The organism is Pseudonocardia petroleophila (assembly GCF_014235185.1).
GTDB classification, from domain to species: Bacteria; Actinomycetota; Actinomycetes; order Mycobacteriales; family Pseudonocardiaceae; genus Pseudonocardia; species Pseudonocardia petroleophila.
The window spans coordinates 1,915,910-2,364,448 of record NZ_CP060131.1; the positions used below are offsets into that span (position 1 = coordinate 1,915,910).

General features: G+C 74.3%; 458 protein-coding genes, 4 tRNA genes, 4 pseudogenes and 1 riboswitch (2 of these 467 only partly in view). Of the genes and pseudogenes, 271 read left to right on the top strand and 195 right to left on the bottom strand.

Translation table 11 applies throughout. The features are described 5' to 3' along the window. Both H6H00_RS09660 and H6H00_RS09665 read right to left on the bottom strand, forming a co-directional pair. On the bottom strand, window positions 1-2,888 hold the 5' portion of the coding sequence (locus H6H00_RS09660; RefSeq protein WP_185720958.1) for an ATP-binding protein. Its footprint begins 409 nt before the window's first position; only the first 2,888 of its 3,297 coding nucleotides appear in the window; its start codon is at window positions 2,886-2,888; the stop codon falls past the left edge of the window. Between the two features lie 17 nt (window positions 2,889-2,905). Continuing rightward, window positions 2,906-3,265 carry a GNAT family N-acetyltransferase gene (locus tag H6H00_RS09665; RefSeq protein ID WP_185720959.1) on the bottom strand — a complete coding sequence of 120 codons (360 nt, stop codon included), beginning with the start codon at window positions 3,263-3,265 and terminating at the stop codon, window positions 2,906-2,908. A 95-nt stretch (window positions 3,266-3,360) separates the two neighbouring features. On the opposite strand from H6H00_RS09665, the gene H6H00_RS09670 reads away from it, so the two are divergent. Further along, window positions 3,361-4,068: a hemerythrin domain-containing protein gene (locus tag H6H00_RS09670; protein ID WP_185720960.1), complete on the top strand. Its 708-nt coding sequence runs from the start codon at window positions 3,361-3,363 to the stop codon at window positions 4,066-4,068. Here the strand turns inward: H6H00_RS09670 and H6H00_RS09675 are convergent. From H6H00_RS09675 to H6H00_RS32805, 4 genes are all read right to left on the bottom strand, one after another. Then, a complete protein-coding gene (locus H6H00_RS09675) occupies window positions 4,058-5,494 on the bottom strand; it encodes a dihydrolipoamide acetyltransferase family protein (protein WP_185720961.1) in 1,437 nt (478 codons plus the stop codon). The genes H6H00_RS09670 and H6H00_RS09675 overlap by 11 nt on opposite strands. Window positions 5,495-5,500: 6 nt before the next feature. Beyond that, window positions 5,501-6,475, bottom strand: a complete 975-nt coding sequence (locus H6H00_RS09680; RefSeq protein WP_185720962.1) for an alpha-ketoacid dehydrogenase subunit beta — start codon at window positions 6,473-6,475, stop codon at window positions 5,501-5,503. A gap of 1 nt (window position 6,476) precedes the next feature. After that, window positions 6,477-7,658: a thiamine pyrophosphate-dependent dehydrogenase E1 component subunit alpha gene (locus tag H6H00_RS09685; RefSeq protein ID WP_185720963.1), complete on the bottom strand. Its 1,182-nt coding sequence runs from the start codon at window positions 7,656-7,658 to the stop codon at window positions 6,477-6,479. Window positions 7,659-7,827: 169 nt separating this feature from the next. Then, window positions 7,828-8,193, bottom strand: coding sequence for an antitoxin (locus H6H00_RS32805; RefSeq protein ID WP_185720964.1), 366 nt, complete (start codon window positions 8,191-8,193; stop codon window positions 7,828-7,830). A 139-nt stretch (window positions 8,194-8,332) separates the two neighbouring features. On the opposite strand from H6H00_RS32805, the gene H6H00_RS09695 reads away from it, so the two are divergent. From H6H00_RS09695 to H6H00_RS09705, 3 genes are read left to right on the top strand one after another with little or no spacing between them, the layout of a single operon-like run. Further along, window positions 8,333-9,151, top strand: coding sequence for an ABC transporter substrate-binding protein (locus H6H00_RS09695; protein WP_255425662.1), 819 nt, complete (start codon window positions 8,333-8,335; stop codon window positions 9,149-9,151). A 7-nt stretch (window positions 9,152-9,158) separates the two neighbouring features. Further along, entirely contained in the window at window positions 9,159-9,965 is an 807-nt protein-coding gene (locus tag H6H00_RS09700; RefSeq protein ID WP_185720965.1) for an amino acid ABC transporter permease, read from the top strand. Then, window positions 9,962-10,708 (top strand): amino acid ABC transporter ATP-binding protein, encoded by a 747-nt coding sequence (locus H6H00_RS09705; protein WP_185720966.1) that lies wholly within the window; start codon window positions 9,962-9,964, stop codon window positions 10,706-10,708. Before H6H00_RS09700 ends, H6H00_RS09705 begins: the two co-directional genes overlap by 4 nt. Here the strand turns inward: H6H00_RS09705 and H6H00_RS09710 are convergent, their stop codons facing one another. Continuing rightward, complete coding sequence (locus H6H00_RS09710; RefSeq protein ID WP_185720967.1) at window positions 10,709-11,101, bottom strand: VOC family protein; 393 nt, start codon at window positions 11,099-11,101, stop codon at window positions 10,709-10,711. 11 nt (window positions 11,102-11,112) lie between these two features. After that, complete coding sequence (locus H6H00_RS09715; RefSeq protein ID WP_185720968.1) at window positions 11,113-11,949, bottom strand: alpha/beta fold hydrolase; 837 nt, start codon at window positions 11,947-11,949, stop codon at window positions 11,113-11,115. 145 nt (window positions 11,950-12,094) lie between these two features. On the opposite strand from H6H00_RS09715, the gene H6H00_RS09720 reads away from it, so the two are divergent. Beyond that, on the top strand, window positions 12,095-12,568 hold the full coding sequence (locus H6H00_RS09720) for a cupin domain-containing protein (RefSeq protein ID WP_185720969.1): 474 nt from the start codon (window positions 12,095-12,097) through the stop codon (window positions 12,566-12,568). A gap of 37 nt (window positions 12,569-12,605) precedes the next feature. On the opposite strand, the gene H6H00_RS09725 is transcribed toward H6H00_RS09720, so the two are convergent. After that, window positions 12,606-13,214, bottom strand: coding sequence for a hypothetical protein (locus H6H00_RS09725; protein ID WP_185720970.1), 609 nt, complete (start codon window positions 13,212-13,214; stop codon window positions 12,606-12,608). A gap of 24 nt (window positions 13,215-13,238) precedes the next feature. Next, on the bottom strand, window positions 13,239-13,823 hold the full coding sequence (locus H6H00_RS09730; RefSeq protein ID WP_185720971.1) for a peroxidase-related enzyme: 585 nt from the start codon (window positions 13,821-13,823) through the stop codon (window positions 13,239-13,241). A 36-nt stretch (window positions 13,824-13,859) separates the two neighbouring features. On the opposite strand from H6H00_RS09730, the gene H6H00_RS09735 reads away from it, so the two are divergent. Continuing rightward, window positions 13,860-14,162 carry a DUF3024 domain-containing protein gene (locus H6H00_RS09735; RefSeq protein WP_185720972.1) on the top strand — a complete coding sequence of 101 codons (303 nt, stop codon included), beginning with the start codon at window positions 13,860-13,862 and terminating at the stop codon, window positions 14,160-14,162. On the opposite strand, the gene H6H00_RS09740 is transcribed toward H6H00_RS09735, so the two are convergent. The 4 genes from H6H00_RS09740 to H6H00_RS09755 all read right to left on the bottom strand — a co-directional run bounded on the left by H6H00_RS09740 (window position 14,147) and on the right by H6H00_RS09755 (window position 20,671). Beyond that, window positions 14,147-16,051, bottom strand: a complete 1,905-nt coding sequence (locus H6H00_RS09740) for a hypothetical protein (RefSeq protein WP_185720973.1) — start codon at window positions 16,049-16,051, stop codon at window positions 14,147-14,149. The genes H6H00_RS09735 and H6H00_RS09740 overlap by 16 nt on opposite strands. A 254-nt stretch (window positions 16,052-16,305) precedes the next feature. After that, complete coding sequence (locus H6H00_RS09745; RefSeq protein WP_185720974.1) at window positions 16,306-16,494, bottom strand: YbdD/YjiX family protein; 189 nt, start codon at window positions 16,492-16,494, stop codon at window positions 16,306-16,308. Beyond that, window positions 16,491-18,680 carry a carbon starvation CstA family protein gene (locus H6H00_RS09750; RefSeq protein WP_185722296.1) on the bottom strand — a complete coding sequence of 730 codons (2,190 nt, stop codon included), beginning with the start codon at window positions 18,678-18,680 and terminating at the stop codon, window positions 16,491-16,493. Before H6H00_RS09750 ends, H6H00_RS09745 begins: the two co-directional genes overlap by 4 nt. 173 nt (window positions 18,681-18,853) lie before the next feature. Next, on the bottom strand, window positions 18,854-20,671 hold the full coding sequence (locus H6H00_RS09755; protein ID WP_185720975.1) for a phosphoenolpyruvate carboxykinase (GTP): 1,818 nt from the start codon (window positions 20,669-20,671) through the stop codon (window positions 18,854-18,856). A gap of 315 nt (window positions 20,672-20,986) precedes the next feature. Between H6H00_RS09755 and H6H00_RS09760 the strand changes: the two genes are divergently transcribed. Next, window positions 20,987-21,433 carry a hypothetical protein gene (locus H6H00_RS09760; RefSeq protein WP_185720976.1) on the top strand — a complete coding sequence of 149 codons (447 nt, stop codon included), beginning with the start codon at window positions 20,987-20,989 and terminating at the stop codon, window positions 21,431-21,433. Between the two features lie 6 nt (window positions 21,434-21,439). Here H6H00_RS09760 and H6H00_RS09765 read toward each other — a convergent pair whose 3' ends face one another. Then, window positions 21,440-22,969: an MFS transporter gene (locus tag H6H00_RS09765; protein ID WP_185720977.1), complete on the bottom strand. Its 1,530-nt coding sequence runs from the start codon at window positions 22,967-22,969 to the stop codon at window positions 21,440-21,442. A gap of 99 nt (window positions 22,970-23,068) precedes the next feature. Between H6H00_RS09765 and H6H00_RS09770 the strand changes: the two genes are divergently transcribed. Together H6H00_RS09770 and H6H00_RS09775 are read left to right on the top strand one after the other, a co-directional pair. Beyond that, on the top strand, window positions 23,069-23,614 hold the full coding sequence (locus H6H00_RS09770; RefSeq protein WP_185720978.1) for a TetR/AcrR family transcriptional regulator: 546 nt from the start codon (window positions 23,069-23,071) through the stop codon (window positions 23,612-23,614). An 888-nt stretch (window positions 23,615-24,502) separates the two neighbouring features. After that, window positions 24,503-25,783 (top strand): HNH endonuclease signature motif containing protein, encoded by a 1,281-nt coding sequence (locus tag H6H00_RS09775; protein ID WP_185720979.1) that lies wholly within the window; start codon window positions 24,503-24,505, stop codon window positions 25,781-25,783. 8 nt (window positions 25,784-25,791) lie between these two features. On the opposite strand, the gene H6H00_RS09780 is transcribed toward H6H00_RS09775, so the two are convergent. The 7 genes from H6H00_RS09780 to H6H00_RS09810 form a co-directional block, all read right to left on the bottom strand. Beyond that, complete coding sequence (locus tag H6H00_RS09780) at window positions 25,792-26,478, bottom strand: aminoglycoside phosphotransferase family protein (protein ID WP_255425663.1); 687 nt, start codon at window positions 26,476-26,478, stop codon at window positions 25,792-25,794. Between the two features lie 162 nt (window positions 26,479-26,640). After that, window positions 26,641-26,985 (bottom strand): hypothetical protein, encoded by a 345-nt coding sequence (locus H6H00_RS09785; protein ID WP_185720981.1) that lies wholly within the window; start codon window positions 26,983-26,985, stop codon window positions 26,641-26,643. 181 nt (window positions 26,986-27,166) lie between these two features. After that, window positions 27,167-28,543, bottom strand: a complete 1,377-nt coding sequence (locus H6H00_RS09790) for a metallopeptidase TldD-related protein (protein WP_221775939.1) — start codon at window positions 28,541-28,543, stop codon at window positions 27,167-27,169. Further along, on the bottom strand, window positions 28,543-30,045 hold the full coding sequence (locus H6H00_RS09795) for a TldD/PmbA family protein (RefSeq protein WP_185720983.1): 1,503 nt from the start codon (window positions 30,043-30,045) through the stop codon (window positions 28,543-28,545). Before H6H00_RS09795 ends, H6H00_RS09790 begins: the two co-directional genes overlap by 1 nt. A gap of 9 nt (window positions 30,046-30,054) precedes the next feature. After that, window positions 30,055-31,998 carry a DUF2339 domain-containing protein gene (locus H6H00_RS09800; RefSeq protein WP_185720984.1) on the bottom strand — a complete coding sequence of 648 codons (1,944 nt, stop codon included), beginning with the start codon at window positions 31,996-31,998 and terminating at the stop codon, window positions 30,055-30,057. 81 nt (window positions 31,999-32,079) lie between these two features. After that, a complete protein-coding gene (locus H6H00_RS09805; protein WP_185720985.1) occupies window positions 32,080-32,346 on the bottom strand; it encodes a hypothetical protein in 267 nt (88 codons plus the stop codon). Continuing rightward, entirely contained in the window at window positions 32,339-33,052 is a 714-nt protein-coding gene (locus H6H00_RS09810) for a hypothetical protein (protein ID WP_185720986.1), read from the bottom strand. The genes H6H00_RS09805 and H6H00_RS09810 overlap by 8 nt, the downstream gene beginning before the upstream one ends. 97 nt (window positions 33,053-33,149) lie before the next feature. On the opposite strand from H6H00_RS09810, the gene trmB reads away from it, so the two are divergent. Continuing rightward, window positions 33,150-33,908: a tRNA (guanosine(46)-N7)-methyltransferase TrmB gene (trmB, locus tag H6H00_RS09815; RefSeq protein WP_379539863.1), complete on the top strand. Its 759-nt coding sequence runs from the start codon at window positions 33,150-33,152 to the stop codon at window positions 33,906-33,908. 117 nt (window positions 33,909-34,025) lie between these two features. After that, entirely contained in the window at window positions 34,026-35,141 is a 1,116-nt protein-coding gene (locus H6H00_RS09820; RefSeq protein ID WP_185722299.1) for a nitric oxide synthase oxygenase, read from the top strand. Here the strand turns inward: H6H00_RS09820 and H6H00_RS09825 are convergent. Beyond that, window positions 35,120-35,929: an isocitrate lyase/PEP mutase family protein gene (locus H6H00_RS09825; RefSeq protein ID WP_185720987.1), complete on the bottom strand. Its 810-nt coding sequence runs from the start codon at window positions 35,927-35,929 to the stop codon at window positions 35,120-35,122. The two genes, H6H00_RS09820 and H6H00_RS09825, sit on opposite strands and share 22 nt — an antisense overlap. A 64-nt stretch (window positions 35,930-35,993) precedes the next feature. On the opposite strand from H6H00_RS09825, the gene H6H00_RS09830 reads away from it, so the two are divergent. Then, window positions 35,994-36,695 carry an ArsR/SmtB family transcription factor gene (locus tag H6H00_RS09830; protein ID WP_185720988.1) on the top strand — a complete coding sequence of 234 codons (702 nt, stop codon included), beginning with the start codon at window positions 35,994-35,996 and terminating at the stop codon, window positions 36,693-36,695. On the opposite strand, the gene paaI is transcribed toward H6H00_RS09830, so the two are convergent. After that, window positions 36,692-37,117 carry a hydroxyphenylacetyl-CoA thioesterase PaaI gene (paaI, locus tag H6H00_RS09835; protein ID WP_185720989.1) on the bottom strand — a complete coding sequence of 142 codons (426 nt, stop codon included), beginning with the start codon at window positions 37,115-37,117 and terminating at the stop codon, window positions 36,692-36,694. The genes H6H00_RS09830 and paaI overlap by 4 nt on opposite strands. A 43-nt stretch (window positions 37,118-37,160) precedes the next feature. Between paaI and H6H00_RS09840 the strand changes: the two genes are divergently transcribed. After that, window positions 37,161-37,790 (top strand): NYN domain-containing protein, encoded by a 630-nt coding sequence (locus tag H6H00_RS09840; protein ID WP_185720990.1) that lies wholly within the window; start codon window positions 37,161-37,163, stop codon window positions 37,788-37,790. Next, window positions 37,787-39,088 (top strand): amidohydrolase family protein, encoded by a 1,302-nt coding sequence (locus H6H00_RS09845; RefSeq protein WP_185720991.1) that lies wholly within the window; start codon window positions 37,787-37,789, stop codon window positions 39,086-39,088. Before H6H00_RS09840 ends, H6H00_RS09845 begins: the two co-directional genes overlap by 4 nt. Before the next feature lie 139 nt (window positions 39,089-39,227). Here the strand turns inward: H6H00_RS09845 and H6H00_RS09850 are convergent, their stop codons facing one another. Continuing rightward, window positions 39,228-39,617 carry a hypothetical protein gene (locus tag H6H00_RS09850; RefSeq protein ID WP_185720992.1) on the bottom strand — a complete coding sequence of 130 codons (390 nt, stop codon included), beginning with the start codon at window positions 39,615-39,617 and terminating at the stop codon, window positions 39,228-39,230. A 732-nt stretch (window positions 39,618-40,349) separates the two neighbouring features. On the opposite strand from H6H00_RS09850, the gene H6H00_RS09855 reads away from it, so the two are divergent. Further along, the gene (locus H6H00_RS09855; protein WP_255425664.1) at window positions 40,350-41,534 is read left to right on the top strand and encodes an AI-2E family transporter; all 1,185 of its coding nucleotides are present in this window, start codon (window positions 40,350-40,352) and stop codon (window positions 41,532-41,534) included. A 3-nt stretch (window positions 41,535-41,537) separates the two neighbouring features. Here H6H00_RS09855 and H6H00_RS09860 read toward each other — a convergent pair whose 3' ends face one another. Further along, window positions 41,538-42,374, bottom strand: a complete 837-nt coding sequence (locus tag H6H00_RS09860) for an aldo/keto reductase (protein WP_185720994.1) — start codon at window positions 42,372-42,374, stop codon at window positions 41,538-41,540. 113 nt (window positions 42,375-42,487) lie between these two features. On the opposite strand from H6H00_RS09860, the gene H6H00_RS09865 reads away from it, so the two are divergent. The 4 genes from H6H00_RS09865 to H6H00_RS09880 all read left to right on the top strand — a co-directional run bounded on the left by H6H00_RS09865 (window position 42,488) and on the right by H6H00_RS09880 (window position 45,216). Next, window positions 42,488-43,312: a CoA transferase subunit A gene (locus tag H6H00_RS09865; protein ID WP_255425665.1), complete on the top strand. Its 825-nt coding sequence runs from the start codon at window positions 42,488-42,490 to the stop codon at window positions 43,310-43,312. A gap of 32 nt (window positions 43,313-43,344) precedes the next feature. Beyond that, on the top strand, window positions 43,345-44,073 hold the full coding sequence (locus H6H00_RS09870) for a CoA-transferase subunit beta (protein ID WP_185722302.1): 729 nt from the start codon (window positions 43,345-43,347) through the stop codon (window positions 44,071-44,073). Further along, window positions 44,070-44,834, top strand: coding sequence for a 3-oxoadipate enol-lactonase (gene pcaD, locus H6H00_RS09875; RefSeq protein WP_185720995.1), 765 nt, complete (start codon window positions 44,070-44,072; stop codon window positions 44,832-44,834). The genes H6H00_RS09870 and pcaD overlap by 4 nt, the downstream gene beginning before the upstream one ends. A gap of 112 nt (window positions 44,835-44,946) precedes the next feature. Next, the gene (locus H6H00_RS09880) at window positions 44,947-45,216 is read left to right on the top strand and encodes a DUF3040 domain-containing protein (protein WP_185720996.1); all 270 of its coding nucleotides are present in this window, start codon (window positions 44,947-44,949) and stop codon (window positions 45,214-45,216) included. A gap of 18 nt (window positions 45,217-45,234) precedes the next feature. Here the strand turns inward: H6H00_RS09880 and dnaB are convergent, their stop codons facing one another. The 5 genes from dnaB to rpsF all read right to left on the bottom strand — a co-directional run bounded on the left by dnaB (window position 45,235) and on the right by rpsF (window position 48,861). Further along, window positions 45,235-46,650, bottom strand: coding sequence for a replicative DNA helicase (dnaB, locus tag H6H00_RS09885; protein WP_255425666.1), 1,416 nt, complete (start codon window positions 46,648-46,650; stop codon window positions 45,235-45,237). 574 nt (window positions 46,651-47,224) lie between these two features. Continuing rightward, window positions 47,225-47,671, bottom strand: coding sequence for a 50S ribosomal protein L9 (gene rplI / locus H6H00_RS09890; RefSeq protein WP_185720997.1), 447 nt, complete (start codon window positions 47,669-47,671; stop codon window positions 47,225-47,227). A 15-nt stretch (window positions 47,672-47,686) separates the two neighbouring features. Further along, on the bottom strand, window positions 47,687-47,923 hold the full coding sequence (gene rpsR / locus H6H00_RS09895; protein WP_094923024.1) for a 30S ribosomal protein S18: 237 nt from the start codon (window positions 47,921-47,923) through the stop codon (window positions 47,687-47,689). Between the two features lie 58 nt (window positions 47,924-47,981). Beyond that, window positions 47,982-48,524 (bottom strand): single-stranded DNA-binding protein, encoded by a 543-nt coding sequence (locus H6H00_RS09900; protein ID WP_185720998.1) that lies wholly within the window; start codon window positions 48,522-48,524, stop codon window positions 47,982-47,984. A gap of 10 nt (window positions 48,525-48,534) precedes the next feature. Further along, window positions 48,535-48,861, bottom strand: a complete 327-nt coding sequence (gene rpsF / locus H6H00_RS09905) for a 30S ribosomal protein S6 (RefSeq protein WP_185720999.1) — start codon at window positions 48,859-48,861, stop codon at window positions 48,535-48,537. Between the two features lie 245 nt (window positions 48,862-49,106). Here rpsF and H6H00_RS09910 point away from each other — a divergent pair, with 245 nt between their 5' ends. Both H6H00_RS09910 and H6H00_RS09915 read left to right on the top strand, forming a co-directional pair. Next, window positions 49,107-49,877, top strand: a complete 771-nt coding sequence (locus H6H00_RS09910; RefSeq protein WP_185722305.1) for a deoxyribonuclease IV — start codon at window positions 49,107-49,109, stop codon at window positions 49,875-49,877. Then, entirely contained in the window at window positions 49,874-51,271 is a 1,398-nt protein-coding gene (locus tag H6H00_RS09915) for a glycosyltransferase 87 family protein (protein WP_379539865.1), read from the top strand. The genes H6H00_RS09910 and H6H00_RS09915 overlap by 4 nt, the downstream gene beginning before the upstream one ends. Here H6H00_RS09915 and H6H00_RS09920 read toward each other — a convergent pair. From H6H00_RS09920 to H6H00_RS09935, 4 genes are all read right to left on the bottom strand, one after another. Further along, on the bottom strand, window positions 51,225-51,821 hold the full coding sequence (locus tag H6H00_RS09920) for an NUDIX hydrolase (protein WP_185721000.1): 597 nt from the start codon (window positions 51,819-51,821) through the stop codon (window positions 51,225-51,227). The two genes, H6H00_RS09915 and H6H00_RS09920, sit on opposite strands and share 47 nt — an antisense overlap. Beyond that, the gene (locus H6H00_RS09925; RefSeq protein WP_185721001.1) at window positions 51,818-53,368 is read right to left on the bottom strand and encodes a glycosyltransferase family 87 protein; all 1,551 of its coding nucleotides are present in this window, start codon (window positions 53,366-53,368) and stop codon (window positions 51,818-51,820) included. The genes H6H00_RS09920 and H6H00_RS09925 overlap by 4 nt, the downstream gene beginning before the upstream one ends. Then, window positions 53,365-55,650 (bottom strand): transglycosylase domain-containing protein, encoded by a 2,286-nt coding sequence (locus H6H00_RS09930; RefSeq protein WP_255425667.1) that lies wholly within the window; start codon window positions 55,648-55,650, stop codon window positions 53,365-53,367. Before H6H00_RS09930 ends, H6H00_RS09925 begins: the two co-directional genes overlap by 4 nt. A 304-nt stretch (window positions 55,651-55,954) precedes the next feature. After that, window positions 55,955-56,350 carry a DUF5318 domain-containing protein gene (locus tag H6H00_RS09935; RefSeq protein ID WP_185721002.1) on the bottom strand — a complete coding sequence of 132 codons (396 nt, stop codon included), beginning with the start codon at window positions 56,348-56,350 and terminating at the stop codon, window positions 55,955-55,957. A 198-nt stretch (window positions 56,351-56,548) separates the two neighbouring features. Between H6H00_RS09935 and H6H00_RS09940 the strand changes: the two genes are divergently transcribed. The 10 genes from H6H00_RS09940 to H6H00_RS09985 all read left to right on the top strand — a co-directional run bounded on the left by H6H00_RS09940 (window position 56,549) and on the right by H6H00_RS09985 (window position 67,218). Further along, window positions 56,549-57,109, top strand: coding sequence for a PadR family transcriptional regulator (locus H6H00_RS09940; RefSeq protein ID WP_185721003.1), 561 nt, complete (start codon window positions 56,549-56,551; stop codon window positions 57,107-57,109). Window positions 57,110-57,122: 13 nt separating this feature from the next. Next, window positions 57,123-58,202: an inositol-3-phosphate synthase gene (locus tag H6H00_RS09945; RefSeq protein ID WP_185721004.1), complete on the top strand. Its 1,080-nt coding sequence runs from the start codon at window positions 57,123-57,125 to the stop codon at window positions 58,200-58,202. A 249-nt stretch (window positions 58,203-58,451) separates the two neighbouring features. Next, window positions 58,452-59,348, top strand: a complete 897-nt coding sequence (locus H6H00_RS09950) for a Rossmann-like and DUF2520 domain-containing protein (RefSeq protein ID WP_185721005.1) — start codon at window positions 58,452-58,454, stop codon at window positions 59,346-59,348. After that, a complete protein-coding gene (gene panC / locus H6H00_RS09955; protein ID WP_185721006.1) occupies window positions 59,345-60,220 on the top strand; it encodes a pantoate--beta-alanine ligase in 876 nt (291 codons plus the stop codon). The genes H6H00_RS09950 and panC overlap by 4 nt, the downstream gene beginning before the upstream one ends. A 10-nt stretch (window positions 60,221-60,230) precedes the next feature. Further along, the gene (gene panD, locus H6H00_RS09960; RefSeq protein ID WP_185721007.1) at window positions 60,231-60,638 is read left to right on the top strand and encodes an aspartate 1-decarboxylase; all 408 of its coding nucleotides are present in this window, start codon (window positions 60,231-60,233) and stop codon (window positions 60,636-60,638) included. A 5-nt stretch (window positions 60,639-60,643) separates the two neighbouring features. Further along, window positions 60,644-61,471 (top strand): type III pantothenate kinase, encoded by an 828-nt coding sequence (locus H6H00_RS09965; RefSeq protein WP_185721008.1) that lies wholly within the window; start codon window positions 60,644-60,646, stop codon window positions 61,469-61,471. Window positions 61,472-61,601: 130 nt separating this feature from the next. After that, window positions 61,602-63,056 (top strand): lysine--tRNA ligase, encoded by a 1,455-nt coding sequence (lysS, locus tag H6H00_RS09970; protein WP_185722310.1) that lies wholly within the window; start codon window positions 61,602-61,604, stop codon window positions 63,054-63,056. Between the two features lie 76 nt (window positions 63,057-63,132). Beyond that, window positions 63,133-63,477: a histone-like nucleoid-structuring protein Lsr2 gene (locus H6H00_RS09975; RefSeq protein WP_185721009.1), complete on the top strand. Its 345-nt coding sequence runs from the start codon at window positions 63,133-63,135 to the stop codon at window positions 63,475-63,477. Window positions 63,478-63,608: 131 nt separating this feature from the next. Continuing rightward, entirely contained in the window at window positions 63,609-66,152 is a 2,544-nt protein-coding gene (locus H6H00_RS09980; protein WP_185721010.1) for an ATP-dependent Clp protease ATP-binding subunit, read from the top strand. Between the two features lie 70 nt (window positions 66,153-66,222). Continuing rightward, entirely contained in the window at window positions 66,223-67,218 is a 996-nt protein-coding gene (locus H6H00_RS09985) for a YihY/virulence factor BrkB family protein (protein ID WP_221775845.1), read from the top strand. Here the strand turns inward: H6H00_RS09985 and H6H00_RS09990 are convergent. Continuing rightward, window positions 67,204-67,848: a winged helix-turn-helix transcriptional regulator gene (locus H6H00_RS09990; protein WP_185721011.1), complete on the bottom strand. Its 645-nt coding sequence runs from the start codon at window positions 67,846-67,848 to the stop codon at window positions 67,204-67,206. The genes H6H00_RS09985 and H6H00_RS09990 overlap by 15 nt on opposite strands. A 50-nt stretch (window positions 67,849-67,898) precedes the next feature. Here H6H00_RS09990 and H6H00_RS09995 point away from each other — a divergent pair, with 50 nt between their 5' ends. From H6H00_RS09995 to H6H00_RS10005, 3 genes are read left to right on the top strand one after another with little or no spacing between them, the layout of a single operon-like run. Further along, complete coding sequence (locus H6H00_RS09995; protein WP_185721012.1) at window positions 67,899-68,378, top strand: pyridoxamine 5'-phosphate oxidase family protein; 480 nt, start codon at window positions 67,899-67,901, stop codon at window positions 68,376-68,378. Continuing rightward, entirely contained in the window at window positions 68,375-69,070 is a 696-nt protein-coding gene (locus tag H6H00_RS10000; RefSeq protein WP_185721013.1) for an alpha/beta fold hydrolase, read from the top strand. The genes H6H00_RS09995 and H6H00_RS10000 overlap by 4 nt, the downstream gene beginning before the upstream one ends. After that, window positions 69,063-69,920, top strand: a complete 858-nt coding sequence (locus H6H00_RS10005; protein WP_185721014.1) for an SMP-30/gluconolactonase/LRE family protein — start codon at window positions 69,063-69,065, stop codon at window positions 69,918-69,920. Before H6H00_RS10000 ends, H6H00_RS10005 begins: the two co-directional genes overlap by 8 nt. A gap of 4 nt (window positions 69,921-69,924) precedes the next feature. Here the strand turns inward: H6H00_RS10005 and H6H00_RS10010 are convergent, their stop codons facing one another. Next, entirely contained in the window at window positions 69,925-70,629 is a 705-nt protein-coding gene (locus H6H00_RS10010; protein WP_185721015.1) for a helix-turn-helix transcriptional regulator, read from the bottom strand. 65 nt (window positions 70,630-70,694) lie between these two features. On the opposite strand from H6H00_RS10010, the gene H6H00_RS10015 reads away from it, so the two are divergent. Further along, window positions 70,695-71,564, top strand: coding sequence for an alpha/beta fold hydrolase (locus H6H00_RS10015; RefSeq protein ID WP_185721016.1), 870 nt, complete (start codon window positions 70,695-70,697; stop codon window positions 71,562-71,564). 12 nt (window positions 71,565-71,576) lie between these two features. Here the strand turns inward: H6H00_RS10015 and H6H00_RS10020 are convergent, their stop codons facing one another. After that, window positions 71,577-73,037 (bottom strand): GAF domain-containing protein, encoded by a 1,461-nt coding sequence (locus H6H00_RS10020; RefSeq protein WP_255425668.1) that lies wholly within the window; start codon window positions 73,035-73,037, stop codon window positions 71,577-71,579. Window positions 73,038-73,203: 166 nt separating this feature from the next. On the opposite strand from H6H00_RS10020, the gene exaC reads away from it, so the two are divergent. The 3 genes from exaC to H6H00_RS10035 all read left to right on the top strand — a co-directional run bounded on the left by exaC (window position 73,204) and on the right by H6H00_RS10035 (window position 75,763). Further along, window positions 73,204-74,727, top strand: a complete 1,524-nt coding sequence (gene exaC / locus H6H00_RS10025; protein ID WP_185721017.1) for an acetaldehyde dehydrogenase ExaC — start codon at window positions 73,204-73,206, stop codon at window positions 74,725-74,727. Next, a complete protein-coding gene (locus H6H00_RS10030; RefSeq protein WP_185721018.1) occupies window positions 74,727-75,104 on the top strand; it encodes a DUF779 domain-containing protein in 378 nt (125 codons plus the stop codon). The genes exaC and H6H00_RS10030 overlap by 1 nt, the downstream gene beginning before the upstream one ends. Before the next feature lie 65 nt (window positions 75,105-75,169). Then, a complete protein-coding gene (locus tag H6H00_RS10035) occupies window positions 75,170-75,763 on the top strand; it encodes a cysteine hydrolase family protein (RefSeq protein ID WP_185721019.1) in 594 nt (197 codons plus the stop codon). On the opposite strand, the gene H6H00_RS10040 is transcribed toward H6H00_RS10035, so the two are convergent. Then, window positions 75,760-76,599 (bottom strand): endonuclease/exonuclease/phosphatase family protein, encoded by an 840-nt coding sequence (locus tag H6H00_RS10040; RefSeq protein ID WP_185721020.1) that lies wholly within the window; start codon window positions 76,597-76,599, stop codon window positions 75,760-75,762. The two genes, H6H00_RS10035 and H6H00_RS10040, sit on opposite strands and share 4 nt — an antisense overlap. Window positions 76,600-76,742: 143 nt before the next feature. Here H6H00_RS10040 and H6H00_RS10045 point away from each other — a divergent pair, with 143 nt between their 5' ends. Further along, complete coding sequence (locus H6H00_RS10045; protein ID WP_185721021.1) at window positions 76,743-78,224, top strand: ankyrin repeat domain-containing protein; 1,482 nt, start codon at window positions 76,743-76,745, stop codon at window positions 78,222-78,224. On the opposite strand, the gene H6H00_RS10050 is transcribed toward H6H00_RS10045, so the two are convergent. Both H6H00_RS10050 and H6H00_RS10055 read right to left on the bottom strand, forming a co-directional pair. Beyond that, the gene (locus H6H00_RS10050; protein ID WP_185721022.1) at window positions 78,190-78,951 is read right to left on the bottom strand and encodes an SIR2 family NAD-dependent protein deacylase; all 762 of its coding nucleotides are present in this window, start codon (window positions 78,949-78,951) and stop codon (window positions 78,190-78,192) included. The two genes, H6H00_RS10045 and H6H00_RS10050, sit on opposite strands and share 35 nt — an antisense overlap. Before the next feature lie 71 nt (window positions 78,952-79,022). Then, on the bottom strand, window positions 79,023-79,331 hold the full coding sequence (locus H6H00_RS10055) for an antibiotic biosynthesis monooxygenase family protein (RefSeq protein WP_185721023.1): 309 nt from the start codon (window positions 79,329-79,331) through the stop codon (window positions 79,023-79,025). A gap of 88 nt (window positions 79,332-79,419) precedes the next feature. On the opposite strand from H6H00_RS10055, the gene H6H00_RS10060 reads away from it, so the two are divergent. Together H6H00_RS10060 and H6H00_RS10065 are read left to right on the top strand one after the other, a co-directional pair. Next, complete coding sequence (locus H6H00_RS10060) at window positions 79,420-80,661, top strand: molybdopterin-dependent oxidoreductase (RefSeq protein WP_255425670.1); 1,242 nt, start codon at window positions 79,420-79,422, stop codon at window positions 80,659-80,661. Beyond that, entirely contained in the window at window positions 80,658-81,146 is a 489-nt protein-coding gene (locus H6H00_RS10065) for a hypothetical protein (protein WP_221775846.1), read from the top strand. Before H6H00_RS10060 ends, H6H00_RS10065 begins: the two co-directional genes overlap by 4 nt. Here the strand turns inward: H6H00_RS10065 and H6H00_RS10070 are convergent. Continuing rightward, the gene (locus H6H00_RS10070; protein ID WP_185721026.1) at window positions 81,133-81,819 is read right to left on the bottom strand and encodes a M24 family metallopeptidase; all 687 of its coding nucleotides are present in this window, start codon (window positions 81,817-81,819) and stop codon (window positions 81,133-81,135) included. The genes H6H00_RS10065 and H6H00_RS10070 overlap by 14 nt on opposite strands. A gap of 36 nt (window positions 81,820-81,855) precedes the next feature. Between H6H00_RS10070 and H6H00_RS10075 the strand changes: the two genes are divergently transcribed. Further along, window positions 81,856-82,620 carry an alpha/beta fold hydrolase gene (locus H6H00_RS10075; RefSeq protein WP_185721027.1) on the top strand — a complete coding sequence of 255 codons (765 nt, stop codon included), beginning with the start codon at window positions 81,856-81,858 and terminating at the stop codon, window positions 82,618-82,620. Here H6H00_RS10075 and H6H00_RS10080 read toward each other — a convergent pair. The 3 genes from H6H00_RS10080 to H6H00_RS10090 are packed head-to-tail and all read right to left on the bottom strand — an operon-like array spanning window position 82,610 to window position 84,475. Further along, a complete protein-coding gene (locus H6H00_RS10080) occupies window positions 82,610-83,065 on the bottom strand; it encodes a 2'-5' RNA ligase family protein (RefSeq protein ID WP_185721028.1) in 456 nt (151 codons plus the stop codon). The genes H6H00_RS10075 and H6H00_RS10080 overlap by 11 nt on opposite strands. A 7-nt stretch (window positions 83,066-83,072) precedes the next feature. Further along, entirely contained in the window at window positions 83,073-83,954 is an 882-nt protein-coding gene (locus tag H6H00_RS10085) for an HhH-GPD family protein (protein ID WP_304633103.1), read from the bottom strand. A 32-nt stretch (window positions 83,955-83,986) separates the two neighbouring features. Next, window positions 83,987-84,475, bottom strand: a complete 489-nt coding sequence (locus H6H00_RS10090) for a beta-class carbonic anhydrase (protein ID WP_185721029.1) — start codon at window positions 84,473-84,475, stop codon at window positions 83,987-83,989. 318 nt (window positions 84,476-84,793) lie between these two features. Between H6H00_RS10090 and H6H00_RS10095 the strand changes: the two genes are divergently transcribed. Continuing rightward, window positions 84,794-85,576: a hypothetical protein gene (locus H6H00_RS10095; protein ID WP_185721030.1), complete on the top strand. Its 783-nt coding sequence runs from the start codon at window positions 84,794-84,796 to the stop codon at window positions 85,574-85,576. Window positions 85,577-85,594: 18 nt separating this feature from the next. On the opposite strand, the gene radA is transcribed toward H6H00_RS10095, so the two are convergent. Next, complete coding sequence (radA, locus tag H6H00_RS10100) at window positions 85,595-86,956, bottom strand: DNA repair protein RadA (protein WP_185721031.1); 1,362 nt, start codon at window positions 86,954-86,956, stop codon at window positions 85,595-85,597. Between the two features lie 4 nt (window positions 86,957-86,960). Beyond that, complete coding sequence (locus H6H00_RS10105) at window positions 86,961-87,620, bottom strand: copper chaperone PCu(A)C domain-containing protein (RefSeq protein WP_185721032.1); 660 nt, start codon at window positions 87,618-87,620, stop codon at window positions 86,961-86,963. 226 nt (window positions 87,621-87,846) lie between these two features. Here H6H00_RS10105 and H6H00_RS10110 point away from each other — a divergent pair, with 226 nt between their 5' ends. The 3 genes from H6H00_RS10110 to ispF are packed head-to-tail and all read left to right on the top strand — an operon-like array spanning window position 87,847 to window position 89,470. Then, on the top strand, window positions 87,847-88,338 hold the full coding sequence (locus H6H00_RS10110; RefSeq protein WP_073457680.1) for a CarD family transcriptional regulator: 492 nt from the start codon (window positions 87,847-87,849) through the stop codon (window positions 88,336-88,338). A gap of 11 nt (window positions 88,339-88,349) precedes the next feature. Then, on the top strand, window positions 88,350-89,009 hold the full coding sequence (locus tag H6H00_RS10115; protein WP_185721033.1) for an IspD/TarI family cytidylyltransferase: 660 nt from the start codon (window positions 88,350-88,352) through the stop codon (window positions 89,007-89,009). Then, complete coding sequence (gene ispF / locus H6H00_RS10120) at window positions 89,006-89,470, top strand: 2-C-methyl-D-erythritol 2,4-cyclodiphosphate synthase (RefSeq protein WP_185721034.1); 465 nt, start codon at window positions 89,006-89,008, stop codon at window positions 89,468-89,470. Before H6H00_RS10115 ends, ispF begins: the two co-directional genes overlap by 4 nt. 78 nt (window positions 89,471-89,548) lie before the next feature. Here the strand turns inward: ispF and H6H00_RS10125 are convergent, their stop codons facing one another. Next, a complete protein-coding gene (locus H6H00_RS10125) occupies window positions 89,549-89,920 on the bottom strand; it encodes a VOC family protein (protein ID WP_185721035.1) in 372 nt (123 codons plus the stop codon). 95 nt (window positions 89,921-90,015) lie between these two features. Here H6H00_RS10125 and cysS point away from each other — a divergent pair, with 95 nt between their 5' ends. Next, window positions 90,016-91,407, top strand: coding sequence for a cysteine--tRNA ligase (cysS, locus tag H6H00_RS10130; protein WP_185721036.1), 1,392 nt, complete (start codon window positions 90,016-90,018; stop codon window positions 91,405-91,407). A 25-nt stretch (window positions 91,408-91,432) separates the two neighbouring features. Next, window positions 91,433-92,419 carry a 23S rRNA (guanosine(2251)-2'-O)-methyltransferase RlmB gene (gene rlmB / locus H6H00_RS10135; protein ID WP_185721037.1) on the top strand — a complete coding sequence of 329 codons (987 nt, stop codon included), beginning with the start codon at window positions 91,433-91,435 and terminating at the stop codon, window positions 92,417-92,419. Window positions 92,420-92,454: 35 nt separating this feature from the next. On the opposite strand, the gene H6H00_RS10140 is transcribed toward rlmB, so the two are convergent. Genes H6H00_RS10140 through H6H00_RS10150 form a run of 3 tightly spaced genes read right to left on the bottom strand, consistent with a single transcriptional unit; the run spans window position 92,455 to window position 95,089 of the window. Next, window positions 92,455-93,297, bottom strand: a complete 843-nt coding sequence (locus H6H00_RS10140) for a metal ABC transporter permease (protein ID WP_185721038.1) — start codon at window positions 93,295-93,297, stop codon at window positions 92,455-92,457. Beyond that, window positions 93,297-94,127 carry a metal ABC transporter ATP-binding protein gene (locus H6H00_RS10145; RefSeq protein ID WP_185721039.1) on the bottom strand — a complete coding sequence of 277 codons (831 nt, stop codon included), beginning with the start codon at window positions 94,125-94,127 and terminating at the stop codon, window positions 93,297-93,299. Before H6H00_RS10145 ends, H6H00_RS10140 begins: the two co-directional genes overlap by 1 nt. After that, window positions 94,127-95,089 carry a metal ABC transporter solute-binding protein, Zn/Mn family gene (locus tag H6H00_RS10150; protein ID WP_185721040.1) on the bottom strand — a complete coding sequence of 321 codons (963 nt, stop codon included), beginning with the start codon at window positions 95,087-95,089 and terminating at the stop codon, window positions 94,127-94,129. Before H6H00_RS10150 ends, H6H00_RS10145 begins: the two co-directional genes overlap by 1 nt. Window positions 95,090-95,202: 113 nt before the next feature. On the opposite strand from H6H00_RS10150, the gene H6H00_RS10155 reads away from it, so the two are divergent. The 3 genes from H6H00_RS10155 to H6H00_RS32225 all read left to right on the top strand — a co-directional run bounded on the left by H6H00_RS10155 (window position 95,203) and on the right by H6H00_RS32225 (window position 98,385). Further along, window positions 95,203-96,306 (top strand): LacI family DNA-binding transcriptional regulator, encoded by a 1,104-nt coding sequence (locus tag H6H00_RS10155; RefSeq protein ID WP_185721041.1) that lies wholly within the window; start codon window positions 95,203-95,205, stop codon window positions 96,304-96,306. Window positions 96,307-96,381: 75 nt separating this feature from the next. After that, a complete protein-coding gene (locus H6H00_RS10160) occupies window positions 96,382-97,797 on the top strand; it encodes an acyltransferase family protein (protein ID WP_255425671.1) in 1,416 nt (471 codons plus the stop codon). Between the two features lie 12 nt (window positions 97,798-97,809). Further along, the gene (locus tag H6H00_RS32225) at window positions 97,810-98,385 is read left to right on the top strand and encodes an SGNH hydrolase domain-containing protein (RefSeq protein ID WP_255425672.1); all 576 of its coding nucleotides are present in this window, start codon (window positions 97,810-97,812) and stop codon (window positions 98,383-98,385) included. Here the strand turns inward: H6H00_RS32225 and otsB are convergent. Genes otsB through H6H00_RS10180 form a run of 4 tightly spaced genes read right to left on the bottom strand, consistent with a single transcriptional unit; the run spans window position 98,382 to window position 103,226 of the window. Beyond that, window positions 98,382-99,131, bottom strand: a complete 750-nt coding sequence (otsB, locus tag H6H00_RS10165; protein ID WP_185721042.1) for a trehalose-phosphatase — start codon at window positions 99,129-99,131, stop codon at window positions 98,382-98,384. The two genes, H6H00_RS32225 and otsB, sit on opposite strands and share 4 nt — an antisense overlap. Next, on the bottom strand, window positions 99,128-100,519 hold the full coding sequence (locus tag H6H00_RS10170; protein WP_185721043.1) for an alpha,alpha-trehalose-phosphate synthase (UDP-forming): 1,392 nt from the start codon (window positions 100,517-100,519) through the stop codon (window positions 99,128-99,130). The genes otsB and H6H00_RS10170 overlap by 4 nt, the downstream gene beginning before the upstream one ends. A 39-nt stretch (window positions 100,520-100,558) precedes the next feature. Next, entirely contained in the window at window positions 100,559-101,971 is a 1,413-nt protein-coding gene (locus tag H6H00_RS10175; RefSeq protein WP_185721044.1) for a threonine/serine exporter family protein, read from the bottom strand. A gap of 58 nt (window positions 101,972-102,029) precedes the next feature. Further along, window positions 102,030-103,226: a multidrug effflux MFS transporter gene (locus H6H00_RS10180; protein ID WP_185721045.1), complete on the bottom strand. Its 1,197-nt coding sequence runs from the start codon at window positions 103,224-103,226 to the stop codon at window positions 102,030-102,032. A 43-nt stretch (window positions 103,227-103,269) separates the two neighbouring features. On the opposite strand from H6H00_RS10180, the gene H6H00_RS10185 reads away from it, so the two are divergent. The 6 genes from H6H00_RS10185 (at window position 103,270) to cutA (ending at window position 107,464) form a co-directional block, all read left to right on the top strand. Continuing rightward, window positions 103,270-103,725: a MarR family winged helix-turn-helix transcriptional regulator gene (locus H6H00_RS10185; protein ID WP_185721046.1), complete on the top strand. Its 456-nt coding sequence runs from the start codon at window positions 103,270-103,272 to the stop codon at window positions 103,723-103,725. Window positions 103,726-103,738: 13 nt separating this feature from the next. Then, window positions 103,739-103,813: transfer RNA gene (locus H6H00_RS10190), tRNA-Thr, on the top strand. Between the two features lie 164 nt (window positions 103,814-103,977). After that, the gene (locus tag H6H00_RS10195) at window positions 103,978-105,180 is read left to right on the top strand and encodes a site-specific integrase (RefSeq protein ID WP_255425673.1); all 1,203 of its coding nucleotides are present in this window, start codon (window positions 103,978-103,980) and stop codon (window positions 105,178-105,180) included. A gap of 277 nt (window positions 105,181-105,457) precedes the next feature. Beyond that, complete coding sequence (locus H6H00_RS10200) at window positions 105,458-106,249, top strand: TIGR04255 family protein (protein WP_185721048.1); 792 nt, start codon at window positions 105,458-105,460, stop codon at window positions 106,247-106,249. Between the two features lie 343 nt (window positions 106,250-106,592). After that, complete coding sequence (locus tag H6H00_RS10205; RefSeq protein WP_185721049.1) at window positions 106,593-107,081, top strand: hypothetical protein; 489 nt, start codon at window positions 106,593-106,595, stop codon at window positions 107,079-107,081. A 44-nt stretch (window positions 107,082-107,125) separates the two neighbouring features. Next, window positions 107,126-107,464: a divalent-cation tolerance protein CutA gene (gene cutA, locus H6H00_RS10210; protein WP_185721050.1), complete on the top strand. Its 339-nt coding sequence runs from the start codon at window positions 107,126-107,128 to the stop codon at window positions 107,462-107,464. Here the strand turns inward: cutA and H6H00_RS10215 are convergent. Together H6H00_RS10215 and H6H00_RS10220 are read right to left on the bottom strand one after the other, a co-directional pair. Then, complete coding sequence (locus H6H00_RS10215) at window positions 107,402-108,769, bottom strand: helix-turn-helix domain-containing protein (protein ID WP_185721051.1); 1,368 nt, start codon at window positions 108,767-108,769, stop codon at window positions 107,402-107,404. The two genes, cutA and H6H00_RS10215, sit on opposite strands and share 63 nt — an antisense overlap. A gap of 197 nt (window positions 108,770-108,966) precedes the next feature. Further along, on the bottom strand, window positions 108,967-109,278 hold the full coding sequence (locus H6H00_RS10220) for an XRE family transcriptional regulator (protein ID WP_185721052.1): 312 nt from the start codon (window positions 109,276-109,278) through the stop codon (window positions 108,967-108,969). A 191-nt stretch (window positions 109,279-109,469) separates the two neighbouring features. On the opposite strand from H6H00_RS10220, the gene H6H00_RS10225 reads away from it, so the two are divergent. From H6H00_RS10225 to mobF, 10 genes are all read left to right on the top strand, one after another. Continuing rightward, complete coding sequence (locus tag H6H00_RS10225; protein ID WP_185721053.1) at window positions 109,470-109,706, top strand: helix-turn-helix domain-containing protein; 237 nt, start codon at window positions 109,470-109,472, stop codon at window positions 109,704-109,706. A gap of 3 nt (window positions 109,707-109,709) precedes the next feature. Continuing rightward, a complete protein-coding gene (locus H6H00_RS10230; protein ID WP_185721054.1) occupies window positions 109,710-109,931 on the top strand; it encodes a hypothetical protein in 222 nt (73 codons plus the stop codon). A 35-nt stretch (window positions 109,932-109,966) separates the two neighbouring features. Beyond that, entirely contained in the window at window positions 109,967-110,500 is a 534-nt protein-coding gene (locus H6H00_RS32975) for a WhiB family transcriptional regulator (RefSeq protein ID WP_425566800.1), read from the top strand. Beyond that, window positions 110,501-110,896 carry a hypothetical protein gene (locus H6H00_RS10240; RefSeq protein ID WP_185721056.1) on the top strand — a complete coding sequence of 132 codons (396 nt, stop codon included), beginning with the start codon at window positions 110,501-110,503 and terminating at the stop codon, window positions 110,894-110,896. Continuing rightward, window positions 110,893-111,273 carry a hypothetical protein gene (locus H6H00_RS10245; protein WP_185721057.1) on the top strand — a complete coding sequence of 127 codons (381 nt, stop codon included), beginning with the start codon at window positions 110,893-110,895 and terminating at the stop codon, window positions 111,271-111,273. The genes H6H00_RS10240 and H6H00_RS10245 overlap by 4 nt, the downstream gene beginning before the upstream one ends. After that, a complete protein-coding gene (locus H6H00_RS10250) occupies window positions 111,270-111,854 on the top strand; it encodes a DUF2637 domain-containing protein (protein WP_185721058.1) in 585 nt (194 codons plus the stop codon). The genes H6H00_RS10245 and H6H00_RS10250 overlap by 4 nt, the downstream gene beginning before the upstream one ends. Beyond that, a complete protein-coding gene (locus tag H6H00_RS10255; RefSeq protein ID WP_185721059.1) occupies window positions 111,851-113,785 on the top strand; it encodes a type IV secretory system conjugative DNA transfer family protein in 1,935 nt (644 codons plus the stop codon). Before H6H00_RS10250 ends, H6H00_RS10255 begins: the two co-directional genes overlap by 4 nt. 124 nt (window positions 113,786-113,909) lie before the next feature. Then, complete coding sequence (locus H6H00_RS10260) at window positions 113,910-114,566, top strand: hypothetical protein (protein WP_185721060.1); 657 nt, start codon at window positions 113,910-113,912, stop codon at window positions 114,564-114,566. A gap of 660 nt (window positions 114,567-115,226) precedes the next feature. Further along, window positions 115,227-115,676 carry a hypothetical protein gene (locus H6H00_RS10265; protein ID WP_185721061.1) on the top strand — a complete coding sequence of 150 codons (450 nt, stop codon included), beginning with the start codon at window positions 115,227-115,229 and terminating at the stop codon, window positions 115,674-115,676. Continuing rightward, window positions 115,670-120,163 (top strand): MobF family relaxase, encoded by a 4,494-nt coding sequence (gene mobF, locus H6H00_RS10270; protein ID WP_185721062.1) that lies wholly within the window; start codon window positions 115,670-115,672, stop codon window positions 120,161-120,163. The genes H6H00_RS10265 and mobF overlap by 7 nt, the downstream gene beginning before the upstream one ends. Here mobF and H6H00_RS10275 read toward each other — a convergent pair. After that, window positions 120,147-120,740: a hypothetical protein gene (locus H6H00_RS10275; protein WP_185721063.1), complete on the bottom strand. Its 594-nt coding sequence runs from the start codon at window positions 120,738-120,740 to the stop codon at window positions 120,147-120,149. The genes mobF and H6H00_RS10275 overlap by 17 nt on opposite strands. A 956-nt stretch (window positions 120,741-121,696) precedes the next feature. Between H6H00_RS10275 and H6H00_RS10280 the strand changes: the two genes are divergently transcribed. Beyond that, complete coding sequence (locus tag H6H00_RS10280; RefSeq protein WP_185721064.1) at window positions 121,697-122,224, top strand: hypothetical protein; 528 nt, start codon at window positions 121,697-121,699, stop codon at window positions 122,222-122,224. Window positions 122,225-122,292: 68 nt separating this feature from the next. Then, complete coding sequence (locus H6H00_RS10285; RefSeq protein WP_185721065.1) at window positions 122,293-122,562, top strand: hypothetical protein; 270 nt, start codon at window positions 122,293-122,295, stop codon at window positions 122,560-122,562. A 107-nt stretch (window positions 122,563-122,669) separates the two neighbouring features. On the opposite strand, the gene H6H00_RS31810 is transcribed toward H6H00_RS10285, so the two are convergent. The 7 genes from H6H00_RS31810 to H6H00_RS10320 all read right to left on the bottom strand — a co-directional run bounded on the left by H6H00_RS31810 (window position 122,670) and on the right by H6H00_RS10320 (window position 129,575). Further along, on the bottom strand, window positions 122,670-122,831 hold the full coding sequence (locus H6H00_RS31810) for a hypothetical protein (RefSeq protein ID WP_221775847.1): 162 nt from the start codon (window positions 122,829-122,831) through the stop codon (window positions 122,670-122,672). Between the two features lie 299 nt (window positions 122,832-123,130). Then, entirely contained in the window at window positions 123,131-123,550 is a 420-nt protein-coding gene (locus H6H00_RS10295) for a hypothetical protein (protein ID WP_185721066.1), read from the bottom strand. Beyond that, on the bottom strand, window positions 123,543-125,180 hold the full coding sequence (locus tag H6H00_RS10300) for a hypothetical protein (RefSeq protein ID WP_185721067.1): 1,638 nt from the start codon (window positions 125,178-125,180) through the stop codon (window positions 123,543-123,545). The genes H6H00_RS10295 and H6H00_RS10300 overlap by 8 nt, the downstream gene beginning before the upstream one ends. Continuing rightward, window positions 125,177-125,506: a hypothetical protein gene (locus H6H00_RS10305; protein WP_185721068.1), complete on the bottom strand. Its 330-nt coding sequence runs from the start codon at window positions 125,504-125,506 to the stop codon at window positions 125,177-125,179. Before H6H00_RS10305 ends, H6H00_RS10300 begins: the two co-directional genes overlap by 4 nt. A 21-nt stretch (window positions 125,507-125,527) precedes the next feature. Continuing rightward, the gene (locus H6H00_RS10310) at window positions 125,528-126,820 is read right to left on the bottom strand and encodes a hypothetical protein (protein ID WP_185721069.1); all 1,293 of its coding nucleotides are present in this window, start codon (window positions 126,818-126,820) and stop codon (window positions 125,528-125,530) included. Window positions 126,821-126,829: 9 nt separating this feature from the next. Further along, complete coding sequence (locus H6H00_RS10315) at window positions 126,830-127,360, bottom strand: hypothetical protein (protein WP_185721070.1); 531 nt, start codon at window positions 127,358-127,360, stop codon at window positions 126,830-126,832. A 787-nt stretch (window positions 127,361-128,147) separates the two neighbouring features. Beyond that, window positions 128,148-129,575: a GDSL-type esterase/lipase family protein gene (locus H6H00_RS10320; protein WP_185721071.1), complete on the bottom strand. Its 1,428-nt coding sequence runs from the start codon at window positions 129,573-129,575 to the stop codon at window positions 128,148-128,150. Window positions 129,576-130,116: 541 nt separating this feature from the next. Here H6H00_RS10320 and H6H00_RS10325 point away from each other — a divergent pair. The 5 genes from H6H00_RS10325 to H6H00_RS10345 all read left to right on the top strand — a co-directional run bounded on the left by H6H00_RS10325 (window position 130,117) and on the right by H6H00_RS10345 (window position 134,636). After that, window positions 130,117-130,665 (top strand): PucR family transcriptional regulator, encoded by a 549-nt coding sequence (locus H6H00_RS10325; protein ID WP_221775848.1) that lies wholly within the window; start codon window positions 130,117-130,119, stop codon window positions 130,663-130,665. Continuing rightward, window positions 130,592-133,444, top strand: a complete 2,853-nt coding sequence (locus H6H00_RS10330; RefSeq protein ID WP_185721073.1) for a winged helix-turn-helix domain-containing protein — start codon at window positions 130,592-130,594, stop codon at window positions 133,442-133,444. Before H6H00_RS10325 ends, H6H00_RS10330 begins: the two co-directional genes overlap by 74 nt. A 243-nt stretch (window positions 133,445-133,687) precedes the next feature. After that, window positions 133,688-134,176 carry a DUF2975 domain-containing protein gene (locus H6H00_RS10335; protein WP_185721074.1) on the top strand — a complete coding sequence of 163 codons (489 nt, stop codon included), beginning with the start codon at window positions 133,688-133,690 and terminating at the stop codon, window positions 134,174-134,176. Beyond that, window positions 134,176-134,424 carry a helix-turn-helix domain-containing protein gene (locus H6H00_RS10340; RefSeq protein ID WP_185721075.1) on the top strand — a complete coding sequence of 83 codons (249 nt, stop codon included), beginning with the start codon at window positions 134,176-134,178 and terminating at the stop codon, window positions 134,422-134,424. Before H6H00_RS10335 ends, H6H00_RS10340 begins: the two co-directional genes overlap by 1 nt. Continuing rightward, a complete protein-coding gene (locus H6H00_RS10345) occupies window positions 134,421-134,636 on the top strand; it encodes a response regulator transcription factor (protein WP_379540054.1) in 216 nt (71 codons plus the stop codon). Before H6H00_RS10340 ends, H6H00_RS10345 begins: the two co-directional genes overlap by 4 nt. 15 nt (window positions 134,637-134,651) lie before the next feature. Here H6H00_RS10345 and H6H00_RS10350 read toward each other — a convergent pair whose 3' ends face one another. The 4 genes and pseudogenes from H6H00_RS10350 to serA form a co-directional block, all read right to left on the bottom strand. Next, window positions 134,652-135,257, bottom strand: coding sequence for a class F sortase (locus H6H00_RS10350; RefSeq protein WP_500801831.1), 606 nt, complete (start codon window positions 135,255-135,257; stop codon window positions 134,652-134,654). Window positions 135,258-135,265: 8 nt separating this feature from the next. Then, window positions 135,266-135,700, bottom strand: a complete 435-nt coding sequence (locus H6H00_RS10355) for an excalibur calcium-binding domain-containing protein (RefSeq protein WP_185721076.1) — start codon at window positions 135,698-135,700, stop codon at window positions 135,266-135,268. A gap of 376 nt (window positions 135,701-136,076) precedes the next feature. Beyond that, window positions 136,077-136,442: pseudogene (locus tag H6H00_RS32810) on the bottom strand (catalase); the annotation flags it as partial. An 84-nt stretch (window positions 136,443-136,526) separates the two neighbouring features. Next, entirely contained in the window at window positions 136,527-137,726 is a 1,200-nt protein-coding gene (gene serA / locus H6H00_RS10365; protein WP_185721077.1) for a phosphoglycerate dehydrogenase, read from the bottom strand. A 130-nt stretch (window positions 137,727-137,856) separates the two neighbouring features. Between serA and H6H00_RS10370 the strand changes: the two genes are divergently transcribed. Continuing rightward, entirely contained in the window at window positions 137,857-138,063 is a 207-nt protein-coding gene (locus tag H6H00_RS10370) for a hypothetical protein (RefSeq protein ID WP_185721078.1), read from the top strand. Here H6H00_RS10370 and H6H00_RS10375 read toward each other — a convergent pair. The 10 genes from H6H00_RS10375 to H6H00_RS10420 all read right to left on the bottom strand — a co-directional run bounded on the left by H6H00_RS10375 (window position 138,060) and on the right by H6H00_RS10420 (window position 147,362). Next, the gene (locus H6H00_RS10375; RefSeq protein WP_255425675.1) at window positions 138,060-138,779 is read right to left on the bottom strand and encodes an FAD:protein FMN transferase; all 720 of its coding nucleotides are present in this window, start codon (window positions 138,777-138,779) and stop codon (window positions 138,060-138,062) included. The two genes, H6H00_RS10370 and H6H00_RS10375, sit on opposite strands and share 4 nt — an antisense overlap. Beyond that, on the bottom strand, window positions 138,776-139,219 hold the full coding sequence (locus H6H00_RS10380; RefSeq protein ID WP_185721079.1) for an FMN-binding protein: 444 nt from the start codon (window positions 139,217-139,219) through the stop codon (window positions 138,776-138,778). The genes H6H00_RS10375 and H6H00_RS10380 overlap by 4 nt, the downstream gene beginning before the upstream one ends. A 5-nt stretch (window positions 139,220-139,224) precedes the next feature. Continuing rightward, entirely contained in the window at window positions 139,225-140,607 is a 1,383-nt protein-coding gene (locus H6H00_RS10385) for a ferredoxin reductase family protein (protein WP_255425676.1), read from the bottom strand. Continuing rightward, a complete protein-coding gene (locus H6H00_RS10390) occupies window positions 140,604-140,933 on the bottom strand; it encodes a hypothetical protein (protein ID WP_185721080.1) in 330 nt (109 codons plus the stop codon). The genes H6H00_RS10385 and H6H00_RS10390 overlap by 4 nt, the downstream gene beginning before the upstream one ends. A gap of 62 nt (window positions 140,934-140,995) precedes the next feature. Then, window positions 140,996-143,488 carry an HAD-IC family P-type ATPase gene (locus H6H00_RS10395; protein ID WP_185721081.1) on the bottom strand — a complete coding sequence of 831 codons (2,493 nt, stop codon included), beginning with the start codon at window positions 143,486-143,488 and terminating at the stop codon, window positions 140,996-140,998. Between the two features lie 42 nt (window positions 143,489-143,530). Beyond that, window positions 143,531-143,992, bottom strand: coding sequence for an NUDIX domain-containing protein (locus H6H00_RS10400; RefSeq protein ID WP_185721082.1), 462 nt, complete (start codon window positions 143,990-143,992; stop codon window positions 143,531-143,533). Window positions 143,993-144,009: 17 nt separating this feature from the next. Next, on the bottom strand, window positions 144,010-144,792 hold the full coding sequence (locus H6H00_RS10405; RefSeq protein ID WP_185721083.1) for a class I SAM-dependent methyltransferase: 783 nt from the start codon (window positions 144,790-144,792) through the stop codon (window positions 144,010-144,012). Between the two features lie 14 nt (window positions 144,793-144,806). Beyond that, complete coding sequence (locus tag H6H00_RS10410; RefSeq protein ID WP_185721084.1) at window positions 144,807-145,163, bottom strand: Rieske (2Fe-2S) protein; 357 nt, start codon at window positions 145,161-145,163, stop codon at window positions 144,807-144,809. A gap of 8 nt (window positions 145,164-145,171) precedes the next feature. Then, on the bottom strand, window positions 145,172-146,104 hold the full coding sequence (locus H6H00_RS32235) for a Rieske (2Fe-2S) protein (protein WP_185721085.1): 933 nt from the start codon (window positions 146,102-146,104) through the stop codon (window positions 145,172-145,174). 43 nt (window positions 146,105-146,147) lie between these two features. Further along, window positions 146,148-147,362 carry a PucR family transcriptional regulator gene (locus H6H00_RS10420; RefSeq protein ID WP_185721086.1) on the bottom strand — a complete coding sequence of 405 codons (1,215 nt, stop codon included), beginning with the start codon at window positions 147,360-147,362 and terminating at the stop codon, window positions 146,148-146,150. Between the two features lie 138 nt (window positions 147,363-147,500). Here H6H00_RS10420 and H6H00_RS10425 point away from each other — a divergent pair, with 138 nt between their 5' ends. Further along, the gene (locus H6H00_RS10425; RefSeq protein WP_185721087.1) at window positions 147,501-148,307 is read left to right on the top strand and encodes an alpha/beta hydrolase; all 807 of its coding nucleotides are present in this window, start codon (window positions 147,501-147,503) and stop codon (window positions 148,305-148,307) included. Between the two features lie 4 nt (window positions 148,308-148,311). Next, on the top strand, window positions 148,312-148,539 hold the full coding sequence (locus H6H00_RS10430; protein WP_185721088.1) for a hypothetical protein: 228 nt from the start codon (window positions 148,312-148,314) through the stop codon (window positions 148,537-148,539). Window positions 148,540-148,546: 7 nt separating this feature from the next. Here H6H00_RS10430 and H6H00_RS10435 read toward each other — a convergent pair whose 3' ends face one another. The 5 genes from H6H00_RS10435 to H6H00_RS10455 all read right to left on the bottom strand — a co-directional run bounded on the left by H6H00_RS10435 (window position 148,547) and on the right by H6H00_RS10455 (window position 152,919). After that, a complete protein-coding gene (locus H6H00_RS10435; protein WP_255425677.1) occupies window positions 148,547-149,398 on the bottom strand; it encodes a vWA domain-containing protein in 852 nt (283 codons plus the stop codon). 107 nt (window positions 149,399-149,505) lie between these two features. Then, window positions 149,506-150,420 carry an AAA family ATPase gene (locus H6H00_RS10440; RefSeq protein WP_255425678.1) on the bottom strand — a complete coding sequence of 305 codons (915 nt, stop codon included), beginning with the start codon at window positions 150,418-150,420 and terminating at the stop codon, window positions 149,506-149,508. After that, window positions 150,417-151,226, bottom strand: a complete 810-nt coding sequence (locus H6H00_RS10445) for a mycofactocin-coupled SDR family oxidoreductase (protein WP_185721089.1) — start codon at window positions 151,224-151,226, stop codon at window positions 150,417-150,419. Before H6H00_RS10445 ends, H6H00_RS10440 begins: the two co-directional genes overlap by 4 nt. 12 nt (window positions 151,227-151,238) lie before the next feature. Then, entirely contained in the window at window positions 151,239-152,075 is an 837-nt protein-coding gene (locus tag H6H00_RS10450) for a mycofactocin-coupled SDR family oxidoreductase (protein WP_185721090.1), read from the bottom strand. Between the two features lie 28 nt (window positions 152,076-152,103). Further along, window positions 152,104-152,919, bottom strand: coding sequence for an SDR family oxidoreductase (locus H6H00_RS10455; protein WP_185721091.1), 816 nt, complete (start codon window positions 152,917-152,919; stop codon window positions 152,104-152,106). Between the two features lie 143 nt (window positions 152,920-153,062). Between H6H00_RS10455 and H6H00_RS10460 the strand changes: the two genes are divergently transcribed. Beyond that, complete coding sequence (locus H6H00_RS10460) at window positions 153,063-153,737, top strand: MerR family transcriptional regulator (protein ID WP_185721092.1); 675 nt, start codon at window positions 153,063-153,065, stop codon at window positions 153,735-153,737. Between the two features lie 6 nt (window positions 153,738-153,743). Here the strand turns inward: H6H00_RS10460 and paaK are convergent, their stop codons facing one another. Continuing rightward, on the bottom strand, window positions 153,744-155,069 hold the full coding sequence (paaK, locus tag H6H00_RS10465) for a phenylacetate--CoA ligase PaaK (RefSeq protein WP_185721093.1): 1,326 nt from the start codon (window positions 155,067-155,069) through the stop codon (window positions 153,744-153,746). After that, window positions 155,066-157,096, bottom strand: coding sequence for a phenylacetic acid degradation bifunctional protein PaaZ (gene paaZ / locus H6H00_RS10470; protein WP_185721094.1), 2,031 nt, complete (start codon window positions 157,094-157,096; stop codon window positions 155,066-155,068). The genes paaK and paaZ overlap by 4 nt, the downstream gene beginning before the upstream one ends. Window positions 157,097-157,223: 127 nt before the next feature. Here paaZ and H6H00_RS10475 point away from each other — a divergent pair, with 127 nt between their 5' ends. The 8 genes from H6H00_RS10475 (at window position 157,224) to paaE (ending at window position 162,819) form a co-directional block, all read left to right on the top strand. After that, window positions 157,224-158,027 carry an enoyl-CoA hydratase/isomerase family protein gene (locus H6H00_RS10475; RefSeq protein ID WP_185721095.1) on the top strand — a complete coding sequence of 268 codons (804 nt, stop codon included), beginning with the start codon at window positions 157,224-157,226 and terminating at the stop codon, window positions 158,025-158,027. Beyond that, window positions 158,024-158,614 carry a TetR/AcrR family transcriptional regulator gene (locus tag H6H00_RS10480; protein WP_185721096.1) on the top strand — a complete coding sequence of 197 codons (591 nt, stop codon included), beginning with the start codon at window positions 158,024-158,026 and terminating at the stop codon, window positions 158,612-158,614. The genes H6H00_RS10475 and H6H00_RS10480 overlap by 4 nt, the downstream gene beginning before the upstream one ends. Next, on the top strand, window positions 158,611-159,009 hold the full coding sequence (locus tag H6H00_RS10485; protein ID WP_185721097.1) for a GNAT family N-acetyltransferase: 399 nt from the start codon (window positions 158,611-158,613) through the stop codon (window positions 159,007-159,009). Before H6H00_RS10480 ends, H6H00_RS10485 begins: the two co-directional genes overlap by 4 nt. 71 nt (window positions 159,010-159,080) lie before the next feature. Then, window positions 159,081-160,019: a 1,2-phenylacetyl-CoA epoxidase subunit PaaA gene (gene paaA, locus H6H00_RS10490; protein WP_185721098.1), complete on the top strand. Its 939-nt coding sequence runs from the start codon at window positions 159,081-159,083 to the stop codon at window positions 160,017-160,019. Continuing rightward, entirely contained in the window at window positions 160,016-160,378 is a 363-nt protein-coding gene (gene paaB / locus H6H00_RS10495; RefSeq protein WP_185721099.1) for a 1,2-phenylacetyl-CoA epoxidase subunit PaaB, read from the top strand. Before paaA ends, paaB begins: the two co-directional genes overlap by 4 nt. Then, window positions 160,375-161,283, top strand: a complete 909-nt coding sequence (gene paaC, locus H6H00_RS10500) for a 1,2-phenylacetyl-CoA epoxidase subunit PaaC (protein WP_185721100.1) — start codon at window positions 160,375-160,377, stop codon at window positions 161,281-161,283. The genes paaB and paaC overlap by 4 nt, the downstream gene beginning before the upstream one ends. Beyond that, complete coding sequence (gene paaD, locus H6H00_RS10505) at window positions 161,277-161,777, top strand: 1,2-phenylacetyl-CoA epoxidase subunit PaaD (RefSeq protein WP_255425679.1); 501 nt, start codon at window positions 161,277-161,279, stop codon at window positions 161,775-161,777. Before paaC ends, paaD begins: the two co-directional genes overlap by 7 nt. 1 nt (window position 161,778) lies before the next feature. Beyond that, on the top strand, window positions 161,779-162,819 hold the full coding sequence (gene paaE / locus H6H00_RS10510) for a 1,2-phenylacetyl-CoA epoxidase subunit PaaE (RefSeq protein ID WP_185721101.1): 1,041 nt from the start codon (window positions 161,779-161,781) through the stop codon (window positions 162,817-162,819). On the opposite strand, the gene H6H00_RS10515 is transcribed toward paaE, so the two are convergent. Then, window positions 162,797-163,387: a hypothetical protein gene (locus H6H00_RS10515; protein ID WP_255425680.1), complete on the bottom strand. Its 591-nt coding sequence runs from the start codon at window positions 163,385-163,387 to the stop codon at window positions 162,797-162,799. The genes paaE and H6H00_RS10515 overlap by 23 nt on opposite strands. A 52-nt stretch (window positions 163,388-163,439) precedes the next feature. Here H6H00_RS10515 and H6H00_RS10520 point away from each other — a divergent pair, with 52 nt between their 5' ends. The 5 genes from H6H00_RS10520 to H6H00_RS10540 all read left to right on the top strand — a co-directional run bounded on the left by H6H00_RS10520 (window position 163,440) and on the right by H6H00_RS10540 (window position 169,970). Beyond that, a complete protein-coding gene (locus H6H00_RS10520) occupies window positions 163,440-164,246 on the top strand; it encodes a HalD/BesD family halogenase (protein ID WP_185721102.1) in 807 nt (268 codons plus the stop codon). Window positions 164,247-164,265: 19 nt separating this feature from the next. Next, on the top strand, window positions 164,266-165,999 hold the full coding sequence (locus H6H00_RS10525) for a choline/carnitine O-acyltransferase (RefSeq protein ID WP_185721103.1): 1,734 nt from the start codon (window positions 164,266-164,268) through the stop codon (window positions 165,997-165,999). After that, window positions 165,989-166,780 carry a class I SAM-dependent methyltransferase gene (locus H6H00_RS10530; protein WP_185721104.1) on the top strand — a complete coding sequence of 264 codons (792 nt, stop codon included), beginning with the start codon at window positions 165,989-165,991 and terminating at the stop codon, window positions 166,778-166,780. Before H6H00_RS10525 ends, H6H00_RS10530 begins: the two co-directional genes overlap by 11 nt. 69 nt (window positions 166,781-166,849) lie before the next feature. Next, window positions 166,850-168,127, top strand: a complete 1,278-nt coding sequence (locus H6H00_RS10535; RefSeq protein WP_255425681.1) for a GAF domain-containing protein — start codon at window positions 166,850-166,852, stop codon at window positions 168,125-168,127. Window positions 168,128-168,173: 46 nt separating this feature from the next. Then, window positions 168,174-169,970 (top strand): flavin-containing monooxygenase, encoded by a 1,797-nt coding sequence (locus H6H00_RS10540; protein WP_185721105.1) that lies wholly within the window; start codon window positions 168,174-168,176, stop codon window positions 169,968-169,970. A gap of 63 nt (window positions 169,971-170,033) precedes the next feature. Here H6H00_RS10540 and H6H00_RS10545 read toward each other — a convergent pair whose 3' ends face one another. The 4 genes from H6H00_RS10545 to H6H00_RS10560 are packed head-to-tail and all read right to left on the bottom strand — an operon-like array spanning window position 170,034 to window position 174,330. Further along, window positions 170,034-170,348 carry a MoaD/ThiS family protein gene (locus tag H6H00_RS10545; RefSeq protein ID WP_185721106.1) on the bottom strand — a complete coding sequence of 105 codons (315 nt, stop codon included), beginning with the start codon at window positions 170,346-170,348 and terminating at the stop codon, window positions 170,034-170,036. Beyond that, window positions 170,345-171,460, bottom strand: a complete 1,116-nt coding sequence (locus H6H00_RS10550; protein ID WP_185721107.1) for a WD40/YVTN/BNR-like repeat-containing protein — start codon at window positions 171,458-171,460, stop codon at window positions 170,345-170,347. The genes H6H00_RS10545 and H6H00_RS10550 overlap by 4 nt, the downstream gene beginning before the upstream one ends. 56 nt (window positions 171,461-171,516) lie before the next feature. Next, window positions 171,517-172,269 (bottom strand): DinB family protein, encoded by a 753-nt coding sequence (locus tag H6H00_RS10555; protein WP_185721108.1) that lies wholly within the window; start codon window positions 172,267-172,269, stop codon window positions 171,517-171,519. A gap of 33 nt (window positions 172,270-172,302) precedes the next feature. Then, complete coding sequence (locus H6H00_RS10560; RefSeq protein WP_255425682.1) at window positions 172,303-174,330, bottom strand: NAD(+) synthase; 2,028 nt, start codon at window positions 174,328-174,330, stop codon at window positions 172,303-172,305. Between the two features lie 52 nt (window positions 174,331-174,382). Here H6H00_RS10560 and H6H00_RS10565 point away from each other — a divergent pair, with 52 nt between their 5' ends. The 7 genes and pseudogenes from H6H00_RS10565 to thpD all read left to right on the top strand — a co-directional run bounded on the left by H6H00_RS10565 (window position 174,383) and on the right by thpD (window position 181,341). Beyond that, window positions 174,383-175,987, top strand: a complete 1,605-nt coding sequence (locus H6H00_RS10565; RefSeq protein WP_185721110.1) for a flavin-containing monooxygenase — start codon at window positions 174,383-174,385, stop codon at window positions 175,985-175,987. A gap of 34 nt (window positions 175,988-176,021) precedes the next feature. Then, window positions 176,022-176,837: an SDR family NAD(P)-dependent oxidoreductase gene (locus H6H00_RS10570; RefSeq protein WP_185721111.1), complete on the top strand. Its 816-nt coding sequence runs from the start codon at window positions 176,022-176,024 to the stop codon at window positions 176,835-176,837. Window positions 176,838-176,854: 17 nt separating this feature from the next. Beyond that, window positions 176,855-178,030, top strand: coding sequence for an MFS transporter (locus tag H6H00_RS10575; RefSeq protein ID WP_255425683.1), 1,176 nt, complete (start codon window positions 176,855-176,857; stop codon window positions 178,028-178,030). Window positions 178,031-178,249: 219 nt separating this feature from the next. After that, window positions 178,250-178,753 carry a diaminobutyrate acetyltransferase gene (gene ectA, locus H6H00_RS10580; RefSeq protein ID WP_185721112.1) on the top strand — a complete coding sequence of 168 codons (504 nt, stop codon included), beginning with the start codon at window positions 178,250-178,252 and terminating at the stop codon, window positions 178,751-178,753. Between the two features lie 7 nt (window positions 178,754-178,760). Then, window positions 178,761-180,023 (top strand): diaminobutyrate--2-oxoglutarate transaminase, encoded by a 1,263-nt coding sequence (gene ectB, locus H6H00_RS10585; RefSeq protein WP_185718374.1) that lies wholly within the window; start codon window positions 178,761-178,763, stop codon window positions 180,021-180,023. Next, window positions 180,024-180,434 (top strand): ectoine synthase, encoded by a 411-nt coding sequence (locus H6H00_RS10590; protein ID WP_185718373.1) that lies wholly within the window; start codon window positions 180,024-180,026, stop codon window positions 180,432-180,434. A 3-nt stretch (window positions 180,435-180,437) separates the two neighbouring features. Continuing rightward, a pseudogene (thpD, locus tag H6H00_RS10595) lies at window positions 180,438-181,341 on the top strand (ectoine hydroxylase). A gap of 6 nt (window positions 181,342-181,347) precedes the next feature. Here the strand turns inward: thpD and H6H00_RS10600 are convergent. Beyond that, window positions 181,348-182,118, bottom strand: a complete 771-nt coding sequence (locus H6H00_RS10600; RefSeq protein ID WP_185721114.1) for an SGNH/GDSL hydrolase family protein — start codon at window positions 182,116-182,118, stop codon at window positions 181,348-181,350. A gap of 127 nt (window positions 182,119-182,245) precedes the next feature. Between H6H00_RS10600 and H6H00_RS10605 the strand changes: the two genes are divergently transcribed. Beyond that, window positions 182,246-182,887, top strand: a complete 642-nt coding sequence (locus tag H6H00_RS10605) for a DUF3159 domain-containing protein (RefSeq protein WP_185721115.1) — start codon at window positions 182,246-182,248, stop codon at window positions 182,885-182,887. Window positions 182,888-182,983: 96 nt separating this feature from the next. Then, complete coding sequence (locus H6H00_RS10610) at window positions 182,984-183,694, top strand: hypothetical protein (RefSeq protein ID WP_185721116.1); 711 nt, start codon at window positions 182,984-182,986, stop codon at window positions 183,692-183,694. Window positions 183,695-183,700: 6 nt separating this feature from the next. On the opposite strand, the gene thiE is transcribed toward H6H00_RS10610, so the two are convergent. Continuing rightward, window positions 183,701-184,345: a thiamine phosphate synthase gene (thiE, locus tag H6H00_RS10615; RefSeq protein ID WP_185721117.1), complete on the bottom strand. Its 645-nt coding sequence runs from the start codon at window positions 184,343-184,345 to the stop codon at window positions 183,701-183,703. Window positions 184,346-184,368: 23 nt separating this feature from the next. Further along, a riboswitch (TPP riboswitch) is annotated at window positions 184,369-184,474 on the top strand. Here thiE and thiO point away from each other — a divergent pair. The 3 genes from thiO to H6H00_RS10630 all read left to right on the top strand — a co-directional run bounded on the left by thiO (window position 184,467) and on the right by H6H00_RS10630 (window position 186,536). Further along, on the top strand, window positions 184,467-185,576 hold the full coding sequence (gene thiO / locus H6H00_RS10620; RefSeq protein WP_185721118.1) for a glycine oxidase ThiO: 1,110 nt from the start codon (window positions 184,467-184,469) through the stop codon (window positions 185,574-185,576). (Overlaps the previous riboswitch by 8 nt.) Beyond that, complete coding sequence (thiS, locus tag H6H00_RS10625; protein ID WP_185721119.1) at window positions 185,573-185,773, top strand: sulfur carrier protein ThiS; 201 nt, start codon at window positions 185,573-185,575, stop codon at window positions 185,771-185,773. The genes thiO and thiS overlap by 4 nt, the downstream gene beginning before the upstream one ends. Before the next feature lies 1 nt (window position 185,774). Next, window positions 185,775-186,536 carry a thiazole synthase gene (locus tag H6H00_RS10630; RefSeq protein WP_185721120.1) on the top strand — a complete coding sequence of 254 codons (762 nt, stop codon included), beginning with the start codon at window positions 185,775-185,777 and terminating at the stop codon, window positions 186,534-186,536. Window positions 186,537-186,609: 73 nt separating this feature from the next. Here the strand turns inward: H6H00_RS10630 and H6H00_RS10635 are convergent, their stop codons facing one another. Genes H6H00_RS10635 through H6H00_RS10650 form a run of 4 tightly spaced genes read right to left on the bottom strand, consistent with a single transcriptional unit; the run spans window position 186,610 to window position 189,878 of the window. Further along, window positions 186,610-188,373, bottom strand: coding sequence for an MFS transporter (locus H6H00_RS10635; RefSeq protein WP_185721121.1), 1,764 nt, complete (start codon window positions 188,371-188,373; stop codon window positions 186,610-186,612). A 31-nt stretch (window positions 188,374-188,404) separates the two neighbouring features. Then, window positions 188,405-188,869 (bottom strand): MarR family winged helix-turn-helix transcriptional regulator, encoded by a 465-nt coding sequence (locus H6H00_RS10640; protein WP_185721122.1) that lies wholly within the window; start codon window positions 188,867-188,869, stop codon window positions 188,405-188,407. A 36-nt stretch (window positions 188,870-188,905) separates the two neighbouring features. Further along, entirely contained in the window at window positions 188,906-189,361 is a 456-nt protein-coding gene (locus H6H00_RS10645) for a MarR family winged helix-turn-helix transcriptional regulator (RefSeq protein ID WP_185721123.1), read from the bottom strand. After that, window positions 189,354-189,878 carry a gamma carbonic anhydrase family protein gene (locus tag H6H00_RS10650; protein WP_185721124.1) on the bottom strand — a complete coding sequence of 175 codons (525 nt, stop codon included), beginning with the start codon at window positions 189,876-189,878 and terminating at the stop codon, window positions 189,354-189,356. Before H6H00_RS10650 ends, H6H00_RS10645 begins: the two co-directional genes overlap by 8 nt. A gap of 120 nt (window positions 189,879-189,998) precedes the next feature. On the opposite strand from H6H00_RS10650, the gene H6H00_RS10655 reads away from it, so the two are divergent. Further along, the gene (locus H6H00_RS10655) at window positions 189,999-190,814 is read left to right on the top strand and encodes a GerMN domain-containing protein (RefSeq protein WP_185721125.1); all 816 of its coding nucleotides are present in this window, start codon (window positions 189,999-190,001) and stop codon (window positions 190,812-190,814) included. Between the two features lies 1 nt (window position 190,815). Here H6H00_RS10655 and H6H00_RS10660 read toward each other — a convergent pair whose 3' ends face one another. The 7 genes from H6H00_RS10660 to H6H00_RS10690 form a co-directional block, all read right to left on the bottom strand. Then, the gene (locus H6H00_RS10660) at window positions 190,816-191,478 is read right to left on the bottom strand and encodes a hypothetical protein (protein ID WP_185721126.1); all 663 of its coding nucleotides are present in this window, start codon (window positions 191,476-191,478) and stop codon (window positions 190,816-190,818) included. Window positions 191,479-191,522: 44 nt separating this feature from the next. Continuing rightward, complete coding sequence (locus H6H00_RS10665) at window positions 191,523-192,158, bottom strand: MadR family response regulator transcription factor (protein ID WP_185722330.1); 636 nt, start codon at window positions 192,156-192,158, stop codon at window positions 191,523-191,525. Between the two features lie 41 nt (window positions 192,159-192,199). Beyond that, window positions 192,200-193,555 (bottom strand): MadS family sensor histidine kinase, encoded by a 1,356-nt coding sequence (locus H6H00_RS10670; RefSeq protein ID WP_255425684.1) that lies wholly within the window; start codon window positions 193,553-193,555, stop codon window positions 192,200-192,202. A gap of 7 nt (window positions 193,556-193,562) precedes the next feature. After that, window positions 193,563-194,798 (bottom strand): iron-containing alcohol dehydrogenase, encoded by a 1,236-nt coding sequence (locus H6H00_RS10675; RefSeq protein WP_344736538.1) that lies wholly within the window; start codon window positions 194,796-194,798, stop codon window positions 193,563-193,565. A gap of 181 nt (window positions 194,799-194,979) precedes the next feature. Further along, window positions 194,980-196,095, bottom strand: a complete 1,116-nt coding sequence (locus H6H00_RS10680; RefSeq protein WP_185721128.1) for an XdhC family protein — start codon at window positions 196,093-196,095, stop codon at window positions 194,980-194,982. Then, complete coding sequence (locus tag H6H00_RS10685; RefSeq protein WP_185721129.1) at window positions 196,088-197,224, bottom strand: vWA domain-containing protein; 1,137 nt, start codon at window positions 197,222-197,224, stop codon at window positions 196,088-196,090. Before H6H00_RS10685 ends, H6H00_RS10680 begins: the two co-directional genes overlap by 8 nt. 7 nt (window positions 197,225-197,231) lie before the next feature. After that, window positions 197,232-198,128 carry an AAA family ATPase gene (locus H6H00_RS10690; RefSeq protein ID WP_255425685.1) on the bottom strand — a complete coding sequence of 299 codons (897 nt, stop codon included), beginning with the start codon at window positions 198,126-198,128 and terminating at the stop codon, window positions 197,232-197,234. Window positions 198,129-198,700: 572 nt separating this feature from the next. Here H6H00_RS10690 and H6H00_RS10695 point away from each other — a divergent pair. Beyond that, a complete protein-coding gene (locus tag H6H00_RS10695) occupies window positions 198,701-199,201 on the top strand; it encodes a LysM peptidoglycan-binding domain-containing protein (RefSeq protein WP_379539751.1) in 501 nt (166 codons plus the stop codon). A gap of 13 nt (window positions 199,202-199,214) precedes the next feature. Here the strand turns inward: H6H00_RS10695 and H6H00_RS32980 are convergent. Together H6H00_RS32980 and moaC are read right to left on the bottom strand one after the other, a co-directional pair. Next, window positions 199,215-200,110, bottom strand: a pseudogene (locus H6H00_RS32980) (molybdenum cofactor biosynthesis protein MoaE). Continuing rightward, complete coding sequence (gene moaC / locus H6H00_RS10710; protein ID WP_185721133.1) at window positions 200,107-200,586, bottom strand: cyclic pyranopterin monophosphate synthase MoaC; 480 nt, start codon at window positions 200,584-200,586, stop codon at window positions 200,107-200,109. Before moaC ends, H6H00_RS32980 begins: the two are co-directional and overlap by 4 nt. A 385-nt stretch (window positions 200,587-200,971) precedes the next feature. Between moaC and H6H00_RS10715 the strand changes: the two genes are divergently transcribed. Beyond that, window positions 200,972-201,577: a LysM peptidoglycan-binding domain-containing protein gene (locus H6H00_RS10715; RefSeq protein ID WP_185721134.1), complete on the top strand. Its 606-nt coding sequence runs from the start codon at window positions 200,972-200,974 to the stop codon at window positions 201,575-201,577. On the opposite strand, the gene H6H00_RS10720 is transcribed toward H6H00_RS10715, so the two are convergent. Both H6H00_RS10720 and H6H00_RS10725 read right to left on the bottom strand, forming a co-directional pair. Further along, window positions 201,559-202,155 (bottom strand): nucleotidyltransferase family protein, encoded by a 597-nt coding sequence (locus tag H6H00_RS10720; protein ID WP_255425828.1) that lies wholly within the window; start codon window positions 202,153-202,155, stop codon window positions 201,559-201,561. The two genes, H6H00_RS10715 and H6H00_RS10720, sit on opposite strands and share 19 nt — an antisense overlap. Next, window positions 202,152-202,331 (bottom strand): hypothetical protein, encoded by a 180-nt coding sequence (locus H6H00_RS10725; RefSeq protein WP_185721136.1) that lies wholly within the window; start codon window positions 202,329-202,331, stop codon window positions 202,152-202,154. Before H6H00_RS10725 ends, H6H00_RS10720 begins: the two co-directional genes overlap by 4 nt. Window positions 202,332-202,394: 63 nt before the next feature. Between H6H00_RS10725 and H6H00_RS10730 the strand changes: the two genes are divergently transcribed. Next, window positions 202,395-204,608 (top strand): helicase-associated domain-containing protein, encoded by a 2,214-nt coding sequence (locus H6H00_RS10730; protein ID WP_185721137.1) that lies wholly within the window; start codon window positions 202,395-202,397, stop codon window positions 204,606-204,608. 8 nt (window positions 204,609-204,616) lie between these two features. Here the strand turns inward: H6H00_RS10730 and H6H00_RS10735 are convergent, their stop codons facing one another. From H6H00_RS10735 to H6H00_RS10750, 4 genes are all read right to left on the bottom strand, one after another. After that, window positions 204,617-205,219 (bottom strand): GTP-binding protein, encoded by a 603-nt coding sequence (locus H6H00_RS10735; protein ID WP_185721138.1) that lies wholly within the window; start codon window positions 205,217-205,219, stop codon window positions 204,617-204,619. Next, a complete protein-coding gene (locus H6H00_RS10740) occupies window positions 205,200-205,808 on the bottom strand; it encodes a DUF742 domain-containing protein (RefSeq protein WP_185721139.1) in 609 nt (202 codons plus the stop codon). Before H6H00_RS10740 ends, H6H00_RS10735 begins: the two co-directional genes overlap by 20 nt. A gap of 63 nt (window positions 205,809-205,871) precedes the next feature. Continuing rightward, entirely contained in the window at window positions 205,872-206,294 is a 423-nt protein-coding gene (locus tag H6H00_RS10745; RefSeq protein WP_185721140.1) for a roadblock/LC7 domain-containing protein, read from the bottom strand. Beyond that, window positions 206,291-210,331 (bottom strand): sensor histidine kinase, encoded by a 4,041-nt coding sequence (locus H6H00_RS10750; protein WP_185721141.1) that lies wholly within the window; start codon window positions 210,329-210,331, stop codon window positions 206,291-206,293. The genes H6H00_RS10745 and H6H00_RS10750 overlap by 4 nt, the downstream gene beginning before the upstream one ends. Before the next feature lie 432 nt (window positions 210,332-210,763). Between H6H00_RS10750 and H6H00_RS10755 the strand changes: the two genes are divergently transcribed. From H6H00_RS10755 to H6H00_RS10800, 10 genes are all read left to right on the top strand, one after another. Next, window positions 210,764-212,425, top strand: coding sequence for a DNA repair helicase XPB (locus H6H00_RS10755; RefSeq protein ID WP_185721142.1), 1,662 nt, complete (start codon window positions 210,764-210,766; stop codon window positions 212,423-212,425). A 130-nt stretch (window positions 212,426-212,555) separates the two neighbouring features. Beyond that, entirely contained in the window at window positions 212,556-212,801 is a 246-nt protein-coding gene (locus tag H6H00_RS10760; protein WP_185721143.1) for a hypothetical protein, read from the top strand. Between the two features lie 52 nt (window positions 212,802-212,853). Then, window positions 212,854-214,029 carry a GAF domain-containing sensor histidine kinase gene (locus tag H6H00_RS10765; RefSeq protein WP_185721144.1) on the top strand — a complete coding sequence of 392 codons (1,176 nt, stop codon included), beginning with the start codon at window positions 212,854-212,856 and terminating at the stop codon, window positions 214,027-214,029. Window positions 214,030-214,043: 14 nt separating this feature from the next. Further along, on the top strand, window positions 214,044-214,649 hold the full coding sequence (locus H6H00_RS10770; RefSeq protein WP_185722334.1) for a response regulator: 606 nt from the start codon (window positions 214,044-214,046) through the stop codon (window positions 214,647-214,649). Between the two features lie 177 nt (window positions 214,650-214,826). Beyond that, window positions 214,827-215,636, top strand: a complete 810-nt coding sequence (locus H6H00_RS10775; RefSeq protein ID WP_185721145.1) for an ABC transporter ATP-binding protein — start codon at window positions 214,827-214,829, stop codon at window positions 215,634-215,636. Beyond that, window positions 215,633-216,439, top strand: coding sequence for an ABC transporter ATP-binding protein (locus tag H6H00_RS10780; RefSeq protein ID WP_185721146.1), 807 nt, complete (start codon window positions 215,633-215,635; stop codon window positions 216,437-216,439). Before H6H00_RS10775 ends, H6H00_RS10780 begins: the two co-directional genes overlap by 4 nt. Then, complete coding sequence (locus tag H6H00_RS10785; RefSeq protein WP_185721147.1) at window positions 216,436-217,314, top strand: branched-chain amino acid ABC transporter permease; 879 nt, start codon at window positions 216,436-216,438, stop codon at window positions 217,312-217,314. Before H6H00_RS10780 ends, H6H00_RS10785 begins: the two co-directional genes overlap by 4 nt. Beyond that, the gene (locus tag H6H00_RS10790) at window positions 217,307-218,518 is read left to right on the top strand and encodes a branched-chain amino acid ABC transporter permease (RefSeq protein WP_185721148.1); all 1,212 of its coding nucleotides are present in this window, start codon (window positions 217,307-217,309) and stop codon (window positions 218,516-218,518) included. The genes H6H00_RS10785 and H6H00_RS10790 overlap by 8 nt, the downstream gene beginning before the upstream one ends. Further along, window positions 218,515-219,789 carry an ABC transporter substrate-binding protein gene (locus H6H00_RS10795; RefSeq protein WP_185721149.1) on the top strand — a complete coding sequence of 425 codons (1,275 nt, stop codon included), beginning with the start codon at window positions 218,515-218,517 and terminating at the stop codon, window positions 219,787-219,789. Before H6H00_RS10790 ends, H6H00_RS10795 begins: the two co-directional genes overlap by 4 nt. Before the next feature lie 116 nt (window positions 219,790-219,905). Continuing rightward, window positions 219,906-220,133, top strand: a complete 228-nt coding sequence (locus H6H00_RS10800; protein WP_185721150.1) for a PspC domain-containing protein — start codon at window positions 219,906-219,908, stop codon at window positions 220,131-220,133. A gap of 15 nt (window positions 220,134-220,148) precedes the next feature. Here the strand turns inward: H6H00_RS10800 and H6H00_RS10805 are convergent, their stop codons facing one another. Further along, window positions 220,149-220,739, bottom strand: a complete 591-nt coding sequence (locus H6H00_RS10805; RefSeq protein ID WP_185721151.1) for a TIGR03086 family metal-binding protein — start codon at window positions 220,737-220,739, stop codon at window positions 220,149-220,151. Window positions 220,740-220,800: 61 nt separating this feature from the next. Between H6H00_RS10805 and H6H00_RS10810 the strand changes: the two genes are divergently transcribed. After that, the gene (locus H6H00_RS10810; protein WP_185721152.1) at window positions 220,801-221,736 is read left to right on the top strand and encodes a helix-turn-helix transcriptional regulator; all 936 of its coding nucleotides are present in this window, start codon (window positions 220,801-220,803) and stop codon (window positions 221,734-221,736) included. Between the two features lie 14 nt (window positions 221,737-221,750). Here H6H00_RS10810 and H6H00_RS10815 read toward each other — a convergent pair whose 3' ends face one another. Further along, on the bottom strand, window positions 221,751-221,915 hold the full coding sequence (locus H6H00_RS10815) for a hypothetical protein (RefSeq protein WP_185721153.1): 165 nt from the start codon (window positions 221,913-221,915) through the stop codon (window positions 221,751-221,753). Window positions 221,916-222,012: 97 nt separating this feature from the next. Between H6H00_RS10815 and H6H00_RS10820 the strand changes: the two genes are divergently transcribed. Next, complete coding sequence (locus tag H6H00_RS10820; RefSeq protein ID WP_185721154.1) at window positions 222,013-222,291, top strand: hypothetical protein; 279 nt, start codon at window positions 222,013-222,015, stop codon at window positions 222,289-222,291. A gap of 79 nt (window positions 222,292-222,370) precedes the next feature. On the opposite strand, the gene groL is transcribed toward H6H00_RS10820, so the two are convergent. After that, window positions 222,371-224,011, bottom strand: coding sequence for a chaperonin GroEL (gene groL / locus H6H00_RS10825; protein WP_185721155.1), 1,641 nt, complete (start codon window positions 224,009-224,011; stop codon window positions 222,371-222,373). Between the two features lie 185 nt (window positions 224,012-224,196). On the opposite strand from groL, the gene moeA reads away from it, so the two are divergent. From moeA to H6H00_RS10845, 4 genes are all read left to right on the top strand, one after another. Then, window positions 224,197-225,417 (top strand): molybdopterin molybdotransferase MoeA, encoded by a 1,221-nt coding sequence (gene moeA / locus H6H00_RS10830; protein WP_185721156.1) that lies wholly within the window; start codon window positions 224,197-224,199, stop codon window positions 225,415-225,417. A 359-nt stretch (window positions 225,418-225,776) separates the two neighbouring features. After that, window positions 225,777-226,490, top strand: coding sequence for a phosphatidylserine decarboxylase (locus H6H00_RS10835; protein ID WP_185721157.1), 714 nt, complete (start codon window positions 225,777-225,779; stop codon window positions 226,488-226,490). A 3-nt stretch (window positions 226,491-226,493) separates the two neighbouring features. Beyond that, the gene (locus tag H6H00_RS10840; RefSeq protein WP_185721158.1) at window positions 226,494-227,807 is read left to right on the top strand and encodes a CDP-alcohol phosphatidyltransferase family protein; all 1,314 of its coding nucleotides are present in this window, start codon (window positions 226,494-226,496) and stop codon (window positions 227,805-227,807) included. Next, complete coding sequence (locus H6H00_RS10845) at window positions 227,804-230,014, top strand: AAA family ATPase (protein ID WP_185721159.1); 2,211 nt, start codon at window positions 227,804-227,806, stop codon at window positions 230,012-230,014. Before H6H00_RS10840 ends, H6H00_RS10845 begins: the two co-directional genes overlap by 4 nt. A 4-nt stretch (window positions 230,015-230,018) precedes the next feature. Here the strand turns inward: H6H00_RS10845 and H6H00_RS10850 are convergent, their stop codons facing one another. Both H6H00_RS10850 and napA read right to left on the bottom strand, forming a co-directional pair. Further along, the gene (locus tag H6H00_RS10850) at window positions 230,019-230,738 is read right to left on the bottom strand and encodes a LytR C-terminal domain-containing protein (protein ID WP_185721160.1); all 720 of its coding nucleotides are present in this window, start codon (window positions 230,736-230,738) and stop codon (window positions 230,019-230,021) included. A 48-nt stretch (window positions 230,739-230,786) separates the two neighbouring features. After that, window positions 230,787-231,095, bottom strand: coding sequence for a nucleoid-associated protein NapA (napA, locus tag H6H00_RS10855; RefSeq protein WP_185721161.1), 309 nt, complete (start codon window positions 231,093-231,095; stop codon window positions 230,787-230,789). Window positions 231,096-231,235: 140 nt separating this feature from the next. On the opposite strand from napA, the gene H6H00_RS10860 reads away from it, so the two are divergent. After that, complete coding sequence (locus H6H00_RS10860) at window positions 231,236-231,808, top strand: peptide deformylase (RefSeq protein WP_185721162.1); 573 nt, start codon at window positions 231,236-231,238, stop codon at window positions 231,806-231,808. Here H6H00_RS10860 and H6H00_RS10865 read toward each other — a convergent pair. Then, entirely contained in the window at window positions 231,805-232,440 is a 636-nt protein-coding gene (locus H6H00_RS10865) for a response regulator (protein ID WP_185721163.1), read from the bottom strand. The two genes, H6H00_RS10860 and H6H00_RS10865, sit on opposite strands and share 4 nt — an antisense overlap. Next, the gene (locus H6H00_RS10870) at window positions 232,437-233,582 is read right to left on the bottom strand and encodes a sensor histidine kinase (RefSeq protein ID WP_185721164.1); all 1,146 of its coding nucleotides are present in this window, start codon (window positions 233,580-233,582) and stop codon (window positions 232,437-232,439) included. Before H6H00_RS10870 ends, H6H00_RS10865 begins: the two co-directional genes overlap by 4 nt. Before the next feature lie 226 nt (window positions 233,583-233,808). Between H6H00_RS10870 and H6H00_RS10875 the strand changes: the two genes are divergently transcribed. Both H6H00_RS10875 and H6H00_RS10880 read left to right on the top strand, forming a co-directional pair. Continuing rightward, a complete protein-coding gene (locus H6H00_RS10875) occupies window positions 233,809-234,504 on the top strand; it encodes an ABC transporter ATP-binding protein (RefSeq protein ID WP_344736520.1) in 696 nt (231 codons plus the stop codon). After that, entirely contained in the window at window positions 234,501-236,189 is a 1,689-nt protein-coding gene (locus H6H00_RS10880; protein WP_185721166.1) for an FtsX-like permease family protein, read from the top strand. Before H6H00_RS10875 ends, H6H00_RS10880 begins: the two co-directional genes overlap by 4 nt. A gap of 54 nt (window positions 236,190-236,243) precedes the next feature. On the opposite strand, the gene H6H00_RS10885 is transcribed toward H6H00_RS10880, so the two are convergent. Further along, window positions 236,244-236,681, bottom strand: a complete 438-nt coding sequence (locus H6H00_RS10885) for a nitroreductase family deazaflavin-dependent oxidoreductase (protein WP_185721167.1) — start codon at window positions 236,679-236,681, stop codon at window positions 236,244-236,246. Between the two features lie 150 nt (window positions 236,682-236,831). Between H6H00_RS10885 and thiD the strand changes: the two genes are divergently transcribed. From thiD to H6H00_RS10910, 5 genes are all read left to right on the top strand, one after another. After that, window positions 236,832-237,677 (top strand): bifunctional hydroxymethylpyrimidine kinase/phosphomethylpyrimidine kinase, encoded by an 846-nt coding sequence (gene thiD, locus H6H00_RS10890; RefSeq protein WP_221775850.1) that lies wholly within the window; start codon window positions 236,832-236,834, stop codon window positions 237,675-237,677. A gap of 126 nt (window positions 237,678-237,803) precedes the next feature. After that, on the top strand, window positions 237,804-240,068 hold the full coding sequence (locus tag H6H00_RS10895; RefSeq protein WP_185721169.1) for a xanthine dehydrogenase family protein molybdopterin-binding subunit: 2,265 nt from the start codon (window positions 237,804-237,806) through the stop codon (window positions 240,066-240,068). After that, window positions 240,065-240,616, top strand: coding sequence for a (2Fe-2S)-binding protein (locus H6H00_RS10900; protein ID WP_255425687.1), 552 nt, complete (start codon window positions 240,065-240,067; stop codon window positions 240,614-240,616). The genes H6H00_RS10895 and H6H00_RS10900 overlap by 4 nt, the downstream gene beginning before the upstream one ends. Beyond that, a complete protein-coding gene (locus H6H00_RS10905) occupies window positions 240,613-241,431 on the top strand; it encodes an FAD binding domain-containing protein (protein ID WP_185721170.1) in 819 nt (272 codons plus the stop codon). The genes H6H00_RS10900 and H6H00_RS10905 overlap by 4 nt, the downstream gene beginning before the upstream one ends. 112 nt (window positions 241,432-241,543) lie before the next feature. After that, window positions 241,544-242,551 carry a serine/threonine-protein kinase gene (locus H6H00_RS10910; RefSeq protein WP_185721171.1) on the top strand — a complete coding sequence of 336 codons (1,008 nt, stop codon included), beginning with the start codon at window positions 241,544-241,546 and terminating at the stop codon, window positions 242,549-242,551. 54 nt (window positions 242,552-242,605) lie between these two features. Here the strand turns inward: H6H00_RS10910 and H6H00_RS10915 are convergent, their stop codons facing one another. Together H6H00_RS10915 and H6H00_RS10920 are read right to left on the bottom strand one after the other, a co-directional pair. Continuing rightward, window positions 242,606-243,241 carry a response regulator transcription factor gene (locus H6H00_RS10915; protein ID WP_185722337.1) on the bottom strand — a complete coding sequence of 212 codons (636 nt, stop codon included), beginning with the start codon at window positions 243,239-243,241 and terminating at the stop codon, window positions 242,606-242,608. Beyond that, entirely contained in the window at window positions 243,238-244,404 is a 1,167-nt protein-coding gene (locus tag H6H00_RS10920) for a sensor histidine kinase (RefSeq protein WP_185721172.1), read from the bottom strand. Before H6H00_RS10920 ends, H6H00_RS10915 begins: the two co-directional genes overlap by 4 nt. Before the next feature lie 109 nt (window positions 244,405-244,513). On the opposite strand from H6H00_RS10920, the gene H6H00_RS32240 reads away from it, so the two are divergent. Genes H6H00_RS32240 through H6H00_RS10925 form a run of 3 tightly spaced genes read left to right on the top strand, consistent with a single transcriptional unit; the run spans window position 244,514 to window position 245,743 of the window. Then, entirely contained in the window at window positions 244,514-244,648 is a 135-nt protein-coding gene (locus tag H6H00_RS32240; RefSeq protein WP_255425688.1) for a hypothetical protein, read from the top strand. Next, entirely contained in the window at window positions 244,641-245,096 is a 456-nt protein-coding gene (locus H6H00_RS32825) for a DUF418 domain-containing protein (protein WP_344736514.1), read from the top strand. Before H6H00_RS32240 ends, H6H00_RS32825 begins: the two co-directional genes overlap by 8 nt. Then, window positions 244,979-245,743 (top strand): DUF418 domain-containing protein, encoded by a 765-nt coding sequence (locus H6H00_RS10925; RefSeq protein WP_344736512.1) that lies wholly within the window; start codon window positions 244,979-244,981, stop codon window positions 245,741-245,743. The genes H6H00_RS32825 and H6H00_RS10925 overlap by 118 nt, the downstream gene beginning before the upstream one ends. Here the strand turns inward: H6H00_RS10925 and mftM are convergent, their stop codons facing one another. Then, window positions 245,744-246,487, bottom strand: a complete 744-nt coding sequence (mftM, locus tag H6H00_RS10930) for a mycofactocin oligosaccharide methyltransferase MftM (RefSeq protein WP_185721173.1) — start codon at window positions 246,485-246,487, stop codon at window positions 245,744-245,746. Window positions 246,488-246,608: 121 nt separating this feature from the next. Here mftM and H6H00_RS10935 point away from each other — a divergent pair, with 121 nt between their 5' ends. Further along, window positions 246,609-248,474, top strand: a complete 1,866-nt coding sequence (locus H6H00_RS10935) for a clostripain-related cysteine peptidase (RefSeq protein WP_185721174.1) — start codon at window positions 246,609-246,611, stop codon at window positions 248,472-248,474. A 10-nt stretch (window positions 248,475-248,484) separates the two neighbouring features. Here H6H00_RS10935 and H6H00_RS10940 read toward each other — a convergent pair whose 3' ends face one another. The 4 genes from H6H00_RS10940 to H6H00_RS10955 all read right to left on the bottom strand — a co-directional run bounded on the left by H6H00_RS10940 (window position 248,485) and on the right by H6H00_RS10955 (window position 253,863). Continuing rightward, the gene (locus H6H00_RS10940; protein WP_185721175.1) at window positions 248,485-250,014 is read right to left on the bottom strand and encodes a VWA domain-containing protein; all 1,530 of its coding nucleotides are present in this window, start codon (window positions 250,012-250,014) and stop codon (window positions 248,485-248,487) included. 18 nt (window positions 250,015-250,032) lie between these two features. After that, a complete protein-coding gene (locus H6H00_RS10945) occupies window positions 250,033-251,256 on the bottom strand; it encodes an AAA family ATPase (protein ID WP_185721176.1) in 1,224 nt (407 codons plus the stop codon). Window positions 251,257-251,344: 88 nt separating this feature from the next. Next, window positions 251,345-252,637, bottom strand: a complete 1,293-nt coding sequence (mdo, locus tag H6H00_RS10950; RefSeq protein WP_185721177.1) for an NDMA-dependent methanol dehydrogenase — start codon at window positions 252,635-252,637, stop codon at window positions 251,345-251,347. 161 nt (window positions 252,638-252,798) lie between these two features. After that, on the bottom strand, window positions 252,799-253,863 hold the full coding sequence (locus H6H00_RS10955; protein WP_185721178.1) for a GNAT family N-acetyltransferase: 1,065 nt from the start codon (window positions 253,861-253,863) through the stop codon (window positions 252,799-252,801). 126 nt (window positions 253,864-253,989) lie between these two features. Between H6H00_RS10955 and mftA the strand changes: the two genes are divergently transcribed. Genes mftA through mftE form a run of 6 tightly spaced genes read left to right on the top strand, consistent with a single transcriptional unit; the run spans window position 253,990 to window position 260,250 of the window. Further along, on the top strand, window positions 253,990-254,091 hold the full coding sequence (gene mftA / locus H6H00_RS32245) for a mycofactocin precursor MftA (RefSeq protein ID WP_141279391.1): 102 nt from the start codon (window positions 253,990-253,992) through the stop codon (window positions 254,089-254,091). A gap of 4 nt (window positions 254,092-254,095) precedes the next feature. Beyond that, window positions 254,096-254,404: a mycofactocin biosynthesis chaperone MftB gene (mftB, locus tag H6H00_RS10960; protein ID WP_255425689.1), complete on the top strand. Its 309-nt coding sequence runs from the start codon at window positions 254,096-254,098 to the stop codon at window positions 254,402-254,404. Beyond that, a complete protein-coding gene (gene mftC, locus H6H00_RS10965; RefSeq protein ID WP_185721180.1) occupies window positions 254,401-255,615 on the top strand; it encodes a mycofactocin radical SAM maturase in 1,215 nt (404 codons plus the stop codon). Before mftB ends, mftC begins: the two co-directional genes overlap by 4 nt. A gap of 32 nt (window positions 255,616-255,647) precedes the next feature. Next, complete coding sequence (locus tag H6H00_RS10970) at window positions 255,648-257,666, top strand: mycofactocin system FadH/OYE family oxidoreductase 1 (protein WP_185721181.1); 2,019 nt, start codon at window positions 255,648-255,650, stop codon at window positions 257,664-257,666. Next, a complete protein-coding gene (locus H6H00_RS10975) occupies window positions 257,660-259,552 on the top strand; it encodes a mycofactocin system FadH/OYE family oxidoreductase 2 (RefSeq protein WP_221775851.1) in 1,893 nt (630 codons plus the stop codon). Before H6H00_RS10970 ends, H6H00_RS10975 begins: the two co-directional genes overlap by 7 nt. Next, window positions 259,549-260,250: a mycofactocin biosynthesis peptidyl-dipeptidase MftE gene (gene mftE / locus H6H00_RS10980; RefSeq protein WP_185721182.1), complete on the top strand. Its 702-nt coding sequence runs from the start codon at window positions 259,549-259,551 to the stop codon at window positions 260,248-260,250. Before H6H00_RS10975 ends, mftE begins: the two co-directional genes overlap by 4 nt. 13 nt (window positions 260,251-260,263) lie before the next feature. Here the strand turns inward: mftE and H6H00_RS10985 are convergent, their stop codons facing one another. Further along, window positions 260,264-261,340 (bottom strand): alkaline phosphatase family protein, encoded by a 1,077-nt coding sequence (locus H6H00_RS10985; protein WP_185722340.1) that lies wholly within the window; start codon window positions 261,338-261,340, stop codon window positions 260,264-260,266. 98 nt (window positions 261,341-261,438) lie between these two features. Here H6H00_RS10985 and mftF point away from each other — a divergent pair, with 98 nt between their 5' ends. The 5 genes from mftF (at window position 261,439) to H6H00_RS11010 (ending at window position 267,759) form a co-directional block, all read left to right on the top strand. Further along, entirely contained in the window at window positions 261,439-262,890 is a 1,452-nt protein-coding gene (gene mftF, locus H6H00_RS10990; RefSeq protein WP_185721183.1) for a mycofactocin biosynthesis glycosyltransferase MftF, read from the top strand. A 218-nt stretch (window positions 262,891-263,108) separates the two neighbouring features. Beyond that, complete coding sequence (locus tag H6H00_RS10995; protein ID WP_185721184.1) at window positions 263,109-263,627, top strand: (2Fe-2S)-binding protein; 519 nt, start codon at window positions 263,109-263,111, stop codon at window positions 263,625-263,627. Window positions 263,628-263,629: 2 nt separating this feature from the next. Beyond that, window positions 263,630-266,110 carry a xanthine dehydrogenase family protein molybdopterin-binding subunit gene (locus tag H6H00_RS11000; protein WP_185721185.1) on the top strand — a complete coding sequence of 827 codons (2,481 nt, stop codon included), beginning with the start codon at window positions 263,630-263,632 and terminating at the stop codon, window positions 266,108-266,110. Next, window positions 266,107-266,958: an FAD binding domain-containing protein gene (locus tag H6H00_RS11005; RefSeq protein WP_185721186.1), complete on the top strand. Its 852-nt coding sequence runs from the start codon at window positions 266,107-266,109 to the stop codon at window positions 266,956-266,958. The genes H6H00_RS11000 and H6H00_RS11005 overlap by 4 nt, the downstream gene beginning before the upstream one ends. 69 nt (window positions 266,959-267,027) lie before the next feature. Further along, window positions 267,028-267,759, top strand: coding sequence for an SRPBCC family protein (locus H6H00_RS11010; protein ID WP_185721187.1), 732 nt, complete (start codon window positions 267,028-267,030; stop codon window positions 267,757-267,759). A 64-nt stretch (window positions 267,760-267,823) separates the two neighbouring features. On the opposite strand, the gene H6H00_RS11015 is transcribed toward H6H00_RS11010, so the two are convergent. From H6H00_RS11015 to H6H00_RS31825, 3 genes are read right to left on the bottom strand one after another with little or no spacing between them, the layout of a single operon-like run. After that, window positions 267,824-268,393, bottom strand: coding sequence for a 2OG-Fe(II) oxygenase (locus tag H6H00_RS11015; RefSeq protein WP_185721188.1), 570 nt, complete (start codon window positions 268,391-268,393; stop codon window positions 267,824-267,826). Between the two features lie 50 nt (window positions 268,394-268,443). Then, a complete protein-coding gene (locus H6H00_RS31820) occupies window positions 268,444-268,635 on the bottom strand; it encodes a nuclear transport factor 2 family protein (RefSeq protein ID WP_221775852.1) in 192 nt (63 codons plus the stop codon). Beyond that, complete coding sequence (locus H6H00_RS31825) at window positions 268,632-268,865, bottom strand: hypothetical protein (RefSeq protein ID WP_221775853.1); 234 nt, start codon at window positions 268,863-268,865, stop codon at window positions 268,632-268,634. The genes H6H00_RS31820 and H6H00_RS31825 overlap by 4 nt, the downstream gene beginning before the upstream one ends. Window positions 268,866-268,909: 44 nt before the next feature. Between H6H00_RS31825 and H6H00_RS11025 the strand changes: the two genes are divergently transcribed. Continuing rightward, window positions 268,910-269,473 (top strand): TetR/AcrR family transcriptional regulator, encoded by a 564-nt coding sequence (locus tag H6H00_RS11025; protein ID WP_185721189.1) that lies wholly within the window; start codon window positions 268,910-268,912, stop codon window positions 269,471-269,473. A 50-nt stretch (window positions 269,474-269,523) separates the two neighbouring features. Here the strand turns inward: H6H00_RS11025 and H6H00_RS11030 are convergent, their stop codons facing one another. From H6H00_RS11030 to H6H00_RS11040, 3 genes are all read right to left on the bottom strand, one after another. After that, on the bottom strand, window positions 269,524-270,102 hold the full coding sequence (locus H6H00_RS11030) for a PepSY domain-containing protein (RefSeq protein WP_185721190.1): 579 nt from the start codon (window positions 270,100-270,102) through the stop codon (window positions 269,524-269,526). Window positions 270,103-270,194: 92 nt separating this feature from the next. Further along, window positions 270,195-271,493: a sensor histidine kinase gene (locus H6H00_RS11035; RefSeq protein WP_185721191.1), complete on the bottom strand. Its 1,299-nt coding sequence runs from the start codon at window positions 271,491-271,493 to the stop codon at window positions 270,195-270,197. A gap of 3 nt (window positions 271,494-271,496) precedes the next feature. Further along, window positions 271,497-272,180: a response regulator transcription factor gene (locus tag H6H00_RS11040; RefSeq protein WP_185721192.1), complete on the bottom strand. Its 684-nt coding sequence runs from the start codon at window positions 272,178-272,180 to the stop codon at window positions 271,497-271,499. Window positions 272,181-272,282: 102 nt separating this feature from the next. Between H6H00_RS11040 and H6H00_RS11045 the strand changes: the two genes are divergently transcribed. After that, window positions 272,283-272,738: a hypothetical protein gene (locus tag H6H00_RS11045; protein ID WP_185721193.1), complete on the top strand. Its 456-nt coding sequence runs from the start codon at window positions 272,283-272,285 to the stop codon at window positions 272,736-272,738. Window positions 272,739-272,760: 22 nt separating this feature from the next. Further along, window positions 272,761-273,750: a P1 family peptidase gene (locus tag H6H00_RS11050; RefSeq protein ID WP_185721194.1), complete on the top strand. Its 990-nt coding sequence runs from the start codon at window positions 272,761-272,763 to the stop codon at window positions 273,748-273,750. Here the strand turns inward: H6H00_RS11050 and H6H00_RS11055 are convergent. Continuing rightward, window positions 273,729-274,340 (bottom strand): QsdR family transcriptional regulator, encoded by a 612-nt coding sequence (locus H6H00_RS11055; protein WP_255425690.1) that lies wholly within the window; start codon window positions 274,338-274,340, stop codon window positions 273,729-273,731. The two genes, H6H00_RS11050 and H6H00_RS11055, sit on opposite strands and share 22 nt — an antisense overlap. A gap of 123 nt (window positions 274,341-274,463) precedes the next feature. Between H6H00_RS11055 and H6H00_RS11060 the strand changes: the two genes are divergently transcribed. After that, window positions 274,464-275,546, top strand: coding sequence for an alpha/beta hydrolase (locus H6H00_RS11060; RefSeq protein ID WP_185721195.1), 1,083 nt, complete (start codon window positions 274,464-274,466; stop codon window positions 275,544-275,546). Window positions 275,547-275,570: 24 nt separating this feature from the next. Here H6H00_RS11060 and H6H00_RS11065 read toward each other — a convergent pair whose 3' ends face one another. From H6H00_RS11065 to H6H00_RS11075, 3 genes are all read right to left on the bottom strand, one after another. Further along, window positions 275,571-275,840: a MoaD/ThiS family protein gene (locus H6H00_RS11065; protein ID WP_185721196.1), complete on the bottom strand. Its 270-nt coding sequence runs from the start codon at window positions 275,838-275,840 to the stop codon at window positions 275,571-275,573. A 4-nt stretch (window positions 275,841-275,844) separates the two neighbouring features. After that, complete coding sequence (moaA, locus tag H6H00_RS11070) at window positions 275,845-276,906, bottom strand: GTP 3',8-cyclase MoaA (RefSeq protein WP_344736496.1); 1,062 nt, start codon at window positions 276,904-276,906, stop codon at window positions 275,845-275,847. Between the two features lie 130 nt (window positions 276,907-277,036). Next, window positions 277,037-278,242, bottom strand: a complete 1,206-nt coding sequence (locus H6H00_RS11075; protein ID WP_185721198.1) for an acyl-CoA dehydrogenase family protein — start codon at window positions 278,240-278,242, stop codon at window positions 277,037-277,039. A gap of 90 nt (window positions 278,243-278,332) precedes the next feature. Between H6H00_RS11075 and H6H00_RS11080 the strand changes: the two genes are divergently transcribed. The 4 genes from H6H00_RS11080 (at window position 278,333) to H6H00_RS11095 (ending at window position 281,496) form a co-directional block, all read left to right on the top strand. Further along, entirely contained in the window at window positions 278,333-278,737 is a 405-nt protein-coding gene (locus H6H00_RS11080; protein ID WP_185721199.1) for a TOBE domain-containing protein, read from the top strand. Further along, a complete protein-coding gene (gene modA / locus H6H00_RS11085; protein WP_185721200.1) occupies window positions 278,734-279,513 on the top strand; it encodes a molybdate ABC transporter substrate-binding protein in 780 nt (259 codons plus the stop codon). Before H6H00_RS11080 ends, modA begins: the two co-directional genes overlap by 4 nt. Continuing rightward, window positions 279,510-280,334, top strand: coding sequence for an ABC transporter permease (locus tag H6H00_RS11090; protein ID WP_255425692.1), 825 nt, complete (start codon window positions 279,510-279,512; stop codon window positions 280,332-280,334). Before modA ends, H6H00_RS11090 begins: the two co-directional genes overlap by 4 nt. 70 nt (window positions 280,335-280,404) lie before the next feature. Next, window positions 280,405-281,496, top strand: coding sequence for a sulfate/molybdate ABC transporter ATP-binding protein (locus H6H00_RS11095; protein ID WP_185721201.1), 1,092 nt, complete (start codon window positions 280,405-280,407; stop codon window positions 281,494-281,496). A 4-nt stretch (window positions 281,497-281,500) separates the two neighbouring features. Here H6H00_RS11095 and H6H00_RS11100 read toward each other — a convergent pair whose 3' ends face one another. Beyond that, window positions 281,501-282,106 (bottom strand): AMIN-like domain-containing (lipo)protein, encoded by a 606-nt coding sequence (locus H6H00_RS11100; RefSeq protein WP_185721202.1) that lies wholly within the window; start codon window positions 282,104-282,106, stop codon window positions 281,501-281,503. A gap of 113 nt (window positions 282,107-282,219) precedes the next feature. On the opposite strand from H6H00_RS11100, the gene H6H00_RS11105 reads away from it, so the two are divergent. Next, window positions 282,220-283,395 carry a S8 family peptidase gene (locus H6H00_RS11105; RefSeq protein WP_255425693.1) on the top strand — a complete coding sequence of 392 codons (1,176 nt, stop codon included), beginning with the start codon at window positions 282,220-282,222 and terminating at the stop codon, window positions 283,393-283,395. A 9-nt stretch (window positions 283,396-283,404) separates the two neighbouring features. Here the strand turns inward: H6H00_RS11105 and serS are convergent, their stop codons facing one another. After that, entirely contained in the window at window positions 283,405-284,670 is a 1,266-nt protein-coding gene (serS, locus tag H6H00_RS11110; RefSeq protein WP_185721204.1) for a serine--tRNA ligase, read from the bottom strand. A gap of 127 nt (window positions 284,671-284,797) precedes the next feature. Here serS and H6H00_RS11115 point away from each other — a divergent pair, with 127 nt between their 5' ends. Beyond that, a complete protein-coding gene (locus H6H00_RS11115) occupies window positions 284,798-286,456 on the top strand; it encodes an AMP-binding protein (RefSeq protein WP_185721205.1) in 1,659 nt (552 codons plus the stop codon). Here H6H00_RS11115 and H6H00_RS11120 read toward each other — a convergent pair. Beyond that, on the bottom strand, window positions 286,453-287,622 hold the full coding sequence (locus H6H00_RS11120; protein ID WP_221775854.1) for a cytochrome P450: 1,170 nt from the start codon (window positions 287,620-287,622) through the stop codon (window positions 286,453-286,455). The genes H6H00_RS11115 and H6H00_RS11120 overlap by 4 nt on opposite strands. 220 nt (window positions 287,623-287,842) lie before the next feature. On the opposite strand from H6H00_RS11120, the gene H6H00_RS11125 reads away from it, so the two are divergent. Continuing rightward, window positions 287,843-288,229: a cold-shock protein gene (locus H6H00_RS11125; protein ID WP_185721206.1), complete on the top strand. Its 387-nt coding sequence runs from the start codon at window positions 287,843-287,845 to the stop codon at window positions 288,227-288,229. Window position 288,230: 1 nt separating this feature from the next. Here the strand turns inward: H6H00_RS11125 and H6H00_RS11130 are convergent, their stop codons facing one another. The 3 genes from H6H00_RS11130 to H6H00_RS11140 all read right to left on the bottom strand — a co-directional run bounded on the left by H6H00_RS11130 (window position 288,231) and on the right by H6H00_RS11140 (window position 291,797). After that, complete coding sequence (locus tag H6H00_RS11130) at window positions 288,231-288,695, bottom strand: DUF2771 family protein (RefSeq protein ID WP_185721207.1); 465 nt, start codon at window positions 288,693-288,695, stop codon at window positions 288,231-288,233. A 9-nt stretch (window positions 288,696-288,704) separates the two neighbouring features. Next, window positions 288,705-290,582: an MFS transporter gene (locus tag H6H00_RS11135; protein WP_255425694.1), complete on the bottom strand. Its 1,878-nt coding sequence runs from the start codon at window positions 290,580-290,582 to the stop codon at window positions 288,705-288,707. 444 nt (window positions 290,583-291,026) lie between these two features. Further along, window positions 291,027-291,797 (bottom strand): glutaminyl-peptide cyclotransferase, encoded by a 771-nt coding sequence (locus tag H6H00_RS11140; RefSeq protein WP_185721209.1) that lies wholly within the window; start codon window positions 291,795-291,797, stop codon window positions 291,027-291,029. A gap of 27 nt (window positions 291,798-291,824) precedes the next feature. Between H6H00_RS11140 and H6H00_RS11145 the strand changes: the two genes are divergently transcribed. The 8 genes from H6H00_RS11145 (at window position 291,825) to H6H00_RS11180 (ending at window position 300,901) form a co-directional block, all read left to right on the top strand. Then, window positions 291,825-292,601, top strand: coding sequence for a DUF3027 domain-containing protein (locus H6H00_RS11145; RefSeq protein WP_255425695.1), 777 nt, complete (start codon window positions 291,825-291,827; stop codon window positions 292,599-292,601). Continuing rightward, window positions 292,598-295,366 (top strand): sacsin N-terminal ATP-binding-like domain-containing protein, encoded by a 2,769-nt coding sequence (locus tag H6H00_RS11150; protein ID WP_185721210.1) that lies wholly within the window; start codon window positions 292,598-292,600, stop codon window positions 295,364-295,366. Before H6H00_RS11145 ends, H6H00_RS11150 begins: the two co-directional genes overlap by 4 nt. Window positions 295,367-295,388: 22 nt before the next feature. Next, complete coding sequence (gene mshA, locus H6H00_RS11155) at window positions 295,389-296,672, top strand: D-inositol-3-phosphate glycosyltransferase (protein WP_255425696.1); 1,284 nt, start codon at window positions 295,389-295,391, stop codon at window positions 296,670-296,672. Further along, complete coding sequence (locus H6H00_RS11160) at window positions 296,669-297,157, top strand: type III secretion system chaperone family protein (protein ID WP_185721212.1); 489 nt, start codon at window positions 296,669-296,671, stop codon at window positions 297,155-297,157. The genes mshA and H6H00_RS11160 overlap by 4 nt, the downstream gene beginning before the upstream one ends. A gap of 105 nt (window positions 297,158-297,262) precedes the next feature. Next, entirely contained in the window at window positions 297,263-298,168 is a 906-nt protein-coding gene (locus tag H6H00_RS11165; protein WP_185721213.1) for a DUF4349 domain-containing protein, read from the top strand. Window positions 298,169-298,242: 74 nt separating this feature from the next. Further along, entirely contained in the window at window positions 298,243-298,578 is a 336-nt protein-coding gene (locus H6H00_RS11170; protein ID WP_185721214.1) for a hypothetical protein, read from the top strand. A gap of 88 nt (window positions 298,579-298,666) precedes the next feature. Continuing rightward, window positions 298,667-300,238, top strand: a complete 1,572-nt coding sequence (locus H6H00_RS11175; RefSeq protein ID WP_185721215.1) for a 4-coumarate--CoA ligase family protein — start codon at window positions 298,667-298,669, stop codon at window positions 300,236-300,238. A gap of 81 nt (window positions 300,239-300,319) precedes the next feature. After that, complete coding sequence (locus H6H00_RS11180; protein ID WP_255425697.1) at window positions 300,320-300,901, top strand: DinB family protein; 582 nt, start codon at window positions 300,320-300,322, stop codon at window positions 300,899-300,901. 2 nt (window positions 300,902-300,903) lie between these two features. Here the strand turns inward: H6H00_RS11180 and H6H00_RS11185 are convergent, their stop codons facing one another. Further along, a complete protein-coding gene (locus H6H00_RS11185; RefSeq protein ID WP_255425698.1) occupies window positions 300,904-301,272 on the bottom strand; it encodes a hypothetical protein in 369 nt (122 codons plus the stop codon). 116 nt (window positions 301,273-301,388) lie between these two features. Here H6H00_RS11185 and H6H00_RS11190 point away from each other — a divergent pair, with 116 nt between their 5' ends. Continuing rightward, the gene (locus H6H00_RS11190) at window positions 301,389-301,892 is read left to right on the top strand and encodes a MarR family winged helix-turn-helix transcriptional regulator (RefSeq protein ID WP_185721216.1); all 504 of its coding nucleotides are present in this window, start codon (window positions 301,389-301,391) and stop codon (window positions 301,890-301,892) included. Here H6H00_RS11190 and H6H00_RS11195 read toward each other — a convergent pair. Next, window positions 301,841-302,347, bottom strand: coding sequence for a VOC family protein (locus H6H00_RS11195; protein ID WP_185721217.1), 507 nt, complete (start codon window positions 302,345-302,347; stop codon window positions 301,841-301,843). The genes H6H00_RS11190 and H6H00_RS11195 overlap by 52 nt on opposite strands. Before the next feature lie 72 nt (window positions 302,348-302,419). On the opposite strand from H6H00_RS11195, the gene H6H00_RS11200 reads away from it, so the two are divergent. The 15 genes from H6H00_RS11200 to H6H00_RS11270 all read left to right on the top strand — a co-directional run bounded on the left by H6H00_RS11200 (window position 302,420) and on the right by H6H00_RS11270 (window position 315,458). Continuing rightward, on the top strand, window positions 302,420-302,914 hold the full coding sequence (locus tag H6H00_RS11200; protein WP_255425699.1) for a MarR family winged helix-turn-helix transcriptional regulator: 495 nt from the start codon (window positions 302,420-302,422) through the stop codon (window positions 302,912-302,914). Beyond that, window positions 302,911-303,654, top strand: coding sequence for a phosphoglyceromutase (locus H6H00_RS11205; protein WP_185721219.1), 744 nt, complete (start codon window positions 302,911-302,913; stop codon window positions 303,652-303,654). The genes H6H00_RS11200 and H6H00_RS11205 overlap by 4 nt, the downstream gene beginning before the upstream one ends. Before the next feature lie 204 nt (window positions 303,655-303,858). Further along, a complete protein-coding gene (locus tag H6H00_RS11210) occupies window positions 303,859-305,055 on the top strand; it encodes a sensor histidine kinase (protein WP_304633104.1) in 1,197 nt (398 codons plus the stop codon). Beyond that, a complete protein-coding gene (locus tag H6H00_RS11215; protein ID WP_185721221.1) occupies window positions 305,052-305,756 on the top strand; it encodes a response regulator in 705 nt (234 codons plus the stop codon). Before H6H00_RS11210 ends, H6H00_RS11215 begins: the two co-directional genes overlap by 4 nt. Window positions 305,757-305,819: 63 nt before the next feature. Further along, window positions 305,820-307,532 (top strand): SulP family inorganic anion transporter, encoded by a 1,713-nt coding sequence (locus H6H00_RS11220; RefSeq protein WP_255425700.1) that lies wholly within the window; start codon window positions 305,820-305,822, stop codon window positions 307,530-307,532. Window positions 307,533-307,560: 28 nt separating this feature from the next. Further along, window positions 307,561-307,887, top strand: a complete 327-nt coding sequence (locus H6H00_RS11225; protein WP_185721222.1) for an ArsR/SmtB family transcription factor — start codon at window positions 307,561-307,563, stop codon at window positions 307,885-307,887. 89 nt (window positions 307,888-307,976) lie between these two features. After that, window positions 307,977-309,002, top strand: coding sequence for a Ppx/GppA family phosphatase (locus H6H00_RS11230; RefSeq protein ID WP_185721223.1), 1,026 nt, complete (start codon window positions 307,977-307,979; stop codon window positions 309,000-309,002). Then, a complete protein-coding gene (locus H6H00_RS11235; protein ID WP_185721224.1) occupies window positions 308,999-310,234 on the top strand; it encodes an Rv0497 family membrane protein in 1,236 nt (411 codons plus the stop codon). Before H6H00_RS11230 ends, H6H00_RS11235 begins: the two co-directional genes overlap by 4 nt. Beyond that, complete coding sequence (locus tag H6H00_RS11240; RefSeq protein ID WP_185721225.1) at window positions 310,231-311,037, top strand: sugar phosphate isomerase/epimerase family protein; 807 nt, start codon at window positions 310,231-310,233, stop codon at window positions 311,035-311,037. Before H6H00_RS11235 ends, H6H00_RS11240 begins: the two co-directional genes overlap by 4 nt. 40 nt (window positions 311,038-311,077) lie before the next feature. After that, window positions 311,078-311,899: a thioesterase family protein gene (locus tag H6H00_RS11245; RefSeq protein ID WP_185721226.1), complete on the top strand. Its 822-nt coding sequence runs from the start codon at window positions 311,078-311,080 to the stop codon at window positions 311,897-311,899. Between the two features lie 21 nt (window positions 311,900-311,920). Continuing rightward, window positions 311,921-312,763, top strand: a complete 843-nt coding sequence (gene proC, locus H6H00_RS11250; RefSeq protein WP_185721227.1) for a pyrroline-5-carboxylate reductase — start codon at window positions 311,921-311,923, stop codon at window positions 312,761-312,763. A gap of 105 nt (window positions 312,764-312,868) precedes the next feature. After that, complete coding sequence (locus tag H6H00_RS11255; protein ID WP_172157430.1) at window positions 312,869-313,072, top strand: helix-turn-helix domain-containing protein; 204 nt, start codon at window positions 312,869-312,871, stop codon at window positions 313,070-313,072. Window positions 313,073-313,187: 115 nt separating this feature from the next. Then, on the top strand, window positions 313,188-313,289 hold the full coding sequence (locus H6H00_RS11260; RefSeq protein ID WP_010241351.1) for a 30S ribosomal protein bS22: 102 nt from the start codon (window positions 313,188-313,190) through the stop codon (window positions 313,287-313,289). 127 nt (window positions 313,290-313,416) lie between these two features. Continuing rightward, entirely contained in the window at window positions 313,417-314,454 is a 1,038-nt protein-coding gene (locus H6H00_RS11265) for an NAD-dependent epimerase/dehydratase family protein (protein ID WP_185721228.1), read from the top strand. Window positions 314,455-314,594: 140 nt separating this feature from the next. Continuing rightward, entirely contained in the window at window positions 314,595-315,458 is an 864-nt protein-coding gene (locus H6H00_RS11270; protein WP_379539777.1) for a lysophospholipid acyltransferase family protein, read from the top strand. Window position 315,459: 1 nt separating this feature from the next. Here H6H00_RS11270 and H6H00_RS11275 read toward each other — a convergent pair whose 3' ends face one another. The 3 genes from H6H00_RS11275 to H6H00_RS11285 all read right to left on the bottom strand — a co-directional run bounded on the left by H6H00_RS11275 (window position 315,460) and on the right by H6H00_RS11285 (window position 318,611). Next, a complete protein-coding gene (locus H6H00_RS11275; RefSeq protein WP_255425701.1) occupies window positions 315,460-316,344 on the bottom strand; it encodes an HAD family hydrolase in 885 nt (294 codons plus the stop codon). A gap of 103 nt (window positions 316,345-316,447) precedes the next feature. Beyond that, complete coding sequence (locus H6H00_RS11280) at window positions 316,448-317,836, bottom strand: DUF5667 domain-containing protein (RefSeq protein WP_185721230.1); 1,389 nt, start codon at window positions 317,834-317,836, stop codon at window positions 316,448-316,450. 187 nt (window positions 317,837-318,023) lie between these two features. Continuing rightward, window positions 318,024-318,611, bottom strand: coding sequence for an RNA polymerase sigma factor (locus H6H00_RS11285; protein WP_221775947.1), 588 nt, complete (start codon window positions 318,609-318,611; stop codon window positions 318,024-318,026). 635 nt (window positions 318,612-319,246) lie between these two features. On the opposite strand from H6H00_RS11285, the gene H6H00_RS11290 reads away from it, so the two are divergent. From H6H00_RS11290 to H6H00_RS11375, 18 genes are all read left to right on the top strand, one after another. Further along, on the top strand, window positions 319,247-320,821 hold the full coding sequence (locus H6H00_RS11290) for a class I adenylate-forming enzyme family protein (protein ID WP_185721231.1): 1,575 nt from the start codon (window positions 319,247-319,249) through the stop codon (window positions 320,819-320,821). Further along, on the top strand, window positions 320,818-321,060 hold the full coding sequence (locus H6H00_RS11295) for a glutaredoxin family protein (protein WP_185721232.1): 243 nt from the start codon (window positions 320,818-320,820) through the stop codon (window positions 321,058-321,060). Before H6H00_RS11290 ends, H6H00_RS11295 begins: the two co-directional genes overlap by 4 nt. A gap of 51 nt (window positions 321,061-321,111) precedes the next feature. Further along, a complete protein-coding gene (locus H6H00_RS11300; protein WP_379539740.1) occupies window positions 321,112-322,692 on the top strand; it encodes a molybdopterin-dependent oxidoreductase in 1,581 nt (526 codons plus the stop codon). 184 nt (window positions 322,693-322,876) lie between these two features. After that, entirely contained in the window at window positions 322,877-323,542 is a 666-nt protein-coding gene (locus H6H00_RS11305; RefSeq protein ID WP_185721233.1) for a fasciclin domain-containing protein, read from the top strand. A gap of 291 nt (window positions 323,543-323,833) precedes the next feature. After that, complete coding sequence (locus H6H00_RS11310; protein WP_185721234.1) at window positions 323,834-324,619, top strand: redox-sensing transcriptional repressor Rex; 786 nt, start codon at window positions 323,834-323,836, stop codon at window positions 324,617-324,619. After that, window positions 324,616-325,968 carry a glutamyl-tRNA reductase gene (locus tag H6H00_RS11315; protein WP_185721235.1) on the top strand — a complete coding sequence of 451 codons (1,353 nt, stop codon included), beginning with the start codon at window positions 324,616-324,618 and terminating at the stop codon, window positions 325,966-325,968. The genes H6H00_RS11310 and H6H00_RS11315 overlap by 4 nt, the downstream gene beginning before the upstream one ends. Continuing rightward, window positions 325,965-326,891 (top strand): hydroxymethylbilane synthase, encoded by a 927-nt coding sequence (gene hemC / locus H6H00_RS11320; RefSeq protein WP_185721236.1) that lies wholly within the window; start codon window positions 325,965-325,967, stop codon window positions 326,889-326,891. The genes H6H00_RS11315 and hemC overlap by 4 nt, the downstream gene beginning before the upstream one ends. Before the next feature lie 18 nt (window positions 326,892-326,909). Continuing rightward, the gene (locus tag H6H00_RS11325; protein ID WP_185721237.1) at window positions 326,910-328,448 is read left to right on the top strand and encodes a bifunctional uroporphyrinogen-III C-methyltransferase/uroporphyrinogen-III synthase; all 1,539 of its coding nucleotides are present in this window, start codon (window positions 326,910-326,912) and stop codon (window positions 328,446-328,448) included. 106 nt (window positions 328,449-328,554) lie between these two features. Further along, a complete protein-coding gene (hemB, locus tag H6H00_RS11330; protein ID WP_185721238.1) occupies window positions 328,555-329,535 on the top strand; it encodes a porphobilinogen synthase in 981 nt (326 codons plus the stop codon). Between the two features lie 100 nt (window positions 329,536-329,635). Then, window positions 329,636-330,094, top strand: a complete 459-nt coding sequence (locus H6H00_RS11335; RefSeq protein ID WP_185721239.1) for a DUF4282 domain-containing protein — start codon at window positions 329,636-329,638, stop codon at window positions 330,092-330,094. Window positions 330,095-330,157: 63 nt separating this feature from the next. Next, complete coding sequence (locus tag H6H00_RS11340; RefSeq protein ID WP_185721240.1) at window positions 330,158-330,910, top strand: hypothetical protein; 753 nt, start codon at window positions 330,158-330,160, stop codon at window positions 330,908-330,910. Window positions 330,911-330,954: 44 nt separating this feature from the next. After that, window positions 330,955-332,274 (top strand): glutamate-1-semialdehyde 2,1-aminomutase, encoded by a 1,320-nt coding sequence (hemL, locus tag H6H00_RS11345; protein ID WP_185721241.1) that lies wholly within the window; start codon window positions 330,955-330,957, stop codon window positions 332,272-332,274. Beyond that, window positions 332,271-332,939 (top strand): histidine phosphatase family protein, encoded by a 669-nt coding sequence (locus H6H00_RS11350; RefSeq protein ID WP_185721242.1) that lies wholly within the window; start codon window positions 332,271-332,273, stop codon window positions 332,937-332,939. Before hemL ends, H6H00_RS11350 begins: the two co-directional genes overlap by 4 nt. Continuing rightward, window positions 332,936-333,508, top strand: coding sequence for a TlpA family protein disulfide reductase (locus H6H00_RS11355; RefSeq protein WP_185721243.1), 573 nt, complete (start codon window positions 332,936-332,938; stop codon window positions 333,506-333,508). Before H6H00_RS11350 ends, H6H00_RS11355 begins: the two co-directional genes overlap by 4 nt. Before the next feature lie 65 nt (window positions 333,509-333,573). Beyond that, window positions 333,574-334,356, top strand: coding sequence for a cytochrome c biogenesis CcdA family protein (locus tag H6H00_RS11360; RefSeq protein ID WP_185721244.1), 783 nt, complete (start codon window positions 333,574-333,576; stop codon window positions 334,354-334,356). Beyond that, entirely contained in the window at window positions 334,357-335,958 is a 1,602-nt protein-coding gene (gene resB, locus H6H00_RS11365) for a cytochrome c biogenesis protein ResB (protein WP_185721245.1), read from the top strand. Next, window positions 335,958-336,842 carry a c-type cytochrome biogenesis protein CcsB gene (gene ccsB, locus H6H00_RS11370; RefSeq protein ID WP_185721246.1) on the top strand — a complete coding sequence of 295 codons (885 nt, stop codon included), beginning with the start codon at window positions 335,958-335,960 and terminating at the stop codon, window positions 336,840-336,842. The genes resB and ccsB overlap by 1 nt, the downstream gene beginning before the upstream one ends. A gap of 423 nt (window positions 336,843-337,265) precedes the next feature. Beyond that, the gene (locus H6H00_RS11375) at window positions 337,266-338,624 is read left to right on the top strand and encodes a MinD/ParA family ATP-binding protein (RefSeq protein ID WP_379539775.1); all 1,359 of its coding nucleotides are present in this window, start codon (window positions 337,266-337,268) and stop codon (window positions 338,622-338,624) included. A 7-nt stretch (window positions 338,625-338,631) separates the two neighbouring features. On the opposite strand, the gene H6H00_RS11380 is transcribed toward H6H00_RS11375, so the two are convergent. Both H6H00_RS11380 and H6H00_RS11385 read right to left on the bottom strand, forming a co-directional pair. Next, the gene (locus H6H00_RS11380) at window positions 338,632-338,841 is read right to left on the bottom strand and encodes a hypothetical protein (RefSeq protein ID WP_185721248.1); all 210 of its coding nucleotides are present in this window, start codon (window positions 338,839-338,841) and stop codon (window positions 338,632-338,634) included. 82 nt (window positions 338,842-338,923) lie between these two features. Beyond that, on the bottom strand, window positions 338,924-339,142 hold the full coding sequence (locus H6H00_RS11385; RefSeq protein ID WP_185721249.1) for a BldC family transcriptional regulator: 219 nt from the start codon (window positions 339,140-339,142) through the stop codon (window positions 338,924-338,926). Between the two features lie 142 nt (window positions 339,143-339,284). Here H6H00_RS11385 and H6H00_RS11390 point away from each other — a divergent pair, with 142 nt between their 5' ends. Then, on the top strand, window positions 339,285-339,560 hold the full coding sequence (locus tag H6H00_RS11390) for a DUF4229 domain-containing protein (RefSeq protein ID WP_185721250.1): 276 nt from the start codon (window positions 339,285-339,287) through the stop codon (window positions 339,558-339,560). A gap of 25 nt (window positions 339,561-339,585) precedes the next feature. Here H6H00_RS11390 and H6H00_RS11395 read toward each other — a convergent pair whose 3' ends face one another. The 3 genes from H6H00_RS11395 to menE all read right to left on the bottom strand — a co-directional run bounded on the left by H6H00_RS11395 (window position 339,586) and on the right by menE (window position 343,499). Next, window positions 339,586-340,467, bottom strand: a complete 882-nt coding sequence (locus tag H6H00_RS11395; protein ID WP_185721251.1) for a 1,4-dihydroxy-2-naphthoate polyprenyltransferase — start codon at window positions 340,465-340,467, stop codon at window positions 339,586-339,588. Window positions 340,468-340,610: 143 nt separating this feature from the next. Beyond that, window positions 340,611-342,236: a DUF8814 domain-containing protein gene (locus H6H00_RS11400; RefSeq protein WP_185721252.1), complete on the bottom strand. Its 1,626-nt coding sequence runs from the start codon at window positions 342,234-342,236 to the stop codon at window positions 340,611-340,613. Between the two features lie 135 nt (window positions 342,237-342,371). Further along, the gene (menE, locus tag H6H00_RS11405) at window positions 342,372-343,499 is read right to left on the bottom strand and encodes an o-succinylbenzoate--CoA ligase (RefSeq protein WP_185721253.1); all 1,128 of its coding nucleotides are present in this window, start codon (window positions 343,497-343,499) and stop codon (window positions 342,372-342,374) included. Window positions 343,500-343,641: 142 nt separating this feature from the next. Between menE and H6H00_RS11410 the strand changes: the two genes are divergently transcribed. Then, window positions 343,642-343,836, top strand: coding sequence for a hypothetical protein (locus H6H00_RS11410; RefSeq protein ID WP_185721254.1), 195 nt, complete (start codon window positions 343,642-343,644; stop codon window positions 343,834-343,836). A gap of 18 nt (window positions 343,837-343,854) precedes the next feature. On the opposite strand, the gene H6H00_RS11415 is transcribed toward H6H00_RS11410, so the two are convergent. Next, window positions 343,855-344,763, bottom strand: a complete 909-nt coding sequence (locus tag H6H00_RS11415; RefSeq protein ID WP_185721255.1) for a 1,4-dihydroxy-2-naphthoyl-CoA synthase — start codon at window positions 344,761-344,763, stop codon at window positions 343,855-343,857. A gap of 67 nt (window positions 344,764-344,830) precedes the next feature. Between H6H00_RS11415 and H6H00_RS11420 the strand changes: the two genes are divergently transcribed. From H6H00_RS11420 to H6H00_RS11475, 12 genes are all read left to right on the top strand, one after another. Further along, window positions 344,831-345,412 carry a hypothetical protein gene (locus H6H00_RS11420; protein ID WP_185721256.1) on the top strand — a complete coding sequence of 194 codons (582 nt, stop codon included), beginning with the start codon at window positions 344,831-344,833 and terminating at the stop codon, window positions 345,410-345,412. A gap of 58 nt (window positions 345,413-345,470) precedes the next feature. Beyond that, a complete protein-coding gene (locus H6H00_RS11425) occupies window positions 345,471-346,079 on the top strand; it encodes a hypothetical protein (RefSeq protein ID WP_185721257.1) in 609 nt (202 codons plus the stop codon). A 59-nt stretch (window positions 346,080-346,138) separates the two neighbouring features. Continuing rightward, a complete protein-coding gene (locus H6H00_RS11430) occupies window positions 346,139-347,263 on the top strand; it encodes a TerD family protein (RefSeq protein ID WP_221775855.1) in 1,125 nt (374 codons plus the stop codon). Window positions 347,264-347,265: 2 nt separating this feature from the next. Continuing rightward, window positions 347,266-347,979, top strand: a complete 714-nt coding sequence (locus tag H6H00_RS11435; protein ID WP_379539738.1) for a GntR family transcriptional regulator — start codon at window positions 347,266-347,268, stop codon at window positions 347,977-347,979. Window positions 347,980-348,052: 73 nt separating this feature from the next. Continuing rightward, window positions 348,053-348,865: an N-acyl homoserine lactonase family protein gene (locus H6H00_RS11440; protein WP_185721258.1), complete on the top strand. Its 813-nt coding sequence runs from the start codon at window positions 348,053-348,055 to the stop codon at window positions 348,863-348,865. Between the two features lie 34 nt (window positions 348,866-348,899). Continuing rightward, a complete protein-coding gene (locus H6H00_RS11445) occupies window positions 348,900-350,183 on the top strand; it encodes a hydroxyacid-oxoacid transhydrogenase (RefSeq protein ID WP_185721259.1) in 1,284 nt (427 codons plus the stop codon). 62 nt (window positions 350,184-350,245) lie between these two features. Beyond that, on the top strand, window positions 350,246-350,746 hold the full coding sequence (locus H6H00_RS11450; RefSeq protein ID WP_185721260.1) for an FmdB family zinc ribbon protein: 501 nt from the start codon (window positions 350,246-350,248) through the stop codon (window positions 350,744-350,746). A gap of 4 nt (window positions 350,747-350,750) precedes the next feature. Beyond that, entirely contained in the window at window positions 350,751-353,723 is a 2,973-nt protein-coding gene (locus tag H6H00_RS11455) for an FAD-binding and (Fe-S)-binding domain-containing protein (RefSeq protein WP_255425702.1), read from the top strand. A 110-nt stretch (window positions 353,724-353,833) separates the two neighbouring features. Continuing rightward, the gene (locus H6H00_RS11460) at window positions 353,834-355,627 is read left to right on the top strand and encodes an L-lactate permease (protein ID WP_185721261.1); all 1,794 of its coding nucleotides are present in this window, start codon (window positions 353,834-353,836) and stop codon (window positions 355,625-355,627) included. A gap of 4 nt (window positions 355,628-355,631) precedes the next feature. Then, window positions 355,632-356,474, top strand: coding sequence for a patatin-like phospholipase family protein (locus H6H00_RS11465; protein ID WP_185721262.1), 843 nt, complete (start codon window positions 355,632-355,634; stop codon window positions 356,472-356,474). Window positions 356,475-356,490: 16 nt separating this feature from the next. After that, window positions 356,491-357,318 (top strand): aldo/keto reductase, encoded by an 828-nt coding sequence (locus H6H00_RS11470; RefSeq protein ID WP_185721263.1) that lies wholly within the window; start codon window positions 356,491-356,493, stop codon window positions 357,316-357,318. Window positions 357,319-357,368: 50 nt separating this feature from the next. Continuing rightward, on the top strand, window positions 357,369-357,689 hold the full coding sequence (locus H6H00_RS11475) for an adhesin (RefSeq protein ID WP_185721264.1): 321 nt from the start codon (window positions 357,369-357,371) through the stop codon (window positions 357,687-357,689). A 54-nt stretch (window positions 357,690-357,743) separates the two neighbouring features. On the opposite strand, the gene H6H00_RS11480 is transcribed toward H6H00_RS11475, so the two are convergent. Together H6H00_RS11480 and H6H00_RS11485 are read right to left on the bottom strand one after the other, a co-directional pair. Beyond that, entirely contained in the window at window positions 357,744-358,265 is a 522-nt protein-coding gene (locus tag H6H00_RS11480) for a hypothetical protein (protein ID WP_185721265.1), read from the bottom strand. Between the two features lie 53 nt (window positions 358,266-358,318). Then, window positions 358,319-360,253, bottom strand: a complete 1,935-nt coding sequence (locus H6H00_RS11485; RefSeq protein ID WP_185721266.1) for an Hsp70 family protein — start codon at window positions 360,251-360,253, stop codon at window positions 358,319-358,321. Between the two features lie 166 nt (window positions 360,254-360,419). Between H6H00_RS11485 and H6H00_RS11490 the strand changes: the two genes are divergently transcribed. From H6H00_RS11490 to H6H00_RS11510, 5 genes are all read left to right on the top strand, one after another. Continuing rightward, window positions 360,420-360,917, top strand: a complete 498-nt coding sequence (locus H6H00_RS11490) for a DUF3558 family protein (RefSeq protein ID WP_185721267.1) — start codon at window positions 360,420-360,422, stop codon at window positions 360,915-360,917. A 139-nt stretch (window positions 360,918-361,056) separates the two neighbouring features. Then, window positions 361,057-361,977 carry a hypothetical protein gene (locus H6H00_RS11495; protein WP_185721268.1) on the top strand — a complete coding sequence of 307 codons (921 nt, stop codon included), beginning with the start codon at window positions 361,057-361,059 and terminating at the stop codon, window positions 361,975-361,977. 67 nt (window positions 361,978-362,044) lie between these two features. Next, entirely contained in the window at window positions 362,045-362,791 is a 747-nt protein-coding gene (locus tag H6H00_RS11500; RefSeq protein WP_185721269.1) for an IniB N-terminal domain-containing protein, read from the top strand. 76 nt (window positions 362,792-362,867) lie between these two features. Next, on the top strand, window positions 362,868-364,766 hold the full coding sequence (locus H6H00_RS11505) for a dynamin family protein (RefSeq protein ID WP_221775856.1): 1,899 nt from the start codon (window positions 362,868-362,870) through the stop codon (window positions 364,764-364,766). After that, complete coding sequence (locus H6H00_RS11510) at window positions 364,763-366,241, top strand: dynamin family protein (protein WP_185721270.1); 1,479 nt, start codon at window positions 364,763-364,765, stop codon at window positions 366,239-366,241. The genes H6H00_RS11505 and H6H00_RS11510 overlap by 4 nt, the downstream gene beginning before the upstream one ends. 43 nt (window positions 366,242-366,284) lie before the next feature. Here the strand turns inward: H6H00_RS11510 and H6H00_RS11515 are convergent, their stop codons facing one another. The 4 genes from H6H00_RS11515 to H6H00_RS11530 form a co-directional block, all read right to left on the bottom strand. Then, window positions 366,285-368,828, bottom strand: a complete 2,544-nt coding sequence (locus tag H6H00_RS11515) for a helix-turn-helix transcriptional regulator (protein WP_185721271.1) — start codon at window positions 368,826-368,828, stop codon at window positions 366,285-366,287. A gap of 120 nt (window positions 368,829-368,948) precedes the next feature. Next, window positions 368,949-370,586 (bottom strand): ABC-F family ATP-binding cassette domain-containing protein, encoded by a 1,638-nt coding sequence (locus H6H00_RS11520; protein WP_185721272.1) that lies wholly within the window; start codon window positions 370,584-370,586, stop codon window positions 368,949-368,951. A gap of 13 nt (window positions 370,587-370,599) precedes the next feature. Continuing rightward, window positions 370,600-371,934: a calcium-binding protein gene (locus H6H00_RS32680; protein ID WP_304633105.1), complete on the bottom strand. Its 1,335-nt coding sequence runs from the start codon at window positions 371,932-371,934 to the stop codon at window positions 370,600-370,602. Window positions 371,935-371,971: 37 nt separating this feature from the next. After that, complete coding sequence (locus tag H6H00_RS11530) at window positions 371,972-372,571, bottom strand: TasA family protein (protein ID WP_185721273.1); 600 nt, start codon at window positions 372,569-372,571, stop codon at window positions 371,972-371,974. Between the two features lie 108 nt (window positions 372,572-372,679). On the opposite strand from H6H00_RS11530, the gene H6H00_RS11535 reads away from it, so the two are divergent. Continuing rightward, on the top strand, window positions 372,680-373,195 hold the full coding sequence (locus H6H00_RS11535; protein ID WP_185721274.1) for a signal peptidase I: 516 nt from the start codon (window positions 372,680-372,682) through the stop codon (window positions 373,193-373,195). Window positions 373,196-373,297: 102 nt separating this feature from the next. After that, the gene (locus H6H00_RS11540; RefSeq protein WP_185722361.1) at window positions 373,298-373,993 is read left to right on the top strand and encodes a PIG-L deacetylase family protein; all 696 of its coding nucleotides are present in this window, start codon (window positions 373,298-373,300) and stop codon (window positions 373,991-373,993) included. Window positions 373,994-374,189: 196 nt separating this feature from the next. Here the strand turns inward: H6H00_RS11540 and H6H00_RS11545 are convergent, their stop codons facing one another. After that, window positions 374,190-375,275, bottom strand: a complete 1,086-nt coding sequence (locus H6H00_RS11545; RefSeq protein ID WP_185721275.1) for an alkene reductase — start codon at window positions 375,273-375,275, stop codon at window positions 374,190-374,192. Between the two features lie 77 nt (window positions 375,276-375,352). Here H6H00_RS11545 and menD point away from each other — a divergent pair, with 77 nt between their 5' ends. Continuing rightward, window positions 375,353-376,918 (top strand): 2-succinyl-5-enolpyruvyl-6-hydroxy-3-cyclohexene-1-carboxylic-acid synthase, encoded by a 1,566-nt coding sequence (gene menD, locus H6H00_RS11550; RefSeq protein WP_185721276.1) that lies wholly within the window; start codon window positions 375,353-375,355, stop codon window positions 376,916-376,918. A gap of 105 nt (window positions 376,919-377,023) precedes the next feature. Here the strand turns inward: menD and H6H00_RS31830 are convergent, their stop codons facing one another. From H6H00_RS31830 to H6H00_RS11570, 4 genes are all read right to left on the bottom strand, one after another. Continuing rightward, window positions 377,024-378,391: a calcium-binding protein gene (locus H6H00_RS31830; RefSeq protein WP_221775858.1), complete on the bottom strand. Its 1,368-nt coding sequence runs from the start codon at window positions 378,389-378,391 to the stop codon at window positions 377,024-377,026. 32 nt (window positions 378,392-378,423) lie between these two features. Next, complete coding sequence (locus H6H00_RS11560) at window positions 378,424-379,086, bottom strand: SipW-dependent-type signal peptide-containing protein (protein WP_185721277.1); 663 nt, start codon at window positions 379,084-379,086, stop codon at window positions 378,424-378,426. Window positions 379,087-379,150: 64 nt separating this feature from the next. After that, entirely contained in the window at window positions 379,151-379,717 is a 567-nt protein-coding gene (locus H6H00_RS11565) for a TasA family protein (RefSeq protein WP_185721278.1), read from the bottom strand. Between the two features lie 89 nt (window positions 379,718-379,806). Then, window positions 379,807-380,379 (bottom strand): TasA family protein, encoded by a 573-nt coding sequence (locus H6H00_RS11570; RefSeq protein ID WP_185721279.1) that lies wholly within the window; start codon window positions 380,377-380,379, stop codon window positions 379,807-379,809. A 206-nt stretch (window positions 380,380-380,585) separates the two neighbouring features. Between H6H00_RS11570 and H6H00_RS11575 the strand changes: the two genes are divergently transcribed. The 4 genes from H6H00_RS11575 (at window position 380,586) to H6H00_RS11590 (ending at window position 385,022) form a co-directional block, all read left to right on the top strand. Continuing rightward, on the top strand, window positions 380,586-381,161 hold the full coding sequence (locus H6H00_RS11575) for a signal peptidase I (protein ID WP_185721280.1): 576 nt from the start codon (window positions 380,586-380,588) through the stop codon (window positions 381,159-381,161). 137 nt (window positions 381,162-381,298) lie between these two features. Beyond that, the gene (locus H6H00_RS11580; RefSeq protein WP_185721281.1) at window positions 381,299-382,711 is read left to right on the top strand and encodes a sensor histidine kinase; all 1,413 of its coding nucleotides are present in this window, start codon (window positions 381,299-381,301) and stop codon (window positions 382,709-382,711) included. Further along, window positions 382,708-383,349: a response regulator transcription factor gene (locus H6H00_RS11585; RefSeq protein ID WP_185721282.1), complete on the top strand. Its 642-nt coding sequence runs from the start codon at window positions 382,708-382,710 to the stop codon at window positions 383,347-383,349. Before H6H00_RS11580 ends, H6H00_RS11585 begins: the two co-directional genes overlap by 4 nt. A 149-nt stretch (window positions 383,350-383,498) precedes the next feature. Then, window positions 383,499-385,022 (top strand): ABC-F family ATP-binding cassette domain-containing protein, encoded by a 1,524-nt coding sequence (locus H6H00_RS11590; protein ID WP_185721283.1) that lies wholly within the window; start codon window positions 383,499-383,501, stop codon window positions 385,020-385,022. Here the strand turns inward: H6H00_RS11590 and H6H00_RS11595 are convergent. Continuing rightward, complete coding sequence (locus tag H6H00_RS11595) at window positions 385,019-386,227, bottom strand: isochorismate synthase (protein ID WP_255425703.1); 1,209 nt, start codon at window positions 386,225-386,227, stop codon at window positions 385,019-385,021. The two genes, H6H00_RS11590 and H6H00_RS11595, sit on opposite strands and share 4 nt — an antisense overlap. A 129-nt stretch (window positions 386,228-386,356) precedes the next feature. On the opposite strand from H6H00_RS11595, the gene H6H00_RS11600 reads away from it, so the two are divergent. Further along, on the top strand, window positions 386,357-386,824 hold the full coding sequence (locus H6H00_RS11600) for a DUF3592 domain-containing protein (protein ID WP_185721285.1): 468 nt from the start codon (window positions 386,357-386,359) through the stop codon (window positions 386,822-386,824). Here the strand turns inward: H6H00_RS11600 and H6H00_RS11605 are convergent, their stop codons facing one another. After that, window positions 386,825-387,679 (bottom strand): DMT family transporter, encoded by an 855-nt coding sequence (locus H6H00_RS11605; RefSeq protein WP_221775859.1) that lies wholly within the window; start codon window positions 387,677-387,679, stop codon window positions 386,825-386,827. Between the two features lie 82 nt (window positions 387,680-387,761). Continuing rightward, the gene (locus H6H00_RS11610) at window positions 387,762-388,577 is read right to left on the bottom strand and encodes an inositol monophosphatase family protein (protein ID WP_185721286.1); all 816 of its coding nucleotides are present in this window, start codon (window positions 388,575-388,577) and stop codon (window positions 387,762-387,764) included. Between the two features lie 143 nt (window positions 388,578-388,720). On the opposite strand from H6H00_RS11610, the gene H6H00_RS11615 reads away from it, so the two are divergent. The 19 genes from H6H00_RS11615 to H6H00_RS11705 all read left to right on the top strand — a co-directional run bounded on the left by H6H00_RS11615 (window position 388,721) and on the right by H6H00_RS11705 (window position 409,561). Further along, window positions 388,721-389,881 (top strand): glycosyltransferase family 4 protein, encoded by a 1,161-nt coding sequence (locus tag H6H00_RS11615; protein ID WP_221775860.1) that lies wholly within the window; start codon window positions 388,721-388,723, stop codon window positions 389,879-389,881. Between the two features lie 97 nt (window positions 389,882-389,978). Further along, window positions 389,979-390,563 (top strand): hypothetical protein, encoded by a 585-nt coding sequence (locus H6H00_RS11620; RefSeq protein WP_185721288.1) that lies wholly within the window; start codon window positions 389,979-389,981, stop codon window positions 390,561-390,563. Between the two features lie 31 nt (window positions 390,564-390,594). After that, a complete protein-coding gene (locus H6H00_RS11625) occupies window positions 390,595-391,773 on the top strand; it encodes a glycosyltransferase family 87 protein (RefSeq protein WP_185721289.1) in 1,179 nt (392 codons plus the stop codon). Next, window positions 391,770-392,462 (top strand): demethylmenaquinone methyltransferase, encoded by a 693-nt coding sequence (locus tag H6H00_RS11630; protein WP_185721290.1) that lies wholly within the window; start codon window positions 391,770-391,772, stop codon window positions 392,460-392,462. The genes H6H00_RS11625 and H6H00_RS11630 overlap by 4 nt, the downstream gene beginning before the upstream one ends. Window positions 392,463-392,707: 245 nt before the next feature. After that, on the top strand, window positions 392,708-393,073 hold the full coding sequence (locus tag H6H00_RS11635) for an NADH-quinone oxidoreductase subunit A (protein WP_141281646.1): 366 nt from the start codon (window positions 392,708-392,710) through the stop codon (window positions 393,071-393,073). 1 nt (window position 393,074) lies between these two features. Next, on the top strand, window positions 393,075-393,665 hold the full coding sequence (locus H6H00_RS11640; RefSeq protein WP_185721291.1) for a NuoB/complex I 20 kDa subunit family protein: 591 nt from the start codon (window positions 393,075-393,077) through the stop codon (window positions 393,663-393,665). Next, complete coding sequence (locus tag H6H00_RS11645) at window positions 393,662-394,531, top strand: NADH-quinone oxidoreductase subunit C (protein WP_185721292.1); 870 nt, start codon at window positions 393,662-393,664, stop codon at window positions 394,529-394,531. Before H6H00_RS11640 ends, H6H00_RS11645 begins: the two co-directional genes overlap by 4 nt. Continuing rightward, complete coding sequence (locus H6H00_RS11650) at window positions 394,528-395,838, top strand: NADH-quinone oxidoreductase subunit D (protein WP_185721293.1); 1,311 nt, start codon at window positions 394,528-394,530, stop codon at window positions 395,836-395,838. The genes H6H00_RS11645 and H6H00_RS11650 overlap by 4 nt, the downstream gene beginning before the upstream one ends. Beyond that, the gene (gene nuoE, locus H6H00_RS11655) at window positions 395,835-396,629 is read left to right on the top strand and encodes an NADH-quinone oxidoreductase subunit NuoE (protein WP_185721294.1); all 795 of its coding nucleotides are present in this window, start codon (window positions 395,835-395,837) and stop codon (window positions 396,627-396,629) included. The genes H6H00_RS11650 and nuoE overlap by 4 nt, the downstream gene beginning before the upstream one ends. Next, complete coding sequence (gene nuoF / locus H6H00_RS11660; RefSeq protein WP_185721295.1) at window positions 396,626-397,918, top strand: NADH-quinone oxidoreductase subunit NuoF; 1,293 nt, start codon at window positions 396,626-396,628, stop codon at window positions 397,916-397,918. Before nuoE ends, nuoF begins: the two co-directional genes overlap by 4 nt. Continuing rightward, window positions 397,915-400,371 carry an NADH-quinone oxidoreductase subunit G gene (locus H6H00_RS11665; protein WP_185721296.1) on the top strand — a complete coding sequence of 819 codons (2,457 nt, stop codon included), beginning with the start codon at window positions 397,915-397,917 and terminating at the stop codon, window positions 400,369-400,371. Before nuoF ends, H6H00_RS11665 begins: the two co-directional genes overlap by 4 nt. Then, window positions 400,368-401,678 (top strand): NADH-quinone oxidoreductase subunit NuoH, encoded by a 1,311-nt coding sequence (gene nuoH, locus H6H00_RS11670; RefSeq protein ID WP_185721297.1) that lies wholly within the window; start codon window positions 400,368-400,370, stop codon window positions 401,676-401,678. Before H6H00_RS11665 ends, nuoH begins: the two co-directional genes overlap by 4 nt. Continuing rightward, on the top strand, window positions 401,679-402,218 hold the full coding sequence (gene nuoI, locus H6H00_RS11675; protein WP_185721298.1) for an NADH-quinone oxidoreductase subunit NuoI: 540 nt from the start codon (window positions 401,679-401,681) through the stop codon (window positions 402,216-402,218). It abuts the gene before it with no gap. After that, the gene (locus H6H00_RS11680) at window positions 402,215-403,042 is read left to right on the top strand and encodes an NADH-quinone oxidoreductase subunit J (protein WP_185721299.1); all 828 of its coding nucleotides are present in this window, start codon (window positions 402,215-402,217) and stop codon (window positions 403,040-403,042) included. Before nuoI ends, H6H00_RS11680 begins: the two co-directional genes overlap by 4 nt. Beyond that, window positions 403,039-403,338 carry an NADH-quinone oxidoreductase subunit NuoK gene (nuoK, locus tag H6H00_RS11685; RefSeq protein ID WP_185721300.1) on the top strand — a complete coding sequence of 100 codons (300 nt, stop codon included), beginning with the start codon at window positions 403,039-403,041 and terminating at the stop codon, window positions 403,336-403,338. Before H6H00_RS11680 ends, nuoK begins: the two co-directional genes overlap by 4 nt. A 68-nt stretch (window positions 403,339-403,406) precedes the next feature. Next, window positions 403,407-405,347 (top strand): NADH-quinone oxidoreductase subunit L, encoded by a 1,941-nt coding sequence (nuoL, locus tag H6H00_RS11690; protein ID WP_185721301.1) that lies wholly within the window; start codon window positions 403,407-403,409, stop codon window positions 405,345-405,347. Beyond that, window positions 405,347-406,948 carry an NADH-quinone oxidoreductase subunit M gene (locus tag H6H00_RS11695; protein ID WP_185721302.1) on the top strand — a complete coding sequence of 534 codons (1,602 nt, stop codon included), beginning with the start codon at window positions 405,347-405,349 and terminating at the stop codon, window positions 406,946-406,948. Before nuoL ends, H6H00_RS11695 begins: the two co-directional genes overlap by 1 nt. Next, entirely contained in the window at window positions 406,945-408,555 is a 1,611-nt protein-coding gene (nuoN, locus tag H6H00_RS11700) for an NADH-quinone oxidoreductase subunit NuoN (RefSeq protein ID WP_255425704.1), read from the top strand. The genes H6H00_RS11695 and nuoN overlap by 4 nt, the downstream gene beginning before the upstream one ends. Window positions 408,556-408,559: 4 nt before the next feature. Beyond that, complete coding sequence (locus tag H6H00_RS11705; protein WP_185721303.1) at window positions 408,560-409,561, top strand: polyprenyl synthetase family protein; 1,002 nt, start codon at window positions 408,560-408,562, stop codon at window positions 409,559-409,561. Window positions 409,562-409,783: 222 nt separating this feature from the next. Here H6H00_RS11705 and rarD read toward each other — a convergent pair whose 3' ends face one another. Beyond that, a complete protein-coding gene (rarD, locus tag H6H00_RS11710; RefSeq protein ID WP_185721304.1) occupies window positions 409,784-410,695 on the bottom strand; it encodes an EamA family transporter RarD in 912 nt (303 codons plus the stop codon). A 227-nt stretch (window positions 410,696-410,922) separates the two neighbouring features. Here rarD and H6H00_RS11715 point away from each other — a divergent pair, with 227 nt between their 5' ends. Together H6H00_RS11715 and H6H00_RS11720 are read left to right on the top strand one after the other, a co-directional pair. Then, entirely contained in the window at window positions 410,923-411,534 is a 612-nt protein-coding gene (locus tag H6H00_RS11715; RefSeq protein ID WP_185721305.1) for an OmpA family protein, read from the top strand. Between the two features lie 9 nt (window positions 411,535-411,543). Continuing rightward, complete coding sequence (locus H6H00_RS11720) at window positions 411,544-411,912, top strand: hypothetical protein (protein ID WP_185721306.1); 369 nt, start codon at window positions 411,544-411,546, stop codon at window positions 411,910-411,912. A 3-nt stretch (window positions 411,913-411,915) separates the two neighbouring features. Here the strand turns inward: H6H00_RS11720 and H6H00_RS11725 are convergent, their stop codons facing one another. The 3 genes from H6H00_RS11725 to H6H00_RS11735 all read right to left on the bottom strand — a co-directional run bounded on the left by H6H00_RS11725 (window position 411,916) and on the right by H6H00_RS11735 (window position 415,760). Further along, the gene (locus tag H6H00_RS11725; RefSeq protein ID WP_185721307.1) at window positions 411,916-413,001 is read right to left on the bottom strand and encodes a 2-oxoacid:ferredoxin oxidoreductase subunit beta; all 1,086 of its coding nucleotides are present in this window, start codon (window positions 412,999-413,001) and stop codon (window positions 411,916-411,918) included. Further along, on the bottom strand, window positions 412,998-414,881 hold the full coding sequence (locus H6H00_RS11730) for a 2-oxoacid:acceptor oxidoreductase subunit alpha (protein WP_185721308.1): 1,884 nt from the start codon (window positions 414,879-414,881) through the stop codon (window positions 412,998-413,000). Before H6H00_RS11730 ends, H6H00_RS11725 begins: the two co-directional genes overlap by 4 nt. Before the next feature lie 126 nt (window positions 414,882-415,007). Beyond that, the gene (locus H6H00_RS11735) at window positions 415,008-415,760 is read right to left on the bottom strand and encodes an enoyl-CoA hydratase (RefSeq protein ID WP_185721309.1); all 753 of its coding nucleotides are present in this window, start codon (window positions 415,758-415,760) and stop codon (window positions 415,008-415,010) included. Window positions 415,761-415,798: 38 nt separating this feature from the next. Between H6H00_RS11735 and H6H00_RS11740 the strand changes: the two genes are divergently transcribed. Genes H6H00_RS11740 through H6H00_RS11750 form a run of 3 tightly spaced genes read left to right on the top strand, consistent with a single transcriptional unit; the run spans window position 415,799 to window position 418,581 of the window. Continuing rightward, window positions 415,799-416,299 carry a PaaI family thioesterase gene (locus H6H00_RS11740; protein ID WP_185721310.1) on the top strand — a complete coding sequence of 167 codons (501 nt, stop codon included), beginning with the start codon at window positions 415,799-415,801 and terminating at the stop codon, window positions 416,297-416,299. Between the two features lie 3 nt (window positions 416,300-416,302). Next, on the top strand, window positions 416,303-417,583 hold the full coding sequence (locus H6H00_RS11745) for a D-arabinono-1,4-lactone oxidase (protein ID WP_185721311.1): 1,281 nt from the start codon (window positions 416,303-416,305) through the stop codon (window positions 417,581-417,583). Continuing rightward, window positions 417,577-418,581: an alanine racemase gene (locus tag H6H00_RS11750; protein ID WP_185721312.1), complete on the top strand. Its 1,005-nt coding sequence runs from the start codon at window positions 417,577-417,579 to the stop codon at window positions 418,579-418,581. Before H6H00_RS11745 ends, H6H00_RS11750 begins: the two co-directional genes overlap by 7 nt. A gap of 1 nt (window position 418,582) precedes the next feature. On the opposite strand, the gene H6H00_RS11755 is transcribed toward H6H00_RS11750, so the two are convergent. Continuing rightward, the gene (locus H6H00_RS11755; protein WP_185721313.1) at window positions 418,583-419,029 is read right to left on the bottom strand and encodes a DUF5946 family protein; all 447 of its coding nucleotides are present in this window, start codon (window positions 419,027-419,029) and stop codon (window positions 418,583-418,585) included. Then, the gene (locus H6H00_RS11760) at window positions 419,026-419,598 is read right to left on the bottom strand and encodes a phytanoyl-CoA dioxygenase family protein (protein WP_185721314.1); all 573 of its coding nucleotides are present in this window, start codon (window positions 419,596-419,598) and stop codon (window positions 419,026-419,028) included. Before H6H00_RS11760 ends, H6H00_RS11755 begins: the two co-directional genes overlap by 4 nt. Before the next feature lie 108 nt (window positions 419,599-419,706). On the opposite strand from H6H00_RS11760, the gene htpX reads away from it, so the two are divergent. Beyond that, window positions 419,707-420,558, top strand: coding sequence for a zinc metalloprotease HtpX (gene htpX / locus H6H00_RS11765; protein ID WP_185721315.1), 852 nt, complete (start codon window positions 419,707-419,709; stop codon window positions 420,556-420,558). Between the two features lie 11 nt (window positions 420,559-420,569). On the opposite strand, the gene H6H00_RS11770 is transcribed toward htpX, so the two are convergent. Further along, on the bottom strand, window positions 420,570-421,133 hold the full coding sequence (locus H6H00_RS11770; protein ID WP_185721316.1) for a TIGR03086 family metal-binding protein: 564 nt from the start codon (window positions 421,131-421,133) through the stop codon (window positions 420,570-420,572). 72 nt (window positions 421,134-421,205) lie between these two features. Here H6H00_RS11770 and H6H00_RS11775 point away from each other — a divergent pair, with 72 nt between their 5' ends. Beyond that, entirely contained in the window at window positions 421,206-421,751 is a 546-nt protein-coding gene (locus H6H00_RS11775) for a dihydrofolate reductase family protein (protein WP_185721317.1), read from the top strand. A gap of 62 nt (window positions 421,752-421,813) precedes the next feature. Beyond that, entirely contained in the window at window positions 421,814-422,593 is a 780-nt protein-coding gene (gene map, locus H6H00_RS11780; protein WP_185722367.1) for a type I methionyl aminopeptidase, read from the top strand. A gap of 33 nt (window positions 422,594-422,626) precedes the next feature. Here the strand turns inward: map and H6H00_RS11785 are convergent, their stop codons facing one another. Together H6H00_RS11785 and H6H00_RS11790 are read right to left on the bottom strand one after the other, a co-directional pair. Further along, window positions 422,627-423,328: a DUF899 family protein gene (locus H6H00_RS11785; protein WP_185721318.1), complete on the bottom strand. Its 702-nt coding sequence runs from the start codon at window positions 423,326-423,328 to the stop codon at window positions 422,627-422,629. A gap of 66 nt (window positions 423,329-423,394) precedes the next feature. Continuing rightward, entirely contained in the window at window positions 423,395-423,886 is a 492-nt protein-coding gene (locus tag H6H00_RS11790) for a YajQ family cyclic di-GMP-binding protein (RefSeq protein WP_185721319.1), read from the bottom strand. Between the two features lie 79 nt (window positions 423,887-423,965). On the opposite strand from H6H00_RS11790, the gene H6H00_RS11795 reads away from it, so the two are divergent. Beyond that, a tRNA-Tyr gene (locus H6H00_RS11795) sits at window positions 423,966-424,047 on the top strand. 347 nt (window positions 424,048-424,394) lie between these two features. Further along, window positions 424,395-424,976 (top strand): DinB family protein, encoded by a 582-nt coding sequence (locus tag H6H00_RS11800; RefSeq protein ID WP_185721320.1) that lies wholly within the window; start codon window positions 424,395-424,397, stop codon window positions 424,974-424,976. A 116-nt stretch (window positions 424,977-425,092) separates the two neighbouring features. Here the strand turns inward: H6H00_RS11800 and H6H00_RS11805 are convergent, their stop codons facing one another. After that, window positions 425,093-425,677 carry a DinB family protein gene (locus H6H00_RS11805; RefSeq protein WP_185721321.1) on the bottom strand — a complete coding sequence of 195 codons (585 nt, stop codon included), beginning with the start codon at window positions 425,675-425,677 and terminating at the stop codon, window positions 425,093-425,095. A gap of 142 nt (window positions 425,678-425,819) precedes the next feature. Between H6H00_RS11805 and H6H00_RS11810 the strand changes: the two genes are divergently transcribed. After that, window positions 425,820-426,296 carry a GNAT family N-acetyltransferase gene (locus tag H6H00_RS11810; RefSeq protein WP_344736428.1) on the top strand — a complete coding sequence of 159 codons (477 nt, stop codon included), beginning with the start codon at window positions 425,820-425,822 and terminating at the stop codon, window positions 426,294-426,296. Here the strand turns inward: H6H00_RS11810 and H6H00_RS11815 are convergent. The 8 genes and pseudogenes from H6H00_RS11815 to H6H00_RS11845 all read right to left on the bottom strand — a co-directional run bounded on the left by H6H00_RS11815 (window position 426,271) and on the right by H6H00_RS11845 (window position 433,562). Then, window positions 426,271-427,212: a GNAT family N-acetyltransferase gene (locus H6H00_RS11815; RefSeq protein WP_185721323.1), complete on the bottom strand. Its 942-nt coding sequence runs from the start codon at window positions 427,210-427,212 to the stop codon at window positions 426,271-426,273. The genes H6H00_RS11810 and H6H00_RS11815 overlap by 26 nt on opposite strands. Continuing rightward, on the bottom strand, window positions 427,209-428,036 hold the full coding sequence (locus H6H00_RS11820) for an aminoglycoside phosphotransferase family protein (protein WP_185721324.1): 828 nt from the start codon (window positions 428,034-428,036) through the stop codon (window positions 427,209-427,211). Before H6H00_RS11820 ends, H6H00_RS11815 begins: the two co-directional genes overlap by 4 nt. 43 nt (window positions 428,037-428,079) lie before the next feature. Next, window positions 428,080-428,739, bottom strand: coding sequence for a class I SAM-dependent methyltransferase (locus H6H00_RS31835; protein ID WP_369408068.1), 660 nt, complete (start codon window positions 428,737-428,739; stop codon window positions 428,080-428,082). Continuing rightward, window positions 428,725-429,474 (bottom strand): annotated as a pseudogene (locus H6H00_RS31840) (putative protein N(5)-glutamine methyltransferase); the annotation flags it as partial. The pseudogene H6H00_RS31840 and the gene H6H00_RS31835, both read right to left, overlap by 15 nt. A 6-nt stretch (window positions 429,475-429,480) precedes the next feature. Beyond that, window positions 429,481-430,218 (bottom strand): GAF and ANTAR domain-containing protein, encoded by a 738-nt coding sequence (locus H6H00_RS11830; RefSeq protein ID WP_185721326.1) that lies wholly within the window; start codon window positions 430,216-430,218, stop codon window positions 429,481-429,483. After that, complete coding sequence (locus H6H00_RS11835; protein ID WP_185721327.1) at window positions 430,215-430,940, bottom strand: GAF and ANTAR domain-containing protein; 726 nt, start codon at window positions 430,938-430,940, stop codon at window positions 430,215-430,217. Before H6H00_RS11835 ends, H6H00_RS11830 begins: the two co-directional genes overlap by 4 nt. A 49-nt stretch (window positions 430,941-430,989) precedes the next feature. Continuing rightward, the gene (locus tag H6H00_RS11840; RefSeq protein ID WP_185721328.1) at window positions 430,990-431,976 is read right to left on the bottom strand and encodes a patatin-like phospholipase family protein; all 987 of its coding nucleotides are present in this window, start codon (window positions 431,974-431,976) and stop codon (window positions 430,990-430,992) included. A gap of 50 nt (window positions 431,977-432,026) precedes the next feature. Beyond that, complete coding sequence (locus H6H00_RS11845; protein WP_185721329.1) at window positions 432,027-433,562, bottom strand: FAD-binding oxidoreductase; 1,536 nt, start codon at window positions 433,560-433,562, stop codon at window positions 432,027-432,029. A gap of 125 nt (window positions 433,563-433,687) precedes the next feature. Here H6H00_RS11845 and H6H00_RS11850 point away from each other — a divergent pair, with 125 nt between their 5' ends. The 4 genes from H6H00_RS11850 to H6H00_RS11865 are packed head-to-tail and all read left to right on the top strand — an operon-like array spanning window position 433,688 to window position 436,892. Beyond that, complete coding sequence (locus H6H00_RS11850) at window positions 433,688-434,089, top strand: MarR family winged helix-turn-helix transcriptional regulator (RefSeq protein ID WP_185721330.1); 402 nt, start codon at window positions 433,688-433,690, stop codon at window positions 434,087-434,089. Beyond that, window positions 434,086-435,261, top strand: a complete 1,176-nt coding sequence (locus tag H6H00_RS11855; RefSeq protein ID WP_185721331.1) for a glycoside hydrolase family 140 protein — start codon at window positions 434,086-434,088, stop codon at window positions 435,259-435,261. The genes H6H00_RS11850 and H6H00_RS11855 overlap by 4 nt, the downstream gene beginning before the upstream one ends. Before the next feature lie 9 nt (window positions 435,262-435,270). Continuing rightward, the gene (locus tag H6H00_RS11860) at window positions 435,271-436,497 is read left to right on the top strand and encodes a serine hydrolase domain-containing protein (protein WP_185721332.1); all 1,227 of its coding nucleotides are present in this window, start codon (window positions 435,271-435,273) and stop codon (window positions 436,495-436,497) included. Next, on the top strand, window positions 436,497-436,892 hold the full coding sequence (locus H6H00_RS11865) for a phage holin family protein (RefSeq protein WP_185721333.1): 396 nt from the start codon (window positions 436,497-436,499) through the stop codon (window positions 436,890-436,892). The genes H6H00_RS11860 and H6H00_RS11865 overlap by 1 nt, the downstream gene beginning before the upstream one ends. Window positions 436,893-436,895: 3 nt before the next feature. Here the strand turns inward: H6H00_RS11865 and tenA are convergent, their stop codons facing one another. Next, entirely contained in the window at window positions 436,896-437,543 is a 648-nt protein-coding gene (gene tenA, locus H6H00_RS11870; protein ID WP_185721334.1) for a thiaminase II, read from the bottom strand. Between the two features lie 179 nt (window positions 437,544-437,722). Here tenA and H6H00_RS11875 point away from each other — a divergent pair, with 179 nt between their 5' ends. Further along, window positions 437,723-437,938, top strand: a complete 216-nt coding sequence (locus H6H00_RS11875; RefSeq protein ID WP_172157642.1) for a hypothetical protein — start codon at window positions 437,723-437,725, stop codon at window positions 437,936-437,938. A 19-nt stretch (window positions 437,939-437,957) separates the two neighbouring features. Here H6H00_RS11875 and H6H00_RS11880 read toward each other — a convergent pair whose 3' ends face one another. The 7 genes from H6H00_RS11880 to mrf form a co-directional block, all read right to left on the bottom strand. Next, window positions 437,958-438,167, bottom strand: coding sequence for a hypothetical protein (locus H6H00_RS11880; protein ID WP_185721335.1), 210 nt, complete (start codon window positions 438,165-438,167; stop codon window positions 437,958-437,960). 113 nt (window positions 438,168-438,280) lie between these two features. Then, window positions 438,281-439,951 (bottom strand): class I adenylate-forming enzyme family protein, encoded by a 1,671-nt coding sequence (locus H6H00_RS11885; protein ID WP_185721336.1) that lies wholly within the window; start codon window positions 439,949-439,951, stop codon window positions 438,281-438,283. Continuing rightward, on the bottom strand, window positions 439,948-441,204 hold the full coding sequence (locus H6H00_RS11890; protein ID WP_185721337.1) for a cytochrome P450: 1,257 nt from the start codon (window positions 441,202-441,204) through the stop codon (window positions 439,948-439,950). The genes H6H00_RS11885 and H6H00_RS11890 overlap by 4 nt, the downstream gene beginning before the upstream one ends. Before the next feature lie 120 nt (window positions 441,205-441,324). After that, window positions 441,325-444,276, bottom strand: coding sequence for a helix-turn-helix transcriptional regulator (locus H6H00_RS11895; RefSeq protein ID WP_185721338.1), 2,952 nt, complete (start codon window positions 444,274-444,276; stop codon window positions 441,325-441,327). Then, the gene (locus tag H6H00_RS11900) at window positions 444,273-444,488 is read right to left on the bottom strand and encodes a hypothetical protein (protein WP_185721339.1); all 216 of its coding nucleotides are present in this window, start codon (window positions 444,486-444,488) and stop codon (window positions 444,273-444,275) included. The genes H6H00_RS11895 and H6H00_RS11900 overlap by 4 nt, the downstream gene beginning before the upstream one ends. Window positions 444,489-444,578: 90 nt before the next feature. Beyond that, window positions 444,579-444,761, bottom strand: coding sequence for a 50S ribosomal protein L32 (gene rpmF, locus H6H00_RS11905; protein WP_185721340.1), 183 nt, complete (start codon window positions 444,759-444,761; stop codon window positions 444,579-444,581). After that, on the bottom strand, window positions 444,761-445,993 hold the full coding sequence (mrf, locus tag H6H00_RS11910; RefSeq protein WP_185721341.1) for a ribosome hibernation factor-recruiting GTPase MRF: 1,233 nt from the start codon (window positions 445,991-445,993) through the stop codon (window positions 444,761-444,763). The genes rpmF and mrf overlap by 1 nt, the downstream gene beginning before the upstream one ends. A 69-nt stretch (window positions 445,994-446,062) precedes the next feature. On the opposite strand from mrf, the gene rpmG (H6H00_RS11915) reads away from it, so the two are divergent. From rpmG (H6H00_RS11915) to H6H00_RS11960, 10 genes are all read left to right on the top strand, one after another. Further along, window positions 446,063-446,230 carry a 50S ribosomal protein L33 gene (gene rpmG, locus H6H00_RS11915; protein WP_185721342.1) on the top strand — a complete coding sequence of 56 codons (168 nt, stop codon included), beginning with the start codon at window positions 446,063-446,065 and terminating at the stop codon, window positions 446,228-446,230. Continuing rightward, window positions 446,230-446,466, top strand: a complete 237-nt coding sequence (gene rpsR, locus H6H00_RS11920) for a 30S ribosomal protein S18 (RefSeq protein ID WP_185721343.1) — start codon at window positions 446,230-446,232, stop codon at window positions 446,464-446,466. Before rpmG (H6H00_RS11915) ends, rpsR (H6H00_RS11920) begins: the two co-directional genes overlap by 1 nt. Beyond that, the gene (gene rpmB / locus H6H00_RS11925; RefSeq protein ID WP_185721344.1) at window positions 446,466-446,696 is read left to right on the top strand and encodes a 50S ribosomal protein L28; all 231 of its coding nucleotides are present in this window, start codon (window positions 446,466-446,468) and stop codon (window positions 446,694-446,696) included. Before rpsR (H6H00_RS11920) ends, rpmB begins: the two co-directional genes overlap by 1 nt. Then, complete coding sequence (gene rpsN / locus H6H00_RS11930; RefSeq protein ID WP_185721345.1) at window positions 446,696-447,001, top strand: 30S ribosomal protein S14; 306 nt, start codon at window positions 446,696-446,698, stop codon at window positions 446,999-447,001. The genes rpmB and rpsN overlap by 1 nt, the downstream gene beginning before the upstream one ends. A gap of 81 nt (window positions 447,002-447,082) precedes the next feature. Beyond that, window positions 447,083-447,155: transfer RNA gene (locus H6H00_RS11935), tRNA-Thr, on the top strand. Window positions 447,156-447,183: 28 nt separating this feature from the next. Further along, window positions 447,184-447,259, top strand: a tRNA-Met gene (locus tag H6H00_RS11940). Between the two features lie 38 nt (window positions 447,260-447,297). Then, window positions 447,298-447,465, top strand: coding sequence for a 50S ribosomal protein L33 (gene rpmG / locus H6H00_RS11945; protein ID WP_141278814.1), 168 nt, complete (start codon window positions 447,298-447,300; stop codon window positions 447,463-447,465). Window positions 447,466-447,467: 2 nt separating this feature from the next. Further along, a complete protein-coding gene (locus H6H00_RS11950; RefSeq protein WP_185721346.1) occupies window positions 447,468-447,905 on the top strand; it encodes an FAS1-like dehydratase domain-containing protein in 438 nt (145 codons plus the stop codon). Then, complete coding sequence (locus H6H00_RS11955) at window positions 447,902-448,312, top strand: MaoC/PaaZ C-terminal domain-containing protein (protein WP_185721347.1); 411 nt, start codon at window positions 447,902-447,904, stop codon at window positions 448,310-448,312. The genes H6H00_RS11950 and H6H00_RS11955 overlap by 4 nt, the downstream gene beginning before the upstream one ends. A gap of 79 nt (window positions 448,313-448,391) precedes the next feature. After that, a protein-coding gene (locus H6H00_RS11960; RefSeq protein ID WP_185721348.1) for a hypothetical protein crosses the window boundary here: on the top strand, window positions 448,392-448,539 show its 5' portion. The gene runs 62 nt beyond the window's last position; only the first 148 of its 210 coding nucleotides appear in the window; its start codon is at window positions 448,392-448,394; the stop codon falls past the right edge of the window.

Consider the following 448,539-nt stretch of genomic DNA (forward strand, 5'->3'; position numbering starts at 1 on the left):
TGCACGGTGCCGTCCAGGAGCTCGGCCACCACCTCGTCGAGCCTGCCCTGGCCGCGGCGCACGGTCATCCGCTGCACGAGCCGGCACCAGTTCGCGCCCCACAGGCTCGTCCGCCCCTGCAGCGCGTAGGCCTCCTCGGCGTGCTTCTCGGCGTCGTCCCACTCGCCGCGCAGCGTCGCGTGGCCGGCCTCCTGGTAGCTCACCTGGGCCCGCAGCTCGGCGAGTCCCAGCTCGGTGGCCAGCCGGGACGCCCGGGCCAGGTCGGCGCGGGAGAGGTCCAGCTCGGTGAAGCGCAGGGCGAGCGCGGCGCGGTGCAGCCGGGCCACGGCCTCGGTGTGGACGGGCAGCCCGGAGCCGACCAGGGCGAGCGACTCGTCGAGCGCGGCCCGGCGGGCGGCCTCCTCGCCCGGCACCCAGCCGGCGAGGTAGAAGTTGTTCAGCGCCCGGCCGAGCAGCGGGACGTCGCCCAGGTCGCGGGCGAGCCGGGCGGCCTCGCGGGCGGCGTCCATGCCCTCGGCGCGCCGGTCGGTGTAGCACAGCTCGCAGGCCAGGGTGCCGAGCAGCTCGGCGCGCCGGACGCCGTCGCCCCCTCCGCTCCCGGTGCCCGCGAGCAGGTCGTCGATCCGGGCGATGACGGTGGGGTCGCTCGTGCCGTAGGCCCGCCAGTTCCACAGCGCCACCCCGCCGAAGACGCCCGTCGCCTCGGCCGCGCGGTCGGCGTCGCCCGCCTCGGTGGCCAGCGTGATCGCCCGCGAGAGCGCGGCCTGCGCCCCGACCAGGTCGCCCGCCGCCCGCAGGTCGCGGCCCAGCGCGATCAGCAGCTCCAGGGCGGTGTCGCCGTCGGCCAGCTCGACGGCCCGGGCCAGGTGCCCGGCCGCGGTGGCGTGCGCGAACCGGTCGCGCGCCGCGTCGGCCGCGGCGATCGCGTGCCGCAGCGCCGTGCCGGCCCCCGCGAACGGGCCCGCGAGGTAGGAGTGGTGGGCGAGCGCGTCGAGGTTCCCGGCCACCGGCAGCCCCTCCAGCGCCTGGGCGATGCGGCGGTGCAGCCGGGCCCGCTGCAGCCGCGTCAGCCCGGCGACGATCGTCTCGCGCACCAGTTCGTGGCCGAAGCGCCACACCCAGCCGTCGCCCTCCTCCACCACCACCCCGGTGATGACGGCGGGCTCCAGCAGCGCGGCGATCTGCTCGGCGTCGACCTCGGAGGCGGCCTCCAGCACCCCGAGCGGGAACTCCCTGCCGATCACCGCGGCCATCGTGAGCAGCGCCCGGGTGTCGGCGGGCAGCCGCCCGAGCCGCCGCTCCAGCACGTCGCGGACCGAGGCGGGGATGTCGGCGGGGTGGGCGGGCGCGAACGACGGCGCGTCGAGGCGGCGCTCGCTGCGCAGCAGCTCGATCAGCTCCACCAGGAAGAACGGGTTGCCCTCGGTGCGCCGGCGCAGCTCCCCGGCCAGCGCCGGGTCGGCGAGCCCGCGGTCGACGAGCAGCTCGGAGACCTCCTCGACCGGCAGCCCGCCGAGGCGCAGCCGGGTGACCGACCGCTCCCTGGCCAGGTCGGCGAGGGTGTGGACGAGCGCGTCGGTGCGCTCGTCGGCGGTGTCGCGCAGCGTGGCCAGCACGAGCACGGGCGCGGCGGCGATCCGCCCGACGAGGAAGCGGAGCAGGTGCAGCGACAGCGGGTCGGCGCCGTGCAGGTCGTCGAGGACGACGAGCAGCGGGCGCTCCCGCGCGGCGGCGAGCAGCGCGGCGGCGATGTCCTCGAACAGCTCGGCGCGGCGGGTGTCGGAGTCACCGGGCCCCGCCGTCGTCGCGCCGGCGTCGGAGCCGAGCGCCCGGAGCACCTGGGTCCACGGCCACAGCGCGGGGGCCGCGGCCTCGTCGGCGCAGCGGCTCCACGCGACCCGCGCCCCGAACGCCCCGGCGGCGGCCACGGCCTCCTCGGCCAGGCGGGTCTTGCCGATCCCGGCCTCCCCGCCCACCAGCACGACGGCCCCGGATCCGTCCGCCGCGGCGGCCAGCCGCCCGACCAGCGTCGAGAGCTCGGCGCGGCGCCCGACGAACCCGGCCCGGCGCGGCGGCTCGACGGGGGCCGGATCCGCCGGGACGGGCGCGGGGGCGGGGCGCGGACCGTCGACGGTCGCGTCCTGCGTGAGGATCGCCTGCTCGAGGCGGCGCAGCTCGGGGCCGGGGTCGATCCCCAGCTCGTCGCGCAGCAGCTCGCGACAGGTGGTGAACGCGCGCAGGGCGTCGGCCTGGCGCCCGGTGCGGTAGAGCGCGAGCATCAGCGACCCCCACAGCCGCTCGCGCAACGGGTGCACCGCGACCAGGCGCTCCAGCTCCGCGACCGCGCTCTCCGGCCGCCCGTCGGCGAGCATCGCCTCGACGTGGCGCTCCAGGGCCACCGCGCGCAGCTCGGCGAGGCGGGCCCGGTCGGCGGTCACCGCAGCGCGCTCGCCGTCGCCCAGGTCGGAGAACGGCTCGCCGCGCCACAGCGCCAGCGCCTCCAGCAGCAGCGCGTCGGCCTCGGCCGGGCGCCCCTCGGCCAGCCGGCGCTGACCGTCGGCGAGCAGCCGCTCGAACCGGACGACGTCGAGGTCGTCGACGACGAGGAGGTAGCCAGGCGGGCGGGTCAGCAGGACGCGCGGCGCGGCCCGCGGGGCCCGGTCCGGCTCCAGCAGGCGGCGCAGCTGGGAGACGTAGGACTGCAGGGTCCCGGTGGCGGTGGCGGGCGGCTCCCCGGCCCAGAGCGTCTCGTTGATGCGGTCCAGCGGCACGACCCGGCCGTGGTCGGCGAGCAGCAGCGTGAGCAGCGCGCGGAGCTTCGGGCTGCCCAGGTCGACCGGCCGCCCGCCGGACACGACCTCCAGGGGTCCGAGCACCCGGAACTGCACGGGAGCAGGGTAGGGGGCTAGAGCGTCAGCTGCCACGTGCCCGGCTCCAGCGGCACGAAGCCCAGCTCCACCATCATCCGCCGGCCCGCGGGTTCGGTCGTCTCGGCCATGAGCACGGTGCGGCAGCCCTCGGCCCGCTGCGCGGCCATCACCTGCGCGGCGAGGCGCCGCCCGTGGCCGTGGCCGAGGTGCCGCTCGGGCACGCCGCCCCCGACGACCCGGGCCACCGATCCCGTCCGGAGCACCTCGATGACGGCCTTGGGGTCCTCGCCCGCCGGGTCCGTCAGGTCCTCCAGGGTGTACCGGACGGTGCCGTCGGGGGCGGTGCCCTGGCGCGGAGTGCGGCGCATGAGGTGCGACTCGGCCCCGGTCGTCATGCCTGCAGTCTGCCGCGCCGACTTGCGGGCGGCTTGCGGCGCGCTGGTGCCGCGGGACGCAGTGCGCGTCAAGCGCCGGCGCGCACGATCCCGACATGACCTCGACAGATCCGTCCATCCGCACGTCCAGCGACTCCTCGGCCGGCCCGGGCAACGACGTCCGCGGCTTCCTGCTGATGCACGACCAGATCCGCGCCGTCGTCCCGGAGGCGGCCCGTCACGTCCGGGCGCTGCGGGCGGGCGACCGCCGGGCCGCCCGGGCCCTCGTCCGCTGGTGGGCGGTGTTCTCCCGGGCCCTGCACCACCACCACGTCGCCGAGGACACCGAGCTCTGGCCGCTCGTGCTGACCACCGCCCCCGAGCTGACCGCCGAGGTGCAGCGGCTGGAGGCCGAGCACGTCCCGCTCGACGCCGACCTCGCCGCCGTCACGACGGGGCTGGCCGAGCTCGGGACGCTGACCGGGCCCGACTTCGCCTTCGCCGCCGACCGGCTCGCCACGGCGATCGCCCGCCTCGACACCTACCTGCGCCGCCACCTCGCGTCGGAGGAGGAGCTGGTGCTGCCCGTGATGCGCCACCGGATCACCGCCACGGACTGGGCGGCGCTGGAGGCCGCACTGGCCGAGCAGGGCCACGGGCGGGACACGTCGGTGCTCCTGCCGATGTTCCTGGCCTACTCCGAGCCCGACCGCGTCGCGTTCCTGCGCGAGCAGCTGCCGGCGCCGGTCCTCGTGCTGCACGACCTCGTGCTGGGCCCGAGGTACCGGCGCCTGCTGCGGAAGCTCCCGGCCGCTACCAGGTGAGCGCGAGCCCGGGGTCGGTGAGCAGCGCGCCGACGTCGGCGAGGAAGCGGGAGCCCTGCTCGCCGTCGACGAGCCGGTGGTCGAACGACAGCGCGAGCTGGCACACGGTGCGCACCGCCAGCTCGCCGTCGACGACCCACGGCGTCGGCTTGATGGCGCCGACGGCCAGGATCCCGGCCTCGCCCGGGTTGAGGATCGGCGTGCCGGTGTCGACCCCGAACACCCCGACGTTCGTGATCGTGAACGTGCCGCCCGCCATGTCGGCCGGCGGCGTCCTCCCCGACCGCGCGGTGGCCGTCAGCTCGCCCAGCGCCGACGCCAGCTCGCGCAGCGTGAGCGTGTCGGCGTCGCGGACGTTCGGCACGATCAGCCCGCGCGGGGTGGCCGCGGCGATCCCGAGCTGCATCCGGTCGAAGTAGACGATCTCGCCCGCGGCCTCGTCCCAGCGCGCGTTGAGCTCCGGGGTGCGCCGCGCGGCCAGGCACACGGCCTTCGCGACGAACGCCAGCGGCGTCAGCTTCACCTCGGCGTACTCGCGCGTGGCCCGGAGCCGGTCGCGCAGGGCCATCGTGGCGGTGACGTCGACGGCGAGGAACTCCGTGACGTGCGGTGCGGTGAACGCGCTGCTCACCATGGCCGCCGCTGTGTGCTTGCGGACGCCGCGGATCGGCTCGCGCCGCTCCCCGCCGGTGGAGGAGGCGGGGGCGCGGACGGCCGGTGCGGCGGGCGCGGCGACGTGCGCCTGCACGTCCTCCCGCGTGATCACACCCCCCGCGCCGGTGGGCGTGACGGCCCGCAGGTCGACGCCCAGGTCCCGGGCGAGCTTGCGCACCGGCGGCTTGGCGAGCGGCACGACCGACCCGGCGAGAGCGGTCGGGGGCGGGGGCGCCGGCGCCGGGGGCGGTGGCAGGGCGGCGGCGGTTGCAGCATGGCCACCTTCACGCAACGGCGCTGCTTGAAGGTGGCCTTCCTGCAACGGGGACGGGGACGGGGCCGGGGCGGGGCCGGGGGCCGGGGCGGGTGCGGGCGTGGCGGGGGCCGGGGCGCCGCGGCGGGGGCGGCGGGTCTGGGCACCGGGGCGCGGGCCGTAGCCCACCAGGTTGGCGATGCGGCCGTCCTTGCCCGGCTCGCCGATCTTCGCGCCCTGCTCCTCCTCCACCGGGGCCGCGGCGGCGGCCGGGGCCGCCTCCGCCGTCTCGATGCTGATGATCGGCGCCCCGACGGCGACGGTCTGGCCGGGCTCCACCAGCAGCTTCCCGACGGTCCCGGCGTACGGCGACGGCAGCTCGACGGCCGCCTTCGCCGTCTCGATCTCGCACAGGATCTGGTTGACCGTGACGACGTCGCCCGCCGCCACGTTCCAGGTGACGACCTCGGCCTCGGTCAGCCCCTCGCCGACGTCGGGCATGGCGAACTCACGCAGCATCGCCGGTCACCAGCCCATCGAGCGGTCGACGGCGTCCAGCACCCGGTCGAGGTCGGGGAGGTAGTCCTCCTCGCACTTCGACGGCGGGTACGGGGTGTCGAACCCCGTCACCCGCAGCACCGGCGCCTCCAGCGAGTGGAAGCACTCCTGCTGCACGCGCGCGCACACCTCCGCGGCCACCGACGTCTCCGACGGCGCCTCCGCGACGACGACGAGCCGCCCGGTGCGCCGCACCGAGTCGAACACCGGGCCCAGGTCGAGCGGGGACAGCGTGCGCAGGTCGATCACCTCGATGTCGTGGCCGTCGGCGACCGCGGCCTCTGCGGCCTCCAGGCAGGTCTTGAGCACCGGGCCGTACCCGGCGAGCGTGAGCGACGAGCCGGGCCGCGCGACGCGGGCGCTGTGCAGCGGCTGCGGCTCGGCGGAGACGTCGACCTCGGCCTTCTCCCAGTACCGCCGCTTGGGCTCGAAGAAGATCACCGGGTCGTCGCTGGCGATGGCCTGCTGGATCATCCAGTAGGCGTCGACCGGGTTGGAGCAGGCCACGACCTTCAGCCCCGCGACGTGCGCGAACAGCGCCTCGGGCGACTCGCTGTGGTGCTCGACGGCCCCGATCCCGCCGCCGAACGGGATGCGCACGACCACCGGCATCGGCACCTTGCCCTGCGAGCGGAAGTGCAGCTTCGCGAGCTGGGAGACGATCTGGTCGTAGCCGGGGAACACGAACCCGTCGAACTGGATCTCGCACACCGGCCGGAAGCCGCGGATCGCCAGGCCCACCGCGGTGCCGATGATGCCGCTCTCGGCGAGCGGGGTGTCGAGCACGCGCTGCTCGCCGAAGTCCTTCTGCAGCCCGTCGGTGACGCGGAAGACGCCGCCGAGCTTGCCGACGTCCTCTCCCATGATCAGCACCTTCGGGTCGCGCTCCATCGCGGCGCGCAGCCCGTCGTTGATCGCCTTGGCCAGAGTCAGGACGGCCATGTCAGACCCCCTCGAAGGACGCGTGGTAGGCCAGGAAAGCCTCGCGCTGGGCGTCGACGGCGGGCGAGCCCTCCGCGTAGACCTGCGAGAACATCCGGTCCGGGGCGGGCGCCGGCATGTCGACGCAGTGCTGGCGGAACCGGGCGGCGAGCGCGTCGGCCTCGGCCTGCACGCCGTCGAAGAACTCCGGCTCGACGCCGAGCGAGCGCACCAGGTGCACCCGCACCCGCTCGATCGGGTCCTTGAGCTTCCACAGCTCCAGCTCGTCGGCGAGGCGGTAGCGGGTGGGGTCGTCGGAGGTGGTGTGCGCGTCCATCCGGTAGGTGAACGCCTCGACGAGCACCGGCCCGTTGCCGGTGCGGCACTCCTCCAGCGCCCAGCGGGTGACGGCGAGGCAGGCGATGACGTCGTTGCCGTCGACGCGGATGCCGTCGAAGCCGTAGCCCTGCGCGCGCTTGTAGAGCGGCACGCGGGTCTGCCGCTCGGTGGGCTCGGAGATGGCCCACTGGTTGTTCTGGCAGTAGAAGACGACCGGCGCGTCGTAGACCGCGGCCCAGACGAAGCCCTCGTGCACGTCGCCCTGCGAGGTCGCGCCGTCGCCGAAGAAGCAGATCGTGGCCTCGCCGTCGTCGCCGCCGACCCTGCCCTCGAACTTCTGGCCCATCGCGTACCCGGTGGCGTTGAGGCACTGGTTGCCGATGACGATCGTGTAGAGGTGGAAGCCCGCGGCCTTCGGGTCCCAGCTGCCGTGGTCGGTGCCGCGGAAGATGCCGAGCAGGTCGGTCGGGTCGACGCCGCGGGTCCAGGCCACCCCGTGCTCGCGGTAGGACGGGAACGCCATGTCCTGGGGCGCCATCGCGCGGCCGGCGCCGATCTGCGCGGCCTCCTGGCCCAGCAGCGGCACCCAGATCCCGAGCTGGCCCTGGCGCTGCAGCGCGTTGCCCTCGCGGTCGAACCGGCGGACCAGCACGAGGTCGCGGTAGAGGTTCTTGAGCATCTCGACGTCGACGTCGGCTGCGTAGGCGTCGAAGCGGGGGTCGGGCACCCGCTCGCCCTCCGGCGTGAGCAGCTGGACCAGGTCGGCGCCGCCCTCGTCGGTGCCCTTCAGCCCGGCGACGACGTGGTCGTGGCCCGGGTGGGAGTCGGTGGACGTGGGTGGCGTCCAGTCCTGAGGTGTGGACACGGGTGCTCCTCGCGGTGTCGGCCCGCGTCCGGTTCGTGGCGGGCGCGGGACGGGGTCGTCCGGCGCGCGCGGGCCCGGGGTGTGGGCCCGCGCACGTGACGGATCTTCCCCGCCATCCTGACACGAGGAGGCGGCGATGCGGGAGCGTCCGCGGAGGAGTCCCGGTGGATCAGGCCCCGTGCTCGCGCGGCCCGGGCTGCGGCGGCCGGAAGTCCGACCCACCGGGCTGCGCCGGCGGGTTCACCTGGGTCGGGGCGTCGTGGCCGTACGCGGTGGGCTGACCGTAGGCGGGGTTCTGGCCGTAGGTGCCGTGGCCGTTGCCCGCGGCGCCGGGGCCGGACGGGATGCCCGCCGCACCCTTCGCCTTCTTCGCGACCCCGTCGATCTGGGTGCGGTACTTGCCCTTGGTCTGCTTGTCGACGAACGCGGCCGCCTGGTCGAGGTACTTCCCGGCCTTGTCGGGGTTGCTCCTGGCGTAGCGGCGGGCCGCCTCTGCGGCCGTGGCGAGGGTGGCGAGTCTTCTGAACAGGGACATCTGTTCACGGTACCCATCCCGAACGGTGATCACTCTCCACCGGACGTGCGTGACGGAGGGTCATTTCACACGACCGCAACCACTCCAACGTGTCATCCGGGTGACCTGATGGCACCATGCCGCCGGTACTCACACCACCGTGGAGGTCCCCATCGTGTTCCGTCGCACCATCCCTGCGGCCGTCTCCGTCGCCGTGCTCACCGTCGGGCTCGCCGCCTGCGGCGGAGGGGGCGACAGCGCCGCTCCCGCCGCGGAGGGCGGTGTCGAGCTCACCAACCCGGGCCAGCTGACGTGGTGCACCTCGCTGCCCTACGAGCCGTTCGAGTTCCAGCAGGGTGACCAGGTGGTCGGGTTCGAGGTCGACCTCGTCGCCCTGATCGCCGAGCGCCTGAACGCGACCCCGACCGTGGTCGTCACCGCGTTCGAGGGCATCCAGTCCGGCACCGACCTCACCGTCGGCACCTGCGACCTGGCCGCCGCCGGCATGACGATCACGCCGACGCGCGAGGAGAACTTCGACTTCTCCGAGCCGTTCTTCGACGCCACCCAGGCCCTGCTGGTGCGTGCCGACTCCGGCATCACGACCGCCGAGCAGCTCGCCGGGCGCAACGTCGGCGTGCAGAACGGCACCACCGGCGCCGACTACGCCGCGGCCAACATCCCGGGCGCCAACCTCGTCACCTTCGAGGACCTGGGCCTGCTCACCACCGCGATCCAGACCGGTCAGGTCGACGCCGTGATCCAGGACAACGGGCCGCTGCTCAGCTTCGCCACCCAGAACCCCGAGTTCGCGGTGACCACCGAGTTCGACACCGGTGAGCAGTACGGCATGGGCGTGCGCACCGGCAACACCGCGCTGCTCGACGTCGTCAACGAGGTGCTGGCCACGTCCCGGACCGACGGCACCTACGACGCCGCGTACGAGAAGTGGTTCGGCACCGCGGCGCCGGCGAACTGAGCACGCCGTGGCCCTGACCCGACGGCAACGCGCCCGCCTGTCCCGGGGGATCCAGTACGGCATCGCGATCGCCGTCGTGGTGGTGGTGGCGTTCACCGCCGACTGGGGCGTCATCGCCAGGACGTTCTTCAACGTCGAGGTGGCGGCCGGGCTGTTCCCGGCGGTGATCACGACCGCCCTGCTCAACACGCTGACGTTCACCGTGCTGGGCTTCGCGCTCGCGCTGGCCCTCGGGCTGGTGCTGGCGCTGATGCGGCTGTCGTCGCTCGGGGTGTACCGGTGGGTCGCGACCGTCTACATCGAGTTCTTCCGCGGCCTGCCGGCGCTGCTCATCTTCATCGCGATCGGGTTCGGCGTCCCGCTGGCGTTCCAGGTCCAGCTCGACCGCCTGGTGACGATCACGGCCGCGCTGGGCATCGTCGGCTCGGCCTACATCGCCGAGACGATCCGGGCCGGCATCCAGGCGGTGCCGAAGGGTCAGGTCGAGGCGGCCCGGTCGCTGGGCATGTCCCCGGCCCGGACGATGGTCTTCGTCGTGATCCCGCAGGCGTTCCGGATCATCCTGCCGCCGCTGACCAACGAGCTGATCCTGCTGACGAAGGACTCGTCGCTGGCGTTCCTGCTGGGCACGACGCTGACCCAGCAGGAGCTCGCCCAGTTCGGCCGGGCGGCGCTGAACCAGAACCCCGGTCTCACGCCGATCCTCGTGGTCGGCCTCTGCTACCTGATCATCACGCTGCCGCTGTCGTTCCTGGCCCGTCGCCTGGAGCGCCGGTTCGGCAGCGCGGGCAACCCGCAGGGAGTGGACGTATGAGCGACGCGGCCGTCGTGATCACCGGACTGCACAAGTCGTTCGGGTCGCGCGAGGTGCTCAAGGGCATCGACCTGACGGTCCCGCGCGGTGAGGTGCTGTGCATCATCGGCCCGTCCGGCTCGGGCAAGTCGACGCTGCTGCGCTGCGTCAACGTGCTGGAGGAGCCCACCAGCGGCACCGTCGTCGTCGACGGGCGGGACATGACCGACCCGGACTGCGACATCGACACCGCCCGCCGCAGCGTCGGCATGGTGTTCCAGTCCTTCAACCTGTTCGCCCACCTCGACGTGCTGGCCAACCTGACGCTGGCCCAGCGCCGGGTGCTCGGGCGGAGCAGGGCCGAGGCGGAGCAGGTCGCGCTGGCCAACCTCGAGAAGGTCGGCCTCGCCGGGCGGGGCAGCGCGCAGGCCGGTCAGCTCTCCGGCGGCCAGCAGCAGCGCGTGGCGATCGCCAGGGCGCTGTCGATGGACCCCGACGTCATGCTGTTCGACGAGCCCACCTCCGCGCTGGACCCGGAGCTCGTCGGCGACGTCCTCGGCGTCATGCGCACGCTCGCCGCCGAGGGGATGACGATGCTGGTGGTCACCCACGAGATCCAGTTCGCCCGCGAGGTGGCCGACCGGGTGCTGTTCATCGACGACGGCCGGATCGTGGAGATCGGTCCGCCGTCGGAGGTCATCGGCAACCCCCAGCAGCAGCGGACCAGGGACTTCCTGGCCCGGGTGCTGCAGAAGGCCACCTGATCAGGGCGACGGGTTCCGCTCCGCGTCGCTGCGCAGGATGCAGAACTCGTTGCCCTCCGGATCGGCGAGCACGACCCAGCCGGTGCCGTCCGGGAGGCGCCGGTCGTCGACGGTCACCGCGCCGAGTTCCAGCAGGCGGGCCAGCTCGTCGTCGCGGGTGCCGTCGACGGGCTGCAGGTCGAGGTGGATGCGGTTCTTGACCTGCTTGCCCTGGGGCACCTCGATGAACAGCAGCCGCTGGGTGCCGTCCGGGGCGAGGATCAGGCACTCCTCGTCGCCGGGCGCGTCCGGGTCGTCGGGGTCACGGACCCAGCCGAGGACCGACGCCCAGAACACCGACTGCGCGTAGGCGTTCCGGGCGTCGACGGAGGTGTGCGAGATGCGGGCGACCATCGCGCCCGACGCTACTTGCCCAGGAACTCCAGCAGGGCGGCGTTGAACTCCTCCGCGTGCGTGGCGTTGATCGCGTGCGGGCCGCCCTCGATGACGACGAGCTCGCTGTCCTTGATGGCCTCGGCGCTGCGCTTGCCGCTGACCTCGAACGGCACGACCGCGTCGGCGTCGCCGTGGATCACCAGCGTCGGGATCGAGACGGCGGCGACGTCCTCGCGGAAGTCGGTGCGGCCGAACGCGGTGATGCAGTCGAGCGTGCCCTTCGGCGACGCGCCCGCGGCGATGGCCTTGGCGTAGAGCCGCTGGTCCTCGCTCGTCTTCAGCTCGCCGTTCGCCGAGAAGAAGGTGGTGGTGAACTCCTCCAGGAACGCGAGCCGGTCGCCCGTCACGCCGCCCTGGAACGCCTCGATGGTGGCGTCGTCGAGCCCGCCGTCGGGGTTGTCGTCGGACTTGTAGAGGTACGGCGGCACAGCGGCCGCCAGCACGGCCCGGCTCACGCGGCCGTTGTCGCCGTGCTTGGCGACGTAGCGGACGACCTCGCCGCCGCCCATCGAGAAACCGACCAGTGCGGCGTCGGTGACGTCGAGGTGCACGAGCAGCGCGTGCAGGTCCTCGGCGAAGGTGTCGTAGTCGTAGCCGTCCCACGGCTGCGACGACTGGCCGAAGCCGCGGCGGTCGTAGGTGATGACGCGGTAGCCGGCGTCGATCAGCGCGGGAACCTGGGCCTCCCAGGAGCGGCCGGACAGCGGCCAGCCGTGGATGAGGACGACCGGGCGGCCGGAGCCGTGATCCTCGTAGTACAGCTCGATGGGGGTGTCGTTCTCGGTGCCGACGTTGACGGTGGCCATGCGGATCCCTCCGTACGAATCTGTCGTGCGCGACCTAACGCGCCTCTGTGGAGGTGTAACCGAGAGCGACGGCCGGTAATCCCGATCTCCCGCATGGTGGGAGCCCCGCGGTAACGGGCCGGAACGGGTTCCCGAGTGTCCGGTCATGACCGACCTGCAGCCCGTCCACGTCGGACCCGACGGCGGCGAGAGCGTCTTCCTCGTCGGCGACACGTACACCACGCTGCTGTCCGGGGCGCAGACCGGAGGCGCGTTCACGCTGCTCGAAGCCCTGGTCATGCCGGAGGCGGGACCCCCGCCGCACGCCCACCACGGCGAGGAGGAGACCTTCGTCCTGCTCGACGGGACGATGTCGTTCACCGTCGGAGGCGAGACCCACGACGCGTCGGCAGGGTCGGTGGTCTTCGTGCCGCGCGACGTCGCCCACAGCTACCGCAACACCGGCGACGGTCCCGCGCGCATGCTCTTCCTGTACAGCCCGGCCGGGATGGACGGCATGTTCCCGGAGATCGGGCGCCCCGGCCGACGCGGCGAGCTCCCCCCGCCGCTCGACCTCGCCGACATCGCGGCGATGGCCGGCGTCGCCGCGAAGTACCGCTTCTCCTTCGTCGACGTCTGAGCCCCGTCGGTGCCCGAGCCTCGTCGACGGCCGAGCCTCACCGCTGGTCCAGCTCCGGGGCGAAGCCGTGCCGCAGTGCCGCGACCGAGGTGGGCGGGGTGAGCACCGTCAGCTCCCCGGCCGGGCGCAGCGCGGGGTCGCGCCAGCCGCCGGGGGAGAAGGCGAGCAGCCGGTCGCCGAGCACCAGCCGGGGCCCGTCGGTGACGACGACGGTGCCGTCGGGCACGTCGGTGCCGCGCCAGGTGCGGCGGTCGCGCGCCCGGTCCAGCCCCCGCCCGGGGCGCAGCCGCTCGGCGGCGAGCGCCCGGTTCAGGTCGCCCGCCCGGACCGGCGCCCCGAGCGACGCCGCCACCGCCTCCCGGTAGGCCAGGTAGGCGGCGTGCCGGCACTCCCCGCAGGGGCGGTGCCCCGCGGCGAGCGCCACGGCGTCGTCGAGGAAGAACACCGGCGTCCAGCGGCCGGGCCGGGCGAGCCCGACCCGGCGGTCCCGGAACCGGGTGACGCAGGTGATCCACAGGTTCCCGCGGTGGTGCCGCACGAGCGCGCCCGCGCCGTCGACCAGGCACCCGCGGTTGCCGGTGAACATCCCCCGTGCCGGGTCGGCGTGCAGGTCGCCCCAGGGGTCGACGCGGTTGCGCCGGGTCACGACCGGGCCGTCACGATCGGGCCGTCACGATCGGGGCAGGCGGCCCATCAGGAAGAACTCCGGGTTGGGCCGCAGCGCGGTGAGGTGGGCCAGCCGGTTGGACATCGCGAACAGCGCGGTGATGGCCCCGATGTCCCAGATCTCGTCCTCGGACAGCCCGGCGAGGCGGGCGTCGTCGAGCTCGGCCTCGGTGAGGGCGGCCGAGTCGGTGGCGATCAGCAGGGCGAGGTCGACGATCGCGCGCTCCCGCGGCGACAGCGCCACCCCGAACGGGTTGGTGGCGACGCGGTCGGCGATCTCCGGGTCCTTCGTGCGCACCCGCAGGATCGCCCCGTGCGCGACGACGCAGTAGGTGCAGCTGTTCGCCCCCGACGTGGCGACGACGATCAGTTCGCGCTCGGCCTTGCTCAGTCCGTCGTTCGACTCCATCAGCGCGTCGTGGTAGTCCAGGAACGCGCGGAGCTCGCGCGGCCGCCTGGCCAGTGCGCGGAAGACGTTGGGGACGAACCCCGACCTCTCCGCGATCGCCCCGATCCGCTCGCGCAGGTCGTCGGGCATGTCGGCCAGCTCCACGTGTCCGAACCGGCTCACCTCGTGCGTGTCTCCCATGGCGTCCGACCGTACTGCCGAGGACGATGTGCAGCCATGGACGTACCGGAGGAGATCGGCCACTCGCTGACGGACTGGTGCGCGCGGCAGATCCCGGAGGGGGAGCGCGAGCACCGCCGGATCGGCTTCGTCGTGCGCGACGGGACCGTGACGATCAGCGACCGGCGCGCCCCGGCGCAGCCGGAGCTCGACGTGGAGTGGAGCAGCACGCCGCTGGCCCGCCTCCACCTCGACGACGCGGGCCACTGGACCCTGTACCGCCCCGACGGGCGCGGCTGGACCCGGACCTCCGACGGCCCGGACCCGATCGCCCTGCTGGAGGCTCAGGCCCCGGCCTGACCCACCGCCGACACGGCCCCGGCCGCCCGCGCGGCCGGGTTGAACTGCACCACCCGGGCCGTCGGCCCGCTGTCGGTGGTGCGCCCGCGGATCACCAGCGCCGCGGCCCGCTGCAGCACGCTGAGCAGCGACGGCGAGCCCTCCGGCTGCTCGTCGGGGGCCACCACCGCGATCATCCGCGGGGCCACCGCCGTGAGCAGCAGCCGCTCGACGCCGAGCTGGGCCGCCCCGACCACGACGACCACGTCGGCGCTGTCGGGGGCGGGCAGCGTGCCGAGCAGGACGTCGCTGCGGGTGAAGCAGGCCAGGCCGTAGGAGCCGGAGTCGCGCTCGTGCAGCTCGTCCCAGGCGGCGGCCAGCGCCGGCGCCGTGGCCCGCAGCCTGCGCAGCAGCGTGGTGCGGCGCACCTCGTCGCGCAGCTCCCGGCGGGCCGCGCCCAGCGCGTCGACGGCCTCCTCGTAGGCGTCGGCGTCGTAGCGGCGCAGCGCGTCGACGGCGCGCCGGTGCTCCGGGGCGGTGACGGTGACGGCGGCCCGGTCGGCCAGCTGGTCGGCGAGCAGGCCGAGGCGGTGCTCCGCCTCCGCGGCCGACCCGTTCTCGGCGTAGTCGAGGATCGCGGCCGACACCCGGGCCGCGGAGTCGACGTCGGGCACGGACAGCGGCGAGTCGGTGGCCAGGAACAGCACGTCGTGGCGCAGCGCCCCCACCGAACGGGCCGCGTTGGCGACCAGCACGAGGCGCTCGGCGAGCGCGGACAGGTCGCCGGGGCCCCTCGGCGCCGGGACGCCCATCTCCGTGCAGCCGGCGACGATGCGGCCCATGCGCTCGGTGAGCTCCAGGTGGTCGAGGACGCGCAGCACGTCGGGTGCGGTGACGGGCTCGCGGTCGGCCACGCGGATGCGCCGCAGTACCGGCTGCACGTCGCGCTGCACGGTGGGCCGGAAGTACGCGCGGGTGCGGCCGCCGGACTCGAGGAACTCGTAGTAGTTGCAGAGCAGGTCGACGGCGTCGGAGGAGAGCGGGCCCTGGAAGGTGACCGGCGGGGCGTTGCGGCGGGCGTGCACGATGGTGGCGGCCTGCGCGACGTCCTCCTGCGTCCGGTCGAAGGTGGCCCGGTGCCGGGTGTGGATCAGGTGCCCGAGCAGCTCCCACTCCCACGGGAACTGCCGGCGGGAGCCGAGCGCGTCGAGCCGCGCGGTGACGCAGCGGGCGATCGAGGTGACGGCCTCGCGGCGGTCGGGTTCCACCCGCGCCAGCAGCGCGGGCACGACCGTGACCTCGTCGTCGGGGCGACCGGAGCGGAGGGCCTGCTCGCAGAGCCTGCGGACCTCGTCGGCCGACGGCAGCGCGTCGGCGGCGGGGAGGTCCTGCCCCGCCCGGGCCCGGGCGGCCGCGGTGGAGGTGGCCAGCAGGCGGCGCAGCTCGCGCAGCTCGGCGTGCGGGATGTCGGGGAGCGCGTCGACCGTGCGGCCGGTGGCCACGCCGATCCGGACCTCGTCGAGCTCGGCGTCGGTCTCGGCGGTGACGACGACGCGCCTGCCGTCGGCGACCAGCGCCGAGACGGCCGTGGCGACCTCGGCCGGGCCGGCCTCGTCGAGGACGACGAGCGCGGTGCTGCGCATCGCCGGCACGACCGATGTCGGGTCGTCGGCGGGGTGGCGCTGGGCCGGCGGGACCTCCGCGACCGACGCGGCGAGCGCCTCGGCGAGGCGGCGCAGCCCGGGGGGCGTGGAACCGGCGCGGACGACGGCGCCGATCTGCTCCCTGGCCCGCGCCGTCGTGGGCTCGTCCTGGGCCGCCGCGGCGAGCCGGTCGACGAACACCAGGAGGTCCTCGGCGTCCTCTCCAGCAGCTACGCGGGCGTGCGCGCTCCCGGGTCCGACATCCATCACCGCGGTCACCTCCGACTGTCGCCGCCCGGCGTGGCAGCGATCACCCTTCGTATCGCAAGGGTCCACAGAATGTTGCACCCCCGACGAGTGGCGGGGCAATCGTGCGCCGCCGAAAGGTCACTCTCGGCGGTGTCCGGCACTCTTTCGAGTGAACGGCCGAACGACGACACCGTGACATCGTGGTGAACGGCGGTGTCGCGTCACCGTGGATCGACGATGTCGCCGAACGGTCGTTTCAGCACGACCAGCGGTCAGCAGCAGCGTGCCGACGGTGCGTGATCGCCACGATCGGTGTGTTTCCGCCAGAACTCGCGCTCGGCCATCGGCGGCACCCCGGGATGGTGCGCGACGTGGTGGGTCACGTAGCGCTCGTAGGCCTGCTCCCCGGCGAAGCCGCGCAGCAGCTGCCACGCCTCGCGCAGCCCCTCCCGCACGCTCACGTCGGCTCCCGGCTGCCCGCCGCGGCCAGCTCGTGCTCCCGGATGGCCTCCTTCTCCTCCCGGGTGGCGATGAGCCCGGCCGGGGCGACGATGGTGGACCGCACGTACGGGTCCTCCGAGCCGCTGGGCAGCGGGCCCCCGCGCAGCGCGGTGACCCAGACCCGCATCGAGTCGATCAGGATGATCACGATGAGGCTGGCGAACAGCGCGGTGAGGACGGTGTCGAGCGTCGTGTTGAACACGACCTGCTGCATGTCCTCCACGCTCTTCGCGGTGCCCAGGCTCGTCTGCCCGGCGTCCAGGGCGGCCTGGTAGCGCTGGCGCTGCGCCCAGAAGCCCAGGGTCGGGTCCGGCGAGAAGATCTTCTGGTAGCTCGCCGTCAGGGTGACGGCGGCGTCGAAGGCCAGCGGCACCAGCGTGATCCACGCGTAGCGGGCCCGCCCGGACTTGATCAGCAGCGTCGTGCAGACCGCCAGCGCCACCGCCGCGAGGAGCTGGTTGGCGATGCCGAACAGCGGGAAGAGCTGGTAGATCCCGCCGAGGGGGTCGTTGACGCCCGCGTAGAGCAGGTAGCCCCACGCGCCGACGATGATCGCGCTGGCCGACCAGGCGGCCGGCTTCCAGGACGTGTCCTTGTACTTCGGCCAGACGGCGCCGATGGTGTCCTGCAGCATGAAGCGCCCGACGCGGGTGCCGGCGTCCACCGTGGTGAGGATGAACAGCGCCTCGAACATGATCGCGAAGTGGTACCAGAAGGCGCGCAGCGCGTCGCCGCCGAAGACCTCGGAGAAGATCTGCGACAGCCCCACCGCCAGCGTGGGGGCGCCGCCGGAGCGGCCGACGAGGGTCTCCTCCTCCACCGCGGCCGCCGCCGCGGCCAGCTCGGCCGGGGAGATCGTGAAACCGATGTTGGCCACCGCGGCCGACGCGGTCTCCACGGTCGGGCCGAGCACCGTGGCCGGCATGTTCATCGCGAAGTACAGCCCGGGGTCGAGCACGCACGCCGCGGCGAGCGCGCAGATCGCGACGAACGACTCGGTGAGCATGCCGCCGTAGCCGATGAGTCGGATCTGCGACTCCTTCTCGATCAGCTTGGGCGTGGTGCCCGACGCGACGAGCGCGTGGAAGCCGGAGAGCGCGCCGCAGGCGATCGTGATGAAGACGAACGGGAACAGCGAGCCGGCGAAGACCGGGCCCATCCCGTTGGCGGCGAAGTCGGTGAACGCCTCGGCCTGCATCGTCGGCCAGGCCACCAGGATCGACACCGCGAGCAGGACGATGACGCCGATCTTCATGAAGCTCGACAGGTAGTCGCGCGGCGCGAGGAGCATCCAGACCGGGAGCACCGAGGCGACGAAGCCGTAGATCACCAGGCCGAGGGTGAGCTGGTTGGCGGACAGCGTGAACGCCTCGGCCAGCGGCGAGTTGTCGATCCACCCGCCCGCGACGATGGCCAGCAGCAGCAGCGCCACGCCGATGACCGAGCCCTCGATGATCTTCCCCGGCCGGATGTAGCGCAGGTAGCAGCCCATGAACAGGGCGATGGGGATCGTCATGACCAGGGAGAACGTGCCCCACGGCGACTTGGCCAGCGCCTGGACGACGACCAGGGCGAGCACGGCCAGCAGGATGATCATGATGGCGAGCACGGCGATCAGCGCGGCGATGCCGCCCACCGGGCCGATCTCCTCGCGCGCCATCTGGCCGAGGCTCCGGCCGCCGCGGCGGGTGGAGAAGAACAGCGTGACCATGTCCTGCACGGCCCCGGCGAAGATGACGCCGACGATGATCCAGATCGTGCCGGGCAGGTAGCCCATCTGCGCGGCCAGCACCGGCCCGACGAGCGGGCCCGCGCCTGCGATGGCGGCGAAGTGGTGGCCGAAGAGCACGCGGCGGTCGGTGGGCTGGAAGTCCTGCCCGTCGTCGAGCCGCTCGGCGGGGGTGGCGCGGGTGTCGTCGACCTGCAGCACCTTGCGCGAGATGAACCGCGAGTAGAAACGGTAGCCGATGGCGTAGGACGCCAGCGCGGCGAAGACCAGCCAGCCGGCCGAGATCTCCTCGCCGCGGCTCAGCGCGACGACCCCCCAGGCCACGGCGCCCACCAGGGCCACCGCCGACCAGATCAGGATCTGCCGCAGGTCCGGTCGCCTGCGCGCCGTCCCGTCGGGCTGCCGCGCGCCCGACATCTCCGTGGTGGCCACGTCGCCCACACCCCTCGAGTCCTCGCGGAGCCCCCCGACGGCTCCGCGTGTGTGGCGACCATAAGGCCCGGACCGTGCGCTGTCAGCCGTCCGGGTGCACCGATCCGGAGACGACGAACGGCCCGCCGCGGGTGCGGCGGGCCGTCCGGTCCGGTGGGTCAGGCGCCGAGGCGGAGCTTGAGGGCCTCCAGCTCGTCGCGCATCGACGTCGGCAGGCCGTCCCCGATCTTGTCGAACCACTCCTCGATGAGCGGGATCTCGGCCTTCCACTCCTCGACGTCGACGGCCAGCGCGGCGTCGATGTCGGCGATCGCCGAGTCGAGCCCGTCGAGGTCCATCTGGTCCGAGGTGGGGACGTAGCCGATCGCGGTCTCGGTGGCCGCGGCCGTGCCCTCCATGCGCTCGATGCACCACTTGAGGACGCGGCTGTTCTCGCCGAACCCGGGCCACAGGAACTGGCCCTCGTCACCGCGGCGGAACCAGTTGACGTAGAAGATCTTCGGCAGCTTGTCGGCGTCGGCGCCCTTGCCGACGTTCACCCAGTGCTGGAAGTACTCGCCGACGTTGTAGCCGAGGAACGGCAGCATCGCCATCGGGTCGCGACGGACCTGGCCGAGACCGCCTGCCGCGGCCGCCGTCTTCTCGCTCGACATGGTGGCGCCCATGAACGTGCCGTGCTGCCAGTCGCGGGCCTCGGTGACCAGCGGGACGGTGGTCTTGCGGCGCCCGCCGAACAGGATCGCCGAGATCGGCACGCCGCGGGGGTCCTCCCACTCCGGCGCGACGACCGGGCACTGCCCGATCGGCACGGTGTAGCGGGAGTTGGGGTGGGCGGCGTCGGTGCCGGACTCGGGCGTCCAGTCGTTGCCCTTCCAGTCCGTCAGGTGCTGCGGGTCGCCCTCGAGGCCCTCCCACCACACGTCGCCGTCGTCGGTGAGGGCGACGTTGGTGAACAGCGCGTTGCCCTCGTCGATGGTGCGCATCGCGTTGGGGTTGGTCTTCCAGTTGGTGCCCGGCGCGACACCGAAGAAACCGAACTCGGGGTTCACCGCGTAGAGGCGGCCGTCCTCGCCGAAACGCATCCACGCGATGTCGTCGCCGACGGTCTCGGCGCGCCATCCCGGAATGGTCGGCTGCAGCATCGCGAGGTTGGTCTTGCCGCAGGCCGACGGGAATGCCGCCGCGACGTAGTACGCCTTCTCCTCCGGCGAGATCAGCTTGAGGATGAGCATGTGCTCGGCCATCCAGCCCTCGTCGTGGGCGATGGCCGAGGCGATGCGCAGGGCGTAGCACTTCTTGCCGAGCAGGGCGTTGCCGCCGTATCCGGAGCCGTAGCTCCAGATCTCGCGGGTCTCGGGGAAGTGGCTGATGTACTTCTCGGTGTTGCACGGCCACGCGACGTCGGCCTGGCCCGGCTCGAGCGGGGCGCCGACCGAGTGCAGGCACTTGACGAACGAGTCGCCGCGCTCGGCGAACAGCGGCAGCACCGAGGCGCCCATCCGCGTCATGATCCGCATCGAGGCGACGACGTACTCGGAGTCGGTGATCTCCACGCCGAGCATCGGCGGGGTGGCGTCGAGAGGGCCCATGCAGAACGGGATGACGTACATCGTGCGACCGCGCATGGAACCGCGGTACAGATCCGTCATCGTCGACTTCATCTCGGTGGGATCGACCCAGTTGTTGGTCGGGCCCGCCCCGGACTGCTCCGCGGAACAGATGAAGGTGCGCTCTTCGACGCGCGCGACATCGTCGGGATCGGACGCGGCGTAGAACGAATTCGGTTTCTTCTCGAGGCGCGTGAAGGTGCCGGCATCGACGAGAGCGGTCGTCATCCGCTCCCACTCCTCGTCGGACCCGTCGACCCAGACGACGCGGTCCGGCGTGGTCAGTTCGGCCACCTCACGGACCCAGGAGAGCAGTCGCGTGTTGTCGGTCGGCGACTCGTCGAGCCCTGGCACGGTGGCTGCTGTCATGTTCGTCCTGTCTCCTCACCGGCGGACCGGGTCATTCGGGAACGCTGCGCGCGCCCGAGCCGTGGGAACGGCCGGACGCGCCTGTCGAAGATGAATAGCGACGGTACCGGCGGTGTCCGGCTTTCCCCACCGCTGGCCGCTGTCGATTCACTCACAGAACCGGTCAACTAATCGATTCAGTAGAGGTCACGGCCCCATTACCCCCGGGCTCATGGTGACGTGCGCGACGTTCGGGCCCGGTTGCTCCGCCTGGACCGCTCGTCCGGCCGGGCGTAGCGTTTCGCCCGTATCAGGCCGTACCGAGGGAGCGCGAAGATGAGCGACACCGCCATGTACGTCACGCTGCTCGTGGTCGCGATCGCCCTGACGTTCCTCGTCGGCCGCCTGCTGGTCACCGCGGGCGAGCCGTTCCTGCAGGAGGTGTTCCAGGACACCAAGGTCACGCGGTCGGTCAACCTGCTGCTCTCGGTGTTGTTCCACCTGATCACCCTGGGCGTGCTGGCGATCATCTCGGTGGTCGACATCGCCGGGGGTCAGGAGCCGCTGCAGAACTTCGTCGTCAAGCTCGGTGTGGTGCTGCTGGTCCTCGGCGTCGCCTACGGTGTCTCGATGCTGGTGCTGATCCGCGTCCGCGAGCGCCGCCGCGTCGACCAGGTCTCCGAGCAGGTGCAGGAGCGGCTCGCGGAGCGCTCCGCCCCCGCCCCGCGGCCCGCTGCCGACGAGCGCATCAGCACGCAGCCGGTGATCCCGAAGCAGCCCTGAGTCCCGTCAGGCGCGGGGCCGGAGCCCGACCGCCACGACCGCCGCGACGGCGACGAGCACTCCCGCCCCGACCGTCGCGGTGACGCCGACGCCCGCGTCGAAGGCCGCACGCGCCGAGGCCAGCAGGTCGGCGCCGTCCGCACCGCCGATCCGGTCGGCCGTGCCGCTCGCGCCGGCGAGGGTCTCGCGCGCGGAGTCCGCCCAGCTGGGCCCGATGCCGCCGGGGACCGTCACGCCGCCCCGGTAGACCGCGGCGAGCACGCTGCCGAGGACGGCCGTGCCGAGCACGGCACCGATCTCATACGCCGTCTCCGAGACCGCCGACGCCGACCCGGCGCGGTCGGCGGGGACCGCGGAGAGGATCGCGTCGTTGGTGATCGTCTCCGACAGCCCGATCCCGGCCCCGACGAGCACGGTGGCCACCGCGAGCAGGCCGACCGCGGACGCCCCGGTGAGCTGCGTGCACAGGACGTAGCCGGCCGCGGCGAGCAGCAGGCCCGTCGGCACGAGCACGCGCAGCGGGAAGCGGCGGGCCAGCCGGCTGGCCGCGAGTCCGGCCACCATCGTCGTCGCGAAGCCGGGGAGCAGGACCAGCCCGGCGTCGAGCGGGTCGAGCCCGGCGACGAGCAGCAGGTGCTGCGCCGAGAAGAACAGCAGCCCGGTGAGCGCGAACATCGTCGTCGCGTTGGCCAGTGCGGACAGCCGCAGCACGGGCGAGGAGAACAGCGTGACGTCGAGCAGCGGCTCCTCGCCCGCGGCGATCCGGGCGCGGGCGCGGCGGACGAACAGCACGGCCGAGGCGGCGCCGACGAGCAGCGACAGCACCGCGGTGGCGGTGACGCCGTCGTGCGCGACGGTCTTGACCGCGAGCACGGTGGGGCCCATGGCGAGCAGCGAGAGCAGCACGCCGATCGGGTCGAGCCGCCCGGGCTCCGCCATCCGCGACTCGGGCAGCAGCACCGCGCCCGCCACCAGGATCAGCAGCATCAGCGGCACGTTCACCAGGAACACCGCGCCCCACCAGAAGTGGGCGAGGAGCAGGCCGCCGACGATCGGGCCGACGGCGGCGCCCGCCGCGAAGCCGGTGGCCCAGATCGCGACCGCGAGGCGCCGCTGCGTGCGGTCCGGGAACAGGGTGCGCAGCAGGGCGAGCGTCGCCGGCATGAGCATGGCGCCGAAGAACCCGAGCAGGGCGCGGGCGGCCACGAGCTGGGCGGCGTCGGTGGCGAACGCGGCGGCCAGCGACACGGCCCCGAACCCGCCGACGCCGATCAGCAGCGTGCGTCGCCGGCCGATCCGGTCGCCGAGCGTGCCCATCGTGACGAGCAGTCCGGCGAGCACGAGCGGGTAGACGTCGACGATCCACAGCTGCTGCGTGGCCGACGGCGACAGCGCCTCGCTGATGGCGGGCAGGGCGAAGCTCAGGACCGTGTTGTCGACCGCCACCAGGAGCGTGGGCAGGAACAGCACGGCGAGGCCCGCCCATGCGCGGAGTCCGGCGCGGGCGTCGACGGGGCGGGGGGCGATGACGGTCATGACGGTTCCTCACGCGTTCGTATACCGTCCGGACGGTACAGTAGCGCTCGGCATTCCCGGCCCGTCCGCGTCGTGGCCTCGGCCACCTAGACTCGGCCGATGACCGGCGCCCGCGACCGCGTGCTGGACGCGTACGAGACCCTCCTGATCGACCACGGCCCCGGCGCGGCCACGCTCGACGCCGTCGCCGCCGCGGCCGAGGTCTCCAAGGGCGGGCTGCTCTACCACTTCGCGTCCAAGGACGCACTGGTCGCCGGCCTGCTGGACCGGTTGCGGGAGCGCAGCGCCGCCGACGCCGACGCGATCCGCACCTCCCCCGACGGCGCCGTCGCCTACTACCTGCGCACGTCCGCCCCGGGTGGCCCGGTCCCCGGTGGGGTCACCCGGAGCTACCTCGCGGTCCTGCGGATCTCCGAGGGGAGCGCGACGGGCCAGGCGATCCGCGACGCGCTGGCCGAGGTCGACGCCGACGCCTTCGCCGCACTGCGGGCGGAGCTGGACGACCCGGTGCTGGCCTGGCTCGCCCAGCTGGTGGGGGACGGGCTGTACCTGCGCACCCTCACCGGCACCCCGCTCCCGCCCGGGCTCGGCGTGGAGGACCTGTTGGCCCGGCTGCGGCAGCACTTCCCGGTCGCCGACCCCTGACCGGCGAGTGTGCCGGCCCCGCCCGGCGAGTTTGCCGCTCGGGCTCGGCGAGTTTGCCGCTGCGGCCTGGTGAGTCTGCCGCTGCAGCCCGGTGGGTTGGCCGCCCCCGTCCGGCGAGTTTGCCGCTGCTCCCGGTGAGTTTGCCGCTCCGGCCCGGTGGGTTGGCCGCTCCGGCCCGGTGGGTTGGCCGCTCCGGCCCGGTGAGTCTGCCGCTCCGGCCCGGTGAGTTGTCCGCCCCTGCCCGGCGGGCGGGCTGCTGCTGTCCGGAGAGTTGACCGCTGGGGCTCGGCGGGTCTGTCGCTCGGCGAGTCGGCCGCCGTCCGGTGGTTGGCTCTGTGGTCCCGCGAGTGTGCCGCTCTTGCTCGGTGAGTTGGCCGTTGCCGCTCGGCGAGTCGGTCGTCGGAGGGCTGCGGAGGTCGTCTCTGCCGCCCGGTCGAGATGGTGTCGACCGAGTGAGCTGTGTCGGCGAGCTCGCGGGGCGATCCGGCTCGGGCACTTGTGCCATGGCCCGGGCTCGGCGAACTGGTCGGTGGTGGGCTCGTCGGGCATGTCGGCTGCCGGTCCCGGCCCGGTCCGGGCTACTGCGGCCAGGACGCCAGCCGGTCGGGCTCGGGGTCGATCCAGGCGGTGGGGTCGCGGTTCGGGACCACCGGGCGTCTCGCCCGACCCGGCCGAGCCTCCGAGCCCGGGTCGGGCACGTCGGTCGGGGACGGCCGCCCACCCCGCCACGTCATCCGGTAGTTCATCCCAGACGACCCAACGCCCGACCGGCACAAGCGCACCACGCCGAAGAAGGCCACCATCCGAAGCGACCGTCCATGCGTCGAACGGTCCCTGGCCTGCGATAACTTGCTACTACTCGAACGCATGTTCTAGTAGGATCAGGTCATGGTCGGCGACACCCTCCAAGACGCGCACCAGCACCTCGCTGCCGCACTCGACGACCTCGCCGCAGCCACCACCCACGCCTCCGAGAACGACCTCATCTCGCTTCTGACCGTCTGCGAGGGACTCACCCGGCGGGTCGAGGCGATCTCCAGTGCCGCGGTGGCCGTCCTGGATGACCGGGGCACGTTCCTGTCGCGCGGTTATCCGAGCACCGCGGCCGCTCTGTCGGACCTGTTGTCCTGGGACCAGCGGCAGGCGCGGTCCTTCACCGCTGCCGCTACCGACGTCCACGGCCGCACCACTCTCAGCGGGGAACAGCTCCCCGCGCGGATGCCCGCCACCGCCGCCGCCCTCGACGAGGGACTGATCGGGTGGCGACACGTCGAGGTCATCCACCGCGTCCTGGGCACCCGGGCTGCTGAACGGCTCACCACATCAGCGTGGACCGGCGCGGAGGCGCAGCTCGCCGAGTACGCCCAGCAGGCCAAGCCAGGACAACTGCTCAGCTTCGGCACCCTGCTGATCGACCGGTTGGATCAGGACGGGCCCGAACCCGACGACACCCCGCCACCGGTGAACGAGCTGCGCCTGACCCGTCACCGCGGCGGGGCCGGTGGGTCGGTGAAGGGCCGGTTCGGAGACCCCGCCCTCTACGACGCCATCGCCGCCGTGATCGACGCCAAGGCCAAGCCGCTCACCGCCGACGACGACCGGACCGCGGCCCAGCGACAAGCCGAAGCACTCGCCGACGTCTGCGGCTACGTCCTCGACCACGGCGACGACCTCCCCGAGACCGGCGGCCGCCGACCCCACCTCACCGTGACCATCCGCTTGGAAGACCTCGAGGCACGGGCACGCGGGGCGATGTTGGAGTTCGGCGGCACCATCACCCCCGCCACCCTGCGCACACTGGCCTGCGACGCCGGCGTGATCCCGATCGTCATGAACGGCGACAGCCAACCCCTCGACGTCGGCCGGGAGAAGCGGACCATCCCCGACGGACTCCGCAAAGCCATCACCGTGCGAGACCGCGGCTGCGCCCACCCCGGATGCGACCGACCACCCTCCTGGTGCGACGTCCACCACGTGGATCACTGGGGGCATGAAGGTCCCACGGAGCTGAACAACCTGGTCATGCTGTGCAAGGCCCACCACCGCCAGATCCACCACTCGGACTGGACCGTCCGGATCCGCGACGGGCTACCGGAGTTCGTCCCACCCCGATGGATCGACCCCACGCGCACCCCGCGCCGCGCGATCGCACCCCACCGGATCGGATGACCGGCCGGTCAGGGTGCCAGCGCGGCCGCCACCGGCCAGATCCACGGCGACCACGCCGACTCCACGACGCTCCGCGCGAACAGCCACGTGCGCACACGACCCGCGTCGAGCCCGGTGAGGCCGGCCATCCGATCCGCCACGGCGCCGGCGTCGTCGGCGACCCGGCGGTCGTTGAGGATGTGCTGCAGCACGTCGAAGCACGGGTCGCCCAGGTACGGCTGGGGGTCGATCGGCCGCCACGTCCCGCCCGCGGCGGCCAGCAGGTTGCCCGCGTGCAGGTCGCTCACCAGCAGCACCGGCTCGAGGTCTGCGCGGGGCAGCGCCCGGTGGAGCGCCAGCCCGTCGCGCACCAGGCCGGGATCGAGGACGTCGGCGGTGAGCAGCGGCTCGACCTCGTCGGCCCACAGGTCGCACACCTGCGCCAGCGGGCGGAACGGGGCGCCCGCGGGGCGCCACAGCGCGCGCAGGGCCGCGGCGACGATCTCGTCCTGCTCGGGCAGCGGGCGGGCGTCGCGCAGCGGGGTGCCGTGGCGGGCCCGTTCCAGCAGCAGCGCGATCGTCGACCCCTGCGCCCACGACGCGTGCACGGCGACGGCGCCGCGGCCGCTCCAGGGCCCGCAGGCCGTCGGCCTCGTGCCGTCCCTCGGTGTGCCGCCGGCCGACCTCGAGGACCAGGTCGCGGCCCGCCGCGTCACGGGCGGGGGCGACCCACGCGGTCTCCCCGCCCGGCTGGAACGGGGGACCGACGGTCAGTGACCAGCGCCCGGCCAGCTGCTCGACGAGGCGGGGCAGGTCGGCGAGCCAGGCGCGGCGATCCGCGGACCCGGCGGACGCCCGGACCAGCCCGGTCGGCAGCTCTAGCCGAAGATCCATCGCGACGACGCGCGCACCAGGGTCGGGGTGGGCTCGACCGGTGCCGGGTTGCGGGCGATCTCCGGCACCGGGATGGGCAGCCGGTGCGTGGTGACGTTCCAGTAGCGGTTCTCCGGGTCGCCCGCGCGCCAGGCGTTGGCCAGCCGGGCGGTGGCGTCGGCGTCGGACCTGCGACGCGGCCGGGGGCGCATGCCGCAGCGTTCGCGGACCACCCGGTCCAGCGTGCGCCAGGCGTCGTCGGCCGTGGTGTGCACGCTGACGCTGGGCTCGCCGTCGGTCTGACCGACCAGCAGCGTGTAGGCGCTGACCATCTCGTAGGACACGGGCACGCCCCTCTCGGGCTCGAACCGGGTTTCCCGCGACGTCGTCGGCGCGCTCGCACAGTCAACGGCACCGACCCCGGCCGGGTCCTCTCCGGCGCGCCGGGTGTCGCCCGATGGTGTCCATCACGCGCCGTGTGCGACTGGTCACCCCGGGCGGGTGACCAGCGGATCGCCGGATGGTGTGCCCCTATCGGCCGAGCGACACCGACGACATCGTGAAGTCCGGCACCCGCACCGGCGGCATCGCGGCGCGGGTGAACCAGTCCTTCCACTCCCGCGGCAGCGTCCGCTCCGTGGCGCCGACCTCCGTGGCCGCGCGCAGGACGTCGAGCGGGGAGTGGTTGAAGCGGAAGTTGTGGTCGACCTCGCCCACGATCTCCCCGCCCTCCACCAGGTACACGCCGTCGCGGGTGAGGCCGGTGAGCAGCAGCGTCGCCGGGTCGACGAGCCGGATGTACCACAGGCACGTCAGGAGCAGCCCGCGCTCGGTGCGGCCGACCATCTCCTCGATCGAGGCGTCGGTCCCGCCGGTGAGCAGCAGGTTGTCGCCGGGCGGGGTGAAGGACGTGCCGAACTCGGCGGCCTCCGCGCGGGAGTAGCCGAGCTCGGAGATCACGCCGTCGCGGACCCAGTCGACGCGGCGGGTCGGGGCCCCGTTGTCGAACACCGAGATCGCGTCGCCGGAGCGGGTGGCCGTCAGGAACGGCTCGTACTCCAGGCCGGGGGCCGACGGGTCGCAGGTCAGCGTCAGGGGCAGGTCGGTGAGGCGTTCGCCGACGCGCGGGCCGTCCGGGCCGGACAGCGCGCTGCGGCCCTCCTGCGCCGGGCGCCCGTCCATCGACCAGGCCAGGTAGATCATCAGGTCCGACACGGCCGACGGCGGCAGCAGCGTCTCGTACTTCCCGGCCGGGAGCGTGACGCGCCGTTTCCCCCACTCCAGCCGGCGCGCGGCCTGCGCGGCGAGGTCCACGACGTCGACGTCGGCGAAGTCGGCGGTCGACGCGCCCACCCACGCGGAGCCGGACAGGTCGGGGGTCTTCGCGTTCAGCTCCACCGAGCCGGTCGGCTGCACCCACCGCCGCCGCACCCCGGCCGAGGTGCCGAGCCACGTCGTCGTCAGCTCGTGGCTGGCGAAGCCGTACTGGCGCTGCGGCCCGGCGAGCACCTCGGCCAGGCCCTGCGCGAACGTGCCGAACACCCCGATCGAGGTCTCGGTGGCGTCGTCGTCCCAGCTCGCGTCGGTACCGGCCGGGGCGGGCAGGTCCGACGCGTCCTGCGCGGGCCCCGCGTCGTGCGCGGACGCCTCCGCCGCGCGCACCAGGTCGTCGAGCCGGGCCTGGTCGCTGATCGTCACCGCCGTGCTGACGACGCCCGCCGCCGTCCCGCCCTCGACGGCGACCAGCGCGATCACCGTGACGCGGCCGGCGGTGGTGTGCCCGTTGGTCGTCATCGTCGAGTTGGCCCAGCGCAGCACGGCCTCGCTGGTGGACTGCACGAGCACGACGCACCCCCGCAGGTGCGCGGCCGCGGCCAGCGTCCGCTCGACGATCTCCTGCGCCCGCATCACGAGCCCTCCTCCTGGGTGTTGAGCACGGTGACGCCGCGGAAGCGCGCCGACGGGCAGCCGTGGCTCACGGCCGCCACCTGGCCGGGCTGGGCCTTGCCGCAGTTCATCGCGCCGTGCAGCACCCACGTCGACGGGCCGCCGACGGCGTCGAGCGAGCCCCAGAAGTCGGTGGTGGTGGCCTGGTAGGCGACGTCGCGCAGCTGCCCGGCCAGCTCACCGTTCTCGATGCGGTAGAACCGCTGGCCGGTGAACTGGAAGTTGTAGCGCTGCATGTCGATCGACCACGACTTGTCGCCGACGACGTAGATCCCGCGCTCGACGCCCGCGATCAGCTCCTCGGTCGAGGTGTCGCGCACCGGATCGGGTTGCAGCGACACGTTCGCCATCCGCTGGATCGGGACGTGGTGCGGGGAGTCGGCGAACGCGCAGCCGTTGGAGCGGTCCAGCCCCAGGCGCGGCGCGAACGTGCGGTCGAGCTGGTAGCCGACCAGCACGCCGTCGCGCACGAGGTCGAAGGTCGAGGTGGCCACGCCGTCGTCGTCGTAGCCGACGGTGGCCAGGCCGTGCGGCACCGTGCGGTCACCGGTGACGTGCATGAGCTCCGAGCCGTAGCGCAGCGTGCCGAGCTGGTCGGGCGTGGCGAAGCTGGAGCCGGCGTACGCGGCCTCGTAGCCGATCGCGCGGTCGTACTCGGTGGCGTGCCCGACCGACTCGTGGATCGTCAGCCACAGGTTGGTGGGGTCGATGACGAGGTCGTAGGCCCCCGCCGCGACGCTCGGGGACTTCGTCTTCTCGGCCAGCAGCTCCGGCACCCGCGCGAGCTCGGCGTCCCAGTCCCATCCCGTCCCGGTGAGGTACTCCCAGCCGCGGCCCACCGGTGGGGCCAGGGTGCCCATCGTCTCGAACGCCCCCGCGCCGCGGTCGACGGCGGTGGCCGTGAAGGCCGGGGAGATCCGCACGCGCTGCTGGGTGGTGCGGGTGCCGGTGAGGTCGGCGTAGAACTTGTTCTCCCGCACCTGCGCGACGCCGGCCTGCACGTGGTCGACGCCGTCGGAGGCCAGCAACCGCTGCGACCACTCGGTGAGCAGCTCCACCTTCTCCCGCGTCGGCACGGCGAAGGGGTCGACGTCGTAGTCGGAGATCCACTCCGCGACGTGCACGGGCTCGTCGGCGCGCTCCACCCGCTCGATCGCGACCGGCGCCAGCGTCCGGGCCACCGCCACCGCGCGCTCGGCCGTGGCCGCCGCCCGGTCCGGGGTGAGGTCGCCGTGCGAGGCGAAGCCCCACACCCCGTCGACGATCACGCGGACGGCCAGCCCGACCGTCACGTCGTCGGCGACGCCGGTGACGCGCCCGTCGCGCAGGTCGACCGACTGCGTCACGATCCGCTCGACCCGCAGGTCGGCGTGCTGGGCGCCGAGGTCGCGGGCGCGGGAGAGGGCGGCGTCGGCGAGGGCGGCCAGGGGAAGGCTCGCGAACGTCGGGTCCAGATCGGGCATGATCCGAACCTACTGGGCCTCCGCGACCATCCGCGCGTACCGGGTCCCGGCGGCGAGCAGCACCAGCCCGGCCCCGAGGAACGCCGCGACCTGCACCAGCCCGTCCAGCACCACCAGGTCGAACAGCACCAGCTTGGCCACCGCGCCCGCCACCAGCACCAGCCCGGTCGCCCGCAGCGCGGGCCGGCGCAGACCGCGGGCCAGCAGCACCAGGGCCACCACCGTCCAGGAGACGGTGACGACGGCGTGCCCGACGGTGAACGCGGTCCGGTCCGGGGCCACCAGCAGCGCCAGCGAGACGATCAGCCCGGCCGTGCCGTACAGGCCCGCGACGCCGAGCGGCACCCAGATCCCGGCGGTGCCCGAGTCGGGACGCACCACCCCCAGCCGGCCCGCCGCCACGGTGATCGCGGCCGACGCCAGCAGCACCAGCAGCGACACCACCGCACCCGCCACCAGCGCGCCCGGCTGCGCGGTCCCGTCGACGACGTACGGGTCGGCGGGGAAGTCCACGAGTGCGAGCAGCGGGGCGTCGGCCGCGAGCGCCAGCACCGTCCCGACCAGCCAGAACCCGCCCGACACGCGCAGGGGCAGCCGGTCGCGGACGGCGACCGCGACGACGGACAGCGCGATCGCGACGACGAGCAGCGCGCCGGTGGCGACCGGCCCGTCCAGGCCGATCAGCACCGCCTCCAGCACCCCGACCGCGCCGACCGCGGCGATCGCGGTGCGCAGCCGCGCCCCGACGCCCGGCACGGCGGAGAGCGTGAGGACCAGCAGCGCGGCGGCGGCCGCGACGCCCGCGCCGCCCCAGCCGTCGAGGGCGGGGGCGAGCACCAGCATCGGCAGCGGGGCCAGCGCGACCAGGGCGACCACCGCCTGCTCGGGCAGGCGGCGCACCGCGAGCGCGGCACCGGCCAGGCCGAGCAGCGTCACCGCGACCGCCGCGACGGCGCGCAGGGGGTCGTCGGAGACGGCGACGGCCGCCGCCGCCAGCGCGGGACCCACGGCGGCGAGCACGGCCGGCCACGCCCAGCCCCGGCGCAGCGAGACCGCGGCGGTCACGGCCTGCAGCGCGAGCAGCAGGGCGACCAGCAGCGGACCCTCGGCCAGCACCGGGGCCAGCCAGGCGCCTCCGACGACGATCCCGCCCGCGAGCAGCGCGGAGCGCCACCGGTCGGACAGGGCCAGCCCGGCCCCGGCCACCACCAGCGCGAGCAGCACCGCGGGCGGGCCCGGCAGGTCCAGCAGCCGGTTCGCGGCCGCCACCACCAGGTACAGCGCGCCGAACCCGGTTCCGGCCAGCGCCATCGCCCCGGCCCGTCGCGTCTCCGTGCGGTGCAGCCGCACCGCGATCGCCACCAGCACGACGCCGAGGACCGTCCCCGCCCCGACCCGGACGGCGGGCGTTCCCCAGCCGCGCGACGCGGCCAGGGCCAGGAACAGCACCACGCCCAGCAGCGTCATCGCGGCACCGGTCCAGGCCAGCAGCCGCGCGCCACCGGCCGTCGCGCGCGGCGCGGGGACGCCGGTCGGGGCCGGTCCGGACGGGGCCCAGCCCGACGGCAGCCCGGGAGCCTGCACCCACGGCGGGGCCGGGGCCCATCCGGTCGGCTGCCCCGGCCCGGCCTGCCCCGGCGCGGCCCAACCGGCCTGCCCGGGCGCGGCCAGGGCCGGATCCGGGCCGGGGTGTCCGGCGTCGGCGGGCGGGGCGGCCCACCACGGGCGCGGCCCGGCCGGCCCCTGTCCGGCGGGTCCCTGTCCGGCGGGTCCCGGCTCGGCCGCCACCGGTGGCGGCACCGCCCCCGGCCGCTCCAGCACGGCCGTGACCCCGTCCGCCCCGACGTGGGGCGCGCCGAGCAGCTGCAGCCGGGCCTCGACGCGGTCGAGCCGCTCACCGAGGCGCGCGAGCTCGGCGGTGAACGCGGCCGTCGGGTCGGATGTGCTGGTCATGGGGCCATGATCGGGTCCGGGAGGCCCGGGCGGATGCGTACGGCTACCCGGATCCGGTCACGGACGGGTCACGACGCCTGCTCACGACCACCAGCGCAGCAGCCGGGTGAGCACGTCCACCACGGTCGGCGGCTCCTCCGCGCACGGCCCGACGTCGGTGCTCCCGTCGGCGTGCAGGGCCAGGGTCCGGTCGGCGAGGCCGTCGGCGTCGAGGTCGGTGTGCAGCAGCAGGTCCCCGGACGGGGCGTCGGTGAACAGCGAGTCGGGCGTGCCGTCGCCGTCGGTGTCGAACCCGCCGGTGACGTCCGGGCAGCCGTCGTCGTCGGGGACCGCGCGGGGGTCACGCACCGGCGGGCTCTCGCGGGGCGAGCAGGGCCAGCTCGGCGTCGATCTCCGCACGTCGGCGGTCCAGTGCGGCCTCGAGGCGGGCGGTGGCGGCGCTCGCGCGGGCGGCGGTGCGGCGGGTCAGCTCGGCGTCGATCCGGGCGTGCGTGACGGCCAGCAGGTCGGTGCCCCACCGGCGGGCCCGCGCGCGGTCGACGGCCGCCCGCCGGGACCGGACGACGGCCACGAGCACCAGCACGGCCCCGCCCAGCGCGGGCAGCAGCACCGCCGGGCCCGCGACGCCGGACAGCGCGGCGAGCGGGAGCACCGCCAGCCGCCACGCGCCGGCGTCGGCGAGGACCTCGACGACCCGCGCGCGGCGCGGCACGGGCGGATCCGGCGCGGCGGGTGGGGGCGGGTCGTCCGGCGGCACCGGCAGCGCGACGCCCCGGTCGGCGCCCGTTCCGCGCTCGGCGGCGACGGCGCGGTCGGCCCAGCCCGCGTGGGCGGCCGCCTCGATCGCCCGGGCCGCCGCGGACACCGCGGCCGGCGGATGGCCGTCCAGGTCGCGGCGGACCTCCGCGAACCGGGCCGCGGCCTCGGTGAGGGCGCCCGTCCGGGCCGCCGCGAGGGCGTCGCGCAGGTCGGTGCGGGCCGGGACGAGCAGGGCCCGCAGGGCGCGCAGCTCGTGGCGCCGGGCGCGTACGGCGTCGGCGTAGCGGTCGGGCATGGCGGCACCGTGACAGGCCGCGGACCGGCGCGGGCGGGAACCGGACAGCGGTGTGCGATCGTGAACGGCCGTCCAGTCCCCCGTCGAAGGAGCCCGCGTGACCACGCGTCCGCCGCTCGGCGCGCCGCCCGAGGACCGGCCCCGGATCACGAGCTTCGTGCACCACCGCGCCCGGCTCACCGAGGGCCAGCAGCGGGCCTGGGACCGGTCGTGGCCGGTGCTGGGCCGCGACGTCGCCGACGTCGTCGAGGGGTCCGTGGCCTACGACCCGTCCGCCTGGTTCGGCCGCACCGCCCCGCTGGTGCTGGAGATCGGGTCCGGCATGGGCGAGTCGACGGCCGCGCTCGCGGCGGCCGCCCCCGAGCACGACCACCTCGCGGTCGAGGTCTTCGAGCCCGGCCTCGCGCAGCTGCTCATGCGCATCGAGGAGCTGGGGCTGACCAACCTCGCCCTGCTGCGCGGCGACGCCGTCGAGCTGCTGCGGACGCGGGTCCCCGAGGGGTCGCTCAGCGCCGTCCGGATCTACTTCCCGGACCCGTGGCCCAAGCGCAAGCACCGCAAGCGGCGCCTGGTGCAGCCGGAGGTCGCGGCGCTCGTCGCGTCCCGCCTCGCGCCGGGAGGGACCCTGCACCTGGCGACGGACTGGGAGGACTACGCGACCCAGATGCGTGCGGTCTGTGACGGTGAGCACTCTTTGGTGAACACGGCCGCCGATGCTCCGGGTGGCTGGTTCCCGCGCCCGGACTGGCGCCCCGTGACCAAGTTCGAGCAGCGCGCCCACCTCGAAGGACGCGCCGTCCATGATCTTCTCTACCGGCGCCGCTCCGCTGGGCGCACTAGCGATCACGCTTCGTGACCGTGTAGGAAGGTCGACGGCCCCGGTACGGGGAAGGGACTGCTGCGGGAACCGGGGGCGTGTGTGACGGCGTTCGTCGACGAGGACACCGTCGTCCCGACACCGCGCTCCTGCCCGGTGGACCACACCCCCACCGCCCCGCGGACGACCGCGGTCTCGGTCGACGCGGCGACGGCGTTCCTGGAGCAGTTCCACGCCGAGACGACGCCGGCGCAGACGCTCGCCGGTCGCCTCGACGAGGTGCGCCGCGAGATCGACGAGACCGGCACCTACGTCCACACCCCCGACGAGCTGACGTTCGGCGCACGGGTGGCGTGGCGCAACGCCGCGCGCTGCATCGGCCGCCTGTACTGGAACAGCCTGCGCGTGCGCGACCGCCGCGGGGTCTCCGCACCGTCCGACGTGGCGGCGGAGTGCGTCGCGCACCTGCGCGACGCCGGGCGCGACGGCCGGATCCGCTCGACCATCACGGTGTTCGCGCCGGACCGCCCCGGCGAGGCCGGTCCGCGGATCCACAACGAGCAGCTGGTCCGCTACGCCGGGCACCGCACCGCGAGCGGCCGGGTCCGGGGCGACGGCCGCTACGCCGACTTCACCGACCGCGCCGTCGGGCTGGGCTGGGAGCGCCCCGATCCGCCCGGCCGGTTCGACGTCCTCCCGCTGCTCGTCTCCCGGGGCGACGCCGCGCCGGAGCTGTTCGAGATCCCGCCCGACGCCGTCCTCGAGGTCCCGCTGCACCATCCCGAGCACGCGTGGTTCGCCGAGCTGCGGCTGCGCTGGCACGCGGTCCCGGCGATCAGCAACATGCCGCTGGAGGTCGGCGGCGTCACCTACCCGGCCGCCCCGTTCAACGGCTGGTACCTCGGCACCGAGATCGGCGCCCGCAACCTCGCCGACGCCGACCGCTACGACCTGCTCCCGGTGATCGGCGACCGCCTCGGCCTCGACACCACCTCCGAGCGCACCCTGTGGCGCGACCGCGCGATGCTGGAGATGCTGCGCGCCGTGCAGCACTCGTTCGACACCGCGGGCGTCACGATGGCCGACCACCACACCGAGTCGGAGCGCTTCCTCACCCACGTCGCCCGCGAGGAGAGCGCGGGGCGGCGCTGCCCGGCCGACTGGAGCTGGATCGTGCCGCCGGTCAGCGGCGGGCTCACGAAGGTCTACCACCGCTACTACGACGAGCCCGACCCCGCGACGCGCCCGGCCTACCTCCCGCCCACCGCCTGAGGCCCCGCGAGCCCCTGGACCTCGGCGTAGCCCAGGGGCGGGGGACCGTCGGGCTCGCGGCCGTCGCGGATCGCCGCGGCGCTCGCCACGGCGGCCGAGAGCGCGGTGCGGTAGAGCAGCGATCCCGTGCTGATCCGGCGCACGCCCGTCCCGGCCAGCTCCGCGACGGTGTGCCGCCCGGCCAGGACGTTGAGCGGGGCCGCGACGCCGTCGGCGAGCGTGCGGGTCGCGGCGTCGGTCAGCGCCCCCGGCACGAAGATCCCGTCCGCCCCGGCGTCGAGGTAGACCGCGGCCCGGCGCAGCGCCTCCTCGAGCGGACGGTCGGTCGATCCGGGCAGCCAGAACGCGTCGGTGCGGGCGTTGACGAAGACCGCCGGGGTGCGGGCCCGCACCGCCGCGACCTTCGCCGCCAGCACCTCGACGGGGGCGAGCGTGCCGTCCGGGCGCCCGTCCTCGATGTTGACGCCGACCGCGCCCGCGTCGGCGAGCTCGACCACCAGGTCGGCGACGGCGTCCGGGTCGTCGGAGAAGCCGGACTCGACGTCGACGGTCAGCAGGATCCCGCGCCCCGCCAGCGCCCCGGCCAGTGCGACGGTCTCGGCCCGGGTCGCCCCCGCCGCGTCGGCCCGCCCCGCCGCGGCCGCGACGCCCAGGCTCGTCGTGCCGATCGCGGGGTGCCCGTCGGCGGCCAGCGCCAGCGCCGAGGCCACGTCCCAGGCGTTGGGCAGGAGCAGCGGCGCGGGGCCGTGGTGCAGGCGGCGGAACGCCTCGGCGGGTGCGGTGTCCATGCCGCGACCGTAGGGCGGTGACGATGCGGCCGTCACCGAACGGTCCGCGCCCTACCCTTCCCGCATGGACGTCGACGCCGGGTCCGTCGCCGCGTTCGCGGCCCTGCTCGCCGACCGCACCCGCGCCGGGATCTGCCTGGCCCTGATCGACGGCCGGGCGTGGACGGCCGGGGAGCTCGCCGCGCACACGGGCGTCGCGCGCTCGACGGCGAGCGAGCACCTCACCGCGCTGGTCTCCGCCGGTCTGCTCGCCGAGGAGCGCCAGGGCAGGCACCGGTACGTCCGGCTGGCCGGCCCCGGGATCGCCGCGCTCGTCGAGGACCTCGCGGGCGCCGTCGGCACTCCCCGGCCGCCGGTGTCGCTGCGCTCCGCGCGCGCCGCCGGCGAGCTGTCCGCGGCCCGCACCTGCTACGACCACCTGGCCGGTGCGCTCGGCGTCGCCCTGTTCGACGCGCTGGTCGGCGCCGACCTCGTGCGCACCCGCGACGGCCTGGCGCTGACCGGTCCGGGGCGGGAGTGGTTCACCGGCCTCGCGGGGGAGACCGCCCTGTGGGCCCGCGGCTCCCGGCCGCTGCTGCGGACCTGCCTGGACTGGACGGAGCGCCGTCCGCACCTCGGCGGACGGCTCGGCGCGGTCCTGCACCGGGAGCTGCTGCGGCGGGAGTGGGTCGTGCCGCTCCCGCGCCACCGGGCGGTGCGGCTCACGCCGGTCGGTGCGACGGGCCTGGCCGACCTCCTCGGCCGCGACCTCGGGGTGCCTGCCTAGGCCGGCGGCACGAGTCCCGGGACCTGGCGGGTGCGGCCGCGGAACTCCGCGACCACCGCGTCGCCCGCCCGCACCGTGACGTCGTAGAGGCCGGAGCGGCCGGTCAGCGCCCGCTCCACCGCCGTCGCGACCAGCTCGTCGCCCAGCGCCCCGGGCCGCAGGAACGTGATGTCGGCCCCGGCGGCCACCGCGGAGACGCCGTGGCTGTTGGAGGCGTGCGCGAGCGCGGCGTCGGCGAGCAGGAACACGAACCCGCCGTGGCAGATGCCGTGCCCGTTGAGGTGGTGCTCGGTCACCGTCAGCGCGACGGCGGCCGTGCCGGGGGCGACGTCGAGCAGCCGGACACCCGCGCCGCGGGCGGCGGCGTCGTGGCGCGTCATGGCCTCGGAGGTGCGGCGGGCGGTCTCGGTGGGCTCGGTCATCGTGGCGGGATGCTATCCGGGGCCGGGGGATAGGGTCCGGGCCATGACGACCCTCGCGCCGACCTCGCCGCCCGCTCCCCGGGTGCTGCTGGTCTGGGACGCGCCGAACATGGACATGAGCCTGGGCTCGCTGCTGGGTGCCCGGCCGACGGCGGCGTTCCGCCCCCGGTTCGACGCCGTCGGGCGCTGGCTGCTGGACCTCGCCGGGCCGGACTCCCTCGCCGAGGCCACCGTGTTCACCAACGTCGTCCCCGGCAGCACCGAGGTCGTCCGCCCGTGGGTGGAGGCGCTGCGCAACGTCGGCTTCGCGGTGTTCGCGAAGCCGAAGATCTCCGACGACTCCGACGTCGACGACGACATGCTCGCCCACATCCGCCTGCGCGCCGACGAGGGACTGCTCGAGCACGTCGTCGTGGCCTCCGGGGACGGCCGGGCGTTCCGCGAGCCGCTGGAGGAGCTGCGGGCCAAGGGCACCTACGTCACGGTCATCGGGTTCCGCGAGCACGCGACGTTCGCGGTGGCGTCGGACGTGATGGAGTTCGTCGACCTCGAGGAGATCGACGGCGTCTTCCGCGAGCCGCTGCCGCGGATCACGCTCGACTCGCTGCCCGACGGCGGCGCCTGGCTGCCGCCCTTCCGCTCGCTGCGCTCGCTGCTGGAGCCCCGCCGGTGATCCGGCTGACGGCGCCGGTCGTGCTCCCGTGCGACCCGGCGTGCTCGGTCCTGCGCGACGGCGCGGTGGACGTCGGCGACGACGGCCGCATCACCTGGGTCGGGCCGCGGGAGCGGGCCCCGGAGTCGGACGGCCCGGTGCACGCGCTCCCCGGCGTCCTGCTGCCCGGGCTGATCAACACCCACGCGCACACCCCGATGCTCGCCCTGCGCGGCGCGGGGGGCGACCTGCCGCTGCTGCGCTGGCTGCACGAGGTCATGTGGCCGATGGAGGCGCGGCTCACCGGCGACGACGTGCGCGCCGCGATGACGGCGGGCGGCGTCGAGCTGCTGCGCACGGGCTGCACCACCAGCGTCGAGATGTACTTCCACACGCAGGCCGTGCTCGACGCCGTGGACGCCGTCGGGTCGCGGGTGGTGCTCACACCCGGCGTGATCGCGGCCCCCGGCTGGGACCGCCTCGGCACGTGGGAGCAGATGCGCGACGACATCTCCGCCCGCATCGACGACGGCGGGCGCGTGCAGGGCCGCGTCGAGCTCGGGTACGGGCCGCACTCGGCGTACACGCTGCCGCCGGAGGCGCTGGCGTCGATCGGCGAGCACGCGCGGGCCCGGGGGGCGCTGCTGCACGTGCACGTCGCCGAGGCCGCCGAGGAGGACGCGGCCGCGCGCGCGTCGCACGGCTCCGTGCCCGCCCTGCTCGACTCCCTCGGCGTCCTCGACGGGCGGGTGCTCGCCGCCCACTCGATCCAGCTCTCCGACGACGACATCGCCCTGTTCGCCGCGCGCGGCACCGCCGTGGCCCACTGCCCCGGCTCGAACGCGAAGCTGGCCGCGGGGATCGCGCGGGTCACGGCGCTGCGCCGGGCCGGGGTGCGGGTCGGCCTGGGCACCGACGGCCCCGCCTCCGGCGACGACCTCGACGTGTGGGCCGAGGCCCGCCTCGCCGGCCTGCTCGCCCGCGTGACCAGCGGTGACGCGGCCGCGCTCACCGCGTCGGAGCTGCTGCTGATGGCGACCCGCGACGGGGCCGCGGCGATCGGGCGCGACGACCTCGGCGCACTGGAGCCCGGCCGCTGGGCCGATCTCGTGCACGTCGACCTCGACGACCCCGTCTTCACCGACCCGGCCGACGACGCGCAGCTCCTGTCGAACCTGGTGTGGGCGGGCGGCTCCCGCCTGGTCCGCGACGTGTGGGTGGCGGGGGACCGGGTGCTGGCCGGCGGCGAACCGACCCGGGTGGAGCGTGCGGCGACCACCGCGGCGATCCGCGACGTCGCGGCCCGCCTGCGCCGCTGACGCGGAAGGGCCGGGGCCGCGGGTGCGGCGGTCCGTCGTCGCCGTCACCCACGGGCCTCCGGCCCTGTCCGTGCCCGCGGTCCGCTCCCCAGCCGACCGCGTCCCCGCCGCCCCGGCACGATCCGGGGCGACGGCCGTCTCAGCGGCTCCCGGCCGTCTCCAGCCGGAAGTGGTGCCGCCCGCCCTCGCGCGGCTCGACGAGCGCGTGGGCGCCCGAGTCCGTCGTCGCCGACCGGCGGCGGCGCGGGGGCCGCGAGGGCAGCACGGGCGACGGGGCCGCGGCGGCCGCGAAGGCCTGCACCGGGATCGGCGCCGTCAGCGGGTCGCGGCGGAACTCGTCGACCGCGTTGCGCGCCGGCGCGTCGTGACGTCGGCGCGCGGGCGCCTCGGTCTGGCGCCGGGGCCAGTCCGCGTGGTTGAGCGCGTGGAAGATCGGGGTCAGCACCGCGTCCTCGTTGATGGCGTGCCGCCCCGCGGCACCGCCCCCGTGGACGGCCGATCGCCGCATCTCGCCGTATCCCCTGACCACGTCCGACACCACGCACCTCCGCTGCTCCGAGTGCACTGCTGATGTGGACCGTTCAGCGCACTTGATAGTCACAACGGGGGACACTCTCTCGGGGAAACGGCTCACGGGCGACGGTTACAGCGATTCGGCCGGAATACGCTCGTTCGGGTGGCTCCCGTTCCGGAACGCACACTCACGGGTGTCCGAACGGTGCCCGTCGGGGTCGCCGACGACCCGATCAGGTCGGTGGGCACGGGCGCGCAGGCGATCCGGCGCGGCGAACCGGGCGCCCGGCGGAGTGACCCCGATCCGCGCCGCCCCGATCGGGGCGGCGCCCCGGCGCCGGGGTCCGGGCGCCTCCCGGCCGCCCGCCGGTGCGGGCCGGACGCGCGGACCGCGCGGTCCGCGCGCTGGTCGGAGGCCCGCGGATGCCCGGTGCGAGCGAGGCCCCGCCCCCGCGCCGGGCCCGTCGACGCACCGGCGGACCGGCCGTGGACCGGTCCGGGCCGATCGGCGGGTGCGTCCACCGCGAGCCCCGTTCCGGCGGAGAGTGACCGTCCTTCACCCGGGTGACGCAGCGCAGCCGCTTTCGAACGTCCACTGACCGGGTTTCCGTCGACGCATCGTGAGAATCGTCGTGCGGAATCGCGGAGAGTCGTGTCGAACGGCCCAGTCGGCCGCCCGGAATCGTGGGCGGCGCCGACCGCGCCGGAGCCCGGCCCGTGGCCCCTGCGGAGCAGTACGGTGCGGGTCGTGACCGAACGGCGATCGCCGATCCCCACACCGCTGCGCGTCACCTCCGAGGTGTGCGCGCGCCTGCTGGTCGTCGCGGCGGCACTGGCCCTGCTGATCTACCTCGTCGTGCAGCTGCGGGTCGTCGTCATCCCGGTGGCGATCGCGGTGCTGCTCGCCGCCCTGCTCGCGCCGGCCGTGCAGTGGCTGACGACCCGCCGCGTCCCCCGCGGTCTGGCCACCGCGCTCGTGCTGGTCGCGGGCCTCGCGGTGCTCGGCGGGCTGCTGTCGTTCGTCGTCAACACCTTCATCGGCGGCTTCCCCGCGCTGCAGGAGCAGCTGACCGCGAGCTTCGAGTCGATCGAGCGGGTGCTCTCCGGCGCGCCGTTCAACCTGCCGCCCGACGTCCTGCGCACGCTGCCCGCCGAGCTCGGCCGGGCGATCAGCGACAACCGCAGCGCCCTGACGTCCGGGGCGCTGAGCACCGCCGCCACCGTCACCGAGATCGCCGCGGGCACCGCGCTCGCCCTGTTCGCGCTGATCTTCTTCCTCTACGACGGCCCGGTGATCTGGCGCTTCCTGCTCCGCGCGGCGCCCCGCGCGCGGCGCGACCGCGTCGACGTCGCCGGGCGGCGCGCGTTCGCCTGCCTCGTCGGCTACGTCCGCGCGACGGCACTGGTGGCCGTCGTCGACGCCGTGGGCATCGGGCTCGGGCTGGCGATCGTCGGGGTGCCGCTGGTGGTGCCGCTGGCCGCGCTGGTCTTCCTCGGGGCGTTCGTGCCGACCGTCGGCGCCGTGGTGACCGGCGGCGTCGCGGTGCTGGTGGCGCTCGTGGCGAACGGCCCGATCCCGGCGCTGGTCGTGCTGCTGATCGTCATCGGCGTGCAGCAGCTGGAGGGCCACATCCTGCAGCCGCTGCTGCTGGGGCGGGCCGTCCGGCTGCACGCGCTGGCCGTGGTGCTGGCCGTCGCCGCTGGCGTCGTCGTCGCCGGGATCACCGGGGCGCTGCTGGCCGTACCGCTGCTGGCCGTGCTGAACACCGCGGTCAAGTCGCTGACGGCCGACGCCGAGCCCGCCCCCGCCACGATCGACGCCGTCGACCCGCGCCGGGCCCAGCCCGGCCCACCGCTCCCGCCGCCGGGCCCCGGCCGGATCCGGCTGTTCCTGCGCGGGCTGCGCCCGGCACCGCCGGACGTCGACGGGTAGGGGCTACGCGGCCGCGTCGAGCTTCTCCACGGCCTCCCGGTCGAGCTCGAGGTCCGCGGCCCGGGCGTTCTCCTCGACGTGCGCGAGCGTGGACGTGCCCGGGATCGGCAGCATCACCGACGAGCGGCGCAGCAGCCAGGCCAGCGCCACCTGCGCGGGGGTGGCCCTGAGCCGCTCCGCGGTCTCGGCGACCGGCCCGCCGGGCTCCGCGAGGCGGCCCGACGCGATCGGGAACCACGGCAGGAAGCCGATGCCCTGCTCGGTGCAGTAGCGGAGCACCGCGTCGCTGGCCCGGTCGACGAGGTTGTAGCGGTTCTGCACCGTGGCGACGTCGACGACCCGGCGCGCCTGCTCGATCTGCTCGATCCCCACCTCGGACAGCCCGACCTCGGCGACCCTGCCCTCCGCCTTCAGCGCGGCGAGCACGCCGAACTGCTCGTCGGCGGGGACGGCCGGGTCGATGCGGTGCAGCTGGAACAGGTCGATGCGCTCGACGCCCAGGCGTCGCAGCGACAGCTCGCACTGCTGACGCAGGTACTCCGGACGCCCGCACGGGTGCCACTCACCGGGGCCGGTGCGCAGCAGCCCGGCCTTCGTCGCGACCGTCAGCCCGGAGTACGGGTGCAGCGCGCGGCGCAGCAGGTCCTCGGCGACCTCGGGCCCGTAGGAGTCGGCGGTGTCGAACAGGTCGGTGCCCAGCTCGGCGGCCCGGCGCAGGACCGCGACCGCGGTCTCGGGGTCGGCGGGTGGGCCCCACACGCCGGGGCCGGTCAGCTGCATGGTGCCGAAGCCGAGCCGGTTCACGGCCGGCCCGTCGCCGATGCGGAAGGGGGAGGTCATCCCTCCACGTTCCACCGCCCGCCACCGGCCCGCCGCTGATCGTGACCGTCGTCGCCGCGCCGACCGCGTCACGCGCGATTGCCGGGCCCGACGGCGGGGGCTAGCGTTCCGCCGTGGCAAAGATCGCGTCATCGAAGATCCAGTCCCTGCCGCAGGCGGTGTCCGAGCTGGTGCACGACGGGGACGTCGTCGCGCTGGAGGGCTTCACGCACCTCATCCCGTTCGCCGCGGGACACGAGATCATCCGGCAGGGCCGCCGGGATCTCACGCTCGTGCGCATGACCCCCGACCTGGTCTACGACCAGATGATCGGTGCGGGCTGCGCGTCGAAGCTGGTGTTCTCCTGGGGCGGCAACCCCGGCGTCGGGTCGTTGCACCGCATGCGCGACGCGCTGGGCGCAGGCTGGCCGGTGCCGCTGCAGATCGAGGAGCACAGCCACGCGGGGATGGCCAACCGCTACGTCGCGGGGGCGTCCGGGCTGCCGTTCGCGGTGCTGCGCGGCTACGCCGGCACGGAGCTGCCCGAGCACACCGACACGATCTCCACGGTCACCTGCCCGTTCACCGGCGAGGAGCTCGCCGCGGTGAAGGCCCTGAACCCCGACGTGTCGATCGTGCACGCGCAGCGCGCCGACCGCGCCGGCAACGTGCAGTTCTGGGGCATCCTCGGCGTGCAGAAGGAGGCGGTGCTCGCGGCGGAGCGGGCGATCGTCACCGTCGAGGAGATCGTCGACGAGCTGACGCCCGTGCCCGGCGCGGTGGTGCTGCCCCACTGGGTGCTCGACGCGGTGGCGGTGGCCCCCGGCGGTGCCGCCCCGTCCTACGCCCACGGCTACTACGACCGCGACAACGCCGCCTACAGGGCGTGGGACAAGGTCAGTCGGGACCGCGAGGCGTTCTCGGTGTGGCTCAAGGACCTGAAGGAGAAGTCGTCGTGACGACCGCAGAGCTGACGTGGACCGCCGACGAGATGATGAGCGTCGCCGCGTCGCGCGCGCTGCGTGACGGCCAGGCGTGCTTCGTCGGGATCGGGCTGCCGTCCACCGCCGCCAACCTCGCCCGCCGCCTGCACGCGCCGGACCTCGTCCTGATCTACGAGTCGGGCACCATCGGCACCGAGCCCGACGAGCTGCCGCTGTCCATCGGCGACGGGATCCTCGCCGAGTCCGCGCTGTCGGTCGTCTCGGTGCCGGAGATCTTCAACTACTGGCTGCAGCCCGGCCGGATCGACGTCGGCTTCCTGTCGGGGGCCCAGATCGATCGCTTCGGCAACATCAACACGACCGTCATCGGCGAGTACGCCGAGCCGTCGGTGCGGCTGCCCGGGTCCGGCGGGGCGCCGGAGATCGCGGCGTCGTGCCGCGAGGTGATCGTCGTGATGCGCCAGCGGCTGCGGGCGTTCGTCAGCCAGGTCGACTTCGTGACGTCGGTCGGCCACGGGTCCGGCCCCGGCGACCGCGCCCGGCTCGGCCTCCGCGGCGCCGGACCGGTCCGCGTGATCACCGACCTCGGGGTGCTCGAACCCGACCCCGAGTCGGCCGAGCTGGTGCTCTCGGCGCTGCACACCGGCATCACGATCGAGCAGGTGCACGCGGAGACCGGCTGGGAGCTGGAGGTCTCGCCCGACCTCAAGATCACCGCACCGCCCACCGAGCGGGAGCTGACCACGCTGCGCGGGCTGCGGACGGTGGGCTCGTGAGCGTCGCGCTGCACCACGTCGACGAGGGCCCGCGCGACGCACCCGCGATCGTGCTGTGCGGGTCGCTGGGCTCCACCGTCGAGATGTGGCGCCCGCAGGTCGCCCCGCTGACCGAGCGGTTCCGTGTGATCCGGGTCGACCACCGCGGCCACGGCGGCTCGCCCGTCCCGCCCGGCCCGTACTCGGTCGCCGACCTGGCCGGTGACGTCCTCGCGCTGCTCGACTCCCTCGGCCTCGACCGCGTCGCCTACTGCGGTCTGTCGATGGGCGGCTGCGTCGGCATGCACCTCGCGTCCGAGGCGCCGGAGCGGATCAGCGCGCTGACGCTGTGCTGCACGTCGTCGTACTGGCCGGACCCGGCCGTCTGGGTCGACCGGATCGCCGCGGTCTCCTCGGGCGGCACGGGACCGATCGCGGAGACGGTCGTGTCGCGCTGGTTCACCCCCGGCTGGGCGGCCGAGCACCCCGACGTCGTCGCCGACGCCGTCGGGCAGGTCGCGACGACGCCCGACGACGGCTACGCGGCCTGCTGCGCGGCCCTGCGCGACTTCGACCACCGCCCGCGCCTGGGCGCGATCACCGCCCCCACGCTGGTGATCGCCGGCGCCACGGACCCGTCGACGCCCGTCGAGCCGCACGCGCGCACGATCGTCGACGGCATCCCGGGCGCCCGCCTGGAGGTCCTCGACGCGGCCCACCTCGCGACGATCGAGCAATCGGCGCAGGCCACTGAGCTGATCGCCGCGCACTCCGCCGGGTGACCAACCCCTCCGTTTAGCCAGGCCCCCCGCCGCCTATTCTGAGCGCGACGGAAGGTACCGGGGTCGACGAGGAGCTCGGGATCGAACACGAGCCCATCGGAGGCGATCGCACGTGCTGAACGACCGTGAGAGACAGGTCCTCGCCCGGATCGAGCACCACCTCGCGATCACCGATCCGGAGTTCACCCAGCTCTTCCGCACGGTCGCTCCGCGCCGCACCGGGATGAACCCCAGCCTGCTGCTCGTGCTCGGGCTGGCGCTGATGATCCTCGGGTCCGCCGTCATGGCCGTCCCGGTCGCGGTGCTCGGCATGGCCGTGGCCGCCGGCGCACTCGTCGTCGCCTTCCAGCGCAACGGCACCGCGGGCTTCAGCCCCGCCTGACGCCGCCGCCCGCGGCGCTCAGCCGTGGGCGAGGTCGGCGAACCGGCTGTAGTGCAGCTGGTGCGCCACGACGATCGTCGTGGTGGGGCCGTTGCGGTGCTTGGCCAGGATCAGGTCGGCCTCGCCCGCGCGGGGGTCGTCGCGCTCGAACGCGTCGGGGCGGTGCAGCAGGATCACCATGTCGGCGTCCTGCTCGATCGAGCCCGACTCGCGCAGGTCCGACAGCATCGGCCGCTTGTCGGTGCGCTGCTCCGGACCGCGGTTGAGCTGGCTCATCGCGACGACCGGCACCTCGAGCTCCTTGGCCAGCAGCTTGATCTGCCGGGAGAACTCCGAGACCTCCTGCTGGCGCGACTCGACCTTGCGGCCGGACGTCATCAGCTGCAGGTAGTCGAGGATGATCAGCTTCAGGTCGTGGCGCTGCTTGAGCCGCCGCGCCTTGGCCCGGATCTCCATCAGCGTGAGGTTGGGCGAGTCGTCGATGAACAGCGGCGCCTCGCTGATCTCGCTCATCCGCCGCGCCATGCGCGTCCAGTCCTCGTCGCTCATCCGGCCGGCGCGCATGTCGGCCAGCTTGATCTGCGCCTCGGCCGAGAGCAGGCGCATCACGATCTCGGACTTGCTCATCTCCAGCGAGAACACCGCGCTGGTCATGCCGTGCTTGATGGAGCACGAGCGGGCGAAGTCGAGCCCCAGCGTGCTCTTGCCCAGACCGGGCCGGGCCGCGACGACGATCATCTGGCCGGGGTGCATGCCGTTGGTGACCGCGTCGAGGTCGGCGAACCCGGTGGGCACGCCCACCGACGCCCCGCCGCGGGACCCGATCGCGTCGATCTCGTCCATCGTGGGCTGGAGGAGCTCCTCCAGCGCGACGTAGTCCTCGCTCGTGGAGCGGTCGCTGACGTCGTAGAGCGTGGCCTGCGCGCGGTCGACGACGTCGGCCACGTCGGCGCCGTCGGCGCCGTGGTAGCCCAGCTGCACGATGCGGGTGCCCGCGGAGACCAGCCGGCGCAGGATCGCCTTCTCCGCGACGATCTCGGCATAGTAGGCGGCGTTGGCCGCGGTGGGGACCGTGGCGATGAGGGTGTGCAGGTAGGGGGCACCGCCCAGGCGGATCAGGTCGCCCTTGCGCTGCAGCTCCGCCGAGACCGTGACGGCGTCGGCGGGCTCGCCGCGGCCATAGAGGTCGAGGATGCAGTCGTAGACGGTCTGGTGGGCGGGCTTGTAGAAGTCGTCGGGCCGCAGCACCTCGACGACGTCGGCGATGGCGTCCTTGCTCAGCAGCATCCCGCCGAGCACGGACTGCTCGGCGGTGAGGTCCTGCGGGGGCTGGCGGTCGAACGGGGACCCCGCGTCGCCGCCCTCGCCCGCGGGGCGCAGCGGTCGGTCCGAACCCGGCCGCCGCCCGGCCGGCCGGTCGTCGGTCAGTGCCATGCGTGCGCCACCCGTGTTCGGGACACCTGGTTCCGGCTCATACGCAGCGTCACCCCCACTTCCAGTATATCGAACGAGCGTTCGAGACGCACGGGCGACGTCCCGTCCACCGACCGGTGAACGGCCGGTGTCGCCCGGCTCGTCGATCGAACCTGCTCCCGACGGTAGGCGCTCGGGCCGGGCTCGCCTAACAGACCTGTGCACGGACCTGGGGAGGACCTGTGCACGGATCGGTGGATGCCCTGGACGGCGTCGGGAGCGTGCTGTGGACAAAGTGGGGACAACTCGCCGATAAGCGGTATCTTCGCAGCTCAGGCCGTGATCGGTGGGTGTGGACAACATTGTGGGCGTGTCGCGCGACACGCCGCTCTCGGCGTGTCGCGACGATCCCCACCCGGCGCATCCGGGCGGTCACTCGCCGACGCGACCGCAACCTCCCGGCGTATCACCGCGCGGCCGCCGGGCGCTGCGGCGGCCGCTCCCCGCAACGACACCGGGGCGGGACCCGGGCTCGGAGCCCGGACCCCGCCCCGGTTACGGTGCGTGATCGATGCCGGCGAGCCGGCGGGTGCTGCTACTGCCCGACGACGGCCACCCGGACCTCGGCGGTGACCTCCGGGTGCAGGCGGACCGTGACCGCGTGCGAACCCGTGGTCTTGATCTGCGGCACGTCGACGGCGCGCTTGTCGAGGGCGGGACCGCCCGCGGCCCGCACGGCCTCGACGATGTCGGCGGTGGTGACGGAGCCGAACAGGCGACCCGAGTCGCCCGCGGCCTTCGCCTTCACGGTGACGTCGAGGTCGCCGAGCTGGCTCGCGACCTCCTTGGCGTGCCCGAGGTCGCGGATCTGCCGCGCCTGCTGGGAGCGCTTGATGGACGCCACCTGCTTCTCCGCGCCGCGGGTGGCCGTGATGGCCAGCGAGCGGGGGAGCAGGTAGTTACGGCCGTAGCCGTCCTTGACCTCGACGATGTCGCCGGGGGCGCCCAGGTTGGGCACGTCGGCGGTGAGGATGAGCTTCATCTGGTCAGTCCTCGCTTATCGGGCGGTCGAGGTGTAGGGCAGCAGGGCCACCTCGCGGGAGTTCTTGACCGCCACCGCGACGTCACGCTGGTGCTGGCGGCAGTTGCCGGTGACGCGACGGGCCCGGATCTTGCCGCGGTCGGAGATGAACTTCCGCAGCAGGCCGGTGTCCTTGTAGTCGATGTCCTGGGCCTTGTCCTTGCAGAACGCGCACACCTTCTTCTTCGGCTTGCGCAGGACGGGCTTGGCCATGGGGGTACTCCTGGTGGTTCTCGGTCACCGCGCGCCGGGCGCGCGGGAGGGGGTGGATCTAGAAGGGGGGCTCGTCGTCGGCGGCGGGGCCGCTGCCGGCGGGAGGGGCGGAGCCCCACGGGTCGTCGTTCTGGCCGCCGCGGGATCCCCCGCCGCCGCCGTAGCCGCCTCCGGAGGAACCCCCGGAGCCGCCGCCGCTCCCGCTGCCGCCGAAGCCCCCGCCGTCGCCGCTGCCGCGGCTGACCTTGTTGACCTTGGCGGTGGCGTACTTGAGCGACGGGCCGACCTCGTCGACCTCGAGCTCCACGACGGTGCGCTTCTCGCCCTCACGGGTCTCGAAGGAGCGCTGCCGCAGCCGGCCGGACACCATCACGCGCATGCCGCGCGTGAGCGTCTCGGCCACGTTCTCCGCCGCCTGGCGCCAGACGTTGCAGCGCATGAACAGCGCGTCGCCGTCCTTCCACTCGCCGGAGGCGCGGTCGAAGGTGCGCGGCGTGGCCGCGACGGTGAAGTTGGCGACCGCGGCACCGGACGGGGTGAACCGCAGCTCCGGGTCGGCGGTGAGGTTGCCGACCACGGTGATGACAGTCTCGCCGGCCATCGGTCCCGCCTCAGCTCGCCGCGACGGCGGGCGCCGGGGCGGCCCGCTTCTTCGGCTCGCGGCGCAGCACCTTGGTGCGCAGGACGGACTCGTTGAGCCCGAGCTGGCGGTCGAGCTCGGCGACGGTGGCCGGCTCGCAGGTGATCTCGATGACGGCGTAGATGCCCTCGGCGTGCTTGAGGATCTCGAAGGACAGGCGGCGCTTGCCCCAGACCTCGATCTTCTCGACGGTGCCCTTGTCGTTCTTCACGACAGTGAGGAACTGCTCCAGCGACGGCGTCACGGTGCGCTCGTCCAGGCTGGGGTCCAGGATGATCATCAATTCGTAATGGCGCATGAGAACCACTCACCTCCTACGGTCTGACGGTCGCGGGATGTCCGCGACAGGAGGTTCTCACCGCACCCCGACAGAACAGGGCCCCGCGAGCGGACCGGGGGGCGACCACGGCGTCCGGGAGGACGCCGGTCGGGATGACGTCCGTCGAGGCTACCAGCGCGAACACCCGCGCCCGGCACCGCCCGGTGCCCGCCGCGGGGAGTGCGCGCCGGGGAGCGTCGGTGCCGGACACTATCCTCGTGACCATGCTCATCGGGGCCCACGTGTACGAGGACGACCCGGTCGCCACGGCGGCCGAGCGGGGCGCCGACATCGTGCAGATGTTCCTGGCCGATCCGCAGGGCTGGAAGAAGCCGCCGTCGCACCCGCAGGCCGCTGAGCTGCGCGCGAGCGACGTGGCGGTCGTCGTCCACTCGCCCTACGTCGTCAACCTCGCCTCGCTCAACAACCGCATCCGCATCCCGTCCCGCAAGCTCGTCGTGCAGCACGCGGAGGCCGCGGCGGAGGTCGGGGCGATCGGGCTGGTCGTGCACGGCGGGCACGTCACGCAGGGGGAGGACGCGGCCACCGGCGTCGACAACTGGCGCAAGTTCTTCTCCCGCCAGGCCGACGACGGCGGGTTCGCGGTGCCGATCCTCGTCGAGAACACCGCGGGCGGCGACAACGCGATGGCCCGCCGCTTCGACGCGCTGGCCCGGCTGTGGGACGCGATCGGCGAGTTCGGGGCCGGGTTCTGCCTCGACACCTGCCACGCGCACGCGGGCGGGGAGGACCTGGTCGGGGTCGTCGACCGGGCGAAGGCGATCACCGGGCGGATCGACCTGGTGCACCTCAACAACTCCCGCGACGGGTTCGACTCCGCGCGCGACCGGCACGCCAACATCGACTCCGGCACCATCGAGCCCGACCTGCTGGCCGCCGTCTGCGCCGCGGCCGACGCGCCCGTCGTCGTGGAGACCCCGGCCGACGGCCAGGCCGGCGACATCGCGTTCCTCCGCGAGCGGCTGACGCGGTGACGCGCACGGCCCTCGACGTCCCGCGGGCGCCCGAGCGCCCCGCAGGCGGCGCCGGGGCCGGAACGCGGGTCGTCCTCGCGGTCCTCGTCCTGCTCACCGGCCTCACGATGCTGCTGGGGTACGCGAACAAGGCGCGCTGCACCGGGCCGGGGTACGACGCGGCGGGCCGCAGCGTCCCCGACTACGAGATCCGCGTCGACCGCGACGTGTGCTACTCCGACATCCAGTACCTGTGGCTGGGCCGCGACGTCGACAAGCACGTCTTCCCCTACGTCTCCGGCTCGATCACGCCCGACGGCCGGCTCGTCGGAGGGGTCGTCGAGTACCCGGTGCTCACCGGCCTGCTGATCTGGGCGGGCGCGTACTTCGCCGACACCGACGGTGCGTTCCTGCTCGCCTCCGCCGTGCTGATGGCCCCGTTCGGGCTGCTCACGGGCTGGATGCTGGGCCGGCTCGCGCGGTGGCGCGCACTGCTGTGGGCGGTCGGGCCACCGCTGGTGCTCTACGCCTTCCACAACTGGGACCTGCCGGTCGTCGCCTGCGCGGTGGGCGCGATCTACGTGGTGCACGGGCGGGGCGGCGACCGCCCGCTGGCCGACCGCGCCACCGTCGCCGCCGTGCTGCTCGGACTGGGCTTCGCGCTCAAGCTCTACCCGGGCGCGTTCGTGCTGCCGCTGGCACTGCACGTCCTCGCGCAGTCCCGGCCCGGGTCGCTGGACTGGCGCGGCGCGCTGCGCGTCCCGCTCGCCGCCGCGGCCACGGTCGTCCTGGTCAACCTGCCGTTCGCGGTCGTCGGCTACGAGGGCTGGCGGGCGTCGTTCACCTTCCAGCAGCTGCGCGACGTCGACTTCACGACGAACTCGATCTGGTACTGGGGGTTCCGGCCCGAGTCCGACCCGGAGAACCTCGACTTCCAGGACGCGATCGACGTCGTCTCCCCGCTGCTGGTGCTGCTCGCCTTCGCGGTGGCCGCGGCCGTGGGCTGGTGGCGGTTCCGGCGCGAGGGCAGCTACCCGTGGGTCGCGGTGAGCGCGGCGATGCTGTGCGGCTTCATGCTGCTGCACAAGGTCCACTCGCCGCAGTACACGCTGTGGCTGCTCCCGTTCCTGGTGCTGCTCGCGGTGCCGTGGCGCTGGATCGCGGCCTACCTCGTCGCCGACGCCGTCATGGGCATCGGGATCTTCCGCTGGTTCTACGCCTTCAAGGCGGGCGAGGGCGGCATCTACGACGGGTTCGCCGCGCAGGCGGTCGTGCTCGGGGTGTGGGGCCGGGCCGCACTGCTGGTGGTGCTGTTCGTGCTGTTCCTGCGCCTGCCCGATCCGTGGGCCGGGCGGGACGGGGACGCGCTCACCGCCAGGCGAACACCGGCTGCTCCAGGTGCGCCACCCGCGTAGCCCGCCCGTGCAGCACGACCTCGCGGAACTGGTGCAGGACGGCGCCGGTGGGGGCGTGCACGAACCGGTCGAACAGCGGGAGCTGGATCACCGGCGCGTCCGACTCGGGGATCGTGAGGAACCGCGGCTCCACGTCGATCAGCGACAGCGGCACCCGGTGGACCGCGCCGACCTCGTCGGGGTTGGGGGTCAGCTCCCCGACGGGACCGGCCCACAGCACCACCGGCGTGATGACGTAGCCGGATCGCGTGGCGTAGTCGTCGAGCACGCCGAGCTCGGCGGAGTCGTCGAGGCCGAGGCCCAGCTCCTCGAACAGCTCGCGCCGCGCCGTCTCGCCCGGCCCCTCGCCCGGGTCGGTGCGCCCGCCGGGCAGCGCCCACTGCCCGGAGTGCCGGCGCAGCGTCGACGCGCGCCGGGTCAGCAGGAACGCCGGGCCCTCCGGCTCCTCGACGAGCACGATCCCGACCGCGGAGCGCGTGAGCTCCGGGCGGTCGATCGGCCGGGGGGTGAAGGCCGCCAGTGCGGCGACGACGTCGGATCGACCGGTCATGCCCCGACCCTGACGGGTGCGGCGACCGAGGGCCAATCGGGGTCGTCGACGCCGACCGCGCGCACCGGGTCGGTGACCGGCCGCAGGACCGAGCGGACCACCAGCACGCAGAGCCCGACGACGGCGGCGTCGCGCAGCAGGACCGCGCCGAGGAACCACTCCGGCGGCAGCCCCATGTTCGCCGGCGTGAGGTAGTAGTACATCCGCGGCACCCAGACCAGCGCGTCGACCAGCATCCAGGCCAGCAGCAGCCGGGCCCGGGGCAGCGCGAGCACCGCGAGCGGCACGAGCCACAGCGAGTACTGGGGGCTCCACACCTTGTTGACCAGCAGGAACGCCGCGACGACGAGGAAGGCCAGCGACGCGAGCCGCGGCGTCCGGGGCGCCCACCAGGCGAGCACCGCGATCGCCGCGCAGCACAGGGCGAACAGCACCAGCGAGACGAGGTTGAGCACCGCGGGCGGCTCCCCGGGCGCCAGCTGCCCGTCGAAGCCGGCCCAGCCGCTGAAGTGGCTGATCGCGAAGTAGATCGAGTCGGGGTCGGCGGGGCGGGTCTGGTTGAGCCGGAAGAACTCCGCCCAGCCGACCGGCCAGGCCAGCGCCACCGGCAGGTTGACGGCGACGACCGTGACGATCGCGGCCCCCGCCGTGCGCAGGGCGGGGGCGAGCGGGCCGGAGCCGTCGTGCCACCGGCGCAGCCCCACCAGCAGGATCGGCCCGAGCAGCAGCAGCGGGTAGAACTTGAAGCCGCCGCCGATCCCGAGCAGCACCCCGGCCAGCAGTGGCCGGTTGCGGGCGAGCGCGAGCATCCCGGCGGTGGCCGCGGCCACGGCGAGCGCGTCGAAGTTGGTGAACACGTGCACCGCGACCAGCGGGGACAGCGCGACCAGCACGGCGTCCCACGGCCGCGACGGGCGCAGCGCGTGCACGGCCCAGACCGCGACCAGCCACGCCAGGGCCAGCCACGCCGCGGACACGTCGAAGTACACGACGACCGGCAGCGCCGTCGGCAGCCAGCCGACCGCGTCGGCTGCGGCCCGCCAGCCGTCGGCGAACCGGGCCGCCGCCCACTGGTGGAAGCCGGTGAGCACCGGGTACTCCATGTAGCGCGCGGTCTCGTCGGCCTCGCCCGCGTTCTCGAACCACGGGTCGCGGTACGGCAGGGCCGACGGGTCGTCGAGGTTCTCGATGCTCCACAGCGGGACGGTGTCGGAGTAGCACATCGCCACGTACTGGCGGCTCTCGCGCCAGTCCAGCGCCAGGCCGCCCTCGTCGGTGCGGTACTGCTGCAGGCACGGGGACTTGCCCAGCCAGCCGAGCGCCAGCACGGCCACCGCCACGAGCAGGACCACCCGCAGGGGCGTCCAGAACGCCGACCGCCCGATCAGCGCGTGGCGTCCCAGCGGCCCCCCGACGACCCGGCTCGCCGCCGCGGCCAGGGGGTCGGACCAGGTCGGGACGACCCGGACCCCCTGACGCGGCGACGCGGGTCCGGGAGGGTCCTGCGTGCCGACGCCGCGGGGTTCCGCGGGGTCGGGACGGCTCACCCGCCGCTGCCGGCGTTCGGGTCGGCCCCGAAGATGCCGAACCCGGAGTCGCCGCTGCCGGAGTCGCCGCTGCCGGAGTCCCCGCCGTTCCCGTTGTCGCCGTTGTCCCCGTTCCCGTTGTCGCCGTTGCCGTTGCCGTTCCCGTTGTCGCCGTTGCCGTTGCCGTTGCCGTTGTCGCCGGAGTCGCCGTCGCCGCTGTCGGAGCTCTCGTCGTCGGAGCTGCTGTCGGGCTCGGGCGTGGCGGTCGGCTCGACGTACGGGGGCGCGCCCCGTGCGACGAACGGGGAGAACTCCTCGTTCGGCGTGCCGCGCAGGGCCGCGTTCATGTAGCTCTGCCAGATCGAGCCCGGGATCATGCGGCCGTAGATCGGGGCGCCGCCCGCGGTCTGGATCGGCTTGCTGCTGTCGGTGCCCAGCCACACGGCGGTGGCCAGCGACGGCGTGTAGCCGACCATCCACGCGTCCTTGTTCTGCCGGTCGAGCGTGGGGTGCTGCTGGGTGCCGGTCTTTCCGGCCACCTCGCGGCCGCCGGACAGCCCGATCCGCGAGGACTCGGCGACGGCGAGCATCGACTCGGTGACGTTGCGGGCGATCACGGGGTCGATCCGCTGCTCGCCCGCGCTCTCGGCCCGCTCGTAGAGCACGCGTCCGTCGGCCGCCGTGACCCGCGAGACCAGGAACGGCTCGTGGTAGACCCCGTCCGCGGCGAGCGTGGCGTAGGCCGAGGCCATGTCGATCGGGTGCACGTCCTGGTCGCCGAGGGCGACACCGCCGCGGGCCTCGGGGAACAGGTCCTGCGGGATGCCGAGCGCGTGCGCGGTGTCGATGACGTTCTGCGGCCCGGCGTCGAGGCCGAGCTGGTAGAAGATCGTGTTGATCGACCGCGTCATGGCCGTCTCGATGCTGCACCGGGCGCAGTCGAAGCCCTCGGAGTTGTCGACGACGGTGCCCGCGAGCGTCTGCCCGGACGATCCGTCGTAGGTGCTGCCCAGCCCGATCGAGGGGTCCCGGGCCATCGCGGCGGCGAGCACGAACGGCTTGAACGACGAGCCCGGCGGTCGCAGGCCCTGACCGGCGTAGTCGGTGCCCGGCCCGCTGCCGCCGTAGTACGACTGGATCGCGCCGGTCCGCGGGTCGATCGCCACGAGCGCGGTGCGCAGGTCGGGGTCCTGTCCGTCGAGCTGCTCGGTGGCCGCCTCGACCGCCTCCCGCTGCCGCGCCGGGTCGACCGAGGTGGTGACCGTCAGGCCCTCGGTGTTGAACTCGTCCTCGGTGACGATGCCGCGGGCCAGCACCTCGTCCCTGGCGCGCTCGTAGATGTGGTAGCGGTCGTCGGCCGGGATGCCCTCGACGGCGGGCGCCTCGGGCAGCCAGTTCGTCGGGAACACCTCGGTGGAGCGCTGTGCCGGGCTGATGAACCCGGCGTCGGCCATCTGGTCCATGACGTAGGTCCAGCGCCGCTGCGAGCCCTCGAGGTCCTCGGCCGGGTCCCAGCGCGACGGCGCCTGGATCATGCCGGCGAGCATCGCGCCCTCGGAGACCGTGAGGTCCTTGACGTCCTTGCCGAAGAACGACTGGCTCGCGGCCTGGATCCCGTAGGAGCTGCGGCCCATGTAGATGACGTTGAGGTAGTTCTCGAGGATCTCGTCCTTGGTCTGCTCGCGGGTGATCTTCACCGCGAGCACGACCTCCTTGTACTTGCGGATCAGCGAGAAGTCGTCGTCGCCGGTGATCACCTTGACGTACTGCTGCGTGATCGTGGACCCGCCGCCGACGCCGCCGGTGAGCTGGTTGTAGACCGCGCGCAGGATGCCGGTGATGTCGAACCCGGGGTCGCTGTAGAACGAGCGGTTCTCCGCGGCGAGCACGGCCTGGCGGACCGGCTCGGGGATCTCCTCGAGCGGCACGACCCGGCGGTTGACGCCCTCGGGACGCGCGGTGGCCAGCGGCGAGCCGTCGGCGAAGGTGAACTGGGAGACCTGGTCGACCGCGAGCTCGTCGGAGGACGGCACCGGGAAGATCAGCCAGCCCACGACGAACGCGACCACCGGACCCAGGATCAGCAGGCCGAGCAGGACGTAGATCGCCTTGCGGATCCGGGACCACGCGCTGCGGCGGGGTGCGGGGCTGCGGCGCTCGGGGCGGCCGGTCCCGGTGGGCCGCTCGGCCAGCGCGACGGCGTGGGTGCGGGCGACCGACGTGGACCCGGTCTCCTCGTGGGTGAGCAGCGGCATGTCGCCGGAGCGGTACGGGGCGCGCTCCTCGGGAGCGGCGGGCGGCACGTGGCGCTGCGGGGGGACGCGGCCGGGCGGCGGGGCAGGCGGCCCGGCCGGGCGCGGTCCGCCGGGGCGGGCACCGGGCGGCGGACCGTGGCCACCGGGCGGCGGGCCGTACGGGGGCTGCCCGGGCGGCGGGCCGAACGGTCGCTGCGGGCGGGGCGGGGGGACGGGGCCCGGTCGGGGACCGGCGGGCAGGTCCGCGCGGCCGGGGGGACGTCCCCTGCCGAGGCGGGGGTCGCGCTGGTCGGTCACCACTGGCTCCTGTGGATCGGGGGTGTCCGGTACACGCGCCGCGAGTGTGGGGAGTTCACTCGGCCGCGGTCCGGCGTCGCTTGGCGGGGGCTCCGGTGCCCAGTGCGTAGGACAGGACGAGGTGGTTCCAGCTGCAGCTCCGGCAGACCTCGACCACGTAGACGGAGAAGTCGTCGTACCGCGCGGCCAGCTCGTCGAGCTCGGCCGGCTTGCGGGCCGAGCCGGACGCGTGCTTGAGGGCGTCGCCGAAGATCCACGACACGTTCGTCAGGTTCTCCCGGCGGCAGACCGGACAGGGCAGGTCGGTCTGCTCGCCGTGGAAGCGGGCCGCCCGCAGCAGGTACGGGCCGGCGTCGCAGACCGACGCCGTGCCGACCCGGCCGGCCTCGACGTCGGCGAGCAGCGCCCGGCGCTGCAACGCGTAGTCGACCACCTGTCGCTGGGTGCGCACCCGGTCAGGGTACGCGGGCCGTCGTACGGGGTGGGGAGAACGCCCGGTGACCGCGCCGTCGAGCGGTCGGTGATCGGCGGGTGATCGGTTCCGCGCGGAGTGACGAGTGTCTCGACCCGTCGCGCAGATGTATCGCGGCGATATGATGGGGCGGAACAACGGCGCAGAGGCCGGTCATGGCGACAGGAGGGGGTCCGGGTGCTGGAGCTGGCGATCCTCGGCCTGCTCCACGAGGCGTCCGCGCACGGCTACGAGCTGCGCAAGCAGCTCGGCGTCCGGCTGGGCGGGTTCCGGCTGTTCTCCTACGGCTCCCTCTACCCGGCTCTGCGCCGGCTGACCCGGGCCGGCCTCATCGTCGAGGACACCGGTCCGGAGTCCGAGCCGGGTGCCTGGTCGCGCCGCGGCCGGAAGGTCTACCGGATCACCGCGGAGGGCAAGGAGCGCTTCGCGGAGATGCTGGCCGACTCCGGGCCGCAGACCTGGGACGACGAGAGCTTCGGCGTCCACCTCGCGTTCTTCTCGCGGACCCCCGCCGAGGCCAGGATGCGGATCCTCGAGGGCAGGCGCCGGGCCGTCGAGGAGCGCCGGGAGGGTCTGCGCTCCGCGCTGGCCAGGGCCGGCGAGCAGATCGACCGCTACACCCGTGAGCTGCACCAGCTCGGGCTCGACTCGTCCGAGCGCGAGGTCCGCTGGCTCAACGAACTGATCGAGAACGAACGGGCAGAGCACCGCGACGCCCCCGAACACCACCCCGAGTGAGAAGGAGCCGGCCATGAGCCAGGTTCGTGTGGCCATCGTCGGCGTCGGCAACTGCGCCGCGTCGCTCGTCCAGGGCGTGCAGTACTACGCCGACGCCGACCCGACCCAGCGCGTCCCCGGCCTGATGCACGTCGACTTCGGCGGCTACCACGTCCGCGACATCGAGTTCGTCGCCGCGTTCGACGTCGACGCCAAGAAGGTCGGCCGCGACCTGTCGGAGGCCATCGGCGCCAGCCAGAACAACACCATCAAGATCGCCGACGTGCCGCCGCTGGACGTGCCGGTGCAGCGCGGCCACACGCTCGACGGGCTCGGCCGCTTCTACCGCGAGACGATCACCGAGTCCGACGAGGAGGCCGTGGACGTCGCGCAGGTGCTCCGCGAGACCCGCGCCGACGTGCTCGTGTCCTACCTGCCCGTCGGCAGCGAGTCGGCCGACCGCTTCTACGCCCAGGCCGCGATCGACGCGGGCGTCGCGTTCGTCAACGCGCTGCCGGTGTTCATCGCCTCCGACCCCGTGTGGGCCGAGAAGTTCCGCGCCGCGGGCGTGCCGATCGTCGGCGACGACATCAAGAGCCAGGTGGGCGCCACCATCACCCACCGCGTGCTGGCGAAGCTGTTCGAGGACCGCGGCGTGCAGCTCGACCGCACGATGCAGCTCAACGTGGGCGGGAACATGGACTTCCTGAACATGAAGGAGCTCGAGCGGTTGGAGAGCAAGAAGGTCTCCAAGACGCAGTCGGTCACCTCGCAGGTCGACCGCGACATGGGCAAGGACAACGTCCACATCGGACCGTCCGACTACGTCGCCTGGCTCGACGACCGCAAGTGGGCCTACGTCCGCCTCGAGGGCCGCGCGTTCGGCGACGTCCCCCTGAGCCTGGAGTACAAGCTCGAGGTCTGGGACTCGCCCAACTCGGCGGGCATCATCATCGACGCCGTGCGCGCCGCGAAGATCGCGAAGGACCGTGGTATCGGCGGCCCGATCCTGTCTGCGAGCAGCTACTTCATGAAGTCCCCGCCGGTGCAGTACAGCGACAGCGAGGCCCGCGACGCGGTCGAGGACTTCATCCGGGGCGACCGGGACGACTGACCCCCGCATCGCGGCCCCACCCCCGCTTTGCAGCATGGCCACCTTCACGCAACCAGGTTGCGTGAAGGTGGCCATGCTGCGATCAGGGCCGCCCGCGAACCCCCCCGGTCGCCCGCACCACCGGTGAAGCCCGTCACCGCGGCTCGTCGGTGACGGGCGGCTGGCCCTAGCCTGTGCTCGCGCCGCCGACGACGGCGGCGCGACGTCCGGTACCCGCCCGCGGGACTGGAACGGGTGTGAGGAGTGGCAATGGCTGCCGGCCGTCCTGCGCGGCTCGCCGTCGGAGTGGTCTCCGCCGGGCGGGTGGGCGCCGTCCTCGGGGCCGCGCTGGCCGCGGCGGGCCACCACGTCGTCGCCACCTCCGGGGTCTCCCGCGACTCGGTCCGCCGCGCGGAGGCGCTGCTCCCGGACGTGCCGCTGAAGGCGCCCGACGACGTCGTCGCGGGCGCCGACCTCGCGCTGCTCGCGGTGCCGGACGACGTGCTGCCCGGACTGGTCCGCGGGTTCGCGGCCGCGGGCTGCTTCCGTCCGGGCCAGATCGTCGTGCACACCTCCGGGGCGCACGGGGTCGGCGTGCTCGCGCCCGCCGTCGAGCACGGGGTGCTGCCGCTGGCCCTGCACCCGGTGCTGACGTTCACCGGCCGCAGCGAGGACGTGGCCCGCCTGCACGGCGCGTGCGTCGGGGTGACCGCGACCGAGGACGACGAGGTGGGCTGGAGCGTCGGCGAGGCGCTCGTCGTCGAGATGGGGGCGGAGCCGGTCCGGGTGCCCGAGGCCGTCCGCCCGCTCTACCACGCCGCCCTCGCGCACGGGGCGAACCACCTGGTCACGCTCGTGCGCGACTGCGCCGACCTGCTCGACCGCGCCGGGATCCGCCCCGCCGAGCGGCTCATCGCCCCGCTGCTCTCGGCCGCGCTGGACAACGCGCTGCGCCACGGCGACCGCGCGCTCACCGGGCCCGTCGCCCGCGGTGACGCCGGCACCGTCGCGGTCCACCTCCGCGAGCTCGACGCCGTCGACCCCGATCTCGCGCGCACCTACCGCGCGCTCGCCTCCCGGACCGCGCACCGCGCGCAGGCCGCCGGGATGCTCCCCGACCACGCCGCGCAGGACGTGCTGCGCACCCTGCAGGAGGACCCCCAGTGACCAGTACCAAGCCCCGGGGGTTCACCGCCGGGCAGCTCACCGTGCACGCCGATCCCGCGGCCCTGCACGCCGTCACCCGCACGCTCAGGGGCGCCGGGCGGCGCATCGCGCTCGTGCCCACGATGGGCGCGCTGCACGCGGGCCACCGCGAGCTGATCCGGCACGCGCGGCTGGCCAAGGGCGCGTCGGTGACGGTCGTGTCGATCTTCGTCAACCCGCTGCAGTTCGGTGCGGGCGAGGACCTGGAGCGCTACCCGCGCCCGCTCGAGGCCGATCTGGAGATCTGCCGCGAGGAGGGCGTCGAGCTCGTCTTCACCCCGGGGGTCGAGGCCATGTACCCGGACGGGGCCGACACCACCGTCGCGCCGGGCGCGCTCGGGTCCGTCATGGAGGGCGCGGTCCGCCCCGGGCACTTCGCCGGGGTGCTGACGGTCGTGTCGAAGCTGTTCCACGTCGTCGCTCCGGACGTCGCGTATTTCGGGGAGAAGGACTACCAGCAGCTCGTGCTGGTGCGGAAGATGGCGCGCGACCTGGACTTCCCGCTCGACGTCGTCGGCGTCCCGACCGTCCGCGAGGGCGACGGCGTGGCGCTGTCGAGCCGCAACGCCTACCTCTCCGACGCCGACCGCCCCCGTGCGTCCGCCCTGCAGCGGGCGCTGCGGGCGGGGGCGTCGGTCTCGGCGCACGGGCCCGACGCCGTCCTGGAGGCGGCGCGGGCCGTGCTCGCGGAGGAGCCGGCGCTGGAGCTCGACTACCTCGAGCTCCGCGACCCCGACCTGCGGCCCGACGTGCAGCAGGGGAAGGCGCGGCTGCTCGTCGCCGCGCGGCTGGGCACGACCCGACTCATCGACAACATCACCATCCAGCTCTAGGGGGACGGCCATGCTCCGCACGATGATGACCTCCAAGATCCACCGCGCGACGGTGACGCAGGCCGACCTGCACTACGTCGGCTCGGTCACCGTCGACCGCGACCTGATGGACGCCGCAGGCCTGCTGGAGGGCGAGCAGGTGGCGATCGTCGACATCACCAACGGCGCCCGACTGGAGACCTACGTGATCCCGGGCGCCCGCGGCAGCGGCGTCATCGGGATCAACGGTGCGGCCGCGCACCTCGTGCACCCCGGCGACCTCGTCATCCTCATCGCCTACGGCCAGCTCGACGAGGCCGAGGTGGCGGCGTACGCGCCGCGGGTGGTGTTCGTCGACGGGGCCAACCGGATCGTGGAGCTGGGTTCCGACCCCGCGCACGCGCCGGAGGGCTCCGGGCTGCTGTCCGGGGCGGCGTAGCCCCCGTGCTGCTCTGCGTCGACGTCGGCAACACCCAGATCGCGCTCGGCGTCTACCCGGACGGCGATCCCGACGAGGTGCGCCCCGCGCTGGTCCGCGACTGGCGGATGCGCACCGACCCGCGGATGACCGGCGACGAGCTGGAGGTCGCGTTCGGCGCGCTGCTCGGCCGGTACGCCGACCGGGTCACGGGGGTGGCGGCGCTGTCGACGGTGCCGAGCCTGCTGCGCGAGCTGCGCCTGCTCATCGAGCGCCGCGGGGACCCGGCCGTGGTCGTCGGGCCCGGGGTGCGCACCGGCGTGCCGCTGCTGGTCGACAACCCGCGCGAGGTCGGCGCCGACCGGGTCATGAACACCCTCGCCGCGCACCGCATGTTCGGCACGGCGTGCATCGTCGTCGACTTCGGGACGTCGACGAACATCGACGTCGTCTCGGCGAAGGGGGAGTTCCTGGGCGGCGCGCTCGCCCCGGGCATCGAGATCTCGATGGACGCCCTCGCCGCGCGCGCGGCCGCGCTGCGCACCGTCGAGTTCGTCGCGCCGCGGTCGGTGATCGGCAAGAACACCGTGGAGTGCCTGCAGTCCGGCGTGCTCTACGGCTTCGCCGGCCAGGTCGACGGGCTGGTCCGCCGGATCCTCGCCGAGCTCGGCCCGAAGGCCGGCCCGGTGACGGTGCTCGGCACCGGCGGGCTCGCCCCGCTGATGACCGGGGTGTCCGACACGATCACCGAGTACGTCCCGGACCTGACGCTGGTCGGCCTGCGCCTGACCTACCTGCGCAACGCCGAGGCGCCCGCCGTCACGGCAGCCGGACGGCCCGCCGCCCGTCGGTGACGGCCGGCACGGGTGGGGCGTCGGAGACGGGCGGGAGGCTACCGCCGGGAGTCCCGGATGCCGCCCTCATTAACCTTGGGCGGTGAGCACCGACGCGCCTGACGCCCCCGAGAACGAGCTGCCCGAGCAGATGCGGGTGCGCCGGGCCAAGCGGGCGGACATGCTCGCCGCGGGCGTCGACCCCTACCCGGTCGCCGTCGAGCGCACCACGAGCCTGCGCGCGGTCCGCGACGCCCACCCCGACCTGGAGCCCGACACCGCCACCGGCGAGGTCGTCGGCGTCACCGGTCGGGTGATCTTCCTGCGCAATACCGGCAAGCTCTGCTTCGCCACGCTGCGCGAGGGCGACGGCACCGAGCTGCAGGCGATGCTGAGCCTGGCGCTCGTCGGTGAGGAGGAGCTGACGCGCTGGAAGGCGAGCGTCGACCTCGGCGACCACGTGTTCGTGCACGGCGAGGTCGCCACCTCGCGGCGCGGCGAGCTGTCGGTGATGGCCGACGCCTGGGCGATGACGGCGAAGTCGGTGCGGCCGCTGCCGGTGGCGCACCGCGAGCTGTCCGAGGAGACGCGGGTGCGGCAGCGCTACGTCGACCTCATCGTGCGGCCGCAGGCCCGCGAGATGGTGCGGACGCGCTCCGAGGTGGTGCGCACGGTCCGCTCCGTGCTGCACGACGCGTCGTTCGTCGAGGTGGAGACCCCGATGCTGCAGCTGCAGCACGGCGGGGCCACCGCGCGCCCGTTCGTCACGCACGCGAACGCGCTCGACGCGGACCTGTACCTGCGCATCGCGCCGGAGCTGTTCCTCAAGCGCTGCGTGGTCGGCGGCATCGAGCGGGTCTTCGAGATCAATCGCAACTTCCGGAACGAGGGGATCGACTCCACGCACTCGCCCGAGTTCGCGATGCTGGAGGCCTATCAGGCCTACGCCACCTATGACGACATGGCGGATCTCACGCAGCGGTTGGTGGTCGAGAGCGCACGCGCCGTGTTCGGTTCCACGGTCGTCCGGCACGCCGACGGCTCCGAACACGATCTCGGTGGCGAGTGGCGTTCCGTCACGCTCCACGATGCGGTGGCCGAAGCCGTGGGAACGGATGTGAACCCGGACACGTCGGTGGCCGAACTGCAGAAGATCGCGGCCGACCGGGAGGTCGAGCTCAAGGATTCCTGGGGCGCGGGCGAGATCGTGCTGGAACTGTTCGAGAAGCTCGTCGAGCACACCCTGCGCGAACCCACGTTCGTGCGCGACTACCCGGTCGAGGTCCGCCCCCTGACCCGGCAGCACCGCAGCGACCCGCGCCTGGCCGAGGCCTGGGACCTCATCGTCTTCGGCACCGAGCTGGCCACGGCGTACTCCGAGCTCGTCGACCCCGTCGTGCAGCGCGAACGGCTCACCGCGCAGTCGCTGCTGGCCGCAGCCGGCGACGTCGAGGCGATGCAGATCGACGAGGACTTCCTGCGCGCGATGGAGTACGGAATGCCCCCCACCGGGGGTATGGGAATGGGGATCGACCGGTTGTTGATGACGCTCACCGGAACGGGTATCCGGGAGACGATCCTGTACCCGTTGGTGCGAGCCGAGTAGGCCGCTACGCGCGAGTAGGTATGTTGTCCGGGAACGGCAGGACCGCCGTGCAGGACAACAGGAACGGAGCCTCGCGGTGGCGCAGGTCAAGGAGATCCGGCTCGTCGACGACCTGGACGGGAAGTCCGCGGACGAGACCGTCGAGTTCTCCCTCGACGGGAAGAGCTACGAGATCGACCTCTCGTCGGACAATGCGGGACGACTGCGCGACGCGTTCGCCGAATTCGTGGCGTCGGCGCGGAAGGTCGCCGGTGGCCGGGGCCGGCGCGGCTCCGCCGCGGCGCCCGCCGCGCGCCGTCCGGTGATCGACCGCGAGCAGAACCAGGCCATCCGCGAGTGGGCGCGCAGCCACGGGATGAAGGTGTCCGACCGGGGCCGGATCCCTTCCGAGGTGCTCGAGGCCTACCACCGGGAGAACTGAGGCGGAATGCCGCGTGACCGTCGCATGTTGCGACGACCACGTACGTGCTGTCCGCAACGGAGGCGCGCACCCGGGCCCGCCCGATACAGTGGGGCAGGCGCGTAGCACGGCGCAGCAGGCGAGGAGACGAAATGTTCGAGAGGTTCACCGACCGAGCAAGGCGTGTTGTCGTCCTGGCCCAAGAAGAGGCCCGGATGCTCAACCACAACTACATCGGCACCGAGCACATCCTCCTCGGCCTCATCCACGAGGGAGAGGGAGTGGCCGCCAAGGCCCTGGAGTCCCTCGGGATCGCCCTGGAGGGCGTCCGGCAGCAGGTCGAGGAGATCATCGGCCAGGGCCAGCAGGCACCGAGCGGGCACATCCCGTTCACGCCGCGGGCCAAGAAGGTCCTGGAGCTCTCGCTGCGCGAGGCGCTCCAGCTCGGCCACAACTACATCGGCACCGAGCACATCCTGCTCGGCCTGATCCGCGAGGGCGAGGGTGTCGCGGCGCAGGTCCTGGTCAAGCTGGGAGCCGACCTCAACCGGGTCCGCCAGCAGGTCCTGCAGCTGCTCTCCGGCTACCAGGGCAAGGAGCCCGCCGAGGGCGCCTCCGGTGGCCGTGGCGAGGGCACCCCCAGCTCGTCGCTGGTGCTCGACCAGTTCGGTCGCAACCTCACCCAGCAGGCCCGTGAGGGCAAGCTGGACCCGGTCATCGGCCGGGAGAAGGAGATCGAGCGGATCATGCAGGTCCTCTCCCGGAGGACCAAGAACAACCCGGTCCTGATCGGTGAGGCGGGCGTCGGCAAGACCGCGGCCGTCGAGGGCCTGGCCCAGAACATCATCAAGGGCGAGGTCCCCGAGACCCTCAAGGACAAGCAGCTCTACACGCTCGACCTGGGCTCGCTGGTCGCCGGTTCCCGCTACCGCGGTGACTTCGAGGAGCGCCTCAAGAAGGTGCTCAAGGAGATCCGCACGCGCGGCGACATCATCCTGTTCATCGACGAGATCCACACCCTCGTCGGGGCGGGCGCGGCCGAGGGCGCGATCGACGCCGCCAGCATCCTCAAGCCGATGCTGGCCCGCGGCGAGCTGCAGACGATCGGCGCCACCACGCTCGACGAGTACCGCAAGTACGTCGAGAAGGACCCCGCGCTGGAGCGCCGCTTCCAGCCGATCCAGGTGGGCGAGCCGACCGTCACGCACACCATCGAGATCCTCAAGGGTCTGCGCGACCGGTACGAGTCGCACCACCGCGTCACCATCACCGACGGTGCCCTGGTGTCGGCGGCCACGCTGGCCGACCGCTACATCTCCGACCGCTTCCTGCCGGACAAGGCGATCGACCTGATCGACGAGGCCGGCGCCCGGATGCGCATCCGCCGGATGACCGCGCCGCCGGACCTGCGCGAGTTCGACGAGAAGATCGCAGGAGTCCGTCGCGACAAGGAGTCGGCGATCGACGCGCAGGACTTCGAGCGCGCCGCGAACCTGCGCGACTCGGAGAAGCAGCTCCTGGCCCAGAAGGGCGAGCGGGAGAAGCAGTGGAAGTCGGGCGACCTCGACGTCGTCGCCGAGGTCGACGAGGAGCAGATCGCCGAGGTCCTCGCCAACTGGACCGGCATCCCCGTCTTCAAGCTCACCGAGGAGGAGACCTCCCGGCTGCTCAAGATGGAGGACGAACTCCACAAGCGGATCATCGGGCAGGAGGAGGCCGTCAAGTCGGTCGCGAAGGCGATCCGCCGCACGCGCGCCGGCCTGAAGGACCCCAAGCGCCCGTCCGGCTCGTTCATCTTCGCCGGCCCGTCCGGTGTCGGTAAGACGGAGCTGTCCAAGGCGCTCGCCAACTTCCTGTTCGGCGAGGACGACGCGCTCATCCAGATCGACATGGGCGAGTTCCACGACCGCTACACCGCCTCGCGCCTGTTCGGTGCCCCTCCCGGGTACGTGGGCTACGAGGAGGGCGGCCAGCTGACGGAGAAGGTGCGTCGCAAGCCGTTCTCGGTGGTGCTGTTCGACGAGATCGAGAAGGCGCACCAGGAGATCTACAACACGCTCCTGCAGGTGCTGGAGGACGGTCGCCTGACCGACGGCCAGGGCCGCACGGTCGACTTCAAGAACACCGTCATCATCTTCACGTCCAACCTCGGTACGCAGGACATCTCCAAGGCCGTCGGCCTGGGCTTCGCCCAGAACAACGACGAGCAGTCCAACTACGAGCGGATGAAGTCGAAGGTCAACGACGAGCTGAAGAAGCACTTCCGCCCGGAGTTCCTCAACCGCATCGACGACATCGTGGTGTTCCACCAGCTCACCGAGCAGCAGATCATCACGATGGTCGACCTCATGATCACCCGGGTCGAGGGTGCGCTGGCCAACAAGGACATGGCCATCGAGCTCACCCCGGCCGCCAAGGGCCTGCTGGCCCGCCGCGGCTTCGACCCGGTGCTGGGCGCGCGGCCGCTGCGCCGCACCATCCAGCGCGAGATCGAGGACCAGCTGTCGGAGAAGATCCTGTTCGGGGAGATCTCGCCCGGGCAGATCGTGCTCGTCGACGTCGAGGGCATCGACCCCGACGCCGAGGACTCGAAGGCCGCCGACGACAAGGCGAAGTTCACCTTCCGCGGTGAGCCCAAGCCCGTCATGGTCCCCGACTCCCCGCCGGTCGACCTGGCGAAGTCGGGCGACGAGTAGTCACCCCGCACCACCGCGAACGGCCCGTCGGGACTTCGGTCCCGGCGGGCCGTTCGCGTACGTTCTGCTGGTGAGTTCGGTGCGTGCGGTCCCGGAGACCGAGCTGATGGGCGAGGAGCTCTCCGCCGACGACGCCTGGCACACCGTGCGCCGCTACCACCTCGGGCACCTGTTCTCCACGGCGTTCGTCCGCTTCCGCTACGGCGACGGGTTCAGCCACGCGCGGGCGTTCGCGCTGCAGCTCGCGCTGGCCGCCGTCCCGCTCGTCATCGCCGGGGCCGGGCTCGCCACCGCGCTCGGGGCGGAGTCGATCGCGCAGGTGGTGGCGCGGACCGTCGTCGCGATCTCCCCGGGGAGCAGCGACGCCCTGCTCGCCGACGTCATCGCGGGCGACGACGAGGGCAGCGAGCGCGGCGAGGTCGTGGTCGTACTGGGGCTGCTCACGGCGTTCGTGGCGGCCACCTCGGCGTTCGCCCAGCTCGAGCGCGGCGCCAACCGGATCTACGGCACCAAGCGCGACCGGCCCGCCCTGCGCAAGTACGGCAACGCGGCCCTGCTCACGGCCACCGCGGGCGTCGCGATGGCGGCCGGGCTGCTGCTGATCGTCGCGGGCGAGCCGTTCGGCGAGGCGCTGGAGGAGGTCTACCACTGGGGCGACGCCGCGGAGACGGTCTGGGACGTCGTCCGCTGGCCGGTGGGGCTCGCGCTGCTCGTCGTCGCCGTCACGCTGCTGTTCCGGTACGCGCCGCGGCGGAAGCAGCCGGAGCTGAGCTGGCTCGCGGTGGGGGCGGCGGTCACGGTGCTGGCCTGGCTGATCGCGTCGGGCCTGCTCGCCCTCTACGTGGTGGCCGCGGCCGGGTTCGACGAGACCTACGGCCCCCTGACGGCGGTGATGGCGCTGCTGATCTGGGCCAACCTCACCGGGATCGCCCTGCTGGCGGGGATCGCGCTGGCCGCGCAGCTGGAGGCCGTGCGCGCCGGTCGGCCCGACCCGCTGCTGCCCGACAGCGACGACGACGGCATCCCCGACGGGCTCGACGAGCACCCGGACTCACCCAGCCGCTGACTCCCGGCGCGGCTCCGGCCGTGGGAACAGCCGCACGAAGCGCGCGGCCAGTGCGCGGTCGCCGCGCACCGCGCCGGCCGGCAGGTCGGCGCCGCCGAAGACGATCCCCTGCGCGGTCGCGGCGTCGGCGACGAGCACGGCGTCGGGGTCGGCGGCCTCGCCGCGGGAGATCCGGAAGCGCCCGTCGTCGACCTCGGCGGTGAACCGGTCGGGGCCCAGGTGCAGGACGACCGTGGCCCGCAGGCCGCCCGCGGCGTCGGCGTCGAAGGTGGTGCGCAGGGCGAGGGCGAAGGCGTCGGCGGTGAGCGCGGCCCGCTCGTGCCGCGGGGCCCGGCTGCCCCACCGCGCCAGGGCCAGCACAGTCTCCTCCAGCTCGTACCCCGCGTCGGTGAGCTCGTAGACCCGGGCACCCGACGGCGGCCCCAGCACCCGACGCCGCACGATCCCCCGGCTCTCGAGGTCGCGCAGCCGCTGGGCGAGGACGTTCTGGCTCATGCCGCCGAGCCCGGCGGCGAGGTCGGTGAAGCGCTTCGGGCCGAGCAGGAGGTCGCGGACGACCAGCAGCGCCCAGCGCTCGCCGACCGCGTCGAGGGCCCGGGCGACGCCGCAGGGATCGTCGTAGCTCCGCATGCCGCAACTATACCTTGCACTTCAGGAGTTGTTACTCCTAATCTAGGAGTATGACGACGACGACACAGGGCGACACCGCCCTCCTCGACACCGACCTCGCCCGCGACCTCCTCGCCTCGACGGAGCCCGCCCGGCTCGCCCTCACGGCCGCCGACGGCACCCCCCGGGTCATGCCCATGTGGTTCCTCTGGACGGGCGACGAGCTCGTGCTCGCCACGTTCGCGGGCACGGCGAAGGTCTCCGCGCTGCGGGCCCGGCCCGACGTGGCGGTCACGATCGACAGGATCGGCCCGCCGCCCGACGTCCTGCTGCTGCGCGGGCGCGTCGAGCTGACCGAGGTCGACGGCGTGCTGCCCGAGTACGCGCAGATGCAGGTCCGCTACCTCGGTCCGGAGTCCGCGGCCGCCGCGCGGGCCGAGATCGACGTGCCCGGCGTCCGGATGGTGCGGATCGGTCTGCGCCCGACCTGGGTGGGCGCGCTCGACTTCCGCACCCGCTTCCCCGCCGGGTTCGCCGAGCGTGGACGGTGAGCACGTTCGTGCTGGTCCCCGGAGCGGGCGGGTCGGCCTGGTACTGGCACCGCGTCGTCGCGGAGCTGGAGGGTCGCGGGCACCGCGCGGTCGCCGTCGACCTTCCGTCGGGCGACCCGGACGCGGGGGTCGCCGACTACGCGACCGCGATCGTCGCGGCGGCGGGAGGGCGCACCGGCGTCGTGCTGGTGGGGAGCTCGCTCGGCGGGCTCAGCGCCCCGCTGGCCTGCGGGCCGCTGGACGCCGCCGGGCTGGTGCTGGTCAACGCGATGATCCCGCTGCCGGGCGAGCCGCTCGGTTCCTGGTGGGACACCACCGGGTTCGAGGCGGCGATCTCCGCCGCCGCCGAGCGCGACGGGCGCGACCTCGAGGCCGACCCCGACCAGCGGGAGACGATGTTCCACGACGTCCCTCCCGACGTCACCGAGGCGGCGTTCGCGCGGCCCTTCGAGCAGGAGGACGGGATCTTCGCGGGCACCTGGCCGCTCGACGCGTGGCCGGACGTCCCCACGCGGGTGCTCGCCACCCGCGACGACCGCTTCTTCCCCGTCGACTTCCAGCGCCGGGTCGCCCGCGAACGCCTGGGGATCGACCCCGACGTGCTGCCCGGCGGCCACCTCGTCGCCCTGTCGCGCCCGGCCGAGCTGGCCGACTACCTCGTCTCGACCACCGATGGAGCGTCCGATGTCTGAGCTGATCCGGCCCCGCGTGCTGCTCGACGGCCTCGCCTACGTCGAGTCGCCGCGCTGGCACGACGGCCGCCTGTGGTTCGCCCACTGGGGCGCGGGCGAGATCGTCGCCGTCGACCCGGAGGGGCGGGCCGAGGTGGTGGCCGCGGGCCCGGACGGCCTGGGCTGGTCGTTCGACTTCCTGCCCGACGGGCGGATGCTCGTCACCGGCGAGCGCCTGCTGCGCCACGAACCCGACGGCACCGTCGTCCCGCACGCCGAGGGCGTCGGCGGTGCGGAGATCGTCGTCGACGGCGCGGGCAACGCCTACGTCAACGGGTTCGCGTTCGACTTCCTCGGCGGCGACGCACCCTCGCCCGGCTGGATCGACCTGGTCCGTCCCGACGGGGAGGTCCGCCGCGTCGCCGAGGGGCTGCGGTTCCCCAACGGCATGGTCATCACCCCCGACGGGCGGACGCTGCTGGTCGCGGAGTCCTTCGCGGGCTGCATCACGGCGTACGACGTCGACGCCGACGGCGGGCTGTCCGGGCGCCGCACGTGGGCCGACGGCCTCGGGCCCGACGGGATCACGCTCGACGCCGCCGGGGCGGTGTGGGCGCACGCGGCCAAGGAGCCGGGGGCGACCGGCGGCGACGTCTGCGTACGGGTGCTGGACGGGGAGGTCACCCACCGCGTACCGCAGGAGCAGTTCGGCTTCGCGGCCATGCTCGGCGGGCCCGACGGGCGGTCGCTGTTCCTGTGCGACGCCGACTGGCGGGGCGTCGAGGGCGTGGAGTCGGCCCTCGCGGACCGCACCGGCCGGATCCTGGTGGCGGACGCGCCGGAGCCCCGGGCGGGGTGGCCGGGCGGCTGACGCGCTATCCGCGGTGCAGGTCGACGGGGCGGGCGTCGTCGGGCGGGGTGCCGAAGACCGTCGCGGGGTCGTGCTCGGGCGCCGGTTCCGAGGTCAGGTGCGCGGCGAGGATGCGGTCGGTGCGGAACCAGCGCGGGCCCTGCCGCAGCCGGCACCAGGCCAGCAGGTGCCAGTGCCCGCCGGTGGCGGCCAGCGCGGCCGGCTCGACGGCCCGCTCGGTGACGGTGCCGTGCCGGTCGGCGAAGCGCAGGACGGTGACCAGGCGGCGGCGCACCGCCTCGTCGAGCACGCGGGCGACGGCCGGGCGCGGCGGCTGCTCCGGGATGCGCAGCCACAGCCGGGACGCGATCGACTCGGCCCGGGCCCGCTCGGCGTCCGGCATGGCGGCGAGGACCTTGCTCAGCGCGGTGCGGGCGTCGGCGGCGAACGGCAGGGTCGGCAGGGCGGCCAGTGCCACCGCGATCGCCGCGGCCTCGGCGCCGGTGAGGTTCAGCGGCGGCAGCGCGGCGGCGGCGGCGAGGACGTACCCGCCGCCGGGGCCGGACTGCGCCCACAGCGGCACGCCCGCCTGCAGGAGCGCGTCGACGTCGCGCTTGATCGTGCGCGTCGAGACCTCCAGGCGGCGTGCGAGCCAGGCGCCGGTGCGCCCGGCCGGTCCGGCCGCGCGCAGTTCCTCGGCGATCGCGTAGAGGCGCTCGGTGCGGTTCACGGGGACGAGGATGCCCCGGAACCGGTGACACCACGGTGTCACCGACCCCTCGTCACCCTGGTCCCATGACCATCTGGCACCTGGACCGTCCCGACGGCCGACGCGTCGCCGTCCACGAGCTCACCCCCGAGGCCCCGGCCGGCGCGCCGATCGTCCTGTTCTCCCACCCGGCCCCGGGTTCGGGCGCGTTCGACCCCGACCCGGCGGCGACGGCCGCGGCGGGCGTCCGGCTGATCGCCCCGGACCGGCCCGGCTACGGCCGGTCCGACCCGGTCCCGGGCCTCGTGACCGTCGACCTGGCCGCGGACGACGCCGCCGCCGTCCTCGACCACGTGCTCCCCGCGGGCGGCACGGCCGGGCTCGCGGGATGGTCGGCCGGCGGGCGCGTCGCCCTCGCCGTGGCGGCCGGGCGGCCCGAGCTGGCCGGGCGCGTCGCCGTGGTCGGCACGCCCGCCCCCGACGAGGAGGTGCCCTGGTACGGCGAGTTCGGGGCGATGATCGACCAGCTGCGCGGCCGGCCCGAGCCCGACGCCCGTGCGGCGCTCGACGGCGCGTTCGCGCAGATGCTCGAGCACACGACGGGCGACGCCCTGCTCACGCACGTCGCGGACGCGACGGCGGACGCGGTCCCGCTCGCCGCTCCCGGGGTGACCGAGCGGCTGCGCGCGATGCTCGACGCGGCAGTGCGGCAGGGGGCGGCCGGCCTGGCCGCGGACGTCGGCGGCTACACGCTCGCCCCGTGGGGCTTCGACCCCGCGGACGTGCGGGCCGACGTGCTGCTGGGCTACGGCGCCGCCGACGCCGCGGTCGGCCCGGACCACGGGCGGTGGTGGGGGAAGGTCCTGCCCGCGGCCCGCCTCGAGGTGCTGCCGGACGTCGGGCACCTGCTCGTCGTCCCGTTCTGGCGGGAGGTCCTCGCCCACCTCACGGGCTGACCCGGGTGCCGCTCACGGGGCGGCGATGGTCAGGCGGGCGGTGAGGACGGGGCGGCGGGGGTCGCGCGGGGGGAGAGCGCGGAGCAGGCGCTGGGACAGCTCGGGGTCGTCGGCGCCGTCGACGGTCTCCGACAGCGCCCACATCGCGTCGACGTCGCGGCTGTCGAGCACGGCCCGCCGCAGCGCGACGGCGAGCAGCTCCCGCTCCTCCCGCACCCCGGGCGACTCGGAGCGGGGCAGCAGCGGGCCGCGGTAGGCGCGAGCGGCCCCGCGGACGTCGCCCTCGGCCAGCGCCGACCGGACCGCGACGAAGTCGGCGTCGACGCGGGCGCGGAGCCGGTAGGGCTGCGTGCGCAGGACCCCGGCCCCGAGCGCGGCGCGCAGGCGGTGCATCTCCGCCCGCACCGTGCCGGCCCTGCCCGCGTCGCCGTGCAGGGCGGTGGCGAGCTCGTCGGCGGTGAGGCCGTCGGGGTGCAGGGCCAGCAGCGTGAGCACCTCGGCGTGGCGCAGCGTCAGCCGGACGTGCCCGCCGTCGAGGCAGGCCAGCGGGCGGACGGCCCCGAGGAAGGGCAGCGACAGCACCGGCCGCGGCGCCGACCCGGTGCGGTGCAGCCGCATCAGCCAGCCCTCCGCGAGCTGCTCCAGCACGCCCTCGCCCGCCTCGCCGAGCGCCACCCGGTCACCCACCGCCGGCAGCTCGACGCGCGCGGGCAGCCAGCCGTGCGGCTGGGCGGCGAGCACCCGGCCGCCGGGGGTGAGCAGGGCGCCCGGCTCGTCGCGCAGCCCGATGAGGTGGGTGAGGTTGCGCGCGAGCAGCCGCTCGTCACGCATCGCGAGCCGGGCGGCGAGGTGGCCCTCGGCCAGCCGCGCCGCCGCCACGACGAGCGCGAGCGTCGTGGGGTGGAACGTGCGCGCCGGTCCGGTGACGTCGACGGCCCCGATCACCTCGCCGGAGTCGGGGTCGTGCACGGGGCAGGCCGCGCAGGTCCAGCTGTGGTAGGTCCGGACGAGGTGCTCGGCGGAGTGGATCTGCACCGCCCGGTCGGCGGCGAGTGCGGTGCCCATCGCGTTGGTGCCGATGCTGTCCTCGGTCCAGCGCGTCCCCTCCACCAGCCCGACGCCCTCGGCGCGGCGCAGCACGTCGCGCTGGCCCTCGCGCCACAGGATGTGCCCCTGCGCGTCGGTCACGATCATCATGTGCATCGCCTCGTCGGCGATCGAGACGAGCGTGTCGCGCAGCACCGGGACGACCGCCGCGAGCGGGTGGCCGTCGCGGATGCCGCCGACCTCGGCGGGGGAGTAGACGTGCGGCGGGCCGCCGTGCTCCTCGGGGTCGACGCTCGCCGCCAGCGACCGCCGCCAGGACTCCGAGACGACCTCGCGCGGGGCGGGCCCGGACCGGTCACCGGCGAGGGCCGCCTCCCGGACGCGCGCGAGGGTCCGGGCGTGCTGCACCTGGTCGTCGACCGACACGGCCCCGATCGTCCTCCTGCAGATCAGTCAAGGCAACCCTGAGTCAGGATCGCACTGGCGGATGGGTCAGGTGGTGGGATCCGCATCTGCGTGCAACCCGCCTGCAACCCCGGTCTTCCTAGTGTCGGGCATCACCTGCCCTCGACGATGTGGAAGGACCAGCCAGATGGCCACGTACGCGAACCCGGGCGACCCCGGCAGTGTCGTCACCTTCAAGCCCCGCTACGACAACTTCATCGGCGGCGAGTACGTCGCACCGGTCACGGGGCGGTACTTCGAGAACCCGACGCCGATCACGGGCCAGACGTTCACCGAGGTGTCCCGCAGCACGGCCGAGGACATCGAGCTCGCCCTCGACGCCGCGCACGCGGCCGCCCCCGCTTGGGGCAGGACCGCCGTGGCCGAGCGCGCCAACATCCTCAACAAGATGGCCGACCGCATCGAGGCGAACCTCGAGCACATCGCCATCGCCGAGGCGTGGGAGAACGGCAAGGCCTGCCGCGAGACCCTGGCCGCCGACATCCCGCTCGCGATCGACCACCTGCGCTACTTCGCGGGGGCGATCCGCGCGCAGGAGGGCGGCATCTCCGAGATCGACGCCGACACGATCGCCTACCACTTCCACGAGCCGCTGGGCGTCGTCGGCCAGATCATCCCGTGGAACTTCCCGATCCTCATGGCGATCTGGAAGCTCGCCCCGGCGCTCGCGGCGGGCAACGCGGTCGTCCTCAAGCCGGCCGAGCAGACCCCGGCGTCGATCCACGTGCTCAACGAGCTCGTCGGCGACCTGCTGCCCGCGGGCGTGCTGAACATCGTCAACGGGTTCGGCGTGGAGGCCGGCAAGCCGCTGGCGTCGAACAAGCGCATCCGCAAGATCGCCTTCACCGGCGAGACCACCACCGGCCGGCTGATCATGCAGTACGCGTCGGAGAACCTGATCCCGGTCACTCTGGAGCTCGGCGGCAAGAGCCCCAACGTCTTCTTCGACGACGTGGCGGCGCAGAACGACAGCTTCTACGACAAGGCGCTCGAGGGCTTCGCGATGTTCGCCCTCAACCAGGGCGAGGTCTGCACCTGCCCGTCGCGCGCGCTGATCCAGGGCGGCATCTACACCGACTTCCTGCAGGACGCGGTCAAGCGCACCGAGCAGATCAAGCAGGGCCACCCGCTCGACACCGACACCATGATCGGTGCGCAGGCGTCCAACGACCAGCTCGAGAAGATCCTGTCCTACATCGACATCGGCCGTCAGGAGGGCGCGAAGATCCTCACCGGCGGCGAGCGCGCCGACCTCGGTGGCGAGCTGTCCGGCGGCTACTACGTGCAGCCGACGGTCTTCGAGGGCGACAACTCGATGCGGATCTTCCAGGAGGAGATCTTCGGGCCGGTCGTCTCGGTGGCGCGCTTCGCCGACTATGACGACGCTGTCCGGACCGCCAACGACACCCTCTACGGACTCGGCGCGGCCGTCTGGTCGCGCGACGGCAACGTGGCCTACCGGGCGGGCCGCGACATCCAGGCCGGCCGGGTCTGGGTGAACAACTACCACGCCTACCCGGCGCACGCGGCGTTCGGCGGCTACAAGCAGTCCGGCATCGGTCGCGAGAACCACAAGATGATGCTGGACCACTACCAGAACACGAAGAACATGCTGGTCAGCTACTCGCAGAACGCCCAGGGCTTCTTCTGATGGCCGAGCGGGTCGCGCTCTCGCCCGCCGCAGCGGACCTCCTCGTGGGGCTGACGCGGACCCACGGCCCGCTGATGTTCCACCAGTCCGGCGGGTGCTGCGACGGCAGCTCGCCCATGTGCTACCCGGACGGGGACTTCAGGCTCGGCGGATCCGACGTCCATCTCGGCGACCTGGTCGTCGACGGGCTGGAGCGGCCCATCGGCTTCCACATGTCGGAGTCGCAGTTCGAGTACTGGAAGCACACGCACCTCACCGTCGACGTCGTGCAGGGCCGCGGCAGCGGGTTCTCGGTCGAGGCGCCGGAGGGCGTCCGGTTCATGATCCGCTCCCGGCTGCTCTCCGACGAGGAGTCGGCGGAGCTGAACGGCGGATGACACCACCCCGTGCGCGGATACGGTTGCCCAGGCAGCCGTATCCGCGCACGAGTACCGGAGGAACCATGTCCGAGCCCACGACCCTGCGCACACTGGTCGGCCTGCCGAAGGAACCGGCGAGCCTTGCCGAGTCCACGCTGATCATGGTCGACCTGCAGAACACCTACACCCGCGGCGTGATGGAGCTGGAGGACGTGCAGCCGGCCATCGACGAGGCGGCCGCGCTGCTCGACCGGGCCCGCTCCGCGGGGATCCCGGTCATCCACATCCAGCACGACTCGGGCGAGGGGTCGGCCTACGACGTGCGTGCCGACATCGGGGCGATCGTCGACCGCGTCGCGCCCCGCGACGGCGAGCCGGTGATCGTCAAGAACTACCCGAACTCGTTCACGGCGACCGACCTGAACGACCGGCTCGCCCCCGGCAGCAACCTCGTGCTCGCCGGGTTCATGACGCACATGTGCATCAACTCGACGGCCCGCGGCGCGTTCAGCCTCGGCCACCGCCCGTCGGTGGTGGCGGGGGCGACGGCCACCCGCGCGCTCCCCGGCGTCGACGGCGAACCGGTGCCGGCGTCGGTCCTGCAGGCCACCAGCCTCGCGGCGATCTCCGACCTGTTCGGGATCGTGGTCCCGACCTCGGCCGGCATCCCGGACTAGAGCCGGACCCGCGCCACGACGGCCCGGTGGTCGCTGCCCGGCACGTCGTGCACGGACGCGCCGGTGGACACCGCACCGTCGGGCAGCAGCACGTGGTCGATCCGGATGCCCGCCCAGCGCGGCAGCCGGGCCGGCCACGTGCCCGCGCCCAGCGGGCCCGCGCTCGGCCCGACCGCGCGCAGCAGGCGGTGGTCGACCGTGGCGTTGATGTCGCCCGCGACGATCGCCCCCTCCGCGCTCCACCCGGCGGCGACGCGCAGGTCGCGGCGCCAGTCGTGCACGACGCCGAGGCGGGCCGGGGCGGTGGTGTGCACGGCGTAGAGCGCCCGGTGCCCGAGCAGGCCCCCGGAGACCCGGACGTGCGGCAGCCGCATCGCGTGCCCGGGCTCCATCGCCACGCCGGCGGCGCGCGGCCCGGCCAGCACCGTGACGCCCCACCCGTCGCGCCGCCCGGGCTGGAGCGACGCGACGCCGCGGTAGCCCGCGACCCGCTCGAGGATCCGCCCGCAGTAGGCGTGCCCCGCCTCCGGCAGCACGACGAGGTCGGGCCGCTCGCGCCCGATCAGCGCGGCCAGAGCGGCGGGGTCGGCGCGGCCGTGCCAGACGTTGAGGACGAGGACGACCACGTCCCCGTCCGCGGGGGGCGGGGTCGGGGCCGGTCGCCGGTGCAGCACCGCGGGCGCCGCGACGGCCAGCGCCGCGGCCGCCGCGGCACCGCCCCACGCCCGCGACGCCCCCGCGACGGCCGCCGCCAGCAGCGCGACGGTCAGGTGCGGTCGCCAGGCCAGCAGCAGGACCGCGGGGAACCGGTCGACGATCGACGTCTTCACGGGCACCCACTATCCTCGGCCCCGGCGTTCCCGTACGCCACCGGTCCGCGGGCAGGGCAGAGCCCCACGGGAGCACTCCCCGTACGGCCCGGACCACCACCTCCTTCCGGCCGGCGTCGCGGACCGCGGGCCGTGTGAAGGAGGTCGCCATGCCGACCGTCCCCCTGCCCGACGACCCCGACCTCGGTCAGCTCCGCAAGCAGGCCCGGGACCTGCAGACGAGCGTGCGCGCGGCCTGGCCGGGCTCGCTCGACCTCGTCGCCGAACTCCATCCCGACGGCGCCCCCGCCGATCCGGCGCGCTGGCCGCTGCACGCCGCCCAGCTCGTCCTCGCCCGCCTGTACCGCTTCCCGAGCTGGCCCGCCATGGTGCGCCACGTCGGGATCGTCGCCGAGCACCGCCGCGCCCCGGACACCGCGCCCCCGTCGGACGACCCGGCCACGGAGTTCCTGCGCCGCGTGTGCCTCACCTTCGGCGGCGCCGACGGGCCGCTGCAGGCCACCGCGGCCGCCGTGCTCGACGCGCACCCCGGCATCGCCCGCGGCGACGTGTGGGTGGCCGCCGCCCGGGCCGACGTCGACGAGGTGGCCCGCCTGCTCACCGCCGATCCGGGCCTCGCCGTGCGCGAGGGTGGTCCGCACCGCTGGCCGCCGATCGCGTACCTGGTGTTCGCCCGGCACGACCCGGCACCCGGCCGCGATGCCGTCGTCGCGACCGCCCGACTGCTGCTCGACCACGGCGCCGACCCGGACACCGGCTACCTCTGGCACGGCCTGCCGTCGCCGTTCACGCTGCTCACCGGCGCGTTCGGGGGAGGGGAGGGCGGGCAGCCGCCGCACCCGCACCAGCACGCGCTCGCCCGCGTCCTGCTCGACGCGGGCGCCGACCCCAACGACGCCCAGGCCCTCTACAACCGCATGTTCGACCCCGCCGACGACCACCTGGAGATCCTGCTCGCCGCCGGCCTGGGCCACGGCGACGGCGGGCCGTGGCGGCGCCGGCTGGGCTCCGCCCTGGACAGCCCGGCGGAGCTGCTGCGCCAGCAGCTGTCCTGGGCGGTGACGCACGACCTCGTCGGCCGCGTCGCGCTGCTCGCCGAGCACGGCGTCGACCTGCTGGCCCCGCTGCCCGGCCGCTACGGGGTCGCCGAGCGCCCGCCGTACGCCGTGGCGCTCACCAGCGGGCGGTTCGCGGTGGCCGACCTCCTGGAGCGGCTCGGGGCCGCGGTCCCGCTCGAGCCGACCGAGCGCGTCCTCGCCGCGGTGCTCGCCGGTGACCGGTCGGCGGTGCCGGACCCCGACGTGCTGGCCCGGGCCAGGGCCGCACGCCCGGGGCTCGTCGTGTGGGCCGCCGTCGCGGCCGGGCCCGACGCCGTGCGGCTCGCGGTCGAGCTGGGCTGGGACGTCTCCGCCCGTGCCCGCACCGACGTCCCGTCGGAGCAGGGCTGGGAGACGGCGCTGCACCACGCCGCGGGCCGGGGCGCCGTGGACCTGGCCCGGCTGCTGCTGGACCTGGGCGCCGACCCCACCGTCCGCGACGGGCGCTTCGCCGCCACCCCCGCCGAGTGGGCGGGGCACGCCGGGCACCCCGAGCTGGTCAGCGTGCTCGGACGCGCTCGTCCAGGGCGCTGAGCGCGGCGGCCGCGGGGGCCGCGAGACCGACCCCGCGGCCGTGCCGCACGTCGGGCTCGCGGGGGTTGATGCGGACGAGCGCCCCGGTGGCCGCGGAGGCGAGCTCGGCCTCGCGCCGGACCGTCGGGATCTCCGTGCCCGCCCCGATCTCGACGACGGCGAGGTCGGTGCGGTGCTCGCGCAGCCAGGCGCGGTGCGCGGCCATCTGCAGGCCCGAGCGCGCCGGCTCCCACTCGACGTCGCCGAACATGAGGATGTTCGGCCGCGCGAGCCCCGAGCACGACGGGCAGCGCGGCAGCGGCGACACCGCGCGCATCGTCGTCTCGTCGACCGTGACGGCGATCCCGTCGGCCGGCCACACCGGCTGCCCGCAGTCGAGCGTGCACTGCAGGTGGTGGATGGAGCCGTGGCACTCGGCGACGTCGGTCAGGCCGGCCCGCTGGAACTGGCCGTCGACGTTGGAGGTGAACACGCGCGTGGGCCGTGCGCGCGACCAGGCGCGCAGCACCGCGAAGCCGCGGTGCGGGACCGTGGCGCGGTAGATGCCGAGCCGGTGGCCGTAGAAGCCCCAGGCGAGCTCAGGGTCGTCGAGGAAGTGCACCGGGTCGGCGATCTCGGCGAAGCGCAGCCCCAGCGCCCGGTACGGCGGGTAGGCCCGCCAGAACCCCTCGGGCCCGCGGAAGTCGGGCAGGCCGGAGTCGACGCCGATCCCGGCCCCCGCGCACACCAGCAGCGCCCCCGCCCCGCGGAGCAGGTCGGCGGCGCGGTCGAGGTCGGCGTCGAGATCGATGACGGAGGTCAGGACGAGGCGACGGAGCGCTGCACGACCTCGAACTCGAGCACCGCCGATCCCGTCCCGACCGGACGCGCCCGCTCGCCGGCGTGCGCGGCCATCCCCGACCCGCTCATCCACGCCTGGAACGACTCCTCGTCGGCCCAGTGCGTCATCACGAAGTAGCGGGTCTCCCCGGCGACCGGACGCAGCAGCTCGAAGGACTCGAACCCGGGCTGACCGTCGACGGCGTGCATGCGGTTGGCGAACCGCTGCTCCAGCTCGGGGCCCGCGCCGTCGGGGACCTCGATGGCGTTGATCTTCACAACGGACATGCCGTCCAGGTTAGCCGGGCGGGTGGGATCCGCTTACGGAACGGTGACCCGGGCCTCCGGACGGCCGTTCGGGGGCTATCACTGTCGCGTGGAGATCCGGGAGAGAACGATCTGGCGCAGCCCGCTGCGCGGCCCGTGGCTGACCGCCGCGCTCGGGCTGGCCCTGCTCGTGCCGCTGGTCGTCGTCATCGTGACGGGCCTGCTGTCCTACGCGGCGTACGAGCCCGGCCTGCCGGGCAACGACGCGACGCCGAGCAAGGAGCTGCTCGGCTTCTACCTGTTCGACTGGCCGACCGACCCGCCGTGGCTCTACCGGCTCACCCAGGGCGCGCACGTCGCCCTCGGCATCGCGCTGGTGCCGGTGGTGCTGGCGAAGCTGTGGTCGGTGATCCCGAAGCTGTTCGAGCTGCCGCCGGTGCGGTCGGTGGCGCACGCGCTGGAGCGGGCGACGCTGCTGCTGCTCGTCGGCGGGATCGTGTTCGAGTTCGTGACCGGCATCCTCAACATCCAGGTCTTCTACGTCTTTCCGTTCTCCTTCTACACCGCGCACCTCTACGGGGCGTGGGTGTTCATCGGGGCGTTCGTCGCGCACGTGCTGCTCAAGTTCCCGACGCTGCTGCGGTCGCTGCGGGCGCGGCCGGTGCGCGAGGTGCTGACCACGTCCACCGCCGACACGCTCCCCGACCCCGACGGCCCGCTGGTCGCCACCGACCCCGCCCCGCCGACGATCTCCCGCCGCGGCGCCGCGGCCCTCGTCGGGGGGGCCTCAGCGACCCTGTTCGGGCTCTACATCGGACAGACCCTCGACGGCCCGCTGCGCCGCACCGCCCTGTTCGCGCCGCACGACCGCGACCTCGGCGAGGGCGCGAACGCGTTCCCCGTCAACAAGACCGCGGCGACGGCGGGCGTCACCCGGGAGCGCGCCGACGCCTGGCGCCTGGAGCTGGCCGGGCCGTCGGGGACGCGGCGGTTCACCCGCGCCGAGCTGACGGACCTCCCGCAGTACACCCACGACCTGCCGATCGCCTGCGTCGAGGGCTGGTCGGTCTCGTGCACGTGGACCGGTGTGCGGCTCGCCGACCTGGTGCGGCTCGCCGGCGGCACCCCGGACGACCGGCTGTTCGTCGAGTCGTTCCAGGCGGGCGGGGCGTTCGGGCAGGTGAGCCTGAGCGTCGGGCAGTCGCAGGCGGACGAGTCGCTGCTCGCGCTGTTCGTCGGCGGCGAGGAGCTCTCGCTCGACCACGGCTACCCGGCCCGGACGATCATCCCGGCGGCACCGGGCGTGCACGCGACCAAGTGGGTCGGGCGCCTCACGGTGGTGTCGGCGTGAACGCGTTCCGGAGGTTCTACGGGGAGCACCCGGTGCACCTGCTGCTGCAGCTCGCCGCGATCGGGCTCGCCGGCTACGCGGCGAGCCGGGTGCTCGCCGAGGGGGCGCCCTGGTTCGCGCTGCTGACCTGGTTCGTCGGGGCCGCGGTGCTGCACGACCTCGTGTTCCTGCCCGCCTACGCCCTCGTCGACGCGACCGCGCAGAGCAGGCTGTTCCGGCGGCGCCGTCCGCTGCCGGCGGTGTCGGGCGTCGCGTGGATCAACCACCTGCGGGTGCCCGTCGCGTTCTCCGGGCTGCTGATGCTGGTCTGGTTCCCGCTGATCCTCGGCGGGCGCGAGGACGCGTTCGTCGGCGCGACGGGGCTGGGCACCGACGTCTACCTCGGGCGCTGGCTCGGCGTCACCGGCGTGCTGTTCGCCGCGTCCGCCCTGCTCTACGCGGTGCGGGTGCGCCGGGCGGCGGCGCGGGCGGTCAGCGCAGGGTGAGCAGCTGCTCGTGGAACCCGCCGAACCCCCGCGCCCGGTCGACGATGTGGATCTCCAGGATCCAGTGGCACACCGCACCGCTGCGGTCGGTGCGGCGCATCGGGTGGGGGTTCTCGGGCGCGATGTAGCTCTCGATCTTCTCCCCGTCGACCAGCTCGTGCGGGAACTCCCCGACGAGGTGCCCGGCGTGGGAGTTGCCGAACTCCCAGCCCGCCTCCCGGGCCAGCTCGGCGACGTGGGCGTAGAGCTGCGCCCCGGTGATGCCGGGGGTGGCCTCGTAGTGGGCGCGGCCCGCGGCCCACAGGCGCGGGAGGTCGGCCTGCAGCGCGAGCTTCGCCGGGTCGTCGCCGAGGACGTAGGTGCGGCCGAAGTCGGCCTCCCACTGCGCGAGCAGCGGCCCGAGGTCGAGGAACACGATGTCGTCGGACTCGATGACCCGGTCCGGCGGGTTCTCCCGGTAGGGCTGCAGCGTGTTCGGGCCGGCGCGCACGACCCGCTTGTGCCAGTGGCGCTCGATGCCGAACAGCTCGGCGCCGAGGTCGCGGACGCGGTCGCTGACGACCGTCTCCCGCACCCCGGGCTCGATCAGGCCTCGCCGGGCGATCTCGGCGAACAGCTCCTCGGCCTTCTCCTCCGCCGCCACCAGCTCCGCGGCCCGCTGCTGCTCGTCCATCACCCCAGCATGCCGCAGATGCGGGAGGGTGGGGGCATGTCCCGGCGCGACGAGGTGGACCTCGCGGTCCGCGACTTCGGCGGCGACGGCCCGCCGATCCTGCTGCTGCACGGGCTGATGGGCTGCGCGGCCACCTGGGAGCCGGTCGCGCGGTGGCTCACCGCGCACGGCCGGGTGCTCGGCCTCGACGCACGCGGGCACGGGCGCTCCGGGGCGGCCGGGCCGTGGACGGTCGAGCGGATGGCGGCCGACGCCGCGGGCGTGCTGGACGGGCCGGCGACGGTGATCGGGCACTCGATGGGCGGGCTGCACGGGATCGCGCTCGCCGCCGCCCGGCCCGACCTGGTGCGCGCGCTCGTCGTCGAGGACATGGGGGTCGACTTCGTCGGGCGCGACGCCGCCGCCGCGCGCGCCTGGTTCGCGGCCGTGCCGCAGCCGTTCCCCTCGCTCGACGCGGTGCGCGAGACCTTCGGGTGGCCGCGACCGGAGTTCGGCGACTACATGGCGCGGTGCGTGCGGGAGGAGCCCGACGGCCTGTACCTGAGCACCGAGGCCGGTCACGCCGCCGACATCGCCGGGGAGTGGGCGCGCACCGCCTTCTGGCCGCTGCTCGACGCGGTGCGCTGCCCGGTGCTGCTGATCGAGGCCGCGGAGTCCGTCGCGCCGCCCGGGCAGATGGCCGAGATGGCCCGGCGCCTGCCCGACGCCCGGCACGTGCGGATCCCGGGGACCGGCCACCTGGTGCACGCGGCGGCGCCGGGGGCCTACCGCGCCGCGGTGGAGGGGTTCCTCACCCGCTGACCTCCAGCCCCACGACGCGCGCCCACACCGGTGTCACCGGGTGCAGCGCGGCGAACGCCTCGGCGGGCCGCTCGGTCGCGAGCACGCAGTGCGGGAACCACGCGCCGGGCAGGTGGGCCGCGACCGGCCCCTTCACCCGGCCCGCGAGGGCGTCGTGCACCGCGGCGTGCACGGCCAGCAGCTCCGCGTCGACGACGGCGGCGAGCACCAGCTGGTCCGGTCGCCCCGCGACCGTGCCGAGGGTGGCCAGCCAGATCGACGGGAGCGCCAGCAGCCGCAGCTCGGCGTCCAGCGCCGCGCGGGCGGCGGCCGGAACGACCGCCGCCGCGGCGACGGTGACGGCGGGCTCGTCGGCCGCGGCGAGGTCGCGGGGCAGCCGGCCGCGCAGGGCGTGCAGCGCGGCGACGGCGTCGGGGTCGAGGCGGAAGCGGACGGTGGGGGCCACGGCCGGGTCAGGCCGGGAGCGCGAAGCGGCCGTCGTCGTGCTGCTCGGCCAGGCCGTCGACGAGGAGCGAGTGCAGGCAGCGGTCGCGCTGCGGCGCGTCGGGCCACACCGCGTCCAGCGCGTCGCGCGGCACCGGGTCCGCCGCGCCGCGCAGCACGTCGAGCAGCCGGCCGCGGACCTGGCGGTCGGTGCCCGCGAACCCCTGCACGGGCTTGCGCGGACCGTCGTAGGCCGGGCGGCCGTTGGCCTGCCAGGCGCACGCGGCGTGCACCGGGCAGGTCCCGCAGCGGGGCGCGCGCGCCGTGCAGACCACCGCGCCGAGCTCCATGAGCGCCGCGGAGACCTCAGCGGCGGTGGCGTCGTCGGCGGGCAGGAGGGCGTCGACGTCGGCGAGGTCGGGCTTCGTGCGGGCCGGTCCCGCGTCACCGGCCCCGTGCACCGCCCGCGCGACGACGCGCCGCACGTTGGTGTCGACGACGGGCGCCCGCCGCCCGTACCCGAACGCCACGACGGCCCGTGCGGTGTAGGAACCGATGCCCGGCAGCGCCTCCAGCGCGTCCACATCGGACGGGACGGTGTCGGCGTGCGCCGCGGCGATGGTGGCGGCGGCCTCGTGCAGGCGCAGCGCGCGGCGCGGGTAGCCGAGCTTGCCCCAGGCGCGCAGCACGTCGGCGCGGGAGGCGGCGGCGAAGGCCGACGGGGTGGGCCAGCGCTCCATCCACTCGGTCCAGATCGGCTCGACCCGGGCGACCGGCGTCTGCTGCAGCATGAACTCGCTGACGAGCACGCCCCACGGGGTCGTCCCGGGGCGGCGCCACGGCAGGTCACGGGCCTCGGCGCGGAACCAGCCGAGGACGAGGTCGGCCAGGGAGGAGTCGGGCAGTGGCACGGGAGGATCGTGCCACTGCCCGGGGCGTCGGGTCAGACGACCTCGTCGAGCTTGCCGGTGGCGACGTCGAACACGAAGCCGCGCACCTGGTCGGTGTGCGGGATGTACGGGCTGGCCTTGATCCGGTTGATCGACTGCCGGACGTCGGTGTCGAGGTCGGTGAACGACTCCGCGGCCCACTGGGGCTTCAGGCCGGTCTCGTCCTGGATGCCCTTCTTGAACTCGTCGTCGGTGAAGGTGAGCATCCCGCAGTCCGTGTGGTGGATGAGGATGATCTCCTTGGTGCCGAGCAGGCGCTGGGAGATGGCCAGCGAGCGGATCTCGTCGTCGGTGACGACGCCGCCGGCGTTGCGGATGACGTGCGCCTCGCCCTCCTGGAGCCCGAGGATCCCGTAGACGTTGAGCCGGGCGTCCATGCAGGCGAGGACGGCGACGTGCTTGGCCGGGGGCAGGGGGAGGGGACCCTGGAAGGACTCCGCGTACGCGGCGTTGTTGGCGAGCAGTTCGTCCGTGACGGACATGGGGTTCTCCGTGTTCGGTGAGCGGGATGTCGCGGGCGAGCGCCCACGACACGTGGGCACAGCAGGCCGCGCGGCGACCGGGCGGAGGGGAGGGTGCGGGTCGCGCTACGCGGCCGGGCGACAGAACTCGTCGAACTGCACGACGCGACGGCTCGGCCAGAAGGCCTCGAGCAGCATGCGCATCACGGCATGAGTCAACCGCGACACGCACCCGCGGAGCAAGCCGGTCCGCCGGTCGGGTGGTTACGGTTCCCCTCCGACGCGCCGACGCCGCGGTGGTGCGCAACTCGTGGTAACTGTTCGGATACGCTCCGTGACATGTGGGAGCCGGTCGGTCCGCTTCCCGCCTCGGTCTACTGGAGGCGGCGGTTCGTGGCGATCCTGTCGACGGTCGCCGCGCTGGTCGCGGTGGCGTGGACGACCGCCGCGCTGCTGACCCCGCCCGCGACGACCCCCACCACCCAGCCCGGACGGGCTGCCATGACCGCTCCCCAGCAGGCCGACCCGTCCCCGGTGCCCGCGTCGACACCGGGGACGGGTCCGTCGCCGACCGCGGGGGAGGCCTCGGCGAGCGCCGCGGGGTCGGCCACGGAGTCGGCCACGTCGGAGGCCTCGGCCACGACGTCGGAGGTCGTACTCCCCGACGACACGCCCCGCGCGGCCGTCCCGGTGCCGCCGTCGGTGCCCGTCCCGCCCTCGGGGCCGGTGCCGTGCACCAACGACATGATCTCGGTCGGCGCCGAGATCGACCAGCCCGAGCACCGCGTCGGCGAGCGCCCGACGCTGCGCCTGGTCGTGGTCAACATCAGCGAGCAGCCGTGCGTGCGCGACCTCGACGGAGCCCGCCAGGAGATCGTCGTGTGGAGCGGTGACGGGGTGGACCGGCTGTGGTCGAGCAACGACTGCGTCAACCCGGCGACGGTGGACCTGCGCACCCTGGTGCCCGGCCAGCCGGTCGCGTTCGCGGTGCGCTGGGCGGGCCGCACGTCGACGCCGGGGTGCGCGGAGACCCGCACCGAGGTGCCGGCGGGCGCCTACCGCGTCCTGACCCGCGTCGACGACGTGATCAGCGAGCCCGCGCCGTTCCTGCGCAACCCCTGAGCGTCCCCGCCGCCGGGCTCAGCGCAGCGTGCGCACGACCGAGTCGATGTCGCGCACCTCGGTGATCCGCATCCCCGGCGGGGTGGTGCCGGGGTCGGGCGGCACGAGCGCGTGGGTGAAGCCCAGCCGGGCGGCCTCGGCCAGGCGCCGGTCCAGCCCGGTGACCCGCCGCACCTCGCCCGCCAGCCCCAGCTCGCCGAGCACGACGAGATCGGACGGCAGTGCGACGTCGGTGCGGGCCGAGGCGATCGCCAGCGCCATCGCGAGGTCGGCCGCGGGTTCGACGATCCGCATCCCGCCGACGGTCGCCGCGTAGACCTCGGCGTCGTGCAGCCTCACGTTCGCGCGCTTCTGCAGGACGGCGAGCAGCATCGCCACGCGCGAGTTGTCCAGCCCGCTGACGGCCCGGCGCGGGCTGGGGATGTCCTTGCCCGTCACGAGGGCCTGCAGCTCCGCGGGCAGCGGCCGGCGCCCGTCCATGACGACGGTGACCGCGGTGCCCGGCACCGGCGGGCCGCCGAAGCGGGCCAGGAACAGCCCCGACGGGTCGGGGAGGCCGACGATCCCGGTGTCGCGCAGCTCGAAGCAGCCCACCTCGTCGGCGGGACCGAAGCGGTTCTTCACCCCGCGCACCATGCGCAGCGTCGAGTGCTTGTCGCCCTCGAAGGACAGCACGACGTCGACCAGGTGCTCCAGCACGCGCGGACCAGCGATGTTGCCGTCCTTCGTGACATGTCCCACGAGGACGACCGGCAGCCCGCGGTCCTTCGCGAGCCCGGTGAGCGCCACGGTGACCGCGCGGGTCTGCGTGACGCCGCCCGGCGAGCCGTCCACGTCCGCCGTCGACATCGTCTGGATCGAGTCGACGACCAGCAGGTCGGGGCGCAGTTCGTCGATGTGGGCGACGATCGCGCCCAGGTCGGACTCGGCGGCCAGGTACAGCTCGTCGTGGACGGCCCCGGTGCGCTCGGCCCGCAGCCGGACCTGCCCCGCCGACTCCTCGCCCGTGACGTACAACACGCGCCCGGTCGCTCGCGCGGCCACCTCGAGCAGCAGTGTGGACTTCCCCACGCCGGGTTCACCGGCCAGCAGCACGACGGCGCCGGGGACGATGCCGCCGCCGAGGACCCGGTCCAGTTCGGACACCCCGGTGGACCGGGCGCGCGCGACGTCGAGGCCGACGTCGCCGATGCGGCGGGCGGGCGAGCTCGGGGCGCCCGCGGCGACCACCCGGGAGCGGGCGGGGGCGGCCGCGGCCGCGGTGATCTCCAGCGTGCCCCAGGCCTGGCAGGACGGGCAGCGCCCGACCCACTGCGCGGCCTGGTGTCCGCAGTCCGAGCAGCGGTAGGTGCTGCGGGGGGCGCGGGTGCGTCCCGTCATGCGGTCACTCGGCCGGCTCGTCCTCGCGCGGCTCCTCGGTGCTGCCGACGGGGGCCTGGATGCGGACCTCGCCCGCGCGCTCGAAGACCAGGACGACGTCGTAGGATACGCCCGCGCGGATGTCGTCGAGCAGTCCGGTGAGGACGATCTGCGTGCCCTCCGTGGCGGCCGGCTCGCCGGTGGGCTCGGCGGACGGGGTGGCCGACGGGGTGGCCGTGGGGGTCGACGGTGCGCCCGACGTGGGGATACCGGTGGTCGGCGTCAGCACCTCGGGGGCGCCGCCCTCGACCACGATCGACCGGCCGGCCGGGATCTCGGTCGTGCCGGCGATCTCGACCGAGCTCGCCCACGGGCTGCTGGCGGAGACCAGGCGGTCGGCCTCGGTGCCCTCGTTGACGATCGTCATGCTCAGCGGGGCGTCGCCGCCGCGGGCGTGCACGGCGCCGCCCTGGACGGGCTGCTCGGCGAACGCGATGACGGCGTCGCGCACGGCGATCGGCCCGACCGTCGTGTTGTTGCCGGCCACCGCGGCCTGCTGCTGGGCGGTTCCGGCGACCTGGCCCGCGCCGCAGCCGGTGAGGGCCAGTGCTGCGACCAGCACGCCTGCGAACAGGCCGGACCTCGGTGACGGGGTGGCGGGGCGGGTGCGCGCAGTGCGGCTCACGGTTGCTTCGTCCTCTCCGTGCCGGCGGGGGATTCGTCGCGCCACGGGCGCACCGGCGACCAGGGCTTCCAGCCTAGTCAGGCGATCACGGGGCCGCCGACGCGGCCGTGCCCACCACGTTTGCCTCTCCTTGTCAATCCCCTGACCTGCGACGACGGTGCGCCCCGACCGGCGGGGGTCGGTGCGGCCGTGTTAACCTGGGGTCAGCGAAAGGGGCTATGGACACATGGTTTTCAAGGTCGGAGAGACCGTTGTCTACCCGCACCACGGTGCCGCTCTCATCGAGGCCATCGAAACCCGGACCATCAAGGGCGAGGAGCGCAAGTACCTCGTCCTGAAGGTGGCCCAGGGTGATCTCACGGTGCGTGTTCCCGCCGAGAACGCCGAGGTCGTCGGCGTTCGTGACGTGGTGGGCCAAGAGGGTCTCGACAAGGTGTTCGAGGTGCTCCGTGCACCGCACACCGAGGAGCCCACGAACTGGTCGCGCCGGTACAAGGCCAACCTCGAGAAGCTGGCTTCCGGTGACGTGAACAAGGTGGCCGAGGTCGTCCGCGACCTGTGGCGCCGCGAGAAGGACCGTGGCCTGTCCGCGGGCGAGAAGCGCATGCTGGCCAAGGCCCGGCAGATCCTCGTCAGCGAGCTGGCCCTGGCCGAGGGCACCGACGAGGAGCGCGCCGAGGTCCTCCTCGACGAGGTCCTCGCCACCGCCAACGCCTGATCCCGCACCGCGTGCTCGTCCACGCGGTCGTGGTCGTCGCGCCGTCCCCGGACGCCGGCACCCTGCTCGGAGGTGCACCCCTCGTGGTGCGCTCCGTGCGGGCGATGCTGGCCGTTCCGGGGATCCGGCGCGTCGAGGTGCTGGTGCCGCCGTCGCGCGTGTCCGGAGTGGACGACGCGTGCGCCGGGCTGCCCGTCACCGTGCACGGCTCGGTCGCTGCTCTCTGCGCGGGCGGTCACGGGGCACACGGCGGTCAACGATCGGGTGGCACCGTTGGTGACGGTCCGATGACGGACGGTTCCTGCGTCCTCGTCCACGACGCCGCGCGGCCCCTCGTCCCGGTGGCGACGGCACGGTCCGTCGTGGACGCCGTGCGCGCGGGGCACCGGGTCGTGGTGCCCGTGCTGCCGCTGGTCGACACGGTCAAGGAGGTCGACGGCGACGGGCTGCTGCGCGCCACCCCGGACCGCTCCGGACTGCGCGTCGTGCAGACGCCCCAGGGCTTCCACGGGTCCCTGCTGCGCGCCGTCCTCGACGTCGCGCAGCACGATCCGGTGCGGGCCTGGACCGGGGCGGGTGAGACCGTGCACACCGTGCCCGGACACCCGCTTGCCTTCGCCGTCCACGACGACTGGGACCGCGCGCTCGCGGAGCGGGCGGTCCGGCCGTGAGGGTCGGGATCGGCACCGACGTGCACCCGGTGGAGGCGGGCCGCCCCTGCTGGGTCGCCGGCCTGCTCTGGCCCGGCGTCGACGGGTGCGCGGGCCACTCCGACGGCGACGTCGCCGCCCACGCCCTGTGCGACGCCCTGCTCTCCGCCGCCGGCCTCGGCGACCTCGGCGCGGTGTTCGGGACCGGCCGCCCCGAGTGGTCCGGTGCGAGCGGGGTGACACTGCTCACCGAGGTGCGCCGCCTCGTCGAGGCCGACGGGTGGGTCGTCGGCAACGCGGCGGTGCAGGTGATCGGCAACACCCCGAAGATCGGGACCCGCCGGGCCGAGGCCCAGCGAGTGCTCTCCGACGCCGTCGGCGGACCGGTCGCGGTCTCCGGCACGACGACCGACGGTCTGGGCCTCACCGGTCGTGGCGAGGGCATCGCGGCGGTGGCGACGGCCCTGCTCCTGCACCCCTGACCGCGAGTTTGCCGATCGCGCACGGTGTCTTGTCCTACTGGCCGGCAAAGACACCGATCGTCTGCGGCAAACTCGCGGTCAGAGCGGGCGGGCGAGCATCCAGAGGTGCCCGAACGGGTCGGCCAGGCGGCCGCCGCGCTCCCCGTACTCGTGGTCGGTCACCGGGAACACCACGGTCGCGCCGTGGGCGACCATCCGGTCGGCCACCGCGTCCGGGTCGTCGACGTAGAGGGCGACGATCACCGGCACGGCGCCCGGGGTCGGGGCGGGGTCGTACCCGTCGGCGTCCTTCACCGCGAACCGCACGCCGTCGACGGCGACCATCGCGTGCTGGACCTTCCCGTCGGGTCCGGCGAAGCGCTCGGTCACCTCCCCGCCGAACGCTGCGGAGTAGAAGGCCAGGGCGTCGTCGGCGCCGTTCACGACGAGGCGGGGGTAGAGATCGGTCATGGCGCCAGGGTGACGCACCGCGCGCCCCCCGTCGTGGACAAAGCGGATGTCCCCTGCTAGGAGGCGGGTCGGGGGCGGTCCGTAGTCTGGACGACGTGACCCTGCGCCTGTTCGACACCGCCACACGAGAGCAGCGGGACTTCGTCCCCGTGCGTCCCGGGGCTGCGTCGATCTACGTCTGCGGGGCCACCGTGCAGGGCCTGCCGCACATCGGGCACGTCCGCAGCGGGCTCAACTACGACGTCCTGCGGCGCTGGCTCGCCCACTCCGGGCTCGACGTCACGCTCGTCCGCAACGTCACCGACATCGACGACAAGATCCTCACCAAGGCCGCCGACCACGGTCGCCCCTGGTGGGAGTGGGCCGCCACGCACGAGCGCGCCTTCCAGGCCGCCTACGACGCGCTGGGCTGCCTGCCCGCGTCGATCGAGCCGCGGGCCACGGGGCACGTGCCGCAGATGATCGAGCTGATGCAGCGCCTGATCGACGCCGGGCACGCCTACTCCGCGGGCGGCGACGTCTACTTCGCGGTGCGCTCCTTCCCGGAGTACGGGGCGCTGTCCGGTCAGCGCGTCGACGAGGTGGAGCAGGGCGAGGTGGAGTGCGGCGACAAGCGCGACGCCGTCGACTTCGCCTTGTGGAAGTCGGCCAAGCCGGGCGAGCCGAGCTGGCCGACCCCGTGGGGCGCCGGCCGTCCGGGCTGGCACCTCGAGTGCTCGGCGATGGCCACGGCGTACCTGGGCGCGGAGTTCGACATCCACGGCGGCGGGCTCGACCTGGTGTTCCCGCACCACGAGAACGAGCTCGCGCAGAGCCACGCGGCGGGCGACCCGTTCGCCCGCTACTGGCTGCACAACGCCTGGGTCACCATGGGCGGCGAGAAGATGTCGAAGTCGCTGGGCAACACGCTGGGCATCGAGGTGCTGCTGCGCAAGGTCCGCGGCGTCGAGCTGCGCTACTACCTCGTCGGGCCGCACTACCGGTCCTCGATCGAGTTCTCCGACACGGCGCTGCAGGAGGCCGTGGCGGCGTACCGGCGGATCGAGTCGTTCGTGCACCGGGTGCGCGAGCGCGTCGGGCTGCCCGACATCGGCGCGCCGTCGGCCGCCTTCGGCGCGGCCCTGGACGACGACCTCGGCACGCCCGGCGCGCTCGCGGCGGTCCACAACGCCGTGCGCGAGGGCAACACCGCGCTCGACGCGGGCGACCGCGCGGGTGCCACGGCCGCCGCGGAGTCGGTGCGCGCGATGACCGCCGTGCTCGGCCTCGACCCGCTCGACCCCCGCTGGCTCGCCGGTTCCGGAGCCGACGACGCCACCGCGTCGGCGCTCACCGCGCTGGTCGAGGGGCTGCTCGCGCAGCGCACGAAGGCGCGGGCCGACCGCGACTTCGCCACCGCCGACGAGGTGCGCGCCCGCCTCACCGCCGCCGGGGTGTCCGTCGAGGACGGCCCCGACGGCCCCACCTGGACGCTCAAAGATGCTTGATCCTGTTGTGAGAGAAGAGAAGTAGATGGCCGGCAATTCCCAGCGTCGCGGTGCGATGCGCAAGGACGGCACCAAGAAGGGGATGGTGGTCGGCTCCGGCGGGCAGCGGCGCAAGCAGCTGCAGGGCAAGGGCCCGACCCCGCCCAAGGAGGAGCGCCCCCACCACCCCGCGGCGCGCCGGGCGAAGCTCGCCGAGCGCTCCGCGGCCAACCGCGGCCGCTCCGGCACCACCGCCAACCGCCGTCGCGCGGGGGACGGGGAGACCCCGGAGACCGTGCTCGGCCGCAATCCCGTCGTCGAGTGCCTGCGTGCGGGGGTCCCGGCCACGGCCCTGCAGGTCGTCATCGGCGGCACCACCGACGAACGCGTCCGCGAGGCGCTGCACCTGGCCGCCGACCTGGGCATCTCGATCCTCGAGGTGGCCAAGGGCGACATGGACAAGATGGCGGGCGGCGCGCTGCACCAGGGCCTGGCCCTGCAGGTGCCGCCGTACGCCTACGCCCACCCCGACGAGCTGCTGGAGATCGCGGCCGAGAGCGGCGAGCCCGGTCTGGTCGTCGCGCTCGACGGGGTCACCGACCCGCGCAACCTCGGCGCCGTCGTGCGGTCGGTGGGCGCGTTCGGGGGCAACGGCGTGGTCGTGCCGCAGCGCCGGGCCGCCGGGATGACCGCGGTCGCCTGGCGCACCTCGGCGGGCACCGCGGCACGGGTGCCGGTGGCCCGGGCCACCAACCTCACGCGGACGCTGCAGGAGTACGCGAGCGCCGGGCTGATGGTCGCGGGCCTCGCCGCCGACGGCGACGTCACCCTCGACGAGTTCGAGCTCGCCACCGACCCGGTCGTCGTCGTGATCGGGTCGGAGGGCAAGGGGCTGAGCCGGCTGGTCAAGCAGACCTGCGACCTCACGGTGTCGATCCCGATGGCCGGCCCGGTCGAGAGCCTCAACGCCTCGGTCGCCGCCGGTGTGGTGCTGGCCGAGATCGCGCGCCAGCGCCGGTCCCGCCTGCGCTGAACCCGTCCGGCGCTGAACCCGGCCTGCGCCGGGCCTCAGGCGACGGTGGCCCGCCCGCGCAGGCGGGCCACCACCCGGCACCCGACGTAGAGCAGGAACGAGATCGCGGCCACGTAGCCCGACACCGGCAGCCCGGGGGCCAGCGACAGGACGGCGCCGCCCACCAGCGCGACCTCCGCGAACACCACCGCGATGACGGTGGCGGCCAGCGGGCTCGCGGTGACCCGCGCGGCCGCCGCCCCGGGCGCGATCATCACCGACAGCACGAGGATCGCGCCGACGATCGGCACCGCGAGCGCCGTGACGAGCCCGACGAGCACCGCGAACACCAGCGACAGCGCCCGCACCGGCACCCCGCGGGCGACCGCGACGTCGGCGTCGGTGCTGGCGAACAGCAGCGGCCGGTACAGCACCGCGAGCACCGCGACCACGACGACGGCGACGACCGCGAGCACGATCAGGTCGGCCGAGTTGACCGACACGATCGAGCCCGTGAGCAGCCCGAACTTGTTCGACGCCCGCCCGCTGTAGAGCGAGAGCATCAGCACGCCGAGCCCGAGCCCGAACGCCAGCACCACCCCGATGACGGAGTCGCGCTCGCGCTGCCGCAGCCCCAGTATCCCGAACACCAGCCCGGCGACGACGGCCCCCACGACGGCCCCGATCCCGACCCCGACGCCGATCAGCAGGGCGGCCGCGCCGCCGGTGAAGGCCAGCTCCGCGGTGCCGTGCACGGCGAACGCCATCCCGCGGGAGACGATCAGCGGGGCGAGGGCGCCCGCGACGATCCCGAGCACCGCGCACGCGATGAGCGCGTTCTGCACGAAGTCGAAGGTCAGCAGCTGCCCGATGCCCTCGAAGGTGAAGATCCGGTCCATCAGTGGTGCGCCCCGCTCGACCCGTCGGCCCCGCGTCCGTCGGCGCCGACCACGACGAGCCGGTCGCGCACCCGCAGGACGTCGACGTCGGTGCCGTAGAGCTCGGAGAGCACCTCGGAGGTCATGACCTCCTCGGGCGGCCCGATCCGGAACCTCCCGTCGACCAGGTAGAGCACGCGGTCGACGAGCGGCAGCACCGGGTTGATCTCGTGGGTGACGAACAGGACCGCGGTGTCGTGGTCGCGGCGCCGGGCGTCGATGAGGTCGGTGACCGTGCGCTGGTGGGCGAGGTCCAGGGAGAGCAGCGGCTCGTCGCACAGCAGGACGTCGGGGTCGCCGACGAGCGCCTGGGCGACGCGCAGGCGCTGCTGCTCACCGCCGGACAGGCGCCCGACCGGGGAGTCGGCGTACGCCGTGCCCCCGACGGAGGCGAGCGCCGCGTCGACCCGGGCCCGGCGCTCGCGGCGCCCGCGCAGGCCGAGGCCGAGCCGGTGGCCGTCGAGCCCGAGCCCGACCAGGTCGCGCCCGCGCAGCGGCAGGTCGGGGTCGAGCGCCTTCTGCTGCGGCACGTACCCGATGGTCGGGTTGCCCCGGCGGGGCGCGGAGCCCGCGATGCGCACCTCGCCACCGGAGAGCGGCAGCAGGCCCAGCAGGACCCGCATCAGCGTGGTCTTGCCCGAGCCGTTCGGGCCGAGCACGGCGAGGAACTCCCCGCGCGCGACGTCGAGGTCGAGACCGTCCCAGAGCGTGCGCTCGCCGAAGCGGACGCTCGCGCCCCGCAGGGCCACGGCGGGGGCGACGACGGGCACGCGCTCCAGTGTGACGACCATCAGACGGGGTTGAGCGCGGCGGTCAGTGCCTCGACCTGGTCGGTCATCCAGCCGATGTAGTCGGTGCCCTCGGGCAGGGTCTCGGTGACCTCGACGACCGGCACGCCCACCGCCTCCGCGGCCTGCCGCACCTGGTCGGTGGTGGGGGTCTCGGTCTGGGCGTTGAGGATCAGGGCGCGCAGCGGGTCCGGCGTGGCCGGGTCGAACAGGGCGAGCGTGGCGGCGACGACGGCCGCGGGCGGGTCGGTGTCCTCCTCGACGGCCTCGGAGAACTCCGGCGGGGTGGCGTCGATCAGGCCGGAGGTCTCGATGAGGTAGCCGGGGACCGGCTCGGTGACGGCGACGCGGCCGCCCGGCACCGAGGCGCCCGCGGCCTGCGCCCGCTCGATCAGCCCCGCGACCGCCGCGTCGAAGGACTGCGCGTTCGCGGTGTAGGTGGCGGCGTTCGCGGGGTCGGCGGCCCCGAGCTCCTGCGCCAGCCGGTCGGCGAGGGTCTGCATCGTGGGCAGGCTGTACCAGAAGTGCTCGTTGAACTCGCCGTGGTCGTGCCCGTCGTCCGCCGAGTGCTCCTCGCCCGCCTCCTCGGCGGGGACCAGCCCGGAGAGCTCCGCGACGTCGATGACGGTCCGCTCGCCACCCGCGGACTCCAGCAGCTGCGGCATGAACTCGTCGTACCCGCCGCCGTTGTAGACGACGACGTCGCCGCCCGCGACGGTGGCGGCGTCGGTGGGGGTGCTCTCGTAGGAGTGCGGGTCGGCGGCGGGGTCGCTGATCAGCGACGTGATCGTGACCGCATCGCCCCCGACGGCCCGCGCGATGCTGCCGTAGACGTTCGTCGACGCGACGACGGTGAGCGTCCCGTCCTCGGCGGCGGCGGGGGCGGGTGCCCCGCCCGAGCCGCAGGCCGTCAGCGTGAGGGCGGCGAGGGCGGTGGCCGCCCCGGCCAGTGGACGCAGTCGCATGCGACGAACTCCCGTGCAGTAGCGATAACCGTTGTCGATTCACTCTAGCGTGTGGTGCGGGTGCGGGGCCGCCGGGCTTTCGAGCCCGCGTCTGAACCGTTACGGTTGCCCTGATGCGCGGATCCCGTGACGTACGGCGCCCGGCGACGCTCGCGTCCCTGGCCGCCGAGCTCGGCGTGTCCCGCACCACCGTCTCCAACGCCTACAACCGCCCCGACCAGCTCTCCGCCCCGCTGCGGGCGCGGGTCCTGGAGGCGGCCCGGCGGCTGGGCTACCCCGGGCCCGACCCCGTCGCCCGGTCCCTGCGGACCCGCCGCGCGGGCGCGGTGGGGCTGCTGCTGACCGAGGCGCTGTCCTACGCGTTCCGCGACCCCGCCGCCACCGGCTTCCTGGAGGGGCTGGCGCTGGCCTGCGAGCGGGCGGGGTCCGGGCTGCTGCTGGTGCCGGTGAGCCCCGAGCTGGCCGACGTCACCGCGGTGCACCAGGCGGGCGTCGACGGGTTCGTCGTCTACTCGGTGCGCGAGGACGACCCCCACTTCAAGGCCGTGCTCGAGCGCCCGGTGCCCACGGTGGTGTGCGACCAGCCGCTGAACGTCGAGGGCGTCGACCGCGTCGGGATCGACGACCGCGCCGCGATGCTCGACCTCGCCCGCCACCTCACCGGGCTGGGCCACCGGCGCATCGGGGTGCTCTGCATGCGCCTGGGCACCGGCCGCTACGACGGCCCGGCCGACGTCGACCGGCAGAACGGCGCGACCTACCCCGTGCAGCGCAACCGGCTCGGCGGCCTGCGCGACGGCTTCGCCGAGGCGGGGATCGACTGGGCGGGCGTCCCCGTGCACGAGCGGTTCGCCCACAGCGTCGACGCGGGGCAGTCGGCGGCGGCGGAGCTGCTCGCCGCCCACCCGGAGATCACCGCGATCGCCTGCACGTCCGACATCCTCGCCCTCGGCGCGCTGCGCCACGCCGCCGAGCGCGGGCTGCGGGTGCCCGAGGACCTGACGGTCACCGGCTTCGACGGCGTCCCCGAGGGACTGCGGGCCGGGCTCACGACGGTGCGCCAGCCCGTGCTGGAGAAGGGGCGGGCGGCCGGCGAGCTGCTGCTCGACCGCGGCGACCGCAACCGACCCCGCACCGTCCTGCTGCCCACCGAGCTGATCGTCGGCACCACGGGGGCGGCGCCGCGCGCGCAGGAGCGCTGGTTCCCGGGCTGGTGATCCGGGCCGATCGGGACCCCACCGCGGCGATCGCCTAGCGTCGACGGGTCGCGTCGGACGATCGAGGGAGCGTGCGTGGCCAGTCCCGCACCGGTCGGGCCCGCCCGGTCACCGGACGCGGCCCCGGTGCGCTCGCGGTTCCGGCCCGAGCTGCAGGGCCTGCGCGCCGTCGCCGTCGCGCTGGTCGTGGTCTACCACGTCTGGTTCGACCGGGTCTCCGGCGGCGTCGACGTCTTCTTCGTGATCTCGGGGTTCCTGCTCACCGGGCAGCTCGCGCGGGCGGCCGAGCGCGGCGCGCCCCTCGATCTCGTGCGGCGCTGGAGCCGCACGGTGGTGCGGCTGGTGCCGTCGGTCTGCGTGGTCCTCGTGGGCACCGTCGGGGCCGCGGCGCTGGTGCTGCCCGAGTCCCGGTGGGCGCAGACCGTGCGCGAGGTCGTGGCCGCGGCCCTGTACCTGGAGAACTGGCAGCTCGCCTCGGACGCAGTCGACTACGCCGCCCGCAACGACGTGGCCAGCGTCGTGCAGCAGTTCTGGTCGCTGTCGATCCAGGTGCAGTTCTTCGTGGTCTGGCCGCTGCTCGTCGCGGTCGTCGTCCTGGCCGGACCGCTCGCGGGGGTGCGGGCCCGGCTGCTCGCGGCCCTGTCCGCGGTGCTCGTCGTCTCGCTGACGTGCTCGGTGGTGATGACGGCGCAGGACCAGCCGCTCGCCTACTTCCACTCGGCGACGCGGATGTGGGAGTTCGCGCTCGGGGGGCTGCTCGCGCTCGTCGTCGACGCGCTGGTCCTGTCCCGGCGCGCGCGGCTCCTGGCCGGATGGGTCGGGCTGGTCGGGATGGTGGCCTGCGGGTTCGTCCTCGACGTCGGCTCGTCGTTCCCCGGATGGGCCGCCCTGTGGCCGACCGCCTGCGCCGTGCTCGTCCTCGGCGCCGGCACCTCGGGCGACGCCCGCGGCGTCGACCGGGTGCTGTCCGCGCGTCCGATGCAGCACCTCGGTGACCTCAGCTTCGCGCTGTACCTGTGGCACTGGCCGGTGCTGGTCCTCTACCTGGTGGTGCAGGGCCGGGAGGAGGTCGGCCTGCGGGGCGGGCTCGGGATCGTCGCGCTGTCGCTCGTGCTGGCCGTCGCGACCTACCACGGGGTGGAGCGGCCGCTGATCGCCCGCGCTCCGGGCACCGGGCAGGGCTTCCGGCTGGGCGCCGTCTGCACCGCCGTGGTCCTGCTCGTCGCGGCCGCGTGGCAGGTCGAGGCGATGCAGCGCGACCCGGGGACGGTCGGCGTGGGCGACGCGTCGCACCCGGGCGCGGTTGCGCTGGTGTCCGGTCCGGTGGACCCGGCCCCGCTGCTCCCCGCCCCCGTGGCGGTCTACGACGACTGGGCCGAGGTCGACTGGGACTGCGCGCCGATGAGCCGCTACCCCTCCGACGTGTGCGTCCAACCGTTCGAGGGGGAGCCGCGCGAGCGCGTCGTCGTGGTCGGCGACTCCCACGCGTAGCAGCTCCTGCCCGTGCTGGAGGCCGTGGCCGCCGACGAGGGCTGGCAGCTGGCCCACATCCTGCTGGGCGCGTGCCCGTTCTCCACCGCCTCCGAGGTCGACCCGTCCTGGACCGGGTGCGTGGAGTGGAACGACGCGGCCGCCGCGGAGATCCTCGACATGGGCGCCACCGGGGTGGTCACCCTGGCCAGCCGCGACGTGCGGGTCGGGCTCACCGAGCGGACCCCGCCGGGGTTCGTGGAGCAGTGGAGGCGGCTCGCCGACGCGGGCCTGCCGGTCCTCGCGGTGCGCGACAACCCGCGGTTCGACTCCTCCATGCCGGACTGCGCGATCCAGGGCGACCCGGCGCGGTGCGGCGCCCCGCGGGAGGAGCTCTACACCGCGTCCCCGCCGTGGGCCGCGCTCGACGACCTGCCCGACAACGTCCGGTTCCTCGACATCGCCGACAGCGTCTGCGAGCCGGAGTTCTGCCCGGCCGCGATCGGCAACGTGCTGGTCTACCTCGACGACAACCACCTCAGCGCGTCCTACGCCACCTCGATGGTGCCGCTGGTCGAGGACGAGGTGCGGGCCGCGCTGGGCGGCTAGCCCCGGTCGCGGGCGGCGAGCAGCAGCTCCAGCAGCCGGGCGACGTCGGGCGGGCCCGCCACGCGGTGCGCCGCCGCGGTGTCGCCGTCGCCGACCTTCACCCCGACGTCGCCCGCGCCCAACCGGGCGAACGCGGTCTCGTCGGTGACGTCGTCGCCCGCGAACAGCACCGCGTCGGCGCCCACGCGCTCGCGCAGCACGTCGACGGCCATGCCCTTGTTCACCTGCAGCACCGCGAGGTCGAGCACGTCCTTGCCCGGGGTGGCCTCGACGCCGGGGCGGGCGGCGGGACCGGTGCGCACGGCGTCGAGCACCCGGGGGCCGACCCCGGGCCCGGCGCCGCGCACGTGCACCGCGATCCCGGCCGGCTTGTGCTCCAGCTTCACCCCGGGCTCGCCGTCGACGAGCGCGGTGACCTCGGCGGTCAGGGCGTCGAGCAGGGCGCGCTGGTCGTCGTCGAGGACGGCGCCGCCGTCGTCGAACTCCCCGCCGTGGCTGCCGACCAGCCGGATCGGGGCGCCGAAGCCGGAGGTCGCGGCGAGGTCGGCGAGGCCGCGGCCCGAGACCAGCGCCACGACGGTGCCGGGAAGCGTGGCGAGCGAGCCGAGCGCGGCGGCCGACTCCGGCAGCGGCCGCGACTCCGACGGCACGTCGACGAGCGGGGCGAGCACGCCGTCGAAGTCGAGGGCGACGAGCAGCGTCGGGACCGCGGCGATCTCGCGCACCGCCTGGTCGAGGTCCGTCACGACGGCAGCCCCAGCGCGTCGAGGAAGGACCGGGCCCAGCGGTCGACGTCGTAGGCGAGGACCTGGCGGCGCAGTGACCGCATCCGCTTGCGCGACTCGTCGGCCGGCATCGTCAGGGCCCGGTGCAGCGCGTTCTTCACGCCGTCGGTGTCGTGCGGGTTGACCAGCACCGACTCCTTCAGCTCGATCGCGGCCCCGGCGAACTCCGAGAGCACCAGCACCCCGCCGAGGTCGCTGCGGCACGCCACGTACTCCTTCGCGACGAGGTTCATGCCGTCGCGCAGGGGCGTGACCAGCATGACGTCGGCGGCGACGAAGAACGCGGCGAGCTCGTCGCGGGGCAGGGACTGGTGCAGGTAGTGCAGCACCGGGTGCCCGACGCGCGCGAACGTGCCGTTGATCCGGCCCACCGACTGCTCGATGCCGGCCCGCATCGTCTGGTAGTGCTCGACGCGCTCGCGGCTGGGCGTGGCGAGCTGGATCATCACGGTGTCGCCCGCCCGGTCCTCCTGCAGCAGCTCCTCGAACGCGCGCAGCCGGACGTCGATGCCCTTGGTGTAGTCGAGGCGGTCGACCCCGAGGATGACGCGCTCGGGGTTGCCCAGGTCGTTGCGGATCTCCTTGGCGCGCTGCTGCACCTCGGGGGTGCGGGAGAGCTCGTCGAGCTGCGCCGAGTCGATCGAGATGGGGAACGCGCCGAGCTTGACGGTGCGCCCGTCGTAGCTGACCTCGTTGCGGGCGCCGGGCCTGGCGTCGGTGAAGCGGGTGGCCAGCCAGCGGAAGTTGCGGACGCCACCGGGGGTGTGGAAGCCGACGAGGTCGGCGCCGAGCAGCCCCTCGACGATCTCCTTGCGCCACGGCAGCTGCTGGTAGAGCTCCGTGGGCGGGAACGGGATGTGCAGGAAGAAGCCGATCCGCAGGTCGGGCCGCAGCGCGCGCAGCTCGGCGGGGAGCAGCTGCAGCTGGTAGTCCTGGATCCAGACGGTGGCGTTCGGGGCGGCGACCTCGGCGACGACCTCGGCGAACCGCTTGTTGACCCGGACGTAGGCCTGCCACCAGTGCCGGTGGAACGCCGGCGGCGCGACGACGTCGTGGTAGAGCGGCCACAGCGTGCCGTTGGAGAAGCCCTCGTAGTAGTCCTCGACGTCCCTGGCCGTGAGCATGACCGGGTGCAGCGCCAGGCCGTCCTCGACGAACGGCTCGGCCTCGGCGTCGGCGAGCCCCGGCCAGCCGACCCACGCGCCCTCCCGGCTGCGCAGCATCGGCTCCAGCGCCGTGACCAGGCCGCCGGGGCTGCGCTTCCACCGCTGCGTGCCGTCCGGGAGCTTCTCCAGGTCCACCGGCAGCCGGTTGGCCACCACCACGAACTCGGCGCTCTGTTCGGCCACGGACTCTCCTCGTCGTACGGGTCATCGACGGCGGTGAGCCTACGCGGGACCGGCCTCCGGTGCGGGCTCCGCGACGGCCGGTCCGGTCGGGCGCTGCGGGCGGGTCAGGAAATCGCCGAGCGCCACCCCGGCGGCGAGCGCGAGCCCGATGCCCAGCGCGAGCGTGATGGTCACCAGGCCGTCGGAGACGCCCTCGATCGCGAGCTGGTAGAAGCCCCGGTACGCGCTGAACCCGGGCAGCAGCGGGGTGATGCCGGCCAGGGTGATCACCAGCGGCGGGACGATCCGCCCGCGGCGGAACAGCCCCGCGGCGAGCCCGACGACGATCGCGGCGGCCCCGGTCGCCGCCACCGGCCCGATGCCCGCGAGCTGCACGAGCAGGCTGTAGGAGCCGAAGCCCGCGGCCCCGGCGATCGCGGCGGCCAGCAGCGAGCGCCACGGCGCGTACCCGGCGAGCGCGTAGCCGGCCGCGGCCACCCCGGCGGCCAGGGTCGAGAGCCAGAACCGCCCGACGCCCGTCGGCAGCTCACCGGCCACCTCCAGCGGCGGTGCGAACTCGAGCCCGACGCGCAGGCCCATCACGACCCCGACCAGCAGCCCGGCGGAGAGCAGGAGGATCTCCATCGCCCGGCCGGCGGACGTGACGTAGTTGCCGGTGATCGCGTCCTGCACGGTGCCGACGACCGACAGCCCGGAGAGCAGCACCGTGATCGTCGCGGCGATGACAAGCGAGGGCCGGGTGCCCGGCGGGAACGCGCCCAGCCCGAACAGCGTCACCGTGGCCCCCGTGGCCAGCGCCCCGCCGACGACCTGCTGGTAGAACGCGGGCAGCCCGCGCCGGTTGAGCAGGCGCCCGATCCGGTCGATCGCGGCGGTGACGGCGAACGCGTAGAGGCCGGTGACCCAGCCGCCGCCGAGCAGCACGGCGATCGACGCGGCCAGCGCCGCCCAGCCGACCGTGGCCACCCAGCGCGGGTACGGGTGCCGCGAGCGGACCGCCTCGGACAGCTCGGTGGCCGCCGTGCGCACGTCGACGGAGCCGGACTCGACGCGCGCGACGATCCCCCCGACCGCGAGCAGCCGGGTGAGGTCGAGCGAGCGGTACTGCACCAGCCGCATGGACGTCACCGGGGCCGCGGCCATCCCGCGGTGGCAGCACATCGTGATCGAGGTGAACGTGATGTCGACGTCGACGGCGGACAGGCCCGCCGCCGCCGCCAGCCGCAGCATGACGCCCGTCGTCTCGTCGACGCTCTCGCCGCTGGACAGCAGCACCTCGCCCACGCGCATGCAGAGGTCGAGCACCTCCTGCACCCGGGCGTCGTCGGGGACCTGGGGTCCGATCGGCCACAGCAGCTGCACGCTGGGCGGGCCGGGTTGCAGCAGGTCGTGGGCCTCCTTGCGGAGCTTGCTGCGGACGCGCCGGGTGAAGCGGGGGGTCTGGTCGGACATGCTCAGCCGCTCGTGACGGCAGGGGTCGTGCGGGGCATGGACGCCAGGGTAGGGGCCGTCAGACTGCGGCAGCGGCGGGCGTCGTCGGGGCGTCGGCGGGGTCGAGCCGCCGCGCCGTCACCAGGGCGATCACCGCCAGGCCCGACGCGCCGAGCATCACCGCCGCCATCGCGGACGCGCTCGACCCGACGAGCGGTGAGACCGCCGCGCCCAGCCCGAACTGACCCGCCCCGAGCAGGGCCGATGCGGTGCCGGCGACGTCGCGGGCGTGGCCGGTGGCCAGCGCCGTCGCGTTGCCCATGATCAGGCCCAGGCTCGACACGGCCAGGAACAGCAGGACCAGCACCGGCCAGACCGGGGCGCCGGCCGCGGTGACGGCCAGCAGCGCGGCCGCCGCGGTGACGAGGATCGCGACGCCGATCGTGGCCTTGCGCCGCGGGTCGACGTCCCAGCGCGCGCCGAGCACCGAGACGAGGACCAGCCCGGCCGCGTTGGACGCGAACGCCGCCGCGTACCCGACCGTCGACAGGCCCAGGACGTCCTGCAGCACGAACGACGAGCCGGAGATGTAGGCGAACATCGTGCTGAACGACAGGGCGAGCACGAGCGTCCAGGCGACGTAGGGCCCGCGGCGCAGGACCGAGGCGATGTCGGCGGCGGTGCGGCGCAGACCGCCGGTGCGGCGGCGCTCCACCGGCAGCGACTCGGGCACCGCCACCAGCACCCCGACCACCATCAGCACGGCGAGGCCGGCCAGCACGACGAAGATCCCGCGCCAGCCGATCGGGTCCACCAGGCCGCTCCCGACGAGCGGGGCGACGACCGGGGCGACGCCGTTGATGGCCATCATCAGCGTGAACAGCTGGGCGGTGCGGCGGCCGGAGGTCCGGTCGACGATCACGGCGCGGGCCAGCACGATCCCGGCCGCCCCGGCGAAGCCCTGGACGAACCGCGCGCCCACCAGCACCCCGACGGTCGGCGCGAACGCCGCCCCGAGCCCGGCCAGCGCGCACACCGAGGCGCCGATCAGCAGCAGCGGCCGCCGCCCGCGCGCGTCGGACAGCGGGCCGATGACGAGCTGGCCGAGCGCCAGCCCCACCAGGAACGCGGTGAGCGTGAGCTGCACGCCCGACGCGGTCGTCCCGAGGTCGTCGACGACGCGGGGCAGCGCGGGCAGGTACATGTCCGTGGCCAGCGGCGCGATCGACGTCAGCAGGGCGAGGACGGTGATCCAGACCTTCTCGGCACGCGACATGGTTATGACTTTAGATATAACTTGCTCACGTAGTCTGCGGGATGTGACCGACTCGGAGCTCCGGACCATCGCCGCGGCCGTCCACGTGCTCTCCCGGTCCCTGCACCGCCGCGGCGTCGCCCAGGTGGGGCTCGACGTCCTGCCGCCGTCGGAGTCGAAGGTGCTGCAGCAGATCGGCGCCCGCCCCGGCTCGTCGGTCTCCGAGATCGCCCGCGCCCTGCGCCTGCAGACCAGCAACGTCAGCACCTCCGTGCGCGCCCTCGTCGCCCGCGGCCTGGTCGACCGCACCCCCGACCCCGACGACCAGCGCCGCACCCTACTGCGGCCCAGCCCCGCCGCGCTCCGGCACCGGGAGATGCTGGAGGAGGCCTGGGCGGCGATCCTCGCCGACCTCCTCGCCGACCTCGACCCCGCCGACGCCGCCCACCTCCGCGCCGCCGCCCCCGCACTGGACCGCCTGTCCCGGGCCATCACCGCCGACCCGGCCCGGACGCTCTAGGCTCGACCCACCGGCCGGTGTAGCTCAGTGGTAGAGCACTCGCCTTGTAAGCGAAAGGTCGTCGGTTCGATCCCGACCTCCGGCTCCAGGTCCGACCAGCGGTTTCTCTGCTGAGAAGATCGTCTTTGCGACACTCGTGCCACGGGATGTGCCGCGAACCGCGGGACAATTGACGTCATGGCAGGGCGTCCAGCGGCAGGTAGAGCCCGCGCGAGGGGCAACATCGGCACTCTCCGTAGCGGTGCGTTGAGGGTGCGGGTGTACGCCGGCGTCGACCCGGTGACGGGCAAGCGGCACGACCTGGTGGCCATCATCCCGCCCGGCCCCGACGCCAAGCGCGAAGCGAAGCGCACCCTCGATCGGTTCCTGCACGAGATCGCGGAGAAGCGGAACCCGCGCACGTCCGCGACGGTCGACCAGCTCCTCACCCGCTACCTCGACCAGTTCGACGGCGCCCCCAACACGCTGACGATCTATCGCAGCTACCTGCGCAACCACGTGTCTCCGTTCATCGGGCACGTGAAGGTCGGGGCGCTCGACGCGGAGATCTTGGACGCGCTGTACGCCGAGCTCCGCCGGTGCCGGCTGCACTGCAACGGCAAGCGCGGTCCGCAGCACTGGAGCCGTCACGAGCACGCGTGCGACCGCCGCTGCACCCGCCCGCACGTCTGCCGCCCCCTTGGTGCGTCGGTCGTCCGGCACGTCCACTTCCTGCTCTCCGGCGCGTTCGAGCGCGCCGTGCGGTGGCGGTGGGTCGGGATCAACCCGGTCACGATGGCGTCGCCACCGCCCGCGCCACGGCCGAACCCGCAGCCGCCGTCACCGCGGGAGGCGGCGCGGATCGTCGAGGAGTCGTGGAAGGACCCGGACTGGGGCGCGCTGGTCTGGACGGCGATGACGACGGGTGCCCGCCGCGGCGAGCTGTGCGCGATCCGCCTGCTGTCGGTGGACCTGGACGAGGGGCGCGAGACGCTGTGGCTTCGCCGGGCGATCCGAAAGGAGCACGGTGTGCTCGTCGAGGCAGAGCTGAAGACACACCAGCAGCGCCGGGTCGCGCTCGACGTGGAGACGGCGGAGATCCTGCGCGAGCACATCTCGCGGGCTCGTGCTCGCGCCGCTTCCCTCGGGCTCGTTCTGCCGGCCAGCGCTTTCCTGTTCTCCGGCTCGCCCGACAGCTCGACCTTCCCGATCCCGGACAGCGTGACCCAGCGGTACGACCGCCTGGCCGTGCGCCTCGACATCGCGACGACGTTCCACCGCCTCCGCCACTACTCGGCCACTGAGCTCATAGCCGCAGGTGTTGACCCGCGGACGGTCGCAGGTCGGCTCGGACACGGTGGCGGCGGAACTACAACGCTCAAGACCTACTCGGCGTGGGTCTCTGAGGCCGATCAGCGGGCAGCGGAACGTCTAAGCGCTCGAATGCCGCGTCGTCCGCCACCCCAGCTCTCGTGAGCTGATCGAGCCCGGGATGGAGGCCGTGCTGGTGCAGCTGCCCACCTCGGTGGGCTAGCAGCAATAGCTGTCGGAGAAGACCGAGCTGCGCACAGCGTCACGATTCGTGGTGCGCTTCGTTAGCTGCGCACTAGACTGAAGCTAAGTCTATGACAGGGGCCACATGGTCGCTACGCAAAGTGACTTGAGGGGGTCAAAAAGCACTCTGTGTGACGAGTGCCTACGATCACGAGGTGGGACGCTACTTGCTGCTGCTCTGGACAGGGGATGAGGCGGGATGAACAACGTTCGTCGGTTTCTCCCAGAGGTTGAGATGGAGCTACCGTCAACCAACCTCCATTACGACCGGGCGTGCATTGTTGAAGCCGTTATCGAGTTTCGCTGCTCACTCGCAGAGAATGTGACGTTAGATGACCTTGCTGCCGTGATGGCAGATCAGGACGACTATACGCAGTCGCAGAAGCTTTTTAACGCAGAGAGTACTATAGACGTATCTGGTAGCGACTTTCGTGGGGAGACTACCGGATCTGTCGTCGGATACTGCTATGTCCGCGATGATGAGGCGAGGAAAGTCTTCGTCAAGTTGGACGGATTCGCCTTCTCGTGGGTCGGAAACTACGAGAACTGGACGAACTTTCAGGAAGAGGTGGGGACGCATTGGGCTAGGTTCTTGAGTCAGATCGTTCCAAAGTCTGTTGACCGAGTCGGTGTTCGGTACATCAACAGGATCGATGTTGCTGGTCGACATATCGAGATCAGTGACTACCTTCGTACTAATGTCAACCTATCACCGTATCTGCCGCAAATGATTGCAGGCTACTATCTGCAGGTTCAGGTTCCGGTGCAGAAGTACGATGGTATCGCGACCATCACATCAACCATTGCTCCACCTGGAAAAGAAGACGAGCTTTCGCTCGTTCTCGACATCGATTGCTGGCGAGCGACCAGGATAGTGGAGGACTTTCAAGAAGATGGCGATCTTTGGACCGCCCTAGCTGATCTGCGTTTAATGAAGAATTATGTCTTCGAGGCATGCATTACCGACGCGACAAGGGGGCTGATTAGCTGATGCCAGTAGCAGTTAGTGGTTTTGATTTCGGGGTGCGCGACGACGGGGTAAGGTTCACGGCGTCGGCCTCTCACTTCCTTGACGATGCACAACGGGCTCTAGGTCAGCAGCTAAGCGGCGGTAGTCGTGGTGCGCGACACCTTGTTACGAGGCCCGTTGTGCCATCGTCTATGACGAGGGCGTTAGACTTCTACGACGGCCCTGAGGCGCCATTAGCGCCTATGAATCTCGTTCCTTTGGTTGAGGCCGACGATGAATGGTGAAGCTGCCCTAGGATGTTGACGGAAGTAGGCCAATGCGCCCTCACCTGCCGTGGCTATGTCAAGGTGACATATTCCGAGACGTGCCAGTCGTTGACGTAGCGCTGCAAGGAAGGGGGACAGTTCGGCCCCGCGTCAGCAACGGGCCGGCGATCCTGCTGACGCATGGCTGTGTCCTAGATAAGAGAACCAACAGCGGCAAATCTCGCGTCGAGCGGCTGCAGTTTGCACCCTTGAAGGCAATGACCTTACTGAACGCGGACAAGGCCAGAAACTTGGTTTTGAAGGCCCGTGAACTCGCCCCGTCGGAGGTCATGTACCTTGGAGAGATCGGTGAGTTCGGCGCCGCCTTCTTCTCCTTTACGGATCCCTACTGGCTGCCCGCGCAATACTTCGAGCTGACGTTCCAGCTATTCCCAGAGCATCTCGAAGCCGATGAAACCGGTGAATTCGTATGCCCAACGATCAATGATACACGAATGGGGCGTATTGAGTCTGACGAGCTGATCCTGCTAAGCGCGAAGCTGGTTGCGTTCTGGACTAGACAAAAGGCTGGTCCGCCCGCTACCTGAGAAGTTGAGTGCCATGTAGTCAGCACCCGCCGTACAGTATCGTCGTGACTAAGGTTCTCACTGTCTCGACCGCCGCCCCAACGCGCGAGGCGGGACTTCGACTCGCAGAATCCGCAACTTCAGCTGGTCTCGCCGCGGGCGGGCAAGTATCTGGTCCCGTCGCATCGGTGTTCTGGCACGGCGGCGAGTTCGGGCAGGGTAAAGAGTGGGTGGTCTCGTTCAAGACCACCGAGGAACGCTACGACGAGCTGGAGGCGCACCTCATCGAGCACCATGAGTGGCGGAACCCCGAGGTGACGGCAGTCCCGATCGCCCGGGCGTCAGCGGCGTACGTCGAGTGGGTTGAGCGCGTGACGGCCAAGAAGGTCGCGAACGACGGGTAGGTCGCCGTGCTCGGCGAGGCGGCTTGCGACCTTTACCAGCCGCCCGCGCGGTCGGACGGAAGAGACGTTGCCCATGACCGTGAGGCTCGACTCGACCGCGGCCGCGGCCTGCTCGATCTCGCCGGCATCGATGTACGACTCGGCGAGCCAGGACGAGTAGAGCGCCTTGTCTCGTGAGTGCGAGTCGCTGTAGTGCGCGAGCGCGGACTCCAGCACCGGGACCGCCCGGAGCGGGCGGCGGAGTTCGCTCCAGCAGCGGCCGGTCATGATCGCGAGTTCGGTCTCGTCGATCCAGGCCGCGTAGTCCGGCGTCCGGCCGTCGGCGAGCGCGAGGGCATCCTCCGCCCGGCCGAGGCAGCGGGCCGTGGCGTCCGCGTCGCCGTCGAGGGCGAACGTCCAGGCGGCGCGGGACAGGAGCAGTGCGCGGACTCCGGGGTCGACGCCCGGCTGGTCTGCGGCGTGCACCGACTTCTCCGAGATTGTTCGGGCGGGCCGTCCGAGGCCGATCAGCTGGTAGGCGTGGAAGGCCAGGGCGTTGCCAGCGAGTCCTGCGTCGCCCGCCTCCGCCGCCGCTGCGTGGCTTCGCCGGTAGTGGTCACTCGCGTCGCCGTGCCAGCCCGCGTCGAACGCCGCCCAGCCGGCCTGCTGCGACTGCTCGGCGTGCAGCGCAAGGAGGCTGCGGTGCACCGACTCCCGGCCGACACCCTCGCGGAGCAGGTGGCCGGTCAGCTCCGCTTCCGCTGCGTAGAGCCGGTAGGTGTCGCCGCCGCCGAGCGTCGCGTCGAGCTTGCGGAGGCTGACGAGGCGCTGCCGCAGCTCGTCGACGACTTCCTGCGTGGCACTGCCCGCGCCGGTCCCGCCGCCGACGACCGCAGCGAGCAGGCCGGAGATCGCGAGCGTGGAGCCCGTGCGGAGGAAGTCGCGTCGCTGCACCGAGGGGTCACCGTCTCCCAGGTCGAAGTCGTCAGCGGTCGTCACCGACGCTAGGGACGGTTCGGGGGCATCGACAGGGCAAGTCCCCGGCATTCGGGGCGTGGTTATCGCGGGGCCGGACTCGCCGGGCGGCGGCGCGCCGAGCTGCTCGAGCAGTCGCCGGTAGACGGCCTGGGGTCGCTTGACGCGGCCGTTCTCCCACCGGTTGATGAGGCGCGCGTCCAGCGACGTGCCGCGTTCCTCCTTGCGCTCCCATGCGACGCGGACGACCTGGGCGGCGAGTTCCTCCTGCGACCAGTTCATCGTCTCGCTGCGCCACCGGCGTAGGCGGTGGCCCCACGGTTCGTCGAACGCGTCCTGCACGCCGGTCATGGTCGGTCCCTCCGCCGCCTACCGCTCGAATGCCGGGGTTCTGCCGTGCGGTGCCGGGCGTTTGACCTGCGTTGTCCCGCCCAGGGTCGCGATCGTCATCGGCATGAACCCCAGTGCACCACAGCCTCCCGACACTCCGAGGGCGATTCAGGAACTCCGCGCGGAGGTCGTGGCGGCGCTGGAACGCGTCGAGCAGCTCAGGAGGGCTCGTCGCCGGTACCTAGCCGACGTTCGATGGCGTCGAGCCGTCGGTAGATCGCAGTCAGGTCCGCCTTGACCGCGTCGAGCTCGGCGAGGACCGGATCGTCCTGGTCGACGTCCGCGGTGGGTTGTCCCTCCAGGATCCGGGCGATCTGATCGCCCGGCCAGCCGAGGGCCTCGGACACGGCGGCCAGCGTGCGCGGGTTGCGCCGCCGCGGCTGGAGGTTCTGCTGCAGCTCCCGGACGGTCATGAGCGCCACGCCGGCCCGGGCGGCGAGGTCCGCCTGCGTCATGTCGATCTCGGCCATGCGTGCCCGGATCGCAGCGGCGACGCCGTCCCAGTCCTTCGTCACGCGTGCCTCCGTACCTGCTGATTTCAGTACCGAGGCTAGCGCCCCATCCACAGGTCGAAGGCAACTGCAGGTCATCCGGCCAACGTGAGTGCTAATATTAGTACTACGGTTAGTCCTCAGGTGGTTCCCGAGTCAGGAGAGAAGCAATGAGGAAGTTCCAGCCCCAGGTGGTCACGGCAGCGCCGAAGTTCTACAGCGTCGCCCAGGTCGCCGCCATGTTCGGCATGTCGCCGATGACCCTCTACCGCGCCATCGCCGCGGGGGAGTTCCCCGCCGTCCGCATCCGCGGCCGGCTGATCGTCCCGGCGAAGGCCGTAGACGCGATGGCCGACACCGCCACGGCCGAGCAGACCGTCGTCGACGCCGCCGGATGGGTGGTGTGAGTCGTGGGGACGATCGGAGTGCTCATCTTCTTCGCCGTCGTCGGCGCGGTCATCTGCGCCAAAGCGCGCAGCGCGGGCGGGGCGATCCTCTTCGCACTCATCGCGCTCGGTCTCTTCATCTCCACCCCGGCCGGGGCCGGGCTGCCCGGGATGCTGACCGACTTCATGTCGTCGGTCTCCCAGGCGTCGGAGCCACTCACCGGTGGGCCGGAGGCAGTGGGATGACCGCCGCGTCGACACGGGCGACCCTCCGCGAACCGGTGGCCGGGCACCAGCACCCGGACGACTTCCGGCACCGGGCGGCGTGTCGCTCGGTCGATCCGGAGGTGTTCTTCCCGACGGCCGTGCAGGGCCGGGAGGTCGATCGGCAGGTACGGATCGCCAAGGCGGTGTGCAACGGCTGCCCGGTGCGTACCGAGTGCCTCGACTGGGCGCTCACCCGCCTCCCGGACGGGATCGCCGGCGGGATGACGGAGCACGAGCGCCGCCAGGAGCGGACCCGTCGGCGCGGCGCCCGACGCCGCCGCCCCGCAGCGGAACGACCCGCTGGTGGGACGCGCGCCGAGGTCACCCGGGCCGGCCGGGCCGCGCTCGCCGCGGGGATGGACGTGCACGAGGTGGCCGGGACGTTCCTGGTCAGCCTGCGCACCGCCCAGCGGTGGGCCCGCACCGCAACGTCCGGAACGCGCGGCCGACGCAGGACGGAGGGGAGCGCCGGCGGCCACCGGGCTCCCCTCCAGATCTCCCACACAGCAACCCAGGCAGGGACACGAGCGGAAGGGAACCGAGCGTAGATGAACACCCCCGACGAGCACGACGACCGACCGAAGGCGGTCCAGTTGGGCGAAGCCGGCGCCGAGGCGTGGGTGACGGCCGTCCGTCACCAGCTCGACGCGTCGGCGGACCACAGCGACTTCTACGCGCTGGGCGGGGACATGGTCGCCACCCTGCGCGCCCTGCACGATCTGGCCCGTCTGCTGGACCGGCAGGTGCAGCGCTACGGCGAGCAGCGCGGGGTCTACGACGACTCCGGCGAGGTCGACCCGCACCAGCGGCTCACCGCGGCCGCGGTCGAGATGGAGGCCGTCGCCGACGGCCTGGGCGCGGTGATCTGGTCGGCGGACCGCTACTGGAACGCGATCAGCCACATCGGTGTCGAGGATGCCGCGTCGGCGGAGGTGCCCCGATGACCCCGCCGGACCGGGTGCGCGTGATCGGCGGCAGCGGGGCCGTGGTCGACGGGTTGCACCGGTGGATCGACGGTCATGACCCGCACGTGCAGGCCGCGGTGTGGTTGCTGCTCGCGCACGAGGTGTGGCCGCGCCGCGCGGACTTCCTGCGGGCGTGCGTGAACCGCAGCCCGGATGGCGGGTGGTGGATCGACTTCCGTGCCGCCCGCACGGCGTTCGACAACGGCGCGTTCGACACCGGGTCGTCGACGGAGCTGGCGGTCCTGGACCTGGCGATCACGTTGGGGACGGACCGGTTCCGGTTCCGGGCGATGGGCCCGGCCAACGCCCGCGCGGTCGCCACGGCGGTCGCACACGCGGTGGGAGCGGACCGGTGACCGCCCGAGTGGTGCTCTACGGCCTGCTCACGATCGTCGCCGGAGCAGCCGCAGTGCTCTCCTTCGCGGCCCTGCGGGACCTGGCCCTGGTGTGCGGGTTCTCCCCGCAGCTGGCCTGGCTCCTCCCGGTCGTGGTCGACGCGGGCGCCGCTGCGGGCTCGCTGGTGTGGCTGGGCGGACGGACTGCGCGTTCCGCCCGCATCTTCGCCCGCTCGCTCGCGCTCGCCCTGCTGACGCTGTCGGTGGCCGCGAACGCGCTCGGACACGGCCTGGCCGCGTTCGCGCTCGCCCCGGCCTGGTGGGTCGTCGTCATCGTCTCCGCCGTCGCTCCGGCCGTCCTCGGGGCCGTCGTACATCTCGCCGTGCTCGTCGGCCGCGTCGACGAGGACGGCGCCCCGGAGTCGGAGGACCCCACACAGCCGACCGAACGGGTCGGGGAACTGATCGCCGCCGGGGCGGGCCGCCGACGGCTGGCCCGCGAGCTGGGCATCAGCGAGTACGAGGCCCGGCAACTACTCGACCGCACCCGCACCGAGCCCCACGACCTCGCGGTCAACGGCTCAGGAAGGACGCCGTCATGAACACCTCCCTGCTCACGCTGTTCGTGGTCCTGGTCGCGATCGCCGCGATCTCCCATCGCCGGGGCGCCCGCGCGGTGGCCCTCGGATCCGCCGTGCTCGCGGCCCTGCCCGGGTGGGCCCTGATCCGCACCTCCCATCCGCTGCTGCTCGCCGCGCTCCTGGTGGCCGTCGCGGGTTGGCTCTGGATGCGGCACGGCCGCACGATGGCCACGGTCACCCGTTGGGGCAGCAGCGCCCGCCGCAAGGCCGGCGTCGCGTCGACCGGTGACATCGTCCGCTCGGGATCGGCGCTGGCCATGCGCCGCCGCACCCCCCACGTCCGGCCGTCGCTGCGCGCGAGCTCGCGGCGGGCGCGGCTCGTGCAGCTGGTCCGGCTCCCCGCGGTTTCGGTGGCCGTCGAGCTGTGCCGGGTCGCGGGACTCAGGGTGTGGGCCTCGATCGAGGACGTCGTCCTCGCGTTCGGCGGCCCGCGTGTCGGCAAGTCGCAGTGGCTGGCCGGACGGATCATCGACGCCCCCGGCGCCGTGCTCGTCACCAGCACCCGCATGGACCTGCTGAACCAGACCGCCGCCCTGCGGGCCCGCGTCGGGCCGGTGTCCGTGTTCAACCCCGTCGGGCTCGGCGGGCTCCCGTCGTCGATCACGTTCGACCCGCTCACCGACTGCGATGACCCCGCGGCCGCCAACGAGCGCGCCGCCGACATGATCGCCGCCGTCAACCGCGGAGGCGGGCCGGACCGCGAGTTCTGGGACGAGCAGGGCCGCCGCAACCTCGCCGCACTCATGCACGCCGCCGCACTCGGCGGGCACACGATGGCCGACGTCGGCACGTGGCTGTCCGCGCTGGACGACCACCAGCAGCGCATCCTGCTGCTCCTGCGCAACCGCAGCCCGGAGCCGGCGTTCGAGGCCGCCGTCCGGCAGTTCATCGGGACGAACGAGCGCACCCGCACGTCGATCACGTCCACCATCGCCCCCGCGATCGGCTGGCTCACCCACGCCCCGGCCAGGGAGGCCGCGCGGCCGATCGCCGAGGGCGGGCGGCCGTTCGTCGTCACCGCGCTCCTCGCCGCGAAGGCGACGGTCTACATGCTCGGCGGCGACGAGGCGCAGGTCGCCCCGCTGGTCTGCGCGCTCACCGGCTACATCGCCCGGCAGGCCCGCCGCCTCGCCGACCGGCAGCCCGGCGGCCGGCTCGACCCGCCGCTGTCGCTGCGCCTCGACGAGGCCGCGCTGATCTGCCCCATCCCGCTCGACAAGTGGAGTGCGGACATGGGCGGGCGGGGCATCTCGATCGTGGCCTGCTTCCAGAGCCGGGCGCAGTTGGTGGACTGCTACGGGGTCGCCAAGGCCGCCGTCACCCTCAACAACTCGGGAGCACGGGCACTGTTCGGAGGCACTGCCGACCGCGACGACCTCAACTACTGGTCGACGCTGGCGGGGGAGCGGGACGAACCGACGACCACCACCGACATGCACGGGCGGGTCGCGTCCCGCACCACCCGACGGGTCCCGGTTCTCGGGCCCGCGCAGTTGGCGAACCTCCCGGCCGGGCGGGTCGTGGTGTTCCGCCGGGACATGCCGCCCGTCGTCGGACGGGCCGAGCAGGCATGGCGTCGAGCCGACGTCCACGCCGTCCACCATCCCGACGCCCTCACCGTCCGCGCCCGGGCCTGGCGGCGCCGACAGGTCGCCCGCACCGCCACAGCCGTCGCCCGCAACACCCGGCCCGCCCGGACGTGGGTCGTCGCCCGTCGCCGGGCGGCGACCGGTTGGTGCTCCACGCGCTGGACGGCGCTGCGGGTACGCGTCACCGGGCACGGCGGTCCGGTCCGCTACCAGGGCCCGCCCGTCGTCCCCGGGCAGGTGATCCCGTTCCCGCCGCCGGAGGTCCGCCGCCAGAACGACGACCCGTGGGGGGACGCGCGATGACCCGCCACCACCGCCCGCGCTTCGGGCGGGCGCAGCGACGGCGCGGCGCGGGGTGGCGGCTCCCGCCCGCCGTGGTCCCGGCCCGGCGTTGCGCACCACCCGGCGGACGGAGGGGAGGGTCACGATGACCGCGCCCGATCCCACGGTCGCCGCGCTGGGCCGATCCCTCGCGCGCGCATTGCGCCGGATCGACACGATGGACACCAACCTGCTGCAGCTCGCGTCCGACGTCGCCGCACTGCGCACAGCGCTCGCCCCACCGCCGGCCCCGGCCGCGGACCCCGACTTGCCCACCGGCCCGCCACCGGTCCGGTCCTGGCTGCTCGCCACCGACGTCGAGCAGGCCGTCCGGGACGTGGCCGACCTGGTGGACTGGGTGGGCCACGTGTACGTCCGCTACACCCGGGCGCAGCTGTCCTCCTGCTGGCTGTGGCACCCCGAGGTCCTCGAGGAGCTGTGGTGGCTGCGGCGGGCGCACGCCGACGCCTACAGCCCCGAGGGCGGCTCGTGGATGCGTGTCGGGGACTGGCACGACCGTCAACGCCCCGGGGTCGAGCGTCGCGTGAACGGGCTTCTCGGCAAGTGCTCGCTGTCGCGTCACGCGGACCGCAACGGGCGCCGTGCCGACGTCGTTGAGCCGGTCCCGCCGCCGCTCGCCGGGCACCAGGCCGCCGTTGCCGCCTGCTGGGTGGCCACCCGCACGGCCGGGCCTGCGCCCACGGAGCAGGTGCTCGCCGAGGCCGAGCGGGCCGAGTACACGCAGCACCGGGGGAGCCGATGACCGGATGCAGCGTGCCCGGGTGCGGGCGCCCCCATCACGCGCGCGGCTGGTGCCGGCCGCACTGGCGCCGCGCCCGTCGCGGCACTCTCCGGCCCGAGGACCCGATCCGCGACGCCTCGGTGGCACCGAGCTACTTCACCGTCCGTCGCAGGCTCACGGCCAGACGCGGCCCGGCCGCAGGCCGGGCCTGCGCGGAATGCCCCCGCCCGGCCCAACTGTGGTCCTACGACGGCACCGATCCCGACGAGCGGACCGACCCGCCACGCGGCTACCGCTACAGCCTCGACCTCCTCCGCTACCGCCCACGGTGCCGCTCCTGCCACCGCCGCTCGGCTGCCCGACCGATCGATGCCGAACGCGTCGCCCGGCTCTACCGAGGTGGAGCGAGCTCCGCCGGAATCGCCGCACTGCTCGACAGCAGCCCGAACACCGTCCTCCGAATCCTCCGAGCCAACGACGTCCCGATCCGATCCAGAACACGCAGAAGCCGATGACTACGCACCACTCCGAGACCACCAGTCAGCAGGACGACGACCGAGAGAAGACCCGTACCAACGCGAGCAAGAGCAAGACCCACACCCACGCATCACGATCCCGTGGTGCCGTCGCGGGCCCTGGCGGGCCCGCTCGGAGAGGCGCATCGGCGCCCAGGAGGACACCGTGACCCGGACCAGAAGGCACCCGCACTCCGAAGCCGGCTACCCGGCCGAGCGCAGCGGCGCGACGTTCCTGGCCGTCGCACAGCGCAACCTCTGCCTCGCCCGCGGGTACAGCCCGGCAGCCCTCGCAGCGGAGGATCCGTGGTGCCCCGATCCGGTGGCCGAGCTCGCGGCCTGGATCGGGCGGATGGAGGAGGCCGAGCGGTTCCAGCGCGTGGCCGCGCGGCGCTGCGTCGAGGACGCCCGCCGCCACGACGCCGGACCGGACCCCCGCTGGCTTTCGATCGACCCTACGGACGCCGCCGAGTTCGCCGACTCGGTCATGCGGGCCCGCGGGGCGATCGCCGCGATGCTCGGCCCGGACCCCGCCGCCGCGCTGGCGGCCCGGTACGACGTGCTCGTGCGCTGGCGCGCCGACGACGAGGCCGGCGGCTGGAGGCCATCGTGCTGAGCATCCACCGCGGGCACTCCGTCCGGTACCTCACCGACGAGGTCGCCACGGCGCGCGAGGGCTACTACACCGGCGCCGTCGCGGCCGGGGAGCCGCCCGGGCAGTGGTGGGGCCGGGGTGCACAGACCCTCGGCCTGACCGGGGAGGTCGACGCCGATCTGATGGAGGCCGTCTACACGCGCCTGCTCGACCCCCGCGACGCCGCCGCGCACAACCGGGAGACGTGGGACGAGGCCGCCCCGCTCGCCGCCGGGCACCGGAAGTACCGAAGTGCGGAGCAGATCTACGCCGCGCTGCTCGACGCCCGACCGGACGCCGGCCCCGAGGAGCGCACAGCCCTGCGGGCCCAGGCCGGACGCTCGGCACGCCAGGCCGTGTCGTTCATCGACGTCACGTTCTCCGCGCCGAAGTCGGTGACCGTCACCGGCCTGGCGTTCGAGCGTGCCGCCAACGACGCCCGCCTGCGCGGCGACGACGCCGCCGCGCAGGCGTGGGATACCCACTCCCGGGCCGTCGAGGACGCGATGATGGCCGGTGTCCGCGCCGGGCTGGCCTACCTGCAGGAGCACGCCGGCTACTCCCGCGTCGGCCACCACGGTGGCGGTGCCGGGCGCTGGATCGACGCCCACGAGTTCGTCGTCGCCCAGTTCTTCCAGCACGACTCCCGCGAGCGGGATCCGCAGTGGCACATCCACAACGCGATCCTCAACCGCGTCCTGTGCGCCGATGGCGTCTGGCGCGGCGTCGACGGGCGCGCGATCGACGAGCACAAGGCGGCCGCCGGCGCGATCGCCGAGCGGGTCATGGAGGCGCACCTCGCGCAGTCGCTCGGAGTGCGGACCGAGACCAGGCCCGACGGGAAGGCGCGCGAGGTCGTCGGCGTCGACCGCGACCTGATGGACCTGTACTCGTCGCGGCGCGCGCAGATCGGCCCGAAGGCGGCCGAGCTAATCCGCCAGTTCACCGCCGCGCAGGGCCGCGAGCCGTCGCCCTACGAGAAGGTCGTGATCCACGAGCAGGCGACGCTCGTGACCCGCAAAGCCAAGTCGCACGACGGCGAGACGCGGGAGGAGCAGTTCGCCCGGTGGGAGGAGATGGCCCGCGGGCGGGTGACCGGTGGGCTCACCGCTCTCGCCGAGCAGTTGGTCGCCCGCGCCCAGGACCCGGGCGAGGACGCCGAGTTCTCCCCGCGGGACGTCATCGAGCGGGCGGTCGCCGACATCAGCGCGACCCGCGCCCACTACTCGCGTTCGGACATGGTCCAGGCCGTCTCGAACGCGCTGCCCGGGCACCTGGGCGTCGCGCCCGAGGACGTCGAACCGCTGCTGATGGGACTGACCGATGCTGCACTCGATCTCGCCCAGCGCCTCACACCGGTCGAGGACGCCGACGCGCTGCCCGAGGAGCTGCGGCTCGCGAACGGCGAGTCGGTGTACGCCCGGCACGGGTCGGTCCGCTACTCCACGCCCGGCCAGCTCGCGGCGGAGCGGTTGCTGATCGCGGCCGCGGTGCAGCGCGGGGCCCACCGGTTCACCGGGGACCGGGTCGACGAGGTGTGCGGGCGGTTCGCCGAGTCCGGCACGCGCCTGGGCCCGGACCAGGAGGCCGCGCTGCGCGGCGTGCTGACCTCCGGTGCGCAGGTCGAGGTCCTGACCGCTGCGGCGGGCACCGGCAAGTCGTTCGTCGTCGGAGCGATCGCCGGCGCCTGGACCGACCCGGAGGGCGATCCCGATGACGAGCCGCCCCGACGCGTGTTCGGGCTCGCGCCGTACCAGAACGCGGCCGAGGTACTCGCCGGTGAAGGCCTGGCGACCAAGAACGTGCGGGCGTGGCTCTCGACGCAGAACCGCATCGACCGCGTCCGCCCCGGCCAGAACGCCACCGGCCCGACCGGCGACGACGAGGCGTGGCGGCTCCGGCGCGGCGACCTGGTGGTCGTCGACGAGGCTGGGACCGCCGAGACCGGCGATCTCGTCGCGGTCCACGCTCGCTGCCAGGCGGCCGGGGCGAAGCTCCTGCTCGTCGGCGACCCACGCCAGCTGACGGCGATCGGTCCTGGCGGTGCACTCGCCGACATCGGCGAGCACGGCATCACCTACCAGCTCTCCGAGGTCCGGCGGTTCGACAACGCCTGGGAGGGCCCGGCGTCGCTGCGGCTGCGCGACGGCGACCCCGACGTGCTCGCCGAGTACGCCAAGCGCGGCCGGCTCGTCGACGGCGGCACGGCCGAGCAGGCCGAGGCGGCCGCGTCGCGGGCGTGGCTGGCCGACACGCTCGACGGACGTGAGTCGCTGCTGATGGTCGGTACGAACGCGACCGCCGCGCGGGTCGCGGCCGGGCTGCGCTCCGAGTTGGTCCGGCTGGGCCGGGTCGAGGAGGACGGCGTCCCGCTCGGCGAAGGGGCGGCGCTCGCCGACTGGCGCGGCACGGTCGCCGGGGTCGGCGACCTCGTGCAGGCCCGCGCGCTCGCCTGGCACCTACGCGGGTTCGAGGGCAACACGGCCGCCCCGATCACCCGTAAGACGTATCGGGTGCTCGCCACCCGCCCCGACGGTGGGCTGACCGTCGCACCCGTCGATCGCGCCGCCGAGGACGGTGAGCGCAATGCCTGGGGCGAGATCCTCGGCACGCCGATGCAGCTGCCCGGCACCTACGTTCGCGACCACGTCAGCCTGGGCTACGCCAGCACGAAGGACGCCGCGCAGGGCCGCAACGTCGACACCAGCCACTCCGTGATCGGCCCCGGCACCGACGCCGCCGGGCTCTACGTCCCGGCGACCCGCGGCCGCGAGCGGAACACGATCTACGCCGTCACCCGCCACCTCGCGCCCGACGCCGAGACCGGCGAGACGTTCGACGTCGCCGAGCGCACCCCGGAGGCCGTGCTCGCCGACGGTCTCGCGAACCTGCGCGAGGACCGCTCCGCGCAGGCCGAGCAGGCCCATGCGGAGACCGATGCCCGCTCGGTGATGACCCAGGTCGACCGGATGGCTGACCTCATCCGCGAGGTCAACGCCGGCCGCACCGCCTCGACACTCGACCGGCTCGCAGCCGGCGGGCACCTCACGCCGCACGAGCGCGGCCTCCTGGCCGCCGATGACGCCCTCGGCTCGCTGGAGCGGTTGCTCCGCACCGCCGAGCTCGCCGGGCACGACGCCGACCAGGTGCTGACCGACGCGATCGAGGCCCGCAGCCTGATGGGCGCCGACTCCCCGGCTCAGGTCATCCACCACCGCATCACCCACGCCCTGAACGGCCGGCTCACCCCGCACCTCAGCGGGGGCGCGGCCGACCTCATCCCGCACCACCTCCGGGACGCCGCCGACGCGCTACCTGTCGACGAGAAGCGCGCCACCCGGCTGCACCAGCTCGCCGACGCTGCTGACACCCGCCGCCACGAACTCGGCGCGGTCACGGCGGAGCAGGCGCCCGCCTGGGCGATCGACGCCCTCGGGCCCGTCCCGGACCCGGAGCAGGTCGTCGCCCGCCAGGACTGGGAGCAGCGTGCCGGCTGGGCCGCGGCCTACCGGGAACTCGTCGACCACACCGACGAGCACGACCCGCTCGGCAATGCTCCCGGCAAGGGCCGCGTCGAGCACGCGGTGATGTTCCGGGCCGCGCACGAGGCCCTGGCCCTCGTCGACGCCGGAGCGGAGGAGGCGAACCTGTCCGACGGCGCGCTGCGTTCCCGGGTACGGGCCTACGAGCGCGAGCTGACCTGGGCGCCGCGGTGGGTCGACGACGAGCTCGCCGCCGCCCACCGGGCCCACAGCCGCGCCACGACCGACGCGACGGTGTGGACCGCCCGCGCCGACGCACCCGACACCGACCCCACCGACGCGGCCCGGCTCCGCGCCGACGCCGAAGAAGCTCGGGCTGAAGCCGCCCGACTCGCCGAGCAGATCACGCAGCTCGAGGTCGCGGACGAGGCCCGGGCCCGGTGGTTCACCCACACCGCGGTCACCCGAGACCTCGCCGAGCGGTCCGGCGTCGAGCTGAAGGCCCGCGGCGTCGACCCCGACCATCCGGCGGACCGGACGACGGGCCCGGAATGGCTCGCTCTGCACCGCGCGGAGCAGGCGGACCGGGAGCGCGAACAACCCGTCACCGAGTCCGACGTCGACGAGCGGGGGGACGACGAGCAGCTCAGCCCGACGAGGCCTCCCGAACGCGATCGCGTCGAGACCGAGTTCCCGGATGTGCGGGATGTCAGCACAATGGATCCGACGGAGACCGCCGACCCGGCTCAGCGGCGCCGGGTCAGGCCCGTGGACGAGACGACGGTCGCCGTCCATCGTGCGCAGCTGTCGCTGGCGGAGATCGCGCAGCGCGAGGCGGCCGACGCCGCACGGGAGGAGTCCGACGCGGCTGCACGAGACGCCGCCGAGTCCGCTCGACGCGCCGAACTCACCGACTGGTCCGCCGAAGCGGGCCACGACGCCGACGGACTCGTGGACGACTTCCCCGTGCTTAGTCGCGACGAGTGAGGTCCCGCTGTTCCGCCGCCGTGCTCGCAGCCAGGTCCGCCGCCCACGTGACAACGAACCCGGCCCCTTCCAGCTCCGCCCGCGTCTCGGCGATGTCCTGGCGGCGCAGTTCGCGCCACAGCGCCAACAACTCGGCCACGGGCGCGGGCAGCTGCGCGCCCGGATGGCGCACCACCGGCCCCCACTCCGGCCGGACGGGCTCGCCGCGGAGCTGGAAGGGGTGCCAGCGGACGACGTGCTCGACCAGGTCCGCATCCAGAAGGACGAGTCCGAGCGGGAACGGCCCGCCCGGGAGGTCGAGGGCCGCGCACAGATCGGAGTACTCCCAGACGACGACCACCCGGGTCGCGAGAACGACCGACGGGAGAAGCCCGAGCGCGGTCACCGCAGCCGCGGCGTCCGCACCACGTCGGAACGGTCGGGAGGCCACGCTGCCGACGTAGGGCTGCCGCAGATGCTTGTGCAGCAGGTGCACCGCCGGCGGCGGCACCGCTCCATCTCTACGCAGGTCGGCGTCGGCCAGGTCGACGCTGCCCGACTCCACGGCGTCGACCAGCGCGTCCAGCGCGGGGTCCATCACCCCAGTGTGGACCGAACCCCCGACATCTTGCGGCGAATGAACAGGTCAGCAGCGGCACGGCGTAACGAAACACCCGGGATGTCGATCACCTATCGGCACGTGACTGCTCCCCGAAAGGCCCGAATGTCCCGCACGACGCGTTCTGCTGCTCTTGTCCTGATGACGACCGTCGTGGTGGGTGCCCTGACCGGGTGCGTCCCGGAGGCGGAGGCGGAGACCCCGAAGCCACAGCCACCGCCAGATCTCGTGTCCGGTGCCCCGTCCGACGGCGGCTTCTATATGTACTGCACGCCGATCAACAGAACCCCGGGCTTCTACTGCACACCGGTGGACGGCAGCGCGCCTCCAAACACGACACCCCCGCTCGCGCCGCCGACAGTTGACCCGCCAGCTCCGGAGCCGACAACTGCGCCTTCGACCACCACGACGCGGCCGCCTCTGTTCGAAGGATCGCCGGATCCGACCACGCCAGCAGGTGAGCCGACCACGCCGCCGACCTCTGATGCGCCGGCCGAAGTGCCTTCTGATTCCGATGAGAGTGCCCCCGGTACGGGCGGAGCCGCCGGCGTGGTGTCCTGACACGGGATAGCCGGGGGCGTCGCGCGGCGGCACGTCAAGATCAATTCTCGGTGCTCCCCCGGCGGTTGACCTGAAAGCCCGTTAGGGGATCCCGGCGACCCCGCCCGCGCACTGCATCGCGCTCAAGGCCGCGCGGCCGAGAAAGTGCTGATGGACCGCCTTCGGCGGGGGCCTATCGGCCCTGTGGCTTAACACGGCCGGCCTCACCGTCAAGGGCGCTCCGCTGCGCTCCGCGTCGCTGCGCGACGGCCTGCGGCCGCCCGTGACTGTGAGCCTCTCCGGCCGTGTTGGGACGCCTTACGGCGGCGGGGAACACAGCGCCCCGCCACCCCAAGGGGCGGGCCGACAGGCCCACCCGGACCCGGGAGGCCGCCATGCCCGCACGTACCGACCGCAGCCGCATCGTCGAGCAGCAGAGCCCGACCACGCAATTGCGGATGATCACCAAGTCCTCGGTGGTGACGAGCCTGACCGTCCGCGCCGCCGGACTCGTTCCCGTCCGTCTCGATCTCGCCCACGTCGGGACCGCGGAACAGCAGCTCGGCCTCACCCTCGGCACCGTCTTGGTCTACATCCGCGCAGGAGTGACCGCCCGGGCGGTCGCCGACGGTTGGAGCGCAGCGGCGGTCGGCGCCCAGTCCCTGGCCCCGGCCGTCGCGGGCCGTCGGCCGTTGCTGATCGGACCGACGACGGTCGCGGCCATGATCCGCTTCGCCGGGCAGCCGAAGGTGAACTCGGCGTTCGTGCCCGCCCGCGCCGGAGGGGCGGTTCCGGCGATGCTGCGGATCGAGATCGGCCCGGTCACGTGGGAGGTGTGCGACTCGACCGCCTACACCTCGATGCTGCGCGCGTGGCGCCAGGCGGCCCGGTTGCTGGGGGAGAACCCCACCGAGGACGAGTAGCGCGCGGGGTTGTGGACAACTCGGGGCGGTCGCCGACGCGGCCGCCCCGTTCGCGTCAGGATGCGCCGATGGACACCAACTGGACGCTCGGCGTGCTCAGCGCCGGAGCCGAGAACGTGCAGCCCCTGGCCGGTGGCACCGCGGCGACGAGATCGGAGGCGGTCGAAGCGGCATCCGACGCCCTCGTGGTGGCGGCGATGGATCGCGGCCGCCAGGAGTACCGGGTTCGCGTGGCCGACACTTTGATCGTCGTGATTCCGGGCCTGACCGAGCAGGGCGAGGTGGACCTGTTCGATCTCGCTGCGACCGTCCCGAGGTTCGAGCGTGCCCGTCGGTAGAGGTCGTATCAGTGCTGATCAGTCGAGGTGCTTGCGGAGATGGCCGGCGATCGCAACCGCCAAGCCGACGGGTACCGCGTTCCCGATCTGTTTGGCGATCTGGATCTTCAAGCCTCACCACAGGAACGTGTCCTCCGGAAGTCCTGCAGCAACGCGGCATCGAGGTGGGTGATCACGCGGTTCACGCGCTTCTCGGGATGGTCGTGGTCCCACTGCGGGTGCAGGTACTGGCCCTTCTCGGGCTTGAGGAACTCCGTCCGTACCGTCAACGACGGGTGGTCCCAACGCATGCGGGGTCGCGGTTGCTCGCCGATCTCGCGGACCCGGACCACGCTGACCGCGCAGCTCGGGGCTTTGACTGGGCTGCGCAAGCCGCGAGCCCGGCATGATCCGGGGACGGTCGCCGTCCCAAACGCCGCGCCCGCCGGGTGCTGGTGCCCACCGTGCGCCCGTTGTCGGTCCAGCGGGCCTGGGCCCAACGCCCGCGCTACCGCGCTGGCGGCGTTCGTTGACAACCTGCGGAGAGTCGCGGCGCAGAGGCGGTAGGCGGGACCGCAGACCGCACATTTCAGACGAGGTGGGGTGTGCTCGCCACCGGTGGCACGCCCTCCTCGGTCCGTCCCCAGAAGTCCGCGACCAGCCCCTTGATCCGCCCGGCCTCGACTTCGCGCACGGCGTCGAGGTGGTGCAGCCCGAGCGCCGCGCCCCCCTGCGCAAGCACGCCCTCCACGACGTGGACGAGCCTGCCGAAGCGGTCTCGGGAACGGGTGGAACCGAGCACCTCTCCGGCCGGGCGGCTGCAGAAGGCGAGGGTTAGCCCGCCGGACCGCTTGATGCGCCCGGGCTCCGGATGGCGGCCGGCGGTGGCCGTGACCAGGCGGTAGTCGTCGTTGCCCGCCACCAGGAAGGCGGGGGCGTAGATGGCGCGCCAGTCCAGCACTGGGTTGCGAGTGACGACGAACGGCCACACCTCGACCGGCTCACCCACCGGATCGGGCCGCGGCGACGTAGCTGCCGAAGCGCTGTGCGCCCCCGGCCAGAACCGACGCGGGCTGTTCCTCCTCGAACGCGGTGACGGCGTTCTCGCACTGCGATTCGAGCAACTCCAGCGCCGACCGGTCGCCGTCGACGTCTTGGCGCTGCTTCTGCAACTCCTGCGCGTATCGCTCACGGCCCGCGGCCAGGCGGTCAGCGCGCCGCTCTGCCAGCCGGTCGGCGTACCCGAGCGCCTGGTGGAACACGTCCTCGGACAGGACCTGGCCGAGCGCCGGGTAGCGCTTCACGATAGCGCCGCGCAGAGTCGGCACCGACAGCTCGGCCACGCGGTTGACCAGCGGCGACCACGACCTGCCGGGACCGGCGGCGGAATCGGCGTCACGTGCGAGGCGCCGGTCGCGGTCCTCGATCTCGGCGTAGGCGAACTGCAGGAAGTCCGGCACCACCGCGAGCAGCGGCAGCTCCACCCGCTGCGGGCGCGCCGGCGCGCCGATCTTGCGCATCTGCCCATCCGGAAGAAGCTCGGCGAAACCCGGGCCCACCGCGCTGACCGGGATCAACCGGATCGTCGTCGGCGCGTCCTCGGCCTTCGACCGCACCAGGTCGCCTACGTTCTCGTCGCGCAGAAGCGCGTCGCGGATATCGTCGAGGGTGCAGCGCCCCTCCACCAAGTCCCACTTGGTGACTACGAAGTGCACCGGGCACCGGCTCTGCTGGGCGATCTCCAGGCTGCTCGTGATCTCGAAGTCGAGGTAGCGGCGGCCGCGCTGGCTGCCCTCAACGAGCGAGAGCATCGCCTGCCCGTCGAGCAGGATCAGCAGCGCGTTCGCCGAGCGGAGCGACGAGACCAGCCCCGAGATCGTGGCGTCGTGCGCGCCGCGCGGGTCGGTGAGCACCCCGCCCGGGTAGTCGAGGTAACGGAAGGACACCGGCTCGAAGTCGCCAGCAGGCGACGGGACGCAGGCGCTGAAGTTCCAGGCCTCGATCCCTTGGCTCGCCTCTGGCCACTCCTGGTCGGGATCGACGATCCGGTTGAACACGGCGTTGAGGTGCAGCGAGGTGTCCGGGTCGGAACGCAGGTAGAACGCCAGCTCGGGGCGCCGCAGCCTCAGCCGCTGGTAGAGGCTCGCCATGAGGACGGTCTTGCCCGAGCCGGACGGGCCAAGCGCGTGGATCTCGAACGCGCGCCCCGGCGCGGGCGTGCCCGAGTCAGCCGCGACGGGGCGGCCGCCACCCGGCAACTCGGCCGCAAGCTCCGTGCCCGCCTGTATGTCGATCGAGCCGAAGGAGTGCACGAAGCCAGGCCCGATGAGCTCAAGGCGACCGAACATCGTTCCCGGGACCCAGCTGACCCGCTCCACGACCGCAGGGTCGATCGTGGTGTAGACGTCGGGCACCCGGCCCGAGAACGGGTGCACCGGCATAACAACGAGCCGCCGGTCGGTGAGCATCAGCAGGCCCTTGACCGCCAGCATGGTCCCGAACGACACGATACGGACGACAGCCTCCCCGTCCTCAAGGAAGCGCTGCAGGACCCGCAGGCACACCTCGCGGTACACCCCGCCCAGGATCACCGCCGTCCCGGCGGCGGCGTCGACATCGGAGCGCAGCGGCTCGGTCACCGGACGGCCCAGCGCCCCTGCACGCCGAACTCGTCGACGTACAGCGCGAGCGGGATCGGGCGGCCGTCCTGGTCCTCCAGTGGCAGCCACTCGCCAATCGGGAGATCGGCGAGACGGTACCGTGCCGGGTCGCTCGGTGCCCGGAACGGCGTCGCCACGGTCACGACGCCGCCCTCTTTGAGCGTGTACCAGGTCGTGTATCCGGGAGCTCCGGGATGCTGCGACGGGAAGGCCAGCATGCTGTCTGCGGAAAAACGGAACGGTGCACCCGCGGGATCGCCGTTTCCGCTCGCCCGCACCCGGTCCCGTCCTCGTCCGAAAGCCACCGCGATCTCCTCCTCGTGCGATCAGGTCCAGTCCACTGCGGGTGCCACGAGTTGGGTCTCGTACCGCAGGCGGAGCTCGCCGAACATCTCCTGGTGCAGACGCGCAGCAAGGGTGCCGCGCGCGGCGGGCGAGAGATGGTGGTCCGGCACCGCCTCCAGCGCCTCGACGAGCATGGTGTAAGCCATCCCCGCGGTGATGCCCCGTCCGCTGCGCCTCTCCCGCTTCCAGACATGCACCCAGCCCTGGTCGAACGCCGCGTGCGCCGCGGGCGGCAGCAACGTGGTCAGCGCCTGCCCCGGCGAGTAGTGCGGGATGAGCTTGCCCATCGCCTGGCCCAGCACGTGCGCCGATTGATACCCAGCGACATCCAGCCCGATCGCCTCCCGTAGCTCGCGCGCCCGGCTGTGCGGGGCGAAGCCCAGCCGGCCCACGGCTGCGTCCTCCAAGCCCGACTCGCGGGCCGCGGCTGCCGTGGCACCCACCCCCGGGGGCGGGGCCGCGCGCCCGTCGCCGGGCAGGTCGCTCCACGTGTCCCGGTCGAGGCGCTCGGCTTCCAACTGGGCGAGGATCTCCTGGCGGCGCCGGTCGGCGAACTCGTCCTGGCGGCGCAGCCAGGCCCAGAAGCCGGTGCCGGGGTCGTTCCAGTACAGCCACTCGGCGCGCTCGACGGCCCGGGCCACGACCTCCTGCGTCGCGGGTTCCGGGCACGTCGCAGCCAGGAGCAGCTCCTGCCGTTCGCTGCGCGACAGCAACCCGGCAATGGCCTGCGCATCCCGGAACGCGACATCGGCCTGGCTGCGGTATTGCTCGTAGGTCGCGCACATCCCGTCGACCAGGTCCGCAACGGAGGCCCGCTCCGCGAGGGTGACGGGCGGCCGCGGCGCGTCGTCGACCGGCGGCGGCGCGGGATCGGACCGGCCGGGACGGTGGCGCGGCTCCGGTTCGAACCGGTCGAGCCAGTCGGCAGGATCGCGCTCCGGCGCCCTGCGTTCCGTGAACGGCTCGAAGCGGTCCGGCGCCGGCCGGGACTCCGGCCGCACGGGCGGGGGATCGCCATAGCCGTCCGGCTGCTCCCACCGCCGATGTTCGCGCTGCTCAGCGGCGGTCTCGGCCGGACCGGGAAGCAGGTGCGCGGAGGCGGCTCCAGCCCACCCGTCGCGGTGCGCGGCGTTCCGCTCTTCCGACTCACGGACCTCGCGCTCGTGGTCCTTCGCCAACATCTGGAATAGCCGGTTAATGGCATCAAACGCGTCCATCCCGTCCCGCCGGCTGCGCTCCTGCTGTTCCAGCTGCTGGCGCGTCCACTCGTCCACGCTGGCCCCTCAGATCCGGCCGAGCAGGCGGGCGAAGGCGTCGAAGTGCGCGGACCGCTGGGCGGCGTCGGCGCGGAGCAGCCCGTCCGTCCGGCGGCCCGCCTCCGTGGCCCTGCCGATCGCAGACTCGGCCGACGCTCGGGCCTGCTCAGCCTCCGCGCGGGCGACCGCCGCGACCGTCGAGGCCCCGCGACGCCCAGCGTCCCGGCCGAGCATCTCCAGCACGTCGGCAGCCTCCAGGTAGCGCTGCCCGGCCGCCCGGTAGGTGCCGGAACGGTCCATCAGCGCCGCCGACCGCAGCAGGCAGAGTGCCACCTGCGGTCGCGCCACCTCCGCCGGTGCCGCGGCCGTCGCGTACACGGCGGCCCCCTGCTCGTAGCAGCGCAGCGCCAGCCCCTCCCGGCCCGCCTCCTCGGCCTCCTGTCCGCGGCGCAACGCCGCGGTAAGGTCACCGGGATCGGCCGAGCTCGGTGACGCGCCGGTGTACGGGGCGCTGGGCGCGATCCGGCCGCCGGGCCGTCGCGGTGCACCATCGGACATGGGTCACCTCTCCCGCTGGTGTGGGCCGGTCCGTTCTGCGAGTAGAGGACCCTGCCGACAGATGGGGAACTTCATATTGCCCGAATCGTGCGATGTCTGGTAGCCCATACCGGGCGACCAGTCGCGATGGGTCGATCTCGCCACGGGTCGCGCTCGATCCGGCCGGCCGCCCGCTCCCGAGGTCGGCGTGCTCCTCGCGGATGTTCTCCGCCACCGCGACGTTCCACAGCACCGACCGGTGGCTCGTTAGCTTGAGGGACGGGCCCGATCGCCTCCGGCAGGGATCGGCGCGGTCACCCGGGCGCAGGCCCTGTCCGCGCACCTGCTCGCATGGTCCTACTGGGCCGCGCCGCGGCATGGGCGGCGTCGTCTCGAATGCTGCGCTTGTTACCGGCTCCATGAGAATGGTCGCGGTTCTGGGCCGAGCGATCGTGCGGTGAACTGCCAGCGGCAGGGCTACTCTGGGTGATAGGGCGAGGTCTCGCACTGTGCCACGGGATGGGCCGCGAAATCGTTGTCAGTGGAGTGTCCATACGCAATCGGTGAGGCTGGCGCACGGAGCATCGGCGCTGGTAGATGCCCTGTGGGTCATTGAACGGACGTCTTGTAAGCGAAAGGTCGTCGGTTCGATCCCGACCTCCGGCTCCAGGTCCGACCAGCGGTGTCGCTGGCAGCACGATCGTTTGCGGCCAGGCCCGCGGCGGGGCGGCCGGGTGCTCCACGATCGGACCGAGGGCCGTTGACCCGTTGGGTCGACGGCTCTCGGTCCGGTACGCGTGAACGACGGTCAGCCTGCAGCCATCTCGTCGAGGTACTCCTGCGGAATGCTGTCGGCCATCTCCCGGTAGCCGGCCTGGTTCGGGTGGAGGTTGTCCAAGGCGTCGTACTGCAGCGCGATCCAGTCGGGGATGAGCGGGTCCCTGATCACCCTGTCGAAGTCGATCACACCGTCGAAGACCTGTGCCCCCTCGGTGCGGATCCACTCGGTGACCTGATTGCGCTTGGCCACGTTCTCCGGGGTCGAGTAGACGCCGTACGGTGCGGGACGGGCCAGGTTCCCGGCCGGGGTGAGGGTTCCGATGTAGATCGGCACCCCCCGAGCGTGCACGCGGTCCGCGATCTCCCGGTAGGCGGCGATGAGCTCCCCGGCGCTGACCGACGGGCCCTGGAGGATCGCCGTGCCGATGTCGTTGATGCCCTGCAGGAGGATCACGCCACCGAGGTTGGGCTGATCGAGGTCGACGTCCAGGCGATCCAGCGTGGACGGGCCGATGCCGTCGCCGGTGACGCGACCACCCGAGATGGCCTGGCTGGTGACGGACAGGTTCGCGGTGTCCGGGTCGGCGTGGAGCCGCCTGGCCAGGACGTCCGGGTACCGGCCGTCGGTGTTGCCGTCCGACAGGAACCCGTCGGTGATGGAGTCGCCCAGGGCGACGATGGTCCTGTCGCCTTCGTCCCCCTCGACCTGGATCCCCGTCGCGTAGTACACCGCGGTGGTCAGGGTCGAGGTGAACCGGTCGAGGACGATGCCGCGCTCGGCGTAGCCGGAGTCGTCGACGTCGTCGGTCCGGTCGCCGGCGGCGACGAAGAACGTCTGCATGGCGTTGCCGTGCACCGTTGCCGCACCCTGGCCGGCGGGCACGTACATGCTCACGACCAGGTGGTCGAGCGCCTCGGTGGTCAGCGGCACCGGATCGCTGAGGACGCGCTCACCCTGTGGGATCGTCACCGATCGCTGTCCGCCGAACGTGACCGGCAGCGCGTCGCCCTCGACATCGGCCCCGGAGTCGCCGGCCCGCCTGCCGACGGTCACCGACGGGAACGTGGTGTCGCCCTGCCCGAAGTCGTTGGCCAGCTGGACCCGCACCGCGCTACCGCCGTGGTGCAGGTACATGACCTGACGGATGGTCTCGTCGCTGAACGTGGTCGGCGGGGGCACCAGGTCCTGGACCGCACCGAGCTGGTTGGTGCCGCTGAGGGTCTCGGCCCCGAACTGGCCGAGCGTGCTCGGCCCCTGCGGGGAGGCCGACCACGCCGTGACCCACGTCCCGTCGTCGCCGCCGGGTGCGCTGGTGTCCGCGTCGCCGCCCGCCGGGCCGGTGGCCATGGCGGCCGGGGGGAACGCCACCACCGAAGCGGCGAGGGCCGTGGCCACGCCGAGCCCGATCCGGGCCCGCCTGGCCGACCACCACGGCCGTGTTCTCGTCGTACTCACGCGTTGTCCTCCTCGACACATCGCCTGATCAGTGCTCGTACCTCTCGTCGCCGGGGCGCCGACTGGGCTCCCGGCCGCGGCACGACGGTGCGAGCATCGGCACGCGCCGGGGAGTGGCACGTGCTCAAGCGGAAACGACGCACTCGAAGGACTCGGTACGAGTTGCGTGACGACTCTGGAGCGCCGGACAAGGTCGGCATCGATCGAGTTCGCGACCATTCTCCGGCGGCGTTCCGAGGACTACCCGAAGCGGTAGGGCGCCCGGTGGGTGCCACGGCGACCGTGGCGAGGTGGCGCAGCGGCAATTCCGTGAAACGCGTGCAGGTCGATCCTATCGGTCCGCGCGATCTGCATGACCCGTCATCGGATCATCGCGGTCGCGTTCGACGACCCGGGCCAGAGGGCCGCGATCGCGCAGTGGATCGGCGGCGTACTGGGAACCGGTGATCGCGACATCGTCGTCGGTCCGAGTGGCATCCGGTTGTACGTACGACTGAGGTCCACCGACCCGCTCCGGCCTCCCGATCACGAGATCGGTTCCGTGTTGCGGCAGCACCGCACGTCCGGACCGTCGTCGATCGCCGCTGCGGCCGTCGACAGCGAACTGTGCACCCGCGCCGCCGAGCCGCACCGCACGGCACTGCTCGACGTGATGCTCGACTGGCTCCTCGTGAGGGCGCATCGACGGATCGTCGGGGTCACCGAGATCCAGTCGGAGTTCGTCCTGGACCGGTTGCGCGATGCGGTCTCCCGTCGCCCGGATCTCCTCGGCGGGCACGTGGCGTGGTTCGCCCGCTCGGATGCCGACGGCCGCACGGACTACATCAGGACGCTGATGGCGTACTTCGACCACGGCGGCGACGTCGGCGCCGCCGCCGAATCGCTGTTCATGCACCCGAACACGGTCCGGTACCGCTTGCGCCGGATGCAGGACCTCACCGGCCTGCGCTTGGACGATCCGGTGGACCGGTTCGTCGCCGAGCTGCAGCTCCGCGTGCTCCGGCCGTCACCGGGTCGTGGGGCGCTCCGGACCGGCACCCCGTCCGCCGGCCCGGGCGGCGACGGGACGTCCGAGGAGTTCCGGGCCTGATCGACGCAGCCCCTATCCTCTCGACATGGCAACGGAGCTGCCACCGGAACGGTGTCCCCCGGAGGCGCCACCCTCGTCCCGGCGGCCTGCCGATCACAAGCTGGTCGTGCCGCAGGGGCACTGGAACGCCATCGCCCGCCGGGACCTCCTCGGGCGGATGTTCGCCCCGCCGCCGCACGAGCCCCGTGTCGTCGTCCTGCAGGCGCCCGCCGGTCACGGGAAGACCTCGTTGCTGCTCCAGGCCGAGGCGACCTGCCGTGCCAGAGGGTGCTCGACCGGGTGGTTGACCCTCGACGACACCGACGACGACGCCAGCCGACTGTTCGACCACCTGCTCGACCTCGCCGACCGGCTCACGCCCGACTCCCGGCACGAGGCGTCATCGCACCGCGGCCAGCTGGGACGGCCGCCCCGGGAGAGCCGGGTCGTCGAGCGCTTCGCCTCGGTCTCGGCCGCCGGTGCGGTGTTCATCGACGACGTCCACTTCGTGCGGAACCGCGCTGCGCTGGGGCTGCTGGCCGATCTGCTCGCCCGGCCGCTGCCCGGCATCCGCTGGTTCATCGGCACTCGGACGCACCTCCCGATCGGCTCCACTCGGCTCGTGGTCACCGGTCACGCGATGGTCATCGATGCGGAGGCTCTGCGGTTCAGCCCGTCGGAGGCCCGGGAGTTCTTCGACCAGTCGCTCGGTGCGCGGATACCCGAGTCCGAGCTGCGTGCGATCACCGAGGCCACGGAGGGCTGGCCCGCGGCCCTGCAGCTCTATCGCCTGGCCCGCGCATCGGGTGACCTCGTGCCGGGCGCGTGGCAGGGGGAGGTGCGCGGCAGCGGCCACCTGACCGAGTACCTCAGCGAGAACGTCCTGCAGTTCCAGGAGCCACGAGTCCGGGACTTCCTCCTGGCGACGTGCGTCCTGGAACGCATGTGCGCCGACCTGTGCGACGAGATGCTCGACCGGTCCGACTCGGCGGAGATGCTCGGTGTGCTGGAGCAGCGCGGTCTGTTCGTCCGCCGGCTCAGCACGGCGGACGGATGGTTCACCTATCACATGGTGTTCGCCACGTTCCTGCGCGATCAGCTGCGGCGCGGCTCCACGGAGCTGGTGACGCAGCTGCACCTGCGCGCTGCATCCTGGTTCGACACGAACGGGCACCTCGAAGAGGCGCTGCGGCACTACGCCGCGGCCGGAGACCTGGCTCTCGCGGCCGACGTGTTCGATCGATGGCTCGACAACCTGATCCCCGACGGGCACATGGTCACGGTGGAACGGTGGCTGGGCATCTTCCCGACCGAGGTGCTGGTCCGGTTCCCGACGCTCATGGTGAAGGTCCTGTGGGCACTGGCGTTCCTGTCCCGGCATCAGAAGCGCGACGAGATCCTGCACCTGTGGACGGCGACGCCCCGGTCGTCGGTCGGCCACGGCTCCGCCGACCCGGCGGTCGTCCGGGGGGTCATCGATGTGCTCGCCGACGACCTCGTCGAGTCCGAGCGCTTCTTCGACGGGATCGAACCGGATCCCGATGGCCGAGCGAACCGGTTCCGCACCTTCGAGCTCGGTGTCGTGTGCAACGCGCGCGGCTACCGCCACCTCGCCGAGGGTGATCTCTCCAGGGCGATCGACGTGCTGTCGCTGGGACGGCGGCTCAACCACCGCATCGGTTCGATGTTCGCGCTGGCCTACTCGACCGGCAAGACCGCCCTCGTGCTCATGTCGCAGGCCCGTCTGGTCGACGCCCTGGAACTGTGGGCCACCACTCGGAGCGAGACCATGCAGCACCTCGAGGGGTCGCTGGCGGAGGCGAGCCTGGTCAGCGGGCACATCAGCGGGCTCTACGAGTCCGGTGAGCACGACCGGTTGCTGGCCGAGTTCGACGAGTTCCGCGAACTCATCGAGGTCGGTGCCATCCACGACTACCTCGTCCTCGCGCACCGGTCGGTCGCTCGGGCCCACGCGCTGCGCGGGGAGACCGCAGCCGCGGTGTCCGTCCTCGAACGCGGGCAGGGGCTGGCCCACGCCCACCAGTGGCCCCGCGCCGCCCGGCTACTGGTCCTGGAACGCGCGCGCCTGGAACTGCTCGCCGGTCGATCGGAGCAGGCCCGGGTGATGGTCGGCGGTGTCGCCCGCAGCACCGCCGGCACGGTGGTCCGATGCTCGGAGGAGATCGAGGACGAGCACATCTTCGCGGCCAGGTTGCACCTCCACCGCGGATCGGCGGAGCGGGCACTGGAGGTGATCGCGCCGGTCCTCCAGATCGCGGCCCGCCAGGGACGGGCTCTCCGGCAGATCAAGCTGCAGCTCCTGGCCGCGGCGGCCCACAAACGGCTCGGCGACCGGCTCGTCGCCCACCGTCGACTGGCCGCCGCACTCGATCTCGCTGCGCCCGGGAACTGCCGTCAGAGCTTCCTCGATGAGGGAGACGAGATCCTGGAGCTGCTGGACGCGCATCGCGAGTCGGTCCGCTCGGCTCCGGAAGGCAGTGCCGCAGCGGCACGCCGTCGGTTCATCGAAGCGCTGCGGCCCGATGCCGTCGGACGTGAGGCCGGTCGCGGCGCGCTCGGCGGACCACCGGAACGGTCGGCGGCCCGCATCGAGCTCACCGATCGCGAGAAGGAGGTGCTGATCATGGTCGGCAACTCCATGACCAACGTGGAGATCGCGCGGGCCACCTTCGTCACCCAGGACACCGTCAAGTACCACCTCAAGAACATCTACGCGAAGGTGGGCGCGCGGAACCGGATCCATGCGGTCCGGATCGCTCAGGACCGCGGCTACTGCTGACCTCCACGAGGAACGGTCGTCACCGGGGACGGTGTGACGTCCGTGGTCACGTCCCGAGACCGGTTCGTGTCACGGGATGGGCCGCGGGACCGTGGTGAACGGTGGGCGAGAGGTCGTCGGTTCGATCCCGACCTCCGGCTCCAGGTCTGACCGGGTCTCAGTCGCTCCCCGGAGCGGAGGATCCGGCGCCGGGTCACGCCGGACCGATTGACTTTCGATAGATAGAGATCGATACTCGGCACCATGACGACGCGTGTGGCCGTGGTGCCGCTGGGGGTCCTGCTCGGTCTGCTCCTGCTGGTCGTGACGGCCGGCCAGGTCGCGGTGGTGTACGAGGGATGGGCCGAGCTGAGCTCCGGGGCGACCGTCGACCTGGCCCGTCCGGGCTGGGCGATGCTGGCGGTCGCCCTGCTGGGCCTGCTCTGCGTGCAGGTGGTCATCGTCTGCACCGGGAAGCTGCTGTCGATGGTCGCCCGCGACAGCATCTTCACCGACGACGCGCTGCCGTGGGTGGACGCGATCGTCCGGGCGATCGTCGCCGGGTGGGTGCTGCTGCTGTGCGCGGCGGTGCCCGTCTACGTCGTCGCCCAGCTCGACGACGCCCCCGGCCTGGCCGCCCTGCACCTGGTGCTCGTGCTCGTCGGGGCGGCCGTGGGGCTGTTGATGGTCGTCATGCGGGCGCTGCTGCGGCAGGCGACGACGCTGCGGGCCGACATGGACGCGGTCATCTGATGGCCATCGTCGTGCGGATCGACGTCGAGCTGGCGAGGCGGAAGATGAGCGTGGGCGAGTTCGCCGAGCGGATCGGGCTCACCCCGGCCAACGTGGCGGTGCTGAAGAACGGCCGCGCGAAGGCGGTGCGGTTCAGCACGCTGGAGGCCATGTGCCGGGTGCTCGACTGCCAGCCCGGTGACCTGCTGGAGTGGGTCGACGACGAGCGCGCCGAGCCGGAGGGCGTCGGCCGGGAGGCTCGCGCGTGACCCGGTCCGTGCGGGGGCGGCCGTTGTCGCGCCGCGAGCTCGACGTGGTGCGCGCCGTGGCCCGCGGGAGCACGAACGCCGAGATCGCCGCGGTGCTCCACGTGACGACGTCGACCGTCAAGACGCACATCACGAACGTCCGGCACAAGCTCGTGGCCCGCAACCGGGTCGAGATCGCCGCGTGGGCGTGGGAGCACGGGCTGGTGGACTGATCCCGCGGGGTCGGCTCAGACCGTGCCCGTGAGGTGGGCGTAGACGACGATGTTGTCCTCGTAGTCCCCCGAGCCGTCGTCGAACTCCCCGCCGCAGGTGATCAGGCGGAGCTCGGCGCGGTCCACGTCGCCGTAGACGGCGTCGCTGGGGAAGCTGTCCTTGGCGTACTGCTCCACCCGGTCGACGGTGAAGACGGCGGTGGTGCCGTCAGCGCGCCGGACCTGCACCTCGTCACCGGGTTCGGTGTCGCGCAGGCGGAAGAACACCCCCGGCTCGCCCTTCCAGTCGACGTGCGCGGCGAGCACCGCGGGCCCGATCTCGCCGGGGGTGGGTGAGAGGGAGTACCAGCCGGCGGTGGTGCCGTCGGGCGGGACCTCCATGGTGCCGTCGTCCTGCAGGCCCAGGTCCATCATCGCGCCGTCGACGTCGAGGGCCGGGATGACGACGCGCTCCGGACGGGACCCGGCCAGCGCCGTCGCCCCCGCCGCGGGTGCGGAGGTGACCGGCGCGGTGGCCGGGGCGGTGACGGAGGGTGCCGGGGCCGGGGCGCCGCCGCAGCCGGCGAGCAGCAGCGCGAGGGCCGCCCCCGCCACGAGGTGGCGGGGACGGCCGGTCGGGATGCGCACGCTCAGCGGGCGGAGTGCGCGCGACGGCGCGCGGCGGCCGCGGCCGCGCCGAGGACCAGCACCCCGCCGACGAGGAACGGAACGGGCTCCGAGCCGGAGGTGCCGTCACCGGTGTCGACGCCGCCGCGCGGCACGACGGACACCTGGGGCTCCGCGACCGGCGGGGTGGTGGGTGCGGCGGCCTCGGGCTCCTCGTCGACCGGGTCGGTGGTCTGCGCCGGGGTGGCCGAGTCGTAGTCGTAGTTCTCGCAGGCCAGGCCGTTGTCGTTGGCGTCGAGGCGCTCGGGGTCGCCCGGGAGCAGCGCGGCCTGCGCCTCCTCCTGGGAGGAGAAGTCCTTGCAGTCGCGGTCGCCGGTCTGGGCGAGCGCCACGCCGGCGAGGGGGAGCGTCGCGGCGGCGGCCGCGACGAGGGACACGGTGAGGGTGCGGAGTCGCATGGGGGTCCTCTGACGTCGTCGTCGAAGTGCGGGGAGCAACGCGCTCCGCCCGGGGGAGCGGCGGGGAGCGCGTACCGACGGCCTTCGCGAACGGGACGAGGTGTGTTACACCGGTCACTCCCGCGGACGCTCCACGCCGGTGCGGCGGCGGACCGGTTCGCTGTGGACGTGGGTGCGGATGCGCAGCATCGGGTCGTCGGAGGGTTCGATGCCGTCGGTCAGGCGCATGGGGTCGTGGACGAGGATGTCGCCGTCGCGCTCTCGCTCGGTGTCCGGGCCGGTGATCTCGACGGCGCCGAGCTCGACCCACTCGCCGTCGGCGGGCCAGGCCTTGCCCGCGTCGGTAGTGCGGGTCGGCGGTGGCCCGCTGCTCGGGGGGCAGGCTGTGCTCGCCCTTCTCCGGCGACCAGCGGAAGCGGACGTAGCGACCGGCGCCGCGGGCGTCGACGAGCCGGAACGCGTTGAGCGAGTTGAACGCCGCGGTGGCCCACGACAGCGGAGGCTGGCCCGACTCGGCCGCGACCGTGGCGCCCGCCTCGGCGATGTCGGGGTGCTCGGCCAGGAAGCGCTCGGTGGCCTCCTCGCCCTCCCCCTGCGCGGCGATGAGGTCCCGGAACCCCTCCGGGGTGCCGGCGGGGAAGACGGGCCAGTCCTGGCAGACGAGGTCGGTGGCCGTGAACGTGCCGGTGGGGACGACGCCGTCCTCGTTGGTGACCCGGCACCCGGGCCGGGATCCCAGCACCCGGGCGACCGTGCCGGCGAGGTCCCGGGCCAGGGGCCCGAGGCTGACGAATCGTGACGGCGGACACCACGCGGAGCGCGAGGGTCAGGGGCGCCAGGACCTCAGCCAGATGGTCTCCGGCGAGCGCAGGAGCTCGGACAGGGCGGCCTCGGTCACCACGGCGTCGGTGTCGGTGACGACGTAGCCCTGCTCCCCGCTCGTCGACAGGGACTGGCCGATGACGTTGACGCCGGTGTCGGCCAGCAGCTGGTTGATGCCGGCCAGGACGCCGGGGCGGCTCGTGTGCAGGTAGCCCATCCGGAACGCGCCCGCGGGGGTCGGCGGCGCGACCTGGGGCAGGTTCACCGACAGGGCGGTGGCGCCCGCCGTGGCGAAGCCGATCAGCTTGGTGGAGACGAAGTGGCCGATCTCCTCCTGCGCCTCCTGCGTCGACCCGCCGACGTGCGGGGTGAGGATGACGTTGTCGAGGCCGCGCAGCGGCGACTCGAACGCGTCGCCCTGGGCCTTGGGCTCGATCGGGAAGACGTCGATCGCCGCGCCGGACAGGTGGCCGGACAGGATGTGCTCACGCAGCACGGCGTCGTCGACGACCATCCCGCGCGAGGCGTTGATGAACACCGAGCCCGGCTTCATCTTCGCGAACTGGTCGGCGCCGAACAGGCCCGCGTTGCCGGGCCTGCCGTCGACGTGCAGGCTCACGATGTCGGCCTGGGCGAGCAGCGCGTCGAGCGAGGGGACGCGCCGGGCGTTGCCGTGGGCCAGCCGGTCGGCGGTGTCGTAGAAGATCACCCGCAGTCCGACGGCCTCCGCGAGGTTGGACAGCTGCGTGCCGATGTTGCCGTAGCCGACGATGCCGAGCGTCCGTCCGCGGACCTCGTGGCTGCCCTTGGCCGACTTGTCCCACACGCCGTCGTGCATGCGCTGGGTCTTCTCGGGCAGCCGGCGCGTGAGGGTGAGGATCTCGCCGAGCACCAGCTCGACGACGCTGCGGGTGTTGGAGAACGGGGCGTTGAAGACCGCGATGCCGCGCTCGGCGGCGTCGGCGAGGTCGACCTGGTTGGTGCCGATGCAGAAGCAGCCGACGGCCAGCAGGTCCTTCCCGGCCTCCAGCACCCGCGAGGTGATCTTCGTGTTGGAGCGGATCCCGAGCAGGGAGACGCCCGGCAGCTCGTCGAGCAGCTCGTCCTCGCTCAGGGAGCCCGAGCGCACGTCGACCTCGAAGCCCGCGGCGCGGAACGCCTCGGCCGCGACCGGGTGGATGTTTTCCAGGAGGAGCACCTTCACCGGGTCAACCTAGACCAGCCGACCCCGGCCGCCGGAGACCACACGATCGGGTGACAGCATGTGGTTACCGAAACGCTGCACTGGGTAACTGCGATGGAGGGCTTGAGACACCCGATCGGAAGGAGCCCCGATGAACACCCACGTCACCGGCGTCGGAGCGTACGAGGCGACCGACCGCGAGCTCGATGTGATGAACGCCCTGCGGCGTCTGCGCCCGGCGCTGGACCCCGAGCCCGGCGCCCGCGAGGCCGCGAAGCACCGCCTGATGATGGTGCTGTCCGCGATGGAGCCCGAGGTCGCCCCCGCTCCGGGTCGCCGCCTGCACCTCGCCGGCTAGTCCCGCCGGCTCGGCACGACGAACACGGCCCGGTGCCCGCGCCCGGCCAGCCAGTCCTCGCCGTCGGAGCCGAGGGCGAACGCGGCCGTCGCGTCGACGTCGACGACGGTCAGCGAGTCGCCGACGACCGTGACCGACGCGACCCCCTCCGACGGCCGCCCGGTGCGCCCGTCGACGACGTGGTTCCCCCGGCGCGCCGTCCCGGACGTGGCCACCGCGCCGGTGTGCAGCGGGACGACCGCCGCGACCCGGCCGGTGTCGTGCGGGTCCTCGACCCCGATCCGCCACGGTGCGGCGTCCGGGTCGAGCGTGCGGCAGACGACGTCGCCGCCCGCGGACAGGCAGAAGTCGGTCTCCGGCAGCGCGACGAGGTGGACCGCCGCGCGCTCCGCGGCCCAGCCCTTCACGACGCCGGACGGGTCGAGCGTGCCGTCGGGGCGGTGCACGTCGAACGCCCCGCCCGACGCCCGGCGCGCGGCGTCGCCGATCCCCAGGACCTCGGCGACCTCGGGCGGGCAGTCGGCGAGGGCGATCTCGCCGCGTCCGAGGCGGGAGATCACCGAGCCGGGCCGGTAGGTGCTGAAGACCCGGTCGGCCGCGCGCAGCACGGCCAGCGCGTCGGCCCAGGCGGCGCTGCCGCGGGCGTCGGCGGCGTGCCGGCCGCGCAGCGCGACGCTGATCGGCATCCCCATCACGTGCTCGACGTGCCGGATCACGCCGGCGCCATCTGGTCGATGGCGCTCTGCAGCGACCCGAGGTAGCCCTCGGAGGTGACGGTCGCCCCGCTGACCATGTCGATGTCGGCGCTCTGCGCGGTCAGCGTCTCCTCCACCAGCACGGGCAGCGCGCGGGAGTTGATCTGCTGGTCCTCGCGGTTGCCCTGCGGGTACTGCACCACGTCGACGCCGGTGATCCGACCGTCGACCACCGACAGCTGCACCTGGACCGGGCCCCAGCGGGTCTGCACCGCGGAGCCGGTGACGGTCGCCGACGCCGCCGCCGTCGCGGACGGGGAGGTCGTGGCCGGGGTCGGGGAGGTCGTCGCCGGTGCCGCGGCGGCCGGGACGACGTCCGGTCCGGAGGTCGAGGTCCGGTAGCCGAACAGCAGCGTCACGACCGCGACCGTGCCGAGGAACCACGCGCTGACCCGTCGCACGCCGCTCACCACGCGAAGCTCTCGACGTGGAGCTGCGCGGCCGGCAGCCCGGCCGCGACGAGCGTGCGCCGGACCGCCGCCGTCCACTCCTCGGGGCCGCAGACGTAGACGTCGCGCTCGGCGACGTCGGGCACCCAGCCGAGCAGGGCGGTGCGGTCGTCGGCCGGGCCGGAGCACAGCCAGGAGTCCGGGGCCCGGCGCGGACCCGGCAGGTGCAGCACCCGCAGGCCGCGCTCGCGGGCGAGGACGTCGAGCTCGCGGGCGAACAGCGGGGTGCCGCGCTGGATCAGCACGGCGTCGCCGGGGGCGTAGGGCAGGCCCTCGGCGAGCGCGCGCAGCGGCGTGACGCCGACCCCGGCCCCGACGAACGCGAGCCTGCGCCGCGTGCGGGGCCGCTCGGTGAGTCGCCCGTAGGGCCCCTCGACGACCACCCGCGTGCCGGGCCGCAGCGCCGCGACCTGCGCGCTCCCGTCGCCGAGCGCCTTGACGGTGATCCGCAGGCTGCGCCCGTCGGGGGCGGCGGACAGCGAGTAGGGGTGGGCGCGGGTCCAGCCGGGCCCGGTCAGGAACCGCCAGGTGAGGAACTGCCCGGCGACCACGGGCAGCCGGTCGAGGCGGCGGCCGGTGACGTAGACCGAGACGACGTCGTGGTCCTCCCGGACGACGGAGGTGACGCGCAGGTCGTGGCGCAGCGTCCGCGCCACCGGCAGCCCGACCCGGAAGGCCAGTACCGCTCCGGCGGCCGCGGCCCACAGCGTCCACCAGTAGACGGTGGCGAGGGTCGAGAGCAGGAACTCCTGGCCGGTCCACAGCTGGTGCGGCAGCGCGAGCCCGACGCCGAGGTAGGCGTAGAGGTGCAGCAGGTGCCACGACTCGTAGCGCAGCCGGCGCCGCGCGGCCCGGACGCTGGTGACGACCACCAGCACCAGGCATGCCGTGCCGGCCGCGGCCAGCAGCATCCCCGGGTAGCCGACGGTGAGGTCCCACAGCGTGCCCGGAACCCGCGGGAGCTCGCCCGCCGCGTAGCCCCCGGTGATCAGCCCGATGTGGGTGACCAGGAGGGTGAAGGAGGCGAAGCCGGCGAGGCGGTGCATCCGGGCGAGGCGGTCCTGCCCGACGGCCCGCTCGACGACCGGGATGCGGGCCATCAGCAGGACCTGCACCAGCAGCAGGTCCGAGGCCAGCAGCCCGGTGAGCCGCCCGAGCGAGGTCAGGCCGCCGGCCCAGCCGGACAGCGCGGAGAGCCCGCCGCCCGCGACCCACAGGCCGGTGACGACGAGCAGGCTCGCCCCGACGAGCACGACGGCCGCGGTGCGCGCCGTCGCGTCGGCGCGGGCCGGGCGGGGGGTGACCACCGGGGCCCGCGGGCCGTCCAGCACGGCGGTCACGTCGACGGCCCGGCGGCGCCGGGGAGGGCGGGCGCGTCGTCGTCGTCGGGGAAGCCGCGGTCGGGGCCGCGGAACCCGTCGCGGTCGGCCTGGGCCGACGTCGGCGGGCCGACCGGGGCCGTCGCGCGTCCCACCGCGAACCCGCCCGCCCCGCCGACGAGCAGCAGCCCGGCGGCGGCCGCGGCCACGAGGGCCCGGCGCCGTCGACCCGGACGGGCCGGCCGGGTGTCGACCGGCTCCGGGGCCGGGGCCCCGGCCCCGGTGGGCTGCTCGTCGTGCGCCGTCGGCTCCCAGCGGGATCCGCTGGCCGGCTGCTCGCTGTTCACGGATGCTCCTCGTCGTCTCGGTACGCCCAGGGTGGGCGGCCGGGGTGGGAGCGACCGGTGGGTCAGCTGTGCGTCTGCTGTGAGCGCGGGAGCGCGTCGAGGCCGAGCAGTCGGTCGAGCACCCGGAAGCGGTAGGCCAGCGACAGCACCACGAACCAGGTCAGCAGCGCGGGCAGCACCGTCGTGAACACCGGCCGCGCCGGGCCCGTCAGCCCGAAGTAGTCGGACAGGGCCGGCACGAACAGCACGAACCCGAACGCCACGACGAGCACGGCGACGAGCACGGCGGGCCTGCGGTCGCCGGTGGGCCGCGTCCAGGCGGAGAACAGCCGGGCCGGGGGCCGGAGCAGCAGGATCAGCCCGAAGGAGGCCAGCGTGACGAACGTCGAGAGGCCGGTCTGGCCGGCGATCGTCGCGGCCGCCTCGACGAAGTCGGCGTCGGTGCCATAGGTCAGGCCGGTGTAGCCCTCGAAGGCGTCGATGACGAACTCCGGCGTGCGGCCGGTCGAGAGCCCGTTCAGCACCGACTGGTACAGCACGGTGTAGACGACCGTGCCGAACCCCGCCGTGATCACCGCGGCGGGCACGACGAACCGCGCGAGGTTGCCCAGCAGGTTCTCGTCCGGCGGCTCGGGCCGGGCCCAGAACGTGAGGAACAGCGTCGGCACGCCGACCGTGAGCAGCGTCAGCCCGACCTGGGTGGGCGAGTAGGGGAACCCCAGCCCCAGCATCGTGACGGCGAGGATCACCACGCCCTGCGTCGCGACGCGCGCGAGGAACACGTACATCGAGATCGCGATGCCGTTGATGATCTTCCGGCCCTCGGCCTGGGCGGGCAGCAGCGCGGCGAACGAGTCGTCGACGAGCACGATGTCGGCGACGTCGCGGGTGACGGCGCTGCCGCTGCGCATCGCCACGCCGACCTGCGCGCCCTTGAGCGCCCTGGCGTCGTTGACGCCGTCGCCGATCATCGCGACGTAGTGGCCGTGGCGCCGCAGCGACGCGACGATCCGCTCCTTCTGCTCCGGGGCGACCCGGCCGAACACGGTGGTGCGCGCGACGAGCGCGTCGAGCGCGGGATCGTCGAGGTCGTCCAGGTCCCGGCCGGTGACGGGCTCGCCCGCGTCGAGCCCGGCCTGGACGGCCAGGGCCGCGACCGTGCGCGGGTCGTCGCCGGAGAGCACCTTGAGCGCGACCCCGGCCGCGCGGAACCGGGCGATCGACCCGGTGACCTCGGGCCGCAGCTCGTCGGCGAGCACGATGATCGCGACGGCCTCCAGCCGGCCCAGCGCGGCGCGGCCGTCGCCGTCGCGCAGGTCGTCGGCGCGGGCGAGCAGCAGGACCCGCAGTCCCCGCGCGGCCCGCTCGGCCACCGCCGCGTCGAGGGCGGCCGGGTCGGCGAGGTGCGGGGCGAGCGCGTCGGGGGCGCCGAGGACCCACGTGCCGTCGTCGGTGGTGATGCCGGACCACCGCAGCGCGGAGGTGAACGGCACCTCGTCGTGCACGGGGCGGGCGGTGCCGGGCAGGGCGGCGGCGAGCGCGGCGGTCGTCAGGTTGGCGTCGGCGACGCTGTGCGCGAAGTCGCCCAGCGCGGCCTCGGCGCCGGTGGCCCCGCCGACCGGCTCGACCTCCTCGAGCACGAGCGTGCCGGTGGTCAGCGTGCCGGTCTTGTCGGTGCACACGACGTCGACGTTGCTGACCGACTCCACCGCGTTGACCTGCTGCACCAGCGCCCCGCGCCCGGCGATCCGCGCCGCCCCCGCGGTGTAGGCGACGGCGATGAGGAAGAACAGCCCGTAGGGCACCAGCCCGGACAGCACCGCCGTGGTCTGCACGACGCGCAGCAGCGAGATCCCCTCGATCGCGGCCTGGGCGAGGATCGCGCCGCTCATCAGCACCGTCAGCGCCATGACCAGGCGGACGACGAACTCGATCCGCCGCTGCAGCGGCGTCTTGTCGGTGGTGACGCGCCGCGCCTCCAGCGTGAGCCGGCCCGCGTAGCTCGCGGTGCCGACGTCCCGGGCGAGCATCCGGCCCGCACCGGACACGCACAGGCTGCCCGAGCGCAGCTCGTCGCCCGGGGCCTTCGCGACCGGGTCGGACTCGCCGGTGAGCAGCGACTCGTCGATCTCCACGCGCGTGCCGTCGAGCAGCGGACCGTCGACGACGACCTGGTCGCCCGGCCGCACCAGCACCACGTCGCCGCGCACGACGTCGACCGGGAGGACCTCGACGTCGGCCCCGTCGCGGACGACGACCACGACCGCGCGGTCGAGCAGCTGCAGCCCGTCGAGCTTGCGCTTGGCGCGGATCTCCTGGGTGGCGCTGATGACCGCGTTGACCAGGCCGAGTCCGACGCTGATCAGCGCGTCGTTGTAGCGGCCCAGAGCCAGCAGGGTGATCCCGATGGCGAACAGGATCGAGTTGTAGAAGGAGAAGACGTTGGTGCGCAGGATCGTCGCGTACGTCCGCGACGTGCCGCTGACGGCGACGTTCGACTCCCCGGCGCGGCGACGGGCGTCGGCCTCGGCCGTGGTGAGGCCGGAGATGTCCATGGCGGGGATGATCGCAGGGGGGCCCGTCGCCGGGGACGCGGGTCAGCCGGCCGGGAGCCCGTGCTCCAGGTAGGTCGGGACGCCCGCCCGCCGGGCGTCGATCGCGGCCGAGACCCGGCGGACGAGCCGGGGCTCCATCATCACGAACAGCTCGTCGGGCGACAGGAACGCCCACGAGGTGAGCACGTCGGGGGCGAGCTCGATCCGGTCGAGCTGCGCCTCGGTGAGCGTGCCGCCGTCGAAGACGAACCGGACCCGCTCCTCGCGCACGAGCGGCGCCCAGTCGACGACGAGCAGCCGCCCGGGCAGCAGGTCGAGCCGCAGCTCCTCGTGCAGCAGCCGCACGCACGCGTCGCGCGGCGTCTCGCCCTTCTCCACGTCGCCGCCGGGGATCTCCCAGCGGGGCTTGTAGGTGGGTTCGACGATCAGGACCTGGCCGTCGGCGTCGAGGAACAGCACCGCGGCCGCCGCCGCGGTCCGCGCGATGGTGTCGACGATCTCCACTGCGGTCTCCCGGGTCGTCAGGCGGGTGCGGTGCCGATGATCCCGCGCAGCTGGAGTGTGGCCCGGATCGGCAGCCCTGTCCTGACGAACGGGGCGGCCGCCCGCAGGCACGCGTCGTGGAAGGCCTCCTCGCCCGCGGCGGCGACCGCCTCGAAGCCCGGACCGGTCGACGCCAGGCCCCGGGCGTAGTGCTCGGCGTCGGCGAACTCCAGCACGAACGGGACGTCGAACAGCTCACCGGGCTCGAGGCCGGCCGCGGCGAGGAACTCCGCGGCCACCCCCGGGCGCTTGAGGGCGACCATGTCGGACTGGCGGTCGACCTGCGGCGGTGTGGCCAGCCGGAACGGGGCGAACAGCGGCCCGCCCTCCGACGCGGCCATCTCGCCCCAGAACGTGACCGCCACCCGCCCGCCGGGGCGCAGGACGCGGCGCGCCTGCGCGATCGCGCCCGGGGTGGTGGCCCAGATGCCCCGGAAGCTGGTGACGGCGTCGAAGGAGGCCGCGGCGAAGTGCGGTTCGGCCATGTCGCCGACGACGACGCGGCTGTCCGGGTTGCGCAGCGCGGCCACCGCGGCGAGCCGCGCCGAGGCGTCCACCCCGGACACCTCGGCCCCCTGCAGCCGGGCCAGCTCCATCGCCAGCCCGGAGCCGCACGCCATGTCGAGCACGGCACTGCCGGGCCCGATCCCGAGCAGGCGGTGGACGTGCAGGTACTCCCGCACGGCGGCGGGCTCCATCAGCGTGGCGAAGTCGGCGGCCCGCCGCCCCCATCCCTCGTCGACGGTCCGCCACTGCTCCACCGCGGGCTCCGGGCTCAGTGGAACGGCTTGTGCGGGATCGCCGCGTCGTTGAGCTGCTGGTCCATGTCGACCCAGATCGCGTCGTCCTCGATCTTGCACGCGTAGACCGGGATCGGGGCCACGGCCGGCACGCCCTTGGGCTCGCCGGTGCGCAGGTCGAAGCACGAGTTGTGGGCCGGGCAGATCAGGGTGTCGTCCTCCTGCAGGTAGCCCTCGTTGAGCGGCTGCTGCTGGTGGGTGCACGTGTTGTGCACCGCGGCGACCTCGTCCTCGTAGAGCCGGACCAGGCAGACCGGCTCGCCCGCCAGCTGGACGAGCATCATGTCGCCCTCCTCGAGCTGGTCCAGGTCCGCGACCGCTTCCCACGCCATGGTTCCTCCTAGTTTTTCTTGCGTCGTGCTGCGGGCAGGGAGCCCCGGACCTCGACCCAGCCGTTGCGGATGCGCGTGGGCAGGACCGGTTGGGGGTGGTGCGCGGGGCCGCGGACGATCCGGCCGTCGCGCAGGTCGAACTTCGACTCGTGCAGCGGGCAGGTCACCACGCAGTCCTCGACCGGGCCGCGCGAGAGCAGCGCGCCCGCGTGGCTGCACAGGTCGTCGATCGCGTGCACGACGTCGCCGGAGCGGTGCAGCATCACCTGGCGCCCGTCGACGGTGACGCCCGCGGTGGCGCCGTCGGGCAGGTCGGACTCCTCGACGGCCTGCACCCAGCGGGTCGGGCCGGTCGTCGTGGCGACCCGGTTGACCATGACGGCCTTGCCCTGCACGAGGTGCCCGCCGACGTACCCGGCGGCACCGGTGACGGCCATGCTCGCCAGGCCCAGCACCTGCGCGGGGCGGCGGTGCCCGTTGACCCGCGCGACGAGCGATGCGCCCTGCAGCGCGGTGCCCGCGAGGTTGAGCAGGCCGTGGAACAGGCCGGTGCGGCGGTCGTCGCCGTCGCTGACGGTCCAGTCGGTGAACCCGGTGGCGACGGTGCCCGCCGCGGCCAGCAGCCCGGCGGCGCTGAGCGTGCCCGCGGCGTCGAGGCCGCCGCGGCCGTCGGGCTCGTCCTTGCCCAGCGCGTCGAGGACGACGGTGCCGGCCCAGAACCCGATCGGCAGGTCGCTCAGCGCGGCGTGCAGGGAGTGACCGGCCCAGCGGCCCCCGTGCATGAGTTCGACGACCAGGTTGTCGCGGTGGCGGTCGTAGAGCGGTTGGGAGACGGCGGAGACCGACTCCTCGAGCGACTTCAACCACGGCCACCGCTCCACCCGCGCGAACAGGTGCCGGTGCCACGTGGTGGGGCCGAGGGGTGCCTCGGTGTCCGACATGGACTCTCCTGTCTGGCTGCGGAGGCGCAGTCAGGGGACGATCTCACCCGCGCCCGGTGACGGGCGTCTCATCGTGCGACGCCGGGCGGACTCCGGGGAGCAGGCGCAGCGCGTGCAGCGCCGTCGACAGCTCGGCGAGCGCGGTGGGGTGCTCCAGGTCGCGCCCGGTGTGCTCGGCGATGCGGCGCAGGCGGTGCCGGACGGTGTTGGGGTGCAGGAACATCCGCGTGCCGGTGACGGTGGCCGACCCGCCCGCGGCGAGCCAGTTCTCCAGCGTGTCGAGCAGCAGGTCCTGCTCGTCGCGGCGCAGCTCCAGCAGGTCGCCGAGCACCCGGCGGGCGATCTGCACGGCGGCCTCCGGCGCGGCGGCGACGAGGGTGGCGAGCGGCGTGTCGTCGAAGCGCCGGACCGACGGGGCGCCGGCGGGCGCGCTCTGCAGGGCGATGCGGGCGAGGTAGAGGTTCCGCGGCGTCTCGCCCAGCGCCGGGTAGACCGGGCTGACGCCCACGCGGCCCGGGGCGGCCCCACCGACGATCCGCACCGCGTCGGACGGGTCCGGGCCGGGCAGCGACACCACGCCGACCTCGACGTCGGGCAGCAGCCGCCAGGCCGAGGAGACGTTGACGGCGCGCAGCTTCGACGCGATCTCCGGCAGTGCGACCGTGCCGACCGCCGCCACCTCCGCCGCGACGGTGACGAACGAGCCGGTCGAGGGCAGGTCCAGGCCGTTGGCGATCTCCCACACCGAGCCCGCCGCGCCGGTCGTCAGGGCCTCCACCAGCGCCGAGCGCTCCTGCTCGTGGCGGCGCAGCTGGTGCGCGGTGGCGTCGCGGTGGGCCGTGGTGAGCATCGCGGAGTACTCGTCGGCCTTCCAGAACACGTGCGTGGCCAGCGCGGCCAGCCCGGGGGCGTCCACGCCGGCCCCGATCGCCTCGGCCGCGAGGAGCTCCCAGAACACCGCGAAACCGATCCGGAACCCGGCGAGGAGCTCCGGCAGCGGGGCCCCGGCCCGGCCGCGCAGCTCGCCGGTGCGGCGGGCGGCGGCGAGGTCGGCGCCGTCGGGGAGGGGGTCGGTGCGCAGCAGGTACCGGACGTTGTCGACGGCGGCGGTCCGCAGCGCCCCGGTGCTGACGAAGGTCTCGTCGCGGTAGAGCGGGATGCCGTCCTGGACGCGCGCGACGATCCGGTCGGCCACCTCGTCGAGGCGCCGGAGCAGGGCGGGGGCGACGAGGTGCAGCGCGCTCGGGACGTCGGCCACGGCGCGAGCCTAGGACCCGGGGGCCGGTGTGCGTGCGGACAATCCGGACGCCCCAGCGGTGTCCGTGGGAACCTCGCCACCGGGCGGGTGCCGCGGCCACGCTCGACGGGTCCCCATCGCCCCACCGGAAGGCCCGTCATGACCACCGCACCCGACACGATCGTCCTCGTCCACGGCTTCTGGGTGACCCCCCGGAGCTGGGAGGACTGGATCGCGCACTACGAGGCGAAGGGCTACCGCGTCCTCGCGCCCGCCTACCCCGGCTTCGAGGTCGAGGTCGAGTCCCTCAACGCCGACCCGTCCCCGGTCGAGGCGGTGACCATCACCTCGATCGTCGAGCACCTGGAGTCCGTCGTCGGCGGGCTCGACACGCCGCCGATCATCATGGGTCACTCGGCCGGCGGGGCGTTCACCCAGATCCTGCTCGACCACGGCTTCGGCGCCGCCGGAGTGGCGCTGAACTCGGCGCCGACCGAGGGCGTGCCGATCGTGCCGCTGAGCCAGATCAAGGCGACGTTCCCGGTGCTGAAGAACCCGGCCAACCGGCACAAGGCGATCGCCTACGACTTCGAGCACTGGAACTACGCCTTCACCAACACCTTCCCCGAGGACCGCGCCCGCGCCCTCTACGAGCGCTACGCGGTCCCGGTCTCCGGGCGGATCCTGTTCGAGAGCGCGCTGGCCAACCTCACCCCCGGCCACGGCGGCACCCACGTCGACTACGCCAACGCGGGCCGCGCACCGCTGCTGCTGGTCGGCGCGAGCGAGGACCACATCATGCCGCCCGCCGTGCAGCGCTCCAACGCGAAGCACTACACCGCGGCCGGGACGCTCACCGAGTACGTCGAGTTCGGCGGGAAGCCGCACCTGCTGCCGGCCGCGCCCGGCTGGGAGGAGATCGCCGACTACGTCCTGGCGTGGGCGGTGCGCAACGCGCGACGATGATCGGGTGACGGACGAGGAGCTGGTGGTCGAGTTCGCGCTCGCGCGGCTCGACCACCCCGGTCTCGACCTCGAGGAGATCGCCGCAGTGGTCGTCCGCCGGGCCGGGCCGGACCGGCAGCTGGAGTTCGCCTCCCGCAACCTCGCGCAGCGCGGCGAGCTGCGCGGCGGGTCGTACGAGACGGCCGTGGAGTACGTCCTGCGCGTGGTCCTGCGGCTGCGCGACGCCGACTGAGCCGGTCTCAGCGCAGCAGCCGGTTGAGGGCGGGCGCGACGTCGCGGTGCCCGGCGACGGGGGCGAACCGGCCGTGGCCGAGCCGGGCGAGGTCGGCGCCGAGGGGGGCGTCGTGCTCGCCGTCGGTCTGCAGCAGGACGTGCAGCTCGGGGAAGCGGCGGGCGACGAGGCGGGGGTCGGGCCCGGCGTTGTGGACGGCGTCGGTGAGCAGCACCGCGGTGCGGCGCCGGGCCGAGGAGCGGGCCAGCTCGGTGTGGGCCACGGTCAGCGCGAAGTGCACGTTGGTGAGGCCGCGGGCGGGGATGCGGAGCAGCTGGTCGAGCAGCCGGGACGCGGGGACGTACTGCTCGAGCGGGGTGAGCAGCGCGGCGTCGGACCAGAACGCGACCAGCGCGAGCCGGTCGTCGACGAGGTCGGCCGACAGCGCGGCGACCGTGGCCGCGGCCATCCGCACCTTCTCCCCGCGCATGGACCCGGACACGTCCACGACCAGCACGACGTCGCGGCGCGAGCGCATCCGCTCGCGCACCACGATGTCGGTGTCCTCGGGGACCGGGCGCTCGGTGAGGACCTCGATGGTGCGGTCGAGGTCGATGTCGTCGGACCGGTACCGGTAGGGCACCGACGCCAGCCGGCCGGAGCCGCGCTCGGCGCGGGGGTCGCGCGGGCGGCGGCGGATCGCGAGGCGCCGGGCGATCCGCTGGGCCAGCGCGGCCACCTCGGGGTCGGGCGTGCGGTCCTCCAGCAGCTCGGCGACCTCGCGGTGCCGCGCGGTCTGCTGCGTGGTGAGCACGCCCTGCCCGCCCGCGGCCTGCGCCAGGTCACCGGTGCCGCGCTCGCCGGACAGGTCGACGACCACGGGGGTGCCCGCCCCCGTGCGGAACAGCGCCGGGGCCTCGGCGAGCTGCTTGGGCCTGCGCCGCAGGGGTGTGAGGCCGCGCGGGCCGCGGTCGGCCCCGGGCAGCTCTACGGCGTTGTCGATGTCGAGGTGGTGGGGTCCCGGCGCGGCCCGCCGGGGCGCGAGAAAAAATGGTTCTCCCAGATCTCGGTGATCACCTGCTCCGGGGTGACGTCGGCCGCCTCGTCCACGCCGACGCGCGCGGACAGGGCGAGCAGGGCGGCGTCGAGGATCCGGCGGGGCCGGTCGCCGTCGTAGCTGCCCAGGTGCTCCAGCTCCGCGGCGATCGCGGCCAGGTCGATCGCGCCCCGGACGCTGGATCCCCGGCGCAGGTCGGGGTGGGCCCGGGTGGCCCGGGTGAGCGCGACGGCGTCGGCGACCAGCTCACCGTCCGGTGAACCGGTGCGGACCGCGACGATGTCGGCCTCCTCCGCCGCGTCCTGGTAGCCGATCGCGAGGCGGCACCAGCGGTCGTAGACGGAGTCGGAGATCCGGGCGGTCCCGACGTTGTCGAACGGGTTCATCGACGCCAGCACCCGGAACTTGGGCAGCGCGGTGATCAGGCCGACGCGGGGGACCGCGACCTCCCGCTCGGCCATCGCGGCGAGCAGGGTGTTGAGCGTGTCCTCCGGGGCGCGGTTGAGCTCCTCGATGTAGAGGAACCCGCCCTGCTGCATCGCCTCCACGAGCGGGCCGGGGACGAAGTTGTCGGCCGAGTAGTCCTCGCGCAGCACCCGGGCGGGGTTGTGGTGGCCGACCAGGCGCGCGGGCGTCAGCTCGGCGTTGCCCTCGACCAGGACGAACGGCACGCCCCAGTTCGCGGTGATCGCCCGCAGGATCGTCGACTTCGACGTGCCCGGCGGGCCCTCCAGCATCACGTCCCGTCCGGCGGACACCGCCGCGAGCACCAGGTCCAGCTCGCGGCGGCGTCCGACGACGGTCCGGGCGATGTCGTCGCGCCGGGACGCGCGGGTGGCGGTCACTTCTGCAGGAACCCCGCGTCGACGGGCAGCGACACCCCGGTGACGTAGCGGGCCTCGTCGGAGGCCAGCCAGACGACCGCGTTGGAGATGTCGACGGCCTCGACCATCTCCACCGGCAGCAGGTTCTGGATGTTGGCCGCGCCGTCGTCGGTGGCCAGGAACTGCGCCGTGAAGTCGTTGACGACCATCGGCGTGTTCACCCCGGTCGGGTGCACGGTGTTGACCCGGATCGAGTGCGGGGCCAGCTCGATGGCCAGCGTCCGCATCAGCCCGACGACCCCGTGCTTGGCCGCGGCGTAGTGCGCGATCCCGGCCATGCCCTTGATGCCCGCGGTGGAGCTGGTGATGACGATCGAGCCGCCGTCGCCGCCGTCGATCATGGTGGGGATCGCGGCCTGCACCGTGCGCCACACCCCGGTGAGGTTCACCGCGATCATCTCGTCCCACGCCTCGTCGGTGATCGACCACGCGTTCTCCGCGAACGTGGCGATGCCGGCGTTGGCGCACACGACGTCGAGCCGGCCCAGCTCGCCGACGCCCTCGGCGACCAGCGCGGTGAGCGCGCCGGAGTCGCGGACGTCGGCCTCGCGGGCGACGATCCGGCGGTCCAGCTCCTCGACCTGCCGCACGGTCTCCGCGAGGTCGTCCGGGGTGGCCAGCGGGTAGGGGACCGTGCCGAGCTGGCTGCACACGTCGAAAGCGATGACGTCCGCGCCCTCCTGCGCCAGCCGCACCGCGTGCGACCGTCCCTGTCCGCGCGCGGCCCCCGAGACCAGCGCGACCTTGCCCTCCAGGCGTCCAGCCATGGTCTCGTCCTCTCAGCCCGCGTTGGTCGCGGTGGCGCCCGCCGCCACCGCGAGGGTCTCGCCGGTGATGTACCGGGCCTCGTCGGAGGCCAGGAACAGCATGGCGTTGGAGATGTCGACGGGCTCGATCCACGGCACCGGGATCGCGTTCAGCGTCTGGAACGCCGGCGCGGCGTCGTCGCGGGTCGGGTTCTCCAGGTCGGGGAGGAACAGCCGGTAGGCCGCCTCGTTCTGGATCATGCCGGTGTCGACGCCGGTGGGGCAGATCGCGTTCACCGTGATCCCGTTGCCGCCGACCTCCTGCGCGAGCGACTTCACCAGCCCGATCACGCCCCACTTCGTGGCCACGTAGTGCCCGATGTTCGGGAAGCCCATCTTCCCGGCGGTCGACGAGGTGGCGATGATCCGGCCGGAGCCCTGCTCGACCATCGCCGGCAGCACGGCGCGCATCGCGTGGAAGACGCCGGTGAGGTTGACGTCGATCATCTCCCGCCAGGCGTCGTCGGTCATCTCCGCGATCGTGGAGAACGTGAAGATGCCCGCGTTGGCCAGCAGGACGTCCACGCGGCCCAGCTCGGTGCGGGCCCGGTCGACGAACGCCTGCACCTGGCCCGGGTCGCGCACGTCCGCGCGGACGGCGACGCAGCGCCGGTCCAGCTCCTCGACGAGCGCGACGGTCTCGTCGAGGTCCTCCGGCCGGGCCATCGGGTAGGGCACGGACTCCAGCTGAGCGGCGATGTCGCAGAAGGCGATGTCGGCCCCCTCGCGGGCGAACGCGAGCGCGTGCGAGCGGCCCTGGCCGCGGGCCCCTCCGGTGATCAGTACGACCTTGCCGTCGAACTTCCCCATCGCTCCTCCTCGAGCGTCGGTGGTGACTTCAGCGGGCGAGTGCTCCCCCGTCCACGGCGAGGCAGTGGCCCGTGACGTGCCGGGCCGGGTCGGACAGCAGCCACATCAGCGCCCCGGTCACCTCGTCGGGCGAGATGACCTCCATCAGCAGCTGGTCGTGCAGCCAGCGCTTGTGCACGTCGTCGGGGGTGAGGCCGAGCTCGTCGGCGAGGCCGGAGAGCATCGGCGAGTCGACGGCGCCGGGCAGGATCGCGTTGACGGTGACGGCGTCGGGGGCCAGCTCGATCGCCATCGCCCGCGTCAGCCCGACGACGCCGTGCTTGGCCGCCACGTAGTGCGCGAACTCCGGCACCGCGCGCACCCCGCCGGTGGACCCGATGTGCACGACCCGGCCGCGCGGGGAGCGCCGCAGCAGCGCGGACGCGGCCTTGGTGGTGCGCCAGACCCCGGACAGGTTCGTGTCGACGACGGCGCTCCACTGCTGCTCCGACAGCTCCCAGAACGGGGCGCTGGTGACGACGGCGGCGTTGTTCACTAGCACGTCGAGCCGGCCGAACGCGTCCTCGACGGCCGCGACCGCGGCCTCGACCGAGGCGGGGTCGCGCACGTCGGCCACGAGCGGGACCGCGCGCCGGCCGCGCGCGGTGACCTCGGCGACCACGTCGTCGAGCTCCGCGCGGGTGGCCAGCGGGTAGGCGGGCACGTCGAGGTCCGTGCAGACGTCGAGGGCGGCGATGTCGGCCCCGGCGTCGGCGAGGGCGAGGCAGTGCGAGCGGCCCTGGCCGCGCGCCGCGCCGGTCACGAGGGCGACCTGTCCGGTGAGGTCGACGGGTTTCGCTGCCACGGCCACCACCTCCGAACCGTCCGGAATCGTTTCGGTCGTGTCCGGTTTGTCGGAGGTTGACCGCGTCGTCGCGTGAGGTGTACCACCGACGGGTGACGGTCCCAAGTCGTTCCTGAACGGATCCGGGCGAATCGAGGCGGCTCATGACGGTGCCCCGGCTGTTGACGGTGGGCGAGGCCGCCCGCGCGCTCGGCATGTGCCGCACGACGCTGCTCGCGGCGGAGGAGTCCGGGTTGCTCGTGCCGAGCCGCACGCCGGGCGGGCACCGCCGCTACGACCCCGCCGACCTCGACCGCTTCCTGGGGCGGGCCCGTCCCGCGCCCGCGCCGCCGCCCACCGACCCCGCACCCCAGGCGGTGCACCTCGTGCCCGCCGTCCGGGCCGCGGTGCGCCCGCTGGCCCGGGCCCTGGACGCGGAGTCGGCGGGCGTCTACCTGGCCGGGGAGGACGCGGGCCTGCGCTTCTGCGCGGCGTTCGGCGTGCCGCGCTGGCTGGCCGAGCGGCTCGCCGACACCCCCGCCCCCGCGGCCGTCGCCCAGGCCCACTCCGCCCGCCGGCACCGCGTGTTCGACCCGGCGGAGGTCGCGTTCCCCGAGCCGCGCTCGACCGGGCACGGCGCGGCGGTGCCGCTGTGCGCCGACGACGCCGAGCCCGTCGGTGCCCTGTTCGTGATCACCCGGTCCGACCGGGGGCTGCTCCCGGCCGACCTGCGGACCGTGGAGGCGTTCGGGTCGGTCGTCGCCTCGCTGGTCCGGTCGCTGCTCCGGGTCACCGAGCTCGAGCTGCGGCTCGCCCGGATCGCCGCCCTGTCGGGGTGAACGGGATCAGCGGTCGCGCTCGTCGTAGAGCCGCTTGAGCTTGCCCACCGAGCGCTCCAGGGTGTCCGGGTCCAGCACCTCGCAGGTGACGGTGACCCCGACGGTGTCCTTGACGGCCTTGGTCAGCGCGGCCGCGCCGGCCGCCCGGTCGGCCGGGGACGCGTCCGGACGGGCCTCGACCCGGACCCCGAGCGCGTCGAGGCGGCCCTGCGTCGTCAGGTGCAGCTGGAAGTGCGGCGAGAGCCCCGGCGTCCGCAGCACGATCTCCTCGATCTGCGTGGGGAACACGTTCACCCCGCGCAGGATGATCATGTCGTCGCTGCGGCCGGTGATCTTGGCCATCCGGCGCATCGACGGCCGGGCGGTGCCGGGCAGCAGCGTCGTGAGGTCGCGCGTGCGGTAGCGGATGATCGGCAGCGCCTGCTTGGTCAGGCTCGTGAACAGCAGCTCGCCCTCCTCGCCGTCGGGCAGCGGGGTGGCGTCGAGCGGGTCGACGACCTCGGGCAGGAAGTGGTCCTCCCAGACGTGCAGCCCGTCCTTGGTCTCCACGCACTCCTGCGACACGCCGGGCCCCATGACCTCGGACAGCCCGTAGATGTCGACGGCGTGGATGTCCATGCGCTCCTCGATCTCCAGGCGCATCTGCTCGGTCCACGGCTCCGCGCCGAAGATCCCGACCTTCAGCGTCGAGGAGCGGGGGTCGATGCCCTGGCGCTCGAACTCGTCGATGATCGTGAGCAGGTAGGACGGCGTGACCATGATGACGTCCGGCTCGAAGTCCATGATCAGCTGGACCTGGCGGGGGGTCATGCCGCCGGAGATCGGGATCGCCGTGGCCCCGAGCTTCTCGATGCCGTAGTGGGCGCCGAGGCCGCCGGTGAACAGGCCGTAGCCGTAGGCGTTGTGCACGCGCTGGCCCGGGCGCCCGCCCGCCGCGCGGATGGAGCGGGCGATCAGCCCGGCCCAGTCCTCGATGTCCTGCGCGGTGTAGCCGACGACCGTCGGGCGGCCGGTGGTGCCGGAGCTGGCGTGGATGCGCCGCACCTCCGACTGCGGCACGGCGAACATGCCGTACGGGTAGTTGTCGCGCAGGTCGGCCTTCGTCGTCATCGGGAACGCCGCGATGTCGGCGAGCTCGCGGCAGTCCTCGGGACGCACCCCCGCGGCGTCGAAGGAGCGGCGGTAGTGCGGCACGTTGTCGTAGGCGTGCCGCAGGGTCCACTGCAGGCGGCTGAGCTGCAGCGCGCGCAGCTCGTCGACCGACATGCGCTCGGCCGCGTCGAGGGTCTCCGGGGCGGGGGCGTCGCCGAGGCGCCGGGTGGTTGCGGTCATGACTCCTGCTTCGCGACGAGGGTCAGCACGTCGTAGCGCGCGACGGACTCGCCGTCCTGGCGCGTGACGTCGGCGTCCCAGCGGACCTCGCCGTAACCGGCCGAGTCGCGGGGGGTGAGCTGCTTGCAGGTGAGCGTGACGGTCAGGGCGTCGCCGAACTTCACCGGCGTGAGGAACCGCAGGTCGTCGACGCCGAAGTTGGCGAGCACCGGGCCGGGGTCGGGGTCGACGAACAGGCCGGCGGCCAGGGAGACGATCAGGTAGCCGTGCGCGACGCGCTCGCCGAACAGCGGGTTCGCCGCGGCGGCCTCGGCGTCCATGTGGGCGTAGAACGTGTCGCCGGTGAACTCGGCGAAGTGCTCGACGTCCTCCTGGGTGACGACGCGCGGCCCGGCGACGAGCGTGTCGCCGGGCCGGAGCTTCTCGAGGTGCTTGCGGAACGGGTGGACGTCGCTCTCGTGGCGCTGCGCCCCGGTGACCCAGCGGCCGGTGATCGCGGCGAGGGTGTCCGGGTCGCCCTGGATCGCGGTGCGCTGCATGTGGTGCAGGACCCCGCGGATGCCGCCCATCTCCTCGCCGCCGCCTGCGCGGCCGGGGCCGCCGTGCACGAGCTGCGGCATCGGCGAGCCGTGGCCCGTCGACTCCTTCGCGTCGCGGGCGTTGAGCACCAGCAGCCGGCCGTGCCACGGCGCGACGCCGAGCACGACCTCGCGGGCCCACGCGGTGTCGGCGGTGACGATCGAGCCGGCCAGGCTGCCCTGGCCCCGGGCGGCGAAGTCGATCAGCTGCTCGGTCGAGGTGTACGGGAGGATCGTCGAGACCGGCCCGAACGCCTCCACCTCGTGCGGCTCGGACCGCTCCGGGTCGCCGACCAGCAGGATCGGGGAGACGAAGGCGCCGCGGTCGGCGTCGGCGCCCACCACGTCGACCTGGTCGGGGTCGCCGAAGACGATGCGTCCGGCGTCGTCGAGCGCCTTGACGCTGCGCCGCACCTCCTCGCGCTGCTCCAGGCTGGCCAGCGCCCCCATCCGGACGCCGTCGGCGCCGGGGTGGCCGACGGTGACCTCCGCCAGCCGCGCCGAGGCCGCCTCGACCACCGCGTCGACGTGCTCGGTCGGCACGAACGCGCGCCGGATCGCGGTGCACTTCTGCCCGGCTTTCACCGTCATCTCGGCGACGAGGCCCTTCACGAACAGGTCGAACTCGTCGGTGCCGGGGACGGCGTCCGGGCCGAGCGCGGAGAGGTTGAGCGAGTCGGCCTCCGCGGAGAACCGCACCGAGTTCCGGACGATCGCGGGGTGCGTGCGCAGGGTCTGCGCCGTCGACGCGGATCCGGTGAAGGAGACGAGGTCCTGGCCGGTGAGGTGGTCGAACAGGTCGCCGACCGAGCCCGCGACGAACTGCCACGCGCCGTCGGGCAGCAGCCCGGAGCCGACGACCAGCTCGGTGAGCTTCGCCGTGAGGAACGCGGTCGGGCTGGCCGGCTTGACGATGCTCGGGACGCCCGCGAGGAACGCGGGCGCGAACTTCTCCAGCGGCCCCCACACCGGGAAGTTGAACGCGTTGACCTGCACCGCGACGCCGTGCAGCGGGGTGCAGACGTGCTGGCCGAGGAACGTGCCGCCGCGGCCCAGCGGCTCGACGGCGCCGTCGACGTAGACGGTGTCGTTGGGCAGCTCGCGCTTGGCCTTGGAGGCGTAGGCGAGCAGGACGCCGATGCCGCCGTCGACGTCGAACTTCGAGTCGCCGAGCGTGGCGCCGGTCTGCGCGGAGACGGCGTAGAGCTCCTCGCGGTGCTCGCGCAGGTGCTGGCCCAGCGCCTTGAGCAGCGCGGCGCGCTGGTGGAAGGTCAGCGCGCGCAGCGCGGGCCCGCCGACGGTGCGGCCGTACTCCAGCGCCCCGGCGAAGTCCACGCCGTCGGAGGAGATCCGGGCGATCTCCTCCCCGGTGACCGCGTCGTGCAGGGGCCTGCCCTCGACGGAGGGGGTGAACCAGCTCCCCTGGACGTGGCTGCGCAGGACTGTCATCGACGACGCCTCCGGAAGACTCGGCTGTACCGACCGTTCGTTCGGGAGGGGACGCTAGCACGAGCCGGCGGTCGCCGACAGGGCTCGCGGGGCGGACCGATCGTTCGGTCGGCGCTACGCTGCGACCGTGACCGATGACCCCGCCGTCCTGCTCGCCCGCGACGACGTCGACCCGGCCGTCGCCGTCCTCACGCTCAACCGGCCGGCGCGCTACAACGCGCTGACCGTGGAGCTGAAGACCGCGCTGCTGGCCGCGGTACGGGAACTGGCCGCAGCCGACGACGTCCGCGCGCTGGTGGTCACCGGGTCGGGCAAGGCGTTCTGCGTCGGCCAGGACCTCGGCGAGCACGCGGAGTCCCTGCGCGCCGAGGCGTCCTCCGCGTTCGACACGGTCACCGAGCACTACAACCCGATCGTCCTGGGCCTCGCCGACCTGCCGTTCCCGGTGGTCGCCGCGATCAACGGGCCGTGCGTGGGAGCCGGTCTCGGCTTCGCGATGACGTGCGACCTGCGGATCGCCGCCGCGGGCCTGAAGTTCTCCACCGCGTTCGTCGGGATCGGGCTGACGGCCGACTCCGGGCTCTCCGCGAGCCTCGCGCACGCCGTCGGGGTCCCCCGCGCGAAGGAGCTGCTGCTGCTCAACGAGACCTTCACCGCCGAGGACGCCGCGAACTGGGGCCTCGTGCGGGCCGTCGTCCCGGCGGAGGAGGTGCTGTCCGCGGCGCTCGACCTCGCCCGGAAGCTCGCCGCCGGGCCGACGAGGGCGTACGCGGAGGTCAAGCGCGCGGTGCACCTCGGGGCGGTGTCCGACCTGCCGACCGTCCTCGCGGAGGAGGGGGCGGCCCAGACGCGGCTCGCCGCCACCGAGGACCACGTCGGGGCCGTCGACGCCTTCCTGGACAAGCGGAAGCCGGAGTTCCGGGGCCGATGACCAGCGCCGCGCGCGCCCGCCGCCCCAGCCACGGGCCGGGGTCGCTGCTGGAGGTGGCCGTCGGGGAGTTCAACACCCGCGGCTACGACGCCACGTCGATGGAGGACCTCTCCCGCGCGGCCGGCATCACGAAGTCGTCGTTCTACCACCACTTCGCGGGCAAGGAGGCGCTGCTGCGGGCGGCGCTGGAGCGCGCGATCGACGGCCTGTTCGCCGTACTCGACACCGACGGCGCCCGCACCGGCACCCCGCTGACGCGGCTGCGCCACATCGTGCGCGGCCAGGTCGAGGTGCTGGTCGAGGAGCTGCCCTACGTGACGCTGCTGCTGCGGGTGCGGGGCAACACCGAGAGCGAGCGGTGGGCGCTGGAGCGCCGCCGCGAGTTCGACGCGCAGATCGCCGCGCTGGTGCGCGCGGCCGTCGATGCGGGGGAGATCCGGATCGGGGTGGAGCCCGCGCTGGCGGCGCGGCTGCTGTCCGGGCTGGTCAACTCCGTCGTGGAGTGGGCGCGGCCCGGCCGCGGCACGTCGACGCTGCCCGACGAGGTGGCGCGGGCGGCGTTCGAGGGGATCCTCCCGGCGCGATGACGGAGTTCGCCGAGCGCGGTCCCGTCGACGACCTCGCGCTGTCGCAGCTGCACGCCGCCGCGTTCGGGGAGAACGCCCGGCTGGTCGCGTGGGGCGCCCGCCTGGAGCGCCACAGCCTCACCTGGTTCACCGCGCACGACGGCGGGCGGCTGATCGGGTTCGTCAACGTCGCGTGGGACGGCGACCGGCACGCGTTCCTGCTGGACACGGTCGTCGCGGCGGAGCACCGCGGGCGCGGCGTCGGGCGGGAGCTGGTGGCGCGGGCGGTGCGGGCGGCCGCCGACGCGGGCTGCACCTGGCTGCACGTCGACTTCGCCGAGGACCTGCGCCCCTTCTACCTCGACCGCTGCGGCCTCGCGCCCACCGCGGCGGGCCTGGTGCGGCTGCACCGCTGAGGCCCGCCCTTGCGTCATCGGGCGCCGTGCGGCACCCTTGAGCCGAACGAACATTCGGTAGGAGGCGCCCGGTGGACGAGTTCGAAGCCCAGTTCGACGCGACGATCGCCGCGGACCAGCGCGTGGAGCCCCGGGACTGGATGCCCGAGGCGTACCGCAGGACGCTGATCCGGCAGATCGCGCAGCACGCGCACTCGGAGATCATCGGGATGCAGCCCGAGGGCAACTGGATCCTGCGGGCGCCGTCGCTGCGCCGGAAGTCGATCCTGCTGGCCAAGGTGCAGGACGAGGCCGGGCACGGCATGTACCTCTACGCGGCCGCCGAGACGCTCGGCGTCGACCGCGAGGAGCTCACCGAGAAGCTCATCGACGGCAAGCAGAAGTACTCCTCGATCTTCAACTACCCCACGCTGAGCTACGCCGACATCGGCGTCATCGGCTGGCTGGTCGACGGCGCGGCGATCTGCAACCAGGTGCCGCTGTGCCGCTGCTCCTACGGGCCGTACGCCCGGGCGATGATCCGGATCTGCAAGGAGGAGTCGTTCCACCAGCGGCAGGGCTACGAGCTGCTGCTCGCGATGGTCAACGGCACCGACCGCCAGCGCGAGATGGTGCAGGAGTCGGTGAACCGGTTCTGGTGGCCGTCGCTGATGATGTTCGGCCCGCCCGACGACGACTCGCCCAACTCCGCGCAGTCGATGGAGTGGGGCATCAAGCGCCACACCAACGACGAGCTGCGCCAGCGCTTCGTCGACATGTCGGTGCCGCAGGCGAAGGCGCTCGGCGTCACGTTCCCGGACCCGGAGCTGGTGTGGAACGAGGAGAGGCAGGCGCACGACTACGGCGAGCCCGACTGGGACGAGTTCAAGGCCGTCATCGCCGGGTCCGGCCCGGCCAACGCGCAGCGCGTCGCGCACCGCCGCCGCGCCCACGAGAACGGGGCCTGGGTGCGCGAGGCGGCCCGGGCGTACGCGGAGAAGCAGGACGCGCGGAAGGCGGTCGCGGCATGAGCGACGGCTTCACCGCGGAGGGCGGCCACGGGGCCGTACCGACCGAGGGCGTCGAGACCGGTTCCGGGAAGCCGAAGCGCCGCTCCTGGCCGCTCTACGAGGTGTTCGTGCGCGGCAAGCGCGGTCTCAACCACGTGCACGTCGGCTCGCTGCACGCCGCCGACGACGAGATGGCGCTGCACAACGCGCGCGACGTCTACACGCGCCGCAACGAGGGCGTCAGCATCTGGGTGGTGAAGGCCGACCACATCTCCGCGTCGAGCCCCGACGAGAAGGACTCGTTCTTCGACCCCGCGGCCGACAAGGTCTACCGCCACCCGACGTTCTACGCGATCCCCGAGGACGTGCCGCACCTGTGAACGCGTCACACGACACCGAGCAGAACGCCTACCAGTCCCTGTCCGAGACCACCGAGCACGACGACCCGCGCTGGGCGTTCGGCACGGGCGTCGAGGACGTGGCGGCGGAGATCACCTCGCCGGTGCCCGACGGCGTCGACCCGGCCGATCTCGCCGCCTACTGCCTGATGCTCGGCGACGACGCGCTGCTGTGCAGCCACCGGCTCTCCGAGTGGGTCAGCAACGCCCCCGAGCTGGAGGAGGAGGTCGCGCTGGCCAACACCGCGCTCGACCTCCTCGGCCAGGCCCGCGTGCTGCTGGCCCGCGCCGGGCACGTCGAGGGGCGGGACCGCGACGAGGACGCGCTCGCCTACCTGCGCACCGACGCCGAGTTCCGCAACGTCGCGCTCGCCGAGCTGTCCGACGACCTCGACTTCGCCCGCGCGATCGCCCGGCTGCTGATCTTCTCGTCGTGGCGCCTCGCGCTGCTGCACCGCCTGCTCGGCTCGGCCGACCCGGTGATCGCCGCCGTCGCGGGCAAGGGCGTCAAGGAGCTGACCTACCACCGCGACTACGCGGCGCGCTGGACGCTGCGCCTGGGCGACGGCACCGACGAGTCGCACGCGCGGATGCAGGCCGCCCTCGACGCCCTGTGGCCCTACGTCGGCGAGCTGTTCCGCACCTCCGACGAGGAGCGCAGGCTCGTCGAGGCCGGGGTGGCGGTGGATCCGGCCGACACCCGCGAGGAGGTCGACGCGGTGCTCGACCAGGTGCTGGAGAAGGCCACGCTCACCCGTCCGGACCGTCCCTTCATCGGCACCATCGGCGGCCGCAGCGGGCGCCAGGGCGTGCACACCGAGCACCTCGGCCACGCGCTCGCGGAGATGCAGAGCCTGGCGCGGCAGCACCCGGGCGCGACGTGGTGACCCCGGAGGGCGCCCGGGCGGCCGTGGCCTCGGTCGTCGACCCGGAGATGCCGATGCTCACGCTCGACGACCTCGGTGTCGTCCGGTCGGTCGAGGAGGACGGTGACCGCGTCACCGTCACGCTCACCCCGACCTACTCGGGCTGCCCCGCGATTGAGGAGATGCGCGCCGACGTCCGGGCCTCGCTGGCCGAGGCCGGGTACACGCGCGTCGAGGTGCGCACGGTGTTCTCGCCGCCGTGGAGCACCGACTGGATCTCCTCCGACGGCCTGCGCAAGCTCGCCGAGGCCGGGATCGCGCCGCCCGCGCGCATCGGGCTGCGCAGCAGCGGACCGATCCCGCTCACCCTCACCCCGCCATCGCAGGCGGTGCGCTGCCCGCAGTGCGGTGCGCCCGCGACCGACGAGATCTCCCGCTTCGGGCCCACCGCGTGCACCGCGCTGCGCCGCTGCCCGTCGTGCCGGGAGCCGTTCGAGCACATGAAGGAGATCTGAGGTGTCGGACTTCCACACCCTGACGGTCGCCGACGTCGACCGCCTCTGCGACGACGCCGTGGCCGTCACCTTCGACGTGCCCGACGACCTGCGCGAGCTCTACGCCTTCCGGCCCGGCCAGTTCCTCACCCTCAAGCAGGGCGACGAGCGCCGCTCGTACTCGATCTGCGCCCCGGTCGGCGCGCCGCCGCGGGTCGGGGTCCGGCGCGTCGCGGGCGGGCTGTTCTCCCAGTGGCTGGTGGACGAGCTCGCCGCGGGCGACGAGGTCGAGGTCGGCGTGCCGGCCGGCTCGTTCACCCCCGAGCTGGAGCCGGGCACCCACCACGGGCTCGTCGCGGCGGGCTCGGGCATCACCCCGGTCCTGTCGATCGCGGCGTCGCTGCTCGCCGCGCACGACGACACCCGCGTCACGCTGCTCTACGGCAACCGCCGCACCGACACCGTCATGTTCACCGAGGAGATCGCCGACCTCAAGAACGCCCACGGCCCGCGCCTGCACCTGCTGCACGTGCTGTCCCGCGAGCCCACCGAGGCCGACATCTTCAACGGCCGCCTCGACGCCGAGCGGATGCGCGCGCTGTTCGGCGCGCTCGTCGACGTCGAGGACGTCGACCACTGGTGGCTGTGCGGCCCGCTCGGGATGACCGAGGACGCCGTCGCCGTCCTCACCTCCCTCGACGTCGCGCGCAACCGGGTGCACCGCGAGCTGTTCTACGTCGACGAGCCCCCGCCCGAGGTGCACCGCCCCGAGGAGGAGACGGGGGAGGGCAGCGAGGTCACGGTCGTCCTCAACGGCCGCACCACCCCGCTCACGCTCCCGCGCGACGTCCCCGTCCTCGACGCCGCGCAGAAGGTGCGCGGCGACCTCCCCTTCGCCTGCAAGGGCGGGGTCTGCGGCACCTGCCGGGCCCGCGTCACCGACGGGGAGGTCACCATGCGCCGCAACTACGCGTTGGAGGACGACGAGGTGGCGGCCGGCTACGTGCTGACCTGCCAGACGCTCCCGGTGTCGGAGAAGGTCACGGTCGACTTCGACTCCTGACCGGCAGCAGCGGGTCCGACGTCGGCGTCAGGTAGGGCGCCAGCAGCGCCGCGAGCTCGGGGTCGGGGCGGCCGGCGCGGGCCTCGGAGCCCACCCGGGTGGCGAAACCGGCGAGGAAGTCGGCGACCTGCACGCGGGCGTCGTCCCCGGAGGCGACGAACCGCACCGGGCACCCGACCAGCGCGAGCCGCGCCGGGGTCAGGGCGTTCTGCCGGTCGTGCACGATCGTGATGTCGTCGCCCCAGACCCGCACGGTCTCCCGCAGGGCGGGGACGAGCAGGTCGGTCCCCGCGAACGCCGACTTGTCGACGACGTGCACGTGGGCGTGCCCGAGCACCGGACCGGTCCGGCCGAACAGCCACAGCAGGGTGCCGCGGTGCTTGGGCCGGAGCAGGTGGTTGGCCTTGTACTCCTGCGCGGGCGAGCGGATCCGGCGCCGCAGGTCGGCGACGCACCCGCCCGCGGCGTCCGGCGACAGGTCGACCCCGGCGTGCGCGAACACGTCGGTGACCCCGCCGACGAGCCGGTCGCCCTCGTAGCCCGACTCGTCGCAGGCGATCTCGCGCACAACGCAACGTAGCCCCGTCGACACGGCGGCGTCCCCGGGATTGGATGGACGGATGCAGTTGATCGACGACGACGTCGACCTGGCCGACACGGTGGCGCGGGTGCGCCGGGACCTCGCCGAGCACGGGTGCTCGGTGGTGACCGACTTCGTGCCCGCCGAGCTCCACGAGGTGCTGCGGGAGGAGGGGGCGGCGGCCGCGCCGGGCGCGTACTACGACGTCGAGACGGTCAACGTCTACAACACCGCGCCCGACCCGTCGCTGCCGCCGGACCATCCCGCGCACCGCACCGTCGAGCGCGGCAACGCCTTCGTCGCCCGCGACGCGCTGCCCGCGGGCGCGATCATCGAGCGGCTCTACACCGATCCGCGGTTCCAGCGGTTCGTCGCCGACTGCTTCGGCCTGTCCGAGGTGTTCCCGCTGGCCGACCCGCTCTCCGGGCTCGTCCTCAACGTCGTGACGCCCGGCCGCAGCCACCCGTGGCACTTCGACACGAACGAGTTCACGGTCAGCATGCTCACCCAGGAGCCCGAGGGCGGTGGGGTATTCGAGTACTGCCCGAACATCCGCTCCGCCCGCGCCGAGAACGTCGAGGACGTGCGCGCGGCCCTCGACGGCACGTTCCCCTCCCGCCGCCTCGCGCTGCGCCCCGGCGACCTCCAGCTGTTCGCCGGGCGCTACTCGCTGCACCGCGTCACGCCCGTGACGGGCGCCACGGCGCGCCACTCCGCGATCTTCGCCTACAGCGAGCGGCCGGGGGTGGTCGGTACGGTCGCCCGGACGCGGCAGCTGTTCGGCCGCGTCACGCCCGCCCACCGCGCGGCCGAGGCCCGCGTGCGGGTCGACCGGCTGATGGACTGACGAGATCGAGGACGACGACGTGCCGACCTTCTCCCGCGAGGACGAGCTCCCCCGGGTCCCGCTGCCCGGCCTGGAGGAGACCGCCGAGCGGTTCCTCGCCTGGAGCGCCCCGCTGCTCACCGACGACGAGCGCGCCGCCACCGAGGCCGCCGTCGCCGACCTCCTGGCCCCCGGCTCGCCCGCGCACGCCCTGCACGCCGACCTGGTCGCCTACGACGCGCGGCCCGACGTCGCGAGCTGGCTCGACGACTTCTGGCGCGACCGCTACCTCGGCCGCCGCGACCGGATAGCCCTGAACGCCAACTTCTTCTTCCTGTTCGAGGACTCCGATCTCGGGCAGGTCGAGCGCGCCGCGCACCTCACGGCGTCGGCGGTGGCCTACAAGCTCTCCATCGACGACGAGACCCTGCCCGTCGCGGAGCAGCGCGGGAAGCCGCTGTCGATGCAGCAGAACCGCTACCTGTTCTCCGCCACCCGCATCCCCGGCGACCCGCGCGACACCTCCCGCACCCCCTACACCGACGAGTGGCCCGGACCGTCGCAGGAGCGGCACGTCGTGGTGCTGCACCGCGGCGCCGCGATCGCGCTCGACGTCGTCGACCCGGACGGCCGGCCGTACACCGCCGACGAGATCGCCACCGGGCTGCGCGCCGTCCTCGCCGAGGCCCCCGGCGACGGGGTCGGCGCCCTGACCAGCAAGGCCCGCGCGGAGTGGGCCGCGAGCCGCGCCGCGCTGCTCGACGCCGGCAACGCCGGGACCCTCGACGTGCTGGAGCGCGCGCTGTTCTGCGTCGTGCTGGAGGACGCGACCCCGGCCGACCCGCTGGCCGCCTCCGACGCCCTGCTGCACGGCGACGCCGCGAACCGCTGGTTCGACAAGGGCGTGTCGCTGATCGTCTTCGCTGACGGCACCGCCGGGTTCAACGGCGAGCACTGCAACCTCGACGGCACCACGATCATCGCCTTCCTGGACGCGATCCTGGAGGCCGAGCCGCACGGCGGGGGCGGCACGGGCGTCCCGGCGACGCGGCGGCTGGAGTGGGTCCTCGACGACGCGCTGCGCGCCGACATCGCCGCCGCCCGGGCCGACTTCGCGGCGTTCGCGGCGTCGACGGCCACCGTCACGCTCTCGGTCGACTTCGACGCCGAGCGCGCCAAGGCGCTCAAGTGCTCGCCCGACGCGTTCGCGCAGATGGCCTTCCAGCTCGCGCACCGGCGCGCCAAGGGCCACGTCGGAGCCACCTACGAGTCGATCGCCACCCGCTCGTTCAGGCACGGGCGCACCGAGGCGATGCGGGTGGTCACCCCCGAGGTGCTCGCGTTCGTCGCGGCGATGGACGAGCCCGACCTCGACGCCCGGCGCACGGCGTTCCGCGCCGCCGCCGACGCGCACGTCGCGCGGGCGCGGGAGTGCCAGGGCGGGCTCGCGCCGGAGCAGCACCTGTGGGAGCTGCAGATGCGGCAGCGGCGCAACGGGGGCGGTGAGCCGATGGCCCTGTTCGACTCGCCCGGCTGGACCGTGATGCGCGACGACTACCTGAGCACGAGCGCGGTGCCGTCGCCGCACATCCGCTACTGGGGCTTCGGGTCGACCAGCGAGAAGTGCATCGGCGTCGGCTACGCGATGCTCCCCGACCGGTTCGACCTGTACCTGAGCACCCCGGCCACCGTGGCGGGGCAGATGGCGGTGTTCGCCCGCGAGCTGCCGGTGGCCGTCCGCGAGCTGGAGGACCTGCTGACCGATGGTGGATGAGGGCACGCAGACCGGCGAGCAGAAGGCCGACTTCACCGACGTCTACCAGGGGCGCGACCCGCGGGCGTACTTCCGCACGCTGGTCCCGCTGGAGTACCAGGTGCCGCAGCACGCGCTGCCCGTCGTCGAGTCGGTGCTGGAGCAGCACCCGGGCACCGTGCTCGACGTCTGCTGCTCCTACGGGATCAACGCCACCCTGCTGCGCCACGACGTCGACCTCGACGGGCTCGGCGCGCACGCCGTCGACCCCGGCCGGGCGGGGCTCGCGCCGGAGCAGGTGATCGCCGAGGACGCCGCGTGGTTCGCCGCCCGCCGCCGCCGGCCCGAGCTCAGGGTGCTCGGCCTCGACGTGTCCCGTCCCGCGATCGACTACGCCGTCGCCACCGGCGTGATGGCCGACGGGTGGGCCGAGGACCTGGAGGCGGCCGACCCGTCCCCGTCGCTGATCGACGCGCTCGCCGGCGTCTCGCTCGTCCTGTGCACGGGCGGGGTCGGCTACGTCGGCCCGGCCACGTTCGACCGGATCCGCACCCACGCCCCCGACGCCTGGGTGCTCGCGTTCGTCCTGCGGGTCTTCCCCTACGACGACGTCGCCGCGGCGCTCGCGGGCCACGGGCTCGTCACCGAGAAGCTGCCCGGCACTTTCCCGCAACGCCGCTTCGCCGACACCGCGGAGGCCGACGCCGCCCTGCACGACATCGCGCTGCTCGGCCTGGACCCGGCGGGCCGGGAGGCCGACGGCTGGTTCCACGCGGAGGCGTTCCTGAGCCGCCCGGGCTGATCTCGGCCCGTCCCGCCGGGGCCCACCGGCGGCTATGGTGCCGGGAGAGCGGGAACGGTGGAGGTGGCCGTGGACGAAGGCGTCTGCGCGGTCCGGTCGGGCGTGGACGTGGCCCGGCACGCCCGCATGCTCGCGCGCGTGCACGACGCCCTGCTCTCCGGTGACCGGCTGCCGGCCGACCCGCGGGGCATGGTCGCGCGCTCCTGGCGCCGGGTCCGGGCCCAGGGCGTCAACCCCGACCTCGGCGACCCGCCCGACCTGATGGGGGCCGACGAGGTCGAGGCCCGGCGCGCGGCGAGCCCGCTGCAGCGGGTGCTGCCGGAGCTGCGGGCCGCGCTCACCTCCGTGGCCGAGGACGCCCGGCACATCATGGTCATCACCGACGCCGACGGGGTGCTGCTCTGGCGCGAGGGCTCCACCGCCGTGCGCCACCGCGCCGACCGGCTGGGCTTCACCGAGGGCGCGAACTGGTCGGAGGGCGTGGTCGGGAGCAACGGCATCGGCACCGCGCTCGCCGAGGCCACCCCGGTGCAGATGTTCGCCGCCGAGCACTTCGTGCGCAGCCACCACGTCTGGACCTGCACCGCCTGCCCCGTGCACGACCCCCGTACCGGCGAGCTGCTCGGTGTCGTCGACGTCAGCGGCCCCGCCGAGACCGTCCACCCGACGACCGTCGCGCTCGTCGGCACGGCGGTGAAGCTCGCCGAGGCGAGCCTGTGGCGGACCCACGAGACGCGCCTGGAGATGCTGCGCAACGTCGCCGCGCCGCTGCTGGTCGACCTGCGCGGGCCCGGGCTGGTGGCCGACGAGCACGGCTGGGTCGCGGCCGTCGCCGGGATGCCCGCGGTCGACCGGATCGCGGTGCCCCGGCCCGGCCACCCGATCGCCATCCACGGGGTCGGGGTGTGCCTCCCGGAGCCGGTCCCCGGGGGCTGGCTGCTGCGCGTCGCGAGCGCCGCACCGATCCGCCTGGAGCTCGACCTCGCCCAGCGCCCGCCCCGGGCCGTCGTCGACGGCGCCAACCGGTGGGTGCATCCGCTGTCCACGCGCCACGCCGAGGTGCTGGTGCTGCTCGCCGCGGCGGGCGGGGCCGGGATGGACGCCGGCGCGCTGTCGGCGGCCCTCTACGGCGACCGGGAGCACCTGGTCACGGTGCGGGCGGAGATGTCGCGGCTGCGCCGCACGCTCGGCGGCCTGCTGCAGGCCCGGCCCTACCGGATCGCCCCCGAGGTCGACGTCGTCGTGCCCGACCTGGGCGTCCTGCGCACGTCGACAGCCCCGGGGATCCGCGGGCTCGCGGCGTGCAACCCGGCTGCAACGGTTGCCCCGGTGCGTCCGACGGGATGAGGTGGGTCACAGCCATGCCCAGCACAGCAGCAGCAGAAGGAGCAGCATGACGTCCACGATCGACCGCACCGACGCCGCCGTCCGCGTCGACGAGTGGCTGGGAGCGTTCCAGGCCGCCCTCACCTCGGGTGACGCCGACGCGGCGGCCGCGCTGTTCGGTGCGGAGAGCTACTGGCGCGACCTGGTGGCCTTCACCTGGAACATCACCACCGTCGAGGGCCCCGCCGGCGTCGCGGACCTGCTCCGCAACACCGACGCAGGCGCCACCGACTTCCGCGTCACCGAGGAGCCGGCCGAGGCCGACGGCGTGACGACGGCGTGGATCGCGTTCGAGACCGCCGTCGGGCGGGGCAGCGGGCTGCTGCGCCTGACCGCCGACGGGAAGGCGTTCACGTTCCTGACCACGCTCGACGAGCTGAAGGGCCACGAGGAGCCCTCGCGCGACCGCCGCCCGATGGGCGCCGAGCACGGGGCCAACCCCGACCGCGTCACCTGGCTGGAGAGCCGCGAGAAGGAGGCGGCGGAGCTGGGCTACACGACCCAGCCCGACGTCGTGATCATCGGCGGCGGGCAGGGCGGCATCGCGCTCGGTGCCCGGCTGCGCCAGCTCGGCGTCTCCACGATCATCGTCGAGCGCAACGAGCGGCCCGGTGACTCGTGGCGCAAGCGCTACAAGTCCCTCGCCCTGCACGACCCGGTCTGGTACGACCACCTGCCCTACCTCGACTTCCCGAAGAACTGGCCGGTGTTCTCGCCGAAGGACAAGATCGGCGACTGGCTGGAGATGTACGCCCGGGTCATGGAGCTGAACTACTGGGGCTCCACCACGGCGAAGTCGGCGACCCGTGCCGGCGACACCTGGGAGGTCGTGGTCGACCGCGCGGGCGAAGAGGTGACGCTGCGGCCGAAGCACGTCGTCATCGCCCTCGGCGTCTCCGGCAAGCCGAACGTGCCGGTCGTGCCGGGCCAGGACGTGTTCCGCGGCGACCAGCACCACTCCTCGGCCCACCCCGGGCCGGACGCCTACAAGGGCAAGAAGGCCGTGGTCGTCGGCTCCAACAACTCCGCGCACGACATCTGCGGTGCGCTGTGGGAGGCCGGGGCCGACGTCACGATGGTGCAGCGGTCCTCCACGCACATCGTGCGGTCGGACTCGCTGATGGACCTCGGGCTCGGTGACCTGTACTCCGAGCGGGCGCTGGAGGCGGGCGTCACCACGTTCAAGGCCGACACGATCTTCGCGTCGCTGCCGTACCGGATCATGCACCAGTTCCAGAAGCCGACCTACGACGCGATCCGCGAGCGCGACGCCGACTACTACGCGGCGCTGGAGAAGGCCGGGTTCCGCCTCGACTTCGGCGACGACGACTCCGGCCTGTTCATGAAGTACCTGCGCCGCGGCTCGGGCTACTACATCGACGTCGGCGCGTCCGAGCTCGTCGCGAACGGGAGCATCAAGCTCGCGCACGGGCAGGTCACGGAGCTGACCGAGAACGAGGTCGTGCTCGCCGACGGCACCCGGCTGGAGGCCGACCTGGTCGTCTGGGCCACCGGCTACGGCTCGATGAACGGCACCGCGGCCGGCATCTTCGGGCAGGAGACGGCCGACCGGCTCGGCAAGGTCTGGGGTCTGGGCAGCGACACCACCAAGGACCCGGGCCCGTGGGAGGGCGAGCAGCGCAACATGTGGAAGCCGACGCAGGTGGAGAACCTGTGGGTGCACGGCGGCAACCTGCACCAGAGCCGCTACTACTCGCTCTACCTCGCCCTGCAGCTCAAGGCCCGCGTCGAGGGCATCCCGACGCCGGTCTACAAGCTGCAGGAGGTGCACCACACCTCGTAGGCCTCGTGAGCGGAAACGGCGGCCCCGGCCGCCGTTTCCGCTCACGGGCGGCGGAGCCGCTGCTCAGCCCCCCGCCATCGCCCCGACGACGAGCAGCGGCTCGGCGCCGCGGGCCACGGCGTCGGGCAGGGGGGCGTCGGGCGGGTCGTGGGAGAGGTCCTGCTCGCAGGCGAAGAACCGCACGAACGGGCGGCGTCGCCCGCTGCCGTGGTCGCGCACCGCCCCGCGCAGCACGGGATGGCGCGCCTCCAGCGCGTCCAGCACCGCGACGAGGGTGACGGGGCCGTCGACGTCGACCTGCACCTCGCCGTCGACCTGTGCGAGCCTGCGCAGGTGCGTGGGCAGCTTGACCCGGACGGTCGTGCCGGGCGCCGTCACGACAGCGTCTGCACGGTCACCGACAGCACTGCCGGCAGGTCCCGCACGATCGGCGCCCAGTTCTCGCCCGCGTCGGGCGAGGCGTAGACCTGCCCGCCGGTGGTGCCGAAGTAGACGCCGCAGGTGTCGAGGGAGTCGACGGCCATCGCGTCGCGCAGGACGTCGACGTAGCAGTGCTCCTGGGGCAGGCCGCGGGTCAGCGGCTCCCACTCGTGCCCTCCGGTGCGGCTGCGGAAGACCCGCAGCCTCCCCTCCGGCGGGAAGTGCTCGGCGTCGCTGGTGATCGGCAGGACGAAGACGGTGTCGGGCTCGTGGGCGTGCACGTCGACGACGAACCCGAAGTCGGTGGGCAGGTTCCCGCCGATGTCGTACCAGCTCCGGCCGAAGTCGTCGGTGCGCATGACGTCCCAGTGCTTCTGCATGTAGACCGTCTCCGGCCGGTCCGGGTGCAGCGCGAGCTTGTGCACGCAGTGCCCCACCTCGGCGTCGGGGTCCGGGATGCCGTCGCTGAGCAGCCCGCGGTTGGCCGGCTGCCAGGACTTCCCGCCGTCCTCGGTGCGGAACACCCCGGCCGCGGAGATCGCGACGAGCATCCGGGACGGGTCGCGGGGGTCGGGCAGGATCGTGTGCAGGCACATCCCGCCCGCGCCCGGCTGCCAGTGCGGGCCCGAGCCGTGCTCGCGCAGGCCGGGCAGCTCGTTCCAGGTGCGGCCGCCGTCGACCGAGCGGAACAGCGCGGCGTCCTCGATCCCGGCGAGCACCGTGTCCGGGTCGGTGGCCGACGGCGACAGGTGCCAGACGCGCGCGAACTCCCACGGGTGCGGCGTGCCGTCGTACCACTGGTGGGTGCCCGGGACGGTGGCGTAGGTGAACTCGTTGCCGACGGCGGCCCAGGTGCGCCCGCCGTCGTCGGAGCGCTGGATCTGCTGGCCGAACCAGCCGCCCGACTGCGACGCCCAGATCCGGTCGGGGTCCGCGGGCGAGCCCGCCACGTGGTAGACCTCCCAGCCCGGGAAGAACGGCCCGTCCACCGTCCAGTCCCGGCGCGCCCCGTCCGCGGACAGGACGAACGCGCCCTTGCGCGTGCCGACGAGTACTCGCACTCCGGTCATGTGACCTCCAGGGTTCAGGTGCCGGTAGGACTCCGGCCGGCCCCCGAACTCATCGGTCAGCGCGCCTCCAGCACCGCCAGGTCGCGCTCGGCGAAGCGGCGGTGCTCGCACTCCTCGTCCATGATCACGTGCAGGCACTCGCGGACCGGGCGCGGATGGTCGGGGTCGCCGATCCACGGGGAGCCCGTGCAGACGCGGTCCAGGCCGTCGTCGGTGAGGCCGTCGAGCAGGTCGCGGACCAGCGCCACCCGCCCGGCGCGCACGGCCAGCACCTCCGCGAGCGACGGCCGTGCGTCCGCGTCGAGCCCGGCCGTCGCGGCGTCGGCGGGGTCGAAGTCGGTCGGGACCAGGCCGAGCGGGTGGTACGGCTCGGGCCGCTCCAGGACCATCCGGCCCGCCCAGCAGTCGGTGGCGAACACGAGGTGGCGCAGCGTCTCGACGAACGACCACTCGCCGTCGACGCGTTCGTGGCGGGCCGCCTCGGGCAGCCGCTCGGCCCGCTCGACGGTCCGTGCCCACAGCCGCCCGACCAGCTCCCAGGCCGCGCGGTGCTCGTCGGCGGTCCGCATCGCGCGCAGCTGCACCCGCTCGGGATGGCGCCGGTCGAGCTCGGTCGTCACGTACTCCGTGACGTCCACCTCGTCGACGAGCAACCGGCCGAACACGCCCGAGACGGACAGGCCGTCGAGGAACGACCCGGTGATCCGGGCCCCTCTCAGGTCGCAGTCGTGGAACGTCGCCCCGGACAGGTCGGACCGGGTGAACCGGGCCCCGCGGAACGCGTCGGTGCGGTCGTGGTCGCTCGACATCGGGCCATCATGGCGGACCCGGGTCGGCCACGGTCACTCGTCCGGCACCTCGCGGCGGATCTCCTCGACCCAGATGCGGGCCGACATGTCCGACGGGGCCCGCCAGTCGCCGCGCGGGGACAGGGAGCCGCCGGAGGACACCTTCGGGCCGTTCGGCAGCGCCGAGCGCTTGAACTGGCTGAACCCGAAGAAGCGCTGCGCGAAGACCTCCAGCCAGCGGCGGATCGCGGCGAGGTCGTAGGCCGCGCGCCGGTCGGCGGGCAGGCCCGGCGGCCAGTCGCCCCGCTCGGCGTCGTGCCAGGCGTGCCAGGCCAGGAACGCGATCTTCGACGGGCGGAACCCGTAGCGCAGGACGTGCCACAAGGTGAAGTCCTGCAGCGCGTACGGGCCGACGGTGGCCTCGCTGCTCTGCACGTCGTCGCCGGGCACGAGCTCGGGCGTGATCTCGGTGTCGAGGACGTCGAGCAGGATCGCCGACACCTCGTCGGAGAACAGGTCCGTGGCCGCGACCCAGCGGATGAGGTGCTGGATCTGCGTCTTGGGCACGCCGCCGTTGACGTTGTAGTGCGACATCTGGTCGCCGACGCCGTAGGTCGACCAGCCCAGGGCCAGCTCGGACAGGTCCCCGGTGCCCAGCACGATCCCGCCGCGCTGGTTGGCCGCGCGGAACAGGTAGTCGGTGCGCAGCCCGGCCTGCACGTTCTCGAAGGTCACGTCGTAGACGGGCTCGCCGTCGCCGAAGGGGTGGCCGAGGTTGCGCAGCATCAGCTCCGCGGTGGGCCGGATGTCGATCTCGGAGAAGGTCACCCCGAGGGCGTCGCACAGCCGGGTCGCGTTGTTCTTCGTGCGGTCGCCGGTGGCGAACCCGGGCAGGGTGAACGCGAGGATGTCGGTGCGCGGGCGCTTCTCCCGGTCCATCGCACGGGCGGCGACGATGAGGGCGTGGGTGGAGTCGAGCCCGCCCGACACCCCGATGACGATCTTCGGCTGGCCGATCGCGCGCAGCCGCTGCTCCAGCCCGGAGACCTGGATGTTGTACGCCTCGAAGCAGTCCTGCTCCAGCCGCGCCGGGTCCGACGGCACGAACGGGAAGCGCTCGACCTCGCGCAGCAGCCCGATGTCGCCGGCGGGCGGGTCGAGCCGGAAGGCCACGGTCCGGGTCTCGGGGGCGTGGTGGCGGCGGTTGTCGTCGAAGGTGCCCATCCGCAGGCGCTCGGCGCGCAGCAGGTCGAGGTCGACGTCGGCCACGGAGCGGCGCGGGCCGATCGGGAAGCGCTCGGTCTCGGCGAGCAGCCGCCCGTTCTCGTAGATCATCGTCTGGCCGTCCCAGGCCAGGTCGGTGGTCGACTCGCCCTCGCCGGCCGCCGCGTAGGCGTAGGCGGCGAGGCAGCGGGCCGACGCCGACTGCGCGAGCAGCTTGCGGTCGTCGGCCCGGCCGACGGTGATCGGGCTGCCGGACAGGTTGACGATCACGGTGGCCCCGGCCAGCGCGGCCTCCGCGCTCGGCGGCACCGGCACCCACATGTCCTCGCAGACCTCGGCGTGCAGCACCAGTCCCGGCACGTCGTCGGCGGCGAAGAGCAGGTCGGGACCGATCGGCACGTCGCCGCCGCCGAGCCGGATCGTGCCGCGCACGTCGTCGCCCGCCGCGATCTGGCGCTTCTCGTAGAACTCCCGGTACGTTGGGAGGTAGGACTTGGGGGCGACGCCGAGCACCGCGCCGCGGTGGACCACGACCGCGCAGTTGAGGATCCGGTGCCGCAGCCGCAGCGGGGCGCCGACGACGAGCACCGGCAGCAGGTCGGCCGACGCCGCGACGACGTCGAGCAGCGCCCGCTCCACCTCGTCGAGCAGGACGTCCTGCATCACGACGTCCTCGAGCGAGTAGCCCGACAGCGTCAGCTCGGGGAACACCGCCACCCCGACGCCCTCGTCGTGGCAGGCCCGGGCCGACTCCAGCACCGCCCGGGCGTTGGCGGCGGGGTCGGCCAGCGCGGTGTGCAGGGTGCAGGCGGCGACGCGCACGAAGCCGTGGCGGTACGCGGAACGGAAGTCCGACACCCGCGCAGTCTGACACCCGGCGGACGTCGGGCCGAGCTGGGAAGGTGGTGGCATGGGTCGCACGGAGGTCGACGTCGTCGTCGTGGGCGCCGGTTTCGCCGGGCTCTACATGCTGCACCGGCTGCGCGGCGCCGGGCTGTCGGCCGCGGTGCTGGAGGCGGGTGACGGCGTCGGCGGCACCTGGTACTGGAACCGCTACCCGGGGGCCCGCTGCGACTCCGAGAGCTACTACTACTCGTACTCCTTCTCCGAGGAGCTCCAGCAGGAGTGGGAGTGGACCGAGCGCTACCCGACCCAGGCCGAGATCCTGCGCTACCTCGAGCACGTGGCCGACCGGTTCGACCTGCGCCGCGACATCCGCTTCGGCACCCGCGTCACGCAGGCCGCCTTCGACGACGACACGGGCCGCTGGGACGTGCGCGCGGAGTCCGGCGAGCGGTGGTCGGCGCAGTTCCTCGTGACCGCGGTGGGCTGCCTGTCCGCGGCGAACATCCCGCGGATCCCCGGCCTCGACGGCTTCGGCGGCGAGTGGTTCCACACCGGGCGCTGGCCGCACGAGGGCGTCGACCTGGCCGGGAAGCGGGTCGGCGTCGTGGGCACCGGGTCCACCGGCATCCAGGCCATCCCGGTGATCGCCGAGCAGGCCGCGCACCTCACGGTCTTCCAGCGCACCGCGAACTACAGCATCCCGGCCCGCAACGGCCCGATGACGCGGGAGTTCGCGGCCGAGGTGAAGGCGGGCTACGCCGACATCCGCGCCCGGCAGCGGGCCTCCACCAACGGCCACCCGTTCACGATCAGCCCGACCTCCGCGCTGGCCGTCACCGACGAGGAGCGCCGCGCGGTGTACGAGGCCGCGTGGGAGCGGGGCGGGCTGCGGTTCCGCGCGTCGTTCGCCGACCTGCTGGCCGACCGCGCCGCCAACGACACGGCGTCGGACTTCATCCGCGACAAGATCCGCGGGATCGTCCACGACCCGGCGACGGCGGAGAAGCTCGTCCCGCTCGACCACCCGTTCGCCACGAAGCGCCCGCCGATCGACACGCACTACTTCGAGACCTACAACCGGCCGAACGTCTCCCTGGTCGACGTCGGGGCCACGCCGATCGAGGAGGTCACCGCCACCGGCGTCCGGACCTCCGACGGCGAGCACGAGCTGGACGTCATCGTGTTCGCCACCGGCTTCGACGCCATGACCGGCCCGCTGCTCGGCATCGACATCCGCGGCGCCGGCGGCGTCGCGCTGCGGGACCGCTGGGCGGCCGGGCCGGTGAGCTACCTCGGCCTGCAGGTCGCCGGCTTCCCCAACCTGTTCACGATCACCGGGCCCGGCAGTCCCTCGGTGCTGACGAACATGCCCACCTCGATCGAGCAGCACGTCGACTGGATCACCGACGCCGTCGAGCACCTGCGCGAGGAGGGCGTCGACCGCATGGAGGCCACCACCGCCGCCCAGGACGCGTGGGTCGCGCACGTCAACGAGGCGGCGGCGCGCACGCTGCTCCCGGAGGCCGGCACGTCGTGGTACCTCGGGGCGAACGTGCCCGGCAAGCCACGGGTCTTCATGCCGTACGCGGGCGGGTTCGCGGCCTACGTGCGGGCCTGCGACGAGGTGGCCGCCGACGGCTACCCGGGGTTCGAGCTGACGTCGCGCTAGCCAGTTACTCGTCGGTAGGGCACCATCTGGCGGCATGAGTGAGTTCGCGGGACGCGTCGCTGTGGTGACCGGGGCGGGATCGGGTATCGGACGGGCGCTGGCCCAGGACCTCGCGCGCCGCGGGGCCCGGCTCGCGCTGTCCGACGTCGACAAGGACGGGCTGGCCGAGACCGTCGGCTCGCTGTCCGGGGCCGAGGTGCGCAGCGACGCGCTCGACGTCACCGACCGCGGGGCCGTGCTGGCCTACGCCGACGACGTCGTGGCGCAGTTCGGGCGGGTCAACCAGGTCTACAACAACGCCGGCATCGCCTTCGCCGGCAACATCCTCACCTCGGAGTTCGAGGAGATCGAGCGCGTCGTCGACATCGACTTCTGGGGCGTCGTCAACGGGACGAAGGCGTTCCTGCCGCACCTGATCAACTCCGGCGACGGGCACGTGGTCAACGTGTCCAGCCTGTTCGGGCTGCTCTCGGTGCCCAGTCAGAGCGCGTACAACGCGGCGAAGTTCGCGGTGCGCGGGTTCACCGAGTCGCTGCGCCAGGAGATGCTGATCGCGAAGTACCCGGTGCAGGTCACCTGCGTGCACCCCGGCGGCATCAAGACCGGCATCGCCCGCAACGCCGCCCGCGGCAAGGGCTTCGAGGACGGCGCGGCGATGGAGCGCTTCGACAAGCAGATGCTGCGGATGACCCCGGAGAAGGCCGCCGAGATCATCCTGTCCGGCGTGCGCCGCAACCGCGCCCGGGTGCTCGTCGGCAACGACGCCAAGGTGCTCGACGCGGTGGTGCGCCTGCTCGGCTCGGCCTACCAGCGCCCCTTCTCGATCGTCGCGGGGCGCACCCTGAAGTAGCGGCCTACTGTGGCCGAGTGGATCAAGTGCGGACCAGGACGGCGCCCGGGCCGCTCGTCGCGGCGGCGTTCCTCGCGACGATGGTCGGCACCACGCTGCCGACCCCGCTCTACCCGATCTACCAGCAGGAGCTGGGCTTCGGCGGGCTGATGGTGACGGTCGTGTTCGCGACCTACGCCGTCGGGGTGCTGGCGGCCCTGCTGCTGTTCGGGCGCCTGTCGGACCGGATCGGGCGCAGGCCGGTGCTGCTGCCCGGACTCGCGCTCGCTGCGGTCAGCTCGCTGGTGTTCCTCATCCCCGACAGCCTGCCCGCGCTGTTCGTCGGGCGGCTGCTGTCCGGGCTCTCGGCGGGCATCTTCACCGGCGTCGCGACCGCCACGATCGTCGACCTCGCCCCGCCGGAGGACCGGGCCCGGGCCGGGCTGCTCGCCGCCGCGGTCAACATGCTCGGGCTCGGGCTGGGTCTGGTGCTCGCGGGCGCGCTCGCCGACCTCGCCCCCCTGCCGCTGGTGCTGCCCTACCTCGTGCACCTCGGGCTCGTGGTCGTCGGCGCCGTCGCGGTGTCCGCGGTGCCCGAGCCGGTCACGCGGCAGCCGGGGCCGGTGCGGCTGGAGATCCAGCGGCTCTCCGTGCCCGCGGAGGTCCGCGCGGTGTTCGTGCGCGCCGGCATCGCGGGCTTCGCCGGGTTCGCCGTGCTGGGCTTCTTCACCGCGGTCACGCCGCTGTTCGTCGCGCAGACCCTGGGCGAACCGGGCCACCTGCTCTCCGGGCTCGTCGTGTTCTCCCTGCTCGGCAGCTCGACGGCCGGGCAGCTGCTCTCCGCGCGGCTGCCGCTGCGCACGTCGCTGCTCGGGGGCTGCCTCGCGCTGGCCGCAGGCATCGCCGTCGTCGGGCTCGGGGTGGGGCTGGAGTCGCTGCCCGTGCTGGTCGCGGGAGCGGTCGTCGCGGGGCTGGGGCAGGGCTCGAGCTTCCGCGCGGGGCTGCAGTCGGTCACCGGCGCGGCGCCCGCGGAGCAGCGCAGCGAGGTCTCGTCGAGCTACTTCCTGCTGGTCTACGTGGCGATCTCGATCCCGGTGATCGGGGTCGGCGCCGGGGCCCGGGTGTTCGGGCTCGTGCCCACCGCCGTGGTGTTCGCGGGGCTCGTCGCGGCGCTCGCGCTCGCCGCGTTCACGAGCCTGCTGCGGCGGACGTGAGCCGGTTGTGACGGACCTCGCGAACCACGCGGGAGGCCGCCCGGCGCGGCGTTCGGGCCCCCACCGGCGGGCGTCCGGAGCAGCGGGAACAGGGCGGTAGCCGCTCCCGGAATCCGGCAAACGTGATGGTGACGGGCGTCACGGATATCCGCCCGGAACGGGTCGCGGCGGGTTCCGCACGCCTGTCCTGCGAGGGCTTTGCCTGTAGATTTCCAGGTCATGTCCGCAACCGGCCCGACGACGACGTCGATCCCCACCACGGCCGACGGTGCGGCGATGTGGGAGATCGTGTCCGCCTCGCCCTTCCTCGACGTCAACTCGCGCTACGCGTACGCCCTCTGGTGTCGCGACTTCGCCGCGACGTCGATCGTCGCCCGCCTGGGGGACCGGGTGGTCGGGTTCGTGACCGGCTACGTCCGGCCGGACCAGCCCGACACGCTGTTCGTGTGGCAGGTGGCGGTGGACGAGGCGGCGCGCGGGAAGCGGGCGGCGTCCACGATGCTCGACGACCTGGTCGTCCGGGTCGGGGTGCCGTACCTGGAGACGACCGTCACCGACGACAACGCCGCCTCGCTCGCGATGTTCGCGGGTCTGGCGAAGCGGACCGGGACGACGATGGAACGCACGGAACTGTTCGGCGAGTCCGAACTCGGCACGGAGCACGATCCCGAGTACTTCTACCGCATCGGGCCCATGGATCTGAAGACGCTGACGCGAGGGTGATGACGAGATGACCGTGTTCGAAGACCTGGAGTCCGAGGTCCGCAGCTACTGCCGGAACTGGCCGGTCGTGTTCGACACCGCGGTCGGTTCGCGCCTCACCGATGTCGACGGGAACACCTATCTGGACTTCTTCGCCGGGGCGGGGGCGTTGAACTACGGGCACAACCCGCCGGCGTTGAAGAAGCCGTTGTTGGAGTACCTGGCCCGGGACGGGATCACCCACGGGCTGGACATGTACACCACGGCCAAGGGTGAGTTCCTGCACGCGTTCGAGGACGGGATCCTCAAGCCGCGTGGGTTGGACTACAAGGTGCAGTTCCCCGGTCCGACGGGTGCGAACACGGTGGAGTCGGCGTTGAAGCTGGCGCGGAAGATCAGCGGCAAAGAGGCCATGATCAATTTCACGAACGCGTTCCACGGGATGACGCTGGGTGCGTTGTCGGTGACGGGTAACTCGATGAAGCGCGGCGGGGCCGGCATTCCGCTGGTGCATGCCACGCCGATGCCGTTCGACAACTACTTCGACGGTACGCAGCCGGACTTCCTGTGGATGGAGAAGCTGCTGCAGGACTCCGGTTCGGGGTTGAACGAGCCGGCTGCGGTGATCGTGGAGACGGTGCAGGGCGAGGGCGGGATCAACCCGGCGCGGGTGGAGTGGTTGCAGGGCCTGGACGCGTTGTGCAAGCGCAACGGCATCCTGCTGATCGTCGACGACGTGCAGATGGGCATCGGCCGCACCGGCCCGTTCTTCTCCTTCGAGATCGCGGGTATCCAGCCCGACATCGTGTGCATCTCCAAGTCGATCAGCGGTTACGGGTTGCCGATGGCGCTGACGCTGATCAAGCCGGAGCACGACGTGTGGGGTCCCGGCGAGCACAACGGCACCTTCCGCGGCAACAACCCCGCGTTCGTCACCGCGACGGCGGCGATCAAGGAGTTCTGGTCCGACGACGCGCTGGAGCGGTCGACGATCGCGAAGGGGGAGCGGGTGCACGAGGCGTTCTCCGAGATCGCGGCGCGTTCGCAGACCGTGGAGCTGACCCCGAAGGGTCGTGGGTTGGCGCGCGGTCTGCAGTTCGGGCAGCCGGAGCTCGCGGCGAAGGCGTGTGCCGCGGCGTTCGAACGGGGACTGCTCATGGAGACCTCGGGCCCGTCCGACGAGGTCATGAAGATCCTCCCGGCCCTGACCATCACCGATGCCGAGCTCGACGAGGGTCTCGCCATCGTCGCGGAGTCCGTGGCCGCCGTCACCGAAGGGATGTCCCAGTAGATGATCGTCCGCACGCTCGACGAGATCACCGACACCGAACGCGACGTCAAGACCGAGAACTGGCGCAGCAAGCGCATCGTCCTCGGCGGCGACCGCGTCGGGTTCTCGGTGCACGAGACGGTGCTCAAGGCCGGCACCGTCAACGACTTCTGGTACGCGAACCACATCGAGGCCGTCTTCATCACCGAGGGTGAGGGCGAGCTGTACGACAAGGACAACGACACGACCTACGCGCTCGCGCCCGGGTCGATCTACGTCCTGAACGGAAACGAGCGCCACCAGCTGCGTCCGCGCACGCAGATGCGGACGGTGTGCGTGTTCAACCCTCCCGTCACCGGTCGCGAGGTGCACGACGAGAACGGCGTGTACCCGCTGATCACGGTGGACGAGGAGGAGAAGGAGGCTTCGTAGGGCATGGCAGTCACGGACCGACGGACGGCACGCCACGGCGACCGCTACCCCACGCGGGTGGCGGACCGCCCGGTGATCATCGACCGGGCGGAACCCGCGGTGTGGAGCACGGCACCGGGGTTGCTCTCGGCCGAGGAGCTCGCGGCGCACGAACGCGACGGCTTCGTATCGGTCCCGGGACTGCTCACCCCCCGAGGAGGTGGTCGGGTTCTCCGCGGAGCTCGACCGCCTCGCCACCGACCCCGCGGTGCACGCCGACGAGCGCACGATCACCGAGAAGTCCTCCGGGCAGGTGCGCTCGGTCTTCGAGGTGCACGCGCTGAGCCGCACGATCGCCGACCTCATCGCCGACGAGCGCGTGGCCGGCCGGGCCCGGCAGATCCTCGGCTCCGAGGTCTACGTCCACCAGAGCCGGATCAACTACAAGCCCGGCTTCGGCGGCGGCGGGTTCTACTGGCACTCCGACTTCGAGACCTGGCACGCCGAGGACGGCATGCCCTCCCCGCGCGCGGTGAGCATCTCGATCTCGCTGACCGACAACTACGCGCACAACGGCTGCCTGATGATCATGCCGGGGTCGCACAAGGAGTTCGTCGCCTGCGTGGGGGAGACCCCCGCCGACCACTACAAGGACTCGCTCAAGGAGCAGGAGGTCGGCACCCCCGACCAGGAGAGCCTCACCGCGCTGGCCGACCGGCACGGGATCGCGATGATCACCGGTGCGGCCGGGTCGGCCACGCTGTTCGACTCCAACTGCATGCACGGCTCCGGCGGGAACATCACCCCGTACCCGCGGTCGAACATCTTCGTGGTGTTCAACAGCGTGGAGAACCGGTTGGAGGAGCCGTTCGCGGCCCCGGCCCCGCGGCCCCGGCACGTCGCGGCGCGCGCGGTGGCCCCGGTCTGACCCGCCCTACCCGGCGTCGAGCGGCAGCAGGTCGGGCCGCTTGGGCACGAACCCGTCGCCGGTGCGCCTGCCCTGGATCCGCTTGCGGACGAACGGCACGGCGAACTCGCGCATCCAGCGCAGGTCGTCGGCCTGGCGGGCGCGCCACGGCATCGGGTCGCCGTCGGGGATCGGCGCGCGCCAGTCCTCCGACACGGGCTGGCCGAGCGTCTCCAGCACCCGCAGCGCGACGCGCCGGTGGGCGTCGGGACGCAGGTGCAGCCGGTCGGGTCCCCACGCGCGCGGGTCGGCCAGCGGGGCCATCCCCCACAGGTCGACGACGTGGCTGCCGTGCCGCTCCGCGATGGCCCGCATCGACTCGTTGAAGCACGCGACGCGGCCGCGGAGCCTGCGGATCAGCGGGTGCATCCGGCCGAGGTCGAACCCGGTGAAGATGAAGACCTCGGCGCCGGTGGCGGTGACCCGGCCGAGTGCGTCGTCGAAGCGGCGGGCGAGGTCGTCGGTGTCGCAGGCGAAGCGGATCAGGTCGTTGCCGCCCGCGCAGAACGCCACCAGGTCCGGCCGCAGCCGCTCCGCGATCGGGAGCTGGTCGGCGACGATCTGGTCGAGCAGCTTGCCGCGCACCGCGAGGTTGGCGTAGCGGAACCCGGGCCGCCCCGCCGCGATGTGCTCGGCGACGCGGTCGGCCCAGCCGCGGGGCGACCCGTCGGGTCGCCAGTCGTCGAGCCCCTCGGTGAAACTGTCGCCGATGGCCACGAAGCTGTTCCAGCTGCCCATGACGACCGCCTCCTGTTCACGTCGGCTCCATCCGACCGACGGATGAAGGTCATCCCAGGATCACCCATCGGCGACGATCCGCGCCAGTGCCGGTGATCTATCCGTGTCCATAGGGCACCCTCAGTGGATGGCCCCTTCCGAACCGTCGCTGACCGAGGTGCTCGGCGGCCGTGGCGGTGCCGTCGACGCGACGGTGCCCGTGGCCGCGTTCGTCCTCGCCTGGGGCCTGGCGGGGGCACTGGGCTGGCCCGGTCCGATCGCCTGGGGCGGCGGGGCCGCGGTGCTGGCCGCGGGCGTCGTCGCGGTGGTGCGGCTGCGCGGAGGCACCCGGCCGCGGGCCGTCGTGTTCGGGCTGCTGGGCGTCACCGTGGCCGCGATCGTCGCACTGGCCACCGGCAACGCGGCCGACTTCTTCCTGGTCCGGCTGCTGGGCAACGCCGTGAGCGCGCTGGCCTGGGCGGTGTCGATCGTCGTGCGCTGGCCGCTGCTCGGGCTCGTCGTCGGCACGGCGCTCGGCCAGCACACGCGCTGGCGCCGCGATCCCGACCTGCTGCGCGGCTACCAGCGCGCGAGCTGGGTCTGGGTCGCCCAGTACGTCGTGCGGCTGGCGGTGTTCCTGCCGCTGTACTCCGCCGGCGCGGTGGTGGCGCTCGGCGTCGCCCAGACGGTGCTGACCTGGCCGCTGGTCGCGATCTGCGTCGCCTCGTCCTGGCCGCTGGTGCGCTCGGCGCTGCCCGAGGGGCACGGGGGGATCCGGCACCCCCGGTGAGCGTCGCCACTCGCGCATGATCGTCGGAAACGATCCAGAGCCGCCGTTCGCTGAACAGGGTGACACCCCGTCCCGATCAGGAACGCGAACGGAGCCATGCCCCGCCACCCCACCGCCCCGCCCGAGCCGCCCACCGTCGAGGTCGTGACGCCGCCCAGGGCGCCCGACCTGACGGTGAACAAGATCATCGCCGGAGCGGGGGCCGCGGCGACCGCCGCGGTGCTGGGGTCCTACCTGGGTGCCGCGGGCACCGTCGCGGGGGCGGCGATCGGGTCGGTGGCGAGCACCGTGGCCACCACGCTCTACCAGCGCTCGCTCGACCGGACCCGGGACACCGTCGTCGCCCGCATCCGGCCGGTGGTCCCGGCGCAGCGCGGCCCCGCCGACGGTCACGGCGGCGGTCCCGATCCCGACGCCGACACCGTGGTCCTCGCCCCGGTCCCGCCGCCGCGCCGCCGGTGGCGCCGGGCCGCGGTCGGGGCGCTGGTCGTGTTCGTGCTGGGCCTGGCCGCCGTCACCGGGCTGGAGTGGGCGAACGGGTCGAGCCTCACCACGGACGAGTCGGGCACCTCGGTCGGCCGGGTCGTGACCCCGGATCCCGCAGCGGGCGCGCCCGCCGACGACCCGTCCCCGGCCGAGGACCCCGACGCCCCCTCCGACGAGGACGCGACGCCGCCCTCGGAGGACGCCGGGGCCACCGGGGGTGCCGAGCCCACGGAGACGCCGGACCCCGCGACCCCGACCGCGACCCCGGAGCCGACGGCAGAGGACCTGCTGCCGTCGCTCGACCCGCGTCCGGGCCGGTAGCGGGGCTCAGGGCAGGCGGGCGGCGAGCGCCGTCGCGGCCGCCTCGGGGTCCTCGGCCTCGGTGATCGCCCGCACCACGACGATCCGCTCGGCGCCGGCGTCGAGGACCTCGGAGATCCGCTCGTGGTCGATCCCCCCGATCGCGAACCACGGGCGGGCGGGCGCCCGCCCGGCGACCGTCCGGACCAGGCCCAGCCCGGGTGCCGGGCGGCCGGGCTTGGTCGGGGTCGGCCAGCACGGGCCTACGCAGAAGTAGTCGACGCCGGGCTCGTCGGCGGCCGCGAGCGTCTCGTCCGGGCTGTGCGAGGAGCGCCCGATCACGACGTCGTCGCCGACGATCCGGCGCGCCCAGTCCACGGGCAGGTCGTCCTGCCCGAGGTGCAGCACGTCGGCCCCCGCGGCGAGCGCGACGTCGGCCCGGTCGTTCACCGCGAGCAGGGCCCCGTGCCGCGCGCACACCTCCGCGAGCACCTCCAGCGCGGCGAGCTCGTCGCGGGCCTCCATGCCCTTGTCACGGAGCTGGATCACGTCGACGCCGCCGGACAGCGCGGCGTCGGCGAACTCCGCGAGGTCCGGGCGGGCGGGCGTGCAGAGGTAGAGGCGGGCGTCGTCGAGCCGCGCGCGCAGGGCGTCACCATCGAGTCCGGGCACGGACGTGAGCGTAGGCTGACCGACAGGTGACGCACGGGAGCCCCGGTGGGGCTGAGAGGGGATCCGCGGATCCCGACCGTCGAACCTGATCCGGGTCATGCCGGCGCAGGGAGCGGGGAGCATGCAGGAACTGACGGTGATCGGCGCGGGCGTGATCGGCCTGTCCTGCGCCTGGCGGGCGGCCGCGGCGGGGTGGCGGGTCACGGTGGTCGACCCGGCGCCGTCGTCGGGGGCGTCCTGGGTGGCGGGCGGCATGCTCGCCCCCGTCACGGAGGCCTGGCCCGGCGAGGAGCAGCTGCTCGACCTGGGCGTCGAGTCGCTGCGCCGTTGGCCCGGCTTCGCCGCCGACCTGGGGCCGTGCGGGCTGCGCACCGAGGGCACCGTCGTCGCGGCCACGGGGGCGGGCGACCGCGCCGAGCTCGACGCCGTCGCCGCGCACCTCGCCCGCCTGGGCCGCGAGGTGCAGCGGCTGTCCGGGCGCGAGCTGCGGCGGCTCGAACCCGCGATCGGGCCCGACGTGCGCGGCGGGCTGTCGGTGCCCGGCGACCTCGCCGTGGACAACCGGGAGCTGCTGGCCGCCCTGCGGCGCGCGGCCGAGGCGACCGGGGTGCGGTTCGTCGCGGTGGCGGTCGAGGCGGTCGTCGACGACGGGGCGCAGGTGACCGGCGTGCTCCTGGCGGGCGAGGACGGGCGGGTGCTCCCCGCCTCCACCGTCCTCGTGGCCGCCGGGGCCCGCTCCGGGTCGCTGCACCCCGTCCTCGACGGGCTGGTGCGTCCGGTGAAGGGCGAGATCCTGCGGCTCGCGCACCGGCCGGGGGCGTTCCCGCCGCCGCGGCGGACCGTCCGCGCGCTCGTCGACGGCCGGGCCGTCTACCTCGTCCCGCGCGACGGCGGCGGCCTGGTCGTCGGCGCGACGCAGACCGAGACCGGGTTCGACACGGAGGTCACCGTCGGCGGGGTCCGCGACCTGCTCCGCGACGCCGAGCGCGTGCTGCCCGGCATCGCCGAGTACGCGCTGCGCGAGTCCGCGGCGGGGCTGCGGCCCGGCTCCCCCGACAACCGCCCGCTGATCGGCGCGCTCGGCCCCGCCGGCCTGCTCGTCGCCACCGGCCACGGCCGCAACGGGATGCTGCTCGCCCCGCTCACCGCCGACGCCGTGCTCGACGTGCTCCGCGGCGCGCCCGGCCCGGCCGACGCCGACCCGACCCGGTTCCAGGAGGTCCTCGCATGACCGTCTTCCTCAACGGGGAGGCCGCCGAGCTGTCCGACGACGCGTCGGTGCTCGACGCGCTCGACGCCATCGGCGCGCCGCGCACGGGCGTGGCGGTGGCCGTCGACGGCTCGGTCGTGCGCCGGGCCGACTGGGCCGGCACGGCGCTCGCGGACGGTGCGCGCGTCGAGGTGCTCACCGCGGTGCAGGGAGGCTGAGATGGACGACGTGCTGGTCATCGGCGGTCGGAAGATCGCGTCGCGGCTCATCATGGGCACCGGGGGCGCCGCGAACCTGGAGGTGCTGGAGCGCGCGCTGGTCGCGTCCGGCACCACGTTGACGACGGTGGCGATGCGCCGCGTCGACGCCGCGACGGGGACCGGGGTGCTCGACCTGCTGCGCCGCCTCGGCATCGAGGTCCTCCCCAACACCGCGGGCTGCCGGACCGCGGCCGAGGCCGTGCTCACCGCGCAGCTCGCGCGGGAGGCGCTGGGGACCGCGCTGGTGAAGCTGGAGGTCGTCGCCGACGACCGCACCCTGCTGCCCGACCCGATCGAGCTCCTCGACGCCGCCGAGCAGCTCGTCGACGACGGGTTCACGGTGCTGCCCTACACCAACGACGACCCCGTGCTCGCCCGGAAGCTGGAGCAGGTCGGGTGCGCGGCCGTCATGCCGCTGGGGTCGCCGATCGGGACCGGGCTGGGCATCCGCAACCCGCACAACATCGCGATGATCGTGGAGGCGGCGGGCGTGCCGGTCGTCCTCGACGCGGGGATCGGCACCGCGTCGGAGGCGGCGCAGGCGATGGAGCTGGGCTGCGACGCCGTACTGCTCGCCACCGCCGTCACCCGTGCCGCCGACCCGGAGCGGATGGCCCACGCCATGCGCCTGGGCGTGGAGGCGGGCCGGGCGGCCCACGGCGCCGGCCGGATCCCGCGGCGGTACTGGGCGCAGGCGTCGTCCCCCGACCCCGACGCCTGACGCCGCCCGCGCGCCCTCCCGGGTTCCGCGCGCCCCCGACGGCGCGCGGAACCCGGACCGGCGCGCGGACCGGTCAGTGCTCGGTCACGCGGGCGACCTGTCGCTCGCTCAGACCGATCTCGCGCAGCCGCTTGAGCGAGGCGTCGAGCCGGTCGCGGGTGGCGCGCAGGTCGCGCCGGGCCGCCTCGATCTCGTCGATGGCCTGCAGGGCCGCGTGCGGCTGCGGGACGAGCACCGCGAGCAGGCGGTCCCGGGCCTCCTCGGTGCGGTCGGCGTGCCGGCCCGCGGGGGCCGCCGCGTCGGCGACGGGGGCGGGCTCCGGCTCGGGGGCCGCCCCGACCGTCGTCCGCAGCGGGACCTCGCGGATCAGCAGCACGGCCACCAGCGTCACCAGCGACGCGACGGCCGCGATGCCGAAGACCAGGGCCAGTCCGTCGCCGTAGGCCGCGCGGACCGCCTCGGCCTGGGCGGGGCTGTCGGTGGCGAGGCCGCCGAGTCCCGACGACGTGCCGCTGAGCGCGGTGACCCGGGCGTCGAGCACGACCCCGAGGATCGTCACGCCGACCGTGCCGCCGAGCGAGCGCAGGAACGCCACGAGCGAGCTCGCGGCACCGACGTCGCGGACGTCGACGGTGTTCTGCACGGCCAGCACCAGGTTCTGCATGCTCATGCCGATCCCCAGGCCGAGGACCGCGAGGAACACCCCGATCCGGGGCACGGGCGTCGTGTGGTCGATCGTGGTGAGCAGGGCGAGGCCGGTCGTGATCAGCACCGCGCCGGTGACGAGGAAGGCCTTCCAGCGCCCGAAGCGGCTGATCAGCTGCCCGGACCCGGTCGAGGCCACCACCAGCCCGCCGACCAGCGGCAGCGTGAGCAGGCCCGCGGTCGTCGGGTCGTAGGAGCGCGCGATCTGGAAGTACTGGCCGAGGTAGACCGTGCTGCCGAACATCACGACGCCGACCACCAGGCTCGCGACCACCGACAGCACGACGGTGCGCTCGCGGAACAGCGTCATCGGGACCACGGGCTCCTTCGCCCGCAGCTCCACGAACACCGCGGCGACGAGCGCGGCGAGGCCGAGCCCGGCCAGCGACAGCGAGACGGGCGAGCCCCAGGCGAACTGCGAGCCGGCCAGCGAGATCCAGATCAGCAGGGCCGAGACGCCACCGGAGATCAGCGCGGCACCGAGGTAGTCCAGGTGCACCTCGCGCTTGATCGTCGGCACGTGCAGCGTCTTCTGCAGCACGGCGAGCGCGAGCAGGCCGATCGGCACGCCGATGAAGAACGTCCAGCGCCAGCCCAGCGCGGGGGTGCTCACGAGCAGCCCGCCGATCAGCGGTCCGGACACCGTGGCGGCGGCCAGGACGGCCCCGAGGTAGCCGGAGTAGCGGCCGCGCTCGCGGGGCGGGATCAGCGCGGCGATGACGACCTGGGCGAGCGCCTGCAGGCCGCCCGCGCCCAGGCCCTGCCCGGCGCGCCAGGCGATCAGCTCGCCCATCGACCCGGCGAGCCCGGCCCCGATCGAGGTGCCGACGAAGACCAGGATGGCCGCCTGGACCAGCAGCTTCTTGCTGAACAGGTCGGCGAGCTTGCCCCAGATCGGGGTGGAGGCCGTGGTCGTCAGCAGGGTGGCGGTGACGACCCAGGTGTAGCCGGTCTGGTCGCCGTGCAGGTCGGCGACGATCGTCGGCAGGGCGTTGGACACGATCGTGCTGGACAGGATCGCGATGAACAGGCCGAGCAGCAGCCCGCTGAGTGCGGTGAGCACCTCGCGCCGGCTGCGCACGGGTTCCGGCGGCGTGGCCGGGACGGCGCGCGCGGGAGCGGTGGTGGTCATGACGGGTCCTTCGGGAGTGCGGTGGTGGATGTCAGGAGAGGGCGGCGAGGTCGCCCGCGCGGGCGTCGATCTCCTCGGCGAGCGCGACGACGAGCCGGGCGACGGTGTGGACGTCGCCGGCGTCGCTGCGCTCGAGCGCGCTGCGGACCAGGTCGCGCTTGAGGCGGCGGGTCCGCTCGACCAGCTCGTGGCCGGCGGGGGTGAGGGAGACCAGACCGGCGCGGCGGTCGGTCGGGTCGGGGCGGCGGCAGGCGAGCCCGCGGGAGGCGAGCTCGCCGACCTGCCTGCTCACCACCGACTGGTCGACGCCCCGGAGCTCGGCGATCTCCCCGATGCGGTGCTCGCCCTCGTCGAGCAGCCCGGCGAGCTGGAGCAGGGCCAGCGTCGAGTGGGTGGCGTTCGGGATGCGTCGTCCGGCGCCGCGCCAGGACCGCACCAGGCAGGTGACGGCGTCGGCCAGCTCGTCGACCGCGTCGTCGCCCGAGATCGTGTGCATAGGACAACTATATGGAACATGGTTGCGACATGCAACCTATAGGTCGGGCTCCGGTGGGTTGAGGGTCGCCGCGAGGCGGGTGAGCCCGTCGGCCAGCGTGGCGATGTCCTCGGTCGACCAGGACTCCAGCCGGGTGAGCCACTCCTCGTGCCGCGCGCGGGAGACCTCCTCGAGGCGGCTGCGCCCGTCGTCGGAGAGCTCGAGCAGGAACGCGCGGCCGTCGAGGGGATCGGGCCGGCGCACGACGAGCCCGAGCGCCAGCAGCGCCGAGACCTGGCGGCTCATCGTCGACTTGTCGAGCCCGAACTCCTCGGCGAGGTCGACCAGGCGCAGCGGCGCCATCCGGGCGACGGCCAGCAGGATCGCGTAGCTCGCCGCGTCGACGTCGGGGTGCAGGCGGGTGGCGAGGGTGCGCAGGACGCTGCGCGAGCGTCGCAGCAGCAGGCTGACCTCGTGCTCCAGCCGCTCGACCTGCCGGTCGTGCTCACTCAACGGGCCGCACCCCGTCACGGTGGCGGCGGGCGAGGTCGCGGTAGATCTGCGGGTTGCCCTCCACCCACCAGCGGGCCGTCTCGGTGAGCGGGCCCTTCGTCCGCGCGACGGCGCCGAGCACCAGCTGCCCGTCGGGGACGACGGTGTTCGGGGGCACCGTCGCACCCGCGCCGACCAGGCAGCGCGCGCCGATCCGGGCCCCGTCCTGGATGGTCGACCCGTTGCCGACCAGGGCCTCCGCGCCGATCACGCAGCCGTGCACGACGCAGAGGTGGCCGATGGTGGCGCCCGCCCCGATCTCGGTGACCGGGTCGTCGCCGCCGTGCAGCACCGACCCGTCCTGCACGTTCGCTCCCTCGCGCACGATGATCGGCCCGAAGTCGGCGCGCAGCACGGCGCCGTACCAGATCGAGGCGTGCGCCTCGACCCGCACGTCGCCGACGAGGGTGGCGGTGGGTGCGACGAACGCGTCGGGGTGCACGGTGGGGGAGATCCCCTCGAACGAGAACAGCGGCATGGGTACACGGTGCCGCACCCGGTCGAGTGGTCCGTGCGGGGGATGGCCCGGGCAGGGGGCAACCTGGGGGGCGTCCGGTGCGTCCGCCCTCCACCGGACGTCGACGGTGAGGTGGTTCCGATGCGACGCATCGCGCTCGTGGCCCTGTTCGTCCTGCTGGCCGGCTGCGCTGCCGCCGAACCGGACCCCGTTCCGGTGCCCGCGGACCCCGGCACCGCAGCGCCCACGGCCGCGGCGCTCCCCGTCTACTTCGTCGCCGAGACCGCCGCCGGGCCGCGCCTGTACCGGGAGTTCCACCGGGTGGCCTCCACCGACCCGGCGAGCGACGCGGTGCGCGAGATGTTCGCGGGAGCGACCGACCCCGACTACCGCACGCCGTGGCCGTCCGGGTCGGACCTGCGTTCCCCGGTCACCACCGGCGGCGGGGTGATCACGGTGGACCTCACGGGTGTGCCGCCCGGCGCCCAGGTGGGTTCCGCGGGTGCGGTGTGGGCGGTGCAGCAGCTCGTCTACACCGTGCAGGGCGCGCTGCAGTCGACCGACCCGGTGCGGGTGCTGCTCGACGGTGAGCCGGTCGACGAGCTGTTCGGCGCGGTGTCCACGGCGGACCCGGTGCCCCGCGCCGACCTCTACGCCACCCGCTCCCTGGTGCAGATCGACGCCCCCGCCCACGGGGCCGTCGTCACCTCCCCGGTCGAGGTGACGGGCGAGGCGGCGGTGTTCGAGGCGACGCTGCCGTGGCAGGTCCTGCGCGACGGCGAGGTCGTCGCCTCCGGTGTCGCCGGTACCGCGGAGGGCCAGGTGTTCGCGCCGTTCGCGTTCGCGCTCGACCTGGCGCCCGGCGAGTACGTCGTGCGCATCTCCGAGGACGACCCGTCCGACGGGGAGGGCCGCCCGGTCCTCACCGACGACCGGGCGATCACGGTGACCGGCTGACTCAGGGCCGCGCGTCCGGGGGGACCGGACCCTCGACGGGCGCCGGGCCCGCGGGGGGAGCCGGCCGGGGCGGGGGCCGCAGACCCAGCCCGGCCAGCTCCAGCGCGGCCAGGCCGTCGATCGTCGCGCGGTCGTCGCGGCGCCATGCGGCGATCGGGTCGGGTGAGACGGCGAGCAGCCGGCGCACCGGTGCGCGGGTGAGGGCGCGCAGGGCGAGCAGGTCGGGGCCGACGGAGCGGGCCGTCCGCGCGGCGCGGGCCGCGACGATCCAGCGCACCCGCAGCGCCAGCCAGAGCGCCACCACCGGGGCCGCGCCGATCACGACGATCGCGACGGCCGTGCCCGTGGCCGCGGTGGCGACCGCGGCCACCTGCTCCCGCCCGGCGTCGCCCAGCGACTGCCCGGCGCTGGTCCCGGTGCCCAGCGAGCGGGCCAGGTCCTCGCCCACGAAGGGCAGCCCGCGGGCGGCGTTCGCGGCGTCGGTGAACGCCCCGCGCACCGCGTCACCGGCGTCGGCCAGCGTCATCGCCGGCCCCTGCAGCCCGTTGACCAGCGCCTTCGTCGCCAGCGCGACGTTGACGACCACCACGACCCACAGCACCGTGAGCACGTCGGCCAGGATCTGGAGCGCCATGCGGACGGGGTGTTCGGCGTAGGGACGCATGGCCGCGCAGCGTATCCGCGGCCCGGACCCGGCGAGCGCCGGAGTCAGAGCAGGCCGAGCTTCGTCGCGGCGTAGACGGCCTCGGCGCGGCGGCTCACCATCAGCTTGCGCATGAGGTTGCCGACGTGGAACTTCACCGTGGTCTCGGAGATGAACAGCTCCGCGCCGATCGCGCGGTTGGACAGGCCGCGGGCGAGCAGGCGCAGGACGTCGAGCTCGCGCTCGGTGAGCCGCTCCCGGTCCGGGACGCCGCCGGAGAGCGACCGGACCATCGCCGACGCGCTGCGGGCGTCGAACGCGCTCTCCCCGCGCGAGACGGCCCGGATCGCGCGCACCAGCTCGGTCGTGTCGACGTCCTTGACGACGTACCCGCGCGCGCCCGCCTGCACCGACTCCACGACGAGCCGGTCCTCGGCGAACGTGGTGAGCACGAGCACGCCGAGGCCGGGGTGGGCGGCGCAGAGGCGGCGGCAGACGTCGAGGCCGTCGGTCTGGGGGCCCGCGGTGAGCTTGAGGTCGAGCAGCACGACGTGCGGCCGGGAGGCGGCGACGGCGGCGATGGCGTCGTTCGGGGTGCCGGCCTCGCCGACGACGCGCAGGTCGTCCTCGCGCTCCAGCACCGCGCGCAGTCCCTGTCGCATGATCGAGTGGTCGTCGACGAGCACGATCCGCGTCGGCATCGGCCGGGCGCGCGTCGGGGGCTCGGTACGGGTGGCGGCGTTCACGGCGTGCTCCTGTCGGGTGCGCAGGGGACGGGGACGTCCACCTGCACCTGCAGCCCGCCGAGCCGGGCCCGCCGGAACGTCAGCGACCCGCCCAGCTCGCGGGCGCGGGTCTGCATGTTGACCAGTCCGCGGTGCTCGCCGGACGGGGCGACGACGCTGGCCCGCAGGCTGCGCCGGACGGCGTCGGGGCTGCCGCGGCCGTCGTCGGAGATCGTCAGCCGGACCTGCCCGCAGGTGTAGGCCAGCCGCACGACGGCCCTGCTCGCGTCGGCGTGCACCGCGGTGTTGAACAGGGCCTCGCCCGCGATCCGGAACAGCGACTGCTCGCAGTCGGCGGGCAGCGCCACCGGCTTGCCGCCGATCCGCACCTCGACGCGCAGCTCGTCGGGCATGTGCACGCCGGACAGGCGCCGCAGCATCGACGGCAGGTCCTCGTCGGCGCAGCCGTCGCGCTCGTTGAGGGCGTAGATCGCCGAGCGCAGCTGCTCGACCGCGCGGCGGGTGAGGTCCTTCGCGGTGTCGAGCTGGCCGCGCAGCCGCTCGTCGTCGATCTCGGAGCGCACGAGCTCGATGTGCATGCCCGCCGAGAGCGCGTACTGGGTGACGCTGTCGTGCAGCTCGCGCGCGATCCGGTGCCGCTCGACGTCGAGCACCTCGCGCTGGCGGGCGGCCCCCAGCTCGGCCTGGGTGGCGACGAGCTGGTCGTTGCGGGCCTTGAGGTCGTCGGCCTGCTGCGTGGCGTGGGCGTAGAGCCGGGCCGAGTGCTCGTGCAGCGCGCAGTTCTGCAGCGCCGCGGCCGTCTGACCGGCCAGGATGCGCAGCACCGACTGGTCGGTGCCGTCGATCTCGCGCTCCTCGGGCGTCCACGCGATGAACCCGCCGACGACCCGTCCGTCGAGCCGCACGGGCACGTGCAGGTGCCGGCGGGTGACCTCGGCGGGATGGGGGTGGTCGTCGGCGCGGCCGGTGTGGATGTGCCGGACGTGGTCGCGGATCCGCACCGGGACCGTCGCCAGGTCGGGCCACTCGGCGCTGTCCGGGCCGCGCACGAGGTGGCGCGGGCGGGCGTCGGGCAGCTCCCCGTCGACGAGGGCGAACGCGACCCACTCGGCGGAGAGGTGGTTGGCCGCCGCCTCGACGACGGCCCGCACCAGTGCCTCGGACCCCTCCATCGTGCGGACGAGCGCGGCGGAGATCCGCTCCAGCGCGTGGATGACGCGGCGCATGCGCTCCGCGGACACCCGGTACTCCGGGTAGTAGTGCGGCTTGCCCGACCGCAGGCCGGTGAGCGCCTCGAGGTCGGGCCGGGGCCGGGCCGGGGTGCGCTTGGGGGGCCACGCCGCGGTGGTCACCTGGCCGTCACATCGCCGCCCGGAACAGGCTCTCGATGTCGTCGAACGACGCGCCGCGCGGGTTCGTCGTCAGGCAGGCGTCGCCGAGGGTGAGCTGGGCCAGCCGCGGGATGTCGGCGTCGGTGACGCCGAGGGAGGACAGCCCCTTCGGCACGCCGACCTCGTCGCCCAGCTCGCGCACGGACTCCGCGACCAGGTGCACGGCCTCGGTGGCGGGAGCGCCGAGCACGTCCAGGCCCATCGCCTGCGCGATCGGGACGAAGCGCTCGGGGGAGTCGGCGCCGTTGAAGCGGATGACGTGCGGCAGCAGCACCCCGTTGACGACGCCGTGCGGCAGGTCGAGCATCCCGCCGACCTGGTGGCTCATGGCGTGCGTGGCGCCGAGGATCGCGTTGGTGAACGCCAGCCCCGCTTCCAGGGCGGCCTGCGCCATCAGCGAGCGGGCCTCCGCGTTGCGCGGGCGCAGCATCGTCTCGGCGAGGTTGGAGTTGACCAGGGAGATCGCCTGCAGCGCGTGGTGGTCGGTGAGCGGCCCGTGGGCCAGCGAGACGAAGGCCTCGATGCCGTGGGTGAGCGCGTCGAGGCCGGTGGCGGCGTTGAGCCACTCCGGCATCGTGACCAGCAGCCGCGGGTCGACGACGGAGACGTCCGGGACGAGGGCCCGGCCCATGATCGTGATCTTGGTGTGCCGCTCAGTGTCGGTGACGATGCAGAACTGGGAGACGTCGGCGCCGGTGCCCGACGTGGTGGGCATCATGATCAGCGGGGGGATCGGGTGCGCGATCCGGTCGATGCCCTCGTAGTCGAGGATCCGCCCGCCGTTGGCGGCGAGCAGCGCGACGCCCTTGGCCGCGTCGATGACGGAGCCGCCGCCGATGCCGAGCACGACGTCGCAGCCGGACTCGAGGTAGCGCTCGTAGCCCGCCTGGATCTCGTGGTCCTTCGGGTTGGGCGTGAGGTCCAGCCACACCTGCGGTGCGAGCCCGGCCGCGGTCAGCTGCGCCAGCAGCTCCGCGGGCCAGCCCGCCTCCATGACGCCCGGGTCGGTGACGACGAACGGCCGCCGCGCCCCGAGGCGACCCGCGGCGTGCGCGGCCTCGGACAGCGATCCCTCGCCGAACACGATCTCCGGGGCATGGAACTTGGACAGCCGCAGCGGCTGGTGCTCGGAACGCTGCTCCGGGCTGCGTCGAGCGAGCAGCACCGAGTCGCCGACCCGGCGCGCTTCTCCGACGAGGACCACATTGCCCCCTTGCATTGCTTCGGCCCGTGCACCCGAGGTGACGTGATGCACAGCGTCGTCGAGGTTACAAGAGGTCCGGGCCGAGTGGGCGGGGCAGAAGGGTGCGGTCTGGCCCGATCGGACAGCCCCGGTGGTCCCGATGCCGCAGTCGCCCGAACCGACCCTCCCCGTCCGGACGGGATCAGCCGACGTGGATGGGCCCCTCGCGCTCCGCGAGGCGGATGCCCGCCCCGCCCCAGTGCTGCGCGATCATCTCCGCGGCGATCGACACGGCCGTCTCCTCCGGGGTGCGGGCGCCGAGGTCGAGCCCGATCGGCGAGGACATGCGCGCGAGCTCGGCCTCAGTGAGCCCCTTCTCGCGCAACCGCTCCAGCCGGTCGTCGTGGGTGCGCCGCGAGCCCATCGCGCCGATGTAGGCGACCTCGGGCAGCCGCAGCGCGACCTCCAGCAGCGGCACGTCGAACTTGGGGTCGTGGGTGAGCACGCAGAGCACCGTGCGCTTGTCGATGCGCCCGGCGTCGGCCTCGGCCTGCAGGTAGCGGTGCGGCCACTCCACGACGACCTCGTTGGCCCCCGGGAACCGCGACGCCGTGGCGAACACCGGCCGCGCGTCGCAGACCGTGACCCGGAAGCCGAGGAAGCTGCCCATGCGGGCGACGGCCGCCGCGAAGTCGATCGCGCCGAACACGATCATGCGGGGCGGCGGGGCGAAGGACTCGACGAACACGGTCAGGCCCTCGCCGCGGCGCTGGCCGTCGACGCCGTAGGTGACCTGGCCGTTGCGGCCCGCGTCGAGCAGGCCGCGCGCGTCGTCGCGGATGGCGTCGTCGAGCCGGGGGGAGCCGGTGCCGCCCTCGACGTGGTCGGGCCACACGATCAGCCGCGTGCCCAGGCGCTCGGCCGGCCCGGCGATGACGGTGGCCACCGCGACCGGGGACTCGTCGCGGATCGCCTCGGCGATCCGGCCGAGCTCGGCGTAGGTCTCCGGGTTCACCTTCTCCACGAAGATGTCGATGATCCCGCCGCAGGTCAGGCCCACGGTGAAGGCGTCCTCGTCGGACACGCCGTAGCGCTGGAACAGCGGGCGCCCGTCGGCCAGCACCTCCTGGCCCAGCTCGTAGACCGCACCCTCGACGCAGCCGCCCGACACGCTGCCGACGGCCTCGCCGCCCGGCCCGATCAGCATCGACGCGCCGGGCTGGCGGGGCGCGGAGCTGTAGGTGCCGACGACCGTGGCGAGCGCGGCCGTCTCGCCCTTGGCCCACCACTCGTCGAGCTTGCCCAGTACGTCACGCATTCCGAACCACCTCGAGAAGCTCTTCCAGGGTGGCCAGGCTGTGCCCGGCCAGCAGATCGTCCAAGTACGGTAGGGCGGCGACTATTCCGCCCTGCACCGGGGCGTACCCGTCCTTCCCCGCGTGCGGGTTGACCCAGACGAGCTTGTGCGCGAGCCGGTGCAGCCGCGACATCTGCACGCCGAGCAGGTCGGTCTCGCCGCGCTCCCAGCCGTCGGAGAACACGACGACGACCGCGCGCCGGGCCGCGCCGCGCTGCCCCCAGCGGTCGACGAACGCGCGCATGACCTCGCCGAGCCGGGTGCCGCCGGACCAGTCCGGGATGGCGCGGCCCGCCGCGGCGAGCGCGCGGTCGGCGTCGCGCATCCGCAGCTCGCGGGTGATGCGGGTGAGCCGGGTGCCGAGCGTGAACGCCTCGACGGTCCCGGGCGAGCGCCGGACGACGACGTGGGCGAAGCGCAGCAGGGCGTCGGCGTAGGGCTCCATCGACCCGGAGACGTCGACGAGCAGGACGACCCGGCGCGGGCGGCGGGAGTGGTCGCGGTGGTGCAGGCGGCGCAGCTCGCCCTGGTCGCGCAGCGCGGCGCGCAGGGTGCGGCCCGGGTCGGTCGGGCCGTGGCGGGACGGGCGCAGGCGCCGGGAGCGGCGCGTCGGCAGCTCGGGGCGCAGCAGCGCGAGGAGCCGGCGCAGGTGCTCGCGCTCGGCCGGGGTGAGCTCGGCGAGGTCGCGGTTGCGGAGCACCTCGTTGCCGCTGGCCCGCGCGAAGACCTGGGTGCTCTCGCCTGCGTCGTCCTCGTCGGACTCGCCCTGCGTCGACGGCGTGAGCGCGGCCAGCTTCGGCGGCGGGGGCTTGCGCTCGTCGACGACGCGGGTGCGGCCGCCCCCGCGGGGCGGGGTGAACCAGTCGTCGAACGCGCGGTCGTAGCGCGGCAGGTCGTCGGGGTCGGAGCACAGGGTGAGCCGGCCGGCCCAGTAAGTCTGGGTGCGGCTGGTGACGTCGAGCGCGTCGAGGGCGGCCAGGAAGGCCGCCACGCGGTCGGTGGTGACGGCCAGCCCCGCGGCGCGCAGGACGACGGTGAAGCCGACGAGCCCCTCGATGGGGTCGCCGACCGGGACCTCGGTGCTGGTCACGGGCCCCTCAGGAGGCGAGCAGGGTGTCGAGCTGCTTGCGGACGCGGTCGGCGTCCTCGCGGTACTTGAGGACGGCGCCGAGGGTGGCCGCCGCGCTGTCCACGTCGAGGTGGCTCGCGCCGACCAGCTGCAGCGCGCGGGCCCAGTCGATGGTCTCCGCGACGCCGGGGGGCTTGAGGAGGTCGGCCTGGCGCAGTGCGCGGACGGCCCCGGCCACCTGGGCCGCGAGCCGCTCGGGGATCCCGGGCAGCCGGGAGTGCAGGATCTCGATCTCGCGCTGCAGGTCGGGGTGGTCGAGCCACAGGTAGAGGCAGCGCCGCTTGAGGGCGTCGTGCACCTCGCGCGTGCGGTTGGAGGTGAGCACCACCAGCGGCGGGACCGTCGCCCGGATCTCGCCGATCTCCGGGATGGTGACGGCGTGCTCGGTGAGCACCTCCAGCAGGAAGGCCTCGAACTCGTCGTCGGCGCGGTCGATCTCGTCGATCAGCAGCACGCTCGGCGTGGTCTGCAGGGCCTCGAGGATCGGGCGGGCCAGCAGGAAGCGCGGGTCGTAGAGGGAGGCCTCGACGGCGTCGGTGTCGAGGGCGCCGCTGCCCGCGGTGGCCTCGAGCGCGCGCAGGTGCAGCAGCTGGCGCGGGAAGTCCCAGTCGTAGAGCGCCTGCGAGGCGTCGATCCCGTCGTGGCACTGCAGCCGGATCAGTTTCGCGCCCAGCACCTGGGCGAGCGCCTGGGCCAGCGCGGTCTTGCCCGTTCCGGGTTCGCCCTCGCAGAACAGGGGTCGATTCATCTGCATGGCGAGGAACGTGGCGGTCGCCAGCCCGTCGTCGGCGAGATATCCGGTGGAGCGCAGAGCGGCGGCCAACGCGGCGGGGGAGTCCGCCGGACCTGCGGGGCGATCGTTCACGGCTCCAGCATGACGGACCGCCGGGGTGCAGGCCACCTCGGGCCGCCGGCCCCTCGCGGTGGGTGCACGGGTCATGACGCTGGGTCGACCGAAAGGTGTGACGGGTTCGGCAATACTTTCACTTTGGACGCATTGGTTCGACCGTGATCGACCCGTGATGTCATGCGCGTGACCTGGTGATGTTCACGTATCGCCCACGTAATGCTGCCGTTACCGTGACGATCGTCACTCGGCAGAAGTTTGCCGTTCTGCCTGTTCCGGCTCGTAGCGTCGTCCGTCGGTCGATCCGCGAGGATCGTCCGAGAATGCATCCGGAACCGTCGCGCCACACCCTGTCCCGCGGCTCCGGTCCGTCGAGATGAATACGGGACAGGGATGAGGACGCCGATTCCCGGCCACTGCACGACGGTGGTCGCGGAACCGGCAAAGGACGCGTCAGCGGATCACTCCCTACCGCCGACGAGCACGTCCTCCGATACGGCGCGAATTGGAGAGCATTGAAAATGACTTCTCGACCTGCATTCACCACGGGCCGAAGTCTCCTGCGGCTGGCTGTCGCCGGCGCAGTTGTCGTGGGCGCCCCCCTCGCCCTCGCCGGAACCGCCAACGCCGCACCCGACTCCGACTGGGACCGCCTGGCCCAGTGCGAGAGCGGTGGCAACTGGAGCATCAACACGGGCAACGGCTACTACGGTGGCCTGCAGTTCAGCCCCACCACCTGGCGCGCCTTCGGCGGCTCCGGCATGCCGCACCAGGCCAGCCGCAGCGAGCAGATCGCCGTCGCCGAGCGCACCCTCGCCGCGCAGGGCTGGGGCGCCTGGCCCAGCTGCTCCCGCAAGCTCGGGCTCAACGGCTCCGCCGAGCCCACCCGCGTCCGCGCCTCCGCCCCCGTCGAGGCCCCGGCCGCCGCGCCGTCGTCGTCCGGCGGCGGCAACTACACCGTCCGCTCGGGCGACACGCTCTCCAAGATCGCCGCCGCGAACGGCACCACGTGGCAGCAGCTGTGGAGCCAGAACAGCGACGTGCTCAGCAACCCGAACGTGCTGCGCGTCGGTCAGTCGATCCAGGTCTGACCCCACCGACCGATCAGGTCGAGTTGACCCACTCGTCGGACCCGTCGGCGAACGCCTGGTGCTTCCAGACCGGCAGCAGGCGCTTCACCTCCTCGACGAGCTCGGCGCAGGTGTCGAACGCCTCCTTGCGGTGATCGGCGGCGACCGCGCACGCCAGCGCGACCTCGCCGATCTCCAGGCGGCCCACCCGGTGGCTCACCGCGATGGCGCGGACGCCGGTCGCCCGGGCCGCCACGTCGGCGGCCACCTGCTCCACGACGGACCCGGCCGTGGGGTGCGCGCTGTACTCCAGCCCGCGCACCGCACGGCCGCCGTCGTGGTCGCGCACGACGCCCGCGAACGTCACCACGGCGCCCGCGGCGGCGTGGTCGACCAGTGCGGCGTGCTCGGCGACGTCGAGGGGCTCCTCGCCCACCGCGGCACGTAGGACGATCGTCATGTGTGGTCGCCTCCTCTGAGCTGGTCCACGGCGTGGTCGAGCACTCCCGCGAGCACACCGAGACCGTCGCGGACTCCCCCCGTCGATCCGGGGAGGTTCACGACCAGCGTGCGGCCCGCGACACCGGTGAGGCCGCGCGAGAGCACGGCGGTCGGCACGGTCGGCGCGCCCGCGGCGCGGATCGCGTCGGCCAGCCCGGGCACCTCGTAGTCCAGGACGCCGCGGGTGACCTCCGGCGTGGCGTCGGTCGGCGAGATGCCGGTGCCGCCCGTGGTGATCACGACGTCGACGCCGTCGGCGACCGCGGCGCGCAGTGCGTCGCCGACCGGCTCCCCGTCGGGCACGACGGCGGGGTCGGGCGTGTCGTAGCCGTGTTCGCGCAGCCAGTCGGCGATCAGCGGCCCGCCGCGGTCGGCGTAGACGCCCGCCGCGGCGCGGTTGGAGGCGGTGACGACCCGGGCGCGCTTCACGAGCGGTCCTCCGGTCGGACCCAGGTGCCCGTCTTGCCGCCGTCCTTGCGCTCGACGCGGACGTGGTCGAGCACCGCGGCCGGGTCGACGGCCTTGACCATGTCGTGCAGCGCCAGCCCGGCCACGGCGACGGCCGTCAGCGCCTCCATCTCGACGCCCGTGCGGTCGGTGGTGCGCACGGTGGCGCGGATGCCGACCTCGGCACCGTCGGGCGTGAGGTCGACGACGACGCCGCTCAGCGCGATCGGGTGGCACAGCGGCACGAGGTCCGGCGTGCGCTTGGCGCCCATGATCCCGGCGATGCGGGCGGTCGCCAGCGCGTCGCCCTTGGGCAGCCCGTCGCGGCGCAGCAGGTCGACCACCTCCGCGGTGGTGCGCAGCACCCCCGTCGCCACCGCGGTCCGCGCCGTCGCCACCTTGTCGGTGACGTCGACCATCCGGGCCGCGCCGGCCTCGTCCACGTGCGTCAGCTCCACGACGCAGACCCTACGGCGCCGCCTCCGCGACGTGTCGGCCGCCACGGAACCGCCGACCCACGTGATGTGCATCACATCGGCGCAACCCTTTCCGGTGACGCACGTCGTGACTGGCGGTCGCGGTGACCTGCGCAGACGTCACCCCATCGGGTGGGCCCTGTCCAGGTTGGACGGCGAGTCGCGCGGACACGCCGTCTTGGAGTCCGCCCCAGCCGCACGTAGCGTCGCCGACGGCCGCCCGGACCCCCGATCCGGACGGCCCCCGGTGTCGCAGCGCTCCCCTGTCCGGCGACCCGGAGACCCGACCTCCTCACGGATTCCGCGTGGGACAGGAACGGACCGGCCGCTCCCCGCCCGCGTTCGTGCGCCGCGCCGGAGAAGTCCCATGGCTCGATACCGCGGCCGTCACCGTGCCCCCGCGAGGTTCGACGGCGCCGGACGGGCGATCGCCCGCACCGCGCTCGCCGGAGCCGTCGCCGGCGTCCCGCTCGTGGTCGCGGCCCCCGCCGCGAGCGCCGCGCCGGACAGCGCCTGGGACCGCCTCGCCCAGTGCGAGAGCGGTGGCCGGTGGGACATCAACACCGGCAACGGCTACCACGGCGGCCTGCAGTTCTCCCCGACCACGTGGCGCGGGTTCGGCGGCGGCGAGTTCGCCCCGGTCGCCTACCAGGCCAGCCGCGCGGAGCAGATCGTCGTCGCGGAGCGGGTGCTCGCCGTCCAGGGCTGGAACGCCTGGCCGAGCTGCTCGCGCCAGACCGGCGTGCGCGGCGAGGCGCCCTCGCAGCGCTCCGCCCCGGCCGCCGAGCCGGAGCGGGTGCGCCTGAGCGCCCCCACCACCGACGGCGGCTACGTCGTGCAGCGCGGCGACACGCTCAGCCGCATCGCGAGCGCCCAGGGCGTGGCCGGCGGCTGGCAGGCCATCGTCGAGAAGAACCCGGGCCTCGCGGCGAACCCGAACATGATCCGCGAGGGTCAGCGCCTGTCGCTCTGATCCGCGAACCGGGCGAGCGCCTCCGGGGTGTCGACGTCGTCGGGATCGGCGACGTCGCCGCACTCCACCAGCTCGACGTCGGGGTTGCCGCCCAGGTAGGCGCGGGCCCCGGCGTCACCGGTGGCCGACGCGGACACCGCGGCCCAGTGCGAGCGCCCGAGCAGCACGGGATGGGCCGGACGGCCGTCGTAGGCCGCGCGGCGCAGCGTCCGCGGCCCCACCGGCCCGGCCACGAGCCGCGCCACCGCCTCCGCGGTGACCCCGGGCAGGTCCACCAGGTGCACGAGTGCGGTGTCGGCGTCGAGGGCGGCGAGGCCCGCGCGCAGCGACGCCCCCATCCCGGAGGACCAGTCGGCGGCCTCGACCGCCCGCACACCCGCGGGCAGCACCGCGCGCACCTCGTCGGCCGCGGCGCCCAGCACCACGACCAGGGGCGCGCAGCCGCCGTCGGCGAGCACCCGCAGGGCCCGGCGGACCAGCGGCTCGCCGTCGATCCCGACGAGCGCCTTGGGCCCGCCCATCCGCCGCCCCGCACCGGCCGCGAGGAGCAGCCCGGTGACCGTCGTCCGGTCGGTCAGCGGTTGATCTCCGTGACGGGGTGCACGTAGGGCACCTCGTCGAGCGGGAACTCGACGTCGCCGAAGGGGGACAGCGAGCCCTGCACGGGGCTGGCGAGCTCGGAGACGGGGTGCTCGCCCTCCGGCAGCTCCGGCCAGGTGGGGTCGATGCGTCCTGCGGGGGCGGCCTTCGCCACGGTTCCTCCAGGTGTCGGTGGTCGACCGCCAGTATCTCCCACGGCACCGACTACCGTGGACCGGTGCCCACGCCGCTGGTCGACTGGCTGCGCGCCCAGGACGACGACACGCTCGCCCGGCTCCTCGCGCTGCGGCCCGACCTCGGGGTGCCCCCGCCCGCCGACGTCACCGTGCTCGCCACCCGCGCCGCGATCCGGGCCTCCGTCCACCGCGCCTGCGACGAGCTCGACACCGTCACCCTCGCGGTGCTCGAGGCCCTCGCCGTGGCCGACGCCGACACCGCGTCCGTGCCCCGGGCCGAGGTCGCCCGCCTCCTCGGCCCCGACGTCCCCGCCGCGGTCCTGACCGACGCCCTCGACGCGCTGCGCGCCCGCGCGATCGCCTGGGGCCCCGACAGCGAGCTCTCGGCCGTCCCCGCCGTCCGCGACGTCGTGCCGCGCCACCCCGGGGGCCTCGGGCGGCCGTCGACGGGGCCCGCCGGGTCCTCGGCCCTGCCCGACCTGCTCGCCGGCGTCGACGACGAGGAGCGGCGGGTGCTGGAGACCCTGGCCGCCGGCCCGCCGATCGGGCGCAGCCGGGCCGCGGGCGACACCCCCGTCGGTCGGCTGCTCGCCCGGGGCCTGCTGCTGCGCATCGACCCGGAGACCGTCGAGCTGCCCCGCCAGGTCGGGCTGGCCCTGCGCGGTGACCGGCCGCTGGGGTCCGTGACGGTCGTCCCGCCCGACATCGCGCCGCGCGACCGCGGCGCCGACGTCGTCGACGGCACGGCGGCCGGGGCCGCGCTGGGCGTCCTGCGGCAGGTGGAGCTGCTCCTCGCGTCGTGGGGGAGGAACCCGCCGCCCGCGCTGCGCTCCGGGGGCCTCGGCGTCCGCGAGCTGCGGCGCGCGGCGAAGGAGATGGACGTCGACGAGCCGACGGCGGCGCTGCTCGTCGAGCTGGTCGTGGCCGCCGACCTCGTCGGCAGCACCGACGGCGTGCCCGCGGAGTTCCTGCCCACCACCCACGCCGACGTGTGGCTGGCCGGCGGCCCCGAGGTGCGCTGGTCGCTGCTGGCCCGCACCTGGCTGGCGCTGCCGCGGCTGCCCGGGCTGGTGGGCCGCAAGGACGACGCCGGGCGCCCGATCAGCCCGCTGTCCGACGCCGTGCGCCGCCCACTGGCCCCGCGCGACCGCAGGCGCGTCCTCGCCGGGCTCGCCGAGCTCCCGCCGGGCACCGCCCCGTCCTCCCCGGCCGCGCTGGCCGACCTGCTCGCCTGGCGCGCCCCGCGCCGCGGCGGCCGGCTGCGTGACGAGGTCGTCGGCTGGGCGGTCACCGAGGGCACCGTGCTGGGTGTCGTCGCCCTCGACGCCCTGTCCACCCCCGGCCGCGCGGTGCTGCAGGACCCGGAGGGGATCGTCGCCGCGCTGCGGGCCGCGCTGCCCGAGCCGGTCGACCACGTGCTCCTGCAGGCCGACCTCACCGCCGTCGCGCCCGGCCCGCTCGTGCCCGAGCTGGCGCGCGAGCTCGACCTGGTGGCGGAGGTCGAGTCCGCGGGCGGGGCCACGGTGTACCGGTTCACCGAGGCCACCGTCCGCCGGGCGCTCGACGCCGGCCGCAGCGCCGCCGACCTGCACGAGCTCCTCAGGCGCCGCTCCGCCACACCCGTGCCGCAGGGCCTGACCTACCTCGTCGACGACGTCGCGCGCCGCCACGGCCGCCTGCGCGGCGGCGCGGCCGCCGCCTTCCTGCGCTCCGACGACGAGGTGCTGATCTCCGAGGTGCTCGCGCACCCCGACACGATCGGGCTGGAGCTGCGCCGGATCGCCCCGACGGTCGTCGTGAGCCCGCTGCCGCTGGTGGAGCTGCTCGACGGGCTGCGCGCCGCCGGGTTCACCCCGGCGGCGGAGGACACCGGTGGAGCGGTGCTCGACCTCGCGGTCCGCGGGCGGCGCACCACGCCCGCCCGCCGCTCACCCGAGCGCAGTCTGCCGCCGCAGCCCGATCCCGCCCAGCTCACCGCGCTGGTCTCGCGCATGCGGGCGGGCGACGCGCTGACCGGCGTGCGCCGCAGCGCCGCCAACGGCCGGTCGAGCACGCTCGACACGCTGCGCCGCGCGGCCCAGGAGAAGCTGACGGTGTGGCTCGGGTTCGTCGACGGGCACGGAGTGGCGGGCGAGCGCGTGCTCGAGCCGCTCAGCGTCGGCGGCGGCGTCGTGGAGGGCCGCGACCGCACCGACGGCGGGCTGCACCGCGTGCCGCTGCACCGGATCACCTCCATCGCGCTCGTGGAGGACTGACCCGGCGCTCAGCGTCCGGCGCGGGCGGCCATCCGGTGGGCCATCGCGTGCTCGACCAGCGAGATCAGGGCGGCCTTCGTCGACTCCCGGTTGCGGGCGTCGCAGGTGATGATCGGGACGGCCGGGTCGATGGACATCGCCTCCCGCACGTCCTCGATGCGGTGCTGCTGCAGCCCGTCGAAGCAGTTGAGGCCGACCACGTAGGGCAGCCCGCGGTCCTCGAAGAAGTCGATGGCCGCGAACGAGTCGGCCAGGCGCCGGGTGTCGACGAGGACGACCGCGCCGATCGCGCCGCGCACCAGGTCGTCCCACATGAACCAGAAGCGGTGCTGGCCCGGCGTGCCGAACAGGTAGAGGATCAGCTCCTTGTCCAGCGAGACGCGGCCGAAGTCCATGGCCACCGTCGTGGTGGTCTTGTTCGGGGTGGCGGTGAGGTCGTCGTGACCGGCGCTCGCCTCGGTCATCACGGCCTCGGTGGTGAGCGGGACGATCTCGGAGACCGAGCCCACGAACGTGGTCTTGCCGACGCCGAAGCCCCCGGCCACCACGATCTTGGCCGAGATCGTCGCCGCGGTGGCGATCGTCTGAGGCCTAGAGCCGACGGAGTCCACTCAGAACCCTTTCCATCAGGGCGAGGTCCGGCGCGCTGCCGGCACTGCTCGCGGTCTGGTGCACGGTGACGACGCCGAGGCCCGCCATGTCGCCCAGCAGCACCCGGGCGACGCCCAGGGGCAGGGAGAGGAGGGCCGCCACCTCGGCGACCGAGCGCGTGGCCTCGCACAGCTCGGCCACAGCGCGGTGTTCGACCTGCAACAGGCCCATCTGGTCGCGGCCGCGCTGGCTCGTGGAGACCAGTGTCTCGATGGCCAGGTCGAAGCCGGACTTCGTGCGTCCGCGGGTCCACGCGTAGGGCCGGACGGCGGACGCGCCGCCCCCTGCGCCGAACTGCTCGGCGTCGTTGACCCGCATGTCGATCGGCCCGGTCATCGGGCCGGGCGTGACCGGCTCGGCGGGCGGGCGTGCGGCGGGGACGGCGGAGGGGGCCGCCGCGGGGGCGGCCTGCTCGGCGTCGTCGGTGCGCTTGCGACCCCAGCGTCGACGGCGCGACGGACGCGCGCTGTCGAAGCTGAAGCCGTTCATGACGTCGGCGAAAGTCGGCTCCGAGGGTTGCCGGCGCTCGTCGTCGGGACCGGAGGTCATCGGACATCACCTGCCTTCTTCAACCGATCGTGGATGGGACGTGCCGTGCTCCAGGGCCCGGGCTCAGGGCCCGAAGGAGCCCTGCAGCTCGGCGCGCAGCTCGGGGGTCAGCAGCTGGCCGACGCGGTCGACCAGCAGGGTCATCTCGTATCCGATCAGGCCGATGTCACAGCTCGGTGACGCCAGCACGGCCAGACAGGACCCGTCGCTGATCGACATCAGCAGGACGATGCCCCGGTCCATCTCGACGACCGTCTGCACCACCCCGCCCGCGTCGAAGCAGCGGGCGGCGCCCTGCGTGAGGCTGATCAGGCCCGACGCCACCGCGGCGAGCTGGTCGGCCCGGTCGCGGGGGAGGCGGTCGGAGCTGGTGAGGAGCAGGCCGTCGGCCGAGACCACGATGGCGTGCGCGACGCCGGGGACCCGCTCCGCGAAGTTGGTGACCAGCCATCCGAACCTGCTCGGCTGTGTCTGTGGCGCTGTCACTGTCGCTCCTCGTCGTGGTTGCCGCCCGCGTTGGCGGACTCGGTGGCACCGTTGGCGTCGCCGCGGTACCTGCTCTCGCGCCCCTGACGGACACCCTGCTGGTAGCTGGCGAGCCGGCCGCGCACGCTCTCCGCACTCCGTGCGGGGGAGACGGGCGGGGCCAGCACGGCCGATCCTGCACTGCCCGGGACGAGCCGCGCGCGCGGACGGCGCTTCGGCAGCCCCGCCGCGGTGACCTCGTCCGGCCGGTCGGTGACCGGCGCGGCGTTGTTGGCCGCCAGCCAGCCCTCGTCGGCGGAGGTGGAGAACGCGGAGGCCTCGGGCCGCGCGGACAGCACCGGGGCCGGCTCGGCCGGCACGGGCGGCGCGGCCGGGGCGGGCCGCGGCTGCACCGGCGGCTGGGCCCGCACCGGCGGTGCGGCCTGGACCGGCGACGGCAGCGGAGCCGCGGGCGGGGCCGGCGGCTGCGCCGACGACGGCTGCGCGGACGGCTGCGGTGTGGACGGCTGCGGTGTGGACGGCTGGGGCGCGGACGGCAGCGGAGCCGCGGACGGCTGCACCCCCGGCGTGGGGGGCGCGACCGGCGGCGGGCCGGCGACCGGCCGGGCCGGACGGACCGGGAGCGACGGCGGCAGCGCCGCGGCCGGTCGGGGCCGGGCCTGCGGCGACGGACCCGCGGACCGGGCCTCCGCCTCCCAGTCGACCGGGAGCGGCCGGTTGGAGCGGAACCACGCCGACGCGATCTCCTCGAAGATCGGGGTGGTCTCGCCGAGCTCGAAGCCGCTGCCCTCGGGCCGGCCCGTCGGGACGGCGTCGGCCGGGGCCGCCGGGGCCTCGGTCTGCTGGGCCGGCGTGCTCGGCGCGAACAGGCCGTCGGCGGGTTCCTGGCCCGGTGCGTCCGCGAACGACGGCGCGGCGGGCGGCGCGGGCGGCATCGAGGTGGGCGGCGCCGGGGGCGTCGCCTGCCGGGACACCGGGATCGGAGCGGTCGCCGGGGCGGTCGGCTCGGCCGCGGGCGGCCGGACCGGAGACGGGCGGCGCTGCGGCAGCGCGGGCGGGGCCGGGAGATCGGCCGCGGGGTTCGCGGTCGGGGCCGTGCCGTTGCCGGTGTGCGGGGCCGCGCCGTTGCCGTTGGTGGAGCCCGCCGGAGCCGCGGCGGGCGGCTGGGCGACCGGCGGCCGGGCGGCGAAGGGCCGGCCGGTGGGGGGCTGGGGGGCGTGCGGCGGCGCGCCCTGCGGCCACGGGTTGCGCGGCATCGCCCCGTTCGCCGGGGTGCGCTCCTCGGCCGGGTGACCATCGGAGGCGGCGCCCGCCGCGACCGCACCAGCGGCGGCCGCTCCGGCGGCGGGGCCGGTGGCCGGGCCGCTGGTCGCGTCGTCGGGGGAGTCGGCGTCGTCGGAGGGGTCGGCGGGCCGGTCGTCGGACCCCGGCTCCTCGTCGGCGGCGTCGTGCGCGGCGGCGTCGTGCTCGTCCTCGTCGGGCTCGGCGAGGACGTGGCGGGCGCGGTCGGCCTCCGCGGCGGGCTGCTCGCGCGGGGCGACGATCGCGTACGCCGTGGTGGCGGTGTCGTCGTCGGTCCCGTCGAGCTGTGCGGCCGCCCCGTGATCGGCGGTGTCGACCCCGGCCGCGGCGGTGTCCGCGGCGTCCCGGTCGGCGGCGTCGTGGTCGGCGGCGTCGTGGTCGGCGCGGTCGTGGTCGGAGCCGTCACCGGTGGACCCGACGACCGGCGGCCCGGCGTCGTCGGGGCCGGGGCCGGGGCCGTCCTGGTCGGAGCGCTCCTGGCGCGACCGCTCGGCCGCGGCGAGCTGGTCCTGGCGGGCCTGCTCGGCGACCGAGGGGCCGTCCGGGTGCAGCGACGAGCCGGGCCGCCGCGTGGGCAGCGACGGCGTGGCGGCCGCCGAGCCGTTGACCGGCGGGTACCCGCCGGGGCCGGGGTCGAAGGCCGAGGCAGGCGTGGACGGGCCGTCGGTGCCCGCGACCAGGGCCGACAGCGACCGCCCGTTGCCGTTGCTGGTGCCGCGCTGCGGCGGGACGTCGAACGCGGACGGGCCGCGCCCGCCCTGCGCGACGGCGGGGACCGGCCGGGCCAGCTCGCGCTCGGTGGTGGGCACGAGCTGCGCGGGCACGGTGACCGACGCGGTGAGACCGGTGCCGGCCCCGCCCGTCGACGACGTGGACAGCTGCACCTGGATGTCGTGGCGGGCGCCGAGGCGGCCGACCACGAACAGGCCCATGCGGCGCGACGCGGAGACGTCGACCGCGGACGGGCCGCCGAGGCGCTGGTTGGCGTCGGCCAGCTCGAAGTCGATCATCCCGACGCCGCGGTCGGAGATCTCGACGAGGATGTCGCCCTCCGCGGTGCGGGTGGTGCTCATGACCACCTGCGAGTCGGGCGGGGAGAAGTTGGTGGCGTTGTCGAGCAGCTCGGCCAGCAGGTGGACGAGGTCGCTCGCGGCGCGCCCGACGATCGTGGTGGTCGGCGGGGCCTGCACGACGATGCGCTGGTACTGCTCGATCTCCGACACCGCGGCGCGCAGGACGTCGACCATCGGGACCGGCGCGATGTTGCGCTTGGCGAGGTCGGTGCCCGCGAGGACCAGCAGGTTCTCGGAGTTGCGGCGCATGCGGGTGGCGAGGTGGTCGAGCTGGAACAGGTTCGACAGCTGGTCGGGGTCCTGCTCGTTGCTCTCCAGCTGCTCGATGAGCTGCAGCTGGCGCTCGACGAGGGCCTGGCTGCGGCGGGAGAGGTTGACGAACATCGAGCTGACGTTGGTCTGCAGCGCGGCCTGGTCGGCCGCGAGGCGGATCGCCTGCCCGTGCACCGCGTCGAAGGCGCGGGCCACCTGGCCCACCTCGTCGCGGGTGTTCAGCGGCACAGGGTCGACCGTGACGTCGGGGGCGTCGCCCGCGCGCATGCTCTCGACCGCCTGCGGCAGGCGCCGCTCGGCGACGTCGAGGGCCGCGGTGCGCAGCACCCGCAGCGACCGGACCAGCGCCCGGGCGACCAGGATCGCGATCGTGATGCCGGCCAGCAGGCCGAGCATGAGGATCACGGAGTTGATGCCGGCCAGGTTGCTGGCGCGCTCCTCGGCCGCGGTGCTGCGGGCGACCATGTCGTCGCGGATCAGCGAGCCGGACTCCTGCACTGCGGCGAGCGCCGTGGCGTAGGCCGCGTCCCACTGGGCCGGGTCGACGACGACCGGCCGGTCGGGCGGGGTGGCGAGGATCTGCTGCTTGACGGTGGTCAGCGCGCCGGTGGCGTCGCCGCCGTCGAACGTGCCGAACGCGGCGAGCTGCTCCGGGGTGAGCGCGACCTGGTAGTCGCTGTAGGCCGAGGCCAGCCGGTTGTCGGCGGCGACGCTCTCCTCGCGGGCGGGGTCGAGGAGCTGGCCCGCGCGGATCGCGGCACCGAGCACCGTGTGCTGCACGGCGAGCTGCTCGCCGGCGCTGGTGGTGGCGGTGAGGGCGTCGGCCAGTCCGGCGACGTCGGGGGTGCGGAGCTGGCGCAGCAGGGCGCGCTCCAGCCCGTCGACGCGGGCGATGACCGCGCTGTAGCGGTCGACGACCTGGTCGGGGCCGGTGTTCTGGCTGGTGGCGACGTCGGTGCGCAGCGCGCCGAGCTGGCCCAGCGCCTCCTGCGTGCCGGTGAGCGCGTTGCGCGTGGTGGTGTCGAACTCGTCCGCTCCGGCGCCCGCGACGGCGTCGACCGCCTCCTGCACGTCGGCGTCGGTCTGGCCGATGCCGATGTCGAGGACGCCGCGGTCCTCGGTGCGGCCGGCGGCCACGAAGAGGGTGGCCTCGTCGCGCTCCTGGCGCAGCGCGTCGGCGGCGCCCGCGACCTGACCGCGGATCTCCAGCAGGCGGTTGCTCGTGCCCAGCGTCGCCGCGTCGCCCGCCTGGTCGGAGATGCGCAGCACACCCAGCGCGAGCGCCAGCAGCGCCGGCACCAGGCCGATGGCGATGAGCTTCCACGCCAGCGACCAGTTGCGCGGGTTGAGGCGCTCGGACCACGAGGCCCCGAGCTCGGTGGTGGTCACGTCAACGTCCCCCTGAGGATTGCCGGCGACGATCCGACGAACCTTGACACGCCGGGGTGCCCGACCGCGAGACCGAGGGAGCCGAAACGCTCTCCAGCGGCGGTGGGTGGCCGCCCGTCGGGTGCGGGGAGCAGCGTTCGGGGTGTCGGGTCGGGCATGCGCGCCTTCTGTCGTGGGCGGCCGCCGGGTCGCCGGCGTCCGCGTCGTTCCGTGCACCCGGGATGTCGGCGACACGCGCCCTCTGGGGAAGGGTGGCGGCCGCTCGGAGCGGGTATGATCGTCCTGGGACTCGTGCGTTCTCGCTGATGGTGCGCGTCGAGCATAGCCCAACCTCGGCGCCGCCCCCGTCGTCGTGACGGCCGCCGGTCGACGACCGCGCGCCGCTCACCGAGACGCCGATCACACACTCGTTCGCTCGGAGGCACACTCGCCGTGACCGATGGACCACTCATCGTCCAGTCCGACAAGACGCTCCTGCTGGAGATCGACCACGCCGACGCGGGTGCCGCCCGCGTCGCGATCGCGCCGTTCGCCGAGCTGGAGCGCGCACCCGAGCACGTCCACACCTACCGGGTCACCCCGCTCGCGCTGTGGAACGCCCGCGCGGCCGGGCACGACGCCGAGCAGGTCGTCGACGCGCTGGTGCGGTTCTCCCGCTACGCCGTGCCGCAGGCGCTGCTCGTCGACGTGGTCGACACGATGGGGCGCTACGGGCGGCTGCAGCTCGTCCAGTCGCCGGTGCACGGGCTGGTGCTCGTGGCGCTCGACCGCGCCGTGCTGGAGGAGGTCCTCCGGCAGAAGAAGATCTCGCCGCTGCTCGGTGCGCGCGTCGACGACGACACGGTGATCGTGCACCCGTCCGAGCGCGGGCACCTCAAGCAGGCGCTGCTCAAGATCGGCTGGCCCGCCGAGGACCTCGCCGGGTACGTCGACGGCGAGGCGCACCCCATCGCACTGGCCGAGGACGGCTGGAACCTGCGCGACTACCAGCGCCAGGCCGTCGAGGGCTTCTGGGCGGGCGGCTCCGGGGTCGTCGTGCTGCCCTGCGGGGCGGGCAAGACGCTGGTGGGCGCGGCCGCGATGGCGCAGGCTCAGGCCACCACGCTGATCCTGGTCACCAACACCGTCGCCGGGCGGCAGTGGAAGCGCGAGCTCATCGCCCGCACCAGCCTCACCGAGGAGGAGATCGGCGAGTACTCCGGCGAGCGCAAGGAGATCCGCCCGGTCACGATCGCCACCTACCAGGTGATCACCCGCAAGTCCAAGGGCGAGTACCGGCACCTGGAGCTGTTCGACTCCCGCGACTGGGGCCTGGTCATCTACGACGAGGTGCACCTGCTGCCCGCCCCCGTGTTCCGGATGACGGCCGACCTGCAGTCCCGGCGCCGCCTCGGGCTCACGGCCACGCTCGTCCGCGAGGACGGCCGCGAGGGCGACGTCTTCTCCCTGATCGGGCCCAAGCGCTACGACGCCCCGTGGCGCGACATCGAGCAGCAGGGCTGGATCGCCCCGGCCGACTGCGTCGAGGTCCGGGTCACCCTGACCGACGCCGAGCGCATGTCCTACGCCGTCGCGGAGGCCGAGGAGCGCTACCGGATGGCGTCCACGGCGCACACGAAGCTCGCCGTCGTGAAGTCGATCATCGCGCGGCACCCCGGCGAGCCGACGCTCGTCATCGGGGCCTACCTCGACCAGCTCGACGAGCTCGGCGAGGCGCTCGACGCCCCGGTCATCCAGGGGTCCACCCGCAACAAGGAGCGGGAGGTCCTGTTCCAGCAGTTCCGCCAGGGCGACCTGCCGGTGCTGGTGGTCAGCAAGGTCGCGAACTTCTCGATCGACCTGCCGGAGGCGAGCGTCGCGATCCAGGTGTCGGGCACCTTCGGCTCGCGGCAGGAGGAGGCCCAGCGCCTCGGCCGGCTGCTCCGGCCCAAGGGCGACGGGCGTCAGGCGCACTTCTACTCCGTGGTCTCCCGCGACACGCTCGACACCGACTACGCCGCCCACCGGCAGCGCTTCCTGGCCGAGCAGGGCTACGCCTACCGCATCGTCGACGCCGACGACCTGCTCGGCCCGGCCGTCCCCGACGTGGGGTAGCCGCACCGGACGCCCCCGTCCGGTCGCTGTGAGGTGCGGCGTGTGCACGATCAGGTACGCACATCCGGGTGTACAACCGTGCGCGCGGCGGGACGAGGGCCCACACTCTGTGCACACGAGGTGTCGGGGGGTGAACGGGTCCGTGATCGGATGGGTCGTGCTGGTCGGAGCGGCGTGGTGCGCCGCAGCGCTGGGCGTCGCGGTCACGATCGGCGGGGTGGTGCGCCTGCGCGACCGCCAGGTCCCGCCCGGCGACCCCCGCGAGCGGAGCTCCGCGCGGCGCCCGGTCGTCGGCATCCCCTCCCCGCGCCGGGCCCCGGAGTCGCTGCCCGGTGCGCTGCCCGTGGAGCGCGACCGGGAGCTGCGCGGTCGCTGACCCCTGCATGCGGGTGTGTCGTGCGGGGCGTCCGGTGTGCGATCGTCCGCGGATGCCCTCGAGTGATCGCGCCGCGGAGCGGGCCCGTGAGCAGGAGCACGCCCTCAACGCGCTCCTCGCCGAACGCGACGGCCTGCTCTCCGTGCTCGACCGCGTCCTGGCCCTGCAGGGCACGGCCCGCCTGATCCGCGACGCCGCCGGTGCCGACGCCGGGTTCGTCGCCGACCTCGACGGGCCGGGCCGGGCCGTCATCCGCTGGATCGCGGGCGGCCGCACCGACTCGCTGCAGGACCTCGCCGTGCCGATCGGGCAGGGCGTCGGCGGCCGGGTGCTCGCGGTGGGGCAGCCCGTGCGGGTCAGCGACTACGTGTCGTCGGCGACGATCACCCACCACTTCGACGGGATGGTGCGCCGCGAGGCGATGTCGGCGATGCTCGCGGTGCCCGTGCTGTCCGAGCGGGACGGCCGCGTCGACACGGTCGCCGTGGCGTACGCGGCGCTGCGCGGGCCCGGCGAGTTCGGCGACGACGCGGTGGGCGCGGTGCAGGCGATCGCCCGGGACGCGGCGCGCGCGCTGCGGCTGGCCGACCGCGCCGAGGCCGGCCGGTCCACCGCGGTGGCCGCCGAGCGCCAGCGGATGCAGGCCTCGCTGCACGACTCGGTCGGCGCGATGCTGTTCTCCATCGGGGCGCAGGTCCGCGACCTGCGCACGACGGTGCCCGACAACCCGGCCCTGAGCACGCGCCTGGGGCGGCTGGAGTCCGACGTGTCCGCCGCGTCGCTCGCGCTGCGGGAGTCGTTGCTGGCCCTGTCCGAGTCGAGCCCCGAGCGGGCGCTGCCGATCGAGCTGGCCGAGCACTGCCGCAGCTTCGAGGCCCGCACCGGCGTCCCCGCGCGGCTGGTGCAGCTCGGTGAGGTCGCCCCGCTCGACGCCGAGCGCACCGCGCTGCTGATCGGGGCGGTCCGCGAGGGCCTGCTCAACGTCGAGAAGCACGCGGGGGCGGCGACCGTCGTCGTCAGCCTGGGCATGGTCGACGGCGGGGTGCAGATCGCGGTGGCCGACGACGGGTCACCGGCCGACAGCGGTGCGGCCGACCCGGCCGACGGGGCGGGGCTCGGGATCCGGATGCTCGTCGAGCGGGCCGCGCGCCTGGACGGACGGGTCAGCCTCGTCCACGACGAGGACGGTGGCACGACGTTGCGTATGCTCCTGCCGGTGCACCGGTGAGTCCCGCGCGGGTGATGGTCGTCGACGACCACCCGGTGGTGCGCGACGGCGTCGCGCTGCTGCTGCGGGGTGAGCCGTCGCTGGTGGTGGTCGGGGCCGCGGAGAGCGGGCGCACCGCGCTGGAGCGGGCGCCGGGACTGCGGCCCGACCTGGTCCTGCTCGACCTGCGGCTGCCCGACATGCTCGCGCCGGAGGTGGTCGCGGGCCTGCGGACGGCGTGCCCGGAGGCGAAGGTCGTGGTGTTCACCGCGCACGGCGACCACCACGGGGTGCAGGCGGCGCTCGACGCGGGTGCGCACGGGGCCCTGCTCAAGGACGCCGCGGCGACCGACCTGGTCGCGGCGCTGCGCCGCGTGCTGCGGGGGGAGCGCGTGTCCGACCCGCGGATGGGCTCGGGCCCGGCCGGCAACCAGGCCGCCCTCGCCCGCAGCGGCCTCACCCGCCGCGAGTACGAGGTGCTGCGCCTCGCCGCGCAGGGCCGCACCAACCCCGAGATCGCCGAGAGCACCGGGCTCGCGCGCAACACCGTCAAGACCTACCTGCAGTCGGCCCTGCACAAGCTGGGCGCGCGCAACCGCGTCGAGGCGATCGGCAAGGCGAGCGAGGCCGGACTGCTCTGAGGAGTGTCCCCGGGTTCGTCCGGTCGCCGGATCGTGACTCTCCGGAGGTAACGGACAGTCATCTTTCCCGGACCCCTCTCCACGTGGGGGTGCCCGACGGTTGTGACGGCCCACACGATGTGCCCGCCGCTCCGACCGGGGGTGGCGGCAAGGAGGAGACGTGGTCCGGGAACAACCGTGCTGAGCACTCGCGGGCTCTCCGTCCGGTACGGACGTTCGGTGCACGCGCTGTCCGACGTCGACCTGGAGGTCCAGGCCGACGGCGTGCTGGCGGTGCTGGGCGGCAACGGCGCGGGCAAGTCGACGCTGCTGCGCGCGGTGTCGGGGACGCTGCCGCTGCACCGCGGCGCGGTGTCGGCAGGCGAGATCGAGTTCGACGGCACGCGCATCGACAAGCTCGACCCGGCGCTGATCGTGCGCGCCGGCGTCGTCGCGGTGCCGGAGGGCCGTCAGGTCTTCGCCCGCATGACGGTCGAGGAGAACCTCCGGGCCGGAGGGCTCGGCGCGCGGTCGGCGGAGGTCCGCACGGCGGCCCGCGAGCGGATCCGGACGCTGTTCCCGGTCCTCGACGAGCGGTCCGGGCAGCGCGCGGGCCTGCTGTCGGGCGGCGAGCAGCAGATGCTCGCGATCGGCCGGGCCCTGATGTCCGGCCCGAAGCTCCTGCTCCTCGACGAGCCGTCGCTGGGCCTCGCGCCGCAGATGGTCGGCCGGATCGCGCGGATCATCCGCGAGATCCACTCCCAGGGCACGGCCGTCGTGCTCGTCGAGCAGAACGCCACCATGGCGCTGCAGGTCGCCGACCACGCCGTCGTGCTCGAGGTGGGGCGCGTCGCGCTGTCCGGACCGGCCGCCGAGCTGGCCGCGAGCGACGACGTGCAGCGGCTCTACCTCGGCGGGCACGCCGAGTCGCAGGAGCAGGCCGAGGCCGAGCAGCACGAGGCGCTCGACCACCGGGCCGGCAAGACGCTGTCGAGGTGGACGGGATGACCGCCGCACCCGTCGAGCTCCGCGAGGGCGTCCGGGAGCTGGCGATCGAGGACGTGACGCTGCGCTTCGGCGGCATCACCGCGCTCGACCACGTCAGCTTCACTGTCACGCCCGGCACCGTGCACGCCCTGATCGGGCCGAACGGCGCGGGCAAGTCCAGCTGCTTCAACGTCATCAGCGGGCTGTACCGCCCCACCGAGGGCCGGGTCCGGCTCGGCGACGACGTGCTCACCGCGCTCGCACCGCACCGGCTCGCCGCGCTCGGCATCGGCCGCTCGTTCCAGAACATCGCGCTGTCGCCGGGCTCCACCGTCCGCGACAACGTCATGCTCGGCCGCCACGTCCTCACCACCGGCGGGTTCCTCTCCGGCGGTCTCGGGCTGGGTCGGCGCACCGAGCGCCGGCACATCGCGCGCGTCGAGGAGATCTGCGACTTCCTCGGCGTGGCCGAGCGGCTGGACTCCCCGGTCGGGTCCCTGCCCTACGGCATCGCGAAGCGGGTCGACATCGCCCGCGCCCTCGCCGTCGAACCCACCCTGCTGCTGCTCGACGAGCCCGCGGCCGGCCTGGACGCCACGGAGACCGCCGAGATGGCGGTCACCATCCGCGACCTGCGCGACGCGCTCGGCATCTCGGTGCTGCTCGTCGAGCACGACATGGGCCTGGTCATGGGCATCGCCGACCGCGTCACCGTCCTGGACTTCGGGAAGCTCATCGCCGACGGGCTCCCGGCCGAGGTCCAGGCCGATCCCGATGTCATCCGCGCCTACCTGGGCACCGAGGCCGAGGAGGCCGCGGAATGAACACCTTCCTGCAACTGCTGGTCAACGGGCTGGGCAAGGGCGCGGTCTATGCGCTCCTCGCGCTCGGCTTCGTGATCATCTTCAAGGCCACCGAGGTGGTCAACTTCGCGCACGGGTCGCTGGTGCTGATCGGCGGCTACCTGGTCTACGAGCTCAAGGACAGCCTCGGCTGGGTCCTCGCGGCCGTGATCGGGATCGTCGGGGCGGCGCTGGCCGCGCTGCTCATCGAGCGGGTGCTGCTGCGCAACGCGCGCAGTGCCGACCACAACAGCCTCGCGCTGCTCACGATCGGCATCGACGTGATCATCACCGAGGAGGTCGTGCGCCGGGTCGGCGCCGACATCCCGTTCATCGGTGACCCCTACGACTCGCAGCCGATCCAGATCGGCGACCTCACGGTCTTCCGCACGCAGGCGATCGCGCTGGTCGTCGGCGCGGTGCTGATCGCGGCGTTCCTGCTGACCTTCCGCTACTCCAACTGGGGCGTCGCGATGCGCGCGCAGGCGGAGAACCGGGAGGCCGCTGCGCTCATGGGCATCAACAGCTCCCGGGTGACGGCCACGGCGTGGCTGGTCGCCGGTGCGCTCGCCGGGGTCGCGGTGCTGTTCATGGCCACCCAGGACTTCTCCGGGGCCGGGCTGGGCCGCGGCACGCACGCGATCGCCCTGATCGCGTTCCCGGCCGCGATCCTCGGCGGCCTCGACTCCACCGAGGGCGCCGTCGTCGGCGGGATCGTCGTCGGGCTCACCGAGGCGCTGTCGGCGCAGTACATCTCCTTCGAGTTCTCCAAGAGCGCGGTCTTCCTCGTGATGCTGGTGGTGCTGGTGATCAGACCGAGCGGGTTGTTCGGCACGAAGGAGCTCAGTCGTGTCTGAGACGCTCACCCCGCCCGCCACCCCCACCACGACGCCCCCTCCCGCGCCGGCGAGCACGCCGGGCCGGAACTGGCTCAAGATCGTCGCCACCGCGGTGTTCCTCGTCGTGCTCCTGCTGCTGCCGGTGATCGTCGGCAACGGGGGAGTGGCCTACCTCAAGCTCGCGCAGTACATCCTCATCGGCGCCGTCGGCGGGATCGGCCTGACGCTGCTGGTCGGGCAGGCCGGGCAGCTGTCGCTGGCCCACCCGTTCTTCCTGCTCGTCGGCGCCGTCGGCTACGCGGTGCTGGCCGGCGACCCCGAGGAGTCCGACGACCTCGTCGGTCTCGGGCTGCCGCCGCTGGTCGCCGTCATCGGCGCGATCGTGCTCTGCGGGCTCGTCGGGCTGGCGTTCGCGCCGGTGGCCGGGCGGCTGCGCGGCATCTACCTCGGCGTCGCGTCGCTGTCGCTGGTGTTCCTCGGGCTCTGGCTGGGCCAGTCGCTCGACATGTTCTCCGGCGGCACCTCCAGCGGCCGCAACGCGCCGGTGTTCGCGCTGTTCGGCTTCGAGTTCGCCAACTCCACCCCCGCGCCGACGATCGCCGGCGTCGCGATCCAGAAGCAGCAGCGGCTCTGGTACCTGTTCCTGGCGTTCGCCCTGATGAGCTACTTCCTGGCCCGCGGCGCGGTGAACAGCCGCATCGGCCGCTCGTGGCGCGCGGTGCGCGACAACGAGGCCGCAGCCACCTCGATGGGCGTCCACGTCACCCGGGTGAAGGCGGGCGCGTTCGTCATCTCCTCGGCGTTCGCCGGCCTCGCGGGCGTCATGACCGCGCTGTGGCTGGACCTGGTCAAGCCCGACGAGAACGAGTTCACCGGCACCTACTCCCTGACGGTGGCGATCGCGTTCCTCGCGGTCGTGATCATCGGCGGGCTCGGCTCGGTGCCCGGCGCGGTCGTCGGCGCGACGCTCGTGTTCGGCCTGCAGCAGTTCTTCCTGCTCGGCTCCCAGCAGTTCGGCTGGTTCGCCGACGCCCAGTTCGGCGGGTTCAGCGCCGTGGTCGTGAGCGCGTTCGTCTACGGCTCCGCGATCGTGCTGGTCATCCTGTTCGAACCCGGCGGCATGGCCGCCATCGGCAGGCGGCTGCTGGGCCGCCGCCGCTCCCCAGATGTCCCGTCCACCGACGATGGCGGACGGACCACCCCCCGAGAGGATCGATCATGATCGCAGCGCGTAGAGCCGGGCGGTCGGCGCTGATCGCCGGCGCACTGGCCAGCTCACTCCTGCTCGCCGCGTGCGGCAGCACGGCCGACACCGCGGGCGGCACCGAGGGTGCCGGCGGCGTGATCACCGACAAGGGCGTCACCGACACCACGATCACGCTCGGGATCATGGGCGACACCAGCGGCGTGTTCAAGAACCTCGGCGCCGGCCTCAACGCCGGCAACCAGCTGTGGGCCGACGACGTCAACGCCGCGGGCGGCATCTGCGGCCGCCAGGTCGAGATCGAGGTCGTCGACCACGGCTACAAGGCCGACGTCGCGAAGACCCTGTACCCGCAGCTCGAGCCGAACGTCCTCGGCATGGTGCAGCTGCTGGGCTCCCCGGTGCTCGCCGCGCTGGAGCCGAACCTCATCGAGGACGACATGCTGGCGGCGCCGGCGTCGTGGTCCTCGGAGGTGCTCGACAACCCGGGCATCATGATGATCGGCACCACCTACGACCTGGAGGTCGTCAACGGCCTGGCCTACCTGCAGCAGCAGGGCCTGATCGCCGACGGCGACACCATCGGTCACATCTACATCGACGGCGAGTACGGCGGCAACGGGCTCAAGGGCTCGCAGTACTACGCCGAGCAGCACGGCCTCACGATCAACGAGGCCAAGGTGACCTCGACCGACAACGACCTCACCGGCATCGTCACCGGCATGCGCGGCGCGGGCGTCAAGGCCATCGTGCTCACCACGACCCCGGGCCAGACCGCGTCGGCGCTGGCCGCCAACCAGGCGCTCGGGCTCAACGTCCCGGTGCTCGGCAACAACCCGACGTTCGACCCGGCGCTGCTGGACACCCCGGCCGCGTCGGCCCTGGGCAACCTCTACGTCTCGGCGTCCAACGCGCCGTTCTCCTCGCCGAACCCCAAGGCCGTCGAGGTCACCACGGAGTTCAAGGCGGCGTACCCGGACGCCCCGCGCAACGCGGGCATCACCACCGGCTACACCGAGGGCCTGGTGTGGCAGAACGTGCTCGAGGCGGCGTGCGAGGCCGGTGACCTCAGCCGGGCGGGCGTCAAGACCGCGCTCACCACGCTGACCTCGGTCGACACCGAGGGCCTCGTCGACGTGCTCGACTACAGCTCGCCGGGCGCGCCCCCCACGCGCGGCGTCTACATCGCGCAGGTCGACGGCTCCGTCGAGGGTGGGCTGCGCGAGGTCGCGCCGCTGTTCACCTCGCCGGAGGCCGAGTCCTACGTGGCTCCGTTCCAGGAGAGCTGACCCGCTCGACCGACGGGCCCCGGGGTACGCACCCCCGGGGCCCGTCGGCGTTCCCGGGGTCGGGATCGGGGTCGTCCCCGAGGTCCGGGGTCCCGCCCGGCGGCACGCTGGGAGCCATGGAACAGCACATCGACACCGTCCCCACCCGCCCCGTCGTCCGCCTCACGCGCAGCCGCGACGACCGCATGGTCGCCGGCGTCTGCGGCGGCGCCGCCCGCGCCTACGGCCTGGACCCGGCCCTGCTGCGCCTGGCCCTGGTCCTGCTCACCGTGTTCGGGGCGGGCGCCGGCGCCATCGCCTACGTCGCCGCGTGGATCCTCGTGCCGGAGGAGCCCGCCTCCTAACGGCCCGGGACCGGATCAGGGGCGGGCGTGCCCGGACCAGTGGGCGAGCCGCTCCGTGGGACCCGCGTCCGGCCCGGACGCGACGACCGCGGCGAACGGCACGGGCCCGCCCCGCACGGCGGCCGGGACGAGGGGCGCCACGACCGCGAGCACCTGCTCCGGCACCGCCGGGTCGGGGAACTCCACCGGCTGCCCGGTGGCGACGGCCAGGTCCCAGCCGTGCACCAGCGTCTCGTTGAGGTACGCCCACACCGCGGTCCGGGCGGGCGCCCTGCCCCACGGGGCGACGACCTCGCGGTCCAGCACGCCGTCGGCCCGGTACACCGGCCACATCCGCTCGGTCGCCGCGGCGTACGCCTCGGCCCACCCGTCGTCGGGGACGCCGGTGACGACGGTGGGCTCGGTGGTGGGGTCGCCGCCCTCGCCGATGACGCGGGCGCGCCCGACCGTGGCGACGAGGTGCCCGAGGAGCGCCCGGACGTCGTACTCCGCGCAGGGGGTCGGGTCGTCGAGCCGGTCGGCCGGGACGGCGGCCATCAGCTCGCGGACCCAGGTGAGGGCCCGGGCGTAGGAGGGGCGGGGGTCGGTGATCTCCGTGGTGGTCATGGGAGGAGCCTCGCGCGTAATCACGCCATCTCCTGTCGTGTATTCGTGGCATCCTCGACGGATGCGCGCCGACCGGCTCCTCTCGCTGATCCTGCTGCTGCGCCACCGCGGCCGGATGTCGGCCGCGGCGCTCGCGCGCGAGCTGGAGGTCTCCACGCGCACGGTGCTGCGCGACATCGAGGCGCTGTCGCTCGCGGGCGTGCCCGTCTACGCCGAGCGCGGCCGCACGGGCGGGTTCGCGCTGCTGCCCGGCTACACCACCGACCTGACCGGCCTCACGCACGACGAGGCGCGGGCCCTGCTGGTGGCCGGGGCGCGCACCCCGTCACCCGCGCTGGCCGCGGCGATGCGCAAGGTGGTCGCGGCGCTCCCGGACGCCCAGCGCGACACCGCGACCCGGGCCGCGGGCCGGGTCGTGCAGCGGCCCGAGCGGATGCTGTCCGACCGCGCGGCCGACGACGGCGGCGTCCTGCGCGCCGTCCAGGAGGCGGTGTTCTCGGCCCGGCGCGTGCGGCTGCTCTACGCCGCGCGCGACGAGGAGCCGCGGTGGCGCACCGTCGACCCGCTCGGCCTGGTCGACGCGGGCGGGCAGTGGTACCTGCTCGGCACCCGCGACGGCGCCGACCGGACCTACCGGCTCTCCCGGGCCCGCGCGGCCGAGGTGCTCGACGAGCCCGCCGCGACGGCCGCGGACGTGGACGTCGCGCGGCTGTGGGAGGAGCGGCGCACCCGCTTCCGGGAGGGGCTGGCGAACCTGCCCGTGCGGATCCGGGTCCCGGCGACCCGGCGGGCGGACCTGCCGTCGACCCTCCCGGTCGACGCGGAGGAGCCCGACGGCCACCACGTCGTGCTCGACGTGCGGTTCGGCGGCGCGGAGCACGCCGAGACGGTCGTCTGGGGGCTTGCCCCGGACGCGGAGGTGCTGGCCCCGCCGGAGCTGCGCCGGGCCGTGGCGCGGCGCGCGCTGGCCACCGCCCGGCACCACGACCGGCCGTGAGGCGCCGGTCGTCGTCAGCGCCGCGGGCCGTCGTCGCGGAACAGGGCGCCCGGCTGCTCGTCGGGATTGGGCTCCGGGACCGGTGCCGGAGCCCCGGACCGCCGACGGCGGTCCAGCCACAGCAGGACCAGCCCGGCCGCGACGCAGACCGCGGCGAGCACGAACCAGAGCGCCTCCATCCCTCGACAGTGCCCGACTCCGGCCGGCGCCGCCGGGGTTACCGACGAGTAGTCGTACGGAGGCGCCGGCCCGGCGGGATCCCTAGCGTCTCCGGACATGACCAGCGCAGCACACGTCCGGGCCGTCCGGGCCACCTCCGCCGCGACCGTGCTCACGGCGGCCTTCGGGGTGGCGGTCCTCGCCGCGGCCGACGGCTCCGCGCGGGCCGCGGCGCTCGTGCTCGCCAGCTGCCTGGCGACGTCGGCGGTCCCGGTGGCCGTCCGCGTGTGGGGCGGGCGCGCGCCGGACGCCGACGCCCTGTTCGTCCGCGTGCTGGTCAGCCTGTCGGGCTACCTGCTGCCGATGGCGGTCTTCCAGGCGCAGTTCGGGGCCTGAGTGCGAACGCCGCAGGGGCGGCACCCGGAACTCGGGTGCCGCCCCTGCGGGACGTGCGGGTACTGCGGGGAGGCGGGACTCAGAAGTCCATGCCGCCCATGCCGCCCATGCCACCGGTGGGGTCGCCCCCGCCGCCGGCCGGGGCCTTCTCCGGCTTGTCGGCGATGACGGCCTCGGTGGTGAGGAACAGGGCCGCGATCGACGCCGCGTTCTGCAGCGCCGAGCGGGTGACCTTGGCGGGGTCGATGATCCCGGCCTTGATCAGGTCCTTGTACTCACCGGTGGCCGCGTCGAGGCCCTCGCCGGCCGGGAGCCCGCGCACCTTCTCCGCGACGACGCCGCCCTCGAGGCCGGCGTTGATGGCGATCTGCTTGAGCGGAGCCTCCAGCGCGACCTTGACGATGTTCGCGCCGGTGGCCTCGTCACCGTCGAGACCGAGACCCTCGAACAGGCCCGCACCGGCCTGGATGAGCGCCACGCCGCCACCGGCGACGATGCCCTCCTCGACGGCCGCCTTCGCGTTGCGAACGGCGTCCTCGATGCGGTGCTTGCGCTCCTTGAGCTCGACCTCGGTCGCGGCTCCGGCCTTGATGACCGCAACACCGCCGGCCAGCTTGGCCAGGCGCTCCTGCAGCTTCTCGCGGTCGTAGTCGGAGTCGGTCTTGTCGATCTCGTTGCGGATCTGGGAGACCCGGCCGGCGATCTGGTCGGCGTCGCCGGCCCCGTCGACGATGGTGGTCTCGTCCTTGGAGACGACGACCTTGCGGGCGGTGCCCAGGAGCGAGAGGTCGGCGTTCTCGAGCTTCAGGCCGACCTTCTCCGAGATGACCTCGCCACCGGTGAGGATGGCGATGTCGGCCAGCATGGCCTCGCGGCGGTCACCGAAGCCCGGCGCCTTGACGGCGACGGACTTGAACGTGCCGCGGATCTTGTTGACGACGAGCGTGGCCAGGGCCTCGCCCTCGACGTCCTCGGCGATGATCGCGAGCGGCTTGCCGCCCTGCATGACCTTCTCCAGCAGCGGGAGCAGGTCCTTGACCGTCGAGATCTTGGAGGAGACCAGGAGGATGTAGGGGTCCTCCAGCTCGGCCTCCATGCGCTCGGCATCGGTGACGAAGTAGGGCGAGATGTAGCCCTTGTCGAACCGCATGCCCTCGGTGAGCTCGAGCTCCAGACCGAAGGTCTGGCTCTCCTCGACCGTGATGACGCCTTCCTTGCCGACCTTGTCCATCGCCTCGGCGATGAGCTCGCCGATGGTGGTGTCGGCCGCGGAGATGGACGCCGTGGCGGCGATCTGCTCCTTGGTCTCGACCTCCTTGGCGGTCTTCAGCAGCTGCTGCGAGACGGCCTCGACGGCCTTCTCGATGCCGCGCTTGAGGGCCATCGGGTTGGCGCCGGCGGCGACGTTGCGGAGACCCTCGCGGACGAGCGCCTGCGCCAGCACGGTGGCGGTGGTGGTGCCGTCACCCGCGATGTCGTCGGTCTTCTTCGCAACTTCCTTGACGAGCTCGGCCCCGATCTTCTCCCAGGGGTCCTCGAGCTCGATCTCCTTGGCGATCGACACACCATCGTTGGTGATGGTGGGCGCGCCCCACTTCTTCTCCAGGACGACGTTGCGGCCACGCGGGCCGAGCGTCACCTTGACGGCGTCGGCGAGGGTGTTCATGCCGCGCTCGAGCCCGCGGCGCGCCTCCTCGTCGAAAGCGATCATCTTCGCCATGGGTGTGTAGTCCTCCGTTTGGGATGACCGAAAAGTCACTGTGTCGAACCCGGTGCCCGCGACGGACGACCGGCAACCCTGCGCCGATCTCACCGGCCCGACTGATTGGCACTCTACCGTGCCGAGTGCCAACGCGGTTCTAGCACTCGGGTACGGCGAGTGCAAGGTGGTCCCGGTGGGGGAGGATGAGCGCCGTGATCCGATCCGTGGAGCAGCACCGGGCCGTCGTCGCGGCCCTCGTCCCCGTCCAGCCCACCGAGGTGGTCCCGCTGGCCCAGGCCCGGGGGCGGGTGCTCGCCGAGGACGTGGTGGCGGGCGTCTCCCTCCCGTCGTTCGAGAACTCCGCGATGGACGGGTACGCGGTGCGGGCCGCCGAGCTGGCGGGGGCGTCGCAGGACGCGCCCGTCGTGCTGCCGGTGGCGACCGACATCCCGGCCGGGCGCACCGACGTCCCCGCGCTGGAGCCGGGCACGGTCGCGCGGATCATGACCGGGGCGCCGATGCCGGCCGGGGCGGACGCGATCGTGCAGGTCGAGTTCACCGACGGCGGCACGGAGCGGGTGTCGCTGCGGCACGCGCCCGAGCCGGGCGTGCACGTCCGCCGGATCGGCGAGGACGTCGTGGCGGGCCGGGTCGTCATCGACGCCGGCACGGTGCTGCAGGCGGCCCAGATCGGGATCGCGGCCGCGGTCGGGCTCGCCGAGCTCCCGGTGCGCCGACGCCCGGTCGTGCTGGTGCTGTCCACCGGGTCGGAGCTGGTGGCTCCCGGCTCCCCGCTGCGGCCGGGCCAGATCTACGAGTCCAACGGCCCGATGCTGGCCGCGGCCGTCGAGGAGGCCGGCGGGGTCGCCGAGCTCCTGCGGTTCGTGCCCGACGACGTCGAGGAGTTCCTGGGCCGGCTCGCGGAGCGGATCGAGGGCGTCGACCTGGTGATCACCTCGGGCGGGGTCAGCGCCGGGGCCTACGAGGTCGTCAAGGACGCGTTCACCGGGCGCGGGGTCGAGTTCGTGAAGGTCGGGATGCAGCCGGGCGGGCCGCAGGGCGCCGGGCGGGTCGACGCGCTGGGCGGCGTCGCGGTCGTGACGCTGCCCGGCAACCCCGTCAGCTCGCAGGTGTCGTTCGAGGTGTTCCTCCGGCCGGCGCTGCGGGCCGCGATGGGGCATCCGCACCCGGACCGGCCCGTCGTCACGGCCACGCTGGGTGAGCACTGGACGTCCCCGTCGGGGCGGCGGCAGTTCCGTCGCGCGGCCGTCGACGCGGTGCGCGGGACGGTCGCCGAGGTCGGGAACCCGGCCTCGCACCTGCTCGCCGCGCTCGCCAGGGCGGAGTGCCTGGTGTCCGTCCCGGCCGAGGTGACCGACCTCCCGGAGGGCTCACCGGTGGAGGTCTGGCTGCTGGACGGATGATCCGGGCCTCTGATGTGAGGCACGTCACAGTCCAAGGATGCAACATTCGGCGGGCCGGGGACGTCATACCGGTGAACGTTCGGCCGATCGGTGCACATCGCGGGGATCATCTCTCCGCGATCTGGACGATCGATCGCACGCTCAGGGATACTTTCCGCAGGCCCGGGTAACCAGGGCCCATCGCAAAGGACCTACCGCCCGTCGCTGGGGAGCGGACGAGCGGTTCCACGGCCGGGGTCGTCGTCTCGGGGGATGACGGCCCCGGCCCTTTTGCGTCCGGGCGGTCGCGTACCGTAGCCGCGGCCACAGCGACCCCCTCGCCGGGTCATCCCTCGCCGGAGGAGCCGAGAACGCACCCCATGTCCGATCCCGACACCCCCGCCGGCTTCTCCCCCCGCCACGTCGCCGGCCTCGTGCGCGAGGCGATCCCGCCGATGCACCCCGGTGGACGCCCGCTGGTCGCCGCGGTCGCGCTCGCGTCCGGGATCGTCCGGGCCCTCTCCGGCCGGGGCACCGCCACCGGCCTGCTCGCCACCGCCGCCACCGCCGCGTTCTTCCGCAACCCGCACCGCGTGCCGCCGCCGCGGACCGGGGTCGTGCTGGCCGCGGCCGACGGCACGGTCGCCACGGTCTCCGACGTGCTGCCGCCTCCGGAGCTCGGCCTGCCCGCCGAGACCGTGCCGCGGGTCAGCGTCTTCCTGTCGGTGCTCGACGTGCACACCCAGCGCGTGCCCGTCGACGGCCGCGTCCTCGCCGTCACCTACACCCCCGGCGCGTTCCTCTCCGCCGACCTCGACAAGGCCAGCGAGGACAACGAGCGCAACTCCGTCCTGCTGGAGAGCACCGGCGGCGCGCGCGTCGGCGTCGTCCAGATCGCGGGGCTGCTGGCGCGCCGGATCGTCTGCGACGTGGCCCCCGGCGACGAGGTCGCCGCGGGCGAGACCTACGGCCTGATCCGCTTCGGCTCGCGCGTCGACACCTACCTCCCGGCCGGCAGCGTCGTCGAGGTGGCGGTGGGGCAGCGCACGGTCGGCGGCGAGACGGTGCTGGCGACCCTGCCCGAGAGGGCCTGAGCGGTGCCCGCCCCCTACCCCGCGGGCGTCCGGCTGCTGCCCAACGCCGTCACCGTCATCGCGTTGAGCGCAGGCCTGTCCTCGGTGTACTTCGCGCTCGGCGAGCGGTTCGACATGGCGGTGCTCGCCGTCGGCGTCGCCGCGCTGTGCGACGCCCTCGACGGACGGCTGGCCCGGCTCCTCGACGCCAGCACCCGGATCGGCGCGGAGCTCGACTCGCTGGCCGACCTCGTCTCCTTCGGGGTGTCGCCCGCGCTCGTGCTCTACGTCTGGCAGCTCCAGGCGTGGCAGATCGGCAGCGAGGGCCGGTTCGGCTGGGTCGTCGCGCTGACGTTCACCGTGTGCATGGCGCTGCGGCTCGCGCGGTTCAACACGCTCCTCGACGAGGAGGACGAGTACCCGTTCGCCAAGGAGTTCTTCGTCGGGGTGCCCGCCCCGGCCGCCGCGCTGGTGGCCGGGATCCCGCTGTTCGCCTCGCTGCACCTGGGCGAGGGCTGGTGGTCGGCCCCCGTCGTCGTCGGGGTGTGGATGCTGGTCGCGGCCGCGCTGATGGTGAGCAGGCTGCCGACGCTGTCGTTCAAGACCGTGCGGGTGGCGCCGCGGCTGATCGCGCCGCTGCTCGTGCTGGTCGGGCTGCTGGCCGCGGTGCTGGTGACCGCCCCGTTCCTCACCCTGGCCGTCGTCGGCCTGCTCTACCTCGGCGCGCTGCCGTACACGGTCTACCGCTACCGCTGGCTGTCCCGGCACCCCGAGGCCTGGGACGTGCCCGGTCGCGAGCGCCGGGCCGTGGTCCGCGCCGCGCGGTCGGCCCGGCGCCTGGGCCTGCGCCCGCCGCTGCGCCGCCGGGTCGCGGGCCGGGCGAGCGAGGTGGCGGGCCGGGCCCGCGGGGCCGTCGCGGGGGGCCGTGCGGCGCCTGGGCGACGACGGGCCGCCGCCGCGGCGCGCCCCCGGCCCCGGCCCGGCCGCGCCCCCGCCCGACCGCAACCGCCTGGGCCTGCGCCGGGCCCGCCGCCGCTGACACCTCCCCACGCCCCCGCGAGTTCGCCGCTCCCACCCCGCGAGTTTGCCGCTCCCACCCGGCGAGTTGCCGCTCCCACCCCGCGAGTTTCCGGCTGCCGCCCGGTGAGTTCGCGGTTGCCGCCCGGTGAGTTGGCCGCCGCGGCCCGGCGATTCGGCCGTCCCCACCCGGCGAGTGTGCCGATGCCACCCGGCGAGTCGGCCGTCGGCGCTCGGGGCGTGGCCGGGACGACGTACGTGATCGGCCAACACGGCGTACGTGAACGGAAAACTCGCGGGGTGGATAGCGTGGGGTCGTGATCACGCTCGTCGCCCGGCTCGCCGCGTCCGCCGCCGATGCCCGGCGGGGGGTCGTGCGCCTGCACCCCGAAGTCCTCGACGCGCTCGGGCTGCGCTCCTGGGACGCGGTGACGCTCACCGGTGCCCGCGTGACGACCGCGCTCGCGGCCCCCGGCGACGGTCCGGCGGGGCAGGCCACCCTCGACGACGTGACGCTGTCGAACGCCGGTCTGTCCGACGGGGCGGCGGTCGTCGTGGCGGCGGCCGGGGTGGAGCCCGCGCGCCGCGTGCTGCTGACCGGGTCGCGGCTGGCCCGGGCGTCGGTGCCGCCGGAGACGCTGCGGCTCGCCCTGCTCGGCAAGATCGTGACCGGCGGCGACGCCGTGTCGCTGCTCCCGCAGGACCTCGAGCCCGCGCCCGGTCTGGACCCCGCGCTGGCGCGCAGCCGGGTCGCCGGGGCGCTGGGCGGGGCCTGGACCTCCGAGCTCCTGACGGTGGCCGCGGTCGACCCCACCGGGGCGGTCACGGTCCACCCGAGCAGCGTCGTCGGCTGGCACGACGGCCCGTCGACGGCCGACACCCCCGCGGGCCCCTCCCCCGCGCCCCGGGAGTCGCCGGTCTCCCGGCCCCCGGCCGCCGCCGTCCCCCCGCCGGCGCCCCCGGTCCCCGCGCTGCCCGTCGAGGACCTGATCGGCAACACCGGCGCCGCCCGGCGCCTCGCGGAGTGGCTGGAGCTGAGCCTGGACCGGCCGGAGCTGCTCGCCCGCCTCGGCGGGTCGGCGCGCCTCGGCGTGCTCGTGGTGGGGCCGGAGGGGGTCGGCAAGACCACGCTGGTGCGCAGCGTCGCCTCCGCGGTCGACGCGCGGTGCGTCGAGCTCGCCGGACCCGCTGTCGTGGCCACGGCCGACGCCTCCCAGCGCGTGCACGACGTCCTGGCCGCGGCCCGCACGGCGGCCCGGGCGGGGGAGCGGGTGCTGCTGCTCGTCACCGACGTCGAGGCGCTGCTGCCGGCCGCGACCCCGCCCCCGCTGTCGACCCTGGTCCTCGACGCGCTCCGGGAGACGCTCTCGACGCCCGGGCTCGTGCTGGTGGCCACGACGTCGGCCCCGGAGGGCGTCGACCCGCGGCTGCGCGCCCCCGACCTCGCCGACCGCGAGCTCGGCCTCGCCCTGCCCGACCTGCGGGTCCGCACCGAGCTGCTGCGCCGGCTGCTCGCCGCCGTTCCGGTGGCCGACGGCGTCGACCTGCGGGCGGTGGCCGAGCGGACGCCCGGGTTCGTCGTGGCCGACCTCGTCGCGCTGCGCCGCGAGGCGGCCGTGCGCGCGGCCCTGCGCGGCGGCGACGACATCGGCCAGGCCGACCTGCTCGACGCGGTCGGGTCCGTCCGGCCCATCTCGATGTCGTCCTCGGCCACGCTGCAGACCGGCGGGATCACCCTGGACCAGGTCGGCGACATGGTCGAGGTCAAGCAGGCGCTGACCGAGGCCGTGCTGTGGCCGCTGCAGTACCCCGACTCGTTCGCCCGGCTCGGCGTCGCCCCGCCGCGCGGCGTCCTGGTCTACGGCCCGCCGGGCTGCGGCAAGACCTTCCTGCTGCGCGCGCTCGCGGGCACCGGGCAGCTCAACGTCATCGCGGTGAAGGGGGCGGAGCTGCTGGACAAGTACGTCGGGGAGTCCGAACGCGCGGTGCGCGAGCTGTTCCGCCGGGCCGCCGACGCCGCGCCCGCCCTGGTCTTCCTCGACGAGATCGACGCGCTCGCCCCGCGCCGCGGTGGCTCCACCGACTCCGGGGTGGCCGACCGGGTCGTGGCCGCGCTGCTCACCGAGCTCGACGGCGCCGAGCCGCTGCGCGACGTCGTGGTGGTCGGGGCGACCAACCGGCCCGACCTCATCGACCCCGCCCTGCTGCGCCCGGGCCGGCTGGAGCGGCTGGTGTACGTGCCGCCGCCGGATGCGCAGGCGCGCGCCGACATCCTGCGCGCCGCGGGCCGCAACACCCCGCTCGCCGACGACGTCGACCTCGACGCGCTCGGGGCCCAGCTGGACGGCTACTCCGCGGCCGACTGCGCCGCGGTGCTGCGCGAGGCCGCGCTCACGGCGATGCGCGAGTCGCGCGAGGCCGCCGAGGTGACGGCCGCGCACATCGCGGCCGCCCGGGCCGCCGTGCCGGCGTCGCTCGACCCGGTGCAGCTCGCGGAGCTCGCCGCGTACGCCGAGCGCCGCGGCTGACCGGTCAGGCGCCCTGGTAGTCGCGGGTCAGGATGACGATGACGCCCGGGGTGGAGTCCTGGATGCCGTCGAACCGCGGCTCGACGCGCAGGCCGAACGCGTTGCCCAGGAACTCGGCGGCGTCGCGCTCCGCGGTGCCCTCGCGGTAGTAGACCGTGGAGGTGGGGATGAGGCCGTTGTAGCCGCCGGTGTCGGTGACGGTCCACCCCGCCGACTCGAAGTCGGCCGCGCCGCGGGCCGCGAGCCCGGGGATCGTGCTGTTGTTGTAGACGCGCAGCGGCATGCGGACGCTCTCCGCCCCGCCACCGGACGCACCGGAGCCGCCGCCGAACGCGGCGCCGCCGCCCGATCCGCCGGCCGAGCCGCTGCCGGCCGAGCCGCTGCCGCCCGAGCCGCCACCGGCCTCGGCCGAGCCGTCGCCGGGTGCCGCGATCCCGCCCGTCGGCTCCGGGCCGAACGAGGGGACCGGCACGCCGCCCTCGCCGCCGGTCGCGCCGTCGGTGGGGGCCGCGCCGCCGGGCGGCGTGACGCCGTCGGTGGTGGTGAAGCCGTCGCCGGGGGCGGCGGTCACGCTGGTGGACGGGGCGGCGCTGGAGCCGCTGTCGCCACCGCCGGTGGCGAGCGTGGCGATGCCGATGATGCCGGCGACGGCGCCCACCCCGAGCAGGGCGAGACCGCCGATCCGCAGGGGAGACGGGCCCCCGGACGGGGCGGGTGCGGTCACGGGTGTCCTCCGATGTCGGGTCAGGTCGTGCGGAGGATCATGGTGTCCCTACCAGGGCTCGATGCCCAGCCGACGCGCCGCACGGGTGCGCTGCCGGCTCTGCCGGAGCCGGCGCAGCCGCTTGACGAGCAGCGGATCGGCGGCGAGTGCCTCCGGCTTGTCGACGAGCGCGTTCAGCACCTGGTAGTAGCGTGTGGCGGACATGTCGAACAGCTCGCGGATCGCCTGTTCCTTGGCGCCCGCGTACTTCCACCACTGGCCCTCGAAGGCGAGGATCTCCCGCTCCCGGCGGTCCAGGACACGGGCGGTGCTGCTGCCTGTGGCGGATGCCCCACTGGCTTCGGTGGCGGACTCCATCACGCTCCTCGCGGCCTCGCTCAACTGAATGACACACGTGTCATTCACGGCGGCCATTCAACCACGGGGGACCGACAGGACCGGGGCAGGGACGCGCCGCCCGACGGGTGACGATCCGGTACGTCGTAGGCTCCGGACCCGTGGCCGTCCGACCGATCCGCATCATCGGTGATCCCGTCCTGCACACCCCCACGCGACCCGTCGAGGTGTTCGACGACGAGCTGAAAGTGCTGGTCGCGGACATGTTCGACACGATGGCCGCGGCCGAGGGGGTGGGTCTGGCGGCCAACCAGATCGGCGTCGACCTGCGCGTGTTCGTCTACGACTGCCCGGACGAGGTCACCCGTTCGCGCGTGCGCGGCGTGGTCGTCAACCCGGTGCTGGAGACCTCGCCGCGGCCCGAGGGCATGCCCGACCCCGAGGACGACGAGGAGGGCTGCCTCTCCGTGCCCGGCGAGGCGTTCCCGACGGGGCGGGCGGAGCGGGCGACGGTCACCGGGGTCGACGTGGACGGGGCCCCGGTCGCGGTCGAGGGCCACGGGTTCCTCGCCCGCTGCCTGCAGCACGAGGTCGACCACCTCGACGGCGTGATCTACGTCGACCGGCTCGTCGGGCGCAACGCGCGCGCCGCGAAGAAGCAGCTGCGCCGCCTCGGCTGGGGCGTGCCCGGCCTGGCCTGGGACCCGTCGACGCAGCAGGCCGACGACGTCTAGCGCACCTGGCCGTGCTCCCACGCCCAGACGGCGATCTCGGTGCGGTTGCGGGCGTCGAGCTTGTTCTGGACGTTCGTCAGGTGCGTCTTGACGGTGGACAGCGAGACGAACAGCTCCGCGGCGATCTCGGCGTTGGTGCGGCCGCGGGCCACCGAGCGCACGACGTCGAGCTCCCGGGGGGACAGCACGCCGTCGACCGACGCCGGCCGCGCGGGCTCGGCGAAGTGCTCGAGCAGGCGCACCGTGACCGCCGGGGAGACCAGCGCCTCGCCCGCCGCGGCCGCGCGCACCGCCTCCACCAGCAGCCGGGGCCCGGCGTCCTTGAGCAGGAACCCGCACGCCCCCGCGCGCAGGGCGCCGTAGACGTACTCGTCGAGGTCGAAGGTGGTGACGACGACGATCCGGGGCGGCTCGGCGTCGGCGGTGAGCAGCCGGGTGGCCTCCAGCCCGTCGAGCTCGGGCATGCGGATGTCCATCAGCACGACGTCGGGGCGCAGGGCCCGGGCGCGCGCGACCGCGTCGACGCCGTTGCCCGCCTCCCCGACGACCTCGACGCCGTCCTCGGCGGAGAGGATCAGCCGGAAGCCCGTGCGGACCATCTCCTGGTCGTCGGCGAGCAGGACGCGGATCACCGGCGCGCCAGCGGGATCCGGGCCGCCACCGACCACAGGCCGGGCCCGGCCGGGCCCGCGGTCAGGTCGCCGCCCAGCGCGGTGACCCGCTCGGCCATCCCGACCAGCCCGAACCCGCGCGGGCCCGGGGCGGGCAGCGCGGAGGGCACCCCGTCGTTGCGCACCGACACGAGCAGTTCCTCCCCACGGAGTCGGAGATCGACCTCCACGGTCGCAGCCTCCGGCGCGTGCCGCCGGACGTTGGTCAGAGCCTCCTGGACGACCCGGTAGCCGGTGGCGGCGACCCCGGCGGGCAGGACGGCGTGCACCAGGCCGGGGTCGCCGGCGAGCCGCACGACCTCCCCGCCGGGGTCGAACCGCGAGACCAGCGTCGGCAGCCCGCCCAGCTCGGCCCCGGGCGTCCGCGCCCCCTCGGCGTCCTGGCCGCGCAGCACCCCGACCATCGCGCGCATCGCCGCCATCGCGTCGACGCCGGCGTTCTCGATCGCGGCGAGGGCGCGGTCGACGTCGTCGGGCGAGGTCCGGGCGACGACGGCGGCGGCCTGCGCGGCCACGATGATGCCGGTGACGTGGTGGGCGACGACGTCGTGCAGGTCGCGGGCCAGCTCCATCCGCTCGCCGGACCGCACCTCCTCCAGCGCCGCCCGGCGCCGGGTCTCGGCGTCGCGCACCAGCAGGCCGATGCCCACCGCTCCGCCCCAGCCCAGTGCGGAGAGCACGGCGAGGGACGGGATGCCCTCCGGGGTGCGCAGCCACGCCGAGCCGACGATGGCCAGCGCGGCGACCGACGTGAGCAGCACCGCCGTGCGCAGCGGGGCCCGGCGGAGCACGGCGACCACCAGCACGGCCAGTGCGAGCTGCTCGGCGAAGGAGATGTCGGTGGCGACCGGCGGGCCCGCCACGGCCACGACCGCCGTGACGACGATCGAGGCCCCCATCGCGACGGCCGCGACCGGGACCAGCGCGACGCCCGTGCGGCGGCGCCACAGCACCACCAGCGGGACGACGAGCCCGCCCACCACGTTGATCCGCGATCCGCCGGAGACCAGGAGCAGGACGTCGACGAGGTACCAGATCAGGTAGCCGAGGACCTCGGCGGTGAGCCCGGAGTGCCGCCGGACCCGGCGCAGCAGGCGGATCACGGGTCGAGCCTAGGGCGGGCGGTGGTGCCGGCCCCTCGTCCGGAAGTACGAGCACCCGGACGGGATGTCGGTCCGGCGGCCGAGGCGGGTGCGGCCCGGCGGGGCGCATCGTCCCGGTCATGGACCTGATCTCGGCGGTGCTCGGCACCGCGGCGTGGACGGCGGGAGTGCTCCTGCTGCTGGTGATGGCGGCACTGCCCTGGCTCGAGCGCCTCGGGAGCGGGCGGTGAACGCCGCGCTGCGCGGGGTGCGGCTCACCCACCGCTTCGGTGCGGCGACGGTGCTGCACGAGGTCGACATCGCGGTGCACCCCGGGGAGACCGTCGCGGTGACGGGCCCGTCGGGGTCGGGGAAGTCGACGCTGCTGCACTGCCTGGCGGGCATCCTGCGGCCCGCCGAGGGGGAGGTGTGGCTGGGCCCGGACCGGATCGACGGGTGGTCGGAGTCGCGCCGCACCGCGCTGCGCGGTTCCCGCCTGGGGTTCGTGTTCCAGTTCGGGCAGCTGCTGCCAGAGCTGCCGGCCGTGGAGAACGTGGCGCTGCCGCTGATGCTGGGCGGGATGCGCCGCGCCGAGGCCGTGACGCGCGCGGCGTCGTGGTTCGGCCCGCTCGGCCTCGACGGGCTGGAGCAGCGGCGGCCCGGCGGGCTCTCCGGCGGGCAGGAGCAGCGGGTCGCGATCGCGCGGGCGCTCGTCACGTCGCCGGAGGTGGTGTTCGCGGACGAGCCGACCGGGGCGCTCGACACCGCCACCGGCGAGCGGACCATGGCCCTGCTGCGCGACCTGGTGGCCCGCACCGGCACCGCACTCGTCGTCGTCACGCACGACGCGGAGGTGGCGGCGCGCTGCCACCGCACGGTCGTGCTGCGCGACGGCCGGGCCCACCCGCCCGTCGGGCGACTCGTCGACGGGGGCGTCCGGTGATCGGCGTCGCGCGCCTGTCGCTGCGGCTGCTGCGGCTCGGCGGACGGCGGGCCGCGCTGTCGGCCGGGCTCGTCGCGACCGGGGTGGCCGTCGGGACGGTGCTGCTGGCCCTCGCGCTCGGCGGCGTGCACGGCTGGGACGCCCGCGAGGAGCGCACCGGGTGGCGGTCCGACCTGGCCCAGCGGGAGCCGGCCGCGGTCCCGGTGGTGCTGGCCGCGAGCCGCACGGAGGTCGTGGCGGGCCGGGACGTGGAGGTCGTCGACGTGGCTGCCGCCGCGCCCGTCCGGACCCCGCCGCCCGGCCTGGAACGGGTGCCCGCGCCGGGGGAGGTGCTGGTGTCCCCGGCGCTCGGCGACCTGCTCGCGCGGCACCCGGTCGCCGGCCTCGCCCCCACCGGAGTGATCTCCGACGACGGCCTCCGCGGCCCCGACGAGCTGGTCGCGGTGGCCGGGGTGTCCGCCGACGACCCGGACCTGGTCCCGCTCGCGGGCTTCGGCCCGCCCGCGGGGTTCGGCCCGATCGAGGTCTACCGCCAGCTCACCTACGTGGCGGCGGCGCTGCTCGTCTTCCCGGTGGCGAGCCTGCTCGGGGCGTCGGCCCGGCTCACCGCCGCGCGCCGCACGGAGCGGCTCGCGCTGCTGCGGCTGCTCGGGGCGTCGACCCGGCAGGTGACGGTCGCGGCCGTCACCGAGGTCGTCGCCGTCGCGACGGCGGCCGCGGCGCTCGGCGTCGCCCTGTACTGGCTGGCCGCCCCGGCGGTGGCGTGGATCGAGCTGGGCGGGGGCCGCTGGTTCCCCGACGACGTGCGCCCGGCCCCGCCGACGCTGCTCGCCGTCGTCGCCGGGGTCGCGCTGCTCGCGGCGGCCGCGGCCGTGGGCGGGATGCGGCAGGTGGTCGTCGGGCCGCTCGGGGTGGTGCGCCGCCAGGGGGCCGGCGGGGCGCGGCTGCTGCGGCTGCTCGGGGTGGGGGCGGGCCTCGTCGCGTTCGGGATCGTCAACACCGTGCGCGACGCCGGGCCCGCGAACGTCACCGGGCTGGTGTTCGGCGTCGGCGTCCTGATCCTGTTCGGGACGGTGTCGCTGGTCGGGCCGCTGGTGGTGCGGCTGCTCGGTGCGGGGATGGTGCGCACGGCCCGGTCCGCGGGGACGCTGCTCGCCGGGCGCCGCCTGCTCGACGACCCGAAGGGCGCCTTCCGCCCGCTGGCCGGGCTGACGCTCGCGGTGTTCGTCGCGGGGTTCCTGGCACCGCTGACGGCGGGGCTCGGCGAGGACGGGACCGGGGCCGACTCCGTCCTCGCCCAGGACCTGCAGCGCGGCACCCTGGTCGTGCTCGTCGGCACGTTCGTCATCGCCGCGACCGCCACCGGCACGGCCGCGGCGGCCCGGATCCTCGACCACCGGCGCCCGCTGCGGCTGCTGCGCCTGGCCGGCACGCCGCTGGGCGTGCTCGACGCGGCCCGGCGCGCGGAGACGATCCGGCCGCTGCTCGTGCTCGGCGGGATCGGGCTGGCGATGGGGCTGGTCTGCGCGTCTCCGTTCGCGGCGGCCTCGGACGCGTTCGCCCCGTCCGGGCTGCTGCTGCTCGGCGTCGTCGTGGTGGCGGGGGTGCTGCTCGTGGCCGGGGCGTCGGCGGCGTCGCGCCCGCTGCTGCGGTCGGTGACGACGGAGGGCGCCCGCGAGGACTGACCACCGCAGCGCGGGCCGGCCCCGCCGCGGCGGGACCGGCCTGCGGCGGCGACGTCAGGCGCGCTCGGTGAGCTTGAAGACCGGGATCTCGCGGTCGGTCTTCTCCTGGTAGTCGGCGTAGTCGGGGAACGCGGCGACGCCGCGCTCCCACCAGATCGCCTTCTCCTCGCCGGTGATCTCCTGCGCGTCGTAGTCCTTGGTCACCGTGCCGTCCTGCAGCTCGACGTGCGGATCGGCCTTGACGTTGTGGTACCAGACGGGGTGCTTGGGCGCCCCGCCCAGCGACGCGACGATCGCGTACTCGCCGTCGTGCTCCACGCGCATCAGCGGGACCTTGCGCAGCTTCCCCGACTTCACGCCCCGCGTCGTCAGCAGGATGACCGGGCGTCCCTTGATGTCGACGCTCTCCGTCGTCCCGGTCTCAAGGATCTTCTCGGTCTGGTCGCGGACCCAGCCCTCGGGGCTGAGCTCGTACTCTCCTTCAAGCGGCATGCCCCCATCGAACACGGCTTCCCCGCGCCACGCCGGGCGGGCTACGGTCACCGATCACACGGGAGCTCGCGGCAGCGGGCTGAGAGGGTGGCTGACCCGCCACCGACCGTCGAACCAGACCGGGTAATGCCGGCTGCAGGAGGTACGGACATGAAACCGACCGTGGGCACCACCCCGCCGCGCGTGCTGACGATCGCCGGCACCGACTCCGGCGGCGGCGCGGGCGTCGCGGCCGACCTGCGGGCGATGGCGGCGTGCGGCGTGCACGGCTGCGTCGCCGTCACGGCGGTCACCGTCCAGAACACGCTCGGGGTCAGCGGGGTGCACGTGCTGCCGCCGGAGACGGTCGCGGCGCAGATCGAGACGGTGGCCTCCGACATCGGGCTCGACGCCGCGAAGACCGGGATGCTCGCCGGGCGCCCGACGATCGAGGCGATCGTGGCGGCGTGCGACCGCGCCGGGATCGGGGCGGGCGGGCGCACGCCGTTCGTCGTCGACCCGGTGGCGGCCTCGATGCACGGCGACCCCCTGCTCGCCGACGACGCCCTCGACGCCTTCCGCGACCTGCTGTTCCCGCGCGCCACGCTGGTCACCCCCAACCTCGACGAGGTGCGGCTGCTGGTCGGCGTCGAGGTGCACGACCGCGCGGGCCAGTACGACGCGGCGAAGACGCTGCACGCGCTCGGCCCGCGCCACGTGCTCGTCAAGGGCGGGCACCTGGCCGAGGACGCCGACGTGTGCGTCGACCTCCTCTACGACGGGCACACCTTCACCGAGCTGCCCGGCCCCCGCTTCGCCACGGGCCACACCCACGGCGGCGGCGACAACATGGCCTCGGCGATCGCCTCCGGGCTCGCCCGCGGGCTCGACGTGCCCGCCGCCGTCGCGCTCGGGAAGCGCTACATCACCGAGGCGGTCCGGCACGCGTACCCGCTCGGGGCCGGGCACGGTCCGGTGTCGCCGCTGTGGGCGGTGCGACCGTGGTGGACCGGCTGACGGGCGACGCGCACCTGCGGAACGGGCGACGACTCCGCTCCGCATCCGCGGGCCGATCCGCCCGGAATGTTGTGCGCGACAGGTCGGCCCCGGCAGGGCCGACCGCGTCCGGCTAATGTCCCGAGAATGAGCATCATGGGCACGCGCGTGGTCCGCAGAGAGGACCCCCTCTTCCTCTCGCGGGGTGCCACCTACACCGACGACCTGACCGACGACCGGCTCACCGGTGCGCTGCACCTGACGCTGGTCCGGTCCCCGCTCGCGCACGCGCGCATCACCTCCGTCGACGTCGAGGAGGCCCGTCGGGCCCCCGGCGTCGTCGCGGTGATCACCGGCGCGGAGATCGACCTCGAGCCCGCGCTGCTGTTCGGCGGCGCGAACAAGGGCATGGTCCGGTCCTGGCTGCCGACCGACAAGGTCCGCTTCGTCGGGGAGCCGGTCGTGGCCGTCCTCACCGAGGAGGCCTACCAGGGCCAGGACGCCGCCGACCTCGTGGAGATCGACTACGACCCGCTCCCCGCGGTCGTCGACCTCAAGGCCGCCGCCTCGGACGAGGTGCTGCTGTTCGAGGAGGTCGGCACCAACACCTCCAACGGCTTCGGGCTGAAGGACGAGTTCGACGAGCACCTGTTCGACGACTGCGAGGTCGTCGTCACGAAGGAGATCGTCAACCAGCGCCTCGCCGCGGCGTCGCTGGAGACCCGTGCCGCGAGCGCCGCGTGGGGCGAGGACGGGCGGCTCACGCTCTGGTGCTCCACCCAGGCCGCCCAGGGCGCCCGCGACGAGGTGGCCGGCTGGCTCGGCGTCGACTCCTCGCAGGTGCACGTGATCACCCCCGACGTGGGCGGCGGGTTCGGCGCGAAGATCGGCGCCGACCCCGAGTTCGCGCTCGTCGCGTGGCTCGCCAAGCACACCGGCCGTCCCGTGCGCTGGAACGAGACGCGCTCGGAGAACATGACCGGGATGGTCCAGGGCCGCGCGCAGCTGCAGACGGTCACCATCGGCGGCAACCGCGACGGCAAGGTCCTCGCCTACCGCCTCGACGTGCTGGCCGACGCGGGTGCCTACCCGCGCCTGGGCGCCGTCCTGCCGATGTTCACGCGGATGATGGCGCCGGGCGTCTACGACATCCCGAAGGTCGAGTCGCGGGCGCGGGTGCTGGTCACCACCACCACCTCGACCGCGGCCTACCGCGGCGCCGGGCGCCCCGAGGCCACCGCGGCCATCGAGCGCTCGATGGACATGTTCGCCGCCGAGATCGGCATGGACCCGGCCGAGGTCCGCCGCCGCAACCTGCTGCAGCCCGAGCAGTTCCCGCTCACCACCAAGGGCGGCGCGCCCTACGACAGCGGCGAGTACGAGAAGGCGCTCGACAAGGTCCTCGAGGGCGCGGGCTACAGCGAGCTGCGCGCCGAGCAGAAGCGTCGCCGCGAGGCGGGCGAGGTCGTGCAGCTGGGCATCGGCGTCTCGGTGTTCGTCGAGATCACCGGCGGCGGGGCGTTCAGCGAGGACGCCTCCGTCGAGGTCCACCCCGACGGCACCGTCACCGTGCTCACCGGCACCTCGCCGCACGGGCAGGGCCACGCCACGGCGTGGGCGATGCTCGCCAGCGAGCACCTCGGCATCGGCATCGACAAGATCACCGTGCTGCACGGCGACACCGACCTCATCCCCCGCGGCAGCGGCACGATGGGCTCGCGCAGCCTGCAGACCGGCGGCGTCGCCGTCTACCAGGCGGCAGGCGAGCTCGTCGAGCTGGCCAAGCAGCGCGCGGCCGACCTGCTGGAGGCGAACGTCGACGACCTCGAGGTCGTCGACGGCTCGGTCAACGTCCGTGGCACCGACAAGGGCGTGACGCTCGCGGCGCTGGCGGAGAAGGAGAAGCTGCAGGTCGACTCGAACTTCGACAGCGGCGCGCCCACCTTCCCGTTCGGCGCGCACGTCGCCGTCGTCGAGGTCGACGTGGAGTCCGGCAAGGCGGTGGTCGACAGGATCATCACCGTCGACGACGCCGGCCCCGTGCTCAACCCCCTGCTGTGCGAGGGGCAGCGCCACGGCGGCATCGCGCAGGGCATCTCGCAGGCCCTGCTCGAGGAGGTCGTCTACGACGCCGACGGCAACCCGCTGACGGCCACGTTCGCCGACTACGCGTTCCCGTCCGCGGCCGAGCTGCCCAGCTTCACGCTGCTCGACATGGCCACGCCGACGCACATCAACCCGCTGGGCGCCAAGGGCATCGGCGAGGCGGGCACCATCGGTGCCACGCCCGCCGTGCAGAGCGCGGTGGTCGACGCCGTCTCCCACCTCGGCGTCCGCCACATCGACATGCCGACCAGCCCCCTGCGGGTCTGGGAGGCCATCAACGCCGCTGCCCAGGAGGGCGCCAAGTGAAGGTCCAGATGACGGTGAACGGCGCGGAGACCAGCGCCGAGGTCGAGCCGCGGTTGCTGCTCGCCCACTACCTGCGCGACACCCTCGGGCTCAAGGCCACCAACGTCGGCTGCGACACGACCTCCTGCGGTGCGTGCACCGTGCTGGTCGACGGGGAGTCGGTGAAGTCCTGCACCATGCTCGCCGTGCAGGCCGACGAGGCGACCGTGCAGACGATGGAGGGGCTCTCGCCCACCTCCGACGACCTGCACCCGGTCGCCGCCGCGTTCCGCGAGGAGCACGGCCTGCAGTGCGGGTTCTGCACCCCCGGCATGGTGATGGCCACGGTGAGCCTGCTCGCCGAGACGCCGAAGCCCACCGAGCGCGAGGTCCGCGAGGGCCTGGAGGGCAACCTCTGCCGGTGCACCGGCTACCACAACATCGTCCGGGCGGTGCTGGCCGCGAGCGGCCAGGACCCCGACGCCGTCACCGGCGGGGGGCACGCCCAGCAGGCGCCCTCCGGCGGCCTCGAGGCGGAACCGGGCTTCTCCACCGGGAGCGGCGCATGATCCCCGTCGGTTTCGCCTACGAGCGTCCGGACACCCTCGACGGCGCGCTCGCGCTGCTCGCCGAGCACGGCGACGAGGCCACGGTCCTGGCGGGCGGGCACTCGATCCTGCCCGTCATGAAGCTGCGGCTGGCCACCCCCGAGCTGGTCATCGACATCGGCAGGCTCACGGAGCTGGACTACGTGCGCGTCGACGGCGACGAGGTCGCGATCGGGGCGGGCACCAAGCACCGCACCGTCGAGGCCTCGGAGGTCGTAGGTGCGGAGGTGCCGCTGCTCGCGGCCGTCGCGCGCACCGTCGGCGACCCGCAGATCCGCCACCGCGGCACGCTCGGCGGCTCGCTGGCGCACGCCGACCCGGCGTCGGACCTGCCGGCCGCCGTCCTCGCGCTCGGCGGCACGGTCGTGCTGCGCGGGCCGCGGGGCGAGCGCTCGGTGCCGATCACGGAGTTCTACACCGGGATGTTCTCCTCGGTGAAGGAGCCGGACGAGCTGATCACCGAGGTCCGGGTGCCGCGCACCGGGGCCGCGGGCTGGGCGTACGAGAAGTTCACGCGCCGGGCCAACGACTGGGCGATCGTCGCGGTCGCCGCCGTCGACGGGCGGGTGGGGCTGGTCAACATGGGCCCGACGCCGTTGCGGGCCACGGCCACCGAGGCCGCGCTGGCCGACGGGGCGTCGATCGCCGACGCCGCGGCGCTGGCCGCCGAGGGCACCGAGCCCACGGCGGACCTGACGGCCACGGCCGACTACCGGCGTCACCTGGCCCGGGTCCTGACCAAGCGGGCCCTGACGACGGCCGCCGCCGGCGCCTGATCCCGGCCCCGCGGGTCCCCTCCGCCACCGGGCGGTCGGGGACCCGCGGGAGCGGCGACACGATCCGTGTCGGTCGCGCATGAAACGTCGCGAACGGGGGAACGTGGTCGGTGTGAGCACCGACGGCGAGGGCGAGCCAGAGGGCCGGCTCGTCGCCGGCCGTTACCGGCTCGGTCCGGTGATCGGGATCGGGTCCTCGGCGGTGGTGCGCCGCGGTCGCGACGTCCGCAACGGCGTCCGGGTCGCGGTGAAGCTGTTCCACCCCGGCGGCTCGGTGCACGACCGCCGCCAGCAGCGCCGGGAGATGGACGCGCTGTCACGGCTGGACCAGCATCCCGGGCTCGTCGGCCTGCGCGACGGGGGGACCGAGTCGGGGCGCCCGTTCGTCGTCACCGACCTGGTGGAGGGCCCCACGCTCGCCGAGCAGATCGGGGTCGCGCCGCTGCCGCCCGCGCAGGTCCGCCGCCTCGGCGCGGAGCTCGCCGACGCCCTCGCGCACGTCCACGACGGCGGCATCGTGCACCGCGACGTGAAGCCCGCGAACGTGCTGCTCGGCGACGGCACGCACGCGCACCTCGCCGACTTCGGCATCGCGAAGGCCCTCGACGGCGCCGCCGTCACCGAGGCCGGGATGATCGTCGGGACCGCCGCGTTCCTCGCCCCCGAGCAGGCCCGCGGGGAGGCCGTCGGCCCGCCCGCCGACGTCTACGCGCTCGGCCTCGTGCTGCTGGAGGCGCTCACCGGCCGCCGCGAGTACCCGGGCCGCGCCGCGGAGTCGGCGACGGCCCGCCTGCACCGCCGCCCGCACGTCCCCGACGGGCTCCCCGCCGACCTCGGCGCCGTGCTGGTCGCGATGACCGAGGACGACCCCGCGGCCCGGCCCACGGCCGCCGCGGTGGCGGCGGCGCTCGCCGCGACCCCGCTGCACGCCGCACCCTCCGCGGCGGGTGGGGGACGGCACCGCCGCAGCCACCCCCGCCGCCGACGCGCGGTGGTGCCGCTGGCGGCCACCGCCCTCGTCCTGGCCGCGGCGGGCGGCACCGCCCTCCTGCTCGGGCCCGAGGATCCGGCCCCCGTCGTCGCCAGTCCCGCGGTGGTCCCGGCGGCCGGGGAGCGCTGACCCCCGGACCGCAGCGGATCAGGTCGGGCCGAGGGATCAGGACGGCCCGGCGGATCAGGACAGCCCGGCCTCCTGCGCCGCGATCGCCGCCTGCACCCGCGAGCGCACGCCGAGCTTCGCGAGCACCCGGGACACGTGGGTCTTCGTGGTCGCCTCGGTGATCACCAGCGCGTCGGCGATCTCGGCGTTGGACAGGCCGCGACCCAGGCAGCCGAGCACGTCGGTCTCGCGCGGGGTGAGGTCGGCGAGCCCGGCGGGCGGCTCGGAGCGGCGCACCGGGGCGGCCAGCCGGGCCAGCACCCGGCGGGTGACCTCCGGGGCGAGGACCCCGTCGCCGCGGGCCACCGCGCGCACGGCGTCGAGCAGCTGCGGGGCCGACACCGACTTCAGCAGGAACCCGGCGGCGCCCGCGGCGAGCGCACCGTCGACGTAGTCGTCGAGGTCGAACGTCGTCAGGACGAGCACCGGGCAGGTGTCGGCGAGCCGCCGCGTCGCCTCGATCCCGTCGATGCCGGGCATCCGGATGTCCATGAGCACGAGGTCGGGGCGCAGCTCGGCGGCCGCGCGGACCGCCGCGAGCCCGTCACCCACCTCCGCGACGACCTCCACGTCCGGCGCCGAGTCGAGGATCATCACCAGGCCGGTGCGGATCGCGGCCTGGTCGTCGGCGACCACCACGCGGACGGTCATCGCGGCGGCCCGGCGGGCAGCGCGGCGCGCACCGTCCACGCCCGGTCGCCCCGCCCGGCGACGATCCGGCCCCCGACCGCGGCGGCGCGCTCGGCGAGCCCGAGCAGGCCGGTGCCGGTGCCCCCGCCGTCGGCCGCGTCGTCGACCAGGTCGTTGGCCACCTCCACGCGCAGCTCGTCGGCGCTGCGGCGCAGCACGACCCGCACCGCGCTGCCGGGGGCGTGCTTGGCGGCGTTGGTCAGCGACTCCTGCACGATCCGGTAGGCGGCCAGGTCGACCGCGGCCGGCAGGTCGCCCGGCGGGCGGCGGTCGTCGAGCTCCACCCGCAGCCCCGACGCCCGGCCGGCGTCGAGCAGCGCCTCGATCCGGTCGAGCCCGGCGGGCGCGGTGCGCGCCTCGTCGTCGGGGTCGGCGCGCAGCAGCCCGATCATGGTGCGCATCTCCGCCAGCGACGCGACGCTACCCCGGCGCACCTGGGTGAGCACCCGCCGCAGCACCTCGGGGTCGGCGTCCGGCAGAGTCAGCGCCGCCTCCGACTGGATGGCGATGGCCGAGAGCTGCCCGGCGATGACGTCGTGCAGGTCGCGGGCCATCCGGTTGCGCTCGGCCGTGACGGCCGCGGCGCGGTCCAGCTCGGCCATCCGCCGCTCCTGCTCGGCGCGGTCGCGCTCGGCGTCGGCGCGGTCCCGGTGCCGGCGCACCTCCTGGCCCCACCACACGGGGATCGCGAGGAGCAGCCCCAGGCCCATCACGGTGCCGACGGCCGCGGCGGCGCCCTCGACCAGCAGGCTGTGCAGCGCCAGGAGCGCCGCCACCGCGCCCGCGGCGGCGCACACCCACCGGCCCGCCCGCCGCGACGAGTGCAGGACCGCGCTGTAGAGCGCCTCGCCGAAGGCCAGCAGCATCCCGGTGTGCGTCACGCCCACGACGAACGGGCTCGCGACGAGCGCGGCCGTCGTGACCAGCAGCCCGGCCACCGGTCGGCGGCGACGCAGCACGACCCCGGAGCAGGCCGGCGCGAGCAGCCCGACGGCCGCCCCCGTCGACCCCGCCGGTCCGCCCCACTGCACCGCCGCGTCGGGGACGACGGCCAGCAGGAGCACGCCGAGCGCGAGGAGCAGCACCGCCCGCAGCACGTCCTCGCGGATCTCCCGGGCGGTCACGCACCCCATCCCACCACGGGTGCGCCCGGTGCGCGTCGATCGAAGGAGGTACACCGGATGGTCCTCGCGCCCGACGGCGCCGGCGGCCCCGCACGGCACGCTCGTCGCCATGGTCGAGTTCGTGTCGCAGCCGCTGGTGATCCTCGTCGCCGCGTGCGAGGTGCTGCCGGTCGTGGTGATCCGGCTTGTCGTCGGTCCGGTGTGGACGACGCCGGCCCCGCCGCGGGAGCCCGCCCGTGCCTGACCGCGTGGAGGCCCTCGACGTCCTGCGCGGCGTCGCGATCCTCGGCACGCTCGCGTCGAACGTCTGGCTGTTCACCGCCCCCGGCGGCCCGGCCGCGCTGCTCCACGGCGGCATCGACACGACCGGTGCCGTGCAGACCGCCCTGGTCACGCTGTCGAACGGCAAGTTCCTCGCCCTGCTGACGCTGCTGTTCGGGATCGGCCTGGAGATCCAGTACCGGTCCGCCGTGCGCCGGGGCGTGCCGTGGCCGGGGCGGTACCCGGTGCGGGCCGCGATCCTGTTCGTCGAGGGCTGCTGCACTACCTGCTGGTCTTCGAGTTCGACGTGCTCATGGGCTACGCGATCACCTCGCTGCTCGTCGCCCACCTGGTCGGGCGCAGCGACCGGGTCGTGCGCGCCTGGATCGGCGGCGTCGGCTCGGCGTTCGCGGTGGCGGTGCTCGGGGTGACGGCGCTGCTGGTCACCGCCCCGCCGACGGCCGCGGGGCCGGGTCCGGTGGGGAGCACCGCGAGCTGGACCGCCCAGGTCGCGGAGCGGGTGACCGGGTTCGCCCTCTACCGCGCCGAGCTGCTGCTGATCGTCCCGTCGGCGACGGTGCTGTTCCTGGTCGGGTCCCGGCTGCCGCGCGCAGGGGTGTTCGACGCCGGGGGCGCCCGGCTGCGTCGGCGGCTCGCCGCGTACGGGCTCGGGCTGGGCGTCCCGCTGAACGCGGCGACCGCGCTCGCCGGACCGGACTGGGTACTCGTCGACCGCTACCTCGTGCCGCCGCTGGTGGCGCTCGGGCTGCTCGGCGCGGTCACCGAGCTGGTCGCGCGCACCCGCGGCGGGGCGGTACGGCGGCGGCTCGCGGCCGTCGGGCGGACGGCGCTGTCGTGCTACGTCCTGCAGAACGTGCTCGCCGCCGCGCTGTGCTCCGACTGGGGCCTCGGTCTCGCGGGCCGCCTCGCCGACGCCCGGCCGTGGTGGGTGGTCGGGCTGTGGGCCGCGATCTCGCTGGTGCTGCTGCTGGCCGCGCCCGCGTGGCTGCGGCGGTTCCCGCGCGGACCGCTGGAGCTACTGGCGCACCGCCTGCACCGCGGGGCGGTGCGGGTCTGATCAGGCGTCGACGACGAGCCAGCCGCCGTGGTGGTCCTCCACCCGGTACGGGCGGCCGGTGGCGGCGCCGAGCGCGTCGAGGTCGGCGGCGTCGAACGTGCGGACGTGGCCCCACGCCGGGTTCGGCTCGTCCTCGTAGGGCACGGCCACCACGACGCGCCGCCGGGCCAGGCGCAGCATCTCCCCGACGACGACCGGGGCGAGCGCGGGCGGCAGGTGCTCCAGCAGGTGGACGGCGAACACGGTGTCGGCGGACGCGTCGGCCAGCGGCACCGCGGTGGCGTCGCCGGTGAGGGTGTGCAGCGGGAGGTCGAGCGCCGGGGCGACCCGGGAGAGCAGCCGGACCGTGCCCGCCGACAGGTCGACGGCCGTCACGTCGTGCCCGGCCGCGACGAGCTGCAGCGACAGGAACCCGAAGCAGCACCCCAGCTCCACCACGGAGCCGACGGCGAGCTCCACGGCCCGGTCGTGCACCGGCGCCATCCCGGCGTTGGTGCCGCCGGGCGCGCCGCCGCGGCCCAGCTCGTCGAGGGTGTTGCGGTAGAACGCGGTCCAGCCGGGGTCGACCGAGGCGACGACGGAGACGAACGTCCGCTCGAACGCCGACGCCTCGATGTGGCCCGGGGCGACGAGGTCCTCGGCGATCCAGCCGGCGAGGTCGTTGCTGAGCTCGCCCGCGGAGATCCGGTGCCGCAGCCGCCCGTCGGCGCCCATCGTGAGCCGGGGGACGGTCGCGGTGGTCATCGTCCGACCCTATGTCGCCCCCCGCGCCGGGACACCTGCCGGAACGGTCAGGCCGTGCCCCCGCGCGCGTCTGGTAGTAATCGGCGGCCACCGGCCGTCGGTGCACCTGAGGAGGGCTCCGATGCGTCGTCGTCTCGCCGGGCCGATCGTCGCCTGCCTGCTCGCCGCGGGGTGCTCGGCGGGGCCCATCCCCGACGACGCCCCGCAGGGGTGGACCGTGCTGGTCTACTCGATCGCCGACACCGACCTCGAGCCGTTCCTGCTCACCGACCTGGGCGAGCTCGGCGAGGTGGGCACGTCCGACGACGTCGCGATCTCCGCGCTGGCCGACCGCGCGGCCGGCTACACCGACGAGCCCGCGCTCGGCCTCGGCGACTGGGAGGGCGGGAAGGTCCTGCGGTACACCGACGCGGGTGTCGAGGTCGTCGAGGAGCTGGGCGAGGTCAACACCGGCGACCCCGACGTCCTGCGCCGCTTCGTCGCCGACGGGCTGGCCGCGCACCCCGCGCAGAACACCGCGGTGATCCTCACCGACCACGGCGCGGCCTGGTCGGGCGTCGGGGGCGACGAGTCGGCGGGCTCCGACGTCCTGACCCTGGCCGAGATGCGCGACGCCGTCGCCGGTGGCCTCGCCGACGCCGGCGTCGAGAAGCTCGACCTGCTCGGCTTCGACGCCTGCCTGATGGCGACCTACGAGACGGCGAGCGCGTTCACCGGGGTCGCTGACCGGATGCTCGCCTCCCAGGAGCTCGAACCCGGCCACGGCTGGGACTACCGCGTGCTGCAGGTGCTCGCCGACGACCCCGCCACCACCGTCGACGCCCTCGGCGGCGCGCTGATCGACGGCTTCGACGCCCAGGCGAAGGAGGAGGGCACCGGGGCCGACATCACGCTGTCCCTGGTCGACCTCACGCGGATGCCGGCCGTCGAGGAGGCGATGACCGCGTTCGGCGGGGCGCTCACCGAGCGGGTCGCGACGCTCGCCCCCGTCGTCGGCGCGCAGCGGGCGAGCACGCTGGGCTTCGGGCGCAGTCCCGACCCCGTCGAGGACACCCACATGGCCGACCTCGGCATCCTCGCCGCGCAGATCGGCGTCGAGGCGCTCGACGTCGCCGACGAGGCCGACGCGCTGGTCCGGGCCCTCAACGACGCCGTCGTCGACCGCGTCGCGGGGCAGGCGGTGCGCGGGGCGACCGGGCTGTCGATCTACTTCCCGCCCCAGGCCGAGTACTTCGACGCCGCCTACGCCGACGTGCCGGGCGCCGGACCGTGGACGCGGTTCCTGCAGGGCTTCTACGGCGCGGGCGACGCCCTGCCCGCCGACCGGCGGCCGCGCTTCCTCGGCGACCCCGACGCCTCCTTCGACGCCGACGGCCTCACCCTGGTCGGCGCGGTCGACCCGGCCGCCGCGGCCGCGGTGTCCGAGGCCGTCATCACCTACGGCCTCGTCGACGACGACGGCGGCACCACGTTCCTCGGCGAGGAGCCCGCGACCGTCGACGACGACGGGCAGGTGGTCGGCGTCTACGACCTCACGCAGCTGACGATCTCCGACGGCGTGGACACCGCCCAGGCCTACCTCACGCTGACCGACGCCGGGGACGGCGTGTCGAGCATCGACGTGCCGATGGCCTACTACGCCCCCGGCGCCCAGGAGTACCAGGACGTCCTGCTCACCATCACGGTCGACGGCGCCACCGGCGATGTCCTCGACGAGACCTACTACGCCTACGACGAGGTGCTCGGCACCTTCGGCGAGCTGACGGCCGACCCGGCCGGGATCATCGTGCCGGAGGTCCTCGCCGTCGGTGCCGACGGCGAGCAGACCTGGACCGCGACCACCGACGTCGGGCTCTACGCCGACCTGCCCGCCCTGCGCTACGACCTGGCCCCGCTGCCGTCCGGGTCCACGCTGTACGCCGGGCTGACCGTCACCGACTTCGGCGGCGGCACCGACACCGCCGCGACGACGGTGACGGTGCCCTGACCGCCGTGGCTCAGCGCCCGACGAGCTCCGCCGCCATCTCGTGCGCGGCGGTCTCCAGGCCGGTGAGGTCGCGGACGACCCGCACCCGGGAGCAGTACTCGGCGTAGTCGGGCAGGTCGCAGCCGCCCAGGCCCCAGGAGTAGCGGGGTTCCGGGGTGAGCCAGATCGTCTCCCGCGCGCGGCGGGTGATCTCGGCGAACGCCTCCAGGTTCGGGTCGTTGCCGTTGCCCCGCCCGTCGCCCAGGACGATCACCGTCGAGCGCCGGTTGACCGCCGAGGCGTAGTCCTCCTGGAACGTGCCGAACGCCTTGCCGTAGTCGGAGTTGGCGTCCACGTCGAGCACGTCGCCGCCGAAGATCAGGCCCAGGGCCTGCTCCACGGGGTGGTCCTCGAACAGGTCGGTGACCTCCACCATGTCGGAGACGAACGCGTACGCCCGCACCTGCCCGAACAGGTTCTGCAGCCCGTGCACCAGGTGCAGGGTGAACCGGGCGGTGGCCCGCACCGACAGCGACACGTCGGCCAGGATCACCAGCCGCGGCTTGTCCTCCGAGCGCGTGACCGTGACCGGCGAGAACGGGATCCCGTCGAAGCGCATGTTGCGGCGCATCGTGCGGCCCGAGTCGATCCGGCCGCGGCTGGACACCTTGCGCTTGTGCGTGAGCCCGCCGTGCAGCGTGTGCGCGAGCCGGCGGATCGACTCCTCCAGCTCCATCCGCTCGTGCTCGCCGACGCGGTCGACCTCGCGGACCTTCTCCGCCTCCACGCCCTCGACGACCTTGTTCTCCAGCGCCATCAGCGCCTCGAGGTGCTTCTTCAGGGCCTCGGGCAGCCCGGCGAGCACGCCGGTCATCCGCCGCCGCAGGGCCGCCGCGTCGTCCTCGGTGCCCTCCTGCGACTCGTCGTCGGCGGCGTTGAGCCAGCCCAGCAGCATCTCCTGCTGCGCGACGGACAGGTCGGCGTCGACCTTCGTGCCCTGCTGCTGGCTGATCTCGCCCGGCATCCCCGCGTTGTGCAGGCTGTCGGTCTCGATCTGGACGCGCTGCCCCTCGCCGTCGATGCCCTGGCTGTCCTTGGACAGCACGATCTCGTCGGTCATCGCGGCCATGTCGATCTTGTTGGCCTCCTGGTGCAGGTTGTACTGCTGCGCCAGGTCGTCGGGGTCGAAGTAGTCGCGGATGTCGGCGGGCTTGCCGTGCTCGTGGCCCTGCTCGGGGGTGTTGCTCGGCTCCTCGGACAGCGTGAACGACTCCAGCTCACCGGAGTCGGACAGGTCGCCGTGGCCGTGCCCGTGGCCGTGCCCGACGTCCTCGCCGCCCACCTTCACCAGCGCGAAGAACTGGTCGAAGATGTCGTCGTAGATCTCCTCGTCGCGCCGGTCCTTGATCAGGGCGACGCGCAGGGCGGCGCGCAGCTGTTCCTTGTCCTGCATCATCCCGGGCTGGGCGGCGCACGCCATCGCGTCGAGGGCCTCCGGGATGGAGATCCGGATGCCGCGCAGGCGCAGCAGCCGGACGAAGCGGTGCAGCGCGTTCTCCATCGGGTGCTCCTCCGTCCGCTACAGCGCGCGCCGTCGGCCGAGGCCCGCACCGAAGCTGCTCTTGCCGCGGTCGGCCGGGACCTTCGGCGGGGTGACGGCCTTGGCGCCGGTGTCGCCGCCGAGGGGGTTGGAGCCGTAGGTGTTGCCGAAGCGGCCCGGGGTGTCCTTCGCGGCGCGGATCGCGCGGCCGTCGACCTCGTCCTCGGAGTCGTCGTCGCGGCTCGTGCTGCGCGGCTTCTCCGGCTCCTCGTCGTGCCCGTGACCGTGCCCGTGACCGTGCCCGTGGCCCTTCTCCGGGACGGTGGCGTTCGGGTCGACCAGCTTCGGCAGCGCACCGATGGCCTTGCGCACGTCCTTGTCGTACTTGACGACGACCGACACGGTGTCGGACAGGACCGTCGCGTTGAGCTCCTCGACCCCCAGGACGGCGAGCGTGCGCGCCCAGTCGATGGTCTCCGAGATCGACGGGGACTTGCGCAGCTCCAGCTCGCGCAGCCCGCGGACGATGCCGACGAGCTGCTCGGCGAGCGCGTCCGGCAGGCCCGTCTTCTTGCTCCGGACGATCTCCAGCTCGCGCTCGGCGGTGGGGTAGTCCAGGAACAGGTGCAGGCAGCGGCGCTTGAGGGCGGCGGAGAGGTCGCGGGTGTTGTTCGAGGTCAGGACCACGTAGGGCGGGTTGTCGGTGGTGAACGTGCCCACCTCGGGCACCGACACCTGGTACTCGGCGAGGGTCTCCAGCAGCACCGCCTCGAGTGCCTCGTCGGCGCGGTCGACCTCGTCGATCAGCAGCACGACCGGCTCGTCGGAGCGGATGGCCTCCAGCAGCGGGCGGGAGGCGAGGAAGCGCTCGGAGAAGAACACGCTCTCCTGGGCGCCGATGCGGTCGACGGCGTCCTCGAGGGTGGGGGAGTCGGCGACGACCTGGCCGATCTTCTCGCGCAGGATCTGGGTGTAGAGCAGCTGCTTGCCGTAGTCCCACTCGTAGAGGGCCTTGGTCTCGTCCTGTCCCTCGTAGCACTGCAGACGCAGCAGGCGCCGGCCCGTGGCCTTCGCCAGCGCCTTGGCCAGCTCGGTCTTGCCCACCCCGGCGGGGCCCTCGATGAGCAGCGGCTTGTCGAGCCGGTTGACCAGGAAGACGGTGGTGGCCAGACGGGCGTCGGCAATGTAGCCCTGCTCGCCCAGCGCGTCGACGACCTCGTCGACGGAATCGAACTGTCCGCTCCCGGACTCGAACTGCGACATGCTGCTCCGTTCCTCCATGACCAAGTGACTACCTGGCCGAGGGGGCGCCGGCAGCTGCCGGCGCCCCCTCGACTGTATGTGTTCGAACTCAGGTGAGCAGGTCGTCCAGGTCGCCGTTCATGCAGTGGTCGACCACGGGGCGCACGGTCTCGAACGTGCACTCCTTCGGGTTGCCCGGGGTGCAGGCGTCGCCGAGGACGTGGTTGGTGATGCGGTCGACGTCCGCCGCGTCACCCTTGATGATCGACTCGTTCTCGTAGAACTTGGTCGGGCCCTGGCCCAGCCGGTTCTTCGAGTACGAGTCCTGCTTGACGTCGACGAAGCGCTCCGGGATGCCCACGTCGCGCAGCAGCCGGATGGACGCGGCGAGCGCGGCCTCGGCGGCCTGGACGTTGGTCATGCCGTGCGTGTCGATGTCCATCGCCTGGGCGATGTCGGCGAAGCGCTTGTAGTGCGTCGGCATGTTGAACGCCCACACGCGCGGGAGCGCGACGGCGTTGTTCAGGCCGTGGTGGGTGTCGTAGAACGCCGACACCGCGTGGCTGATCGAGTGGATGATGCCGAGGCCACCGGAGTTGAACGCCTGCGCCGCGATGTACTGCGCGTTCATCATCCCGAAGCGGCCCTCGTAGCCCTGCGGGTTCCAGACCGCCTCGCGGAGGTTCTGGTTGGTCAGCTTGATCGCGTGCAGGGCGTTGCCCAGCGACGGGTCGAAGTTGATCCGGGAGACGTAGGGCTCGGAGGCGTGCGCGAGCACGTCGAACCCGCACTGCGCGGTGTAGTCGACCGGGCAGCTGTAGTAGAGCACCGGGTCGTCGATGGCCAGCGTGGTGACGCTGGCGTCGTCGAACGCCACGTACTTGTGGGGGTTGTCCGGGTCCGTCGTCGTGTCGGTGATGACGTAGGCCCAGGAGGTCTCCGAGCCGGTGCCGGCCGTGGTGGAGACCGCGATGTGCGGCGGGTTCTTCGGGTTCTCCGACTTGTTGAAGCCCTCGAACTCGTTGACGTTGCGGCCGTCGTGCGCGACCGAGACCCGCGCGCCCTTGCAGGCGTCGTGCGAGGAACCGCCGCCGATGGAGACGAAGCTGTCGCAGTTGTTCTGCTGGTAGAGGCCCACAGCGTCCATGACGTTGTAGTCCTTGGGGTTCGACTCGACCTTGTCGTACACGACGACCTCGAGGCCGTGGTACTTCATCGACTCGACGATCTTGTGGACGATGTCGGAGCCGCGCAGGCCCGACGTCATCACCAGCGTCTTCTTGAAGCCCAGCTTGAGGGCCTCCGGACCGATCAGCTCGTGAGCGCCCGGACCCATGAGGGCACGGGGGAAGGGGTGGAACTCCTTGATCGGGAACTGCGGAAGCATCTCTTCGACCTGCATGGGCAGCCCTTTCTGTGCAGGTAATGGGTCGAGGCCCGACGCTAGGACCTGTGTGACCCCCGGCATAGAAAGCCCATGAGGAGGGACGGGGGAATCCCGTCTGATCGGGTAGCTACCCCCTCCGATGGTGCCCTGCAGTTGTTATTGCCATGTAGTTGCGACTAGCTGGGGTCGATCTCCCACGACCGGTGCACCTCGGCGAGACCGCGCCGGGCGTACCAGGAGCGGGGGTGGTCGTCGGCCGCGGCGGAGAGCGTCACCAGGTCGCAGCCCGCACCGGCGGCGATCGCGCGGGCGTCGGCGAGCAGGGCGTCGCCGTGGCCGCGTCCGCGGTGCGCGGGCACGACCTCCAGCCCGTCGAGGTCGGCGGTGGCGCCGTCGATGCGCAGCACGGCCGACGCCACCACCTCGCCGTCGACGCGCAGGGCCAGCGGGCGCAGGTCGACGACGCGCTCCTCCAGCAGCAGGCGGTCGGTGAGCTGCGCGACCACGGCGTCGTCGACGCCGTACCGGCGCCACTCGGCGTCCCACGTGGGGCGCAGCGCCTCGACGTCGACGACCTCGGTGCGGCCGCGCACGCCCCCCGCCGGGCCGGCCATCCCGACGAGCGCCGTGACCCGCCTGCCCGCGTCGGCGAGGGCGGTGGCGGTGGCCGCGTGCCCGGCGCCGGACAGGGTCACCCGGGCGAGGCCGGTGCGCTCGGCGTCGGCGAGGACCGTGGCGGCGTCGGTGGCGCCGTCGATCAGGAGCCGGTTGTGCCGGTGCGAGGCGGGCACCGGGTCGGTGCGCACGGCGACCCCGCCCGTCACGGGGACCTCGGCGGTGGCGACGCGGCGCAGCAGGGACGGCTCGAACGCGGACAGGCGTCCCGCGGCGTCGGTCCGCGGGAGGACGGGCGTCCCGAACCCGTCCCCCGGCGCCGGGCGGTAGGGGACGACCGCCAGCACCGCGTGGACCGGGATCGCGCCGTAGGCGTGCGGGAAGCGCATCGACGCCGGGTCGGTGGGCAGCCCGGGCTCGAAGCGGACCTCGACGCCGATCCGGCCCGGGTCGAGGACCAGCAGGTTCAGGTCGGTGCGGCCGGCGAAGAGCCGGTTCGCGGGCAGGGCCACCTGGTCCGGGGTGGACAGGTGCACGAACTCCGCGACCGACGGGGCGATCACGCCCGCGGTGAGGTGCTCGCGCCACTCGGCGGTGGTGGCCAGGTGCAGCAGGACGTCGCTCACGGCGTCATCCTGCGCCCCTCCGATCGGAGGGGGCGTACCGACCGTTGGGCGGGCGGGTCTTGTCTCTGGCACCCGGTGCCAATTAGCGTCCGACCCGTCCTCATCTCTCGACGACAGGAGCCGCCCATGGCCCCCGCGCCCGATGCCCAGTCCGCCCCCGAGGAGCCCGTGGTCGAGGAGACCCTCGTCGAAGAGGTCTCGATCGACGGCATGTGCGGTGTCTACTAGAACCGTGGCGGCTGTTGTCGACGCCGGGTCCGCTGAGGCGGGCCCGGCGTTCGACCCCTCGCTGCCCCACCGCTGCAGCCCGAGCGTGGCGCTGCGCCCCGAGCCGTTCGGCGCGCTGGTCTACCACTTCGGTACCCGCAAGCTCTCGTTCCTGAAGACGCCCCAGCTCGTGGTGGTCGTCCGGGACCTGGACCAGTACCCCGACGTGCACGCCTCGATCGAGGCCGCGGGCGTCGAGGAGTCCCAGCGCCCCGCCTACCTGAGCGCACTGGCCGGACTGGCCGCCAACGGAACCATCGAGGAGCGTTCGTGAAACTTGTCGATCACTTCCAGTACGGCTTGAACTCCCCGATCTGCCTGACCTGGGAGCTCACGTACGCCTGCAACCTGGCGTGCGTGCACTGCCTGTCGTCCTCCGGCCGTCGCGACCCCCGCGAGCTCTCCACGGCCGAGGCCAAGGGAGTGATCGACGAGCTGCAGCGGATGCAGGTCTTCTACATCAACATCGGCGGTGGCGAGCCGACCGTGCGCCCCGACTTCTGGGAGCTGCTCGACTACTCGATCGACCACAACGTCGGCGTCAAGTTCTCCACCAACGGCATTAAGCTGGACAAGCAGCGCTCGGCGCAGCTCGCCCGCACCGACTACGTCGACGTGCAGATCTCGCTCGACGGCGCGACCGCCGCGGTCAACGACCACGTGCGCGGACCCGGCTCCTACGACACCGCGATCCGCGCGCTGGAGAACCTCGCCGAGGCGGGCTTCGGACAGCCGAAGATCTCCGTGGTGATGACGCGGCAGAACGTCGACCAGCTCGACGAGTTCAAGTCGATCGCCGACAAGTACAACGCGCAGCTGCGGATCACCCGGCTGCGCCCGTCCGGCCGGGGCGCCGACGTCTGGGACGAGCTGCACCCGCTCCCGTCGCAGCAGAAGCAGATGTACGACTGGCTGGTGGCCAAGGGCGACTCGGTCCTCACCGGCGACTCGTTCTTCCACCTCTCCGCGTTCGGCGAGGCCCTGCCCGGGCTGAACCTGTGCGGCGCGGGGCGCGTGGTCTGCCTGATCGACCCGGTCGGCGACGTCTACGCCTGCCCGTTCGCCATCCACGACAACTTCCTCGCGGGCAACCTCCGCTCGCCCGGTGGCTTCCAGGAGATCTGGGAGAACTCGGAGCTGTTCACCGAGCTGCGCCAGCCGCAGACCGGTGGCGCGTGCGCGTCCTGCATGCACTACGACTCGTGCCAGGGCGGGTGCATGGCGGCCAAGTTCTTCACCGGCCTCCCGCTCGACGGGCCCGACCCGGAGTGCGTCCGCGGGTTCGGCGAGGAGGCCCTCGCCGCGCGCGACGGCGTGGAGATCCCCAAGTCCGAGGTCGACCACTCGCGCTCGGCGCCGCGCAACTCCCGCACCCCCAAGGCCCCGGTGATGCTGCAGATCGGCATGGGCCGTCCGGACAAGTCGTGCGACCCGAGCCCGCTGGCCGCCCCGGCGCCGCTGACCCAGGCGTCGGCGCGGGCCTGATCCCGTCCCGACACGAACGGCGCTCTCCTCCGGTGGGTACGGACGGGAGCGCCGTTCGCGCGTTGGCGGGGCCGGTGGTGCTGCGCGGACGGACCGCTCCGTCGCGGGTGCTGTTCGGCCCGCACGTCACCAACCTCGGGCACCGGCGCTCGATCTCCCCGCGGCACGTCGCCTACTACGCCCGGCGGGCCGCCGGGGGTGCGGGCGTCGTCGTCACCGAGACGGCGTCGGTGCACGACTCCGACTGGCCCTACGAGCGCGCCCCGCTCGCGGCCGACTGCGCCGGGGGCTGGCGGGCCGTCGCCGACGCGTGCCGCCCGGCCCTCGTGCTCGCCGGGCTGGGGCACGCCGGCTCCCAGGGCAGCTCGGCGTACGGGCAGCAGGCGCTGTGGGCGCCGTCGCGCGTCGCCGACGTGGCCTCGCGGGAGGTCCCGATGGCGATGGAACAGCCCGAGATCGATGCGCTGGTGGCCGGGTTCGCCGCCGCCGCGTCGCTCGCGGTGGAGGCCGGGTGCGACGGCGTCGAGATCGAGGCGGGGCAGCACTCGCTGCTGCGGCAGTTCCTGTCCGGGCTGACGAACCACCGCACCGACGGGTACGGCCTCGACCGCTCGCTGCTGCTGCGGCAGGTGCTGGCGGCCGTGCGCGCCGCGACCGGTGACGATCACGTGCTGGGCCTGCGCCTGTGCTGCGACGAGCTGGCGCCGTGGGCCGGGATCACGCCGGACTCCGCGGTCGGCACCGTCCGCGCGGTGGCGGCCTGGACGGACTACGTCGTGCCGGTGCGGGGCAGCGGGATGACCGTGTCGGCCACCCGTCCCGATCTGCACACCCCTCCTGGCTTCAACGCTTTGCTCTGCTTACCCCTACGCACCGGTCTGGCCGGGGGTGATGCGTACGGGTATGCAGAGCAAAGGGTGGTGCTGCAGGGGTCCGTGGTCGACCCGGCCGCCGCGCAGGCCGCGCTCGACGACGGGGTGTGCGACCTCGTCGAGATGACCCGCGCGCAGATCACCGACCCCGACCTCGTCGCCCGCGTCCGGGCGGGCACCCCGGAGCGGATCCGGCCCTGCACCCTGTCCAACCAGCGGTCGCAGGTGCGCGACCCGCGTAACCCGGTCGTCTCCGACGAGGCCGAGCCCGACGCGGGGCACGAGACCGACCCCGTGCCCGCGCCGGACGGCCCGCCCCGCGACGTGCTGGTCGTCGGCGGCGGACCCGCCGGGCTGGAGGCCGCGCGGGTGCTGGCGACGGCGGGGCACCGGGTGCGCCTGGTCGAGCGGTCCGAGGTCCTGGGCGGCGCGCTGCGGCTCGCGGCCGCCGTGGCCGGGCGGGAGCGGATGGGCGTGCTCGTGCCGTGGTGGGAGCGGGAGCTCGCCCGTCTCGGGGTGCGGGTCGACACGGGCGTGCGGGTGACGCCGGCCGACCTCGACGCCGCCGGTGCCGCCGTCCTGCTCGCCACCGGATCGCGGCCCGGCCCGCGCGACTACCCCTGCGACGTCCCCGTGCTCGCGGCCGCCGAGTTCGAGGCCGCCGTCCTGGCCACCGGCCACGCCGACGCCGGCCTGCCACCCGGCCCCGTCCTCGTCCACGACCCGCTCGGCGACTGGACGGGCGTCGGGATCGCCGAGCAGCTCGCCGCCGCGGGCCGGGAGACCGTGCTCGTCACCCCCGACCAGGTCGCGGGCACCCAGCTCGCGCTCACCGGCGACCTCGCCCCGGCCAACGCCCGCCTGGAGCGGGCCGGGGTGGCGCGCGAGCTGTGCTCCCGGCTGGTCGGTGCACGTGCCGGGCGGGCGGTGCTGGAGCACGTCTGGACCGGGGAGCAGCGCTCCGTGGAGTGCCGCGCGGTGGTCGACTGCGGCCACCGCCTCCCCGACGACGCCCTGTGGCGCGCCCGCCCCCACCACCCGCGCGCGGGTGACTGCGTGGCCCCCCGCACCGTGCACGAGGCCGTGCTGGAGGGTCGCCGGGCCGCGGCGGAGGTCGTGCGCGGAGAAGGGGGTCGGGGCGACCGTTCTCGCGCACGGGCGGCGCAGCCGCCGTGCTGAACGACCCGCTGCGCCTCGGCCCGCTGACCCTGCGGAACCGGGTCGTGTTCTCCGCCCACCTCACCAACTACGCCGTCGACGGCCTCCCCACTGCGCAGCACGCCGCCTACTACGCCGCCCGGGCCGCGGGCGGGGCCGGGCTGGTGATCACCGAGGAGCACGGCGTCGACCCGCACGACCGGCCCTACGAGAAGCTGATCCACTCCTGCGCCGACGCGCTGCCCGGCTACCGCGCGATCACCGACGCCGTGCACGCCCACGGCGCCGCCGTGCTCGCCCAGCTCACGCACAACGGCGGGCAGTCGAGCGGGATGTACACGCGCCGGCCGGTGCACGCGCCGTCGCCGGTGCCGGACCCGCTGTTCCGCGAGGTCCCCGTCGAGCTCGACGCGGCGGGCATCGCCCGGATCGTCGACGGCTACGCGGAGACCGCGGCCCGGTGCGTCGCGGGCGGGTTCGACGGCGTCGAGCTGCAGGGGGCGCACTCGTCGCTGGTCCGGCAGTTCCTCTCGCCCGCCACCAACCGGCGCACCGACGCCTACGGCCGCGACCGGGACCGCTTCCTGGTCGAGGTCGTCGCCGCCGTGCGCGCCGCGATCGGACCCGACCGCGTGCTCGGCGTGCGGCTGTGCGGCGACGAGGGGATCGCGCACGGCATCGGGATCGACGACGCCGTCGCGACCGCCCGCGTCCTGCGCGACGGCGGGCACGTCCAGTACCTCAACACCGCGATCGGCGTCGCCACCTCGACGCTCTACCTGGTCGAGGCCTCGCTGCGCTTCGCCCCGGGTCACGCGCTGTCGATCCCGGCGGCGATCCGGCGGGCCGTCGACCTGCCGGTGATCGGGGTCGGGCGGTTCACCACCCCGGCCGACGCCGAGCGCGCGCTGGCCGAGGGCGCCTGCGACCTCGTCGGCGTCGTGCGCGGGCAGATCGCCGATCCCGCGTTCGCCTCGGCCCCGGTGCGCGCGTGCGTGGGCTGCAACCAGGAGTGCGTCGGGCGGGTGGGCCGGAACCGGTGGCTGGGCTGCGTCGTCAACCCGCGGGCCGGGCGGGAGGCCGTGGCGCTGCCCGCGCCGGGCGTCCCGAAGCGGGTGCTCGTCGTCGGGGGCGGCCCGGGCGGGCTGCGGGCGGCGGCCACCGCGGCGGCGCGCGGCCACCGGGTCGTGCTGTGCGAGCGCGACACCGCGACCGGCGGCGCGGTGCGCCTCGCGGCCGCCGCGCCGGGACGGGCGGAGTTCGGGAACGTCGTGCGCGACCTGCTCGCCGGGTGCCGGGCCGCGGGCGTCGAGATCCGGACGGGGACCGACGTCGACGCGGCGTACGTCGACCGGGAGGCCCCCGACGTCGTGGTGCTGGCGACCGGCGCGCGCCCGCGGCTCCCGGACTGGGCGCGCGGGACCGACGGGGTGGTCGACGTGCGCGACGTGCTGTCGGGGAAGGTGACCTCGACAGGGTCGGTGCTGGTCTACGACGAGCTGGGCTTCCACCAGGCGCCCGCCGCCGCGGAGCGGCTCGCGGCGGAGGGAGGCACCGTGGAGATCATGACGCCCGGGCTGGTGGTGGCCCAGGACCTCGGGACCACGCTCGACGTCGAGCTGTTCCACCGGCGCGCGCACGCCGCCGGCATCACGCTGACGACCGACCGCGTGGTCACCGCGGCCGCCGACGGGCCGGAGGTGACGGTGCTGCACCACACGGTCGGCTCGGTCGAGCAGCGGCGCTACGACCTCGTCGTCACCGTCGTGCCCCCCGAACCCGACGACGCGCTGTGGACCGCCCTGCGCGACGGCCCGCGCCCGGTGCACCGCGTCGGCGACTGCCTCGCCCCCCGCCGCGTGCACGCGGCCGTGGTCGAGGGCGACCGCGCGGCGGTGGCGCTGTGAACGGCGCGCACCGGCTCGGGGAGCGCGCCTGGACCGACCTCGGCGGCCCGCACACCGTGCTCGTCCCCGTCGGCTCGCTGGAGCAGCACGGCCCGCACCTGCCGCTCGACACCGACGCGCGTATCGCCGCCGCCGTGACCCGCCGCGCCGCCGACGGCGATCCGGCGCTGCTCGTCGCGCCGCCGCTGGCCTACGGGGCGTCCGGGGAGCACGAGGGCTTCGCCGGCACGCTGTCGATCGGGCACGACGCCCTGCGCGCGGTGCTCGTGGAGCTGGGTCGCAGCGCGGCGCGCTGGGCGCAGCGGCTGGTGTTCGTCAACGGCCACGGCGGCAACCTCCCGACCGTGCCCGACGCCGTCGCGCAGCTCCGGCACGAGGGACGCGAGGTCGCCTGGTTCGGCTGCGCCGTCCCCGCCGGCGACGCCCACGCCGGCCGCACCGAGACGTCGATCCTCCTCGCGCTCGACCCCTCCGTCGTCCGGATCGAGGCGCTGGAGCCCGGCAACACCGCCCCGCTGCAGGAGCTGCTGCCCGTGCTGGTGCGCGGCGGGGTGGCCGCGGCCAGCCCCAACGGCGTGCTCGGCGACCCCCGCGGCGCCACCGCCCGGGAGGGCGAGGAGCTGCTCGGGCACATGGTCGGGCAGCTCCGCGAGCGCCTGCACCGCTGGCTGCCCGACGACCGCGGCCGCCTGGGCTGAGCCGGCCGACGGGTCAGCCGGTGGCCAGGAGCAGCGGCACGAGCTGCTCGGCGGAGGTCAGCGAGCCGTGCTGGCCGGGCATCCGCGAGATCAGCGGCTCGGCCCCGGACCGGATCACGGCGGCGGTGCCGCGGGCCGCCACCACGACGTCGCCGACCCGGTCGCGCATCCCGGGCGCGACCGGCCCGAACCACCCCTCGGCGACGGCCTGCTCGCCCGGCACCACCCACGCGTCGTCGCGCAGGACGGCCCGCCACGCGGCGAGCACGTCGTCGGCGGCCCCCGGTCGCGCGTAGACGTGCCGGGCGCGGGCGTCGCCGCCGAGCAGCAGGACGCCGTGCTGCAGGGCCTCGTCGGTGTCGGCGTCGAAGATCCGGTCGGCGTGCACCATCCCGTGGTCGCCGGTGATCGCCAGCACCGCTCCGGGCGGCAGGTTCTCCACGATCCGCTGGGCGAGCCGGTCGACCTGGGCGAGCTGGATCCGCCAGGCGAGGCTGCCCGGCCCGTGCAGGTGGCCCATCGCGTCGAGGTCGGCGTGGTAGCCGTAGCAGAGCCGGCGCTCCGGACCGGCGAGCGCGGCGATCACCTCGACGGCCAGGTCGCCGAGTGCGTGCACGCCGCGGTAGCGCCCGCCGCGCAGCGCCGCGCGGGTCAGGCCCGAGCCGCGGAACACCTGGTTCGACACCACGGTGACCCCGATCCCGGCCGCGGACGCGCGCTCCAGCGCGGTGGGGGTGGGCTGGACGGTCTCGGGCGGCCGGGACTCGCGCAGGTCGACCGGGCGGTCCACGCCGTGGGAGGTCCACTTCAGCGAGTCGAGCAGCTCGCCGTCGACGCGGAAGGTGATCCCGAGCAGGCCGTGCGCACCCGGCGGCAACCCGGTGCCCACCGACGCCAGGCTGATCGAGGTGCTGGACGGGAAGCCCACGGTCACCGGCCCGGCGTCGGCCAGCGAGGCGAGGAACGGCGCGTCGGCGGCGTGCGCGGCCAGCAGCTCCGAGCCCAGCCCGTCGACGAGCAGCAGCGCCGCCGCCCGCACCGGCTCCACGACGAGGTCGGACGCCGGCTCCGGCATCCCCAGCGCGCGCATCAGCGCGGGCAGCACCTCGGCGAGGGAGCGGTGGCCGTAGCGCGGGAGGTCGATCACGCGCCGAGCGTGCCAGAGACGGGCCGACCTACGCTGCCGGGATGCGCACCCCCGGGCCGGCCGACACCGCGCTCCCCGACGGCGTGCGGGTGACGCTCGACCGCCGCACCCGCAGCGTCGACGACGGCGCCGTGCTCCTCGGCGGGGCGCCGCCGCGGATGCTGCGGCTGGCGGCCGCCGGCCGGGCGCTGCTGTCCTCGGGCGCGGTCACCGTCGACGGCCCGACGTCGCGCGCGCTCGCCCGCCGCCTGCTCGACGTCGGCATCGCCCACCCGGTCGACGGGCCGCCCGGGCCGGGGCCCGGGGCCGTCACCGTCGTCGTGCCGGTGAAGGACCGCGTCGACGGGCTGCAGCGGCTGGTGGCCGCGCTGGGCGAGGTCGGAGCGCCCGGCGGGGTGGGGGCGCTGGTCGTCGTCGACGACGGCTCGGCCGATCCCGCCGCGATCCGCGCCGCCGCCGGTCCGCGGGCCACCGTGCTGCGGCACGGGACGAGCCGGGGGGCCTCGGCCGCCCGCAACACGGGCCTGCGCGCCGCGGCGACGCCGCTGGTCGCGTTCCTCGACTCCGACGTCGTGCCCGAGGAGGGCTGGCTGGCCCCGCTGCTCGCGGTGTTCGCCGACCCCGCCGTCGGGCTGGCCGCGCCGCGGATCGTCGCGCTCGCCCCGGTCGTCGGCTGGCTGGGCCGCTACGAGGCCGTGCACTCCTCGCTCGACCTCGGCCCCGACCCGGCGCTGATCGTCCCGCGCTCGCGCGTCGCCTACGTGCCGAGCGCGGCGATGGTGGTGCGCCGCGACGCCGCGGGCGCCGGGTTCGACGAGGACATGCACGTGGCCGAGGACGTCGACCTGGTGCTGCGCCTGCACGCCGACGGCTGGCGGCTGCGGTACGCGCCCGGCTCGCGCGTCGCCCACGACCACCGCACGACGCTCGGGACGTGGTGGTGGCGCAAGGCGCAGTACGGCACGGGGGCGGCCCCGCTCGCGCTGCGCCACCACGGCTCCGTGCCGCCGATGGTGCTGAGCCCGACCTCGGCCGCCGTCGCCGCGCTGGCCCTGCTCGCGCGGCCGTGGGCCGTCGCGGCCGCGGGCGTCGTGGGGGCGGTGGCCGTCGAGCGGCTGTCCCGCAGGCTCGACGTCCGGCACCCGCGCGCCACCGCGGCGCGGCTCGTCGGGCTCGGGTCGGTCGGGGCGCTCTCGCAGACCGCCGACGCCGTGACGCGCCACTACTGGCCGCTCTCGCTCGTCGCGTGCGCGGTGTCGCGCCGGGCCCGCCGCCGGGTGCTCGCGATCGCGCTGGCCGAGGGGGCCCTCGACTGGTGGCGGCACCGCGACCGCGACGCCCGCGTGCGCCCGGACCCGGCCTCCCACGTGCTCGCGCACCGCCTCGACGACCTCGCCTACGGCGCCGGGCTCTGGTGGGGGGCCGCGGCGCACCGCACGGCCGCGCCGCTGAGGCCGTCGGGACCGTCCGTCCGGGTTGGTCCAAATGGTTGACAAACGGGAGGATCTTGCTCCGCTCCTGCGGACCTGATCAGCGATCTGATCCGCTTCAGCGGAGTCCGCGTGAGGTGGGCGTGACCAGGGCCGATCGTGGCCGGTGAGGTCAGGGTCGGCTTCGTTGCACGGCCCGATGATCAGCGGTGAGATGTGGGCGCCACCACAAGGCAGTGGTGCGTGAACAGTCACCGACGTCGTTGCCTAGGAGAAGACATATGGCACAGGTCCGGGTCACCGTCGACGGCGTGAACTACGCCGACGACGTCGAGCCCCGTACGTTGTTGGTCCACTACCTGAGGGAACGCCTCGGCAAGACCGGCACCCTCGTGGGGTGTGACACCAGCAACTGCGGTGCATGCACCGTGCACCTCAACGGCCAGAGCGTGAAGTCCTGCTCGGTCCTCGCGGTCCAGGCGGACGGCGCTGAGGTCACCACGATCGAGGGCATCGCCCGTGACGGCAAGCTGCACCCCGTGCAGGAAGCCTTCAACGAGAAGCACGCCCTGCAGTGCGGCTACTGCACGCCGGGAATGATCATGCAGGCCATCGACCTGCTCGGGGACAACCCCGACCCCGACGAGCACGAGGTCCGTGAGGGCATCGAGGGCAACCTCTGCCGCTGCACGGGTTACCAGAACATCGTCCGGGCGGTGCAGTCGGCGGCGCAGAAGATGAAGCCGGGCGCGCACGCCCAGACCGACGCCCCGGTCTCCGTGGCCGGAGGGGGTAGCTGAGCATGACGACCACCGCTGATCCCACCACGCTCGAGTTCGGCAAGGCGCGCACCCGCAAGGAGGACGCGCGCCTGATCACCGGCCGGACCAAGTTCACCGACTCCATCAACCTCAACGGCATGCTGCACCTGCACGTGGTGCGCTCGCCGCTGGCGCACGCCACGATCACCGGTGTCGACAAGTCCGCCGCCGAGGCCTCGCCCGGCGTCATCGGCGTCTACACGGCCGCCGACCTGGGTGTCGAGGCCGTCGGCCTGCCCTGCGCCTGGCCGATCACGCCCGACATGAAGTCCCCGCAGCGCCCGCTGCTCGCCTCCACCACCGTGCACTTCGCCGGTGAGGGCGTGGCCGTGGTGCTCGCCCGCTCCGCCGCCGAGGCGCGCGACGCGGCCGACCTCGTCGAGGTCGACTACGAGCCGCTCGAGCCCGTCCTCAACATGGAGGACGCGATCAAGGAGGGTGCCACGCTGGTCCACCCGGACCTGGGCACCAACGAGAACGCCACCTGGGTCTTCGACTCGGGCGCGGCCGGCACCGGCAGCAGCATCGACGACGCGATCGCCGCGGCCGAGGCCGACCCCGACTCGATCGTCCTCAAGCGCCGCTTCATCCAGCAGCGCCTGATCCCGGCGTTCATGGAGCCGCGCGCGTGCGTCGTCGACCCGACCGGTGAGCAGATCACCGTCTGGGCCGCCACGCAGGTCCCGCACATCCTGCGCACCATGACCACGGTGACGCTCGGCGTCCCGGAGTCCAAGCTGCGCGTCATCGCCCCCGACGTGGGCGGCGGCTTCGGCGGCAAGATCGGCGTCCTGCCCGAGGAGATGCTCTGCGTCGTCCTCGCGCAGAAGACCGGCAAGCCGATCAAGTGGAACGAGACGCGCTCGGAGTCCCTGCTCGCCGCGCACCACGGCCGCGACCAGATCCAGGACCTGACGATCACGGCGAAGCGCGACGGCACGGTCACCGGCCTCGACGTCCACCTGCTCGCCGACATGGGCGCCTACCTCGGCCTCGTCGGCCCGGGTGTGCCGATCCTCGGCGCGTTCATGTTCAACTCGATCTACAAGTTCCCGGCGCTGAAGTTCACCTGCACCAACGTGTTCACCACCAAGACGCTCACCGACGCCTACCGCGGTGCCGGTCGTCCCGAGGCCACGTTCGGCATCGAGCGGATCATGGACGAGCTCGCGGTCGAGCTCGGCATCGAGCCGATGGAGCTGCGCAAGAAGAACTGGATCACCCACGAGGAGTTCCCGTTCACCACGGTCGTGGGCCTGACCTACGACTCGGGCAACTACGAGCAGGCCACCGCCCAGGCGATGGAGTCCTTCGACTACGCGGGCCTGCGCCGCGAGCAGGCCGAGCGCCGCGCCAACGGCGACAAGGTCCAGCTCGGCATCGGCATCTCGACGTTCACCGAGATGTGCGGCCTCGCGCCGTCCCGCGTGCTCGGCTCGCTGGCCTACGGCGCCGGTGGCTGGGAGGCCGCCAGCATCCGGATGCTCGCCACCGGCAAGGTCGAGGTCATCACCGGTGCGTCCGCGCACGGGCAGGGCCACGAGACGGCGTTCAGCCAGATCGTCGCCGACCAGCTCGGCGTGCCGTTCGAGGACGTCGAGATCCTGCACGGCGACACGCAGATCTCGCCGAAGGGCCTCGACACCTACGGCTCGCGCTCGCTGGTCGTCGGCGGCATCGCGATCGTCAAGGCCGCGGAGAAGGTCGTCGCCAAGGCCAAGAAGATCGCCGCCCACCTGCTCGAGGCGTCCGAGGACGACATCGAGTTCTCGGCCGGGCAGTTCACGGTCAAGGGCACCGACAAGGGCAAGGCCATCCAGGAGATCGCGTTCGCCGCCTTCATGGCGCACGACTATCCCGAGGACATGGAGCCCAACCTCGACGCCGACGCCGTCTACGACCCGGAGAACTTCTCGTTCCCGCACGGCACGCACCTCGCGGCCGTCGAGATCGACACCGAGACCGGGCACGTCGACCTGCGCAAGTACGTCTGCGTCGACGACATCGGCACCGTCGTCAACCCGCTGATCGTCGAGGGCCAGGTGCACGGCGGTCTCGCCCAGGGCATCGCGCAGGCCCTGTTCGAGGAGGCGAACTACGACGACCAGGGCACCCTGGTCAACGGCACGTTCGTCGACTACACCCTGCCGTCCGCGGCCGACCTGCCCAGCTTCGACACCGCCACGGTGTCCACGCCGGCCACGTCGAACCCGCTGGGCGTCAAGGGCGTCGGCGAGGCGGGCACCATCGCCTCCACCCCGGCCATCGTCAACTCGGTGATCGACGCCCTGCGCCACCTCGGCGTGAAGAACGTCGAGATGCCCTGCACCTCGCAGCGGGTGTGGCGGGCCATCCAGGAGGCCAAGGGCAACACCACCCAGGAGACCCCGATCGACACCCACTCGCCGGGTGCCGGCCTGGGCTCGATCGACCCGAACAACCCGCAGGGAGAGACCGAGTGATTCCCTCCAAGTTCGACTACGTCAAGCCGGCGTCCGTCGCCGAGGCGATCACGGCCCTGGAGCAGGGCGGGGACGACGCCAAGATCCTGGCCGGCGGCCAGAGCCTGATCCCCGTGCTGCGGCTGCGCCTCGCGGCGCCGTCGGTGATCATCGACCTCGGCGGGATCGCGGAGCTCCGCGGCATCCGCGAGGACGGCGACCGCATCGCCATCGGCGCGATGACCAGCTATTACGACATCGTCCGCGACGACCTGGTGAAGCAGCACGTCGCGCTGCTCGGCCAGGCCGTCGAGACGGTGGCCGACAACCAGGTGCGCCACCGCGGCACGCTGGGCGGCTCGCTCGCCCACGCCGACCCCGCGGGCGACCTGGGCGCCCCGGCGCTCGCGCTGGAGGCCGAGCTGGTCATCGCCGGTTCCGGCGGCACCCGCACGGTGTCGGCGCAGGAGTTCTTCGTCGACTACTTCACGACCGCCATCGGCGAGGGCGAGATCCTCACCGAGATCCGGTTCCCGAAGTACACCGGCTGGGGCAGCCAGTACGAGAAGTTCAACCGCACGGCGCAGGCCTGGTCGATGTGCGCGGTCGCCGCGGCCATCAAGGTCGACGGCGGCACCATCTCCGAGGCCCGCGTCGGGCTGACGAACATGGGCACCACGCCGATCCGCGCCACCGGCGTGGAGCAGGCGCTCGTCGGACAGCCGGCCACGGCCGACGCGGTGCGCGCCGCGGCCGAGCGTGCGACCGAGGGCACGGCGGCACCGAGTGACGCCGACGCCGCCGCGGACTACCGTGAGCACCTGGCCAAGGTGCTGACCGGCCGCGCGGTGCTGGCCGCCGCGGGCTGACGCTCGTACCGATTACGCAGACGCCCGTCCCGGCCACCGGGGCGGGCGTCTGTCTCGTGAGGAGACCCCATGCAGTTGGAGAACAAGTTCACCATCGAGGCACCCATCGAGAAGGCCTGGGTCGCTCTCAACACCCCCGACATGATCGCGCCGTGCTTCCCGGGCGCCACGCTCACCGAGTACGAGGGTGAGTCGTTCAGCGGCACCGTGAAGGTGAAGCTGGGCCCGATCTCGCTGACCTACAAGGGCAAGGGCACCTACGTCGACCGCGACGACGCCAACCACACGGTGAAGATCGAGGCCAGCGGCCGCGACTCCCGCGGCAACGGCACCGCGAACGCCACGGTCACCGGCACGATGGTCGCCGACGGTCCGAACAAGACCGCGGTCACGATGGTCACCGACATGACGATCACCGGGCGCCCCGCGCAGTTCGGCCGCGGCGTCATCTCCGACGTCGCCGACAAGATCATCGGTCAGTTCGCGGCGTGCGTGGCGAAGAAGCTGTCGCCCGAGGTGGAGGCCCCCGCGGAGTCCGCCCCGGCCCCCGTCGCCGAGGCCCCGGCCGGCACCAACGGCACCGCGTCCGCCGGCCCGGCGCTGTCGTCGACCCCGGCGTCGTCCGGTGTCACGGCCACTGCGCCCGCCGCCCGGCAGTTCACCCCGATGAAGAGCGAGATCGACGCGATCGACCTGCTCGACACCGCGGGCTCGCCCGTCCTCAAGCGCCTCGCTCCGGTCCTCGGCGGCGGCGCACTGCTGTTCCTGATCGTCCTCCTGATCCGGCGCGCCCGCGCCTGAGCGCCCCGCGCGTCGTACGCGACCCTGAGGCCACCCTGCCGCCGTCCCCGGCGGCGGGGTGGCCTCACGGCGGTCGGGGATGGGCCGACCGTCGCAGCACCACCGGCCGCGACTGCTGCCGCGGCCGCTGCTCGACGAACACGCTCTCGCCGCCGGTGAAGTCCTCGTCCGGGCGGCTGAGCATCACCAGCAGCTGCAGCGGGAACGTGACGTCCCCGTAGACATCCTGGTGCAGGCAGTTGTAGTCGGCGGGCCCGTAGCGCAGCAGCAGCGGGGTGGGGCGGTGCTGGCCCGCGTCGGCGCACATGTCGAGCAGGCCGTCGAGCGAGGTGGGGTAGGGATCCTCGCCGAGGCGTCCGGCCCACTCGTTGGCCACGGCCGCGAGCCGGGGGTAGAGCGTGCGGCGCAGGTGCTGCACGAGCTCGGGCAGCGGGTCGGCGAAGTAGCGGTAGGTGCCGGCCCCGAACCCGACCCGCTGCATCACGACGGTGCTGCGGAAGCGGGCGTCGTCGTCGAACACCGCGACGAGCTCGGCGCACTGCTCCGGCGTGAGGAGTCCGGGGACGGTCGCCACGCCGTCGGTGTCGAGCTGGTGCTCCAGGTCCGTCCGGGCGGGGGTCGCGGGGGTGCGCATGCGTCCATGCTCGCCCCCGGCACGACCCCGTTCCGGCGGGAATCGGACACTCAGTCGCCGTCCTCCCGGGCCGCCGGATCGGCGTGCCGGTGGATCAGCTTCCAGCCGTCGGTCTCGCGGCGGAAGACCTCGGTCAGCCGCAGGTGCATCGGGACGGGATCGGGCTGTCCCTGGATCCGCACCCGGGAGTGCTGGACGCCGACGAGGTAGGCCAGGTCGCCGTCGGCCGAGCTGTGGATCACCTCGAAGGCGTTCTCGCCGCCGGGCCCGAAGGCGGCGGCCCCCGGGCGTTGAACGCGTTGACCTCGTCGGCTCCGGTCACGGTCAGCCCGTTGGGCGGGAAGATGCTGGCCGGCGACGTGCGGGTCGAGATCGTGTCGAGCGGGCCGATCTCCCCGTCGACGAACGCGTCGGACGCGGCGATCCGGTCGACCAGGAACTCGCGGAAGCTCGTGTCTGCTAGATTGGTCATGTGCCTATTTTTGGTCTGGTGCCCATAAATGTCAAGGGCGACCGGTGAGCAAGCGCGAGCGGACGCGCGCCGCGATCCTGGACACCGCGCTGGAGCTGTTCGCGGCCGACGGCTACGAGGGCACGTCCATGGCCGACGTCGCGGCCGCGGCCGGTGTGGTGCGCCAGACCGTGCTCAACCACTACCCGCGCAAGGACGACCTGGTGCTGGCGTGGGGCGAGCGCCGCCGTCGCCTCATCGACGCGGCGGCCGGGTCGGTCGCCGCGGGCCGGACGGCGACCGAGCGGCTCACCGGGGTCTACCGGGCCCTCGCCGGGATCAACGAGGCGGAGCGCGACCTCGCCCGCGCGCTCCACCCGCACTACGAGGCGATCGCCCGCCGGCGGGTCGTGCCCGACTCGGTGCTGGCCGCGGTCGAGCACGGCCTCTCCACGGGAGAGCTCGACGCGGGCACCCCGGCGACGACGATCGGGGAGGTGCTGACGGCCGTGTACTTCGACACGCTGAGCCGCTGGCTGGACTCCGCCGACCCGGCCGATCTCACGACGCTCCTGCTGGAGCGCATCGAGCTGGTGCTGCGCGGAGCCCGCACCCCGGACCGGCCCTGACCGGCACCGCACCCGCCGGTCGGCGGCTGCGGTGCCGGGGTGCGGTTCGGTCAGTCGTCGTCGCCGCCGTGGTCGTCGCCGACGTCGTGGCCGGGGCCGTCGTCGTGGCCGCCACGACCACTGCCGCCCCGGTCGTCCCCGCCCCGGTCGTCCCCGCCCCGGTCGTCCCCGCCCCGGTCGTCCCCGAGCCGGTCGTCGCCGCCGCGGTCGTCGCCGCCGCGGTCGTCGTCGAGGTCCACCCGGGTCACCGCTCCGGTGGCGGTGTCGACGCGGACGTCGTGCTCCACGCCGCCCTCGACGATCTCGACCTTCCACTCCGTGCGGCCGTGCTCCGTCTCGCGCTCGACGCCGGTGACCCGGCCCCCGCCGATGCGCTCGAGCGCGACGGTCACGGCCCGCTCCCGGTCCGCCGGGTCGTCCGGGGTGGAGCCGGCGCTGCTCGTCGGCGTGGCGCCGCCCGTCGTGGTGGGGGCGGTGGTCGGGGTGGGGTCGTCGACGGTGCCCGCGCTGACCGGGACCGGGGTGGGTGCGGGGGTGTCGTCCGCGCCCAGGGCGAGCGCGGTGCCGCCGAGCGCGACGAGGGCGATCGAGGCGGTGGCGGCCAGGGTGGCGATGCGGGTGGTGGTCACGGGGTCCTCCGGTGGGTCCGGCGGCGTCGGGGTGACGTCCGCTGTGGGGACCACGTTCGCCGGGACCGGGCTAGCGACGCGCTGCGCGATCCCTAACGGGAGCCCTCGTCCGGCGCGCCCATCCGCAGGACGACGGCCAGCCCGCCCCGGGGACCCGGGTGCAGGTCGAGGCCCCCGCGGGACCGCTCGCCGACCCGCCGCGCGATGTCGAGGCCCAGCCCGGTCGAGCCCGCACCGCTCGTACCGCGGCGCAGCGGGTCGCTGCCGGGTGCGGGGCCGGGGCCGTCGTCGGACACCGTCAGCACGGCGCCGGCACCGTCCGCGCCGCGGGCGAGGTGCACCGCGAACGCCGTGCCGTCGGGGGTGTGGGCGAACACGTTGCCGAGCAGGGCGTCGACGGCGGCCTCGAGGTCCGCCCGCGCGACGGCGACGGTCAGCGGGCCGGGGGCGATGTCGACGTACGTCGGGCGGTCGGTGTCCTCGGCCAGCACCGCCCAGAACGCGACGCGCTCGCGTACGGCCGCCGCGGCGTCGCAGCCGGCCGCGGCGCCGGGGCCGGGGGTCCGGCGCCTGGCCTGCTCGATGGCGAGCGTGACGGCCCGCTGGACGCCGTCGACGCCGTCGCCGATGCGGGCGGCGTCGGCCGGCTCGGCGAGGGCCTCGGCGTCCAGGCGCAGCGCCGTGAGCGGGGTCCGGACGCGGTGCGCGAGATCGGCCACGGCCTCGCGCTCCTCGCGCAGCAGCCCGTCGATGCGGCCGGCGAGGCCGTTCAGCGCCCCCGCGACGACGGCGAGCTCGGCGGGCCCGTCGGTGGCGGCCCGCGCGGCGAGGTCGCCGTCGGCGAGCCGGTGCGACACCGACGCCAGCTCGGCGGTGGTGCGCACGAGGGAGCGGGCGAGCCGGTCGGCGACCAGGAGGCTGATCGCCAGCAGCCCGACGCCGAGCGCGGCCAGCAGCAGCCAGGCCCGCGTCACCCCGGCGGTGAGCGCGGCGTCGGGCACGAACGTGCGGATCACCGCGGCGGCCCCGGCCGGGTCCCGCACGGCGAACACGATCTCCCGGCCGCCCGGGACGATGCCGGTGGCGCTGCGGCCCCGGGCGGCCAGCTCGACCAGCGGGCTGCGCGCCGCGGCCGTCCCCACCACGGTGCCGTCGGCGAGGAACACCGTGACGTCGGCGGCGGAAGTGGCGTCGAGCAGCTGCACCGTGAGCGCGAGGCCTGCGCGGTCCGAGGTGGCCACCAGCGAGCTGAGCGTCTGCACCTCCGAGGTGGCGGCCTGCACCGCCCGGTCCGCGGCCACCGTCCGCAGCAGCAGCGCCAGCGGCACGAGGAACGCGATCAGCACGAGGGAGGTGGTGGCCGCGACGAGCACCAGCACGCGCCTGCGCACCGCTCAGGCCTCCGGGGCGGAGATGCGCACGCCCACCCCGCGCACGGCGTGCAGGTAGCGCGGGGCCTGCGCGGTCTCGCCGAGCTTGCGGCGCAGCCACGACAGGTGCACGTCGACGGTCTTGTCGGCGCCGCCGTAGGGCAGCTGCCACACCTCGGTGAGCAGCTCCTTCTTGCTGACGACCGCGTCGGCGCGGGCGGCGAGGTGGTGCAGCAGCGCGAACTCGCGGGGGGTGAGGTCGAGCGGGGTGCCGTCGAGGCTGGCGCGCCGCGACCGCGGATCGATCCGCAGCCCGCCGACGACGACCTCCGGATCGCCCGCGCTCTCCCCGCCCCGGCGCAGCACGGCGCGGATCCGGGCGTCGAGCTGCGCGGCGCTGAACGGCTTGACCAGGTAGTCGTCGGCCCCGGCGTCGAGCACCGCGACGATCTCGCGCTCGTCGTCCCGCGCCGTCGCGACGATGACGGGCACCCGGCTGGCGCCGCGCAGCATCCGCAGCACGGTGGTGCCGTCGAGATCGGGCAGGCCGAGGTCGAGGACGACCAGGTCGGGGCGGTGCGTGACGGCGCGCTCCAGCCCCGCCAGCGCGGTGCCCGCCGAGTCGACGGCGTGGCCGCGCTCGGTCAGCCCGCGGATCAGCGCGGCACGGATCGTCGGATCGTCCTCGACGAGGAGCACCTGGGCCACGGCCGAACCGTAGGCCAGCTGGCGGGGTGCGGGAACTCCTCCGGCGGTGCTGTTGGGCCCGCCTTAGGGCTCCGTTAGGCCGGTGCGCGGCATCCTGGTCCGGTGCCCCCGACCACCCGTGCCCTCACCGCGGTGCTCGCCTGGGCCGCGGCGGTCGTCGGGTCGACGGCGATCGGGCTGACGGCCGTCGGCGCGATCGGGGCCGGGATCGTGGGAGCCGGGACCGCGGGGTCGGGCTCGGACCCGCTGACCGCCGCCGAGGTCGAGCGCCTGCTGGCCACCTCCGCGCCCGCGGCGGCGGAGCCGACGACGCCGGCGGCCGGCCCGGCCACGACCGCCCCGGTGGTGCTGGCCGGGCCCGGCGGAACGGTCGTGGCCCGGTGCACCGGCGGCGCCGTCGAGGTGGTGTCGGCCAGCCCGGCCCAGGGCTTCCGCGTGCACGACGAGGGTGCCGAGGACGCCGGGCGGGTGCGCTTCGAGTCCGAGGACACCGAGGTGGAGATGCGCCTGTCCTGCCTCGACGGGCAGCCGGTGTCGGACACCCGCGTGGACGACTGAGCAGAGGGGTGAGGATGGGCCGATGAAGACGGGCGAGCACAACGGCCTCACCGACGTCGCCGGCCTGCGGGTCGGGCACGCGGCCCTCGACCGGCCGGGTGCCCTGACCGGCACCACCGTCGTGCTGGCGCCGCCCGGTGGGGCCGTCGGCGGCGTCGACGTGCGGGGCTCCGCCCCCGGCACCCGCGAGACCGACCTGCTCGACCCCGGCGCCACCGTGCAGCGCGTCCACGCCGTCCTGCTGACGGGCGGCAGCGCGTACGGGCTCGCGGCCGCGGGCGGGGTCGTCGCGCGGCTGGAGGCGGCCGGGACCGGGTTCGAGGTGCCCGGCGGGGTGGTGCCGATCGTGCCGGGTGCGGTGCTGTTCGACCTGGGCCGCGGCGGCGACTTCAGCGCGCGCCCGGACGCGGACCTGGGGGCCGCCGCGTACGACGCCGCCTCCGCCGGCCCGGTGGCGCAGGGTGCCGTGGGGGCCGGGACCGGGGCCGTGGCGGGCGGGCTCAAGGGCGGCGTCGGCACGGCGAGTGCGGTGCTCGACGGCGGTGCGACGGTCGCGGCGCTGGTCGTCCTCAACGCGGTGGGCTCGGCGCTCGACCCGGCCACCGGCCTGCCGCTCGGGCTGCGGACGGGCCTGCCGGGCGAGTTCCCGGAGATCGCCGTGGACGACGCCGCCCGCGCCGTGCTGCGGCAGCCGCCGCCGTCCCCCGAGCCGGGCACCGCCACCACGCTCGTCGTCGTGGCCACCGACGTCGCGCTCGACAAGGCGGGCTGCCGCCGGCTCGCGACGATGGGCCACGACGGGCTGGCCCGCGCGGTCTCCCCGGTGCACACGATCATGGACGGGGACGTGGTCTTCGGCCTGTCCACGACCACCCGCCCGGCGCCGGGACCGCAGGAGCTGTTCGCGGTGCAGGCCGCGGCGGCCGACGTCGTCTCGCGGGCGACGGTCCACGCCGTGCTCGCGGCCGGGTCCGTCGGCGGGTGGCGCGGCTACCGGGACGTGGTCGGCTGAGCCGGTCCTCCGGGACGGGCGGGCAGCAGCGCCTGCAGCACCCGGCCCGCGCGGTCGCCGTCGGGCTCCTCGCCGGTGATCACCTCGAGGTACACGTAGGACTCGACGATCCGGACCACGGTGTAGGCGAGGTCGTCCACCGGGATCGGGCTGTGCAGCCGCCCCGCCGCGGTGTCGGCCTCGATCCGCCCGCGCACGAGCGCGACCAGCCGCTGCTGGTAGCCCCCCGCGCGCAGCGTCAGCAGGCGCAGCGCGGACTCGCCCTCCTCGGCCAGGTACCGGTGCATGCCGGGATGGGCGAGGACGTCGCGGACGAAGCCGGTCAGCGTCTCCGCGAGGGGCGTCCCGTCGGGGGAGCGGGCGAGCGTGCGCTCGGTGAGCGACCAGATCACCTCGCGGAGCAGCAGCTCGCGCGACCCCACCCAGCGGTAGAGCGTGGCCCGGTTGACGCCCAGCTCCGCGGCCAGCGCCTGCATGTCCAGCCGCAGCCCCGCCTGGAACGTGCGGCGGGCGAGGGCGAACGCGTCGAGCGCCGTGGGGCGTTCCGCGGTGCCCCCGGCGAGCCGGCGCTGCAGCGGTGTGGCGGACACGGTCCCTCCCGGCGGCGTTGACGGCCTTCTGTGACCCACCTCATACTAGCGACAGAGGGGCGGTCGTGTCGCATCCACGCGACAGTCGGCCGACGTGTTGCACGATCTCGACGAGGAGAGCGCATGAGCACCGACGCCACCGTGAGCGCTGCACCCGGCCGCCTCGGCGACCCCGACCTGACGATCGGCACCGACCCGCGGGCCGATCCCCGGATGGTCGCGGTGTTCGCCGCGTTCGGCATCGACGGGCCCGCCGACGGCGCCCCGCTCGGCCCCGACGCCCCGCGCGAGGAGCTCCTCGGGTTCGTCGAGGCCGTCGAGGTCGGGTTCGAGGGCCTGTTCACCGCGCTCGCGCAGGACGCCCCTGCGGTCGACGGGGTCCGCGAGGAGCTGATCACGATCACCGGTGAGGGCGGGCACGAGATCCGGCTGCACGTGCACCGGCCCGAGGGCGTCGAGGGCCCGCTGCCGTGCCTGTACCAGGTGCACGGCGGCGGGATGGTCATGCTGGCCACCGAGGGCCCGCTCTACACGCACTGGCGCCGCCGCCTCGCCGCGGCCGGCACCGTCGTGGTCGGGGTCGAGTACCGCAACGGCGGCGGCGCACTCGGGTCGCACCCGTTCCCGTCCGGCCTCGACGACTGCGCCACCGGGCTGCGCTGGGTGCACGCGCACCTCGGCGAGCTGGGCGGGTCGCACGTCGTCGTCACGGGGGACTCGGGCGGGGCCAACCTCTCCCTCGCGCTGGCGCTCAAGGCGAAGCGGGAGGGCTGGGCGGACGAGATCGCCGGGGTCTACGCGCAGAGCCCGTACATCCTCGGGTCGTGGGCGGACGTCCCGGCCGAGCTGCCGTCGCTGCGCGAAAACGACCAGTACTGGCTCAACGTCTCGCTGTTCCCGGTGCTGGCGGCCGTCTACGACCCCGACGGCGCGCACGCCGACGACCCGACGTGCTGGCCGTACGCCGCGGGCGTCGCCGACGTGGAGGGGCTGCCGCCGCACGCCATCACGGTCAACGAGCTCGACCCGCTGCGCGACGAGGGACTGGCCTACCACCGGCTGCTGCTCCGGGCCGGGGTCAGCTCGGTCGGCCGGATCAACCCGGGCCTGTGCCACGTGGGCGAGATCCTGTTCCCGGCCGCGCTGCCCGACGTGTACGCCGCGGCCGTGCGGGACGTCACCGGGTTCGCGCGCTCGCTGGCCTGAGTCGGCCCCGTCGCCGGGGGAGTGTCAGCCCCCGGCGAAGGGGGGCAGGACGTCGAGGACGGCGTCCGGCCCCAGCACGGCGGAGCGGTCGCGCACGGCCACCTCGTCGAGCAGGAAGCTGCAGCGGTCGAGCACCGTGCCGAACTCCGGACCGTGCTGCGCGCGCAGCGCGGTGAGCGCGTCGGCGACGGTGGCGTCGGCCGGGAGCTGGACCTTCTCGGTCTCCGCTCCCGCGGCCGCGCGGGCGGCCGCGAAGTAGCGGACGGCGACGGTGGTGGTGGTCACGGCAGCCATCCTCTCAGCCCCCGATGGCGCTCATCGGGCGGTCCGGCTGCAGGAAGCCTGGGTCGTCGATGCCGTGTCCGGCGAGCTTGCCCCACATGGCGTGGCGCCAGGTGTCGGCGATCTCCGCGTCGGAGCAGCCGCCGCGGACCATCGCGCGCAGGTCGGTCTCGGTGCGCGCGAACAGGCACGAGCGGACCTGCCCGTCGGCGGTGAGGCGGGTGCGGTCGCAGGCGCCGCAGAACGGGCGCGTCACCGAGGCGATGACGCCCACCGCGGCCGGCCCGCCGTCGACGATCCAGCGCTCGGCAGGCGCGCCGCCGCGGGCGACGGCGTCGGGGGTGAGCGTGAACTCGGCCTGGAGCTTGTCCAGGATCTCGCCCGCGGTGATCATCTCGGTGCGCTCCCAGCCGTGCTGGGCGTCGAGCGGCATCTGCTCGATGAAGCGCAGCTCGTAGCCGCCCTCGACGGCGAAGCGCAGCAGGTCGCAGGCCTCGTCGTCGTTCATCCCGCGCAGCAGCACAGTATTGATCTTGACCGGGCCGAGGCCGGCCTGCCGGGCCGCGACGAGGCCGTCGAGGACGTCGGAGAGGCGGTCGCGGCGGGTGATGGTGGCGAACCGGTCGGCGCGCAGCGTGTCCATCGAGACGTTGAGTCGGTTGACGCCCGCGGCCGCCAGCGACTCGGCGCGGCGCGCGAGGCCGATGCCGTTGGTCGTCAGCGAGATGTCGGGCCGGGGCTCCAGTGCGGCCGAGGCCGACACCAGTCCCTCCAGGCCCTTGCGCAGCATGGGTTCGCCGCCGGTGAAGCGCAGCTCCTCGATGCCGAGGTCGCGCACCGCGATGCCGATGAGGCGCATCAGCTCGTCGTCGGTGAGCTGCTCGTCGCGCGGCATCCAGTCCAGGCCCTCGGCGGGCATGCAGTAGGAGCAGCGCAGGTTGCAGCGGTCGGTCAGCGAGATCCGCAGGTCCGTGGCGACCCGCCCGAAGGTGTCGATCAGCCGGGCGTCGTCGGGGCGGGCCGGGTCTCGGGTGGTGGCTCCACGCACTGCGGGGAGGCCGAGCTCGGAGGGCGTCACCCCCTCAGCGTAACCGGCCCGTGACTCGGCCATTCGGCCGCCGACCTGCGCAAACGCACTTCTCCGCAGACGCGGATCCGATTCGCGCTGCGTACCGCAGATGCCCGGGTTTCGACGGCTGTCCGAAAGGTCAGCCGTGTCGGCCCAGCTCCTGGCGGGCCACCGTGCGCAGGTGCACCTCGTCGGGTCCGTCGGCCAGGCGCAGGGCGCGGGCCCAGACGTAGAAGTAGGCCAGCGGGGTGTCGTCGCTCATGCCGGCGCCGCCGTGGATCTGGATGGCGCGGTCGATGACGTCGCAGGCGATCCGCGGGGTGATCACCTTGATCGCGGCGATCTCGGTGGCCGCCCCCTTCGCCCCGTACCGGTCGATCAGCCACGCCGTCTTGTAGACGAGCAGGCGGGCCTGCTCCACCTCGATCCGCGACTGCGCGATCTGCTCGCGCACCACGCCCTGCTCGGAGAGCGGGCGGCCGAACGCGACGCGGGACTGCGCGCGCCGCACCATCAGGTCGATCGCGCGCTCGGCCATCCCGATCAGGCGCATGCAGTGGTGGATGCGGCCGGGGCCGAGGCGGGCCTGGGCGATGGCGAAGCCGCCGCCCTCCTCGCCCAGCAGGTTCGACACGGGCACGCGCACGTCCTCGAAGTGCAGCTCCGAGTGGCCGTGCTGGTCCTGGTAGCCGAACGTCGGCAGGTTGCGGGTGATCGTCAGGCCGGGGGTGTCGCGGGCCACCAGCACCATCGACTGCTGGCGGTGCGTGGCCGCCTCCAGGTCGGTCTTGCCCATGACGATGAAGATCTTGCAGCGGTCGTCGGCCGCGCCGGAGATCCACCACTTCCGGCCCGAGATGACGTACTCGTCGCCCTCGCGGCGGATCGTCGTCTGCACGTTGGTGGCGTCGGAGGACGCGACGTCGGGCTCGGTCATCGCGAACCCGGACCGGATCTCGCCGTCCAGCAGCGGCTGGAGCCACTCGGCCTTCTGCTCGGGCGTGCCGAACAGGTGCAGCGTCTCCATGTTGCCGGTGTCGGGCGCCTGGCAGTTGATCGCCTCGGGGGCGATCACCGGCGACCAGCCGGACACCTCGGCGACCTGCGCGTACTCGAGGTTGCTCAGGCCCGACAGCGACGGCAGGAACAGGTTCCACAGGCCGCGGCTGCGGGCCTCGGTCTTGAGCTCCTCGACGACGGGCGGCAGGGCCCACTCGTCGGGCGTCCCCCGGCGCTCGGCGCGGAACGCGTCGTACGCGGCCTCGGCCGGGAGGACGTGCTCGTCGAGGAACGCGCGCATGCGCTCGGTGTAGTCGGCGGCCACGGCGCTGGGTTCGAAGTCCACGTCCGCATCACACCACAGGGACCGGGTGTCCGGTCACGATCTCCGCACCGCCCTCCTCCGAACCGCAGGATCGGATATAGAGTCCACCGCGTGCCGCAGTTCAGGATCGCCGAAGCCGCCCGCCTGCTGGGGGTCAGCGACGACACCGTCCGTCGCTGGGTCGACGCCGGGACGCTCCCCGCGCAGCCCGACGCGTCCAACCGCAAGGTGATCGACGGGGCCGCGCTCGCCCGGTTCGCGCGCGAGAGCGCCCACGTCCCGCCGGACCCCTCGGGGGTGCAGCGCTCGGCGCGCAACCGCCTCGTCGGGCTTGTGACCTCGGTGAAGACCGACCCGGTGATGGCCCAGGTGGAGATGCAGTGCGGCCCGCACCGGATCGTCTCGCTGCTGTCGGCCGAGGCGGTCCACGAGATGAAGCTCGAGCCCGGCGTCCTCGCGGTCGCCGTCATCAAGTCGACCAACGTGGTCGTGGAGACCCCCGGAGGAGCGTCATGAAGCTGCGTCTGCTGGCCGTCGGTGCGGCCGCGCTGGTACTGGCGGGCTGCGGAGGCGGCGCCGCCGATCCCGCACCCGCGGAGTCGGCCTTCCCGGAGGAGCGCACCCTGACGGTGTTCGCCGCGGCGTCGCTGACCGACGTGTTCACCGAGCTGGAGACGCGCTTCGAGGCCGACAACCCGGGCGTCGACGTCGTCCTCAACTACGGCGCGTCGTCCGATCTCGCGCAGCAGCTCGTCAACGGCGGGCCGGCCGACGTGTTCGCCGCGGCCAGCGCGGCCACGATGGCGACCGTCACCGACGCGGGCCTGATCGAGGGCACCCCGGAGGTGTTCGCGCAGAACGAGCTGCAGATCGTCACCGCGCCCGGCAACCCGGAGAACATCACCGGCTTCGCCGACCTGGCCCGACCCGACCTGCAGGTCGTCGTCTGCGCCCCGCAGGTGCCCTGCGGGGCCGCGGCCGAGAAGATCGAGACGGCCACCGGCATCACGCTGACGCCGGTCAGCGAGGAGCCCGACGTCCGCTCGACGCTGGGCCGCGTCACCACCGGCAACGCCGACGCCGGCCTGGTCTACGTGACCGACGTCGCGTCGGCCGGCGACAGCGTCGAGGGCATCGCGTTCCCCGAGTCCGCCTCGGCGGTCACCGACTACCCGATCGGCGTCCTCACCTCCGCACCGCAGCCCGAGCTGGCGAGGGCGTGGACCGACCTGGTCACCGGCGCCGACGGCCAGGCGGTGCTCACGGGGGCCGGCTTCGTCGGGGCTCCGTGACGACACCGGTCACCGCGAGGAGGGCCGGCCGCGCCGATCGGGCGGCGGTCGGCCTCCCCCGCTTCCTGTGGATCCCCGCGGGGCTCGCGTTCGCGCTGATCGCGCTGCCCGTCGTCGGGCTGGGTCTGCGGACCGACTGGCCGCGGCTGCCCGAGCTCCTGCTCAGCGAGGCCTCGCTCGACGCGCTGCGCCTGTCGCTGATCACGGCGAGCTGCTCCACGGCGATCTGCATCCTGCTGGGCGGCCCGCTCGCGGTCGTGCTCGCCAGGGGCCACCTGCCCGGCCTGCAGTTCCTGCGGTCGGTGGTGCTGCTGCCGCTGGTGCTGCCGCCCGTCGTCGGCGGGCTGGCGCTGCTCTACCTCGTGGGCCGCACCGGGCTCGTCGGGCAGGGTCTGGACCTGGCGTTCGGCATCACCGTGCCGTACACGACGGCGGCGGTCGTCCTCGCGCAGACGTTCGTCGCGCTGCCGTTCCTCGTCGTCAGCCTGGAGGGGGCGCTGCGCACGTCCGGGCAGCGCTACGAGGCCGTCGCGGCCACCCTCGGGGCCTCGCCCGCGCTCGCGTTCCGGCGGGTGACGGTGCCGCTCGTGCTGCCCGGGTTGCTGTCGGGGGCGGTGCTCGCGTTCGCCCGCTGCCTCGGCGAGTTCGGGGCGACCATCGCGTTCGCGGGGAGCCTGGAGGGGACGACGCGGACGCTGCCGCTGCTCGTCTACCTGGCCAGGGAGTCCGACGTGGACGCCGCCGTGGCGCTGTCGCTGCTGCTCGTCGTCGTCGCGGTCCTGGTCATCGCGATCGCGCGGCCCCGGACGGTGGCGTCATGAGCGAGCCCGCGAGCTCGTCATGGGCGCGGCGGCCGTCCGCAGCGCCGAGCTCGCGCAGCGGGGGAGTGCGATGAGCACCGGTCTCGAGGCGCGGATCGTCGTGCGCCGCCCCGCGTTCACCCTCGACGTGTCGATCACCGCGGCCCCCGGCGAGGTGCTCGCCGTGCTCGGGCCCAACGGCGCGGGCAAGTCGACGCTGCTCGGCGTGCTGTCCGGGCTGCTGCGCCCCGACGAGGGGTTCGTGCGGGTGGGGGACCGCGTCGTCACCGACACCGCGGCGGGCGTGCACGTGCCGCCGCACCGGCGCGGGGTGGGCCTGCTCGCCCAGCAGGCCCTGCTGTTCCCGCACCTCTCCGCGCTCGACAACATCGCGTTCGGGCCGCGCGCCCGGGGGATGCCGCGCCGGGAGGCCCAGGAGCGGGCCGAGGAGCTGCTGGCCGGCGTCGACGCCGCCGCGCTCGGCGACCGCAAGCCGTCGCAGATGTCCGGCGGCCAGCAGCAGCGGGTCGCGCTGGCCCGGGCGCTGGCGCCGGAGCCCGGGCTGCTGCTGCTCGACGAGCCGCTGGCCGCCCTCGACGTCGACGCCACCCCGGCGATGCGCGCGCTGCTGCGCCGGGTCGTCCGCGACGGCAAGCGGACCGCCGTGCTCGTCACCCACTCCGCGCTCGACGCCCTCGTGCTCGCCGACCGCGTCGTCGTGCTCACCGACGGGCGGGTGGTCGAGGTCGGCGGCACCCGCGACGTGCTGGCCCGCCCGCGCAGCCCGTTCACCGCGCGGATCGCCGGGCTCGACCTGGTCCCGGGAGTCCGCGACGCCGCGGGCCTGCGCACCCCCGACGGCCTGCTCGTCTCCGGCCGGGCCGACGGCGTCGAGGTCGGGGACGCGGCGGTGGCGGTGTTCCCGCCGTCGGCGGTCGCCGTCTACGCGAGCCCGCCCGAGGGCAGCCCGCGCAACGTGCTCCCGGTGCGGCTGGCCGCGATCGAGCCCCGCGGCGACGTCGTGCGGCTGCGCGCCGGGGCCGCGCCGGGCGGCCCCGCCTGGGTCGACGGCCTCGCCGCGGACGTCACCCCGGCCGCGGTGGCCGACCTGGCCGTGGAGCCCGGGGCGGACCTCTGGTTCGTGGTCAAGGCGACCGAGGTGGCCATCCACGGCGCAGGCTGAGCGGTCAGCGGGCCACGTCGATCACCAGGCGCGGCGGGGCCTCCAGGGTGCTCACGGCGAACCCGGTGCGCCCGCGCACCCCGGCGGCCCAGACGAGCACCCGCTCGAAGTCGCCGAGGTTCACCAGCTCGGTGACCCGGGCCGTGTCGCCGGAGAGCCGGCGGGGCACGTCGAACGCCGGCTCGGGGTCGCCGACCTCGCGGTACGCGCTCGACCCGATCAACGACACCTGCAGCGCGGCCGTTCCCGCCAGCGGGACCTCCTCGCCGGCCGGGTCGGAGTACACCGGCAGGTCGACGTAGGAGATCCGGTAGCCGGGCACGGCCTCGGCGAACTCGAACACGATCCGGTCGGTGGTGCCCTGCCCGGCCACCCGCACGGCGGTGAGCAGACCGAACCCGGTGGCGTCGGACGCGGCCTCGGTCGCGGTCGGCACGGCGGTGGGAGGGGCCTCCGCAGCGGCCGTCGTCGCGGCGGCGGCGGGCGTCGCGCTCGTCGCCTGCGGGTCGACCGACGGGACCGGGGTGCCGGGCGGGGCGCTCGTGCAGCCCGCCGCGAGGAGCAGGGCGACCAGCGGGGTGACCAGCGCGAACGACGGCGTGCGGCTCATGCGGGCCGAGGATAGGGCCGTCAACCCAGCGTCACACCATCAGGCACATGCGTCACCCGAGCCCCGATCGTGTCCCTGTCGGTGATCGCGTGGTGAACGTAGCGTCGCTCCCCGTGACCCGCTTGATCCTGCGCATCGCCCCACTGGTGATGGCGCTGCTGTGCGCATCGACGCTGCTCGGCCCCGCCGCGTACGCGACCCAGCCCGAGCCCGACATCTCGACCGACTACGTCGTGCACGCCCGCACCGCCGCCGAGGCCCGGGCCGCGGCGCGGGCGCTGGGCGTGGAGCCGACCGTGCTCTTCGAGCGGGCCTTCTCCGGGTTCGCCGCCCGCCTCTCGCGCGCGCAGGTGGCGCAGCTGCAGGACCGGCCCGGCGTGCTCGGCGTCGAGGAGGACCGGCGGATCACCCCGCTGGAGCCGCGGTCGCAGCGGATGAGCGACCAGCTCACCGAGAGCGTCCAGACCAACCCGCAGAACTGGGGCCTGGACCGCATCGACCAGCGCAGCCTGCCGCTGGACAACAGCTACTCCACCCGGGCGACCGGCGAGGGCGTCACGGTCTACGTGCTCGACACCGGCGTCGACGTCACCCACCCGGCGTTCGGGGGCCGCGCGAGCGAGGCCGTGAACACCGTCGACGACATCTCCGGCGACTGCGACGGCCACGGCACGGTGGTGGCGGGCATCGCCGCGTCCCGGGACTTCGGCGTGGCCAAGGGCGCCCAGGTGCGGTCGGTGAAGGTCCTCGACTGCAGCGGAGCGGGCACGCTGTCCTCGCTGCTCGCGGGCATCGACTGGGTGGCGCGCAACCAGCAGGGCCCGTCGGTCGCGGTCATGTCCTGGAGCTACGGCCCGTCCGACGTGCTGCTCGCCGCGGTCAGCGAGCTGGTCGGGCGCGGTGTCTTCGTCGCGTCGTCGGCCGGCAACACCGGCGGCGACGACTGCGGCGTCGCCCCCCGCGCCTCCGACGGCGTGCTCGTCGTCGCGAACTCGACGATCGACGACCAGCGCGCCTCCTCGTCGAGCACGGGGGAGTGCGTGGACCTCTACGCCCCCGGCACCGGCATCGTCTCCAGCGTCCCCGGCGGCGGCACGGCGTCCTACACGGGCACCTCGATGGCCGCTCCGCACGCCGCAGGCGTGGCGGCGCTGTACAAGGAGACCTTCGGCGACGCCCCGAGCGGCACCGTCGAGCGGTGGATCGTCGAGAACGCCACCCCCGGCGTGGTGCGCGGCGGCGAGACCGGCGACACCCCCAACCTGCTGCTCAACACCGGCGGGCTCTGAGCCGGTGGCTCAGGCGGGCTCCAGCACGTCGAAGCCGGTGTAGGGGGTCAGGGCGGGCGGGAGGCGGACCGACCCGTCGGGCTGCTGGCCCTGCTCCAGGATCGCGACGAGCGTGCGGCCGATCGGCAGGGCCGAGCTGTTGAGCGTGGCCGCGAACCCGCGCGTGCCGTCCTTGGCCTTCGTGCGGATCCCGGCGCGGCGCGCCTGGAACACCCCGAAGTCCGACGCCGACGCGATCTCCCGGTACGCCTGCTGCCCGGGCAGCCACACCTCGATGTCGTAGGTGTACTCCGCGGAGAAGCCGATGTCGCCCGCCGCGAGCCGCACGACGCGGTGGGCGAGCCCGAGGCCCTGCAGCACCGCCTCGGCGTGCGTGACGAGCAGCTCCAGCTCCTCGCGCGAGCGCGCCGGGTCGACGAGGCGCACGAGCTCGACCTTGGAGAACTCGTGCAGCCGCACCAGCCCGCGGGTGTCGCGGCCGTAGGAGCCGGCCTCCGAGCGGAAGCACGGCGTGTGCGCGGTGTAGGCGAGCGGGAGGTCCTCGGCGGCGAGGGTCTCCTTGGCGTGCAGGTTCGTCAGCGGCACCTCGGCGGTCGGGATGAGGTAGAGCGCGCGCTCGTCGACCCCGGTCCGGAACAGGTCCTGCTCGAACTTCGGCAGCTGCCCGGTGCCGGTCATCGTGGTGGCGTTGACCAGCGTGGGCACCGAGAACTCGGTGTACCCGTGCTGCTCGGCGAGGTCGAGGAAGTAGCGGGCGAGCGCGCGCTCCAGCTTCGCGCCCTTCCCCTTCAGCACCGCGAACCGCGGGCCCGACAGCTTCGTGGCGCGGGCGAGGTCGAGGATGCCGAGCCTCTCGCCGAGGTCGACGTGGTCGAGCGGCTCGGCGATCCGCTGCGGCTCGCCCCAGGTGCGGACGAGCTCGGCGTCGGCGTCGGACGTGCCGTCGGGGAGCTCGTCGGCGGGGAGGTTGGGGATGCCGAGCAGCAGCTCCTGCAGCTCCGCCTCCAGCGCGCGGTGCTCCTCCTCCGCCGCGGCGACGACGGCCTTGAGCTCGCGGGCCCGCTCCACCAGCGCCGGGCGCTCCTCGGGCGAGGCGCCCTTGACCGAGGTGGCGACGCGCTTGGACTCCCCGCGCGCGTCGTCACCGCGCCCGATCGCGGAGTTGCGGGCGGCCAGCAGCTTCTCGAGCGCGGTGACGTCGAGGGCGAAGCCGCGGCGGCCCAGCTTGCGGACGGCGTCGGTGGCGGGGTCGAGCAGGACGCGGGGGTCGTGCATCGGTCCAGGGTATCGGCGGTGTGCGAGCGGGTTACGGGCACGCCTCCCTCCATCCGGAGGTGGCGACGGGCACCCGTCCGTCGCAGGATGTGCGGTGAACCACACTGCCGTGCTGAAAGGTCGTCCCGTGTCCCTGGCCCCTGCCGTCCCCTCCTACGCGTCCGGCACCTCCGAGGTGCCCCTGCTCGGCGACACGATCGGGGACAACTTCGATCGCACCGCGCTCGCGCAGCCCGACGTCGACGCGCTGGTCGAGGTGCCCACCGGGCGGAGATGGACCTACGGGGAGCTGCGCACCGAGGTCGACGCGGTCGCGCTCGGGCTCGTCGCCGCGGGCCTGGAGAAGGGCGACCGGCTCGGGATCTGGGCCCCGAACGTCGCGGAGTGGGTGCTGATCCAGTACGCCACCGCGAAGCTCGGCGTGGTGCTGGTCAACATCAACCCGGCCTACCGCACGCACGAGCTGGAGTTCGTGCTCAAGCAGGCCGGGATCTCCGTGCTGGTGGCGGCCACCGCGTTCAAGACGTCCGACTACGCGGCGATGATCGCCGAGGTCCGGCCGAGCTGTCCGGACCTGCGCCGGGTGGTGCTCATCGGCACCGACGACTGGGAGTCACTCGTCGGCCCCGGCCGCGGCGCCGACCCCGCGGAGCTGGAGCGCCGCCAGGCCGACCTGAGCCCCGACGACCCGATCAACATCCAGTACACCTCGGGCACCACGGGCTTCCCCAAGGGCGCCACGCTGAGCCACCACAACATCCTCAACAACGGCTACAACGTCGGCCGCCTGTGCGGCTACGGCCCCGAGGACCGCGTCTGCATCCCGGTGCCCTTCTACCACTGCTTCGGCATGGTCATGGGCAACCTCGCGTGCACCTCCAACGGGTCGACGATGGTGATCCCCGGACCGGGCTTCGACCCCAAGGCGACGCTGCACGCCGTCCAGCAGGAGCGGTGCACGTCGCTCTACGGCGTGCCGACGATGTTCATCGCCGAGCTCAACGACCCCACCTTCGGCGACTACGACCTCTCCTCGCTGCGCACCGGGATCATGGCGGGCTCGCCGTGCCCGGTCGAGGTGATGAAGCAGGTCGTCGACCGGATGGGGATGACGGAGGTGTCGATCTGCTACGGCATGACCGAGACCTCCCCGGTGTCGACCCAGACCCGCGCCGACGACTCGCTGGAGCGCCGCGTGTCGACCGTCGGACGGGTGGGGCCGCACCTGGAGGTCAAGGTCGTCGACCCGGAGAGCGGCCTGACGCTGCCCCGCGGCGAGCCGGGCGAGCTGTGCACCCGCGGCTACTCGGTGATGCTCGGCTACTGGAACGAGCCGGAGAAGACCGCCGAGGCCATCGACGCCGCCCGCTGGATGCACACCGGCGACATCGGGATCATGGACGACGAGGGTTACCTCAACATCACCGGCCGGATCAAGGACATGGTGATCCGGGGCGGCGAGAACGTGTACCCGCGGGAGATCGAGGAGTTCCTCTACACCCACCCCGACATCGTCGACGCCCAGGTCATCGGCGTGCCCGACGCCCGGTACGGCGAGGAGCTGTGCGCCTGGGTGACGCTGCGGGACGGGGCGGAGGAGCTCACGGTGGAGAAGGTGCGCGAGTTCGCCACCGGCAAGCTCGCGCACTACAAGATCCCGCGCTACGTGATGGTGGTGGAGGAGTTCCCGATGACCGTCACGGGCAAGGTCCGCAAGATCGAGATGCGGGAGAAGAGCGTGGGGCTCCTCGGCCTGGAGGACGCAGCGGCGGTGCGCAACGCCTAGGTGAGCCGCACCGAGAGCTCGCGGTAGGTGGGGATCAGGGCCCGGCGGGCCGGTCGGCGGTGCTGCACCGTCCAGGGCCGTCCGGCGGCCGTCATCGTCTCCAGCATCGCGCCCACCTCCGCCTGAGCCAGCGCCGCGCCCAGGCAGAGGTGGCGGCCCGCGCCGAACCACAGCCGGCGGTTGTCGGGCAGGTAGGGGCGGTCGAGGTCGAACCCGCCGGGGGCGGTGTTGGCGGTCCAGGTCAGCAGCAGGATGCGCTCGCCCGCCCGCAGCCGCCGCCCGGCCACGGTGACGTCGCGCCGGACCGACCGGCCGATCACCGGGGCCGGGGTCGTGACGCGCAGGCCCTCGCGGACGGCGTCGGGGAGCCGGGCGGGCTCGGCGAGCAGCCGGTGCTGCTCGCCGGTGTCGTGCAGCAGCGCCACCGTGCGCGCCATCGCCGACGCCGCGGTCTCGGTCCCGGCCACCATGAGCAGCGCGGCGAGCCCGGTCGTCTCCCGCAGCCCCAGACCCAGCTCGCGGCAGCGGCCGAGCAGCGTCTCGGGCGGGGCGTCGCGCCAGGCGTCGGGGACGCCGCGCGTCAGGTCGTCGACGATCGCCTTCGCCCCGGCCACCGCCGCGGGGGTGAGGGTGGTGTCGGCGGCGCTGCCCAGAGCGGTCGCCGCCAGCCGCTCGCCGGTGGCGAACAGCGTGCGGGCCCGCCGATCGTCGAGGTCGCCCAGTCCGAGCAGCGACGCCAGCATCCGCCCGACGAGCACCCGGCCGAGGTCCGCGGCGTCCACCGGTGCACCGGAGGCGAGGTCGGTGCGGGCCGCCGCGAGCCGCCGCGCCCACGCCCCGCTCACCAGCCGCGCGGCCGTGGCCTCGGTGAACAGGTCCCGGGCACGGGTGCGCAGGTCGAGGTGGCCCGGCCCGTCGAACAGGTCGAGGACCCACTCGCCCAGCACCTGCGCCCACAGGTGCCCGACCCCGCCCTCGGCGACGAGGGTGAACGAGCGGTGGTCGGTGAGGACCTCCCGCGCGATCCGCGGGTCGGCGCTGACCCAGCCGAGCCGCGGCACCCGCCGGATCGGGACGGCGAGGCGCCCGCCGAGGAGCAGCGCGGCCAGCGCGGGTCGGGCGGCGACGAGCAGCCGGCGCTCGTGACGGGTGGCGGTGTCGGGCACCGGCCCATCGTCGTCGCGGGGGCGGCGGGGCGGAACGGTGGTCCCACCGACGCTGATCAGCGGCTGCACGGACGGGTGTCGCCGGGCTAAGGTGGACGGGCGCGTCCCGGTGTCGTCAGGTGGGCCCAGAAGGCGGCCCAGGCATCAGGGCGCGTTCGTCGTGCATCCGCGAGGACGCGGTGCGCGAGGAACGCGACGATCAAGGAACGGGTGAGACCAGGTGCCGAGCGGCAGGGTCAAGTGGTACGACGCCGACAAGGGCTTCGGCTTCCTCGCCCAGGACGGCGGCGAGGACGTCTACGTCCGCAAGGCTGCGCTGCCGGCCGGGGTGGAGTCGCTCAAGCCGGGCCAGCGCGTCGAGTTCGGGATGGCGGAGGGCCGGCGCGGCCCGCAGGCGCTGCAGGTGAAGCTGGTGGACGCGCCGCCGTCGGTCGTGGAGGCCGCGCGCCGTCCCGCGGAGGACCTGCACAGCCTCATCGAGGACATGATCCGGCTGCTGGACACGAAGGTGCAGCCCGACCTGCGCCGCGGGCGCTACCCGGAGCGCAAGACCGCGAAGCTGGCGGCCGAGGTCGTCCGCGCCGTGGCGCGCGACCTCGACGGCTGAGCTACCCGGAGACCGTCAGCACCCAGCTCGACCGGATCGGGAACACGATCTCGCCGGTCGCCTCGTCGATCTCCGGGGGCGGCCCGTACTGCTGCACCTGCGCGGTGAGCAGGCGGGCGTCCGCGGGGAGCTCGAGCGAGTAGGTCTGCTGGGTCTGCGGGGTGAACACCGTCGTGCGCTCGTCGACCTGCTCGCCCGCGCCGTCGCGGTAGGTGAACACGATCTGCCACGGGGTGTCGGACACGGCCGTCGGGACCGTCACGAGCACCGGCGTGCCCGGGGGCACCGGCAGCGTGACGGGGGCGTTCGCGTCGTTCGTGCAGGTCACGAAGTCGTCCTGGCAGTACTGGGTGGGTGCGGCGACGGCCGACTGCGTCCCGGCCGCGAACGTCACCTCGGGCGGGTCGCCCGCCCCGCAGGCGGCCAGCAGCGGGACGGCGAGGGCCAGGGCGAGGACGCGGCGCACGGCGCCACCCTACGTACGGGTGCGGGCGGGCTCCGACCGCGGCGCCAGGAACGGCAGGATGCTGTGCCCTCGCGCGATCAGGGCCGTCTGGACGCCGCCGATCGCCACCATCGCCGAGGCGACGACGAACCCGAGCCCGTAGGTGTCGTGCGGCAGCAGGACGCCGAGCGCGCCGCCGAACACCCACGCCAGCTGCAGCACCGTCTCGGACCGGCCGAACGCCGAGGCCCGCGACTCCTCCGGGAGGTCGCGCTGGATCACCGCGTCGAGGCAGACCTTGGCCAGCGCGCTGCAGGTGGACGCCACGAGCGCGACGATCGCCGCCGTCGCGATGCCGGGGAGGACGGCGGCGACGACCGCGGCCGCCACGGCCACCGCGATGCAGCCGACGATCACCGTGTCGATCTTGCTGAACCGCTGCCGCGACCCGGCCGCGTTGCCGCCGAACGACCCGAGCCCGGCCGCGGCGCCGACGATCCCGATGAGGAACAGCTGGCGGGCGGGGTCCTCGCCGGCCTGCGCGCGCACCGTGAACGCGACGAACAGCGTGAGGAAACCGGTGAGGAACCGCATCGACCCGTTGCCCCACAGGGCGACGACGACACCGCGGCTGACGGGTCGGCGCCGCCCGCGGTGGGTGCTGCGCAGCGCCGCCGGGACCTCGCCCGCCGTCGACTCCACCCAGCGGGGGATCCGCAGGCACAGCAGCGTGCCGGCCACGGCGAGCGCCGCGGTGAAGAACAGGGCCCCCGGTGAGCCGGCCAGCGCCGCGATGCCGGCGGCCGTGCCACCGAACACCCCGCCCGCGACCAGCCCGAACGTGGTGAGGCGCGAGTTCGTCGTGGCCAGGGTGATCCGGCTGGGGAGCACGCGGGGCGTGACCGCCGACTTGAGCACGTGGTAGGTCTTGCTCAGCACCATGACGCCGAGCGCGGCCGGGTAGAGGCCCCAGTTGTCGTAGTTCAGCGCCATGACGACGGCGAGGACCGCCCGCCCGCCGAAGGAGACGGCGAGCGCGGCGCGGCGGCCGCGCTGCAGGCGGTCGAGCAGCGGGCCGATCACCGGCGCGACCACCGCGAACGGGGCCACGGTGATGGCGAGGTAGAGGGCGACGTTGGTGACGCTCTCGGCCGTCGCCGCGGCGAAGAACAGCGTGTTGGCCAGCGCGACGGCCACCGCGGCGTCGACGGCGTAGGTCATCATCGTGGCGTAGGTCAGGGCGGTGAGACCGGAGCGGTCGGCCCCGTCGGCGCTCGCGGCGCGCTGGAACGCGCGGATGCCGTTGCCGGTGATCTGGCGGCTGCGCATCGCCGCGACCCGGGTGACGGTGAGCTTGCGGGGCATCTTCGGCGCGGCGGGGGCGGCCGCCGCGGGCTCCGGCTCGGCGACCGGCGGGGGTCCGGCCTCGGTCCACAGCACCTCGTCCCGCGCGTCGGGCGGGCCGGGCGTCCAGGACTGCGGCGGGACCGGCGGGGTGACCGTCGTCGGCGTCCACGGCGGTGCGGGCGGCGGGGTGCGGCGGTGCGCCGCCGGGTCGTAGCCGGGGTCGTCGTGCCAGGGGTAGCGGCGGCGCGGGGCGTACCGGTCGTCGACGGGGGTGGTGGGGTGCTCCACGGCCGGGTGCGGCGCCGTCTGGTGCGGGGCGGTCTGGTGCGGGGCGGTCTGGTGCGGGGCGGTCTGGTGCGGGGCGGTCTGGTGCGGGGCGGTCTGGTGCGGGGTGGCCTCGGGCGGCGTGGTCGGGTGCGGGGCGGCCGGGAACGCGGCCGTCGCGGGGGGTGCGGTGGGGTGCGGCGCCGGGAACTGCGCGGTGGGCCGCGGGGTGCCGGCCGGGCGGGGCGCGCGGGACGCGGTGCGGCGGCGGAGGAAGGGGAACCCGGAGCGCGCCACGGACCCATTCTGACGCATCGGCGGCCCTGCGGGAGACCGTCGCCGGTGCAGCGTGGCGGGGCCGCGGGCGATGATCGCCGGAAGTGGTCGGCAGGTGTCGCCCGGGACACCGTCCGACCACTCCCGACGATCACCGGCCCGCCCCGCCGCGCCGCGGACCGCAGGGCGCCGGGTGCGGCGCGGGACCGGCGGAGGATCGCTCCCGGCCGCACGTCCCGGCGCCGCCGATGGCCACCGCGTGCGGACGGTAGTGATCACGCCGGCGGGCCCGGTGGGTGACCGCTGCGAACCGCACGACCCGGTCCGACCCGTGGTGCGGACCCCGCCGGCCACGGACCGCGAACTCGTCGGGCGCCAGCGGCCGACTCGCCGGGTGGGGACGGCAAACTCGCCGGGTGGGGACGGCAAACTCGCGGGGTGGGGGGCGCGTCAGGGGGGGGCGGGTCAGGGGGTGGGGACGAGGCGGACCCGGAACGTCGACGGCCAGAGCTTGCCCGTGAGCAGCAGCTCCCCGTTCCCCGCGTCGGCGATGCCGTTGAGGACGTCGGCGTCGGCGCGGCGGGCGGGGTCGAGCAGGCCGGTCGCGTCCACCTCCGCGGTGACCCTCCCGTCGGACGGGTCGATCCGCACGATCCGGTCGGTCTGCCAGACGTTCGCGTACACCTGCCCGTCGACGCACTCCAGCTCGTTGAGCTGCGTCACCGGCACCCCGCCCCCGGTGACGGTCACCGACCCGGTCTCGGCGAAGGTCACCGGGTCGTGGAAGCGCAGCAGCGCGGTGCCGTCGGAGCGGACGAGTCGGTCGCCGTCGGCGCACAGCCCCCAGCCCTCACCGGAGAGCGGCACGGTCCGCAGCAGCGTCAGCGACGCCCGGTCCCACTCGAAGGCGACGCCGTCGCGCCAGGTGAGCTGCCAGATCCGATCGCCGACGACGGTGATCCCCTCGCCGAACACCCCGTCCGGGAGCGGGACGGCCCGGCGGACGGCGCCGGTGGCGGGGTCCAGCTCGCGCAGCTGCGAGCTCCCGACCAGCCCGGTGCCCTCGTAGAGCGTGCCGTCGGCGATCTCGAAGCCCTGCGTGAACGCCGACGGGTCGTGCGGGATCTCGGCCACGACCTCGGGGCGCAGCACCGGGACCGCGTCGGCGGGGACGGCCGCCGCGCAGCCCGCCATCGCCAGCACGGTCGCGAACACGAGCGCGCGCCCGAACGTCATGGTCGGCAGGGTGGCACAATCACCGCGGTGAGCGCCGAATCCACCCCTCCCGCCCGGCTCGTTCACGCCGTCGAGCTGGCCAGGGCCGCAGCCGTCGAGGACGCCGCCGCCGATCTGGGCCGCGCGAGCGCCGAGTCCGCCGTGGGGGAGCACCTCGACGCGGTGGTCGAGGACCCGGGCACGCTCACCCACTTCTTCGCCGCGACGCAGGGGGGCTACCGGGGCTGGCGCTGGTCGGTCACCGTCGCCGCCCCCGAGGACGACGGCCCGATCACCGTGTGCGAGGTCGTGCTGCTGCCCGGCGCCGACGCGGTCACCGCGCCCGCCTGGGTGCCGTGGCAGGAGCGCGTGCGCCCCGGCGACCTCGGTGTCGGCGACCTGCTCCCCGCCCCCGACGGCGACGAGCGCCTCGTCCCCGGCTACGTCGCGGTCGACGACGCCGACCTCGACGTGCACATCGCGGTCGAGGTCGGGCTGGGCCGCACGAAGGTGCTGTCCCGCGCAGGCCGCGACTCCGCGGCCGACCGCTGGTTCGACGGCCCCCACGGCCCCGGCACCGACATGGCCAAGGCCGCCCCCGGTTCGTGCGGCACCTGCGGGTTCTTCCTGTCACTGGCGGGCTCGATGCGCGGCGCGTTCGGCGTCTGCGGCAACGAGTACTCCCCCGCCGACGGCGCGGTCGTGGCGGTCGGCTTCGGCTGCGGCGCGCACTCCGACGTGGTGGTCGAGGCCAGCTCGCCCGTCGTGGTCGCCGAGCTGGTCTACGACGACGGCGTCGACCTGGAGCCGGTCCCCGGCCCGTGAGCGACCCGTTCGGCACCGCGTCGCTGCGGGCCGCGGTCCTCGACGCCTGGGCGTCCTCGCCGACCCGGTTCCGCGAGGACGCGAACGCCGAGGAGGACCTGCGCCTCGGCGGCTACGCCGACGCGTGGTTCGTCGAGCTCGCCCAGAACGCCGCCGACGCCGCCCGGGCGGCCGGGGTGCCCGGCCGGGTGCTGGTGGACGCGGTCGGCGGGGAGCTGCGGGTCGCCAACACCGGCGCCCCGCTCGACGCCGCCGGGGTGGCCGCGCTGGCCTCGCTGCGGGCCTCGGCCAAGCGCGACGCCGACTCCGTCGGCCGGTTCGGGGTCGGGTTCGCCGCCGTCCTCGCCGTCACCGACGCCCCCCGCGTCCTGTCGACGACCGGTGGGGTCGCGTTCTCGGCCGCCCGCACCACGGCCGCGGTCGCGGACCTGCCCGCCGTCGTCGCCGAGCTCGCCCGCCGCGACGAGCCGCCGGTGCTGCGGCTGGTCTGGCCGTCCGACGGGACCCCGGGCCTCGACACCGAGGTCCGGCTGCCCCCGCGCCCCGGCGTCGACGCGGCCGCGCTGCTGGCCCGTGCCCGCGACCAGGCCCCCGACCTGCTGCTCGCCCTGCCCGACCTGCACGAGATCGTCGTCGACGGCGAGGTGCTGCGCCGCGAGCCCGACGGCCCGGACGTGCGCGTCGCCGGGCGGCGGTGGCGCCTCGCCCGGCGGGCCGGGCGGCTGGAGCGGCCCGCGGACGAGGCCGTCGAGCAGCGCGGTCGCCGGGACTGGTCGGCCACCTGGGCCCTCCCGCTCGACGGCGCGCTCGGCGACGACGAGGTCCTGCACGCGCCCACCGCCACCGGGGAGCGGCTCGGGCTGCCCGCGCGGCTGGTCGCGACCGTCCCGATGGAGCCCGACCGCCGCCGCGCCCGCACCGGGCCCGGCACCGACGCCGTTCTCGCCGGGGCCGTCGCGGCCTACCTCGACCTGGTCCGCGCCACCCCGCCCGCCGAGCGGGCCACGCTCGTCCCGGAGCCCGGCCTCCCGCGCTCACCGCTCGACGGCCGGCTGCGCGAGCAGGTCGTCGACGCGCTGCGCCGCACCGCGTGGCTCCCCGCCGCCGACGGCTCGGAGCTGGTCCCGTCCCGCGCGCGCTGGCTCGACCTCCCCGACTCCGACGACCTACTGGCCCTGCTCGGGTTCGCCGACCTCGCGGCCGCCCCGCCGCCCGCCGCCCTGGAGGTCGAGCGGCTCTCCGCGGCCGGGCTCGTGGAGCGGCTCACCGGCGTCGACCGGCCGCCGGACTGGTGGAGGTCCCTCTACGCCGCCCTCGCGCCGCTGGTCGGCGTCGTCCCCGGCCTGTCCGACGACCTGCGCGCGCTGCCCGTGCCGCTCGCCGACGGCCGCGTCGCGCACGGGCCGCCCACGGTGCTGCTGCCCTCGGACGTCGCGTTCGGGGTGTCGCTGCCCGGGCTGCACCTCGCCCACCCCGACGCGGTGCACCCGCTGCTCGCGCGCCTGGGCGCCACCGCGGCCGACGCCCGCGCGCTGCTCGGGCACCCCGCGCTGCTCGCCGCCGTCGAGGGCTCCCTGGACGACGCCGAGGCCGGTCTCGACGTCCGCCCGCTCGCGGAGGCGGTGCTCGGGCTCGTCGCGCAGGTGGGCGCCGTCGACGGCTGCGGCGCGCTCGCCCTGCCCGCCGACGACGGCCTCCCCGCCCGCGCGGACGAGCTGATGCTCCCCGACGCCGCGCTCGCCCCGCTGCTCGGTGCGGACCCGCCGCTGGGGGTCGTCGACGCGCCGTGGGCCGACCGCGCCGCGCTGGTCGCGGTCGGCGTGCTGGACGGGTTCGCGGTCGTCGTCGACGAGGAGCCGGCGGGTCCCGACCACGACCTCGACGACGAGGAGCGCTGGTGGGACTCCCTGCCCGAGCCGCCGCGGCGGCTGGTGGCGGTGCGCGACCTCGACCTCGTCGCCGACGACGCCTGGCCCGCCGCGCTCGCTCTGCTCGGCGCCGGGCGGGAGACCCGCGAGGCGCTGGGCGGCGGGTACACGCCGTGGTGGCTCGCCCGCCACGCGCGCCTCGGCGGCCGACGCCCCGGCCACTGGCGGCTGCCGTCGGCGCACGGGATCGCCGCCCTCTGCGACCCCTGTGCGGATGCGGCGGCCGTTCCCGCGCACGAGGCGGTGTGGCGCGCGGCCGGGGTGCGGGCCGACCTCGCCGTCGCCGACGCCGGTGCGGCCGCCGACCTGCTCGACCGCCTCGCCGACCCCGCCCGGCACCCCGACGTCGCCCTCGTCGCCGAGGCGCACATCGCCCTGACCGACGCGGTCGCCGACGGGCGGGTCGACCCGGCCGACCTCGACGCCCCGGAGCGCGTCCGGGCCCTCGACGGATCGGTGGTCTCCGTCGACGTCGCCGTGGTCCTCGACGCCCCGTGGCCCGCCTCCGTCCTCCCCGCCGGGGAGCTGGTGGCCGGGGGCGACCCCGCGCTGCTCGCCGACCTGCTCGATCTCCCGCTCGCCACCGACGTCGTCGCGGGGACCGTCGAGGGGGCGGGGAAGCCCGTCGACTGGGCCGACGTCGCCGAGGTCGTGGTGGCGTGCCACACGCTCGGCGTCGCCGTCCCCGCCGGGTCGGTGATCCGCCACGACGAGCTGTGGGTGGGCCTCTCCCGGCCGGTCACCGGCCGTTTCCGGGTCCCCGCCTGGCCCGACGGCGTCGGCGGTTGGCACGCCGAGGACCCCCTCCGGGCCCTCCTGGCACTACTTGCGGAGTGAACGACACGTGCTACACAGAAGCGTGACCCTGCAGCGTCGGCCCCGCCGCGTCAGCGTGCTCTCGGTGCACACGTCGCCGCTGGAGCAGCCCGGCACCGGCGACGCGGGCGGCATGAACGTCTACATCGTCGAGACCGCGCGCCGGATGGCCGAGCGCGGCGTCGAGGTGGAGATCTTCACCCGTGCCACGTCCTCGGAGCACCCGCCGGTCGCGGAGCTGGCCCCGGGCGTGCTGGTGCGCCACATCGCGGCCGGGCCGTTCGAGGGGCTGGGCAAGAACGACCTGCCCAGCCAGCTCTGCGCGTTCACCGCGGGCGTGCTGCGCGCCGAGGCCCGCCACGACCCCGGCCACTACGACGTCGTGCACTCGCACTACTGGCTCTCCGGCCAGGTCGGCTGGCTCGCCCGCGACCGGTGGGGCGTCCCGCTCGTGCACAGCGCCCACACCCTCGCGCGGGTCAAGAACGCCGCGCTCGCCGACGGGGACCCGCCCGAGCCGATGGTGCGCGTGATCGGCGAGGACCAGGTCGTCGCCGAGGCCGACCGCCTGATCGGCAACACCGACTCCGAGGCGCGCGAGCTGGTGGAGCTCTACGGGGCCGACCCGCGCCGCGTCGTCACGATCCCGCCGGGCGTCGACCTCGACCGGTTCGTCCCCGGCGACCGCGCCGCGTCCCGCCGCGCGCTCGGCCTCGCCCCGGACGCCGTCGTGCTCGCCTTCGTCGGCCGGATCCAGCCCCTCAAGGCCCCCGACGTGCTGCTGCGCGCCGCCGCCGAGATGCTCCGGCGCGATCCCGCCCTCCGCGAGCGGCTCGTCGTCCTCGTCGCGGGCGGGCCGTCGGGCAGCGGGCTCGCGGAGCCGACGTCGCTGCAGGCGCTCGCGTCGACCCTGGGCATCACCGACGTCGTCCGCTTCCTGCCGCCGCAGCGCGGGCCGGGACTGGTCGACGTCTACCGCGCGGCCGACCTCGTCGCCGTGCCCAGCCACAACGAGTCGTTCGGGCTCGTCGCGCTGGAGGCGCAGGCCTGCGGCACCCCCGTCGTGGCGGCGCGGGTGGGCGGGCTGCCGGTGGCCGTCGCCGACGGGCGGTCCGGGCTGCTGGTGCCCGGGCACGGGTCCGGCCAATGGGCCGACGCGCTGCGCGCCGGGCTGGCCCGCCGCGACGACCTCGGCGCGGGCGCGGTCGTCCACGCGCGGCGGTTCTCCTGGGACCGCACCACGGAGTCACTGCTGGAGACCTACGCCGGCGCGGCCGCGGAGTTCGGCGAGCGCCAGGGAGTGCCCGCGGGGATGATCGCCCTGTGAGTCCCGACCCGCGCACCGAGGCCCTCATCGCCACCGCACTCGCCGAGCTGGAGGTCGACCACCACCGGCGCGAGCCCGGTCAGTTCCTCGTCACGCTGCCCGGCACGGCCCGCCTGCAGACGCACTGCTGGCTCGTCGTCCGCGACCACGCCGTGTTCGTGCAGGCGTTCGTGTGCCGCCGCCCGGACGAGGAGTTCGAGGCGGTCTACCGGTTCCTGCTGCAGCGCAACGCCCGGCTCTACGGCGTGCACTACACGCTCGACCGCATCGGCGACATCCACCTCACCGGCCGCATCGCGCTGCACGCCGTCACGACCGACGAGGTCGACCGGGTGCTCGGCCAGGTGCTGGAGGCCGCCGACGGCGACTTCAACACCCTCCTGGAGCTCGGGTTCGCGAGCTCGATCCGCCGCGAGCACGCGTGGCGCTCCGAGCGCGGCGAGTCCACGGCGAACCTGAAGGCGTTCGAGCACCTCTTCACCTGATCGTGACCCGGCCCGGCCAACCGCGAGGGCCGGCGGTCCCGTCCCTGCGGTGGGAGTCCCGGAACGGATCCGGGCGCCGAGGAGGCGATCAGGGTGGCTCGACGGGTGTCGCGAAGGGTGGCGGTCGCGGTGGGGGCCGCGCTGCTGGTGTCGGCCGGTCTCGCGGTGGTGCTCGTCGGCGGGGGCGGCGGGTCGTCGGCGGGGGACTCGTCGTCGGTGTCCGCGGCGCCGTCGATCGGGTTCGCCGAGCCGGCCCCCGAACGGGCCGGGGCGCGCGACGGCGTGCTGTCGGCGGACGAGGCGGCGGCGCCGTCGGCCCCGGCGTCGCCCGGGGTGCCGGTCGGGGCGGTGGAGCGCTCGCTGGTGCGGACCGCGCAGGTCACCGTCGAGGTGCCGGACGCCGCCGCGGGGGTGCGGGACGTGCGCGCGGCCGCCGTCGCGGCGGGCGGGTTCGTCGCCGAGGAGAGCTCCGGCGACCGCGGCGGTTCCGTGGTGCTGCGGGTCCCCGCCGACGCGCTGGACCGGGTGCTCGACGCCGTCGCCGCCGTCGGGGAGGTCACCGACCGGTCCTCGTCGGTCGTCGACGCGACGGAGCAGGTCGTCGACCTCGACGCGCGGGTGGCCAGCCAGCAGGCGAGCGTCGCGCGCGTCCGGGCGCTGCTCGCCGAGGCCACGACGATCGGCGAGGTCGTCGCGATCGAGTCGGAGCTGACGGCGCGGGAGGCCGAGCTGGACTCGCTCACCGGGCGGCTGGCCGCCCTGCGCGACCAGGTCTCGCTCTCCACCCTGACCGTCGACCTCCGCGTCCCGTACGTCCTCGACGACGACGAGCCGACGGCCGCCGGTTTCGGGCCGGGTCTCGCCGCCGGGTGGGAGGGGCTGCTGGCGCTGGGCACCGGGGTCGGCACCGTGCTCGGGTTCCTGCTGCCGTTCCTCCCCGTGGCCGCCGTGGTGGCGGGGCTCGTGTGGCTGGTGGTGCGCCGCCGTCGCCGCGCCACGCCGGTGACGTAACGCCTGGTCCGGGCGGTGCGACAGGGGAGGAGACGTCCGGGGGGACGTCGCGCGCGAGGACGGGAGCCAGGGCCGTGACCGACATGCACCAGCAGCAGCACCGGCCCGGCGTACCGCCGCAGCGCGGGCCCCGGGACCCCTACGGGCACCCGTCGCACCCGTTCCCGCAGGCCGCCCCGCCCGCGCAGACCCGCACCAGGACGGTCATCATCCCGCCGCGCGACGGCACGGCGATGACGGCGCTGCGGATCACCGCGTACGTCCTGACGTCGCTGGCCAGCCTGCTGTTCATCGCCGTGGTGATCTACGGGTACGTCCAGCTGGGGCGGGCCCAGTCCGCGCTCGAGCAGCTGGGCACCGGGTTCCCGTCGGTCGAGGCGCCCGCGGTCCCCGGTGCGGGTACCGGCTGAGGCACGCGATGGGCGTTCTGTCCGGGATCTAGAGTTGGGGCCGCCCGCCGGAGCAGGTCCGTCCGGGTGTGCCCGAGGGAGTGCAGCAATGCCCGTTCGCAGCCCGTACCCGGACGTCGAGATCCCCGAGATCTCGCTGTTCGACTTCCTGTTCACCGACTTCGGTGGCCGCGACGCCGAACCGGCCCTGATCGACGGCGGCTCGGGCGCCTCGATCTCCTTCGCCGAGCTCCGCGGGATGTCCGAGCGGATCGCGGCGGCGCTGGCCGAGCGCGGCATCACCAAGGGCGACGTCGTCGGCATCTTCTCGCCGAACACCCCGTACTACGCGGCGGTGTTCCACGGCATCCTGCGCGCGAACGCGATCGTCACCAGCGCCAACTCGCTCTACAGCCCCGGTGAGCTCGCCCACCAGCTCAGGGACTCCGGCGCGAAGCTGCTGTTCACCGCGTCGCCGTTCCTCGACCGTGCGGCCGCGGCCGTCGAGCAGGCCGGCCTGCCCGCCGACTCGATCATCGTGCTGGACGGCGCCGAGGGCTACCCCTCGCTGCGCGACCTGCTCGGCAGCACCGCCGAGGTGCCCGCCGCCGACGTCGCCGCGGGCGACACCGCGGTGCTCCCGTACTCCTCGGGCACCACGGGCCTGGCCAAGGGCGTCATCCTCACGCACCGCAACCTGGTCGCGAACCTGCTGCAGATCCAGCAGATGGGCACGGTCACCGGCGAGACGAGGATCCTCGCGGTCCTGCCGTTCTTCCACATCTACGGCATGACCGTGATGATGAACCAGGGCCTGCACGCGAACGCCACGGTGATCACGATGCCGAAGTTCGACCTGCCGGAGTTCCTGCGGATCATCTCCGAGTACCAGATCCAGCGCGTCTACATCGCGCCGCCGGTGGCCGTCGCGCTGGCCAAGCACCCGATCGTCGACCAGTACGACCTGTCCTGCATCGACATCATCTTCTCCGGCGCCGCCCCGCTCGACGCCGAGCTCGGGCACGCGATGGGCAAGCGCCTGGGCTGCACCGTGCTGCAGGGCTACGGGATGACGGAGCTCTCGCCCGTCAGCCACTGCATGCCCGACGACCGGGCCGACCTCGACCTCAACTCCTCGGGCTTCGCGCTGCCGAACATCGAGTGCAAGCTCGTCGACCCGGAGACCGGCGAGGAGGTCGGTCCGGGCGGGCGCGGCGAGCTGTGGGTCAAGGGCCCCAACGTGATGGTCGGCTACCTCAACAACCCCGAGGCCACCGCCGCCACGCTCGACGACGACGGCTACCTGCACACCGGCGACGTCGCCGAGGTCACCGAGGACGGCGTGTTCTCGATCGTCGACCGCGTCAAGGAGCTGATCAAGTACAAGGGCTACCAGGTGCCGCCCGCCGAGCTGGAGGCCCTGCTGCTGACCAACCCGAAGATCGCCGACGCCGCCGTCATCGGGGTGAAGGACGATGAGGGCGAGGAGGTCCCGAAGGCGTTCGTCGTGACGCAGCAGGGCACCGAGATCACCGTCGACGAGGTCATGTCCTTCGTCGCCGAGCGCATCGCCCCGCACAAGAAGGTGCGCGTGGTGGAGTTCATCGACGAGATCCCGAAGTCGGCCAGCGGCAAGATCCTGCGCAAGGACCTCCGCGCCCGGGAGAACGCCGGTTCCTGACGCCGGGGTCGGGGGCCGCCCGGTGGGCGGCCCCCCCCCCACCCGGTTGGCGCCGTGCGGCCCGGCGCCCAGGATGGCGTCGTGACCACGACCCGGCGAGCCGACATGTTCACCGACGACGGCAGGCCGTCCGACGACGACCCGCGCGAGCACCGGCCACGCGCCGGTGACGAGCGCACCACGCTGGTCGAGGCGCTGCGCGCCCAGCGCCTCACGCTGGAGCTGAAGTGCGCGGGCCTCGACGCCGAGGCGATGGCCCGGCGGTCGGTGCCCCCGTCGACGATGTCGCTGCTGGGGCTGGTGCGCCACCTCGCCGAGGTGGAGCGGCTGACGTTCCGGGTGCTGATGGCGGGCCGGGACGCGCCGCGGCTGTTCACCTCGGAGACCGACCGCGACGGCGACTTCGACGGGGCCGTGCCCGACCCCGGGGTCGTCGCCCGGGCGTGGGAGGCGTGGCGGGCCGAGGTCGACTTCGCCACGCGGTTCGTCGACGCGGCCCCCGGGCTCGACGTGACCGCCGACGACCCCGGCAACCTCCACGGGAGCGGCGGCGGGCCGATGTCGCTGCGCGAGGTGCTGGTCGAGATGATCACCGAGTACGCCCGGCACATGGGGCACGTCGACCTGCTGCGGGAGCGGATCGACGGGCGCGTCGGGCAGTAGGCCTAGCCGGACGGGCGGATCCGGGCGAGGACGTCCGCGCCCAGCACGACGTCGTGCGGCAGCCGCCGCAGCTCGTCCGCGTCGACCGGTGCGCCGTGGTGGCGCGCCACCTGCTGCAGGTGGGTCCAGTGGCCCGCGGCCATCTCCTCGGCGGTGCGGCCGCCGGTCGGCTCGTCCGGCCCCACCACCGCGCGCGTCGTCTCCCGCAGGCCCTCCGCCGAGGCCCCGGCCCACCGCTGGGTCGATCCCCAGCCGCGGTCGTCGAGCAGCAGCACCCGCCGGCCGTCGGGGAGCTCCAGCTCGTGCCGGGCCGACACCGTGATCGTGACGGCGGCGGGGTCGTCGACGTCGACGGAGGTCACCAGGCGCACGGGCCGCACGGTATCCGGGTCGGACCGGGGGCCGGCAGGGGTCGATCGGCGCAGCCGGACGGCCGGATCGCGCGGGCCGCGGGCGAGGGGGCCGGCGGGAGGCCTACAGTGGTTCGATGGCGCAGCAGGAGACCGCATGGTCGATGAACCTGGACGAGCAACTGTGCTTCTCGCTCTACGCCGCGTCCCGCGCGATGATCGGTTGCTACCGCCCCCAGCTCGACGCCGTCGGCATCACCTACCCGCAGTACCTGGTGATGCTCGTGCTGTGGGAGCGCGAGGAGGCCACGGTCACCTCGATCGGCTCGGCGCTGCAGCTGGAGACCGGCACGCTCTCGCCGCTGCTCAAGCGGCTGGAGGCGGCCGGGTTCGTCGCCCGGCGCCGCCAGGAGAGCGACGAGCGCTCGGTGCTGGTGTCGCTGACGCCGGCCGGTCGCGAGCTGCGCGAGCAGGTGCCCGACATCCAGCGCCGGGTCCGCCGGGCCACCGGGATGTCCCACGAGCACATCGCCGAGCTCCGGCGCACCCTCGACCAGCTGACCCGCCAGCTGCGCGCGGCCGACGGCGCTCAGCCGACGGGCACCGAGACGCCCACGCCGCCGCGGGTGTCGGCCCCGTAGCGGGCGATCTCCGCGTCGATGTCGAGCGCCTCCGTGCGGAGCGTCGCGTCGCCGTCGAGCAGGGCGGCGGGCACCAGCCAGCTCACCTCGAACTCGATGCCGTCGGGGTCGTGCGCGTAGAGCGCCTTGGTGCTGCCGTGGTCGGACGCGCCGACCAGCGCCCCGTTCCCGCGCAGCACGCCGGCGATGCGCCGCAGCTCACCGAGGGTGTCGACCTCCCAGGCCAGGTGGTAGAGCCCCACCGTGCTCCGGCCGGCGCCGGAGGCCCCCGCCTGCGTGCCGATGGCGAACAGGCCGAGGTCGTGGTCGTTGGTCGAGCCCTCCGCCTGCAGGAACGCGGCGCGGCCGGGGACGCCGGCGACGGTGCGGAAGCCGAGGGCGTCGTGGTAGAACGCGACGCTCGTCTCGAGGTCGCGGACGTAGAGGACGGCGTGGTTGAGGCGCTGGACGGGCATCGGATCTCCTTTTGTTGAACGCTCACAGATTAACACATGAAAGTTCAACTGTCTTCGGTTAGGCTGTGCGGCGTGACGGACGACAGGTGGCTCACCGACGACCAGCTCGACGCGTGGCTGACGTTCCAGGCGGCGTCCACGCTCCTGGACGCGGCGCTCGATCGCCAGCTCCAGCGCGACGCGGGGCTGCCGCACGCCTACTACCTGATCCTGGCGATGCTGTCCGACGTGCCCGGTCGCACGCTGCGGATGAGCGACCTGGCCGTCATGACGCAGAGCTCGCAGAGCCGGCTCTCGCACGCGGTGTCGCGGCTGGAGGGCAACGGCTGGGTCCGGCGCGTCCCGTGCCCCGACGACCGGCGCAGCACGCTCGCCCGGCTCACCGACGCCGGGTTCGACGTCCTCGCCGCGGCCGCCCCCGGCCACGTCGCCACGGTGCGCGCGCACGTGTTCGACCGGCTCACCGCCGAGCAGGTGGAGCAGCTCCGCGCGATCGGCCGCACGATCCTGGACGGGCTCGACGCACCGACCGTGTGCCCGGGGCAGGTGCCGCGGCTGGCAGAGTGATCGCCATGGGAACCCTGGTGCTGCTCCGTCACGGGCAGAGCGCGTGGAACGCCGAGAACCTCTTCACCGGCTGGGTGGACGTGCCGCTCACCGAGACCGGCGAGCAGGAGGCCCGCCGCGGCGGTGAGCTGCTGCGCGAGGCCGGGCTGCTGCCCGACGTCGTGCACACCTCGCTGATGCGCCGCGCGATCTCCACCGCGCACCTCGCGCTCGACGCGTGCGACCGGCACTGGATCCCGGTGAAGCGCGACTGGCGCCTCAACGAGCGCCACTACGGCGCGCTGCAGGGCAAGGACAAGAAGCAGACGCTCGCGGAGTTCGGCGAGGAGCAGTTCATGCTCTGGCGCCGTTCCTACGACACCCCGCCGCCGGAGATCGAGGTCGGCTCCGAGTTCGACCAGAGCGGCGACCCCCGCTACGCCGGCACGCCCGTCCCGCGCACCGAGTGCCTCAAGGACGTCGTGACGCGCTTCCTGCCCTACTGGGAGTCCGCGGTGGTGCCCGACCTGCGGGCCGGGAAGGTCGTGCTGCTGGCCGCGCACGGCAACTCGCTGCGCGCGCTCGTCAAGCACCTCGACGGCATCTCCGACGCCGACATCGCCGGGCTCAACATCCCCACCGGCATGCCGCTGCGCTACGACCTCGACGACGACCTGCGCCCGACGGTCCCCGGCGGCACCTACCTCGACCCGCAGGCGGCCGCCGACGCCGCGGCCGCGGTGGCCTCGCAGGGGCGCTGACCCCCGTCCCGCCGTTGCAGCAAGGCCACCTTCACGCCATCTCGTTGCGTGAAGGTGGCCTTGCTGCGATCGGGGGGCGAACGCCGGGCGGAATGAACGCGGTGTGAACGAGGGCCGAAATGTGCCGCTCCCGGACGTCACCGCGGTCACGACCGGCCCTCCGGACTGGCCAACGCGGCCGTCGGGCTGCCTACGATGCCGCCCGTGACCGCACTGCTGTGCGTGCTGATCGCGGCCGCCGCTCTCGTGCTCGGCGTCGTTGTCGGGATGCGTACCGGGCGTCGGCGGGTCGAGCCCGCCCCCGTCCCGGCCCCACCGACCCCCGGCCCGCCGATGGCCGACCTCCTGGAGCGCGTGTTCCGCTCCTCCGACGCCGGGCTCGCGGTCTTCACCCGCGCCGGTGACGTGGTGCTGCACAACGACCGCGCCGTCGAGCTGGGGCTGGTGCGCGGGGGCCTGCCGGACGCGCGGGCCTGGGCGGCGTGCCAGCGGGCGGAGAGCTCGGGGCAGCCCGCCACCGTCGACCTCTCCCCGCTCGACCACCGCGGCCGCCAGCCCGCGGCCGTCGTCGCCGACGTGCGCCCGCTCGGCGGCGGCTACACCGTCGCCGAGGCCTCCGACACCTCCGACGCGGTGCGGCTCGAGGCGACCCGTCGCGACTTCGTCGCCAACGTCAGCCACGAGCTCAAGACCCCCGTCGGCGCGGTCGGCCTGCTCGCCGAGGCGGTGCTGGACGCGGCGGACGACGCCGTCGAGGTCCGCCGGTTCGGCACGAAGATCCTCAACGAGGCCAACCGGCTCGGCGCGCTGGTCACCGAGCTGATCGCGCTGTCGCGGCTGACCGGGGCCGAGCGGCTGCCCGAGCTGTGCGTCGTCGACGTCGACGAGGTGGTGCGCGAGGCGATGGCCCGCAGCCGGCTGTCCGCCGAGGGCTCGCGCATCGACATCACCGTCGACCGGCCCACCGGCCTGGAGGTCGACGGCGACCGCACGCTGCTGGTCACCGCGCTGTCCAACCTCGTCGAGAACGCGATCGCGTACTCGCCGTCGGAGGCGTCGGTGTCGGTCTCGCGGCGGCGGGTCGGGGACTGGGTGGAGGTCTCGGTCACCGACCGCGGCATCGGCATCGCCCCCGAGCACCAGGCGCGCGTGTTCGAGCGCTTCTTCCGCGTCGACCCGGCGCGCTCGCGCGCGACCGGCGGCACCGGGCTGGGGCTCGCGATCGTCAAGCACGTGGTGGCCAACCACGGGGGCGAGGTGCGGCTGTGGAGCAGCCCCGGCACCGGGTCCACGTTCACGATGCGGCTGCCGGTCCACGTGGCGGAGCTCGACGACATCGACGACGACGACCCCGAGGGCGTCGCCCTGCAGGGGAGTCACGGACCGAGGAGGACAGGATGACCAGGGTTCTGATCGTCGAGGACGAGGAGTCCTTCGCCGACCCGCTCGCGTTCCTGCTGCGCAAGGAGGGCTTCACGACGGCCGTGGCCGCGACCGGCCAGGACGCGCTCGAGGAGTTCGACCGCAACGGCGCCGACATCGTGCTGCTCGACCTCATGCTCCCGGGCATGAGCGGCACCGACGTCTGCAAGGCGCTGCGCACCCGCTCCGCCGTCCCGGTGATCATGGTGACGGCCCGCGACAGCGAGATCGACAAGGTCGTGGGCCTGGAGCTGGGCGCCGACGACTACGTCACCAAGCCCTACTCGGCGCGCGAGCTGATCGCCCGCGTCCGCGCGGTGCTGCGCCGCGGCGGCGAGGGCGGCGCGGAGCTGGACGGATCCGGAGGCTGGAGCAGCGGTGCGGTGCTGGAGGCCGGGCCGGTGCGGATGGACGTCGAGCGGCACGTCGTCTCGGTGGGAGGTGCCGACGTGGCGCTCCCGCTCAAGGAGTTCGACCTGCTGGAGTACCTGCTGCGCAACGTCGGCCGGGTGCTCACCCGCGGCCAGCTCATCGACCGGGTCTGGGGGGCCGACTACGTCGGCGACACGAAGACCCTCGACGTGCACGTCAAGCGGTTGCGCAGCAAGGTCGAGGCCGACCCGGGCGCCCCGAAGCACCTGGTCACCGTGCGGGGGCTCGGCTACAAGTTCGAGGGGTAGCCGGTGAGCAGGGTCTCCCCATGAAGTGTTCGACACTTGCAAATGTTGTGAAATGCTCAGCCGATGGTGGCGATCGGTCGGGGCGGGGGGCGCCCGACCGCGCCCGGGGCGCGGTTCGGGATGCGGCGGCTGCTGCCCGCCGCCGAGGACCTGCGGGCGATGGGGCGGTCCCCGCGGCGTGACCTGACCGCGGGGCTCACCGTCGCCGTCGTCGCGCTGCCGCTGGCGCTGGGCTTCGGCGTCTCCTCGGGCCTCGGCGCGGCGGCCGGTCTGGCCACCGCCGTCGTCGCGGGGGTGCTCGCCGCGCTCTTCGGCGGATCGGCGACCCAGGTCTCCGGGCCCACCGGGGCCATGACGGTCGTGATCGTGCCGATCGTCGCGGTCCACGGGCCGTCCGGGGTGCTGACCGTCGGCCTGATGGCCGGGCTGATCCTGCTGGCGATGGCCGTGCTGGGCGTCGGGCGCCTGATGCGCTACGTGCCGGCCTCGGTGGTCGAGGGGTTCACGTTCGGCATCGCGTGCGTCATCGCGCTGCAGCAGTTCCCGCTGGCCCTGGGCGTCCACGCGGACGGGGAGCGGGTGCTCGCCGTCGCCGGGAACGCCGTGGCCGCCTTCGTCGCGACCCCGCACTGGCCCGAGATCGGCGTGGCCGCCGCGGTCGCCGCGCTCGCGCTGGTGGGGGCGCGCCTGCGCCCGGGCGTGCCGTTCTCGCTGGTCGGCGTCGTGCTGGCCACGGTGGTCGCGCTGGTCGCGCCCCTGGACCTCCGGCTGATCGGGGCGCTGCCCGCCGGGCTGCCGGCGCCGTCGCTGGCCTTCCTCGACCCGTCGACGCTCGGCGCGCTGCTGCCCGCCGCGGCCGCGGTGGCCGCGCTGGCCGCGCTGGAGTCGCTGCTCTCGGCCCAGGTGGCCGACGGGCTGTCGGTCGGGGACCGGCACGACCCCGACCGGGAGCTCGTCGGCCAGGGGCTGGCCAACCTCGTCGCCCCGCTGTTCGGCGGGGTGCCCGCCACGGGGGCGATCGCGCGGACCGCGGTGAACGTGCGGGCCGGCGCGACCTCCCGGCTGGCCGCGCTGAGCCACGCCGTTCTGCTGGCCGGGGTCGTCTACCTCGCGGCGTGGACGGTGGCGCTGGTGCCGGTCGCGGCGCTGGCCGGTGTCCTGCTGGCCACGGCCGTCCGGATGGTCGACGTGCGCAGCCTCTGGTCGATGGCCCGCGCGACCCGCGCCGACGCGGCGGTGCTCGTGCTCACCGCGGTCGCCACCGTCGCCGTCGACCTGATCTGGGCGATCGGGATCGGTCTGCTGACCGCGGGCGTGCTCGCCCTGCGCGCGGTCGCCCGGCAGGCGCGGCTGGAGCAGGTCGGCCTCGCCGACGACCTGCCCCCCGGCGACGCCGAGCGCGAGCACGCCCTGCTGGCCCAGCACATCGTGGCGTTCCGCCTCGACGGCCCGCTGTTCTTCGCCGCGGCCCACCGGTTCCTGGTCGAGCTGCCCGGCATCGTCGACGTGGCGGTGGTGATCCTGCGCCTGTCGCACGTCACGACGGTCGACGCGAGCGGGGCGCTGGCGCTGCGGGACGCGATCGCCGCGCTCGAGCGCCGGGGGGTCGTCGTCTACGTCTCCGGTGTCCGCGACGGCCACCACCGCCCCTTCGACGCCCTCGACGTCCTCACCCGGCTGCGGGCGGAGGGACGGGTCTTCGGCACGACCCCGCAGGCCATCGCCGCGGCGCGGCAGCGGCTGCAGGCCGACGGGGTGCTGGCCGGACCGGCATGATGGGGCCGGTGAAGGGGGTCGACGCGAGATGAGCAGGCCGCTCTACCAGCTCAAGGCCGAGTTCTTCAAGACCCTCGGCCACCCGGTGCGGATCCGCGTGCTGGAGCTGCTCAGCGTGCGCGAGCACGCGGTGTCGGAGCTGCTCGCCGAGATCGGGGTCGAGCCCAGCAGCCTGTCGCAGCAGCTGGCCGTGCTGCGCCGGGCCGGTCTCGTCGTCACGCGCAAGGAGGGGTCGGCGGTGCACTACGCGCTGACCAGCGACGAGGTCGCCGATCTGCTCGCGGTGGCCCGCTCGATCCTCACCGGCGTGCTCTCCGGACAGGTCGAGCTGCTGGCCGACCTGCGGGGCAGCTGAGACCGGTTCGTCACGCCCCGTAGCCGTTGAATCCGCAGTGTGACGGGTTCGGTCACGGCGGCGTCACGGAGTGGCGGTAGCGTGGGGTCGTGCGCCTGGGTGTGCTCGACGTCGGTTCCAACACCGTCCATCTGCTCGTGGTGGACGCGCATCGCGGTGGGCACCCGACGCCGATGACGTCGGAGAAGGACGAGCTGCGCCTCGCCGAGAACCTCGACCCCTCCGGTGCGCTGACGAAGGCCGGGGCCGACCGGCTGGTCCGCACCGTCGCGAAGGCCGGGGCCGCGGCGCAGGAGGCGGGCTGCACCGACCTGCTCGCGTTCGCCACCTCCGCCCTGCGCGACGCCACCAACTCCGCGGCCGTGCTCGCCAGGGTCCGCGACGAGACCGGCGTCGGCCTGCAGGTCCTGCCCGGTGACGACGAGGCGCGCTACACCTTCCTCGCCGTCCGCCGCTGGTACGGCTGGTCGGCGGGGCGGCTGCTGGTGCTCGACATCGGCGGCGGGTCGCTCGAGCTCGCGGCCGGTCGCGACGAGCACCCGGCGGTGGCCGCGTCGCTGCCGCTCGGGGCCGGGCGGCTCACGCGCGAGTGGTTCCGGTCCGACCCGCCCTCGCGCCGCGAGATCGACGCCCTGCGCGCCCACCTCGACGCCGAGCTCGCCCCCGTCGCCCGGCGGATGAGGCGGGCCGGTGCACCGGACCTCGCGGTCGGCACGTCGAAGACCTTCCGCTCGCTGGCCCGGCTCACCGGGGCGGCGCCGTCGAGCGCAGGGCCGCGGGCGCGGCGCCTGCTCACCGACGTCGGGCTGCGCCAGCTCGCCGCGTTCATCACCCGCATGTCGGCGGGCGACCTCGCCGAGCTGGAGGGCGTGAGCCCCAGCCGGGCCCACCAGCTCGTGGCGGGCGCGCTGGTCGCCGAGGCCGCGATGCGGGCCCTGCAGATCACGCAGCTGGAGATCTGCCCGTGGGCCCTGCGGGAGGGCGTCATCCTCCGTCGGCTCGACACGCTGGAGGCGTCGACCCGCCCGCCCTCGGCACAGACCGACCGCTCGGCGCAGGACGCGCCGAACGGACTTGGACGCTTGACGTCGTACGAGGCACGGTGTACTGGATGAGTTCCGAGACCGACCACCCCCGTCAGCGCACCGTCGCCGAGCTGCTCGCCGAGCACGGCAACGGCGGCCCGTCCGGGCGTCGTCGACGCCGCCGGGAGAGCGACGAGCCCGACGAGGGTGCCCCGCCCGGTGCGCAGGCGCCGGTCGTCACGCGGGACCCGGTCGCCCCGTTCGCGCCGCCGGACCGGTCGGTCCTGCGCGACCCCGTCCCGCCCGCGCGCACCGCCGGACCCGACGAGCGCCGCCCGGCGGCCTCCGCGCCGCCGCAGCAGGTCCAGCCGCAGCAGGTCTCGCCCGCGCAGGCCTCGGCGGCCCCGGTCCAGCAGCCGCAGCGCCGGCCGGTCCCGCCGCCCCCCGTCGCGGCTCCGGCACCGGTCCAGGCGCCCGAGGGCCCGGCGCCCGCCGCGGCCCGTCCCGCCGTCGCGCCGCCCGCGGTGCAGGCCCCACCGGTCGCGCCGCCCGCCCGGCAGACGCCGCCCGTCGCGCCGCCGGCGGCCGACCGGCCCCAGGTCGACCGGCCCCAGGGCGACCAGCAGGGCCCTGCGGCCCCGGAGCGCGACCGCCCCACCGACGTGATGCCGCGCTACCGCGACGACCCGCCGGAGGCCGAGGACCTCTTCACCCGGCCGATCCCGCAGCAGAAGGCCGCACCCGTCGATCCGGGGTCCGTCGATCCGGCGTCCGCCGATCCGGCGTCCGCCGATCCGGCGTCCGCCGAGGACGACGGGGACGCCGGTCCGTCGACGATGATCGGCATGGCCCCCGCAGGGGCCGAGTCGTGGCACCGGGCCCGCACCGAGGACGCCGTGCGCGACGGGGTCGGGGTCGACGACGGCCCGCCCCTGCCCGTGGGCCCCGTCGACGCCGACGAGGGACCGGCCGGGCTCGGCGCGGTCGACCTGGAGAAGCGGGGCGACGGCCCGCCCCCGCGCGAGCGCCGCCTCGGCCGCGGTTCCGCGGCGAAGGACGCCGCCGCCCCCACGTGGGCGGCGGTGATGGGGCAGTGGATCGCCGGGGCGCTCGGCGGCGCGGTGCTGTGGGTGCTGTTCCGGTTCCTGTGGCGCAACCTGCCCGTCGTCGCGCTGGCGTCCGCGGTGCTGGTCACCGTCGGGCTCGTGGTGATCGTCCGCGCGCTGCTGCACAACGACGACCGCCGCACCACGATCTTCGCGGTCCTGGTGGGGCTCCTGCTCACCGTGTCGCCCGCGATCCTGGTACTCATGGGCAGATGAGGCCCTCGCCGCCGGTCGCCCTGTCCACGGCATCGGTCTACCCGGAGCCGGTCGCGGCGGGTTTCGAGGTGGCCGCGGAGCTGGGCTACGACGGCGTCGAGCTGATGGTCTGGTCCGACCCGGTGAGCCAGGACGTCGCCGCGGTCGACCGGCTCGCCGAGCGCCACGGCGTGCCGGTGCTGGCGGTGCACGCCCCCTGCCTCGCCGTGACGCAGCGGGTCTGGGGCGCTGACCCGATCGTCCGCATCCGCCGGTCCGTCGACGCCGCGGCGAAGCTGGGCGCGTCCACCGTCGTCCTGCACCCGCCGTTCCGCTGGCAGCGCCGCTACGCCGCGCAGTTCGCCGGCGAGGTGGCCCGGGCCGGGGAGTACAGCGGCATCGCGCTGGCGGTCGAGAACATGTTCCCGGTGCAGCGCGGCCCGGTCCGCGCCGTGCCGTACAGCCCCGGCTTCGACCCCACCGAGGTCGGCCACGCGCACTACACGCTCGACCTGTCGCACACCGCCGCCGCGGGCTCCGACGCGCTCGCCATGCTCGACCGCATGGGCGAGCGCCTCACCCACCTGCACCTCACCGACGGCAGCGGCGCGCCCCGCGACGAGCACCTGGTGCCCGGACGCGGCACGCAGCCGTGCGCGGAGGTGTGCGAGCGGCTCACGGCGTCCGGGTTCTCCGGCGTCGTGGTGCTCGAGGTGAGCACGCGCCGCTGCCGCACCCGCTACGAGCGCACGGCGCTGCTGGCCGAGTCGCTGCTGTTCGCGCGCCTGCACCTGCAGGCCGCCCCCAATCCCGCGTTGCCCTGATCACACCGGCCGGGCCGCGGGTGCGTGGTAGAGCTAGCGCATGACGACAGGTACCGAGACGGCGCCGTTCCGCCGTGCCATCGGCATCGAGGACCTCGGCGACGGCCGGTTCACCGCGGAGCTCGGGCAGCACTGGACGGTCGGCCCCAAGGCGCACGGCGGGCTGCTGCTGGTGCTGCTCACCCGTGCCGGGCTGGCCCGGCTCGCCGCCGACGCGCCCGGCGCGGCCCCCGACCCGCTGGCGATCGCCGCCGACTTCCTGCGCGCGCCGGATCCCGGCCCCGTCGAGATGACGACGGAGGTGCTCAAGCTGGGCCGCACGGCGTCGGTGGTGCAGGTGCGGATGACCCAGGGCGGGAAGGCGATGCTCGCGGCCACCGTCACCGGCGGGGTGCTGCCCGCCGACGAGCCGCAGTACGCGGAGCTGCCGGAGATGGCGGCCGAGCCCCCGGCCGACGCGTTCGACCCCGGTTCGGCGGAGACCGTGTTCGGCCTGTCGACGTCGTGCGACCTGCGCTTCGACGTGTCCTCCACGGCGTTCATGCGCCGGGCGCAGGCGGCGCCGGTGGTGCGCGGCTGGACCCGCCCGCGCGACGAGCCCACCGACGTCCTCTACGCCCTGATGGCGGGCGACATCCTCCCGCCGACCGTGTTCAACGTCGGCGGCCGCTTCGGCTGGGCACCCACCGTCCAGCTGACGGCCCTGCTGCGCGCCAAGCCCGCCCCGGGCTGGCTGCGGGTGGAGTCGCGGTCGCGGACCGTCGCGGGCACCTGGTTCGACGAGGACGCCACCGTCGTCGACGCCGCGGGCCGGCTGGTCTGCCAGGCCCGGCAGCTGGCGCTGGCGCCGCTGCCCCGGTAGGGCGGGCTACCGTCTCCTCCCATGACACGGATCGCGGTGCTCGGGGCGGGGAAGATCGGCGAGGCGCTGCTGGCGGGCCTGCTGGCGGCAGGACGGGCGCCCGGGGACCTGGTGTTCACCGAGCGGCACCCGGAGCGCGCGGCGGAGCTGTCCGGGCGTCTGGGCGTCGCCGCGGTGGACGTCGCGGCGGCCGCGGCGCACGCCGAGATCGTCGTCATCGCCGTCAAGCCGCAGGACATCGTGCCGGTGCTCACCGAGCTGGCCGCGGAGATCCGTCCGGGAGCGCTCGTGGTGTCGCTGTGCGCGGGCATCCCGCTGGCCGTCATCGAGGGCGGGCTGCCCGCCGGGACCGCCGCGGTGCGGGTCATGCCGAACACGCCGATGCTGGTCGGGGAGGCGATGAGCGCGGTGTCCGGCGGCGCCCACAGCACCGACGAGCAGCTCGCCGCCGTCGAGAAGATGCTCGGGTCCGTCGGTCGGGTCGTGCGGGTGCCGGAGGGGCAGCAGGACGCCGTGACCGCGTTGTCCGGGTCGGGCCCCGCGTACTTCTTCTACCTGGTCGAGGCCATGATCGACGCCGGGATCCTGCTCGGGCTGCCGCGCGCGGTCGCGGCCGACCTGATCGTGCAGTCGGCGTACGGGGCCGCGGTGATGCTCCGCGAGTCCGACGACCACCCGGTGATCCTGCGCGAGGCCGTGACCTCCCCGGCGGGCACCACGATCGCCGCCGTCCGGGAGCTGGAGAAGCACGGCGTGCGGGCCGCGCTGATCGACGCGATCGAGGCGGCGCGCGATCGATCGGTCGAACTGGGTCGCGCGGCGGCAGGCCGGGTGACCCGATCGGACGACCCCGCGTCACCCTGACGCGAGGCTGTATCCCACACACGTGTGGCGATGCGTGTCACAGCAGTCACAGGGGGAAAGCTAAGCTCACGCGATACACCAGTGCCGACGAAAGCGGTGAGCGGGATGGCATCCGAACAGCACGGGTTCGCCCAGGTGCAGTTCCTGACCGTGGCCGAGGTCGCGGCGACCATGCGGGTCTCGAAGATGACCGTGTACCGCCTCGTGCACTCCGGCGAACTACCGGCGGCGCGGGTCGGCCGCTCTTTCCGCGTGCCCAAGCCCGCGGTCGAGGACTACCTCCGCAACGCGTACTTCGACGCGGGCTGATACCCCGCCGGAGTGCCCCGGTAAGGTGGGACCGACGCATCGCCCACCCGCCGGCGCTCACCGCGCCGCGGGATCGGGCCGTGGTTCCACCAGCAGACCAGGAAGGCACCCCAGCATGGGTTCAGTCATCAAGAAGCGCCGCAAGCGGATGTCGAAGAAGAAGCACCGCAAGCTTCTCCGCAAGACCCGCGTGCAGCGTCGCAAGCTCGGCAAGTGAGGCGCGCCGGCGGGTGACCGCCGGCCCCCTCCCCGCGGGTGTCGGTGACCACGACCCGGCCCCGCGGTGGGTGCGCAGGGTCTAGCATCGGCCACTCACCGCATCGTTCGTTCTTCGGAGTAGGCCCGTGACGCCATCTGTCGTGCTCGTCACGGGGGTCAGCCGCTTCCTGGGCGGGCACCTCGCCGCCCGGCTCGCCGCCAACCCCGACATCGACCGCGTCCTGGGGGTCGACACCGTCCCCCCGCCGCGCGACCTGCTCCGCCGGATGGGGCGCGCCGAGTTCGTCCGCGCCGACATCCGGAACCCGCTCATCTCCAAGGTCATCGAGCACGCCGAGGTCGACACCGTCGTGCACGCGTCGCTGTCGGCCAACCCGGGATCCTCCGGGGGGCGCGCCACGATGAAGGAGATGAACGTCATCGGGACGATGCAGCTCCTCGCCGCGTGCCAGAAGGCGCCGACGATCAAGCGGATGGTGCTCAAGTCCACCACCGCGGTCTACGGGTCGAGCCCCCGCGACCCGGCGCTGTTCGACGAGACCACCACGCCCAAGGACCTGCCGTCGGGCGGGTACGCGAAGGACGCCGTCGAGATCGAGGGCTACCTGCGCGGCTTCGGCCGGCGCCGCCCCGACGTGTCGGTCACCGTCCTGCGGTTCTCCAACTTCATCGGCCCGCGCATCGACACGGTGCTCACGCGCTACTTCGCGCTGCCGGTCATCCCGACGGTCCTCGGCTACGACGCCCGGGTGCAGCTCCTGCACGAGGAGGACGCCCTCGCCGTGCTGGAGCGCGCCACGAGCCACGACATCCCCGGTGTCTACAACGTCGCCGCCGACGGCGTGCTGCTGCTCTCGCAGGCCATCCGCCGCGCCGGGCGCGTCCCGCTGCCGGTGCCCAGCGGCGCCGTCGGGCCGGTGAGCCGGATCTTCCGCGGCGCGCGGCTCGTCGACTTCTCCCCGGAGCAGATGCGCTTCCTCAACTTCGGCCGGGTCGTCGACACCGGCAGGCTGCGCCGCCAGTTCGGCTTCACCCCGCGCTGGACCACGACCCAGGCGTTCGACGACTACGTGCGCGGCCGCGCACTGCGCCCGGTCATCTCCACCGACCAGATCGAGACGGTCGAGCGCGGCCTGCTCGCCGCCGCCCGGAGCCTCCGGTGACGCACGCCGACGCGAGGAGGACCGCCGTGTCCGACGCCCACGTCATCCCGCTGCACGCCGACCGGACGGGCGCCCGCACCCGCTGGCGCCTCGGCGCCGGTGGGCAGCCCGTCCCGCCGCCGGAGCCGGAGCCCTCGCCGCTGCTGCAGCCGGAGCCCGACGCCGTCGCCGACGAGCCGCTGGTCGAGGCGCTGGCCTTCCTGCGCAGGCGCCTGGCGGGCGACTACACCGTCGACGACTTCGGCTTCGACGCCGAGCTCACCGACCACGTCCTGCTGCCCGCCCTGCGCCCGCTCTACGAGCGCTGGTTCCGCGTCGAGACCATCGGCATGCACCACGTGCCCGACACCGGTGGCGCGCTGATCGTCGCCAACCACTCCGGGACGATCCCGCTCGACGCGCTGATGGCGGCCGTCGCCCTGCACGACGACCACCCCGCCCAGCGGCACCTGCGGATGCTCGGCGCCGACCTCATGTTCCAGCTGCCGGTGCTCGGCTCGCTGGCCCGCAAGCAGGGCAGTACGCTCGCGTGCTCGCCCGACGCCGAGCGCCTCATGTCCTCCGGCGAGCTCGTCGGGGTGTGGCCGGAGGGGTTCAAGGGCATCGGGAAGCCGTTCCGCGACCGCTACAAGCTGCAGCGCTTCGGCCGCGGCGGCTTCGTCTCCGCGGCGCTGCGCACCGGTGTGCCGATCATCCCGTGCTCGATCGTCGGCGCCGAGGAGACCTATCCCAAGCTCGGCGACATCAAGGCGCTCGCCCGCCTGTTCGGCGCCCCGTACTTCCCGGTGACGCCGATGTTCCCGCACCTCGGGCCGCTGGGGCTGATCCCGCTGCCGTCGAAGTGGTACATCGAGTTCGGCGAGCCGATCTGCACCGAGGGGCTGGGGGCGTCGGAGGCCGACGACCCGATGCTGGTGTTCAACCTGACCGACCAGGTCCGCGAGACCATCCAGCACACGCTCTACCGGCTGCTGTCCCAGCGCCGCAACGCCTTCCTGGGGTAGGTCAGCGCCTCCGCACGGCCATCCCGGCCGCGGCGACCGCCGCCGCCCCCAGCATCGACGGCACGCCGATCCGGGCCGCCTTGCGGCCGGTGCGGAAGTCGCGGATCTGCCAGCCGCGCTCCCGGGCGACGTCGCGCAGGCCGGAGTCGGGGTTGACGGCCACCGCGGTGCCGACGGCCGAGAGCATCGGCACGTCGTTGACGGAGTCGGAGTAGGCGGTGCAGCGGCGCAGGTCCAGCCCCTCGCCTGCGGCCAGCGCGCGGACGGCGTGGCCCTTCGCCGGCCCGTGCAGGATCTCGCCGACCAGCCGCCCGGTGTAGACGCCGTCGACGCTCTCCGCGACGGTGCCGAGCGCACCGGTGAGCCCGAGCCGGCGCGCGATGATCAGCGCCAGCTCGACGGGGGTGGCGGTGACCAGCCAGACGCGCTGGCCCGCGTCGAGGTGCATCTGGGCCAGCGCCCGGGTGCCCGCCCAGATCCGGTCGGCCATCAGCTCGTCGTAGATCTCCTCGCCGAGCTCGGTGATCTCGTCGACGCCGCGGCCGGCGACGAAGGTGAGCGCGGTGTCGCGCCCGGTCGTCGTGGAGTACGTGCTCTCCCGGCCCCCGACGCGGAACTTCACCTGCTGCCAGGCGAACCCGGCGAGGTCGGAGGTGGTGAAGAACTTGCGCGCGGCCAGCCCGCGGGCGAAGTGGAAGATCGACGCGCCGACCATCATCGTGTTGTCGACGTCGAAGAACGCCGCCGCGGTGAGGTCGGTGAGCGGCACGTCGCCGGGGCCGCTGTCGCCCGCGGCCACCGCGGCCGCGGCGGACGCCTCGCCGGCGCGGACCGCCGGATCCAGCGCCGTCGACACGTCGATGGCGGGCTGGGCGTCGCCTGTCACCTGCGCTCCTCGGATACGTCGGCTCGTCGGATGCCTCCACCCTAACGAGCAGGACCGCCGCGGAGGGTCCCGCGGCGGTCCTGGGTCGAGCACGTGCGGTGGGTCAGCCGATCGACACGCCGGGCAGGCCCGGGAGCAGCGGCGGCAGCTGGATCGGCGGGACCAGCGGCAGCGGCACCGACACCTGGCTGTCGCCCTCGGAGGAGCCACCGCTGGTGGACAGCCCCTCGGAACCGGGCAGCGGGAGGCCGTCCGGTCCGAGGTCGGGCAGCAGACCGCCGCTGCCGGGGGTCGTGGTCTCCGGCGCGGTGGTGCCGTCCGGGGTGGTGGTGGTCGACGTGCCGTCCGGGGTCGTCGTGGGCGCGACGCTCTCGTCGACCGTGGTCGTCGGGTCGTCGGTGACCTGCGCCCGCGGCGAGCAGGTGCCCTCGGCCGGGAGCCGGCCCAGGTCGTCGACGGTGTTGGAGGTGACCTCGGAGCACGAGGTGCGGGCCTCGAGGGCCTCGGTGCGCCCGACCAGCCGGTCGAGCAGCGCGAGCGAGGTGTCGGCCTCGGGGACCGCGGACACGGGCAGCGAGGACCGGAGCACCGACAGGCGGGCGGCCTGCTCGGCGGCCCAGGTGCGCAGGTCGCCCAGTTCGGGGGCGCCCGCCGCGTCCTCCGCGCCGAGCAGCATCCGCGAGCCCTCGCCGGTGGAGAGGTCGAAGTCGCGCATGGCGTTCTCGACGAGCGCGGGGTCGACGCTGGTGGCGCCCGCCCCGAGCTGGACCAGCTGCTCGACCTCGTCGAGACGCGTGGTGGCGAGCGCGAGGTAGCGCTGGGCGCGCTCGGTGTCGTCGAAGGTGAAGGCGAGCCCGGTGTCCTCGGAGGCGCGCTTCACGCCGTAGAGGGCGTCGCCGGGCAGGGCGCTGCGGCTGGCGAAGTTGCCCGCCGTCGCGATCGCGACGAGCGCGACCATCGCGGCCGCGCCGACCATCGCGAACCGGCGGCGCAGCCCGCGGGAGGGCGGGCGGTTCGCGGCGCGCGAGCGGGCCCGGGAACCGGGGCGCGTCGGCAGGCTGTGCCGGCCGGGACGCGCGGACCGGACCACGGGGGCCTCGACGGACGGGGCCTCGGCGGGGGACCCGGTGTCGGCGTCGAGGTCGTCGTCGGTGACGCGACCGATGACGGCGGTCTCGTCGGTGGCCCCGATGACCGGGGAGGGTGCTCCGGCGACGGACGGCAGAGGCGCGGTGAGCTCGGCGGGATGGGGGACCGGTGCCGCCTGGGCGGCCCGGTCCTCGGCCTGCGCTGCCAGCAGCGCAGCCATCATCCGCTGCTTGGCGTCGCTGCGGGCCGCGGGGTGCGGGTCGTACGCCGCACGCCGGGACCGCAGCATCGCCACGATCTCCAGATCACGCGCGAGCTCGGGGTCGGCGACGGAGCCGGGGGGTGTCCCCTGCTCGATCGCGGCGTCCAGCTGCTCTGCGTCCTTGCCCTGTCCGGCGGGCATGTTGGCCGTCCTCACTGCATCCCTGCGCTCAACGTCGCGGCGCCCGGTCGTGCTGCGCTTGCTCGACTTTCGCCGGTACAACGAGCCTCCGGGCGAGGGGTTACGGCTGTGAGACCGTTCACCGCATCGAGTTGTTCGTTCGCCGCACCCGTAACGTCTGTGACCGGTGGGGCGATATAGCCGCGGGTCATCTCAACCCCTCGGGCAGCAGCTGGGCGAGCCGTCGCACCGCACGGTGCTGCAGGGCCTTGACGGCCCCCTCGTTGCGATCCATGATGCGCGCCGTCTCGGCCACCGAGAGCCCCTGCAGGAACCGCAGGGTGATGCACTCCTGCTGGTCCGGGTTGAGCTTGCGGACGCAGCGGATGAGCTCGTCGTTGGTGGCGCCGTCGAGCACCTGCTGCTCGGGGCCGTGCGTGCTGGGCGAGAGGTCGATGATGTCGGCCGTCGTGGACTCGAGCCGGTAGCGGCTCGACTTCACGTGGTCGAAGATCAGGTTGCGGGCGATGGTGACGAACCAGGCCGCGATGTCGCGGCCCTGGTAGGTGACCGAGCCGATGCGGCGCAGCGCCCGGACGAACGCCTCCTGCGTGATGTCCTCGGCCAGCGTCCGGTCGTTCATCCGGAACAGGACGTAGCGGAACACGACGTCGTAGTAGCGGTCGTACAGCTCGCTGAACGCCTCCATGTCGCCCTCCTGGGCGGCACGGACCAGGGACCAGGCGCCCGCGGTCTCGGGCGAGGCGTCGTCGGGGTTCAGGGCCTCGGGGTTCATGGCGGCGCCGTCGGGGGTCGCGCCGTCGTGATGGCCGGCGTGGGGGTGTGCGGCGTGGAGGTGGCCGGCCCCGGGGGCGGGCTCGGCGGCGGGTGCGGTCTCGCGGGGGCGCTGTCGCGGCAGCGGCATGGCGGCTTCGGGGGCCGCCGGGGGTGCAGTCGTGGACATGTCGACCTCCCCGCCCGCGGGTCGGCGGGCGGTGTCGGTACGGAGCAGTCGGGACGGTCGCATCGGGCGGGTCATGCCTCCCGACCGGCGAGCCGGGTACGTCGGTCAGCACGCCAGGGGTCGGCCCGCGGTGCGCTGGCTACAGGCTGCATGCCACTCCCTTGGGTGAGTCGCCGCGTCTAGTGGGGAGCTGACGCGTTGAGACGTCTGAAGGTCCGGTGAGCATACGGCCGAACCGATGTGGCGAAGCACGCAGCATCCACTTGCCGTGGTCCTGTTCCGGTGAGCGGGCGGTTACGCGCGGTCAGCGTCATGGTCGCGGGGCGTGTTGTCCGCCTTCCGGTGTGTGTCGCGCGTCGTGCGACACACATCCGCGGCGCGGGTCCCCGTGCCAGACTCGGGTGGCGGGCCGCGGCACCCGGGCCCGCGCCCCCGCGTCGACCCCGCCGACCGCACCCAGGAGCACCGTGGACAGCCCGACCAGCCCGCAGGGATCCGGTGGACCCCGGCACCTCGCCGAGCTCGTGACGCGCGCCGCCGCCCGCACCCCCGATCACCCCGCGATCGTCGACGTGACCGGCGACACCACGCTGACCTGGGCCGACGTCGACGCCGCCACCACGGCCGAGGCCGCGCGGCTGCGGGCGGCCGGGGTCGGTCCCGGGGACCGCGTGGCGGTCCGGCTGGCCAACGGCGCCCCGTTCTGCGTCGCCGTGCTCGGCGCGCTGCGGGCCGACGCCGTGGCCGTCCCGGTCGGCCCGATCGCGGTGCCCCGCGAGCTCGACATCGTGTTCGCCGACTGCGCCCCCGCGGTCGTCGTGGCGAGCCCCGACGACGCCGACGCGGCGGGCTGCGCGGCCTCCTCGGGGGCCACCCTGATCGGGCCCCCGGACCTCACCGCCCGGGTCGTCGAGGGCGAGACCGTCACGCACGGTGTCGGCGGGGAGGACGTCGCGCTGCTCGTCTACACCTCCGGCACGACGGGCACCCCGCGCGGCGTCCGGCTGTCCCACCGGGCGCTGCTGGCCAACCGCGCGCAGGCCGCCGAGCTCCGTCCGGCCCCCGTCACGCCGGTCGACCGGGTGCTGCTCTCGCTGCCGCTGTTCCACGTCTTCGGCCTCGCCGCGGGCTTCCTCCAGGTGTGCTGGGCCGGCGCGACCGCCGTGCTCACCGAGCGGTTCGACCCGGAGCACACCGCCGAGGTGCTCGTGGCGCAGCGGGTGAGCGGGGTCGCCGGGGTGCCGTCGATGTTCCGGTCCCTGCTCGACCTGCCGGCGGCCGACCTGCGCGCCGCCACCGCCGACCTGCGCATGTGCACCTCCGGCGGGGCGCCGCTGCCCGCCCGCTGGCTGGCCGACTTCCGCGCCGCCACCGGCCTGTGGATCTTCGAGGGCTACGGCCTGACCGAGGGCGGCCCGGTGATCACGACGAACGGGGTCGGCGGCGTCGCGAAGCCGGGGTCGGTCGGGCGCGCGCTGCCCGGAATCGAGCTGCGCCTCGTCGACGCCGAGGGGCGGCCGATCGACACCGAGGACCCCGACGACGACGAGCTGGACGCGGTGTCGGACCCGAGCCACGACACCGGGCTGGTCGCCGTGCGCGGGCCGAACCTGTTCTCCGGCTACTGGCCCGACGGCGCGGGCGGCCCCGACGGGGACGGCTGGTTCCGCACCGCCGACGTCGGCTTCCTCGACGCCGACGGCGACCTGCACCTGGTCGACCGCTCGTCGGACCTGGTCATCGTCAACGGCTTCAACGTCTACCCGCGGGAGGTCGAGCGGGTGCTCGCCGAGCTCGACGGGGTGGCCGAAGCCGCCGTCGTCGGGGTGCCCGACGACCGCACGGGCGAGGCCGTGAAGGCCGTGCTGGTGCGCGCGGCCGGCTCCGGGCTCACCGAGGAGGAGGTGCGGGCGCACTGCGCCGTGCGCCTGGCCCGGTTCAAGACGCCGTCGGTCATCGCGTTCGTCGAGGACCTGCCGCGCACGCCGACCGGCAAGGTCGCCCGGCGCCAGCTGGCCCAGGTGTCGGGGGAGGCGTCGTGAGCCGGGTGACGGTCTACACCCGCGCCGGATGCTCCGCGTGCGTCACCGCGGAGGCCGACGTCGCGCGGATCTGCGGCGAGCTGGGCGTCGAGTGGGGGGCGGTCGACGTCGACTCCGACCCGGAACTGCGCGCCGAGTACGGCGACCGGGTCCCGGTGATCCTCGTCGACGACCGCGAACACGGCTTCTGGCGCGTCGACGAGCCGCGTCTGCGGAAGGAGTTGGCCACAGTCCGGTGAACATCCGGGCTGCGATGAACCGCAAGCCGCTTTCCGGGCGAACCTTCCGCTGTGAGCACCACGGCAGCACCGCCCGAGCAGACCACCGGACCAGGACGTCCCGCCGCGATCCCGCGCGGCCTCGCTGCACTGATCGGACTGCTCGCCGTCGCGGCCGCGCTGGGCGTCGGGCACCTGGTCGCGCTGCTCGCCCCCGGCTCGTCGCCGTTCTTCGCCGTGGGCGACACCGTGATCCGCTTCTCGCCGCAGTGGCTCACCGAGTTCGCCAAGACCACCTTCGGCACCGCCGACAAGCCGATCCTGCTCGGCAGCATGGCCGTCGTCATCGCGATCGTCGCGGCGGTCGCCGGGCTGCTCTCGCGGCGCAGCGTCCGCCCCGGCCTGACCCTCGTGGTCGTCCTCGGGGTGGTCGGCCTCGTCGTGGTGATCTTCGCGCCGACGTTCGGCCCGCTGTCGGTGCTCGCGCCGATCGCGTCGATCGTCGCCGGGGTCGGGTCGTTCCTGTGGCTGCACCGGCTCGCGAGCCGGGCCGCCGTCGCGCGGACCGGCGGGCCGGAGGTGTCGCGCCGCAACGTCCTGATCGGGACCGCCGCCGTCGGCGCCGGTGCGGTGGTCGCCGGCGGGGGCGGGGTCCTGCTGGCCCCCAGCATCGACGACGCGCGGGCCCGCGTCACCGCGCGACTCGCGGCCGCGACGCTGACCGAGACCGCTCCCGCGATCCCGGCGGGGGCCGCGTTCGTCGAGAACGGCACGCCGCCGTTCGTCACGTCCAACGCCGAGTTCTACCGCGTCGACACGGCGCTGTCGCTGCCGCTGCAGTCGGAGCAGGCGTGGTCGCTGCGGATCGGCGGGATGGTCGACCGGCCGCTCGCCCTGGACTTCGACGACATCATGTCCCGGCCGCTCGTCGAGCGGACGATCACGATGACCTGCGTGTCGAACGTCGTCGGTGGCCCGTACATCTCCACCGCGGACTTCGTCGGGGTCGAGCTGCGCGACGTGCTGATGGAGGCGGGGATCCGGCCGGGGGCCGACCAGGTGCTCTCCACCAGCCTCGACGGCTGGACGGCCGGCTCGCCCACCGACGTGATCATGGAGCCGGGCCGGGGTGCGCTGATCGCGGTCGGCATGAACGGCGAGGCGCTGCCCGCCGAGCACGGCTTCCCGGTGCGGCTGATCGTGCCCGGGCTCTACGGGTTCCTGTCGGCCACGAAGTGGCTCACCGACATCGAGCTCACCACGTTCGACGCCGCCCAGGGCTACTGGCTGCAGCGCGGGTGGGGGAAGTTCGCCCCGATCAAGACCCAGTCGCGGATCGACTTCCCGAAGGGCCTGTCGACGCAGCCCGCCGGCCGGCTCACCGTGGCCGGCATCGCGTGGTCGCAGCCCACGGGGATCAGCCGCGTCGAGGTCCGGATGGACGGCGGCGAGTGGCAGGAGGCGGAGCTGGCCGAGGAGGTCAACACCCGCACCTGGCGGATGTGGCGCACCGACTTCGATCTCGAGCCGGGCAGCCACACCGTTCAGACGCGCGCTACCGACCGTGATGGTGTAACACAGACCGAGATGCGTGCAGATCCGATCCCGGACGGCGCATCGGGGTGGCCTGCGACTATCTTCACCGTGTCTTAGGCCGTATGCATGACGGATCTACCGCCTAACGGTCGATCCCGTTGGTCTGATCTGATGACTTCCACGAGATGGTCGGCCTCGTTGCCGAAACGTTACGTCCCGTGAGTGAACCACCTTTGGCTCGATGTCGAAGGTTCTGATGTAGCGGCCCGGACAGACCGGGCCAGTTCTAGGAGGACACACCGTGCGAAAGATCCAGCGACTGGCCGCCGTCGGCGCCATGGCCGCCCTGACCGTGGCGCTGGGCGCGTGCAGCAGCTCCGAGACCCCCTCCGCCGAGGCCCCCGCCTCGTCGGCCCCGTCCGCCGCGGCGACGACCGAGGCCGCTGCCGCCAGCGACGGCGTCACCACCATCGACGACATCTTCGGCCCGGCCTGCGACCAGGTCCCGACCGAGGGCGAAGGCTCCGCCCAGGGCATGATCGACGACCCGGTGGCCACCGCCGCGTCGAACAACCCGCTGCTGTCCACGCTGGTCACCGCCGTCGGCGCGGTCCCCGGCCTGGCCGACACCCTGAACTCGGCGCCGGCGCTCACCGTCTTCGCCCCGTTCAACGGTGCCTTCGAGGCGCTCCCCGCGGGCACCGTCGAGGCGCTCGTGGCCGACCCGGACACGCTGGCCCCGATCCTGCAGGGTCACGTCTCCAGCACCCGCTACGACGCCGCGGGCCTGGTCGAGGCCGGCTCGGTCGACGTTCTCTCGGGCGGCACCGTCACCATCGGTGGCACCGCTGACGCCCCCACCTTCGACGGTGGCAACGGCACCGCCGCCACGAACCTCTGTGGCAACGTCCCGACCGCGAACGCCACCGTGTTCGTGATCGACACCATCCTCATGCCGGCCAGCTGATCCCAGCTCGCCAGCACGACGTCCGCAGGGGCGGTCCCGGGTCTCCCGGGGCCGCCCCTGCGGCGTTGAGCGGCCCGTTCGCCGCGACCACCGGTAGGCCGCCCGGACGGCCCCGCGTGAGCACGGCCGCGTCCAAGATCGCAACTTTGTGCGGGTCTTCACAAGCGGCTACCGTGTTGTCCAGTCGCCGTCAAGGCCCCATCGACCGGCCGGGGAGATGTTCACCCGGACCACTGGCCCCGTGGGCCGTCGACGGATCGCCCACCGAACCGCCCCGAGGAGCTTCCGCCCGTGACCGTGCCGCCGCAGGCCGACTCCGACGGTGGAGCCGCCGGGTCGCGGACCATACCCGAGGCCAGCGTCGCCCGGCTCGCGCTCTACCTGCGGGTGCTCGGCGAGCTGGCGGAACAGGGTGCGGAGACCGTATCGAGCGACGAGCTGTCCGGCCTCACCGGCGTCAACCCGGCGAAGCTCCGCAAGGACCTGTCCTACATCGGCTCCTACGGGATCCGCGGCGTCGGCTACGAGGTCACCTCGCTGCTGCACCAGCTCGAGCGCGTGCTGGGCCTCAACCACCGCCAGGCGGTCGCGGTGGTCGGCGTCGGCAACCTGGGGCACGCGCTGGCCGGCTACACCGGCTTCGGCGGCCGCGGGTTCCCGGTCGCCGCGCTGTTCGACGTCGACCCGGACCTGGTCGGCATCCACATCAACGGCATCCTCGTCGAGCACGTCGGCGCGATCCCGCAGGTGTGCGCGGAGCGCGGCGTCACCATCGGCATGATCGCCACCCCCGGCCCGGCCGCGCAGAGCGCGTGCGACCTGCTGGTCGACTCGGGCGTGCGCTGCATCCTCAACTTCGCCCCGGTCGTCCTGCAGGTGCCCGAGGAGGTCGAGGTCCGCAAGGTCGACCTCGCCGTCGAGCTGCAGGTGCTGGCCTTCCACGTCGCGCGCCGCCACGTCGCGGAGCATCCTCCGGGGGCACGGGGTGGGAACGGTCACGGGCGCAACGGGCACGCATCAGCCGTCCGCACGTTCCCTCTGGTGGACGGGACGACGGCGTCGGAGGGACGGGCATGAGTGTGCTGGTGGTCGGGCTGTCGCATCGCAGCGCGCCGGTCGAGGTGCTCGAGCGGGCCGCCGTGTCCGCCCCGGACGTGCCCAAGCTGCTCGACGAGATGCTGCGCGCGGAGCACGTCTCCGAGGTCATGATGCTCTCGACGTGCAACCGCATCGAGGTCTACGCGGTCGTCGACGCCTTCCACGGCGGCCTGGCCGACGTCTCCGCCGTGCTCTCGCGGCACTCCGGGATGCCGCTCGCCGAGCTCACCGAGCACGTCTACGTGCACTACGCCGGGTCCGCGGTGCAGCACCTGTTCGCGGTGTCCGCCGGGCTCGACTCGATGGTCGTCGGCGAGGCCCAGATCCTCGGCCAGCTCCGCACCGCCTACGCCACCGCCGACGAGACCGGCACCGTGGGCCGGGCGCTGCACGAGCTCGCGCAGCAGGCGCTGCGGGTCGGCAAGCGGGTGCACGCGAGCACCGGCATCGACACCGCGGGCGCGTCCGTCGTCTCCGAGGCGCTCGCCGACGCCGCCCGCGCGCTCGGCGGTGACCTCGCCGGCCGCCGCGCCGTGCTCGTCGGCGCCGGTGCGATGGGCGCCCTCGCCGCGGCCCACCTGCGCCGCGCGGGCGCGTCCGAGATCGTCGTCCTCAACCGGTCGGTCGAGCGCGCCGAGCACCTGGCCGCCACCACCGCCGGGTTCGGCACGCCGGCCCGCGCCGGCTCGCTCGACGGGCTGGCCGACGAGCTCGCCGCCGCCGACGTGATGGTGGCCTGCACCGGCGCGATCGGCACGGTCGTCGAGCGGTCCGTGGTGGCGGGGGCCGTCGCCGTGCGCGGCGGGCGCCCGCTGGCCGTCTGCGACCTCGGCCTGCCCCGCGACGTCGACGCCGGGGTGGCCGCGCTGCCCGGGGTCACCGTCGTCGACCTGATCGCGCTGCAGGCCCGCCTGTCCACCGGCGAGCGCGGCACGGCCGTCGCGCAGGCCCAGGAGCTGGTGGCCCACGAGGCGCAGGCCTACCTCGCTGCGCAGCGCTCCGCCGCCGTCACGCCCACCGTCACGGCCCTGCGCCGCCGCGCCTCCGACGTCATCGACGCCGAGCTGCTGCGCCTCGACGCGAAGCTGCCCGACCTCGACGACCGCGTCCGGGCCGAGTTCGACCGCAGCGTGCGCCGCGTCGTCGACAAGCTCCTGCACACCCCGACGGTGCAGATCAAGCGCCTCGCCGAGGGTCCGGACGGCAGCAGCTACGCCGAGGCGCTGCGCGAGCTGTTCGAGCTCGACCCGCAGACCCCCGCGGCCGTGGCGCTCGCCCGCAGCGGCGACGTGCTCGCCGCACTCGAAGCACGGGAGGACGTCCGATGATCCGGATCGGCACCCGCCCCAGCGCGCTCGCCGTCGCCCAGTCCGGGCACGTCGCGGAGCGGCTGCGGCGCGCGGGCCACGAGTGCGAGTTGGTCGAGATCAGCTCGCCGGGCGACCGCTCGATGGCGCCCGTCGTCGAGCTGGGCGTCGGGGTGTTCGTCTCGTCCCTGCGCGAGGCGCTGGTCGACGGCCGGATCGACGTGGCGGTGCACTCCTACAAGGACCTGCCCACCGCAGGCGACCCCCGTCTGGTGATCGCCGCCGTGCCGCCGCGGGAGGACCCCCGCGACGCTCTGGTGGCCCGCGACGGGCTCGTGCTCGGCGAGCTGCCGGTCGGGTCCCGCATCGGGACCGGGTCGCCGCGCCGGGCGTCGCAGCTGCTCGCGCTGGGCCCGGAGTGGGAGATCGTGCCGATCCGCGGCAACGTCGACACGCGCATCGGCAAGGTGCGCTCCGGCGAGCTGGACGCGGTCGTCGTCGCCGCGGCCGGGCTGCGCAGGCTGGGCCGGATCGACGACGCCACCGAGCTGCTCGACCCGGTGCAGATGCTGTCCGCACCGGCGCAGGGGGCGTTGGCGATCGAGTGCCTCGCCGACGGCACCGCACTGTCCGACGCGCTCGCCTCCGCGCTCGACGACCCGCTCACCCGGGCCGCCGTCGTCGCGGAGCGCGCGGTGCTGGCCACGCTGGAGGCCGGCTGCAGCGCCCCCGTCGGGGCCCTCGCCGACGTCGTCTCCGATCTCGACGACGACGGCAACGTGCTCGACCGCATCTCACTGCGCGCCGTGGTGGGCACCGACGACGACGCGCTGATCCGCGCGTCGATCACCGGAGACATGGACGTCGCAGAGAAGCTCGGAGCGGCACTCGCCGCGGAGCTGCTCGACTTGGGGGGCAGCTCGCTGTCCCTGGGAAACCGCTAACGGGAGTTCAGAGAACAGATGAACCGAGCACCTACCACCGGACGGGTCGCCTTCGTGGGCAGCGGACCCGGCGACCCCGGCCTGCTCACCGTACGTGCGCGCGACGCCATCGCCTCGGCGCCGCTGATCGTCACCGACCCCGACGTGCCCGAGGCCATCCTCGCGCTCGCCGCGGAGGGTGCCGAGGTGCGGCCGGCCGTGGGCCAGCCCGCCGACGTCGCGCGCGACCTGGTCGCCGAGGCCCGCGCCGGACGCACCGTGACGCGGCTGGTCAGCGGCGACCCGCTGACCGTCGACGCCGTGGTGGCCGAGGCCATCGCGGTGTCCGGCGCCGAGGTGGCGTTCGACGTCGTCCCCGGGGTGCCCTCGGGCACCGCGGTGCCGGCGTACGCGGGCGTCCCGCTCGGGTCGGCGCACATCGAGGCCGACGTCCGCGCGGGCGTCGACTGGGCCGCGCTCGCCGCGGCGCCGGGCGTCCTCGTGCTGCACGCCGGCCCGACGCACCTGCCCGAGATCGCGAGCGGGCTCACCGAGCACGGCAAGGCGTCGCAGACGCCGGTCGCGGTCACCGCGAGCGGCTCGCAGACCACGCAGAAGACGGTGCAGGCCACGCTGGCCACGCTCGCGGCCGACGCCTCGGAGCTCGAGGGCCCGCTGGTCGTCACCGTCGGCGACGAGGTCGGGCTGCGCGCCGAGCTGTCCTGGTGGGAGTCGCGCGCGCTCTACGGGTGGCGCGTGCTGGTCCCGCGCACGAAGGACCAGGCCGGGGCCATGAGCGACCGCCTCGCCGTGCACGGCGCCTCCGCGGAGGAGGTGCCGACGATCGCCGTCGAGCCGCCGCGGTCGCCCACGCAGATGGAGCGCGCGGTCAAGGGGCTCGTCGACGGGCGCTACCAGTGGGTCGTGTTCACCTCGACCAACGCCGTCAAGGCCGTGTGGGAGAAGTTCGCCGAGTTCGGCCTCGACGCCCGCGCGTTCTCCGGCGTCAAGATCGCCTGCGTCGGCACGGCCACCGCGGAGAAGGTGCGCGGCTTCGGCATCGTGCCCGAGCTGGTGCCCGACATCGAGGAGTCGCAGGAGTCCAGCTCCGAGGGGCTGCTCGGGATCTTCCCGCCCTACGACGACGTGCTCGACCCGGTCGACCGCGTCCTGCTCCCGCGCGCCGACATCGCCACCGAGACCCTCGCCGCCGGTCTGCGCGACCGCGGCTGGGAGATCGACGACGTCACCGCCTACCGCACCGTCCGGGCCGCGCCGCCGCCCGCGCCGATCCGCGAGGCGATCAAGACCGGCGGGTTCGACGCGGTGTGCTTCACCAGCTCCAGCACCGTGCGCAACCTCGTCGGGATCGCGGGCAAGCCGCACGCCCGCACGATCGTCGCGTGCATCGGCCCGCAGACGGCGGAGACGGCCCGCGAGTTCGGCCTGCGCGTCGACGTGCAGCCGGAGGAGGCCCGCGTGCCCGCCCTGGTCGACGCGCTCGCCGCCCACGCCGCGCGCCTGCGCGCGGAGGGCGCCCTCCCGCCCCCGCGGAAGGCGAAGGCCCGCCGCCGCTGAGTTCAGCCCCCGGAGTTGCAGCATGGCCACCTTCACGCAACGACGTTGCGTGAAGGTGGCCATGCTGCGATCCGGGGGTCGGGGCGCCGGGTCGTAGGGTGCCCCCATGGCGTTCCCCACCCAGCGGCCCCGGCGGCTTCGGTCCACCCCTGCCCTGCGGCGGCTCGTCGCCGAGACCGACCTGCGCCCGCGGCACCTCGTGCTCCCGCTGTTCGTACGGGAGGGGATCACCGAGCCGGTGCCGATCGCGTCGATGCCCGGCGTCGTGCAGCACACCCGCGACTCGCTGCGGAAGGCGTGCGCGGAGGCCGTCGAGGCGGGCGTCGGGGGGCTGATGCTGTTCGGCGTCCCGGCCGTGCGCGACGCGGGGGGCACCGCGGGCGTCGACCCGGACGGGGTGCTCAACGCCGCCCTGCGCGACGTCCGCGCCGAGATCGGCGACGCGTCGGTGCTGATGGCCGACACCTGCCTCGACGAGTTCACCGACCACGGCCACTGCGGCGTGCTCGACGCCGACGGGGCCGTCGACAACGACGCCACCCTGGCCGTCTACGCGCAGATGGCGGTCGCGCAGGCCGACGCGGGCGCCCACCTGCTCGGGCCCAGCGGGATGATGGACGGCCAGGTCGGCGTCATCCGCGACGCCCTCGACGCCGCCGGGCACACCGACGCCGGCATCCTCGCCTACACCGCCAAGTACGCGTCGGCCTTCTACGGGCCGTTCCGCGAGGCCGTCGACTCGCAGCTGAAGGGCGACCGCAAGACCTACCAGCAGGACCCGGGCAACGTCCGCGAGTCGCTGCGCGAGCTGGCGCTGGACCTCGACGAGGGCGCCGACATGGTGATGGTCAAGCCCGCACTGTCCTACCTCGACGTGCTCCGGGCGGTGGCCGAGGTCGCCGACGTGCCGGTGGCGGCGTACCAGGTGTCGGGGGAGTACGCGATGGTCGAGGCGGCGGCGGCCAACGGCTGGCTCGACCGCGAGCGGACGATCACCGAGACGCTCACCTCGATCCGCCGGGCCGGCGCCGACGTCGTCCTCACCTACTGGGCCACCGAGGCGGCGTTGCGACTCGGTCGCGGCTGAGTGTCGACCACCTCTCACCGGCGGTTTCCGGGTGTACGGTGGCGCCGCCAATGATCACGGGGCTTCTGCGAAGCGCCGAGCGAGCGCACCGAGGAGAACGATGAGCTACGACCCCGCAGGCGGTCAGCCCGGAGGCCAGGGCTGGCAGGGTGGGCAGCAGCCCCCGTACCCGCCGCCTCCCGGAGGCTACGGCCAGCAGCCGCCCGCCGGCTGGGGCCCGCCCCCCGGCGTCGGCCCCGGCGGCCCCGGCCCCGGCAGCGGCCCGGGCAGCTCGCCCGACGCGAAGAGCTTCTTCTCGGCGCTGTTCGACTTCAGCTTCAACAGCTTCGCGACGCCCGGCCTGATCCGGATCCTCTACATCATCGGCACCGTGCTGATCGTGCTCGGCTGGCTCGGCTACGTCGTGATCGGCTTCGGCGCGCTCGGTGCGGCGGCCGGCATCGGCATCCTGATCGTCGGGGCGATCTTCGCGCTGTTCACGATCGCGCTGCTGCGCGTGTCGCTGGAGTTCTACTACGCCGTCGTGCGCATGTCCGAGGACATCCACAACCGCCGGTGACGATCATGGTCCCGGTCCGGGAGCCGCGTGGACAGCGCCCGGGCCGGGACATACGGTGGCGCCGTGAGCACACCGTCGGACCCCACGAAGGGCCAGCCCGACCCGGGTCAGCAGGCACCGCCGACCTACGGCACCGGCTACGGCGGCGTGCAGTACCCGTACCCGGAGGGGCAGGCGCCCGCGCCGCAGCAGCCGTACCCGGGCCAGCAGTCCTCTCCGGGCCAGCAGTCCCACCCCGGCCAGCAGCCGTACCCGGGCCAGGCCCCGCAGGGCTACCCGTACAACCCCTACGCGCAGGGCAGCCCGTACGGGCAGTCGCCGTACGGCGGCTACCCCGCCGGACTCGACGACAAGGCCTCCGGCCCGGTCGCCCGTCCGGGGATCCTGGTCGTCGCGCTGGTGCTGAAGGTCCTCGCGGCACTGCCCTTCCTCGCGTTCGGGGTGCTGGTGCTCGTCGCGCCGCTGGACAGCTCGACGATCCCGCCCGAGGTGCTCGACAACCCCGACATCGCCGCCGCCGGTGTGACGGTGGAGACGCTGCTGTCGATCGTCCGGGTGTTCGGGGTGGTCTTCGTGGTGCTCTCGCTGCTCTACGTCCTGTTCGCCGTGCTGGCGTTCCTGGGCCGCAACTGGTCGCGCATCCTCGTCACCGTCATGACCGCGGGGTTCAGCCTGTTCCTGCTGTTCGCGGCCGTCAGCGGCGGCGCGGCCGACCCGGCGAGCGCGGGGATCCTGCTGCTGCCCGTCGTCCTGGCCGTCGCGGGCGTGGTCATCCTGTTCCTGCCCGCCTCGAACGCGTACTTCGCGCGGCGCTAGAGGCCCCCGCGCGGCCGGTCCGCGCGGATGTGAGACTGGCGGCCGTGGCCACACGCACGACGACGTCCCAGGACCTGTTCGCCCGCGCCTCCGCCGTCATCCCGGGTGGGGTCAACTCCCCGGTCCGCGCGTTCACCTCGGTGGGGGGCACGCCGCGGTTCATGACCTCGGCCCGTGGCCCGTGGCTCACCGACGCCGACGACAACACCTACGTCGACCTGATCTGCTCGTGGGGCCCGATGATCCTCGGGCACGCGCACCCGGCCGTCGTCGACGCCGTGCGCAGCGCCGCCGGGCAGGGACTGTCCTTCGGCGCCCCGACCCCCGCGGAGATCGAACTCGCCGAGGCGATCATCGGTCGGGTCGCGCCGGTCGAGCAGGTGCGGCTGGTCAACTCCGGCACCGAGGCCACGATGAGCGCGATCCGGCTGGCGCGCGGCATCACCGGCCGGAAGGTGATCGTCAAGTTCGCGGGCTGCTACCACGGCCACGTCGACGCGCTGCTCGCCCAGGCCGGGTCCGGCGTCGCCACGCTCGGGCTCCCCACCAGCCCCGGCGTCACCGGGGCGCAGGCCGCCGACACCGTCGTCCTGCCCTACAACGACCTCGACGCCGTGCGCGCGGTGTTCGCCGAGCGCGGCTCCGAGATCGCCTGCGTGATCACCGAGGCCGCCGCGGGCAACATGGGCGCGATCGCGCCGCAGCCGGGGTTCAACGCGGGGCTGCGCGACGTCTGCCACGAGCACGGTGCGCTGTTCGTCGTCGACGAGGTGATGACCGGGTTCCGCGTGTCGCCGTCGGGCTGGTTCGGCGTCGACGGGGTGGCGGGTGACCTCTACACGTTCGGCAAGGTCATGTCCGGCGGGCTGCCCGCCGCGGCGTTCGGCGGGCCTGCGTCGCTGATGGCCCACCTGGCCCCGGCCGGGCCGGTCTACCAGGCGGGCACGCTGTCCGGGAACCCCGTCGCCGTCGCGGCCGGGCTGGCGACGCTCCGCGCCGCCGACGACGCCGTCTACGCCACCCTCGACGCCAACGCGGAGCGCCTCGGCACGCTGCTCGGCGACGCGCTGTCGGCGGCGGGCGTCCCGCACCGCGTGCAGTACGCCGCGTCGATGCTCTCGGTCTTCTTCACCGAGGACGAGGTCGTCGACTACGCGGGCGCCCAGGCCGCCGCGACCTGGCGCTTCCCGGCGTTCTTCCACGCGCTGCTCGAGCGCGGGGTGTACCCGCCGCCGAGCGCGTTCGAGGCCTGGTTCGTCTCCGCGGCGCTCGACGACCGGTGCTGGGAGACCATCGAGGCCGCGCTGCCGGCCGCCGCGCAGGCCGCGGCCACGGCGACGTCGCCCGCCGAGGCGGGGCAGTGACACCTCCGGCCACGACACCTCCGGCGACACCGTCGGGGACGCGCACGACCGTCCACGTCCTGCGCCACGGCGAGGTCCACAACCCCGACGGCATCCTCTACGGCCGCATCCCGGGCTTCCGGCTCTCCGAGAACGGCCGCCACCAGGCCGAGCTGGTCGCGAAGGCGCTCGCCGACGCCGATCTGGGCGCCGTCGTCGCGTCGCCGCTGCAGCGCGCGCAGGAGACCGCCGCCCCGATCGCGGCCGCGCACGGCCTCGACATCGGAACCGACGAGGGGCTGATCGAGGCGGGCAACCGGTTCGAGGGGCTGAAGGTGGCGGTCGGTGACGGGGCGCTGCGCAGCCCGCGGCACTGGCCGAAGCTGCGCGACCCGTTCACGCCGTCGTGGGGCGAGCCGTACCTGGAGATCGCGCACCGGATGCTCGGGGCCGTGCACCGCGCGCGCGAGCTGGCGCCGGGTCGCGAGGTGCTGTGCGTGTCGCACCAGCTGCCGATCTGGACGCTGCGCCGGTTCGTCACCGGGCAGCGGCTCTGGCACGACCCGCGCCGCCGCCAGTGCGGGCTGGCCTCGCTGACGACGCTGGTCTTCGACGACGCCGAGCTGACCCAGCTGCGCTACTCCGAGCCCGCGGGGGCCAGCGACCCGCGCACGACCGGCGCATGAGGCGGCTCGCCCTCGCCGTCGTCGCGGTGCTCGCGCTCGCCGGCTGCTCCACCAGCCAGGACGCCGTGGCGAACGACGGCGAGTTCACGTTCGTCGCCCCGGGCGGCCAGACCACGATCCTCTACGACCCGCCCGCCGACCGCGGCCGCGTCACCGGGATCTCCGGGGAGAGCCTGCTCGAGCCCGGCACGGAGATCGGGATCGACGACTACGCCGGTCAGGTCGTGATCCTCAACGTCTGGGGGTCGTGGTGCGGGCCGTGCCGCGACGAGCTGCCCGACCTGCAGTTCGTGCAGGACTCCGTCGAGGGGGTGTCGGTGCTCGGTCTCGACGTGCGCGACTCCCGTGACGCCGCCGCCGACTTCGTGCGCGACCGGGGCCTGACGTTCGACTCGATCTACGACAGCCCGGCCCGCACCCTCGCCCGGCTGTCGGGCTACCCGCGCAACACCACCCCGTCGACGCTGGTGCTGGACAAGCAGCACCGGGTCGCCGCGGTGTACCTGACGCAGATCCGGATCACCGAGCTGATCCCGGTCGTCGAGCGGCTGGTGGCCGAGCCGGCCTGACTCGCACTACACGTTGTAGAACCCGGCGCGCGCGACCGGGGTGGACGGGCCTACCCTGGACCGTGATGGACCCCTCGACCACCCTCGCGGTCTCCGGCCCGCTGCTGGTCGCGGCCCTCGTGGCCGTGCTGGCGGGAGCGGTGAGTTTCGCGTCCCCGTGCGTCGTGCCGCTGGTCCCCGGCTACCTCGCCTACCTCGCCGGCCTGGTCGGCGCCGACGCCCCGCCGGCCACCCCGGCGCAGGTGCAGGTGCAGACCCGCCGCGCCGGGAGGTGGCGCGTCGCCGGCGCGGCCGGGCTGTTCGTCGCCGGGTTCACGGTGGTGTTCGGCGCGATCCTCACCGGCGTCGTCTGGCTCGCCGACACGCTCGTCGCGAACGAGGCGGTGCTGCAGCGAGTCGGCGGGGTCGTGATGATCGCGATGGGGCTGGCGTTCGTCGGGCTCATCCCGGTCCTGCAGAACGAGCGCCGCGTGCACTGGGTGCCGCGCGCCGGGCTGTGGGGCGCCCCGCTGCTGGGCGCGGTGTTCGGGCTCGGCTGGGTGCCGTGCATCGGCCCCACGCTGGCCGGGGTCGTCGCGGTCGCGGCGGGCACCGGGGGCGGGTCGCTGCGCGGGGTCGTGCTCACGCTCGCCTACTGCGCCGGGCTCGGGCTGCCCTTCGTCCTCATCGCGCTGGGCGCCTCGCGCGCCGTCACCGCGCTCGGCTGGCTGCGCCGCAACACCCGCGCGATCCAGATCGGCGGCGGCGTGCTGATGGTGGGCGTCGGCCTGCTCCTCGTCACCGGGATCTGGGGCGGGCTGCTCGCCCAGCTGCAGGTCTCGATCGCCGGCTTCACCCCGGCGCTGTAGATGGTCACCGAGGCGCCCGTCCGGGCCACCCCGCAGCAGCCGCGCCCGCCGGGCTGGACCGTGCTGCGCAACGCCTGGCGCGCACTCACCTCGATGCGCACCGCGCTGATCCTGCTGTTCCTGCTCGCCGTCGCGGCCCTGCCCGGGGCGCTGCTGCCGCAGCGCTCGCTCAACCAGCGCCTCGTCGACCAGTACTTCGCCGACTACCCGACCCTCGCGCCGCTGCTCGACCGCGTCGGGGCGTTCGACGTCTTCGCTGCCCCGTGGTTCGCCGCGATCTACCTGCTGCTGATGGTGTCGCTGATCGGGTGCGTCCTGCCCCGCACCGTCGACGACGCCCGCGCGCTGCGCGCGAAGCCCGTCGCCACCCCGCGCAACCTCGCCCGCCTGCCGCACCACGGCGGCGGCACACTCGACGCCGACCTCGACGGGGCCGCCGAGCGGGTGCGCGGGCAGCTGCGCGGCTGGCGGGTCGCCGAGCGCGAGGAGGACGGCGGGCGCCGCACGTTCTCCGCGGAGAAGGGCTACTCGCGCGAGATCGGCAACCTGGTCTTCCACCTGTCGCTGGTCGGGCTGCTGATCGGGTTCGCGGCCGGCAAGCTGTTCGGCTACGAGGGCCAGGTGATCGTGCCCGCGGGCGGCGGCGAGTTCTGCAACACCGGCATCCTCGGCTACGACTCGTTCCGCGCGGGCACGCTCGTCGACGGCACCGACCTCGCGCCGTTCTGCGTCCGCGTCGACGACTTCACCGCCACCTACCTGCCCACCGGCCAGCCCGACCGGTACGACGCCGCACTGGGCTACCAGACCGGTGCGGACCTCGCCGCAGGCTCCGCCGACGCCTGGCGCTCCTTCCCGCTGTCGGTGAACAACCCGCTGCGCACCGACGGCGCCCGCGTCTACCTGCTCGGCAACGGCTACGCGCCGATCTTCACGGTGACCTTCCCCGGCGGCGAGGTGCGCACCGGCGACGTGCAGTGGCGTCCCGTCGACCAGGCGACGCTGCTGTCGGAGGGGGCCACGAAGTTCGAGCCGCCCGGCGTCACCGACGACGAGCAGCGGCGCACCGGGCAGCTCGCGATCACCGGGCTGCTCGCGCCCACCACGTCCGGCGGCGCCGTCGTCACCTCGGTGTTCCCCGACCTGCGCGACCCCGAGGTCGCGATCGACGTGCTGCGCGGCGACCTCGGCCTCGACGACGGGCGCGGGCAGTCGATCTTCGAGGTGGACCAGGCGCAGGTCGACTCCGGGGCCCTGGTGCGGGTGGCGCGGGAGAACCTCGTGCCCGGCCAGGGCCTCACCCTCGACGACGGCACGCAGATCCGGTTCGACGGCGTGCGCAAGTGGGTCAACCTGCAGATCAGCCACGATCCCGGCCAGATCTGGGTGCTCGTGTTCGCCGTGACCATGCTCGCCGGGCTGGCGGCCTCGCTGGGCGTGCGCCGTCGCCGGTTCTGGGCCCGCCTCACCCCCTCCGACCAGCCCGGACGTACCGTGGTGGAGCTCGGTGGGCTCGCCCGCACCGACCGCGCCGGATACGGCGAGGAGTTCGACCGCCTCCGGGCGGACCTGCTGGAACCCCACGTGGTGAAGGACCCCTGATGCTCGCTCAGTACAGCGACCTCCTCTTCATGGCCGCCGTCGGCGTCTACGTGCTGGCGATGGTCCTGCACGCGGCCGAGTTCGCGGCCGCCCGGTCGGCGAAGCCGGTCCTGGTCGGGGCAGGCGGACCGGACACCGTCGAGCCACCGGCGCGCAGCGAGCGCTACGCGCGGATGGCCGTCTCGCTGACGGTGCTGGGTGCGGTGCTGCAGTTCGCCTCGATCGTCACGCGCGGGCTGGCCGCGGAGCGCTGGCCGCTGGGCAACATGTACGAGTTCACCTCGGCGATCTGCCTGGCCGCGGTCGTCGGCTGGCTGGTGATGCTCCGCCGCTCGCCGGTCACGCGGGCCGTGGGCCCGTTCGTCCTGCTGCCGGTGGTCGTGCTGCTGTTCCTCGCCGGCACCGTGCTCTACGCCCAGGCCGCACCCGTCGTGCCGGCCCTGCAGTCGTATTGGCTGGTCATCCACGTCACCACGATCACGATCTCGTCGGGGCTGCTGCTCGTGCCCGGCGTCGCGAGCATCCTGTTCCTGATGCGGGGCGCCGGCTGGCTGTCCGACCGGCTGCCGTCGGCCGACGTCCTCGACCGGCTCGCCTACCGCGTCACGATCATCGCCTTCCCGCTGTTCACCTTCGCCGTCATCGCCGGGGCCATCTGGGCCGAGGCCGCGTGGGGCCGGTTCTGGGGCTGGGACCCCAAGGAGACCGTCGCGTTCGTCTCCTGGGTGATCTACGCCGCGTACCTGCACGCCCGCGCCACCGCGGGCTGGCGGGCGGCCCGGGCCGCCTGGATCAACGTGGCCGGGTTCGCCACCGTGCTGTTCAACCTGTTCTTCATCAACATGGTGGTCGCCGGCCTGCACTCCTACGCGGGCCTGGGCTGATCGCGATCAGGGCCACCCGTACGCGCCTCGACCGCGGGCGGTGACGCGACTACCGTCGGCGTCCGTGGCAGGGTCAAGCGGTCGGTACGACGGGTTCGACGGGAAGCGTTGATGACGGAGCGTGAGTCCGAGAGCGACGGGGACTACGCCGACGGCTCGGTCGGTCGCTATGTCCGCGAGCAGTGGGGCGCCGCGGCCCCACCTCGCAAGACCCGCCCGTACGTGGCGCCGGTCCGGCCGTCGGAGTCCCCGGCCGACGGCGAGCAGCCCGACGCGCCGGCGGGCGACCCCTCGTTGCCCCTGCGCCCCCCGGCCCACCGGCTCGACGAGCTGGCCGAGCACGACGACGTCGCGGCCTGGGCGGAGCGGGGCCGGGCGGCCGCGACCCGTCCGGCGGAGCCCGACGGCCCGGGAGCCGCACCGGTGGCGCCCGAGGCGGGCGGACGCGTCCCGGAGGCCCGGGTCCCCGACCCCCGGACCGCCGGTCCCGCGCCCGCCGACGCCCGTCGCCCGGACGCGCCCCCCGCCGCTGCCCGGCAGGCCGAGACGCCCGCCGGTGACCGCCCGGCCGACGACCGTGCAGCCGATGACCGGGCAGCCCGTGACCGGGCAGCCGGCGAGGGTGCAGCCGGCGCCCGCCCCGCGCCGGCCCGTCCCGCGGCCGCCGTACCGCCGCCCGCGCGTCCGCCGCGCCCCCCGTTCCAGCCCGGCCCCTCGGGCGTCACCGGACCCCCTGCCGCCGGGAACGGGTCCGCGCCCGACCCCGGTCCGCGCACCCCGCCCCGCGGGGCCCCGCGCTGGACCGACCCCGGCGCCGTCGCCGCCCAGCAGGCCCAGCACGCCCGCAACCCCGAGCAGCCCGACCTGTCCTCGGCCCGGCTGCTGCGCCCCAGCAAGCGGCCCCCGCAGTCGGGGTGGCGCCGGCTGGTCTACGTCCTGTCCGGGCGGCTGATCAACCCGGGGGAGAGCCCCCTGGACGTGCGCCGTCGCGAGCTCACCGTGCGCGTCAACCAGCCGCTGCTGGGCTGCTACAAGATCGGCGTGCTGAGCCTGAAGGGCGGCGTCGGCAAGACCACGATGACGGCCACCCTCGGCGCGACGTTCGCGTCGCTGCGCGGTGACCGCGTCGTGGCCGTCGACGCCAACCCCGACCGCGGCACGCTGAGCCAGAAGATCCCGCTGGAGACCAGCGCGACCGTGCGCAACCTGCTCCGCGACGCGCAGCGCGTCCGCCGCTACACCGACGTGCGGGCCTACACCTCGCAGGGGCCGTCGCGGCTGGAGGTGCTGGCCAGCGAGCAGGACCCGGCGGTCTCGGAGGCGTTCAGCGAGGACGACTACCGCCGCACCGTCAACCTGCTGGAGCACTTCTACAACATCGTGCTCACCGACTGCGGCACCGGACTGATGCACTCGGCGATGTACGGCGTGCTCGGGGTGGCCGACCAGCTGATCATCGTGTCGTCCAGCTCGATCGACGGGGCGCGCAGCGCGTCGGCCACGATGGACTGGCTCGACGCCCACGGCCACGGCGACCTCGTGCGCAACGCGGTGGCGGTGGTCAACAGCGTCAGCCGCTCGTCGGGCGGGGTGGACCTGGACCGGGTGGCCGAGCACTTCGCGGCGCGCTGCCGGGCCGTCGTGCAGATCCCCTTCGACGCACACCTGCAGGAGGGGGCGGAGGTCGATCTGGACAGGCTGGAGCCCCAGACGCGCCTCGCGCTCCTGGAGCTGGCCGCCGCCGTGGCCGACGCGTTCGCCTCGGCCCACAGCAGCGGCTGAACCCCGCTCAGGCCGGCGGGTCGTCCGGGCGCTTCACGCGCTCGTCGAGCTGGCGCAGGAAGTCGGGATCGTCGTCGGGGCCGCTGACGCGCGGGCGGGCCGGACCGGGGCCGGACCGCTCACCCGCGGGCGACTCGTCGCCGCCGACGGTGCTCATCGCCTTCCAGAGCACCAGTGCGATGATCGCGGCGCCGACGAACGCGATGAAGAACAACATGGCCACCACCTCCGCCGTCGAGATTAGCGGAGGTGGGGCGTGACGGGGGTGAAGCCGCCGGATGCGATGCGGCGGAGCGTGCTCAGCCGTGCGCGGGCGGTAGCGTCGCCTCGCTGGTGAGGTCGGCGAGCAGGCCGCGGACCTCGGACTCGCGGAAGCGGCGGTGCCCGCCCGGGGTGCGGATCGAGCCGATGCGACCGGCCGAGGCCCAGCGGGTGACGGTCTTGGGGTCGACGCGGAACAGACCGGCGACCTCGCCGGGGGTGAGGAGTCTTTCCTCGCTGCTCGTGGGTGCTGCCATGGTGCGCCTCCAGGTGGAATGTCCTGATGCATCGTGACACTCGGGACCCCGGGTACTCGAACGGTTGTCCGGAGGTAAAGGGCGCCTAAAGGACGAAACGGACGAGCGTCCGGGTCGTCCCGCGGGGTCGTAGGCTCGGGGCATGACGTCACCACCCGCCCCGGGCCTGCTGCCCACCATCGGGCTCTACGCGCTCGCGCGGCTCGGGCTCGTCGCCGTCGTCGCCGCGCTGCTCGCGCTCGCGGGTGTCCCGGTGCTGGTCGCGGTGCTGGTGGGGCTGATCGTGGCGCTGCCGCTGTCGATGGTGCTGTTCCGCGGGCTGCGGTCCCGCCTCGACGCGGCACTGGCCGAGTCGTCGCGGCGGCGCGGGGCGGAGCGCGAGGCGCTGCGGTCGCGGCTGCGCGGGGAGACCGAGTAGCGGCTGCGCCGCCCGCGCGTGCGGGTCAGAGCACGCCGCTGAGCGCCGTGCCGACGCCGGTGAGGACGGACCACGCGAGGAGCGTCACCCCGGTGGCGCCGAGCACGCGGACCAGCGCGCGCCCGTCGGCCCCCTGCAGCACCTGGCGGGCCGGCAGGAACGCCAGCGGCAGCGCGGCCAGTGCGATCAGCATCGGCCAGCTGCGCAGCCCGGCCAGCGCGGAGAGCAGGAACGGGGCGGCGACGAGCGCGACGTAGAGGCGCCGGGTGTCGGTGTCGCCGAGCAGGACGGCGAGCGTGCGCTTGCCGGAGACGGTGTCGGTGGGGATGTCGCGCAGGTTGTTGGCCACGAGCACCGCGCACGTCAGCAGCCCGACGCCGACCGCCCCGATCACCGCGAGCGGGCTCGGCGGCCCGCTCTGCGTGATCACGGTGCCGAGCACGGCGACCGGCCCGAAGAACACGAACACGGCCACCTCGCCGAGCCCCGCGTAGCCGTAGGGCCGCGAGCCGCCGGTGTAGAACCAGGCGCCGGCGATGCACAGGGCGCCCACCGCGATCAGCCACCACTGCTGGGCGAGGGACACCAGCGTCAGGCCGGCCAGCCCCGCCACCACGAAGCAGCCGAACGCCGCCGCGCGCACGCTGGAGGCCTCCGCCAGCTTCGACCCGACCAGGCGCACCGGCCCGACCCGGTCGTCGTCGGTGCCGCGGATGCCGTCGGAGTAGTCGTTGGCGTAGTTCACGCCGATGACCAGCGCGACGGCCACGAGCAGCGCCAGCAGTGCCCGCCCCGGCGCGACGGTCCCGGCCCCGATCGCGGCGCCGGTCCCGACCACGACCGGGGAGACGGCGGTCGGCAGGGTGCGCGGGCGGGCGCCCTGCACCCACTGGTTCAACGTGGCCACACGGGAACGCTATCCGGCCCGGTCACCGCGGCCCCTGGGGTGGGTGGTGCCCCGGACCGGTCACCGCGGGTGGACGGCCGGGTGATCGGTCCGGGACGGGGGTGGTGGTCGGTCCGGCGACCGCGCCGCTCGACTCGTGACGATCAGCCGAGGGGGGCGTCGGGGGTCGTGCTCGGGGTGGTGGTGGGCGCCGGAACCTCCGGGGTGGTGGTCGCGCCCGTGGTGTCGCAGGGGGTGGCGGCCGGGGTGGCGCTGCTCGTGGCGGCACCGGTCGCGGAGGTGGGGTCGGCCGACGGGGTGCCGGTCGGGGTGGGGTCGGCCGACGGGGTGCCGGTCGGGGTGGCGTCGGCGGTGGAGGTGTCGGTGGTAGTGGTGGCGGCGTCGGCGGTGGCGCCGTCGGCGGGGGCGGCCGCGGTGGCGTCGGTGGAGGTGTCGCTGGTGGGGGTGCCGGTCGGGGTGGCGTCGGCGGAGGCGGCGTCGGCGGCGGTGGAGGTGGCGTCGGTGCCGGCGTCGGCGCACGAGGTGGCGGTGGTGGCGTCGGCGGGGGTGGCGCTGTCGCCGGCGACGGGGGCGTCGGTCGTCGCGGGGGCGGTGTCGCACGAGGCCACGCCCTCGGCGTCGGTCACCTCGTCGGCCTCGATGTACTGGTCGGTGCCGATCCGCAGCCAGGTGCCGGACGCCGCGGACAGGGCGCACTCGACGGGGACGGCGGCGCTCTCCGCGGCCACGCCCACGACCTCGGCGCCCGAGTCGGGGGCCGCGAGGACGTCGACCGGGGAGTCGGAGCTCACCAGGGAGAGGCGGACCGAGCCGGTCCACAGGTAGTCGACGGTGACCCAGGCGTTGTCGGTGAGGCCGAGCGCGTCCCAGAACAGGCCGTCGCCGAGGTCGATGCCGGCCGGGTTGGAGGGGGTGCGGCCGAACTGGTCGCGCCCGCCGTTGTAGCCGTCGGCGTGCGCGGCCTGGGCCTGCGGCACGCCCTGGGGGAGGTCCTTCCACTCCTGGCGCTGGTCGGAGGGGTTCCAGTAGTCGTCGCGGGTGTTCCACGGGCCCACGTCCCAGACCGGGGCGAACGCGCAGCGGCCGTTGGGGGCGCAGACCTTGACCGAGTAGTCGCTGGTGTTGCGCGGCGCGAGGGCGCGGCGGGAGGGCAGGGCGACGAAGTGGTCGCGCTCGGCGATGACGTGCCCGTTGGCGGTGGTGCCGCCGGCGAGGCCCTCGCGGGTGGCGAAGACGCGGTAGTTCAGGGCCGCGGACTCCACCACGGCCTCGGTGCGCGCGGTGGCCGGGTGCGCGGTGACGGTGACGCCCCGGACGGCCGGCTCGGCGGCCGGGTCGCCGGTGAGGACGAGGCGCGTCTGCACCTCCGAGGTCGGCTCGGGCAGCGCGGCCGTGCCGGAGGTGGCGGGCACCCACTCCGTCCAGCCGCCCGACGCCCGGCGCCCGCGGACGTCGACCGCCGCGGTGCTGCCCTCGGGGAGGTCCCCGTCGACGGCGACGTCGACGCGGTCGGTCCGCATCTCGAGCGGGTGCGTCGGCAGCGTGAGCAGGCCGGTCGGGACGGGCGCGCCGTCGTCGTCGGGGAGCAGGTGGGTGCCCGCGTGGTCGAGCCGGGCGGTCCCGCCGTCGACGGTCACGCCCGCGCTCTCCCCGGCGACGAGGTCGGGAGCCCACGACGCCGTGCCGGTCTCGGTGGCGGCGGCCGGTCCGGCCGTGCCGAGCGCGAGTGCGCCGACGACGGCCAGCAGGGTCGCGGTGCGCAACCTCATCCGCATGGTGAGAACTCCCCGTGTTGTTGCTGTGACTGCTGGTGCGTGTGTTGCTTCTGATGGCGCAGCAAACGGGATGAGTGAGTAGTGGTCAATCAACGCAGAGTGAGCGACCTGATGTGATGGCGCTATCGGTCACCCGCTCGGGGGCTCCAGGCCGTCCGTCACCGTGACGAGCCGCGCGACCGCTGCCCGATCGGGCTTCCCGATCCCCCGGATCGGGATCTCCAGCACGTCGACGATCCGGCGCGGCACCGCGGCCCGCCCGAGTGCCGCGCGCACCGCGTCGCGCAGGCGGTCGTCGTCCGGGCGGGCGGGTCCGGCCACCACCGCGGCGGCGACGACCTGTCCCCACTGCTCGTCGGCGACCCCGACGACGCACACCGCGCGGATCCCCGGCTGCGCGGCCAGCACCCGCTCGACGGCGGCGGGTGCGACCTTCTCCCCGCCCGTGACGATCACGTCGTCGGCCCGGCCGAGCACCTCCAGCCGCCCACCGGTCCAGCGGCCGAGGTCTCCGGTGCGGAACCGACCGCCGAACGGGGGCCCGCCGAGGTAGCCGAGGGCGAGCGTCGGCCCGCCGAGCACGATGCGGCCGTCGGGTTCCAGGTCGACGGTGACGCCGTCGAGCGGCACCCCGTCGTAGACGCAGCCGCCCGCGGTCTCGCTCATCCCGTAGGTCGTGACGACGGCGACGCCCGCGTCGAGCGCCCGGCGGTGCAGCCCCGCCTCCAGCGCCGCCCCGCCGACGAGGACCGCGCGGTAGGTGCGCAGCGCGTCCAGGGCGGCCCCGCCCGCGTCGAGGACGCGCAGCAGCTGGGTCGGGACGAGGCTGGTGTGCCGCGCGCCGGGGCCCAGGCGGTCGGTGGCGGCCGCGAACGCGTCGGGGCGGAAGCCGGTGCGCAGGTCCTGCACGACGGGCGGTGCGCCGCCCAGCAGCGCCCGCACGACCACCTGCACCCCGGCGACGTGCTCGGCGGGCAGCGCGAGCAGCCAGCGGGCCGGTCCGCCGAGCCGGGCCGCGGTGGCCGCCGCCGACGCCCGCAGCGCGTCCGCGGGCAGCGCCACCAGCCGGGGCTCCCCGGTCGACCCGGACGTCGCGATCACGACCGCGGTGCCCGGCGGGGGCGGCCCGGCCGGGGCCGGGGTCACCGCGGCACCGGCGCGCGGGAGCACGGCCGGCCCGCCGTCCAGGGCGGCGGCCAGCGCCCCGACCAGCACGTCGACGCCGTCGGGGGAGCCGTCGAGGGTGATCGTCCGCATGGACCGAGTCCACACGGTCACCGCGGTCGGGGCCACCCGGGGGCCCGACCGTCACGGTGGGTGCCGGCGCCGCCACCCACACGTGGCGTTCCCTCACCCCGTCGGCGCGCAACGCCGCAGCTCAGGGCCGCGATAAGGGGTCATGGAGATGATGAGCTGGGTCGCGGTCGGGGTGACGACGTGGATGGCGGGGTCCGTGCCGCTCGCCCTGCTCGTGGGCGCCGCGATCCGCGCGGGCGGTGCGTCCCCGCGGCGCACCGCCGCCCGGCGGGCACCGTCCCACGTCCGGCACGGGCTGGGCTGCACCGGACGGCGGGTCGTTCCGGGCGTCGCCTGACCCGACGGGGCCGGTGGCTCAGTAGTGCCAGGGGTACGCGGCCCAGTCGGGCTCGCGCTTCTCCAGGAACGCGTCGCGGCCCTCGACGGCCTCGTCGGTCATGTAGGCCAGGCGGGTGGCCTCGCCCGCGAAGAGCTGCTGGCCGACCAGCCCGTCGTCGGTGAGGTTGAACGCGTACTTGAGCATCCGCTGCGCGGTGGGCGACTTGCCGTTGATCTCCTTCGCCCACTGCAGCGCCGTGGCCTCCAGCTCCGCGTGCGGCACGACCGCGTTGACCGCGCCCATCCGGTGCGCGTCGGCGGCGGAGTACTCGCGGCCCAGGAAGAAGATCTCGCGGGCGAACTTCTGCCCCACCTGCTTGGCCAGGTAGGCCGAGCCGTAGCCGCCGTCGAAGCTGCCGACGTCGGCGTCGGTCTGCTTGAAGCGGGCGTGCTCGGCGCTGGCCAGCGTGAGGTCGGCGACCGCGTGCAGCGAGTGCCCGCCACCGGCGGCCCAGCCGTTGACGACGGCGATGACGACCTTCGGCATGAACCGGATCAGCCGCTGGCACTCGAGGATGTGCAGCCGGCCCGCGCGCCCGGCCTGCACGGTGTCGGCCGTGTCGCCGTCGGCGTACTGGTAGCCGGAGCGCCCGCGGATGCGCTGGTCACCGCCCGAGCAGAACGCCCACACGCCGTCCTTGGGGGCGGGGCCGTTGCCGGTGAGCAGGACGCAGCCGACGTCGGGGGTCTGCCGGGCGTGGTCGAGCGCGCGGTACAGCTCGTCGACGGTGCCGGGGCGGAACGCGTTGCGCACCTCGGGCCGGTCGAACGCGATGCGCACGGCACCGGTGTCGACGGCCCGGTGGTAGGTGACGTCGACGAAGTCGAAGCCCTCCACCGGACGCCACGCGGAGGGATCGAAGATCTCGGAGACCTGTTCGGACACGGGCCGCACATTACGGATCCCGTACGCGGCGGGCGGCGGCCCCACCGCGGCGGCAGGATCACGCGGGATGAGACGCCCGCTGACGATCGTGCTGGTCGCCCTGCCCGGTCTGCTGCTCGCCGCCGTCGGGTACCTGGTCCACCCCGGCTTCCTCGACGCCTCGACCGCGCGGGCCTGGTGGACGGTGCACGTGTACCTGGTGCCGGTGTTCCCGCTGATCCCGCTCGCGCTGTGGGTGCTGCTGCGCGGCGTCACGGGGCCGGTGGCGGCGCTGGCGCGGGTGGCGGCGTACGGCTTCGCCGTCTTCTACACCGCGCTCGACGTCCTCTCCGGCATCGGCGCCGGGCTCGTCGTCGAGGCCGGCGTCCCCGAGCTCGCCGGGCGGCTGTTCGGCGTCGGCGACGCACTGGGCCACGCCGGGGTGTGGATGCTGCTCGGCGCCGCGCTGCTGACCGGCCTCGCGCTGCTCCGGCGCGACGGCCCGCGGGTGCTCCCCGGCGCTCTCGTGCTGGCGGGGGCCTGCTTCCCGTTCATGACGGGGCACATCTTCCACCCGGTGGGCGTCGCCGCGATGCTGCTCGTCGCGCTCGGCTGCGCGCTGATGGCGGCGGCCCGGCGGGAGCCCGCCTCGACGCCCGGCCCGTCGTGATCGGGCGCGGCGGGCTCGTGGGGGCGCGGGCCACGTGCCGGTCTGCGACGCTGGGCGGGTGACGACGGTGGAGCGGACGGAGCAGACCTCCCGGGCCGGATGGTGGACGGTCGCGGCCGCGGCGGCTCCCGGGCTCGTGCTCGCCGTCGCGGGGCTGTTCCACCCCGGGGCGCTGGCCCCGTCGACGGCCACGCAGTGGTGGACCCTGCACGTCGTCCTGCTGCCGCTGTTCCCGCTGCTCGCGGTGGCCCTGTGGGTGCTGCTGCGCGGGGAGCGCGGCGTGGTGGCGTGGCTCGCGCGGATCGCCGCCTACGGCTACGCCGCCTTCTACACCGCGCTCGACGTGCTGGCCGGCATCGGGGCCGGGTACCTCGTCGAGAAGGCCCAGGGCGGCAGCCAGGAGGCCAACGACCTGCGCGCGCTCGGCAACGACCTCGGGATGATCGGGTCCTGGTCGTTCCTCGTGGCCGCGCTGCTGACCGGTCTGCTGCTGGTGCGTCGCGACGGGCGGGCGGCCCTGCCCGGCGCGGTGATCCTCGTCGGCGGGGCGGCGAGCTTCCTGCACGGCCACATCTACTGGCCCTCCGGCGGCCTCGCGGTGCTCGCCGTCGGCGTCGGGTGCGGGGCGCTGGCGTACACCGCGCGGCCGCGCCGGACGCCCCGGTAACGGGACTCGCGGGATCGCGGCGCGGCCGCGGGGCCGCCGGCACTGGCAGGATCGGGTCCGTGCAGACCCTGCCCAAGGGCGCCAACGCGCCGCTCCCGCCCGGTCCCGTCTCGGTGCGCGTCACGGCCGCCGCGCCCGTCGACATCTCGGCCCTGCTGGTCGCGGCCACCGGGAAGGTGCGCGGCGACGCCGACTTCGTGTTCTACAACCAGCCCCAGGCGGCCGGCGTCCGCTACAACCCCGACGGCGTCGACGTCGACCCGTCGGCGGTGGAGGACGCGATCGAGACCGTCGTCGTCACCGCGAGCCTCGACGGCCGCGGGCCCGCCACGTTCGGCGCGCTCGGCGGGCTGCGGATGGACGTCGCGGTCGGCGGGTCGCCGCTGGTGACGTTCACGCCCGAGGGCCTCGGTGCGGAGACGGCGCTGCTGTGCGTCGAGATCTACCGGCGCGGCGCGCAGTGGAAGGTGCGCGCGGTCGGGCAGGGCTACGCGAACGGGCTCGGCGGGATCGCCACCGACTACGGCATCTCCGTCGACGACGAGCCGGCGCAGGTGGCGGCCGCGCCTGCGGCGCCCGCCCCGCCCGCCGCCCCGTCCGTCGTCAACCTCGACAAGGGGAAGGTGTCGCTGGCCAAGCGGCAGACCGTCTCGCTGACGAAGACCGGCGCACCGGCCCTGCGGCGCGTCGCGATGGGCCTGGGCTGGGACCCGGCGCGGGGCGGGCGCAGCATCGACCTCGACGCGTCCGCCGTCGTGATCGGCAGCCGCGGCAAGAAGACCGACTCGGTGTGGTTCATGTCCAAGAGCGCCTTCAAGGGCGCGCTGGAGCACTCCGGCGACAACCTCACCGGCGACGGGGACGGCGACGACGAGACCATCCAGGTCGACCTCGCGAAGCTCCCCGACGACGCGCAGGCGATCGTGTTCGTCGTCAACTCCTTCCAGGGGCAGAAGTTCACCGAGGTCAGCCGGGCCTACTGCCGCCTCGTCGACCTCGACACCCGCGCCGAGCTCGTCCGATTCGAGCTGACCGACTCCAAGCCGCACACCGGCGTGATCATGTGCGTGCTGCGCCGCGCGGGCGCCGCCTGGACGATGACCGCGATCGGCGAGTTCCACGACGGCAAGACGGTCCGCGCGATGTACGGCCCGGCCGAGGCGCTGCTGAGGGACCTGGGCTAGCGGTGGACCAGGTCGGCGCGGACCCGATGGGCGCCCGGGTGCTGGGGGCGCTGCGCACGGCCGTCATCTCCGGGGAGCTGGCGCCGGGCTCGCTGCACTCGGTGCAGCAGCTCGCGACCCAGCTGGGGGTGTCGCGCACGCCCGTCCGGGAGGCGCTGATCCAGCTGGCGCAGCAGGGGATCGTCCGGTTCGAGCGCAACCGCGGCGTGCGGGTTCTGCAGACCTCGCTGCACGACCTCGAGGAGGTCTTCGCGCTGCGGCTGCTGCTGGAGGTCCCGGCCACCCGCCGCGCCTGCGCGTTGCTGGACGCCGCCGGGCGCCGGGACCTGCGGAGGGTCTTCCGGGCGATGGAGCGCGCGGCCGACGCCGACGACGAGTTCGCTCTCTGGGAGCACGACCGGCGCTTCCACCGGGCGGTGCTGGAGGCGTCGGGCAACCGGCGGCTCGCGCAGTACGTCGACGGGCTGCGCGACACGGTCCTGCGGCGCGGGGTGTCGACGGCGCGGTCGTCGCGCTCGCTGCACGACATCGTCGCCGAGCACGTGGTGATCCTGGAGCGGATCGAGGCGGGCGACCCCGACGGGGCGGCGGCGGCCATGCACGCGCACGTCCGGCACACCGCGGAGCTGCTCATCGCGCAGGAGAGCGGGGAGCCTGCGGGCACCGTCGAGATCGACCTGGGCTGGACGACCCATGATCGGATGCGCACGGATTGACGAGTGGCATGTCACATGCCACGGTGCGGTCAGGCGCGTCCGAGCGCGTCCCTCGACGGCGAGAGGATCCCCCATGGCCACTGCGAACAAGGTCACCGTCATCCCCTGCGGGGCGATGACGGCCGACCTCACCTGGCTCCTGATCAAGCCAGGAAAGTCGATCACCGACCGCCACCACAAGGACGCGCCGCCGCCGTGGGTCGACGTCCCCACGCACTGCGTCCTGGTGGAGACCGACGAGGGCAAGGTCCTCTGGGACACCAGCTGTCCGAGCGACTGGGAGGAGCGCTGGGCGCCCACCGGCCTGCAGGACTTCTTCCCCTACGACAAGGCCTCCGACGACGAGTACCTCGACGCGCGGCTCAACCAGCTCGGCGTCGGCCTCGACGAGATCGACTACGTGATCCTGTCGCACCTGCACTTCGACCACGCCGGCAACGCGCAGATGTTCAAGAACACCAACGCGAAGCTGGTCTGCCACGAGCGCGAGAAGGACTTCGCGTTCAACTTCGAGGGCCCCTTCAACGGCGCGCACCTCAAGGCCGACTACGAGGGCCTGGACTTCCAGACCGTCTCCGGCGACACCGACTTCCTCCCCGGCATCAAGCTCATCGAGACGCCCGGCCACACCGTCGGCACGATGTCGATGCAGGTCGACCTGCCCGACACCGGCACGATGATCTTCACCTCCGACGCCGTCTACATGGGCGAGAGCTTCGGCCCGCCCGCCACGCCGGCCGCGATCGTCAACAACCTCGAGGACTTCTACAAGTCCGTCGAGAAGCTGCGCGGGATCCAGGAGAAGACCGGCGCGCAGATGGTCTTCGGCCACGACGCCGAGCAGATCCACCAGCTGCGCGTGGCGCCGGACGGGTCGTACACGTGACCGCCGACGTACTTCCTCCCGCGGAGGCGACATCATGACCGGGATCGAGCTGAAGGAGGAGACGATCTTCACGTGGGGTGCGCCCCCGCTGAAGTTCGGGGCGGGCGCCTCGGACGAGATCGGCTTCGAGATGTCCGGCTACGGCGTCAAGCGGGTCCTGATCGTCACCGATCCGGGCGTCAGCGCGCTGGGCATCCCGCAGCGCATCGCCGACACGCTCTCCCGCTACGACATCTCCTCGGAGATCTTCGACGGCGTGCACGTCGAGCCCACCGACGACTCGATGAACAAGGCCGTCGAGTACGCCAGGGTGCAGGGCGAGTGGGACGGCTTCGTGGCCGTCGGGGGCGGGTCGGCGATCGACACGGCCAAGGCGATCAACCTGCTGACGTCGCACCCCGGCGAGCTGATGGACTACATCAACAAGCCGATCGGTGCGGCCAAGACCCCGCCCGGGCAGCTCAAGCCGCTGATCGCGGTGCCGACGACGGCGGGCACCGGCTCGGAGTCCACCGCGATGTGCGTGCTGGACATCCTGTCGATGAAGGTCAAGACCGGGATCAGCCACTGGCGGCTGCGCCCGACCCTGGCCGTGATCGACCCGCTGCTGACGATGACGCTCTCGCCGGAGGTCTCCGCGGCGTCGGGCATGGACATCGTGTGCCACGCGGTGGAGAGCTACACCGCGCGCTACTACACGACGTTCGACCGCAAGAAGCCCGAGGAGCGCGTCACCTACTGCGGCTCCAACCCCGTGTCGGACCTGTGGTGCGAGAAGGCGATGGCGCTCATCGCGCAGTCGTTCCGCGGGTCGGTCCGGGAGGGCTCGCTGGAGGACCGCTCGAACATGATGATGGCCGCGACGTTCGCGGGCATGGGGTTCGGCAACTCCGGCGTGCACATCCCGCACGCCAACGCCTACCCGATCGCGGGCATGGTCAAGGACTACCGCCCGGCGGGCTACCCGCAGGACGAGCCGATGGTGCCGCACGGCCAGTCGGTGTCGCTGACCGCGCCCGAGGCGTTCCGCTTCTCCTTCGAGTCCGCCCCGGAGCGGCACCTGAGGGCCGCGGAGCTGATGGACCCGCGCGCCGACAAGCACTCCACGCCGTCGGAGCAGCTGCCGTCGGTGCTCGTCTCGCTGATGCGCGACATCGACATCCCCAACGGGATCGGCGGCGTCGGCTACACCGAGTCGGACGTCCCGGACCTCGTCCCCGGCACGATGAAGCAGGCCCGCCTGCTCGCGACGTGCCCGAAGACGCCGACCGAGGACGACATCGCCGGGATCCTGACCCGGTCCATCGAGAACTGGTAGCCCCCGTGCGCGGAAAAGGGGGCCCCGGCCCCCTTTTCCGCGCACAGGCACCGGAGGTGCACATGCCGATCTACGTCTTCAAGTGCGAGTGCGGGTACCGCTTCGAGCACCTCGCCTCCTTCGACGCCGCCGCGCCCGGCTGCCCCTCCTGCGGCGGCGAGACCCGCAAGATCCCCGCCGGGTTCAGCCTGGGCGGTCAGGCGAGCGCCGGGCTGTCCAAGGAGCAGATGCCGCAGACCTGGCGCGGCACCTACAACGGCGACCGCGAGTACGTCACGAGCCTGCGCCGCCAGTGGGACAAGCGCCAGCAGGTGGAGGCGAAGCACCCCGAGATCGCCGGCGACCAGCGCCCGATCATCGCCCACGAGGGCCGCTACCACGCCGCGCCCCTGCGGGCGGGCGACGTCCCGCTCGGCGGAGCCGCTGGTCAGGGACCCGCGGCGGGCACAGGGCACGGACACGGCCACGGGGGCCACGGCCACGGTCACGGTCACGCCGGGACGCCTGCGACGAAGCCCACCACGGGGTCGACGGGTGCTTCCCCGGCGGGCGGCTCAGACTGACCCCGTGAGCAGTTCCGACGTCGACGACCTGTCCGCCGCACTGAGCAGGGCCGTGCGCGGTCCCGTCCGGTTCGATCCGGCGCACCGCGCGATGTACGCGGCCGACGCGTCGAACTACCGGCGGGTGCCGATCGGGGTGGTCACCCCCGTCGACGTCGACGACGTCGAGGCCGCGGTGTCCGTGTGCTCCGCGCACGACGTGCCCGTGCTGCCGCGCGGGGCGGGCACCTCGATCGCGGGCCAGGCCGTCAACCACGCGGTGGTCCTCGACTTCACCAAGCACCTCAACCGGATCGAGTCGATCGACCCCGACGCCCGCACCGCGCGCGTGCAGCCCGGCGTCGTGCTCGACAAGCTGCGCGACGCCGCGCGCCCGCACGGCCTGACGTTCGGGCCCGACCCGTCGACGCACAACCGCTGCACGCTCGGCGGGATGATCGGCAACAACGCGTGCGGCTCGCACTCGGTGGCGTGGGGCAAGACCGTCGACAACGTCCACGCGCTCGACGTCCTCACCTACCGCGGGCAGCGCCTCGAGCTGGGCCCGGGCACCGACGGCGCCGGGATCCCCGCGCAGCTGCGCGCGCTCGGCGAGCGCACGGCCGAGCTGGTGCGCACCACGTTCCCGGACCTGACGCGCCGCGTGTCGGGCTACAACCTCGACCAGCTGCTCCCGGAGCACGGGTTCGACCTGGCCAAGGCGCTCGTCGGCACCGAGGGGACCTGCGCGACCCTGCTCGGGGCCACCGTCCGGCTCGTCGAGTCGCCGGCGTTCCGCGCGCTGGCCGTGCTCGGGTTCCCGGACGCCTACATCGCGGCCGACAGCGTCATGCCGATCCGCGAGCTCGGGCCGCTGACGATCGAGGGCATGGACGCCGGGCTGATCGCGGCGCTCAAGGCGGCCAACCCGCTGGAGACGGCGTCGCGCGCGCTGCCGGAGGGCGGCGGCTGGCTCTACGTCGAGACCGGGGGGTCCACGCGGGCGGAGGCCGAGGCGGCCGCGGAGGCCGTCGTCACGGCGATGAAGCCCTACACGCGCAGCTCGGTCGTCGTCAGCGACCCCGCGCGGATGAAGGCGCTGTGGCGCATCCGCGAGGACGGCGCCGGCATCCTCACGCGCTCGCCCGACGGCGGCGAGGCGTGGCCCGGCTGGGAGGACGCCGCGGTGCCGCCGGAGAAGTTCGGGGCCTACCTGCGCGAGTTCGACGCCCTGCTCACCCGGCACGGTCGCCGCGGCGCCTACTACGGGCACTTCGGCGACGGCTGCCTGCACGTCCGGATCGACTTCGACCTGCTGACCCGGGAGGGCATCGCCAACTTCCGCGGCTTCATGGAGGAGGGCGCCGACCTCGTCGTGTCGCACGGCGGGTCGCTCTCGGGCGAGCACGGCGACGGCACGGCCCGGGCGGAGCTGCTGCCGCGGATGTACCCGCCGGAGATCATCGCGGCGTTCGAGGAGTTCAAGGGCATCTGGGACCCCGACGACCGGATGAACCCCGGCTCGGTCGTGCGCCCCAAGAAGATGGACGAGGACCTGCGGATCTTCGTCGGGATGCCGACGATGGTCGACGCGCCGATGCTCGCGTTCGGCCACGACCGCGGCTCGTTCGGCCGGGCGACCCGGCGCTGCCTGGGCGTCGGCAAGTGCGTCACGGAGTCGGGCGGCGTGATGTGCCCGAGCTACCGCGCCACCGGCGAGGAGATGCACTCCACCCGGGGCCGCGCGCGGCTGCTGTTCGAGATGGCCAACGGCGAGGTGATCACGGGCGGCTGGGACTCCACCGAGGTCGACGACGCCCTCGACCTGTGCCTGTCCTGCAAGGGCTGCAAGCGCGACTGCCCCGTCGGCGTCGACATGGCGGCGTACAAGACGGAGTTCCTCGCGCAGCGCTACCAGGGCAAGGTGCGCCCGGCGTCGCACTACTCGATGGGCGCCCTGCCGCGGTGGATGCGGATCGTCGGGAAGCTGCCGGCCGGGGTCGTCGACGTGCTGAACCTGGCCGCGCGCAGCCCGCTCGCCGCGCTCGCCAAGCGGGCCGGCGGCATCACCCCGGAGCGGGCGATCCCGCCGATCGCGCGGACGCCCTACACGCGGAGCCCGGCGGGGCCCGACGGTGCGGCGCGTCTCGCGTCGCGGGTGCGGTCGGCGCTGCCCGCGGCGGTGCGTCGCCGCCTGCCCTCCCGCGGCGGCACGGTCGCCGTGCGGCCGGGAGACGCCGGCACCGCGGCCGCTCCGCCCTCGCGGGGGCGCGTGCTGCTCTGGCCCGACACGTTCACCAACCACTTCGACCCCGCCATCGCCGTCGACGCCGTCGCGGTGCTGGAGCGGCTCGGCTACACCGTCGAGCTGCCGCCCCGCGACGTCTGCTGCGGGCTGACCTGGACCTCCACCGGCCAGGTCGACGCCGCCCGCCGCGTCCTGCGGCGCAGCCTGCGCACGATCGAGCCGTGGCTGGCGGCGGGCGTGCCCGTCGTCGGGCTGGAGCCGTCCTGCACGGCCGCGCTGCGCGCCGACGGGCCCGAGCTGCTCCCCGACGAGCCGCTCGCGGCCGCGCTGTCCACCGGGGTGCGGACGTTCGCCGAGGTGCTGGGTGAGCACGTCGACGAGCTGAGGGCCGCGTCGACCGGGCCCGCGGTGAAGGCGCTCGTGCAGGTGCACTGCCATCAGCACGCCGAGCTCGGCACCGACGACGACCGGGCCGTGATGGCCGCGATCGGCGTCGACGCCGAGGTGCTCGACTCCGGCTGCTGCGGGCTCGCCGGCAACTTCGGGTTCGAGAAGGGGCACTACGAGGTGTCGATGGCGTGCGCGGAGCGGGTGCTGCTGCCCGCGGTCCGGGCCGCCGACGCCGACGTCGCCGTGCTCGCCGACGGCTTCTCCTGCCGCACCCAGCTGCGCCAGGCCGGAACCCGCGAGCCGGTGCACCTCGCCCAGCTCGCCGCCCGCGCGCTGGGCGTCTTCCGCGATGCGGAATAAGTAGGTCACAGAACGGAACGTACTTTCCGTCCCGGGTTGTCCATTTCCTCCCCGGATGTGACGCTCCGTCGGACCGGATCGGGCCGGTCACCCGACGGAGGGACGTCAGCGTGGACAACCTCGCTCTTCTGAGCCTGGCCGCACTCGCACCGATCCTGGTGGTCGCCGTGCTGCTGGTCGGCCTGCGCTGGCCGGCCAAGTACGCGATGCCGGTCGGCTTCGCCGTCGCGGTGATCGTGGGGGCACTGGTCTGGGGGATGGACGCCGCCGTGCTCGCCGCCGCGAGCGTCGAGGGCCTCGTCATCGCGCTCGGGCTGCTCTACATCATCTTCGGGGCGCTGCTGCTGCTCCAGACGCTCACCGCGAGCGGGGCGCTGGCCACCATCCGGGCCGGGTTCACCACCATCAGCGCCGACCGCCGGGTGCAGGCGATCATCATCGGCTGGCTGTTCGGGTCCTTCATCGAGGGCGCGTCCGGGTTCGGGACGCCCGCGGCCGTGGTGGCCCCGCTGCTGCTGGCGCTGGGCTTCCCGGCGATGGCCGCGGTCATGGTCGGGCTCGTCATCCAGAGCACCCCGGTGAGCTTCGGCGCGGCCGGCACCCCCGTGCTGACCGGCCTGGGCCAGGGGCTCGCCGGGGACCCCGCGGTCGAGCAGCGGATCTCGTTCCTGGGCCTGGACATGCCGGGCTACCTGCAGGTGCTCGGCCTCCAGGTCGCCTCGATGCACGCCGTCATCGGCACGCTGATCCCGCTGTTCCTGGTCTGCATGCTCACCGGCTTCTTCGGCGGACGCTTCGTCGACGGGCTCAAGGTGTGGCCGTTCGCGATCTACGCCGCGCTGGCGATGACCGTGCCGTCGGTGACGGTCGCGGCGGTGCTCGGCCCGGAGTTCCCGTCGCTGCTGGGCGGCCTGATCGGCCTCGCGCTGGTCATGTTCACCTCCAGCCGCGGCTTCCTGATGCCGAAGGACACCTGGGACTTCCCGTCGCGCGAGCGCTGGTCGGACCGCTGGACCGGCACGCTGGAGGCCGACACGAGCGCGGTCGCCGACCGCCGGATGAACATCTCGCTGGCCTGGTCGCCCTACGTCATCGTGGCGATCCTGCTGGTGCTCACCCGCACCGTCGAGCCGGTCACCGACTTCCTGACCGGCATCACGATCGACGTGAACGACATCTTCGGGACCTCGATCTCGGAGTCCCTGCAGCCGTTCTACCTGCCGGGCTTCATCTTCATCGTCGCCTGCCTGATCACCTACGGGCTGCAGCGGATGACGCTGCGCCAGATCGCCGACTCCTGGAGGATCGCGGGCAGCCAGCTCGCGGGGGCCGCGGTCGCCCTGCTGTTCGCCCTGCCGCTGGTGCGGATCCTGATCAACTCGGGTCCGGAGCTGAACAGCTCGGGCCTGTCCAGCATGCCGATCACCCTCGCCGAGGGCGCCTCGGTGCTCACCGGGTCGGCCTGGCCGGTGCTCGCGCCCTGGATCGGGGCGCTCGGGGCGTTCATCGCGGGCAGCAACACGGTCTCCAACCTGACGTTCTCGCTGTTCCAGTTCGCCACGGCCGAGAACATCGGCGCGAGCCCGGAGACGGTGGTGGCCACCCAGGCCGTCGGCGGCGCGGCCGGCAACATGATCACCGTGCACAACGTGGTGGCCGCCTCGGCGACGGTCGGGCTGCTGGGCCGGGAGGGCGACCTCATCCGGATGACGATCATCCCCACGCTCTACTACTGCCTGTTCGCGGGCGGGCTGTCGTTCGTCCTGATCAACGGAGTCGGGCTGAACGTCGGCACGGGGCTGCTGGTCGCGCTGGCGGTGGCGCTGGTGGTGCTCGTCACGCGGATCGCGCGGCAACGACCCTCGGAGCAGCTGACGCCGGGGACCCGCTCTGCCGTTGAATGAGGCCATGACGGGACGGACGCTGGTGCTGGGCGGCGGCGGGATCACCGGGATCGCCTGGATGCTCGGCCTGCTGGCCGGGCTCGCGGAACGGGGAGTGGACCTGCGGGCGGCCGACGACGTCGTCGGCACCTCGGCGGGCTCGGTCGTCGGGGCGCAGCTGGCCACCGGGGTCGACGTGGAGGAGCGCTACGCCGCGCAGCTCGTCGACCCGGCCGGGGAGGTCGCGGCCTCGCTCGGGACGGGCACGCTGCTGCGGCTCGGGCTGGCGCTGATCGGCCCGCGCGACCCGCAGCGCGTCCGGGCCCGCATCGGGCGGCTCGCCCGCAGGACGTCCACGGTGCCGGAGTCGGAGCGGCTCGCGGTGATCGGGCGGCGGCTACCGGTGCAGGAGTGGCCGGAGCGCTCGCTGCGGATCACCGCGGTCGACGCCCACGACGGCGCCTTCCGCGTCCTCGACCGCACCTCGGGCGTGCCGCTCGTCGAGGCCGTCGCGTCGAGCTGCGCGGTGCCCGGCGTCTACCCGCCCGTGACGACCGGCGGCACCCGCTACGTCGACGGCGGCGTGCGCTCGCCCGTCAACGCCGACCTCGCTGCGGGGGCGGAACGGGTCGTCGTGCTCGCGCCGATCGTGCGCGGCATCGGCCCGCAGGTCGCGGCGGCGCCGCAGGTCGAGGCGCTGCGCGCGGCCGGGTCGCGGGTGGTGCTGGTCGCGCCGGACGCGGCGGCCGTCGCCGCGATCGGGCGCAACGTCCTGGACCCCGCCCGGCGTGCGGGCTCGGCCCGGGCCGGGCGCGCCCAGGCCGCCGACGTGACGGAGGCCATTGCGGCGGTCTGGGAGAGCGCATAACGGGTATCCGCCCGACATGGCTCAGGTACCGAACATTCGTCTGAACAGCGGCGTCGAGATCCCCCAGTTCGGATTCGGCGTCTTCCAGATCGACCCCGACGACGTCGGACCGGCTCTGGGCACGGCGTTCGAGGCCGGCTACCGGCACGTCGACACCGCGCAGATGTACCGCAACGAGACCGAGGTCGGGAAGGCCATCGCCGCGTCCGGCCTGCGCCGCGACGAGGTCTTCGTGACGACCAAGCTCGACAACGACCGCCACGGCCACGACGAGGCCGTCGCTGCGCTCGGGGAGAGCCTCGACCGGCTCGGCCTCGACCACGTCGACCTGTTCCTCGTGCACTGGCCGCGGCCGTCGGAGGACCGGTACGTCGAGACGTGGAAGGGCTTCGAGAAGCTCGCCGCCGACGGCCGGGCGCGCGCGATCGGCGTCTCCAACTTCCAGGTCCCGCACCTGGAGCGCCTCGCCGCCGAGACCGGCACCGTCCCCGCGGTGAACCAGATCGAGCTGCACCCGCACCTCCCGCAGGAGGAGCTGCGCGCCTACCACCGCGAGCACGGCATCGCGACCGAGGCGTGGGGCCCCATCGGCCAGGGCGGCGACCTGCTCACCGACGAGCGCCTCGTCGGGCTCGCGGAGAAGTACGGCAAGACGCCCGCGCAGATCGTGCTGCGCTGGCACATCGAGCTCGGCAACATCGTGTTCCCGAAGTCGGTCACCCCGTCCCGGATCCGCGAGAACATCGACGTCTTCGACATCGAGCTGGCCCCGGCCGACATGGCGACGATCGGCGAGCTGGACACCGGCGAGCGGATGGGCCCGAACCCCGACGAGTTCGGCTGATCGACGCCCCGCACTGCGGGACGGGCGATCCGCGCCTAGGGTCGACGCCCATGTTGGCAATCACCGATGTCGCGGCCGAAGCCATCAAGTCGCTGACCACCGATGCGGAGCTGCCCGACGGCGGCGGTCTCCGGATCGCCGCGCCGAGTCCGGACCAGGGCCTCGAGCTGTCCCTCGCGGGGCAGCCGAGCGCCGACGACGTCGTGCTGTCGGGGGACGGCGTCGCGGTGTTCCTGGAGCCGGTCGCGGCGCAGGTCCTCGACGACAAGGTGCTCGACGTCCAGCCCGTGCAGGGTGTCGACGGCGAGCAGGAACTGCGGTTCGCGATCGGACCGCAGGAGGATCTGCAGCAGGAACGACCGGACGCCTGACGTCCGCCGCGACGGCCCCTCACCTCCGGGTGGGGGGCCGTCGCCGTGTCGGGGTCAGCGGCGACGTGCGGCGAACCAGCGGTTCGCCCCCGGCAGGTACATCTGCACCGCGGCCACCACGCCCAGCGCCGCGGTCACCACGAGCAGCAGCACGACGGCAGGCGGTACCGCGCCGACCGCGAGCACGATCTCCACGACCGTGACGGCGAGCAGCAGGAGCAGCACGAACCGCGCCCCGCCGCGCCCCGCGCGCATCGCGGTGGCGGCGAGCCCGGTGAGCACGCCGATGAGGAACGCGCCCCCGACGAGCACCGCGGCGGCCGCGGCGACGGCGCGGTCGCGCGTCACGGCCGTCTCGTTCGAGAAGTCCCGGTCGACGACGCCGCGCACCGCGGCCTGCACCCCGTCCAGGTCGAGCAGCATCACCAGCGCGGCCGCGAGACCCAGCACGGCGGCGACGGCCCAGAGGGCGAACGAGACGTCGACGGACCGGGCCCGGCGGGCCACCGCCTCCGACGGCCGCTGCCGGAACTCGAAGCGGGGCCGGCCGGGCGGCTGCGGATCGTGCGGGGTCACGTCGTCACCGTACCCATCCGGCCGCGCACCGAACGTGACGCCGAGCGGGCGTCTCACGGGGCGGCCGGGGCGGAGGACGGCGCGACCGACGTCGGGCCCGCGGCGACCGCCTCGGACCCGCCGGACGGGGTGCCGGGCTCGGCCGGGGCCCCGCCCGTCGCGCCGCCCTCGGTGCCGCCGCCCTCGGTCCCGCCGGTGTCGCCGCCCCCGGTGTCGCCGCCGCCGGTGCCCGGGTCGGTGGTGCCGCCGGTGTCCCCGCCGCCCGTCGAGCCGCCGGTGTCCCCGCCGCCCGTTCCTCCGGTGTCCCCACCGGTGGAGCCGCCGGTGTCGCTTCCGGTGTCGCCGCCCCCGGTGGAGCCGCCGCCCGCTCCGCCGGTGTCGCCCCCGGCCGCGCCGCCCTCGGTGCCGGCGCCGGGCGCCGGCACCACGGGGGCCGGCGCCGGCGTCGGCGCCACCGGTGCCGCGGGCACGGCGGCGGCGGGCGTCGGGACGGTCCGGGACGCCCCGGCCGCACCGGTCGGCGTGACCCGCGCGACCGGCCGGACGGCGGCGGCGACGGCCTCGGGCCGGCGCGGTCCGGGCACGGTGGTCTCGGCGGGAGCGGCCCCGGTCCACGGGTCGACCGCGGGGGCGTCGGCGAGGACGGTCTCGGCCTGCGCGACCGCACCCCCGGCGTCCCCGGCGGCGGCGTCGCCGAACACCGCGGCGGGCAGCGGCACCACCCCGGTGGCGAGGGTCGCGGAGAGCCCGAAGGTGGCGACGACGGCGATCGACGCCGCGACGACCAGCGTGCCGGCGCGCCGCCGCCGCGGGGGCGCGGCGTCCTCGTCGGACGGGGCGTCGAACGCGACGGGCGGGACGGCCGGCAGCTCGTCGAGGGGATCGGCGGGGAGGTCCGCGGGCGGGACGGCCGGCGCCACCAGCGACCGCGCGGTCAGCGCGGCACCGGCCGCGACCACGCCCTTCGGGTCGGCGTCGACCGAGATCGACCGGCCCAGCTCGGCGGAGACCAGCTGCGACACCAGCGGGATCCGCGACGACCCGCCGACCAGCAGGACGGCGTCGAGGTCGGCGGGGGTGAGCCCGGCGGAGTCGACGGCCCGGCGCAGGGCCTCCACGGTCTCGCCCACCGACGGGCGGATCATGTCCTCGAACTCGGCGCGCCCCAGCCGCACCTGCGTGTGCGTGCCGGGCAGCATCACCGGGACCAGGACCTCGGTGTCGGCGGAGAGCGCCTCCTTCGCCGCGGTGCACTCGCGCCGCAGGCCGGCGACCGCCGCCTGCACGCTCGCGTCGGCGGCGTCGAGCTCGCCCCACGCCGGGCCGAGCGCGGTGCGGACGTGGGCGAGGATCGCGTCGTCGAAGTCGACGCCGCCGAGCCGCTCGATGCCGGTGGGGCTGCCGAGCAGCGCGAACCCGCCGTCGGCGAGCTTGCGCACGACGGCGGCGTCGAACGTGCCGCCGCCCAGGTCGTAGACGCCGACGATCCCACCGGGCTCGATGCGCTCGGTGCTCGCGTAGCCGACGGCCGCGGCCTGCGGCTCGGTGAGGAAGGCGGCGTGGCCGAGCCCGACGGCGGCGAGCGCGTCCGCGAACGTCGCGCGCTTGTGCTCGCCCCACTCGACGGGGTGCGTGACGGCGATCGACTCCGCCGGGGAGCCCTCGCGGCGGGCGGCCTCGTCGACGACCCAGGCCACGAACCGGGCGCACAGCTCGGCCGCGGTCATCGGTTCGCCGCCGACGACCATCGGGGTGTCGTCGCCGATGCGCCGCTTGAACTCGCGGGCGACCCGGCGGGGCTCGGTGAGCGCGCGCCGCTGCGCGGCCTCGCCGAGGACCAGGCCGCCGTCGGCCGCCCGGAAGACCACGGTGGCGACCGCGCTGGACGCGCCGCCCAGGTGCAGCAGCTCCGGCCGCTCCTGGCCGTCGCGGCACACCGCCGCTGCCGTCCAGGTCGTGCCCAGGTCGATACCGAGCTGATAAGCCATGACGTACCGCCCCCTCTGTCGCTCCGTGACGAGGCAGAAACCCACCGCGATCGTTCGGACATCGGCCAGAATGGAGTATCCGTTAGCGCCGATCAGCCCAATGTCGCCCGAAGGAGCTAGTCGGTCACACTGGGTGCACCGGAGTGGGGCATCGGAGGAGGTGCAGATGACGCGGATCCGCAGGGCCGGCGCGATCGTGGCCGGGCTGGCGCTGCTCGCGGGCTGCTCCGCCCCGTCGACGACGCCCGACGTCCCGCCGGTGGACGACCCGCGGGACGTGCGCGGGCTCGACGCCTGCGCCGTTCCCGACGCCGTGGCGCTGGCCGCCGCGGGGGTCGGCGGCGAGGGCACGGCCGGGGCCGGGCCGGAGGGCCCGCGCTGCGAGTGGCGCGGACCGGCTGGCCAGGTGCTCGCCGTCACCGTGTTCACCGGCGCCGGCGGGCTGGCCGTGCTCGCCGCCAACAGCGAACCGACGACGACACGCGTGCGGCTGGCCGGCTACCCCGCGCTCGAGACGTTCACCGGGTCCGGCGAGTTCTGCCAGTACGACGTCGGGGTCGCGGCGGACCAGGTGCTGCTCGTCGCGCTCGACGGCGGCGTCCCCGACTCGTGCACCGCGCTGCAGTCGCTGCTGCCGCCGGTGCTGGCCGCCCTCCCGGGCTGATCCCCACGGGGTCGCCCCCCGGACCCCCATGGGGGTCCCCGCGGGGTGCGGGATCCTCCCCGCTGCCCCGGGGGCGGCCCCGGCCCCAGTCTTCTCGCAAGCCGGGAGCGACCGGCACCACCGAGAGAGGACCGGCATCATGGCCAACGGCCCCAGCTTCAACTTCGCCCAGTTCGTCGTCCCCGTGAACGACACCACCCAGAACGCCGCGGGAGGCGCGGGCGGCGACAGCGGCAACGCCTCCAACCTCGGCCTGGCCCTCGGCGAGGGCGGTGCGGGCGGCGGTGCCACCGGCGGCGACGCGTCGCAGGAGATCGACGACACCGGCGTCGGCACCGGGGGCGGCGGCTTCGGTCTCGGCGAGGGCGGCGACTCGTTCCTGTCGCTGCTGGGCCTGGGCGGCCCGGGCGTCGGCACCGGGGTCGGCGGCGCCGGCACCGGGGCCGGTGCGGCGGGCAACGGCGCGGCGGCGGGCGGCGCGGCCGCCGGCGGCGCGGGCGGCGCGGGCCCGGCCCTCGGCCAGACGGCGGGCTCCGGCGCGGGCGGCGCGGGCGGCAACGGCGGCGCGAACACCAACGGCCAGGCCACGACCACCTCCGCCGACCTCAGCTTCGACAACGGCGCGTTCGGCGACAACGACGGCTTCGACAACGACGGCTACGTGGTCAACTCGTTCAACCAGGACAACGACGGCATCGACAACAGCCACGGCTACCTCGTCAACTCCAACGTCGCGAACGGCAACGGCAACTCGATCGGCAACGTCACGGAGAACATCTCGATCCGGGACTCCTACAACGTCGACGAGAGCGTCCGCACCGTCCTGAACAACGTCGGCAACGACTACTCCGACAACTCGACGAACGTCGCGGACTCGTTCAACGACCAGTCCTTCGACCTCGACCTCGACATCGACGACATCGTGGTCGGCAACAACAACGACACCGGCGACGACAACTCGGTCAACGACTCGAACAACTTCGACCCCGACCTGCTCGACGTCGACCTGGAGATCGGGGACATCCTCTCCGGCAACGGCCTCGACGGCCTCGTCCCCTGATCCGACCCCTCCGGTCCGGGCCCGCACCGCGGGCCCGGACCGCCCCCACCTCCGGAGGTGAAGCGCCATGCTCTCCCTGTCCTCGCTGATCGACTTCCTGCTCGGCCTGCTGCGTGACGAGGACGCGCAGGCGGAGTTCGCGCGCGACCCGCAGGGGGTGCTGGCCCGCCACGACCTCTCCGGCATCACCGCCCAGGACGTCCGCGACGTGCAGCCGATGCTCGCCGACTGCGACGGCGTCTCCTACCGCGGCGGCGGCCACGACGGCGGCCACGGCGGGGGCGGCCACCGCGGGTACGCCCACGACGACGACCCCGTGCGGGTCATCCACCACGTGACGCGCAGCCACACCGCCGAGCGGGAGGTCGTCCGCGAGCACCACGACGGGCCGTCGGTCACGACGAACATCGAGTACAAGCAGTACACGAACGAGTTCCACTACACCGACAACAGCGTGTACGTGGAGGAGGGCGGCACCTACGTCCGCGACTCGTTCAACCAGGACAACGACGGCGTCGACAACAAGGGCGGCCTGATCGACGACAGCACGGTCGTCGTCGGCGACGACAACACCGCGGGCAACACCACCGAGACGACGGTGGTGCAGGACTCCTACGACGAGGACGCCAGCGAGACCGTGGTGATCGTCGACTCGCTCAACGACGCGAGCGACAGCTCGACCACGGTGACCGACAGCTTCGACGACGCGAGCACCACGGCCGTGGTGAACACCTACGCCGAGGGCGACTCCTACGCGGTGGTCCAGACCGCCCCCGCCGACGCCGCCCCGGAACTGGTCCCCGACGGCGCCTGACCCGCCCGACACGCGCCCTCCCCCGTCCGGGGGAGGGCGCCGCCGCACGCCCGTGCGGTGCCCCAGACTGAGCCGCGTGGAGGATCCCGTGGAGCGACCCCTGACGGTCAAGGCCGTCGACCTCGCCCTGACCACGATCGCTCCGTACGGCCGCCCCGACCTGGAGGCGCGGCTGCAGCAGGCCCGCGCCCGCCTGCTCGACGACCGGGTGCGCGTCCTCGTCGTCGGGGAGTTCAAGCAGGGCAAGAGCCTGCTGGTCAACGCCCTGCTCAGCGCGCCGGTCTGCCCCGTCTTCGACGACGTCGCGACGGCCGTGTCCACCGCCGTGTCCTACGCGGACGAGCCGGTGCTCACGCTCGTGCACACCCGCCCCGACGGCCCCGACGGCCTCCCGGCGCAGGTCCGCACGCACCGCGCCGACATCCCGCTGCACGAGCTGTCCGGGGTCGTCGCCGGGTACGTCACCGAGGCGCGCAACCCGCAGAACAGCCAGGGGCTGGCCGCCGTGGAGATCGGGATCCCGCGCACGATCCTGCAGGCCGGGCTGGAGGTCGTCGACACGCCGGGGGTCGGGGGGCTCACCTCGATCCACGGCGCCGCGACGATGGCCGCGCTGCCCTCGGCCGACGCCGTGCTGCTCGTCTCGGACGCCTCGCAGGAGTACACCGCGCCCGAGCTGGAGTTCCTGCGCCAGGCGATCCGGCTGTGCCCCAACGTCGCGTGCGTGCTCACCAAGACCGACATGTACCCGGAGTGGCGGCGCATCGCCGAGCTCGACCGCCGCCACCTGCGCGACGCCGGGATCGAGGCGGAGCTGATCGCCGTCTCATCGACGGTGCGCTGGCAGGCCGTCGTCACCGGCGACGCCGCGCTCAACGCGGAGTCCGGCTTCCCCGCACTGGAGACCTACCTCGGCGAGAAGGTGCTCGGCCAGGCCGACCTGCTCGCGCGGCGCTCCACCGTGCACGACGTCGTCGCCGTCACCGACCAGCTGCGCGACGGGCTGCGAGCCGAGGAGTCCTCGCACCGCGACCCCCACGGCGTGCAGGACCTCATCCGCTCGCTGCGCGCGGCGCAGGAGCGGGCGGCGGCGCTCAAGGAGCGGTCGGCGCGCTGGCAGCACACGCTCGGCGACGGCGTCGCCGACCTCAACGCCGACATCGACCACGACCTCCGCGACCGGATGCGGGAGATCACCCGCCTCGCCGAGGAGGAGATCGACGACGGCGGCGACCCGACGAGGAACTGGGACCAGCTCTCGGCGTGGATCCAGCAGCAGGTCGCGGCGGCGGCGTCGACGAACTTCCTGTGGGCCACCCAGCGGGCGCGGTTCCTGGCCGGCCAGGTCGCCGCGCACTTCGCGGAGGACCGGGAGGCGGTGCTGCCCGCGCTGCGCACCGAGGCGTCGGCGGCGGTCGGGGCGGCGCGCGAGATGCGGGTGCGCGACGGCGAGCCGTGGAACCTCGGCCAGCAGGCACTGGCCGGGCTGCGCGGCGGCTACATCGGCGTGCTGATGTTCGGGCTGCTCGGCACGCTCGTCGGACTGACGCTGATCAACCCGTTCTCGCTCGGCGCCGGGCTGCTGCTCGGCGGCAAGACCATCAGCGACGAGCGCCGCCGGATCGTCGCCCGCCGCCAGGGCGAGGCGAAGGGGGCCGTGCGCCGCTACGTCGACGACGTCACCTTCCAGGTCGGCAAGGACTCCCGCGACATGCTGCGCGACGTCCAGCGCGACCTGCGCGACCACTTCGGCGAGCTCGCCGAGCAGCTCAACACCTCGCTCAAGGACTCGCTGTCGACCGCGGAGCGCTCGGTGAAGACGACCGAGGGCGAGCGGGCCCGGCGGCTCGCGCAGATCCCCGAGCAGATCGCGGCGCTGGAGAAGCTGCAGGCGCGGGTGCGCACGCTGGTGCCGGCCACGGGCGCGCAGCCCGGGCGGATCGCCGTCGAGCCGGTGCCCGTGCCGACCCCGTGACCCGCACGCTCACCGACTCCGCGCGCGGGCTGCTGCTCGACGCCGCCCGCGTCTACCGCGACGACCCCGCCACCGCGGCCTGGCTCACCCACCAGGTCGACCGGCTCGACGAGCCGCTGCGCCTCGCCGTCGCGGGGAAGGTCAAGGCGGGCAAGTCGACGCTGCTCAACGCGCTCGTCGGGGAGCGGCTCGCGCCCGTCGACGCGGGGGAGTGCACGAAGGTCGTCACCTGGTACCGCGACGCGCCGCAGACGGCGGTGACGATGGTCGGCACCGACGGGTCGCTGCACGAGCTGCCGGTCGACCGCCGCGACGGCGCGCTGGTGATCGACCTGCAGGGGGCGTCGGCGCAGGACGTCGAGATGCTCGTCGTCGACTGGCCGTCGCAGAGCCTGCGGGTGGCGACGCTGATCGACACCCCCGGCCTCGCGTCGCTGTCGCACGAGGTGGGGCGCCGGACGCTGCGTTTCCTGCACCCCGACGACGAGCGCCCGACCGACGCCGACGCCGTCGTCTACCTCATGCGCCACCTGCACGCGGGCGACGCGGAGTTCCTGGAGGCGTTCCGGGGGCAGGGCGTGGCGCAGACGGCGTCGGTGAACTCGCTGGCGGTGATCTCCCGGGCCGACGAGATCGGCGGCGGGCGCGTCGACGCGATGGTGTCGGCGCGCGCGATCGCCCGGCGCTACCGGTCCGACCCGGCACTGCGCGGCCTGGCGCAGAACATCGTCGCGGTCGCCGGGCTGGTCGGGGAGACCGCGCGGACGCTGCGCCAGACCGAGTTCACGGTGCTGGCGTCGCTGGCGCGGCAGCCGAAGGAGGCCGTCGAGGCCTCGCTGCTCACCGTCGACCGCTTCGTCGCGCCGGACTCGCCGATCGCCCGCGCGGTGCCGGAGCTGACCCCGGCGCAGCGGGCCGGGCTGCTGCGCCGGTTCGGGGTGTTCGGGCTGCGGCTGTCGACGATGCTGATCCGCCAGGGCGTGGCGACGCCGGCGGCGCTCGCCGCCGACCTCGTGCAGCGCAGCGGCCTCGGCGAGCTGCAGGCCGCGCTGAACAGCCAGTTCGTCGAGCGGCGCGCGGTGCTCAAGGCCCGGTCGGCGCTGCTCGCGGTGCACCAGGTCGTGCAGGACGACCCGGTGCCCGGCGCGCGCGAGCTGTCGGCGCAGCTGGAGCGGATCCTCACCGGCGCGCACGAGTTCACCGAGCTCCGGCTGCTCGGTCAGCTGCGGTTCGGCTCGGTGACGTTCCCGCCGTCGCTCGCGGCGGAGGGCGCCGCCCTGCTCGGGGAGGCCGGGGCGGGCCCGGCCGCGCGCCTCGGCCTGCCCCCCGACGCCGCGCCGGCGGATCTGCGCGCCGCCGCACTCGACGCCCTCGCCCGCTGGCAGGAGCACGCGGAGAACCCGATGCTCGACCGCACCGTCACCGCGGCCTGCCGCACGGTGGTGCGCACCTGCGAGGGCCTGGTCACCACCTAGCGAGTGCTCCGTCGGCGCCCGCCGGACCGGAGGACCCGGCGGGTCAGGGGGTGGGGTCGAGGGTGGACCGCAGGAGGGCGAACAGCTCGCCGCGGGTCGCCACCCCGAGGCGCTGGCGCATCCGCGCGACGTAGTGCTCGACGGTCTTCGCCGAGATGAACAGCCGCTCCCCGATCTGCTTGTGGGTCCGCCCGTCCAGGATGAGGCGGCCGATCTCCTGCTCGCGCTCGGTGAGCGTCACCTCGGATCCGACCGGGTCGGATCCCGCGGCGCCCGGGGCGTCGGCGGGGACCGCGGCAGTGGCCGTGGCAGCGGCTGTGGCCGTGGCAGTGGCCGGGCCCAGCGACCGGGCGAGGGCGTGCAGGCCCTGCGCGGCGCGGCGGTCGGCGGTCGTCGCCGCGGCCCGGCCGGCGAGCTGCGCGGCCTCCCAGCCCAGCCCGACCGCCGCCATCCGCCGTCCCGTCGTGACGACGTCGTCGACGTCGGGGGTGCCGGCGAGCACCGCGGTCCAGCAGCGGCCCGCGGCGGAGAGGACGGCGGCGTACGGCGACGCGGCGGCCAGCGCGTCGAGCGTCGCGGCGGGCCCGGCGACGTCGGCGCGACCGTCCGCGGCGACCGCGGTCTGCAGCCGGGCCCAGGCCAGCGGCGCGGCCCACAGGCCGGGGCGGCCCAGGCGGTCCAGCACGTCGTCGACGTCGGAGAACGCGGCGTCGAGCCAGCAGCCCTCGCCGAGCCGGGCCGCGGCGACGGAGAGCTCGCCCAGCAGCGGGATCAGGGTGAGGTCGGCGGGCTGGCGGACCAGGGCGTCGCGGGCCCGGGCCCAGGACCGCGCGAGGGCGCCCGCGTCGTCGCGGCGCCGGGCCAGCGCGACCTCCAGGGCCGCGGCGAGCAGCGCGTCGCGGGGCTCCGGCGGGGGTTCCTGGCGGGCGACCCGCTCGACGAGGCCGGTCGGCGGGCCGAGCGTGCCCCGCGACGTCAGCACCCAGGCGAGCAGCAACCGGTGCCGCAGCACCGCCACCCGCCCGCCGTGGCGGCCCTCGATGGCGCGGCGCAGGGTCGACTCGGCCACCCCGGGCTGCCCGGACAGCCCGGCGACGACGGCGGTGAGCGCGGCGGGGGTGTCGGGCAGCAGCGAGGACGCGGCCACCGGCTCGAGCATCGACGCGGCCTGCGCGAGCCGGGACAGGGCGGCCCCGGAGCCGGTGACGGTGCCGACCATCCCGCGGCCGAGCAGCAGCGCCGCCCCCTGCAGCAGGGTGCCGGAGCCGGGGGCGGCCTCGGCGGCGGCGAGTGCGGCGCGGGCCCCGTCCAGGTCCCCGGTGACGACGAGCGTGGGCACGGCGAGCACGGCCCGGCCGGGGTCCAGCGTGCCCAGCAGCTCCGCGCTGCGCCCGGGCAGCCCGCGGTGGGCGAGCGCGGTGGCCGCGGCGACGACGGCGTCGGCGCGGTCCGGCCCGTGCAGCGCGTCGTCGGCGACCTGCAGCGCCGCCCCGACCTCCCCGGCCAGCGCGAGCGCGTGGGCGCGGCGGCCCGCCACGGCGAGCCGGGGGTGCCCGGCGTCGACGGCGGCGGCCAGCAGCTCGGCGGACAGCGCGGGCGACTCGGCCAGCGCCTCCTCCGCCGCGCTGCACAGCACGGTGGCGATGTGCGCGCCGCTCGCCCCGGTGCCGAGCAGACGGCGGCCCGCGGCGAGCACGGACCCGCCCCGGTCGAGCTCGATCGTGGCCAGCCGCCGGTGCAGGTCGCGGGTGCGCAGCACCGGGGTCAGCTTGACGAACAGCGCGCCGATCAGCGGGATCAGCTCGCCGTGCTCGGTGAGCAGCCCGGTCGCGCGCGCGGCCTCGACGGTCGGCTCCAGCTCGGCCCCGGGGGCGAGCAGCTGCGTGAGGACGTCGCCGTCGAGGGGGGCGCCGTGCGCGAGCACGGTGAGCAGGTCCTGCACGGGCGCGGGCAGCGCGTCGACGCGGTGGCGCAGCCGCTCGGCCAGCGCCGTCGAGACGGTGATCCGCTCCGGTGCGGCGAACCGCTCGGGGCGTGCGAGGTCGACGCGGCCGCCGTCGAGCAGGCCCTGCACGACGAGGTCGACGAGCGCGGGCAGCCCGCCGGACTGCCGGTGGACGAGATCGACCATCGCCTCCGGCGGGGCCGCGTCCAGCCGCGCGGCCAGACGCTCGGCGACGGCGGCCCGGTCGAGGTGCCCGACGATCGCGACCATTCGCCGCGCGCCGACCCCCGCGCTGAGCTCGGCGAGCCCGTCGGGGCGCGGCCACGGGCGGTGCGCGAGCACGACCCGGGCGCCCTCGGTGTGGGCGAAGGCGCGCAGGGCGTCGAGCCGGCCGGGCGGGAGCCGGTGCGCGTCGTCGACGAGGACGGCCGCGGCGGGGTCGAGCGGTGCCGACCCGTCGTCGCGCAGCACCGGGACGCCCGCGGCGGCGTAGAGGTCGGCGAGCGCGTCGAGCAGCAGGGTCTTGCCGGTGCCGCCCGGCCCGAGCACCGTGGCCACGACGGCGCTGTGCGGACGGTCGCCGACCCGGCGGGCCAGCGCGGCGCCACCGGGCGGCAGCCTCGTCGCCACCGGGGTCGCCATACCCCGATCGTCGGCGATCCGGCGGGCGGCATTAACACGGTGGGACGGACCGGCCCGGATCGAGTGCAGGGCACGGCACGGGGTGTCACATCCGCGGTCGCGGCGCCCCCGAACGGCCCATCAGGACTCGGTGAGCCGCCCGTCCGCCACGGTCCAGTGCCGGGTGGTGCGGACCGACTCCAGCATCCGGCGGTCGTGCGTCACGAGGAGCACGGTGCCGCCGAAGCCGTCGAGGGCCTGCTCGAGCTGCTCGATCGCGGGCAGGTCGAGGTGGTTGGTGGGCTCGTCGAGGACGAGGAGGTTGACCTCGCGGGCCTGCAGCAGCGCCAGCGCGGCGCGGGTGCGCTCGCCGGGCGACAGCGACACCGCGGGGCGGGGCGCGTGGTCGCCGGTGAGCCCGAACTTCGCGAGCAGCGTGCGGACGTCGGACTCCGCCCAGTCCGGCACGGCGTCACCGAACGCGCGGGCGAGCGGCGCGGGGCCGAGGAACAGCCCGCGGGCCTGGTCGATCTCGCCGACGCGGACCCCCGACCCCAGACCGGCCGTGCCGGAGTCGACCGGGATCCGGCCGAGCAGGGCGCCGATCAGCGTGGTCTTGCCCGACCCGTTCGCCCCGGTGATCACGACGCGGTCGGCCCAGTCGACCCGGGCGTCGACCGGCCCGAGCGTGAAGGAACCGCGCCGCACCACCGCCGCGCTCATCGACGCCACGACGGTGCCCGAGCGCGGGGCCGCGGCGATCGTCATGCGCAGCTCCCACTCCTTGCGGGGCTCCTCGACGACGTCGAGTCGGTCGATCATCTTCGCGGTCTGGCGGGCCTTCGCGGCCTGCTTCTCGCTGGTCTCGGCGCGCTTGTTGCGGCCGATCTTGTCGTTGTCGGTGCTCTTGCGCCGGGCGTTGCGCACGCCCTGGGCCATCCAGTTGCGCTGCATCTGCGCCCGGTCCTTGAGCGAGCCGAGCTTGTCGTCGTACTCCTCGTAGGCCTCGCGCGCGTGCCGCCGGGCCACCTCGCGCTCGGCGAGGTAGGAGTCGTAGCCGCCGTCGTACACCCCGACCTGCTGCTGCGCGAGGTCGAGCTCGACGACCCGGGTGACGGTGCGGGCGAGGAACTCGCGGTCGTGGCTGACGACCACGGCCGGGGCGCGCAGCCCCTGCACGAACCGCTCCAGCCGCTCCAGCCCGTCGAGGTCGAGGTCGTTGGTGGGCTCGTCGAGCAGCAGGACGTCGTAGCGCGAGAGCAGCAGCGCGGCGAGCCCGGCGCGGGCGGCCTGCCCGCCGGACAGCGCGGTCATCGGGGTGTCCAGGTCGACGCCCAGGCCCACCTCGGCGGCCGTCTCGCCGGCGCGCTCGTCGAGGTCGGCGCCGCCGAGGGCGAGCCAGCGGTCCAGCGCGGTGGCGTAGGCGTCGTCGGCGCCGGGGGCCCCCTCGCCGAGCGCCTCCGCCGCGGCGTCCATCGCGACCTGCGCCGCCGTGACGCCGGTGCGCCGGGCCAGGAACGCGGCGACGGTCTCGCCCGGCCTGCGGTCCGGCTCCTGCGGGAGGTGCCCGACGGTGGCGTCCGGCGGGCTCAGCGCGACCGTGCCGTCCTCCGGGTCGGCCTCGCCCGCGAGCAGGCGCAGCAGGGTGGACTTCCCCGCGCCGTTGGCCCCGACGAGCCCGACCACGTCGCCGGGCGCGACGACGAGGTCGAGCCCGGAGAACAGGACGCGGGCGCCGTGGCCCGCGGCGAGGTCGGTGGCCTGCAGGGTCGCGCTCATGACGGGCCGAACGCTACCGGGGTACCGGTCGCACCCCGTCGGGACCCGTGGTGGGGTCGGCCGCACCCTCCGGGACCGCGCCGCCCTCCGGCACGGCGGCACCGTCGGGCACGGGTGGTGCGGTCTCCGGCGGAGCGGGCGCGGGCTCCTCCGGGACGGCCGGGGGAGCGACCGGTGCCGGGTCGGCCGGGTTCGCGGGCGCGGCCGGTGCGGGCTCCGCGGGTGCGGGTGCCGGGGCCGGGGCGGGAGCCGGCACCGGATCCGCGGTCGGTGCAGGCGCCGGCGCAGCGGGAGCGCCCTCCGGCACCGCGACCGGAACCGTGCACGAGGTGACGGTGTCGGCCGGGTCGGCGTCGCAGGTGCCGCCGTCGGTCTGGCCGTCGAGGACGTCGGCGCCCGCACCCCCGACCATCCGGTCCACGTCGGCGCCGCCGAGCAGCCGGTCGTCGCCCGTCCCGCCGGTCAGGGTGTCGATGCCGTCCCCGCCGAGCAGGACGTCGGCGCCGCCCGCGCCGTCGAGGACGTCCGCACCACCGCCGCCGACGAGGCAGTCACCCGCCCCGGAACCGGTGACGACGTCGTCCCCGCTCGTGCCCTGCACCAGGAACGGTCCCGGTGCGCCCGGTCGGTCCTCGGCCGCGACGAACCGCGGCCGGTCGGCCGTGAGGACGACGGTCTCGGCGTAGGTGCCGGTGCACTCGGCGGGGGGCGGCGCGGCGACCGCGGCCGTCCGCGCCGCGGCCGGGGCGGCCACCGCGAGCGACCGCGGCCCGACGACCCCGGTCGTCGAGACGGAGATCGTGCCGGAGACCCGGTCGGTGAACCCGCCCACGGCGCGGACGACGACCGCGGCCTTCTCCGACCGGCTGATCAGCCCCAGGAGCTGGCCCGTGAACCCGATGGTGATCGGCACGACGGTCGTCGTGCCCGGGTTCACGGTCGTGACGAGGGTGCGGGCGGTCCCGTCGAGCAGCGGGCAGTACGGCACGGCCGGCTGACTGCCCAACGCGATCGTCAGTGCGCCGACGAGCGCGCCGTCCGTCCACGTCGTGCCGCTGCGCACGCACGACGTGGACGAGGCCCCCGACGGGAGCTGGAACTGCACGGTCGCGGGCACCGTGCCGCGGTAGTCGACCGTCAGGTTCACGGTGCGGGTCGTGCCCGACCGCATCGCGGCGAAGTCCAGCACCAGCGGCGTGCTCCGTCCGCCGAGGACGACGGTGGCGGCCCCGATCGCGGTGTTCCCCGCTTTCTCGGAATCGGAGAACCGTGCCCACGTGTCACTGCCGATGACGATTCCGACGCCCGTTGCGGTGAGTGCGAGCACGAGCACGACGGCGGATATCACCCTGCGTCGCATGATGCGGCGGCTCATTTCCCCCGGATCACGGCAACTGGGTGAGGACGAAATTTGACGTCAGGGTGATCCCGTCCCCCTGCACCTTGTTGTTCTCGACGCCCGGCAGGTTCGGCAGCGTGAACTGCAGGTCGTACTCGACGGTGGCCCCGGCCGGGATGCTCGCCGGCATGGGCAGGCCGGTGCCGACGAACTGGGAGACCGGCACCGCCGACGTCGTGCTCGGCCCGCGGGTCACCGCCACCAGCAGCTGGTTCTGCAGGTCGCCGGTCGCCGAGCACGTGCCGACGGGCTTGCCCTCGGCCTCCGACTCCGGCTCCGTGCACACCCCGTCGGTGCCCGCGACCCGCAGGGTGCTGGTCAGGCCGCCGGGCAGGGTGCCGGCGTTCCGCAGGGTGATCGTGGCGGTCTGGCTGAAGCCGGGCTGGATGTTCGACGCCTTGATGAGTTCGAGGGTGCCGTTGCTGCCGACCGTGAGGTCCAGCGTGCCGGCCGCGACGGTGCCGCTCGGACCGGTCTCGGTGTCGACGAACGCGGCGTAGGTCCCGGCGCCGATCGCGGCGGCGGCGAGGACGACCGCCGCGATGCCGATCCCGATGCGGACCTTCTTGTTCTGCATGACGCTCATGGCAGATGGTTAGCAGGGCCGTCGAGCAACTGCGTCGTCGAATGCTCGATCGAGTGGAGAAAAGGCCGGAATGCCACGCGGTCGGGAAGATCGGAGCAGGATCCCGGAATGCTGGCCCGTCGGTTGTGGAGCGCCCTGCTCACCCTTCTCGTCCTCGCCGCGGTGGCCCTCGCGCTCGCCGTGGCCGTCGTCCCCGCCGTGGTCGGCGGCTCCACGCTGACCGTCCTGTCGGGGAGCATGGAGCCGACGCTGCCGGTCGGGTCGGTCGTCGTCGTCCGGCCGCAGCCGGTCGAGGGCATCGCGGCGGGCGACATCGTCACGTTCCTCGCGCGCGACCCCGGCTCCGACGCCACCCGCGTCGTCACCCACCGGGTCGTCGAGGTGCTGCCGGGCCCGGAGTTCCGCACCCGCGGCGACGCCAACCCGGACCCGGACCCCGGGCTCGTCGCGCCCGCCGACGTCCGCGGCGTCGAGTGGTACGCGGTGCCGTGGGTCGGGAGCGCGATGGAGTTCGTGCGGACCCCGACCGGCCTGCTCGTCGGGGGCGGGGCCCTGCTGCTCCTGATCGGCGCGGGGCTGCTGCTGCCCCGGCGCCCGGAACCCGTCTCGCCGGGACGACCCTGATCCGTCCGGCGCGGCGCGGTCCGGCGTGTCCCGTCACCGCGCTGCTCGACGGTGGATCGTGGACGCGGTCCGGGCCACGATGGCCCCGTGGACCACGAGCCGATGCCCGAGGACTGGACGCGCGCGCTGGCGGTCGTCGCGCACCCCGACGACCTGGAGTACGGCGGTGCCGCCGCCGTGGCGCGCTGGACCGCGGCCGGGAAGGACGTCCGGTACCTGCTGGTCACGCGGGGGGAGGCGGGGATCGACACGCTCGGGCCCGCGGAGTGCGGGCCGCTGCGGGAGGCCGAGCAGCGGGCGGCGGCGGCCGCGGTGGGCGTCGACGTCGTCGAGTTCCTCGACCACCCCGACGGGCTGATCGAGCACGGGATCCCGCTGCGCCGCGACATCACCGCGGCGATCCGGCGGCACCGGCCCGAGCTGATCGTCACCGGAAACTTCCACGAGACCTGGCCGGGCGGCGGCTACAACACGGCCGACCACGTCGCCACCGGGCGGGCGGTGCTCGACGCGGCGCGCGACGCGGGCAACCGCTGGCTGTTCCCCGAGACGGGGGAGCCGTGGACGGGCGCCCGGTGGCTGGCGGTCGCGGCGTCGCCCCGGAGCTCGCACGCCGTCGACGTGGGGGAGCACTTCGACCGCGGCGTCGCCTCGCTGGCCGCGCACCGCGCCTACCTCGACGCGCTCGGCGGCGACATGGCCGACCCGGACGGCTTCCTGCGCCCGCTGGCCGAGGCGGACGGCGCGCGCCTGCCGGGGGCGACGCTGGCGACGGCGTTCGAGCTGATCACCCTGTGACCCCACCCGCGAGTGTGCCGTCCCCACCCGGCGAGTTTGCCGACGACGCCCGGCGAGTTTTCCGTCCCCACCCGGCGAGTTTGCCGTCCCCACCCGGCGAGTTCGCCGCGACCGTCCCCGGTACTGACGAGGCGGGCGTCCGGGGATCGCCCGGCGCCCGCCTCGCCACCGCGGGCCGTGGTGGGCCCGCGGGGTCTCAGCCCGCGAGTCGCGGGTAGTCGGTGTAGCCCTCGGCGCCGCCGCCGTAGAACGTCTCCTGGTTCGGCTCGTTCAGGTCGGCGCCCTGCGTCCAGCGCGTCACGAGGTCGGGGTTGGCCAGGAACGGGCGCCCGACCGCCACGGCGTCGGCGACGCCGTCGGACAGCAGGCGCGCGATCTCGTCGCGGGCGTCGTCCACGCCGAAGCCGGTGTTGAGGACGAACGTGCCCGGCCACACGGCGCGCAGCTTGCCGACGATCGGGTCGTCGGCCTCGGCGAGCAGGTGGACGTAGGCGAGGCCCAGCTCGGCGAGCTGCGCGACCAGGGTCTCGTAGACCGACAGGTCGTCCTCGGTGATGTCGTTGAACGGGTGCCCGGGCGAGAGCCGGATGCCGACGCGGTCGGCGCCGATCGCGTCGGCGGTGGCCTTCGCGACCTCGACGACGAAGCGGGCGCGGTTCTCGGGCGTGCCGCCGTAGGAGTCGGTGCGGTCGTTCACGCCGTCGGCGAGGAACTGGTGGAGCAGGTAGCCGTTGGCGGCGTGCAGCTCGACGCCGTCGGCGCCGGCGCGGACGACCCGGCGGGCGGCGTCGGCGAACTCGGCGGCCACGCCGGGCAGCTCGTCGGTGGCGAGCGCGCGGGGCGGGGTGTGGTCCTGCTGGCCGTCGACGGTGAAGATCTGGCCGGCAGCCCGGGTGGCGGTCGAGGAGACCGGCGTCTCCCCGGCGATCGTGCTGGTGTGCGAGATGCGGCCCGCGTGCATGAGCTGCACCACGAGCAGGCCGCCGTCGGCGTGGACGGCCTCGGCGACGCGCGTCCAACCGGCCTCGTTGGCGTCGGTCACGGCACCGGCGGTGTTCGGGTAGCCCTGGCCCACCGCGGACGGCTGGCTGCCCTCGCTGATGATCACGCCGGCCTCCGCGCGCTGGCGGTAGTACTCGACGGACAGGTCGTTCGGGGTGCCGTCGGCGTCGGCGCGGTTGCGGGTCAGCGGCGCCATCCAGAGGCGGTTCTTCGCCTGCAGCGCACCGGCGGTGACCGGCTGGAGGAGCGGGCTGTCGGACGGGAGCGGCTTCTGAGTCACGTGAGGCTTCAACCACCCGGACCGCGGGGCCTGTTCCGTGCCGCGCCGTGCGGATGATCACGGTTTACGCTCGCGCGATGACCTCCTCGACGGCGATGGCCCGCGTGCTCGTCGACGAGCTGGTCCGCGGGGGCGTCACCGACGCGGTCTTCTGCCCCGGGTCGCGCAACGCGCCGCTGGCGTTCGCCCTGCACGACGCCGACGCGGCGGGCCGGTTGCGGCTGCACGTCCGGATCGACGAGCGCACCGCGGGCTTTCTCGCGCTCGGGCTGGCGCTGCGGTCGGGGCGGCCGGTCCCGGTGTGCACGACGTCCGGCACGGCGGTGGCGAACCTGCACCCCGCGGTGCTGGAGGCGTCCTACGCGCAGGTGCCGCTGATCGCCGTCACCGCGGACCGGCCCGCGCAGACGATCGGCACCGGCGCGAGCCAGACGATCGTGCAGGAGGGGATCTTCTCCGGGGCCGTGCGGCTGGCGGCCACCGGGACGGTCGCGGGGGGCAACGCGTCGTGGCGGGCGCTCGTCGGGCGGGTGCTCGCCGCGGCCACCGGCGGGCCCCCCGGACCGGTGCACCTCAACCTGCCCTTCGCCGAGCCGCTGGTCCCCGGGCCGTCCGTCGAGGTGCCGGACGGTCGCCCCGGCGGTGCGCCCTGGACCGCCGTCCCGCCCGTCGTCCGCTCGGCCCCGCCGCTGCCGCTCGACCCGGCCGCCCCGACCCTGGTGATCGCCGGCACCGGCACCCCGCGCTTCTCGGTGGACGCCCCGGTGGTGGCCGAGCCGTCGTCGGCGATGTGGCCCGGCTCGCTGCGCGCCGGGCCGTGGCTGCTCGACGCGGTCCGGCCCGCCCAGGTAGTGGTGGCCGGGCGCCCGACGCTGCACCGCTCGGTGGCCCGCCTGCTCGCCGACCCGGACGTGGCCGTCCACGCGCTCGCCGACCCGCACGGCGGCCCGTGGACCGACGTGCCCGGCACCGTCCGGGCCGTCGGATCGCTGCCGGAGATCACCTCGCCCGCGGGGTGGCGGGAGCGGTGGTGCGAGCTCGACGAGCGCGCCTCCGCGGTGCTGGACGCGGCCGCCCTGCCGACGGGGCTGCAGCTGGCCCGGGACCTGGTCGCGGCCCTGCCCGACGGGGCCCAGCTCGTCCTCGGCTCGTCGAACCCGGTGCGCGACGTGGCCCTGGCCGCCGTCCCGCGGACCGGCCTCACGGTGCAGTCGAACCGGGGGGTGGCGGGCATCGACGGCACCGTCTCCACCGCGGTCGGGGCGGCGCTCGCGCACGACGGGCCCAGCTACGCGCTGATGGGCGACCTGACGCTGCTGCACGACACCACCGGTCTGGTCATCGGCCCGGACGAACCCCGCCCCGACCTCACGATCGTCGTCCTCAACGACGGTGGCGGCGGCATCTTCGGCCTGCTGGAGCAGGGCGCCCCGGAGCACACGGCCGCGTTCGAGCGGGTGTTCGGCACGCCGCAGACCGTCGACCTGGCGGCGCTGTGCGCGGCGATGGGCGTCGAGCACGTGCCGGGCCTGCCGCTCGATCCGCCGTCCGGGATCCGGGTGGCGGAGGTCCGGGCGGAGCGGGCGTCGTTGCGCGACGGGCACGCCGCGCTGCGGGAGGCCGTGCGGGCCGCGCTGGCCTGACCGGGCACCGGGCGCATCGCCGGCCTCGAGTCGCATCCCATGATCACCAGGAGTGGTGCACAGCGGTCACCGACGGCAGCTGTGCACCACTTCCGGCGATCATGATCAGGCGACGGGCCCGGCCGGAGCGACCTCGGTGGTGACGGCGGGAGAGGCCGTGGGGCTCGGCTCGACCGGCGGCGCCTCCTCGACCAGCGGCTCGGGCTCGGTCGGCTGCGGGGCGGGCGGCGAGGGCTCGGGAGCCACCGGCGGGGCCGGTGCGGGCTGGGGTTCGGGGGCGGGGGGCGCGGGTGCTACCGGTGCGGGTGGAGCAGGATCGGCGGGGGGCGGGGGCGGGCAGGCCCGGGTGCGGTCCGCGGGGTCGGCGTCGCACGTCGCGGCAGCCGGGCCGCCGTCGAGCACGTCCGCACCCGCGCCGCCGACCAGAGCGTCCGCACCGGGGCCCCCGAGGAGGGTGTCGGCACCGGCGTCGCCGCGGAGGGTGTCGCGCCCGGTGCCGCCGACCAGTACGTCGTCCCCGTCGCCACCGGCGATGTCGTCGTCACCGGCACCGCCGACGATGCAGTCACCACGCGCCGATCCGGTGATGCGGTCCGCACCCGCGGTACCCAGGACCAGGAAGGGTCCCGAGCCGAGACCACGACGTGCGGTGGCGTCCCAGACGGGATCGGCGGGGTCGAGCGCGATCACCTCGGTGATGTCCGTCGCGACGATCCCGGCGTCGGTGCACTCGGTGGGGAGCGGGACCGTCGCACCCGGCACAGCGGTCCTCACGGTCGTGGCGGGGTCGTCGGCGTCGAGCGCGACGGCGGTCGGCGCGCCCTCCGGGGCGACCGCGACGGCGGCGACGGGGCCGGCCGCGAGCGCGGCCTCGAAAGCCGGGCTCTGAGGCGCGGCGGTCGTCATCGAGATGCGGCCGCCCGCCTGATCCGTGAAGCCGCCCTCGGCGTGAACGGTCATGACGTCCCGCTCATCGAGACCCGCCGACGCGGCGGAGGCGTCGGCGGACAGCGTGATGGTCACCGGGATCGTCGGCGCTGCCCCCGGCTCCACCCGGCCGAGGTCGAGGATGCGGCCGTCGTACAGCGCGCAGTAGCTGACCGGGGCTGCGCTGCCGACCGACAGGGTCACGGGCACGCCAGGTGTCGGACTCCACCGGCCGCCCTGCTCGACACAGAACGCCGAGGCGCCGTCCGGGGTGATCGACAGGCCCAGCGAGGCAGGGGCGGTGCCCTGGTAGCCGACGGTGAGCTCGATGACCTGCGGGCGGCCCGGCTCCAGGCCGGTGTACGGCAGGTCTGGTGCCGGGCCGTCTCGACCGAGCACCACCGTCGCCGCACCGGCTTGCGACGGCGTGCTCGGCTCCGAGTCACCCAGCGATGCCGTGGTGCCGGCGGTCAGACCGATCACCACCGCGGACGCGCCGACGACGACGGCAGCGGCCGAGATTGCGGCGATGGTGCGGTACTTCACGTCGGGTCCCCCGTGGACGACAGTCTTCGAACTCAGGTGGTCTGGTCGAGGCGGAACGACAGCTGGAACGTCGAGGAGTCGCCCTGGGCCAGGTTGTTCGCCGGCGTCGACGGGAAGTACACGTCGACCCGGACGCAGCGGGATGCCCCCGGAGCCAGCACGAGCGCCGGCCCCGCCCCACCGGGCTTGATGTCGCGGAAACCGCGGTTGTCCGTCGGCGGGAACGACTCGGGCGGCACGACCCCCGGCTGACCGGTGCAGTCGGCACCGGGCATCAGGGAGAACGACAGCCGGAGTTGGTCGCCGAGCTCGCCGCCGCGGTTGCCGTTACCGCAGGAGGTGTCCCCGGCGGTCCGTTCCGGTGGGAGGCAGCGGTTCTCCAGTTCGGAGACCCCGCGGCTGGACCAACGGGCCCGGCCCGGCAGCGTCCCGTCGTTGGTGAGCCGCACGTAGGAGAAGTTCTGCGACGGCACATAGGTGCCGGCGGTCGGTGCTGCACCGGGGACCATGTTCGCGAACGTGACCGGCGCGAGGTCCGCCCCGGCCTGCGTGCCCAGGGTGAGGTCGAGAGTGCCGCCCTGCACGAGCACTGGGGCGGCACTCTCGGTGTCGGTGAAGGCGGCGTAGGTGCCGCCCGCTCCGAGCAGGGCGACACCCGCGAGGGCGATTCCCGCCACGGCGAGCCTGGTGCGCATCGGTCCTCCCGGAACGACGAAGCGGAGGCGGCGGGCAGGTGCCCGCCGCCTCCGGCCGGTGGAACTAGGACTGGACCAACGTGAAGGTGATCGTCATCGTCGCGGTGTCGGTCATGATCTCGTTGCCCGCGCTGTCGGGCACGCGGACCTCGAAGGTCACGTTGGTGGGGGCGTCGAGAGCAGGCAGGGAGAACAGGTCGAAGGGACCGGTGTTGGTGCCACCCAGGGTGCCGACGAGGTTGCCGCCGTAGTACAGCTGAGCCTGTTCGAGCAGCTCGCTGCCGTCGTCGCAGGGGTTCTCGGCGTCGGTCTCGGGCTCGGCGCAGCCGTTCTCGGTGCCGGTGGCGGAGTAGCCGGCCTTGAGGAAGCCGTCGACGGTGCCGGTGTTGTCGACCTCGATGGTCACCGTCTGCCGGGAACCGGGGGCCAGGTTCTCCCAGACCACCGGCGGCGCGGCGGTGGGGGAACCGACGGTCAGGTTCAGGGTGCCCGCGGTGAACGTCGCATCGGGGGCGGTTTCGGTGTCGCTGAACGCCGCGTAGGTGCCGGCACCCAGGGCGATGGCGGCGGCCGCAACGGCGGCGACGCCGACGCCGGCGGCGAGCTTCTTGTTCTTCTGCAGGACGGACACGGGTTCTCCTCGGATCGCCTGTGGGTGGAGCGATCCGTGGATCGCAGTGGGAGCGCCGGTGCGGTGCAGACCACCGCACCGGCGGCGGATCAGGACGTGGGCTGCGTCAGCGTGAAGGTGATCGACAGGGTCGCCGTGTCGGTCATGACCTCGTTGGTCGCGGAGGCGGGCAGCCGGACGCCGAAGTTGATCGTCTTCGGGGCGTCGACCGCGGGGAGCGCGCCCAGCGGGATGGAGGTGTTCTGAGCCGCGGTCACCGGACCCGCGTCACTGCCTTGGTAGACGAAGATCAGCTGCTCGAGCAGCTCGCTGCCGTCGTCGCAGGGCCTCTCGGCGTCGGTCTCGGGCTCGGCGCAGCCGTTCTCGGTGCCCGAGACGGTGTACGAGGCAGTCAGGTTGCCGTCGACCGTGCCGGTGTTGTCGACCTCGATGCTGAAGTTCTGCAGGTCGCCGGGCTTGAGGTTGGAGATGACGACCGGGGTGGCGGGGGTGGGCGCACCCACGGTGAGGTTGAGCGTGCCTGCAGCGAAGGTGGCATTGGGCGCCTGCTCGGTGTCGCTGAACGCGGCGTAGGTGCCCGCGCCGAGGGCGATGGCGGCGGCCGCGACGGCGGCGACGCCGATGCCGGCGGCCACCTTCTTGTTCTTCTGCAGGATCGACACGGGTGCTCCTCGGGGTCGCGATGTGCTGGGCGATCCGTCGGACCGCGTTGCCGGGAACGATGGCGGGAGCGGGGGTCTGCGCGCATACCTCAGGCTGGGTATTCGCGCAGGTCAGGACGTACCTCATCTGAGGTACGACAGTCCCCGGCAGGAGTCGCATACTGCGGGCTTCGTGTGTCCGAGGGGGGACGATGGCTGCGGAACCGGTGACCGAGCGCATTCCGATCGTGGGGGCCGAGGAGCCCGAGCCGCACCCGCTGCGCCGGGTGCTGGGCTGGGCGGCCGGGACGGCGCTGGTGCTCGTCGTGGGGCTCGCGCTCGCCGTCGCCGTGGTGCCCGCGATCGGCGGGGCCACCCCGCTGACGGTGCTGTCGGGGAGCATGGAACCGGCGCTGCCGGTGGGGTCCACGGTGATCGTCCGGCCCCGGCCGGCCACCGGGATCGCCGTGGGGGACGTCATCACGTTCATCGACCGCGACGAGGGCAGTGCCGAGACGCGGGTGGTCACGCACCGCGTGGTGCGGGTCGAGCCGGGACCGGTGTTCGTGACGCGCGGCGACGCGAACGACGCCGACGACCCGGGGGTGGTCGAGGCCGCCGACGTCCGCGGTGTGCAGTGGTACCACGTGCCGTACGTGGGTCTGCTCCGAGAACGACTTCTCACTCCGCCCGGCGCGTACTTCGCCGCCGGGATCGCGCTGCTGTGCGTGGCGGCGTACCTGCTGGTCCCCCGCTCGCGGACGGCCGGCACGGCCGATCGGCGCAGGCGCAGCGACCGTTGAGGCGTGGCCGCGAAACGAACACGCAGCATGGACGGTCGTAACGCCGCGGCCGGATCGCCGAAGATCCGGATGGAGCTCCCCAGCACCCGACCGGCCCTCGCGGCCGGCCGTCCCCGCACGTCCGAGGGGTTTCGTACGTGAGCAGCACTCCCGCCGGGCACGGTCGCCCGGTCGCACGCCTGCAGCAGCCCTGCACCGCCGCGGTGGAGGTCGTCCTGCAGGTGGTCCTGATCGGCCTGGCGGTGGCCGTCGTCGGCCACCTCCAGGGGCGTGAGATGCCGGAGCGGGCACTCGGCACGCTCACGTTCGCCGCGGGGGTCGCCGCCACCATCCTGATGGTGGTGGCCGCCTGGCTCAGCGCGAGTCGGCGGGCCCGCCGCGTCGCCGCCGCCGTCGGCGTCTACACGGCGGTCGCCCTGCTGCTGAACGCCGTCCGCGCCGACGGCGGGGTGTGGGCGCTCGTCGGCAGCGTCGCGGTGCTCGCCGTCGCCGGACTGCTCGCGCTCGCGTCCCGGCCGTCGTGGCGCATGGGCCGCGGTCGCGGCGTCGCGGTGGCGGTCACGGGCGGGACGGTGCCGATGGCGGTGGTGGCACTGCTCGCGCCCGACCACACGCCGCCGCCCGACCTGGTGCGATGGGTCGATCTCGTCGCGTGGGCCGTGGTCGGCGCCGCCGGGCTGCTGCTCGTCGGCAGGGGCGTGGTGATCGAGCACCCGCTGCTGCGGCGCACCGGTCTCGCCTTTGCCGCACTCGGGTCCGCGCACGCGGTGGGCACGCTCACCGGGCGGCCCCTGCTCGCCGGAGCGCTGGAGCTGGGCGCGGTCGCCATGCTGCTCGTGGCGGCGGGGACGCTGATGGTGGCCGCGATCGGGGCGATCGGGCGCCAGCAGGAGCTCTCCCGCAGCAGGCTCGCCGAGGTGGAGGCCGTCATGGCGTCGGTCGCCGAGCGCGACCACGAGCTGCGCAACGTCGTCGCCGGGCTGAGCGGAGCGGCCAGCGTCCTGCGCGACGACGAGGTGGGCCGATCCGACGACGGGCGGCGCCTGCTGCTCGCGGCGGCCGCCGAGCTCGCCCGCCTCCAGCAGATGCTCGACGGCCCGGTGCCGACGCACGGACCGGCGCACGTCGCCACCGTCCTCGAGGACCTGGCGGTGGTGCACCGGGCGACGGGTCTGGACGTGGACGTCGACGTCGTCGGGGCCCCCGAGGCGGCGGTCGACCCAGCCGTCCTCGCCCAGGTGATCACGAACCTGCTGGTCAACTGCCGACGGCACGCACCGGGAGCGTCGGTGGCGCTGCGCGCCCGCGTGCGCTCCGGTCAGGTGCGGATCGAGGTGGCCGACGACGGTCCCGGGCTGTGCGCACCCCCCGACGTCGTGCTCCGGCGCGGCGTGCGGGGCCCGACGTCGTCGGGTGACGGACTCGGGCTGGCGATCACCGCCGACCTCGTCGAGCGGCACCGCGGCACCTTCTCGCTCGTCTCCGGGGCCGGGTGCACCGCGGTGCTGGAGCTGCCGGCCGTCGGGTGCCGGGCCCCGGTCCCGGCGTGACGGGTGGACCGGTCGTCATCGTCGACGACCACGCACTCGTCGCGGGCGCCCTCGCCATGGCGCTGCGCTCGGGCGGCCTCGACGCCACCGCCGTGCTGCCCGCCGACTTCCTGCCCCGCGTCGACCTCCCCGCCCCCACCGGCGCGCTGGTGCTGCTCGACCTCGACCTCGGCGACGGCCTGGACGGCGTCGACCTCGTGCCGCGCCTGCGGCGGTCGGGCTGGCGGGTGGTGCTCGTGACCGGCTCGACCGACGACACCCGCATCGCCGTCGGCGTGGCCGCGGGCGCCCTCGGCCGGGTGCGCAAGTCCGCGGCCTTCGACGAGCTCGTCGCCGCCGCGACGCGGGCCGCGCAGGGGCGCCCGCTGATCTCCGCGGACGAGCGCGCCCGGCTCGAGGACCTCGCCTCAGCGGGGACGGAGGCCCGCCGCCTCGACCGCGACCGCTGGGACCGGCTGACGCCGCGCGAGCTCCAGATCGTCGACCGCATCGCGGCGGGCAGGCGCCCGGCCGCGATCGCCGAGGAGTTCGTCGTCTCGGTGGCGACCGTCCGGACCCAGATCCGGTCGATCCTGGCGAAGCTGGAGGTCTCCTCGCAGCTCGAGGTGGCCGCGCTCGCCCGGGCCCGCGAGGGATAAACCGGACGACGGGGACGCCCCACCCCCGTACCCTCCACCCCGTGATGCAGCAGCTGCTCTTCCACTGAGCGACGACGACCGACCTCCCCAGGCGCCGCACGCCGCGGCGCCCGTCCGTCGTCCCCTGCACACCTGGAGTGGGTACAGCCATGTCCCCGACCACCCCTGTCCGCACGGCCCACGTCGGGGCCGTCGACGTCCACCTCTCCCGCGGCGGGCGCCCCGTGCTCGCCGGGGTCGACCTCACCGCCTCCGCCGGTGACCGGCTCGCCGTCGTCGGCGAGAACGGCCGCGGCAAGACCACGTTGCTGCAGGTCCTGGCCGGGCGGCTGCCCGTCGACCGGGGCGAGGTGCGCCGCGCCGGGAGCCTCGGCGTCGCCGACCAGCAGCTCCCCGTCGACGGCACCGTAGGCGACCTGATCGACGTCGAGCTCGCGGCGGTCCGCACCGCGCTGCGCGTCCTCGACGAGGCGGCGCAGGCGCTCGCCGCGGGCCGGCCGGGGTCGGCCGACGCCTACGCCGCCGCGCTCGCCGCCGTCGACGCCCTCGACGCGTGGGACGCCGACCGACGCGTGGAGGTGTCGCTGGCCGCGCTCGGCGCCGTCGACGACCGGTCGCGCCCGCTCGCGACCCTGTCGGTCGGGCAGCGGCACCGCGTCCGGCTCGCGGGCCTGCTCGGCGCGGGCCACGACGTGCTGCTGCTCGACGAGCCCACCAACCACCTCGACGCCGCCGGCCTCGACCACCTCACCGACCGGCTGCTCCGGCATCCCGGCGCGGTGGTGCTCGTCAGCCACGACCGGGCCCTGCTCGCCGACGTCGCCACCACGGTGCTCGACCTCGACCCCACCTCCGACGGCCGACCGCGCACCTACGGCGGCGGCTACGCCGGGTACCTCGAGGGGCGGCGGGCGGAGCGGGAGCGCTGGGAGGCGCTGCACCTCGACCAGGTCGAGCAGCGCCGCCGGCTGTCCGACGACCTCTCCGCCGCGCAGAACCGCCTGCGCGACGGGTGGCGCCCGGACAAGGGCACCGGCAAGCACGCCCGGGCGACGCGCGCGCCCGCGCTGGTCCGGGCCGTGCACCGGCGCCGGGAGCAGCTCGCCGCGCACTCGGTGTCGGTGCCGCGGCCGCCGCTGCGGTTCACCCCGCCCGAGCTGCCGACCCGCCCCGGCCCGCTGCTGCGCGCCGACGCCGTCACGGTGGCGGGGCGGTTGCCCGACCCGTGCGACGTCGCACTGGCCTCAGGGGAGCGGCTCGTCGTCACCGGTCCGAACGGGGCCGGGAAGTCGACGCTGCTCGCGGTACTGGCCGGTTCCCTCGCCCCGGCGACCGGGGCCGTCACCCGGGGACCCGGGGTGCGCGTCGGCCGGCTCGCCCAGGAGTCGGCACCCGCCGGACGGCCGCCGGGCCCGACGTTCGGCCTGGTCGAGGACGCGGGGCGGCCGGTGGCCGAGCTGTCGGTCGGGGCCCGGCGCCGCCTGGACCTGGCCCGGGTCCTCGCCGGCCTGCCGCACGTCCTGCTGCTCGACGAGCCGACCAACCACCTCTCCGCCGCACTCGTCGACGAGCTCACCGAGGCGCTGGAGACCACCGCCGCCGCGGTCGTGCTGGCCACGCACGACCGGCGGCTGCTGCGCGACACGGCGCACTGGCCGCGCCTGGAGCTCTAGTCGCCCTCGAGCGCGTCGCGGACGGCCACGAGCTTGGCCGCCGCCTCGCGCACCTCGGTGTCGGGATCGGAGTCGGCGACGATCCCGCACCCGGCGAACAGGCGGGCGGTGGGGCCGTCGAGCTGGGCGCAGCGCAGGGCGATGCCGAGCTCGCCGTCGCCGCGGGAGTCGATCCAGCCGACGGGCCCGGCGTAGCGGCCGCGGTCCATCGCCTCCAGCTCGGTGATCAGCTCGACGGCGATCTTGCGCGGGGTGCCGCCGACCGCCGCGGTGGGGTGCACGGCCTCGGCGAGGCGCAGCAGCGACGCGGGGCCGACCGGGTCGAGGCGGCCGCGGACGTCGCTCGCGAGGTGCGAGACGTTGTGCAGCGTCAGCACGTCGGGGACCGCGGGGGCGTCGAGCGAGGCGCACAGCGGGGCCAGCGCGGAGGTCAGCGAGTCGACGGCGAGCGCGTGCTCGTGGCGGTCCTTCGCCGAGTTCATCAGCCGGTCGCCCAGCGACCCGGTGCCCGGGGACGTCGCCCACATCGTGCCGGCCAGCACGCGGGACTCCACGACGTCACCGGTGCGCCGGACCAGCAGCTCCGGGGTGGCCCCGACGAGCCCCTCCACCGCGAACGACCAGCACGTCGGGTAGCGGCGCGCGAGCCCGCCGAGCAGGTGCCGCGGGTCGAGCGGGGCGTCGTCGACGGCGATGAGGTCGTGGGCCAGCGCGGCCTTGTCGAGCTCGCCCGCCCGCATCCGGCGCACGGCCTCGGCCACGGCGGCGCGGTAGCGGGCGACGGGCAGCCGCCCGTCGGAGTAGCGCAGGGTGCCGCTGGGCCGGACCGGGTCGATCGTGTGCAGGAGCGACGGCCCGTCGCCGTGGGAGAACTCGGTGATCCAGGCCCGGCCGTCGCGGCGGCCCACGACCACCCGCGGCACGACGACGACCGAGCCGGGCGAGTCGTCGCTGAAGGTGAAGCTGGTGAACGCGACGGGCCCGGTGCCGGGCTCGCCGACGTCGTCGTGGACCCGCACGCCGTCGACGAACGCCTGCCACCACTCGTCGGCGTCGGCGAAGCGGTCGGGGCCCGACCCGGTCCAGCGGGCCACCTCGCCCCAGCCGACGAGACCGTCGTCGCCGCGCACCCAGGACTTGGGGGTGCGGGCGTCGGGGAGCAGCTCCAGCAGGCCGCCGACATCGTCGACGGGCCTGGTTCGCACGCGCACACCGGTCGGTAGCGGAGCGATCGTCACGTTTCGAGCGTAGGAGGCCCGCGGCCCCGACGCTCGTCCGCCCCGGGGAGTCGCTGGCCACAGTGACCGCGGCGACGCCGTCTAGACTCCCTCGCCGTGGCGGAACCGCGGGCACTCGACGAGATGGCGGCCACCGTCGCGCCCACCGCGCGGTTCGTGCGCAGGCGCCTCCCGGAGCTGGTCCTCGGCCTCGCGGTGCTGGTCACGGTGCTGGCCGGGCTCGCCCTGATCGGCTCGGCCGTCGACGACGCCGCCATCGCCCGGAACCGCGCCACCGCGCAGGCCGAGGTGCTGGAGGGGTCCACGTTCTTCCGCACGCTCGTGCGGTTCACCCTGCCGAACGGACAGGCGGTCGTCCCGGAGAACGGCGTCTTCCACCCCCGCGGGCTGTCGGCGGGCCGGCAGGTGGCCGTCGAGTACGACGCCACCGAGCCCGAACTGGTCCGGGTCGCCGGTCGAAGCACCGTCGACGGCGTCCTCCCGACGGTGCTGGGCGTCGCCGCGACGTGGGTGCTGCTCGGCCCGCTGGCGCTGTGGCTGCGCCGTCGCCGCGAGCGGGCCTGATCAGGAGGGGGCCTGCGGCGGCGCTGGTGCCGCCCGCGTCGCCAGCGCCACCCCGAGCACCGCGACGACCATCCCGGCGATCGCGAACCACCCGAGCGTCTCGCCGAACATCACCAGCGCGAGCAGCGCGGTGATGCCGGGGACGAGGTAGAAGTAGCTGGTCACCTGCGCCGCAGCCCCGCGCCGGAGCATGAGGAACAGCAGCGAGACCCCGCCGCCGGTGAGCACCAGCACCGACCACAGCAGCGCGCCGACGAGCTCCGGGGTCCAGTCGAGGCGGAACGACTCGAACGCGAACGCGAACGGCAGCGTCACCAGGATCGACGCGAAGAACTGCACGACCTGGCCGGTGCGCAGGTCGAACTCGGGGCAGAACCGCTTCTGGTAGAGCGTGCCTGCGGTGATGGCGAGCAGGGCCGTGGTGGCGAGCCCGAGCGTCGTCGCGGTGATCCCGACGGTGGTCAGCTTGCTCGACACCACCAGCACGACGCCGAGGAAGCCCAGCACCAGGCCGACGACCTGCACGCGGCCCAGCCGGACGCCGGTGAGCCCGGCGACGACCGCGGTGAGCACCGGCTGCAGGTTGACGACGAGCGCCGCCACCCCGGCCGGCATGCCCGCGGCCACCGCGCCCCAGACGCCGCCGAGGTACCCGGCCTGGATCCCGATCCCCGCGACGGCGAGGTGCCCGATCGCCCGGCCGCGCGGCCACCGCGCCCCGGCGACGAGGGCGAGCACGAGCATCAGCACGACGACGCCGGCGTAGCGCACGAGCAGGAAGCTCAGCGGCTCGGCGTGCGGTGCCGCGTACTTGGCGACGACGAACCCGGTGGCCCAGATGAGCACGAACAGCACCGGCGTGACGCGGACGAGGAGGGCCGCGGCGTCGCGGGTCCCGGAGGTGGTGGCGATGGTCCGGACCCTAACCCGCGGGCGGTCAGGTGTGGTGCCACCAGCCCAGCACCGCGTCCACCGCCCCGGGCACCGCGACGATCAGGTCCTCGGCCGGGAGGGGGTCGGGGTTGCCCTGCGCGTCGACGACGACCGCACCGGCCTCCGCGGCCAGGCACAGCGCGCCGGCGACGTCCCACTCGCGGTAGCGGTCCAGCACGGCGGCGACGGCGTGCCCCAGCGCCACCTGCGTGATCGCCAGCGCGGCCGACCCGAGCACGCGGACGCCGGTGTGCGCGGCGGTGGCGCGCGCGGTGAACCCCGGCGCGCGCTCCAGCGACAGCTCCGCGCACACCAGACCCCCGACCACCGGGCGCGGAGCGATCCGCACCGGCACCCCGTTCGCGCGGACCCCCCGGCCGCGGGCGGCGGCGTAGATCTGGGCGCGGCTGGGGTCGGCGATCACCCCGACGACCGGGCCGTGCGCGTCGACCAGGGCCAGGCTGTAGGCGCACCACGGGAACCCGGCGACGTAGTTGGCGGTGCCGTCCACCGGGTCGACGACCCAGCGCAGCGGTGCCGAGTGCACCCCGTCGTCGGCGCCGTACTCCTCGCCCAGCACCGGGACCTGCGGGAACTCCGCGGCCAGCACGCGGCGGGTGTGCCGCTCCAGCGTGCGGTCGGTGTCGGTGACCCAGTCGAACGGGTGGGCCTTCACGGTGTCGATGAGCCGGTCGCGCCCGGCCGTCGCGGTGATCACCTCGGCGGCGTCGTTCGCCAGGCGCCCCGCCACCTCCAGCGCGCGGGAGAGCAGCCCCGGGTCCGCGGGCGGCAGGCGGCGCGTCTCGTGCTGGAGGCTCATGTCGGCCGAGGGTCACCGCGCCCGGTGTCGGGGGTGGAACGGCCGGATGACGTGTCGCCCATCACCGGGCCAACTGTCCGACCGCCACGCGGAGTTGTCCGTGAGTTGGGTGTGTGGTCATGGGCGTGCGGGAGGTTCACCCCGTGCGAGTCGCGATCGTGTCCGAGTGCTTCCTGCCCGTCGTCAACGGCGTCACCAACTCGGTGCTGCGGGTGGTGGAGCACCTCACCGCGGCCGGCCACGACGTCCTGGTGATCGCCCCCGGCACCGGCGGGCCCGCCGAGTACCGCGGCGCACCGGTCGTCCGCGTCCCGTCGCTGGACCTGCCGGTCGTCAACTCGATGCCGGTGGGCGTCCCGAGCCGGCGGATCCTCACGGCGCTGCGCGCGTTCCGCCCCGACGTCGTGCACCTCGCGGCCCCGTTCGTCGTCGGCTACCGGGGCCTCAACGCCGCGCGCCGCCTCGGGATCCCGACCGTCGCGGTGTACCAGACCGACGTCGCCGGCTTCGCCTCCTCCTACGGCCTCGGGCTGACGGCGCGCGCCGCGTGGCGCTGGACCTGCCGGCTGCACGGCCAGGCCGACCGCACGCTGGCCCCGTCGAGCTGGGCGACCGAGGCGCTGCGGGCGCGCGGGGTGCCGCGGGTGCACCAGTGGGCGCGCGGCGTCGACACCCGCCGGTTCACCCCCTCCAAGCGCGACGCCGCGATCCGTGCCGAGCTCGCCCCGGGCGGGGAGCTGCTGGTCGGCTACGTCGGACGGCTCGCCCCGGAGAAGCAGGTGGAGCGGCTGGTCGCGCTGGACGGGCTTCCGGGCACGCGGCTCGTCGTGGTCGGGGAGGGGCCGAGCCAGGAGCGGCTGCGCGCGGCCCTGCCCGGCGCGGCGTTCCTCGGCTTCCGCGGCGGCGACGAGCTGGCCCGCATCTACGCCTCGCTCGACGTCTTCGTGCACACCGGCCCCTCGGAGACGTTCTGCCAGGCCGTGCAGGAGGCGCTCGCGTCGGGGCTGCCGGTGGTGGCTCCGGACGCGGGTGGCCCGCGCGACCTCGTGCTGCCCGGCCGCACCGGCTACCTCGTGCCACCGCGGCCCGACCACGCCGACGTCGACGATCCCGCGTCCGTGGCCGCCGACGCCCGGCTGCGCGCCGCCGTCCAGGCCCTCACCGACGACGCCCTGCGCCGCCGGTTCGGAGCGTCGGCCCGCAAGTCGGTGCTGCGCCGGACCTGGTCGACGGTGGGCGACGAGCTGCTGGCCCACTACCACGACGTCATCGGCCTGTCCGCGGCTCCGCGCGCCGCCGCGTAGCGACGGTGACCCCGCCCCCAGGGGGCCGGGTCCGTACGACCACCGACTGCGTAGGCACACGGATGCCGGGGCCCGCGCGGGCCGGGAGCCTGGGCGCATGAGCGAGCCGATCGGACACCGGATCCCCGTGACCCCCACCGGGGAGCACGCCGCGATCGACGTGGCCGGGCAGCGGGCGGCGCTCGCCGCCCTGTCCGGCCCGGAGCGGGGACGGCGGGCCGAGACCGTGCGGGCCGTCCTGGACGACCCGGCCCGGTTCGCCCCGCCCGTCCTGTACGCGCTGGCCACCGCCCTGTTCGCCGACGGGCGCCACGAGGAGGGTGCGTTCTGGTTCTACGCCGCCCAGGTGCGCACGCGGTTCGACGTCACCCGCTGCGCCGACGTCACGGCCCGCGGGGCGGCGGCGATCCTCACCGAGCACCACGGCCCGCCGATCAACCGCTGGGCGTTCACCGATCCCGAGCGGGTGCGCGGGCTCGTCGAGCGCGCGGTGGAGTGGGACCGGGCCGCGCCCCACGCGTACGACCACCGCTGGGTGAACCTGCACGGCACGGGCGCCTTCCTCGCCGACGGCTCCGCGCTCAGCCGCCCGCGGGAGGAGTGGGAGGCGCTGGCCGAGCAGACCCGCGCCGAGTACCTGCGCGGGCTCGCCGAGGTGCTGGCGCAGTGGCCGGGGCGCTAGCGTTCCGGCTCCGACGTCGGGGAGGTCCGCGATGGTGCGACGCGCACCGGCGTGGCTGCTCGCCGCACTGGCGGTGGCCGTCCAGGTCCGCCTCTTCGCCGAGCACGGCAGCTTCAACCTCGCCCGGATCCCCAGCGCGGACCTGCGCTACCACTCCGACTTCGCCACGTTCTGGCGCTCCGCCGACGCCCTGCTGCGCGGCGCCGACATCTACCGCACCGGCGCGGACCTGCCCAACCTCAACCCGCCGCTGCTCACGGTGGTCATGGCGCCGTTCGGGCTGCTGGAGGTCCTGCCGTCCTACCGGCTGTTCGCGCTGCTCACCGTGGCGCTGGTGCTCGGGTGCCTGCTCGTCGTGGCCCGGGAGGTGCGGCTGCCGGCCGTCGACGCCGGGCTCGCGGTCGGCGCGGTGCTGCTCGGGGCCCCGCTGCTGGCGACGGTCGGGCTCGGGCAGGTCTACGCGTTCCTCGCCGTCGCGCTGACCGGGGCGTGGCTGGCCGCGCGGCGCGGGCGCGACGTCGCCGCGGGCGTCGGCATCGGGATCGCGGTGGCGCTCAAGCCCTCCCTGGCGCCGCTGCTGCTGCTGCCCGTGCTGCGCCGCGAGACCCGCACGGCGCTCGCCGCGGCGGGCGCGGCGGCGGCGGGCACGCTGCTGGGCGTGCTCGTGTGCGGGCCCGCCGCGAGCGTGACCTGGGTGCGGCTCGTCCTGGGGCACCCGGTGCAGACCTTCTTCGACAACGCCTCCCTGCCCGCCACGCTCGTGCGGCTCACCAGCGACTCCGGCTGGGGGCGGCCGGTCGTCGAGGTGCCCGGCGGGCAGGTGGCCGGCACGGTGCTCGGGATCGCGGTCGTCGTCGCGACGCTGTTGCTCCTGCGCCGCTCGGGACCCGACGCCCTGTGGGCCGTGACCGCGGCGTCGCTCGTGGCGTCGCCGGTCACCTGGAACACCTACCTCGTGGTGCTCGCCCCGGGCGTGCTGGTGGTGCTGGCCCGGTCCCGGGCGGCCGCCGCACCGCTGCTCGCCGCCGCGCTGATCGGCCAGGAGTGGCCCGGGCTCTGGTACGGCGACGACGGCACGGCGTCGGCGCTGCCGCTGTCGCTGTACTGCGCGGTGCTGCTCGCGCACTGGGCGGTGCTGCTGCGACACGCCCGACGGGGACCTGCGCGGCGGGGCGCGCCGGCGGAGCCCCGGGTAGCGTCTGAGCCGTGAGCCGCGCCGACCTCGACAAGAACCCCCGTGACGTCGCCGCCATGTTCGACGGCGTCGCCCGGCGCTACGACGTGACCAACACCGTGCTCACCGCGGGGCAGGACCGGCGCTGGCGCCGGCTCACCCGCCGGGCGCTGGACCTGCGGCCGGGGGAGAAGGTGCTCGACCTCGCCGCGGGCACCGCGGTCTCCACCGTCGAGCTGGAGCGCTCCGGCGCGTGGTGCGTCGCCGCCGACTTCTCCCTCGGCATGCTCCGCGCCGGGTCCGACCGCGCCGTGCCGAAGGTCGCCGCCGACGCGCTGCACCTCCCGTTCGCCGACGCCTCCTTCGACGCCGTGACGATCTCGTTCGGCCTGCGCAACGTCTCCGACACCGACCGGGCGCTGCGCGAGCTGGCCCGGGTCACCCGTCCCGGCGGTCGGCTCGTCGTCTGCGAGTTCGGCACCCCGACCTTCGCCCCGTTCCGCGCCGCGTACTACCTCGGCCTGGAGACGGTGCTGCCCGCGATCGCCTCGCGGGTCTCCAGCAACGCCGAGGCCTACCGGTACCTGGGCGAGTCGATCCGCGACTGGTCGCCGCAGCCCGAGCTGGCCGCGCGCATCGCGGAGGCGGGCTGGGGAGAGGTGGCCTGGCGCGACCTCACGCTCGGCGCCGTCGCCCTGCACCGGGCCCGCCGCACCTACGGCTGAACCAACCGGACGAGCGCGTTCCCGGACGGGTGTCTAGACTCCTCCCGACTTCGTGAATATCTTCACAAGGAGTCGCAAGGCCGCATGCGGACCACCACTCGCAGCGGGCGTCGAGATCGACGACCACGACGGTGACCAGGCCCGCACGGGGTAGGAGTAAGGCTCCCCTGGCTTCGGCCGGGAGGGTCACCGCGACCTAGGGTCGCGCCCGGAATGTGATCCGTCGACGGCGAGGACTGCGCAGGATGCTCGATCCGTATCTCCCGCTGGTGCTGATGTTCGCCCTGGCCGGTGCGTTCGCGCTGTTCTCGGTGGTGTCGGCGCCCTACATCGGCCCACGGCGCTACAACCGCGCCAAGCTGGACGCCTACGAGTGCGGCATCGAGCCGTCGCCGCAGCCCGTGGTGGGCGGCGGCCGGATGCCGGTCGCCTACTACCTCACGGCGATGCTGTTCATCCTGTTCGACATCGAGCTGGTCTTCCTCTACCCGTACGCGGTCGTGTCCGATTCGCTGGGCCTGTTCGGCCTGGTCGCGATCGTCCTGTACATCGCAACCATCGCGTTCGCCTACGTCTACGAATGGCGTCGTGGCGGACTGGAGTGGAACTGACATGGGTCTCGAAGAGAACCTGCCCAGCGGCGTCCTGCTGACCAGTGTCGAGAAGCTGGTCAACTGGACCCGCAAGTCCTCGCTGTGGCCCGCCACCTTCGGGCTGGCGTGCTGCGCGATCGAGATGATGACGACCGGGGCGCCGCGCTACGACCTCGCGCGCTTCGGCATGGAGGTCTTCCGCGCGTCGCCGCGCCAGGCCGACCTGATGATCGTCGCCGGCCGGGTCAGCAACAAGATGGCCCCGGTCCTGCGCCAGATCTACGACCAGATGCCCGAGCCGCGCTGGGTGCTCGCGATGGGCGTGTGCGCCAGCTCCGGCGGCATGTTCAACAACTACGCGATCGTGCAGGGCGTCGACCACGTCGTGCCCGTCGACATGTACCTCCCCGGCTGCCCGCCGCGCCCGGAGATGCTGATGGACGCGATCCTCAAGATCCACGCCAAGATCATGGACGAGCCGCTGGGCGCCAAGCGCGCCGCCGAGCTGGCCGAGAGCGGGTACAAGACCCCGATGATCCCGTCGTCGGTCAAGTACGCGACCACGAAGAAGGCACCGAAGACGGCCGACACGATCGAGGCGGCGAAGTGACGGCCGACGACACCACGGGCACCTCCAAGGACGGCGCCGAGCCCACCGGCGGCCAGCAGTCCTCGGCCGAGGAGAGCGGCGTCGACCGCGACGCCCAGCGCGCCGCGGGCGGCACCACCCCGACGGCGGGCGAGCCCGAGCAGGCCGCCGTCGACGCCGAGGGTGCCGAGGTCGGCCTCACCGGTGCCTCCGCCGAGGGCGGCACCCGCCTGGCGCCCGCGCGCGCCCGCGAGGGCATGTTCGGCGTCTCCGGCACCGGCGACACCTCCGGCTTCGGCGGCCTGCGCCTGCCCGGCTACGCCCCGGCCCCGGCCGAGCGCCCCTACGGCGGCTGGTTCGACGAGTTCGCCGACGACCTCGCCGAGGCGCTCGTCGAGCGCGGGGTGCCCGCCGGCGCGATCCAGCAGACCACCGTCGACCGCGGCGAGATCACCCTCTACGTCCAGCGCGAGCGCATCCTCGACCTCTGCCGCACCCTGCGCGACGACGAGGGCCTGCGCTACGAGCTGTGCAGCTCGATCTCCGGGGTCGACTACGGCGAGGGCGTCAGCCAGCGGCTGCACGTCGTCTACCACCTGACGTCGATGACCTACCGGCGCCGCATCCGCCTGGAGGTCGCGCTCGACGTCGACGACGCGCGGCTGCCCAGCGTCGTCGAGGTCTACCCCACGGCCGACTGGCACGAGCGCGAGACCTGGGACATGTTCGGCGTGATCTTCGACGGTCACCCCGCGCTGACCCGGATCCTCATGCCCGACGACTGGGACGGCCACCCCCAGCGCAAGGACTATCCCCTCGGCGGCATCCCCGTCGAGTACAAGGGTGCGGAGATCCCGCCTCCCGACGAGAGGCGGTCGTACTCGTGACCACCCCCACTCCCGCCGAAGAGCGGATCACGACCGAGGGTCCCGTCTACACCGTCACCGGTGGCGACTGGGACACACTCCTCGACGAGGACCACGACGACCGCATCGTCATCAACATGGGTCCGCAGCACCCGTCGACGCACGGGGTGCTGCGCCTGGTGCTCGAGCTCGAGGGCGAGACCGTCACGCAGGCCCGCTCGGTGATCGGGTACCTGCACACGGGCATCGAGAAGAACTGCGAGTACCGCACCTGGACCCAGGGCGTCACGTTCGTGACGCGCATGGACTACCTCGCGCCGATCTTCAACGAGGTCGGCTACTGCCTCGCCGTCGAGAAGCTGCTCGAGGTCGAGGTGCCGCGCCGCGCCACCGTCGCGCGCGTGCTGCTCATGGAGCTCAACCGGATCGGCTCGCACCTGGTGTGCCTGGCCACCGGCGGTATGGAGCTGGGCGCGCTCACCGGCATGACGGCCGGGTTCCGCGAGCGCGAGGAGGTGCTCCACCTGCTGGAGTTCCTCACCGGGCTGCGGATGAACCACGCCTACGTCCGCCCCGGCGGACTCGCGCAGGACTTCCCGGACGGCTGGGAGGAGAAGGTCACCGAGTTCGTGGCCCTCATGCGCTCGCGCCTGCCCGACTACGACAAGCTCCTCACCGGCCAGCCGATCTGGCGCCAGCGCCTGGAGAACGTCGGCTACCTGCCGCTCGACGGCTGCCTCGCCCTCGGCGCCACCGGCCCGATCCTGCGCTCCGCGGGTCTGCCGTGGGACCTGCGCAAGGTCGAGCCGTACTGCGGCTACGAGGAGTACGACTTCGAGGTCCCGACGGCCACCGAGGCCGACTGCTACGCCCGCTACCGGCTGCGCGTCGCCGAGATGCACGAGTCGCTCAAGATCATCGAGCAGGCCGTGCAGAAGATGGAGCCGGGCCCGGTCATGGTCGCCGACCGCAAGGTCGCCTGGCCCGCGCAGCTCTCCGTCGGCTCCGACGGCATGGGCAACACGCTCGAGCACGTCCGCAAGATCATGGGCCAGTCGATGGAGTCGCTGATCCACCACTTCAAGCTCGTCACCGAGGGCTTCCACGTCCCGGCCGGGCAGGTCTACACCTCCGTCGAGTCCCCGCGCGGCGAGCTGGGCTTCCACCTGGTCTCCGACGGTGGCACCCGCCCGGTCCGCGTGCACGTGCGCGAACCCAGCTTCGTGAACCTGCAGACGATGCCGGCGATGAGCGAGGGCGGCATGGTCGCCGACGTCATCGCGGCCGTCGCGTCGATCGACCCCGTCATGGGAGGCGTGGACCGATGACCACCCCCAACCCGGAGACGAACGGGCCCGTGGCCGCTCCCGAGGAGCGGCTGTGGGACGGCCCGGCGCCGCAGTCGCCGGTCAGCCCGGTGTTCGACGAGCTCACGCGGCAGCGCACCAAGGAGATCGTGGCGCAGTACCCGCAGTCGCGGTCGGCGTTGCTGCCGCTGCTGCACCTCGTGCAGTCCGTCGAGGGGCACGTCAGCCAGGACGGCATCCGCTACTGCGCCGACGCGCTGGAGCTGACCACCGCCGAGGTGTCCGCGGTCGCCACGTTCTACACGATGTACAAGCGCACGCCGTGCGGCGAGCACCTGGTCAGCGTCTGCACCAACACGCTGTGCGCGGTCCTCGGCGGCGACGACATCTACACCCGGCTGAAGACGAAGCTGGGTGTGGGCCACGAGGAGACGGCGGGGGAGCCCGGCAGCACCGGCTCGATCACCCTCGAGCACGCCGAGTGCCTCGCGGCCTGCGACCTCGCGCCCGTGGTGCAGGTCAACTACGAGTTCTTCGACAACCAGACGGTCGACACCGCCGACGCGCTGGTCGACGCGCTGCAGCGCGGCGAGAAGCCGCACCCCACCCGCGGCGCGGCGCTCACCGACTTCCGCACCGTGTCGCTGGAGCTGGCCGGGGTGTTCACCGACCTGGAGCACACCGTCGAGGGTGCGTCGAGCGCCGTCGAGACCATGCGCGGGGCCCGCCTGGCCACCGACCGGGGCTGGAGCGCCCCGTCGATGCCGGACTCCCCGCCCGCCTTCCCGAGCCTGCCGGAGAAGAAGTCATGACCGACATCCTCACGCCGGTGCTCACGCGCCGCTGGCAGTCGCCGCGCTCGTGGTCGCTGGAGACCTACGAGCAGCTGGAGGGCTACCAGGCCCTGCGCACCGCGCTGACCGCCCACCCCGACCAGCTGATCCAGCTCGTCAAGGACTCCGGCCTGCGTGGCCGCGGCGGTGCGGGCTTCCCGACGGGCATGAAGTGGGGCTTCATCCCGCAGGGCCCCGACGGCCCCGGGGCCAAGCCCAAGTACCTGGTGATCAACGCCGACGAGGGCGAGCCGGGCACCTGCAAGGACATCCCGACGATGATGGCCGACCCGCACTCGCTCATCGAGGGCTGCATCATCACGAGCTTCGCGATCCGCGCGAACTTCTGCGCGATCTACATCCGCGGTGAGGCCCTGCACCCGATCCGCCGCGTCCGCAACGCCGTGAACGAGGCGTACGCCCGGGGCTACCTCGGCAAGGACATCCTCGGTTCGGGCTTCGACCTCGACATCGTGGTGCACGCCGGCGCCGGGGCCTACATCTGCGGCGAGGAGACGGCACTGCTCGACTCGCTCGAGGGTCGTCGCGGTCAACCCCGCCTCAAGCCCCCGTTCCCGGCCACGTCCGGTCTGTACGCCTCGCCCACCGTGGTGAACAACGTCGAGACCATCGCGTCGGTTCCCGCGATCGTGCAGGGCGGCTCGGAGTGGTTCCGGTCGATGGGCACCGAGAAGAGCCCCGGCCCGAAGATCTACTCCGTCTCCGGCCACGTCGAGCGCCCCGGCCAGTACGAGGCCCCGCTCGGCATCACGCTGCGCCAGCTCCTGGAGCTCGCGGGCGGGATGAAGGGCGGCGTGCCGCTGAAGTTCTGGACCCCCGGCGGCTCGTCCACCCCGCTGTTCACCGCCGAGCACCTGGACGTCCCCCTGGACTTCGAGGGCGCGGCGGCCGCCGGCTCCATGCTCGGCACCACCGCGGTGCAGGTCTTCAACGAGACCGTGTCCGTGCCGTGGGCCGTCATGAAGTGGACCGAGTTCTACAAGCACGAGTCGTGCGGCAAGTGCACCCCGTGCCGCGAGGGCACCTACTGGCTCGTGCAGATCCTGGAGCGGATGGTGGAGGGCCACGGCACCGCCACCGACGTCGAGACGATGCTCGACATCTGCGACAACATCCTCGGCCGGTCCTTCTGCGCGCTCGGCGACGGCGCCACCAGCCCGATCACCAGCGCCATCAAGTACTTCCGCCAGGAGTTCCTGGACCTGTGCGCGGCGCAGAACGTCGAACCCGTTGGAGCAATGGCATGACCTTGACCCAGGACTCGGGCACCGACGCCACGCCCGTCCCCGAGGGGCACGTCCGGCTCACGATCGACGGCCGCGTGATCGACGCCCCGCAGGGCGAGCTGCTGATCCGCACCTGCGAGCGGCTCGGGATCATCGTCCCGCGCTTCTGCGACCACCCCCTGCTCGACCCGGCCGGCGCCTGCCGCCAGTGCCTGGTCGAGGTGGAGATGGGCGGGCGCCCGATGCCCAAGCCGCAGGCCAGCTGCACGATGACCGTCGCCGACGGGATGGTCGTCAAGACCCAGCACACCTCCGCGGTGGCCGAGAAGGCCCAGGCCGGGGTGATGGAGCTGCTGCTCATCAACCACCCGCTCGACTGCCCGATCTGCGACAAGGGCGGCGAGTGCCCCCTGCAGAACCAGGCGATGACGTCGGGGCGCACCGACTCGCGCTTCGAGGAGACCAAGCGGACGTTCCCCAAGCCGCTCCCGATCTCCTCGCAGGTGCTGCTCGACCGCGAGCGCTGCGTCCTGTGCCAGCGCTGCACCCGGTTCTCCGAGGAGATCGCCGGCGACCCGTTCATCGAGCTGCTGGAGCGGGGCGCGCAGCAGCAGGTCGGCGTCGCCGACGACAAGCCGTTCCAGAGCTACTACTCGGGCAACACGATCCAGATCTGCCCGGTCGGCGCGCTCACCAGCGCGGCCTACCGCTTCCGGTCCCGCCCGTTCGACCTGAAGTCGACCCCCGGCGTCACCGAGCACGACTCGAGCGGGGCCGCGATCCGCGTCGACACCCGCCGCGGCACGGTGCTGCGCCGCCTCGCCGGCAACGACCCCGAGGTCAACGAGGAGTGGATCGACGACCGCACCCGGTTCGCGTTCCGCTACCTGTCGTCGGCGGGCCGGATCACGCGGCCGATGGTCCGCGGCGCCGACGGCGTGCTGGCCGAGACGTCCTGGACCGACGCGCTCGCCGTCGCCGCGCAGGGTCTCGCCGCCGCCCGCGAGGGGGGCATCGGGGTGCTGGCCGGTGGCCGGCTCACCGTCGAGGACGCCTACGCCTACGGCAAGTTCGCCCGCGTCGCCGCCGGCACCAACGACGTCGACTTCCGCGCCCGGCCGCACTCGGCCGAGGAGCTGGACTTCCTGGCCAGCCACGTCGTCGGGCAGGGCCCGGAGACGCTGAGCTACACGCGGCTCGAGGCCGCCCCCGCCGTGCTGTGCGTCGCGCTGGAGCCGGAGGAGGAGGCGCCCGTCGTCTTCCTCCGCCTGCGCAAGGCCGCCCGCAAGCACGGGCAGCGGGTCTTCCACCTCGGCCAGTGGACCACCCCCGCGGTGGAGCGCACCTCGCCCGAGACCGGCGCGGCCTCGCCCGCCGCGAAGGACAACCTCGTCCCGGCCGTGCCGGGGGCCGAGGCCGCGGTGCTGGCCGAGCTCCCCGCGCACGTCGTCGAGGCGCTCACCGGCGGCGGGGTCATCCTCGTCGGCGAGCGCGCCGCCGAGGTGCCCGGCCTGTACTCCGCGGTCGCGGCGCTCGGCGCCCGCACCGGCGCGGCGGTCGGCTGGGTGCCGCGCCGCGCGGGGGACCGCGGGGCGCTCGAGGCCGGCGCGGTGCCGAACCTGCTGCCCGGCGGGCGCCCGGTGGCCGACGCCGCCGCGCGCGCCGAGGTCGAGACGGCATGGGGCCTCGCCGCGGGGAGCCTGCCGGCCACCCCGGGCCGCGGCACCGCCGAGATCCTCACCGCCGCGGCCGACGGCGAGCTCGCCGCGCTGGTCGTCGGCGGGCTCGACCCCTACGACCTGGCCGACCCGGCCGCGGCGATCACCGCGCTGCGCGAGGTCGGGTTCCTGGTGAGCCTGGAGATGCACACCTCCGCGGTCACCGAGCTGGCCGACGTCGTGCTCCCGGTGGCCCCCGACGCGCACCGCGGCGGCAGCTACGTCAACTGGGAGGGCCGCCGTCGCGGGTTCGAGCCCGCCCTGGACGCCAGCGGCGTGCTCCCGGACTGCCGGGTGCTCGACACCCTGGCCGTCGAGATGGACGTCGACCTGTTCACGCAGACCCCGGCGGCCGCCGGGGGCGAGCTCGACCGCCTCGGTCGCCGCTCGGGTGCCGCCCCCGCGGCCCCGACCGCGGCGCCCGGTGAGCCGAAGCGGCCCACGTCGCCCGGCCAGGCGGTGCTCGCCACCTGGCGCCAGCTGATCGACCGCGCCAGCCTGTCCGTCGACGAGCCGGCGCTGGCCGGCACGGCGCGCCCGGCGCTGGTGCGGGTCAACGCGGCCACCGCCGAGCGCCTCGGGCTCACCGAGGGCGCCCCGGCGACCGTCCGCACCGCGCGCGGCATGATCACGCTGCCGGTGGCGCTGACCGATCTCCCCGACGGCGTCGTGTGGCTGCCGGGCAACTCCGGTGACTCCCGCGTCCGCGCGCTGCTCGGCGCCGGGCACGGCGACCTGGTGGAGGTGACCGCATGATCTCCTACCTCGCGCAGGAGCCCGAGCCGGTGGAGGGGTTGACCCGGACCCAGCAGCTGCTGGCCGACGACCCGATCTGGCTGGTCTTGCTGAAGGTCGTGGTGCTGTTCGCGATCGGCGTGGTCCTGACGCTCGTCATGATCAACGCCGAGCGCAAGGTGGTGGGGCGGATGCAGCAGCGTCCCGGCCCCAACCGCACCGGACCGGGCGGATGGCTCCAGTCCTTGGCCGACGGGCTCAAGCTCGCGTTCAAGGAGGACATCATGCCGGTGATGGCCGACAAGAAGATCTACTTCATCGCGCCGGTCATCTCCACGATCCCCGCCTTCGTCGCGTTCTCGGTGATCCCGTTCGGCGGCGAGGTCACGATCTTCGGCGAGCAGACGGTGCTGCAGCTGGTCGACCTGCCGGTCGGCGTGCTGCTCGTGCTGGCCTGCGCCTCGATCGGCGTCTACGGGATCGTGCTCGGCGGCTGGGCGTCCGGCTCGCCGTACCCGCTGCTGGCCGCGCTCCGCTCGGCCGCCCAGGTCATCTCCTACGAGATCGCGCTCGGGCTCTCGATCGTCGCCGTCATCCTCTACGCGGGCTCGCTGTCCACCGCTGACATCGTCGCCTCGCAGGCGTCCGGCTGGTACTTCTGGCTGCTCATCCCCAGCTTCGTGGTCTTCGTGATCTCGATGGTCGGCGAGACCAACCGCGCCCCGTTCGACCTCCCCGAGGCCGAGTCGGAGCTGGTCGGCGGCTTCCACACCGAGTACTCGTCGCTGAAGTTCGCGCTGTTCTTCCTGGCCGAGTACGTCAACATGGTCACGGTCTCGGCGATGGCCACCACGCTGTTCCTCGGTGGTGGGCAGATCCCGTTCGTCCCGGCGTTCATCGCCGACAACGGGTGGCTGCAGTTCGTCGCCTTCCTGATCAAGATGTCGATCTTCCTGTTCCTCTTCATCTGGCTGCGCGGCACGCTGCCCCGCCTGCGCTACGACCAGTTCATGAAGCTGGGCTGGAAGGTCCTGGTCCCGATCAGCCTGATGTGGATCGTCGTGATCTTCGCGATCCGGGTGTTCCGCAGCAGCGAGAACAGCCTGGCCTCGCTGCTGGTCACGATCGGCATCATCCTGGCCGTCGTCCTGATCATCGCGTTCCTGGTGCCCGAGCGGTCGCAGCCCGAGCAGGTGGTGGAGCTCGCCTCCGACTACCCGGTGCCGCCGCTCGACCTCGCCGTGCCGACGCCGTCGCGCCACAAGCTGCGCCCCCGCGCGGCCCGCGAGCCGGCGCTCGCCGCATCCGACCCGAAGGAGGCCGAGTAGATGTTCGAGTTCTTCAAGGGCTTCGGTGTCACCTTCTCGACGATGTTCAAGAAGGTCGTCACCGAGGAGTACCCCGAGAACTTCCCGCCCGCGGCCCCCCGGTACCACGGGCGGCACCAGCTCAACCGGCACCCGGACGGGCTGGAGAAGTGCGTGGGCTGCGAGCTCTGCGCCTGGGCCTGCCCGGCCGACGCGATCTACGTCGAGGGCGGCGACAACACCGAGGAGGAGCGCTACTCCCCGGGGGAGCGCTACGGCGCGATCTACCAGATCAACTACCTGCGCTGCATCGGCTGCGGCCTATGCATCGAGGCCTGCCCCACGCGGTCGCTCACGATGACCAACTTCTACGAGATGGCCGACGACGACCGGCAGAACCTGATCTACACCAAGGAGCAGCTCATGGCGCCGCTGCTGCCCGGCATGGAGCAGCCCCCGCACCCGATGCGGCTCGGCGAGAACGAGCAGGACTACTACGTCCAGGGGCCGTCGCTCGCCAAGGTCGACGTCACGGCGGTCGCCGCGGAGTCGGGCCGGTGAGCGTCCTCGCGCAGGAGGCCGCCGGTGCCGTGAGCACCGGCGAGGCCATCGTCTTCTGGATCCTCGGGCCGATCGCGCTGGCCTGCGCGATCGGCATGATCTTCGTGCGCAGCGCGGTCCACTCGGCGCTGCTGCTGGTGTCCACGATGTTCTGCCTGGCGGTGTTCTACATCGTCCAGTCGGCGCCGTTCCTCGGCTTCGTGCAGATCATCGTCTACACCGGCGCCGTGATGATGCTGTTCCTGTTCGTGCTGATGCTGGTCGGGCGCGACAGCTCCGACTCGGTGGTCGAGGTGCTCCGCGGGCAGCGGGTCGCCGGTCTGCTGCTCGGCGTCGGCCTCGCGGTGCTGCTGGTCGCGGGCCTGTCCCGCGCGCTGGTCTCGGTCGAGCCCGCCGGGCTCGCCGCGGGCGGCGCCGGCAGCGGCAACAACGTCGTCGGGCTCGGAGAGCTGATCTTCGGCGACTACGTCTACGCCTTCGAGCTCACCGCCGCGCTGCTGATGACCGCCGCGCTCGGCGCGCTGGTCTTCGCGCTCGCGCAGTCCACCGCCCACGACAAGCGCGGCCAGCGGGCCACGGTGATCGCCCGCCTGCGCGGCGAGCACGCCCGGATCTCCCCGCTGCCCGGCCCCGGCGTCTTCGCCACGGCCAACTCGGTGGCGGTCCCGGCGCTCCTGCCCGACGGCTCGATCGCCCCCGAGTCCCTCTCGGAGATCATCGACGCCACCCCGGTCCGCGACATCGAGCAGTACGACCCCGACGCCCACGCGTTGACCGGCCGGTCCGCGGCCGCCGACGAGTCCGGGAAGCAGGACGACCAGTGACCCCCACGTACTACCTCCTGCTCTCGGCGCTGCTGTTCTCCGTCGGCGCCGTCGGTGTGCTCGTGCGGCGCAACGCGATCGTCGTGTTCATGTGCATCGAGCTGATGCTCAACGCGGTGAACCTGACCCTGGTCACCTTCTCGCGGATCAACGGCGACCTGAACGGGCAGGTCATCGCGCTGTTCGTGATGGTCGTCGCCGCCTGTGAGGTCGTGGTCGGTCTCGCGATCATCATGTCGATCTTCCGGTCCCGCCGGAGCGCCTCGATCGACGACGCCAACCTGCTCAAGTACTGAGTCCCCGACGTGCCCACCACTGGAGTGCTCCCCGTGCCCAGCCCTGTCCCCCCGCGTGAGGTGACCCGATGACGGAGTTGCCCGAGGTCGGGGCCGCCACAGGCGCCGCCTCTCTCGCGTGGCTGCTGTTCGTCCTCCCCGCCGTCGGCGCCCTGCTGCTGTTCGTCGCGGGTAGAAGGGCCAACGCCTGGGGCCACTGGCTCGGCGTGCTCACCGTGCTCGCGTCGTTCGGCGTCGGGCTGGCGATCTTCCTGGAGACGGTCGGGCTGCCCGCCGCGGAGCGCACCCGCGAGCTCTCGCTGTTCGACTGGATCTCCGTCGCCGGGCTGAACATCGACTTCGGCCTGCGCCTGGACCCGCTGTCGCTGACGTTCGTGCTGCTCATCACCGGTGTCGGGTCGCTGATCCACATCTACTCGATCGGCTACATGAGCCACGACCCCGGCCGCCGCCGCTTCTTCGGGCAGCTCAACCTGTTCGTCGCGGCGATGCTGCTGCTGGTGCTGGGCAACAACTTCGTGATGCTCTACCTCGGCTGGGAGGGCGTCGGCCTGGCGTCCTACCTGCTGATCGGCTTCTACCAGGACCGCCCGTCCGCGGCCACGGCCGCCAAGAAGGCGTTCCTGATGAACCGCGTCGGTGACGTCGGGCTGGCCGTCGCGATCTTCATCCTGTGGACGCAGCTCGGGACGCTGCAGTACACCGAGGTCTTCGCGTCCATCGGGCAGGTCGACCCGGGCGCGGTCCTCGCGATCACGCTGCTGCTCCTGCTCGGGGCGTGCGGCAAGTCGGGCCAGTTCCCCCTGCAGTCCTGGCTGCCGGACGCGATGGAGGGCCCCACGCCGGTCTCCGCGCTGATCCACGCGGCGACGATGGTCACCGCGGGCGTCTACCTGATCGCCCGGTCGTCCCCGATCTACGACCTGTCGGAGACCGGGCGACTGGTCGTCGCGATCATCGGCGTCATCACGCTGCTGATCGGCGCGATCATCGGCTGCGCCTACGACGACATCAAGAAGGTGCTGGCCTACTCCACGGTCAGCCAGATCGGCTACATGATCCTGGCCGTCGGCCTCGGCCCGGCCGGGTACGCGCTGGGCATCTTCCACCTGCTCACCCACGGCTTCTTCAAGGCGGGCCTGTTCCTCGGGGCGGGCTCGGTGATGCACGCGATGCACGACGACGTCGACATGCGCCGCTACGGCGGGCTCGCCCGGTACATGCCGATCACGTTCGTCACGTTCGGCCTGGGCTACCTCGCGCTGATCGGCTTCCCGTTCCTGTCCGGCTACTTCTCCAAGGACGAGATCATCGCCGCGGCGTTCGACTCGCCGGGCTGGCAGGGCTACGTCTTCGGCGGGGCCGCACTGCTGGCCGCGGGGCTCACCGCGTTCTACATGACCCGCCTGATGCTCATGACCTTCTTCGGCGAGAAGCGCTGGAAGGACCTGAAGTCGGCCGACGGGCAGGACTACCACCCGCACGAGTCGCCGCTGTCGATGACGGTGCCGATGATCGTGCTGGCGTTCGGCTCGGTCTTCGCGGGCTTCCTGCTCTACAACGGCAAGGTCCTGGAGGAGTGGCTGGCCCCCTCGATCGGTGAGCTGGTGGAGCGCGAGGCCAACGCCGTGCCGCACGCGCTGACCCCGTTCCTGGTCGTCGGGATCTCGGTGCTCGGCGTGCTGGTCGCCGTCGCGACCAACCGGCGCACGCCCGTCGAGCGGCCGGAGCGCGTGTCGCTGCCGGTGCGCGCGGCCCGGCGCGACCTCTACGCCAACGCGGTCAACGAGGCCCTCATCGCGCGGCCGGGCACCTGGCTCACCCGCGCGCTGGTGTTCGTCGACAACCGGGGCGTCGACGGGGTCGTCAACGGCACCGCAGCCCTGCTCGGCGGCAGCTCCGGACGCCTGAGAAGGTTGCAGACCGGGTTCGTCCGGTCCTACGCGCTGTCCATGCTCGGCGGCACGGTGCTCGTCATCGCGGCCCTGCTCGCGGTGAGGTTCGTCTGATGAACTCCGGATTGCTGCTGCTCACCCTGCTGCTGCTCCCCATGGTGGGGGCCGGGGTCGTCGCCACGCTGGGGACCAACGCCCGGCTGGCCAAGCTCGTCGCGATCGGCTTCTCGCTCGCGTCGCTGGTTCTGACCGTCGTCGTCTGGTTCGCCTACCTCGGCGCCCGGTCCGACAGCCGGTTCGCCCTCGAGCTGTCGGTGCCGTGGATCCCCGCGTTCGGCACGTCGTTCGCACTCGGCATCGACGGCATCGCGCTGGTGATGCTGGCGCTGATCGCGGTGCTGGTGCCGATCGTGATGCTGTTCTCGTGGGAGGAGAAGCTCCCCGAGGGCCGCAGCGCCGCCGGCTTCTTCGCGCTGCTGCTGGCCACGCAGAGCCTGCTCGTCGGGGTGTTCGCGGCCACCGACGTCTTCCTGTTCTACGTGTTCTTCGAGGCGATGCTCGTCCCGATGTACTTCATGATCGGGCGCTTCGGCGGGCCGCGCCGCCAGTACGCGGCGGTCAAGTTCTTCCTGTACTCGCTGCTCGGCGGGCTGATCATGCTCGCGTCGGTGATCGGGCTGTTCGTCGTCAGCGGCACGGAGCTGGGGCAGAGCACCTTCACCTGGGTCGAGCTGCAGCGGATGGCCGCGGGCGTCGACGAGACCACGCAGATCTGGCTGTTCCTCGGCTTCTTCCTGGCGTTCGCGATCAAGGCGCCGCTGGTGCCGTTCCACACCTGGCTGCCCGACGCCGGTGCCGAGGCCCCCGTCGGGGCGGGCGTGCTGCTGGTGGGTGTGCTCGACAAGGTCGGCACGTTCGGCTTCCTGCGCTACTGCCTGCCGCTGTTCCCGCTGGCCAGCCAGCGCCTCGCGCCGCTGGTGCTGACGCTCGCGGTGATCGGCGTCCTCTACGGCGCGCTGCTCGCCGTCGGCCAGACCGACATGAAGCGGTTCGTCGCCTACACCTCGATCGCGCACTTCGGCTTCATCGCGCTGGGGATCTTCTCCTTCTCCAGCCAGGCGTTCGCCGGGGCCACGCTCTACATGGTCAACCACGGCATCTCGACCGGGATGCTGTTCATCGTGGTCGGCCTGCTGATCGCGCGCGGCGGGTCGCGCCTGATCGGCGACTACGGCGGCGTGCACAAGCTGGCCCCGCTGCTGGCCGGGTCGTTCCTCGTCGCGGGCCTGTCGTCGCTGGCGCTGCCCGGCACCAACTCGTTCGTCAGCGAGTTCCTGGTGCTGGTCGGGTCCTACCCGCGCCAGCCCGTCTTCACGATCCTGGCCACGGTCGGCATCATCTTCGCTGCCCTGTACGTGCTGTGGGTCTACCAGCAGGTCATGCAGGGCCCGGTGCGCGGCGCCGCGGTGCTCGCCACCGTCGGGGCGAAGGGCGGGCCGGGCACGATGCTCGACCCGGCCGTCGAGGCGGCCCGTGACTCCTCGGGCTTCCCCGACCTGGGCAGGCGCGAGATCGCCGTGCTCACCCCGCTGATCGTGCTCATCCTGGTGCTCGGGTTCTTCCCCGGACCGGTGCTCGACGTCATCACCCCGTCGGTGGTGGCCACCATGAACGAGGTGGGTCTGGCCGACCCGGTGGGAGGGTTCGCGCCGTGACGAACACGGTCTCGACGACGCTGGCTCAGGGGATCGAGTCGCCCCCGATCGACTACGGCGCGGTCCTGCCGCTGCTGATCGTCCTCGGCACGGCGTGCATCGGCGTCCTGCTGGAGGCGTTCCTGCCGCGGCACCAGCGCTGGCCCGCCCAGGTCGCGCTCTCCGTCGTCGGCATCGCGGCGGCCGGGCTCACGCTCGGCATCTACGCAGGCGGCGCGACCGGCGAGGGCGTGGTGACGTTCGCGGGCGCCGTGGCCGTCGACCGGCCCACGCTGTTCATGTGGGGCGCCCTGCTGGCCCTCGGGCTGGCGAGCGTGCTGCTGATCGCCGACCGGTCGGTCGAGCCGGGCGGGGCGTTCATCTCCTCGGCCGTCGCGCGGGCCGCGGCGGGCGGCGGGACCACCGGGGGCACCGGCGCGGGTCCGGACGACCGCGACTACGGCTCGCCCGACCAGGCGCCGACCATGCAGACCGAGGTCTTCCCGTTCACGTTCTTCGCCCTCGGCGGGATGATGGCGTTCGTCTCGGCGAACGACCTGCTGACGATGTTCATCGCGCTCGAGGTGCTGTCGCTGCCGCTGTACCTGATGTGCGGGCTCGCGCGGCGCCGCCGCCTGCTCTCGCAGGAGGCGGCGGTCAAGTACTTCCTCCTCGGCGCGTTCGCCTCGGCGTTCTTCCTCTACGGCCTCGCGCTGATCTACGGCTACGCGGGCTCCGTGCGGTTCACCGACATCGCGGAGGCCTCCGTCGGCTCCGCCCGCTCCGACGCGCTGCTCTTCGCCGGGCTCGCGCTGCTGGTCGTCGGCCTGATGTTCAAGGCGTCGGTCGGTCCGTTCCACACCTGGACCCCGGACGTCTACCAGGGCGCCCCGACGCCGGTCACGGCGTTCATGGCGGCGTGCACCAAGGTCGCGGCGTTCGGCGGGATCCTGCGCGTTCTGCACGTGGCGTTCGGCGACACCCGCTGGGAGTGGCGCGGGGTGCTGTGGGCCGTCGCGATCGCGTCGATGGCGATCGGGGCCGTGATCGGTCTCACCCAGACCGACATCAAGCGGATGGTGGCCTACTCCTCGGTCGCGCACGCCGGGTTCCTGCTGATCGGTGCGATGGCCATCACGCCGGAGGGGATCTCGGGCACGCTGTTCTACCTGCTCGCCTACGGCTTCAACACCATCGCGATCTTCGCGGTGATCAGCCTGGTCCGCGACGCCGACGGCGAGGCCTCGCACCTCTCGCAGTGGGCCGGGCTGGCCAAGCGCTCGCCCGTCGTCGCCTACACGATGGCCTTCCTGCTGCTCGGCCTCGCCGGTATCCCGCTGACCAGCGGTTTCACCGCCAAGTTCGCGGTGTTCTCGGCGGCGCTGGCCGACGGGATGGCCCCGCTGGTGGTGATCGCCCTGGTCGCCAGCGCGATCGCGGCGTTCTTCTACCTGCGCGTGATCGTGCTGATGTTCTTCAACGAGCCGGCCGCCGACGGCCCCGCCGTCACGGTGCCGGGCGCGTTCACCACGGCCGCGATCACGCTCGGGGTGCTGATCACCCTGCTGCTCGGCATCCTGCCGACGCTGGCCTTGGAGTGGGCGGCCGGCGGAGTGTTCGTAAGCTGACCTGGTGAGTAACTACGAGGTTGCGGGCGTCGAGCTGGGTGACGCGGAGCTGGCCGGCGCCACGGCGGACGGCCTGGAACAGGTCGAGGAGCTGCTGCGCCGCGAGGTGCACAGCGACTACCGGTTCGTCACCGAGACGTCGCTGCACCTCATCGAGGCCGGGGGCAAGCGGTTTCGCCCGCTGTTCACCCTGCTCGGGGCGCAGATGGGGCCGCGAGCCGACTCGGCCGACGTCGTCCGGGCGGCGGCGGTCGTCGAGCTGATCCACCTGGCCACGCTCTACCACGACGACGTCATGGACTCCGCGACGATGCGCCGCGGCGCGGAGAGCGCGAACCAGCGCTGGGACAACACGGTCGCGATCCTCACCGGCGACTTCCTGTTCGCCCACGCCTCGCGGCTCGTCGCCGACCTCGGCCCGGACGCCGTGCGGATCATCGCCGAGACGTTCGCCGAGCTCGTGACGGGGCAGATGCGCGAGACCCGCGGCCCCGGTCCCGACGAGGACCCGGTGGAGCACTACCTCACCGTCATCGCGCAGAAGACGGGCTCGCTGATCGCCACGTCGGGCCGCTACGGCGGGATGTTCTCCGGCTGCACCCCCGAGCAGATCGAGTCGCTGCACCGCTTCGGCGCGATCGTCGGCACCGCGTTCCAGATCTCCGACGACATCATCGACATCTCCTCGGCGTCGGAGGACTCGGGCAAGACGCCCGGGACGGACCTGCGCGAGGGCGTCAAGACGCTGCCGATGCTGTTCGCGCTGCAGGGCACCGGCCCCGACGCCGACCGCCTCCGCGTGCTGCTGGCGAACCCGATCAGCGACGACGCCGAGGTCGACGAGGCGCTGACGCTGCTGCGCCGCAGCGACGGCATCGCCCGCGCCCGCGAGGTGCTGGCCCTGCAGGCGAAGGAGGCCCAGCAGGAGCTGGCCCGGCTCCCCGCCTGCCCGGCCGCCGACGCCCTGACCACGCTGACGGTCTACATGGTCGACCGCACCGCCTGACCGCCGCACGACCGGCCAACTCGCCGAGCGCCGACGGCAGACTCGCCGAGCGAGATCGGCAAACTCGCCGAGCTAGATCGGCAAACTCGCCGTGGGGGTGACCCTGCCCCGGCGAGTGTGCCGTCGCCACTCGGCGAGTGTGCCGCGGACGCCCGGCGAGTTGGCCTGCGCCGCGCGGTGAGTTCGCCGATGCTGCCCGGTGGTCGGCGGAGGCGGTGCGGGTCAGGCGACGGGGGCGAGGCGGGCGGCGCGGCGGTCGGCCCGGGACGTGCGGATCAGGTCGGCCGTGAAGACCGCCAGCGCGGCCCAGACGAGCACGAAGCCGATCCAGCGCGTCGGCTCCATCACCTCGCGCAGCACCAGCACACCCCACAGGAACTGCAGGGTCGGGTTGATGTACATGAGCACGCCGATGGTGCTCAGCGGCACGCGCCGCGCGGCGACGCCGTAGAGCAGCAGCGGCACGGCCGTCACCGGCCCGGCGAGCAGCAGCAGCGACAGGTGGCCGCCCCCGAAGTCGGTCATCGTGCCGGTGCCGGTCAGCTCGAACCACGCGATGACGCCGAGCGCGACCGGGCCCAGCACGAGCCCCTCCGCGGTGAGGCTGGCCGTCGCCGTCAGCGGCACGGTGCTCTTGATCAGCCCGTAGAGGCCGAACGAGCACGCCAGCGTCAGCGCCAGCCAGGGCGGCCTGCCGTTCTCCACCGCGATGACGAGCACCGCCACCGCCGCCAGCCCCACGGCGACCCACTGCACGGGCCGCAGCCGTTCGCGCAGCACCACCACGCCGAGCAGCACGCTCACCAGCGGGCTGATGAAGTACCCCAGCGCCGCCTCGACGACGTGCCCGGCGAACACCGCGTAGATGTAGAAGCCCCAGTTGACGGTGATCAGCACACCGGCCGCGGCGACCATGGCCCAGCCGCGGGGTCGCAGCGAGCCGAGCTCGCCCCAGCCGCGCACCAGGGTGAACACGACGGCCATCAGGACGGCGGCCCAGGCGATGCGGTGGGCGAGCACCTCCACCGGCACCGCGGGGGCGAGCAGCGGCCAGAACGCCGGGAACAGCCCCCAGATCGAGTACGCCCCGACGGCGGCCGCGACGCCCCGCCCGTCCAGTCCCGTCGCTGCCACACTCCCATCAGAACACCGGGCGGGCCGGAGCACAGCGCCAGGCCCCCTGCGCGCCCGGATCGGCCGAACCCGCCCGGCCCGAACCGCCCGGAGGACCGACGCCGGCACCGTGGGCGCCGCCACGGCACGGCGCGCCGCCCGCGCGACACCCCGATCCGTGACGTGTCCGCCACCACCTCATGGCATCCTGCTCTCGTTCGCGACCCCGCCCGGCGCCTGGAGACCCGATGCCCGCTCGCCGCACCCCGGTGCTGCTGTGGTGCGCGGCGCTCCTCGCGGTCCCGACGGCCCTCGCGGGGATCGGATCCGTGTGGCCCGGGCCGCCCGCCCCCACGGCCACTGCGGCGGTCACCGCACCGGGCGGCGGGACGGGCACCGATGTCGTGACGGCCTCCGCCCCGGCCGCGGCGGTGCCGTCCGGGACCGGGTCCCCGGCCGACGGCTCGGCCCCGACCGCGGCCGCCCCCACCGCGGCCTCGCAGCCCGCCGCCGGACAGGTCGCCGCCGAAGAGGTCGCCGCGCTCGTCACGGCCGCCCCGGTCCGCTTCCCCGCCGACAGCGCCGCCCTGGAGCCCGCGGCCGCCGAGACCGTGCGGGCGGTCGCCGCCGTGCTGGTGGCGGCGCCGGAGGCGTCGGTGGTGCTGACCGGGCACGTCGCCGACACCCCGGGCTCGGCGGAGGGCGCGCTGGCGCTGTCCGAGCGCCGGGCGGTGGCGGTCGCCGACGCGCTCGCCGCGGCCGGCGTCGACCGCAGCCGGATCACCACCGTCGGGCGCGGCGCGGACGCGCCGCTGGAGACCAGGGCGGCCAGCCGCCGCGTCGAGTTCGAGATCCGCTAGGGAGGCGGCGTGACCGGTTTCGTCACCCAGGTGTGGGTGCTGTGCGCGGTGGCGTTCCTGCTCGGTTCGGGCGTCACCTGGCTGCTGTTCGTGCGGCCGCTGCGCCGCGCGGCACCGGTTCCGGCCGCACCGCCGGTGCCGGACCCGGAGCCCGTCCCGGTGGCGCCGCCGCGGGTGCAGGCACCGCCGCCGGACCCGGTCGCCCCGCCCACCGACCCCGCGCTGACGGCGCTGGACGGACCGGCGACCCGCTCCCGGGGCACCGGCGCCCGGGCGAGCGACGCGCTGGACGCGCTCGGCATCTCGCCGTCCGGGCTGGCCCCGACGATCCCGACGCAGCACGGGCCCGCCGACGAGGTCGACGGGCCCGGGCGCTGACGGTCAGCCGACGACGGTCCAGGTGTCGCGGCCGTTGAGCAGGGCCTGCAGGTCGGGCCCGCCGGCCGCGGCGGTCTTCTCCTTCGCCGCGGCGACCTGGGCGCGGGCGGCGTCGTCGTAGGTGACCTTGTCGACGTCGCGGAAGATCCCGGTGACGGTGTGCGTGAGGTCCTGGTCGGACAGCCGCGACAGGGCGAACGCGAGGTTGTGGTCGCGCGCGTCGTGCACCACGATCTCCGACGCGTCGACCTCGGCGGCCTTCGCGACGCCGAGCCCGAAGCCCTCGCGGACCACGGCGAACGTGCCGAGCCCGTCGTCCCCGGCGGGGCCGAAGCGGATGGGCTCGCCGTCGGTGAGGTGGATCAGGCGCTCCTCGACGTCGTCGCCCTTGCGCAGGACGTCGAAGGACCCGTCGTTGAAGATCGGGCAGTCCTGGAAGATCTCGACGAGCGCGGTGCCGCGGTGCGCGGCGGCCGCGCCGAGGACGGCGGTGAGGCCCTTGCGGTCGGAGTCGATCGCCCGTCCGACGAACGTGGCCTCCGCGCCGAGCGCCAGCGAGATCGGGTTGAACGGGTGGTCGACCGAGCCCATCGGCGTGGACTTGGTGATCTTCCCGACCTCCGAGGTCGGCGAGTACTGGCCCTTCGTCAGGCCGTAGATCCGGTTGTTGAACAGCAGGATCTTGAGGTTCACGTTGCGGCGCAGCGCGTGGATCAGGTGGTTGCCACCGATCGAGAGCGCGTCGCCGTCGCCGGTGACGACCCACACCGACAGGTCCGGCCGCGACACGGCGAGGCCGGTGGCGATGGTCGGGGCGCGGCCGTGGATCGAGTGCATGCCGTAGGTGTTGAGGTAGTACGGGAACCGCGACGAGCAGCCGATCCCGGACACGAACACCGTGTTCTCGCGCTTGATCCCGAGCGTGGGGAGGAACTGGCGCACGGCGGCGAGCACGGCGTAGTCGCCGCAGCCGGGGCACCAGCGCACCTCCTGGTCGGAGGTGAAGTCCTTGGCGGTCTGCTTGTCGGTCGTGGTGGGGACCCCGTCGAGGCCCCCGATCGACGGCAGTCCGAGATCGAGCGCGGTCATGCCAGCTCTCCAGACAGGTAGCTCAGGAACAGGTCCTGCAGTTCCTCGGCCTTGAACGGCAGGCCGGTGACGTTCGTGTAGCTCTTCGCGTCGACGAGGTACCGCGCGCGCAGGAGCAGGACCAGCTGACCGAGGTTCATCTCGGGCACCAGGACCGTGTCGTAGCGGGCCAGCACCTCGCCGAGGTTGGCCGGGAACGGGTTGAGGAAGCGGATGTGGGCCTGTGCGACCTTGTGGCCCAGCGCCCGGACGCGGCGGGCTCCTGCGCCGATCGGGCCGTAGGTGGAGCCCCAGCCCAGCACCAGCAGCGATGCGTCGCCGGTGGGGTCGTCGACCTCGAGGTCGGGCACGGTGATCCCGTCGACCTTCGCGCCGCGCAGCCGCACCATGCGGTCGTGGTTGGCCGGGTCGTAGGAGATCGAGCCGCGGCCGTCGGCCTTCTCCAGGCCGCCGATCCGGTGCTCCAGGCCCTTCGTGCCCGGGACCGCCCACGGTCGGGCGAGCGTGTCGTCGTCGCGCAGGTAGGGCCAGAACTCGCCGGAGCCGTCGGGGGCGTTGGTCTCGGTGGCGAAGCCCGGGTCGATCGGGGTCAGGGTGTCGACCGACGGGACCTTCCACGGCTCGGAGCCGTTGGCCAGCGAGCCGTCGGACAGCAGCAGCACCGGGGTGCGGTAGGTGACCGCGATCCGCGCCGCCTCCAGCGTGGCGTCGAAGCAGTCGCCGGGGCTCTGCGGGGCGACGACCGGGACGGGCGACTCGCCGTTGCGCCCGAACATCGCGTGCAGCAGGTCGGCCTGCTCGGTCTTGGTGGGCAGGCCGGTGGACGGGCCGCCGCGCTGGACGTCGACGACGATCATCGGCAGCTCCAGCGCCACCGCGAGGCCGACGGTCTCCGACTTGAGCGACAGGCCGGGCCCGGAGGTGGTGGTGACGCCCAGCGCCCCGCCGAACGAGGCGCCGAGCGCCGCGCCGACGCCGGAGATCTCGTCCTCGGCCTGGAACGTGGTGACGCCGAAGCCCTTGTGCTTGCTCAGCTCGTGCAGGATGTCCGACGCCGGCGTGATCGGGTACGACCCGAGGAACACGGGCAGCCCGGTGACCTGGCCCGCGGCGACGAGGCCGTAGGACAGCGCGGTGTTGCCGGTGATCTGGCGGTAGGTGCCGGTGGGCAGCGGCGCGGGCTTCACCTCGTAGGTGACGGCGAACGCCTCGGTGGTCTCGCCGTAGGCGTGCCCGGCCTTGAACGCCAGGATGTTGGCCTCGGCCAGGTCGGGGCGGCGCGCGAACTTCTCCCGCAGGAACCGCTCGGTGCCCTCGTGCGGCCGGTGGTACATCCACGACAGCAGCCCGAGCGCGAACATGTTCTTCGCCCGCTCGGCGTCCTTCTTGCTCAGCCCGGTCTCCGACAGCGCACCCATCGTCAGGGTGGCCATCGCGACCTCGTGCACCGCGTACTGCTCCAGCGAGTCGTCCTCGAGCGGGTTCGCCGCGTACCCGACCTTCGTCAGGTTGCGCTTGGTGAACTCGTCGGTGTTGACGATCAGCACGCCGCCCGCGGGCAGGTCGGCGATGTTGGCCTTGAGCGCGGCCGGGTTCATCGCGACGAGGACGTCGGGGCGGTCGCCGGGGGTGAGGATGTCGTAGTTCGCGAAGTGCAGCTGGAACGACGACACGCCCGGCAGCGTCCCGGCAGGGGCCCGGATCTCCGCGGGGAAGTTCGGCAGCGTCGAGAGGTCGTTGCCGAACGCGGCGGTCTCGGAGGTGAACCGGTCACCGGTGAGCTGCATGCCGTCGCCGGAGTCGCCCGCGAAGCGGATGACGACACGATCCTTCTCCACGACCTGCGAGCGGTCGACGTCGGTGTCGGGGGTGGCAGTCATAGGTCGGTCGTGTCCTCGTTCCGGACGGGTGCGGAGAGTACTGAGGCGAGGTTAACTCCCAATTCGTCCCAGTGTCCCCGCACCCTGCCTGATGTCACACCTCGTCAAAAGGTGGGCGTCCCCTGCTCAGGAACGGCTGATCTTCGCCTGCAGGGCGGCGAGGCGGGTGCGGAACTCCTCGGAGTGCACCGACTCGGCCTGCGCCCGGACCTCGATCTCCAGCACCTCGGCCTGCGTCGAGAGCGCCGCCGCCAGCCGCATGGTCGCCTTCGTCGTGACCGTGAGGTCGCGGGGGTTGGCCGCGGCCCGGGCACCCATCTCGATCGCGGCCGCCACCACGTCGTCGACGGCGCGGTGCACCAGCCCGATCCGCTCGGCCTCGGCGGCGTCGACGACCTCGCCGAACAGCGTCAGCGCGGCCGCCGCCTGCGCGCCGAGGACCCGGTGCGCCATCCAGGTGTACCCACCGCCCGGGTGCAGGCCCAGCGGCAGGAACCGGGCGTCGAACTTCGCCTTCGGGCCGGCCAGGCGGACGTCGGCGGCCAGCGCGAGGTTCATCCCGGCCCCGACCGCGGCCCCGTTGACGGCGGCGATCGTCGGCAGCGGGCAGTCGGCGATCGCCAGGAAACCCGCGTAGACCCGCTTCAGGGTGGCGGGGTCCGCCGTCGCCAGCTCGGCGAGGTCGCCGCCCGCGCAGAAGCCGGGATCCTCCCCGGTGACGACGATCGCGCCGACGGTCGGATCGGCCACGGCCGCGTCGACCGCGGCGGCGAGCAGCCCCGAGAGCTCCAGGTTCATCGCGTTGCGGCGTGCCGGGTGCGACAGCGTGAGGAGCGCGACGCCGTCGGTGGTCGCGCTGTGGACAGTGATGTCGGCCATGGCCGCATCCTGCCCCAGCCCCGGCTACCGTCCGGTACATGTCCCTCTCCGTGCCCGAGAGCGCCGTCCGGCCCGCCTCGCACCCCGACACGCCCCCGCCCGGCACCCGGCTGCCGGCCCACTACGAGGGCTGCTTCGGCTGCGGGAACCTCGAGGGCGGCATGCGGATGAGCTTCGTCGTCGCCGAGGACCTGGCGGTCACCAGCACGTTCGCCGTGCAGCGCCACCACCAGGGCGCGCCCGGCATCGCGCACGGCGGGGTCGTCTCGGCCGCGTTCGACGAGGCGCTCGGGCTGCTCGCCGTGCACCACCGCGAGCCGTCCGTCACCGCGAGCCTGCAGACCCAGTTCCGCAAGCCCGTGCCGGTCGGCTCCGTGCTGCACCTGCGCACCCGGATCGTCGGGCGCGAGGGCCGGAAGATCTGGTGCGAGGGCGAGGCCCGGCTGGACGCGCCCGACGGTCCGCTGGCGGCCACGGCGTCGGCGCTGTTCGTCGTCGTACCGATGACGCACTTCGCCGAGCACGGCACCCCCGAGTAGCCGGTGTGGCGGAACTGGGCCGGCAACCAGCGCACCGACCCGGTGCGCACGGTGGTGGCGCGCGACGCCGGTGACGTCGTCGACGCGGTGCGGGCGGCGCGCCGCGACGGGCTGCGGGTCACCGCGCTCGGCTCCGGGCACTCGTTCACCGCGATCGGGGCACCGCTCGGGGTCGCCGTGCGGGCCCCGGCCGACCCGGCCGCGGTACGCGTCGACGGCGAGCTCGTCACGGTGCCGGCCGGGCTGCCCCTGCACGCGCTCAACGCGCTGCTCTGGGAGCACGGGCGCGCCCTGCCCAACCTCGGCGACATCGACGTCCAGACCGTCGCGGGCGCGATCTCCACCGGCACGCACGGCACCGGGGCGGCGCACCGCGGGATCGCCGCGCAGGTCCGGGCGCTCGACCTCGTGACGGCCGACGCGACGCTGCTGCACCTGTCCCCGTCGTCGCACCCGGACGTGTTCGCGGCCGCGCGGGTGGGTCTCGGGGCGCTGGGGGTGCTGGTCGCCGTCACGCTGGCGACGGTCCCGGCGTTCCGGCTCCGCGCCGTCGAGCGGGTGGAACCGCTGGCCGCGGTGCTCGGGGACCTCGACGGGTTCCTCACCTCGGCCGAGCACGTCGAGTTCTACTGGTTCCCGCACTCCGACACCGCCGCGACCAAGCGCAACGACCCCGTCGCCCCCGGACCCGACCGCGGGCGGGTCGGGCGGTGGGTCGGCGACGAGCTGCTCGGCAACGCCGGGTTCGGTGCGGTCTGCCGGCTCGGGCGGGCGGCGCCGGCGCTCGTGCCGCGGCTCAACCGGTTCGTCGCCGCGCGGATGGCGGCCGGCGAGTACGTCGACCGCTCCTACCGCGTGTTCACCAGCCCGCGCCGGGTGCGGTTCCTGGAGATGGAGTACGCGGTGCCGCGGGCCGCGCTGCGCGAGGCGTTCGACGGGATGCGGGCCGCGGCCGCCCGGCACGCGCGGGCCGTGCCGTTCCCGGTGGAGGTGCGGGTCGCGGCGGCCGACGACGTCCCCCTGTCGACGGCGAGCGGCCGCGACAGCGCCTACGTCGCGGTGCACGTGCACCGCGGGCAGCCGCACGAGGCGTACTTCGGGGCCGTCGAGGACGTCATGACCGCGCTCGGCGGGCGCCCGCACTGGGGCAAGCTGCACACGCGCACGGCGGACGACCTCCGCCCGCTGTACCCGGGGTTCGACGCGTTCACGGCCCTGCGCGACCGCCTCGACCCCGACCGCCGCTTCACCAACCCCTACCTGGACCGGGTGCTCGGATGTTGACCGTCCACGACCTGACCACTCCCGCCCTGCTCGTCGACGTCGACGCGCTGGACGCCAACCTCGCCGACATGGCCGCCGCGCTGCCCGGCCCCCGGCTGCGCCCGCACGTGAAGGCGCACAAGACCACCTCGCTCGCCGCCCGGCAGGCCGCGGCCGGGCACACCGGGTTCACCTGCGCCACGGTCCGCGAGGTCGAGGGGATGGCCGCCGCGGGCCTGGGCGCGGACCTGCTGCTCGCCAACGAGGTCCTCGACGCCCGGCGCCTCGGGGTCCTGGACGCCCGGGTCACACTGGCGGTCGACTCCGAGGAGACCCTGCGCGCGGCCGTCGACGGCGGGGTGCGGGAGGTGCTGGTCGACGTCAACGTGGGGCTGCCGCGGTGCGGGATCGCGCCGTCGCGGGCCGGGTGGCTGGCCGACCGCGCCCGGGCCGCCGGGCTGACCGTGCGCGGCGTCATGGGCTACGAGGGGCACCTCATGATGCTCGACGACGTCGCCGAGCGCGGGCGGCTCACCCAGGAGTGCATGGAGCGGCTGCTCGCGGCGCACGCCGACGTCGGCGGGGAGGTCGTCTCCGGCGGCGGCACCGGCACCTACGCGCTGAACACCTGGGTCACCGAGGTCCAGGCCGGCTCCTACGCGCTGATGGACACCGCCTACACCGCGGCCGGGCTGCCGTTCCGGCAGGCGCTGACCGTGCTGGGCACGGTGATCTCGGTGACCGCGCCCGCCGGGGGGATGCCCGGGTGGGCCGTCGCGGACGTCGGGCTCAAGGCGCTGGGGATGGACCACGGCAACCCCGCCGTCCCGGACGCCCAGGTGTGGTTCTGCTCCGACGAGCACCTGACGTTCGCGCCCGACGCGCCCGTCGCGGTGGGGGACCGGGTCCGGGTGGTGCCCGCGCACGTCGACCCGACCATGGCGATGCACGAGCGGGTGCACCTCGTGCGGGGCGACGAGGTGCTCGACACCTGGGCGGTGGACCTGCGCGGCTGGTGATTCACACCTGCGCCACGTCGGCGACGGGCCGCCACGCCTCCCAGACCTGCGCGGCCCAGCGCCGCACCAGCGCGCAGTGCCCGGCGGCGTCGCGGGCGGCCACCACGTCGACGATCGTGAGCGCGCCCCGGCGGGCGGGCGGGACGAGCGGCCCGGTCGGGCGGCGCCGCAGGGCGTCGGACGCCCACCGCACGTGCCGGCCCAGCGCGTCGCCCTCCAGGCCCCGCTCGACCGCGCCCCGCAGCGCCGCCAGGTGCACGGCGACCGCGTGCCCGCTCGACGACGCCGGGTGCTGCAGCGTGTAGGCGGCCACGGTGATCCGGTGCACGGCGAAGTACGCCGGATCGGAGAACTCCCGCTCCGCGACGACCAGCGCCCGCTCCGCGCACGCCGCCGACGGGACGGGCGGGCCGTCCCCGGTGCCGCAGCCCGGGCAGTCGTCCCTCACCCGCGCCGCCAGGTGACCTGCAGCGCGTCGCGGCGGACCGTCGAGCGGTTGCGGGTGCCGGAGTGCCACAGGTGACCGTTGAGGACCACCGCGGACCCGGCCGTCAGCGCGATGCGCCGCTCGCCGGGCCAGCCGCGGTCGACCGTGTCACCCGGTGCGCCGCGCTTCCAGACGTGCGTGCCCGGGACGACGCGGGTCGCGCCCCCGTCCTCGGCGACGTCGACGAGCGCGACGACCGCCACGGCGACCTGCGGCTGCTGCGGCGGCGGCCCGCCGAAGTCGGCGTGCAGGGCCTGCGCGCCGAACCCGGGGTGCGGGGCGCGGACGTGCAGTGCGCCGCGGACGGGCTCCGGCCCGAGCACGTGCTCGACCGCCGCGACCAGCCGCGGGGCCGTCCAGACCGCCTCGACCGCGGGCCCGCGCAGGTCGTCGACGTGCAGCGTCCCGCCGGGTCCGCGCGGCCCGGCGCGGTCCAGTGCGTCGGCCATCGCGGCCCGGACGCCGTCGAGCGCGGCGGCGTCGAGGAGGTCGGGGAGCAGCAGGTAGCCGTCGGTGTCGAGAGCGGTCACGCCCAGAGAGTGCGACCTGACAGCGGGTGGAGGTCAAGCGGTTTCGGAACACCACCCCGTCGTGGCTCGTTGAAGGTGCAAGCGACACCGGAAGGGACGGAACCCGTCATGAACGGCCTCAAGACCGCGCTCCTGCTCGGTGGGATGAGCGGGCTCGTGCTCCTCGTCGGGTCGATGTTCGGCCGGACCGGGCTCGTGATCGCCGTCGTGGCCGCGCTGGCGATCAACGGGTGGGCGTACTTCAACTCCGACAAGGTGGCCCTGCGGGCGATGCACGCCCGGCCCGTCACCGAGCCGGAGCACCCGGCGATGTACCGGATCGTCCGCGAGCTCTCCCGCGCCGCGCGCCAGCCGATGCCGCGCCTCTACATCTCCCCGACGGCCGCCCCCAACGCGTTCGCCACCGGCCGCAGCCCGCGCCACGCCGCGGTCTGCGCCACCACCGGCCTGCTGGAGATCCTCGACGAGCGCGAGCTCCGCGCGGTGCTGGGTCACGAGCTCTCGCACGTCTACAACCGCGACATCCTCATCTCCTCGGTGGCGGGCGCGCTCGCCACGGCCGTCGGCTTCCTGGCCAACATGGCGATGTTCTCCGGCCTGTTCGGCGGCAGCTCCGACGACCGGCCCAACCCGATCGCGATGCTGCTCATCGCCTTCCTCGGCCCGGTGGCCGCCGGGCTGGTGCAGATGGCCGTGAGCCGGTCGCGGGAGTACCAGGCCGACGCCAGCGGCGCGGCGCTGACGGGTGATCCGCTGGCACTGGCGTCGGCGCTGCGCAAGCTCGCGACCGGCACCCAGCTCGCGCCGCTGCCGCCGGACCCCCAGCTCACCGCCCAGTCGCACCTGATGATCGCCAACCCGTTCCGGGCCGGGGAGCACATGGCCCGGCTGTTCGCCACCCACCCGCCGATGGAGGACCGCATCCGTCGGCTGGAGGAGATGGGCCTGCACCGGCACTGACCGGTCTCCTCCTACGGGGTGCGGCCGAACCTGCCCAGCAGCTCCGCCTGCGCCCCGCTCCCGGCCGGGACCTCGACGAGCGGGCCGATCACCCCGATGCGGTGGTAGAGCGCCTCGGTCTCCTCGACGTACCAGGCCAGCAGCGCCTCGACGACCTCCCCGTCGAGCGTCTCGTCGGTGCCGAGCGCGCGGGCGAGGTCCCAGGCGTGCACGAGGTGGTCGGCCGAGAGCTGCAGCACGTACTCGCGCGCGGGGCGGTCGCCGAACGACAGGTGCGCGACGCCCTCCACGGTGCCCTCCGCGAGCACCGCGGCGAGCGCGGCGGCCGCGGCCTCGTCGTAGGTGGCGAGCGGGTCGGCGCCGAGCAGGTCCCCGTCGAACCGGTCGCCGACCTCGGCGATCGTCGCCCCGCCGAGCAGCAGCGGTGTCCACCGCTCCTCGTTGACGAGGTGGTTGACCAGGTCGCGCACGTCCCAGCCGGGGTTGACGGTGGGCGCGGCCCAGCGGCCGTCGACGGCGTGCACGCGCTCGCCGAACGCGGCGCTGCACCGGGTGTAGATCTCTCGGACGTCCATCCGTCGATTGTGCGATGAGTCCGGCCCGGTGTCGTCGTCCATGCTGTGACACCCCGGCCGGAGGAGACCACCATGGGACAGATCAAGGTCAGCGAGTTCATCACCCTCGACGGGGTGATCGGGGCGCCCACGTTCACCTTCGACCACCCGTTCACCGACGCGATGGGCGAGGCCATGGGCCGGCTCACCACCGGGGGCTCGGAGGCGATCCTGTTCGGGCGCACCACGTGGGAGGAGTCGGGCCCGGCCTGGACCTCGCGCGACATGGCGGACGACCCCGGCGCCCCGTTCTTCAACGACACGCCCAAGTACGTCGTGTCCGCGTCCCGCACCGACGCCGACGGCTGGGCGCACTCCTCGCTGCTCGGCGGCTACGACGCCGCGACCCTGCGGGAGTTCAAGGACGGCGTCGCCGGCGGGATCTACTGCTACGGCAGCGGCACCCTCGTGCGCGCGATGCTCGCCGACGGGCTGGTCGACGAGCTGCACCTGTGGCTCTACCCGGTCGCGGTCGGCGACGGGCCGAAGCTGTTCCCGGAGGGCACGCGGTCGACGCTGAGGCTCGGCGGCAGCGAGTCGTTCGACAACGGCGTCGTGCACCTGACGTACACGCCCTGACCGGACCGCACCCGGCGCCGTGCTAGGTTCGGTATAACTATACCGGCTAGGTGGGGGTGCCCGTGATCGAGCTGAAGACGCCCGAGGAGATCGCGCGCATGCACGTGGCCGGGCGGTTCGTCGCCGAGGTGCTCACCGAGATCGGCGGGCTCGCCGACGTGGGCGTCAACCTCCTCGACCTGGAGCACCACGCCCGCGCCATGATCCGGCGTCGGGGGGCCGAGTCGTGCTACTGGGACTACGCGCCGTCCTTCGGCAGGGGGCCGTTCCGCAACGTCCTCTGCCTGGCGGTCAACGACGCCGTCCTGCACGGCCTCCCGCACGACTACGTGCTGCGCGACGGGGACGTGCTCACCGCCGACCTCGCCGTCGGCATCGACGGCTGGGTGGCCGACTCGGCGCGCACAGTGATCGTCGGGACCGCCGCGGAGGAGGACCTGCGGATCGTCCACGCCACCGAGGAGGCGCTGGAGGCGGCGATCGCGCTGGCGCGCCCGGGCAACCGCCTGGGTGACATCTCGGCGGCGATCGCCGCAGTGGCCCACCGCCACGGCTACCCGGTCAATGACCAGTTCGGCGGCCACGGCCTGGGCCGCACCATGCACGAGGACCCGCACGTGTCGAACACGGGCCGGGCGGGGCGCGGCCTGAGGCTCCGGCCGGGCCTGACGCTCGCCCTCGAACCCTGGTTCGCCCGCACCACCGACCGGATCGTCTACGACCCCGACGGCTGGACGATCCGGTCGGCCGACGGCTCCCGCACCGCCCACTCGGAGCACACCGTGGCCGTCACCGAGGACGCGCCGCTGGTGCTCACCCGGCGGGAGTCGGAGCTGCGGTGACCCGCTGACCGCGGCCGTAGTCCGGGATGCGGATCATCCGCGGGCGGACGGTGCGGGCTCGTCGTACTCGTCGTGGCGGCGCATCCAGAACGAGAAGGGCGCCTGGGGCCAGCCGTCCGGCACGTCCTCGCCCTCGATCTGGTCGCCGTAGGGGGTCAGGGCCAGCAGGCTGGCGACGCTGCCGATGTGCCGCACCATCGACCCGTTCTGCAGGAAGTACGTCCGGTAGACGTCGTCGCCGTCGCGCAGGAAGACGTTGATCGCGAACCACTCCGTCGCGTCGAAGTCCTCGGTGAAGGAGTCGGTCGCGATCGTGTACCAGGGCAGGTCGGTCCAGCCCATCCGCTCGGCGTAGGCCCGCAGGGCCGGCTGCGGTGCGGGCGAGACCATGGCGAAGGTGATGTCGTGGGCGTGCAGGAGGCCGAGCTCGGCCACCCCGTCCGCCCACGACGAGCACCCGACGCACCCGGCGTCGGGCCACCCGCCGACCCCCTCCTCGAAGAAGAACCGGTAGAGGATCAGCTGGCTGCGCCCCTCGAAGAGGTCGACCAGCGCGACCGGCCCGTCGGGACCCTCGAAGCGGTAGTCGCCCTCGACCCGCACCATCGGCATCCGCTTGCGCGCCGCGGTGAGCCGGTCGATCTCGGCGGCGACGGCCACCTCCTGCTCGTTCGTCCGGGCGACCGCCTCCTTCCAGTCGGCGAGGGAGACGACGGGCGGCTTGGCGACGACCATGGGCCTGGACCGTAGTCGCGTGATCGACGGGGCGCAGGACGACGGCCCGGGCTCAGGGCCGGTGGGTCACCGGTAGTTGGTGAACTGCAGCGCGATGCCGAAGTCCCGGCTCTTGAGCAGGGCGATGACGGCTTGCAGGTCGTCCTTCTTCTTGCCCGAGACGCGCAGCTGGTCGCCCTGGATCTGGGCCTGGACGCCCTTGAACTTCTCGTCGCGGATGGCCTTGCTGATCTCCTTGGCCTTCTCCGCCTCGATGCCCTGCAGGATCTTGCCGTTGACCTTGTAGACCTTGCCCGAGATCGCCGGGTCGCCCGCCTCGAACGCCTTCATCGAGATGCTGCGCTTGACCAGCTTCTCCTTGAACACCTCGACCGCGGCCAGCGCGCGCTCCTCGGTCTCCGACTCGATCGTCAGCGCCTCCTCGCCCGCCCAGGCGATGGAGGTGCCGGTGCCGCGGAAGTCGAAGCGCTGCGACAGTTCCTTCGCGGCCTGGTTGAGGGCGTTGTCGACCTCCTGGCGGTCGACCTTGCTCACCACGTCGAACGACGGGTCTGCCATGTGTCCTCCTGATCACCGGGGCCGGGATCGGACCCGGATTCCGGCTGTCGTATCCTTCTCCAGCGCTACGGCGCACCGGGGCAGGTTGCCCGAGTGGCCAAAGGGAGCGGACTGTAAATCCGTCGGCTTAGCCTACGAAGGTTCGAATCCTTCACCTGCCACACCCCGGGAAAGCGGCCCCTGACCAGCAGATACACGGTCGGGGGCCGCTTCTGCGTCTGTCCCGCTGTGTCCTGCTCCAGACGGCTGTTCACGACCCTCCACGGACGCGATCAAGAACTGCCCTGCCTCAGTGGGTCCTCGACCCGGCGCCGGACCGTCGCGTCCTGACCAAGGATGCACTCGGCGTAGACCCGGAGCAGCACGTCGACGCCGTGTCCGGCCCACGCGGCCACCTGGGGTGCCGGAACACCACCGTTGAGCCACGTGGACACCGGGGCCCGCTATCCGGCGCGACGTCACCCGGGCCGATCCGACGTCGCAGCCCTGCAGATGCCACGGTCACCGTATGACAGAGACGAGCCTCAAGGCGGACCTCCACGACTACCTGCGCGCGGCTCGCAGCGCCGCCGTCTGGAAGCTCGACGGGCTGTCCGACTACGACGTACGACGTCCGTTGGTTGCGACTGGCACCAACCTGCTCGGCATCGTCAAACACCTCGCCACCGTCGAGTGGGGCCACTTCGGCGCTGCATTCGGAGAGCCGGACCCAGCATCACTTCCGTGGTCCGCCGCCGACGCCGAACCCGATGCCGACATGTGGGCGGCGGAACATGAGACCAGAGCCGAGCTGCTCGATCTCTACACGCAGGTGTGCGCGGCCTCAGACGCAGTCATCGCCGGCAACGACCTCGACGCCATCGGACACGTCCCGTGGTGGCCGGAGCCCATGGCCACCGTGACCCTGCAGCACATCCTGATCCACACCATCGCCGAAGCGAATCGGCACGCTGGTCACAGCGACATCGTCCGCGAGCTCATCGACGGGTCGGCGGGATACTCAGCCCAGGTCGACCTGGTGAGTCGCGACGGACAAGCAGAGCGGCGCGAGCAGTGGGAACGCCTTGAAGGGATCGCACGACGAGCCTGATGAGCCTCTGGCGGCCGGGCTCCGCCCGAACCCGACACCACTCGGAGATCCGGGGGCCGGTGAACGCGTTCCGCGGAACGCCCCCGGACGCGGTGCGGCCCGGGCCGGACGACCGATCAGGACGACGACGCCTGCCGGGCCGCCGACTCGACCCTCTCCACGTACCGCTCCCACCAGGCGCGGTCGTCCGACGGCAGCGAGTCGCTGTCGGCCCGGTACCCGATGACCCCGTCGAGGGTCTCCCGGACGATGTCGGCCTGCCCGGCGTGGCGGTGCGTCTCGCCGATCATGCGGACGACCACGTGGTGCAGCGTCGTCGCGGCCCTCTCGGCGGGCCAGTGCGGAACGCGCCCGACGGTGTCGAGCGGGAGCTCGGTGACGATGGCGTCGGAGTGCGCGGCGACGCGGCGGTAGCGGGCGACGATCTCCTCGCGCGGTTCGTCGGCGCGGGCCCACATGTCCTCGTTCTGCCACGGGTCGACGGTGTCCAGGTAGCCGAGGTCCGGGCTCGGCCGGTCGAACGTGCGGGCGAAGTAGGTGAGTTCGCCGCTGGTCAGGTGCTTCACCAGGCCGAGCAGGTTCGTCCCGGTGGGGGTCAGCGGCCGGCGTGCGGCGTACTCGTCGAGACCGTCGAGCTTCCAGAGCACCGCCTCGCGGGCCTCGTTCAGGTACTGGAGCAGATCGTCCTTCTGAGTGGGCATGGCGCGGACGGTGCCAGGACCCACCGACAGGCGGCTCGCGAGCCTCCCGGGGCACGCCGAGCGCGATCCCCGCCGGGGGACGATCGCGGCAGCCGGCGGATTCCCGTGGCGCCCGCGGCGGCGGTCGGTGAGGATGCGGCGCGTGACGATCCGTCCGCTCGGGTCCGGGGACCGCGACGCCGTGGTGGCGCTGTCGCTGCGCGCCTGGGAGCCCGTCTTCGCCTCGCTGCGGTCCGTGCTGCACGGGTCCGGCGTGTTCGACCTCCAGTACCCGCGGGGGTGGGCGGCCGCGCAGGCCGCGGCGGTGGGGGAGGTGTGCGACTCCGGGCGGGTCTGGGTCGCGGACGTCGACGGGGTCGTCGCCGGGTTCGTCGCCGTCGTCCTGCACACCGACGACCTCATGGGCGAGATCCACATGGTCGCCGTCGACCCCGCGTTCCAGCGCCGGGGTCTCGGCGCGGGGCTGACGGGGTTCGCGCTCGGGTGGATGGCGGAGCAGGGGATGACCACGGCGATGGTCGAGACCGGAGGGGACCCGGGCCACGCGCCCGCGCGCGCCACCTACGAGGCCGCCGGGTTCACGCACCTGCCGATCAGCCGCTACTTCCGGACCCTCTGACCTCCAGCACCAGCCGGACCTCGGTGGCGCGGTAGCCGGCCCGCTCGAACGCCGCGGCCATCGGGGCGTTGACGACGTCGGTCGTGGCGGTGATCCGCTCGGCCCCGTCGGCGGCGTGGATGCGGGTGATCTCGCCGAGCACGTCGTCGACGAGCCCCCGCCCGCGCATCCCGGGCACGACGCCGAGGTAGCCGACGTTGCGGCCGTACGGGGTGGCGGACGGGACGGCGAACCCGGCGAGGGCCCCGTCTGCGGCGTGCGCGAGCCGCCACCACTCCCGCCGGCCCGGGCACGAGAGGTAGAAGTCCAGGTCGTCGCGGGCCTGCCGGTCCGCGCCGACGTCGGCGACCTCGCGCAGCGTCGCCACGTCCAGGCTGTCCGCGGCGATCCGGCGGAACGCGTCGACGAACGCCTCGTCGTCGGGCTCGGGGCGGAACGCGAGCCGCGTCGACGGGGGCGGGACCGGTGCGTCCGGGATCCACTCGTAGCGCAGCCGCTCGACCTCCTCGGTCAGCCCCGCCCGCCGGGCCGCATCCGTCCGCCAGGCCACGGCGTCGACGACGTCCGGCCGGTCGCGCCAGCCGCCCGGCAGCGTCAGCTCGTACCGCGGCCGGGCGGCCAGCGCGGTGTGCCCGGCGCTCAGGAGCCGGTGCGCGAGCCCCGCCCGGTCGGGGACGCCCGGCCGGACGTGCAGGCAGTCCAGCGCGACCGGTGCGTCGTCGTCCGAGCGTCCCCACCACAGCGCCCGGCCGACGATCGCACCGTCCTGCTCGGCCACCCACGTCCACTCCGGACGGAGGCGGCGTTCCGCGTGCTCGCGCCGGAAGCGGTCGGCGTCGATCCCGCCGACCGGGTCGTCGAGCGGGAAGGCGGCGACGGCGTCGAGATCGGCGTCGGTGGCGCGGCGGACCGTCACGGGGACGGCTCGGCGAGCAGCACGTCGAGGACCCGCGCGTCGTCCGTGATCGCGGCCTTCCACAGCGCCCAGCCGCGCCCGCGGGCCCACATCGCGTCGTCGGCGCCCGTCGCGGTCCGGAACGTCGCGCGGGCGTCGGGGTCGAGGAGGGTCCAGGCGATCACGAGGTCGCAGGCCGGGTCGCCGACCCCGCACGTCCCGAAGTCGATGACCGCGGCGAGCCGCCCGTCGGCGTCGAGCAGGAGGTTGCCGGCGGCGACGTCCCCGTGGAACCAGACCGGCGAGCCGTGCCACGTCGCGGCGAGCGCGGCGTCCCAGATCGCGGTCAGGGCGGCGGGGAGCCGGGTGAGGTGGCGGCGGGTCTCGTCGTCGTAGAACGCCGGGTCGGCCCCGCGGTGGAAGCTGTGCGCCCCGGCGACCGGGCCGCCGGACGCGTCGACCCGCCCCAGGGCGAGCAGGAAACCGGCCAGGTCCCGCGCGAAGGCGTGCGGGTCGGGCGGCGGGGCGTCGCCCACGGGGGTGCCGTCGATCCACCGGCGCACCGACCACGGCCAGGGGTAGTGCTCCGACGGCGCACCCGCCGCGACCGGGACGGGGATCGGCAGCGGCAGCGCGGGGGCGAGCCGGGGCAGCCAGCGGAGCTCCTTCTCCACCGCCGGCACGTACCCCGCGGCGCTGGGCAGCCGGACCGACAGGCTCTCCCCGAGCCGGAACGTGCGGTTGTCCACGCCCTGGCGGGGCACCGCGACGACCGGGAGGTCGGCCCACTGCGGGAACTGCGCGGCGACCAGCATGCGGACCAGGGTCTCGTCGATCGGGTGCATCGGGGCCCACCCTGCCGTCGCGGCACGGCCGGGCGCGACCGGGTTACGCCCTGCGGGCCAGCAGGTAGGCCTGCGGCGTCCGCTCGCCGTCCTCCGCCTGCCGGACGGTCTGCGCGTGCACCGGTAGGCCTGCCGCCTCCAGCAGGGCGGCCATCCGCTCCGGGCGACGGCGGTGGAAGAGCAGGTCGACGGGGTGGCCGAGGGCGTCGGTGAGGTGCAGCGGCTCGTCCCCGACCTGGAACGTCAGCAGGGCGTGGCCGCCGGGGGAGAGGACGCGGGCGAACTCCGCGAGCGCCCCCGGCAGCTCGTCGTCGGGGACGTGGATGGTCGAGTAGTGGGCGACGAGCCCGTCGACGCACGCGTCGGGCAGCGGCAGGGCCGTCATCGACCCGACGGAGAACCGCAGGTCCGGGTACGCGCGGCGGGCCTGCTCGACCATCCCCGGCGACAGGTCGATCCCGGAGACGTCGACGCCGAGGCCGTGCAGGTGCGCGGTGATCCGCCCGGTGCCGCACCCCACGTCGACGACCGGGCCGCTCCCGACGACGTCGGCGAACCAGCGCAGCAGCGCCCGCTCCGCCGGCCGCCGGGGCAGCTCGTCGCCGACGTACCCGACGTACTCGGCGGCGATGGCGTCGTAGGAGTCGCGGGTGCGGCGCAGGAACTCGGGCTCGTCCACGGCGGCGACGCTACCGATCACCACCGTCGCCCCCCGCTCGTCGTCGACGACCGTGCGGGCGACGAGGCCGTGGCGCTCCATCGCCGCGGCCGTCAGCGGGGCCTGGCGGTCGCTGGTCTCGATCAGCAGGTGCCCGCCGGGGGCGAGCCAGCGCGGCGCCGCGGCGGCCACCCGCTGCTGGACCGCGGTGCCGTCGGGTCCGCCGTCGAGCGCCGCGCGCGCCTCGTGCAGCCGCGCCTCGGGCGGCATGAGGGCGATCGCGTCGGTCGGGACGTACGGGGCGTTGGCGACGAGCACGTCGACGCGCCCGTGCAGTGCGGCGGGCAGCGGGGCGTCGAGGTCGCCCCGGTGGACGTGCCCGCGGGGGAGGTTGCGCCGGGCGAGCGCGACCGCGGCCGGGTCGAGGTCGGCGGCGTGCACCTCGGCGTCCGGGACGGCGGCGTGGACGGCCGCGGCGACGGCCCCGGTGCCGCAGCACAGGTCCACGACGACGGCCCCCGGCCGGGTCAGCGCGATCGCCCGCTCCGCGAGGAGCTCCGTGCGCCTGCGCGGGACGAACACGCCCGCACCGACCGCGATCCGCAGCCCGCAGAACTCCGCCCACCCCAGGACGTGCTCGAGCGGCTCACCCGCGACCCGCCGCCCGACCAGCGCGTCGAGTGCGGCGGGGGAGTCGGCCGCCGCGAGCAGCAGCCGGGCCTCGTCCTCGGCGAACACGCAGCCCGCGGCGCGCAGCCGGGCCACGACGTCGGCCGCCATCCGGGCTCAGGCCGGGGGCAGGGCGTCGACGACCGTGCTGTCGGCGACGACCGCGCGGGCCAGCTCGGTGAGCTGCCGGTTGGTGGCCCGCGCGTGCCGGCGGAGCAGGTCGAAGGCCACCGTCATGTCGACGTCGCGGCGTTCGGCGACCACGCCCTTCGCCTGCTCGATCGTCACCCGGCTGTTCAGCGCGCCCTCCAGCTGCTCGGCGAGCAGCTCGCGGTGGGCGATCGCCCGCTCCTGGATGATCCCGATGGTGGCGACGTCGGCCAGCGCCTGCCCGATGCGGCGGTCGTCGGCCGACATCGCCGCAGGCACCTCGCCGAACAGGTTCAGCGCGCCGATCGTCTCCGCGCGCAGCCGCAGCGGGAACGCGTGCACGGCGAGGTAGCCCGCGTCGCGCGCGAACGGCGTGAAGTGCGGCCAGCGGGACTCCCCGGCCAGGTCGGCCGACACCACCTGCGTGCTGTGGTGGAAGCAGTCGACGCACGGACCCTCGGCCGACCGGAGCTGGAACTGCTCCAGGTCGTGGGCGGCCTCGGTCGAGTACGCGGCGACGGTGAGTCGGCCGCGCTGGTCGGAGAGCATCAGCCCCGCCGCGTCGACGGGGAGCAGGGCGACGCAGTCGGCGCTGAGCCGGTGCAGCAGCTCGATGACGTCGTACCCGGCGACGAGGGTGTCGGCCAGCCCGACGAACGCCTCGGCCAGCGACCGCTCCCGGTGGTCGTGCTCGGCTGTGCTCATCCTCGCTCCTCCTCGTCGAACCGCAGCCGCCGCGACACCACGTCGCGGGCGACCTCGTCGATCGCGCGGTCGCGGACGAACGCGAACGCCCTGAGCCTGCTCAACGCCACCTCGGGGGTGACCCCGAGCTGCACCATCACCATGCCCGTCGCCTGGTACACCTCGGTGTGCCGCAGCGGTGCCCCCGCCAGCCAGGCGTCCTCACCCGTACCGTCCTTCCCGTCGGACCGCAGACCGAGCAGCGACCACAACGCGGCGTCGGCCCCGCGCAGCGCTCCCGCGAGGTCCGTCGGTCCCAGCATGCCGGGTTCCCGCCGGTACAGGTCGAGCACACCGACGCAGATCGCGCCGGCCTGCAGCGGCAGCGCGAAGACCGCGCGCGTCGAGGTGCGCCGGGCGGCCGCGGCGAACACCGGCCAGCGGTCGCCGCCCGCGGCGCGCAGGTCGGGGACGAGCACCGGGCGGCGCTCGGTGACGGCCTCGACGCACGGGCCCTCGCCCAGGCTGAACTGCAGCTCCTGGAGCCGGCCCGCCTCGTCGTCACTCACCCAGACCGGCTCCTGCCGGTCCGGACGCACCATCACCGTGATCGCCGCCCCGTCGACGGGGAGCGCGGCCACGCAGGCCTCGCCGATCCGCCGCGGGCTCGTCGGGCCGTTGTCGGCGACGATCCCGGCCAGCGTCGCCACCAGCGCGGCGGTCTCGTCCATCCGGAGCGGCACCCCCGACACCTGACGGCGAGCGACCGGGCGGCGGCCGGGGCGTCTCGTGCTAGGGGCCGGACCCTACTGACCCCGTCCGTCCCCGGTCCGGGCGGCCCGGAGCCGTCCCGTCCGCCCGGCTCAGCGCCGCCTGCATCGAGGCGTACCCGACCCGGGCCGCACGTTCCACGCGCGCGGCGTCGACGGTCAGCCCCCGCACGCCGACGTCGTCGGTGGGGAGGACGGCGAGCAGGTGCGCGCCGTCGCGGGACGGGTGGCCCGCGTCGTCGAGGACGGCCAGCGACGGCCCGTGCCGCGCGCTCTCCTGCGCCATCGCGCCCAGGCCGGGGGCCAACCGGTCCAGCGCCCGGGCCCAGCGGGCGGGCCCGGCGCCCGGGTCGGCGGCCCGCAGCTCGGGCAGGGTGCGGTTGAGCAGCGCGAGGACGTGCGTGGCGCCGTCACGCAGGGCCCGCTGCACGGGCAGCGGCTCGGCCACCGACCCGTCGATCCAGCGGCGGCCGTGCAGCCGGACCGCGGGCCCGGCCAGCACCGGGATCGCCGCGGTGGCGCGCAGCGCGAGCCGCCACTCCGGCGCCGACCGGGGCTCCAGCACGTGCCCGGTGAGGTCGTCGGCCGCGGTCGCGACCACCCGCAGCGGGGAGCCGACCAGCCGCTCCCACACCAGCGGCTTGGCGACGGTGAGGATGTGGCCGAGCAGGTGGTCCAGCGACACCATCGGGCGGCGGGTGCCCAGGCGCCGCGGGTCGATGAACGCCCGGCACGCCATGTCCTCGAAGAAGATGTGCGCCGCGCCCCGCCCGTCGCCGAGCAGCAGCGCGCCGCCGATGTAGGCGCCCGCGGAGCTGCCGTAGACGACGTCGAAGCAGTCGCCGAGCCCGGCGTCGTCCAGGGCGTGGGCCATCCCGCCCGCGTAGACGCCGCGCATCCCGCCGCCGCTGACGACGAGCGCGATGCGGTGGCCGTCCGCGCGCCCCCCGCCGTCGCGGCGGCGGGCGAGCGCGTGGAGCACCTCGTCGTCGCCGGGGAGGGGAAGCATGACCGGATCATCCCCGGTGTCGCGTCCGATCCGGGTGTTGTGTGACCGGATCAGACCAGCACCCCGGGGTTGAGGACGCCCCGCGGGTCGAGGACGCCCTTCACCGCGCGCAGGGACGCGGCGAACAGGTCGGGGCGCTGGCGGTCGTAGCCGGGGCGGTGGTCGCGGCCGACGGCGTGGTGGTGGGTGACGGTCGCGCGGTGCCGCGTCAGCACCTCCATCGCGGCGGTCTTGATCTCGTCCCAGGCCCCGAGCTGCATGCCGGGGCGGCCGCCGGCCAGCACCGTGAAGTAGGGGGCTGGGCCGTCCGGGTAGACGTGCGTGACCCGGCAGTTGACGATCCCGTCGACGCCGCACACCTCGCGGACCGCCGCACCGACCTCGCTGCGCACGGCCTCGACCAGTGCGTCGGCGGCGTCCCACGTGCAGGCCGTCTCGAAGGTCTCCACGATCGCGCCGCAGCGGGTGAGCCCGTCGCGCAGGTAGGGCATGCGCAGGAACGCCGAGCGCCAGGTGCCGACCGCGTCCCCCCGCTCCTCGACGACGCCGCCGTGCGCGCGGGCGATCGCGACCGGCCCGGCCACGTCCACCGGGGCACGGGCCGACTCGGCCCCGAGCACCAGCACCGCGTGCCCGCCCTCCGCGGCGCCGGAGAAGTGCGCCTCGCCGTGGTCGAGCAGCCGGCAGTTGGCCAGGGTCACGCCGGACTGCGCGATCTCGCGGACCGCGGCCAGCCCGTCGTCGAAGCGGACGAACCGCACCGCGGCCGACGCCCGGTGCTCCGGCCGGTGCTGCACCCGCAGCCACGCCTCGGTGATGACGCCGAGCGCGCCCTCCGAGCCGAGGAACAGCCGGTCCGGTGACGGTCCCGCGCCCGACCCGGGCAGCCGCCACGACTCGCTGACCCCGGCCGGGGTGACCACCCGCAGCGACTCCACGAAGTCGTCGACGTGCGTGCCGCCCATCGCGTAGTGCCCGCCGGAGCGGGTGGCGAGCCAGCCGCCGACGGTGGAGAACTCGAAGCTCTGCGGGAAGTGCCGCATGGTCAGCCCGTGCGGGCGGAGCTGGTCCTCCAGACCCGGACCGAGCGTGCCGCCCTGCACCCGCGCGGCGCGGCTCGTGGCGTCGACCTCGAGGACGCGGCCGAGCCGGGTGAGGTCGAGCGACACCGCGGGGCCGTCGCCGCGGTGCTCGGTGCCGCCCACCACGGAGCTGCCGCCGCCGTAGGGCACCACCGCCACGCCCGCGCCGCCCGCCCAGTCCAGCACGGCCGCCACGTCGTCGTCGGAGCGCGGGAAGGCCACCAGGTCGGGCGCCGCGGACAGGTCCCCGGCCAGCGCGCGGACGACGTCGCGGAACGCCTTGCCGTAGGTGTGCGCGGCGCGGGCCGCCGGGTCGGCGGTGAACCGGTCGGCGAGCGCGGCGGGCGGGGCGACCCGGGGCGCGGGCAGCGCCGGGACCGCCGGCACGGGCACCGGGTCCGTCGCGCAGCCCGGCAGCCCGGCGGCCAGCCCGGCGCAGGCGTCGTCGGCCAGCGCCTCCTGCGTCCATCCCCAGCCCCACCACGACCGCGTCCGTTCGTCCATCCGGCCCACCCTGCCGCACCGGTGCGCGTTCCCGTTCGGGTGTCCTCGCCGCGCGTCACCGCGTGACCCGGGTCCGGCGAGGCGAGGATCGGTGCCCGACCGGACGGAGGAACCGGATGGACACGATGACCGCACGGCTCCGTTCCGTGCTGGGTCGCGCGGAGAGCCTCGACGAGCGCGCGCTGGCCGAGGTCGGGCTCCCGGTCCGGCACTTCGCGCTGATGGAGCGCCTGGCCGGTGGGCCGGTCGCGCGCCAGCACGAGCTCGGCGCCGCGATCGGGCTGGACCGCACCACCACCGCGACGCTCGTGCGCCGCCTCGACGACCGCGGGCTCGTCCGGCGCACCCCGATGCCCGGCAACAACCGGGTGCTGGTCCTGGAGCTGACGCCGGCCGGTGCGTCGCTGCTCGCCGCCGCCGTCGGGCGGCTGGCCGAGTGCGAGCGACGCCTGCTGGCCCCGCTCGACCCCGACGAGCGCGCGCTGCTGCGCCGCGCCCTCGACCGTCTCGTGGAGGTGGCCCCGTGAAGCACCGGACGCTGGCCGCGGTGCTCGCCACCGCGCTCGCCGCACCGCTGACCGCCGCCGCGGCCCCCGCACCCGGCCTGACACCGCTGGAGATCAGCCCGGACGGCCGCTCGTTCACCGCGGGCGGCGCGCCGTTCCTGTGGCTGGCCGACACCGCCTGGGGCCTGCTGGCCTCGGGCGACCCGGCCGAGGTCGAGCACTACCTCGACGTCCGCGCGGCGCAGGGGTTCACGGTCGTGCAGACCGCCGTCCCCGCCGGTGGGGACTGGGCCCGCGTCGACACCGCGGTGGCCGAGGCCGCCGAGCGCGGCCTCCGCGTGGCGATCACCCCCGCGCAGCCGGACCCGGGGCTGGGCCCGTTCCTCGGGGAGCGCTACGGCGACCGGGTCGTCTGGGTCCTCGGCGACGGCTCCGGGGACGACGCGCCGGAGTGGTCGGCCGTCGCCGACGGCATCGCGGCGGCCGCGGAGCCGGACCCGCTCATGACGTTCGCGCCGGGCCCGGGCGGGTCGTCGTCCGACGCCGTCGGGGCGGTGGAGTGGCTGTCGTTCGGGCAGTTCCGCAGCGGGCCGTGCTCCGCCGTCGGGGACCTCGTGGCGCGGCTGCGCAGCCGCCCGCCCGTCCGCCCCGTGCTCGACGCGCAGCCCAGCTACGAGGACGCCCCCGCGTGCGCGGGCCCCGGCCGGACCGAGGCCGTCGACGTGCGCCGCAGCGCCTACGCCGACGTCTTCGCCGGGGCCGCGGGCCACACCTACGGCCACCACGCCGCCTGGGCCGACGACCCCGCCGTCCGGGCCGCCGCGCTCGTCGACGAGGGCGCGACGCAGATGGCGCACCTGCGCGCCCTGACCGACTCGCGCAGCGCCCGCACCCCGGCCCCGCGGCTGCTCACCGAGGGGACGGCGGGCGTCCTGCGCGGCCCCGACCACCTGATGGCCCACGCCCCGGCGGGCGAGGGCTTCGCCCTCGACACCACCGGCCTGCCCGGCGACGCGCTGCGGGCCTGGTGGTTCGATCCGCGCACGGGTGAGCCGGTCGACGCCGGGTCGGTGCAGCGCTCGGGGTCGACGCCGTTCTTCCCGCCGGTCACCGGGCCGGAGGACGCCGAGCTCGACTGGGTCCTGGTGATCGACGACGTCGCGGCCGGACTCGCCCCGCCCGGTCGTCAGTAGGGTGGTGGCGTGGCCGAACTGAAGGTGGAAGCGGAGCCGGCGGAGGTCGGGTTCGACCCGCTGCGGCTCGCCCGGATCGACGAGCACTTCAGCCGCTACGTCGACGACGGGCGGCTCGCCGGCTGGACCGTCGTGGTCGCCCGGCGCGACCGGGTCGTGCACCTGACCCACCACGGACTGGCCGACGTCGAGGCCGCCCGCCCCGTCGGCGACGACACGCTGTGGCGGATCTACTCGATGACCAAGCCGGTCACCTCCGTCGCCGCCCTGATGCTCTACGAGCGCGGCCTGCTCGCCCTGACCGACCCGGTCGCGCAGTACATCCCGGCGTTCGCCGACCTGCGGGTCTACCGCGGCGGCGCCGCGGCCAACCCCGGCACCGAGCCCGCCACCGAGCCGGTGCGGATCTGGCACCTGCTCACCCACACCGCAGGCCTGACCTACGGCTTCCACCACGCCCACCCCGTCGACGAGATGTACCGCAGCCGCGGCTTCGAGTTCGGCGTGCCGGCGGGGATGGACCTCGAGTCGGCCTGCGACGCCTGGGCCGGCATCCCGCTGGTGCACCAGCCGGGCGCGGAGTGGAACTACTCGGTCGCCACCGACGTGCTCGGCCGCGTCGTCGAGGTGGCGTCCGGCCGGTCGCTCGACGCGTTCCTCACCGAGGAGGTCCTGCGCCCGCTCGACATGACCGACACCGGGTTCGGCGCCGCCGACCCCGAGCGCCTCGCCGCCCTCTACGTCCCGCGGCCCGGCGGCGGCCTGCACCGCCACGACCGGATGGGCGACGCCGCGCTGCGCGAGCCGACGTTCCTCTCCGGCGGCGGCGGGCTGGTGTCGTCGGCTGCGGACTACCACCGCTTCACCCGCATGCTCGCCCGCGGCGGCGAGCTCGACGGGGTGCGCCTGCTCGGCCCCCGCACCGTCGCCTACGCCACGCGCAACCACCTGCCCGGCGGCGTCGACCTGCAGCAGTTCGGCCGTCCCATCTTCGCCGAGTCGACCTACCACGGGGTCGGGTTCGGTCTGGGCTTCTCCGTGGTCGTCGATCCCGCCGCGGGCAAGGCCCTCACCAGTGCCGGCGAGTACGCCTGGGGCGGGCTGGCCAGCACCGCGTTCTACGTCGATCCCACCGAGGAGATCACCGCCGTGTTCCTGACCCAGCTCATGCCGTCGAGCACCCACCCGATCCGCCCGCAGCTGCGCACGCTCGTCACCTCGGCGCTGGTGGACTGATGTCGAACGCGCTCGCCTTCGTCGTGCGGGTGGCGGTCGTCGCCGTCAGCCTGTGGATCGCCACCCTCATCGTCCCCGGCATCGAGAACGACGCGGGCGGCACCGGGGCGCGGGTCGGCACGCTCGTGGCCGTCGCCCTGATCTTCGGCCTGGTCAACGCGGTGCTCAAGCCGCTCATCAAGGTCGTCGGCTGCCCGTTCTACATCCTGACGCTCGGCCTGGTCGGGCTCGTGGTCAACGCGCTGCTGTTCCTGCTCGTCGGCTTCATCGCGGGCGGTCTCGGCCTGCCGTTCGTCGTCGGCGGGTTCGGGGCGGCGTTCGTCGGGGCGATCGTGGTGGCCGTGGTCGGGTTCGTGCTGCACATCGTGATCCCGGACCGGATCGACCAGCGCTGAGCGCTAGACGGGCCAGCGCTCCTGCCGGTACGCCCCGTCCCAGAACATCCACTCGTACCGCGACGTCGTGGTGAAGTGGCGCCGCATCCGCGCGAGGTCGGGCTCGGACAGGGCCGCGGCCGCGCGGTCGGTCTCGGCCAGCACCGCGTCGACGACCGACCGGTAGTCCTCGCCGCCGTACATCGCGATCCAGCGGGCGTAGAGGGGATCGGGCGAGCCGGTCCGGAGCAGCGTCTCCCCGACCCGGGCGTAGATCCAGTAGCAGGGCAGGACCGCGCCGACCGCGTCGGTGTAGGAGCCGCCGTGCGCGGTGGCGAGCAGGTAGCTGAGGTAGGCCTGGGTGGCGGGGGCGACCGGGTCGTCCAGCGTGCCGAGCTCGTCGAGCAGCGACGCGTGCAGGTCGCGCTCGGCCGCGATGGCGCCGGCGGCGTGCCCCGCGAACATCACCGTGGCGTCCTCGGTCGGGGCCTTCGCGGCGCACACCGCCAGCGCCTTCGCGTAGCCGCGCAGGTAGTGCGCGTCCTGCACGACGTAGTGCCGGAACGCCTCGCGCGGCAGCGTGCCGTCGGCGAGGCCGGACAGGAACGGGTGGGCGAGGATCGCCTCGTAGATGCCGGTGATGTCGGACCAGAGCACGTCACGGGGAGCCACGAAGATCACGTTAGCGCTCGGTCACGGCATCCGTACGACCTGTGCGCAGAGGGTGAGATCCTGGTCACTCTTCGGGTACGATGGGGTGCGGGCAGCGCAGCCGGCAGCACTATGAACGGATCCCCCAGGGTGGCCCCTCAACGCTGAGAGCCCCGCATCGCACGCGGAGGTGAGTCGGAATGAGCCCCGTACCCATGGATCATCACGAGAAGATGCGGCTGCGAGCAGCCGCTTTCCGGGTGACCCGGCTGTACCCCGGTCCCGTGGGCGAGGTGCTCTCGCGGGAGCTGCTCACCTGGGAGGAGTTCGGGTACCGCCTGGGCGGTGGTCAGCTGGTCATGCGGCTGGTCGACCACGTCCTCAAGACGCCGCTCGGTCAGGCCGAGGCCGCCTGAGCACCGGCGCCCGGGGGCGTCAGCGGCCGAACGTCGCCGTGACGGTGGCGTTCTCGGTCGCGGGGGTGCCGTCGAACAGGCCGCCGACGGCCCCCGCGACGACCAGCAGGGCCGCGAGCGTCACCAGCGTGCCCAGCCGGCCCGCCACGTCGAGGGTGCGCAGGGCGCGCTCGCGGGCGGTGGAGGTGCGGTGGTGGCGTCCGGCGGGGGCGAGCGGGGATGAGGACATGGCGGCACCGTCTTCGATCAGTGGGGCGGGGAACGTGTCCGGTCCGGTGCGCGCGTGCCGGGTGGCCGTACACCCGGAACATCGCCCCCGCCCCCTGATTCGTTAGCTGTGCGTCACTCGTTCGTGTCCTTCCGTAGCCGTTCCCGCAGCTCACGCTTGAGCACCTTGCCCGCCGCCGACACCGGGATGGCGTCGACGAGGTGCAGCTCCCGGATCCGCTTGTACGGCGTGACCTGCGCGTTGACCGCGGCCATCAGCGCGTCGGGGTCGGCGCCCGGCGCCACGACGAACGCCACGGGCAGCTCGCCCGCCGACAGGTCCGGCCGCCCGACCACCGCGGCCCCCGCCACCCCGGGCTGCGCGTGCAGCAGCTCCTCCAGGTCGCGCGGGTACACGTTGTAGCCCTTGTAGATCAGCATGTCCTTCTTGCGGTCGACGATGGACAGGTAGCCGTCCTCGTCGAGGACGCCGATGTCACCGGTGCGCAGCCAGCCGTCGACGAGGACGGCCGCGTTGTCCTCGGGCCGGTCCTGGTAGCCGATCATCACCTGCGGCCCGCGGATCACGACCTCGCCCGGCTCGCCGGTGGGCAGGGCGGTCAGGTCGTCCCCGGCCGGGTCGACGACCCGGACCTCGGTGTCGGGCACCGGCAGCCCGACGGTGCCGGCCTTGCGCACCGCCGACCGCGCGGCCGGGCCGATGGTGGCGCCCATCGTCACCTCGGTGAGGCCGTACCCCTCCGCGATGACGACGTCCGCGCCGAGCCGGTCCTGCAACCCCCTGATCATCTCGACGGGCAGCGGCGCGGCCCCCGAGCTGATGCTGCGGATCGAGGACAGGTCGCGGACGGCGAAGTCGGGGTGGTGCAGCAGCGCCCCGTAGATCGGCGGGGCCCCGCTCATCCCGGTGACGGCGAAGCGCTCGGCGTCGGCGAGGTAGGCGCCCGGGTCGAAGCGCTCGTGCAGCACGGTCGTGGAGCCGCTCAGTACCGGGACGTTGAGCCCGCCGATCGTGCCCATCGCGTGGAACCACGGGGCGAGGCCGATCGCCACGCCGGTGCCCAGCCGGGTCGGGTACTCCTCGGGCGGCTCGACCTGGTCGAGGACGACGCCGCCGTCGGCGTCGAGCCCGGGCAGGGAGCCGGAGCCCCAGCAGGCGTACTGCAGCACGTTGACCACGACGTTGCGGTGCGGCAGCTGCACGCCCTTCGACCGGCCCGTCGTGCCGCCGGTGTAGGCGAGGTGGGCGAGGTCGCCGCGCACGTCGATGTCGACGGCGGGTGCGCCGGTCGGGGCGTCGGCGTGGAAGGCCTCGAAGTCCGTCATGCCGTCGACGGCGAGCCGGTGCGCCGGGTCGAGCGCCTGCTCGCGGTCGGTGACCAGCACGAGCCGGATCGCGGTGCGGTCGCGCACGGCGGCCAGGGCCGGGGCGGCCGCGGCCCAGGTGACGGCGGCGACGGCGCGGGCGTCGGCGAGCTGGGCGGCCAGGTCGGGCGGGGGCAGCAGCGGGTTGGTCGGGGTGAACACGGCCCCCGCCAGCAGGATGCCGTAGTAGGCGATCGCGTACTGCGGGCAGTTGGGCAGGTGGATCGCGACGACGTCGCCGCGGCCGATCCCCTCGGCGCGCAGCGCGTTCGCGAACGCGCAGGCCCGGGCGTGCAGGTCGGTGAAGGACAGGTCGCGGCCGGCGTAGTGGATCGCGGTGCGGTCGCCGAAGCGCCGCGCCGACCCGGCCAGCAGGGCCCCGACGGGGACCTCCGGGTAGTCCAGCGACGGCGCGCTCACCGGGCGCTCACGGGCATCGACTTGATCCCGTTGATGAACATCGACTGCAGCCTCCTGGGCTCGGCGGTGGCGTGGATGTCGGGCACGCGGGTGAGCAGCTCGCGGAACATCACCGACATCTCCCGGCGCGCGAGGTGGGCGCCCAGGCAGAAGTGCGGTCCGGCACCGCCGAAGCCGACGTGCGGGTTGGGGGAGCGGCGGACGTCGAACGCGTCGGGGTCGGTGAAGTGCGCGGGGTCGCGGTTGGCGGCCCAGTAGAACAGCAGCACCTTGTCGCCCGCGCTCATCCGCTGCCCGCCGAGCGCGGCGTCGACGGCCAGGGTGCGGCGCATGAAGATCACCGGCGACGCCCAGCGGACGATCTCCTCGACCGCGGTCGGGGTGACGCCGTCGAGGTCGGCGAGCCAGGCCCGGCGCTGCTCGGGGTGGTCGGTGAGCAGCTTGAGGCCCCAGCTGATCGCGTTGCGGGTGGTCTCGTTGCCCGCGACGACGAGCAGGATGAAGAAGCTCGCGAGCTCGTCGGGGGTGAGGCGCTCGCCGTCGATCTCCGCGTTGATCAGCGCCGAGGTCACGTCGTCGGTGGGGCGCTGCTCGCGGTGCCGCGCGAGGTCGCGCATCAGCTCGGCGAGCTCGTTGCCCGCCTGCAGCAGCGCCACGACGATGTTCTCCGCGTCCGGGACGTACTCCGGGTCGCTCGCCCCGAGGATCACGTTCGACGTCCGGTAGACGAAGTCGTACTGGCTCTCCGGCACGCCCATCATGTCGCAGACGATCTTGAGCGGGAGCCGGGCGGAGATCGTGGAGACCGCGTCGCACTCCCCGGCGTCGACCACGTCGTCGACGATCCGGGTGGCGATGGCCTGCACGTCGTCGGTGATCGCGGCCAGGCGCTTCGGGGTGAACCCGCGCGAGACGATCCGGCGCAGGCGGGCGTGCCGCGGGTCGTCGGTGTTGATCATCGAGCCGTAGAACTCGAGGAACTCCGGCGGGAGGTCGGCGATGTTCGTCGCGCCCGCGCCGGAGGTAAACACCTTCGCGTTGCGGCTGGCCTCGACGAGGTCGTCGAGGCGGGTCAGGGCCCAGTAGCCGGGTCCCTGGGGCAGGAAGCCGGCCTCGGGCTCGGCGAAGAACGGCACCGGCTCCCGCTCGCGCAGGGCCGCGAACGCCGCCGCCCGCTCGGCGATGGGGGCCGTCCAGAACCGCTCGATGTCGGACAGGTCCGGGCGGGTGGCCCAGGTGGTGCTCGGCGGCATCGCCGGCCTCCTCGGTGTGGGTCGGGTCACCCCACCCTAGTTACCAGGAAGTAGCCATCAAGGGGGCCGCGCGGGCCGGTGCGGGGCCGCGGGGGCCAGCGCCCCCGGGGATCCGGCGGGTCAGGCCGGGACGCGGGGGGACAGGAGGCCGCGGTCGTAGGCGACGCTCACGGCCTCGGTGCGGCTGGCGGCCCCCAGCTTCGCCATCACCCGGGACAGGTGGACGCTCACCGTCTTCTCGCTGATGAACAGGGCCGCCCCGGCCTGCCGGTTGGTCCGGCCCTGCGCCACCTGCTCCAGCACCGCGCGCTCCCGCGGCGTGAGGACGTCGGGAGCCGGTGCCGTCCCGTCGAGCGCGACTCCGGCCCGCGCGGCCAGCGCGTCGACCGCGGCCAGCAGCGGGGCGGCCCGCAGGGCGGTGGCGGTGCGGCGGGCGTGGCGGAGGTCGTCGGCGACGTCGGTGGCCGCCCCGGAGGCGAGCCGCGCCTCGGCCCGGCGCAGCCGTGCGTACGCCCCGCGGTAGCCGAGCCCCTCGGGCTCGTAGCCGAACGCGTCGACCACCGCGTCCCACGCCGACGGGTCGGGCCCGGTGAGCCGCGTGCGCTCGGCGTGCACCCGGAGCAGCCAGGCCCGGCCCTCGGGGCCCATCTCGGCGCCGCGCGGCAGCCCGCGCCGCGCGGTCTCCTCGGCGTGGGCCACCATCCGCTCGACGGCCGGCGCGGCGTCGGCGGCGTCGACGCCCGCGGCGACCCGCTCGGCGTGGCCGGCGATGCCCAGCGCGGCGAGCGCGATGCCGCCGAACGCGTACCCCTCGATCGCGTCCAGCGCGGCCTGCCCCGCCCGCGCACGGGCCACCGCGTCGTCGGGCCTGCCCTGCCACAGCGCGGCCTCGGTGGCGGCGACGCCGAGGTACACCACCGCCTGCATCCCCTCCGGCTGCGCGCTCAGCTCCGCGTACCGGCGCTCCACCACCTCGAACCGCCCGCGGGCGGCCGCCACCAGCAGCCCCGCCGCGACCAGCCGCGCCGACACCGACGCCGGCACCGCGGCCCCCGCGAGGTCGGCCGCGGTCTCCGCGGCGTCCCAGTCGCCGCCGAGGAACCGGGCCGCCACGTGGGCCACGCGGACGTCGAGGCCAGGCATGCTCCAGCGCAGGCCGGTGGCCGCGGCGCGGTCCTCGCCCTCGGCCAGCTCGGCGGCGGCCTCGGCGAAGCAGCACTCCTCCAGCAGCGAGAAGCCGACGGCGGAGTACGTGCGCAGCTCCGCCCCGAGGTCGCCGGCCCGGCGGGCCAGCGAGCGCGCGGTGGCGAGCCGCGCCCTGGCCTGCTCGGGGCGCCCCGAGTACGCCTCGCAGCCGGCCATCGTGACCAGGGCGTCGGCCGCCGCGGCGTGGGCGAAGTGGTCGGTGTCGGGGAGGGCGGACGCGACCCGCACGGCCAGCTCGGCCTCGCGCACCGCGTCGGGGAACTCGTCGACCCGGTAGTGCGCCCGCGCGAGCACGGCGTGGCACCAGGCGAGGTCGCCGGACGGCGGGCGCGTCCCGAACACCGCCATCGCCTGCTCGGCGGCGGCGCGGGCGTCGGCGTAGCCGTCGTCGTTGCGCTCCAGCAGCCGCAGCGCGTACTTGACGCGCACCGCCGCGGTGAGCACCGGGTCGCCGTGGCGCTCGGCCAGCTCCAGCGCGCGCCGGCCCAGCGCGGTGCCCCGCTCGGGGTCGCCCGTGGCGCTCGCGGCCCAGGCCGCCATCCGGGTGAGCTGGTGCTCCGGGGCCCCGGCGACGGTCTCCGCGTCGGGGACGGCGGGCCACAGCTCCAGCGCCCGCTCGGCGTGCAGCAGCAGCTCCGCGGGGGCCTCCTGCCCGTCGGCCTCCCGGGCCGCCGACACCGACGCGGCGAGCGCGGTGGGCAGGTCGTGCGCGGCGAGGGCGTGGTGGGCGAGCACGGCCGCGCGGCCCGGCTCGTCGGGGGCGGAGGGGTCGGCCAGCAGCGCGGCGAACGCGGCGTGCAGCCGGCTGCGCTCCCCGGGCAGCAGGTCGTGGTGGATGGCTTCGCGCAGCAGGGCGTGCCGGAAGACGTAGCCGTCCCCGGCGTGCTCGTCGGCGACGAGGACGTGGTGGTGCACCGCCTCGCGCAGGCCCAGCTCCAGCTCGTCGACGTCGAGGCCGGCCACCGCGGCGAGCTGGTCGTGCCGGACCTGCCGACCGGCCACCGACGCCACCCGCAGCAGCCGCTGCGTGGCCGGGGTGAGGCTCTCGACGCGGGCCAGCAGCACCTCGACGAGGCTGTGCGGCAGCCCGTCGGAGCAGCTGGAGACCAGCTCCTCGGCGAAGAACGCGTTGCCCTCGCTGCGGCGGGCGACGCTGTGCAGCAGCTGCGGCGTGAGCGACCCGTCGGCGAGCAGCCGGACGAGCGCCAGCACGTCGGACGGGTCGAGCGGCTCCAGCTCCACCCGCTCGACGGCAGGCAGCCGCACCAGCTCGGAGAGAACCGGCCGCAGCGGGTGGCGGCGGTGCAGGTCGTCGGAGCGGTAGGTGGCCAGGACGACCAGCCGCTGGGCGTCGAGGCGGGAGAGCAGGAAGACCAGCAGGTCGCGGCTGGAGCGGTCGGCCCAGTGCAGGTCCTCCAGCACGACCAGGGCGGGGGTGCCGGCGGTGAGCGCGTCGAGCACGGACAGCACGGCGTCGAACACGCGGAGCTGACCGAGCTCGCGGGCGCCGCCCGGCTCGGCCCGCTGCGGCCCGCCGGGCAGCAGGTGCCGCAGCGCCTCGTGCGCGGCGACGAGCTCGGGCTCCCGCTCCGCGAGCGTGCCGACGAGCTCGGTGAACGGGAGGTAGGGCAGCGCCGCCTCCGCGGTGTCGAGGCAGCGGCCGGTGAGCACGGCGAACCCCGCCGCCGACGCCCGCGCCACCGCCTCCGCCACGAGCCGGGACTTGCCGACGCCCGCGTCGCCGGAGAGCAGCACGCCCGTCGGCGAGCCCGCGGCGGCGCGGTCGAGCGCGGCGGCCAGCACCGACACCTCGTGCCGGCGCCCCACCAGCTCGATGCCCGCCCCGATCCGCGTCACGTCGGTCATCGTGACACGGCGTACCGACGGTTCGCGTCCGAGTTCGCCGAGGGGGAGCGGGTGGCCTCCGGGGGCCTCGGCGGCGCCGGCGGCCGTTCCGGGCGACGGGCCCGGCGGGCGAGCCGCGCGAGGCGGCCGAGCCGGAACAGCTCGGCCTCCGCGAGCAGCTCGCGGTGGCGGAGATCGGCGGTGAGGGACAGGTGCGGGTTGTCGAAGAACATGGCACCAGCCTCGTGCTGAGGCCCGGACCCCGGCATCGGGTGATCACGCCGTTCCCCGGCCGCGCGCCGCGGCGGCCGGGGTAAGGGCCCTTACGCCCGTGGCTGCTCGGGAGGGGCGATCAGGCCCCGCTGGTAGGCGCGCACCAGCCGCCGCGGCACCCGGTGCTCGCGCCCGTCGATCCGCACCGGCACCAGGTCGGGCACCGCCGCCTTCCACTGCGCCCGCCGGCTGCGGGTGCGGGACCGGGACACCCGGCGCTTGGGGACGGCCATCAGTGCTCCTCCTCGGAGTGGTGCTCGGGGCCCGCCACCGCGTCGGCGGCGGGTGCGCAGGGGTCGGTGTGCCACCAGCCGAACGGGTCGGGCAGCGCGCCCCACGCGTCCGGGTCGGCCAGCTCGAGGTCGGTCAGCAGGGCCTCGCGCAGGACGGCGTCGATCTCGTCGGGGTCGGCGGCGTGCGAGAGGACGACGAGGTCCTGCGCCCGGTCGCCGAAGCGCGGGTGCCAGCCCAGCGCCGCGATCGCCTGCCGCTGCGGTGACGCGGCCTCCCACGCGGCGTCGCCCGCGCCGTCGAGCCAGTCGCCCGCGTGGCCGACCCGCAGCCCGCCGCCAGCGGACTCCAGCCACAGCACGGCCTCCGGGCGGGTCGCGAGCCAGATCCGGCCGCGGGCGCGGACCACGCCGTCGAGCAGCACGTCGAGGGCGTCGTGCAGGCGCTCCGGGTGGAACGGGCGCCGCGCCGAGAACACGACGAGCCGCACGCCGCAGTCGCCGTCGAGCGGGGGAGTGCCCGCCAGCAGGGGCGCGTGGACGTCGTCGGGTCGCCCCCGGCGGGCCGCGCCCGGGGCGAACACCCGCTCGTCGAGCGCCCCGGCCCGCACGCGCGGGGCGGCGGGGGCCAGCCGGGCGAGGACGGCGTCGAGCCGGGCCCGCTCCCAGGCGTCGGCGGTGCCGGTGACGACGAGCAGGTCGGCGAACTCCGCCTGCCCGACGGCGACCTGGGCCACGGTCCGCTCGTCCGCGTCGTCACCCGCGCGCCCCGGCTCCGGGCACCCGCGCTCGGGCAGCGTCGCGTCGCCGGTGGCGTCGGCGAACCAGGTCCCCGCGTCGACGACGGCGACGACCCCGAGCAGCTCCACCTCGTCGACGACCGGCCGGCCGTCGACGAGGACGTGCAGCAGCGACCAGCAGAGGTTCTCGGGTTCGAGCACGGGGTCGAGGTGCAGCACGATCCGCGCCGGCCCGCCGGGACCGGCCAGCGCGCGCAGCTGCGGGAGCAGGTCCTCGCGCAGCGTGCAGGACACGCAGCCGTGGGCCAGCTCGACGGTGGTCGTGACGTCGGCGTCGCGGGTGCGCAGGCGGCGCCGAACCAGGCCGGCCCCGACGTCGCGCAGGTCGTGGTGCAGCACGGCCACGTCGGGGTCGAGCGTGCGGAGACGGGTGACGACGTCCTCGACGCCGGGCGCGGTGAGCCCGGTGAGCACGAGGAGCTCGGGGCGGGACACGGGACCTCCTGGGGTGGGGTAGCCTCCACCGTAGATGAAAACGAATGTCGTTACGCAAGGAGGTGGGCGATGGCCCGCGGCACCGAGCTCCGGCCGATCGTGAAGATGCGCTCGACGGCGGGCACCGGCACGACGTACGTCACCCGGAAGAACCGGCGCAACGACCCGGACCGGATGACGCTGCGCAAGTACGACCCCGTCGTCCGGCGCCACGTCGAGTTCCGGGAGGAGCGCTGATGGCCCGCGCCGAGCGCGTGCCGCGGAAGAAGGTCAACCCGCTGCACGCGAAGAAGATCACCGAGGTGGACTGGAAGGACACGAACCTGCTCCGCCAGTTCGTCTCCGACCGCGGCAAGATCCGCGCCCGCCGGGTGACCGGGCTGACCCCCCAGCAGCAGCGGCAGGTGGCCACGGCCATCCGCAACGCCCGCGAGATGGCGCTGCTGCCCTACCCCCGCCCCGGGAGGTCCTGATGTCCAGGCGCTGCGAGCTGACCGGTCGCGAACCGGGCTTCGGCAGGAACGTGTCGCACTCCCACCGCCGCACGAGCCGCCGCTGGGACCCGAACATCCAGGTGAAGCGCTACCGGTTCGAGGGTCGCACCGTGCGGCTGCGGCTCTCGGCCGACGCGATCAGGACGATCGACCGGATCGGTATCGACGCCGCGGTCGCCCGCATCCGGGCCAGGGGAGGGACGGTCTGATGGCCAGGACCAGCATGATCGCGAAGAACGAGCGGCGCAAGGCGATCGTGGCGGCGCACGCGGAGCGCCGCGCCGAGCTCAAGGCGGTCATCGCCCGGCCCACCACGCCCGACGGCGAGCGCGCCGCCGCGGTCCGCGAGCTGAACCGCCAGCCCCGCGACGCGAGCGCGACGCGCGTGCGCAACCGCGACGCCGCCGACGGCCGCCCGCGCGGCTACCTGCGGAAGTTCGGCGTCTCCCGGGTGAAGCTCCGCGAGCTCGCCCACGCCGGCCACCTGCCCGGACTGCGCACATCGAGCTGGTGACGGGAGGCGATTTCGGGTCGCCGCGGAGGGTGTGTAGCATCTTCAACGGCCGCGGGGAGTGACCGCCCGCAGGCCTGTGCCGCCCCTTTAGCTCAGTCGGCAGAGCGTCTCCATGGTAAGGAGAAGGTCTACGGTTCGATTCCGTAAAGGGGCTCGGTGAGGCGGCGTGAGCAGCCTCGCATAGCGGTGTAGCTCAGCTGGTAGAGCAAGCGGCTCATAATCGCTGTGTCGCCGGTTCAAGTCCGGCCACCGCTACCAGTTCGACTCAGTGACAGACAAGCATGGAGGCACCCGCGATGGGTAAGGCCACGGACGTCCGGCCGAAGATCACGCTGGCGTGCGAGCAGTGCAAGCACCGCAACTACATCACCAAGAAGAACCGGCGCAACGACCCCGATCGCCTCGCGATCAAGAAGTTCTGCGCCAACTGCGGCACGCACCGCGAGCACCGCGAGACCCGCTGACGGTGCCCGACGCCTCGTTCGTCGGCACGGCACTGGCGCCCTCGGCGCCGTACCTGGTCGGCCGGGAGAAGATCAAGGAATTCGCCCTCGCCATCGGCGAGGGCGCTTCCGTGTGCACGGACGTCGACGCGGCCCGCGCCGCGGGTCATCCCGACGTCGTCGCGCCGCCCACCTTCGCCGTCACGTTCACGATGCCGCTGATCGAGGGCTTCCTGCGCGACCCGGCGCTCGGCTGGGACTACTCGCGGATGGTCCACGGCGACCAGTCGATCGTGCTGCACCGCCCGATCCACGGCGGCGACGAGCTGGTCACCGTGATCCACGTCGACGACCTCAGCACCCGTGCGGGCAGCCACATGCTCACGCTGCGCTGCGAGGTCTCCGACGTCGACGGCACCCCGGTCGCCACCACGAAGGCACTGCTGGTGACGGCCGGATGAGCGACGTCGAGAAGGGCACCGAGCTGCCCCCGCTGGAGCTGCGCGTCACCCGAGCCGACCTGGTCCGCTACGCGGGCGCCTCCGGCGACCTCAACCCGATCCACTGGAGCGACCGCGTCGCCACCGGCGTCGGGCTCCCCGGCGTCATCGCGCACGGGATGCTGACGATGGCGCTGGCCGGCCGGTTCGTCACGGCGTGGGTGGGCGACCCGTCCGCGGTGCGCAGCTACGGCGTCCGCTTCACCCGCCCCGTGGTCGTCCCCGACGACGACGAGGGCGCGCTGGTCGAGCTGTCCGGCAAGGTCACCGACGTGACGGGCGGGATCGCCACGGTCGCGATCACCGCCCGGTTCGACGGGAAGACCGTGCTGGGGCGGGCCGTGGCCGAGGTCGCGCTCCCGTCCTGAGCACCCCGGGTCGCCGCCGTCGCGGCGGTGGGTCGATGCTGCGCGACGCACAGACGTACCCGACCGGAGGGAGCACGACGTGAAGTTCGGCAAGCTCGTGGACAAGGCGTGGGAGGACAAGTCCGCCGAGGAGATCCTCGCGGCCCCGCCGTCCGCGCTCGAGGGTCTGAGCGAGCGGCACGACGCCATCCTCAAGGAGCTCGGCATCTCGACCGTCGCCGACCTGG

Excerpts from the sequence above, each read along its gene's own strand:
- H6H00_RS10045 (WP_185721021.1), top strand. The coding sequence starts at position 76,743 with ATGCCGACCGTCCCCCTGCCCGACGACCCCGACCTCGGTCAGCTCCGC.
- H6H00_RS09990 (WP_185721011.1), bottom strand. The coding sequence starts at position 67,848 with ATGCGGAGCTACGACGATCCCTGCGGCGTCGCCCGGGCCCTCGACGCG.
- nuoE (WP_185721294.1), top strand. The coding sequence starts at position 395,835 with ATGACCACCCCCAACCCGGAGACGAACGGGCCCGTGGCCGCTCCCGAG.
- nuoF (WP_185721295.1), top strand. The coding sequence starts at position 396,626 with ATGACCGACATCCTCACGCCGGTGCTCACGCGCCGCTGGCAGTCGCCG.
- H6H00_RS10640 (WP_185721122.1), bottom strand. The coding sequence starts at position 188,869 with ATGCACACGATCTCGGGCGACGACGCGGTCGACGAGCTGGCCGACGCC.
- H6H00_RS11750 (WP_185721312.1), top strand. The coding sequence starts at position 417,577 with ATGTTGACCGTCCACGACCTGACCACTCCCGCCCTGCTCGTCGACGTC.
- nuoI (WP_185721298.1), top strand. The coding sequence starts at position 401,679 with ATGTTCGAGTTCTTCAAGGGCTTCGGTGTCACCTTCTCGACGATGTTC.
- H6H00_RS09945 (WP_185721004.1), top strand. The coding sequence starts at position 57,123 with ATGAGCCAGGTTCGTGTGGCCATCGTCGGCGTCGGCAACTGCGCCGCG.
- H6H00_RS11360 (WP_185721244.1), top strand. The coding sequence starts at position 333,574 with ATGGACCCCTCGACCACCCTCGCGGTCTCCGGCCCGCTGCTGGTCGCG.
- H6H00_RS10410 (WP_185721084.1), bottom strand. The coding sequence starts at position 145,163 with ATGGCGTGGGAAGCGGTCGCGGACCTGGACCAGCTCGAGGAGGGCGAC.
- H6H00_RS10665 (WP_185722330.1), bottom strand. The coding sequence starts at position 192,158 with ATGCCGACGCGGATCGTGCTCGTCGACGACCACTCGATCATGCGACAG.
- H6H00_RS10090 (WP_185721029.1), bottom strand. The coding sequence starts at position 84,475 with ATGTCCGTCACGGACGAACTGCTCGCCAACAACGCCGCGTACGCGGAG.
- H6H00_RS09670 (WP_185720960.1), top strand. The coding sequence starts at position 3,361 with ATGACCTCGACAGATCCGTCCATCCGCACGTCCAGCGACTCCTCGGCC.
- H6H00_RS11490 (WP_185721267.1), top strand. The coding sequence starts at position 360,420 with ATGACGCGGATCCGCAGGGCCGGCGCGATCGTGGCCGGGCTGGCGCTG.
- H6H00_RS10155 (WP_185721041.1), top strand. The coding sequence starts at position 95,203 with ATGCGCGGATCCCGTGACGTACGGCGCCCGGCGACGCTCGCGTCCCTG.
- H6H00_RS11015 (WP_185721188.1), bottom strand. The coding sequence starts at position 268,393 with ATGCGCACCCCCGCGACCCCCGCCCGGACGGACCTGGAGCACCAGCTC.
- dnaB (WP_255425666.1), bottom strand. The coding sequence starts at position 46,650 with ATGGCACTGACCGACGACCGGCCGGCCGGGCGGCGGCCGGGTTCGGAC.
- H6H00_RS10425 (WP_185721087.1), top strand. The coding sequence starts at position 147,501 with ATGACCACCGCACCCGACACGATCGTCCTCGTCCACGGCTTCTGGGTG.
- H6H00_RS11060 (WP_185721195.1), top strand. The coding sequence starts at position 274,464 with ATGAGCACCGACGCCACCGTGAGCGCTGCACCCGGCCGCCTCGGCGAC.
- H6H00_RS09710 (WP_185720967.1), bottom strand. The coding sequence starts at position 11,101 with ATGGTCGCCCGCATCTCGCACACCTCCGTCGACGCCCGGAACGCCTAC.
- H6H00_RS11590 (WP_185721283.1), top strand. The coding sequence starts at position 383,499 with ATGTCCCCGACCACCCCTGTCCGCACGGCCCACGTCGGGGCCGTCGAC.
- H6H00_RS10145 (WP_185721039.1), bottom strand. The coding sequence starts at position 94,127 with ATGGTCGTCACACTGGAGCGCGTGCCCGTCGTCGCCCCCGCCGTGGCC.
- H6H00_RS09840 (WP_185720990.1), top strand. The coding sequence starts at position 37,161 with ATGACGACCCTCGCGCCGACCTCGCCGCCCGCTCCCCGGGTGCTGCTG.
- ectA (WP_185721112.1), top strand. The coding sequence starts at position 178,250 with ATGTCCGCAACCGGCCCGACGACGACGTCGATCCCCACCACGGCCGAC.
- rlmB (WP_185721037.1), top strand. The coding sequence starts at position 91,433 with ATGGCCGGCAATTCCCAGCGTCGCGGTGCGATGCGCAAGGACGGCACC.
- H6H00_RS10550 (WP_185721107.1), bottom strand. The coding sequence starts at position 171,460 with ATGACCGGAGTGCGAGTACTCGTCGGCACGCGCAAGGGCGCGTTCGTC.
- H6H00_RS11355 (WP_185721243.1), top strand. The coding sequence starts at position 332,936 with ATGAGGCGGCTCGCCCTCGCCGTCGTCGCGGTGCTCGCGCTCGCCGGC.
- menD (WP_185721276.1), top strand. The coding sequence starts at position 375,353 with ATGACCTCCTCGACGGCGATGGCCCGCGTGCTCGTCGACGAGCTGGTC.
- H6H00_RS11520 (WP_185721272.1), bottom strand. The coding sequence starts at position 370,586 with ATGAGCGCGACCCTGCAGGCCACCGACCTCGCCGCGGGCCACGGCGCC.
- H6H00_RS11385 (WP_185721249.1), bottom strand. The coding sequence starts at position 339,142 with ATGGCAGCACCCACGAGCAGCGAGGAAAGACTCCTCACCCCCGGCGAG.
- htpX (WP_185721315.1), top strand. The coding sequence starts at position 419,707 with ATGAACGGCCTCAAGACCGCGCTCCTGCTCGGTGGGATGAGCGGGCTC.
- H6H00_RS10480 (WP_185721096.1), top strand. The coding sequence starts at position 158,024 with ATGACCAGCGCCGCGCGCGCCCGCCGCCCCAGCCACGGGCCGGGGTCG.
- groL (WP_185721155.1), bottom strand. The coding sequence starts at position 224,011 with ATGGCGAAGATGATCGCTTTCGACGAGGAGGCGCGCCGCGGGCTCGAG.
- H6H00_RS09770 (WP_185720978.1), top strand. The coding sequence starts at position 23,069 with ATGACCGGCGCCCGCGACCGCGTGCTGGACGCGTACGAGACCCTCCTG.
- H6H00_RS11245 (WP_185721226.1), top strand. The coding sequence starts at position 311,078 with ATGACGACAGGTACCGAGACGGCGCCGTTCCGCCGTGCCATCGGCATC.
- H6H00_RS10805 (WP_185721151.1), bottom strand. The coding sequence starts at position 220,739 with ATGACCACCACGGAGATCACCGACCCCCGCCCCTCCTACGCCCGGGCC.
- H6H00_RS11770 (WP_185721316.1), bottom strand. The coding sequence starts at position 421,133 with ATGGACGTCCGAGAGATCTACACCCGGTGCAGCGCCGCGTTCGGCGAG.
- panD (WP_185721007.1), top strand. The coding sequence starts at position 60,231 with ATGCTCCGCACGATGATGACCTCCAAGATCCACCGCGCGACGGTGACG.
- H6H00_RS09665 (WP_185720959.1), bottom strand. The coding sequence starts at position 3,265 with ATGACGACCGGGGCCGAGTCGCACCTCATGCGCCGCACTCCGCGCCAG.
- H6H00_RS11140 (WP_185721209.1), bottom strand. The coding sequence starts at position 291,797 with ATGACGTTCGGGCGCGCGCTCGTGTTCGCGACCGTGCTGGCGATGGCG.
- H6H00_RS11400 (WP_185721252.1), bottom strand. The coding sequence starts at position 342,236 with ATGAGGTTGCGCACCGCGACCCTGCTGGCCGTCGTCGGCGCACTCGCG.
- H6H00_RS11215 (WP_185721221.1), top strand. The coding sequence starts at position 305,052 with ATGACCAGGGTTCTGATCGTCGAGGACGAGGAGTCCTTCGCCGACCCG.
- rpsR (WP_185721343.1), top strand. The coding sequence starts at position 446,230 with ATGGCCCGCGCCGAGCGCGTGCCGCGGAAGAAGGTCAACCCGCTGCAC.
- H6H00_RS11740 (WP_185721310.1), top strand. The coding sequence starts at position 415,799 with ATGTCCCTCTCCGTGCCCGAGAGCGCCGTCCGGCCCGCCTCGCACCCC.
- H6H00_RS10220 (WP_185721052.1), bottom strand. The coding sequence starts at position 109,278 with ATGGCCGAGATCGACATGACGCAGGCGGACCTCGCCGCCCGGGCCGGC.
- lysS (WP_185722310.1), top strand. The coding sequence starts at position 61,602 with ATGCGGGTGCGCCGGGCCAAGCGGGCGGACATGCTCGCCGCGGGCGTC.
- H6H00_RS09720 (WP_185720969.1), top strand. The coding sequence starts at position 12,095 with ATGACCGACCTGCAGCCCGTCCACGTCGGACCCGACGGCGGCGAGAGC.
- H6H00_RS11465 (WP_185721262.1), top strand. The coding sequence starts at position 355,632 with ATGACGGGACGGACGCTGGTGCTGGGCGGCGGCGGGATCACCGGGATC.
- H6H00_RS11390 (WP_185721250.1), top strand. The coding sequence starts at position 339,285 with ATGACGTCACCACCCGCCCCGGGCCTGCTGCCCACCATCGGGCTCTAC.
- H6H00_RS11890 (WP_185721337.1), bottom strand. The coding sequence starts at position 441,204 with ATGCCGCCGAGCACCACCTGGGCCACCCGCCCGGACCTGTCCGACATC.
- H6H00_RS11475 (WP_185721264.1), top strand. The coding sequence starts at position 357,369 with ATGTTGGCAATCACCGATGTCGCGGCCGAAGCCATCAAGTCGCTGACC.
- H6H00_RS10610 (WP_185721116.1), top strand. The coding sequence starts at position 182,984 with ATGCCCCGCCACCCCACCGCCCCGCCCGAGCCGCCCACCGTCGAGGTC.
- H6H00_RS10335 (WP_185721074.1), top strand. The coding sequence starts at position 133,688 with ATGACGACGCGTGTGGCCGTGGTGCCGCTGGGGGTCCTGCTCGGTCTG.
- H6H00_RS10765 (WP_185721144.1), top strand. The coding sequence starts at position 212,854 with ATGCCCTCGAGTGATCGCGCCGCGGAGCGGGCCCGTGAGCAGGAGCAC.
- H6H00_RS11955 (WP_185721347.1), top strand. The coding sequence starts at position 447,902 with ATGAGCGACGTCGAGAAGGGCACCGAGCTGCCCCCGCTGGAGCTGCGC.
- mftM (WP_185721173.1), bottom strand. The coding sequence starts at position 246,487 with ATGACCACCGCGACCGTCCCCCGGCTCACGATGGGCGCCGACGGGCGG.
- H6H00_RS10530 (WP_185721104.1), top strand. The coding sequence starts at position 165,989 with ATGGTGGATGAGGGCACGCAGACCGGCGAGCAGAAGGCCGACTTCACC.
- H6H00_RS11610 (WP_185721286.1), bottom strand. The coding sequence starts at position 388,577 with ATGAGCCTCCAGCACGAGACGCGCCGCCTGCCGCCCGCGGACCCGGGG.
- paaZ (WP_185721094.1), bottom strand. The coding sequence starts at position 157,096 with ATGACAGTCCTGCGCAGCCACGTCCAGGGGAGCTGGTTCACCCCCTCC.
- H6H00_RS10740 (WP_185721139.1), bottom strand. The coding sequence starts at position 205,808 with ATGACCTCCGGTCCCGACGACGAGCGCCGGCAACCCTCGGAGCCGACT.
- H6H00_RS10630 (WP_185721120.1), top strand. The coding sequence starts at position 185,775 with ATGGACGACGTGCTGGTCATCGGCGGTCGGAAGATCGCGTCGCGGCTC.
- H6H00_RS09790 (WP_221775939.1), bottom strand. The coding sequence starts at position 28,543 with ATGCGGGCGCAGGAGATCGTCGAGCGGACGCTGGCCGCGGCCGCGCAC.
- H6H00_RS11240 (WP_185721225.1), top strand. The coding sequence starts at position 310,231 with ATGAGGCCCTCGCCGCCGGTCGCCCTGTCCACGGCATCGGTCTACCCG.
- H6H00_RS10555 (WP_185721108.1), bottom strand. The coding sequence starts at position 172,269 with ATGTCGAGCGACCACGACCGCACCGACGCGTTCCGCGGGGCCCGGTTC.
- H6H00_RS11665 (WP_185721296.1), top strand. The coding sequence starts at position 397,915 with ATGACCTTGACCCAGGACTCGGGCACCGACGCCACGCCCGTCCCCGAG.
- H6H00_RS09980 (WP_185721010.1), top strand. The coding sequence starts at position 63,609 with ATGTTCGAGAGGTTCACCGACCGAGCAAGGCGTGTTGTCGTCCTGGCC.
- napA (WP_185721161.1), bottom strand. The coding sequence starts at position 231,095 with ATGGAGTCCGCCACCGAAGCCAGTGGGGCATCCGCCACAGGCAGCAGC.
- H6H00_RS09910 (WP_185722305.1), top strand. The coding sequence starts at position 49,107 with ATGCTCATCGGGGCCCACGTGTACGAGGACGACCCGGTCGCCACGGCG.
- nuoH (WP_185721297.1), top strand. The coding sequence starts at position 400,368 with ATGATCTCCTACCTCGCGCAGGAGCCCGAGCCGGTGGAGGGGTTGACC.
- radA (WP_185721031.1), bottom strand. The coding sequence starts at position 86,956 with ATGACGGGACGCACCCGCGCCCCCCGCAGCACCTACCGCTGCTCGGAC.
- paaB (WP_185721099.1), top strand. The coding sequence starts at position 160,016 with ATGAGCGACGGCTTCACCGCGGAGGGCGGCCACGGGGCCGTACCGACC.
- rpmG (WP_185721342.1), top strand. The coding sequence starts at position 446,063 with ATGGCCCGCGGCACCGAGCTCCGGCCGATCGTGAAGATGCGCTCGACG.
- rplI (WP_185720997.1), bottom strand. The coding sequence starts at position 47,671 with ATGAAGCTCATCCTCACCGCCGACGTGCCCAACCTGGGCGCCCCCGGC.
- rpmB (WP_185721344.1), top strand. The coding sequence starts at position 446,466 with ATGTCCAGGCGCTGCGAGCTGACCGGTCGCGAACCGGGCTTCGGCAGG.
- H6H00_RS10810 (WP_185721152.1), top strand. The coding sequence starts at position 220,801 with ATGCGCGCCGACCGGCTCCTCTCGCTGATCCTGCTGCTGCGCCACCGC.
- H6H00_RS31825 (WP_221775853.1), bottom strand. The coding sequence starts at position 268,865 with ATGACCAATCTAGCAGACACGAGCTTCCGCGAGTTCCTGGTCGACCGG.
- H6H00_RS10005 (WP_185721014.1), top strand. The coding sequence starts at position 69,063 with ATGTCTGAGCTGATCCGGCCCCGCGTGCTGCTCGACGGCCTCGCCTAC.
- H6H00_RS11820 (WP_185721324.1), bottom strand. The coding sequence starts at position 428,036 with ATGCACCCGATCGACGAGACCCTGGTCCGCATGCTGGTCGCCGCGCAG.
- H6H00_RS11775 (WP_185721317.1), top strand. The coding sequence starts at position 421,206 with ATGGGACAGATCAAGGTCAGCGAGTTCATCACCCTCGACGGGGTGATC.
- H6H00_RS09995 (WP_185721012.1), top strand. The coding sequence starts at position 67,899 with ATGACGACGACGACACAGGGCGACACCGCCCTCCTCGACACCGACCTC.
- H6H00_RS10225 (WP_185721053.1), top strand. The coding sequence starts at position 109,470 with ATGAGGAAGTTCCAGCCCCAGGTGGTCACGGCAGCGCCGAAGTTCTAC.
- H6H00_RS09760 (WP_185720976.1), top strand. The coding sequence starts at position 20,987 with ATGAGCGACACCGCCATGTACGTCACGCTGCTCGTGGTCGCGATCGCC.
- H6H00_RS10635 (WP_185721121.1), bottom strand. The coding sequence starts at position 188,373 with ATGACCACCACCGCTCCCGCGCGCGCCGTCCCGGCCACGCCGCCGGAA.
- H6H00_RS11285 (WP_221775947.1), bottom strand. The coding sequence starts at position 318,611 with ATGAACCCCGAGGCCCTGAACCCCGACGACGCCTCGCCCGAGACCGCG.
- paaI (WP_185720989.1), bottom strand. The coding sequence starts at position 37,117 with ATGACCGAGCCCACCGAGACCGCCCGCCGCACCTCCGAGGCCATGACG.
- H6H00_RS09795 (WP_185720983.1), bottom strand. The coding sequence starts at position 30,045 with ATGCCCGATCTGGACCCGACGTTCGCGAGCCTTCCCCTGGCCGCCCTC.
- H6H00_RS32235 (WP_185721085.1), bottom strand. The coding sequence starts at position 146,104 with ATGTCGGACACCGAGGCACCCCTCGGCCCCACCACGTGGCACCGGCAC.
- menE (WP_185721253.1), bottom strand. The coding sequence starts at position 343,499 with ATGCGGACGATCACCCTCGACGGCTCCCCCGACGGCGTCGACGTGCTG.
- H6H00_RS11535 (WP_185721274.1), top strand. The coding sequence starts at position 372,680 with ATGCTGGCCCGTCGGTTGTGGAGCGCCCTGCTCACCCTTCTCGTCCTC.
- H6H00_RS09870 (WP_185722302.1), top strand. The coding sequence starts at position 43,345 with ATGATGAGCGTCGCCGCGTCGCGCGCGCTGCGTGACGGCCAGGCGTGC.
- H6H00_RS10940 (WP_185721175.1), bottom strand. The coding sequence starts at position 250,014 with ATGGAGAACGCGCTGCACCGCTTCGTCCGGCTGCTGCGCCTGCGCGGC.
- H6H00_RS11800 (WP_185721320.1), top strand. The coding sequence starts at position 424,395 with ATGACAGAGACGAGCCTCAAGGCGGACCTCCACGACTACCTGCGCGCG.
- H6H00_RS10460 (WP_185721092.1), top strand. The coding sequence starts at position 153,063 with ATGACGGTGCCCCGGCTGTTGACGGTGGGCGAGGCCGCCCGCGCGCTC.
- H6H00_RS09680 (WP_185720962.1), bottom strand. The coding sequence starts at position 6,475 with ATGGCCGTCCTGACTCTGGCCAAGGCGATCAACGACGGGCTGCGCGCC.
- H6H00_RS10215 (WP_185721051.1), bottom strand. The coding sequence starts at position 108,769 with ATGACCGGCGTGCAGGACGCGTTCGACGAACCGTGGGGCCACCGCCTA.
- H6H00_RS10245 (WP_185721057.1), top strand. The coding sequence starts at position 110,893 with ATGACCCCGCCGGACCGGGTGCGCGTGATCGGCGGCAGCGGGGCCGTG.
- H6H00_RS10110 (WP_073457680.1), top strand. The coding sequence starts at position 87,847 with ATGGTTTTCAAGGTCGGAGAGACCGTTGTCTACCCGCACCACGGTGCC.
- H6H00_RS09775 (WP_185720979.1), top strand. The coding sequence starts at position 24,503 with ATGGTCGGCGACACCCTCCAAGACGCGCACCAGCACCTCGCTGCCGCA.
- H6H00_RS09675 (WP_185720961.1), bottom strand. The coding sequence starts at position 5,494 with ATGCTGCGTGAGTTCGCCATGCCCGACGTCGGCGAGGGGCTGACCGAG.
- serS (WP_185721204.1), bottom strand. The coding sequence starts at position 284,670 with ATGCACGACCCCCGCGTCCTGCTCGACCCCGCCACCGACGCCGTCCGC.
- H6H00_RS10035 (WP_185721019.1), top strand. The coding sequence starts at position 75,170 with ATGTCCGAGCCCACGACCCTGCGCACACTGGTCGGCCTGCCGAAGGAA.
- H6H00_RS11625 (WP_185721289.1), top strand. The coding sequence starts at position 390,595 with ATGGTGCGACGCGCACCGGCGTGGCTGCTCGCCGCACTGGCGGTGGCC.
- H6H00_RS09755 (WP_185720975.1), bottom strand. The coding sequence starts at position 20,671 with ATGACAGCAGCCACCGTGCCAGGGCTCGACGAGTCGCCGACCGACAAC.
- H6H00_RS10565 (WP_185721110.1), top strand. The coding sequence starts at position 174,383 with ATGGGTCGCACGGAGGTCGACGTCGTCGTCGTGGGCGCCGGTTTCGCC.
- H6H00_RS10785 (WP_185721147.1), top strand. The coding sequence starts at position 216,436 with ATGAACACCTTCCTGCAACTGCTGGTCAACGGGCTGGGCAAGGGCGCG.
- H6H00_RS11895 (WP_185721338.1), bottom strand. The coding sequence starts at position 444,276 with ATGACCGACGTGACGCGGATCGGGGCGGGCATCGAGCTGGTGGGGCGC.
- H6H00_RS10015 (WP_185721016.1), top strand. The coding sequence starts at position 70,695 with ATGACCATCTGGCACCTGGACCGTCCCGACGGCCGACGCGTCGCCGTC.
- H6H00_RS10095 (WP_185721030.1), top strand. The coding sequence starts at position 84,794 with ATGTGGGAGCCGGTCGGTCCGCTTCCCGCCTCGGTCTACTGGAGGCGG.
- H6H00_RS10125 (WP_185721035.1), bottom strand. The coding sequence starts at position 89,920 with ATGACCGATCTCTACCCCCGCCTCGTCGTGAACGGCGCCGACGACGCC.
- H6H00_RS09735 (WP_185720972.1), top strand. The coding sequence starts at position 13,860 with ATGGACGTACCGGAGGAGATCGGCCACTCGCTGACGGACTGGTGCGCG.
- H6H00_RS11420 (WP_185721256.1), top strand. The coding sequence starts at position 344,831 with ATGAGACGCCCGCTGACGATCGTGCTGGTCGCCCTGCCCGGTCTGCTG.
- H6H00_RS10150 (WP_185721040.1), bottom strand. The coding sequence starts at position 95,089 with ATGCGACTGCGTCCACTGGCCGGGGCGGCCACCGCCCTCGCCGCCCTC.
- H6H00_RS10935 (WP_185721174.1), top strand. The coding sequence starts at position 246,609 with ATGCGTCGTCGTCTCGCCGGGCCGATCGTCGCCTGCCTGCTCGCCGCG.
- H6H00_RS09740 (WP_185720973.1), bottom strand. The coding sequence starts at position 16,051 with ATGGATGTCGGACCCGGGAGCGCGCACGCCCGCGTAGCTGCTGGAGAG.
- H6H00_RS11410 (WP_185721254.1), top strand. The coding sequence starts at position 343,642 with ATGGAGATGATGAGCTGGGTCGCGGTCGGGGTGACGACGTGGATGGCG.
- H6H00_RS11495 (WP_185721268.1), top strand. The coding sequence starts at position 361,057 with ATGGCCAACGGCCCCAGCTTCAACTTCGCCCAGTTCGTCGTCCCCGTG.
- H6H00_RS09750 (WP_185722296.1), bottom strand. The coding sequence starts at position 18,680 with ATGTCGGGCGCGCGGCAGCCCGACGGGACGGCGCGCAGGCGACCGGAC.
- H6H00_RS10815 (WP_185721153.1), bottom strand. The coding sequence starts at position 221,915 with ATGGAGGCGCTCTGGTTCGTGCTCGCCGCGGTCTGCGTCGCGGCCGGG.
- H6H00_RS11515 (WP_185721271.1), bottom strand. The coding sequence starts at position 368,828 with ATGGCGACCCCGGTGGCGACGAGGCTGCCGCCCGGTGGCGCCGCGCTG.
- H6H00_RS11485 (WP_185721266.1), bottom strand. The coding sequence starts at position 360,253 with ATGGCTTATCAGCTCGGTATCGACCTGGGCACGACCTGGACGGCAGCG.
- mftF (WP_185721183.1), top strand. The coding sequence starts at position 261,439 with ATGCGCACCCCCGGGCCGGCCGACACCGCGCTCCCCGACGGCGTGCGG.
- H6H00_RS10605 (WP_185721115.1), top strand. The coding sequence starts at position 182,246 with ATGGCCCCTTCCGAACCGTCGCTGACCGAGGTGCTCGGCGGCCGTGGC.
- H6H00_RS11380 (WP_185721248.1), bottom strand. The coding sequence starts at position 338,841 with ATGTTGTTCTTCATCGCGTTCGTCGGCGCCGCGATCATCGCACTGGTG.
- nuoL (WP_185721301.1), top strand. The coding sequence starts at position 403,407 with ATGACGGAGTTGCCCGAGGTCGGGGCCGCCACAGGCGCCGCCTCTCTC.
- H6H00_RS10985 (WP_185722340.1), bottom strand. The coding sequence starts at position 261,340 with ATGCGCGCGCTGGGGATGCCGGAGCCGGCGTCCGACCTCGTCGTGGAG.
- H6H00_RS11830 (WP_185721326.1), bottom strand. The coding sequence starts at position 430,218 with ATGAGCACAGCCGAGCACGACCACCGGGAGCGGTCGCTGGCCGAGGCG.
- H6H00_RS11845 (WP_185721329.1), bottom strand. The coding sequence starts at position 433,562 with ATGGACGAACGGACGCGGTCGTGGTGGGGCTGGGGATGGACGCAGGAG.
- H6H00_RS10445 (WP_185721089.1), bottom strand. The coding sequence starts at position 151,226 with ATGGCTGGACGCCTGGAGGGCAAGGTCGCGCTGGTCTCGGGGGCCGCG.
- H6H00_RS11500 (WP_185721269.1), top strand. The coding sequence starts at position 362,045 with ATGCTCTCCCTGTCCTCGCTGATCGACTTCCTGCTCGGCCTGCTGCGT.
- proC (WP_185721227.1), top strand. The coding sequence starts at position 311,921 with ATGACACGGATCGCGGTGCTCGGGGCGGGGAAGATCGGCGAGGCGCTG.
- H6H00_RS10800 (WP_185721150.1), top strand. The coding sequence starts at position 219,906 with ATGGAACAGCACATCGACACCGTCCCCACCCGCCCCGTCGTCCGCCTC.
- H6H00_RS10925 (WP_344736512.1), top strand. The coding sequence starts at position 244,979 with ATGGGCTACGCGATCACCTCGCTGCTCGTCGCCCACCTGGTCGGGCGC.
- H6H00_RS11840 (WP_185721328.1), bottom strand. The coding sequence starts at position 431,976 with ATGCTTCCCCTCCCCGGCGACGACGAGGTGCTCCACGCGCTCGCCCGC.
- H6H00_RS10945 (WP_185721176.1), bottom strand. The coding sequence starts at position 251,256 with ATGTCGCAGTTCGAGTCCGGGAGCGGACAGTTCGATTCCGTCGACGAG.
- H6H00_RS11880 (WP_185721335.1), bottom strand. The coding sequence starts at position 438,167 with ATGTCCTCATCCCCGCTCGCCCCCGCCGGACGCCACCACCGCACCTCC.
- H6H00_RS10070 (WP_185721026.1), bottom strand. The coding sequence starts at position 81,819 with ATGGACGAGCAGCAGCGGGCCGCGGAGCTGGTGGCGGCGGAGGAGAAG.
- H6H00_RS10055 (WP_185721023.1), bottom strand. The coding sequence starts at position 79,331 with ATGTCCGTTGTGAAGATCAACGCCATCGAGGTCCCCGACGGCGCGGGC.
- H6H00_RS09800 (WP_185720984.1), bottom strand. The coding sequence starts at position 31,998 with ATGACCAGCACATCCGACCCGACGGCCGCGTTCACCGCCGAGCTCGCG.
- H6H00_RS10520 (WP_185721102.1), top strand. The coding sequence starts at position 163,440 with ATGCAGTTGATCGACGACGACGTCGACCTGGCCGACACGGTGGCGCGG.
- H6H00_RS11280 (WP_185721230.1), bottom strand. The coding sequence starts at position 317,836 with ATGCCCGCCGGACAGGGCAAGGACGCAGAGCAGCTGGACGCCGCGATC.
- rpsN (WP_185721345.1), top strand. The coding sequence starts at position 446,696 with ATGGCCAGGACCAGCATGATCGCGAAGAACGAGCGGCGCAAGGCGATC.
- H6H00_RS11195 (WP_185721217.1), bottom strand. The coding sequence starts at position 302,347 with ATGCCCGTCCAGCGCCTCAACCACGCCGTCCTCTACGTCCGCGACCTC.
- H6H00_RS11790 (WP_185721319.1), bottom strand. The coding sequence starts at position 423,886 with ATGGCAGACCCGTCGTTCGACGTGGTGAGCAAGGTCGACCGCCAGGAG.
- H6H00_RS11865 (WP_185721333.1), top strand. The coding sequence starts at position 436,497 with ATGTCGAACGCGCTCGCCTTCGTCGTGCGGGTGGCGGTCGTCGCCGTC.
- H6H00_RS10315 (WP_185721070.1), bottom strand. The coding sequence starts at position 127,360 with ATGTCCGATGGTGCACCGCGACGGCCCGGCGGCCGGATCGCGCCCAGC.
- H6H00_RS10905 (WP_185721170.1), top strand. The coding sequence starts at position 240,613 with ATGATCCCCGTCGGTTTCGCCTACGAGCGTCCGGACACCCTCGACGGC.
- H6H00_RS11225 (WP_185721222.1), top strand. The coding sequence starts at position 307,561 with ATGAGCAGGCCGCTCTACCAGCTCAAGGCCGAGTTCTTCAAGACCCTC.
- H6H00_RS11175 (WP_185721215.1), top strand. The coding sequence starts at position 298,667 with ATGCCCGTTCGCAGCCCGTACCCGGACGTCGAGATCCCCGAGATCTCG.
- H6H00_RS09830 (WP_185720988.1), top strand. The coding sequence starts at position 35,994 with ATGGACGTCGACGCCGGGTCCGTCGCCGCGTTCGCGGCCCTGCTCGCC.
- H6H00_RS10570 (WP_185721111.1), top strand. The coding sequence starts at position 176,022 with ATGAGTGAGTTCGCGGGACGCGTCGCTGTGGTGACCGGGGCGGGATCG.
- H6H00_RS11050 (WP_185721194.1), top strand. The coding sequence starts at position 272,761 with ATGAAGACGGGCGAGCACAACGGCCTCACCGACGTCGCCGGCCTGCGG.
- H6H00_RS10995 (WP_185721184.1), top strand. The coding sequence starts at position 263,109 with ATGGCACAGGTCCGGGTCACCGTCGACGGCGTGAACTACGCCGACGAC.
- H6H00_RS11065 (WP_185721196.1), bottom strand. The coding sequence starts at position 275,840 with ATGGCTGCCGTGACCACCACCACCGTCGCCGTCCGCTACTTCGCGGCC.
- rpsF (WP_185720999.1), bottom strand. The coding sequence starts at position 48,861 with ATGCGCCATTACGAATTGATGATCATCCTGGACCCCAGCCTGGACGAG.
- H6H00_RS09860 (WP_185720994.1), bottom strand. The coding sequence starts at position 42,374 with ATGACCTCCCCCTTCCGCATCGGCGACGGGCCGGCCGTGAACCGGCTC.
- H6H00_RS10795 (WP_185721149.1), top strand. The coding sequence starts at position 218,515 with ATGATCGCAGCGCGTAGAGCCGGGCGGTCGGCGCTGATCGCCGGCGCA.
- H6H00_RS11725 (WP_185721307.1), bottom strand. The coding sequence starts at position 413,001 with ATGACCGCGCTCGATCTCGGACTGCCGTCGATCGGGGGCCTCGACGGG.
- H6H00_RS10600 (WP_185721114.1), bottom strand. The coding sequence starts at position 182,118 with ATGGGCAGCTGGAACAGCTTCGTGGCCATCGGCGACAGTTTCACCGAG.
- thiS (WP_185721119.1), top strand. The coding sequence starts at position 185,573 with ATGACCGTCTTCCTCAACGGGGAGGCCGCCGAGCTGTCCGACGACGCG.
- H6H00_RS10770 (WP_185722334.1), top strand. The coding sequence starts at position 214,044 with ATGGTCGTCGACGACCACCCGGTGGTGCGCGACGGCGTCGCGCTGCTG.
- H6H00_RS11850 (WP_185721330.1), top strand. The coding sequence starts at position 433,688 with ATGACCGCACGGCTCCGTTCCGTGCTGGGTCGCGCGGAGAGCCTCGAC.
- H6H00_RS10030 (WP_185721018.1), top strand. The coding sequence starts at position 74,727 with ATGGCCGAGCGGGTCGCGCTCTCGCCCGCCGCAGCGGACCTCCTCGTG.
- thiD (WP_221775850.1), top strand. The coding sequence starts at position 236,832 with ATGAAACCGACCGTGGGCACCACCCCGCCGCGCGTGCTGACGATCGCC.
- H6H00_RS11325 (WP_185721237.1), top strand. The coding sequence starts at position 326,910 with ATGAACCGAGCACCTACCACCGGACGGGTCGCCTTCGTGGGCAGCGGA.
- H6H00_RS11730 (WP_185721308.1), bottom strand. The coding sequence starts at position 414,881 with ATGACTGCCACCCCCGACACCGACGTCGACCGCTCGCAGGTCGTGGAG.
- H6H00_RS11560 (WP_185721277.1), bottom strand. The coding sequence starts at position 379,086 with ATGCGCACCAGGCTCGCCGTGGCGGGAATCGCCCTCGCGGGTGTCGCC.
- H6H00_RS11620 (WP_185721288.1), top strand. The coding sequence starts at position 389,979 with ATGAGCGAGCCGATCGGACACCGGATCCCCGTGACCCCCACCGGGGAG.
- mdo (WP_185721177.1), bottom strand. The coding sequence starts at position 252,637 with ATGCAGGTCGAAGAGATGCTTCCGCAGTTCCCGATCAAGGAGTTCCAC.
- H6H00_RS11445 (WP_185721259.1), top strand. The coding sequence starts at position 348,900 with ATGACCGGGATCGAGCTGAAGGAGGAGACGATCTTCACGTGGGGTGCG.
- H6H00_RS11805 (WP_185721321.1), bottom strand. The coding sequence starts at position 425,677 with ATGCCCACTCAGAAGGACGATCTGCTCCAGTACCTGAACGAGGCCCGC.
- H6H00_RS11095 (WP_185721201.1), top strand. The coding sequence starts at position 280,405 with ATGAGCACCGGTCTCGAGGCGCGGATCGTCGTGCGCCGCCCCGCGTTC.
- mftA (WP_141279391.1), top strand. The coding sequence starts at position 253,990 with ATGGCCCCCGCGCCCGATGCCCAGTCCGCCCCCGAGGAGCCCGTGGTC.
- H6H00_RS09900 (WP_185720998.1), bottom strand. The coding sequence starts at position 48,524 with ATGGCCGGCGAGACTGTCATCACCGTGGTCGGCAACCTCACCGCCGAC.
- H6H00_RS11900 (WP_185721339.1), bottom strand. The coding sequence starts at position 444,488 with ATGTTCTTCGACAACCCGCACCTGTCCCTCACCGCCGATCTCCGCCAC.
- H6H00_RS10885 (WP_185721167.1), bottom strand. The coding sequence starts at position 236,681 with ATGCCGCTTGAAGGAGAGTACGAGCTCAGCCCCGAGGGCTGGGTCCGC.
- H6H00_RS10540 (WP_185721105.1), top strand. The coding sequence starts at position 168,174 with ATGACGTCCACGATCGACCGCACCGACGCCGCCGTCCGCGTCGACGAG.
- H6H00_RS11190 (WP_185721216.1), top strand. The coding sequence starts at position 301,389 with ATGGCGCAGCAGGAGACCGCATGGTCGATGAACCTGGACGAGCAACTG.
- H6H00_RS11220 (WP_255425700.1), top strand. The coding sequence starts at position 305,820 with ATGGTGGCGATCGGTCGGGGCGGGGGGCGCCCGACCGCGCCCGGGGCG.
- H6H00_RS09730 (WP_185720971.1), bottom strand. The coding sequence starts at position 13,823 with ATGGGAGACACGCACGAGGTGAGCCGGTTCGGACACGTGGAGCTGGCC.
- H6H00_RS10280 (WP_185721064.1), top strand. The coding sequence starts at position 121,697 with ATGCCCGCACGTACCGACCGCAGCCGCATCGTCGAGCAGCAGAGCCCG.
- H6H00_RS11715 (WP_185721305.1), top strand. The coding sequence starts at position 410,923 with ATGCCCGCTCGCCGCACCCCGGTGCTGCTGTGGTGCGCGGCGCTCCTC.
- H6H00_RS10915 (WP_185722337.1), bottom strand. The coding sequence starts at position 243,241 with ATGACCGTCCGCGTGGTGGTCGCCGACGACCAGGCCGCGATCCGCACC.
- H6H00_RS10395 (WP_185721081.1), bottom strand. The coding sequence starts at position 143,488 with ATGGACATCTCCGGCCTCACCACGGCCGAGGCCGACGCCCGTCGCCGC.
- H6H00_RS09825 (WP_185720987.1), bottom strand. The coding sequence starts at position 35,929 with ATGGACACCGCACCCGCCGAGGCGTTCCGCCGCCTGCACCACGGCCCC.
- H6H00_RS11315 (WP_185721235.1), top strand. The coding sequence starts at position 324,616 with ATGAGTGTGCTGGTGGTCGGGCTGTCGCATCGCAGCGCGCCGGTCGAG.
- H6H00_RS32240 (WP_255425688.1), top strand. The coding sequence starts at position 244,514 with ATGGTCGAGTTCGTGTCGCAGCCGCTGGTGATCCTCGTCGCCGCGTGC.
- H6H00_RS10255 (WP_185721059.1), top strand. The coding sequence starts at position 111,851 with ATGAACACCTCCCTGCTCACGCTGTTCGTGGTCCTGGTCGCGATCGCC.
- H6H00_RS10680 (WP_185721128.1), bottom strand. The coding sequence starts at position 196,095 with ATGCGTGACGTACTGGGCAAGCTCGACGAGTGGTGGGCCAAGGGCGAG.
- H6H00_RS09810 (WP_185720986.1), bottom strand. The coding sequence starts at position 33,052 with ATGCCCGACCGCTACGCCGACGCCGTACGCGCCCGGCGCCACGAGCTG.
- H6H00_RS10715 (WP_185721134.1), top strand. The coding sequence starts at position 200,972 with ATGGCTCGATACCGCGGCCGTCACCGTGCCCCCGCGAGGTTCGACGGC.
- H6H00_RS10660 (WP_185721126.1), bottom strand. The coding sequence starts at position 191,478 with ATGCGTCCCTACGCCGAACACCCCGTCCGCATGGCGCTCCAGATCCTG.
- H6H00_RS11530 (WP_185721273.1), bottom strand. The coding sequence starts at position 372,571 with ATGAGCGTCATGCAGAACAAGAAGGTCCGCATCGGGATCGGCATCGCG.
- H6H00_RS11010 (WP_185721187.1), top strand. The coding sequence starts at position 267,028 with ATGCAGTTGGAGAACAAGTTCACCATCGAGGCACCCATCGAGAAGGCC.
- H6H00_RS11635 (WP_141281646.1), top strand. The coding sequence starts at position 392,708 with ATGCTCGATCCGTATCTCCCGCTGGTGCTGATGTTCGCCCTGGCCGGT.
- H6H00_RS09715 (WP_185720968.1), bottom strand. The coding sequence starts at position 11,949 with ATGGCCACCGTCAACGTCGGCACCGAGAACGACACCCCCATCGAGCTG.
- H6H00_RS11100 (WP_185721202.1), bottom strand. The coding sequence starts at position 282,106 with ATGAGCCGCACGCCGTCGTTCGCGCTGGTCACCCCGCTGGTCGCCCTG.
- ectB (WP_185718374.1), top strand. The coding sequence starts at position 178,761 with ATGACCGTGTTCGAAGACCTGGAGTCCGAGGTCCGCAGCTACTGCCGG.
- H6H00_RS10820 (WP_185721154.1), top strand. The coding sequence starts at position 222,013 with ATGACCAGCGCAGCACACGTCCGGGCCGTCCGGGCCACCTCCGCCGCG.
- H6H00_RS11640 (WP_185721291.1), top strand. The coding sequence starts at position 393,075 with ATGGGTCTCGAAGAGAACCTGCCCAGCGGCGTCCTGCTGACCAGTGTC.
- hemC (WP_185721236.1), top strand. The coding sequence starts at position 325,965 with ATGATCCGGATCGGCACCCGCCCCAGCGCGCTCGCCGTCGCCCAGTCC.
- H6H00_RS10370 (WP_185721078.1), top strand. The coding sequence starts at position 137,857 with ATGAACACCCACGTCACCGGCGTCGGAGCGTACGAGGCGACCGACCGC.
- H6H00_RS09950 (WP_185721005.1), top strand. The coding sequence starts at position 58,452 with ATGGCTGCCGGCCGTCCTGCGCGGCTCGCCGTCGGAGTGGTCTCCGCC.
- H6H00_RS09765 (WP_185720977.1), bottom strand. The coding sequence starts at position 22,969 with ATGACCGTCATCGCCCCCCGCCCCGTCGACGCCCGCGCCGGACTCCGC.
- H6H00_RS10275 (WP_185721063.1), bottom strand. The coding sequence starts at position 120,740 with ATGGACCCCGCGCTGGACGCGCTGGTCGACGCCGTGGAGTCGGGCAGC.
- H6H00_RS10340 (WP_185721075.1), top strand. The coding sequence starts at position 134,176 with ATGGCCATCGTCGTGCGGATCGACGTCGAGCTGGCGAGGCGGAAGATG.
- H6H00_RS11335 (WP_185721239.1), top strand. The coding sequence starts at position 329,636 with ATGAGCTACGACCCCGCAGGCGGTCAGCCCGGAGGCCAGGGCTGGCAG.
- H6H00_RS09920 (WP_185721000.1), bottom strand. The coding sequence starts at position 51,821 with ATGACCGGTCGATCCGACGTCGTCGCCGCACTGGCGGCCTTCACCCCC.
- H6H00_RS11440 (WP_185721258.1), top strand. The coding sequence starts at position 348,053 with ATGGCCACTGCGAACAAGGTCACCGTCATCCCCTGCGGGGCGATGACG.
- H6H00_RS11470 (WP_185721263.1), top strand. The coding sequence starts at position 356,491 with ATGGCTCAGGTACCGAACATTCGTCTGAACAGCGGCGTCGAGATCCCC.
- H6H00_RS11875 (WP_172157642.1), top strand. The coding sequence starts at position 437,723 with ATGAGCCCCGTACCCATGGATCATCACGAGAAGATGCGGCTGCGAGCA.
- H6H00_RS10780 (WP_185721146.1), top strand. The coding sequence starts at position 215,633 with ATGACCGCCGCACCCGTCGAGCTCCGCGAGGGCGTCCGGGAGCTGGCG.
- paaK (WP_185721093.1), bottom strand. The coding sequence starts at position 155,069 with ATGACCGCAACCACCCGGCGCCTCGGCGACGCCCCCGCCCCGGAGACC.
- modA (WP_185721200.1), top strand. The coding sequence starts at position 278,734 with ATGAAGCTGCGTCTGCTGGCCGTCGGTGCGGCCGCGCTGGTACTGGCG.
- H6H00_RS10285 (WP_185721065.1), top strand. The coding sequence starts at position 122,293 with ATGGACACCAACTGGACGCTCGGCGTGCTCAGCGCCGGAGCCGAGAAC.
- thiO (WP_185721118.1), top strand. The coding sequence starts at position 184,467 with ATGCAGGAACTGACGGTGATCGGCGCGGGCGTGATCGGCCTGTCCTGC.
- H6H00_RS10450 (WP_185721090.1), bottom strand. The coding sequence starts at position 152,075 with ATGGGGAAGTTCGACGGCAAGGTCGTACTGATCACCGGAGGGGCCCGC.
- H6H00_RS11540 (WP_185722361.1), top strand. The coding sequence starts at position 373,298 with ATGCCCGAGGACTGGACGCGCGCGCTGGCGGTCGTCGCGCACCCCGAC.
- H6H00_RS11735 (WP_185721309.1), bottom strand. The coding sequence starts at position 415,760 with ATGGCCGACATCACTGTCCACAGCGCGACCACCGACGGCGTCGCGCTC.
- H6H00_RS10485 (WP_185721097.1), top strand. The coding sequence starts at position 158,611 with ATGACGGAGTTCGCCGAGCGCGGTCCCGTCGACGACCTCGCGCTGTCG.
- H6H00_RS10260 (WP_185721060.1), top strand. The coding sequence starts at position 113,910 with ATGACCGCGCCCGATCCCACGGTCGCCGCGCTGGGCCGATCCCTCGCG.
- rpsR (WP_094923024.1), bottom strand. The coding sequence starts at position 47,923 with ATGGCCAAGCCCGTCCTGCGCAAGCCGAAGAAGAAGGTGTGCGCGTTC.
- H6H00_RS10835 (WP_185721157.1), top strand. The coding sequence starts at position 225,777 with ATGTCCGATCCCGACACCCCCGCCGGCTTCTCCCCCCGCCACGTCGCC.
- H6H00_RS11000 (WP_185721185.1), top strand. The coding sequence starts at position 263,630 with ATGACGACCACCGCTGATCCCACCACGCTCGAGTTCGGCAAGGCGCGC.
- ccsB (WP_185721246.1), top strand. The coding sequence starts at position 335,958 with ATGCTCGCTCAGTACAGCGACCTCCTCTTCATGGCCGCCGTCGGCGTC.
- exaC (WP_185721017.1), top strand. The coding sequence starts at position 73,204 with ATGGCCACGTACGCGAACCCGGGCGACCCCGGCAGTGTCGTCACCTTC.
- H6H00_RS10180 (WP_185721045.1), bottom strand. The coding sequence starts at position 103,226 with ATGTCGCGTGCCGAGAAGGTCTGGATCACCGTCCTCGCCCTGCTGACG.
- H6H00_RS32805 (WP_185720964.1), bottom strand. The coding sequence starts at position 8,193 with ATGTCCCTGTTCAGAAGACTCGCCACCCTCGCCACGGCCGCAGAGGCG.
- H6H00_RS10590 (WP_185718373.1), top strand. The coding sequence starts at position 180,024 with ATGATCGTCCGCACGCTCGACGAGATCACCGACACCGAACGCGACGTC.
- H6H00_RS10895 (WP_185721169.1), top strand. The coding sequence starts at position 237,804 with ATGAGCATCATGGGCACGCGCGTGGTCCGCAGAGAGGACCCCCTCTTC.
- rpmF (WP_185721340.1), bottom strand. The coding sequence starts at position 444,761 with ATGGCCGTCCCCAAGCGCCGGGTGTCCCGGTCCCGCACCCGCAGCCGG.
- hemB (WP_185721238.1), top strand. The coding sequence starts at position 328,555 with ATGGCGTTCCCCACCCAGCGGCCCCGGCGGCTTCGGTCCACCCCTGCC.
- H6H00_RS11695 (WP_185721302.1), top strand. The coding sequence starts at position 405,347 with ATGAACTCCGGATTGCTGCTGCTCACCCTGCTGCTGCTCCCCATGGTG.
- H6H00_RS11785 (WP_185721318.1), bottom strand. The coding sequence starts at position 423,328 with ATGGTCGTCGCCAAGCCGCCCGTCGTCTCCCTCGCCGACTGGAAGGAG.
- H6H00_RS10355 (WP_185721076.1), bottom strand. The coding sequence starts at position 135,700 with ATGCGACTCCGCACCCTCACCGTGTCCCTCGTCGCGGCCGCCGCCGCG.
- H6H00_RS11255 (WP_172157430.1), top strand. The coding sequence starts at position 312,869 with ATGGCATCCGAACAGCACGGGTTCGCCCAGGTGCAGTTCCTGACCGTG.
- resB (WP_185721245.1), top strand. The coding sequence starts at position 334,357 with ATGGTCACCGAGGCGCCCGTCCGGGCCACCCCGCAGCAGCCGCGCCCG.
- rpmG (WP_141278814.1), top strand. The coding sequence starts at position 447,298 with ATGGGTAAGGCCACGGACGTCCGGCCGAAGATCACGCTGGCGTGCGAG.
- H6H00_RS10650 (WP_185721124.1), bottom strand. The coding sequence starts at position 189,878 with ATGCCGCTGTTCTCGTTCGAGGGGATCTCCCCCACCGTGCACCCCGAC.
- H6H00_RS10140 (WP_185721038.1), bottom strand. The coding sequence starts at position 93,297 with ATGGACCGGATCTTCACCTTCGAGGGCATCGGGCAGCTGCTGACCTTC.
- H6H00_RS10655 (WP_185721125.1), top strand. The coding sequence starts at position 189,999 with ATGCGACGCATCGCGCTCGTGGCCCTGTTCGTCCTGCTGGCCGGCTGC.
- H6H00_RS10200 (WP_185721048.1), top strand. The coding sequence starts at position 105,458 with ATGAACAACGTTCGTCGGTTTCTCCCAGAGGTTGAGATGGAGCTACCG.
- moeA (WP_185721156.1), top strand. The coding sequence starts at position 224,197 with ATGAGCGCCGTGATCCGATCCGTGGAGCAGCACCGGGCCGTCGTCGCG.
- H6H00_RS10075 (WP_185721027.1), top strand. The coding sequence starts at position 81,856 with ATGTCCCGGCGCGACGAGGTGGACCTCGCGGTCCGCGACTTCGGCGGC.
- H6H00_RS11235 (WP_185721224.1), top strand. The coding sequence starts at position 308,999 with ATGAGTTCCGAGACCGACCACCCCCGTCAGCGCACCGTCGCCGAGCTG.
- H6H00_RS11260 (WP_010241351.1), top strand. The coding sequence starts at position 313,188 with ATGGGTTCAGTCATCAAGAAGCGCCGCAAGCGGATGTCGAAGAAGAAG.
- H6H00_RS11450 (WP_185721260.1), top strand. The coding sequence starts at position 350,246 with ATGCCGATCTACGTCTTCAAGTGCGAGTGCGGGTACCGCTTCGAGCAC.
- H6H00_RS09705 (WP_185720966.1), top strand. The coding sequence starts at position 9,962 with ATGAGCGACGCGGCCGTCGTGATCACCGGACTGCACAAGTCGTTCGGG.
- H6H00_RS10175 (WP_185721044.1), bottom strand. The coding sequence starts at position 101,971 with ATGTCCGACCAGACCCCCCGCTTCACCCGGCGCGTCCGCAGCAAGCTC.
- H6H00_RS10240 (WP_185721056.1), top strand. The coding sequence starts at position 110,501 with ATGAACACCCCCGACGAGCACGACGACCGACCGAAGGCGGTCCAGTTG.